The sequence below is a fragment of the Chryseobacterium glaciei genome (genome assembly GCF_001648155.1).
Lineage (GTDB): Bacteria > Bacteroidota > Bacteroidia > Flavobacteriales > Weeksellaceae > Chryseobacterium > Chryseobacterium glaciei.
The window spans coordinates 3,100,344-3,561,716 of sequence record NZ_CP015199.1; the positions used below are offsets into that span (position 1 = coordinate 3,100,344).

Sequence of the window (461,373 nt, forward strand, 5' to 3'; positions counted from 1 at the left end):
TTTACAGCGTCCGTATCTTTCCATTCGTCGTACAATTCTAAGTTCATAGAAGATAAACAACAGATGAAAGATTCTTCTCTTGTTGAAGGAAGCATGATTTCAGAACAAAGGTTACTTGCATTTACAGGCATTCCTAAGTCTTTGTAAACCTGAGGTTTATTTCTGTTAACGTTATCTGTAAAGAAAATATAAGGTAGCCCTTTTTGCTGACGGCTTTCCAATACTCTTGCCCAGATTTTACGTTTATCCATATCTCCGTCAATCATATCCTGCATCCAGTAATCAGGGACACAAATTCCTGTAAATAGATTCTGGATCGGACTTCCGATGTCTTTAATTGATAAAAATTCTTCAATATCTCCGTGGTCAATATCCAAATAAGCAGCAAAAGCACCTCTTCTTACACCGCCTTGAGAAACTACATCCATTGCAGTATCAAACAATTTCATGAAAGAAACAGCTCCTGAAGATTTTCCGTTATCGGTTACCGCAGTACCTCTGTTACGAAGTTCCCCGAAATAACCTGAAGTTCCCCCTCCAATTTTTGTCTGCATGATCACTTCACCCATTTTGTGGGTAATTCCTTCAATACTGTCCGGAATGTGAACGTTGAAACAAGAGATTGGAAGACCTCTCTGCGTTCCCATGTTTGCCCAAACCGGAGAAGAGAAACTGATCCATCCTTTCACGATCATTTCCTTGAAAGCTGCCTGTAGCTCAGGCTTGTATAATTTTTTTGCAGCTGCGGTGGTGATTCTGTCGATAGCTCCGTCTACAGTCTCCCCCTTCAACAGATATCCTCTGTTAAGCATTTGCTCAGACTCTTCATTGAGCCACCATATATTTGAATTTTGCTCTTCCATAGATGTTTGTATGTTTTCAAACCTCTGAGTTTGTTTTATTACTCAGAAATTTTGTGTTGTTTATATTGATTGTAAAATTTCTACTTTATGAGAACCGTTCAGTCCGCTTTCATCTCTTAACCTTTGAAACTCTTTAAAAGATGGTACATTCAAAACCTCATGCTGAACCGCTTCATTGATATAATTTGAATAATGAACAAAGGTAACGCCGTCTTCTTTTACATAAACTTTATATTCAAATGTTTCCTGATCTAAATTTTTAAAATCATTCAAAAACTTTTGAATATTGATCTTGTTTTCTGAAACGAAGTCTGGGTTTACTGTGTAAGATACGATTACGTTGATCATTATTTTTTTTGTTTGATATTTAAATCTGCTTGTTCATTGCGAGGAACGAAGCAATCTCTTAATAATCTTAACCTCTTAATAACTTCTTAGTGGTTTAAAATTTTAATTATTAATATTTAAGATGCTTCGACAGGCTCAGCATGACATCGCTAATACTAACTGCTTTGACGCTCGCTTCGCTCGCGCTCTTTATCCAAAATTCAGAATCTAAAATCTAGAAAAGATCATTCGCCGTAATACTCTTATCATGTTTCGTATAATCCACAGGTCTTTTTGCAAAGAAATCATCCATAGAGTTTGCGAAAACCTCTTCTTCAAACCATTTCATTGGACGATATTGCTCCGGAGTAATATTGTAACGAGTATCCATATTAATTTTCTTTAAACTGTCGTCAACACGGTATTTCATGAAGTTTAATAGGTCTTCTTTTGAGAAGAAGCTTAATTCTCCTAATTCAAAAATCCAATCAATGATTTCGCCTTCTAGTTCTACAGATTGATCAACTAAAGTATAAATATCTTCAATATCAGAATCAGTCAATAAATCAGGTTGCTCTTCGCGGATTTTATTGATTAAATAAATTCCTGCATTAGCGTGAATTTGCTCATCAATAGAAGTCCAAGCGATAATATTAGAAACATTTTTCATGTATCCTTTAAATCTTGTGAAAGAAAGAATGATCGCAAATTGTGAGAAAAGCGATACGTTTTCAATCAGGATACTGAATAATAAAAGAGAAGAAACATATTCTTTCGGTGTTGTAGAATTCGCGTGCTTAAGAACGTTTGATAAGAAATCAATTCTCTTTTTTACGGCAGGAATTTCTATAACGTTAGAGAATTCTTCGCTATATCCTAAAACTTCTACCAAACGGGAATAGGCTTCAGAATGACGGAACTCACATTCTGCAAAAGTAGCTCCAAGACCGTTTAATTCAGGCTTTGGCATGTGGTTGTATAGGTTTCCCCAGAATGTCTTTACAGACACCTCGATCTGTGCAATGGCTAAAAGCGCATTTTTTACAGCATGTTTTTCGTGCGGTTCCAATTGTGAATGAAAATCCTGAACATCTGCGGTAAAATCCACTTCCGAATGTACCCAGAACGATTTGTTGATTGCCTCTACAAATTGAAGAACCTCAGGGTATTCAAATGGTTTATAGCTTACTCTTTTATCAAAAATTCCCATATTAAAATGTCTTTAAAATTAAAATAATTAGATCACTGTGGATAAGATTCAAGAAATAATTAACGTTCTGATTATTTGAAACTTATAATTAAAAGTTATTCACCCAAACGACGCGCTTATTTCTTGTTACGTGCGAAGCACAAAGGTCGAAAAAAAGAACTGATTTTAAAAGGGGCAAATACTAATTGATTGACTTTTAACCTTAAAAGTTTTCCACATTTACATGAAACTTGCTCTGATATTGGCTTATACACTATTATTCAGCAAAAATAAATAAAATTGCCAAGTTACAGTTAAACACGTTATCGTAAATACCTATAAACAAAATAGAAAATAGTTAAACACTAAATTATTTGAATAAATTTTTATTCTTGTAACAAATTGAAATTTACTTCTACTTATTAGGATATAAAACATACATCACTTAATGTTAGTAATTCAGGATCTACATAAATCATACGATACAGGAAAAAGCAAGTTGCACGTTCTCAAGGGTATTAATCTTAATATTTCCGAAGGCGAGTTTGTTTCTATTATGGGAAGTTCCGGTTCCGGAAAATCTACACTCCTTAATATTATTGGTATTCTGGATGAAAAAGATTCAGGGACTTATGAATTGGATGGAGTTCCCATTGAGCATTTATCTGAAATAAAAGCTGCGGAGTACAGAAGTAAATTTCTTGGTTTTATTTTCCAGTCTTTTAACTTGATAGGATATAAAACAGCTTTGGATAATGTTGCCCTTCCTTTATATTATCAAAACGTTCCCAGAAAAGAGCGTGACAGAAAAGCGATGGAATATTTAGAGAAAGTAGGTCTTGCACAGTGGGCAAACCACCTTCCTAACGAACTTTCCGGAGGACAGAAGCAAAGAGTTGCGATTGCAAGAGCTTTGATTACCAATCCTAAAATTGTTTTGGCGGATGAACCAACGGGAGCATTGGATTCTAAAACAACACATGATATTATGAAACTTCTTCAGGATATTAATAATGAAGGAAAAACAATCATCGTTGTAACCCACGAACCTGATGTTGCAGCACAGACGAAGAGAAACGTCATTTTAAAAGACGGTATCATTGAAAGTGATGAGTTTATAAAGCAGATTGTTTTGTAGCTGGGAGCTAGAAGAAGGAGGCAGGAAGCCTAAAAATTAAGTAAAAAATATGCGGTAAGTTGGAGAGCTTCAAGCTTCAATCTTCCCGCTTCAAACCAAAAATATATGTTCGACTTAGATCGTTGGCAGGAAATATTCAGTTCTATTCGCAGTAATATATTGCGAACGGTACTTTCGGGATTTACGGTGGCTTTGGGATTATTTATCTTCATTGTTCTTTTCGGAATTGGTACAGGATTGCAAAATGCTTTTACAGAAGGTTTCGCAAGAGATGCTCAAAACTTGATTACTATTTTTACAGGGAAAACGACTATTGCTTATAAAGGTCTTCAGTCGGATAGAACGGTGACAATGAATAATGATGACTATGATTTTTTGGTTAATTCTGATAAAGAAAAAGTAGGAGAGGCGAGTCCAAGATATCAATCAAGTTTATTGGTGAAATATGGTAAAGAGAGTGGAACTTATCAGGTCAACGGAACGGATGCCGAAGAAAAATATATCGAAAACCGTAAAATGCTTGAAGGCCGTTATCTTAATTCTGCAGATTTAGCCAGAAAACAAAATGTAGCGGTAATTGGTAGAATGGTTCAAAGGGATTTAATTAAAAATGGAAGTCCTGTAGGAAAAGACCTGGATATCAATGGAACCATGTTTAAAGTAATCGGCGTATTCTCTGATGACGGAGGAGACTGGGATGAAAGGCATATTTCTGTTCCTATTACTACTTTACAACAAATGAAAAAAGGCTCAGATACTGTGAGTACGGTATTTATTGCCTATAATGATAAATTATCTCCTCAGGAAGCTATAAAATATGGTGATGAATTACAAGATAGACTGAAAGCAAGAAAAAATGTTTCCCCAGATGACGAAAATGGAGTTCGTGTAAGGAATAATGCCAAGAATATGAGTGATACATTCACTTTCATGGCCGTAATCACTGCAATTGTAACATTTATCGGATTGGGAACTTTGTTGGCGGGAATTATTGGAATCAGTAACATCATGGTCTACATCGTAAAAGAAAGAACCAAAGAAATCGGAGTGCGAAAAGCGATTGGTGCAAAACCAAGAAGCATTGTTGCTTTGATTGTTCAGGAAAGTGTGGTGATCACCGTAATTTCAGGGTTTGTAGGAGTAGGAGTAGGCGTATTGGCTTTGAATTTAATCGGAGACAGCCTTGAGGAATACTTCATAAAAAGTCCGAGCGTAGGCTGGGGAACGATCTTCATGGCATTTATTGCTCTTGTCTTTTCAGGATTAATTGCAGGATTTGTTCCGGCATACAGAGCTTCGAGAATCAGACCGATTGAAGCATTAAGAACAGAATAGGTAATTGTAAATAGTCAATGGTGAATTTTATCTTCACAATTGACAAACGAAGTGAATTCACTTTTACAAAGTAAAAAATTGACACTAGAAAATGAACATCTTATTTAAAAAGGATACTTGGCAGGAAATTTATTATTCATTGAAGAATAATAAGCTTCGAACATTCCTTACCATGATTGGTGTGGGATGGGGGATGTTTCTATACGTGAGTCTGCTGGGAGCAGCAAAAGGAATGGAGAACGGCTTTGATAAAGTATTCTCAGGATTTGCAACGAATTCTATTTTCCTTTGGGCGCAAAACACGAATATTCCTTATGAAGGTTTCCCGAAAGGAAGACAAGTACATCTTAATCTTCCGGATATCCAGATGCTTAAAAATAAAATTTCGGAAATTGATTATATCTCTCCACAAAATGCAAGAGGTAGTTTTACAGGAACACCGGGAGAATCAATGTCGAGAAATGGAAAAAATGCAACCTATTCTCTTACCGGAGATTATCCGATAGGAAATAAAATCTCTGAGAAAAAACTGATTTTTGGAAGATACCTTAATGATGCAGATATTTCAGGAAATAAAAATGTAGTAGTAATTGGAGAAGAGGTTTACAAGAACTTTTTCGATTCTAAAAAGAATGAAAATCCTATTGGAAAATCAATCAATGTTAAAGGTATTTTCTTCAATGTAATTGGAGTTTTCAGAGTGAAAAAAGGGGGTGGATTTGAGAATGACCAAACTGTTTTTATCCCTCTTTCTACTTATACGAAAATGTACAATGCAGGAGACAATATCGATATGTTTGCGATTGTTAGTAAACCTAATGCAAACGTAAATGAGGTGGAAGAACAAGTAAAACTGGCTTTAAAGGCTAAAAATAAAGTTTCACCTGAAGATACAAATGCTTTTGGAAGTTTTAACCTTGGAAAAGAATTTAAAAAACTGACAGGTTTCTTAACCGGAATGCAGTTATTAACCATAATTGTAGGTGCTTTAACTATTCTTGCGGGGGTAATTGCGATTTCAAATATCCTATTAATTACGGTAAAAGAAAGAACAAAAGAAATCGGGATCAGAAGAGCTTTAGGGGCAAAACCTTCGGAAGTAAGAAATCAGATCTTGCTGGAGAGTGTTGTTATTACGCTGTCTTCAGGAATACTCGGTTTTATATTCGGGATTTTTGTCTTAATTATTTTGAATATGGCGACCCAGGGTCAGGATGAATTTCCATTCTATAATCCAACGGTAAACTATGCAAACGTATTTGGAGCGATGGCAGTAATGGTAATTTTAGGATTAATTATTGGGATGATTCCGGCGCAGAGAGCGGTGAAAATTAGACCTATTGAAGCATTAAGATCAGAGTAAGGTTTTTTGAGTTATTAATTATAAGTTTTTACACAGCGTAATCTTTTAATTTTTAAATCATTTAATCTTTTAATAAATAAAAACTATTCAACATTAAAAAATAAACTAGATATATGAAAAAGAAATTCACTTGGAAAAAAGCCATTTATATATTCTTGGGGCTTTTATTTGCAGTGGCATTATTCTCAGGGATTGGCTACCTTGTAAAGTCGAATTCTAAAGAAAGTGAAGCTTTCCTTACCCGTAAACCAACCATTCAGAATATGGATGATAAAGTGATGGCAACAGGAAAAATTGTTCCAAAAGAAGAAATTGAGATCAAGCCGAATATTGCAGGAATCATCGACAAAATTTTAGTAGATGAAGGTGATAAAGTAACTGCTGGACAGTTAATTGCAACGGTAAGAATTATTCCAAGTGTGAGTGATGTGAATAATGCACAGCAGGAGGTTCAAAATTCTCAGCTTCAGATCAGTAATTCTAAAATGAATGTTGAGAATATGCAAAAGCAGTTTGCGATGCAGGAGAGGTTGTTTAAACAAGGAGTTATTTCTAAGCAGGAATATCTTAATTCTCAACAACAATTATATACACAACAGCAGAATCTTAAAAATGCTAACCAACAATTGGTAACGGCTGAGAAAAGATTACTGATTGTAAAGACAGGTGCAACTCCGGAATTACAAGGTTTCGCAACAACTCAGATTCGTTCTAAAGCTGCAGGTACGGTTCTTGAAGTTCCTGTGAAAGTAGGAAGTCAGGTAATTGAAGCGAACTCATTCAATGCCGGAACTACTATTTGTTCTATTGCAGACCTTAGCGCTTTGATTTTCCAAGGGGAAATTGATGAAGCTCAGGCTGGAAAATTAAAGCAAGGAATGGATATGAAAATCGTTATCGGAGCTTTACAGAACAAAACGTTCCCTGGGACGCTGACGATGATCGCTCCAAAAGGAAAAGATACCAACGGAACGATAAAATTCCCTGTTGAAGGTGATGTTCAGAATCCTAATAATGACTACATCAGAGCAGGATTCTCTGCCAATGGAGAAATTGTTCTAAGTTCTCAGAAAAATGCTTTGTTATTGGATGAATCATTGGTTCAATATGAAAAGAAAAATGGTAAAGACGTTCCTTTTGTTGAAGTAAAACAAGCTAACGGAACATTCAAAAAAGTATATGTAAAACTTGGAGCTAGTGACGGAATCAATGTCCAGGTTCTTTCAGGAATTGATAAAAATTCTGACGTGAAAGTTTGGAACCCGTCTGATAAAGACAAAGAAGAGCTTAAAGAAAAGAAAGGCAAGAAATAATAAACTAACTAGATACATTTTATCTGAAGTCCCGAAATTTTTCGGGATTTTTTTTGTTTATATGAAAGCAGTCATTCCGAGGAACGGAGGAATCGCTATATTTCATCGAATAAAAAGAGGGTTAAATTAATTTCAATTGAGAATGTTTTAATGAAACTGATTTTATAATTTTGAACTATTCATAAAAATATTAAGATATGTGTCGATACGCAGGAAAAACATATAAATGTCATTACGTTTGTTTTAAATGTAGAAAATCATTTAAACAAGCTGATTCAGATGATATTTTATTACGGATAAAAAAGGATAAGGTATATCATGAGCTTAATGGGAAATCTATACGAAAAGTAGGTCAGGTTTTTACAAAATCAGAAAGGAATAAATTAGTTGAATTAGTGCATGAAATAGAAAATAGAGATATAAAATGTCCCGAATGTGGAAACTTAATGGCTGATCTGGGTAGAGATTTTAAAGCTCCAAAGAAAACAGCAATTAAAGAATGGAAAATTGTAGAAGGACTTTTTAAATTAGGAAAACGTTTTCATACTTGTGGTTGTGACGGGATAGGTTACATCCCTCAAAATCCAAAAGATTACGAAGTATACTTACAAAAAGCTTTGAAAGAATATCAGGACTCTATTATTTATTATCAAGGTAAAACAGAAGCAGAATATCCTGATAAGATGGAGAGAATTAACTATTGGAACGAAAGAATTTTGAATGTCAAAAGTGAAATGAAATTTCAAAAATTTGACTTGAATTAAACATGTAAAGAACTAGCATTCACACTTAATTAATCACCTAAAACTTCATTAAAGATGAATGATTTTAAGTTGCTTAAAAACAGTTAATTACGAACAATTCGCGCAATATCCTGAAATAAATCCATTAAAGTTAACGGATTGATAACCAACGGGTAATTTCACTTCAATTTCATTGGGAATACATTCAATTTTTCCACAGCTTAAACATCTGAAATGGTAATGATTATGCTTGTGTGCCTTTTCTGAACAGTTGACGCAGAAAGCAAAATAATATTTCCCATCGTCACTTAAAATTTTATGCGCAATTCCATCATCACAGAAGCTGTTTAGTGCTCTGTAAATTGTAGCTCTGTCTACTTTATCTCCCAATTCTTTTAATAAAATATCCTGACTAACCGCTGATTTTGAGTTCTTTAATGAATCAAGAATCAGTTGTTTTGTTTTTGTATTTCTCTTAAGCATATACAAATATATAAAATATTATTGCGAATAAGTCGCATTAATGAAAATTTGTTTTACATTTGCAGAAGTAAGAAGCAACAAGCAATATGAAAAACTTTGACGTAATTATCATTGGAGGAAGCTATTCCGGACTTTCAGCGGGAATGGCTTTAGGCAGATCTTTGAGAAATGTTTTGATCATCGACAGCGGAAAACCTTGTAACAGACAGACTCCACATACCCATAATTTTCTGACTCAAGATGGAAGAACTCCAAAAGAAATAAGCACGATTGCAAGAGAACAGGTAGAAAAATATGATACGATAAAATTTCATGATGGAGTAGTGCTGAAAACTTCCAAAATTGATGATAATTTTGAAGTTGAAACAGACCAAGCAGAAAAATTTACGGCCAAAAAACTAATTATTGCGACTGGTATAAAAGATATACAACCAAATATTCCCGGATTTGCTGAATGCTGGGGAATTTCCGTTCTGCATTGCCCGTATTGTCATGGATATGAAGTTAAAAATGAAACTACCGGAATTTTCGCCAACGGAGATATAGCTTTTGAATTTTCAAAAATGATCTTGAACTGGACAAAAGACTTAACATTATTCACGAACGGAAAATCAAGTTTAAATGAAGAACAAACTCAAAAACTACAAGAGAAAAGCATCAATATTAATGAAACCGAAATTGAAGAAATAATCCATAAAAACGGACAAATTCAAAAATTAATTTTCAAGAACGGACAAGAATTTTTATTAAAAGCTTTATATGCAAAAATCCCATTTCAACAAAATATCAACATATCGGAGGATCTCGGTTGTGAAATGACCGAACAGGGATTTATTAAAGTTGATCCTTTTCAAAAAACAAATATTTACGGACTTTATGCCTGTGGAGATAATGTTACAATGATGCGCTCCGTTTCAAATGCCATTGCTCAAGGAAATTTTGCTGGAGCGATGGTGAATAAAGAATTGGTGGATGAACAGTTTTAATTATATTCTATTTTTTGAATCCTTGTTGTAAATTCAGCAAGGATTTTTTTGTTAAAAGTTGAAAAAATATTTGTCGGTTTTATTTATTATCGTAATATTGCGATATAAAATTATTTATAAAAATGGGTGCTACTAAAACAGACTTTTTTACTGAACAACAAAACCAAATCGCTACCATTGCAAAAGCTTTGGGACATCCTGCCAGAATAGCAATCATAGAATATTTATTGAAAGTTAATGAATGTATCTGTGGAGATATCGTTAATGAATTACCACTTGCCCAACCTACAGTTTCTCAGCATTTGAAAGAACTTAAAAACGCAGGATTAATTAAAGGTAATATTGAAGGAAACACAATTTGCTATTGTATTGATGATAAAGCTTTCGAAATTTTGAATACCTATTTCTCGAATATTATTTCCACGGTGAAAAAGCAAAACTGCTGTTAAAAAATTTTTGACCAAGATTATCGTAATATTGCAATTTAACAATTTAAAATATATAAAAAATGACCTTAGAACAAATTAAAAATATTCTACCATCATTAGAAAACGTAGAATTTCAATTAGAAAATGGACAGTTTGTCCCTGAACATTTCCATGTCACAGAAATCGGAATGGTTACCAAAGACTTTATAGATTGTGGCGGTACCATGAGAAAAGAAGAAAGAGTAAATTTCCAACTTTGGGATGCTGATGATTTTGAACATCGTCTGAAACCGGGAAAGCTTTTGCGTATCATTACACTTTCAGAAGAAAAACTAGGCATCGGAAATTTTGAAATCGAAGTAGAATATCAAGACACAACCATTGGAAAGTATAATCTTGATTTTAATGGAAAGAATTTTATCCTTAAAAATAAAGTAACCGCTTGCTTAGCACAGGAAGCTTGCGGAATTCCTCAGGAAAAACAAAAAATAAATTTGAGTGAATTGAAAAGTGATAAAGATTCTTGTTGTACCCCAGATTCAGGATGTTGTTAATCTTTTAGAATAATGGATATGAATGCTAAGCTATCAAAATATATAGAAGTAATTTTTACTAAGGAAATCAATGAAGAAAGAAAAATCATCTTACAGCCATTGATTGATTTTATACAGGAAAAAGTAAAAGATCAGAAGTCAATTAACATCAATTTTATTTGTACTCACAATTCACGCCGAAGTCATTTGGCGCAGATTTGGGCACAAACAGCATCGGCACATTTTAATATTCCTAATGTAAACTGCTATTCCGGAGGAACAGAAACAACGGCTTTGTTTCCTAAAATCATAGAAACTCTGGCAAATGCAGGCTTTGAAAGTCGGAAATTAAGTGAAAATGAAAATCCGGTATACGTCATAAAATATTCTGAAAACGCTTCACCTATTATTGGATTTTCTAAGAAATATGATGATGTTTTTAATCCGGTTAGTGATTTTGCTGCGATTATGACGTGTTCACAAGCAGATGGCGGTTGTCCTTTTATTCCGGGAGCAGCAAAACGTATTCCTATTACATTTGAAGATCCAAAAATAGGCGATAATACGTCAAGACAAACTGAAATATACGAAGAAAGAAGTCTGCAAATAGCGGCTGAAATGTTGTATGTTTTTTCTAAAATAAATAAGTAAAAATGAAAACTGAATTAAAATTTCTTGATAGATATTTAACCCTTTGGATTTTTCTGGCAATGATTATTGGGGTAGGATTGGGATATTTTTTTCCTACGATTTCTAATGTTACCAACTCGCTTTCCGTTGGTACAACCAATATACCTTTAGCCATTGGGTTGATCTTAATGATGTATCCTCCGTTAGCAAAAGTAGATTATTCATTATTGCCACAAGTTTTTAAGGATAAAAAAGTCATCTCAATTTCCTTATTGTTAAACTGGATTGTTGGTCCTGTTTTAATGTTTGCCCTTGCGGTTATTTTTCTTAGAAATGAACCTGATTTTATGATAGGATTAATTCTAATTGGCTTAGCAAGGTGCATTGCAATGGTAATTGTTTGGAATGATTTGGCAAAAGGGAACAGAGAATACGCTGCTTTGTTGATTGCTTTAAATAGTATTTTTCAAATCATATCTTACAGTTTTTTGGTTTGGCTATTCATTAATGTTCTTCCACAAAAATTAGGATTGGGAAATTTTAATGTTTCTGTTTCGATTCGGGATGTAACGGAAAGCGTGTTGATTTACTTAGGGATTCCTTTCTTAGCAGGTTTTTTAACGCGCTATTTTCTTACGAAATCAAAAGGAAAGGATTGGTATAACCGAAAATTCATTCCTGCAATTTCGCCCATTACCTTATATGCGTTATTGTTTACCATTGTTTTGATGTTTAGTTTAAAAGGCGATAAAATCATAGAACTACCAATGGATGTTGTAAAAGTTGCTATTCCCCTGATGATTTATTTTGTATTGATGTTTTTCATTAGCTTTTTCATCAACAAATTCATGAAAGTTCCTTACGATAAAAATGTTTCAATTGCTTTTACAGCAACAGGAAATAATTTTGAATTGGCTATTGCGGTTAGTATTGCCGTATTTGGGATTCATTCGGCTCAAGCTTTTGTAGGAGTGATTGGTCCTTTGGTAGAAGTTCCAGTCTTAATTTTATTGGTAAAAGCCAGTCTATATCTTAAAAAAAGGTATAAACTAGTAACTAATGATTAGTAAATCAATAGATAATATTAAAATTTCAGCTCAAAAATCATAAATAAGGATGATAAAATCTAGCTTAAAAATCCGTATATTTGGGGTGAAAAATTTCAAAATCTAAAAGTAAATGGACATTATTTTCGACCTTATTGAAAAAGAAAGACAAAGACAATCCCATGGATTAGAGTTGATTGCATCAGAAAACTTTGTTTCTGAAAATGTAATGAAAGCAGTGGGAAGCGTATTGACTAATAAATATGCAGAAGGATACCCTGGTAAAAGATATTACGGAGGGTGTGAAGTAGTAGATGAGGTTGAAACATTAGCGATCGATAGAGCGAAAGAGCTTTTCGGAGTTGATTATGTAAATGTTCAGCCGCATTCTGGTTCTCAGGCTAATGCAGCAATTTACTTGGCCGTTTTGAAACCTGGAGACAAAATCATGGGAATGGATCTTTCAATGGGAGGTCACCTTACTCACGGTTCTGCAGTGAATTTCTCAGGAATTCAATATAACGTAGTTTCTTACGGAGTTCAGCAGGAAACTGGTTTGATCGATTATGATCAGATGAGAGAAGTTGCTTTAAGAGAAAGACCAAAAATGTTGATCGCTGGTTTCTCTGCGTATTCAAGAGATTTAGATTATGCTAAATTCAGAGAGGTTGCAGATGAGATCGGAGCTACACTTTGGGCTGACATCGCTCACCCTGCAGGTTTGGTTGCTAAAGGATTATTAAATTCTCCATTCGCACATTGCCACGTGGTAACAACTACTACTCACAAGACATTAAGAGGTCCAAGAGGGGGAATGATCATGATGGGTAAAGATTTTGAAAATACTTACGGTCACAAAACTCCAAAAGGAGAAACTAAGATGATGAGCCAAGTATTGGATGGAGCTGTTTTCCCGGGAATTCAAGGTGGTCCATTAGAGCACGTTATTGCAGGTAAAGCAATCGCTTTCGGTGAAGCGTTGGATGTTCAGTTTGAAACGTATGCTAAGCAAGTTAAATCTAATGCTCAGGCGTTAGCAAAAGCAATGGTAAGCAGAGGTTTTGATATCGTAAGTGGTGGAACAGACAATCACTTAATGTTAGTTGATCTTAGAAATAAAGACGTAAACGGTAAAGAAACTGAAAAGGCTCTTGTAAAAGCTGATATTACTTGTAATAAAAATATGGTTCCTTTTGATGATAAGTCACCATTCACAACTTCTGGGATCAGATTGGGAACGGCTGCGATCACAACAAGAGGATTGAAAGAAAACGATATGGAAACGATTTCAGAATTGATCTCTGAGGTGGTTGATAATATTAAAAATGAAGAGGTTCTTACTTCTGTAAGAAAAAAAGTAAACGAATTAATGGAAGGTAAAGCGTTATTTAACTACTAACATTTATCGAATTTAAAATATAAAGAATGAGCCTGTGCTCATTCTTTTTTTATAGCTATGGAAAAGAAATCTTTCACTTTTGATGAAATTAAGCTGAAACTGGTGAACTATTGTGTTTATCAGGATCGTTGTCATGCAGAAGTAGAGCAGAAAATGCGGGAATTTATGTTGATTGAGGAAGCTAAAGATGAGATCATACTTTATCTTTTAAAGGAAAATTATTTAAATGAAGAAAGATTTACTCGAAGTTACATCCGCGGAAAGTTTTACATAAAGCATTGGGGAAGAAATAAAATCAAAATTAATCTGAAACAGAAGCAGATTTCGGAAAAACTAATAAATACATGTTTTGATGAAATTTATGAACCAGATTATGAAAAAACATTAAAAAAAATCTTTGAAGATTACTATTCTAAGCAAACAGGTTTGAAGGAATATCAGAGAAAATCAAAGACTATTAAATATTTGATGGGCAAAGGTTTTGAATATGAAAAAATAAATGATATTTTTGAGTAAACATAAACAAGATTGAAAGAAGAAAAAATCTGGCTTTCACCTCCGCATATGGGAGGAAGCGAGTTGAAATATATACAGGAAGCATTTGATACCAACTGGGTTTCACAATATGGTTACAACATTGATGAGTTTGAAAAAAGTCTTGAAAATTATCTTGGAAACAACTCATTTGTTACCGCCCTGTCTTCCGGGACTGCAGCTATTCATTTAGCGCTAAGTCTATTAAATGTAGAAGAAGGCGATTTTGTGATCTGTCAATCCTTTACTTTTGTAGCTTCTGCCAATCCTATTTTGTATTTAAAAGCTATTCCTGTTTTTGTTGACAGCGAAAGCTCAACTTGGAATATATGTCCCAACGCATTGGAAGATGCTGTTAAATATTGCATGAATCAGGGCAAAAAACCAAAAGCAATTATTACAGTTTCTTTATACGGAATGCCTTTTATGGTTGATGAAATTCTTGAAATTTCCAGAAAATATGAAATTCCTATTATTGAAGACAGCGCCGAAGCTTTAGGAAGTAAATATAAAGGACAGCCTTGCGGAACCTTCGGAGATTTATCAATAATAAGTTTTAACGGAAATAAAATTATCACAACTTCAGGAGGTGGAATTTTGATCTCGAGAAATCAAACAGATAAAAATAAAGCACTTTTTTTGGCTACGCAGGCAAAAGACAATGAAGATTATTACAGCCATTCCGAAGTTGGATATAACTATAGAATGAGTAATATTTCTGCTGGAATAGGCAAGGGGACAAATGGAAGTGCTAGAAAATAGAATAGAAGAAAGGCGCGAAAACCATGATTTTTATCAAGAAATTCTTAAAGATATTGATGGAATAAATCTGTTTTCAGCTCCGAATGAAGATTTTTATTCTAACTATTGGTTAAACACAATTGTGATAGATAAAAATATTTTATCAAAAGAAAATATTAGAGAAATTTTTTCACAAAATAATATAGAAACCAGATATTTATGGAATCCGATGCATTTACAATCGCTTTATAGAAAATATAAATTCTTTGGAAATAATTTTTCTGGTATAATTTTTGCGAGTGGTTTGTGCTTGCTGTCAGGAACTAACCTTACTGATAATTGCAAAAACAGGATTACTGAAGCTTTAAAAAAAATTAAACACTAAATTTATTTTTTAAATAGTAAGTATAGATGAAATTTTATTTTAATTTTGCAAGATTGATATAATTATTAATAATGAATATCAGGTTTTATACCTTATTAAATATGAACACAAATAACGACAATGTACAATTCTCTTAGAAATAAAATATTTGGAGGGGATAATGTTGTCAATCTCTCAGACGTAAGATACCTTCCCAGATGGATAATACTTGTAATAGACATTATTATTCTGGTCGTATCCTTATTTCTTTCAACTTACATCATTGAAAAAATCAGTATAAAAGAATTTATTTATCATGATAATGAAAGCATTGTTTTTGTTTCCATCATTTTGGTAAATGTAATATTCATGTATTTTTTTAAAACCTATGCGGGGATTATAAGACATTCAACATTTATTGATTTATTTAAATTATTGATCTCGTGCTTCTGTACCATGTTCATTGTAGCTACGATCAATATGATTTATTTCTGGACAACCGGAGAAAAATTTATCCTAACTCCTTATTTGATACTTTATTTTATCATTTCCTTCATGGGGTTATTTCTTTTTAGATTATATGTAAAAGAATTTTTTCATATCGTTAGAGAATACCGAAGAAGTGCTCTGAAAAAAAGAATTTTGGTTTTAGGTATTGATGAGCAGTCTATTGCTATTGCAAGGGCTATTTTAGATAACCCTAGTCTACCATATCAGGTTGTAGGATTTCTTACCCAAAGAACGGATTCTAAGAGAGCTTCATTATTAGGAAAGCCTATTTATGAAAAGAAAAGAATTGAAGAAAATTCAAAAGAAGATCTTATTATAGATGGAGTAATTATCGTTAAAGAAATGATGTCTAAAGATGAAATGAATTCATGGGTGAATTTATTTTTAGAAAAAGACTTAAATATTTTCAAAGCACCATCTGTTCAAAAATTGCGAGATAATGATCTAGGAGTTTCCATCAGAAATCTTCAAATTGAGGATCTATTGAACAGAAAACCTATAAAAATTGAAAACGAAGAGGTTAAGAGCAGACATTACAATAAAAACGTTTTAGTAACGGGCGGTGCCGGATCTATCGGTAGTGAAATTGTAAGACAGGTAGCTCAATTTAATCCTTCATTGATTGTTGTATTAGACCAAGCTGAAACGCCATTATATGATATAGAATTGGAAATGAAGGATAAATTTCCTCATATCAGATTCAAATTTGTTCTGGCAGATGTTTCAAACAAACATAGAATTGAACCATTGTTTCAGATGTACAACTTTTCAATGGTTTATCATGCTGCGGCCTATAAACATGTTCCTTTGGTTGAGGAAAATCCTCACGAAGCTATATTAGTTAATATTTTAGGATCAAAAAATGTATCTACTCTATCAAGTAAATATAAAGTGAACAGATTTGTAATGGTTTCTACAGATAAGGCCGTTAATCCTACAAATGTGATGGGAGCTTCTAAAAGAGCATCGGAGTTATTTGTGCAGTCATTACAGAATGTAGAAGGGAATGTAACTAAATTCATTACCACAAGGTTTGGAAATGTTTTGGGATCTAATGGATCTGTTATCCCACATTTCAAAAGGCAGATTGAAGCTGGAGGACCAGTCACTATTACTCATCCAGATATTGTAAGATATTTCATGACCATTCCTGAAGCTTGTGAATTGGTTTTACAGGCTGGAACAATGGGGAAAGGAGGCGAGATTTTTGTATTTGATATGGGAGATCCTGTAAAAATATTAGATCTGGCCAAAAGAATGATAAAACTGTCTGGTTTTGAACCGGAAATTGATATCAAAATAATTTATACAGGTTTAAGACCTGGAGAAAAACTATATGAAGAGCTATTGAGTGATAATGCGAAAACTCTTCCTACTCATAATGACAAAATTATGATTTCTAAAGATCCAACGATGAATTTCTCGGATATAGAAGCTTTGGTAAATACGATAACGAGAGCTTCAATAAGAAGGGATAAAGTAGATGTAGTAAAGATTTTAAAGATAATTGTTCCAGAATTTAGGAGTAATAATTCTGTCTATGAGGTATTAGACAAATAGAAAAAATATAAATGTATATTTGTACAATTTTAAAATATGAAGGGTAAAATATTGGCATTATTTGTTGTGTTCTTATTAATTGGATGTAAGACTAATCCTAATAAACATAACGATTTGAACTATATGCAAAATATAGAACAAACAGCCACAGAAGCGTCTGCAAAGAATTCAAATTCGACAATACAGGTAGGGGATCAATTGATTATCTTAATTACGGCGAAGGATATGGATGTCGTAAAACCATTCAACCAAAATTATTCTTCGTCAGAAATGATTCAAACAAATGCTATGGCAGGTGGAAATACCCCTAATCAAGGTTTAACTACGCTTTCCGGACCAACTTATGTTGTAGATACACAAGGGGATATTGATTTTCCTATTCTGGGCAAAATCAATACAACAGATAAATCTCTTGTTGAGTTTAAGGACGAGATCCGTAATAGGATGACAAAGTATATCATTAACCCAACGGTAAGTGTTAGACTTTCTAATTTCAAAATTACTGTATTAGGTGAAGTAAATAGACAAGGGGACTATACTATAGCAAACGGACAGGCAACTATTTGGAATGCTTTGGGGCTTGCTGGTGATTTAACAATGTACGGAAAAAGAAATGATGTACTTGTAATAAGAACCGAAAACGGAGTTATTACACATGGAAAAGTTAATTTACAAGATGCCAATCTTATCAATTCACCCTATTATAATCTAAAACAAGGTGATGCTATCATCGTTTCTGCCAGCAATACCAGAGACCTAGCAGCTAAACAGAATCCGAATACCGGGCTTTATCTAACAGCAGCATCTATAGCCATTACAGCAGTCGCAGTAGTAGTAAGTTTATTCAAGAAATAAAAAATTAATGGACAACCAATCTTCACAAGTTTCAGAAGTGCAAAATAACTCAAACAATATTGATATTAATGAAATTATAAAACCATACCTAAGAAAATGGCCTTGGTTTATTTTTGGTGGAATATTGGCTTTGGTCATAGGTTATATGGCATTAAGATTCATGACTACTGTGTACAGTGTGCAAACAACAGTTCTTATCAAGGATGCAAAAAATTCGGCTTCGCCTGTTGGTAATGATTTGGGAGTTTTGCCCGATTTAACTGGCTTCGGAGGTTTAAAAACAAACAGTATTTCAAATGAAATAGAGATTTTTAAATCAAAGAAATTAATGAGAGAAGTTATCATTAATCAAAACCTTCAAACTAATATTATCGCTAAAGGGAGAATATCAACAGTCGAATTATACAAAGAATCTTCTCCAATAGAAGTTAGGGTAATTAACGAGAAGCCCAATAGCAGTTCCAATAATATTTTAAAATTGGAAATTGATGGAGATAAGCTTAAATTAAGTGCGGACAAATCTGGTAAAGAAATAGTTACGACTTATGGTAAAACAATAGGGCTACCATTTGCTAATATCATTATTACTAAAAATCCTAAATTTAATACACTAAATGCAAAGGGTATAAATACTAAAAACCTGGAATTGCATATATCCTCGTTGGACTCTAAGGTTAATAGTTTACAAGGTATTTTTAACGTAGCTCAAATAAATAAAGATGCTACGGTACTTAAACTAAGTATGAATTATCCGCAAATCTCTAAAGCTCAAGATGTACTTAATACTTTAGTTGTTGCTTATAATAATGATGCTATTCTAGATAAAAATTCAGAATCAAAGAAAACGTTGGATTTTATTGAAGACAGAATTAAAAAACTTTCAATAGAGTTGGGGCAGGTTGAAGATCAAAAAGAGAATTTTAAATCGAAGAATAATCTTACAGACCTTGAAACCGAAGCGAAAATAAACTTGGAAAGTTCCGCTTCTGCAAGAGCTAAACAATTGGAAATTGATGCGCAGTTAGAATTAACTAATGCTTTAATTGGTTTTGTTTCTAGACAAGGGCAATATCAAACTCTACCATCAAATGTTGGTTTAAATAGTCCAGATGCTATTTCAGGAATTTCGGCTTATAATCAACTGATATTACAAAGAAATAGATTATTAGAATCTGCAACTAGCGAAAACCCTATTGTTATCGATGTAACAAAGCAAATTAATACAATGCGCTCATCGATTGAGCAAAGTCTACAAAGAAATAGAACGGGACTTGAATTGGCTAGAAATGAATATTTAGGTGAGCAAAATAAGGTTTCTAATAAAATATCTAAACTTCCATCAATCGAAAAGCTTTTTAGAGGTATTGAAAGACAGCAGCAAATAAAAGAGAATTTATATCTTTTATTACTTCAAAAAAGAGAAGAGACTGCTATTTCATTATCAATTACAGCACCTAAAGCCAGAGTGATTGATACAGCCTATGCTTCTACAGTTCCTGTAGCACCTAAAAGGAATGTAGTTTTACTTGCAGCTTTATTTTTAGGTTTGTTAATACCTTTCATAATAATTTATTTAAAAGGTTTGTTGAATGATAAAATTATTACCAAGCATGATTTAGAAAAATTAGTTAAAGCACCAGTTATTGCAGAATTACCAAGTCTTGAAAAAGGAGATTCTGAAATTGTTCAAATGAATGATATCACGCCGATGGCTGAAGCATTTAGAATTCTTATTACAAATATGAATTTTATGCTTCCTAAAGATAAAAAAGGTGAAGGAAAAGTTGTTTTTGTAACTTCTACAGTAAAAGGAGAGGGTAAGACATTTGCATCAGTGAATTTAGCTTTAACATTAGCTAATCCTAAAAAGAAAGCAATTATTATCGGTTCTGATATCAGAAACCCACAATTGCAAAGATATAACCCTGCAAGAAAAGGATTGATAGGGCTTACGGAATATCTTTATTCAGATCAAACCAAATTAGAAGAAATTATTCATGTTTCATCATTTAATCCTCACTTGGATGTAATCTATTCAGGTATGATTCCTCCAAACCCGACAGAGCTATTGTCAAATGGAAGATATGAAATACTTCTAGCTGAATTAAAGTCAAAATATGATTACATTATTTTAGATACAGCACCATTGCTTCTTGTGACAGATACTTTCTTAATTGCAGAATTAGCAGATGTTACCATCTATGTTTCAAGATCTAAATACACAGAAAAGGCTTTGATGGAATTCGCAAATAATAATATTAGTCAAAATAAAATCAAAAACGTTGGGTTTGTCTTAAATGATGTCAGCAGAGAAAATTTAGGATACAGCAACAAATATGGTTACGGATACAATAACCATAAAGAACAAACATGGTTTGAAAAAATCAAAAATAAACTTAGCTAATGATGAAAACATATAAAATAGCTGTTATAGGGCAAGGTTATGTAGGCTTACCTTTGTCTTTAGAATTTGCTGGACATTATCCAGTTTTAGGATTTGATATTAATGCACAAAGAGTTGATCAACTTAATGAAGGTTTAGATATAACACTTGAAGCAGATATAGAGAAACTTAATAACGGCTTAAAAAAATACAAAGAATCTAATAACGGTATTGGATATAAAGCGACAAGCCAGTTATCAGATATCGCTCAGTCAAATATATTTATCGTTACTGTTCCCACACCTATCGATAAATATAATGCTCCGGATCTTAATCCATTAATTTCTGCTTCAAAAATGCTAGGAGAAATTATTAAAAAAGGGGACATTGTTATCTATGAATCTACAGTTTTTCCTGGCTGTACAGAAGAAGAATGTGTTCCTGTTTTGGAGAAGCATTCGGGATTAAAGTTCAACGAAGACTTTTTCGTAGGATACTCACCAGAAAGAATTAATCCGGGAGATAAAGTAAATACTTTAACGAGTGTTAAAAAAGTTACTTCAGGATCTACAGAAGATATTGCAGAAGAAGTGGATAATCTTTATAAAAAAATTATCACTGCAGGAACTCATAAAGCACCAAGTATCAAAGTAGCAGAAGCCTCTAAAGCAATAGAGAATGCTCAGCGTGATGTTAATATTTCTTTTGTAAATGAATTGGCACTAATTTTTGATAGAGTTGGTATTGATACCAATGATGTTTTGGAAGCAGCAGGAACAAAATATAATTTCCTTAAATATAAACCAGGTTTAGTAGGTGGCCACTGTATATCTGTTGATCCTTATTATTTGGCTCATAAAGCGGAGCAGCTTGGTTATCATCCGGATGTTATCTTATCTGGACGTAGAGTAAATGATTCTATTGCAAAGTTTGTTGCTTCTAAAGTAGTGAAACTACTTATTGCTAAAGGTGGAGTTATTAAAGATTCTCAGGCTTTGATTTTAGGAGTAACTTTTAAAGAAAACTGCCCGGATGTAAGAAATACTAAAGTCGTAGATATTTACAAAGAACTTAAAGATTATGGAGTTAATGTAGATATTTATGATCCATGGGCAAGTAAAGAAGAAGTGAAGCACGAATACGGAATTGATATTCTTGATGCTCTTATCGTAGGTAAAAAATATGAATCTATTATCATTGCAGTTTCTCACAGCGAATTTCTTGAAATGGATTTAAACCTATTGAAGAAAGAAAATGCAGTAGTTTTTGATACTAAAGCTTGTTTAGACAGAAACTTAGTAGACGCAAGATTATAATAAGATACAATGAATTATGACATCGTAATCATCGGCGCGGGCTTGGTAGGATTGGCAACTGCTTATCAAACAAAGCTTAAAAACCCGGATTCTAAGATTTTAATTTTAGAAAAAGAAAAAGATGTATCCTTACATCAATCCGGCCACAATAGCGGGGTGATTCATAGTGGAATATATTATAAACCGGGAAGCTTAAAGGCTAAGAACTGCATCGAAGGCTATAATTCTGTAATAAACTTTGCTAAAGAATACGGAATTAAATACGATCTGTGCGGTAAAATAATTGTTGCAACTTCTCAGGAAGAGCTGTCGCTTTTAGATAATATTTATAAAAGGGGAATTGATAACGGTCTTGATAATCTACAATACCTTTCAAGAGAAGAATTCCGTGAAATAGAACCTCATTGCGAGGGAGTAAAAGCCATCAAAGTTCCTCAAACAGGTATTATAGATTATCCGGGAGTTGCAAAAAAGATAAAAGAATTATTTGAAGAGCTTGGAGGAGAGGTTAAATTTAATAATGAAGTAAAAGACATTATTAATAAAGGTTCAGAAATTATTATTAAAACTAATAATTCTGAATTTAAAACAAAAAAAATGGTCTCTTGTGCCGGTCTGTATTCAGATAAAATTACAAAAATGACCAATGAGAAGAATGATGTTATCATTATTCCGTTCAGAGGAGAATATTATAAAATAAAAGACGAAAAAAAACACCTTGTAAAGCATCTTATTTATCCTGTTCCGGATCCTAATTTTCCATTTTTGGGAGTTCATTTTACGAGAATGGTTGATGGGAATATTGAAGCAGGACCTAATGCTGTTTTAGCTTTTAAAAAAGAGGGTTACCAGTTTTTTGACTTTAATTTTAGCGAGACTATGCAGACGCTTACTTGGCCAGGTTTTAGAAAAATTGTTGCTAAGTACGGAAAAACAGGAATGGGAGAAGTACATCGTTCTCTTTCTAAATCCGTATTTACCAAAGCTTTGCAAAAACTAATGCCGGAAATACAGGAAAATGATCTTGTACCTGGAGGTTCAGGAGTTAGGGCACAGGCTTGTGACAGAAATGGCGCCTTAATTGATGACTTTGATATTGTTAAAAACGGAAACATTATTCATGTCAGAAACGCACCTTCGCCTGCCGCAACTTCATGTCTTTCTATAGGAAATAAAATTAGTGAGCTTATAGGAAATTAATTTTTTCTCTAAAGCTTTCGCAATACCAAAACATAAATTATTATATGAAAATTCAAATGGTTGACCTAAAAGGTCAATATGAAAAAATTAAAAACGAAGTAGATGCTGGCATTCAGAATTGTATAGATAATACAGCATTTATTAATGGTCCTGCGGTAAAAGAATTTCAGCAGGATTTTGAAAATTACTTAAATGTAAAGCATGTTATTCCTTGTGCTAATGGTACAGACGCATTGCAGATCGCAATGATGGCATTAGAATTAAAACCTGGGGATGAAATAATCTGCCCTGCTTTTACATACGTTGCAACTGCCGAAGTTATGGGACTTTTAGGATTAAAACCTATAATGGTAGATGTAGATGAAAATACTTTTGAGATTGAACTTAACGGTTTAGAAAAATATATAACTCCAAATACGAAAGCCATCGTTCCTGTTCATTTATACGGACAAAGTGCTGATATGGAGAAAATTCTTGAATTTGCAAAAAAGCATAACTTATTTGTAATCGAGGATAATGCACAGGCAATCGGTTCTGATTATACGTTCTCTGACGGAACTATTAGAAAATCCGGAACCATAGGTCATATTGGATGTACTTCTTTCTTCCCTTCAAAAAACTTAGGTTGTTATGGAGATGGGGGAGCTTTAATGACCAATGATGATGATTTAGCATTAAAAATAAGAATGATCGCAAACCACGGTCAACAAAAAAAATATTATCACAAAGTTTTGGGTTGTAACTCAAGATTGGATACAATTCAGGCTGCAGTTCTTAAAGTGAAGTTGCAACATCTTGATGAATATTCGGCGGCAAGAAATAAAATGGCAGATTATTATGATGAAAATTTAGCCAAAATTTCTGATATTCAGATTCCTGAAAGAGCAAAAAACTCTACTCATGTCTTCCATCAATATACTTTAAAGGTAAAAAATGGAAAAAGAGATGAGCTACAAAAATATCTTGGTGAAAAAAATATCCCAAGTATGATTTATTATCCGCTTCCGTTATATAAGCAGGAGGCTTTTCAGCAATATGTGGAGGAAGGTTTCAGTCTTCCTGTTACAGAAAAACTTTGTTCAGAAGTTATTTCACTTCCGATTCATACAGAATTTGATCAGGAGGTATTGGATTTTATTATTTCTGAAATTAAGAATTTTTTTAATTAATAATCAATAAAAATATGTCAGATTTTTTTGCACACGAAACAGCTATTATAGATGAAGGCTGCGAAATAGGAGCCGGAACTAAAATTTGGCACTTTTCACATATTATGCCTAATTGTATTTTGGGAGAAAAATGTAATATCGGGCAGAATGTAGTAGTTTCACCTAAAGTTATTTTAGGAAAGAATGTAAAGGTTCAGAACAATGTTTCTATATATGAAGGTGTTACTTGTGATGATGATGTTTTTTTAGGGCCTTCAATGGTTTTTACTAATGTTATTAATCCTAGAAGTGCTGTAAACAGAAAAAATGAATATTTAAAAACACATGTTGGAGTAGGCGCGTCAATTGGAGCTAATGCAACAATTGTTTGTGGTCACAACATTGGTAAATACGCCTTTATTGGGGCTGGTGCAGTTGTAACAAAAGAGGTTCTGGATTATGCTTTGGTAGTCGGAAATCCGGCAAAACAAATGGGCTGGATGAGCGAATTTGGTCAGCGTCTTCATTTTAATGATGAAGGTATTGCAGTATGTGAAGAAAGTGGAGAAGAATATAAAATTGAAAATAATAAAGTTTCAAAAAATTAAAAAATACAAATGTCTGATAAAATAAAATTTGCAGTTATCGGTTGTGGCCATATTGGGAAAAGACATGCAGAAATGGTGTCTAGGAATTCCGAATGTGAATTGGTAGCTTTAGTTGATGTAAAAGATAAATCTGTTTTAGGAATCGAAAGTTATGATGTTCCTTTTTTCGCCTCATTAGATGATTTTTTGAAATCTGGGATTGAAGTGGATGTTATCAATATCGCTTCGCCAAACGGATTTCACTTCGAGCAGGCATATAAAGCTATCGACGCAGGAAAACATGTTGTTGTAGAAAAACCAATGGCTTTGAATAAGCAGGATGCTGAGAAACTTATTTTTCAGGCACTTCACAAACATAAGCAGGTTTTTGCAGTAATGCAAAATCGTTATTCTCCACCTTCTGCATGGATAAAAGAAATGGTAGAAAGTGGAAGATTAGGAGATATATACATGGTTCAGCTTAATTGCTATTGGAACCGTGACGACAGATATTATAAGCCGGAATCATGGCATGGAAAAAAAGATCTTGATGGTGGAACATTGTTTACACAGTTTTCTCACTTTATAGATATTATGTACTGGTTATTTGGAGATCTTACCAATATTCAGGCAAAATTTGCAGACTTTAATCACAAAAACCTTACAGATTTTGAAGATTCGGGTTTTGTGAGTTTTGATTTTGTAAACGGAGGAATGGGTTCTTTAAATTACTCAACTTCTGTTTGGAATCAAAACCTAGAAAGTTCGATGACTATTATTGCCGAAAATGGAGCAGTGAAAATCGGAGGACAGTATATGGATAAAGTAGAAGCATGTAATGTAAAAGATTATGTGATGCCTGAATTGGCACCTACAAATCCGGGTAATGATTATGGTGCATACAAAGGTTCTGCTGCAAATCATCACTACATTATTGAAAACGTAGTAGATGTATTGAAAGGTAGAAATACCATCACTACAAATGCATTAGAAGGTTTGAAAGTAGTAGATATTATTGAAAAAATCTATGCTCTGAAAAAAAATGAAAGTTATGAATTTTAAAAAAGTTTTAGTTCTTGCACCACATACTGATGATGGAGAATTAGGAGCGGGAGGTTTTATTTCAAAATTAGTAGAAGAAGGTGCTGAAGTATTTTATATGGCATTTTCTACTGCTGAAGAGTCTGTTCCTGAGGGATTTCCAAAAGATGTTTTAAAGACAGAGGTAAAAGCTGCTACGAAAGTATTAGGTATAAAAGAAGAAAATGTTATTATTTTTAACTATCAAGTAAGAAAGCTTAACTACGCAAGACAGGAAATATTAGAAGAATTAATTAGGTTTAAAAGACAGGAATCGGATATTGACCTTGTTTTGATACCTAGTATTAATGATATTCATCAGGATCATTCTACAATTGCAAACGAAGGAATAAGAGCTTTTAAAACTAAGTCTATATTTAGTTATGAGCTTATTTGGAACAATTTATCATTTAATACTCAAAGTTATGTATCTCTTGATCAAAGGCACATTGATAAAAAAATAAATGCCTTAAAGGAGTATAAATCTCAAGGTTTTAGAGATTATTTAAGTGCTGATTTTATTAGATCCTTAGCTGTTGCCAGAGGGGTGCAGTTTGGTGTTCAGTATGCAGAAACATTTGAAGTTGTTAGGTTTTCAATAAAATAATAATTATGGCAATATTATCTGAAATAATAGAAAAGCTTAAACCTGATGCTATAATTGGAAATACTAATAAAAAGGTTATCAATGCCATTCAGTTAGATACCAATAATCAGAGGGAAGATGTTCTAATGTGGGTTTCTTCAAAATTTAATGATAAACTTAAAGAAATTACAAAAGGAATTATTATTTGTAATGAATTTCCTGAAGCTTTTATTAATCCAGATTGTACTTATTTAGTATTTGACAACCCAAGACTTGCTTTTCAGAAAACACTTACTGAATTTTTTATGCCTGTCAAAAAAACAGGGATTTCAAAAACAGCTGTTGTGGGCGAAAATGTTCAGATAGGTAAAGATGTATATTTGGGCGAATTCGTTATAATAGAAGATAATTGTATTATAGGAAATAATACTGTTGTTGATCATCATACAGCGATTAAGGAAGGTACCGTAATTGGTGAAAATGTTACCATTGGAGCCAATAATACAATTGGAGGAGTAGGTTTTGGATATGAGAAAGATGAAACAGGACAATATGTTTTTATTCCTCACATAGGAAATGTTATCATTGGAAACAATGTAGATATAGGAAATAATACATGTATAGACAGAGCTGTATTAGGAAATACGATTTTAATGGATAACGTAAAAATCGATAATCTTGTACATATTGCTCATGGCGTAAAGGTTGGACGAAATAGTCTGGTTATAGCCAATGCAATGGTCGCAGGCAGTGTAGAGATTGGCGAAAATACCTGGGTGGCTCCGTCATCTTCAATTCTTAACCAAAAGAAAATCGGAGACAATGTTACTATTGGTTTATCTGCAGTTGTAGTAAAAAATGTAGAAAACGGACAAACTGTAATAGGAAGTCCTGCCGAAGAAATTTCAATCGCATTGGGTAAGAAAAAAATAATGAATGATAAATTATTTAAATAGTTTTGAGTATTAAAAATTTCATAGACAGGGTAAAATCAAATTCATTTTTACAAAATGTTGCAATACTATCAAGCGGAACTATTATAAGCCAGCTTATTGTTATTGCAACTTCACCATTTCTTACTCGTGTATATTCTGTAGAATCTTTTGGGCTCTTATCTATTTTTAGCAGTTTTGCTGTGTTTTTTGCAGTTCTGTCAACAGGACGGTATGAATTAGCATTAGGCTTGCCTAAGGATAGCTTAAAAGCATCATCAATTTTCAAACTCATACTTGTTATTGGTTTTTGTGTTTCAATATTTTATTTGATATTAATTTTTCTTCTAAAGGATATTGTTCATCTCAAGGATAAAACAGGATTTCTTAGTAATAATCAAGCTTATTTAGCGCCTATTTATATCTTCTTTGGTGCTTTATATTCAGCATTAGGATATTGGAATCAACGAGATAAGAAATATAAAAAAATAACTATTGCTAATGCCATACAGGTTATAGGAACAAGTATTTTTAGTTTAATATTTGGAGTATTACATTATGAGAGTGGTATGATCTGGGCACTTATTATTGGAATTATAACGTCAAGTGCATTTTTGCTTTTAACAGACAAAAAATTACTAGATAATTTGTCTACTACTCCTAATAAAGAACTTTTAGGTACAGCAAAGGAGTATAGTTCATTTCCAAGATATATGATACTCTCGGATTTATCACTTACAGCATGCCAGCAATTTATTCCAATTCTATTTTCAGCATTGTATAATACTACAATTGTAGGTTTTTTTTCAATGGCAAACAGGATGATTAGGCTCCCTAATATTGTTATTACTTCTTCGGTCGGAAATGTATTCAGAAATGATGCAATTGATGAAATAAGAGAGAAAGGTAATTGTGAAAAACTTTATCATTCTACTTTTAAGAAATTATTATTAATATCCTTTCCTACATATTTGCTAATCTTTATTATTTCTCCAAAATTATTTTCAATTGTATTTGGAGAAAAATGGGAAATTGCAGGAGAGTTTGCTAGAATTTTGTCTGTAGCACTATTTTTTGAATTTATTTCAGCACCTCTAAATACATTGTTTTATATTTTTGAGAAGCAGAAGATTTTAATGAAATTACAAATGCTAAACGCAATTTTGGTTTTCGTGTCAATATTCTTAGGTTACTATATTAATAACAGTTATCTTTTATCATTAATTTTTTACATGATTATTTCTGTTTTATCAAGTTTAGTTTTTTTGTATTTTACAAACAATTTATCAAAAAATGGAGGCAGAAAGATCTAATAAATTACAAGTATTTTTTCTTACACTCATGCTTTACGGCTATGAGCTTATATCTTTTTTTCCAGATTTATTAAAAATAGAATCTAGACCATTAAGTATTGTTTTAAGGCTGGTTGTTGTTGTTACAGGTATTTTAGTGATATTTAAAAATCAAATGAGATTAACAAAAGTTCATGTTTTGTTATTCTTCTTTTGGGCTTTATATTTATTAAGGTTATTTTATGACGCAGCAATTACCTCAAAAAATATCATGTCGCCCATTGATGACTACTGGTCATTCTCATTGTTGATAATGATATCTATATTTGCATGTGCAACAAATTTTTCTAAAAAAACCTTGTTGGATGTAAAAAATTATGTTTTAATAATCTTATTTATTGTAAATATTTGGGGATTGTATAATAATGTTACTGCTCCTCAAATTGTTCCGGATGATATCTTAGTAAGAGCAGACGGTAATAGTGCTCTTAATACGGTTTCTTTTGGAAAAACTTCATCTGTTTTATTTTTTCTATGTTTTATTTCTTTATTAAAAAATAAGAAAAATCTTATTACGGGTATCTATATATTAGGAATGATATTAAGTTTATATAATGTATTTATGGCTGGTTCTAGGGGGCCTTTGGTTCAGCTATTAGCAGCATTATTACTTTATTTGGCTGTCAATCTAAAGCAGGTAAAATTAAAGTATGTATTTCTATTTTTTATAGCAGGTATAATTCTTTTAAATCTTTTCCCAAGTTATTTTGATGTATCGAAATTGATTTTTCAAAGGATAAGCGAAACCGGCTTTTCATCCAATGAAAATGATCAGTATAGAGGATCTCTTTTAAAATCTGCTTGGGAGCAATTTTTAGATAATCCATTCTTTGGAGACTCAATTGAAACTAATTTCGGAAATACATATCCCCACAATATAATTTTAGAATCTTTTATGGCTATGGGAATTATTGGTGGAATATTATCCATAATAATTTTTATGCTAAATGCTATTTATTCTATGAAGTTAATGCAGGTATTTGCATATAGTTTATTTGGTGCAATTCTTATAATGGATACTGTAGGATCAATGTCGGCGGGCTCTATTGTAAATTATTTATTAATTTGGCCTATGCTTTCCTTATCAATTAATTTAGCTCAAAATGAAAAATAAAAGTAAGAAGATTGTTATGTTGCAAGATTTTTTTGGTTTAGATTATACTTACCAGGAAAATTTGCTGACTAAAAACTATACAAAGTATGGACATAATGTAGTAGTTATATCATCTACTTTTGAAAATGTTTTTGATTATGCACATAATAAGTATGATTCTTCTAAAAAACAAAAAACAGAGGAATATTTTGGAGCAAAAATAATTCGTCTTCCTTATAGTTTTAATTTTTTAAACAAATTAAGAAAGCATGCAGGAGTATATGAAATTCTTTTAAAAGAGAAACCTGATTTAATTTATGTTCACGATATACATTTTAATCTAAAGGAAGCTGTAAAATATAAAAAGCAATTTCCGAATTGCAAAATTATCTTAGATTACCATGCAGATTATACTAACTCTGCTCATAACTGGGTTTCATTAAATATACTACATAAAGTAATTAGAAAAAGCTTCTTTAATAAGTATAAGAAATATATTAGTAAAATATTTCCTGTCGTTCCGGGTGGGGCAGACTTTCTTCATGAAGTATATGGTGTGAGCCATAAAGAAATGGAGCTTTTGCCCTTAGGATGTGATTATAGCAAATCCATGGAAATAATGCAAAATATTGATAATATTAAGCAAAGACAAAACCTAGGGATAAAAGAAAATGATATCATTATTATCACTGGAGGTAAGATCAATAAACTTAAAAATACCCATGTAATTGTTGATGCAATTAAAAAAAATAATAGAGAGGATGTACATCTTATTGTTTTTGGAAAAGAAGATCAAGGGTCAGAAGAATATTTTGATAATATTAAAAAAAGTGCAGAAAATTACAAGAATATTCATTTCATAGGTTGGGTTGATAATACAAAAATATACGAGTTGCTTGCTATTTCAGATTTAGCAGTCTATCCAAGTAGCCAATCTGTTTTATGGCAGCAATCTATAGGAATGCATTTGCCTTTAATTGTTGGTGATTTTGGCGGACAAGATATGTCATATTTAAATCAAAACAATAATATCATAAAAGTTGATAAAGAAAATTTAAATGCCGACTATTTTGCAACTTTATTAAATCAATTAATTGAAAATCCCTCCGAGATTGAACAAATGAAAAAAGGAGCAGAAAAAACAGCAAAAGAATATTTAGACTATAGAATAATTGCAGAAAAAACGCTGGAAAATTAATCTGAAGCTAATAGCAAATAGATTATTATGAGTATTAAAATCTTTCAAATATCTAGTGAAGTAAATAGTGGTTCTGTAGGGAGAATTGCTGAACATATTGGTGAAAAAGCAATTGAGAATGGCTGGGACAGTTATATTGCATATGCGAGAGATAATAATCCGAGTAAATCTAAAGTTATCCGCATTGGAGGTAAGGCTGACTTAATTATGCATGGTCTTTTAACAAGATTTACTGATCGTCATGGATTTGGATCTTCATCAGCTACAAAAAATCTGATAAAGATTATTAAAGAAATAAATCCGGATATAATTCAACTTCAGCATCTACATGGCTATTACATAAATATTGAAATATTATTTAAATTTTTAGTAGAATTCAACAAACCTGTAGTTTGGACTTTTCATGACTGTTGGTCTTTTACAGGACATTGTTCTTATTACGAGCTTGCTGAGTGTGATAAGTGGAAGAGTACCTGTAATCAATGTCCACAAACACAAGAATATCCAAAATCATATATAGATCAATCATTAAAGAATTTTGAAGATAAAAAACGAATTTTTAATTCCGTTGAAAACTTAACGATTGTTCCTGTTTCGAATTGGATTGAAGATCAGGTAAAGGAATCTTTTTTAAAAGAAGTTGAAATAAAAACTATTCATAATGGAATAGATATTGATAATTTTGCCCCACAAAATACAGTAAATATAAAAGAAAAGTTTAACTTATCAGATAAATTTGTAATATTGGGTGTGGCAAGCCCTTGGGGTGAAAGAAAGGGATTGAAGTATTTTGTTGAGCTGTCAAAAATGCTTTCAGAAGAATATCAAATAATGTTAATTGGCTTAAGTGAAGACCAAATTAAGAGTTTGCCAGCAGAGATAAAAGGGATAGAAAGAACTGAGAGCGTTAAAGAGCTGGCAGAGTTTTATTCAGCCGCAGATGTTTTCTTGAATCCTACTTTAGAAGAAGCTTTAGGCTTAACCAATATTGAAGCACAGGCTTGTGGAACTCCTGTTATTACTTTTAAATCAGGAGGCTCACCAGAAACTATAAATGATGAGACAGGAATTACAGTAGAAAAAGGAGATGTAGAAGGTTTGCATAATGCTATCAGAATAATTCGTGAAAATGGTAAAGCATTTTATGCAGACAAATGTAGAAAAAGGGCTGAGGAGTTTTTTAATAAAGATGATCGTTTTCAAGAATATCTGAATTTATATTATGACATATTAAAATTGAATTGACATGATTACAAAACTATTTACGGTACTTATTACAGTATTTCTTTTAGCATGTATAGGAAATGATAAAAAACAAAGCTTCATATCCTCAGAAGTAAAAAATATTCAGGCCAAACCTCAAATATTAATTTGTTCTGATAATAAATCAAAAACATTTGTAGATTTTATAAATCGTGAAAAAATACAATTTGTACAGTTTGTAAACGATGGGCAGTTTATTGATAGTAAAGTACCGTTTACTTTTAGCGAAGATTTACTTTTAAAAGAACTTCAAAGAGCTTATCCGGATCCCAAATCATCAGGTATTGCATATATTGATATAGAATATCCTTATACAGACTATCTTTTAAAAGAAAATATTACAAGTTCTAATTATAAAAAAAGTGTTAAGCTATTTTTGGACGTATTGAGTTTTGTAAAAAAAGAAAGACCAAATGTTAAATGGGGATATTATGGTATTCCGTTTACAACCTATTGGGGAAGAGATAAAAAATTTTATGACCAATATAAAAAAGTAGATGAGATAATTAAAAAAAGTGATATTCTTTTTCCTTCAATCTATATATTTTATAATAATGTGAGCTTTAATTTAGAAAATAAAGGTTATCTTAAAGAAAATACAGAAGAAATGCTGAGAATAGCAAGCTTATATAATAAAAAAGTTTATCCATTTGTAATGTCACGTTACCATCCTTCCAATAAGTCAATTGGTAATGAGCAAATAGATAATTCTGATTATAAAACATATATATCAACAATTGCTAAAGCAGAATATAAAAATAAACATATTGATGGACTGGTTCTATGGAATGCAGATGGTTATGCATACAGAGTTAATGAGCCTGTACTAAAAAAGGAACTTGAAAAAAATAAAATTGGTAATTTTGATGCTTTTTATGATCAATATATTATTGGTTTATTAAGCCTCATGAAAAAAGAAGTGGAATAACATACTTATGGAAATAAATAAAAATCTTCAAATCTGCACTAAGACAATAATGGATACCACAGATCCTAATATTGTGTTCAATGAAAAAGGAGAAAGTGATTATTATACAAATTATATAGAGCAAATTTTACCAAATTGGCATACCGACGAAAGAGGGCAAAAGGAGCTGGAACAAGTAGCAGAAAAGATCAGAAAAGATGGTAAAAACAGAGATTTTGACTGTATCATAGGATTAAGCGGAGGGCTGGATAGCTCGTATGCAGCTCATGTAGCAAAAGAAGTAATGGGTCTGCGTCCTTTAATCTTCCATGTTGATGCAGGTTGGAATACAGATAGAGCAGTAGGAAATATTGAAAAACTAGTTAATGGACTTAATTTAGACCTTTATACTGAAGTTATTAATTGGGAAGAAATGAAAGATCTACAGGTTGCATTTCTAAAAGCACAGGTTGCAGATCAAGATATGCCACAGGATATTGCATTTTTTTCAGGTCTCTATAAATTTGCCAAAAAAAATAAAATAAAATATGTACTAACAGGTGGAAATTACTCTACAGAATGCTGTAGAGAACCTGAGGAGTGGGGAGCATATCCGGGGATAGATAAAACATTAATTTTAGATATTCATAAAAAATTTGGAAAAAAAGAGCTTAAAACTTTTCCAATAGTGGATATTATGAGCTATAAACTCTATTACAAATATGTTTTAGGTATGGAAGTTTATAAACCATTAAACTGTTTACCATATAATAAAAAAGATGTTGAAAAGATGCTATTTGATAAATACGGATGGGAAAGCTTTCAACATAAGCATCATGAATCAAGATTTACAAGATTCTATGAAGATTATTGGATGCCAAGAAAATTTGGATATCAAAAAAGAAAAGCACATTTTTCCAGCTTGATTTTAACAGGACAGATGACAAGAGAAGAGGCATTAGACCGAGTTTCAAGACCTGAGCTTTCTGAAGAGTTTCTACTAAAAGAATTTGAATATGTAGCAAATAAATTAGATCTTACTACAGATGAACTTCAAAAATTATTTGAAGGAGAAAACAAAACATATCACGATTATAAAAATAAAAGATCCCTTATTGGTCTTGGAGCACAGACAATGAGGAAACTTGGACTTGAAAAAAGATTATTCAGATGATAACAATTATTGATTATGGAGTAGGAAATATCAATGCTTTTGTTAATGTTTATAAAAGAGTAGATATTCCCGTAAAAATTGCTAAGACAAAGGAAGATTTAGAGGGTGCACAAAAAATAATTCTTCCGGGTGTTGGTCATTTTGACCATGCGATGACTCAATTGAATAATTCGGGGATGAGAGATAAACTTGATCAATTAGTACTTGATGAAAATGTACCGGTCATCGGAATCTGTGTAGGAATGCAAATGATGGCAAACAGCAGTGATGAAGGAAAGGTTGAAGGGTTGAAGTGGATTGACGCTACTGTAAAAAAGATTGATGAAACAAAGATTAATCAGGTAACTAGGCTTCCACATATGGGATGGAACGATGTAAAGCCTGTAAAAGATATAGAATTATTTAAAGGATTAGAAAATAATTCTATTTTCTATTTTCTTCATACCTACTACTTTCATTGTAATAATAATGAAGATATTATGGCCATAACAGATTATGGTGGAGAGTTTGCATCTGCGGCACATCATAAAAATAGATATGGGATACAATTCCATCCTGAAAAAAGTCACCATTATGGTGAAATTTTGTTACATAATTTTGCAAAACTTTAAAAGAAAATGTTAAGGCCTAGAATTATACCAAGTCTTCTAATCCAGGATAGTGGACTTGTAAAGACTGTAAACTTTAAGAATCCAAAATACGTTGGAGATCCTATAAATGCCGTAAGAATATTTAATGAAAAAGAAGTAGATGAACTTGCAATTTTTGATATTGATGCCACGGCAAAAGGATTGGAGCCAAATTATAGCTTAATTGAAAGAATTGCCAATCAATCAAGAATGCCCCTTTGCTATGGAGGAGGTGTGAAAACCGTTGAACAAGCTCAAAGAATTTTTGGTCTTGGGATCGAAAAAATTGCACTTTCATCAGCAGTTCTTCAAAATCCACAATTAATTACACAAATTGCAGAAAGAGTAGGATCACAAAGTGTAATAGTGGTATTAGATGTAAAGAAAAAGCTTTTCGGAGGCTATGAGGTTTATACCCATAACGGAAAAAAGGCAACAGGAATTAATCCTGTTAAATTTGTTGAAGATGCACAAAAGTTGGGTGCTGGAGAAATTATTATAAACTCTATAGACCAGGATGGAGTGATGAAGGGGTATGATATGGCGTTAATAGAGAAAATTAGAGAGAAAATTTCCTTACCACTTACTGTTTTGGGAGGAGCCGGTTCTCTAGATCACGTTAAACAAGTAATAGATAAACACGGAATAATAGGAGTTGCTGCAGGAAGTTTATTCGTGTTTAAAGGGGTGTACAAAGCTGTTTTAATAAGTTACCCTACTTTTGAAGAAAAAGAAATATTAATACAAAAATAACTGAATGTGCGGCATTGCTGGAATAATATATAAAAATCAAACTTCGGTAGAAAAGGAAACTCTAAAGAAAATGACAGATAAAATGTCACATAGAGGGCCAGACTCCGAAGGTTTTTTCGTTAATTTAAATTTAGGTTTAGGACATAGAAGGCTCTCAATTATCGATACTAGTGAGTCAGCAAATCAGCCATTTTTTTTTGAAGATAAGCATGTATTGGTTTTTAATGGAGCCATTTATAATTATATAGAATTAAAAAAAGAACTGGAAGAAAAAGGATATACTTTTACGACTAGTTCTGATACAGAAGTTTTAATTGCAGCATATGATTATTGGGGGAAGAGTGTGTGCAAAAGTTTAATGGCATGTGGTCTTTCGTTATTTTTGACTCCAAAAAGAATAAATTATTCTGCTCAAGAGATCGATTTGGAATCAAGCCATTTTACTATTACACAGATAAAGATAAATTTATTTTTGCTTCCGAGATAAAACCTATTCTTGAAATAGAAAAAATTGAAAAAGTAAATGTTCAAATTTTATTGCAATACCTTATTGTTAATATGACAGGGCATTACAATGAAACATTTTTTGAAGGTATACTTAAGCTGCCAGCATCACATAACCTTATTTATGATTTAAATAACCATCAGTTTGAAATATATAAATATTATGAAATTGAGTTTAGAAAAGAAGTAAATGAACTGAGCCTTGATGAGTCTATTAAGCTTTTTGAACAAAGATTTGAAGAATCAGTAAGATTAAGATTACGGTCGGATGTGAAAATCGGAAGCGCATTAAGTGGCGGTCTGGATAGTCCTTATGTTACATCAATTGCCAATAAAATTATTGGCAAAGAAAATAATAATGGATTTACTGCCATTACAGTTGGTTCCTTAGATAAAAAGGATGACGAAAGCCAATTAGCTACAATTATTGCTGAAACTCTTAATATCAAGCATGATATTGTAACTCCTAAGTCTGATGAATTCAGAGATGATCTTGAAGACGTAATTTTTATGCATGAAGAACCTTTTGCCGACTTATCTGTTTTCATGCAAAATTTTTTGATGAAAGAAGCTAATAAACTGGGAATTAAGGTTTTTTTAGACGGTCAGGGAGCCGACGAAATTTTATTGGGTTATAGTAGATATACTGCTGCATTTTTAAAAAATCATGATTTAATATCAAATATTAAATTTTTGAGAAAGGTTAAAAGCCATTATGATCTTTCTATTTTGGAGGCAGCAAAAACATATTTTTATTTTTCTAACTATTATGTTAGAAAATTCAGATTAAAAAGAAGAGGTGCTCTTTTAAAGAAAGGTTATTTAAATATAATCAATTTTACAAAACTTAAAAAGTTAACAAGGTCGTATAAAAGAATTTTTGAGCTTCAAAAAAATGAAATTTTTTTCTTTTTATTACCGGATATTTTAAGAATCGAAGACAAAAACTCAATGCTTTTTTCTATTGAGTCTAGGCTTCCCTTTTTAGATTATAGTTTTGTGGAAACTGTATTATCAATAAATAATAATTACAAGATAAGAGATGGCTGGTCTAAATATATATTAAGAAGAAATCTTGAAAAATATGTACCGGATCAGATAACTTATAACAATAGAAAAATTGGATTGGCACCACCTGTTGAACATTGGTGGCCAAGATCTGAAAGTATATATGAAACTATTAATAGTTCTAAAATCATACAGGAAATTTCGAAAAAGAAATTTAATTTTATAGCAGATAGAGATTTAGAATGGAGGCTTTATAATATAGCGATCTGGGAAAAATTTTATAATATGAAATTAGAAAACTAAAAAACGCATATGCAGATTAAAGATAAAACACTACTTATAACAGGAGGAACAGGTTCATTTGGAACAGCTGTTTTAAGAAAGTTTATAAATACAGAACATTTTAAAGAGATTCGTATTTTTTCTCGTGACGAGAAGAAGCAGGATGATATGAGAAATCAGTTTAAAAGTGATAAACTGAAATTTTATATTGGAGATGTAAGAGATTATAATAGTGTAGAACCAGCAATGAGAGGAGTAGATTATGTCTTTCATGCTGCTGCTTTAAAACAAGTTCCATCTTGTGAATTTTTCCCTATGCAGGCTGTGAAAACTAATGTTGAAGGCACACAAAATGTCATCGATGCAGCTGGAAGAAATAAGGTGAAAAAAGTAATATGCTTAAGTACAGATAAAGCTGCATATCCTATCAATGCAATGGGAATTTCCAAGGCAATGATGGAAAAAGTAGCTGTTGCCGCTTCAAGAAATCTGGAGGAAACAGTAGTTTGTCTTACCAGATATGGTAACGTAATGGCTTCCAGAGGTTCTGTGATCCCATTATTTATTAAACAGATTAAAGCTGGTGGCGAAATTACGATCACAGATCCTAATATGACTCGTTTTTTAATGTCATTAGAAGAAGCTGTAGATTTAGTATTATTTGCATTTGAACACGGAAATCCTGGTGATCTATTTGTTAATAAAGCTCCTGCAGGTACAATTGGAGACTTAGCTCAGGCATTGAAAGAAATGTTTAAAGCCGATAATCCGATAAAAGTTATTGGGACAAGACATGGTGAAAAACTATATGAGACGTTATGTACTCGTGAAGAGATGTTAAAGGCAGAAGATATGGGAGATTTTTATAGAATTCCTGCTGATAACAGAGATTTAAACTATGCTCAATATTTTTCTGAAGGTATACAAGATATTTCAAAAATTGAAGATTATCACTCTCATAATACACAGCAACAAGATGTGGAAGGGATGAAAGACTTATTATTAAAACTTCCATTAATAAGAAAGGAAATTTTAGGTGAAGATGTAATGCAATATCCCGACTAAAAATATTTTTATGGAAATGCCCAAAATTATTGAAGGAGGAAAATATTCTGATGAAAGGGGAAGTCTTCTTTTTAATAATGATTTCAATCTATCAGAAATTAGAAGAATGTACTGTATTGAAAATGCAGATGTAGATTTTGTTAGAGGTTGGACAGGGCACCAAATAGAGCAACGCTGGTTTTCGGCATTGCAAGGAAGTTTTACAATTAAACTTATAAAAATAGACAATTGGGAAAACCCATCAAACAATTCTGAAATCTTGGATTTTGAACTTTCTTCTGAAAATTTAGATGTCTTACATGTTCCTAAAGGATTCGTAAGTGCAATTCAGTCTAAAGAAAAGGGGGCAAGACTATTAGTTATGGCAGATTATTTTTTGGGAGAGATAAACGATGATTTTCGCTTTCCTATAGATTATTTTGAAAATTTAAAATAATGAAGAAAATTGGAATTACCGGACAAAACGGATTTGTCGGGTCACATTTATACAATACTTTAGGTTTAAGACCTGAAGATTTTGAAAGAGTAGATTTTGAGAGATCTTTTTTTGATGATTCAGCAAAATTGGATGAATTTGTAAAGAAATGTGATGTAATTGTACATCTTGCAGCAATGAACCGTCATCCAGATCCTGAAGTTATTTTCAATAATAATATTAAGCTGGTTAAAAAACTGGTTGCTTCTCTGGAGAAAAAAAATTCTAAAGCTCACGTTCTTTTTTCATCTTCTTCACAGGAAGAAAAAGATAATCTATACGGAAAATCTAAAAAAGAAGGGCGCGAAATTTTTGCAGACTGGGCAAAAAAATCTGGCGGAAAGTTCACAGGAATGATTATTCCAAATGTTTTCGGACCGTTCGGAAAGCCTAATTATAATTCATTCGTTGCTACATTTTGCCATAAACTTACACATGGAGAAACTCCGGTGATCGATAATGATGGTGAAGTGAAACTTATTTATGTAGGAGAGCTGGTTCAGGAAATTATTAATCAAATAGAAACTGCTGAAACAAAAGATATTTATGAAGTTTCTTATACTTCGGTGAATAAAGTTTCTGAAGTTCTCAATAAATTAGAAAACTATAAAAAATTGTATTTCGATAATGGTGAAATTCCAGAATTGAATACAAAATTTGATCTTAATCTTTTCAATACTTTTCGTTGTTATTTTGAGATTAAAGACCACTATCCTGTAAAATTTACACAACACACAGATCCTAGAGGAGCTTTTGTTGAAGTCATAAGATTGGGAATTGGAGGACAATGCTCTTTCTCGACAACGGTTCCCGGAATTACGAGAGGAAACCATTTTCATACAAGAAAAATAGAAAGATTTGCTGTAATTAAAGGAAAAGCTTTGATACAATTAAGAAAAATAGATTCAGACGAAGTATTAGACTTTTATTTGGATGGCAATGAGCCTGCGTATGTAGATATGCCAATTTGGTATACTCACAACATTAAAAATATCGGAGAGGAAGAATTGTACACAATTTTCTGGATTAATGAGCCTTTTAATCCCGAAGACTCGGATACTTATTTTGTAGAAGTATAATTTTGATGGAAAGAATAAATCGTTTAAAATCCTCAATTGTTAATAAAAAGGAAACTTATTTCCTTTTTATTACTTTGTTTGGTTATATTCTTGCCTACATAGATCCTTTTGAATTAGAAGTATTGCCTCATTTTACTAACCTTTTATTAAGAGGAGGGATATTCATTTCTTCAATATATTTTATAGCTAAAAATTTTGAAATTGTAAAAGAAAGGAAATACGTCATTATATATTTTCTTTTATTCTATATATTTTATATAATCAAGGTAATTTATAGTTTTCAAAATTTTTACTTTATTCCAAAAACTTTTCAAGGGTTTAAAGAATCCTTTTACTACTTTGGTTTAATTGTAATTCCTTTACCTGTACTGGCACTTTTGAGCTTAAATTATCAAAAGGTTGATTTTAAAAAATTCTATAGAATAGTTTTCTATTTTTTCTTAATTATTTTAGGAATTAATTTGCTCTTTATAGGAAAGCCGAATGGTAACAGAAGTGGTATATTCAGGTCATATTATATTTTAACTGGGCATTATGGATTAAGTTTAGTGTTTATCAGCTTGTTTAGTTATTTATTTCTGAATAAAAATAAGAAAATATATTTATTAGGAATTGTATTGGGATGTGTACCTATGTTTGTATCTGCAGCAAGAAGTCCTGTTTTAACCTTTTTTCTAATTCTTTTGGTGTTTTTTATATTAATAAATAAAAGAAAGTATTGGTTTTATTTGTCTATTGGAGTAATTTTATCAATATTTTCACTTTTTGTGATTTATATAAATGGACTAGGAGATGATATTGTTTTTTTCAAAAGAATAAATGCTGCAATTTTTCAACAAAATGGTTCCGGAAGATCATATTATTTAAATAAAGGTATTGATATATTCATTAATAATCCTTGGTTCGGAGGGAGAGTACTTTTTGAAGATGGGACGTATCCTCACAATTTATTTGTGGATGTTCTTATGTCAACAGGGGTGTTAGGTATGATTCTATTTATTATTTATTTTAAATTTGTAATACAGAATTTTATAAAGATTTTAAAAAATATTTACAAGTATAAAGAAAGGGGGATTTTAGCTTTTTTTTTCTTTCAATATTTTATTTTAATTCAGACATCAGGAAATATATACTCATCATTTGAGTTTTGGTATTTTGGTGCTGCAATAATTGGTTTAGGATATATAAATTTAACAAATGAAGAAATTAAAAGTAGTAACAGTTGTGGGAACACGACCGGAAATTATTAGATTATCAAGGGTATTATCAGCTTTAGATGCCTCTGAAGCTGTTGAACATATTATCGTCCATACGGGACAAAACTATGATTACGAACTTAATCAGATCTTTTTTGAGGATTTAGGTTTACGTAAACCTGATTACTTTTTGGAAGCTGCAGGAAAAACGGCAACAGAAACGGTAGGAAATATTTTAATTAAAATAGATCCGCTTCTTGAAGAGCTGAAACCTGATGCTTTTTTGGTTTTAGGTGATACAAATTCTTGTCTTTGTGCAATTCCAGCTAAGAAAAGGCAAATTCCTATTTTCCATATGGAAGCAGGAAACAGATGTTTTGATCAAAGAGTTCCTGAAGAAACAAACCGTAAAATTGTAGATCATACCTCAGATGTTAATTTAACATATTCTGATATTGCCCGTGAATATCTATTGCGAGAAGGGCTTCCTGCAGACAGAATTATTAAAACAGGATCTCCTATGTTTGAGGTTTTAAATCATTATTTATCTCAAATTGAGAGTTCTGATGTTTTAAGCAGATTGAACTTGGAAGAAGGAAAATATTTTGTAGTTTCTTCACATAGAGAAGAAAATATTAATTCTGAAAAGAATTTTAATGGTTTAATGGAAAGCCTTAATGCTATTGCTGAAAAATTTGGATATCCTATTATTGTTTCTACTCACCCTAGAACAAGAAATATGATTGATAAGAAACAGATAGAAATGAGACCGGAAATTCAGTTTTTAAAACCACTTGGTTTCCATGATTATAACGCTCTTCAGATGAGAAGTTATGCTGTTTTATCTGATTCGGGAACAATTTCTGAAGAATCATCTGTTTTAAATTTCAGAGCGCTTAATATCAGAGATGCTCATGAAAGACCGGAAGCAATGGAAGAAGCATCTGTAATGATGGTAGGAATGTCACCGGAAAGAATTTTACAGGGATTGGTACAACTTCAACAACAAAAAGTAGGTAAAGAAAGAAATTACAGATCTGTAGCAGATTATTCGATGCCTAATGTTTCTGAAAAAGTAGTAAGAATCATTTTAAGTTATACAGATTATATTAATAGAGTAGTTTGGAGTAAGATATAAATATGAATGTATTATTCCTTACCTTAGTTAAAATTGAAACACTGCAACAACGCAGTATCTATCATGATTTGATGCGTGAGTTTTCTAACCACGGACATAATCTTTATATCGTTTCTCCTACAGAAAGACGCGAAAAACAAAAAAGTACAATAAAAACAGAAGGCAGTGCAAAGTTTTTAAATGTAAGAACACTTAATATTCAGAAAACGAATTTTATAGAAAAAGGATTATCCACAATATCCATAGAAAAACTGTTTCTAAGAGCTATTAAAAAGAAATTTTCTGATGTGAAATTTGATTTAATACTTTATTCTACGCCTCCTATTACTTTTACCAACCTTATCAAATATTTTAGGGAGAGAGATAATGCTAAAACGTATTTACTACTGAAGGATATTTTTCCTCAAAATGCTGTAGATATGAAGTTTATTTCTAAAAAAGGAATGATATATCGCTATTTTAGAAATAAAGAAAAAGATTTATATAATATTTCCGACAAGATAGGATGTATGTCTAAAGCAAATGCTGATTATGTTTTAAATCATAATCCGTACATTCCAAATAATAAAGTTGAAATTAATCCCAATTCAATTGAAATACAGCCATTCAATGACGTTTCAAATGAAGATGAAGAAAAAATTAAAGCTAAATATAAAATTCCTGACAATAGAAAAATATTCATTTACGGAGGAAGTCTTGGAAAACCTCAGGGAATTGAGTTTCTTTTACAAACTTTGGAAGCAAAGAAAAACGATGAAAGGTTGTTTTTTATCATAGTAGGTTCAGGAACTGAATATAATAAAATAGAAAACTGGGTTAATATTAATAATCCTCAAAATACTATTCTGCTATCAGCTTTGCCGAAGAGTGATTATGATTTACTGATAAGAGTTTGTAATGTAGGACTTATATTCTTACATAAAGATTTTACGATTCCGAATTATCCATCCAGATTACTTTCATATCTTGAATTTAAGATGCCTATAATTGCAGCTACAGATAATAATACTGATATAGGTACGGATATTATGAATAATGGTTGCGGAATTTCCGTTTATTCTGATGATATAAATCAAATGACAGAAGCTATTAATTCATTGATAGAAATGGCTCCTGAAAAGTTTGAAGAGATGAGACAGAAAAGTTGGGATTTCCTGGTAAATGATTTTAAAGTGGAAGATTCTTACCAAAAGATTATTAATATAAAATAGGATAAATAAAAATGTATCAAACTATTTTTAAACCGATTTTGGATGTTATTTTCGCTGCAGTAGGATTAATTATCTTAAGCCCGATTTTTTTAGTCGTTACAATCTGCCTGTTTTTTGCGAACGATGGTAAACCTTTTTTCTTTCAGAAAAGACCCGGAAAAAACGGAAAAATCTTTGAAATAATAAAATTCAAGACAATGAACGATAAAAAAGGGATTGATGGTAATCTTTTATCAGATGCTGAAAGACTTACATCTGTTGGTTCATTCGTTAGAAAAACATCTTTGGATGAAATTCCACAGCTTATTAATGTTCTAAAAGGAGATATGTCATTTATAGGACCAAGACCTCTTTTGGTTCAGTATTTGCCAATATATAATGCTTTTCAAGGAAGAAGACATGAAGTGAAACCTGGAATAACCGGTTGGGCGCAGGTAAATGGAAGAAATGCCATTTCATGGAAAAAAAAGTTTGAATTTGATGTTTGGTATGTGGATAACCTCTCTTTTTTATTAGATGTGAAAATCTTTTTCCTTACAATAAAAAAAGTTTTTATAAGAGAAGGTATAGCACAGGAGGGGCAAGCAACAATGGAAATGTTTACAAAAGAAGGAAATGAATAATATACTTATAACATCTGCAGGACAAAGAGTTTCTTTAGTTCGTGCTTTTCAGAAAGAAATTAGAAAAGTAGATAAAACTGGAAAAGTTTTTACAGTAGATTTAAATCCAATACTGGCGCCTGCTTGTCATGTTTCAGATGGATCTAAAGAAATTTGCAGAGTTACAGATGCAGATTATATTTCCAAACTATTAGAAATTTGTAAAAATTGGGAAATAAAGATTATTATTCCAACAATTGATACCGAACTTATTGTTTTAGCTGAAAACAGAGAACTTCTTTTACAAAATGGGATCATTCCGATTATCTCTTCGGAAGATTTTATTACAAAATGCAGAGATAAGCGAATTATCAATGAGTTTTTTCAAGAAAACAACATAGATATTCCTCAGGAAGTTGATAAAGAAAATGTTACTTTTCCTATGTTCATTAAACCTTATGACGGTTCATTAAGCAAAGATACATTCCTGATAAGAGAGGCTTCAGAATTAACGGAATATCATTTTCAGAACCCTAAACTTATGTTTATGGAGTATATTGATCATGATGTTTATGATGAATACACGGTAGATACTTACTATGATAAAAATGGTGAGTTAAAATGTATAGTTCCTCGTAAACGTATATTTATAAGAGCCGGTGAAGTTAATAAAGGAGTAACTTCCAAAAACGAAATAATAAATTATGTTAAAGATAATTTATCTAAAATTGAAGGAGCTGTAGGATGTCTTACAATGCAGTTTTTCTTTCATCCAATAGAAAAAAGAATTATTGCAATTGAGATAAATTCACGATTCGGAGGAGGATATCCGCTAAGCTATCTGGCTGGAGCAAACTATCCCGAGTGGATCATAAAAGAATATATATTTAATGAAGAAATTCCTTATTTTGAAGATTGGGAAGATAATTTATTAATGTTAAGATATGACGATGAAGTTTTAGTTCATAATTATGAAGAATAAATATATTATTTTTGATCTTGATGATACTTTAATGTATGAAATAGACTATCTGGAATCTGCTTACCTAAGAATAGCGAGTATGTTGGATGAAAATAATTCGGGGCAGTTATTTGAAAAAATGATTACTTCTTATAAAGACAAACAAGATACTTTTAGTCTTTTAGAAACTGAATATACGGTTAGTAAGCATGAACTTTTAGATATCTACAGAAATCATTATCCGCTTCTTAAAGTAAATGAAGATGTTAATTTTGTTTTAGATTATATCAAAAACAAGAATTATAAGCTGGGATTGATAACCGATGGAAGATCAGTAACACAGCGAAATAAGCTTAAAGCTTTAAATATAGAATCTCTGTTTGACGAAATTATTATTTCTGAAGAGTTTGGAAGCACCAAACCAAATGAAAATAATTATAAAGTATTCATGACGGATACTAATATGGACTATTTTTATATAGGAGATAATCCAAAGAAAGATTTTATCACACCAAATAAGTTGGGATGGCAAACTATAGCATTAAAAGATAGAGGAAGAAACATCCATCAGCAAAATTTTGATGAATCTTTAGAGCATAAACCTCATTTTATAATAGATAATCTAAGAGAATTGATCAATTATATAAGTTAATAATCAACAATATATCACTAAGTAAAAATCACTATAATGTCTGAGAAAATCTGGTTATCCTCTCCTCACATGGGAGGCAATGAATTAAAATATATAAATGAAGCTTTCAAAGAAAATTGGGTAGCTCCATTAGGACCTAACGTAGATGGGTTCGAAAAAGATTTAGAACTTTTTTTAAATAAAGATGTAAATGTTGCTGTTTTATCTGCGGGTACGGCGGCTATTCATTTGGCTTTAATAGAATGTGGAGTTGAGCATGGTGATGAGGTTATATGCCAGTCAATGACATTCTCTGCTTCTGCAAATCCGATTTCGTATTGTGGTGCAACCCCTGTATTTATTGATAGCGAATCAGATACATGGAATATGTGTCCAAAAGCTTTAAAAGAAGCTATTGAAGATAGAATTAAGAATGGTAAAAAGCCAAAAGCAATAATTGTAGTTCATTTGTATGGAATGCCTGCTAAAATGGACGAGATAGTTTCTATTGCTAATGAATATCAAATTGATCTTATTGAAGATGCCGCAGAAGCTTTGGGTTCAAAATATAAAGACCAGTCTTGTGGTACTTTTGGTCGTTTTGGAATTCTAAGTTTTAACGGAAATAAGATTATCACGACTTCTGGAGGTGGCGCATTAGTTTGTCACACAAAGGATGATAAAGATAAAACTGTGTTTTTGTCTACTCAGGCCAGAGACAATGCTCCTCATTATCAACACTCACATATTGGTTTCAATTACAGAATGAGCAATATTGTAGCAGGTATTGGAAGAGGACAAATGGAGGTATTACAAGATCGAGTAGATGCAAGAAGAGCAATGCATGATTTTTATGTGAATATCTTTGAAAAAATTGATGGAGTAGAAGTTTTTTCTGAACCGAATTCTGATTTTTATTCAAATCATTGGCTTTCTTCTATCATAATTGATCCGGCTATTGTTGGTAAAACAAGAGAGGATTTAAGATTAGCATTTTTAGAAGATAATATAGAATCAAGACCATTATGGAAACCTATGCATATGCAGCCAATTTTTGCTGATGCGCCTTATTATGGAACCAATGTTTCCGAAAAATTATTTGAGGATGGACTTTGCTTACCTTCAGGATCTAACCTTTCTGATGAAGAAAGGGAAAGAATTGCTAATGTTATCAGTAAGTTTTTTTAAGCTTTAGTTTTATTATCAATGAATCATTATAAAAATTGGAAGGTCATTTTTGATTTTATTTTTTCAATCATTTTGATTATTTTGATGATGCCTTTGTTCATTGTTTTATTTATTATAATTAGTATTGATACAAAGTCAAATGGGATTTTCTGTCAAAAAAGAGTAGGCCAGTATGGTAAACTTTTTACAATTTATAAATTTAAAACAATTAATGAAAAAACTAAAAAAAGCTCGTATTTAGGTCTATTATTGAGGAAAACTAAGCTTGACGAACTTCCTCAATTATTCAATATTATTAAAGGAGAAATGAGTTTTGTAGGCCCTCGTCCGGATATTGAAGGATATTATGATAAGCTTCAAGGAAATGACTGGGAAGTGTTACAACTAAAACCTGGAGTGACTTCTGAAGCAAGTATAAAATATAGTAATGAAGAATTTTTATTAAAATCTCAGAAAAATCCTATGTTATATAATGATGAAGTTATATTTCCAGATAAAGTAAGAATGAATTTAAATTATTTGGAAAAAATGTCTTTTTCCGAAGATTTAAGGATCATTTTGAAAACAATTTTCAAAATAATAAAATAAATTTGCAGATCGCTTTTAAAGCTATATTTAAATCTATGAAAATAAAAGAAACACCACTTAAAGATTGTTATATAATAGAGCCTACTATTTTTGAAGATGATAGAGGCTATTTCTTTGAGAAATTTAATGAAAAGAAGTTTGAAGAACTAACCTCAATGAACGGGCATTTCGTTCAGGATAATATTTCTAAATCTTCTTATGGAGTTTTAAGAGGGTTACACCTACAGAAAGGAGAACATGCTCAGGCTAAACTCGTTTCATGTTTGGAAGGTAAAGTTTGGGATATAGCTGTTGATTTGAGAGAAGATTCTCCAACATTTGGCAAATGGTTCGGTATAGAACTTACCGAAGAAAATAAGCTTCAATTATATATACCAAGAGGATTCGGACATGGTTTTTCAGTAATAAGTGAAACGGCTGTGTTTGCTTATAAATGTGATAATTTTTATAATAAAGAATCCGAAGGAAGTGTAAAATTTGATGATCCAGAGCTTAATATTGATTGGAAAGTTGATCCAAATGGTATGATTCTTTCAGAGAAAGATCAAAATTCACTAGGCTTTAAAGATAAAAACTTTTAAATAGCATATTGAGAATCACTTTATTAAAGTGGTTCTCTTTTTTTAATTCATACTCTTCAATATTTCGTATCTTTGCAAACTCAAAATCAAAAAGATGCGTACAAAATCCATAGGTAAGAAGAAAATTAACATCGTCACACTCGGCTGTTCAAAGAATGTATATGACTCTGAAGTGTTGATGAGCCAGCTGAAAGCCAATGGAAAAGATGTGGTGCATGAAGACAAAGGTGATATCGTTGTTATCAATACCTGCGGATTTATAGATAATGCAAAGGAAGAATCTATCAATACAATTCTTGAATATGTAGAGGCTAAAAACAGAGGTGAAGTTGAAAAAGTTTTTGTTACAGGTTGTCTTTCTGAAAGATATAAGCCGGATTTGATTAAAGAAATCCCTGATGTAGACCAATACTTCGGAACAAGAGATCTTCCTATTTTATTGAAACATTTAGGCGCAGATTATAAGCATGAGTTGGTTGGAGAGCGATTAACAACTACTCCAAGACATTATGCTTATTTAAAAATATCTGAAGGTTGCGACAGACCATGTTCTTTTTGTGCGATCCCTTTAATGCGTGGTGGTCATACTTCTACGCCGATTGAGAAATTAGTTTCTGAAGCTCAGAAATTAGCAAAAAAAGGAACTAAAGAATTAATTCTAATAGCTCAGGATCTTACCTATTACGGTTTAGATATCTATAAAAAACGTGCCCTTGGAGATTTATTAAAAGAACTTGTAAAAGTAGAAGGAGTAGAGTGGATTCGTCTTCATTATGCTTTCCCAAGCGGTTTTCCTGAAGATGTTTTAGATATCATCAGAGAAGAACCAAAAGTTTGTAATTATATAGATATTCCGCTTCAGCACATCAATTCAGATTTATTGAAATCGATGAAGAGAGGTACTACTCATGAAAAGACGGATGCACTTCTTGCTAAATTCAGAGAGAAAGTTCCTGATATGGCAATTAGAACAACTTTAATCGTTGGGTATCCCGGAGAAACTGAAGAAAGATTTCAGGAAATGAAGGAGTGGGTAAGAGAACAAAAGTTTGACAGATTGGGTTGTTTTACATATTCTCATGAGGAAAATACTACGGCTTATGTTTTGGAGGATGATATTCCTCAGGAAGTAAAAGAAGCTAGGGTAGAAGAAATCATGGAATTACAATCTCAAATTTCTTGGGAAAAGAATCAGGAGAAGATTGGAAAAGTTTTCAAATGTGTATTCGATAGAAAAGAAGGAAACTATTTTATAGGAAGAACAGAATATGATTCTCCTGATGTAGACAATACAGTGTTGGTTTCTGCGGACAATACTTATATTTCTATTGGCGAATTTGCTGAGGTTAAGATCACTTCTGCCGAAGAATTCGACTTGTATGGAGAGTTGGTTTAAAATATCTCATTTATTAGTGAATTTTCAATATATAATTCATTGATAGTATTATATCTCTAAATATATTTTAAACATTAATAAAATTTAACACATTTTATTGTATTTTAATATTGCAAGTAACTGTTTGATCTTTAGTGTTTTATATTTTCATCAAGATGGATTTGTAAAACTTTTTATATCAGACTATTGCAGTTAAATAATAAAGTACTAACTTTGCGGTATGAATAGATTTTTATAATGCTATTTACTGAACGTTAGATATTTAAAACTAAATCGAAAATGAAACAGTTTTTGAGGATTTAATCCTTATAATTTGTTTTGATTTCCTTTTGTTAAGGCACAAGTTGGGATGAGTTGTCCCATTTTGAATAAATATCATTGATGAAAAATGTAATTTAAAATCTTTAAAAACTTATGAAAAAAATTTTATTAACAGCGACTGTACTTGTTAGCATGACAGCGCTTACTAAAGCTCAACAGGGGCGTGTAGGTATAAACACAACTACACCTGCCGCTACTTTAGACGTTACAGCAAACACAGCTGACGCTACAAGACCTGATGCGTTATTAGTCCCTCGTATGACAGAAAATGAGCTAGCTGCTAAGAATGCCGTTTATTTAGCTGCTCAAAATGGAGCTCTTGCTTTTGTTACAGCAGTAGATGGTACTACTACAGCTAAAACTGTAAATGTAACTGCTACAGGATTCTATTATTATGATGCACCAAACGCAGTTTGGGTTACTGTAGGAAGTGGCGCTGCTGCTACTCCTAATTTCCAAATTCAGAAAGCAAGACTTCATACTGCAGCTGCTACTCCTATTACATGGGTGGCAGATGATTATTCAGTTATTACTACAGCTTTGGGAGGTACAAGTGTTTTATTATTACCAAATGCTACAACTTTGCCGTTGAATTCGGTAAGATGTGTTTCCAACAATGGTACTGGTGTTGCTGGTTGGGATCCAACTGCTGTTGTGGGTGTAACAAGAGGTATTAATAATATTCCACCTAACATTCAATCGAGTTCTGGTTTTTGCTTTGTTACTGTTAATCAAGCGGGATCAAATGTTTGGACAATTCTTTCGGGTAGATAACCAATTTTATTAACAATATAATACAAAAAAAATGAAAAAAATAGTTTTTGCACTATTGTTAGTATCGTTTGGTACAATTAGTGCGCAAGTAATGTCAAATGGAGCAATTGCTAATACATTTGCTAATCAGAATGTATTCTTAGATGCTTCTACAAATAATAATGGTACAGTAAATGATGGTAAGGGACTTTTATTCCCAACTACTAATCTTACTCAATTTACTTTTAGACTGGATGCTGCGGATGGTCTTAATTTTCCGTCTTATTTTGATGGAATGATTGTCTTTAATACAGCAACAGGAAGTACAAATGATCCTGCATTAACTACTCAAACAACTGGTTTAGCTAGAGGATTTTATTATTTCTCCAACCCAAATTGGGCTACTACTAATAGTGTATCTTCTGGAACATGGATTCCGTTAGGTGGTAATCCAAGATTCAATGTAACAACTGCTGAAACAACTACTAATACTTTGGTAAATAGTAATCAAGTTTACGCTAAAAAAGGAAGATTTGTAGCAAGTGGAACTTCTACTGCACCTACATCTTATCCTGATGGAGCTATTACAGTTCCTGCTAGTGGAACTGCTGGTATTTACAGAGTAACAGTTTTCAAGGCTGGTACGGGAAGCGTTTTCGCAAACGGAGTTTACTCTTATGACATTAGTAATGGTAACCTTATTACAGGTTCTCCAAGTATGTCTGTAGTTTATCCTGCCGGAACATATGACTATGTTGTAGAATATACTAAATAAGGTATACCTGCATTCTAAATATAAAACCAATGAGTTATCTCATTGGTTTTTTTGTTTTTATAATGATACTATAATGCTTTATAGTATTTAAATAACAGTTTTAATTGGGAAATTTAAAAGTAAATGATAATCATTTTTTTCTGACAATAAAGAAATTCTCAAAGAAGGTACATAATGGCAAAAAGTAACGATATTATTTAATTGGTTTCTAAGCTGAATTTTTTAAATTTGAGCCAAAAATATTAAAATATTGATTTTCAGAGGTTTTTAAAATCTAATTTTAGAAATTATGCTTAGATTAGTTAATTACGTTAACATTTAAGTATCTTTTTTAACACATTTTAACAACCAGCTCTAAAAAGCCTATTAATAGGGACTTACAGAGGTCGTTGGCATAGAATTATGTTTTTGTTAACAATTTTTAACATTTCGACTGTGGACTTTACCATATTCATGATACTTTTGCTGAGTCAAAACCAATAAAATTTCAAGATGATGAAAAGATTCATTCTCGTAATCATAATGATGATTTCAACCTTTGGTATTTATTCTTTCAAGAATAATGCCACAGATGCGAAGAAAACAAGTTATGCATCGTACTACCACGATAAATTTAACGGTAGAAAAACGGCCAGCGGAGAAATCTTTGATAATTCAAAGCTTACTGCAGCCAACAGAACGCTTCCTTTTGGTACAACTATTAAAGTAACCAATCTGAACAATGGAAAAGAGGTAATAGTGAAGATTAATGATAGAGGACCTTTCCATTCATCAAGAGCCTTAGATATGTCTAAAGCCGCGTTCGAGGAAATTGGAAATGCCGATCATGGCACGATTCCGGTGGAATATGAAATTGTCGATTAACATTTATGATTAAATGCAAAGCCAGCTGAATAAGCTGGCTTTTATTTTTTTAGATGTTAACTTCTATTAAAGCAGGGCAGTGATCCGAATGCACAGCTTCCTTCAAAATAACAGCTCTGGAAAGCTTATCTTTTAATGGATAGGATGCAAAGTTGTAATCCAATCTCCAACCTTTGTTATTAGCTCTGGAATTCTGTCTGTAGCTCCACCAAGTATAATTGTCGGGCTCATTATTAAAAAACCTGAAACTGTCTATCAATTCGCATTCTTCAATAAAACTGGTCATCCATTCTCTTTCTATCGGTAAGAAACCGGAAGTATTTTTTAAACCAACCGGATTGTGGATATCGATCGCTTCATGACAGATATTAAAATCCCCCGAAATAATAAGATTGGGAATAGTCTTTTTTAATTCTTTAATATAAGCTAGAAAGTCATGGCAAAACTGCATTTTAAATTCAAGTCTTTCAATATTCGAAGCAGAAGGTACATATACAGAAATTGCCGAGAAGTCATCAAAGTCTGCACGGATAATTCTTCCTTCATTATCATAGCTTTCAATACCGCAGCCATATTCTACATGATTAGGTTTTATTTTTGAAGCTATTCCGACACCACTGTAGCCTTTTCTCACCGCCGAATGCCAATAACTGTGATAACCTAATTTTTCAAGGCTTTCGATGTCAATCTGATCGTTTCCTGCTTTACTCTCCTGAATGCAGATAATATCTGGGTCAGCCGTTTTCAGCCAACCTAGAAAATCTTTGGTAAAAGCAGCTCTGATTCCGTTTACGTTGTAAGTAATTAATCTCATTAGTCTTTTATAAAAAATTTAAAATTATTATTATACCTTGATGGAATAAACTCAATAATATTATAATCTGCAATTTGATGAATGTAAAAAGGATCTTCTTCTATAATTTGCTCAACTTCACTTTTAGAATTCGCATTTGCTAAAATTATACCACCGGTTCTCGGTTCCTTTCGTCCAGATGTAATGAATTGTCCTGTATTATAGTATTTCTGTAAAAATAAATTATGATCAATAATCAAACTTTCTACTTTATCGATACTTGCTTTATAAGTCAATGAAATAATAAACATACTTATTTTTTTACGAAGATATGAACATTAAAAAAGAAGCGGAAAAAATCAATTGATTTTTTCCGCCACCCTTATTACCCAAAGTTAAATAAACTATGAAAAAAACTACTTGGGTTCTAAAATACTTATTGGAATAATACATTCTTCCAATGATATTCCACCGTGTTGGTAGGTTTCTTTATAATAATTCACAAAGTGATTATAATTTTTAGGATAAGCCAGGAAAATATTGTTCTTAGCGAAAATATATTTAGAGCTTAAATTTCCTTTTGGTAAAAATAATTTTTCAGGGTTTGTAATTGCCCATACATCTCTATCGTCATAGGTTAAACTTTTACCTGTTTTATAACGGATGTTAGTAGATGTTTCTCTGTCACCCACAACTTTGCTAGGTTTTTTAACGTAAACCGTTCCGTGGTCGGTTGTGATGACTAATTTATAACCGCTTTCAGCAGCTAATTTGATGATCTTTATTAAAGATGAATTTTCAAACCAGTTCGATGTTAAAGAACGGAAAGTTTTATCATCACGAATCAATTGGTCAACAATGTGATTGTCTGTTTTTGCGTGTGAAAGAATATCAATAAAGTTATAAACGATCACCAAAAGATCATTGTTTTTGTGCTGATTGAAATCATCGTAGATCTTTCTTTCAAAATCAGCGTTTAGAACTTTCAAATATTTCATTGATTTAGAGCCTAAACCAATTCTTTTCATTTGATCTTCTAAGAAATCACGCTCAAATTCATTCTTGTTTCCGTCTTCATTATCATTAAACCACTTTTCAGGGAAACGTTTTTCTATTTCAGAAGGCATTAAACCTGCAAAGAAAGAATTTCTCGCATATTGTGTAGCTGTCGGAAGAATACTGTAATAATAATCTTCTGAAACTTTATTATAGTATTTAGTGAATAAAGGCTCAATTACTTTCCACTGATCGTAACGAAGATTATCAACCATCAGCAAAAGAACTTTTTCTTTTTCTACTTCCGGTTTTATCTTTTCTTTGAAAAGGGTGTGACTCATTAATGGTTTTTCATTTCCATTCAACCAATCTTCGTAATTGTTTTCAATAAATTTAGCAAACTGAATGTTGGCTTCTTCTTTTTGAGACTGTAAAAGATCTGCAAATTCATTATCTGCAACTTTATCAAATTTGATCTCCCAACTAACGATTTTTTTGTAATATTCTGCCCAATCCTGATACGTTCTCAAATAAGAAAGTTCCATAGAAAGGTTTCTGAATTCCTGCTGATATTGTAAAATTGTCTTTTGCTCGACAAGATTGTCTTCCTGAAGATTTTTCTTTAAAGACAATAAGATCTGATTAGGATTTACAGGCTTTAAAATATAATCTGCGATCTGAGAACCAATGGCTTCTTCCATAATGTGTTCTTCCTCGCTTTTTGTAACCATCACTATTTTCAGAGAGCTATCTCTTTGTTTGATCATAGGAATAGCCTCAAGCCCGGAAATCCCAGGCATATTTTCATCTATTAAAGTAAGTGCAAATTTTTCCGAATCTATTAATTCTAATGCCTCATTTACATTATTTACAGGGGTTACGTGGTAACCTTTTTTCTCTAAAAATACAATATGAGGTCTAAGTAAATCTATCTCATCATCTATCCATAATATCTTTTCCGACATAATAATTTAATTTTTCAGGGTTAGTATATCAAAATTGCGACCAAAAGCTCCTAAAATCTACGAAAATAGAGACTTTAAAAGTTAAATCTTAGTTAAAAATTTTGATGCGTTTTCATTGTAATAATTGATTATGAAGATAACGCATTTGTGTTATAAATAGTATGTTTTTTAATGAAAAATCAATTATTGGTTCTTTGATTAATGTATTGAAGAGTTTTATACTTTTATAAGAAATTTTACGAGTTAATTTTTAAACTTGAAATCATAAAAGAGAAATTATTTCATCAATAATATCAAAACCTTTATTGCTTTCGTAATATTCCTGTAATTCGGAGAGGAAAATCTCTTTAGGAAATTTTTCGGGATCGCTTTTGTATTTGGCTAAAAGTTCAAATCCAAACGCGGTCCGCGGTCCCCAATGACTGATAATATCGCTCTTGACATCAAGGATAATGACAATGGGGACGGACTCGCTTCCACTTGTTAAGAATAATTTCATCAAATCAGGGTTTTCATCCCTGTATAGTATTTTTACGGCATTTTTTTCTTCGAAGAATTTTTTTATTACCGGAATGGCCTGGCTACAGTCTCCACACCAATCTTCGGCTATAATTAAAATTTTTCCATTGAAGTTTTTCTCATTAAGAATATTCTCATGATTGCTATCCGGAAAGTAATTTTGCATGAGCTGTTCGGCTCTTTCGAGGGAAAGCTTACATTTTTGGATTTTATCTTCATCAAGACCCTGTTTTTCGGGAGCTTCTATTTTCTTTTCGATATTATTAAGATAGGATTCGAAAGAAATACCTTTTTTCCAATATGTTTCAATCATGATTGAGATTTTTAAAGATTATTTTAATTCTCTTTTATAATACGTCAAACCAAAAGGATTGGTTCCTACAGTTGCTGTGGCCGATGGAGAAATAGCACCCGACGAACTCACATTATAGATAGAAACTTTGTTTGCAGTACCTGCGGAATGGGTTACAAACATTTTATCACCTTTATCATTAAGTACAATATTATGAGGTGTTGCAGCAGAAGATGACACTGGACTTCCGATTTGATCTCCGGTTGTCGCATTTATTGAATATAATTGATTACCAGTAATATTACTCACAAAAAATATGTTTTGAGAAGGCAGCGTGAAAATTCCGTGAGCGCCTGTGAATACTTTTTCAGACAAAGTATTTAATGTATTTCCATCCAAAACATATGTTTTCTCTAATTGGCAGGGTACATATAATTTATTGTTGGCATAAAATAAATGAGGTTCTTTTCCAACTGTTTTCTCACCTGTTTTAGCATAAGTGGAGGTAGAATATTTATAAATTTTATCCGTGGTAGAACTGCTTGTAAAAACAGAAACATAAGCGCTTGTTCCATCTTGAGATAAAAATATATCGTGAGGCGTCATATCTACACTGATGGTATTGGTTACGGAATTTGTAGCGAGATTTACCACAGAAATTGTTTTGTCTATATCATTAACTACCCAAAGTTCTTTGCCTTGAGCGTCTGCCCACATATGAAAAACACCGTTTCCTACATTAATAGATGTTTCTATCTGCTGATTTTGAGGATTGATAACATGAATTTTCTTATTTGCTCTGTTTCCAACATACAATTTATCAGTTTTCGGAACGTAAACAACATACATCGGATCCGAATTTGCGATAGTGAGCGTCTTTGTAACGTTATTGGTAACAGCATCAATAAAAGTAACAGAACTGCTGACGCGGTTTGCAACGACAACTTTTTCCTCCGTCTTGGCATTTTGATCGACAGTTATTTCGTTGTCGCTATTGCAAGAGTAAATTGAAATTAAGGCTAATAAAGCAATAGCTCCTATTTTCGTCTGTTTTCCTGAAACGCAATTTTTCATAATTTTATTTGTTTAGGCTAATTTGTTAATAACTTAGACGTAAACAAATTGAATTGCTGACAAAAAAATATGAAAAATATTTATTTTAATTAATAACTAATTGAAAAATAGATGTTTATTTTGAAGTGGAAATTTTTATTAATTGAATTATTTTCCTGTATTTATATATTCCAAAGCCCTTTCTAAGACTTCATCTTTTCCTTCTTTGATGCCTTTTACGGTAGGTTTTATCAAAATGTCAGGGATAATTCCTATTCTTTGAGTTTCTCGACCGTCGGGATAATAGGCTCCCAATCCGGTAAAACTCGTTTCCAAATCTGCAATATTGAATCTTATAATATCTCCATTGGCTCCGGAAGTGTTGCTACCAATAATTTTAGCTTTTGGATGTTGTTTAAACATCATCGTCGTAGTTTCAGCTTGACTTTGGGTATTTTCATCAACCAAAACAACCACATTTCCTTTGTAATAATCATTGTTTCTATGTCCAATGCTATTTTTTCGGCTGTAAAATTTGCTTAAATAATTCGTTTCAGGAAAATTGAATTGATAATAAATAGTATTTTCAGGAAGTAATAATTTACTTAAAGGTAAGATTGTCTGTTTTGGATAATTTCTGAGATCAAAAATAATAGATTCCGTTTCCTTCAGGTTTTTATACATTTCCTCCAGATCTTTTCTTTCAATAATTCCCATGTTTACATAGCCGATTTTTCTTTCTTCATCAATGAATTTCCATTTTTCTGGTGTCGCAATTTTTCCATTGATAATATCTCTGAGCAGATAAGTTTTTACTTTGATAGCTAAATTTTGTCCATCTCGTTCAAGTTTAATCGCAATTGAATCATTATTGGTAAAAAGAAATAGGTTTTTCGCTTTCTTGATTTTTCCCCAAGAATTGGAAGCCGGAATGTATTTTCCAAAGCTATTAACCATTTGCGGAATAGTTTTACCATTAACATCATAAATTACGTCACCGATTTTCAAAAGATTTTCTTCATTAAATTTATTGGAATTGATTTTAGTAACAACCAATTTTCCTTCCGCATAACTATATTCAACTGGAATTTTTCTTCTTCCATATTGATGCAAGCTAATAAAAGGCGAAAACAAAAAAGCATGAGAATCATCTGTTTTGGTAACCAATTCTGCTAAAGTTAAATGATAAGATTCATCATTATTAATAATGAGAAATTTCGGAATCATCTCTGTTAAAACATCATTCCAGTTTTGATCTGTTTTGTATTTGTAAGGAAAAAAATATTCTACATAATTCCAATATCGGAATAATTCTAAAAGACTGATTTCTTTAGACATAAATTTTGAACCATAAGAATTTTCATTTCTGAAAAATACTTTTCTTCCACCAATTCCGAAATAATAATGGTCTCCAATATTTCTATTATTCTGAATATAGCTCAATTTCTGAATTATATTTTCTGAAAAAATAATCTGATTGTTAATCCAATTAAGATCAAAGTTTTTCAAAAAATAGAGTTTGTTATCCTCTTTTTTACATTGTTCACAAATTTCAACTCTTCCCAGACTGTCAATCCAGTTAGAATAAAATTCGTTCAATTGGTTTTTATCGTTGATTTTTTCAATTTCATTTAATTTCAGGAAAAGCTGATTATCCCAATCCAGATTTCCTTTGGCAACACTCGGATGATAATATTTTAAAAATCCCCAAACTTTGCAAAGAGACTCTAACTTTTGAGTTTCAGATAAATTTTGTGCCGAAAAATTGATACTTAAAAAGATGATGACAAAAAGTGAGAATTTTCTCATGAAAGGTTATTGGAATTTGTATCAAAGATAATTTTTAAACCTAAAGTATACAAAAATTTTATGTGATTAATTGAACGTACAGTTTGTCATTCCGGAGGAATCTCAACAAAATAATTCACAAAACAATTTTTATAAACTATGTCTAGATTCCTACGGAATGACAAATCAAGTGGAATAACATTCGTGTTATTAGTGAAAAAGTTTGTGCCATTTGTGTTTACACCATAATTTTTTAATAGAAAATTAATCAACCCTAAAATTTAAAATCCCTAAATTTGTGTACAAATACTGACATTTCAATGCAGAATAAGCTTAAAATCATCAATGATCCTGTTCATGGATTTATCAAAATTCCTCACGAAATTTTATTCGACATCATCGAACATCCATACTTTCAAAGGCTGAGAAGAATTTCCCAGACTGGACTTTTAACTTTAATTTTTCCGGGTGCTACACATACGAGATTTCATCATGCTTTGGGTGCGATGCACTTGATGTTTACGGCTTTGGAAACTTTAAAGCAGAAAGGAGTTAAAATTTCGGATGAAGAGGAAAAAGGAGCAATGTTGGCGATTTTAATGCATGATATTGGTCATGGACCATTTTCTCACGCGTTGGAAAGCATGTTAATGGATGATTGGCATCACGAAAATCTTTCATTATTATTAATGAATCGATTAAATGTTGAATTTGATGGTCGACTTAATGTTGCTATAGAAATGTTCCAAGGGAAATATCATAGAAAATTTTTCAATCAGCTTATTTCTTCTCAATTAGATGTTGACAGACTGGATTATTTGAAGAGAGACAGCTTTTTTACAGGAGTTTCAGAAGGAAATATCAATACACAAAGGATTATTTCAATGATGAACGTTTGCGAAGAGGGCGAATTGGTGATTGATGCGAAAGGAATTTATTCAATTGAAAATTTTCTTACAGCAAGAATGTTTATGTATTGGCAGGTATATTACCATAAAACTTCAGCTTTGGCGGAGTTTCTTTTGGTTAAAATCTTAGAAAGAGCAAAATATTTGGTTTCTCAAGGAATTGATCTGCCTGCGACAGAAAATTTGAAATATTTTTTATACCGCGGAAAAAGCTCAGCAACCGATGAAGACGTTGAAAGGTTCACTCAAATGGATGATAATGACGTTATTCAGGCCATGAAATCTTGGCAAAATTCTGATGATATTATTCTTTCTTATTGGTGTAAATGCGTGATACAGAGAAACCTGCCTAAAACAATTATCTCTTCTCATCCGTTTGATCCGAAATTTATTGAAGAAAAAATAAAAAACACGAACGAATTTTTCGGAATTGATAACGGGGAAGACCTAGTACACGAGATCAAGAGAAAATTGTTGCCTTATGACACAGAAAAGCAACCAATTTATTTATTACAGAAAAGTGGGGTCAAATTAAGGCTAGACGAGTCGGAAGACCAGCTTTTATCGGGGTTGATCGTAAATAAAACCACAAGATATATCCTCACTTTTCCACGAGATATGTCTAACTGATTTCTTAAATAATATTAAAATTCACTATCCTAAAACTAAAAAATGTTTGCGAATTATAGAATTTCTTATCTTTGCAGAATATGGAATTTACAGCTTCGCAAATTGCAAGTTTTATCGACGGAAAAATAATAGGTGATGAACACGCACGTATTACTGGAGTTTCACCCATTGAGAATGGGGAATCAGGACATCTTTCTTTTGTAGCACAAGAGAGATTTTCCCACTATTTGGACACTTCACGATGCTCCGTTCTTATTGTTTCTGAAGATATTATAACTAAAGATAATTATAATCCTACCATCATTGCCGTAAAAGATGCTTATCTTGCCTTCCAGGTTTTAATGAATCTGTATCAGGAAATGCAGGGAAGAAAAGAAGGGGTCGAAGACGGCTCTTCTATTCATGAAACAGCTGTTATTGGCGAAAAAGCCTATATCGGTGCGTTTACCTACATCTCAGATAAAGCAAAAATTGGTGAAGGTTCACAAATTTATCCTCATGTTTACATTGGTAAAGGTGTAAAAATTGGTAAAAACTGTAAAATAGACAGTGGTGCCAGAATTTACGATTACTGTATTGTTGGAGATAATTGTGTGATTCATTCAAATACTGTGATTGGCGGAGATGGGTTTGGTTTTCAGCCTACTCCTGACGGATTCAAAAAAATCCCTCAGTTGGGTAATGTGATTATCGAAGATGATGTTGAAATTGGTTCTAACTGTAGTATCGATAGAGCTACCATCGGATCTACCATTATTGGAAAGGGGACTAAAATAGATAACCTTATCCAGATTGCCCACAATGTAAAAATTGGTCAGAACAATGTAATTGCAGCACAAGCGGGAATTGCAGGATCTACTACTATTGGCAACTGGAACCAGATCGGAGGTCAGGTGGGGATCGTAGGGCATATTAAAATAGGAGATCAGGTGAAGATTCAGGCTCAAAGTGGTGTGAATTCTAGCGTAAATGATAAAGAAACTGTTTACGGATCACCTGCGATAAGTTATAATGATTACCTTAGAAGCTATGTACATTTCAGGAATTTACCTGAAATCGTAAAACGAATAAATAATCTTGAGAATACCTCAAAAGATCATACTAATGAGTGATATGCAAAAAACACTTCAGGAAGAGGTAACACTTTCCGGAATTGGCCTTCATACTGGTAAAGAAGTAAAATTGACCATAAAACCTGCTAAAGAAAATACAGGTTTCGTTTTTGTGAGAACAGATTTAGAGGGTCATCCTCAGGTCGAAGCTGATGTAAACTATGTTGTAGCGACAGAAAGAGGAACGACATTAGAGAAATTAGGAGTTAAAATTAACACTTGTGAACATCTTTTGGCAGCTTTAGTTGGTTGTGATATTGATAACGCAATGCTGGAAATGGATGCTTCTGAACCTCCAATTTTAGATGGTTCTTCAAAGTTTTTTGTAGAAGCTATTGAAAGTGTAGGAATCGTAGAACAAGGTATTGCCAGAGAATATTTGGTGGTAAAAGAAGTTCTTAGCTATAGCGATCCGGCAACGGGTTCAGAAATTACAATTATTCCTTCAGATAATTACGAAATTACTACAATGGTGGATTTTGGGACTAAAGTTTTAGGTACTCAAAATGCTACTCTTAAAAATATTTCAGATTTTAAAGAAGAGATTTCATCTGCTAGAACGTTCAGCTTTTTACATGAATTAGAAATGCTTTTAGATCACGGTTTGATCAAAGGTGGAGATATTTCTAACGCGATCGTTTATGTAGACAAAGATCTTACTCCTGAAACTACAGAAAAATTAAAGAAAGCTTTTGGTAAAGACAAAGTGTCTATCAGACCAAACGGCATTCTTGATAATCTTACTTTAAATTATCCTAACGAAGCTGCAAGACACAAATTACTTGATGTAATCGGTGATTTGGCTTTGGCTGGAGTGAAAATAAAAGGAAAAGTTATTGCTAATAAACCAGGACATTTTGTAAATACTCAATTTGCTAAAAAATTGAACCGTCAGTGGAAATTACAAAAGAAAAAAAATGTTCCTGATTTTGATTTAACGAAAGAACCTGTGTTCGATATCAACGGAATTATGAAGTTGATGCCTCACAGACCTCCATTTTTATTGATTGATAAAATCTTAGAATTGTCAGATTCTCACGTGGTAGGTTTGAAGAATGTTACAATGAACGAACCTTTCTTCGTTGGACATTTTCCTAAAGAGCCTGTAATGCCAGGAGTTTTACAAGTGGAAGCGTTGGCACAAACAGGAGGTATCTTAGTATTGGCAAGCGTTCCGGATCCTGAAAATTACTCTACTTATTTCATTAAAATTGATAAAGTAAAATTCAAGAGAAAAGTAGTTCCCGGTGATACTATGATTTTCAAAATTGAATTGATAGAGCCTATCAGAAGAGGTATTGTTCATATGCAGGGATACGGATATGTGGGAGATACTGTAGCAGTAGAAGCAGAATTAATGGCTCAAGTTGCAAAAAATAAAGTTGATTAAATGATTCATCAATTAGCAGCCGTTGATAAACGTGCAAAAATCAGCAAAAATGTTATTGTAGAACCATTTACTACAATAGCAGGGGATGTAGAGATCGGAGAAGGAACTTGGATTGGCCCTAATGTTACCATCATGGATGGTGCCAGAATAGGTAAAAACTGTAGAATATTTCCGGGAACGGTAATTTCTGCGATCCCTCAGGATTTAAAATTTGATGGTGAAGATACCCAGACAATTATTGGTGATAACACAACTTTAAGAGAATGTGTAACCGTGAATAGAGGGACAAAAGCTTTAGGATATACAAAAGTAGGAGATAATTGCCTTATTATGGCAACTTCGCATGTCGCCCACGATTGTATAATTGGTAATAATGTAATTATTGCTAACGGTTGTGGAATTGCAGGACACGTTGAAATTGGTGACTTTACAGTAATGGGTGGTCTTTCTGCGGTACAGCAGTTTGGTAAGATTGGTAAACATGTGATGATTTCAGGTGGTTCTTTGATTAGAAAAGATATTCCACCCTATATAAAAGTAGGTAGAGAACCTATTTCTTATGCAGGAATCAACTCTGTTGGTTTACGAAGAAGAGGTTTTAACAACGAGAAAATTTTTGAAATTCAAAAGATTTACAGATATTTCTTTCAGATGAAAATGAATGTTACGCAAGCGCTAAATCATATTGAAAAAGATATGCTTCCAACGGCAGAAAGAGATGAAATTTTAGAATTTATAAAAAATTCCCCAAGAGGTATTGTAAAAGGATACGGAACTGGAAAAGATAGTAATTAGTAATAAATTAAGATAATAATAAATAGTAATGGCAACAAGTAACGATATAAAAAAAGGCCTTTGTATAGAATTCAGCAACGATATTTTTAAAGTAATTGAATTTATGCACGTAAAGCCAGGAAAAGGACCAGCTTTCGTTAGAACAAAACTAAAATCAGTAACCAACGGAAAAGTTCTTGATAATACTTTCTCTGCAGGTCACAAAATTGATGAGGTAAAAGTAATTACAAGAAAATTCCAATATCTTTATGATGATGAGAATGGATTCCACTTCATGAATAATGATGATTTCTCTCAGCTTTATCTTGATAAAGAAATGATTGAAAACTCTAATTTGATGAAAGCAGGTGAAGAAGTTACCATCATTTTAAAGGAAGCTGATGAGACGCCTTTGTCTGCAGAACTTCCTCAATCTGTTTACTTAGAAGTTATCGAAGCTGATCCGGGAGTAAAAGGAAACACTGCTACCAACGCTCTTAAAAACGCTATCGTTGAAACAGGAGCAAGAGTAATGGTTCCTCTGTTCATTGAAGCAGGAGACAAAATCAAAGTGAGTACAGAAGATGGTTCTTACTTAGAAAGAGTAAAAGAATAATTATTCAAAATAATAGGAAGCTGGAAGTATAACAACTTTCAGCTTTCATTTTTTATGGCAGCTATTTCCGCCTTCCGCTCCCAATCTTTTTTGGCCATTGCTTTTTCCATGCTAAAAAAGGATTTCCGCTCAAGTCGGGCTGCAATCTAAACTTGAAAACAAACCGTGTCAAGGTTTAAAACATTGACACGGGTGATAAAATTTAAACATCATTTAAAAATATGACGTTTCATCAACCACAAAAACTGAAAACTATTGCTGATCTTATCGGATCAAAATTCATCGGTTCTGAAGACTTTGAAGTATTAGGAACGAATGAAATTCACATGGTGAGACCGGGGGATATAGTTTTCGTAAATCATCCAAAATATTACGATAAAGCTTTAAATTCAGCAGCAACAATTATTTTAATTGATAAAGAAGTTGAATGTCCGGAAGGTAAAGCGCTTTTAGTTTCCGAAGATCCTTTCGGAGATTTTAATAAGATCAATACTCATTTTACGAGAATATATAACTTCACAGAAGAACTTCACGATGTTGAAATCGGAGAAGGAACAAAAATTCACCGTACAGCTGTTATCGGAAATAATGTTACTATTGGAAAAAATACACTTATTTTTCCTAATGTTGTCATTGGTGACAGAACTGTGATTGGTGACAATGTAATTATTCAATCAAATACAGTTTTAGGTGGTGATGCTTTTTATTACAGAAAATTAAACGGGAATTTCGACCGTCTGATTTCTGTAGGAAATGTTGTCATCGAAAATAATGTAGAAATCGGAAACGGCTGTACGATCGACCGTGGTGTTACAGATTCTACTGTTATTGGAGAAGGTTCTGTTTTAGATAATCAAATTCAGATCGGTCATGATACCGTGATTGGTAAAAAATGTTTAATTGCTTCACAAGTAGGAATCGCAGGATGCTGTGTGATAGGAAATGAAGTAACATTATGGGGACAGGTTGGCATGGCTTCCGGGAACAAAATTGCTGATGGATCTGTAATTCTCGGCAAAACCGGAGTCAACAGAGATCTTGAAAAAGGTACTTATATCGGAATGTTTGCAGAAGATTTTAAAACTTATTTGAAAAAAGAGGTAAAACTGAGAAATCTCAAATAAACAATTCTTAAGGTTTTATCTAAAATCAAAGAAAAATAAGTAAATTTGTGAGCATTAATAGAATAATAAAAATAAATTAAAACAACAATAAAATGTCAATTTTAGTAAACAAAGATTCTAAAGTAATTGTACAAGGATTTACAGGTAACGAAGGTACTTTCCACGCAGGTCAGATGATCGAATATGGAACAAACGTAGTAGGTGGTGTTACTCCAGGAAAAGGAGGTAGCGAGCACTTAGGAAAGCCTGTATTTAATACTGTTGCTGATGCTGTTGAAAAAGCTGGAGCAAACGTAAGTATCATTTTTGTACCACCTGCATTTGCTGCAGATGCTATCATGGAAGCTGCTGAAGCTGGAATTAAAGTGATCGTATGTATTACTGAAGGTATTCCTGTAGCAGACATGGTAAAAGTAAAATCTTACATTGCAGACAGAGATTGTAGATTGATCGGACCAAACTGCCCGGGAATCATTACTTCTGAAGAAGCTAAAATTGGTATTATGCCAGGTTTCGTTTTCAAAAAAGGAAAAGTAGGTATCGTTTCTAAGTCAGGAACTCTTACGTATGAAGCTGCTGACCAAGTTGTAAAAGCTGGTTATGGTGTTTCTACGGCTATCGGTATTGGTGGTGACCCAATTATTGGAACTACTACAAGAGAAGCGTTAGAGTTATTCATCAACGACCCAGAAACTGAAGCTGTTGTTATGATCGGTGAGATCGGTGGTGGTCTTGAAGCTGAAGCTGCAAGATGGTACAAAGCTAGTGGATCTACTAAGCCGGTTGTAGGATTTATCGCTGGACAAACTGCTCCTAAAGGAAGAACTATGGGACACGCTGGTGCAATCGTAGGTGGTGATGAAGATACTGCTCAGGCAAAAATGGAGATTATGAGAGAAAATGGAATCAACGTTGTAGATTCTCCAGCTGATATCGGTGCAACTGTAGCGAAAATTTTAGCTTAATTATAAAACCCAACATATGAAAAAACTTTTATTAGCCTCAGCTTTGGTACTTTCTACGTTATCTTTCGCCCAGATCGATTTCAGTAGCACAAGATTCGGTATCACTGCAGGAGGTAATTACGCCAGAGTAAAAAATGCTCACAACCCTTCAGGTCCTAGATTTACGATTCAGGCCGGAGCTTTAGCTTTAATTCCAATGGGAAAAGAAAACCAGTTTTTCTTACAACCTGAAATAGTATATTTCGGAGCTGGAGAAACCGGAAAAGATAAGGATGCTAAAAACAGACCGGGCTATGACGCTGTTTATGCAAATGATTATATAAGTGTTCCTATTTATTTCAAAGGATATTTTTCAGAAGCTGAATCAGAATTCTTTGCAATGGCAGGGCCTAGATTTAATTTTTTAATTAGTCAGAAAGTTAAGAACGCTCCAAGCACAAGACCTTATTATGATCCGGACGTTACTGATCCTAGTCTTCCTGGAGTAAACGGTAAAGCAGCTAGTTTTAACTTTGGTGTAGGAATTGGTGTCGGTTATAGCTACAAAAGACAGTTAGAATTTGCTTTGAACTATGACTTTGGTATTTCTAATACCTATCCAGGTCTTAAGAATGAGCCATTCGGAAGTACAAAAGGTAAATCTGAACAAGTTCTTAGTGCTAAAATAAGCTACATCTTTGAATAAAAAGATTTCATAAGAAACATAAAAAATCCCGGGAATTTTTATTCTCGGGATTTTTGTTTTATAATTTTTAATGTTCAGGATCTATAAATTATATTTAATTTGACTTAAATTTAATTCAAAAAACTGAAATTTGTTAATTAATCTGATCGACCTAGGAAGCTGTAGCGTTAAGAAAATAAGTTCTGAGAGCGTTAAGAAAATTCTAGTGTTTGAAGCGCGAACCCGATTTTGAATCGAAGAACAAATAGTAAATTTCGCGCAAGTTTAGAATTTTTAGTGAACAGAAATTATTTTTAGCGGAAGATTCCAGTCTTGAATTTTTGGTCCGTTTGCTTCAAGGCAAAAGGACATATTAAATAAAAATCTCTTTATACTTTTATCCTCTGACCCATTTCCAAAGCTCTTTCAAAGTAGCCTTATTTCCATACATCAAAATTCCTACTCTGTAGATTTTTCCTGCAAGGAATATCATGAAAACCGTTGTTCCCAACAATAATACAATCGACAAGGCTAACTGCCAAATAGGAACTCCAAAAGGAATTCGTGCAATCATTGCGACAGGTGATGTGAAAGGAATTATGGATAACCAAAAACCTAATGGACCATCAGGATTATTCATCAATGAAAAACTTCCGTACATACCCAACGTTAATGGTAAAATTGCAAATAAGGTGAATTGCTGAGTTTCAGTTTCATTGTCAACGGCAGAACCAATCGCAGCATAAATCGAGCTGTAAAAGATATATCCCAAAAGGAAATAAATGATAAATACTCCAATAATCAAAGGGAAATTAAGCTCTAATAAACTGTGAGAAACCTGAGTTGCAATCTGAGCAATATCCAATTTACTCATCATTTCTTCATTTCCACCGGGAACATTTTTTTGTATTGAATTAAAACCTGTATTTAAAACCAACGCACCAATAACCGACATCGTAATCCAGATAATAAACTGAGTCAAAGCAACCATCGTTACACCCAAAATTTTACCCATCATCAGCTCAAAAGGTTTCACGGAAGAGATAATAATTTCTACAACGCGGTTGTTTTTCTCCTCCAAAACACTTCTCATTACTCTCACACCATAAATAAGAATAAACATGAAAGTAACGTACATTAAAACCAGACTCAATCCCGTTTTCACCCCGAAACTAAGGTCAGAATCTTCTTTATTATTTTCTGAAACGTTAATTGTTTTTAAAGTAAAACCTTTATCAAGATTATCAAGTTGAGTTTCAGCAATTCCTAATTGTTTGATCTTTTCTTTTTTGATGACATTCGTGATATCAGAAATGATTCTTTGTTTTGTATCAAAACCAATCTTAGAATTAATAACCAACCTTGAATTTTTTTCCAGATCATCATAATTTTGACCGCTCAATTCAGGTAAGATTAAAATCCCGTCCAAAGATTCATTCCCCTTTAAGTTATTGATCTTCGACTTTTCATCAGCCGCAGAAACAAAAACATAATTAAGTTTATCGTTTGATTTTAACTGATTTTTAAATAATCCGCTTTTATCAACAACTTCAATAATGCTGTGCGATTCATTAGCCTTAAACATTAATCCGATAACTGCTCCAAAAGCAATAATCATAACGGGAGCCAATAAAGTTAATATAATGAAGGATTTTTTCTTAACCTGCGTAAGAAATTCCCTTTTTGTAATTAAAAAAATATTATTCATAATTAAGAGTTGTTGCTTACGGCATTAATAAATACCTCATTCATACTTGGAATTTTTTCATCAAATGATCTCACTTTTCCTACATTTACAAGATCTAAAATAATGTTGTTCTGATCATTTTCATTTTTTAAATCGAAAGAAACCAGATTGTTTTCATTGGTATAATTAAAAATTTCGTATTTATTTTTGAAAGTATCAAATTGAGTATCATTTACCTCAGAAAGAGTAATTTCAAAAATATTTTTCTTGAATTTTTCTCTTACGTCGAAAACTCTTCCGTCAATAATTTTTTTAGAATTATTGATCAATGCTACATAATCACACATTTCCTCCACACTTTCCATTCTGTGAGTAGAAAGAATAATGGTTGTTCCGTTATTTTTAAGCTCAATGATTTGGTCTTTGATCAAATTGGCGTTTACAGGATCAAAACCAGAGAAAGGCTCATCCAGAATCAAAAGATGCGGTCTGTGAAGTACAGTTACCACAAACTGAATTTTCTGAGCCATTCCTTTTGAAAGTTCAGAAAGCTTTTTTTTCCACCATTGATCAATATTCAGTTTTTCAAACCATTTTTTTGCTTCATTTAAAGCATCATTTTTGGTCATACCTTTTAATTCTCCAAAATAAAGGATCTGATCGCCAACGGTCATATTTTTATACAAACCTCTTTCTTCAGGCATGTAACCGATATCTCTGATGTGATTTTGATTAAGCTTTTCTCCGTTAATAAAGACATCTCCGGAATCAGCCTGAGTAATTTGATTGATAATACGGATGAAGGAAGTTTTTCCGGCTCCGTTTGGGCCTAAAAGACCATAAATACTCCCTGTTGGGACATGTATACTGAAGTCATCCAATGCGATCTTCTTACCTGCATTGTAGGTCTTCGTAATATGTTCAGCTTTTAGCATTAATTTGTTTTTCTATAGTTAGTATAAAAATATCCCGAAAGTTACGGAATAATTAAAACAGAATTAATGTAAAAGAAAAAATCCTGATGATTATCAGGATTTAAATTTTATTGTTTTACGATTTGAGTAACCTTTTGGGTATTATCGCTTAAAATGTAACGAATCAAATATTTTCCGGGTTTCAATTTTTCAATATTGATCTCTCCCGAATTCATATTTACTGTGTAATTAGCAACTTGTGTACCCAAAATTGAATAAAAAGTCACGCTCTTGACTCTTAAAGAAGAGTCCTTTGCCTTAATGATAAGGAAATCCTTTGCAGGATTCGGATAGGCAACAAGCACACCATCATCTGCTTTTTGCGAGATGGAACCAGGTTCTCTCAGTTGAGCTTTAAAATTGTTGGAAAATCCAACAAAAGTGCCTATAAATAGAAATAAAAGTAAAAGTTTTTTCATCAAATTATAATTTCTCTAGGTATTTCATAACAAAAGTAAATAATTCTATAATCACTTGCAATATTTTTTTATAGAACTTATACTAAATTTGCAGAAACTTATTCAAAAAGTATTCCAAAATGATACATTCAAGAAATAGAAGACTTAGAGTTAATGAATCTATGAGAAGCTTGGTAAGAGAAAGTATCCTTACAACTGATGATTTTGTAATGCCGATCTTCGTAATGGAGGGCGAAAACAAGGAAGAGGCGATCCCGTCGATGCCGGGTATTTTCAGGCGAAGTATAGATTTAACAGTAAAGGAATGTAAGGAATTATTTTCTTTAGGAGTAAAAGCTGTCAATCTGTACATGAAAGTGTCTGATCATTTAAAAGACAACACCGGAAAAGAAGCATGGAACAAAGACGGTTTGATGCAAAGCACGATTAAAGCGATCAAAGATGCTGTTCCTGCAATGATCGTGATGCCTGATGTAGCTTTAGACCCATATTCAATTTACGGTCACGACGGAATTATAGAAAACGGAAAGATTGTAAATGATGCTACCAACAATGCATTGGCAAGAATGTCTGTGTCACATGCTGAAGCTGGAGCTGACATTGTGGCACCAAGTGACATGATGGACGGAAGAGTATTGACCATTCGTGAAGCTTTAGAAGATAGCGGATTTACAGACGTCGGAATTTTAAGTTATTCTGCAAAATATGCGAGTTCTTTTTACGGACCGTTCAGAAGTGCTTTAGATAGTGCTCCGACAGATGATGTAGAAATTCCAAAGGATAAAAAAACATATCAGATGGATTTTCATAATTCAAGAGAGGCTTTAAATGAAGTTTTTAAAGATATTGAAGAAGGAGCAGATATTATTATGATCAAACCGGGACTTCCATATCTTGATATTGTTGCTAAAGTTCGTGAAGCAATCGATCTTCCAATCGCAGTTTACAACGTAAGTGGTGAATATGCAATGGTAAAAGCAGCGGCTCAAAATGGTTGGTTAGATAATGACAAAACAATTATTGAAAGCTTAACTTGCTTCAAAAGGGCAGGAGCAGATATGATTTTTACTTATTTTGCTAAAGAAGCAGCGATTCTTTTAAATAAATAATCAAAAGCAATGATATAAGAAAAACACCTCAATTTGAGGTGTTTTTTTATGAAATATCAAAATCTTTTTCCTTTGTAAACTTAGCTGTAAAATGGGCTTGATTTCCTGAATTTTTAAAACAAAATATTTTTTTAGAATCAAATATCTAACAGAGTTGTCATCCTAAGTCCGTCGAAGCATCTATTAAAAAAATCATAAAACTTTTGAACACAATCTTTAATCTAAAATTTGAATTCAAAAAAACTTTATCTTTGCCACTATGATTTTACGAGGAGAAAACTTAATCAAAGAATACGGTCCCAAAAAAGTTGTAAAAGGCGTTTCTGTACAGGTTCAGCAGGGAGAGATTGTTGGGTTGCTTGGTCCAAACGGAGCAGGAAAGACCACGTCATTTTATATGATTGTAGGTTTGGTTAAGCCCACTTCAGGAAAGATTTTCTTGGATAAGCAGGAAATTACAACCGATGCCATGTACCGCAGAGCCCAAAAAGGAATCGGATATCTGGCTCAGGAAGCGTCGGTTTTCAGAAAACTTTCTGTGGAAGAAAATATCATGGGAGTTTTACAGTTAACAAACCTTTCAAAACGCGAACAGCAAATGAAATGCGACGAATTGGTTGAAGAATTCTCGTTACAGCACGTTCGTAAAAACAGAGGAGATCTTCTTTCGGGAGGAGAAAGACGTAGAACGGAAATCGCGCGTTGTTTGGCAACAAGTCCAAATTTTATCTTGTTGGATGAGCCTTTCGCAGGGGTTGACCCGATTGCTGTTGAAGATATTCAGAAGATCGTAAGAAGCTTGGTTGATAAAAACATCGGAATTTTGATTACTGACCACAACGTTCAGCAAACTTTGGCGATTACCAATAAAACATACATTATGTTCGAAGGAAAGATCCTGAAAGAAGGACTTCCCGAAGAATTAGCTAATGATCCACAGGTAAGAGAAGCTTATCTTGGTGAAAACTTCGTTTATCAGAGTATTTTAGATAAACCGAAGAAGAAAACTTACGCTTATAACATTTGGGCAGGAAATTTCGATTCAAAACCTCAGTTTCAAGGTTTTGTTGATGAAAATTTTGCTCAGTTTGATGATTTGAGATTAATGTATGGTTTTGAAGATATCAGCTTTGCATCGTTGGGGAATTCTGAAATTGAGCATATTTTCAAAGACGTTGTAGATAAGAATGCAAATAATTCTTTTGTTTTCCAGAGAAAAGAAATTAATTCTCAATATTCTTTAGAACAGGCAGAATCAGAATCAAAGGAAGCAAGCAAATCAGAATTGCATTATCTTACAACCTACATTTATGCAGGATAATTAATGGCTGATCATTCAAATATTGACGGAGATTTTAGTATAGGAATGAAAGTTTTTCTTGATAATGAATATGGAGTTATAATTGATTTAAAAATACATGAACTCTCAACAGTGATTCGTTGGGATACTCCAAAAGAAAAGGATATTGAAGATTGGTGTTCAATGTGGCAAACTTTTTTTGATATGGGAGGAAAAATTATAAATCAAAATCATCAATTTAAATACATCAATGATGATGGAAGTTTAAAAGATAAAATTTAAAATCAAGCAATCATTTGCTGAAAAATATAATAAAACGTACCTTTTCTCTTTGAAACGGTACGTTTTTTAGTTAAAATAATTCCTATGGCAAAACCTTTTAACAGAACAGTTACTTTATTTGGAATTTATCAACAATTGGTTCCCTTTATTAAGCCTTATCGCTTAATGATTTATGGGACTTTACTTCTCACTTTTTTAGGAGCTCTCGCAGCGCAGGTGAACCCACTTGTTTTGAAATATACGGTAGATGAGGTTACAAAACTTACGCTTTTGCCTCATCCAATGTCTGAGGGAATTCATGTTTTGGTTGTCATTTCCATTATTTTACTCGGGAAAGAATTACTAAATATTTTCATCAATTTCGGGCAAAAATTTTATGGTGAAAAGATTAGAATTAATGTAAGTTCGGTTCTGGCACAATCAGCAATTGATAAGATTCTGACATACCGAGTTGCCTATTTTAACGATGAAAATCACGAGTCAGGAAAATTGCAGATCAGAATAGACAGAGGAATTGAAAGTCTGACAAAATTAGTTCAAAACTTTTTTATCGACATGTTACCGTTGTTTTCTAATGCATTTATTGCATTGATTATCATGTATATGCAAAATGTATATGTTGGATTGGTTTCTACCATCATTGTGCCTATTTATTTTTATATCAGTTCATTACAGGCAAAAAAATTGGGCGGAGTTCGTCGACAATTACGAAATCAGCGCGAACAGAAAACTTCAGGTTTGTTGAATTTGATTAATTCGATTATGGTGATCAAAAGTTTTGTCCGTGAAAAATTTGAAGGTAAAAAGCAATACGATTTGCAGATGCAGTTGATGGAAAGCCAGATGTTCACCCGAAAAACTAACTTTATTTATGATGGTTTAAAGACTTTTATCGAGCAGTTTGGAGTAGTTTTAATTATCCTTTTAACGGTTTATCTGGTGTTGGATCAGCAGATGACAATTGGTGCCATCATGCTTCATATCATGCTTTTTAATAATGTTTCGGCTCCGATTCGTCAGTTGCACAGAATTTATGATGATATGAATGATGCAATGATTTATGCGGAAGGATATTTTGATATTTTAAATGCTGACGACGAAAAAGAACAAAACGGAACTTTTGTAGAAAAGAAAATTATCGGAAATTTTGAATTAAAAAATGTCAACTTCTCCTATCCGAACGGAACACAGGCTTTGCATGATGTTTCCATGAAAATAGAAAATGGTAAAACAACGGCTTTGGTTGGTTTGAGTGGAGCTGGAAAATCAACGATTATCAATCTTTTATGTAAATTTTATCTTCCGGATTCCGGAGAAATTTTATTGGATAATGTTAGTTTAAATGAATTTGATAATACTTTTCTGAGAGACGATCTAGGTTTGGTTCTTCAAAAAAACCACATTTTTCAGGGAAGCATTGAAGACAATATCCGTTATGGAGACATGAATGCAAGTTTTGAAGAAATTCAGGAAGCTGCAAAAAAGGCGTACTTGCACGAACAGATTTTAGACTTACCACAGCAATATCAGCACGATGCAACCCAGCTTTCGGGAGGTCAGCAACAGAGAATTGCCATCGCAAGATTATTTTTGAAAAATCCACCGATTATTTTCCTTGATGAACCAACAGCAAGTTTAGATGCCATCGCAACCGAACAGATCAAAAACTCCTTGGATGCTATAAAAGAGGGACGAACGGTGATTATTATTTCACATTCTTTGTCTCAAATTTTAGATTCAGATAAAATTTATGTGATGAAAAAAGGTAGAGTTGTCGAAAGCGGAACTCACAATGAATTGGTGCAAACCAACGGAACTTACCGCGAGATTTTTGATGCCTCCGCAAGAAGTTTAAATCTTGATAAACTGATGAATACTTTTAAAGATAATTAATCAACTTTATTTAAAAAAGGTTAGTATTAGCATTGTCATCCTGAGCGTAGTCGAAGGATCTGTTAAAATTATTAATATTAGATTTGTCGAACTAAAATGAACGACCACTATCTCAAAAAACTCGACAGAGTAACAGCGATTCTCACTCAACTTCAATCAAAACCGATTGTAAGAGCTCAAGATTTGGCTTCAAAATTTGATGTCAGCGTCAGAACGATTTACCGTGATGTAAAAACGCTCGAAAATGCCGGAATTCCGATTATTGGTGAAGCGGGAAGTGGTTATTCTTTGATGGACGGCTACAAACTTCCGCCTGTAATGTTCACAAAAGAAGAGGTTTTGAGTTTTATTACGGCTGAAAAACTGATGCAGAAATTTTTACATCAAAGTTTAGGAAATCATTATCAAACGGCCATGGAAAAGGTGCGTTCTGTATTAAAATATTCGGATAGAAATTTAATTCAGAATATTGAAAAACAGATTGATGTTTATAATTATCATCCAAAAACAGTAGATAATATTCAAAATATCATCCCAATTATTTTGGAAAGTATCGCAGAAAAGAAACAGATAACGTTAGAATATGCAACTGTAGATTCCAAAGTTTCAATGCGAACCATTGAAGTTGTGGGTGTCTTTTTTGAGTTCAATTATTGGTATATCATGGCTTTTTGTACGTTGCGAAATGATTTCAGACAATTTAGAGTTGACCGAATTTTACAGATCATTAAAACTCAAAATCCTTTTCTGCAGGAATACGGTCAGATTAACGATTACAGACAAAATCCGAACGGAAATAAAACCAAAGTCAGACTTTTGGTTGATAAAAAAATTATCGGACATCTCAGTAATTCAAAAAAATATTATGGATTAATTGATGAGGTTGAAAGAGAAAATGGAGTAGAACTAATCTTCGAAACCGACTGGATCAAAGATGGATTTCCGCGTTGGTTGATTACCTTTGCAGATTATGCAGAAGTTCTGGAGCCTGAATCTTTAAAAGTAAGTCTGAAAGAATTGGTTATTAAAATTTCAAAAAAAGTATAAGAAAATATTTTACCAAATCGGTTGAAAAAACGAAAAGCTTTCAGAAATCCTGAAAGCTTTTTTGTTTGGAAATGATTGATCTTTTTATATTGTGCTGAATCAGCGATTTTAGTTTCAATAAAGGCATTAATGATCCTAAAATCTCTCCCAAAAAAAAGGGGGCTCAATTCCTAAGGCTCTTAAATAAGTATATCCCTGACCTCTGTGATGAACTTCATTATCAACGAAATATAAAATATTCTGATAAACGGGAAATTCATATTGTCCGAATAAATTAAAAGTTTCCTGGAAACGTTCTTCCGAAATTTCATTAAAATATTGGTTGATCGCTTGAGTTTCTTCGTCCCATTTTTTCAGGATTTCTTCTTTTGTTTTTGGGTTGAATGCTTCTTCATTAAAAGCTTCTTCATGTTTATTAACGATTCCTTTTAAAGCAGGTCCTCCGATGCTGATCAGCTCAACGGCCAATTTTGCAAACGGTCTCATTCCGCCAATAGAGAACTCGAATAATTCTTTTTCAGGGAACATTTCAATGACTCTTCTTGTTAGGTTTCTGTGGCCTTGCCAGTGCTCTAATAATTGCTCTGATGAGATAAATTGTTTTGTGATTGTTGCTGTAGTAGTCATAATTTTTAATTTTGTTTATTATTGTTGATACAAAGATATGACCAAGTAATGACAACAGTTTGTCAGTAGGAAATTCACATTTAAAAAATATTTTCTTTGTTGTAAAATATCATTCAATATTTCTCGTTCAATGTATATCCGATACATCACAAGATCAGACAATGTAACATATGTAGAGGTAGATAAATAATTTGAAGATGGCCGATTTTTTTAATCGGTCATTTTTTTTGTTTTGAGCTAAAATGGAGAATTTTATTCAAAGTGAATATTGAATTTTAAAGACAACTATATAAACTTCGACAAAAACCCTAGCCCAGATTGCAGAGAAAATCCTTTTTTGAAAAAAAAGATTGTAACGGAAAGCTGGAAATTGCTTCAAAAAACTTTTGAAATTTGTGTATTTCAGGATATTTTACTTTTTACATTCTATAAAATGAAGTATTTTAGTACTATGAAAATTTACACGAAAACAGGAGATAAAGGACAGACGGCTCTGTATGGCGGGACGAGAGTTTCCAAGGCCAGCGCAAGAGTCGACAGTTACGGAAATATAGACGAACTCAACTCATTTATAGGGATTTCTAAAAGTCATATCGAGGATGAAGAAGTGCTGAAACAATTGAAAAAAATTCAGTTTGATTTGTTTACGGTAGGTTCAGAAGCTGCCACTCCGGTTGATAAATTGATGTTGGCGAACGGGAAATCGCGTCTTCCATTAATTATTTCTGAAACTGAAGTTGAAGAATTGGAAAATTGGATGGATGCTTTTGAAGGAAAATTAGAACCTCTTCAATATTTTATTCTTCCTGGAGGAGGAAAATCTGCTACATTTTTACATGCAGCAAGAACAATTTGCAGAAGAGCAGAACGTTCTTTGGTTTTTTTAAATGAATCTGAAGAAGTGCGTCCAGAATTGATTAAATATCTAAACAGACTGTCGGATTATCTTTTTGTTTTGGCAAGATATATCTCTAAAATCAACAACGAAACGGAAGAATACTGGAACCCGAATGAAAGATAAAGTATTACTTTTCATCAACGGAGATCCTCCAAAATCTTTTCCAAAAATAGAAAATTATGGCTTGATTGCCTGTACAGACGGCGCTTTTCATTATTTAAAAAATCTGAATTTCCCTTTAGATAAACTGGATTTTATTTCCGGCGATTTTGATTCACATTCGGGTTCTGACGAAAATGTGTATGATGAAAAATTCATTTACACTCCAGATCAAGATAAAACGGATTTTCATAAAGCGTTAGAAATTATTGTAGAAAAAGGTTTTAAAAATGTTGATGTTTTAGGTGGAAGTGGAGGTGAACAGGATCATTTTTTAGGAAATCTTACCGTTGCTTTTGGTTTTAAGGATCAGTTAAATATTAAGTTTTATGATGAATTTTCGGAATATTATTTTGTTCCGAAAAAATCTGCTGTGAAAGGTGTGAAAGATAAAATGGTTTCATTATATCCATTTCCAACAGTTGAAAATATTACAACAAAAGGCTTGAATTGGCCTTTAACAAATGGAAATCTAAGCATAACTTCAAGAATAGGAACCCGAAATTTTGCTGTTGAAGACGAAGTTTCTGTTGAATATGAAAAAGGTGATTTGTTGATTTTTATTGGTAGGAATTATTTGTAAGGTTAAACACAAATTACATTATTTTTTTTACGAATAGACACAAAAAATTTCATCAATAGGAACGGGCTTTAGCCCGTTTACACAATAAAGAAAATACAATTGGCTTTAGCCAAAATCTAAATAATTTATATACAAACATCTGTGCAAATCTGTGTAATCCGTGGGAAATAAAAATGCAAAAATTAATTAAAATACCACTTCTCCTCATCTCATTATTCTGTATTTTCTCCTGTAAAGTACAGCAATTTTCCACGCCCGAATACGGTAAAAAAGAAACAAAACATCCAATTAAGATTAAAAAAGTAAACAATTTCCGAACTGTAGGAAATATTAAAAATTCTGATGGAAAAACCTTAAAAGAAGGAAAATTTTATCGAAGTGGAGATCTTCATAAGTTAAAAAGCAGTTCATTTAAGGAATTGGAAAAATTAGGAATAACGGAAATTATTGACCTTAGAAATTCAAAGGAGATTTCTCAAAAACCGGATCATCTTCCTGAAAATATGAGTTATAAAAATTATTCTGCTTTTGAAGATCAGGGAGATCAGTTGTCACAAGCTAAAAAATTAGTTTTAAAAGGAAAAGTAAACGGCTCTGACGCCAACAAAAGAATGTTGGATTTTTACAAAGATTATGTAACAGAAAATCCAGAAATAATAAAGAAAATTATTACAGAAATCCTAGAATCTGACCAGCCAATTCTCTATCATTGCACTGCTGGGAAAGACCGAACAGGAATTACAACAGCATTAATTCTCACCATTTTAAAGTTTGATAAAGAAACCATTTACAACGATTATCTTTTATCGAATAATTTCAGGAAAAAATTAATTTTAAAAAGACTGAATTTAGCAAATAATTTACATTTCATCTATCCCAAAATGGATTTAAAAGTCTTAGAAAAACTAAGTTGGATTGAAAGTAATTATCTTAATGCCGCTTTTGATGAAATTGATAAGAAATATGGCTCAATGGATTTTTATATTCAAAATGTATTGCAGATTTCTGAAGATAAAAGAAAAGAATATATCAAGAAGTTTACATATTAATAATTTGGTTTAAAATTTCACCGAAAATTGCTTGAAATTTATAATAATTTTAACACCCAAAAATCAAACTTTTTTAGCAATTTTGCATTCTTAATTCACTTGTCAAAAAATGAAAATAAAATACTCGGAACTTATTGATCAGACATTGTATTTTCCTACGGAAGAATTTAATGTTTCTGAGAACAATTTGTTGTTTCACGATATTCCTTTGATGGAAGTTGTTGAAAAGTTTGGAACGCCTTTAAAGGTAAGTTACCTCCCGAAGATTTCTCAAAATATTCAGAAAGCGAAAAGCTGGTTCAAGGAGGCCTTTGAGAAAACCGAATATAAGAAAAACTACAGATATTGTTACTGTACAAAATCCAGCCATTTTAAGTTTGTTATTGAAGAAGCACTAAAGAATGATATTTCTATAGAAACTTCTTCTGCATACGACATGGATATCGTAAAATCACTTTACAAGGAAGGAAAAGTAACAAAAGATATCGAAGTAATTTGTAATGGTTTCAAAACGGATGATTATCTGGCGAAAATTTCAGATATGATCAATAACGGTTTTGAAAATATCACGCCAATCTTGGATAATTACCGTGAGTTGGATAAACTTACAGAAAGTATAGACACAACTTTCGATATTGGAATCAGAATCGCTTCTGAGGAAGAACCTAAGTTCGAATTTTATACTTCACGATTAGGAATTGGATATAAAGATATTATTCCTTATTACAGTCAAAAAATTGCTGAACACCCGAATGCAAGATTGAAAATGCTTCACTTCTTCATTAATACGGGGATCAAAGACACAGCATATTATTGGAACGAATTATATAAATGTCTTCGTGTATACGCACGTTTGAAGAAAATTGCTCCGGAAGTAAATTCATTGAATATTGGAGGAGGTTTCCCTATCAAAACTTCGTTGCAGTTTGATTACGATTATCAATATATGGTTGAAGAAATCGTTTCTCAGATTAAAAAATTCTGTGAAGAGGAAGGAGTAGAAGAGCCAAATATCTATACTGAATTCGGAAGTTTTACCGTTGGAGAAAGTGGAGCGAATATTTATAAAATTATTTCTCAAAAACGTCAGAACGACAGAGAGAAATGGAATATGATCGATTCTTCTTTCATGACAACGCTTCCTGATACTTGGGCGATTTCAAGACACTTTATCATGCTTCCGTTGAACCGTTGGGATGATACATATGAAAGAGTTTTCTTAGGTGGATTGACCTGTGATTCAGATGATTATTATAATTCTGAACAGCATACCAATGCGATTTACCTACCCGTTTTCAGTGATACGAAGCCTTTATACATTGGTTTCTTCCATACTGGAGCATATCAGGAAACGATTGGTGGTTATGGTGGTGTTCACCACTGTTTGATGCCTCAACCAAGACATATTTTGATTCAAAAAGATGAAAATGGTGAGTTTCAATATGAAATTTTCCGTGAAAAACAGGAACCGGAAGATATTTTGAAATTATTAGGATACTAATAAAGTCATTGCGAGGAGCGAAGTGACGAAGCAATCTCATCAATAGGAATGGGTTTTAACCCGTTTAATAAATGAAAAATAATCAGTAGGCTTTAGCCAAAACTTATTAAGATAAATAAAAATAGCCATCAAATCGATGGCTATTTTCTTTAAAAATATTTTGATATTTTATCTAGTTCCAGTTCAATATAATCTGCAACCACAATATTTGCCAAGGTATAATCCTGATTTTTAGAATGTGGACTTCTATACGCTGCACAGAAAATATTCGCTCTGTGAGAAGCTAAAATTCCATTCGTAGAATCTTCAATCACCATACAGTTTTCAACAGGTTGTTTTGCTAATTCTGCCGCCAAAAGAAAAACTTCAGGATGAGGTTTTGATTCTTTTAAATCGGCACCGCTTATTTTTCCACTAAAATATTTATCTAATTCGAATTTTTCAAATACCATATTAATGGTGTTCATCGTTGCAGACGAAGCCAGAATTAAGGTAATTTCGTTTTCATAATAATGTTCGATCAATTGTTTGACTCCCGGAATCAAATCAAATTCTTCATCGTTATAAAAATAATCTTTGAAATAATCTCTCTTAGTTTTTGCGATTTCTTCGTAAGTCTGAGTTAAATTAAATTGATTGATTAATATTTCACAAACTCTTTTCGTTGAAGCTCCGGTAAAAGAAGTGTAAAGATCTTCTGAAACATCAATTCCAAGGTCGTTAAATGTTTTGAAGTAAGCTTTTCTGTGCAATGGTTCTGTATCTACAATTACCCCATCCATATCGAAAAGAACAGCTTTTAAAGGCATATTTTTGATTTTTTTTATAAAGGTAATGATTTTGGTTGGAAGCTTGAAGTTGGGTGGTAGAAGTTAAAATTGTAACGAAGAATTTATATTAGATGATCAAGAAACTTCCATCTTGAATCCTCCATCTTCCAACTTCTTTGTATCTTTGCAGGAATCATTTAATTTTTCAATAAAACATGAAAACATACGCAGGAATTCCTGAAGAAAATGCTTCATTGGAGGCTTCAAAAGTAGTATTGGTAACGGTTCCTTATGACGGAACCTCAACTTGGGGAAAAGGAGCAGACAAAGGTCCTGAATTGTTCCTTGATGCTTCTGAGAACATGGAACTTTATGACATCGAAACAGGAACTGAACCTTATTTGGAAGGTGTTTATTTAGCTGGAGAAATTACAGAAAAATCTTCACCTGAAGCAATGACAGAAGCTGTTTATCAAAAAACTAAAGAGCTTTTACAGAATGACGATAAATTATTTACCCTTTTCGGAGGTGAGCATTCTGTTTCTATCGGTTCAATCCGTGCGGTGGGTGAAAAATATGAAAACCTGACTGTACTTCAGTTAGATGCTCACACAGATCTACGTCCTGAATTCCATGGTTCTACTTCTAATCATGCCTGTGCGGTTTTTGAAGCTAACCAAAAGCATAACTTAGTACAAGTGGGAATCCGTTCTATGGATGTTGAGGAAGTTGAATATTTGCCAGAAGGAAGAGTGTTTTTCGCTCATGAAATTGCTAACAATGAAAATTGGGTGAATGATGTATTAGAAAAAGTTTCAGGAAACGTTTATATCACTATTGATTTAGATGCTTTTGATCCTTCAATTGCTCCATCAACAGGAACTCCTGAACCAGGTGGTTTACAGTGGTATCCAACACTAGAATTATTAAGAGGTGTTTTTGAAAAATGTAACGTTGTAGCATTTGATATTGTAGAATTAATGGATTCTCCTTATGCAAAACCAAGTGCATTCTTGGCAGCTAAGTTATATTACAAAATGCTTGCGTATTACCACATCAACCAAGACTAAAATTCCGCAAGATTCGGATTTTTTCTGCAAAGGATTTTTTGGAAATTTGTGAGGTAAAATAAAATGATATGTCCACACAAAATCAAATAGATTACGAAAGAATTGCCAAAGCGATAGCGTATATCCAGAGCAATTTTAAACTTCAACCGAATTTGGATGAAGTGGCGGAGAAAATTCACTTGAGTCCGGCTCATTTCCAGAAAATATTTACGGATTGGGCAGGAACAAGTCCGAAGAAATTTTTACAGTTCATTAGTCTTGAACATGCTAAAAATTTATTGAAGGAAGAAAAAGCGAGCTTATTTGATACCGCTTACGAGACAGGATTTTCAAGCACAAGCAGATTACACGATTTGTTTGTGAAAATTGAAGGAATGTCTCCGGCAGAATATAAAAACGGTGGAAAAAGCCTTACCATCAATTATAATTTTTCCGAAAGTCCTTTTGGAGAAATAATTACAGCTTCCACAGAAAAAGGAATCTGTTATATGGCTTTTGAAAACAATAAAGAAACAGCATTAGGGAATTTGATACATAAATTTCCTAATGCTTCTTTTTTTGAAAAACAGGACGCATTTCAGAAAAATGCCTTGTCCATTTTTAATCAAGACTGGACGAAACTCAATACCATCAAGCTCCATTTAAAAGGCACAGATTTTCAACTTAAAGTCTGGGAAAGCCTTCTCACAATCCCGATGGGAAAATTATCAACGTACGGAAATTTAGCCGAAAAAATTGGAAATCCGAATGCTTCACGAGCGGTCGGAACTGCGATTGGAAGTAATCCCGTGGCTTTTCTGATTCCCTGTCACCGTGTGATTCAATCTTCGGGAAATATTGGAGGATATATGTGGGGAAGCGAAAGAAAACAGTTAATTATTGGCTGGGAAAGTTCTCATGTTTATGCTGAGGATTCTATTTTACTTTAATTTTTTTTCCGCAGATCTCACAGATTTTTGTATCTTATTTTTAAGTTTTGGCTAAAGCCAATTGATATTTTGTGTATTTGAAAACGGACTAAAGTCCGTTCCTATTGATGTAAAACTTTGTGTTTATTTGTGAAAAATATTCGTGTAATTTGTGTTTAAAATATAGTTTTAAAAGTTATTAAGATGATGAGTCTATTCGAAGATATATCAGATTATCCATTAAATATTCTCCCCAACGACGGAACGGTTCATTATTACGGAACGGTTTTCTCCAAGGAAAAATCAGATTTTTATTATGATTATCTGTTCAATCAAATTCCATGGGAAAATGATGAAGCAATAATTTTTGGAAAATTGATTTTAACCAAAAGAAAAGTAGGCTGGTTTGGAGAAAAGCCATTCGAATATACCTATTCAAAACGAACAAAATTGGCAAAACCCTGGACTCCCGAATTATTGGAGTTAAAGAAAAAATGTGAAGAAGTTTCAGGAGAAACTTACAACTCTTGTTTGTTGAATTTATACCATGATGGAAGCGAAGGAATGGCCTATCATAGCGATGGTGAAAAGGATTTGAAAAAACACGGAGCGATCGCTTCTTTAACTTTCGGAGCAGAAAGAAAATTTTTATTTAAACATAAAACATCCAAAGAGAAAGTAGAAGTATTTCTTGAAAACGGAAGTTTATTGGTCATGAAAGGCGAAACACAGGATAATTGGCTTCACAGACTTCCACCAACTACAAAAGTGAAAACTCCAAGAGTGAATCTTACGTTTAGAACGATTGAAGAATAAATTTTTGACGCAAAGATTTATTTATTATTCTATAAACTTTAGTGAGCAAAGAAGTAATCAACAAAGTTGATTGAAGAAGCTGATATTAACATGAAGCTTAATCAGTGACTTGTCACAATTCTTTACTTCTTTAAATAATAAGTTTTAAATTTTAAAAACTTTGCGTTTAAAGAAAAAAAGGCTATTCAAATCCTGAACAGCCTTTTAAATTTTATTTCAAAACTTCAACTTCAATCGCACTATCATCAAAAACCTTGATAAACGCTTTTGTATAATCTTCCTTCGTTGCAAAATTTGAATTATCCATGAATTTCTGTGGATTAATTGCAAAAAGAGGAAACCAAGTTGAACTTATTTGTATCTGGATTCTATGTCCCTTTTTGAATGTATGAACCACATCTTGTAATCTAAAATTCACCGCTGTTTTTTGATTCGGAACCAAAGCTTCTGCTTTTTCTCTGGAATTTCTAAATTTTGCTGGCATAATCTCACTTCTTACCATTTGATGGTAGTTTCCGTAAATAACACCGTCTTTCTTTTCTACAGGTTTGAAGTCTTCAGGATAAACATCAATTAATTTCACAGCGAAATCTGCATCATTAGAAGTGGAAGCGATATTTAATTTTGCCATAATTTCTCCTGCGAAAGTCATATCATCCGTTAAAACATCGGTTGTGAAAGTCAAAACATCAGGTCTTCCTTCTGCGAATCTTTGATCTTCCGACATGTAATTTCTAGGTGTAAATCCATTAAAATCTTTCAGATTATCAGAGCTTAAAACCGGATTGTTTGGATCACTGTAATATTCTGATGAACCTTGTCCAGCAGACTTATTCAATGTTCCTTTGGATAAATAGAAATTAACTTTTTGTCCTTCTTTCGGAGGATAATTCGCAAATTCTCTCCATTTTTTTGCTCCTGTGTCATACATCAAAGCTTCCGGAAGTCCGGCATCCTGTTTTGTATTTCCTTTTAGATAATGATTGAAAAATTTAGTTTCAACATTTTTCTGATAATAAGTGGCGATGCTGTCACCAAAGTAAATTTGATTGTGGAAGTGTTTTCCTTCTTCACGTCCCCATCCGCCATGTGAGAAAGGCCCCATTACGATAGTGTTTTTGGCTTTCGGACTTGTTTTTTCGATCGTTTTGTAAATATTTAAAGGTCCTGAAAGATCCTCAGCATCAAACCAACCTCCAACGGTCATTACCGCGTGATTTACGTTTTTGAGATGAGGTAAAAGACTTCTTTTTTGCCAAAATTCATCATAGTTGGGATGGTTCATTATTTCGGTCATGAAGAAATTATTTTTATAATATTTCTCGTAACCGTCTTTCAAAGTTCCCATGTCTCTGTAAAATTTCAAACCATCTTCCGATGTTAGTTTAATCATTGAATCTGAATACCAAGCTTTGTTTTCAGCTTTAGTTTTCTGAACTCCAAATACAGGGAATGTTTTAAAATAACCTAACATAAATCTTCCGTTGTGAAGAAAATCATCATTCCAGAAATCTGAAATCGGAGCTTGCGGAGAAGATGCAACTAATGCCGGATGTTCAGCTAAAATCCCAACAGCAGTATAAAATCCGGGATAAGATGTTCCGTATTGACCTACTTTTCCGTTGTTGTCTTTGATGTTTTTTATTAACCAATCGATCGTGTCGTAGGTGTCTGTACTTTCATCGACATCTTTTTTGGTTTTATGATCCACTTGCGGAGTCATATTGGTGAAAGTTCCTTCACTCATATATCTTCCACGAACGTCCTGATACACAAAAATGTATTTGTCATTCATTAAATATTGATTCGGGCCAATTTTGGTTTTATATTCATTTTCACCGTAAGGAGCAATGCTGTAGCAGGTTCTCTGCATTAAAAAAGGATATTTTTTCTTATTTGAAATATCTTTCGGAATGTAAACTGCTGTAAAAAGTTTCGTGCCGTCACGCATCGGAATGTAAACTTCTTTCTTTGTGAAATTATCTTTCACAAATGGATCAGTCGGCTGTACGTTTTGTGAATTTCCAAAAATAAAAAAGAAAATAAATAGAATTGAAATAGGGATCTTCATGAATTTAATTTGCTACTAATTTAAAAATAAAAAAACTTTAACCGAACTTAAAAAAGAAATGGCTGGAAAAACTTCCAACCATTTACTATTAATTATCTATTTACTTGTCATTTTCTTTCCGGCAAACTTGTTGAGTTTCATACTTAATGAAAACATGATGTAACGTTTTAAGATCAAATCTTCACGATCTTCAAAATAAGCACTTGAAATAGTTCTTTTCACGCTTTGATTTTGATTTAAAACATCATAAACCTTGATTTTGGCAGTAAGTTGTTTGTCGAAGAAAGCATATCCCAAACTTGTATTCCAGAAATAGAAATCTCTTTTGAATCCGGGAGCTATATTTGAGTTGGTGTTGTATTCAAAATCATTTCCAATAACAAGATTGCTTTTAAAAATATAATTGGTGAGTTCAAGTTTTAGGGTTTGATGGGTTGTCTGTACCTTATCAATACTGTAATTGGTGTAATTTGAAGTATTGTAACCTATTCTGTATGATGGTTTTATGGTAAGTTTATCCTTGATTTCGTAGGTAAGATTTAGAGCGGGATTGATGTTATAGTTATTACTTGTGAAGTTTTGACTGTCAATAAACCCGCTGTTGTAGCTATAATTCATACTAAATCTTGGGTTGATGGTCAGTTTATTTTCTTTCCATTTAAAGGTTTTGGTGAAACCTCCTCCAAGGTTGAAATTTTTATTTCCACTCACATTGGAGTAGGTCACAAACTGCTTTCCTGACTTATCGTAATAAGAATAATTAATGATGTCATTATTACTGTAAGTGAAGCCGAAATTTATATAATAACTGATATTTTTTATCAGATTAGAATTATTGAAATAAAGATAGGTTCTGTTTGCCCACGTATTTTTCAGTTCAGGATTTCCTTGAAAGACTACCAACGGATTAGAAAAATCCTGATAAGGAGTCAGTTGTTCTGCAGTTGGAATTGTGTAATCCGCAGAATTGTAAATGCTTAATCTTTTATTGGGTGAAAATTCATAATTAACACCAACATTATAATTGGGAAGTACAAAGTTTTTCTGAAGGTCATATTGTTCTCCATTAAAAACAGAATTTACTTTCATATCTGATATGTCAAGATTAAATGAGCCCCACATATTGATCTTAGTTTTATTAAGAGCAAATGACAACTCAGGAGTAATCTGATTCACCTTTTGGTTCATGTTATTGGATAAAAGGGTATTGTAATCTGAATATTGCCCTGTATTTTCATTAAAATCATTAACATTTCTGATGTCGCGGTTTAGCTTTGAGCTATAACTCATATTAAGAGTTACCGTTGCCGAATCAGAAATGGGTTCTGTATATCCTGCGCTGAAACGATAATTGCTGCTCTGATTTTTGTTTTTAGCAAACTGATTTCTGATATCGTTGGCTCCTGTACTTTGGTAAAAAAGGGTTTGTGACCTGTTCAGATTATCATTTTTTGATTCAGAAATATTGGTGTCGATGTTTGCATAAACAACTCTTTCCTTCTTTTTAAATTTTTTGGAAAAATAAATGTTAGGACTAAAAGTACTGCTCTCAGATTTTGTGCTTGTATAAGAATCACTTTCATTAAGCAGAGTATTATCTCTAAACGTATTTGATTTCAAATTATTAAAGCTAAAACCTTCCGATCTTGAAAATGTTGGTGAAATATAAATGTTTGTCAGGGAATCCAGATCTATTTTTGCAGAAGTATCAAAATTATATTGTTTAGATTCATTTTCACCGTTGCTTTCGGAGTTGGTTTTTAAAGCATAGTCGGGAAGTAAAGTCGTTCTCGAAACTTTAGATCGCGTCTCCAGATTACTGTTGGAATGCATCAAACTTACGCTTTCAAGCTCTGCACCTTTTCCGAATTTATCGCTGTAATTTAATCCTATTGTCGTTGATTTTTGAATTCCTTTATTATTACCGCCGCCATCCGTATAATAGGTCGTGCTTCCTACGGTTCTAACGCTTCCGCCCTGCATCAACCAAGAATTTCGGCCATGACCCATGCTGTCAAAAACCTCATCATTGGAAAATCCTTGCGAGTTGATATTGTTTGATGATGCCAGAATACTGATTTTGGTATCATTTTTAAAATAACTTAAAAGTCCGCTTCCTTCATATCGTTTATCGGTTCCATATCCAAGCGTAAGTCTGGAAATCAATCCTTTATTTTTCTTTTCGTCAATATTAAAATTAATGGTTGCGTTATTTGATTTTGCAGTTTTTCCGGTCAGTTCTTCTTCTTTTGTTTTTGTTGTGGTAAACTGAATATTTTTAATGATATCCACAGGAAGGTTTTGCAGGGCAATTTTTCCGTCTTTATCAAAGAAAGATTTTCCATTGATCATGATTTGATCTACTTCTTTACCGTTGACGGTTATTTTACTTTCATTATCAATTTCAACACCCGGAATTTGTTTTAAAAGTTCTTCGATTTTACTGTCTGGACGAACTTTTATCGCTGAAGCATTAAACTCAATAGTATCTTTTTTGATTTTTACGGGGGAAACGGTAATTTTTACCTCTTCAATATTTTTGATTGAATTTTTATCGAGTTCAATATCTCCCAAAGACAGAGATTTGTCTAGCTTTTCAAGGTTTTTAGTGTACGAAATTAATTTATCAGCATCAATTTTTAATATTGAAGGTTCACTGAGTTCATCAGTTTTCAAGGAAAACTTGCCTTCTTTATTCGTTGCCGTGTAATTGACAATAGAGGAATCTTTTTGTTTGAGAAGATAGACGGTGGCATTTTCTACAGGTTTCTTTTCAAAATTTGAAACTTTTCCGTCGATACTAAATTTTTGTGCATTTACAAATGCAATATTAATGGTTAAGATAAATAATACCGCGATAATTTTTTTCATTCATGTTGTTTAAGGCACAAAAATAAAAAAAAACATCCCCGCAAAGGGATGTTTATAAGTTAAATTGAGTTAAACTTAATTTTTAAGCTTTCAAATATCTTGAATAAGCGTAACCTTCCTGTCCATCATCATTTTTCACTTTCCACCAATCATCAGAAGTCTGCTCGATCAACGTTACGTTAGAACCTTTTGCAGCTTTACCAACAACAGCAGCTTCTGTAGAAGGCTCTTGTCTGATGTTTAGGTTAGAATCTTCCGTTGCAACAGTAAGAGATGCACCAGCAGCAAGACCTGAAACCTGTACATCGATGTTGATATCTGATGCAGAATAAGTAGAATCAATTGCTCCTAAAGCATTCCAAACAGCATCTTTTGCAGCTGTGTTTGAAGCGCTTCCTGAAACATAAAGAATTCCATCTTGTTCCTGAACCTGAAGACTTGAAATTCCTGCTGACTGAGCTGCAGAAACTACACTTGAATATTTATCTTGTAATGTGCTCATTTCTAATTATTTTACTGTATAGTTATAATTTACTTTTCCAACTTTCAAAGCATCTACAGATTCTTTGATTTTTCTAGCCTGTAGAGAAGATACATTTCCTGTAAGCGTTAATTCACCGTTTACAACTTCAACTTTTACAGATGGGAAATCTTTAACAGCGTCCTGAACTTTCTTCTGAGCAGCAGGATCTACCGCTGAAGTAGTTTCAACTGCAGGAGTAGCCGGCATTGGAGCTGCAATAGTAGACATATCCATTACTTCTTTTACACCTTTTACAGCTTTTAATTGAGCGATCATTGCATCTTTAGAAGCCTGATCTGCGAAAGTTCCGCTTAAGTGAGCAACACCCTCTTTTACTTCAACAGAAGCGTTCGGATTAGATGTTACGATTGTTGTAGCTTGAGTCTGAAGGTCCGCATCAGAAACTTTCTTTTTACAAGAAATAGCTCCGAAAGATACTGCCATAGCCAATGCAACCATTGCGATAGTTTTTTTCATAGTTGTATATTTATTAATGTTGTTAATACAATCAAATGTAATAATAAAATTTATACCAAACAGATAAAAATTAAATAAATATTTCTGACTTTTTTTACAATATTTTATAAATCAGGCGATTAATTTTAATGTATTATTAATTTAACATAAAATTATTACAGCCTTAATAAAAATCCTACGCCAACTTAAAAACTATTATATTTGCGAAACTTGAACTATTATATGAAAGGACAAAATAAACTTTTTATAGCAATTATCGTTGCGCTTATTATTGGTGTGGGTATTGGTGGATTTGTGCATCTGCAGTATCCGGAAAGCGCAGAACCTTTTTCTAAAAACATAAAACTTCTCGGTACAGTTTTCATCAGATTGGTACAAATGATCATTGCTCCTTTGGTTTTTACGACTTTGGTTGTAGGAATTGCTAAAATGAGTGACATTAAGATGATCGGAAGAGTAGGAACTAAAGCGATGTTGTGGTTTATTTCAGCTTCCCTGATTTCTCTTTTTATTGGTTTGATATTGGTAAACTGGCTTGAACCGGGACACGTAACCAAACTTCCTATTCAGGATGCAGCATCTGCCGAAGAATTATTGAAAAGCAGCAAAGGTTTTTCTATGGAGGACTTCGTAAAACACGTAATTCCTAAAAGTATATTTGAAGCTTTTGCAACGAATGAAGTACTGCAAATTGTAGTATTCTCAATCATGTTCGGGGTTGCTTTGGCTAATATGGGTGAAGAATATTCTCAACCTGTCATTAAATTATTCGACATTGTAGCTCATGCTATTCTTAAAATGGTAGGCTACATCATGTGGTTTGCCCCGTTTGGCGTTTTGGGAGCGATAGCGGCTGTCGTCGCAACCAATGGTTTCGAAATTTTTAAAGTGTATGCTATATATTTAAGAGATTTTTTCTTTGCATTAGCTGTTCTTTGGCTGGTTTTATTATTGGTTGGATATATGATCTTAGGAAACCGTCTTTTCGAATTATTAAAAAGAATAAAAGCTCCTTTATTGATCGCCTTTTCAACAACAAGTTCAGAAGCTGTTTTCCCGAAATTGGTTGAAGAATTAGAAAGATTCGGGTGTAATAATAGAGTAGTATCATTCATTTTACCTTTAGGATATTCTTTCAATCTGGACGGAAGTATGATGTACATGACGTTTGCATCAATTTTCATCGCCCAGATCTACGGAATTGAAATGACAATCGGACAACAAATTACCATGCTTTTGGTATTAATGCTTACTTCAAAAGGTATTGCAGGAGTTCCGAGAGCGTCTTTGGTAATTATTGTAGCGACTTGTTCAATGTTCGGAATTCCACCGGAAGGTATTGCTTTAATTTTGCCGATCGACCATTTCTGTGATATGGGAAGAAGTATGACCAACGTTTTAGGAAATGCTTTGGCAACTTCTGCGGTTTCCAAATGGGAAGGGCAGTTGGAGAATCACGGTGGTGATATGTAATTAATAGTGAAATGTCAATTTAACTTCGTTAGTGAAATGTGAATTATTAATAGGAAAATTCACAAGCAAAGCGAATTCACACTTGACAATTCATATTTTATAAATTTATTTAGCTTATGCTAATTAATGGTCAATACTGAATTTTTATTTTTTCATTATTGACCATTTATTTTTTATTTAAAGCTATTCCCGCTTTCCATTGCAATCTTTTTTTTCAAAAAAGGATTTTCATTGCAATCGGGGCTAGAGCAGTTATCCTTCTTTCAAAATTTGTAATGCATGTAGATTACTTTGCTGAATGAAACGCCTTTGCGAACGAAAAATATTCTCAATAATTTTAAAGAAAACCTTTGCGAACTTTGCGTTTGAAAAAAGATTCGCCACTTCGATATGCTTCTATCAAAAATTGAAGATTAAGCGTAGCCAATGACAAAAGTATGTTAATGAAAACTTATAATAATGAATTTACAAAATCATAAAAATTTAATCACAGAAAAAGGTTTTACAGTAATCGAAAATATTTTTTCTGATGAAGAAATTAATAAGATCATTCACGTTCTCGAAAATATAGATACCTCAAAAGAAACCTTCAGAAAATCGCAAGATCTTTTTGCAATAAGACAGTTTTTAAAAGAAATTCCTGAGGTTAAAGATTTAATTTTTAATGAAAATATTAAAACGATCATCAAAGAAATCTTCGGTGAAAAATATTTTGCTGTAAAAAGTATTTATTTTGATAAGCCTGAAAAATCAAATTGGTATGTTGCCTATCATCAGGATTTAACAATTTCTGTTGATAAAAAAGTGGATTTGGAAAATTTCGGACCTTGGACAACCAAACAGAATCAGTTTGCGGTTCAGCCGCCTTTGGATATTCTTGAAAATATTTATACGATCAGAATTCATTTAGATGATACTGACGAAAATAATGGAGCTTTAAAAGTTGTTCCAAAATCTCATGCAAAAGGAATTTACAGACCGGAAACCATAAACTGGAATGTAGAAACCGAAGAAATCTGCAATGTAGAAAAAGGCGGAATTATGATCATGAAACCTTTAACGCTTCACGGTTCAAATCGTACAACAAACGGTAAGAAAAGAAGAGTTATTCACATCGAATTTTCTGATAGAAAACTTCCGGAAGAATTGAATTGGTCTGAGAAAATGAATTAACGTCAATTTTTGTCATTCAGAGAGAAACGAAGTGTAGTGAAGAATCTCTAACCTAAAACATAAAAAAACAAAACCTCTTTCGACTTGAAAGAGGTTTATTATTTAGAATAAAATTTAATAATTATTTCACAGAAATCTCATCAACAAAGATATAAGCCTGTCCGCTAGCTCCCTGATGCCATTCAGGAAGAATTCCGAAATAATAAGCTTTTACTTTTACATAGCGAGCTTCAGTGGGAAGGATATCTGTCCCAAAATCTTTAGTCTGAATGGTTTCATCTTTTGGATCAACCGTATTATCAACTGTTTTTAGAAGAATGAAATCTTTCCCATTCATAGAAGCGTAATATTCTACTTTTTTAGGCATCAAGATCCATGCTCGGCTGTCCTGAAGGTAAGTTGAAGACAATTTTGTGATCTGTTGAGGTGATTTCATATCAATAATCGCTTCAAAAGTTTGACCTTGATAGCCCAGCCATTCGCCTTTTCTCCAGTTTGTATCGCCGTTGATTCCGTCAATTAATGATAATTTTCCGCTAGCTGTATATTGTGGATTTGGTTTAGAATTTACTGTGATGTCCCAATTATTCGGTCTTCTGTTGAAATTAGACGTTATGATTGAACTTTTTTCGCCATTTCTTTCAGCATAAGCCGAAACCTGAGTGGTTTTACTGATGGTAAACGGTTCTTTGTAAGCTTTGAAAGTCTTTCTCACATTCGCATCACCTTCATCCATGGTCATGAAATACAATTTATCATTTGGATTTAAAGCTGTGATTTCAACTTTTGTAGAAAAATCAAAAATTCTGTCTGCTTTAATTACTGGCGTAGCTGTCAGCTCATCATATTTATAATCTTTGAATGATTTTGCATTCTCAAAACCTAATTTTTTAAGTTCGGCTCTGCCTGTATTTTTTGTGATTATTCTTGTTGTTCCGTCTTCCAGATGAATTTTAACCTCATCAAAATAAGGAGTGGTAGTCTGCCATTCCGGCAATCCTGGAGTTACGGAATAAATTCCCATTGTACTCAAAATATACCATGCACTCATTTGTCCACAATCTTCGTTTCCAATTAAACCATCCGGCGTATTTTTATAAAAATTATCAAGGATATATTTGATTTTTGCATCTGTTTTTTCCGGCTTATCAACATAATTGTATAAATAAGCAATGTGATGACTCGGCTCATTTCCTTGGGCGTATTGTCCCATCAAACCTGTGATATCCACCTGTTCTCTACCTGTCGTTGTATTTGGAGCAGCAAAAATAGCATCAATAAATTGTTCAAATTTTTCTTTTCCGCCATGTGCAGCAATCAATCCCGGAATATCCTGCTGAACAGAATATGAATAATGCCAAGAATTTCCTTCTGTATAATTGTTATTCACTTCTCTTGGTTCAAAAGGTTCGTTCCAATTTCCGTTTTTTCTAGGCTGCATAAATCCGTTCTTTGGATTGTACAAATTTTTCCAGTTTTGAGAACGCTTCATGAAATATTGGTAATCTTCTTTTTTACCTAAAATTTTTGCCATTTGGGCGATACACCAATCATCGTAAGCATATTCTACTGTTTTAGAAACACTTTCATGTTCGTCATCAATAGCGATATAATTATTTTGTTTGTAAGCATTTAAACCAAAAATATCCAGCATTGCAGAATTTTTAGAAGCCTGAAATGCCTTTTCAAAATCAAAACCTGTGATTCCTTTTGCCATTGCGTCTGCAATCACAGAAACCGAGTGGTAGCCGATCATACATTCGGTTTCATTGGAAGCTAGTTCCCAAACAGGTAATTTTCCGCCTTGCTCGTATTGTTTAATGAAAGTATTAATGAAATCTGACGTTCTTTTTCTGTCAATTAAAGACATCAAAGGATGCGCTCCTCTGAAAGTATCCCAAAGCGAGAAAACTGAGTAATAATTGAAGTCTTTGGCGGTGTAGAATTTGTTGTCACGGCCTCTGTATTTCCCATCAACATCCATATTGATATTTGGTTGCGTGAAAACGTGGTACATTGCTGTGTAGAAAACCGCCAGCTTATCTTTATCGGAAGATTTAACTTCAATTTTTGATAATTCTTTGTCCCAATCGGCAACAGCTTGTTTTTTGATTGACTCAAAATCATTTGATTTGCCTTCAGCTAACATATTTTTTCCGGCACCTTCATAACCTGTTGGCGAAATGGCAACTTTTACATTTATTTTTTCACCTTTTTTAACTTGGGTTGAAAATGCTAAAGCTAATTTTGTTCCCGTGAAAAGATTATTTTCATCTTTACCATTAACCAGCTTTTTTGAAATTTTCATTGGTTTTGAAAACTCAATTCTGGCATAAATATACTGATTGGTTGCCCAGGCTTCACTTCTACGAAAAACTTCGATTGTTTTATCATCAATTATTTTAACTTCACCTTCAAGCAATTTATCTCTGTGGTTGAGGTCTAAAATAATGTTTGCATTTCCTGCGCTGTTGAAAGTATATTCGTGATAACCGACTCTTTTTGTCGTTGTCAGTCGAACATCGATATTGTTTTTATCTAATTTAACGGAATAAAATCCTGCCGAAGCTTTTTCGTTTTTATGCGAAAATTTTGAAGAATATTCTTTGTTGTCCAAGCTTGGATTTCCCATTGTCGGCATCAACATAATGTCTCCGTAATCAGAAACACCGGTTCCATTAAGATGCGTGTGAGAAAAACCATAAATTACAGAGTCTGAATAATGATATCCACTGCAACCGTCCCAGCTTCCATCAACTCTTGTATCGGGTGAAAGCTGTACCATTCCGAATGGAACAATAGCACCCGGAAATGTGTGTCCGTGACCTCCTGTTCCAATAAAAGGATTTACATATTGCGAATAATTTTGAGAAAACAAATTATGGGCAATAATTCCTAAAAGAATAATTAATGTTTTTTTCATCATGTAAAAATTAAAATCGCCCTAAATTACCACAAAATTTGGTTTCACAAAAGAATTTATCTATGATTACGTTTACTTATTCTAAATAGCTAAAAATTCCGTAAATTTGTAAACAATTTATATGTATATGTTGACGAAAGAAAAGGTTCAGGATTTCCTTAAAGAGATAGAAGTAGATGATTTAGTGACTAATTTTCAGGTTATGGGTAATGATGTCTATATCGACATGACGGCTCATTCGCCTGCAATGCATGAAAAAAAGAAATTGGAAGCTGCCATGAAGCAGGCTTTTGCAAGTGAGTTTGGAGAAGAAATTAATTTAAAATTAAAGATCGTTTCTCCGGAACCTACCGAAATTCAGCAAAGTCAGATTAAAGGAAAACAAATTCCTGGAATTCAAAATATTATCGCCATTGCTTCCGGAAAAGGAGGTGTTGGTAAGTCTACAGTGGCTGCAAACCTTGCGGTTACTTTAGCAAAAATGGGTTTTAAAGTAGGGATTTTAGATGCCGATATTTATGGACCGTCTGTTCCTACAATGTTTGATACAGAAGGTCAAAAGCCGATTTCTATAGACGTTAACGGAAAAAGCTTAATGAAACCTATCGAAAATTATGGCGTGAAAATGCTTTCAATAGGATATTTCTCAGGAGCAAATCAGGCGGTAGTTTGGAGAGGTCCGATGGCTTCAAAAGCTTTAAACCAAATGATCAGAGATGCAGCTTGGGGAGAATTAGACTTTTTATTGATCGATCTTCCTCCGGGAACGGGTGATATTCACTTATCGATTATTCAGGAAGTTCCTGTGACAGGTGCGGTGATCGTAAGTACACCTCAGCACGTGGCTTTGGCAGACGTTAGAAAAGGAATTGCGATGTTTAATATGGAAAGTATTAATATTCCGGTTCTTGGATTAGTCGAAAATATGGCGTATTTTACACCGGAAGAATTACCTGACAATAAATATTATATCTTTGGAAACCAGGGAGCACAATATTTGGCTGATGATCTTGGAATTCCTGTATTGGGAGAAATTCCTTTAATTCAGAGCATCAGAGAAGCAGGTGATGTCGGAAGACCGGCAGCTTTGCAGGAAAATTCTAAAATTGCAGAAATCTACATAGAAACTGCACGTAAAATGGTAGAAAGTCTTGTTGAAAGAAACAAACACCTTCCTCCAACTGAAGCGGTGAAAATCTCCACAATGGCTGGATGTTCTCCGAAAGCAAAATAATAATTATTTTCAATACATTTGAAAAACCGAATTGAACTGAAGAAAAAAATATGGAAACAAAGATAGCACACGAAGATACTGTAACAAGAGTAATGGAGGCTTTAGAAAGTATTCGTCCGTTTTTGAATAAAGATGGAGGAGACATTGAGCTTATTGATGTGAAAGATAACTCGGTTTATGTAAAACTTTTAGGAAATTGTTCCGGTTGTTCTCTAAACTTTTCAACCCTTAAATTGGGTGTTGAAACTACTATTAAACAACACGCTCCGGAAATTGAAAAAGTAATTAACGTAGAGTAAAAAAATAAAATTGAAATATTTTTAAAGACAGGTTTTTGCCTGTCTTTTTTTGTGGTGTTGATTTGAAAATCTCACTTTTTTTAATTATATTTGAGAAAACACACAAATTATGTTTGAATTTCTTCAACATCTGGATTCTCTTCACCAAGGATTTTGGTATATCGCCTTAGGTGCCAGTTTATTCTTTTTATTTCAAACTGTTCTTACTTTTATAGGCGGTCATCATGGAGGTGACTTCAGTACTGATTTTGATGGAAATCTTCATCATGATACCCCTTTTCAGTTATTTTCATTGAGAAATCTGGTCAATTTTCTGTTAGGTTTTGGTTGGGGCGGTGTGGCGTTTTATAATTCTATAGAAAGCAAAACTTTTTTGATCATTATTTCAATATTGATAGGAATCGGTTTTGTGGTTTTATTTTTCTTTTTAATTCTTCAAATATTAAAACTTACGGAAGACAATACTTTTAAGGTCGAAAATCTGATCGGAAAAGTAGGAGAGGTTTATCTTACCATCCCAGCCAAAATGGGCGGAAAAGGGAAGATCCAGATTTCTTTGAACGGAACAAATCACGAGCTTCAGGCGATGACCGAAGCTGAGGAAAATATTCCGTCCAGTGATTCTGTGAGAGTGATTTATATTTATGATGAAACACTTGTTGTTGCAAAAATTTAATTTATTATAACATACTTATTCTTTATTTATGGCAATACCCGGAACACTTATTCTGATAGTAGTAATCGTATTTGTACTATTCGTCACGTTTTTAGCCCTTATTTCAAGGTACAAAAGATGTCCTTCAGATAAAATTTTAGTTATTTATGGTAAAACAGGAGGCAGCTCTGCAAAATGTATTCACGGAGGTGGTGCTTTTGTTTGGCCTGTTATTCAGGATTACGCTTATTTGGATCTTAAACCAATTTCAATTGAAGCTAACCTTACCAATGCATTATCCAGACAGAACATCCGTGTGGATGTACCTTGTCGATTCACCATCGCAATCTCTACAGAACCGGATTCTATGGGAAATGCGGCGGAAAGATTATTAGGATTGGCTCAGGAGCAGATTCAGGAACTTTCTAAAGATATTCTTTTCGGACAGCTTCGTTTAGTTATCGCAACGATGACGATTGAAGAGATTAACTCAGACAGAGATAAATTTTTAGATAATATTTCTAAAAATGTTGATACCGAATTAAAGAAAATTGGTTTAAAGCTAATCAACGTAAACGTTACGGATATTAGAGATGAGTCCGGATATATCGAAGCTTTAGGAAAAGAAGCTGCTGCAAAAGCGATCAATGAAGCAATCATCAGTGTTGCTGAACAAACAAAAATCGGGGAAACCGGAAAAGCGATTGCAGACAGGGAAAAAGATACTCAGATCGCCGAAACGCAAAGAGACAGAGACGTTAAAATTGCGATTACGCAAAAAGACAGAGAAGTAAGTATTGCTTCTGCAATGAAAGATGAATCCATCGGTAAAGCAGAAGCGGCAAAAGAAGCCAGAATTGCGACTTCATTAGCCAATTCAATTGCTGTAAAAGGGGAAAACGAAGCAAAAATTACCATTGCCAACTCCGACGCAGAAAGAAGAGAAAAAGAAGCAGAGGCATTAAGAATTGCAACGGCTGCCGAGAAAGTTCAAGCTGCAAGATCATTAGAGGAATCTTATCTTGCCGAACAAAAAGCAGAAACAGCCAGAGCAGAAAGAGAGCGTTCTACGCAACAGGCGAATATTGTTGTTCATGCAGAAATTGCAAAACAAAAAGCGATCATCGATGCCCAAGCAGAAGCTGAAAAAATAAGAGTACAGGCAAAAGGAGAAGCAGACGCTATCTTCGCTAAAATGGAAGCCGAAGCAAAAGGTCTTTACGAAATTCTGACAAAACAGGCTGAAGGTTACGACAAAATAATACAGGCTGCGGGAGGTGATACGAACAGTGCATTCCAGTTATTGTTAATTGAAAAACTTCCAGAATTGGTTAAAACTCAGGTTGAAGCGGTTAAGAATATTAAGATCGATAAAATTACTGTTTGGGACAGCGGAAACGGACAAGACGGTGGAACTTCTACCTCTAATTTCGTTTCAGGAATGATGAAATCTGTTCCTCCTTTGAATGACTTGTTTAATATGGCCGGGTTGAATTTACCGGAATATCTTAAAGGAAAACCGGAAGAAGTTCAGAAAGAAATTATAACAGTTGTTGAGAAGAAAGAGAAGAAGAATTTTGATGATATGACTTCTGGAAATGATGCTCCGAAAGGGGATATTCCACAGGCTTAATTACATTTCTTTAATTATAAAATAAAAATACTTCAAGGGTTTTGCTTTTGAGGTATTTTTATTTTATAATTAATATTCTAATTTTCAAACATAAGAAATTAAATAGTGATTATACTCAGGTTAATTCATTTATAATTTTTACGCTATCACCAACTTTTATTCTTTTAAGTAAATCTTTTTCAATATCGACTTCGTCATGTAAAAACTTTAGTGTACTAAAAGGATTAGTATCTCTTTTTAATTCGGAAATTAATGTAGTCATATATTCTTGGATATGTTGCACTTTGAAAAACCCCTTAGGAATTTCAAGTTTACCTAATTGTTTTTTAGTTAAAGGATCGATAATTATTTCACCCTCTTGATAAACTAAGAATCTCATGTAATTTTCAATATAATCACTTGAGCCTTTGTTTATAATAATTTGATAGTCGTCAATTTTATTTGCTACGACAATATTTAATATCTTATTCATTATATCTTATGTAATTTTTAATTATTATCAAATCTAAAATACTTTTATCATTATTGATAATTTTCTCATAAATGATTGAATAATTACGTAAAAAATTTTGTTCAAATTGAGTAATTTTAATTTGAACAAAATTTTCCTGAATATTTTCAACAAATCCTTGTGCTAGTAAAACTTGGAAATTATTAATTATATAATAAATTGAAACTGTTTGTGAAAATTCTAAACTATTATTGTTTTCAACTAAGAGTAAAAGATTTTCTTCTAAAAACTGTATAACTTTATGGTTTTTAATAATTTTAACTTTATAATTTTTATACATTTCGAATACTAATATTAAAGTAATCAATAATAAAAATGAAAAAAAGATAGTTAGAGCAGCAAACCATTTTATACTTATTTGTGAATTCCAATCAATAAAAATTGAAAAAATTCCTAAAATCCCTCCAATTATACCTATCAATACAGAGATTCCATTAAGTGATAATATTTGTTTTAGCTTTTCCTTTATCATTCGTGAATTATCTTATTTAAATTTTGAAACTAAAGGTAATAATTTATTACTGATTAAAGAAAATTGTTATAATATTATTAACAAAAAAGCTCCGGAAAATAATTCCGAAGCCTTTTGCAATCAACTAAATAATATATTCTATTTTACAATGACTCTTTTCACTTGACCTTCTGAGGTTTTTACTAAGTAAACTCCTGTAGAAAGTTTTGATGTATCTATTGTTAAAGCATTTTTCTCTTTTCCGATTAACTTGCCGGACATATCGTACAATTCGTAACCTTGCGCTCTGTTGAAATAAAGCGTATTTCCTTTTGCCACAGGATTCGGGAATATATTGAACGTGGAATTTTCAGTTTTTATTTCTCCTGTTCCTAACGTTGCAGAATTAGCTACTTCATACATAGATAAAGTTCCGCTGATCTCATTGGCAATAATCACATAACCTTTTCCTGTCGTTGTGTTTTGAGGAGCGATGTACGTGATTCCTTCTGGTCCATTGTCGCCTCCGTAAGCCGAAGTAGAACGGGAATGTTTGTAATCTGTAAACGTTGGATTATTAGGATCTGTAATGTTGTAAACCATCACGCCACCTGTTCTTTCCAGAGTAATGAAAGCGTAAGTTTGACCGTTGATTGTTCCCAATGCTACACCTTCCGGTTCAGGACCTTTTGCACGGCTTCTGTTTTTTGCACCGTTTGCTTCATTATCAGCATTAAAAATTAATGGATAATTGGCCGCAATATATCTTTCAAATTTATCGCCACTGTCATAAACGATCTGTTTTGTATCTGCATTGAAAATAGAGAACGAACGTGCTCCCAACGCAGAAATTTCTTCAAATTCTGCATCTCCGTCCGTATTTCCTGTCGCATTTGAAACTCTGAATCTTCCTAAATTATGAGAAGCTTTTAAAATATCAGCATTCGGGAAAATAGCTGGATCTAAAGTATAAGCAGCCGCTCCAACTGTCGTTCTTTCACTGAAACCTGAAAGGTCTTTTTCGTCTCCTTCATTAGCAGTTACGATATAATTGGTACTTCCGATTTTAAAGTTTTGAACAGCATCCGGAGTGTAATATGTTTTCACTGGCCAGTTCGCAATTAAAATCTCACCATTGTTATCAGAAGCATCAAAACCGTTTCCAGGTAAGCTCATGTCTTTTTTGCCTAATCCCCAAATACTTGTAATGGTTTTTGTGGCTAAATTAATTTCTGCAACAGCATTGTTTTCCTGAAGCGTAACCCAAGCTTTTTGACTATCTGCACTTACTGTAACATATTCAGGTTCTAAATCCTGAGAAAGCGTGTTGTTTGTTCTTACTTTTCTTAATCCTGTTGCGGTTAAAGCTGCAAGTTGAGAATCAAATGCATTGAAATTAAGTGTTGAAACATTAGTTTGAGTAAGATTTCCAACACCTCCAGAAATATCAATAATACTGATGGTTCCTTCCGGATCTACCGTGTAAGCATCGTTCGGCTCGCCTTCGTTAGCTGTAATAACTTTGGTTCCGTCCGGAGTGAAAGTAATCATGTCCGGTAAAGCACCAACTGTCACCTGCTTCATGAAGTTTCCATTAATATCAAAGAAAACTACCGAACCATTTAATTGAGGATTTGCGTTTGGAGAAGAAACGGCAATAATTCCGTTTTTCACAGCGATACTTGTAATTCCTCCGAATGAAGCCATATTCACGGTTTTAGTAACAACCGGAGTGGTAGGATTACTGAAATCAATAATGTCAAAAACATCAGTCAGAGAACTGATTGTGAATAATTTTTGAGATGTAGCATCATGAACGACAATTTCCGTAGAACTCGTGTTGTTTCCTGAAGGATCAAAACTTCCGATATAATTTAATTGAATCTGCTGAGAAGGAACCGGAGCCTGCTTATCATTATCAATAATATAAACTGTAGCATTATTATCACCAGAAATCGTTGCTCCAACAGGATTTTCAAGACTTACGACGAAATATTCCGCGCTTTGTTCTTCCAATGTATCATCAATAATCGGAATATTTACGGTATAACTTGTTGTTGAAGGAGTAATATTAATCGTTTGATTTGTTAAAGTAAAATCACTACTGTTTGCCGTACTGAAAGGCGCTGGTTTTACCACCAAATTCACCGTTGAAGTGGATGGATTATTAACATTAATCTTAAATGCCAAACTTCCCGCATTTTCATTTACTTTAATGAAATTTTTATCTAAAGAAATAGAAGTTCCGGCTGTTGTGAAAGTAGTTGCTGTAACTGTAGTAACCGCATTATCGCTGGTATCTTCTACCATATTTGGTTTTAAAGCCAAATAATAAGCTTGATTAGGAACTAAACCTGCAGTCGGGATTACTGTGATTTTGTTATTGCTGAATGTTGTTGTAAAGGGAACTTGTGTACCTGTAGAACTTCCAAGACGGAAATCTACAAGAGTTTGTGCATTAGAATCGTTGATCGCGGAATTGTCTGTTAATCTTACATTTTCATTAAAAGAAATCGTAGGATTTACAGTTGTTGAAGCATTATTTGTGCTGTTTGTGGGAAGATAAGCTACTGTGGGTGGAGTAGTGTCTGCACCGCCTGTTGCAGCTGCATCTACCGTAAAGTTATCAAAACGGTTGTTTCCAACAGTTCCTCCTGTACCTGCTGAGAATTCTACTTTTAATTTAAAATTCGGATTATTTGCAACGCCTGAAATTGCAGAAAAATCGAAAGTAATTAATTGTGGATTGGCATCCTGAGGAGAAACGGTCTGATAAGGTAGGAAAGTCGTTCCGTTTGTTGAATAAGACCAAGTCTGAGTTCCTGCTCCCGATCCTGATCTTCTGGTTGTGAATTTCACCACCACATTGTTATATCCTGTAGTCGGAAGGTTGAATTGTAGGTTTCCGTTAATTGGGAAATTATATCTTAAATGAGTTCCTGGAGCATCACCATTTCTGGCATTCAGGTTTTCTGTACTGAAGTTTTGTCCGGTTCCGCCTGCGAAATCTACTTCTGTTGTTCCACTTGTTACTGCGGTAAGAGAACCGTTTACCAACGTGGAAGTCGGAGCGGTAATCGCAGATGCTGAAGCATTGTTATTGAAATTCCAATAGTGAATAAGTGTCTGCCCGAAAAGTCCGCCCTGAAGAAAGAATGCGGCAATTACAGACCCTTTTAAAAGGTAATTGTTAACCATTTTTACGTAAATTAGATTTATGCAAAAATGAACTTTCTAGTTTGTAAAGGTTTTAATAGAATCTTAATAAATGATTAATAATTCTTAATAAGAATTAAATATAAATTAAAAAAGATTAAGATGTAATTAATAATGGTAGAAACTAACCTTGAAGTTTATTTCTCAATTTTTTCGGTATGATCTATCTTTTTTATAGATGATACTTTTTCTAAAGAATGCTTTTGCGTATACAAAAACCCTGAAATCGCTGTGATGATCAGTAGTATGAAAATCACTAAAATGATCCTTTTTATCATCGCTCTCATTTTGCTAAGTTTTTAATATCCTGAATTTCTAAAATTGATGTAGAATATCCTTTTTGCACAGCATTGATCATCGCTTTTCCAACCTCATGTAATGTCAAAGATTTTGAAGGCAGAAGAATAGGGAAGAGCCATATGACAGGTTTGAAAAACCATTTTACATTTACTTGTCCGTCAACAGGTTTCATAAATCCGGGACGGAAATTATAAGCATCTTTAAAGCCCAATTTCTTCAAATCGTTTTCTGTTTTTCCTTTTACTCTCGCCCACATCAGTTTTCCGCTTTCTGTTTTGTCGGTATGAGCGCCTGAAACATAGTTGAAAACCATTTCCGGATTGAGATTTAAAAGAACTTTGGCAAAATGTAAAGTCGTGTCGTAAGTGATTTTGGTATAATCTTGTTCGTTCATTCCAACACTGCTGATTCCGGCGCAGAAAAAACAGGCATCGTAACCTTTTAGATTTTCATCGTTTAAATCAATTCCAAAGAAATCGGGAACTAAATATTCTTTTAGTTTCGCGTGTGTTTTTCCAGATGGTTTTCTGCTTACACTTAGAACCTCAGAAATGTTAGGATTTTCAAGGCATTCCAGTAAAACGCCTTCGCCTACCATTCCTGTTGCACCTGTCAGAATTATTTTGATCGAGCTCATTTTTTTAATGTTATAAAGTAATGACGTTTCCGGATTTGTTTTTACTTTAAGTAAATTACAAAAAATAGGTTATTGTTGAAATTATTTTTTATTGTGGTGATGGCTTCGAAAATTTTAGCTATTAATAGAGAAAATTATTTGATGAAACACTAATTTGAAAACTTATCAAATGGTTGTCAAAGCTCTGTAAAACTGGATGCTAAGATTCTCCGAAGTCTCCCGTTTTTTTGACTAATATTTCTAATGATGACCAAATCCCTAGCCCCGATCGCAGCATTTGTTTGAGCTCATTTTTTTGGTTTCGGCGCGGCGGCAAAGCCGCGCCGAAACCAAAAAAATAGCGAGTGCGGAGAGCGGGAAATAGCTTCTGAAAATATAAATAATGAGTAATTGGTGATCAATAATGATAACTCTCGCATATTCAAAATAAAAAAACCAGCCAAAAAATGACCGGTTTTACTATTATATTGTAAGCTTATAATTACTTTTTATCGTGCAACTGACTGTAAATATTATGAATAAGTCCATCCGCAACAGAGATTCTTGGAACAAAAATTCTACTGATATCAGACCATGTCATGACGTTATTGAAAATCTTTAAAGCGTGAGCCACAACATCAGCTCTGTCTTCTCTGAGGTTATGCTTTGTCATTCTTTCTTCCACAGAAAGTTCATTAAATTCTTTGTATACCTTTTTAAGATGAGAAAGAGTCATTGCTTTTCCATCTTTGGTTTTGCTCATGGAGAAAACTTTGTTGATATTTCCTCCTGAACCGATGGCAACAATAGGTTTTTTGCTTGAAATATTGTTATTGATCTCTTCTTTCATCTCTTTCCAGTTCTCGAAAGTAACCAGATTATTCAGCAAACGTATTGTTCCGATGTTGAAAGATTTTTCATAGACCATTTTGCCGTTTTCGTAAAAGGTAAGTTCGGTAGAACCACCGCCAACATCGATATAAAGATAGGCGAATTCTTTGTCTAAGCCTTCTGCTACGTGATTTTCATAGATAAGAGTCGCTTCTTCGTCTCCTGAAATAATCTCGATTTCAATTCCGGAAGCTTTTTTTACCTGTTTAATGATTTCCTGACCGTTGATGGCGTCACGCATCGCGCTCGTAGCACAAGCTCTGTAATGCTCAACCTTGTAGATTTTCATTAAGTCACTGAAAATTTTCATGGAATCGATCACCATTTTTTCTCTTTCTTCACCGATCTTTCCCAATGTAAAAACATCCATACCCAATCTCAGAGGGATTCTCAGAAGATTAAGCTTGATGAATTCAGGCTTATTGTTGTTAATTTTTACTTCATTAATTAAAAGTCGGGCTGCGTTACTACCAATGTCTATAGCTGCGATCTTCATTTTTTGCTTGTTTTAGCTTTTAAATATTTATAAGTTTCTATCTGAGAACGGCATTCTTCTTTTCCATTGCTGATATATTCGTTGCTCAATTTTTTGTCTAAAATACGAGCTTTTACGTTATCTCTCAACTGAATGTCCAGAATTTCTTTTAATTCTTTCTTCAGATCTTTATCGGTGATCTTGGCTGCGGCTTCAATTCTGTAGTCAAGGTTTCTGGTCATCCAGTCTGCTGAGGAAATATACATATCTTCCGCGCCTTTATTGTAGAAATACATTACTCTGGCGTGTTCCAGATATTCATCCACAATACTGATAGCTTTTATCTTTTCTTTGAAATCTTTCTGATTTACAGCACAATAAATACCTCTTACAATGATTTTTATGATAACGCCGGCAATAGAAGCCTCGTATAGTTTTGTAATTAAAGCACGGTCGCTTACCGAATTGGCTTTAATGATCATTTCTGCTCTTCTTCCTGCTTTTGCTTCCTCGATTTCTTTATCAATATGATGAACGATCTTTTCACGCATAAACTGTGGACAAACCAATAAATTTTTGCAAGTCTTCAAAATAGGCAAGTAATCTTCTCTGGATTTCTTTAATACATTGAAAATTTTATTAATATCTGCCATCACATGACGATCCGAAGTCATTAATAAATGATCACCATAAATTTTAGCTGTTTTTTCGTTAAAATTTCCTGTGCTTACAAAGCCGTATTGAAGGGTTTTATTTTGTGCTCTTTTCTTAATGATACAAAGCTTGGCGTGAACTTTTTTGTCCGGAATTCCCACTAAAACAGTAATTCCTTCCGGTTCCAGCATTTCTTTCCATTTTAAGTTGGATTCTTCATCAAATCTTGCCTGAAGTTCAAGCATTACGGTAACATCTTTACCATTTCTTGCGGCATAAATCAAAGCATTAATGATTTTTGAACTGCTCGCCAGACGGTATGCTGTGATTTGAATTGATTTTACATCAGGATCCATTGCCGCCTCACGAAGAAGGTCAATTACAGGAGTATATTTATGGTAAGGGAAGGTAAGAAGGACATCTTTTGCGAGAATAACATCTGTCACTCTTTCGCCATGTTCAAAAGCTTGATGTTCAAAAGAAGTTCTTTCTGCAGGTCTTGCATAGGATTCAAAAACATCAGGAAAATCCATGAAATGTTTAAAATTATGAATTTTTCCTCCCGGAATAATGCTGTCTTTCTTGGTTAAATTCAGTTTACGGATAAGCAATTCCAATAACGCTTTATCCATATCTTTATCGAAAACAAACCTTGTTGGCTTTCCTTTTCTTCTGTTTTTAATTCCTTTTTCTATTTTTTCTGCGAAATTGGTTCTGATGTCGTTATCAAGATCCATTTCGGCATCTTTTGTTACTTTGAAAGCGTTTGCAGCAAATTCGTCATATCCGAAATAAGAGAAAATATGCGGTAGATTGAACGTAATAACATCTTCCAATAGCATCACATTTTTCTCTTCCGGATCTTCTGTCGGAAGCAATACAAATCTTCCCACAAAACGCGACGGAATTTCAATGATCGCATAATTGCTGGAATATTGCCAGTCTTTTTTTCTCATCGCAACACCCAAATAAAGACTTTTGTCCCTCATATAAGGCATTGGTGTGTTTTCGTGAAGAAGAATTGGGATAACATTCGCTTCCACAACTTCATCAAAATACGTTCTTACAAACTCTTTTTGTCTGGCCGTTAAGTTTTTAGAATTTTTAATGAAAACCTTTTGATCCGCCATTTCGGTCTGAATTTTTTTCCAGGTCTTATCAAAATTCTGCTGATGTTTAATGACAATTTCATTAATATTTTGAAGGATCTTGGAAGGTGGCTGATAAAAAGATTCAGCGATTACTTTTTCCTTGAAATCCATGGCGCGTTTTAATCCGGCAACCCGCACTCTGAAAAATTCATCTAAATTATTAGAAAAAATCCCAAGAAAACGGATTCTCAGATGTAATGGTACATTTTCGTCCATCGCTTCCTGCAAAACTCTTTCGTTGAAGGCAAGCCATGTGATATCTCTCGGATTAAAGTGTAATGACATTCTCTAGTTTATAATTTGTCAAAAATAATAATTCGTACGCTTTTCAACTATTTTTCTAGGTTAAACTTTGATTAATTTTTAATGTTTTAAATAAAGAACAAAAGAAAAGATAATTTTCTGTAAGGATTTTGAAACGATTCCGACTATAGTTATAAAGATAAGTTATAATTATAAAAAATTATTTATGAAAAAGTGTTTATTATTAATTATCGGTTTTTTAATGACCAATACATATGCACAGAGAGGATGTGCAACGGATCAGAAAATGAAAGAATTTTTTCAAAAAAATCCTCAGGCTTTAGAAAGAAAAGCAGATCTGCGAAACTTTCTTATTAACAAAAATAATACGGCGAAATCTCCACAAACTGTAGTTACAATTCCTGTGGTTGTGCATGTATTATATAAGAATGCAACGCAAAATATTTCTGATGCTCAAATTGCATCACAAATTGCAGTTCTGAATAACGATTTCAGAAAGATGAACTCAGACTTTAATACTGTGGTTCCGAATGCATTCAAACCAATGGCTGCAGATCTGGAATTAGCTTTCTGTATGGCAACAAAAGATCCCAACGGAAACCCAACAACCGGTATTGAAAGAAAATCTGTACCCTCGAATTTTGATTTCGAAGGAGATTATTATATTGCTTCAGGAGCTTTAGCATGGGATCCTACAAAATATTTGAATATTTGGATAGGACAAATGCCGCCCGGAATTTTAGGGCAAGCGTATCTTCCTGATGCTGCAGGATTAGAGCTTGATGGTCTGGCAATTGGTTATCAGTATTTTGGGACAATCGGTACGGTATCTGCTCCTTTTAATAAAGGAAGAACGGCAACTCACGAAATCGGACATTATTTTGGGTTGGAACATATTTGGGGACTTGACGGAAGTGCTTGTGGAACCTCTGATAATGATGACTTTTGTGCTGATACTCCTGCTACTGACAGTCCGTATTATGACTCACCTACATTTCCGGATAACCAACTTACATGTACACCTTCTGCAAACGGAGCCATGTTTATGAATTTTATGGATTATGTAGATGATGCCGCAATGGCAATGTTTAGTAATAATCAAAAAACAATCACAAGTAACACAATGGCAGGCCCACGTGCCAGTTTACTTAATACCAATGGATGTTCTTCTACTGTTTTAGGTACAAATGAAAGTGAAAAAGCAAATTCTATTACTGTTTTTCCTAATCCGACCACAGAATATGTTTCTATAGCTTCACCGTTGGTTAAAATTAATGAAGCAGAGATATTTAATTCTGAAGGCAGATTGGTAAGAAAAGCTTTTATTAAAAATGAGACTGACAAAATTAATGTCAAAGATTTGGCAACCGGAACCTATTATGTAAGAACTTATAATGACAAACAGTTCGTTAAATCTATGAAATTTATTAAGAAATAAGTGAAAAAATTTCCTACTATTTACTTTTAAACCTCGATCATATCGGGGTTTTATTTTTTAATATGTCAATTTGTCACAAAAAACTATATGGTACAGATATTGAGAAATAGAGATTGTAATTAATAATTAAAATTAGAAAAAATATAAATATTATGAGTAAAATAATTGGAATTGACTTAGGAACAACCAACTCTTGCGTTGCAGTAATGGAAGGTAAAGATGCTGTTGTTATTCCTAATGCAGAAGGTAAAAGAACGACACCTTCTATTGTAGCATTTACAGAAGATGGTGAAAGAAAAGTAGGAGATCCTGCAAAAAGACAGGCTGTAACGAATCCAAAAAAGACAGTATATTCTATCAAAAGATTTATTGGAACTCATTTTAAAGATGATGCAAGTGAAATTTCAAGAGTACCTTACGACGTAGTAAAAGGTCCGAATGACACTGTAAAAGTTAAAATTGACGATAGAGAATATACTCCACAGGAAATTTCTGCAATGACGCTTCAGAAAATGAAGAAAACTGCTGAAGATTATCTTGGACAAGAAGTAACAAGAGCGGTAATTACTGTTCCGGCTTACTTCAACGATGCACAAAGACAGGCTACTAAAGAAGCAGGAGAAATCGCTGGTCTTACAGTAGAAAGAATTATCAACGAACCAACTGCAGCTGCATTGGCTTACGGTATGGATAAGGCTCACAAAGATCAGAAGATCGCTGTTTATGACCTTGGAGGTGGTACTTTCGACGTTTCTATCCTAGATTTAGGAGACGGGGTTTTCGAAGTATTGTCTACAAACGGTGATACACACTTAGGAGGTGATGACTTTGATGATGTAATTATCAACTGGATGGCTGACGAGTTCAAAGCTGAAGAAGGAGTTGAATTAAAATCTGATGCAATCGCACTACAGAGATTAAAAGAAGCTGCTGAAAAAGCAAAAATTGAATTATCTTCTTCTCCACAAACTGAAATCAACTTACCATATATCACTGCTACAGCTACAGGTCCTAAACACTTAGTGAAGACTTTAACTAAAGCTAAATTCGAGCAATTAGCGGCAGACTTAGTAAGAAGATCTATGGAGCCTTGTAAAAAAGCGCTTTCTGATGCAGGTCTTTCTATCTCAGATATCGATGAGGTAATCTTGGTTGGAGGTTCTACAAGAATCCCTATCATTCAGGAAGAAGTTGAAAAATTCTTCGGTAAAAAACCATCTAAAGGAGTAAACCCTGACGAAGTAGTAGCAATTGGTGCTGCAATTCAAGGAGGAGTTCTTACAGGAGACGTAACAGATGTATTACTTCTTGACGTTACTCCACTTTCTTTAGGTATCGAAACTATGGGTTCTGTATTCACTAAATTAATTGAATCAAACACTACGATCCCAACTAAAAAATCTGAAGTATTCTCTACAGCTTCTGACAATCAGCCAGCTGTAAGCATCAGAGTAGGACAAGGTGAAAGACCAATGTTCAACGATAACAAAGAGATCGGTAGATTTGATCTTACTGACATTCCACCAGCACAAAGAGGAGTTCCTCAGATCGAAGTAACTTTTGATATTGATGCAAACGGAATCTTGAGCGTTTCTGCTAAAGATAAAGGTACAGGTAAAGAGCAGTCTATTAAAATCCAAGCATCTTCAGGTCTTTCTGACGAAGAAATCGAAAGAATGAAAAAAGAAGCTCAGGAAAACTCTGCATCTGATGCTAAGAGAAAAGAAGAAGTTGAAATCTTCAACAAAGCTGACGGATTGATCTTCCAAACTGAAAAGCAATTGAAAGAGTTTGGTGATAAATTATCAGCTGACAAAAAAGCAGCAATCGAAGCAGCTCACGCAGAATTGAAAACAGCTTTCGAAGCTAAAAATGGTGATGATGTTAAAGCTAAAACAGAAGTTTTAGATGCAGCTTGGATGGCAGCTTCAGAAGAAATGTATGCAGCAGGACAGCAGGCAGACGGAGCAGGAGCTCAAAACCCTGGAGGTAATGCAAATGCAGGAGGTGCTGAAGATGTACAGGATGCAGACTTCGAAGAAGTGAAATAATTATTGATTAAACAATAATAACAAATAATAAAAATCCGCTTTAAACGAACGTTTAAAGCGGATTTTTTATGTTTATACTTTTCTGTTAACTTCTTTTATTGTTGTTTTTTTACCATATAATTGTATCATATTTGTACCGCACCATAATTGGAGAACATGAGCAACTTGTTATGTATTAATTGGTTGTAAGCATTTTGGAGATTCAATATTAATCTAAAAAAGTAAGTATTGTGGGATTTAGTAAATTGAAAATACCGAGAGTTTATAAGCATTGCCAGTTTGATGAATTTAAAAAAGTGCGATAAGAAAATATTTGTAAAAATGTATTTCAATCTTCTTCAATATATAAAGTATTAATTGAACTAATTAGTAAAATAATTTGAGCTAAAAAGAATATTGTATTTTGTAGAAGATCCATAAATTTATGTAATCTCAATTTGAACGTATGTTTTATTTTTTAGAATTTACTATATAATGATTTAATGCTTTAATGCTTATTGTTTAACTTAGCATTACCCATAAATTAATCAAATTGAGTAATATAAAAAGTAAGTAAATGAAAAAAATGATTAAAGTTCCAACTTCTTTGATTGGTGGTGATGCTCCACAAAATTCTCTAATGTTAGATGGTTGTTCTGTAATCGAGCAGTGCATACACAGTACAGAAGTTAAAGGAACAATGTATCTAGAACAGCATTTGCTCCTTATTGTACTTGAAGGATCTGTTGTTTTGACCTATGGAAAACAGGAATATAAGCTTGGCAAGAACGATATGATTTTGCTTAAAAAGGCAACTGCGGTAAAATATCATAAATTCGGCAATGCTGAAAATGATAATATCTATGACAGCTTAATGTTCAGCATCAAAGATGATATTCTAAAATCATTTTTGTCAACTTCAGAAATTAAGGTGTTAAAACCTGAAGGAGAAATCAAAACAGGGGCTTACCCAATGAATAAGTGTTTGGTTGCATTTGCCCATTCCATGAAGCCTTACTTTTTTGATCATTCTGTGGTTCATCCCGGACAGCTTCGCCTAAAGATTATGGAATTATTATACGATGTTGCGGAATGCAATCGAAGCATGTTTTTACAAATCCTCCAGTTACACGAGCCGGTACGAACAGATATCCGTAACGTGGTAGAACAGCATTATGCTTCACCGGTTTCTGTTTCCGAACTGGCGTATCTTTCCGGCAGAAGTTTGTCAAGTTTTAAGAGAGATTTTCAGAATATATACAATGTTGCACCTGCAACCTGGATCAGAGAAAAGAGATTGGAAAAGGCTAAAGATATGTTGGAAACAACAATGCTGTCTGTTTCAGATATTTGTTACTCCTTAGGATTTGAGAATGTCTCTCACTTTTCAAGAATATATAAAGAATTTCACGGACAGGCACCAAGTACCTCTCGTTAGTAGATAATTTAAAATATAAAGTTATGAAAGTATTAGTCATTGGAGGAAATGGTAGAGTTGGATCTCTTTTAGTTGATAAATTAGCTGCTCAATATCAAGTTGTAGCCGGCTCAAGAAGCCCAAAGCCAGAAAAGAACTTGGATAATATTGAGCATAGCCACATTGATTTGCTAAGTGATATTGATACGATTGCAAAAAGTATGAAGGATGTTGATGTTGTTTATTTTGTTTCTGGTTCACGTGGGAAAAATCTTCTGCAGATAGATTTACACGGAGCGATAAAATCGATGCAAGCCGCAGAGAAAGTTGGTGTTAAACGTTACATTATGCTGAGTTCTATTTTCGCATTGCAACCTGAACGTTGGAAAGAATCTTTCCTGAGCGACTTGACAGATTATAATATTGCCAAGCACTATGCTGACCTTTATCTTACCACTCAAACCCAACTTGATTACACGATTTTGCAGCCGGGAGCGCTCAAAGAAGAACAAGGAACGGGGAAAATAGAGACTAATGTTGTCAATCCGGGATCTAATTCTATTGCTAATGTGGTAGATACCCTCGTTGCAATATTAGAAAATCATTCAACAATCGGTAAGGTTATTTTGATGCACGATGGCGATACGCCGATTATCGAAGCTTTACATCAAATCAAATAAAATTCAGGTATTTCATTAATTTAATCATATTCTTCCAGTCAGTTTTAAATTTGCTATTAAAAAAAGTTTTATAGCTAAATCTGATTTAGGCAGAAACTTTCACATTGTATTTCTCAATTTTCCAATTCCAAAAAAGGACTAATTAGTCAAAATATTTGAACTAATTAGAAAAAGTATCATTCTTTCGTCATTGTACCTTTGTTATAGAAAAAGAGCTTAATAATTCTGTCAAATAGAACAGTAATTTATGCTCGTAAAAATAACAATCCTCAAAAAAACAAGACGATTTATGAAAAACATTCCAGAACAAAAAAATATTCTTCCAAGCTCCGCAGATAGTAATGCTGTTGGTTTAAGGCAAGTTATTGGAAAAACTTCGAAGAAGATATTTTCCACAATATCAGCGTTGACCATTATCTCAGTCTTAACAATTGGTGGATTATTAATTTCCTGTCAAGATAAAAATAATCAAAATAATAAAACAGAAGTTATGCAAAACAATCAAGAACAAAAAGAAGGTATCCTGAAACCAATAGAATTATATATTGAAGCAGGAAGAAAAGGAGACGGCAATATTGCAAAACCAGCATTTGCATCAACCGCAACAATGTCGTGGTCTGAAGATGGAGCATTGAAAAGTGTTCCAATACAAGCGCTTTTTGACGGATTTTCCGCGGCAGAGCCAATGACAGCAAATTACAAACTTACTACTTTGGATGTAGAAGGTGATGCTGCAATTGTGAGAATCGAATCTCAATTTGGATCAGACAAATATGCCGATATGTTTACACTGGTAAAAGACGGCAGTGATTGGAAAATCATCAGTAAAATTTATCAAACCATAAAATAATGTCAGTAAATAAAAATATCAACACCGTTCAGGATTACGAAGATGTCCTGGTAGCAATGGAAGGCTACGTTCACGGATTAAAAACAGGAAATGTAGCAGAATTAAAAAAGACCTTCCATCAGGATGCGATTATGTATGGTCATTTAGGTAATGATCTGTCGCAAGGAAGTATAGATAATCTGTACACCTATGTGGAGAAATTTGGCGCAGCACCCAACATCAAAACCAATCTTACGGTTTTACACAAAACACCTACTACAGCAGTTGTTCGCATCGAAATGGAACACGATGCTGCAGATGAAGATTTCACCGATTACCATTCATTAATTAAAATTAATGATGAGTGGAAAGTGATTGCAAAGCTTTTTCATCTCTATACTAAATAATTAAAAATCATTCCGTTAAATTTTTTACTGGGAGCATCATATTGCTTCCAGTGGGACTTTGCGTTTAAAAAATTAGATATGTCAAAATTATTCAGTCCGTTGACGGTTAAATCAGTTACGTTTAGAAACAGAATCATCACTTCTCCAATGTGTATGTATATGGCCGAAGATGGGTTTGCAAGTGATTGGCATTTGGTTCATTATGGTTCCAGAGCAATGGGAGGAGCTGGTACGGTAATGCTGGAAGCAACAGCTGTACGAGCTGACGGGCGAATTGGGATTGGCGATTTGGGAATCTGGAAAGATGAACATGTTGAAATGCTTACCAAAGTAACGTCATTTATAAAAAGTACCGGCAGTGTCCCCGCTATTCAATTGGCTCATGCTGGCAGAAAAGGAAGTACTTGGGCTTCAGGACGTGAAAGTCGCCCATTAATGCCCCATGAAAAAGATGGCTGGGAAGTCATTGCCCCTTCTGCTGTACCTTTTTCATCAGAAATGCAAACGCCCCGCACAATGACTTTACAAGATATTGAAGAGATTCAACAGGCTTTTGTAGATGCAACTATGAGAGCTTTAAAGGCAGGTTTTGAACTGATTGAAATCCACAGTGCTCACGGGTATCTGATTAATGAATTTTTATCTCCTATTCCAAATAAAAGAACTGATCATTACGGAGGAAGTATAGAAAACAGAGCAAGATTTCTATTCGAAATTATTGACAAAGTAAAAACTGTGTGGCCTTCGGAACTTCCGATTGCTGTTCGTATTTCTGCTACAGATTGGATGGAAGAAGGATGGAATATTGATGATTCAGTTTGGTTAAGCAAAAAATTATCAGAGAAAGGAATTGATATTATTGATGTCTCTTCTGGCGGTACAGTTCCGAATGCTAAAATTACAGTAGGTTCCGGTTATCAATTACCTTTTGCAAGTACTATTAAACGGGAGTTGAAAGATCAATTACTAGTAGGAACAGTAGGTATGATCACTAATGCACATCAAGCCGAAACAATCTTGACCAATGGAGATGCCGATCTTATTTTTATAGGTCGTGAACTTCTACGAAACCCTTATTTTCCTTTAGAAGCTGCAAAACAACTTCGTTCGGAAATCCCGGTTCCTAAACCTTATGAGCTTGCCTTCTAACTTCAAAAACAAATTTTATGAGTATTTACTTAACCGTTGTTGTAAAGGCAAAGCCTGAGCATCGGCAAGAAATCAAAACCCTTTTATACAGTCTTCCGGAATTATCTATGAAAGAAGATGCCTGCATCGAATATGATGTTCACCAAAGTATTGATGATGAAAATACTTTTATCCTTAATGAAAAATGGGAAAATTTAGATGGCTTAAATCTCCATAATGAGCAATCGTATTCAAAGGAGTTTTTTGCATCATTTGATAAATTACAGGAACATCCAATTATTTATCGATCAAAGTAAAAAGTCAACATCTATAATTATTTATAAAAGATAGAAATATGAAAAAATTAAATGAATCTGTAACCATTATTACCGGAGCATCTTCAGGAATTGGTGCAGCAACAGCATTAAAATTAGCTAAAGCAGGAACCAGCATTGTTTTGGTATCCAGAGCTGATGATAAAATTGAAAAAGTAAAACAGCAAATCAAAGATGAGGGAGGTAAAGCCGAGATATTTATTGCTGACGTAACAGACATTGACCAAATGAATGCAATGGTAGCCTTTACTATTGAGAAGTTCGGAAGGGTAGATAATTTGATTAACAATGCAGGGTTAATGTTGTTTTCACAATGGAAAGATATAGCAATTGACGAGTGGAATGCAATGATCGACATTAATATTAAAGGCTATTTAAATGCTATCGCAGCAGTTCTTCCCAAATTATTGGAGCAGAAATCAGGTCATATTCTGAATATGGGATCCGTTGCAGGAATCAATATTGGTGCGAGTGCAGGTATCTACCACGGAACCAAATTTTTTGTACGAGCAATCACTGAAAGTTTAAGAAAAGAAGTCTCTGTTCATAAAGGAATTAAAATTAGCCTAATTAGCCCCGGAGTAATCAATACAGGATGGGCAGATAAAGTGACCAACAAAGAAGGAGCAGAAATCGCGGCAGAGTTGAACAAGCAGGCTATTGAACCGTATGACATCGCAAATGCGGTTTTGTTTGCTTTTGAACAGCCGGATAATGTCAATGTAAACGATATAGTGATCAGCCCAACTCTGCAAGACTGGTAATATTTTAATAAAAAAAGAATTTTAAGTAATGAATAAATACAATAAGCTATTTTCTCCCTTATCATTTGATAAAGGAATTAGTTTAAAAAACAGAATTGTGATGTCGCCAATGACCACTTGGGCATCTAATGAGGATTTTACCATATCTGATGAAGAAGTCGAATATTACCGTAAAAGGGTAAATGGGGTAGGATTGGTGATTACAGGATGTACTCACGTAATGGCCAATGGAATTGGTTTTACCCATGAATTTGCAGGATATGATGACACCTTTCTTCCAAGTCTGAAAAAGCTGGCGGATGCTGCCAAAAGTGGCGGAGCACCCGCAATTTTACAAATGTTTCATGCAGGTAATAAAGCGATTCCGGGTCTTATTCCAAATGGCGAAGTGGTTAGCGCTAGCGCTATTTCCAGCGGACCGATACTGCTTTCTGATAAAGAAAATCTTCCGAAAGAATTAACTGAAAATGAAATTTTAGAAATCATCAAAGCATTTGGAGAAACTACCAGAAGAGCAATCGAAGCAGGTTTTGACGGGGTTGAAATTCACGGGGCACACGGATTTTTGCTTCAAAATTTTATCTCGCCTTTTTTTAATCAAAGAAATGACCAATGGGGAGGTTCTGTGGAAAATCGTTTAAGACTTAGCCTGGAAATTTTAAGAGAGGTGAAAAATGTAATTTCAAAATATGCTGATCGTCCTTTTTTAATAGGGTACAGAATTTCACCTGAAGAAATGCCTCAACAAACCTATGGACTTCCGGATACTTTTGTTTTAATGGATCAGTTGATTAAAGAAGACATCGATTACTTACATTTTTCTCTGCTCGACGCTGTCAATCAGAAACCAATTGATTCAGAATTTTCAGATGAACCAATATCAGTTGTTTTAAACAATTATGTTAACAACAGGGTTCCTGTTCTTGTTGCTGGAAGTGTTACAACACCTGTGATGGCCGAACAGGTTATAGATTATGATGTTTCTATGGTGGCTATAGGAAGAACTTTAATTATCAATCCAAATTGGGTAGAATTAGTTGAAAGTGGGGAAGAAGAAAAAATAGATTCAAATCTTAAACTTGATACAGTAGAAGATAAGAAGATCCCCAAGAAATTACTGGCAATATTTGAAACACTGAAAGGATGGGTACCTATCAAGTCTTGATCTTATATCCTAATGATTTATATTTTGTTCAGAATTCTTTTGCTTTAAAAAAATAATAATAAAAATGTAGTGTTTATGATTATTAATTGATATTGTTTTCGAAGAAGTAAAATAAGCAGTTACAGACTGATTGAATATAAAACCCCCGATCGAAAGCGAGGGGATTTTTTGTATCCGGAATTAAAGGAAAAATAACTAAATTCGTATAGTTATAATCAAAAAATAAAGTTCAGATGAAGTGTAATAAAATAATTTTAATTGTTGGTTTATTGTTATTTCAGTTAAATTTTGCTCAGGAAAAAGCAGAGGTTGTTTTAAACAAAGCTCTTACAGAAGCAAAAGCTCAAAACAAAAATGTTCTTTTGGTTTTTCACGCATCGTGGTGTAAGTGGTGCAAAATGATGGAAAAAAACATGAATCTTCCTGAAACAAAACCATTATTCGATAAAAATTTTGTAACCGCTTATCTTGATGTTCAGGAAAGAGGTGAAAAGAAAAGCCTTGAAAATCCTGGCGGACAGGAAATAATGAACAAATATAAAGGTGAAAATGCCGGACTTCCTTTTTGGCTTGTACTAGATCCGAAAGGAAAAGTATTGGCAGATTCTTTTGATGAAAAAGGAGATAATTTAGGCTCACCGGCAACACCTGAAGAAGTTAATTCTTTTATAGCTAAGCTGGAAAAATCATCTAAGTTAAATAAAGAAGAGCTTCAGACTATTCAAAGTGTATTTGTGAAAAAAGTGCAATAATAAAAAGCTCAAGAAAAATTGAAATGCCTCTAAAAGTGTAAATTTTAGAGGCATTTTTTTGTTTTTTACAGCGAAAAAACTCCCCAAACAAAATGTTCAGGGAGTTAATATAATTTTTATTTACCAAAGAATATTTCGTCTTTCTTTTGTTGTTCTACATATATTTCCTGAAATTTTACAGGCATATAATTGTAAAGATCATTCCAATATTGAATTTTTGTGTGCTTTTTAAAGCTTTCAAAAGATCTTACAAAAAGGTTTTCTATCATATCTTTTACATAAGAATTTCCTTTTTTGTAAATGAATTCCATCAGTTTAATATGATGTCCTATGATATTAATCTTAGATTCTAATAAAAGATCTTTCAGATAATTGATAGTCGCCTGCATAACCCCGGCGAAATTATTTTGTTTTGATAGTTGAGTGATTTCACTTCTGATTGTTGGATAGAAAAATTTTAAATACTCTACAGCCATTTTCTGATTAATAGTTTGCATTTGCACATTCATCATAATTAATATTTTTCGAATACTTCTATTGCCGCGAAAACCGTACCAAACTTATAAGCAGGCAGCAAAAACAAATACACCTATTATGATAGCAATATGAGTTGCCAATATTTCCATATTGTGTCTGGAATTAGACTGTTTCCATTGTTTCCAGTCGAATTCTTTTCTGATTTTTGTCTTCATAATTTTAACTTTTTTGTAATAAAATGGGTGAAATATGTAATAAAAAATTTCACATTCCATGTTTATAAATTTGTTTTGAATAAATTTTCTGCAAGTCCAGAGAAATATGAGTAAAAATGGCCTTTCTATATTCTTCGTTGCAAAATGTGGTAAAATTGTCCAGAGAATAAATAAAAGTACTTTCTACAGCGTTTTTCAGCTTTACATCGCCGTTTTTGTAAATCTCATCCATCTTTTGTAAGCTTTTAAATAAAAGATTTCTGTCGTTTTGGCGGATCATGTTTTTAATACAATCCGTAAAAGTCTGGATAACACTGTAAGAATTTTGACTTTTATTGTTTTCCAATTCATTTTGAATGTCGGGAACCACATCTGTAATTTCCTGAGCAGCTTGTAAATAATTCATATTTTTATTGATTTTGATCTAAAATTTTAATGAAAACACCAGAAATAAAGACGACCAATAAAGCGATCAATATAACATGATAAGGCTTTAACCATTTTGGCGTTTTCGGGCCTTTGCTTTTTAATCTTCTTAATGTGTCCAATCTGTTTAATGTCTTTAAGTCCATTGTGTATGTTTTGAAGACTAAATGCCAAATTACATTCCTTTTAATATTAATTTGATTTAAATGGTTTAAAATCAATTTGTTATTTAATTTTAATTAAAATTTTAAAGCAAAAAAGCCTGTCAAAATGATAAGGTTTTTATCAGAATGAAAAGAAAGGATTAGATGTTTAGGGGAGAAGTTTATTTTTAATTATATCAATAATTATATTTGTTTCCTCTAAAATATTTAAATCTATTTCTAAGTGTTTTAATATGACTATTTTAATTAGTTCGGTTATAAGTTGTTTTAGAATAGTTTTATGTACTTGTTTCATCAATTAATATTTTGACAAAACTGTATTTTCAACAAAGCTTACTAAAGGACATAAATTAAAAGTTTAATTTATTGATTATTAGATTGTTAAATATTTTGTTAATTTGTTCTGTTTTTGTAATTATTTGATTGTGAGTAATTTATTTATTTTTAAGACCATTTTTTTGGCGCAATTTTGTCCATTCTTTTTTTTGAGACGATAGAATGAATATCTTTGCAATCCATAAAAATCAAAAGATGTTTTCAAAAATAGTAGTACACAGAGTAGGAAATAAAATCAACGGAGAGTCTTTAATACTTTCTCAGGAAGAATTGCAGTTGGAAGAAGGAATGGCAGAATCGCTTGAAGATTATTTTTTAGGGTCTTTTAAGTCTGAGGAAACGTTTAATTTTTACAGTGATACCTATTTGGTAAATAATCATGTTTTCAGTTCTGTATCTGAAATTTTTGATGATAAAGCCAAGTTTCTTTGGGAAGCCGAAAATATTGCGAAGCATCTTTTTGAAGTTGCCGAAAACCCAAGAGTTATGGGTGGTGAACTATTCATCGTTTATTTTGAAGACGATAGAGAAGGTGATGAAAAAGTAGATAAGATCGGAATTTTTAAAACTGAAAAAAGAGAACCATTCTTAAAAATAGCTCCTCAAGGCGAAAGTTTTGAAATTGAAAAAGACTTGGGAATTGGTTTGTCAAAAATTGATAAAGCGGCTTTGATCTACAATAATCATAAAGAAACAGGGTATGTACTTTCTGTGGTTGACAACAACAAGAACGGAGATATGTATTACTGGTTTGAGGATTTCTTAAAGGTAAAACAACGTGACGACGAATATTTTCATACACAGGAAGCCTTAATGGTGTACAAAGATTACATCACCAAACAACTTCCTCAGGAATTTGAAGTTTCCAAAGCAGATCAGGCAGATTTCTTAAATAAATCAATCAATTTCTTTAAAGAAAAAGAAGAGTTTAAACTAGATGAATTTGCAAGTGAGGTCTTAGTAGATGAGCATGTGATCGAAAGTTTTAATAATTTTAAAACAGATTACGAACAGGATATGCAGATCAATATTGCGGAAGAATTCCCGATCAGTGAAGCAGCTGTTAAGAAGACACAAAGACATTTCAAGAGTATCATTAAATTAGATAAAAACTTCCACATCTACATCCACGGAGATCGCCAGAAATTGGCTACAGGAGAAGATGAAAAAGGGAAGTACTACATGTTATATTTCGATAAAGAAGTTTAAACTATAAAATCGTCTGGTTAATTAATAAAATGATAACTTTATAACCAATCATAAAATATTCGTTATGAAGTTCATGATCATTTTCTGGGCGCTTTATATGTTGTTTTTTTGCATACCGTTTCCGATTTTTATTTATACGCTAAATTCGGAAACACTCTTAGAACCAAGAAATTCGTTGACTGCCGGCTATATTTATCTTGGTTTTTCTGTTTTGGTGTGGTTGTATGTAATTATCTTTTTTATCAATAATCTTTTCGTAAAAACTTTTAAAGCTAAAAGTACGATCAATAATATTCTCAAAAACGGAACACCAAGAGAAGCGAAAATTATTAATTATCAATTGATAAAATATAATGCTAAATCGAATGTCAATGCTATTCAGATCAAACTTTCTTTTCAGAATCTAAGGAATATTATGATTGAGCATGAGCTTTTTTTTCATGATATTAAACCTCAGGAAAAAAGATTTGATGTAGGTAAAACAGTCAAAGTTTTACTGAATCCTAATACATCAGAAGAACCTTATTTTATTTTAAGTGGTCAACAGACCAAATTTAATCCTGTCGGAATGGTCTTGAGAATTTTGTTTGTAGTTTTTATGATCGCCTATGTTATTGGACTGTATTACTATTTCTACACCACAGAATCCTTTGATTTTGGATGGCGGTTTCTGACTTTCATGCATCCGATTATTTTCAGTGGAGTGATGTTTTTATTGACCATTTTGGTCTATCAAATGATCGTCGGAAAGTTTTTAAAAAAAACAAAAGAAGAGAAAATTCTTTTTGCCGGAAGAAATGCCGAGGCAGAAATTATCAGTGTAAGTCAAACAGGTTTAACAGTGAATAATCAACCTCAGATCATATTTCAGGTGAGTTTTAAAGATTTTAAGGGTAAAGAATATATTACAGTGTTCAAAAAAATTGTCAACCTTCTGGATTTGGCTTCTGTTCCCAGACAAGGCAAAATCGAGATCATGTATGATGAAAATAATCCTTCAAAAATTACAATTCCGAGAATGAATTAAATTAAAACATTACTTCTTCCTAAAAAACAACGCCCGACTATATTCATAATTCATTCTTGCAATATTTAACACAGAAATTCCCTGCGGACATTCTACTTCACAGGCTTCGGTGTTGGAACAGTGACCGAAATGTTCAACATCCATTTGTTTCACCATATTTAAAACACGGTTGCTTCTTTCTTCCTTTCCTTGTGGAAGTAAAACCATATGCGTGATTTTTGCAGAAGTAAATAGGGCAGCACTGGCATTTTTACAGGTCGCCACACATGCTCCACAGCCAATACATGCCGCGGAATCAAAGGCTTCTTCTGCAATTTGATGAGTAATCGGAATGGCCGTTGCATCGGGAGCCTGACCAGTATTAATGGAAACAAAACCGCCGGAAGAAATAATTCTGTCAAAAGCAGAACGGTCTACTTTTAAATCCTTTTTTACGGGAAATGCATCTGCTCGGAAAGGTTCAATCAAAACAGTTTCTCCATCTCTGAAAGAACGTAAATGAAGCTGGCACGTTGTTGTGTTTTTTAAAGGTCCATGAGCTAACCCGTTAATCATCATTCCGCATTGTCCGCAGATTCCTTCGCGACAATCGTGGTCGAATTCTACAGGTTCATCACCCTGAACAATTAGTTTCTCATTTAAGGTATCCAGCATTTCAAGGAAAGACATGTGAGGATTTAATGCGGTTAAATCATAATTCACCAGTTTTCCTTCACTCTGATTATCTTTCTGTCTCCATATCTTAAGGTGTAAATCCATAATTTCTGTGTTTTATTTATAGCTTCTTACAGTTGGTTGTATTTCTTCGAATATCAAAGGTTCTTTAATTAATTCAGGTTCATTATTTTCACCTTTCCAAGCCCACGCTGAGATGAATTGAAATTCTGAGTCATTCCTCAATGCTTCTCCATCCGGAGTTTGATATTCTTCACGAAAATGCGCTCCACAAGATTCATTTCTCGTTAAAGCATCATAACACATCAGTTCACCGATTTCAAAATAATCAGCTACACGACCTGCTTTTTCGAGTTCAGTATTCATTGTGTCACCTTGTCCGGAAACTTTCACGTTTGTATAAAACTCCTGTTTCAGTTTTTTGATTTCTTCGATAGCATATTTCAGACCTTCTTCATTTCGGGCTAAACCACAATAATCATAAAGAAGTTTCCCTAATGTTTTATGGAAATGGTCAACAGTTTTTGTTCCATTAATATTGATAAAACCTTTAATCTGTTGCTTAACTTCATTTTCAGCTTTTTCAAATTCAATATTATCCGTTGAAATTTTTCCGGTGTGAATTTCATTTGATAAAAAATTCGCAATCGTGTAAGGAGCAATAAAATATCCATCTACAGAAGCTTGAAGCAAAGAATTCGCGCCCAGTCGATTCGCACCGTGATCGGCAAAATTCGCTTCACCCAATGCAAATAATCCAGGAATGGTGGTCATTAATTCATAATCTACCCAAAGTCCACCCATCGAAAAGTGGGCAGAAGGAGAGATCATCATCGGTTCTTCGTAAGCATTGTAGCCCGTTATTTTAAGATACATTTCGAATAAATTGCCATATTTCTCCTGAATTTTTTCTTTTCCCTGTTCGTTAATTGCTTTGGAAAAATCAAGGTAGACCGCATTTTTTAACGGACCGATTCCAAAACCTGCATCAATTCTTTCTTTTGCTGCTCTTGATGAAATATCTCTTGGCGCTAAATTTCCAAATGCAGGATATTTTCTTTCCAAATAATAATCTCTTTCGCTTTCGGGAATATCGTTGGGTTTTCTGGTCTCATTTTCTTTTAGAGGAACCCAAATTCTGCCGTCATTTCGTAAAGACTCTGACATCAAAGTTAATTTTGACTGATAATCTCCAGACTGTGGCAGGGAAGTAGGGTGTACCTGAATCCAGCTTGGAGACGCCATCAAGGCTCCTTTTTTATGAGCTCTCCAAATCGCAGAACCGTTGCAACCCATCGCCAAAGTCGATAAATAATAGATTTTACCATAACCTCCCGTTGCCAAAACAACTGCGTGAGCGGAGTGTCTTTCAATATCTCCTGTGTCTAAATTTCTAACGATAATTCCTCTTGCTTTTCCATCAATCATTACCAAATCCAGCATTTCGTGTCTTGAAAATAACTGAACGCTGCCTTTTCCAACCTGTCGCATTAAAGCTTGATAAGATCCCAATAACAATTGTTGTCCGGTTTGTCCTCTAGCATAAAAAGTTCTGCTTACCTGAACGCCACCGAAAGAACGGTTGTTCAAATAACCACCATATTCTCTTCCGAATGGAACACCTTGTGCAACGGCTTGGTCGATGAGATTCAGCGAGCATTCTGCCATTCTGTAGACATTGGCTTCACGTGCTCTGAAGTCGCCACCCTTTAAGGTGTCAACGAACATTCTATAGACACTATCGCCATCATTTTTATAATTTTTGGCAGCATTTACACCACCTTGAGCAGCCACGGAATGCGCTCTCCTTGGACTGTCCTGAAAGCAAAATGATTTGACATTGTAGCCCATTTCACCCAAAGAGGCAGCGAGAGAACTTCCTGCTAATCCTGTTCCCACAACAATAATATCTAACTTTTTACGGTTGGCAGGATTCACAAGCTTGGCTTTCTTTTTATAGTTGTCCCATTTTTGTTCTAAAGGTCCTTCCGGTATTTTTGAATCTAAAATCATAGTTTCTCAATTTAATTCGCAGTGAAGAATACATAAATTGGCATTAAAGCAAATCCAACACTGATGATGATTGAATAAGCAATTCCAATGGTTTTGAACCATTTTATAAACTTCGGATGAAATAATCCTAATGTTCTTACAGCGCTGTAAATACCATGGATGAGGTGATAGCATAACGCAACCATTGATAAAACATAAATGATGACATACCACCATTCTTTAAAAACAGTTACTACAAGAATATAGAGGTCTTTATTTCCATTTTCATCCAAAGGTGGATTTCCGAATTTATAGATATACCAAAAATTTTGAAAATGAATCACCAGAAAAATTAATAATAATGTTCCGAGAATTCCCATATTTCGGGAAGCCCATTTACTGGCTCTTCCTCTTTTGTCAGATTGGTAAATTCCGCCTGATTTTTTGTTTTTTAACGTAATTATTAATCCGTCAATAGCATGAAGAATAATACTTGCATATAAAACGTAGGAGACGATTTTAATGACAATGTTTCCCGACAGAAAATGTGAATAGACATTAAACTGAAGATGGGCTTGCTCTTGCGGTAAAAAAAGCTGAAGATTCCCCAAAAAATGGATCAACAGAAAGAAGCTCAGGAATAATCCTGTAAGACACATCAGCATTTTTCTTGATAAGGTAGACAGCATGTTTTTTGTTTTTATGTTAGATAAAGGTTGGGAGATGGAAGATGGAAGTTTATGAAAAATGATGTTAATATGCACTAATAAAACCTCCAGCTTCCCTCTTCCAACTTCCCGCTTTTTAATAATATCCTAGAACTTTCATCCAAAGTCCGCCGACTCCCATGTAGATAATCAACAGGACAATTCCGATTTCCAAACCGCGAAGCCACCAAGCTTTTAAATCGACATATCCACTTCCAAAGAAAACTGGAGCAGGGCCATGACCGTAATGCGTCAACACACCATAAATTGATCCTAAAAATCCAAGCATCATAGCCAACAACATCGGAGGAATTCCCACTGCAACGCCAACTCCTAATAAGGCGGCGTACATTGCAGCAACGTGAGCTGTTGCACTCGCAAAAATATAATGGCTAAAGAAGTACACGAGAATAATTACAGGAAAAGCAACTGTCCATGTCATGTGCCCGATTTTAACTTTAATTAAATCACTAAACCATCCAATGAATCCCAATTCGTTGAGTGAACTCGCCATCATCACCAGAACGGCAAACCAAACTATGGTATCCCAAGCTCCTTTTTCAGATTTTACATCTTCCCAGGTCAATACTGATGTTAATAAAAGTAAGGTTAATCCAATGAAAGCGGTTGTGGTTGCATCAATTGATAATGCTCCACCAAAAATCCAAAGACCTAATAAAATGAAGAATGCTAATAACATCAACCATTCATTTTTAGAAATTGGTCCCATTTCTTTTAATTTTTGAGCGGCCATTTTGGGAGCATCGCTGGTTTTCTTTAATTCAGGTGGATATAATTTGTATAAAACTAATGGAACTACAAAAAACGCCACCAATCCCGGAACAAAACCTGCAGCAGCCCAAGACATCCATGTAATATTGATTCCTAAATTGGCCGCAAATTTCTGACACATCGGGTTACTTGCCGTGCCTGTTAAGAACATAGAAGATGAGATCAAATTCATGTAATAACTGTTTAATGTTAAAAATGAACCGAGCTTTCTATGAGTTTCAGGTTTTTCAGGAACGGAATCAAAACTTATCGCCATAGATTTCATGATCGGATAAATAATTCCGCCACCTCTTGCCGTATTACTCGGAATAGCGGGAGCTAAACAAACGTCTGCCAACCCTAATCCGTAAGCCAGTCCTAAAGAACTTTTACCGAAAATTCTGATGAATAAAAAGGCAATTCTGTTTCCTAAACCTGTTTTAATAAAGCCTCTTGCGATAAAGAATGAAATCCCGATCAGCCAGATTACTTTGTCTCCAAAGCCTGAAAGTGCTTTTGTGATTGATTTTCCTGCATCTCCAGGAGCTACAACTTGTGTTAAAGCTGTAAATCCGATAGCCATCATACACATGGTTCCCATCGGAGCTGCTTTTAAGATAATTCCTAAAATGGTGGCTGCGAAAATGGCAAATAAATGCCACGCATTTTCCGCAACGCCTTCCGGAGCAGGAATAAACCATATGATAAGGGCAACAGCAAAGGTGATTGCTATGGCTTTGATATTAATTTCTTTCATAATAGTTAGTTTTAATGATTAAAATCTACTTTGTACCTGAACAATGAATAGATTATTGTTGTATTGTGAGGTGTTTGCAATGCTGTGTTTGTAACGGTCGAATTGCACTCCGAGCTGAATTCTGGCGCCATAATTTTTCAAAAATTCTAATCCAAACATTGGAGTTATTGTTTGTCTTGGATTTGAATTTAATCTGAAATTGGTGTCCAAATACTCATAACGACAAGACAATTCGAAAGCACTTAAATTTCTATGATTGATTTCGTATCGTAAATTCGGAAGAAAGTAAGCTCCACGAATCAGGTATTCATCAGGATTATCTGGTCTGAGTTCTGGTGCAACGGCAAAATACAACGGATGATTGGTTCCCTGTTTTGCTTCCAGTTGCATATCTAAACTCCATTTTGAATCAAAATTGACTAATGAATTTAAATCAACTCCAACAGCATAAATTTTCTTTCCGAAAACCTCACCGATACCTCCATTTAAGCCTAGATTTAAATTATATTTTTTAGCTAAACCAAAAACTAATCGGCTTGAATATTGTTTCCCGTCATCGTTATCATTGACTTGATTTTTCCCGTTTCCATTCACAACAGAAATAGCGTATTGGAAAGGGATTTTACCTAATTCAAGTTGGCCTGTTGCGGAAATTCCGATTTGGAAGCTTGTCCAGCCTAATTTCCCGAATTCGGTGTATTGATTTGACCAGTCTAGCGATTTAATGATGTCGATAGGATAGGTTTCTTCAATACCGAACCAAGGTCTGAATTGTCCGACCGTAAAGGCTAATTTCGGATTGAAAGTGTATTTTAAGTAAGCATTTTCGAGAACTCTGCTTTTGGGATCGTTTTTGAAATCGGCTAAATTGGCCAAAGCAACAACTTCAGTTCGTTTGCTGATCTGCGCCCGAACCTGAACTCTCATGTATTTAATCATGAAATTATTATTGGTTCCCGAGCCGTCACTGTGATGAAGTCCGTTTACATCCACATCATTTTTCATTCCGACCAGATATCTTGCCTGAAACAGACCTTTTATCTGAAGAACAGGATATTTTACGTTGTCTTCGGTTTCTTGTTTAGCGTGCAGAGAGTCTGGAACCTGAGCTTTTGCTGAAAAATAAAACAGCATAAGACAAAGCAAGAGACTCATTTTTTTTGTTGAAAAAAAGGTCATAGAATTTGTGTTTAGTGAGTAGCATTATTTTTTTAAGCTAAGAATCTGAAGTTTACTGATCAGAACTCTTTTTAAGAGGAAATAAAGGGGAAGTTTTTCATATAATATTTTTTAGATTTAAGTGAAAATTAATCTTGAATTCTAATTATGTATTCAATGATTTTTAAATGTATTCTTGATTTGGTGATATAAATTTAATAATTTTTGTTTAATTAACATAAAATTTTCAAACTGTAATGTAAAATTCATGTGAATAATCAGTTATGATGAATTTAGAATAATTATTAGCTCTATTTTTAGTATATTATTAGTAAAAAGGCCTTTTAAAAATGAATAATGGAAATGTTTTTGTGCTGATTTCAAGGTGTTTTACGGAAGCTATCCTCCGCATTAACGATGCTTTAACGTTTTAAACATTTGGTACCACATCGTAATATTGCTTTAAAAAATTCGTTATATTTGATAGATTAAAGAATTATATGAATTTTGTAGATTGTCATGAAGAGCCCATACATATTCCTGGGTATATACAAAGTTTTGGGTATCTGATTGGCATTGATGTAGAATCTCATTCCATTACTTTTTTTAGCCAGAATATTTCCAACATTTTCAGTATTGAGAATGTTGAATTTCTTTTTGGCAAAAAAATAAATGACTTTCCTGAAATATTTAAAAGCATTATAGATTCTGACATTTATCATTCATTACATAAATTTACAAGAAGAGAAAACGAAACTTATTTTGATAAAATTTTCGTTGGTGAAAAGGAATATCATTTTTCGGTTTTCAGAAGTAAAAATCATATTTTTCTTGAATTTGAGCAAGTTTTAAAAAATCCGAACAAACGTATTTCGAATAAATACGATAATTTTTACATCATCGATAATGCACAGGAAATTTGGGAGCAATTATTAAGTACACTTTCAAAAATCGTGAATTATGACCGAATGATGGTGTATAAATTCATGTTAGACGGCTCAGGAAAGGTAATTGCAGAAAAAAGAAATAAAAATTTAGAAAGCTATTTGGGACTTCATTATCCCGAATCTGATATTCCGAGACAGGCGAGGGAATTATACATGAAGAAGAGGAAGAGAATTTTCAGTAATGTATATTCCGAAACTGTTCCAATTTTTAGCAAAACGAAACAAAATATTGATCTTACATTTACCGGATCTCGAGGTATGTCGCCTATTCATGGGCAGTATATCAAGAATTCCGGGGCGTCTTCAAGTTTCAGCGTGTCTATTATTATTGATGATAAACTTTGGGGTTTGGTGACATGTCAAAATTCTGAGGCGAAACATATTGACCTTGAAGACAGGGTTCAGGCAGGAATTTTCACGGCTTTGGCGTCCAATGCCTATTCATCATTTAAATCTAAAAAAGAGCTTGAGTTTCGTATAAGTTTAGAAGGAAAATCGTCTTATTTGAAATCGGATTTTCTGAGACATAACACGTTATTTGATTCTTTAATTGAAAATAAAAAAGAGATAAGAGAATTGCCTGAAGCTGATGGTTTGATCATTGTTTCTGATGAAGATATTGTAACGGATGGCGTAACGCCTGAACGTTCTGTCATTGGAAAAATCGTTAATTGGGCGCATGAAAATACGCAGGAAAGTCTGTACGTAAACCGTAGTTTCCTTAAAGAATATGGTGAGGAATTAGGCTTGAATGAAAATGCAGCAGGAATCATCATTTATTTTATCGAAAGAAGTAAAAACGAAATGCTGATCTGGTTCCGAAAAGAATTTGATGAACATATTAACTGGGCTGGAAATCCTGAAAAACAAATAGGTGTTTTTTCGCAAAACGGTGAAGAAAAACACATTATTTCTCCAAGAACTTCTTTTCAGACTTTTACAGAAAATATCAAAGGAAATTCCAGAAGGTGGAGTTCTAGAAATCTCAGTGCGATACAATCTGTACGTGATGTAATTCTGGAAACCTCTCATAAACAATACAATGCAATCAAAGAATTGAATAATCAATTGAGAAAAGTAAATGAAGAACTGGATAGTTTTTCTTACACGATTTCTCATGATTTGGGAACGCCTTTGACTGTGATGAAGCTTAATGCACAAATGCTTCTTTCTAATTTTGAAAAAACAGATAAGAATAAAAATAAACTGACTTCCATCATCGAAGAAATTGACGGAATGGCAGAAATGATGCACGATGTTCTACAACTGAGCCGTGCAAAACACAGCGAAATCGAGCTTGAAATAGTTCAGCCGGCAAATACCATTAAAAAGATCTCAGATAATGCTAAAATCACTTTCGAAAGTCCACAAAGTGAGATTGTCATTAAAGATTGTCCTGAGGTGTTGGCAGATAAAACGATGATGCATCAGGTGTTTTTAAATATCATTAATAATGCGGTGAAATATTCTTCACAACATGAGCGGCCTAGGGTTGAGATTGAAGGATTTGAAGAAGGTGAAAATATTATTTACAGAATTTCAGATAACGGAATCGGGATTCCTGAAGAGGATAAACACAAGATGTTTAAAATTTTCAATAGAATGGATAACGCGAAAAAATTTAAAGGAAATGGAGTAGGACTTTCCATTGTTCACAGGATTATGAACAGAATTGGAGGAAATGTTGATTATGAAAGCAATAAAGATGGTACAAGTTTCATTTTAACGTTCAAAAAACCTTAAATTTGGGAAACTTTTAAAACCTAAGTATGGTATCTGAATATCTTAAACAAAACACTGCAGAATATCACGATGCAGCAGAGAAACTTTTTAATTCTGAAAAAATTTTTAACAAGACTTTCACTTTAGAAGATTATAAAAAAATCATCAATACCAATTATTTGATGTTACTTCATTCTGAAGACAAAATATTCAGCAATCTTTCTGATAAATTTTCTGAGAAACTTCAATTGAATCAAAGAAAAAAACTTCCTCTTATCGAGAAAGATCTTCAAAGTTTATCATTGGAAAATCAAAATGCTTCTCATGATCTTGAATTCAGCAACGATTATGAGGCTTTAGGAGCAATGTACGTGATCGAAGGTTCTACTTTGGGTGGAAATGTGATTGCAAAACAGCTTTCTAAAACGGAAGGTTTTGATAACGTAACGTTTAATTTCTTCGGATGTTATCAGGAAAATACGGGACCAATGTGGAAAAATTTCAAAGAAGTTTTAGATACAGAAGTTACTGAGGAAAACTATAACGAAGTTTTATCAGGCGCTAAAAAACTATATACGTTTTTACTGAACGTAAACTAAGATCTTCCAAAAAAATAAATATTTACCTTAGTAGATAATATAAATTCCTGAAAGATTGCTCAATTTTTCAGGAATTGTTAAATTTGGGAGTCAAAAAATTGAAACTAAACAACAAATAAATTTAAATAAGTATACATTATGAAAGTAACTGTAGTAGGTGCAGGCGCTGTAGGAGCGAGTTGTGCAGAATACATCGCAATGAAAGACTTCTGTTCAGAAGTAGTTTTAGTAGACATTAAAGAAGGATTTGCGGAAGGTAAAGCAATGGATTTGATGCAGACAGCATCTCTTAACGGATTCGATACCAAAATTACCGGAACAACAGGAGATTACAGCAAAACTGCAGGTTCTCATGTAGCGGTTATCACTTCAGGGATTCCTAGAAAACCTGGAATGACAAGAGAAGAATTGATCGGTATCAATGCAGGAATCGTAAAAGACGTAACTGCAAACTTGGTAAAACATTCTCCAGAAGTAATCATTATCGTGGTTTCTAACCCAATGGATACTATGGCGTATTTGGTACACAAAACTTCAGGTCTTCCTAAGCACAAGATTATCGGAATGGGTGGTGCCTTGGATTCTGCAAGATTCCAATACAGATTGGCTGAAGCTTTAGAAGCTCCAATTTCTGACGTAAACGGAATGGTAATCGCTGCTCACAGTGATACTGGTATGCTTCCTCTATTGAGCAAGGCTACAAGAAACGGTGTTCCAGTAACTGAATTCCTTAGCGACGAGCAACAAAAATATGTAATCGAAGAAACTAAAGTTGGAGGTGCAACTCTTACTAAATTATTAGGAACTTCTGCTTGGTATGCGCCAGGTGCAGCTGTTTCTGTAATGGTTCAGGCAATTGCATGTGACCAAAAGAAAATGATCCCTTGTTCATTAATGCTTGAAGGTGAATACGGACAAAATGATATCTGCCTAGGTGTTCCTGCAATTATCGGGAAAAACGGTATAGAAAATATCGTTAACATCACATTGACTGCTGACGAGCAATTGAAATTCGCTGAAGCTGCTAATGCAGTAAGAGAAGTGAATGGTGATTTGAAGTTTTAATTTATTAGACTTTATATATTGAAACCGCGCCCGAAGGGCGCGGTTTTTTAGTTTATAGTTTAAATTTATTAGAAATCTTTTGTCTCCCTTTTTTTACACTAATTCATCAATTTTATTTTCAAATAGTAATATGACTCTTATGTGATTAACGATACTTTTTTTATGCATTAATTCTTTTTTCTATAGAAAAATTCAATTAAAAGTAATATTCAATAAGAAATTAATTCCTATCAATCTGATCTTCTCTATATTTTTTAGCATCTTCTAAAATTTGAGTATATGTTTTTCCTTCCAAAGGTTTGTGCTGAATTTTTCCTAGAATAAGATAAGCTGCCATTAGTTTGGCTTCATCATCATTTAATTTTTGCTCTTTTCCGATTGCTTTTAAATCTTGTTCCATTGTCGCATCGCTGTATTTTCTATCCATAGGATTTGAACAAGAAATGATAGTAAGTACTGACAAACACAGACTAATTTTTTTCATGGTTTTAATTTTTAATGATAAGATTTCAAAAATATATAAAATACTTTAGCGTGTAAGGTCGAAGATATTTTGTCTTATTGACAGATTCTGTTGAGGTCTGCGATTTTAAACTTGTAAGAAAAAAGCCAGCGCAAAAAAATTACGCCAGCTCGTCTATGAAATTTATATATTGAAACTTGCCGAATTAAACGACAGGAGTTTTCTGTATCATTTTATTAATTATTAAAAGTAGCAAAAGCCCCTTTTGTAGCTGCAAAGAAATTGTTGTATAATAAATTTGTATCTCCTACACGAACTTCATAAATATTTTCCTGAAGTGCTTTTACAAGATCGTTGGCGACATCAGAAGCCGGAATTCCGTTTTCTTTACCTCCAATTTCTGCGGAGAAATCTGTGGCAACCAAAGGCGGCATCAATTCAAAAACTTTCACATTGGTATCTTTTGCCAATTCGTATCTCAACAATCTTGTGTGAGAGTGAAGCGCTGCTTTCGAATCTGAATATGTTGGAAGATGAGATCCTGGAACGAAACCTACGATGGAAGAAACATTCACGATTGCCGCCTCGTTTTGTTCTTTTAACAGAGGAAGAAATTTTTCTGACAGTCTGATTGGCGCGAAATAATTGGTTGTAAATTCTGCCAATGCTTTGTCATGTGCATTTCCATCGTTTGCGATATTGTAAACGTAAGCGTTTCCAGCATTGTTGATTAAAATATTCAACCCTCCGAAAGTTGTTTTTACTTCTTCGAATAATCTGTTGACATCACTTTCATTCGTAATATCTGCCTGAATAGTGAATACATTTTCTAAATCTTTCGCTGCGGTGTCTAATTTTTCTTTGTTTCTTCCGACGATGATAATTTTATTTACCGGACTTAATGCTTTTGCAATTTCTAAACCGATCCCTGAACCTCCGCCAGTGATCAAAATTGTGTTGTCTGTAATGTTCATAATAATTTGTTTTTGTTTAATTATATTAAATTTAAATATTGTACTAATTGGTACAAAATATGAGAAAAAATTTTTAATCGAGTAATTTTAAGTTAAGTTCAATGATTGAAGTAAGAATTTGAGCTGAATTTTCCATACGTTTTGTAACGTGAATTCCGTTCCAGAGATTGGTAAGATGCCAAGCTAAAATTTCAGGGTCTTCTGAGCTTTTTATTTGTCCGTTTTTCTGTGCTTTATTAATAACTTCAGCAAAAAGTTGTTGTAGATTTTTTAAAATTTCTGCTGATATTTTTTTTATTGCATCATCTTTTTCAGAGAGTTGAACCAATGCATTTCCTAAATAACATCCTCGTTCTTTATCGCAGTCTGTACCGTTGGCTAATCCTAAAAATAGTTGTTTAATGAATTCTATTTCGTTGTCAGAATTTGCAATTCCCTCAGATAATTTTTGATGAAAGCTATCTGAAAACTGTTTGATAGAGCGAAGATATAATTCCTGTTTTCCTCCTTTAAAAGCCAAATAGAAGCTTCCTTTTCCGATTCCCATGGCATTCAATAATTCTTCTGCAGAGGCTATGTCGTAGCCTTTGTTTTTGAAAACTTCAGTCGCTTTTTCAATTGCCTGATTTTCGTCGAATATTTTTGGTCTGCCTGCCATTTCTTTATTTTGATGAGACAAAGGTATGTAATTGTACCAATTAGTACAAAATAAAATTTCGAATATCTTTTATAGTTTTTGTCGATAAAGTTTAGATAAGAAGTTCGTAGCTCATAAACAAAGCTGTTTCCGTAGAATCGTCATACAGTTTCGTATTGATTCCTGTAATCGTAAAACCTGCTTTCTGATAAAATTTGATAGCGGAATAATTTGTATTCTGGGTTTCCAGTTCTACGATTCGGCATTGTAGTTCTCTTGCTTCTCTATTAATATTTTTAATTAATAATTTACCAATATTTTGTCCTCGGAATTTCTCACTAATCAGCATATTTTCGATGAAAAGACTGTTGTTCCACTCTCTGAAATCACAGATAATCCAGCCGATCAATTCTTCATTTTCAAAGGCTCCGAAAGAATGTCCTTGCTCAATAATTGTATTAAGCTCGTTAATATCATCAGAAGTTGTTTCCCAGATTTTCCTGTAATGTTGATTTTTTTCTCTTAAATTAAATTCAAAAGTATTCCCGATTTCGATGCTTGAAACGGCGAAGATTTTATGAGTTTCATAACCATTCAATCCCCAATTGAGTGTTGGGTTGGAGTTGAGTTTTTGTAGTTTTTTGATCTTTATCATTAAGGGAGATGAGATTTTAGTTGATCATCAAGTTATTTTTAATATTTATAAATAAAATTCAAGCTTCAAAATTAATTATAATTTCACATTCCAAAACTTTCAAAACACGTAAATTTGCTCTCAATAAAAATTTACTAGATGCTTAGGAAAATTTCAATTGCGGCGGCGACTTTTCTGTCCGTAATTACAATCAATGCTCAGAAGAATAAAAATTCTCAATTAGAAAGACCTAAATTAGTTGTTGGTCTGGTGGTAGATCAAATGCGTTGGGATTATTTGTACCGTTTTTATAATAAATATGGAAATGATGGTTTCAAAAGGTTATTAGGGACGGGATATTCTCTAAATAATGTTCATATTCCTTACGTTCCTACGGTTACGGCTTTGGGGCATACTTCTATTTATACAGGCTCTGTTCCAGCGATTCACGGGATTGCAGGAAATGACTGGAATGATAAAGAAACCGGTAAAAATGTATATTGTACAGCAGATGAAAATGTTCAACCAGTAGGAACAACCAATGCAAAAGTGGGAAGCCATTCTCCGAAAAATCTTTGGTCTACAACGGTAACAGACGAATTAAGATTAGCAACCAATTTTCAGGGAAAGGTGATTGGGGTTTCTTTAAAAGACCGTGCATCAATTCTTCCTGCCGGACACACTCCGAATGGTGTTTTTTGGTTTGATGATTCTACAGGAAACTTTATCACCAGCACTTGGTATATGAATGATCTGCCGCAATGGGTAAAATCTTTCAACTCTCAAGGATTACCGGATAAATTGGTTGCAAATGGTTGGAATACTTTACTTCCGATCAATCAATATACAGAAAGTTCACCGGATAATTCTTCTTGGGAAGGGCTTTTAGGAAGTTCAAAAACACCTACTTTTCCTTACAGTAATTTAGCAAAAGATTATCAGGAGAAAAAAGATAACATCCGTTATACGCCTTTCGGAAATACTTTGACGTTGAAATTGGCTGAAGCTTCTGTGGAAGGTGAAAAATTAGGAGCCGATAATATTACGGATATGCTAGCGATCAATTTGGCTTCAACGGATTATGCCGGACATAAATTTGGACCTAATTCTATTGAGGTTGAAGATGTTTATTTAAGATTAGATCAAGATTTAGCAGAATTTTTTAATTATCTGGATTCAAAAGTTGGAAAAGGGGAGTATACGGTTTTCCTTTCTGCTGACCACGGTGCATCTCATTCTATAGGATTTTTAAAAGAACATAAGATCACGGCAGGTTTCTTTGGAGAAGGAATGGAAAAAGATATCAATGATAAACTGAAAGCTAAATTCGGAGTTGATAAATTGATCAATGCTGTTGATAATTACCAGGTTTATTTCGATAGAAAATTATTGAATGATAATAAACTTGAGTTAGATAATGTAATAGATTTTACCGTTAAAGAATTAGAAAAAGACCCTACAGTTTTATATGCAGTTTCTGTGACGAAAGTAGCTCAATCTACTATTCCGGAGCCTATCAAGCAAAGAATTATTAATGGAATTAACAGACAGAGAAGTGGAGATATTCAATTGATTTCTCACGATTCTATGCTTCCTCCATATGCGAAAACAGGAACCACACACAGTGTTTGGAATTCTTATGACTCTCACATTCCATTAATTTTTATGGGTTGGGGAATTCAGCATGGAGAAAGCAATAAACCGTATTTTATGACTGATATTGCGCCTACAGTTTCTTCATTATTAAAAATTCAGTTCCCAAGCGGAAATGTTGGAAATCCGATTACAGAAGTTATTGGAAGATAATTTTTGATTAAACATAAAAGAAAAACTCGCAGTAAATGCGAGTTTTTTTGTTAATAATTTTTACTAATTTATTTCTTTATGATCTTTATAGATTTATTGCTTCCAGTCTTTACCCCTTTAATATTGACAATATAAATTCCTGCAGGTTTATCTGATAGGAATACTTTTAATGTTTGGTCAGAGGTTGTGGTCTTGTATATTGTTTGTCCGACACTATTAGAAATTTCTACCTGATAATTATCTTTAACAGAACCTAGATTAACGGTTAATTCATCTTCAACAGGATTAGGATATACCGTTTGATCATTCATGCTATTTGTTATGTTTTTAATATCACTCATATCATCCTTTCCTGAACGTGCTGCACAATTTTTAGAATTCCAAGTAACTGTATTTGATGTAGTAGTACAACCATTCGATCCCGTTACTAGCAGCCTTGCCTGATTACCATTGATATAATTGGCAGAAACATTAGAAATTGTCATTGTAGGTGTCTTGGTACCCGAGAATGTGGCGTAGCTGGGTACATTTCCTTCAGGATAATTCCCCCAGGTACCGTTTGCATTTTGATATTGCCATTGGTAAGAAGCTCCTGAAGCCTGCGCGGTTAATTGTAAAGAACTTCCTACACAGGTGGTGGTAAGAGCTGCGGGTTGTGCAGTTATGCCTTCTGCTTGCCAGATTGCGGTATTGGAGGCAGTGGTACAGTCATTTTCACCATACACGAGCAGTCTTGCTTTGTTTGGATTGTTTATATAGTAATTTGAAATATTTGATATGGTCATTGTAGTTGTTTTAGTGCCTGAGAAAATGGCATAATTGGGTACATTACCTTCGGGATAATTACTCCAGCTACCGTCTGCATTTTGGAACTGCCACTGATAAGATGCTCCTGAAGCCTGTGCAGATAATTGTAATGAGCTTCCTACACAGGTTTTTGTTAAGGTTGCGGGTTGCGAGGTGATTCCACGAACTTTCCAAACCCATCCTTGAGTGTATGCCATGGTGCCATCTGCTTTTTTAACTGCTACTCTTGCTTTATTTGGAGCATTAATGTAGGTACTTGAGATATTGGATATGGTCATTGTAGATGTTTGTGAACCTGTAAATGTTGCATATCCAGATACGTTTCCTTCCGGATAATTGCTCCATGTTCCATCAGAATTTTCAAATTGCCATTGGTATGAAGCTCCTGAGATATTGCTATTTAATTGTAAAGAGCTGCCAACACATGTATAAACTGTACTAAAATCAATATTTATATTTGGAACACCATTTACATAAGAATATTTATAATATTCAAAAGTGCTTTCTCCATTTTGAAGTACAAGTTGTACGACTAAATAATAATTTTGATTTGTAAATTCTAATTCGCTAACCGGCATATTTACTGTAAAAGCGCCTCCGCTTGGAGTAACAGACCATGCAATGGAATTGTTTCCAGGGAATGGGTATTGGGTGGGATTTTGATATATGTTCACATCAGTTACCTGTCTGTTTGACTGAAATGTACCATAAAGAGTAAGTATACCATTGTTGAAGGCTGTCTGAAGACCAGTTAACCCCGCTGTATTTCCGTTATAGTAAGTAACACCCGGAGCATCTGCAAATACCTGACAGCTATTTAATACTGCGCATCCGGCACGATTAATGAATGTTGGTGATTTTCCTAATGTTGAATTGCCAAAAGACATCAAAGTGATACCTTTATTAGGATCATTATATTCAGTCTTTGTTTGTGCAGAATGTGGTAGATTAAGCCCGTGTCCCAGCTCGTGCATCATTCCTCCGAACCATTTGGTAAATGAATAATTATCAGTACCTAAATATTGAATATTAAACTGAGGATAATCTATAGCATAGCAATTTCTGCCTATTCCGAAAAAAGGTGCATCAGCAGTAGACTGATCTGTAACTGCAGTTATAACTAAGGTATGATCACTGGTTTTTAGAGTAGGATTGTTTGCGAAATAAGTTGCAATTTCCGTATCCATTGTAGTTCTGTTATTATAGGTATAACTTGTATGAGGACTAGCGCCGTGGATTACATTGATTTCTACATTATTTGGATTGATAGTCTCTGTAAAAAGGCCAAATGTTTTGGAGCCATATCCATTTTGTATCATATTTTGTTTGTAGAAGTTTTGTCCCCAAAGTAAAATAGCACTTAACCTCGTTTTGTAGGCGGGATCTAGCGGGATGTCATTTGGAACAAAATAAATGACATTAAGGTTATATGGCCTGGAGGATGAATAATTTACACCATTATAAGTATTAGTGTAAGATTGGGCATTCATATTTTGACTGAGTAGGGATATAAATAAAAATATCCATTTAATAAATTTTGCGTTTTTCATTTTTGTGTATGTTTAATAAAATATTTGTGTAGCAAATACGGTGCAAATTTCTATTTTATTCTAATAAAGAACAATTATTTTATAGTTGTTTTCAAATATTAATGAATATTGAACATTAATAGCGCGCTTATGTTGATTATATTCTAGTAATATTCAGTTTTGGATTAAATTATAAATTAAATTTTAATAATCAATGTTATGAGTTTATAATATGCTTAATTATAAGTGATTGTAATGGAAGATTTAATATTTAAACGATCGATTAGTGAAAAAGAAAACTCGCAATTACTGCGAGTTTTTAAAATAAATTATTACTATACTTTTTATATTAATAATATTTAGATTGTCTTATGATTTAATGAGCTTTTGAATTTCTCTCTGGTAATTTTGGTTTTGTCTTCTTATTTTCAGACTTAAATATGAAAAAAATGCTATTAGAATTAAGCTTATGGCAATAACTGCGATTGTAAGATATTTGTAATAATTTTTAATCTCACTGCTTTTCTTTACGGTTTCCTTATTGTGATTGTTGATAGAATGATTGATGGAAGTAAGTTCATTCTGCTCTCGTTTAAAGCGCATCTCAAAACACTTTTTATTGTAAGTCTGATAGAGATCCGGTCTTCCTATGGCGAGATAATTTTCAGACATTTCTTTATAAATTCCTTCGTTTAAGACAAGATCACCAGTGTTTTTACAGAGATTTTCAGCTTTAACTAAGAGATTTAAAGCGGTTTCGTTTTCATGTTTTTGTTTATGCATTTCGGCAAGACCTTTTAATGCAAATGCTTCTAAACTTTTAGCATTGCTTTTTTGAGCATAATTAATGGATTCCGAGAAGGCAGATTCTGCTTTTTCTGTCTGGTTGAGGTTGATGTAGCAATATCCGATGTTGTAATACACAACACTCATATTGGCAAACGTATTTTTTTTAGCCTTTACATTCTCGAAGTTTTTAATTGAAATCAGGAATTTTTCAAGCGCAATTTCAGAATTCGACTGGCTTTTATAAATCATACCGCGAATCGCATAACTTCTGGCTGTTTCAACCAGTTTTTCGGGAACGTTTTCGGGTAGTTTTTCAAGAAGAATATCAGCTTCATTGAGGGTTTCCAGACTTTTACTGAACAATTCCATCTGCTGATATTGTATTGCCACAGAAACCAAAACGTTGACCTGCATTTTGGGATCATTTGTTTTTTGAGCCAATTCTTTAGCTTTTAAGATGTATTGAAGCGATTCGTCAAAGTTTCTTTTGGCAATATTTGCGGTTGAAAGCAGTAAATAAATGGTAATAGATTTATTAATATCTTTTTCCTTTTTCAGGAGATTTTTAGCAATATTTATCGCTTTTTCGGGATTATCATAAATTTCCAGACGAGCTTTTTTCATCAGAGAATCATCAGAAATTTTTTGCCCATAAACAGCAATCTGACAGATCAAAAAAATGAATGCAAGTATTTTTAAAACTAATTTCATGATGCTCTGTTTTTGCTGATTTCCTGAATATAAACATTGGGAGACATTCCTGTCACAGATTTAAAAACGGTCGTAAACGCACTGTGAGAAGAGAATCCTGAAAATTCTGCGAGATAGCTTACCTTGTAATTAAGATAAGTGGAATCTGTCTTTAATAAATGAGCAATGTGGTTGATTCTCAATTCATTAATATATCCGTTGAAGTTTTTTCCTTTGGTAGTATTAATGACCTCAGAAAGATATTTGGTATTAACACCCATTTGAGCAGAAAGCATGGAAAGTGACATGTTTTTGTTTAAATATCGATCTGTGTGTTCCCAATCTTCCAGTTTTTGTAAAATTTCATCTTCTTTTTCTTTGGAAATTTTATTGGAGTCTTTTTCAATAATTTTATCAGCAATAATAATCGGTTCTTCTGTTTTTGGGACAATTATACGAATCGTCTGTTCCCATTTTTTCTGTTTTTCAAAGAAATCGATTTGCTTTTTCAGGTCTTTATTTCTTCGAGTTGCCATTAGAAAATAGGAAATTAAACCAATGATAATTAATGATATAACTGTTGTTAATGTCCAGAATTTCTTTGATTCATTTTGTTCTTGGAATTCAAGATTCTGGCTTTGATGATTTTCAACCAATTTTACAATATATCGGATTCCTTCTTTCGTGTTGGAATCTAATTTTGTTTTCAGATCAATATAAAGTTTGTTGTAATAATGATATTTTTCGTCATTATGAAGAGCAAGATAGCTTTTAGCTAAAGATTCATAAATTTTAATTTTTAATCCGTTGTAAGGAATATTTTCAATCTTCAACAATCCTTTTTCTAAGTTCTGAATTGATGAATTATAGTCTTCTTTAAGGAAGAAATAACGTGACAAATTTTCATATGCAAGTGCGTATAGAAAAGTATTATTTTCTTGATTATTAATGGTGTAAATGGTTTTTTCAAGTAGTTTTCTTGAGTCTTCCAGTTTATTTTGCCTCATTAAAAATGACGAACGAAAGATTTTGTTTTCAGTTCCAATAATCTTGTTTTCTTCATTTTTATCATTGATAAACTGATCACTTTTATCAAGGTTTTCTAATGCTGAAACATAGTTTCTATTAATCCCGAAATTAAGAGCCTGAAGTTGATACAATTTAGCAATCGTAATTTTTATCTTTGGATTTTCGCTTTTATTGAATAATTTATTGTCAGACAGAAGGTTAGAGATGATTTCCTGAGACTGATTATAAAGATCTAAGTTTTGATACTGATCAGCAAGATTATAATCTCCAAACATTTGCATAAAGTAAGAAAAGCTTTCTTTTTCTCCGTTTTCTTTTTGGCTTAAAATGTTCACAGACTGCACGTAATCTCCTTTCATAGCGTATGCTTGGGAGATTATATTTTGCAATACAATCTTATGTTCAATGCTCTGATCGCTGATGAGAAGACTTTGTGAATAGCTGATGCAGTCATCCGGGTTTTGATATAATTTCTGAAAAGCCTTATCCGCTAAAATATTAAAATCCGGGCCTGATTGTCCGTTTACAAAAACTGAAAAGAATAGAAGAGTCAACAGCTGAGCGTTACTTTTCAGCATTTTTTTGATCAATGATTTGTTTTTTATAGGTTTTTTTTCAATCTTTTTACGATCTGTCCTCAAAATAGAAATTTTATATATGTTTGTTTTTTAGAGATTTAAATATTTAGTTCTTTTAAATTTCACGAATTATGTAAGTCATTTTCTTTTCAATGAGTAAATATAATATTAATATTGTTTCCACCAATTCAAAATATTAATACCAAAGAAATATGAAAAATATTTATAAAATTTCAAGGAAAGCATTGTTAGCTTGTAGTTTGTTTGGATTTTCAGTGGCTGATGCACAGCTCACGGTAATGGCAACAGGTAATTATACTGTTGGCGGTATTTCTGATAACGGAATCGTAAGTATGCACACGAGCGGTGGAGATATTTTTAAATGGGACGCCGTAAATGGAATGGTTCAGATCGGAACATTAACCAATGGCTATCCCGCAGCAGGAAGAACGCTTATTTCCAGTGACAGAACAAAGATAGGTTCTTCAGCTACAAATGTGGCGACAAGTTTTAATGAGATTTCAACCTATAATGTAACAACTTCTACCTGGACGAATCAGGGCGGGCTTGTTCCTACAGGATGGGACGGAAGCGTAAGTTCAACTTGGGGAATGACACCCAACGGTAATACAATTGTAGGTTTGGGCTGGATTTCTGCGGCAAGCGCGCACGCCGTAAAATGGAATGCTCAGAATGGAGTAGTAGATCTCGGAAGTATGATTCCCGGAAGCAGCTCCAGAGCAAATGCTGTAAATACTGACGGAACTGTAATCGTTGGCTGGCAAGACGAATTTGACGGAACCAGAAGCGGTGCAAAATGGGTAAACGGAGTAGAAAGTTTTATTAAAGATAGTAATGGCGATAATGTAGGGGAAGCCGGAGATGTTTCGGCAGACGGAAATACAATTATCGGAACAGGTTATCCAGAACCTTATGTTTGGAACAGTGTGTCCGGACTTATATACATAACACATCCTAATTCCTCCGCTTTCTTCAGAGGTGGTGCGACCGGAATATCAGCTAACGGACAAACAGTGATTGGCTTTTTCAGGCCTTTCCCCGGACCGCCCATGACTGGAGAAGGCTTTATATGGACTCAGGCAGGAGGACGTGTTAATTTAAATGATTATGCCACGACGGTAGGTGTCAATACACAAGGTGTGACGATGTCTCTTCCGTTAGCAATATCTCAAGATGGTAAAAAGATTGCAGGAATAGGAATGAATTCCTCAAGTCAGACGGTTGCTTTTTATCTTCAGCTTCCGAATGACGTTCTTGCAACTAATGAAACAGTAAAAAATAAAACCAATGCATCAATTTATCCTAATCCGGTAAAAGATATTCTTTACATAAAAGGAGCCGGTAAAATTGAAAAAGCAGAAGTATACAATATGGTCGGTCAAAAAGTAATATCATTAAATTCCGTGCAAGATCAGGTTGACGTAGCATCTTTATCTAAAGGGAATTATATATTACAAATTCATGTGAAAGGGGAAGTTTCGCAGAGTTATAAATTCATCAAAGAGTAAAGTAAAATTAGACACTTAAAAAAAGACTGACCAAAAAACTCGCAGATTATTCTGCGAGTTTTGTTTTTTAACTAAAAATTTATTTCATTACAAATAAAAGGAGATCTTGGTGACCTCCTTTATGTTGAAATAGCTGTAATTAAGATCTATTATTAGAGTGGGGTTGCTACGATTTGTATCATATCATTGGTATTCCTTCCAAAGGTTGCTCTAAAAGCTTTACCAGCCTCTGCCAGCCCTAATAGTCGTAGTGTATAGTTTCCTGCAGGTAATGATAAAATAGAATTTGCGGATATATCTGAACCACTAAGTACTAGGGTAGAACTAACTGAATTTAAATGTATAAGAGAACCACTTCCAAAAGGCGTAGATAATGGAATTCCGGCAGGAGCTGCACTAAAATCGAATGAGAGCGTCATTCCTCTTGCTGAGCCATCAGTAAGTCCGAGATTGCTTCCAGAAATTGTGGCATTAGCCTGGACTGACGCACTAATATTTACCATAGAGGGTCTTGTGAGTGTAAATGCATAAGTACCTAAAGTTTGAGTAATTGCTGTACCTTCAGCGACATCCCGAAATGTAGTTGGGATCTGATCGCCTAAAGTTCCTCCTACAAGGAATTGTGGAGAGTTATTGGCTACCTTAAGTTCACCCGTAGAATTATCTCTTACCATTGCTGAGAAGTTGGAGCCCGTTGCAGTATTTGCAGCCCTTAGTTTCATATTTCCGTTAACGTCTAATGTTGCAGTTGGATTTGCTGTATTAATACCAACCTGTGCGATTGCAAGCGAAGTGCTACTCAATACGAGTAGTACGGTAGATTTAATTTTTTTCATTGTGCTTTTTTGATTTTTAATTAAAAAATTTCAGATAACGAAATTCAAAATTATCTGCTGTAAAAGCAAAACAAAATTCAAAAAAAAACAATTTATTGCGTTATTCATCAGATGGAGAGAGTTTTCTTTAAAATAAATCTAAATTAAATGAATTTTAACAAATGTTATAAAGATAAAATTCAAACAAGTGTTTAGGTTTAAAAAAGAGTCAGGAAAAAAGAGTTTTCGAAGTTTTAAAGCAAAAAACTCGCAGATTATTCTGCGAGTTTTGTTTTTATAACGAAATTTTTATTTTATCAGAAGTAAAAGGAAATCTTGATGACTTGCTTTCATATAATATTAGGTATGATTACATTAAAAATGTCAAAGTTCGGGTGATTTCAGTAAGTATTATGGAGTAATGATCTCTGTTTTCTTTGGAGATACAGAGGTATTTACTTTATTTACAGATACATCCACATCACCCAGGACTCCAGTCGCGACAACAACTTTTGCTTTATTTTCTGATGGATTTTTTGTAGATATAGTATTGTAGGATACTTCTAATTCTCCAACTGAAGGTTTTGCATTAGTGATGATCTTTGTCGTGGAAGTAGGCGTTTGGACAGATGGACTTGTAGAATAATCATTCACAGATACATCCAGACCTGATGGTTCGGTATTTCTGTGGTTGACTGTCTGTGCGGTTCCCCATGAAACAACACTTACTAAAAGTATGGTTGCTAAAATATTTTTTTTCATTGTTTGCTTATTGTATTGGTGTTGCTTTTATTTGAAAATTATCACTATTACCATTACCTAAAGTTATTCGGAAAGCTTGTGTGCTAGCTCCGGCTCCGATTAAACTCACTGTATAATTACCTGCGGGTAATGATAAATTAGAAATAGAGGTTGTATAGTAAGAGCCAAAAACACTACCATTAGTACCGGAAACATTTGTAAATGATTGTGAAGATGTGCCAAAGATAGTATTGGTTGGTATACCTGCAGGAGCTGAGGTAAAGTTAAAATATATTTGACCCATTTTTACGGAACCATCTGTTAAAGTAGTATTGCTTGTAGTAGCAAAACTTAAAGAAACATTAGCATTAAACTCTACAATAGATGGTCTGTCTAATGTAAAACTTCTTGTAGCTAAGGTCGCACTGGCATATTGATTTCCAGTAGTAGTTCCACCAATAATATCTAATGATACTCCTGTGATCTGATCACCTATAGATCCTCCCACAAGCATAGATGTAGGGGCAGATACTTTAAGCTCTCCTGTAGAATTATCTCTTACGACCGTAGAAAATCCGGTACTTCCGGTTGCAGTATTTGCAGTTCCTAATATCATATTTCCTTGAAGATCTAATTTGGCACCAGGAGCAGCAGTTCCAATACCTATCCTGTCATTAGTTCCGTTTACAGAAAAAGTAGTTCCGTCTACAGAGAACGCATTGGCAATATTAGCATTGTTAAAAGCCAGTGAAAAACCTCCTTGGTCTACCGTTCTTGTACTGTTGAGTGCTCCGTTAGAGTTGTAGATATTGAGATTGGTTCCTGTAGGTGAAGTTAATTTGACCCAAAGAGTACCATCGAAGTAATAATAACCTGTAGCATCTACATTTGCAGTGGTTCCTCCTGTCCCTCCTGTGGCTATGTTGTTGATGTAGATTAAAGTAGAAGTGGGAACTCCTGTCATACTTTGGGCTCTCTGTTTGTCTACTCTTGGAACAAGAAGACCATCTACATTAGAAGTTGTACCCGTTGCATTTTTGGCAGTAATATCCATTGTTGCTGTAGGATTTGAAGTATTAATACCAATTTGTGCCGTAATTATTGAAGTTGTTCCTAAAAGAATACTTAGGAATAAAACTTTTTTTTTCATCATTGTTTTTATTTTATTTAATTTTCCGTGTTTTGTATTGCAAAGAGATTCAAAATAATATAAATTTCCAAAAATAGAGTATACCATTGATATACCACTTTTATGTAATTGATTGTTTTACAGTGTTTTATTTTTATTTATCATTGTGAGATTCATTAATTATTAATAAATAGTTTCTATACCTACCTATTTATGTTTGAATGTTTATTTACTATCAACTTGAAGAAAGTATTTTATCTTTCATTAATATCATTATATTTTTCTAGTTTCTGGGCGCAGAATTTATAAATTATTTTATATTTAGCAAATAAATTATCTAAAGTTTATTAATGTTTAAGTAATATTTAATTTGTGTTAATTTTATTCTGTTTTTGTTGAATAGTTGATTTGTTTTATTTTTCTGCCCCTATTTATTTGTTTACTCGTAATGCAGTCTTATGACCGTTACCAAGATTTGAACTTGTGAGAGGCTATCATCCTAGTAAATAAAAAAAACACTGTCTTATGTTATGACAGTGTTGTATTTATTAAGTGAAGTTTGTTGTAATTATTCTTCTTCTTGAGTTTCCTCGTCTTCATATTGCTCCAGATAATAACTGAAAGTAAAACCTTCCAATTCTTCCTCAATCTCTTCTAAAGTCGTTAGCATATCTTCGAAACTTTCAAGTTGATCTACAGTCATGTTCACAAATTCGATGTGAAGAGGCATTTCCAATTCTCCTGTAATCACATCGGAAAGGGCATCCAAATTATCCCCAAAATGGTCAGGAAGAGTAATTTTTTCTTTTAATTGTGCGTAAAAATCTTCATCATCACCAATGTCGGTGAAATCTATATATATTGTCTTCATATTGAACTAAATTTCCAGTTTTTATTTATTAAAAAAGTCTTGCATTTATTGCAAAAATCAGTTTCTTCATTGGTTGGATTTTTACCTTCTGCATCTCTCATAAAACACATTTTTTCGGGGCAATGTTTTAATCCTTGTGTATGCCCAAGCTCATGAATCGCTATTTTGAAAAACTGCTCGTCCTGATTTTCTTTGCTTAATCTGAATTTTGATGCAACACAGGCTTTTCCGGGTCTGTAGCCTAATCCCATTATCCCGAAATCTTTAACCTTTCCTTTTGTTACACTAATATCTTTTGAGGTTAAACCTATTGTAACAAAGCCTTCTTTTGTTCTTTGATCTAAAAATTTAATAATAGAATCTGCCCTGTAGCGGTTTCTTTTTTTGTAATAAGCATTTGCGGGAAGGGCTATGGCATCCAAAACTTTTACATTTGGATAAACCTTTTTGATTTCCTCTGTTACAACTTTTACATTTTCAGGTTTGAAATCTTTGAAAGGCTGAATTAATATCATCATCGGCTGATTTTCCTTTACTATTTTCTGTTGCTTTTCAGAACATGAAATAATAAAGGTTAAACATAATGCTAGTAAGTAAAAACTACTGCTTTTCAAAACTTTTATAATGGTTTTTAGTAAGATAAACATCTCCGTTTTTGGTGAAAATAATTCGGTCTGCATTTCTGTTTCCGCAGTTGTAATTTACATCAGCTTCAAAATATTTTTCATCTTTTGGCAGACTTCCTTCTCTGTTATTAAATTTATCTCCACCAATTGCTTTTCCGGGTAAAACATCACAAAGGTTTCCTTTTGACGGATCCCAGCCTTGTTTTCTGGCTTCGTTTTTTGTGATATAATAATCCGGAAGTCGATGATTTTGTTTCACATAACTAATAACCGTTTTATCTTTTGTTGATTGATCAATCGGCTGTTGATTCGAAGAATTATTACCCGAATTTTGACTGTCCGCACTACTGTAATTAACAGTCTCTGTTTTTACAGTGTTTGAATTATCTTTTTTATCAGCAATAAAATTATTGTAAATGTACATCGCAGACATCCCAAAAAGAAGTCCGAGACAGATAAAAAATAAAGACCTTGTTTTACTATTCATGATTTAATGTCAATTGTCAATTTTACTTCGTAAGTGAACGGTCAATTATTAAAATTAACAATTGACGATTCACCATTCACATTTTATCCTTCTCTCCATTCCTCAGGAATATCGCAAACCGGAATAGGATCCATTTTATGTTTGGCTGCTTTGTGCATTCTGTCGAAAATCAAAAATACTTCTTTGTCGCGACCTTCATAATCGTCGGCTGTTTTTGTTCCGTATTCTTTTTGAATTTTTTCTAATTCTGGATAACTTGCTCCGATTTGTTGCTCATCAGTTCTGTCAACATCCCAAAGTCCGTCGGTAGGAATGGCTTCCTGAATATTTTTAACCAGATTTAAAGATTTAGCTAATTTATAAACTTCAGTTTTATAAAGATCGGCGATAGGAGAGACGTCAACACCACCATCACCATATTTTGTATAAAAACCGATTCCGAAATCTTCTACTTTATTTCCTGTTCCGCACACCAAAAGTCCATTCAATTGACCGTAATAGTACAACGTAAGCATTCTCAAACGAGATCTTGTGTTAGCAAAAGCCAGTTTTTCGTTAGGATAAAGATCATCGTGAACATCGAAACTTTTATATAATTCTTCAAAAGCAGGGGTTAAATTCACAGACATGGTTTCTACATTCGGGAATCTTGATTTCAAATCATTCATGTGTTCCCAAGCGCGGTTTACCTGATCTTCTTTTTGACGGATCGGCATTTCAAATAATAAAGTTTTTAATCCCGTCATCGCTGCCAAAGTAGATACAACGCCGGAATCCACTCCTCCGGAAACTCCTAAAACATACCCATTTACCTTTGCTTTTGTAGCATAATCTTTTAACCAGTTTACAATATGATCTGTTACTTTTTGTGTCTGCATTGTTTATATTTTTTTTAAGTCTATTCTGAATTTCTTAGAATATTTTACTGTTTATATTTTTAAATCCGTTTTTGTGCATGTCATTCTCTTCTGAAACTTCGAGTGAAAATGAAATTCCAAAATTAGTAGTTTTTTTGATTCTAAACTTGAGATTTTTCCCTCAAAATCATGATTTTGAACTGTATTTTTCACGTTGTAATTCATACCAAAAACATGTTCCGTCAGGTTCGATAAATTCGCCTGTTCTTTCAAAGCCTAGTTTCTGTAAAATATGATTAGAACCATCGTTTTCAGAGTGAGCCATGGCGTAAATTATATCAATGTTTAAATCATTAAAACCATAATCCAAAGCAGCTTTTGCTGATTCCGTAGCATAACCTTTTCCCCAATATTCAGGTAGAAAACGATAGCCTAGTTCATAAATGTTGTTATAATCATTAATCTCTTTGGTTAAAAATTTTAATCCGCTCCAGCCAATTAATAAATTACTTTCTTTTTCAATCACAGCAAATCTACCAATACCATTGTCTTTGTATTGTTTTTGAATCATTCTGATAACGTCTTTCGATTGATTTACATCTTTTAGAACCGGAACACCAATATATTTCATTACTTTCGGATCGGAATCCAAAAGAAATAAACGTTCATAATCGTTTTCTTCAAGTTTTCTCAATATCAATCTTTCGGTTTCGAGTTGCATAGTTTTTTATGAATTAAAATTTGATTTATTGTTCTTTTTGTTCATCTACGAAAATAGTAACATCCATTTTTAAACCTTTTTTTATATCCGTTTCTTTCATCTTATTTCCTCCTAAATTCAAGGTTTGCATGTCTTTATTTAAAGAAATATCCAATTTTTGAAGTTGATTATGTTCAAGGTTTAATTTTCTTAAATTTTTCAGCGTACTTAGATCAATCGTCTTTAATTTATTTAAAGATAAAGTTAACTGATTAATCCTTGGTGCAACTCTGAACATGATATTTTCAATAGAATTATTGTCAAGATATAAAGATGTTAAATTCTGCACATTATCAGCTTCAAATTTAGAGATTTTACAGCCTGTGCATGAGAATAATTCTAATTTACTGAGATTTTTTATCGCTGCATTTGCAATCGAATTATCATCCAAAACGACCATCGTTGCATTTTTGAAGTAAACCAGATCATCAGTTGAAGTGATGCCTTTATTCACTAGAAATAAGTTGGTGATCGCTTCAGCTTCAAATTTACTAATGCCATTGTCTTTATTAATGTCAAAATTTTCTATAACCGCTTTTTCGAGGTTTTTATCCTTAAAAGTAAGGTTTTGACCAAAGAAAACAGCACATGTGAGACTTAAAATCGTTGTTATAAATATTTTATTTTTCATCATTTGGTTGTGTTTAAATCCGTATTTTTGTAAACTTAAATTTCATGTAAAAATAATGAAGATTTTTAGAACTATTGCACTTTCTTCACTCTTAGTTTTGAGTTTGAATTCTTGTAAGAAAGATGCTCAAAACCAATGGAATGTGGAAGTCAAAAACCCTGCCGAAAAAGTTGAAATTACTTATATTTCGAAACAATTTTATGATCCGAATGTAAGTTTAGATCAGTTTAAAACTCAATTTCCTTGGTTTCAGGGGACGGTCTCTGATGCAGATTTCGGAAAAAGAAGAACCGACGCTGGAGAAGTAAAATTGTATAAAGAAGCAATCGGTAAAATCGACCAAAATAAGCTTCAGAAAGAGCTTCAGGAATTGTTTTCTCATATTAAATATTATTTTCCTCAATTCAAAAGCCCGAAAGTATTTTTGTTTTCATCGGCTTTGCAGATGATTCAGGATCCTATTTTTTATGATGACAAAGGAAACCTTTTGTTCATAGATGTTACAGGTTTTATGGGAGACGGAAACCCTAATTATAAAGGGTTGGAACTGTATTTCCAGAAATCAATGAATCCTCAGAATATTGTACCAAAAGTTTCGCAGATTTTTGCTGAAAATGTGGTTAAAGAATCACCCGATCACCAAAAATTTATTGATCAGATCATTCTTAACGGAAAAATAATGATGGTTCAGGATGCATTTTTACCGAATTTTCCTGACTATCTGAAAATGAATTATACCAAAAAACAATATGACTGGACGGTGGCAAATGAAGCCAACATCTGGAATTATTTTGTTGAAAATAATTTAATTTTTGGGGATGATCACCGATTGGTAGAGCGTTTTATTGCTCCGGGGCCATTCTCTAAATTTTATACAGAAATAGACAATGAATCTTCTCCACAAGTCGGAATTTTCGCAGGATGGCAGGTTTGTAGAGCCTATTTTAAAGAAAAACCTGATACAAAACTTGTAGATTTCCTGAAAATGGATGCTACAACAATTTTTAATCAGTCAGGATATAAGCCGAAAGTTAAATAAGGCTGGAAGTTAGAAGTTAGAAGTTAGAAGTTAGAAGTTGCGCGAAAAGGCAACAGCAAAAAATAGAATTATTAGAAATATATAGAAAGTTATGAGAAAGACTCAAATTACGATAGACGTTGAATTAGATGAAAATCACATTCCGGAACTGATCACTTGGAATGCAGAAGATGGAGGTATTGAAAAAGAAGAAACTAAAGCAACGATGATTTCCGTTTGGGATGATAAAAAGATGGAAGCCTTAAGAATTGATCTTTGGACAAAAGAAATGCCTGTTGATCAAATGAAAATGTTTATGCATCAAATTTTACTTTCTCTTGGAAGTACCTACCAAAGAGCAACAGGAGAGGAAGATGTAGCACAATGGATCGAGCAGATCGCAGAAGAATTTGCGGTAAAATCTGCTATAAAAATGTAAAAAGCGATAAGCTGTAGGCAGTAAGCGGTAAGCTTTTTGCAGGCAGGTTAAGCTAAAAAAATATTTATTAATCATAATAAGCTAAAAGTAGTAAGTTATAAAGCTTATTGCCTAAAGCTTGAAGCCTAAAGCAAAAAATATGAATTTTAATACAAAAGTTATTCACGGAGGACAACATCATGAATCTGCAACAGGTTCTGTGAATGTTCCTGTATTTTTAACATCTACATTCGCACAAAAAAGTCCTGGAGTACATTCAGGTTATGAATATTCAAGAGCGGCAAATCCTACAAGACAGGCGTTGGAAGACTCTTTGGCAAGCATTGAAAACGGAGCAAGAGGATTGGCTTTCGGTTCTGGTTTGGCGGCAATCGACTGTGTTTTAAAATTATTAAATCCAGGCGATGAGGTTGTTGCAGTAGATGATTTGTATGGCGGAACATACAGAATGTTCACAAGACTTTTTGAAAAATATCAATTGAAATTTACGTTCGTGAATTTTGATGATGCCTCAAAAATCGCTGATGTTATTACAGATAAAACAAAACTGATCTGGATTGAAACACCAACAAATCCATTGATGAAATTGGTTGATATCAAGGCTGTTGTAGAAATTGCAAAAGGGAAAAATATCCTAGTTGCTGTTGATAATACTTTCGCGACACCTTATTTACAGAGACCGATTGATTTGGGAGCAGATATCGTAATGCACTCTGCAACGAAATATTTAGGAGGTCACTCTGACGTTATTGCCGGAGCTTTGGTTGCAAAAGATGCTGAATTAGGAGACCAACTTCACTTCATCCAATTTGCAAGCGGTGGAATTTTAGGACCACACGATTCTTATTTGGTGTTGAGAGGAATTAAAACATTGGCATTAAGAGTTCAGAGACATTCAGAAAACGGAATGGCAGTGGCAAAATATCTTGAATCTCATCCGGCAGTAAATAAAGTAATTTATCCGGGATTAGAATCTCATCCACAATATGAATTGGCAAAAGCTCAAATGAAAGACTTTGGAGGAATGGTTTCTTTCACTTTCAAGTCAGGTAAAAAAGAAGATGCTGTTAAGTTTTTAGAAAAAGTTAGAGTTTTCACGTTAGCAGAATCTCTTGGTGGAGTAGAATCTTTGGCTAATCACCCTGCTTTGATGACTCACGCTTCTATCCCTGCTGAAAAGCGCGCTGAACTTGGGATTACTGATGACTTGGTTCGTTTAAGTGTTGGAATTGAAGATGCAGAAGATCTTATTGCAGATTTAGAAAAGGCTTTTTCTTAAGAAAGTTTTTACCACAAAAGACACAAAAGAAATTATTAAGTTTAAGCATATTTAAATTAAAAGTTCACAAAACAGAAAATCAAAGATTTTCAAAAACTTAAGTGTACTTTTATGAAGAGTAATAATGAACTTTAAAATACTTAAGTGTAAAAGCTTTTGTATCTTTTGTGGTTAATTAAAAAATAAAAATAATGAGAAAGATTCAGATTTTAGTGCTGTTAATTTTAAGCCAAATTGCATATTCTCAGGTAAAAACCACCGATGAATTATACAAAACGGCAAAAAAATTAGACAGTTTGATATTCGATATCGGATTTAACAAATGTGATCTTTCTCATTATCCTTCTATTGTGAGTGATGATTTAGAATTTTACCACGATAAAGGCGGAATTACTTCTGGTGAAAAAGCTTTCACTGCTTCTATCAAAAATAATATTTGTGGTAATCCGAATAAAGTGAAACGTGAATTGGTTCCTAACAGTATGAAAGTCTATCCTTTATATAAGGATAATGTTTTATATGCTTTTATTGAAGAAGGTGAACATGATTTTGCTGAATTGAATAATGGAAAATGGAAGAAAGGAAGCCGTGCAAAATTCACTATTTTATGGATTTTGGATGGTAAAGACTGGAAAATGAAAAGAGTTTTAAGCTACGACCATCATTTATAATCAAGATGAAAAATACAAGAAAAGTCACCATTCAGGATTTGACTCAATTGGCTGAATTATTCGATCAATACAGAGTTTTTTATCATAAAGAATCTGATATTCCCGCTGCAGAAAATTTTCTAAAAGAAAGAATCGAGAATAAAGATTCCGAAATTTTTGTTGCCGAAGAAAATGGAAATTTAGTTGGTTTTGTTCAATTATTTCCAATATTTTCCTCCACAAGAATGAAGCGTTATTGGTTGTTGAATGATTTATATGTCAACGAAAACCACCGCGGAAAAGGCTATTCAAAAGAATTAATTGAAGAAGCCAAACAATTGGCAAAATCCACCGACGCTTGCGGAGTTTTGCTTGAAACAGGAAAATCCAACGACATCGGAAATCAATTATATCCGGCCTGTGGTTTCGAATTGTGTGATTCTGTGAACTTCTACGAATGGACGAACAATTCATAAATGATCATTGATAAATTATAAATGATTAAAGTAAGATTGCCATCAATTATCAATTATCGCTTATCATTTATCAATTATATTTTATTACTTATTACCCATATTAACATGACTGATTTTCAAAAATACGTTCAAAGATATTTAGACAATATTCCATCCGAAGATTGGTTGGGAGAATTGAAAATTTCCGGAGAAAAAACGATAGCTATTTATTCAAAACTTTCAGAAGAACAATCACTTTTTGCTTACGATGAAGGAAAATGGACTTTGAAAGAATTGCTCCTCCATTTATCAGACACAGAAAGAATTTTTCAATATCGAATTTTAGCATTTGCAAGAGGAGATAAAAATGAACTTTCGGGTTTTGATGAGGAATTGTATGCTAATAATTCTCTTGCTAACGAAAGAACTTTAGATTCTTTGTTGGAAGAATATAAACTCATCAGAAAATCTTCTCAGATTTTATTGGAAACATTGAATCCATCTGTTTTAAATAATATTGGAACTGCCAACGGAAACCAAATCTCTGTAGAAACCATCGGGAAGTTGATTGTTGGGCATAATATTCATCATTTGAATATTATTGAGGAAAGGTATTTGCTGAAGTTATGATGCGCCATTTAAAAAATAAATTAGCTTTAATAAGTTTATTAATTTTTATACTTTCTCTTTTCTTTAATGCTTTTAAAGTTAAAGATATGGGACAAATTAAAGATTATTCTTCATTAGAGGTTTTTCTTATTGGTCCAATCAGTTTTTTGGGAGGAGCTGGAAAAGAATTTTTTACTTGGACTGCAAATATTTGGTTTTTAATTTCTCTTTTCTGTGTTTTTAGAAGATATTATTTTATTTCAATTATTTCAGGATTAATTGCCTTTTTAATTTCCGGAACATTTATTTTTTATAAAGAAATTTTGGTTTCAGAAAGTGGAAGAATGGCGGATATTTATAGTTTAGAAATTGGGTATTATTTATGGTTAACTTCTATAGTGTTTATAATTTTTTCTTCGATTTATTTGAAAATAATAGATAGAATTAGTAATGCGAAAACTTAACAATTTAAATATTACAAGAAGCATTGAATCAAGAAAATTGATTACTGAAGAAAGTTGGTGGGACAAGTTTGATACGTTTACAAACTATTTTATGTTTTTGGCATTAATAGTATCATCAATATTAGCTTTGGGGTCTGTAAAATCTTCTGCTAATAGTGATTTGGAATATTTTCTATATGGTTCTGGGTTATTTTTTGGATTGTATGGATTTTACTGCAAATTCACAGAAAAACATTTGAAGGAAATAAAATTTACAATTCATAAAGAAGATGCAAAGCAAAGAATTCTTGAATATGGAAAAAAATATAATTATAGAATTTCCAAAATTTCAAATAATTTAATATTCTTAAATGAACCAACTAGTGGTTATACTTTGGGTAATTACGAAAAAACAATAATGATTTTCTTTAAAAATGAATCTATTCTTTATACCTTAATTAAGGAGGGTGCACGGTTAAATGTTCCAGTTCTATTTTCTCAACATATTGTTCGAATAGATTTAAAGAAAATATTGACGCAAGCCAAAATTAAAAACAAAACTAAAAAGAGCTATTTCAGTTTATTCTTTTTTAAAGATTAATTAAAAACAATGGAAAACATCATCAACATATTAAAATCCGGCGGAACCATCCTTTACCCAACAGACACAATCTGGGGAATCGGTTGTGACGCGACAAACATAGACGCCATCAACAAAATTTTTGACATCAAGAAGCGTGAAAAAAACAAATCTATGATTATTTTGGTGGAAACTGAAAAGAGATTACAGGATTTGGTAGACGTTCCGGAAATGGCTTGGGAAATCATGGACTTAAGTGAAAAACCGGTAACGTTGGTTTATGAAAATCCAAAAGGTTTACCGGAAGAATTATTAGCAGAAGACGGAAGCATCGGAATTCGTTTAGTGAAAAATGATTTCTGTAAAAAATTAATTACAAAATTAAATCGTCCTTTAGTTTCAACTTCAGCGAATTTCAGTGGAGATAAAAGTCCGTTGAAATTTTCGGATATATCAAAAGAAATTATTGATTTGGTAGATTACGCAGTGGAAGAAGACCGAGAGAAAGTCTCAAAATATTCAGGTTCATCTGTAATAAAAATATGGAGCGATAACAGAATAAAAGTTCTTCGCGAGTAAAAGAAAAGATTTTAATTATCTTTGCAAAATCATTCAACCATTAAGGCATTAAGAATATGAAGTCAGCGGCTTGATAAACTTAATTTCTTAGTGGTTTTACATTAGATAATGGTCGATAATTCTAGTATAATATGAATTCTGATTGTGAATCTAATATCTAAACTTTAAATTTTAAGCATCTAAAAAAATGTTCATTAATCTTAATCAAAATAAAAACTTAAAGCTTTTCAAAATAATCTCTGAAGTCGCGGACAAAAATAATCAGTCGGTATATATTGTCGGCGGATATGTTCGGGATCTTTTGATGAAAAGAAAAGCTTCAACAGATATTGATTTTGTTACCGAACAAAGCGGAATTGAGCTTGCCGAAAGTGTGGGCAAAGAAATAGATCCTAAAATGAAGGTTTCTGTTTTTAAAACTTACGGAACGGCGATGATCAGATACAAAGATCTAGAGCTTGAATTTGTAGGTGCAAGAAAAGAAAGCTACACCGAAAACAGCCGTAAACCGGAAGTAGAAGGCGGTACTTTGGAAGATGATCAAAAAAGAAGAGATTTTACCATTAATGCAATGGCGATCTCTTTAAACACAGATGATTTCGGAGAACTGATCGATCCTTTCAATGGTGTTGAAGATCTTGAAAAAGGGATTTTAAGAACACCTCTAGAGCCTGCTCAAACCTATTCTGACGACCCGTTAAGAATGATGAGAGCGGTACGTTTTGCTTCTACATTAAACTTTAAAATCGAAGAAAACTCTTTAGAAGCAATAAAGCAGGAAGCAGAGCGAATTAAAATTGTTTCCATGGAAAGAATAATGGTTGAATTTAATAAAATCATGCTTTCAGAAAAACCATCAATCGGTTTGACATTGATGGAAGAAACAGGATTAATGAAACTAATTATTCCTGAATTAATCGAACTAAAAGGAATAGAAGAAGTAGAAGGTCAAACTCACAAAGATAACTTTTACCATACATTGGAAGTTTTAGATAACATTTCTTTGAATACGGAAAATCTTTGGCTACGTTGGTCTGCATTGCTTCACGACATAGGAAAAGCACCAACAAAAAAATTCGTTGAAGGAACAGGCTGGACTTTCCACGGACATGAGTTTTTAGGTTCAAAAATGGTAAAAGCAATGTTTCAAAAATTGAAATTACCGTTAGGGCCAGACATGAAGTATGTTCAGAAAATGGTCAAACTTTCATCTCGTCCTATCGCTTTGATTACAGATGATGCTTCAGATTCGGCATTGAGAAGATTGTTGTTCGATGCTGGCGAAGATATGGAAGATCTTTTTACGCTTTGTAAGGCTGATATAACAACAAAAAATTCTAAAAAGCAGGAGCGATTCAAAAAGAATTTTGAATACGTTGCGGTTAAGATAAAAGAGGTTGAGGAAAAAGATCACGTTAGAAATTTCCAGCCACCCATTTCAGGAGAAGAGATTATGGAAATGTTTAATCTTAAACCTGGACGTGAGATCGGAATTTTAAAGGAAAAAGTAAAAGAAGCAATTTTGGAAGGCGAAATTCTTAATGATAAAGAAGAAGCTACAAAATTTGTGATCGCAGAAGCCGAGAAATTAGGTTTGAAAATGTAATTAAAAAACGTATAAAGTTTTAAAGAATATAAAAGCAATTGGAAATTATCCGGTTGCTTTTTTTGGCTAAAATGATAAAAAAATCCGGCCGTCTTTTCGAAGAGACGCCCGGATAAAAAACACAAATGATGAAAAAAAATAAAAATTTATATAGTATACGCCGAAGCGCAAATTTTAGTTTTTATAGAAACCGTTTGTTCCGATTCCTGTTGTGAAAGTTTTTAATAAAGAACCATTGGTTGCATTATAAACATTCACTTTACTGTCTGCGGTGAAACTTGCATCAGAGGCGAAAATTTTACCGTCAATTACATTAAATCCGTATAAATTTCCTGTTGTAGTCACAATAGGAGTTGTAGGAACACTTGTAGAACCTACAGTCATAGAATATATTTTGTTGCTGGAATTAGTGAAATAAAATTTATTACCATCAACTCTTAATTTCTGAGCTTGAGGAATTGCTGTCAACGTTGTAGTTGTATAGGTTCCTGTAGTTGAATTAATCTTATAGATATAAGAATTTGTATTGTCAGAGGCTAAAACGTAAGCATCTCCGTTATAAGAAATAAGGTCCCTGATGATTCCGTTGCTTGGCAAAGTTACGGTGTTGTCAACAACGTTTGTAGAAGGCTTTACAATCGTAATTGTGTATCCTGTTGGCAATTCGCTGTACGGAGGAGTAGATTCGTAGGTAACACCGTCAGTTTGTACTACGATATTTCCGCCAGCTTCAACTACTTTTTCTGCAGATCTTGCGAAACTGATGCTTTTTACAAAAGAATTGTCTTTGTTGTAAACGTTCAGTTTCATTACATCAAAAAAGTTATTGTTGGTTACGTAATATTGACTTCCTGAAAACGCAATATATCGCGGATTTTGAAGATTAGTCGTTACTGTAGCTTGTTTTTTGAAAGTATATCTGTTAACGATATCAATTTTGTTAGGTACGTTTGAAACCAGATAAGCTTTATCAGAATCAAAACCGATAGTCTGTAAAACGTTTCCTAAAACTTCATTATTTTTTCCTGAATAAATTTTGTTAGCTACTGCAGAAAGATCATTAGTTACAAAAGAAACCTCCGCTGTCGGAGTTGTAAATCCACCTTCGTTGGTGATAAGAATTCCATTTTCAAAGGTAGTTTCCAGAACTTCGTCGGTGCTGTCATTAGTACAAGAAACATTGAAAAGCAATGTTGCAGCAAATGCAAGAGTTAAAATTTTTCTGATATTCATTATATTTAATTATTTATTTAAAAATTGATATTCAAATTCACACTGTAGTTTCTCAGAGGCATCGGATAAAATGCTGTCGTTGCATATACTTGGTTAAAAATATTATTCACTTTAAAACCTACCGTATAATTTTTAAGAATCGTTGCAGAAACACCTGCATTCATTACGAAATAAGGTTCCAAAGCATCTTCTCTTTTTTCGTTGGTATCGGCATAAGTCAGCCCATTGAACATTCCCTGAACATACAATCTCATAAAGTCATATTGATAGTCAATATTTCCAAATAACTTATGAAAAGGAACGTACATCAACTGTTTATCAGTATCAAGATTGGTAGATTTAGTGTATGAATATCCTAAATTCGTTCTCAAATTATGCTTACCGAATTTTCTTTCATAATCGATTCTGGATTCAATTCCATAAGACTCAACTCTATTTGTATTGAAAGCTGAGTAATACCCTAGCGGGCTAGGCAGCCATTGGATCATATCTTTGATCTTCATATAATACGGAGTAACCGAAAGTTGTACGCCAGCAATATTAAACTGATTTCTCAATTCAAACTGATAAGATGTCTCTGGTTTTAAATCTTTATTTCCGCCCGGACTCCAGTAAAGGTCATTAAATGTTGGAAATCTGAAATTCCTTGAAGCACTGATTCCTACATCATACCAATTTGTAGCATTCCATTTTCCGGAAAATGAAAATTGAAGTGGCGAACTGATATCTTCAACAAAATCTTTTTTCACTCCTGCTTCAAAACGAAGATCTTTCGTCGTAAAATAACGTAATAATCCTGCTACAGAACCTACATTTCTACTTATATGATCGATTCCGGATGCATAACCTTCGCCTTTATTAACCTGAAATTCTGTAATTAAGTTGAAATTTAACTTTGGAACAATAAAATAATTAAAATCATTTTTCAGAATATAATTTTTCCCTGTTCCGCCACTCGTTTTTGGCCCGTTGATATTTCCGAAATATTGGAAATTTTCTTCTGTATAAGCCGCTTTAAATGAATTACTGAACTTAGTTTTATTCCAATCCCAAGAAATTAAACTTCTTACGTTTTGAGTTTCATATTTCGTCGGAGTCTGACTTTCAAAGAAAATAGGATAATGCTGATTTCCATTAAAAAACTCAGAGATCCAAGAGATTTGGTGATGAGGTGCTATTTTATAAGCTGCCGAAAAATTGAAATTGGTATTATTGTATTTTCCGTTTCTGTTGATATAATTATTTGAATTTTCCACTTCATAATCATTTTCACTAATAGAATAATGACCGGAAGCCTTAAAACTGAATTTCTCATTGCTGTAAGAAGCTTTGAGCAAATTATTAAAAGTACTGAAAGATGCCGCCTCAGAAAATAACGAAGCATGCGCTCCTCTGTTAAAATCCAGATTATTATTTAAATGGATGCTTCCGCCGATCGCGCCGCTGCCATAACTTACACTTCCTCCGCCTGATTTTACAATAAGCTGATCAAATCCGCCAAAAGGAATATTATTAACATCACCCTGACCCAAAAAGTTAGAGTTAATATTAATTCCGTTCCATACAAAGGCAGTCTGAGAGGCTGTTGTACCTCTGAAAGATGGCGAAGAAACCGCTCCACGACCATTTTCTTTGATATAAACAGCAGATTGAAAACGTAAAAGTTCAGAAAGATTGGTTGAATTTTTTTCAGCATCCTGAGGAGTGATGGTGGTAACGTTATGAAAAAGCTTAACCTTACTCATTTGGTTATCAAAAACATAAACGGTGTCTATGGTTTTCTCCTGTGCGAAAAGAAAACAACCATAAGACGAAAAAAGCAGTACTAAAGATCTTTTTATATCCATCACTATTTTACTTTTCCTCCGAAAGCAATCTATTTTTTTATTATGATTTTGGCAGGTCTCCTGACTTTCGCTTTTCTACACCTTCCCGTTTGCACAGTGGTTTTTCGTAGAAATTTCGGTTGCGATTTACAGTTGCGGGGACAGTTTGGGGGTCTCACCCAATTCCCTTTTCATTCCAATACACTGGAAACCAAAATTTTTGCAAAGATAATTTATTAAATTGAAATGCAAAATCGTAAAAGGTTTAATTAATTACCCATTAACAATTTTATTTATTTTTTAGAGCTATTTCCAGCTATCCACTATATCTTTTTCGCCCACGCTTTTTTTCAAAGCCATTTCAGAAAAAGGATGTCGTTCCTATCTGGGCTAGGGTTGCAATCACCAAGATAAAGTAGCAAGCAAAAAACGGGTGGCTTCGAGAACCTCAGCCACCCGTTTTCAGAAATTTATTACCTATTTTGCTAGATCGGACTTTCTCTTCCATTTGGTGGCTGAGGCTCTCGAAGCCACCAAATGGAAACTTTCAACCTTCGCTGAGTGAAACGCCTTTGCGAACGAAAAATATTCTCAATAATTTTAAAGAAAACCTTTGCGATCTTTGCGTTAAAAAAAAGCACTCACAAACTACAAAAACGTAGCATCAAAATAAAACGGCAACAAATCCTTAATAGAATTCACTTTCACGACAACATCATTCATGCTCGAAAAATAAAGATCAATATTTTCATTCTGCTTGGTTTCATATTCAATTAAGCTTTGTCGGCAAGCTCCACAAGGTGGAATCGGCGGATTTTTCTCATGAAATTCTCTCGGTCCGCCAACAATAAAGATCTTTTTAATCTTTTCATTCGGAAAATTCGCTGCTACCCAGAATAAAGTCGTTCTCTCGGCACAAAGCCCTGATGGAAAAGCCGCATTCTCCTGATTATTTCCGGAGAAGATCTCTCCATTCTCCAATAAAACCGAACAACCTACCAAAAAGTTGGAATAAGGCGCGTAAGCATTTTCCCTTGCTTGTTTTGCTCTGGCGAACAAAGTATTTTCTATATCGCTAAGTTCACTGCTATTTTTAAAATATTCGTAACCTATCTGTATGTCTTTTTTCATATATTGTGGACCTAAAAAAGGGGGATAAAATTACCTCTTTTTCACCAAGTGGGCAATATTATTTTGTCCTTCAAAATTTTAAATTAAAATTCAAAACATCAAACATGTTATACACTCCTATAAAATTCAGAAATGTTGAAGTAAAAAACAGATGGGTAATGTCCCCGATGTGTATGTATTCTTGTGAAAACGGGATGGCTAATGATTTCCATTACGTCCATTACGGAAGCAGATCGCAGGGCGGAACAGGATTAATTATAGTAGAAGCAACCGGCGTAGAACGCCGCGGAAGGATCACCAACCATTGTATGGGAATCTGGAATGACGAACAGGCTGAAAAACTTCAGAAAATTGTTGAGTTTGTTCACAAGAATTCAGACAGTAAAATAGGGATACAAATTGCTCATGCAGGAAGAAAAGGCTCAACTTGGAACAATTTGCAAATTCCCGTTGAAGAAGGTTGGGAAACCGTTGCACCAAGCCCGATTCCTTATCACCCAACAGAAAGAATTCCACATGTTTTAACAATAGAGGAAATCAAAGAACAAGTTCAAAACTTTAAAGAGGCAGCAAGAAGAGCGGTAAAAGCAGGTTTTGATGTGATCGAAATTCACGGCGCACACGGTTATTTGGTTCACCAGTTTTTATCTCCGCTTTCTAACATCAGAACAGATGAATATGGCGGAAGTTTTGAGAACAGAATCAGATTTTTATTAGAAATTGTAGATGCTGTAAATGAAGAATTAAATGAAAATGTTGCTCTTTTTGTAAGAATTTCCGGAACAGAATACGCTGAAAATGGCTGGGATATTGAAAGCAGTGTAGAATTGGCGAAAATATTAAAAAATCATTCAGTTGATTTGGTAGACGTTTCAAGCGGTGGAAATATTCATGGAGTAAAAATTCCTCTTTTTGATGGATATCAGGTTCCTCTTTCTTCTCAGGTAAGAAATGAAGCGGAAGTGAAAACCGGTGCAGTTGGTTTAATTAAAAAAGTAGAACATGCGGAAGAAATTCTTCAAAAAGGCGATGCTGATTTAATTTTTATTGCCAGAGAGATCTTAAGAAATCCATACATCGCAGTTCAGGGTTCGTTTGAAATGAAGGAAGAATGCTTTTTTCCACATCAGTATTTAAGAGCGAAAATTTCTTCTTAATTTTATACAATTAATATTTAAAAAAGATGAAAATAGAGGATTTCATGTTACCGTGCCCAAGCAAAAAGTTCTTAGGAATAGAATGTTTTGGCTGTGGTGCCCAAAGAGCTATTGTCATGGTTTTTGAAGGGAGATTCTCTGATGCTTTTCATATGTTTCCGGCTGTTTACACGCTTTTGATATTTTTATTTACCGTAGGAATAAGTTTTATTGATAAAAAAAGGAACTATGGAAATGTTTTAATTATAATGGCGATTATTAATTCAATTATAATGGTAATTGCTTATTTTTACAAACATTTTTATCTTAATTTGCACTAAAACATTAAAATTATAACTATGAATCAACAAAAATTACCAAATGCCACAGCGGTACTTGTATTAGGAATTGTATCTATCATCGGATGTTGTTGCTACGGAGTAGTAGGTATTATCACAGGGATTATCGGATTGTATCTTTACAAAAAAGATAACGAACTCTACAAGAAAAATCCAGATCTTTATTCGGATTACAGCAATTTGAATACAGGTAGAATATTATGTATCATTGGGCTTATATTAAGTGTTTTATACATTGCCTATTTGGTCGTGGTGATCTCTACATTAGGTTGGGATGCTCTGAAAGATCCTCAACTGATGCAGGAAAGAATCAAAGAATTAACGGGACAATAATTAAATCCTCAGATAAAACAAGAAAGACTGCAAATTGCAGTCTTTTTTTTGTGAAATATTTTAAGCTGGTTTTCTTTTAATAATCCAAAATTTGACATAATTGAAAACCTTTGCTGAGTGAAACGCCTTTGTGATCAAAAAATATCCTCAATCATTTAAAGAAAACTTGGCGCACTTTTGCGTTAAAAAAAAGATATTGGATTTTTATATTAATTGATCTGTAAATTTTTAATCTAAATTCACACAAAAGCGAAAAAGAATCGTAGAATTACTACAAAATATGAATCTACACGGTAAAAGCTTTCTGAATCGAAACCTGAAATATATCTTTGTTATACCAAAAATAAAAAATCATAAAATCTTTATTGATTAAAATTTACAGATATGGCAGCAAATTCAAGAGGAATCTTAAAATTCAACGGAAGCGAAGGTCAAAAACTATTAAGACTTAATTATAGTGTCGCAAGATCTACAGACGTTTCAGGACGTGTAGCATCAGACCCATCTAACGCAATTATCAAATTAACGATCGAAGCTACAGAAAAATCAGAAATTCTGGAAAGCTTACTGAACGGAAAATACAAGCCGACAAACGGAGAAGTTACTTTCAACAAATCTCATGAAGAAGGTACTTTAATCACTTTAAACTGGGAAAACGGTTACGTTATACAGCATGAAGTAGATTTCGACGCTGTAGACGAAAACAGTATGCTGATCAGCTTCGTGATAAGCGCAGAGAAAATCAATTACGGAAATTCTGCTTACGAAGGACTTTGGCCATCTAGCTAAGTCTCAAGAAGTAAGAAACACTTATAGAAGACTGTCCCTCAAGACGGTCTTTTTTTACCTGTAGTAGAAGTTTATTTTATAAAGCAAAAACGCAATTTGTCCTTTATAAATTTTCTTTGTTTGAATAATTTTTATAAATTTAAAAACATCACAATCACAAAATTATGTCTACCACACCTGAACAGGCGCGAGGCAATTCGTTTCGTCCTTCCCAAAATGCAGATGGAGTCTCTGAAAATCATCACACGGGAATCAACCGTTTGGTCAAATTATCTTTAGTAATTGAGGGTAAAGTGATAAAGTATTACAAGCATTTTAATTTAAAACAAAGTGCTCAGCGTCACCATGAGTTTACGCTTACTTTGGCTCACGATACTTTGGGAGACCGCCAGACACACACTTTAGAAGAAGCCAATAAATTCTTAGGAAAACGTTTAACAGCCGTTATTTCTTATAAAGATATTGATAAAAGCCCCGAAAGAACTTTTGTGGGAGTAATTACCGGAGTAGGATTCAGTCAGGAAAAGATGAGTCTTGGTAATATCGTTTTATCAGGTTACAGCCCTACAATTTTATTGGATGGAGCTCCGCATATTCAAAGTTTTGGAGGTGATAAACCTGTAAATATGGGCATCATCGCTGAAGAGGTTATCAAACAGGGAATTGATAAAGGTCGTTTTGATATCAGAATTGATACGAATGACTATTCTCAGATTATCTACAGCAGTCAGTACGACGAAACGCATTACAATTATCTGGCAAGAATGGCGGAAGCTTATGGCGAACAATTTTACTATGACGGCGAGGTTTTACATTTCGGAAAACTTCCTCCTCAAAATAAACCTATCAAAATTGTCTACGGAAGCAGCGCCAATGATATTAAAGTTGAATTGAAAGCGGTACACACCAAACCTCAATTCTACGGTTACAACAGCAATAAACATGAAAAACTGACTTCCGGAGCAACACCGATTCAGCATGTCAGCGATTTGGCAAAAACAGCTTACGAACACAACGATAAAATTTTTAAAACACCTTCTTTACGCATAGCTCCTGTGAAAGCATCAACACATCTTGATGTTGAATATTCTCAGAAAAGTACTTCAGGAAGTGAGGCGGTGAATGTTTTTAATTTATCAGGATCTACCACCGTTCCGTTTTTACATCCGGGTTGCGTGGTTGATGTTCAGATGAGAAAAGTTGATACTAATGAAAGCTCTTATTTCACTAAAATCATGGTCACGGAAACTGAACATGAAATTGATACTTTAGGACATTACAAAGGAAGTTTTAAAGGAATCGCTTCAGACACAGGATTTTTACCTAAACCAGAATTTACAGCTCCAAAAGCTGAACCGCAGATAGCAACCGTAATTTCAAATGCTGATCCGGAAGGACAGGGCAGAATTCAGGTGAGATTTGACTGGCAGACGAGTGAAACCACTCATTTTATAAGAATGATGAGCCCAGATGCTGGTGGAACAGACGAAATCACTCAAAACAGAGGATATGTCGCTATTCCGGAAGTTGGAGATCAGGTGATGGTGAATTTCGTTCACAATCATCCCGACAGACCTTTCGTAATGGGCGGAATGTTCCATGGAGCGGTTGGATTAGGCGGCGGAGTCAACAATCATTTAAAATCAATTCAAACCAGAAGCGGAATCAGAATTTTGATGAATGATGAAGAAGGAAGCGTAAATATCATCGATCCAAGCGGAAATTACTTCTTTATGGACGGTAAAGGCAATATTTCTGTCAATGCACCTAAAAACTTCACCTTAAAAGCTGGAGAAAATATCAGCATCACTGCCGGAAAAGAAATTTCAATTGATGCCGGAGAAAGTATTACAAGTTCGGCTAATGAGAATATTGTTTCCACTGCTGGAACAGATATTATGATGACGGCAACAGGCGATATCAAGGAATCTTCGGACACAAGAACCGAGATGGTGGAAAAGGAATTCAGAAGACAATCTGAAACTTCGAATGAAATTGCAGGAGAAATATCAATGTTCAGCGAAAAAGAAAATATGACCATGCAGAGTGGAAAAATTGTAGAATTCAACAGTGCCGAAAAATCTAAACTTTTCTAATCATGGCAATAAGAAAAACCGCAAAAAATATATTGATCAAGGTAAATGATTCCTACCATCTGAGTGTTGGTAAAAAGGTTGAAAAAATTGCAGAAAAGATCAATACAGAAGCTAAAAAAGGAAACCTTGTTTTGGCAAGCAACAAAAAGATAATGTCTCATGGGAACAAATAAATTTAAGTTCCTGATTCTTTTTGTTGTATGCAGTTTCTCGTTAATAAGTTGTCAAAATAAAAGAATGGAAGAAAAATATAATTGGTTAGGAACCGTTTCAGCCCCGCAGGAATATCCGATGGAAGTGTACAAAGGAGCCATTATTGCTGATGATTTCAGTTATGGTTTTGATGCCATTTGGGGAACTCAGAATACAGGTTGGGGAAATGAAGGAGGGACGATGAGTGTAGAAACAAGATTGATGGAAATTCCCAACAAATTAGAATTTACATGGTATTCTTTAGTTGAAAGAAAATTTTACACTGGGAAGTGGGATTTAGATAAAGAAAAAATAAATGATTTATTTAAAAAGGGTTTTATAGATCAGGATAATAATAAAAAAACTACCTACACCAATTTTATAGTTGGTTTGGCGCCAAAAGGAAGAGTTGTTTTGTGGATCAATGGCCCCGGAAATCAGACGGAAGTTGGTGCTTTTCAGGCTCATGATACGATTATTACAAAGGAAAAAGCATATGAAAATGCAAAATATATGTTGAAAGAAGGTTTTGCAGACAGAATGCTGGACGATCCTTCTTATGAAACATTTAAACCTGAAATAAGAGCAAAAATAAAAGAACAGGGCTATCCAAATCCTGATGTTTATGAAATTTACAGAGAAAGATATAATTGGAAACCTTCGGTAATAGTGCCTGAAGGCGGAGAATGGATCGATTTCGGATTTAATAATTACAACGGAGAACAGGAAAATCTTTTCGCAGAAAGCTTACATAATGATACCTATCAAAAAAGAGCTGTTCCAAAGTTCTGTGGTTTTTATTGGAGAGATAAAAGCAAAAACAGATATGCAGTCTGGATAGATTCTTTCGACGAAAAAGAAATTTTTGATCTTTTTCAAAAACTGGGAAAAGAGGAAAAGATAGATTTGGTGATTAAAGTTAATCCTGATAATACCAAAGCATCTCTGTCACTAAAGACCGAAAAACAGGAGCTTCCAATTACCAAGGCCAAGATCAGATTATCTCGTAAAATAGAATAATTTATCCTTATTCATCAATTTTAAAATAAGAAAGATGCACAATAATAAATTTGGAGATTATACACCAGAAGAAACCAAAGAGGAGGTCTTAGACATTACTCTCGGGATGTTTTTTGACGGAACCCTGAATAACAAAACCAATACCATCGAAAGAAGGGAAAAAACTGATGCATACAAGAAAAAAGGAGGAAATCCTACCGATAACAACAGTTACAATAACGATTGGAGCAACGTAGCACGTTTGTGGGACAATTACGATAAAAATTTTGGAATTTACATTGAAGGAATTGGTACAGATGATAAGGAAAAAGATTCAATGTTGGGGTATGCCTTCGGAACGGGACCTACAGGAATCCGCGGGAAAGTAAAAAAAGGCTGTGAAGAGATCGTGAAAAAAGTAAAAAATATCAAAAGCGCAAAAAAAGCAGATAAAATTGCGGTACTTACTTTTGATGTTTTCGGTTTCAGCCGTGGTGCTGCGGCGGCCAGAAATTTTGTTCATGAAATAGGAAAATCAAAATACAAAGCAACCTCAAGAACCTATTCAAACGAAGGAATGACGGTTACCGTTCTTTCCGACAGCGACGGTGACGGAGTAGAAGGTCAGGATCTTCCAAAATGGGGACATTTAGGACTCAAACTTCAGGAAGCCGGAATTGTAGTTGATGTGCTTAAAATCAGATTTTTAGGCATTTATGATACCGTTTCTTCTTATTCAAAAAGCTTTTCTGCTACACCGAATTTCCACAATGATGTTGAAGAATTAAGCTTAAATGATATCGGAAGAGCACAAACCGTAATCCATTTTGTGGCAGAAAACGAACACAGAGAAAATTTTGACCTTACCCACGTGCATGTAGGCACAGAAAGAACATTTCCCGGCGTACACTGTGACGTTGGTGGAGCCTACGAAGACGGAACCGAGACTTGGGAAGAAATTGAAACATCGTGGACAACCAGCACGAAATTAAAAGCATTAAGAAGCCAGCTTATCGCAGATGCCTGGTACAAAGAAGATCAGCTTAAAATTAACCCCGGATTTTATTTGACATTATCTGGATCGCGCGATTTGGTAAAAAGATACAGCTATGTTCCATTGCATTTTATGGCGGAATATGGCGTTCAGAAAACGGTTCCTTTAACGATTAAAAAATTGACTAACGAAAAATATTCTATTTCAGAAGATGCTTTGTTGGTAAGGGTAAAAGACCGTCTCAGATCTTATGCAATGGAAAACGGAAAACAATATACCTTCAAAAGATACAAAGAAGTTGAAAATGCTTACGGCGGGGCATCAATACCGGAACAGAAATATGCAGATTATCAGCGAGAAATGAAGGAGCAGGATGATTTAAGAATTCTTAGAAATAAATATCTGCACTGGTCAGCAAGAAGAGAAGGCATTGGAATGGATCCGACATCGGACAGAGTGAGAGTATTGCATTAATTTTTATTAAATGAAAAAACATCTGATTGTAAGAGTCGCATTATTATTAATAGGCTTTTTGTCGATATATATTTACGATAATTGGGATTCTTGGTTTAATCCTCAGCAGTTTAATATAGGAGGAAACAGCGGGATGTCAATTCCAATGGATCTTGTTTTGAATGTCTGCTGGATGGCGATATGGTGTCTTTTGCTTTTTATAGAATTAATTGTGAGCTTTTTTACATCAAGAAATAAAGAAAATAGAGTTACAAATATAATATTGATCATGGTGGGCATTATTTTACTAGCCATATATATTTTCAGTATTAAATAAAATCTGAGGATAAAATATTTATTTGCTAATCATTTATATGCAGAAATTTAACAAACATATCGTCCAAAAGAATGAAACTTTAAAAAGTATTGCTTTTCTGTACAATTTATCCGAGGATGCTTTAAAGTTATTTCATAATAACAATTGCGATGTAAAGGATATGATTCTGATTGATATTACAAGACAAATCGAGCTTTTTATTCCGAGGACAGCGATGGCGGATAAAAGCAGATTAGTCAATTTCGGTCGGGGAAACAGTTTGGTTTTTAAACCTGAAAATTCATTCTCGAAATATGGAGTTGTCATTAATATTGAAAACGGAAACAATAAAAATGAATTAAAATATGAAACCTCAGTACGTTGGTTGAAAACTGAAAACAAACTGCATTTTTTTGAAATAGAAAGAACTTCAAATTTATATCTGAATGAAGAAGAAGTAAACGAAATAGCCGATCTGCTGGCTTACAAAACGTCTAAAGTTTTGTATCCGTTACAAGTAAGCGTGGATGAAAAGGGGAAATTTAATGATATTGAAAATTTTTCGGTGTTTCAGGAAAGATGGGCAGGTGTAAAAGAAGAAGTTTATAAAGAATATGACGGCGAAACAGTAGATGAATATTGTCTTAAAATAGAGAAAATATTAAGTGAGCCAGATGCTTTAAGTTTAGTTTTAAAAAATGATTATTTCATTCGAACCTTGTTTTTCGGAATTTATCAGAGTTTTGGGCAAAGTTTTAAAATAGACGGAGTACAAAGTTTCCCGATTGTGAATAATTCGGTCGAACCAAATTATCAGATTGAGTTAGAAGTTGATCCGTTAAAAGATGAATATGATTTAATTAATATAGAAGGGAATGGGAAATTAAATGATGAAAGAAGTATCTATGATTTTATTAATAAAGCTCCTTTTTCATTAATTATAGAAGATAATCCGAAAATGAATAATGAAGGAAGCTGTAGAATAGTCCATTATCTGAACGGAGAAAATTTACTTCCAGAATCCATTTATTTGGAATGCAGTATTATGCTGCAGGAGGAAAAAAAGATTGCTGTAAGCATTGCAGTACTCGATGAAAATTAGAATTATCAAATCACAAAATATAAAATAAAATGGCAGAAAAACATATTGTAGTACAAGGTGCTATGTGCAAATGCCAGTTCGGACAGGCTCCGGATAAGCTTAAAGTGCTTACCCATAAGAAAGAATATGCCAATGATAAGGATGCCTCCAAGAAACTTATTGTCACCACAAAAGAAATAGGGGCGGCTACATTTGAAAAAAATACTTTCGGAAACTGTACAAAAATGGGAGTTCCACCACCACCATGCAAAATAATGGTTACCGAGTGGCAGAATTTTTATGATAAAGTACAGCTTAGTAACGGAGGATATGTTATTCTGGAAGACAGCAAAGCAATTTGTGCAATTGCCGGAACTCCATGCATTGAAATTATAGATAACGGACAAAGGGCTGAGGCCTGTCAGCAAAATTTCAAAAATGCGGATAAAGATGTGCAGCAGCAGATCAATCCGTTGGTAGATTCTGAAAGTATGCAGAAGAAAGAAATGATATACGACACTTCAGGAGATGCAACTAAACAAACTCTAAGCTAACTCACATGGGAAAAGGAGTAAATAAGATCGATATAGCCGTAAACGAGGTCAATGCAAAGGTAATTAGCCGATCGGGAAACCGAATTTGTGTTGAAGCGGGCAAACTCGTATGGTTTAAAGTTTCCGAGTGGATGTCAGGAACTACAGAGGTTGATAAAAAGAAAGGCACGATCTGGATAAGACAGGACTATACCAGAGAGATGATCATCAATAAAAAAGAGATCGGATCTAGTCAGGTGTATGGTTATGCTTTCAAAAAGAAGGAATGTGGAGCTTCAGCATATTACTATATTGAAGCGACTCTTTTCGGGAACAGAGATACTAAAAATGTTACAGGACTTTATGTAAAAGGATTTACTCCTGCTTTATTGGTCAGCAGCAAATGGTGCCTGCAAAATGACGGAGCAGATCAGCGTGACCGTAAATTTTCATTTGGCGAGAATGTTTTTCTTGGATTGGAAACAGAAGGCCTGAATCAGCAGACTCTTACCATAGAAGTATATCGCCTCAACAGTGAAGTTACGTTTGGTAAAGTTGCAGGCCGAGTATTTGATAGCAATTATGATCCCACAAAAGATGACGAGCAGACCAAAGTATTTCAGAAACAGGCGAAAGTTATTGATGGAGAAGTTAATACAGAATTTACCATCCAGCCATCTTGGAAGAAAGGAACTGAAGACAACCTTTTTTATGTTAAAGTAAAAGATGGAAACAGCTATGTACAGGATAACAAGAAACAGATCATTCACGGAAGATATTTAAAAGTTAAAAACAATATTGTTCCTATAAAGAAAAATGTGGTAACCCTTACCAATAATGCTCCTGTAAAAGTAGGCGCGGCTGATAAAGATGTTAAAGTAAACCACCTTTGTACCTACAAACAGATCAATATAGAAGATAATGGTGAAACTTTTCAGGTATTTAAAGAAGGGCAAACCACTTTCCAAAAAACGTCTCCTGTTGTACAATATACGACGGCAAAAGTTCATTTTAATTTTGATAAATCTGATATTCGTCCCGAAGCTCGCGAGACTTTAAAATATCTGCTAGACTTTTTGCTCTATAATCAACATTTAGATATGACCCTTTCCGGGCACGCGGATGACAGAGGAGCATTAGATTATAATCAGGCTCTTTCTGAACGAAGAGCTCAGGCGGTAAAAGATTTTTTCTCGAAGGGAGGATTAGATAAAAACAGGATCAAGACCCGAGGATATGGAGAAGTAAGTCCTGTAGCTTCCGGAAAAACAGAAGAAGCTTATAAGAAAAATAGAAGAGTAGAGATAGAATTCAGTTATATAGAATACAATCAGAATGCACTTTTTTATGAAATGCTTGCGCCGGATTCCAGCAAAATGAAAGATATTACGGTAAATGTTTTAAACCGTTCGGATAAAGGCTGTTTCAGGAAAGAGAAACATAATAAAAATATAATCTATGTAAATGAAACAGACAGTAAGGATCTTGTTCCAAAAAATGGAAATAGCATAAAACAGATTGTTTTTTCCCAACAGTCAGCTTTTCCTAAAAATTATGCATTTCTATTGGGGAAATTTTTGAATCCTTTTTCAAAGATTTATTATCAGTTTGCCTTCCATATCAATAGTTGCGCCTATTATGCCGACAAAGAGAAAGCAACTCTGGAAGTAAGAGTTTATCCTGATGTTGTATGGATAGGGCATTTTCAGTATAATTACAAAGAAAGCGGAACGTATTTCTTTCATGAGAAAAACTTTGATTTAGAAACCGGTATCAGTGATGTAATTGATGAAATTACAAATAGTACTTTATTTAAAATAAGTAAGATTTTACCCTCTCAATGGATACAGGAATATGTCGTTTTGCCCTATATCAAAAAGCAGGCGATGGATTATTCTTATGGCATTCACACGATTCATAACCGAACAGTGGAGAAAGCAGGCGAATCTCTTTCTTTAGTAGGTACGCAGACCAATCTCATTAAGCAGACTCTTTATACAAAATATGTTGCGGCTGCCGTAATTTATGGTTTTGTAGTGGTCGGAATTATCATAGACCTACTGATGATCTACCTTACAAGAGGAAAAAATCTTCAGGGTAGAATGCTGAAATTGGCCAGAGCAGTAAAAGGAGCCAAAAGAGTTTTAAAAGCAATGGAAGATGCCGGAGCAGAGCTTATTCCGCCTTCTATAGCTATCAATGCCGGGATGTATTACCAGAAACAAAAAAATGGTAAATTGGCTTTAGTATATGAAGCTAATATTAGTGCAAAACCGGTTGTAGCAGTTAATTTTAAAAGAGAATTCGACCTTTTGGATTTGTTGAAGAAAGGAATAGAAAGCATTCAGGGGGCGAAGCATCCAAAAGATAAAGATACCAAAGCCAAACTTGATGAAGCTAAAAAGAATAACACCAAAATCACAGAATATTTTGAAAGTATCAAAAAAAATATTCAAATTAAGGGAGCTTTTGATGCTGTTGGTGAATTAATATTTGAACAAAATATTCAGTTTAATTTTTTAACAAATAGTCATACTTTTACAGACAAAATTGGAAATCTGGCGCAGACGGCGAAAAATGAGGTAACAATTAAAGATCAGGTTAAATTTAATGCAACTGTTAACGGACAGTTTAAAAAAGAATTCGACTTTTTCAGACTCCAGACAAAAGTAGAAGGAAAAGTAGAAATAAACTTAAAGGGCGGGGCTGGTCTTAAATTGCAGTATGGCGTAGATATGGCAGGAAAACACGATAAAAGTGAAAATGTAAAAGCAAAAGGTTTATATATTATTCCATCCATATTTTGTTCAGGGGTAGAAGGAACGTATTTAGGAAGCTTAAAAGTATCAAATGCTCTTACAGAAATTCTTGATATAGCCGATTTTTCTACCAATGAAGGGAATCCTATGCCGTTTGTTTTAATAGAACCTTTTGAGGTTCCGCTATTTGAAATACAATTATTTAAAGAAAAATAAAATGAAAAAGATACTCATACTTTCAATCACAATAGGTAGTTTTTACAGTTGTTCTCAGAAAAAGGAAAAAACATTTGCAGAGGATGCAACTGTTCAGAATACGGACACTATCATCAATGGATTAGTCGTTAATAATTACAAAGAAAAAGGGCTGTATAAAACATTTAAAAATGCAGACAATAAATATGGAATATCAGACGCCAAAGGAAATGTGATTGTAGAAGCCGCTTATGACGGGCTTGAAAGACGAAGCGATTTTTATTACATGTCCCACAATGCAAATAAACCGGATGCCCTTGTCTGGCTGGATGTTCAAAACAAAAAACTCATCGTTCTTCCGGATTATATTGATCATCATTTAAATATAAAGGATAACGTTGATGCGGTTGTTGATAAAAATCAAAAAATGGGGATAATTGAGTCTGGAAAAAAAGTGTTGATCCCTTTTCAATATGAAAGCATTGAAAAAATAGGCAATAAATATTTTGCAAAACAAAGTGGTAAAAGTGCGATAGACGTTTTTGATCAGAGTTTGAAAAAAGATATTCTTCCTTTCAACTTGAAAGATGCTGTTGTATTATCAGATAAAGAAAATTTAGTTACCGTTACCAATGATAAAGATAAAATGGGGATCATCAATTCAGATCTGAAATTATTAGTACCTTTTGAATATTCAAGCATTGTACCTTATACTCATGACAGTCATTACTTTATAGTGTCTAAAAGAGAAGCTAATGGCAAACCTTTGTTTGGTATTATGGATAATCAGTTTAAAATTGTAGTTCCTGTAACTTATACTTCTATTGATGAAAGTGATAACGAAGAGAAAAAATTGGAAGTAACCAAAGATAATGTAAGCAAAACAGTAGATTTTAAGGATTTTATTACTAAAAAATAAAATGTATACTATGAAATCTTTAATCATACTATCATTATTATTAATCAGCATCCAAAGTTGTTCGCAAAAAACAGAAAACATGGTCAATCAAAACTCAACGATAACTGCAGACAATATAGCAGATGAAATTTCGAAACAGGTGAAGCATTATCCTTCGGAGAAAATATATACACTTGGTTATTCTAATGATAAGTGTTATTTTGAGATGTTTGTAGACGGAATTAAACTTACAAAAGCATTTAACAAAGCATTGGGAAATACTGCTGTGGAAATTAATCATGTTCTTTTCAACAGCGGAAAACATACGATTTCTTATAAAATGTATCCTCTTGGGAAGTCTAAAGAGTATGAAGAGGTTTTCAACACGCTTGTAGAAGATACGGATCTTGATTTTGATTTAAAATCTTATGATCTTAAACACGAAAAAGCACCGGATACAGATTATACGACGTATTCTCTTCCTAAAAAGAAAGAGGAAATTGTAAAAGGATATACTAAAGAAAAATTTGTTGGAGCCGGGAAAACTTTTTATGAAGGTAGTTTTGAGATTAATATCGATGTTCCTTATAATTCCGAAGCTCCATTTGAAAATGCAATGGATCTTCGTAAAATGAATAAAAATGAACTGGAAGCCAAATTATTAAAGAAATATAAAGAAGTCTGGAGTATCTATCAAAATAAAGAATACGATAATATCGCGAAATTGGAATATAATTCATTAAAAGATTTATACGTTTCTACTTACGAAAGCCCGGAAGTGATTGCTAAGAATATTAATATCCTTTTTACAGAAATGTATAAAAGTCCTACCTTCAAAATGCAGCCAATAGAAAAATATAAATTAGAATTTTTCGCAGATGGCAAATTGGCAGCCTTAATGTTGGATACAGACGATAACCGCTTACGTGGAAATACAGCACTTTGGGCAAAAGTAAACTATGATGGAGGAACAAGAGGTATATTTTTAAACAGATATTTCTACATTCCTCAGGGTAAAACTGAGTTTATGGCTTACTAAAACAATAAATTAATATGATAAAAAGTTTTGTTTTAATAGGGATTTTATGTCTAACAATACTGTCTTGTTCGGAGAAGAAAAAATTGGCTAATGATGAATTCAGAACAGTAATATCCAAATATAAACTTGAAGGCGATACGCTGAAACACGTCACCTCATTTCTCCAAAAAATGGATAACCAAAATACAGAAGTAGGCGTTTTTATGAATAAAGATCTCTATTTAATCAGTGATTCTTGTTATGCCGCCAATAAAAAATTCTGCGATTCTATGAGTATTTATCAAAACGAAAGATATGGTGATATTTTCGACAGTATTGTAAATCCTAATGTTAAAAAGTATGAACAGCGTTTTAAAATAGATCAGCAGGAGTATTTTGTAGCAAGAGAGTTTTTCCTTTCCCATCCTGAAATTGTCCGTTATCTGAATAAAAAATACAATATGCAGATGTGGGATGGTGTATCATAAATTAGCTTAAAAAAAATAATATCCATTAAAATGAAAAAAACATTATTTATTTTCAGTTGTCTAATCGCGCTACATTGCAGTTCACAAAAAAACGAAGATCCTAAACTTATTGGTAAGTGGGAAGGAATGCTTAAAGATTTGGAAACGACAAACATAATGGGAAAAATTGTTTTAGAATTTACAAAAGACGGGAAATTTATTCAGTACGTTGGTGAAGGAAAAATGCAAAATTCATTAGAATCAACTTATATCATTAAAGATCATAAAATAATCGCCATCGACAATGCAACCAAGGAAAAAGACGAAACGGATTATTTAATTAAAAATGATACTTTAACAATCACATATCAAGGTATTGAAAATAAATACGTGAAACTTAAGTAATATAGAAGAAGAAAACTAAAGTTAAAAAGACTTCCCTTATCAAAGAGAAGTCTTTTTTTTGTCATTGCGAGGAGTGTAAGCGACGAAGCAATCTCAATCACAATTTTTTACCATTTACTTTGTCATTCTGTAGGAATCTAGATCTAATTATTAAATATGATTCTTATTGCAACACAAATTTCAATGTAGAATTATCCAATTTTAAAATATAAATTCCCTGTTCTAAGTTTTTAATTTTAAGAGAATTTCTACTGTTTTTAAAAGGTTGATAAATCGTCTGCATTACTTTCCCCTGCAAATTATAGATCTCAGCTTTTTTGATGTTTTGAGTTTCCCCTTTTACAAAAATCTCCTGATTAGAAACTGGATTCGGATAGATTTGCAAATCATTAATTTCAGATTTTTCCAAAGAAGAAACGCTCTGTTTTGCTGTTCCTGAATAACAATTCCAATTTAAATTATCAATTGCAACTCTATCACTTGATGAATTATTTTCTAAACTCACAACCACATTTCCTGAAACATTAATATTACTGATTGTCGTTGTTGCAACCGTCGCACTGTAAGGAATAGTTCCCACCGTTACGCCATTCACCAACACATTAAAAGTTCCGTTGCTTCCTGTAAATTTCAATTGAGTCGTTACCGTCAAAGAGCCAATTCCATTAGCTGAAGAACTAGATTTTAACGAACCTTCTCTTACTGTGATCGCTTTCGTAGAAATTGTTTGATCTGTTCTTGCATCTGTTGCTGTCCAGGTAATTCCTCCATTCGTCCACGTTCTTGTAGAATAAGAAGCACTGTTTGCAGGAATAGTTTCAAAAGTTTCATTCACACAATTGGTTGATGGAGTAGAAGTTCCAGCATTAGTTGTCCCAGAAACGGTTGAACTGTTTGTTGAAGAATTTCCTGCCGCATCTTTTGCCACAACATAGAAATTGTAAGTTGTAGAAGGATTTAAACCTGAAATTGTTGTTGAGGTTGACGTTACCGTAGTTTTCAGACTCCCGTTCATATAAATAGTGTAAGAAGCAACGCCAACATTATCTGTTGAAGCATTCCATGAAAGTGAAATACTGTTTGATGTTTTTGATGGAAGAGTTAATCCTGTAACAGTTGTAGGAGACTGCGTATCTGTCGAAGGCTGCTGAGAACCCCAGATTTGATTTGCATAACCCGGATTATCAATAAACGGATTTCTGTTTCCCTGATAAGTATAAGAAGCATTATTTCTTGTGATTTCAGCCTGAGAAACAGGATCTTGATTATGCCAAGCCAGTAAAACATTCAGTTCCCAAGTCTGCAATCCCGGAAAAGTGGTGCTTCCCAATATATTTCCTGTAGAAAAAGTAGAAAGTTTGCTTTGGTAACGCGTTACAAAATAGAAAATCATACGTGCAACATCACCTTTAAACTCATCAATCGGCTCAAAAACCGTCCCCGCATATCCTGAAGAAGCAGAACTTCCAAGCTTTGAACCATTCTTAGACGTAAAAGTTGCTGTTCCCACTTTCCCGAAAGGATAATTGCTTCTCATTCCGTTCACTTTTCCGTCTGTAGCTCGGATGAAGTTGATATCAGAAACCATTGGCGAAGCTTCATTAAATAAGCTTTGCGGAACAATATGCTCACGATTATAACAGTTTCCTTCAACTGAATACGTTCCACACTGATTGGTTCCTGGCGTAAATTTATAAGGATCGGTTCCGGTTGGTTTTTCAGAATAAATATCTAAAATTGAACCGTCATTTTCATAATTTTTGTCGATATCTGTGGTTTTGTAACCTGTCCATAGTCCGCCATAGCCTTTGTCCTGATGTCCGTTGGTGATGATCGAGCTCAAGGCTGTTTTCAAAGATGCTCCGGTCAATCCGTTTGCCGAATTGTAATATCCTGCAGGGGCCTGAGCATTGGCAAACCCTGCCCATACAAGAAATAAGATGATTTTTTTCATATTAATAATTTACAGTAAGATTACTATATTTTTTTGGATGAAAAATTACATTACTGTTAAATTTAATAGGTATTGCATCTTAATTATTCACAAAGCTTTGAAAATTATATTGATCCTTTTGTGATTTAGGGAAATAAAAAAAAGCCAACACAAAAAACTTGTATTGACTTTCATATATTTGATTGATTTAAATCTTAATTATTTTCTCTGAGGAGGATAATTTTTCATGATCTCTGCCACGATTTCTGGAATCTGTCTTTGTTTCGCTTTAGGAGAATCAACGGAAATTCCGCTTCCGATACCTTGCCAAACCAGTTTTTGAGATTTTGCATCTACAAGATCAACGATGATGGCTCCTTCATTATAGTTGCTTGTCCAAGTTCTGCTCATTCCAAGACCCCATCCGAAAGATCCGCCCCAACCGTACATTCCGTAAGGAGATCCGCTGTTGATATCTGTAACTTTCTTGTGGTTTGCTTTTACATTGACGATCAAATCAGGATTTTCGCCCGATTGAAGTCCTTTGGTTTGTAGTTGTCTAGACAATTCGTTCAACACTCTGTCTTTATCAATATCATTAAGCTTCAAATCATCAATTCTTATTTTATAAGTCTTATAAGAAGTGAAATTGGCAGTTTCGGCGTAGTCTGAACGCACTTGAAAAGGACTACAAGACGTTAAACTCAAAGTAGCCGCAGCTAACAAAATAAAAATATATTTTTTCATTTTATTTATTTTTTTTATCGTTTTTAATGAATGTATCGGTCTTTTTATCGTATCCGTAAGGACAATGTCTACAGCCACTTTTACAGCAATGTCCTCTTTTCAGATGAAATTTTTCCGTAAAAACCTTATACCCTTGCTCGTTGTAGTAAAAGTCTTCACCTTCTTTGATGTCAAAAAGTGCCATAAGTTAAATCTCTAAGTCAAAAAACTTTATATTTGTTATCATGATAATTGTGTGCCAAAAGCCATTAAAAAAACTTAAAATTAATGGCATCGCTCTTTTTCCCTTTATCTTCGTTAGAAAAATCGAAGATAAGGAAAATAAAATACTTATCAATCACGAAAAAATCCACCTCAGGCAGCAGTTGGAAATGCTTATTATTTTCTTCTACATTTTCTACGTGATCGAATATTATTACTGGTTTTTTAAACTAAAAGACAGCTATCAAGCCTACAAAAGAATCTCCTTCGAAAGAGAAGCCTACGATAATGAATTCAATTTAAATTATCTCAAAAAAAGAAAATTCTGGAGCTTTAGAAAGTATTTGTAAATGGGTTTATTTTTGAATTTCATTTCTAATATTTCAACGGTGGTAAACTGACATAGGAAAATGGAGCGTTAAGAAAATTAATTCTGTGAACGTTAATAAAATTCTACTGTTTGAAGCGCGAGACAAATATAGAACTAAAGAATAAACTTTAAATTCGCGCAAGTTTTAGAATTTTTAGAGAACAGAATTAATTTTTAGCGGAAGTTTCCAAGTCTTGAACTTTTGGTTCTTTTGTTTCAAGACAAAACGAACAAAAAATAGTAATTTTGTTAAAACAATATCATTAATAGAGAATGTTATTACAACTCCCAACAGAAAAAATCCCCATTCAGGAAATTCCCATCAATAAAAACATAAAACTTTTCATTAAAAGAGAAGACCTTGTTCATCCTCAGATTTCAGGAAATAAATATTGGAAACTTTTCCACAATATCAATAATTATGTAAATCAAAATCCTGAAAAACCTTATATCATAACCTTTGGCGGAGCATTTTCAAACCATATTTCTGCGGTTTCTGCTGTCGGAAATTTAACGGGAATTCCAACTTTGGGAATTATTAGGGGAGAAGAATTAAAAGATAAATGGCGTGACAATCCAACTTTAGTTTTCGCAAAAAGAAACGGAATGAATTTAAAATTCATCACCCGAGAAGAATACCGAAATAAAGAAAAATTATCAGAATTTTTACAACATGAATTTCCTGAAGCACTGATCGTTCCAGAAGGCGGAACCAATGAAGATGCTGTACAGGGTGTAAAAATGATGCTGAATAACGAAACAAAAGATTTTGATTATCTTTGCACCGCAGTTGGAACCGGAGGTACGATTGCCGGGATTTCCAAATTTTGTAAAGAGAATCAGAAAGTTATAGGTTTTAAGGTAGTTGACGATTCTTCTTTGGAAAATAAAATTTCAGAATTAACCTTAAAAAGAAATTTCAATCTAATAGATTCAAGTTTTGGAGGTTATGGTAAAATAAAAGATGAAAACATCCGTTTTATCAATGATTTCAAGGAGAAATACGGAATTCCGTTAGAACCGATATATACAGGAAAAATGATGCAGAAGGTTTTTGAACTGATTGATGAAGAATATTTTCCTGAAAACAGCAAGATCTTGTGCTTCCACACGGGTGGATTACAGGGTGTTGAAGGAGCAAATTTGCTCTTAGAAAAACAGAATAGAAATTTAATTATATAAAGTAAAATTGAAAAACATGAAAAGACTTTTCTTACTAATAAGCCTTTTAGTTTTATCAAAATTCTCGGCTCAGACTTGGGCTACTGAAGACCAATACATCCAAAAATTCGCTCAATATGCAGTGGAAGAGATGGAAAAGTATAAAATTCCTGCTTCTATCACGCTTGCTCAGGGACTTCTTGAGACTGGTGGTGGACAAAGCAGATTGGCTCAAGAAGGTAAAAATCACTTCGGAATAAAATGTAAAGAAGACTGGACGGGGAAAACTATGAAACATACCGATGACGCTCCCAACGAGTGTTTCCGTGTGTATGAAGACCCAAGACAATCTTACGAAGATCACTCGATATTTTTATCAACAAGAAAATATTATACAGGGCTTTTCAATTTAGATATGAAAGATTATAAAGCGTGGGCATATGGTCTGAAAAAGGCTGGTTATGCAACAAACCCACGATATGCATCTATCTTAATAGGTAAAATTGAAAGATATAAACTTTATGAATTTGATAATACAAGTTCTAAAGAAGTTTTGTATGCGGTTCTTAAAATGTATCCTGATTTAAAGGATGACAGAAGTTTCATGGCAAGATTAGAACCTTCAAAATTTGTAAAGAAAGATAAAGATCCTGTTACAGTAAATGTTCCTTACAAGCAAACTTCTTTCGCTCAACAACAGAAAAGAGTGGAAAGAATCAAGACAAAAGCTGAAATCCTTAATTCAATTTTAATTAAAAGTCATCCAAATGACGGCTTGAAATATATCATTATTCCTGAGGACACGAATGTTCAGTTTATCGCAAATAAATTCAAAGTAAGCGAAAGCAAACTGACGAAATGGAATGAACTGGAAAGCGATGTTTTAAAGAAAGACGAAATTGTTTTCCTTGAATCTAAAAACTCAGATGGAAATACGGCAACTTACAAAGCTCTTTCAGGAGAAGATATGCATGATATTGCTCAAAAATTCGGAATCAAATTACATAAATTATATGCAAAAAACAGAATGGATGAAGGTCAGCAACCATCTGCAGGGCAGTTAATTTATCTGATTGACAAAAAACCTAGAAACTAATTTTTTGTTGATAGTTTATAGTTGTTGGTTGTCGGTTAAACCAGCAACTACAAACTATCAGCCAACAACTACATATGAAATATCAAAGAAGTTCAGCTTTATTCGATGAAGCTTACAAATACATTCCGGGAGGAGTAAATTCTCCTGTTCGTGCATTCAAATCTGTGGGTGGCGTTCCTGTTTTTATGAAGTCTGCAAAAGGGGCTTACCTTACAGATGCTGATGACAATACTTATATCGATTACATCAATTCTTGGGGACCGGCTATTTTAGGCCACACTCATCCAGAAGTGTTGGAAGAATTAAAAATTCAGGCAGAGAAAGGTTTTTCTTTCGGTGCTCCGACAGAATTGGAAACTGAAATTGCAAAATTCATCGTAGATAATGTTCCAAATATTGACCAGATCAGAATGGTTTCTTCAGGAACAGAAGCTTGTATGAGCGCGGTAAGATTGGCAAGAGGGTTTACAGGAAGAGATAAAATTGTGAAATTTGAGGGCTGTTATCACGGTCATTCAGATTCATTTTTGATTAAAGCGGGAAGTGGTGCTGCTACTTTTGGAAACCCGAATTCTCCAGGAGTGACAGAAGGAACGGCAAAAGATACTTTGTTGGCAAAATATAATGATTTTGAGCAGGTTCAGGATTTATTCAGACATAATCAAGGTCAAATTGCAGCCGTAATTATCGAACCTGTTGCCGGAAATATGGGTTGCGTTCTTCCTGAAAATGATTTCCTTCAAAATTTGAGAAAGATCTGCGACGAAAACGGGGCTTTATTGATTTTTGATGAAGTAATGACAGGTTTCAGATTGGCTTTCGGAGGAGCTCAGGAATTATATAATGTGAAAGCAGATTTGGTTACTTATGGAAAGGTAATCGGAGGTGGACTTCCGGTTGGTGCTTTTGCAGGAAGAAACGAAATTATGGATCATTTAGCTCCAAAAGGCGGAGTTTATCAGGCTGGAACGTTAAGCGGAAATCCTTTGGCAATGAGAGCGGGTCTAAAAACGCTTCAACTAATTAAAAATGATGAAAATTTCTTCAGTAATCTTAATAAAACAACTGAAACTTTAGATTTTGAGATTGGAAAAATTTTAAATGAAAAAGGAATCGCTCATAAAATCAACAGAAAAGGTTCAATGATGTCTGTTTTCTTTCATATTAATAGAGTTTCTAATTTTGATGAAGCGCAGGAAGCAAACCATTCATTATTCAATAATTTTTTCCATCAAATGTTGACAAACGGAATATATCTTCCTCCAAGTGGATATGAAACCTATTTCATCAGTGATGCAATTAAGGATAAAGAAATTGATATGACGCTTGAAGCAGTCAGAAAATTTGATTTTTCTTAAAGCTAAAAAGATAAATTATACAAAGGATGAGGTTTAAAACTTCGTCCTTTTTTATTTTGATTAAAACACAAATACCACGAATATTTTGCACAAATAAAACACAATCATCTGTGTAAATCTGAGAAATCTGTGGGAGAAAAAAACATTCCGTAGGAATCTAGACTATGTTATCAATAAAGATATTGAGATCCTTTCAGGATGACAAAGATGCTGTTTTATGTGATTAAAAATAATTTGTGTTAAGAATTTTCAATAAATCATACAAGCAATACAATAAACCATACACTTCCATCATTTCAGTTCTTTTTAAATTTGTAATAAATAGATTGGAAATGAACACTTCAAACATATCTCGTAAAGATTTTCTTAAAAGCTCAGCGCTGGCAATGGCCGGACTAACTTTAGCTCCCAACATTATGATGGCAAATTCAATTTTTGATAGTCCAACGATTTCTGCAAAAGGAAAATTAAGCTTAAAAAATGTTCGTCTTGAAACAGGTTTTGAATACGAAGAAGGTGAAGTGATCTCCACGAAAACCGATTTATTTTATATCGAAATTGAAAACGGGAAAATCTCAAAAATAGCTCCCAATCAACCGAATGCAAAAGCTGTTGACGCCAAAGGATTTTTAATGCTTCCTGCTTTTAAAGATATGCATATCCATTTGGATAAAACTTTTTACGGAGACAAATGGCAGGCAGTCCGAAAAAGAACAGGCGGAGTAAAAGGAATGATCGCTCTAGAGCAAAAAATGCTTCCGGAAATGTTGAAAAACTCAACTTTTAAAGCTGAGAAAATGATTAAATTGTTGCAGTCAAAAGGAACATCTTTCGCCAGAAGCCATGTGAATATTGAACCGACTTCAAAATTAGAATCATTAAAAAATCTACAGAAAGCTTTAGACAATAAAAAGAAAACTTTCGGAGCAGAATTGGTGGCTTTTCCGCAGCATGGTGTTTTTTATACAGATTCAGTTCCGTATTTGAAAGAAGCGGCGAAAATGGATATCGATTTTATTGGTGGAGTAGACCCTTTTACAATTGACGGAGCGATAGAAAAAACAATTGATTTTACAGTCCAATTGGCTTTAGACAACAAAAAAGGAATCGATATTCATTTGCATGAAAGTGGCGAATCTGGGTTGAAAACTGTTGAATATTTAATTGATAAAGTCAATGAGAATCCTGATTTAAAAGGAAAAACATATCTAAGTCATTGTTTTGTTCTGGGGAAATTAGAAAAGCCAAAACAGGAAGAAATTGCAGAAAAACTTGCCAACGCAAAAATTGGAATTGTATCTACGATTCCTTTTGGAAGCTTAATTATGCCGATTCCTACTTTGTACAAATATAATGTTGAGGTCTTAACAGGAAACGACAGCATCGTCGATCATTGGAATACTTTCGGAACAGGAAGCGTATTGCAAAAAGCGAATTTAATGGCGCAATTGTACGGTCAGTCAACAGAGTTTTTATTATCCAGAAGCTTAAAATTGACAACAGCAAATGTTCTTCCGTTGGATGATAAAGGAGTTCAACAATGGCCAAAAGTTGGAGACAATGCAGATTTGAGTTTCCTTAATGCAAGTTGTTCAGCAGAAGCTGTTTCAAGAATTTCAAATGTTGAATCTTTGATCCATCAGGGAAATATTGTATTTTGATTTTTTAAATGTTCTTCAGGATCGGGAGGCCTTGTCAAGGTTTTAAACCTTGACAAGGCTTATTGAAAACATATTATTGTAGATTATTAAAATTAGAGTAATAGTTAAAATCTTACCTTGTGTGTAGATCGGAGATTAATTTTATTATATTTTTGAGAAAAATTACACACAATGAGCCATCAACCGGATTATTTTCCCATTTTAGGAATTCATGAATTTGCAGAAAAACAATCGCAGGGTTGTAACTTGTTATTCAATGAATTGTATGGTGAAAGAAGGATTGATGAGCCTCATAAACACGATTTTTTTATCATTAATCTTTTCAAAAAAGGAACAGGTTCGCACACGATCGATTTTGTAGAATATCAGGTTGAGGATCATCAGATTCATCTGGTTTTTCCGGATCAGGTTCATCAGTGGGTGATTGAAAAAGAGACGATTGGATATCAATTAATGATCAGTCGAGAATGGTATGAAAGTTTTCTTCCGGCGTTGAGATTTTCGGCTTCCTATTATTTTCAGCATCCTGCTTTTACGGTTTCAGAGGAAATTTACCACTTAATTTTGCATGAATTTAAAACCATTCAAAAGGAATTAAATGAAGAAAATACCTTTTGGGAAGTCATTCAAAAAAGAAGTGAATTGATTGGTTTATTGGTGAGTAAATCAGTGGAAGGAGCTTTCAAAGATTTTGAAGTGTATAATTCTAATCCAATTATTTCTAAATTTTTAAATCTAATTGATATTCATTTTAAAATTGAACGCTCGGTTTCTTTTTATGCCGAAAAACTGAATATTTCTGCCAATTATTTAAATATTGTCTGTAAGAAAAACCTTAATACATCAGCATCTTCTCTTATTCAGGACAGAATTTTATTGGAAGCTAAACGTTTATTAAAAGTCTCGGAAATGTCTGTAAAAGATATTGTTTACGATCTCGGATTCTATGATCATGCAAGTTTTTCAAAATTTTTTAAGGCACAAACTGGAATGACGCCTTCTCAATTCAAAGAATAATTGATACAAAACAAGACATAATTGATACTCCTGTTTAAGATTTTGCGGATGTAATTTTGTAGGACTAAACTTGGGATCATGCAATTACAAAATCAACCTCTTGCTAAAGGACATTATACGTTGAAAAATGTTCGTTTGGAAACGGATTTCGAATATGATAATGAAGAAATTATCAAAACAAAAACAGATTTATTCTGTATCGAAATTGAAGGCGGAAAAATAAAATCAATTAAACCAAACAATGCAAATTCTGATGCTGTTGACGCCAAAGGAAAGCTGATGCTTCCTGCCTTCAGAGATATGCATGTTCATTTGGATAAAACATGGTACGGACTGCCGTGGCAAACACTTTCACCCAAAAAGAAAACGGTAAAAGATATGATTTCTTACGAACAGGAAATTATTCCGGAACTGTTGAAAACCTCGGTAGAAAGGGCAGAACAATTAATTGATCTGTTGCAAAGTTACGGAACCAATTATGTGAGAACGCATTTCAATATTGATCCGACTTCGGGTTTACAATCGTTAGAAAATCTGGAGAAAGCTTTAGAGAATAAAAAGAATTCTTTCGGTGCAGAATTGGTGGCTTTTCCGCAACATGGTTTGTATTATACGGATTCTGTTCCTTTGATGAAAGAGGTGGCAAAATTACCGCATGTAGGTTTTATTGGAGGACTTGATCCTTTGAGTATCGACAGAAGTATTGAAAAAGTACTTGATTTTACAGTGCAATTAGCCTTAGACAATAATAAAGGAATTGATATTCATTTACATGAAGTTGGTGAATCGGGGATGAAAACGATTAATTATTTAATTGATAAATCGATTGAAAATCCCAAGCTTCAAGGAAAAACTTTCGTAAGTCACGCTTTTGCTTTAGCTCATTTAAATCAAAAAGAAACAGAACAAATCGCAGAAAGATTGGCTTCTGCAAAGGTTGGAATAGCTTCATCTGTTCCATTCACCGGAAAAGTAATGCCTATTCCGACGTTGAAAAAATATGGAGTGGAAGTTTTGATCGGAAATGATAACGTTCAGGATTACTGGAGTACTTTCGGATCGGGAAATATGCTTCAAAAAGCAAATTTAATTGCCGAATTATACGGATATGCAACGGAATTTCAACTATCAAGAACATTGCAGTTTGCGACGCAAAATATTCTCCCGTTAGATGATAAAGGAAATCAACAATGGCCAAAAGCTGGTGATAAAGCAAATATTATCTTGGTTGATGCAAGCTGTTCTGCAGAAGCTGTTTCAAGAATGTCTAGCGTTGAAGCTTTAATGAATAATGGTAATTTATTTTGGAAGAAATAAGATTACTTTAAGATCTAATATATTTTTTAATCCTTGTTTTTATAATGAAACACCCTCGAAAAGCAATTTCCGAGGGCGTTTTTTATTTGTTATTTTATATTTAAATCTAAAGAGAAGACCAGCCTCCTGTAGCCCAAGTCGGCGTTAAAATTCCGTTTCCGGCTCCTGTTGCGTCTGATTTTTCAACAAAAGTAGTATCTACGATCGGTACTGTTGCTCCGGTAGTAGATTTTAGAGAAACTTTAGTTGTAGTGGTATTAAACAAAGCTCCGGTGATTTTTTTGTGACCGTTAAAATTGGCTACAGAAGCGTCACTTTCAATATTTACACCTGTTGTCCAGTTTGAAAGGACTAAATTATTAAGAACTGCGTAAGTTCCAAGTTTTAATTTTATGGCATCCGCTTCTCCGGAAGTACCTCCGATGAAAGTAACATTTTTGATGGTCGGATTAGATCTTGGCGTTGCATCCGGATTGGTCGCGTTATTACTTCCTTTGATTCCTGTATTTCCGGTTCCGTTGGCTCTTCTTTTTGTGTAGATTCCGGTTGCGGTTCCATTCCAGCCGTCTGTCCATTCAAAAGCATCGTCTTCATTACCCAAAGAAACGATGTTAGAAAGATTTACTGTCCCTCCATAAATTTGAATACCGTCGTCCGAACCATTAAGCAAAGCGATATTGTTTACTACCGTTGCATTACCAACACCGAATAAAGACAGTCCGTTGAATTCTGTAGTACCAGTGAAAACAGCTCCGGCATATTCAATTCTTACATAGGATAAAGATCCGGAATTATCGGTTGCTAATGTTCCTCCATACGTTGCATTTCCTAATTCGGATGTTGCAGTTGTTCCTGTATTGATTGGCGCTTTACCGCAAATAACGATTCCGCCCCAGCTTCCCGGAGTAGCAGCACTTGAGGTGAATAAAACCGGAGATCCTGCGGTTCCGTTTGCAAAGAGCTGACCGCCCTGTTCAACGGTAACATAACAAGAAGCTCCACTTATGGCAACAATTCTTGTTCCGGCAGGAATTACAAGTTTTCCGCCATCTTTAATAATGACAGATCCTGTTAATTTATATACTTTGGTTGGGTCTAACGTTACCGTTTGCCCGCTTGGAACTTCACCTTTGAAATTATTGGTGTCTACAGCAATTCCTACAGGAGTTATTGTTGGAGTTTCATCATCATCTTTACTGCAAGAATATATCGTAAATGTAGTACTGATGAATAAAGCTGCGGCAATTAATTTTAAGTGATTCCTTTTCATATATTTTTAGATTTTGTACTGATCTTTTATTTAATTATAATCTTCGTTAGCCTTAATTCTTTCGAAAGTGATAGTTTTTAAAACTTTAAAGATTTAATGCTCAAATATAAGAATAAGCAATTAAAAACTCGAAATTATAACTTTTCAATTTATTTTCCGAATGTAAATTTAAAGTTGTTGATAATTTATTATAATTTAAATTTTTAATAGAATTTCAATAATAAAAAAATACCCTTGGGAAAAATATTTTCCCAAGGGTATTTGAATTTGATATGAAGAAACTAATTACTATTTTTTAGTTCATAGAATCAGCTACGTCGAAACTAGATAAACCAGTCCAGCCTTTTGCCCATTCTGGCAAAGCAGTTCCGTTTCCAGCACCTAATGCAGAAGCATTTTCTGTAAAGATTCCAGTAATATCCACAGCTGTACCAGCAGTGTTTTTAGCTTTAGACTTAGTTGTAACGTTTACAAATCTTACATTTTTAACATAAGAACCGCTTTGGAACCAAGCTAAAGTTCTGTCTGTTTCAAGATCTAAACCTGTAGAGTAGTTTGCTAAAACGATATTGTCAAATTTACCATTAGAACCAGCTCTGATTTTCATCCCTTGAGATTCTGCACCAGAAGTATTTCCTAAGAAAGTTGCGTTAGTAATTGTTGGGTTAGAAACACCGTTCCCGAAAGTTGTGTTAGGGTTTGTATCCTGAGTATCAGCTTCAATACCTCTGTTTCCAGGCTCAGTATTCGTCTGATATTGTTTTTTTCTAGCAACATATAAGAAACTAGCAGTTCCTTTGTAACCTTCTGTCCAGTCGAAACCGTCATCTCCAACTCCTGTTACCACGATGTGATCTACATTTGGGCTACCTCCGAAACATTCAACACCATCATCAGCACCGTCTGTTACATATACATAAGAGATTGTAGTTCCGCTACCAACTCCGAATAAAGAAAGTCCGTTGAATTCTTTTTCAGGGTTATATTTGAAACCACTGTCTTTGATTACTACATATTTAATAACACCAGAGTTATCGTTGTTATCCGAACCTCCGTATGTCATATCACCTAATTCTGAAGTAGACGTTCCCGCAGCACTTCTGTTTGTTGGAGCATTACCTAAAAGTACAATACCTCCCCAGTGACCTTGCTTGTGTGAAGTTCCTTCAAATAAAACAGGGCTAGAAGCTGTACCGTTGATATAAAGTTTACCACCTCTGTCTACGATAAGATAATTTGCACCTTCAGCTACAGTGATTCTTGTACCTGCAGGGATGATAAGGCTTGCACCGTTCTCTACTAAAACTTTACCAGTGATCGTATATACTTTTGTAGGGTCTAAAGTTACGCTCGTTCCTGCAGCAATTTTTCCTTGAAAGTTATTTGGGTCTACAGCAGATGCTGTGTCCTCCGTATCGTCATCAGAAGTACTACAAGAGATTGCGGTTGATGAAAATGCCGCAGCTAATGATAAGAAAAGAGCAGCTTTAAAAAATGTCTTTTTCATAACTATTATTAGATTTATATTATATTAAAATTTATATGATAAGCTTAATCCAACCTGACGACCCATTGTATAGTCTCTGTTGATAAGTGTTTGAGTTTTGTTTTCCTGTTCTATTTTACTGTGAGGATTTAATAGGTTTTTAGCAGAAATACCAATTCCTATTTTGTCTAATGTAAAGTTTAGGTTAAGATCCAAAAGATCTCTGGCAGTTTCGTAAAAGTTTCCAATTTCTGTAGTTCCCACAGAGTAAAGGTTTTTCCCGATGTGAGAATAAACTACTACAAAGTCTAAGCTGTTTAAGTTGTTACTCCATTTGTAGTTGTAACCTAAGTTTACGTTAGCAATGAAATCTGCAGCTCCCTGAAGGTCAGCTTTAGGATTAGTAAATACAACTCTTTTACCATGATTTTCTTTTGCAATTTGATCTTCAGATTTAAACTTCTGCTCAGAATGCATATACGTTCCGTTAATGAAAGTATAGATTTTAGAATTACTCCAAGAATAAATATCTTTTCTTACTTCTACCTCTGCTCCTACGATATATCCGTAGTCTGAAAGATTAAAATAAGTCATATCACTTGGTGCAGAACTTGCGTAAGTAGTTCTTGCAATCGGATTCTTAATATATTTTCCGAAAGCTGCTACTGAAATAAGCTCACCTGATTTAGGAAATAATTCCCATTTCAAATCTGCATTATAGTTATCAGATGGAGAAAGATCCTGGTTACCGTAAACGTTCGTAGTTACATCATAATATGCAATCGGAGAAAGTTCTTTAGCTTGAGGAAGTGTGTATGTTTTAGAGACAGATAATCTTAAGTTTTGTTTGTCACTAAGGCTGTATTTAGCATTTAAAGCTGGTAAGAATTTGTTGTATTGCTTATTCTTTTTACCGTTTTGTAAAACAGAGTCAAACCATTTCAGCTGCATATCGATGTAATCGAAACGTCCACCAACCTGTACGATAAATTTATCACTAAGATTGATATCTACATTTGCTAATCCAGACTGAATATTCTGCTTAACATTAAAATAGAAAGGCTGGAATAACTTTGAACTCGGCTGGAACGTTTGGTAAGAGAATAAACTATTATTTCCAGCATTAATAAAGCCATCAATATTATTAGGATCTACCTGAGGCGAAAGACTGAAGTTCATACCAATCGTTGTATTGTCGAATTTTCTGTCCTTGTACTGCCCGTCGTATCCTACAGTAATTTTAAATTTATCTAAAGTTTTAGAAAGATAAGCGTGACCTAAAACCGTGTTGTCTTTTAGCTCATCAAAATATCTGTGGTTATTGATTGCACTTCCTGTGATAAGCTGCATTGTAGAAGCATCAATCGTATTCTGCAAACGATCCGGTCTTTTGCTGTTTAGCATATTATAACCTACAGCCCAATCTGCATTCCAAGTGTCACCAAGCTTATGAGTACCGAATAATTGGTTGATCCAAGTGCTCGTAATCTTGTTATCTCCTCTGTTGATGATCACATTTTTGTCTACATCATAAGAATATCCTGTAAATATTTTAGCAGTCTGATCAGAAGAGTGGATGAAATTTGAAGTGAAATTAATTTTATTATTAGCATTGAATCTATATCCTAAATTAACCAATGCTGTTGTATTAGTCTTATATTTAGAACGTTCAACATCAAATTTTTTGTTCGGAGTATTATCTGCAAAGTAGAATCCTTCCTGTCCTTTACTGTATTCGTAAGAGTTTTCAAATCCTGCATACGCAAAGATTGAGAACTTTCCGAAGCTTGCTCCTCCTTCAATATTTACATCAGTATTGAATGGGTTATCAGCATTTTTAAAGTTCCATTTTGATGTGAATGGATAAGCCTGATAAGGATTTCCTTTGTTGAATTTAGTTTCTTTGAATCCGAAGAATCCCGGAGCTCCATCCTGTACCTTGAAATTATTGTTATCAAAAGTTTGAAGGTTGATGCTGCTTCCTAAACCGATTTTAAAATAAGGCTTTCCTGTGAATTCTTTTGAAACAATACTTATACTTGCTCCACCAAAATCACCAAGCATTTTCGGATTATAGATTTTATCTAATGAAATATACTCAATCATTGAAGTTTTGAAAATCGAAAGATCGATGTTTCTGTTTTCAGGATCATCCGACGGGATCAGTAATCCGTTCAATGTAGTACTATTATACCTATCACCAAGACCTCTTACAAAGATCTGCCCGCTTCCTTCCTGTTTTATTGTTCCGGTAGCTTTCGTTACCGCCGTTGCAGCATCTCCTACACCTTGCTTGGCAAGCTGTACAGAACCTACACGTTCTATAACTTCAACAGACTTCTTTTGGAAATTAATAAGGTTCGCTTCCGTTCCTTTTTTAGTAGATCCTTTGATTACAACTCCTTCAATCTTTTTTTCGTTCTTGATGGAATCTTTTTTCGTGTCTTGTGCGTATATTACTGCTCCTGACGTTGTCAAAAACAAAACTGCGATACTCAGCTTTCTAAAATTCATTTCTTTTACTATATTCTTTCGGTGCAAAGGAATAAAACATTAGTGGTGAAAATGGTTTAGCGAAATTTAAATTTTCCTTAACTAAACATTAACAAAACGCCGTTATTGTTAACTTTATGTGAACGATAGTTTATTTATTAATCTATGCTTTAAAAATTGTTAACTTTGACTCAGTAAAAATTAAAAATGAACCAAAAGAAAATACTCTTAATAGACGATGAACTGGATATTTTAGAGATCCTGTCTTATAACTTAGAAAAGGAAGGTTACGATATCTCCACTGCTACCAACGGTAATGAAGGGATTGAGAAAGCTAAACAAATTGTTCCGGATCTTATCTTATTAGATGTAATGATGCCGGAAAAAGACGGTATCGAAACTTGTCAGGAACTTCGTAAAATAAAAGAACTTCACAAAACACTGATTGTTTTCCTTTCTGCAAGAAGCGAAGAATTTTCTCAGTTAGCAGGTTTTCAGGCAGGAGCCAATGATTATATTGTGAAATTAATCAAACCGAAAATTCTTATTTCTAAAGTTAATGCTTTATTACAGTTAACTTCTCAAGTTTCAGATAATGCTAAATTAATTGAAATTGGAGATCTTATTATTGATAAAGACAACTTCAGAGTATCAAAAGCCGGACAGCAGTTTTTACTTCCGAAAAAAGAATTTGATCTTCTTTATCTTTTAGCTTCAAATACAGAAAAAGTATTTAAAAGAGAAGAGATTCTGGAGAAAGTTTGGGGGAACGATGTTATCGTTGGAGAAAGAACGATCGACGTTCATATCAGAAGATTAAGAGAAAAACTGGGAATTAATACCATCCAGACTCTAAAAGGGATTGGGTATAAGCTGATCGTTTTATAGCTTAAAAAACCTAACTTTACATAAACCAATAAAAACTTTGTAAAATTGAAATTTTACAGACTTACCCTCGTCGCATCATGTCTATTGACATTGGTGATGTTCTTTCTAGTAATCGTTTTTGATTCGCTAAAGGATATCTATTACAAAACCCCATTCTTTAAAATAGGACTTTTCATATGTCTCATCGTTATTTTTATCATTAATTATTTAGTTTTAGAACTATTGTTTAATTATTATGGTAAAAAACAGGTTCGTGGGCTTTCTTTGCTTTTACCGCAGGAGATCGTTCATGATAACGATGAAAATATTACCATTAAAGAATTGGGAGAAAGGTTTTCAGATCTTAATCAGCAAAAAGTTACCGAACTTGATATGATGAAAGAAATGGAAAGCTACCGTAAAGAATACATCGGAAATGTTTCTCATGAGCTTAAAACGCCACTTTTTTCCATTCAGGGATACGTGGAGACGTTGAGGGATGGCGGAGTCGATAATCTTACGATTCGTGATAAATATTTAGAAAGAATTGATATTTCGGTTGAAAGATTAATTGCCATCGTTACAGATTTAGATATGATTAACAGGCTTGAAGCCGGAGAAATTAACCTTACTGTTTCCAGATTTGATGTCAATTTATTGATAAAAGAAATTTTTGATCTTCTAGACCTCGAAGCTGAAAAACACAACACAACATTACAGATTCAGACCTTAAATCCTCAGATTTTTGTGGATGCCGATAAACAGAAGATCTCTCAGGTTTTCATCAATTTAGTTTCTAATGCGATTCATTATGCGAACAGACAGGAAGCAAAAGTTGTTGTAAAGACAAGCGTTCTGAAAAATAAGGTTCTGATAGAGGTCATCGATAACGGAATGGGAATAAAATCAGAAGTTTTATCAAGAATTTTTGAAAGATTCTACCGTGTAGAAACCAGCAGAAGTAGAAGAGAAGGTGGTTCAGGATTAGGATTGGCCATCGTAAAGCATATCCTTGAGGCTCATAACGAAAACATTACGGTAGAGAGTGTCTATCTCGAAGGCACGAAGTTCAGTTTTATGCTTGAGAAAAGTAAATAATTTCTTCAAAATGTAAGAAAAAAAAATATTTTAAAAAATTCATAAATATTTTTTTGTCACATGTCATTTATTATATATTTGCAACAGAGATTAATCATAATAACAAAGGCAAAAAAGTAATTTATAAAACTGATATGGTTTACAAAATCCGCGTAATATTAGATGCAAAAGAAGATATTTTCCGTGATATCGAAGTTAAAGGAAAACAGACGCTATGGAACTTACACTTAGGAATTAAAAGTGCGTTCAGCCTTCAGGGCGAGGAGCTTTCAACTTTTAATTTATTGGAAGATGACGGTACGATCGTAAAAACTGTTCCGTTAGAAGATATGAGTGATGATGGAGATGGGGAGATTATGTCGGATGTATACATTGATGAGGCGTTTGAAAGTGCTGGTAAAAAGGCGCAGTTCCAATACGGATTTCTGGATCTTTGGGAATTCTTCTGTGAGCTTGTTGAGGTGATCGACGAGACCAAAGGAGTAAATTATCCGATCACAGTCTACAGATTTGGAAACGTTCCGTTGAAAGCACCTAGCAAAAACGGAAGTGCAGGAGGGAAAAAGAAATCGGCAATGCCTTTAATGGAGGACGATTTTGCTTTCGAGGACGACTTTGCAGGAGGAAGCAGTTTTGCAGATGAAGATGATGACAACTTCGATGACGAGGAAGAAGAAAACTATGACGACGATGTTTTCGATGATGAAGATGACAACGACGACGAAAGATAATACTTAAAATATACAGCCCTGAATGAAAATTCAGGGCTTTTTTGTCTTAAAAACTAAGTATTTTAATTACTTATTACCAATTACTTATTATTTATTTTTCAGGAGCTATTTCCCGCTTTCCGCTATATCTTTTGTTCCGCGTTGCTGCACAAAAGGATGTCGCTGCAATCGGGGCTAGGACTTTGTCATAATTAACAAATCTTCGTCATAAAAACAGGTGACTTCGAGAACCTCGGTCATCTGTTTTTCAGAATTTTATCAACCAATTATTTGATTGTAACTTTGCCCGCACTTGGTGGCTGAGGTTCTCGAAGCCATCAATTCCAACATTCAATCTTAATTGAGTGAAACGCCTTTGCGATCTTAAAAGCACAACCAAAATCAAAAAAAACATTGCGATCCTTGCGTTTAAAAAAAGTAAATCCAATTCATTTATTAGATTTTTGTAGAATTTTTATCAAAAAAATTTACTTGCAAAGCAAAATTCACCATTAACAATTCACTCACTTACATTGCGATTCATTATTTTTGTTAAAACTTGATTAATGAAAAAATTATTTTTACTCGCTGTAATTGGTCTGGGAATTGTTTCCTGTACCACTCAAAATATAAATAAAAACACTATGGATTTGCCGAAAGAATGGAAACACTCTACTAATATTTACGAAGTCAACGTCAGACAATATACCAAGGAAGGAACTTTTAAAGCATTCGAAAAAGAAATGCCACGCTTAAAATCAATGGGAGTAAAGACGCTTTGGTTCATGCCGATCACTCCGATTGCTCAGGAAAAGAAAAAAGGAAGTTTGGGAAGTCCGTACGCAGCATCAGATTACACTTCCATCAATCCTGAATTTGGAACGCTTAATGATTTCAAACACATGGTGAACGAAGCTCACAGATTGGGATTCGAAGTTATCATAGATTGGGTTGCAAACCATACCGGTTGGGATCATGTCTGGACAAAAACACACCCAGAATTTTATTTAAAAGATCCGGACGGGAAATTTCACATCGCATCCGGGATGGATGATATTATCGAATTAGATTATAAAAATCCGGAAATGCGCAAAGCAATGATCGATGCTATGAAATTTTGGGTAAAAGAAACCAATATCGATGGTTTTAGATGTGACTTGGCTTCTTGGGTAGAAGTAGATTTCTGGCAGCAGGCTCGTCCTGAAGTTGAAACTGTAAAGCCACTTTTCTGGTTAGGCGAATTTGATGAACTAGAAACTCCCGAATACGGAAAAGTTTTCGATGTAAGTTATTCTTGGTCTTGGATGCACAAATCTGCCGATTATTACAATAAAAACTTGCCTTTGCAGGATTTGAAAGATCTGTTGGTAAAATATTCAAATATTGGAGATTCTTCCATGAGAGCTTGGTTTACAACAAATCACGACGAAAATTCATGGAACGGAACAGAATACGAAAAATATGGAGTAATTACAAAACCAATGGCTGTATTTTCTGCAACATGGAATGGCGTTCCATTATTATATTCCGGTCAGGAACTTCCCAATATAAAAAGATTGGAGTTCTTTGAAAAAGATGTTATAAAATGGACAAATACGTACCAGGTCTCAGATTTTTATAAAACTTTATTAAGTTTAAAATCATCAAATCCTGCATTAAGAGGAGGGGATCCAAATATTGGAACTCATCTTTTAAACACGACGGCCAACGATAAAATTTTAGCCTACATTAGAAAAAATGGAAAAGATGAGGTCTTGGTAGTTTTAAATATGTCAAAAGAACCTGTAAATTTCATTATTGAGGATGAAAATCTTTCAGGAAGCTTCAAAAATGTTTTTGACGGAACAAAAAGAGACTTCAACAATGGGAAAGATTTCAATTTCAAAGTCTCAGATTATGTTGTATTTGAAAAATGAATTTTTAAACCATTTAAATTTGGTTGAAAATTTAAAATATTCTTATATTTAAAATAAATAATTTGATTATTATCAATACGAGCGGGCTTTAGCCCGCTTTTTAATTCAAACGAAAAAGCTTTAGCCAAACCTTACAATGAATAAAGAAGAAATTTTAAACATCATAAAAACAAAGATCTCAGAAAAAATTCAAAACTTTGAAACCCTGATTGCTGAAACCCGTGCTTCAAGTAACGACACGAAAAGTTCAATGGGAGATAAATACGAAACAGGAAGAGAAATGTTGCAGCAGGAGATCAATAATCTTCAAAGACAATTGAATGAAACTTTAAATCAACAAAGTATTATCCAGAAAATCACAGATGAACCATCAATGAAAGTTCAAAACGGAGCGTTGGTAAAAACAGATAAAGGATTGTTTTACATTTCGGTATCGCTGGGAGAAATTGTTTTTGATGATCAAAAAATTATGACTGTTTCTGCAGAATCACCTTTAGTGAAAGCTATGTTTGGCAAGAAAACGGGAGAAACATTTTCTATAAATACCATCCATCAAGCGATTGAGAATGTTTGGTGAAACTCAAAAAAAACAAATATCATCTTAATGTGAAATAAAAAATAAATGAAATATATACATCATTAAGTATACTATTATACTACTATTTAATAGAGAATTAAGATTAATTTGGAATTGAAAAACTGCTGTTTATACTTTTTTTCATCTGAAAATCAGTTGATTATATTGTAATGGTATATAGATAGTATAGTGCTTTTTTGGAATATTATTTAGTTTTCCATCTATTTGTTGCTTATTAAAATATTAAGTAATGAAAAAAAACATTTTATCTTTTATTATTGTTCTATACTCACAATTAATTTTCTCACAGGTTGGTATAGGTACACCTAATCCTAGAGGTGCTTTGGATATCAATAAACCAACCACTAATAATATGGGATTGATTTTACCTACCAATGCCAATGCCAACAACCTTATCAATCCTTTAGGAGGAAGCGTAGTTCCTGGGACAATTATGTATGACAGCACACTAGATTGTGTAAGGCTTTACAAAGGGACTAATGTTTGGAGTAATTGTCTTAGTGAGACTAATGGTTCTTCTTCTACTGGAACAATCACCAGATTAAACTGTGCTGGTGCTACAAATAATGGTACACTTACAAGCGGTAGCCCGGCAAGCGGTGTATCATCTGTAATACCTTATACAGGAGGTGATGGAGGTTCTTATGCAGCACAAAACGTAACTTCTACAGGAATAACAGGATTAACGGCTACGCTGAACGCGGGAAATTTTGCTAACGGAAACGGATCCCTTACTTATACCATTACGGGAACTCCATCAAGTCCAGGAACTGCAAGTTTCGCAATTAACATCGGTGGTCAGGCTTGTATATTGGAGAGAACGGTAGGTAGTAGTACGATACCGCCTAATCCCGATCTTACAAATACATGTAACGGTCTTGAATTACCTTCCGGTGTTAGTTCTACTAGCGGAACTGTGAATGGGCTGTCGGTTACTGCAACCTATAATAATAGTTTAAATCCAGGATATAATTCACTTGCCAGCTGTGGAATTACTCAAAGCTCAAAATCATTTGCATTTTATGGAAGCTCTTCTTTGAAATTTAATTTTAATCGAAAAGTAAGCAATCTCAAAATAGTTGAAAAGGGTGCAGTTGCAAATCATCGTATAACTTTTACACTAAAAAGAGATGGTATAGTAGTATCACCTACTATAACAGTATCAAATGTAGGAACTTGTAATTCCAGCTTTAGTATTGGGACAAATTCTGTAACTTGTCTTTCCCCTTCTATTGGTTCGCCCACGGATAGTAGTATAATTTTTAATATAGGTGGAGTTTGGTTTGATGAGATCGTAATCAGTAGAACTTCATCAGATAATAAATTAACTTTCCTAAATTTCTGTTTAGGCGCTGCTCAATAAGAATTAAAGAGTTTAAATATTTTATAAAACACTAATAACCAAGGGTAATAACCCGTAAAGTGTTTTGAAAAGTAAACCTCGGGTTAATTTGAATCGGGGTTTATATTTTATATAAAAACGAGGTTATATCATATCATTTAGTAACTAATTAATTTTCTGCTCACTGTATCTTATAATAACAATATTGAAAAGGAAATAAGAGAAAAGAGCATTGCAATATGTGAACGGGGTTGTGAACTCATCCGATGTGGTTCCGAATATATCCAGATAAGTTACTTAATAGGAAAATTGCTGCTACTTAATGCCTTTTCAGGGTTATTTGAAGCTTCTTAGAGGTTGTCGAACCTATATTTACAAGTAAATTACATATCCAGACCATTAAAATAATGTGTTGGGATATTTCTGAACCACTCTAAAACAGTAAAGTGACAGTCCGGATATTAAAATGGGGAGAAGAATGAATAAAAGACCTATCCGGATAATAAATCATCCCTAAAATTAAGGTTTAAGGGATGGTTTTGATATTATTTTTTCGTTGCTATAATTATCATCTTCGTTTTATCATACAGATAATTTAATTGCTCAATTTCTTTTTTGTCTTTGATAATTTTAAAGGTAGTGATTTTATCCTTTTTAAGCAGTTGCTTAAATTTTTTAAATGGATATTCTTTATTATTAACCAATACTATTGTCTGTTGATTTTCTTTCTCAATAGCATATGAGATATTTAACAGACGTCGATCATCCTCATAACTTGAATTAGTAGCAATAATTGGCTGAGATAATTTTTTGTTACAGCTATATGATGTTGATAAAATTAGAATAATAATAACTAAGAATTTCATATTTGTTTTTTTATTTAAATTAATAAATACTGAGCTCAATAGGGTTGAATGTTTTTTCTGATTTCATTGTATTCCGTCTTATCATTTCAATATCATCTTTATCTTCGAGCATTTGCTCATGTAATCTCATCATGCTTGCAGATCTGTTTTTAAAAGCTTCCCATACTTTTTCCTTTGTTGTTTTTTTAACATCGGTGAATGTGTAAGCAGATTTGCAGGTATATTTTCTTTTTCTGAAAGTGTAAAGCTTATAGTGATAATCATCTTTAGTATCATACAATTCAGTGATGAGACCTGGTAAGCCATTAAATTTATATGGTCCGTATTGAAAAGGAATATCAGTTGTGAACCAAGCTGTCCATGTTCTGCCATATTTGGTAGTTTCCGCTTTTTGGCATTTGAATCCTAAGACTGTTTTAAATTCATTTTTGACTTTCCAATTAATGTTGTTAGGTTCTTCGTAAGAGTAATTATTAATTACGCTAATTACAGTTGTTACATACAATTTAGAAGAAGTGGTACCAATAGTTTCCCGAAAATCAGTTGCATATTTCATAGCTTCCTCAAGTGGGATTCTCTTTTTTTCTACTTCAAGGGAATCAGAAATATATTTGTTCATATTCTTGAAAAATGAAGAAGATTCATTAATAAGTAGTGCAAAGGTTGTTGTTTTCTTGAAATCACTGTCAGTGGAAAGTTTGTATTTCAATTCGTAATCTGCTTCATAAACTACATCAAATTTTTTCTGAGAAAATACAGATGTGATTATTAATAAGTGAATGAGTAGTATAATCTTTTTCATTGTAAACATTTGTTCATGATAAAGAAACCGCCACGATTGGCGGTTTCTTACATTGCCTTTTTAATTTTTTTTTAGTGGCTGTAAACTACAGTGATAATAGCAGAACCGGCATGTTGAGGGCATGTTACACCATTTAAAGCAGTTAAATAATCAGTTAATCCATCTTGACTCATATTCTGAGCATAGCTATTACTAACTTGTAATACTTTTCCGCAAGAAGTTCTAAAAGGGAATGCGCTTACTATTCCTGCTAATAAAAACGCGCCTAGTAATAATGTTTTTTTCATAATTTTTATTTTTTATGTATTGCAAATATATATAAGTTAGGGATTGGTACATCATTCAGATGTGAATAATTTTTTATCAATTTTGAATATTTTTAAAATAGTCTTTAGAAAATATATGACCGCAATAGATTTTTTTAGGAGTAAGTAAAAAACTATATTTGTAATAAAAAAAAATGAAACTTTCAGATAAATTATTAACAACCCGCACAGCAAAGAAGCTTTCCAAACAAGAGGTTGCAGATATGCTGGGAATGGATGTTACAACATACGGAAGAGTTGAGGCAGGAAAGAGAAATTTAGAAATAGATAAATTGAAACTTTTGCCGGAAGCTTTAGATATCAAAGTAGAAGAGATATTAGATTTATTAGAAATTGATAAAGGAAATATTTTTAATATCAATAACGGAGAACATGCAACTGGAAGTGGTATTGGAAATGTAGAGAATTTCTATACAGAAAGTAAAGAAACTTTAGCTGAGATAAAAAACTTATATACAGAACTTCTCAAGCAAAAAGATATGATGATAAACCACTTGAAGCAGGAAAATGAAGCATTGAAAAGTGCACTAAAAAAATAACGTTATGCAAAATTACTTAGACCTTTTACAACATATTTTAGACAACGGAACCGATAAAACCGATAGAACGGGTACCGGAACCAGAAGTGTTTTCGGATATCAACTGAGATATGATCTTTCGAAAGGCTTTCCTTTGGTGACAACTAAAAAAGTGCATTTGAAGTCTATTATTTACGAACTTCTTTGGTTCTTAAAAGGCGATACCAATGTTAAATATTTAAATGATAATGGAGTAAGCATTTGGGATGAATGGGCAAATGAAAACGGCGACTTGGGGCCTGTTTATGGTGCTCAGTGGAGAAGCTGGAACGGTGCAGACGGAAAAATTGTAGATCAGATTACAGACGTTATCGATCAGATTAAAAAAAATCCAGACTCTAGAAGATTGATAGTCTCTGCATGGAATGTTGCAGAAATTCCAAATATGGCTCTGGCACCTTGTCACGCTTTATTTCAATTTTATGTGGCGGATGGAAAATTATCACTGCAACTCTATCAGAGAAGCGCAGATGTTTTCTTGGGAGTTCCTTTTAATATTGCGAGTTATGCATTGTTATTAATGATGGTTGCGCAGGTTTGTGATCTTGAAATTGGGGATTATGTTCATAGTTTCGGAGATGTTCACATTTACAATAATCATTTTGAGCAGGTAAACAGACAGCTTTCAAGAGAAACAAGACCTCTTCCGACAATGAAATTAAACCCGGAAATTAAAGATATTTTTGATTTTAATTTTGAAGATTTTACATTAGAAAATTATGATCCGCATCCGGGAATTAAAGCGCCTGTTGCGATTTAATTTTGCTAAAATAATTTTGTAATTATTTCATTAACTTTGATTTAAATTCAAAATGTATGGAAATTAAAATAAGTTTAGACGAATATGCAGATGTTGCTTTCATCAAAAAACTTTTATCCCAGATAAAAGGTATTAATACGATTGAAATTTCTGAGGATGAAAAGACTTATTCCTGGAATGAGCTTGAAGACTCAGAGCATTTTGGAAAGGTGATGGAGCAAAGTGAGAATGATTATAAAAGCGGAAAAATTCAGGAGCTGACAGATGATTTATTAAATGAAATATTTAATAAAAAATGAAAATAACAATTTCAGAGACTGCGAGAATTTCGCTGGATGAAATTATAGATTTTCTACAAGCGAAATGGACTGCAAAAGAAATTGCTGTTAGGAAATTTAGACAAACAATGATTGATGGCATTATAAAACATCAGTCTTTAGAAAAGTCTCCAAATATAAAATTTACGCTTATTGGTAAGAAACAAGTTAAGCTATTTTATGAAATCAAAACAGACGAAATCGTTATTAAACTATTTTGGCACTGCAAAAAAGATCCATTACAATTAAAAGATCTTCTTAATAAAGAATAGAAATTAAAGTGAAGCCTATAAACTTCACTTTTTTTGTAACTTTCAAAGCAAATTTTACACTTATCAAATATGAAATATCTAAAAATCAATATTGAGGAAAACGCAGATGCTGAAAAGCTGAAAGAACTTTTATTTCAGGTAAAAGGAGTGGATTCAATAGAAATCATTGATGATGAAAACCCGGAAAGCGAACTGAAAAAAGCTTTTAATAAAACGAAAGAACAGTTTAAAAAAGGAGATTACGAAACAGTAGTTAATGATATATTCGATATTTTAACAAAAAATAATTCTAAAAAATAATTAATAAATAAAGATGAAAAAGGCCATTTTATCGATTGCTATACTTGGAATTTTCTTTTCCGCAAATGTATCGGCACAAACCGAAACTTCGGGCAGAGAAAAGGTGTACAGAGCGACTCATACCAAAGTAACGGAACTGAAACACACCAAGCTAAAAGTAAATTTCGATTATCAGAAGGAACAAATGAACGGGGAAGAATGGCTAACGGCTTCACCTTATTTTTATCCTACCAACGAATTGACGCTTGATGCAAAAGGAATGTTGATTCACGAGGTAGCTTTAGATATCAACGGTAAAAAATCTTCTTTAAAATATGACTATAAAAATGATGTTTTAAAGATTAGCTTAGATAAGACCTATCAGAAAAATCAGGATTATACAGTTTACATTAAATATACGTCTCGCCCGAATGAGGTGAAACAGGAGGGAAGCGCGGCAATTAATGATGCAAAAGGTTTGTATTTCATTAATCCACAAGGAAAAGATCCTGATATGCCAACTCAGATCTGGACGCAGGGAGAAACAGAATCTTCTTCTGCTTGGTTCCCCACAATTGATAAACCAAATCAAAAGTCTACTCAGGAAATTTACATGACGGTTCCGGATAAATATGTGACGCTTTCAAACGGAATTATGAAAGATTCTCAAAAAGAATCTAACGGACTGAGAACCGATCATTGGATGATGGATAAGAGACATTCAACTTACCTTTTCTTCATGGGAGTGGGTGAATATGCGATCGTTAAAGACAAATGGAAAAATATTCCTGTAGATTATTATATTGAAAAGGAATATGAGCCGTACGCAAAACAGATCTACGGAAATACTCCAGAAATGATCGAATTTTTCTCGAAAAAAATGGGCTACGATTATCCTTGGGCAAAATATGCACAAATTTCAGGAAGAGATTATGTAAGTGGAGCGATGGAAAACACGACCGCGACTCTTCACGGAAGTGATATTCTGCAAAAACCAGGACAATTAATTGATGAAAATTCTTGGGAAGACACAATCGCCCACGAATTATTTCACCATTGGTTTGGAGATTTGGTGACTGCAGAAAGTTGGAGTAATCTTACGGTAAATGAATCTTTTGCCAACTATTCCGAATACCTTTGGAATGAATATAAGTATGGAAAAGATCAAGCCGATTACCATCAATTGGAAGATGTTAACAGATATATCCACAATCCTTCTGATTTCAAGAAAAACTTGGTGAGATTTAATTATGAATCTCGTGAAGATGTTTTCGATTTGGTGACTTATCAAAAAGGGGGCGGAATTCTTCATATGTTAAGAAATTATCTTGGTGACGATGCTTTCTTTGCGGGAATGAATGATTATTTAAAAACCAATGAATATCAAAACGCAGAAGCACATCAGCTAAGATTATCATTCGAAAAAGTTTCAGGAAAAGACCTGAATTGGTTCTTCAATCAGTGGTATTTCGGAAGCGGAAACCCGAAATTAAACTATTCATCTACTTTTGAACCTGTTAAAAAACAAGTTACAGTAACAATCAATCAAACTCAGGATCAGCCTTTTGAATTTCCTTTGGCAATTGATGTGTATGATAACGGTAAGCCGAAAAGATATAATGTTTGGGTAAATGCTGAGGCAAAAAATACATTCAATTTTGATGTTTCAAAAACTCCGGATTTAATTAATATCAATGCGGATGGCGTTTTAGTGGCAGATATTACGGATACAAAAACTCCTGAGCAATATTTAATGCAGTTCACAAATTCAAAAGAATTCAAAAACAGATATGCTGCTTTGAACGGGATTAAAGATCAGGTTGGAAAAAATCCTGTAGCAACAAAATTATTGGCTGCGGGGATAAAAGATCCTTATTTTAGAGTGAGAAATAAAGCGTTAGAATTGATGGATTTAAACAATCCTGAACAAATGAAAACGTTAGGGGCTGATGTTGAAAAAATAGCATCAAACGATCCGAAAACCTTAACTCAGGCTGCTGCTATTGCTGCTTTAGCGAAAACTAAGGATAAAAAATACTTTCCGATTTTTGAAAAAGGAGTGAATGCTGTTTCTAATGCTGTGAGAGGAAATTCGTTGGGAGCTATTTCGGCAATTGACCCATCAAGAATGGCTTCTTTGGCTGATAAAATTGATTTAAGCGGTGCTTCAGAAGATCTTTTGACGCAAATGTTACCGATTGTTGTTAAGAATAAAGTGACTTCTCAGATGGCTAATATTGCTCCGATTGCTGCATTTTATCCTTTTGTTAAATTTCAAAATCCGGAGTTGGGAAAATCTGCCGAAGAAGGATTCAATTGGATCATGTCTTCTGACAATCTAAAAGCAACTGAAAGCATTACTAAAATGATTGGACACGCAAAAAGCCAAATGGGAGATAATCCACAGGCAAAAATGATGATTTCTCAGATGTTGAAAGATGGTTTGAGCAAAAAAATGGAATTGTTAAAACAAAATCCTCAAAAGGCTTCAAGTATCAATCCTCAAATTGATGCTCTAAATAAAGCGATCGAAGATTTTAAATAATAAAAGCAAAATATAAATTGTAAAGCATCTCATTTTGGGATGCTTTTTTATTTTAAATTGTAATTAATGATAAAAAATAGGTGAATAACAACCGTTTTTTTGAATTATCTTTTATAATTTAGTATTAAAATTACAGAATTATGACTTTTGGAATCGAGGCAGCTAGCTATTATGTACCGTCTTTATATTTGGAAATTAAAGATTTAGCAGAAAAAAGAGGAATTGAACCCACAAAATTGGAAAAGGGATTAGGGCTACATAAAATGGGATTTCCGGATGTTCATGAAGATGCAGCTACTTTCGCAGCAGAAGCTTTATTAAAATTAGTAAAGGATTATACGATTAATCCAAAAGATATTGCCAGAATTTATTTGGGTACAGAAAGCGCTTTGGATGCTGCAAAACCAACCGCTTCTTATGCAATGCAAATGGTTGAAAAGGTGTTGGAAAGTGAATTTGGAGAAAGATGTTTTAGAAACTGTGACGTTGTGGATATGACTTTCGCTTGTGTCGGAGCAGTAGATGCTTTGCATAATTCTTTAGACTTTGTAAGAGTTAATCCTGATAAAAAAGCAATCGTCATTGCCAGTGATTATGCTAAATACGAATTAGCTTCTTCAGGCGAATATACGCAGGGCGGTGGCGCAGTTTCTTTATTGATTTCCTCAAAACCCGATCTTTTAGAAATTGAAAATAATTGGGGAGTAGCCACAGAAAGTGTGTTGGATTTTTTTAAACCAAGACGTCAATATAAAAAAGAAGATTTAACAAATGCTTTAGAAACTTTTCCAGATAAAATTGAAATTTTCACGGATGAACCGGTTTTTGATGGACAATATTCTAACCAATGTTATCAGGACAGAATAAGAGAAGCTTATAATCATTATAAAGAAATTACAGGCAAAAATAAGCCTTATGAAAATTGGAAATATCTGATTTTCCATCTTCCTTATGCCTTCCACGGTAAAAGAGTTTTCACTGAAATTTACAGTTTGGAAAATGGACTTGCATATGAAACACCAGAGGAACAAAAAGCAGTGGCAAAATCTGAAAATTATATTCAGTTTATTAATGATACAATAGAAAAATCGCAACGTGCATCCTCCGAGATCGGAAATATGTACACCGCTTCAATTTTTATGGCGTTACTTTCAGCATTGCAGACTTCTTTTAATGAAAATGAAGAACTAAAAGGTTTAGAAATAGGATTTTTAGGTTACGGAAGCGGATCAAAATCTAAAGTTTTCGTAGGAAAAGTATCTGAAAACTGGAAAACGGTTGTTTCAAAATGGGATTTATTTGAAAATCTTAAAAATAGAACATCTATTGATTTTGAAACCTATGAAAAGTTACATAGAAAGCAATTAGAAGAATCTGTTAATGAAAATTACAAAGGATTTGGACTAAATTCTGTGGAATTAGAAAACCCTGTTTTAAAAGGAGCGAGGTATTATCACCATCAGAAATAAGAATTAATTATCATAAAATTCAACTGCCACTTCTTCATGAGGTGGTTTTTTATGTTTTGATTTTAACAATTTTAGTCAAAAATTATGAAATTTTTAAAAATAGTGTGTTTTATTTTCGAAATATTAGATACCATCATTTTTTATTAACAAATCCCAACTTATGATTTAATTAATTTTTTACTTGAAAAGATATTTTTTAATAAATATCATATAACCAGAAGTGATATTTATGATTGTAGTGAAAAAAAAGTGAAAATAAAAAAAATTAGTTAAATATATTTTTCAATGAAGATATTTTTAAGCTATTATGAATAATAGAACAGTTAATTACTGAGATTTGATCGTTGTTTAAGAATTTTAATAAATTTTAAGTTATTGTAATTCAGTTTTTTCACATTGTATTTGTTAGTATTTATTAACAAATTTGCTTTCTTAAAAATACTAAATAAAAAAACATGAATGTGAAATTATGCATTATGACAACAGCTGTTTTGTTTTTTACAGGACAGGTTGTAAGTGCTCAAAAAAAAACGAATGATTCAATAAAGGAAGCAAGTATTGATGAAGTTGTAGTTACAGGGTATCAGAAGAAAAGCAAAGATGAGGTTACTTCCGCGATCACTGTTGTCTCTGGAAAAGCTTTGTCTAATTTCTCTTCTTCAACAATGGGATCTAATGCTTTACAGGGAAAAGCTGCTGGTGTAGATATTTCGGCACTGAATGGTAAACCTGGTTCAGGATCAGCGATTAATATTCGAGGATTAGGGAATGTTACTACAAAAGTTGGTGCTTCAAATCCATTGTTTGTTATTGATGGTTTTGTTGTTGGAAATGATCAGAGAGCACAGGATGTTTTCAACTCTATTAATCCTAGTGATTATGAAAATATTTCTATACTGAAAGATGCAGCTGCAGCAGCTATTTATGGTTCGCAGGGAGCAAATGGAGTTATTGTTTTAACGACAAAAAGCGGAAAATCAGGAAGGCCTGTTATCACTTTAAGCTCTCGAATTGGATTCTCTGAGAAAATTAAAGATATTAATTTCAGAATGATGAATTCTGCTGAGAAAATTGATTACGAGAAAAAAATGTATGCTCTCGGTATTAGCGGATACAGCGCATGGACAGATTCCAATGTATCTGCAGCTCTGGCTTTAGATCATGATTGGCAAAAAGATATTTTAAGAAGATCAGCAATTGAGTCTTACCAAGTGGGGATTAGAGGAGGAAACGAAAAATCTAAATATACATTTTCATTAGGATATGATTCTGATAACGGCATTGTGCAAAATATTCATGCTTACAAAAGATATACAGGGAGAATGAAGTATGAAGCGACTCCAACAGATAGAATGAGCTTTGGAGTTTCTACTGGTGTTAATTATAGTATGTCTCAGGATATAAGGGACAGAAATAATGAGCAGAATCCTTTTAGAGCAATGTATTCTTATAATCCATATGAACCTGTTTTTAACGCTGATGGAAGTTATAATTCTACGAAAAGAGGTTTCCCTATTTTAGAAGCTCTTAAAAATAATCCTGAACGAAATAATTCTTTAATTTTTGATGGGAATATTTTCGCCCAATATAAAATTTTAACAGGATTGAATTTTAAAACTCAATTAGGAGGATATTTTAATAACATAAGGTGGAATAGAAAGGTTCTAAGAGGATCATTTTTAGATAGATCTTTAGGAATAAATGGAAGTGTTGTAGAGCAAAATCAAAATCGTTTCAGATATACAAATTCTAATACATTAAATTATACAAAAACATTTGGTAGCCATAGTATTGATTTATTAGGTTTGGTAGAATATACAGAATTCCGGAATGATTATATTAGTGCAACAGGTAGAAACTTGTCGTCGCCAACATTAAATGAGCTGGATAATGCATCAACCCCTTTTGAAGTTAAGGGTTATGATGAACTTTACAGGACGTTTTCTTACGGAGCTTTTTTAACTTATGATTTTGCTAAAAAGTATATTTTAACGGCATCTGTAAGACAAGATAAAGATTCTAGATTTGGAAAAAATAATGTACTGTCTGAACCATTCTGGTCAGTAAGTGGTGCTTGGAATGTTACTAATGAAGAATTTTTGAAGGATAATACCATTTTATCACTATTAAAACTAAGGGCATCCATTGGTACCAGAGGATACAATAATATTGACCTTAATTTAAATAACACATTAATGTCCGGAAGTAGTTATGGTTCTTTTCCTACTATTGCTCCTAATATAATTTATGGAAATCCAGATCTAAAGTGGGAAGTCACAAAATCACAAAACTATGGAGCTGAATTTGGATTTCTAAATAATAGAGTAAGAGGAACTGTAGATTATTTTATTGATCAAAAAAAGGATTTCATATTTACTGTTCCTAATTTTGGCTCAGAAGGAGGAGCATATGCCACTAATATTAATGCAGGTGATTTAAAAAATAAAGGACTTGAATTGAGCTTATCAGCAGATATCATAAAATCTGCAGGCTTTAATTGGAGCATCAGAGCCAATACAAGTTTGATGAGTTATAAACTTGTTAAACTAAGGAATGGCGAAACAGAAAGAACTGTCGGAGCAATAAATCAGCTGAAAGAAGGTGAAGAACCGTTTTCATTCTATCTAGTAAGGAGCGCAGGTATTAATCCTGACAATGGGAATGAAATATATTATACTAAAAATGGAGGAACTACAGAGGTATATAGTTCTAATGATGCTGTTTTATTACAAGGTAAATCACCACTTCCAAAATTATTTGGAGGTTTTGGTACTACTTTATCTTATAAAGGATTTGATTTACAAGCTGATTTTACTTATAAATCAGGTAATTATACTTACAATTATATGGCACTCGGTATGTTGAGCTATCCTAATGGAGCTACAAATAATATGAGATCTGATGCTATTAATTATTGGACAACACCAGGGCAGACAAATGTATTACCAAGACCTAACAATACTTCCAATGCTCCTGGGGGAAGTACAGGACTACAGACTACCGACAGATTCCTCCAAGATGCATCTTACATCAGATTAAGAAATGTAAGTATAGGATATACATTGGACAAAAGAATATTGGGTGAATCATTCCCTGTAAACAAAATTAGAGTTTCATTATCGGGGCAGAACTTAGCTACTTGGACAAAATTTGAAGGAGATCCGGAAATATCAATCGGTTCAGGAGAAAGCCAAACAGGAGGTGGGCAAACATTTATAAATGGTGCATTTGCATTATATAGCTATCCTGCGGTAAAAACATATTTATTTGGAATTGAAGTAGAATTTTAAAACACATATTAAAACTTATGAAAAAAATAATCAATATATCATTATTATCACTTGCATCTTTTCTTTCATTACAATGCAGCGATGAAAGGTTTGATATTCTTCCTAATAGTCAGGATGCACCAGAAATCATCTTTACAACAGAAGCTAACTATAGATTAGTTTTAGATGGAGCTTATGATGCTTTTAAAAGCCCGACATATTATAATGGTGATACAGGAAGCTCTATTATTTTGGGAGATGTATTGGCCGACAATCTTATTTTAAATACCCAAGGAAGGCAGACGAATAAAGCGGCTTATGAATGGTCTTATAGTCCAATTACTCCAGCGGTTACCTCATTGTATTCATCTGCATATTTTGTAATTTCCAGAGCAAATATTGTTTTAGATAATCTAAATAAAGTTCCATATACAGACTATATGAAGAATATTGAAGCTGAAGCAAAGGCAGTTAGAGCAATTGCACATTTTGATTTGGTAAGAGCATATGCGAAAATACCTACACAAAGTAGTGATGCATCTTCATCTTTGGGAATAGCATACGTAACTACTTTTGATCCAGGTATTAAGCCGTCAAGAGATGCTACAGTAATGATTACATATGATAAGATCATTGCAGATTTACAGGATGCATTGGCGAAAATTAATACAGTTAATGGGACAATCGGAAGGCTAAACAAAACTTCGGTTTTAGGTTTTTTATCCAGAGTCTATTTATATAAAGGAGATTATGATAAAGCAATACAATATGGGGAACAGTGTATTCTAGCAAGTACATCAGTAGGAGCAAGTGGTAATTTTGTAGATGTTTGGAAAGACGCATCTGATGATGGAGAATTATTTACAATATTAAATGCAAATGTTAGTAATGATAACATAAATGTTGGAGTTGCTTATAATCAAAACTCTGTAAATCCGGCAGGTATTCGTTCAGAATATAACGTAAATTATGATTTATTTACAAAGTACGGTTCTACTGATATTAGAAAGGAAGCATATGTTCTTACATTTAATTATATAACGACACTTTACAATCATGTAATTAAGTATAGAACAAGAGCTGGTTCTCCTGCGCCTCCTGCTCAGGTAGTAGATATTAAATTATTAAGATCTGCCGAGGTTTATCTTAATGTTGCAGAAGCTTATATGAAATCTGCAGCTCCAAATCAAACTAAAGCTCTTCAAGTACTTAATACCTTAAGAGCTCAGAGATATGCATCTTATGTACCAGGAACAGAAACCGGAACAGCTTTATTAAATGCAATCTATTACGAAAGAAGATTAGAATTGGCATTTGAGAACGACCGATTCTGGACAATAAAAAGATTAGGACAATCAGTTGTTAGATCAGATTATGGTTCATCTGTTAGCGGAGGTGGCGGAGATGCTCCTACTGGTGCATTGAAAACTTTGCCAGCAAATAACTTCAGATTTGTATTGCCGATTCCGCAGGATGCGATTAATCTAAATCCAAACTTAGTTCAGAACCCTGGGTATTAAAACTAAATAAATTAATCATTCAATATTCACTTGAAGATCAAGGTTTAATAAGAATAATAAGTAATTAATCTTAAGTTAAGAGTAATTTTACGAGGCTATATTTTTATAGTCTCGTTTTTTTTGATTTGTTTAAGCTGTATTTTCAATTTTTCCAGAAACCGCTCTTCTGCACCCATGTTTTGAAAAGTCCGGGCCAAGCAGACACTTCACTCCCTTTTTTACCTAAGCCCCAGCCATGTCCTCCCGTTTGGAAAATATGCATTTCAACAGGAATATTTGCATTTTTTAAAGCTTTATCCATCAGATAACTATTATCTACAGGAGAAATAGGGTCATCCAAAGCTTGTGCTAAAAATGTGGGGGGAGTATTTTTATTAACCTGCCTTTCCACAGAAAAAGCAATCTCTTGTTTGGTTGTTGGCTGAGTTCCCAAAATGCTTTTTTGGGCGTGCGTTTTATTATTAGGAGAAAGCATTGAGATCACGGGGTAAATAAGTCCTTCAAAATCCGGTTTCGCAGATATGGAATCTATTTTATCAACAGGTTTATAAAACTTTTTATCAAAAAGAGTAGAGGTTATACCTGCCAAATGTCCTCCTGCGGAAAATCCGAGTACTCCGATTTTATTTTGATCAATACCGTACTGCTTTGACAGATTGCGAATCATGCGAATAGCACGTTGAGCATCCTCAAAAGGAACATCAGTACTTTTCCAATTTTCCTGAGGTAAACGGTAAATGAGTTCAAATGCCGTCACTCCTTCAGATTGTAACCAATTAGCAGTTGGAGTACTTTCTTTTCCTAGTTCAATATGAGCATATCCGCCGCCACTGATAACTAAAATTGCAGTTCCATTAGGATGTTGAGATTGATGAACGATCAGTCTTGGGGTGGAAACATTCCTCACAGATCCTTTATCGCTAATGAGCTCCGAACTTCGATTACCTCCCGCATTCGGCATATGAGATGGCCATAAATCAATTTGTTCTAAATTACTCTGAATACTGAATTTTTGCCCCTTAATTTGTGCACTTATTGATGTGCAGGTAGAAAATAATAAAGCAGTAATGATAATAAATACTCTCATCATAATAAACGAATAACTTATGCTATCCTGGACGAGGTATTGCAAAAAATATGCAAATTTTATTCATTAAATGTAGTATTGTTCTGAAAACTTTTCGGAGTAATTCCTACCAATTGTTTGAATACTCGGGTGAAATAATTGGTGTCTGAAAATCCTGTTTGATAGGCAGTTTCTTTAATGCTGTTCTGACTCGCCAATAATTCTTTTGCTCTATTAATTCTTTCCTGTAAAATAAATTCATTCGGAGAAGTTCCCAATTCATCTTTAAACATTTTAAAGAAATTCGATTTGCTTACGTAGGCCAACTTAGCAATGCTGTCGATTGATAATTTCTGATGAAGATTATTTTTAATATAATCCACAGCAAAACCAATTCTTGACTTATTTTTAGCAATATTTTTTTCTACCATACTTCTTGCTTGGGTTTGCATCAGTCTAATCAATAATTCTTTCAAAGCAAAATCAGCCATAATATCCTTTTCAGAATTGTCATCCATGGCGATTCTCATGATATTGTTAGTCGCAGAAGCAAGAGATTTATTATTAAACAGAAAATACTCATCAAGTTGAATATTCCATTGTGAAGTTTCATCAACTTTTGGTAAATGATAATTTAAATGATTTAAAGAATTTTCGATAAACTCAGGGTTAAGGCTTAAAGAAATGCATTGTGATGGAATTTCATCGGCTTCGGGGAAATCTATAACCATTGTTTCTCCAGGTGCTACTAAAATACTTTCTCCAGGAAAATAATCGAAATAATTGGTTTTATTGTCCAGTTTCATATATTTTTTTCCTCGAAGCATGGCGGTAAAAGCAATATTTTCAAAATGAAGTTTTACATCAAAAGCGGTTTTATGGGTTTCGTAGATACTGAATTCACAATTATTTAGATTGAATTTTGTCTGATTTTCAATTAAGTTTAAAAGCTGATTTTCCTTTTTTAATTCAGGAGTATTTAATAAAAATTTATTATCATTCATTTCTAAACATTTTTTATTGCCTCTTCTATCAAATATAGAAATTTAAACGCTATGCAGTTGTTAATAAAACTATAAAATTAGCCATCTGCACTATTTTGATGTTTTTTTGTAGGATTATGCTATGCGTTTGTGCTAGGTAAGTGTAATTTGGTTGAACAGAAAAATTAAAATTATACTAATATGAGCACTATTACAGAACAACAACCAGGGACAACTTTACAGTGGCCTGAATTCAAAAGCAAATACGATAATTACATCGACGGAAAATTTACAGCTCCTGTCAATGGTCAATATTTTGACGTAGTTTCTCCGGTTAACGGGAAAAATTTCACGCAGGCAGCACATTCATCTAGAGAAGATTTGGAATTGGCTGTCAACGCAGCGGAAAAAGCATTTCAGACTTGGAAAGATACTTCTTCAACGCAAAGAAGTATTATTTTAAACAAAATTGCCGACAGGATCGAGGAAAATCTTGAATATTTAGCAACGGTTGAAACCATTGACAACGGAAAAGCAGTTAGAGAAACTTTGGCAGCAGATTTACCTTTGGCAATCGATCATTTCAGATATTTTGCTTCGGTGATCAGAGCAGATGAAGGTTCTCACAACGAATTAGATAAAGATACGGTTTCATTGATCGTTCATGAGCCACTTGGAGTAATCGCTCAAATCATTCCATGGAATTTTCCTTTATTAATGGCAATCTGGAAACTTGCCCCGGCTTTAGCAGCAGGAAACTGTGTAGTTCTAAAACCGGCAGAAAGCACCCCAATTTCTATCATGGTTTTAATGGAAATCATCGGAGATTTACTTCCAAATGGAGTAGTAAACATCGTTAACGGTTTCGGGGCAGAATTGGGAAGAGCGTTGGTTACGAATCCAAAAGTGAATAAAGCAGCATTCACAGGTTCTACGGCAACAGGCCGTTTGGTGATGCAGTATGCAACAGAAAATATTATTCCTGTGACATTAGAATTGGGAGGGAAATCTCCAAACGTTTTCTTTAGTTCGGTGATGGATGCGGACGATGCGTTTTTAGATAAAGCAATCGAAGGTGCGGTTCTTTTTGCTTTAAATCAGGGCGAAATCTGTACTTGTCCTTCGAGATTATTGGTTCAGGAAGACATTGCAGATGCATTCATCGCAAAAGTGATCGAAAGAGTAAAAGCCATCAAAGTCGGAAATCCTCTTGATAAAACGGTGATGATGGGGGCTCAGGCATCTCAGATTCAAAAAGATAAAATCCTTTCTTACATCAAATTAGGAAAAGAAGAAGGTGCTGAGGTTCTTGTCGGAGGTGAAGTGAATCATGTTGGCGAAGGTCTTGAAAACGGATATTACATCCAGCCAACGATCTTCAAAGGAAACAACAGAATGAGAATTTTCCAAGAAGAAATTTTCGGACCTGTTTTGGCGTTCACAACTTTCAAAGATGAAGAAGAAGGAATCAAAATCGCTAACGATACGATTTATGGTCTTGGAGCAGGAGTTTGGACGAGAGATGCACATCAGTTATACAACGTTCCGCGCCAGATCCAAGCGGGTAGAGTTTGGGTTAATCAATATCACTCTTACCCTGCTGGAGCGCCTTTCGGGGGATATAAGCAGTCAGGAATCGGTCGCGAAAACCACAAAATGATGTTAGATCACTACCGTCAGACCAAAAATATGTTGATTTCTTACAACAAAAACAAACTAGGTTTCTTTTAATTTTAAATATTAGGGCGTGCCCGTTTGCCTCAGCTTAGGCCGAGGCAAAACGGTCGGGCTATTCAGGGCTCCACTTCGTTTCGGTGCTCCGCTTCGCTCCGCACCGGCTCATTCTTCGCCGCCCTTCCTATCCCTCACGCGAAGTGCGACGTATCAATTGTGTGGGGAAAGAAATTAACAGCAGTGTTTTAATTATATATTGCTGATAGATAATGTGTTATGATGAGTTTTTTATCAAACTAGGAACTAACTCAAAAAATAGCGTAAAAATGTTACAACGCCTTTATCATCTCGTAGAGATCTAAACAAAACTTGGAAAACAGTATTAATAGAAGAGTCTAGGCTCTTACGGAAGGACAAAGACATTTTTAAACGAAACTATTATAATTTATACATACAAAAATCAAAAAAATGCAAACCAACATATCCAGAGTCTCAGTCACAGAAAAAGCATTAGAAGTAATCTGGGAGTTAGAAAGAAAATATGGCGAACTCATGTTCTACCAAGCCGGAGGATGTTGCGAAGGAACTCAGCCCCAGTGTTTCGAAAAAGGAGGATTCTTCCCTAGAATGAATGATGCAATGATCGGAACCATCAATAGTCACGAATTCTGGATCGACCGCGATTTATTTGAATACTGGAAATATTCTCATTTTACATTGGATGTTGTAGACGGTTTCGGGCCAGGCGGATTTTCTTTAGAAACACCTTTAGGAAAAACGTTTAAAATAGAATACAAACTTTTCACTCCAGAGGAATTCGAAAACCTAGAACCTGTAAAACGCAGTGAATGAAATCTGTGAAAATCTGTGGTTAAAATCTCTTGCAGATTCAAAGATATTGGTGTTAAAATTAGTGAAAAAACATTCGTGTAATTTGTGTTTAAACAAACAAAATATCAAGTCTTGACAACCGATTAACAAACATCGAAGCCACTACTTGTCCAACTGCATTTAAAACCGTCGCCAAAGGATCAACCAATGTCCCAATAATCATCACAGCAGGAATGGCTTCCTGAGGCAATTTATAAACAGAGATCATCAGCATTTCTCCAATATATCCTCCGTTCGGAATTCCGCCTGCAACGATACTTACAAAAACAGTAATTCCTAATGCTAAAAGTAGATTCATCGGATCAAAAAAATCTCTTCCTATAATTAAGAAAGCAACATAAATTTTAATAATTGAAGACATCGAGGAACCGTTTTTATGCAAAGTCGTCCCGATCGGAATCACAAGATTCGCAATAGAACTTGGAATACCAATTTTAGAGGCAGCCTGTAAATTGGCAGGCATTGTTGCAAAACTACTGCATGTACTTAAAGCTGTTAGGGTCGGATAAATTGCATTTTTCCAGAAACTTTTCACTCCATTTTGTCCATTCGCCATAAAAGCATACAGTGAAAAAAATACTAAGAAATAAACGATTCCTGCAATATAATAAAGACCTAAAGGTTTAGCGTAAAATCCGAAAAGCTGAGGTCCTAAAGTTGCGACCTGGTAGGCAAAATAAGCTCCTAAACCAATCGGTGCTACTTTCATAATCAATAAAAGTAACTCCTTCATCACTTCATATCCGGAAGCAAGAAAAACTCTGAATGGTTGTCCTTGTTCTCCAGCTTTTCTGGCTGCAAACCCTGTCATGAAGGCAAAGATCAAAAGAGCCAACATATTTTGTCTTGAAAAAAGCTGAGTAAATTCTCCCACGGTAAAGAAGCCGACAATTCTATTTCCCCAACTGTCTCTATTAGTGGCTTCTTCCACAATTTCCTTACTTCCCGAAACTCCGGAAACAGGGAATAGGTAAACAACACAAATGGTAAAAACTGCTGCTGTTAAAATGAAAAATAGAAAAGTAAAAACCATCGTCAGCATGATTTTTCCAAACTTCGATTGCTGTTCTAAGGAAGCGATCGAATTAGAAACTGCAAAAAACACCAACGGAACTACACTTACAAAAAGAAGATTCAGGAAAATATCTCCCAAAGGTTTTATATACTCAACAAAATTGGGAGCAACGATTCCAATAATGCTTCCAACAGTGATCCCGAGGAGTAAAAGTATAATTCCTGAGTAGTTTTTAAATACTTCTTTCATGCAGGTTTTTTATCAAAGATAGTTTTATTTTTAACATTCCGTTATATTATTTTCAGGCATAATTTTGGTAAATTTGAGTAAATAATCGTTTTTATGGCTTATATAGATTACTATAAAATTTTAGGCGTAGATAAAAGCGCAACGCAGGATGATATTAAGAAAGCGTACCGAAAACAGGCAAGAAAACTCCATCCTGATCTCAATCCCAACGACAAAGAAGCTGAGAAAAAATTCAAAGAGCTGAACGAAGCCAATGAGGTTCTCAGCAATCCTGAAAATCGTACGAAGTATGATAAATACGGAGAAAATTGGAAACATGGTGAAGAATACGGAAAAGCTCAGCAACAGCAAAGTCAAGGTGGAAATTACAGTGGCGGATTTTCCGGTGCTGATTTTGGCGAAGGCGAAGACTTTTCAGACTTTTTCCAAAGTATGTTTGGCGGAGAAGGAGGTGGTTTTGGAAGAAGTTCCAGAGGAAGTGCATCAGGGAAATTTAAAGGTCAGGATGTTCATGCAGAACTGAATTTAAATTTAAGAGACGCCGCAACAACGCACCCGCAAACTTTTGATATTAATGGTAAAAAAGTAAGAATTACGATTCCTGCAGGTGTTTATGACGGACAGCAAATTAAGTTAAAAGGTCACGGAAATCCTGGAGCAAATGGTGGCCCGAGTGGGGATTTATATATCACTTTCAATATTTCTGCTGATGCTGATTTTGAAAGGATTGGTGATGATTTGAAAACAAAGATTCCGATTGACTTGTACACAGCAGTTTTAGGTGGCGACGTAAAAGTAAATACGTTGGATGGAAGTGTCAACCTTAAAGTAAAATCCGAAACGCAAAGCGGAACTACGGTGAGATTGAAAGGAAAAGGTTTTCCTGTGTACAAAAAAGAGGGACAATTTGGTGATTTGTTTGTGACTTATGAAGTAAAATTACCGACAGATCTTACAGAAAAGCAAAAAGAACTTTTTGAACAACTTAAAAATTCCTAGGCTATGAGTGAAAGAATATCGCGAGAAGAGCTCGTAAAAATATACAATATTGAGATCACTTTTTTTGACGAATTGGTAGATTCTGGATTGTTGACTATTCAGACTGAGAATGAAATACGTTACCTGATGTATGAAGATCTGCCGGTTTTCGAAAGATTTACCAATTGGCATTATGATCTGGAAATTAATCTGCCGGGTTTAGAGGTCATTCATGATATGTTAAATAAAATGGAAGATTTAAAACGGAAAAATCGTGAATTAATGATCAAACTTTCCGGAATAAGCAGTAAATATGAAGACGGATAATTTGTCAATATTTAAGGAGTTCCGAAGGAACAATTTAATTCAGGATAGGATGAAAATCTTATCTTTGTAAATATTAGATCAAATTAATTATGAATGAAGAAAAGGTTATTGTATTAAAACCTAAAAGACAGGATTTTGAAGAAATTTATTTCAATGGTAATCAAGGAAGTTTATTTTTTTCACAGACCACTAAAGGGAAAACAGTTACAACCATTGTCGTAGGATTGATTTTGATGATTTTATTTTGTTTTAAAGATGATTTAAGCAAAGAAAAATTTGGGATTTTATATTTTGTAAGCTTTTTATTTCTGCTTTGTGCGGTTTATCTTTCTTTAAGCATCAACAAAGTTTCAAAATGGAAAAAACAGGTTAACAGATATTTAAAATCATTGGAAGACTCTAAAATATATGAATTGAGGTTTAATGATGAAATTTTTAACGTCAATCTTAATCATCAGGAAGAATTAAGTAAATGGGAAGATTTTAAGTATTTTGAATCGAATAACGAATTTATTTCTCTGGAAGGCAAATTCAATTATATGTTTCCACGAAAATCAATGAGCGAAAAAGAGTACAGCTTATTGAAGCAAGTATTTAAGAAAAATATCAAACAATAAAAAAATCAGAGTAAACTTTTACTCTGATTTTTATTTTTATAATGAAAATTGATTAATCCAACCAACCCATTTCTTTCATCCATTCGTCGTTGTAGATTTTCCCTACATATCTTGAACCGTGATCGTGAAGAAGAACAACAATAACATCATCTTTTGTAAACTGATCTTTCATCTGAATCAAAGAAGCAATTGCGCTTCCCGCAGAATATCCACAGAAAATTCCTTCTTCTTTAGCTAATTTTCTAGCATAGATTGCTCCGTCTTTATCAGTTACTTTTTCGAAATGATCAATTACAGACATATCGTAGTTTTCAGGAATGATATCTTCACCAATTCCTTCTGTGATGTATGTGTAAGCGTGATCGTAATGCAATTCACCCGTCTCATGGAATTCCTTCAAAATAGAACCATAAGTATCAACACCAATCACTTTAATGTTAGGATTTCTCTCTTTAAAGAAAGTTCCACAACCTGTAACGGTACCTCCTGTTCCGGCTCCTGCTACAAAGTGAGTTAATTGTCCGTCAGTCTGTTCCCAGATTTCAGGTGCAGTAGACTCGTAATGAGCAGTTCTGTTGGATAAATTATCGTATTGATTAACGTACCATCCGTTTTCTGTTTCAGTTGCTAATCTCTTGGAAACCGAGTAGTAAGAACGCGGATCTGTAGGCTTAACGTCTGTTGGACAAACGATTACTTCAGCACCTACAGCACGAAGAATATCACATTTTTCTTTTGATTGTTTAGCGTTTGTTACAAAAATACATTTGTAACCTTTGATGATTGCTGCAAGAGCCAATCCCATCCCTGTATTTCCAGAAGTCCCTTCAATAATGGTCCCTCCGGGTTTTAATCTCCCGTCTTTCTCTGCATCTTCAATCATTTTCAGAGCCATTCTATCTTTCACAGAATTCCCGGGATTGAAGGTCTCAACCTTTGCCAAAACTAATGCAGGAAAATCTTCACCCAAAACCTTATTAAGCTTTACAAGTGGCGTATTTCCGATAGTTTCAAGGATGTTTTTTGCGTATTTCATAAATGTTTTTTATATGCGGTGCAAAGATACAGCTTTCAGATAATTAACGATTACGATTTGAATATTATTAAGTGAATTCTCAATAGTGAATTGTAAATTTAAAACTAAACCAGAAAAATTTATAATTCAGTATTTACAATTATTTATTTTAGAAGCTATTTCCTGCTTTTCGCACTCGCTATTTTTTGTGTTTCGGCGGCATTGCCGCCGAAACACAAAAAATGAGCTCAAACAAATGCTCCAATCAGGGCTAGGATATTTGTCGTTTATTCTACAGCCACAGCCTTGTCAAGGTTCTAAACCTTGACAAGGCTTAACAATCAGATCCACACCATAAATCAAAACGACAAACTTTATGTAAAAAATAAATTAATAATTTGTCATCAGTAAATTTTACATGAAGTTTGTAAAATTCACAATTAACTAGCGAAGCTAAATTGACAATTCACCCTTTAATTATACTTAATAGCTTTAACAGGAGAAATTTTACTAATCAAATAACTTGGAATAATCAATGCCAATCCGGAAATGATTAAAATTCCAACTGAAATTGAAATAATCGCGATAGGATTTAAGTCTACAGGAACGGTACTCACGTAATAATTCTCTGGATTCAATTTAATAATTCCAAAAAATTTCTGTAATAATATCAATCCAAGACCAATAATATTTCCATATAAAAGTCCGGGAATCATGATGATCAAAGTATAATTAATGAAAGTTGCTCTGATCTGAGAATTGCTTGCTCCTAATGTTTTAAGTAAACCGATGGAATTCGTTCTTTCAATAATCAGAATCAAAAGAACCATGATAATATTAATGACAACTACAACCAGCATAATGACGATGATCAATGCAATATTAGTGTCAAAAATACTGATCCAATCTGTGATTTGCGGGAATTTTTCAGTTGCTTTTTCTGCGTAGTTTTTGTAGCCGATTAACTTTTCTATTTCGGGGAAATCACTGTCGATATCATTTACATTTTTCAGGAAAATATCGATTCCGCCAATTTCATTAGGCTTCATATCCTGAATCTTTCTCACATGATTGATTCCACCAATAACGAACTGTTCATCAATCATTTTGATATCGGTTTTATAAATACCGACTACTTCAAATTTTCTGTAAATAGGCTTCTGATCTGCTTTCGAAAATATCGTAACAATGCTGTCTTTAACCTTTAGATGAAGATCATTTGCTATTTTTTGAGAAATAGTAACGCCATTATTGTAGCCTATTTCTGTAATTTTTGGAGTCGTTCCTGCAACAAGGAATTTTTTGAATCTTAAACTGTCAAAATCCTTTCCAACACCTTTAAAAATAATTCCTGCAAAGTTATGCTCATTACGCATAATTCCTGTAGTCATTGCATATTTCTGAACGGTTTCTACGTCAGGAATTTCTTTTATTTTTGGAATATCCAACCCCTGATTATCGAGAACGGAAGTGTTGTAGGAAGAGTTTGAACGAGTAGATTTTACCGTAATATGTCCGCTGAAATCCGCCAGTCTTTCTTTAATCGCTTTTTTTGACCCGAAACCTGTGGAAACCGTGATCAGTGAAACGATAATTCCTAAAGCCACAGAAAGTCTGCCTATGAAGATGATAACCCTTGAAAGGTTATTTTTGTTATCTTTGGAAAACGCTATTTTTCTAGAGAAATATAAAGGAAATTTCAAGCTTATGAATTTAGATTTCAAAATTAAAAATTTACTTCTGATTTGCCTAATTTTTTTAGGAGTATTCAATCAGTATTATTCTCAAACGGGTAATGTCGGTACTTTTAAAACCGGAGCAGACCGTCCTGAAACATATTTGCCATTATTAAAAGGAAAGACAATAGGGATCGTGACCAACCAGACAGGTTTGATGAGCGACAAAACTCATTTGGTAGATTTTTTAGTTAAAAATAATATTAAAATAAAATCAATTTTTGCTCCTGAACATGGTTTCAGAGGTGATGCTGATGCAGGTGAAAAGGTGAAAAATGGAGTAGATGTAAAAACAGGAATTCCTATCGTTTCTTTGTACGGAAATAATAAAAAGCCAAAGCCTGAGCAATTGAAAGGACTTGATATTGTGATTTTTGATATTCAGGATGTTGGGGCAAGATTTTACACGTATATTTCTACGTTAACCTATTTAATGGAAGCCGGAGCGGAAAATAATGTTGAGATCATGGTTTTAGACCGACCTAATCCGCATGATGGTTACACAGATGGACCTGTTTTAAAGAAAAAATGGACAAGTTTTGTAGGAATGCATGAAGTTCCTGTCGTTTACGGATTAACAATCGGTGAATACGGAAAAATGGTGAATGGCGAAAAGTGGCTGAAAAATGGAGTTCAGGCAAAATATACTTTGATCCAGATGCAAAATTATCATAAGAAAATGCGTTATCCAATTTTAGATAAACCATCCCCAAATTTACCAAACGATAAATCCATCAATTTATATCCAAGTTTATGTTTTTTTGAGGGAACGCAGGTTTCGGCGGGAAGAGGAACAGATTTGCCCTTCCAGATTTACGGTTCTCCATGGACAAAAGATCTGCCTTATCAATTTACTCCAAAACCCAACTTTGGTGCAAAAGATCCTTTCTTAAATGGCAAATTATGTTACGGAGAAAATCTTTCAAATTATCCTACAGATTTACGAGAATTAAACCTTGAATGGGTTATTAAAGCCTATAAAAACTACAAAAATCCACAGCAGGATTTCTTCTTGAAAAATTTATGGTTTGATACTTTAGCCGGAACAGATGAATTGAGAAAACAAATCATCGCAGGAAAATCGATCAAAGAAATTAAAGCTTCCTGGAAAACGGATTTAGATAAATTTGAGAAAATAAGAACGAAATACGTTGTTTACGAAAATTAAAAGAAAAGTGAATTGTCAACAGTCAATTTGGCTAAGCCAGTCAATTTTAAAATTCACACAAGCGCAAGCGAATTCACTATTGACAATTCATATTCTGACTAATCAAAATCCGGTGGGGGAGTTTTATCGTCTTTACCTTTATTCAGGATGAAAAGCCCGATCGTTAAACCAATAACTCCTGCACCCGCGATCATTAAAGCACTTTGTAATTTATCAGCCTGATCATTTCCGATGAAATTCATTAAAAAAAGAATGACAAAGGTGATCGCTGATATGATGATATGGTTTCTTCCGAAAAGTTTCATTGTATTATTTTAATTTATAAGAGATCATGATTCCGCCTCTGTACGGGAGAATTTCACCACTTTTGTTATATTTTTCTGCAACATCATAACGTTTGCCTGTTGTACGGTCATAACCTTTGTAAAAACCTTGCGAAGTACCAACGGTTGCATATATATCCATATTCCACCTGTCTGATAGTTGGAATTGATAACCTCCTGTAATTCCCAATGCAATAGAATACCCCTTTTGATAAAGATTTGAATATACTAATAAATCTCCATTATGTTCATTAATAAACTCACCATCACTCCAGTAGCTCCATTTTTGTAACGTGAAGGCAGATGCAGCAATATTGGCTCCGATATACCAATGTTTAAAAGCTTCATTAAAATAATATCTTCCTTCTAAAGATACAGAGTAGTTCTGCAGTTCATGGCCTGCAAAAGATTTCCATGGAGAAATGAAAACATCAGCTTGTACGGTATATTTTTTACTGATTTGATGTTCTAAACCTGCATTTAAAATTCCTATAGGTAAAAATGGAGCATTTACTTTTACATAAACACTCTTTTCACTATTGTCTTGTTCTTGAGCATTGATTGTTCCTAATAAAAATAAGGTTAGGAATCCTGTAAGCAATTTAATTTTCAACATTTGTTATTTTATTTGTTTTAATAACCCTTCTGCCAGAGTAGAATCCTTTTGAGATTGGGATGCTATATTTTTTGACATTTCAGCGTAAGTTTTTGCCATCTCATTATTTCCTGTTAAGAAATAAAGTCTTGCCAAAATATAAGTGTTTTCCGAAGTTTCCCCTCTCATTACAGATTTTTCTGCCCATTCAAGAGCTTTCTTTAATGATGATGGTGTTTTTATATGTTCAGAAAAAATCCATGCTGTTTTTAGTAATTCGTTTGGTTCGAAAGAATCAGAATTTTTATAATATTCTAACGCTGCTTTTTCGTATTCAGGAAAATTGGCATTTTGCTCGTAATAGGCTAATTTTGTCTGATTAAGCTTAGTCTGAGCATCAAGTTTTCCAACCAACGGTTCGGCTATTTTCATGAAATATTCGTCGTTGATTTTTTTATTTTTATCATCAATAGATTGCTCAACAACTTTTGCTAATTTTAACTGATTATCAAATTCTTTGTAAGTTTCCTCGGGTAAAAATTTAATGATTTCTGCTTTTTTCGAAGTGAAAATTTTATAATTTGAGTCTTCGGTAGACTTTAAAAAGAAGAATAAAAATCCGATATCATCTTTTGAAAGTTCATCGGTTTTCTTTTTATTTTCAAAATATCTTTCAGAGGCTTTTTTGGCAAAATCAAAATCGCTTGTTGAATTTAATTTCATGATATTAACCAAGAATTCAGAATCTTTTTCCCCTTTTGCAAAACGGTCTTTTAGAGAACCTTTTTTGTTATTTGGTGAATTTACTTCTTTGGCCATCGATAAGAAAAGACTTTCTTCCATGTAACCGAAGTTTTGAGAAACCAATTCTCCGTCACCGTTTAAAAACAGATAAGTTGGGTACGAACGAACTCCGTATTTCGCAGCGATTTCTCTTCCTTCACCTTTCTCCATATCAAATCTTGCATTCACAAAACTGGAGTTGAAATAATCTCCGACAGATTTTTGAGTAAATATATTTTTCTCCATCATTTTACATGGGCCACACCAAGAAGCATAAGCGTCTATAAAAACAATTTTGTTTTCTTTTTTTGCTTTAGCAACGAGATCTTTAAACGGTAACTCCTGAAACTTTATTGCTTCCTGAGCAAATGTAATGATGGTAGAGAATAAAAATAATCCAGAGATGATCTTCTTCATGTTTGATTTAAAATTAAAAAAGCGAATATACTTATTTTCAACGTAAATGGAAGATGAATAGTATTGAAAGTATGATTTGTTTTTATATATTAAAATGATAACTGAGCTATAAAATGTTATAAGATTTTAATAAAAATATAATAAATGAACGGTTATTCTTCCTTTATTTATAATAATTGATTTTTTATTCTTTATTGATTAAAATTCAGGCATAATTAAAAAAAACGCCTTTGGGAGAGGCGGTTTAAGGATTGTAAAAAACGTTAAAGAAGCTATTTTTTGATAACCTTTTTAATTATTGTTGGTGTATTTGCCTGATCTATTTTCAGAAGATAAACTCCTTTTATTAAACCGGAAATATCTATACTTGATTTGTTTTCTGATGTTAAAACCAATTGTCCTGCTGTGCTGTAGATCGTTACTTTAAACTTCGTAGCATTTTTGCCTAATTTAATATTGATTACGTCCTGAGCCGGATTCGGATAAATACTGATATCATCTTTTAAAATACCCGGATTTGAAGTTCCTAAGTTTGTGAAAGAGATAACATCTTTTAAAATACCTAAAGAATTGGTCGTCAAATAAATTTCAGCAGTTGTAGCGTCTACAAAGCGGGCTGTACCATCAATAACTGTTGTGTTGAAATAGTTTGAGGCCGTTTTTTCCTGCCAGTTTGTTCCTCCGTTGCTAGTGTAGATAACTTTTGGAAGAGTAGTTAAATACGTGTTGGTAATTCCTATGATCTGTCCGTTTTGTTTTGTTGAATGTTCAACTTTATTTACCATTCCGTCATAGATCTTAGACCATGTATTTCCTGCATCAATTGAAGTGTAGATACCATTTGAAGCGGCCATTGTGTACTGACTTGTATTTATTGGATTCTGAACTAAGCTTAAAGCAATATTCGGAAGCGTTAAACCTTGCAAACCTGCAGTAATTTCCGTCCATGAAGTTCCACTGTTTGTAGTTTTAAACAATCTGTTACCAACGGTTACCAATACTTCATTGGAGTTGTTTTGATTTACTTTAATTCCATAAATATAATCTTCATCATAAGGTAAAGTGATGATGTCGTTTACCGGATTTCCTGTATTTGTAAAATCAGATTTAATCAAAGTTGCATTGACACCATTGAAAGTGGCAATCCAAGCAATATTTTGATTAGCCGGATCTGTTTCTGCAGCGGTAAAGCCAGTGTCATAAGTATTGTAAAGCGGTGTTACAGTAGTTCCATAATCATCACTTACATTGATGTTATTTCCCATAAAAGATGATTCATAGGTATAGACTCTTCCTGCATGCTTTTTGTCGATATACATCAGTCCAATTTGTCCATCCATCGGGCTTTCGTTAAGAGGCATTACGCTGATTGGCATTTCCTGATTGTTGGTAAGATTTTTTACAGTGTAGCCATATTGTACTCCATAAATTAACTTATCAACACCATTATCATTAATTACATTTATTTTTCCCATTCCATTAAAAAACGGATTTGCTATAGAAGTAAGCGTTACTCCTCTGTCTGATGAGAATTTTGGAAAACGGTTGTTGGAAATGATAACATTGTTTAAATTATTCGGATCAAATGTGGCATCAATTCCATAATAATAAGAACTTCCGTCTGTTAAACCAGCGTGTGGAGTGGTAGTCCACGTTGTCCCGTCATTTGTTGTTACTGCAACTCTGTCGTCAGCTAAAACAACTACGTGGCTTGGTTTATAAGGGTTTATTTCAATTTTCGGTACATTTTTTAGTCCAATAGGATTTGTAGACCATGTAATACCAGTTTGTTCTGTCCAAGCATTTCCTGCATCTGTAGATTTGTAAACTGCTTCATGCTGATTTGGATACGTCCAAAGAACACCAGTTCCTGCATACATAATATTCGGATTAGAAGGATTAATTGCGATTGATTGTAGGATAAGTCCGTTAAGTTTTTCTGTCCAAGTTGCTCCTGCATCTGTTGATTTTAATAAACCTCCATCTACATTTCCGGGACCTCCGTTACGTACGATATAAAGTTTTTGAGGGTCTGTAGGATCCATAATAGCATCGTTTACAAGGACATTTTCATAATTTGCAGCATCAAAAACCTTCGTCCAGGTAGTTCCGCCGTTGGTCGTTTTAAAAAATTTATCATTGTCGCCTTTTGCAAACATGGTTGCGGTATTCATATTACCATTATCAAGAATCGAATAATTGCTAATGCTTTCAACAGCTTCGTTGGGAGGCATATTGTATTCTTTTAAAATGCTTAAAGTTGATAAATTCAATACAATAACTCTGTTTAGCGTACTTCCTAAACCGAAGTATTGGATAAAACTCAATGCTGTACCATTATTGGTAAGTCTCATTTGTGAAATGCTTGGCGCATATTCCGGGTAGGGAAGGGTGTATAAGACATTCCAGGTTGTTCCATTGTTGTTGGAGACCATAATGTGCTTATCAATATAAGTTGTTGCGTAAATTTTGTTGGGAACAGTTTTGTCGTAAACAAAATTTCGTAACTGTCCATATTCCGGATTTCCTGCGAAGCTTACCTGCGCATAGGTAAATTGCAGAATCAGAATAAAAAATAAAGTAAATACTGTTTTCTTCATAATAACTGTTCTATTGATTAATAGACACAAATTTATTTTTTGAAAAAAACTTTAAGCTAAATCACGAGGGAATTAGTAAGACCGGAACGAGAAAAAACGTGACTTTTTTATCTAAATATTTGATAAATAACTAAATAAGTCATTTGAGTTGGCGAGGTTCAATTTCTTAGAAACCCTTTCTTTTCTTTTTCGGCAGGCTTCAATAGTGATATTAAAAATGGATGAAATTTCTTTGGTTGAAAGATTCATGTAAATGTAACTGATGTATCGGATATCATTCAAAGTAAGATCTGGATGCTTTTCTTTTAAATTGTCGATAAATTTGCTGTTGATTTTTTCGAAGTGGGTTAAAAAATCATCATCATTACTGTCTTCTTTGGTCAGAATTAATTTTAACTGATCCAATTGTTGAGAAAGCTGATCGTTTTTAATGATTTCCGGATTCTTTTTCAGTTTAAGAATATATTCCTCAATTTTATCATTTCTTTGAGCGATATGAATGGCATTTGCAGCTAGTTTTCGGTTTCTGCTTTCCAGTTCATTTTTGAGTTTTTCTTTTTCCAGAAGAGCTTCAGTTTCCTTTTCTTTGATCTGTTGTTCGAGTAAAAGATTATCGTTTTCTTTATTTTTTAATTCTAATGTAATAATCTGCTCATTTCGTTCAGCAATAGTTCTTTTTTGTCGGTTTTTTAAATAAAGTGTTCTGAACAGCCAGCTCAATAAAGCTAAAATTGAAATACAGAATGCAGCAACGTAAAATTTTAACCTTTTTTCGCTTTTAAGTTCTTTTTGTGAGTCCTGAAGTTTTAGTTTGATCTCACTATTTTGGTACATCGCCTGATTTTTAATTGCATTAAGCGAATCTTTAACAATAATCACAGAATCTTTGTATTGTAAAGCCTTATCATAATTTCCCAAACTGAAATACAGGTTCGAAAACTGATTGTAAATATCTTTTGTATTCGTATAATTCAGGTTTTCTTTTTGAGCCTGATTGACGTAGGAAATGGCTTTATCACTTTGTTTTTTACCCAAATAAACTTTCGAAAGTATTAATAATGCCGAAATTCTGTGATCAATATATTCCTTGCTCTTTAATTTTTGTAAAAGAGGTTCCAGAATATTGAGGGCTTTGTCAAATTCATTTCTTTCAACAAAATTTTTAGCTTCTGCGAGATCAAGATCGATGTCTGTTCTTACATTATTTTTTATTTTTAAAGCTTCTCTGGAGATTTTAATATATTCCAACGCTTTATCGAGTTGATGAGTTATGTTATAAAGATCAGCCAAACTACTCGAATAGATCGCAATGCCAATTTGATCTTTATTGGCAACCGCAAGATCGTAGGCTCTTTTTTGATGTTTTTCGGATTCTTTATATTTTCCCTGTTGAAGATAAACGAGGGCGATGTTGTTTAAAACCGTCATTTCACGGTCGCTCTTCAAATATTTTACAGCAATGGAGTACGCTTCTAAATAATAATCTAAAGCGGTGCTGTAATCGGACATTTGATAATAATTAAGTCCAATACAGTTTGTGGTAATAAACTGCTGTTGGTACAAACTATTTTGTTCGGCAACTTTTTTGGCTTCGGCAAAAATTTCTAAAGAGGCAGAGTGATCTTTTTTATATAAAGCATCAATTCCTTTTTTTATTAAAGCATCACAATGTTCTGCAGCGTCATCTTTTTGGGCAAGAAGATGACCTGATGATAAAATAAACAAGAATAACAAAATAAGGTGCTTCATCGTAAATGTGTGCCTAAAAGTATTTTAATTAATGTATAAATCCCAATTTGCGATTAAAATTACACAAAAACTAGAAAACAGAGCCTAATCTTAATCTAGTTTTGAATCTTTAAATTTAAAATGAAGAATTTGGACATAAAAAAACCACCTTGATTAAGGTGGTTTTGTGGTTTCTCCAGGAATATTTCAACGACTCTAAGTACTTCTTTATTAATTGTTTAATTTTTTTACTGTGGCAATACTGTGGCAATAATTATTTTTTTCCTTGATTTTTTAGTATTTCAAGCATTTCACGGAGTAGCTCATTTTCTCTTTTAAGAGCGTCATTTTCGTTATGAAGAATGTCATTACTGTGCATTACTTGAGTAATGTTCGAATTATTATTTCCGATTTTCTGATATCCAACATTATTATCATTCCCATTTACATTATTTATTGTTTCGGATAAATACCTTTCTCCAAGACCTAAAATCAGCCAATTAGGATCGATATTAAGCTTCGTGCATAATTTGAATATAAACTGAAAGCCTGGAAAGGAAGAGCCATTTATATAATTTGAGATAGAAGTATCACTTGTTTCAATACTTTTCCCAAATTTTGTTAGGTTTCCTTCAAATAATTCTTCTGATAAAATTTTAATCCTATCCTTTAATTCGCTCATTTTCAGAGTTTTGTTTTAATTGTTAAAATATTTAGAATAATAATTTGGATAATTCAAACAATTATTCTAATTTTGTCCGTATAATAATTCCGTAAAAAACTTCCGTAAAAATATGAAATATCTATTATCCTCAAAAATTTTAAACAGAATTCTTTCAGATAATGAATTCTCCCTGGCTTTAAGCCTGCATTTAAAGAAGAAACAGGATACGGTGATAAGACTTGCAAAAAGAGAAAGTGATATACTTAGATTACCGGAACAAATCAACTTTTATAAGGAAAACGGATATCAACAAGAAGAAATATTTGATATCGTCGGAGAAAAATCGGAATAATAATTCCGTTTGTTAATTCTAACTGAAGGCATGAAGGGTGAAAACCAGCTCCAGGAGTGCAGTGCCTTTTTTTTTAAACAATTTAAAAAAAATAAATAAAATGGAAAAACAAGACCAAAATCAGACAACTGAGAATTTGTTAACAAATGAAATGTTCATTTCTGAACTGAGAGCTTTAATAAACAAGGCTCCTAAAAGTGTAACGTTTTCAATAAATGTTACAGAAAATGATAAAATATGTAAGGGAGTAGAAAAAGGTATTTCTGCTATCCAGGGTTCGCCCTCAAATATGATTTTATTATATCAGGAAGCTTTTGAGGCATCACCAGAAATAAAAGAAGTGATTTTTGACGCTGTAAGCTTTTACAAATTTAGAAAAGTCTTTGATTCACGTCGTCAGGAAACATCAATTTTCGACACAATTTTTGGGAGTTCACCATTCAGACGATAAAATATAAAGCACTTATAGAAAGGGATTTTCAAGTAATCGTTAGGTTAAATTTTGTTAAATCTTGGTCCCAATCAGACAGGCGTTCAAAAAGTGCTTTGATGGGGAGATAGCTTAGTCAGGATAGAGCAAGGGTGGCCACATTAACATGATCCTAAGGCGAGGGTTCGAATCCCTCTCTCTCCACAATGCGAGGTTAAGCTACAGGAAATTGCGCTCGCATTAATGATTCTCATATTTTAATTTGATTTTTTCATGTTTAATTTGAGTTTTCATGGTTATTAGTTTTTGCCCGGTTTCGGCCGGGCTTTTTAAAATGCTTGGATGATGTAATGGTAGCATGATGGTCTCCAAAACCATTCGTAAAGGTTCGAATCCTTTTCCTCGTGCGATTCTCATGTTTAATGAGTTTTCATGGTTATTAGTTTCTGCCCGGCTAGCAAAATGCTGGTCGGGTTTTATTATTTAGAAAATTAAACTTTATGGATCTAAAAGTAAAAGAGTTTGTAAACTCTTATAAAAACAAACCCCTTCCTAATTTAACAATTGGTGAGTTTATAAAGCATCATAATCATGAAATTAACAGGACCTGTCCAAAGTGCGGATCTATCGAAGATTTACGAAAAACCTCATGCTGTACTTCTTGTGGAACTCAGTTATTAAATCAAAACATTAAATAAATATAAAATGAACATTTTAGAAATTACAAAAGAAGCGGCTTTAAAAGCACATAAAGAAGCTTCACCGAAAGGTAAAATTTTACTAGAAAATCTTTTTGGAGGAAAAGTATTCTTACAAAAAATTACTGACCGTATTAAAAGTATCGATGACGCAGTGGGGGAACTTGGAGAAGATGATCCGGATGTAATTCATTATTTAAAGCTTGAAGCTTCAGGTATTAACGGTCATATACTTTACTCTCAGATGCTTGTAGTTATCACTAAAGCTTTGAATGAAGAATACACACCTGATTGGAATAATGGCGAGTGGGATAAATGGTATAACTGGTTTAATATGAGTTCGTCCTCGTCTGGTCGGTTCTCGTTCGGCGGCTCCGCTGCTCGGGGCTCGCTTTCGTATTGCGGCTCTCGCCTTTGCTTCAAATCAAAAGAGTTGGCACAGTATGCAGCAAAACAATTCATTGATATCTACGAAAAAGCATTCACAATTTAATTTATAAAAAATGGAAATATTAAAAATTCAAGTACCTGAAGGATTTCAAATTGACAGCTTTGATAAAAGCACAGGCGAAATAAAGTTCGCTCCAAAACCAAAGGATATTAAAGAAAGAATAAAGCATTTTGATGATGTTTTATTATATCATGGTATCAACTCGGATGTGTTCAAAAAAGAATGTTCGTTTCTGACAGATGATGAGATTGCTTACAGACAGTTAAGATTGATTGTATCGGCTTTAAATGAAGACTTTCCGCCAGATTGGCAAAATAATAATCAGTGGAAATATTTTCCTTGGTTTGATATGGACGATTCGTCCTCGTCTGGTCGGTTCTCGTTCTACGGCTCCGATTATCAGAGCTCGGATTCGTTTTGCGGCTCTCGCCTTTGCTTTAAATCTCGCGAATTGTGTGATTATGCAGCCACAACATTCATAGAAATTTATAGAAAATTTTTCACAATTTAAAATATACACAAAATGTCAAATATCACAGAAAAAGTAAAAAATTACGAAGATGCCTGTAAGGTTCTTAACAGAGAAACAACACTTCCGGATTTCAGTATGATCCCTGAAAAGGATAGAAAACCATTAATAGCACATTTTAAACTCACGGTTATTTGCGAGGCGCTTAATGAAGGTCATATCCATGATTGGAATAATGGAAAGTGGGATAAGTGGTATCCTTGGTTTTATATGTTTGGTTCGTCCTCGTCTGGTCGGTTCTCGTTCGGCGGCTCCGCTGATCTGGGCTCGCGTTCGTTTTGCGGCTCTCGCCTTTGCTTTAAATCTGAAAAACTGGCAGATTATGCAGGAAAACAGTTTGAGCAGTTGTATAGAGAATATTTCGTGATCGATTAAAAAAAAAGGTTGTATGGTGTTTGGGTTTAGTTCGTCCTCGTCTGGTCGGTTCTCGTTCGGCGACTCCGCTGATCAGGACTCGCATTCGTATTGCAGCTCTCACCTATGTAGCAAAAAATAAAAGTACCATAAACCTTACCTCTCGGTAAAAAATAAAAAACTTTCCAAAGGGCGTTGGTAGGATTTTCCGAAAACGACTTTTTTTAAAGCAAAGGCTATGAAAAGATTGAATAATTTATTCTCACAGATCATTAGTATAGAAAACTTAATAAAAGCTGACGAAAAGGCACAGAAAGGCAAGATAAGGCAATACGGTGTGCGTATTCATAACAAAAATAAAAAAGAAAATATACTGAAGCTTCACGATTTATTGATAAGTAAAAATTATAAAACTTCACAGTATGATATTTTTAAGGTTTTTGAGCCAAAAGAGCGTGATGTTTACCGTCTTCCATATTATCCGGACAGAATATGCCATCATGCAATAATGAATGTTTTAGAGCCTGTTTTTGTGGCTGTATTTACAGCAGATTCTTACAGTTGTATAAAAGGTCGTGGAATTCATAAAGCTTCATCAAATCTAAGGAAATCATTAAGAAATCAACATGAAACTACTTTCTGCTTAAAACTGGATATAAAAAAGTTTTATCCGAATATTGATCATAATATTTTGAAGATTTTATTACGTAGAAAATTTAAAGATTTTGATCTTCTATGGTTGCTTGATGAAATCATCGACAGCGCACCCGGACTTCCAATAGGAAATTATCTTAGTCAGTATTTGGCAAACTTCTACCTAACTTATTTTGATCATTGGATAAAGGAGAATTTAAAGATTAAGTATTATTTCAGATATGCTGATGATATAGTAATTCTACATCATGACAAAGGCTATTTGCATCAACTTTTAAAGGATATTGAAAGGTATTTTAAATTCAATTTAAAACTAGAAGTTAAAAATAACTGGCAGGTTTTTCCGGTTGCAAAACGAGGAATTGACTTTGTAGGATATAAGCATTACCATTCGCATGTATTATTAAGAAAATCAATAAAAAAAAGATTTGCAAAGATGATGAAGAAAAATCCGAACAAATCGTCACTAGCATCTTATATGGGCTGGGCTAAACATTGTAATTCCCGGAACTTACTAAAAAAACTAACAACAGATGTTCAACTTCAAAGATTTAAACATTAAACCGAAAGAAAACACATTTATAGGAAAAAAAATTGAAATAGACGATATTTTAAATATAGAAGTCATCATTCACGGATTTGAAATAAAAGATTCAACAAAAAAAGCAGGAACAAAGTATCTCACTTTACAAGTTGAAAAAGAGGAAAATAAAAGAGTGGTATTTACGGGATCAAAAAATTTGATGGATCTAATTTCCCAAGTTCCTGAAGATAAATTTCCCTTCAAAACAACAATTAAGAAAAACGATAAACGATTATTATTTACCTAGAATGACAGCGGAACAGATAAAGATTAAAGTAAAAGAAGCTTACGAAAATGTTGATTCAGGTGATTTCCTGCAACTTAAAATTAAGCAACAAGTAGAATTACACCGTATAAACTTCAAGAGATTTAAAGAGGTTTATCCGGATAAAGATTTTGAATATTGGAAATATTACAATGAAGCTATGAATATCAATTCGACCAATAATCAGGAAATAATGGCGATGGGAATTTACTTCCTTGCCTTGGATGAATTTAAACCCGATGATTGAATATCATGAGCAAATTTTTCAAACTCAATTCTTATACCAGGGTTTTAAATGATGGGAAAACATCATTTGAAGAGAAAAAAAAGCTTTTGGAGCAGAAGTCCATCAGCAAAAGTTCTGGTTATAAAGCAGAAAAAAAAATAATTGTATCAAACAGAAATAGCAATTATAAAAAGTTCTGCAGGGAGGTTTTTAAAAAACGGGACTTTATCTCACAAAAGGAATTTCACTCTCTTATAATCCTAAAATTTAACGGCAATGTAACCTGGTATAGAAAGAGAATGATCGAGCTCGGTCTGATCTCCGAAAAGAATAAACTAATAAAATCCAATTATGAAAAAGAAGGGCAATCTGAAAAAGAAATATAATGCAGCATACAGACTCAGAAAAAAGCTTGGTGAGAAGGTATTACCGAAAAGATCCAGTGTAATTAAAGTTGACACTGAAACTGATCTTTCAAAAATATCTGAAGTTAATATCCTTCTTTCTGAATTTGGATTTGTAATAGAACCGCACTTAATACTGGTCTAATAACCATGGCATATATAAAACAAGAATTTATAGATAAAGTACTGCAGGATGCAGATATTATAGAAGTTTTTCACACGTACGAAGATCCGGTTAAAAAGCGTGGTGTTAATTATTTTTGTAAATCTCCATTCACAGACGAAAAATCAGCAAGCTGCTGTGTTAACCCTACAACACAATTATTCAAAGATTTTAGTTCCGGAAAAGCCGGAAATATATGGACCTACATCATGCATAAAAACAATTGTTCTTATGTAGAAGCAATTGAAGACCTAGCTAAAAAACAAGGGAAAACCATTGAGTATGAAAATCCGGAGGTTGCAGAAAAAATTAAACTTAAAAAAGAAAAAGAACAAAATCTCCGTAAATACTTAGATGCTTTACTTGTTAAATTTCAAAATAAACTTTTTAAGTTAGAAAGATCACACCCGGCATGGCTCGAAATAAAAAGACGTGGATACTCCGATGAAGATGTAAAAGACTGGGGTCTTGGTTATGCTCCGGGAAACTACTTCATGTATGATCTATTTTCTGAAGCCGGGAATGTTGAAGCCGGTAAAAAATTAGGATTAATCAACGATGCGAATGCAGATAAGCTTTTTAACAAGCTTGTTTATCCAATTCGTGATGAGCGCGGCCAACTTACAGGATTCGCCTCCAGAAGGCTTGATAATAACGATGATTATGCCAAGTGGATGAATCCATCTGAAAATGAGCTTTATGACAAAAAACAAACGCTTTACGGCCTTAATATCGCTAAAAATGCTATCGTAAAACAAAATAGAGTCTGGATTGTTGAAGGATATAACGATGTCATCGCCTGGCATCTTTGTGGCCAGGAAAATACTGTTGCAGTAAGTGGAACTGCCTTTACCATCGAACAGATGAAAAAGCTGAAGAAGCTCACTTCAAAGATCACTTTATGTTTAGACGGTGACGCTGCAGGACAAAAAAAAGTTTCTCAATATGTAGCGAAACTTTTAGAGCTCGGTTTTGCGGTTGAAGTTTGTTTTTTACCAAATGATCTGGATCCGGATGACTATAGCAGAATTATTCCTCCGGAAGATGTTTGCCGGAGATTAATATCTGAAGACATAAATCTTTCGAAGTCCCTGCAACCCTACATTACCAATGGGTTTGAAGTTTTCCTGAAGGAAAAAAATAAGGGTGATGAATTGGATCGAACAAATGGGATCCGGGAGATTATAAAAACTATCTCCAGAATTCCTGATATCGCATTGAGAAATCTTTATTCTGAGCGCCTTCAAAAAGAAGCCAAAGTAAAGCCTGCTCTTATCAAAGAACTCCTCCGTGAGCAAGAGGCTGAGCAGGTGAAAATTTTAAACGCAGCATCTGAGAAATTTGTACGGCCATACGGAGTTACCATGTCTTTTGAGGACATTGAACCGCTTGTAGATAAATACGAATTGTTCATTGACAATAATCAGATCTACATGCAGGATTCTTATTCGTGGCCAATAACATTTGAGAGCGTTTCAAACTTTAGTATTGAGATCCTGCAGCACATGAATGACGATAAGTTTCCTAAAAAACTTCTTCGTGTCTGTAATACTGATAATGAAGAGAGAATCTTTGATGTGCCAGCAAATACGCTGAACTCTCTCCAGAGATTTGAAGATGCTTTATCGGACCAGGGAAATTATGTTTTCTCTGGAGATACAAAACATTTAAGAAAACTTAAAACTTATCTATTCGATAAAATGGGAGTCGGCCGAAAGGTTGATATATTGGGTTGGAACCCCGAAGGTTTCTTTTGTTGGAATAATTCAGTTACGATTCCCGGAAAGCCGAGTATCCCAATCAACAAAGACGGAATCTTCCATTTTGACGGCCATACATACTATGTTCCGTCGGCCAATGAAATCTATAAAACGAATCCATACCGCTTTCAGCAACAGAAGAAATTAGTCCTGAAGACTGTGAGCTTTAGTATAGAAGATTACCTGTCACAAATGTATAAAGTGCACAGAGAATTTGCGATACCTGGGATTTTATTTGCGTTCGCTACAGCACATCAGGATATCATATTTGATGTTGCAAAAGGTTTTCCGGAGTTTTTCCTGTATGGTCCGGCTTCTACCGGAAAAGATCAATTATTCAGCTGTATAAAGAGAATGTTCGGATTTACTGAAACCGATCTAATTTCTCTGGAAAACGGGCAATCTACCGGTAAGGCAAAACTGAGATCCTTTGCAGAATTTTCAAACATGGTTGTGCATTTATCAGAGTACACCAATTCAAACCGGGATAATGTTGGAATGCTAAAGGAACTATGGGGTAAAAACGGTTATAAAATTGGTACCATGGACTCTAAAGTATCTACCGATATGATTCCGATTCTTTGTTCGGCTATGATCACCGGGAATGAATATCCTATGGATGTGCCGTTAATGAGCCGTTTGGTTTTTGGAGAGATGAAAAAATATATATTCAATGATCAGGAAGTTGAAGAATATAAAAAATTGGCTAAAATGCTGACAGAAACTGTTACGAGCTTCATGGATAAGGTGATATGGCAACGTACTGCGTTCGTAGACAATTTCTCTGACAAATTTAATTTATACAAGAAAACATTATCAAAGCGTCCGGCATTTGTTGGGGCTATTGACCGTATCATCACAAATTTTGCGGTTTTGGGTGCAACCTATGAGATTTTAAGAGATGCCAATGTATTTATATTCCCATTCTCATTAGATGATATGCTGAAGGCCTTTGACGACCTCGCAGCTAATTTACGGAGCAAGATTTCATCAGCGTCAATATTTATCAAGTTCTGGCAGCTGTTTATGGTGGCGCTTCGTGGCAATTCAGTAACACAGCTGAAGGAAGGTAGAGATTATAAAATTGATGGAGATATCCTATATATCCAGTTTACTTCAGTGTTTTCCAGAATTCAAACTGAGTGGTTCCCAAGATTTAATGAAGGCTGCCCTGGTATCAGAACATTCCAGGATGAAATCAAAAACGAAAGCTATTTCATTGAAGCAACTAAGAAACGTATGGAAATTGAAGAGAAGGAAGAACCTGGGACACCGTATGATCAGAAGTTAAAGAAGAAAGAGAAAAGCAATTCAGCATCGGTATATGCACTTGATCTGACTAAAATGCCAGCAGATACAAAGGACGATATCGAAAATGCAATCTATTGGCAGCGACAAGGTCGGAATCCGAACGGAAATCTGTTCGATCCCCTGCAACCCCTTTTACAAAACAATGGGTTAAAAACAAGTGATCACGAAGATGTCATAAATCGAGTTTAATTTTTTTTAAAATGTTGAAAATTCATAAACGGCATATTTCCAAATTCAACAGATTCAACATTTTTTAAAATTATATAAATCAAATAGTTAACTATTATTATATGTTGAATTATGTTGAAATAAGTGTTGAATACTGTTGAATTATGTTGAAAACAGGTTTTTGAATTTCAACACGATTCAACTAAATATAAGTCTAACTATTTGATAATCAAAAATGTTGAACTGTTGAATGTTGAAAACGGCTTTTTGCCCAAATTTTTTAAAAAAATAAAAAAATATGATGTCATATCCCGAACATAAAATACTGCCTGCCGATCAGAATTCCTGGCTTGGAAAGGCTTTAGAACAAAAATTATTGGAATTTACGCCTTATACATTATGTTCATTTTACAAAGGCTTTACTGTTCTGCAGATGTATGGTGAAGAAAGTAAAGAATATTTCTTTGGAAATTATTTTAACGGAAAGTATTGTGGATGTATTTATGTCGGCAAAGTTTTTTCTCAGCTTGAGGCTGCGAAAGCTTGCGACAAGCTAATGCCTAAAGACCTCTCAGAACTGAAAAAATATATTATTGAGAATTGCGAAAAAGTCAGTTATTCTCATTTTCCAATGACGCAATATGCCTGGATCTATGATCGGGTTATTTCAAAAGTATAATAAATTATCATTAATATAAAATAATTAAAAATGAAAACAGAATTATCAAAACAAATCAAAAATTTAAATGTTGAAGAATTAGTAAAACAGATGTTTCCTTTTAGTGAAAATTATGTAGTAATTCATAAATTTTATACTAAAAGAGGTATAGCAGGATGGCCAACATGGTTTATTGTGATTTATACGGGTGAGTTATTAAATGATTATTTACTATTTACAATTTGTGAACATTCTTCATTTACAAATATGAAGTATCTTAAACCTAATTTCAAATTAGATTCTTTTATTCATCAAGTTTCAAAGGCTTCAGGTGAAAATGAATTATTTACCTTTTTTAATAAAAACAACTTTGTTGAGCAAGAATATTTTCTTCAAGTTAATGAAATGAAACGTCTATATGATTACCTTGATCAGCATGGAATCATTTTATTTGAGCCAACTGAATAGGCTTATTTATTAAAATTAATGTAGTTTTTACACAAATTATCCCCGTGACAAAAGTCACGGGGATTTTTATGTTTTTTTTAATGGTTATTTTATGTTTTATTTGCTGAAATTAGAAAAAATATTGATGGATAAAGTTCTCCTTCTGCTTCCGGTTCCTAAGTATTTGAAGCGGGTTTTAGAAAAAAAGTATGGTGAATATTTTCAGGCTACAGAAACAACCTTATTAGGTTTTACGGTTCTCCAGATCCTAAAAAGAAAATCAGAGATTAAATACGATTACATAAGACAAAATCAGAACGATTATTTTCGGGTGTATATCGGAGTTCGGAAGGCGGTGATAAAAGGTTTTATTTTTAATCAGAAGCGAAGCCATCAGCTGGCCAAAACTCTTGAACGTCAAACCAAGGAAGAACTTTTTACAACAACTATCCTTAATAAAGAAAATTACGGAATTGAGTATCAGGTTACGCTTCTAAATTTTTTAGATTTTTATGATATCCCGGATGAAGAGCTTACGTATGAAACCTTGCGAAAAGATTTTAACCGACAAAAATTAAAATTGATACAAAAACTTAAAATTAATTACACAAAAAAGGGTAAAAAAAATGGAATACTTTAAAAACGAATCTGAGTCATTTTTTCGGGAGATCAGAAGCATTGAAATCTATGCAGCTTCAGTTATCAAATACATCAATGTTTTCAATGGCATTTTTCCGGATCCGAAAACAGCTCTGTACAAATATGATATTGTTCCGGAGAGTTACTCCAGGGGAATTTCTACCAAAACGCAAAACGGGAACTATTTTACCGATATAGATGTCAGTTTTCCTTTACTGGACATGTCGAAAGCTACCGTTGATAAATGTTACAAGAATTTCAATAAGAAAAAATTTGTCATTGTTCTAAACTCCAACACTGAAAAAATGTTGTTAGGAAATGAGCGAGAGAAAATCAAGATTGAAATCATTGATAATAAAAAGGATGATAATTCCGGCAATGATGAATATACAATAGCAATTTCTGGAGATACTATAATTAAACCTCAAATACATTCACTATGAAATTTTTTTTAAAAACAAAAGGTACGTTTGCAACAGGTGTTGCAACATTTTTTATGATCGAAATAATCTTATTAGCTATGCACGGATACTGCGATGTAGTTAATAGTGTCATTAAATACCCAGCCATATTTAATTACGAAAACTCGAATAAATTGGTTTTTACCTTGTCCAGATTGACGAGTTGGCTTTACGTAATTTTTGGAGGATTTACATTTATTTCGATTGTTACATTTTTAAGTTTGGGAAAATATTCGATTTCAAAAGAAAATTAATGTCCTTTCCTACACTTTAACGTAAACACACTTTTGTCCGTGAAATCAAAACGATGCACGGACTTAATTTTTTTAATACGCCACTGGCAATAGATCAATCTTTTCTATTGTCGTTTCTAACTGAATTTGTTTTAGGTGTTAAAACAAATACTCTTCTATCTGCAACGCAGGTAGAATCTAATTTCATTAAGTCCCTGGATACTCAGATGAGTATGAGCTCCGGTTCTGGAGCAAACAAATACCCGGTGGTATTTGATATCGTCGGACCAATCGTAAAATATTCCACTTACAGCATTTTAGGAACGCAGACCATGCAAAGCATTCTCCGTTCCATTGATCGCAATCCGAATGTTTCCGGAGTGATGTTCAATATCGACTCCGGAGGCGGTCAAGTTTCCGGTACTGCAGAATTCGCAGACTTTATCAAAAACATGCAAAAACCGACAATGTCCTTCACTTCAGAAATGCAGTGCAGTGCTGCCGAATGGATAGGTTCTGCCTGTGATGTGAGAGTTGCGAGCCCTTTTGCCAGTCACATCGGAAGTATCGGAACCTTCATGAACTTTCAGGATTTCTCTGCAATGTTCGAAAAATGGGGTGCAAAAATCTACGAGATCTATGCTCCTCAATCCACTGAGAAGAATGCTGATTTCAAAGAATTAATAAAGGGTAACGAAAAGCCTTATCAGCAACGCCTTGCTACAATAACAGAAGAATTTATCTCGACCATACAAGCCAATTACGGCGAAAAATTAACTGATGACGGTCATGTTTTCAAAGGAAAGACATACAACGCACAGGAGGCTCTAAAAATTGGCTTGGTGGACGAAATTTTAACAAAAGAACAAGCATTAGCAAAATTTTAATTTATGAAAAAACATACCATTTTATTGAGTGTTTTGGGTTTGAGCGTGTTGGAAACACACTCTGGCGTAATGTCTTCCAAATCACATGTTCGACTTTCTGAAGAGGAACTCGATAAAGTTGAAAAAGCCCTTGAAGCAAATGATGTTACTGCGCTTAATACAACTATTAAGGAGCAGGAAACAAAAATTTCCAATCACGAAAAGTTCGATGGGGAATTAAAAGAATCTCTTACAGCTGCTTTCGCTGCAAATAAACTTGAAATGGGAGATATGAGTCCTAAAGATGCTGTCGCTCATTTATCAGCCAAATGCAAGGAGTATGGTAAGGCTACAAACACACATTCAACTCCTCCTACCAACGGCCAGAACAATAATGGTGATCAGGCTCCGAAGTATGCCTTTGAAGAGGCTGTGAATGACACAAGTAAATATCCAGTTTTAAAATAATCATCCATGTTAAATACACAAGAAATAAGACAGGCAATTGTCGGATGGATTAACAATAATCCTAAAGCATTTCAGGCGGCTTTGTTGTCTGATAAAATTTTCTTGAGCAAATACGCTCAAAGAATTACTAAGGTTAATGGAACCTATGCCAATGTAGTAGCTCTAATGGGTCACGTTGTACAGGCATATTATTCAAAAACTTTTACTCCATTTACTGATGTTACTTACAAAGTAAAGAAAATGGAAACCTTCAGACAGAAAGTAGATTTTGTATTGGATCCGGCAGAAATCTTAGGAACGATCTACGCAGATTCGTTCGATGAAGGTAAAAAGCCACAAGATAAGTCTATTACCAAAGAAATGATGGTTATGGTATTAGCTAAAATTTTGGATGATTGCGACTATCTTTCTGTTAATGGGATTTTCGATCCTACAAAAGTGGGTGCAGCAGTTCCTGTTTTTGGAGCTTCTATGGATGGTTTGAATCAGGTTCTTACTGATATCGTGACGACTTCTCAACCTTATTTCATTCCAGGAGATGCTGTTACAAGTAATAATATCTTAGCTCAGGTTACTGCATTTGAGAAAGATATTCCGACGATGGCTAAACCAAAGGTTAAACAAATTTTTACATCTCAGGAAGATGCTGAAGAATATCAGGAAGCTTACGATGATGCTTTTGGTTTGAGACCAAGTTTCGACCAGAGTGGAGCAACTAAAACAAGGTTTGGAAAAAGAGAACTTGTAGGTGTTCCTGGTCTTGCAAAAGGGACCATTTATACTACAATCGATAAGAACTTCCTTGAATTAGTAGACGTTCAGGAGAATCCTGCAGTGATCACTGATGTTCAGGTGCAGGATAGAATTGTGAAGTTACTTTCTGAATTCTCATTAGGGTACAATTTCGCCATTGATCAGTATTTATTCATTCATACTGCAGATGCAACCAAAAACCTTGGACTTAACGATTCTGCGATGAATAAATTATTCTATCCAAACGAAAGAAAAATCTCTTAATCAATAATAAGAATGGCAACAAAAAATACACAAGCTACTCCTCTTACCGAGGAGGAGCTTTTACAAAAAGCAGCCGATTTACAGGCTCAGTCTGAAAAATTGGAAGCAGATATCAAAGCCTTTGAAACTGAGAAAAAAGAGTTTGCAGAATACAGAGAAACTATTGATGCAGCGGTGAAAACCAACGTAGCACTAGATGAAGATCTGAAAAACAGAGAAGCTTCTTTGGCAGAAAAGCAAACAGCTTTCGATACATACGTTGATGAAACTAATGAATCGCTTGAAAAAAGAGAAGCTGCTTTAGAAGAAAAAACCGGAAAAAAATCCGGAGAATCCGAACCAGGATTAGAGTTTGAATTTGAAGAAGAGCCGTACAAGTTTACTGACTCAGCTCCGAAATTAATCACAGTTAATGGTAAAGCATATAGTCAGAAGCAAATTGTTGAAAACTATGATCTTGCTCTACAATTGATTGGCGGGAAAAGTTCTTTAATCATTAAAATTTCATAAAATGCCAGAATTAGACGATTGCTCATTTGACAATGTACCTACAGAAAACCTTAACTATTGTCCTAATAAAGACATGGTAGGTGGTACAGCGATTGATTTTTACTATGCTCCGGCTGCTCATTTTTTAACTTTCGTAAAACCAATTGTAACTTCTGCAACTGGTTATGAAGCCAGAATTACCGTTGCAGCAAATAGTATCACTTTTAAACCTGAGAAAGGTTGGAAGAAAATTACGATGTTAGTGGATGAAAGTGAACTGAAAAATACTTTAGTAGGTAACAAAGGAAACAAAAAGCCTAAAGTAGAATTTGATGCTTATATTCCAAACTTCATCGCAAGAAATATCGGTTTTATTGATGCTCACATGAATACTCCAATGGTTTGGTGTGTTCCTGATAGTACCGGGAAAAAATGGATTGTTGGTAATCCTGATGCTCCTGCGATCTTTGACAAGGGAGACGGTACAACCGGTAAGAAATACGAAGATAATTCCGGAGTTGGTGTGACGGTTTCAGCGAACACAAAACTTTACACTTACCTTGGTGAAGTTGTAGAGTTGGCCGACGAACCTGCAACACCTTAAAAACTTTATCATGGATAAATATTTTCTATTGGTAGTAAAGCGTGGTTCTGTCGTGAATAGACCTAATGGACAAAGACAGACATTAACTGAAGTTCCAAAAAATGCATTAGAGCTATGGGAGGAGGGTACTTTAACGCTCTGCCTTCGTAAAGATGGATTAGAACTGTTAAATGATTTTTCTAAAGAACGCCTGGAGAAAGTTCTGCAGTTAAGAAAAAATCTAAATTACAGGGCCGAAATCCAACTTTTAGAAAGTTCTATCAAAAACTTTGGAAAAGCCAAAAAAGCCGATAAAGCAGAATAGATTCATTTTTTATTTATATTTTATTTGTTAGGAACCTCCAGTGATGGAGGTTTTTTTTATTTATGGAAAAACATCAGCAAAACATAGAACTGTATCTGAGTTCCGGAGGAGATCCGAAACTCGCAGCCAGGTATAAAAGTCCGACCTTGGATAATAGATCCAAATTGAGCTACTTACTTTCTCAGATGAATATCTCTTACGAAAAAAAAGAAAATATTCATGGACAAACTTTGGACATCGATAGACAAAAAGTAGACAAACCTCAGAAAAAAGTAGATCTACCGGTTCCGGATCCGGTTGAACCTGATAAGCCTAAATTTTTAGGACTAATCACTCAATATCCGGTTGAGCTTCATTCTACATATCATGATGCTTTTGCGATCTGGCTCAAGCTCTGCAGTCTGAAAATAAAACTCAATGGCGTGGATCCGGAAGATGAAGCTTCAGCTTACAGTTTTCAAACGAAGATGCTCAGGCATATTCAGAAGTTTGATAAATGTAAAAGAGTCCTGGATCATTATCTTGAGAATAAAAGGATACTTCCAACTAAAAGCAAAAATGACTATTCCAATATGTCGGTTCTGGAGCTTGACCGGGAGAAAAGAAACCTTGCCGGTCTTATCTGCAGGAGAAAACAAACCATTGCTAAAATGGAAAGTATGCTTCCTGAAATAACGGCTCCGGACTACAATAGAAAGTTAGCTGCCATTAATAATAAAATTGAGCAGCTGGAGGTTTTAATTCTAGATCAAGAAAAAATACTGGAATTACTTGTTTGATGGTAGAATTTTATTTTATTTGAAAAAAATATTATGAAACAAATCTTTAAATGTTTTCTAGCATTATCATTTTTACTTTTAACGTTTTCATGTAAAAAGAATCAGCCCAGTCATCAGACTTCCTGGAATTCTTCAGGAAACAATATGGTCAAAGTTCAGTCGTATGACAATAATGGAAACCTTATTGAGTATTTTATGACCTATTCTCTATTTAATAGTCTTTATAACAATGGCGGTTATCGGTCTATAAATAATTATTATTATCACAATAGGCCGGCTTTTGACAGATCATATCGGACGTATAAGAGTCAGTATTCATTTTCGGAAAACCCGAAACGATACAAAAGCACTTATAAAAAGGCTGCATTAAGAGCAGTTTCCAAAAGTCCTTCACAAGAAAGAACAAAAAGTAAAAGCGGTTTTTTTTCAAGCTTCAGGAAAAGTTCACCGAGCTATAAAAGTTCATTCAGAAGTAGCAGCACTTCCAGATCATCGAGTAGCTTCAGAAGTTCATCATCAACTAGGAGAAGATAATTTAATCTGATGAAGAATAAAAAACGGATCCGAAATCGAATAAAATCAATACAGAAAGGGAGAAAGCAGGTTATAGTTATTTTTTCTTCTGCAGGATTTAAAATGTTTACAACTAAATTTCTAATGGATAAAGCGTTTAAAGCAAGTAACCGTATAAACATGCTTTAACCAAATTATACTTTAAATTTTGAATTTAATTTTGAAAATAATAAATAAAATGACAGTATTAGATAGTATTAAAGAAAAATTGGCAGCTTTAGAAGCGCAAAAACAGGAAACTTTGAAAGACTTACAAAAGGATTTTCCTTTGATTTTCAAACCATTATTTGAGAAATCTGAAAAAATTCAAAGTGTTGGATGGAGGCAATATACCCCATATTTCAACGACGGAGACGAATGCACCTTCAGTGCAAATACGGATGATCTTATAATCAATGGTGAAGATTCTGGCGATATGGAGGCTGAAAATGATTTCTTCAATAAAGAAATTTGGGATGGAGGTACAAAATTGAATCCGAATTATATTGAGAGTGAAGGAAATATTATTGAAGAATTTCAGAAAGCATTGTCTGAAATTCCGGAAGAATTCTATAAAGAACTGTTTGGTGATCATATTAAAGTAATAATAGAAAGATCCGGTGAAATAAAAACAGAAGAATATAACCACGATTAATATGGCTGCACCTCATATTCATGCGATTTCTTCTGTTAAAAAATATGGTGGAAAAATGGAGGATTATATTCCTATCCATGCTAAAATGGACTGTAGTAAAGCATATTTCCCAGATAACAGGCATAGGGTATTGACACACAATATGTTTTGGGTAAAGGAAGTAATGATTCCTATTTTTGGAGAAGTCATAACAAACTCAGATGGGAAATTAGTAAGTGTTAAAGATATTTGTGAGCAGCATATACTCGAAGATTTTAGACATAAATTTATTCCTACTCCTCAAGATTATATTGAAAATATGGAATTTTTAGAATGGATGCAAAACGGTCGGACGATACCAAATTCAGCAAAACTGTTGTATAAAAGTAATTCTTCGATAACATATAAAAATTCAATAGAAAATTAAATAATACGTGAGTAATAAAAAAAGTATCAGGAAACTGATCCAGGCGAAATATAAGCCGTCAAGAAAAGTGACTTTCTTTGATCACCATAAATTTGGTTATGAGTTTGGAAAAGCTGGAGGGAATGCTGCTAAACAATTAAGGCTTATCTCAAAAGCATTTAGTTCAATTATGTATGCTTATAGTGATCTTTATAGACGACATTCAGTTAATTCTTTAAGAAAGTTTACAGGGAGAGGCCATAGTAATTCTATCAACCTTGGAAGAGAACTCAGTAGTGCAGTAAAGAATTTCCCTAGATCAACAGGTCTCATTGTAGGCGAAACCTTTGTACAAATAAAATCCAGAAAATTACCATCAACAAAAGAAGGAATGGAGATGTTTGGTCTATATGAAGGTGTTGATTATGTAGTAGGTAAATGTGGTAAAGAACTAGGATTTGAAATGCCTTTTCAGCTTCCAAATTCATGGCAAAACGTAATTCATTTCAGGAATGGTACAATTGCAGTAATGGTGACATTAGATAATCTGAATTCTAGGCGTGGATTGAGATCAGATTTTATTTTATAACACTCGGCTGACGCAAGATTAAATTTCAATTATTTACAGCTCAAGGCCTGACAGATGTCAGGCTTTTTTATGTCCTTTTATAGCGGTATCCATGACAATATTTTCGCTACATGGATATTGTAAAATTCACTAAAGACAGCATTTTTCAAAAGATAAAGGCTTGGTATATTGATGAGAGTTCGGTTACTCTCAGTGAAAAAGACCTTAAACGTAAAGATAGGATTTCACATGCCTGGAGTCTAAGAAAGAATAATAAATATTCTCCAAGTCAGGTTATCCAAATAGTAGTAAGAGATCACAACGTATCTGAATCTACTGCTTACAGAGATTATTCGATGGCCATGAATATTTTCGGTGATCTTGACCAGGTGAATGTTGCAGCTGAGCGACTGATCCTCGCTGAGAGCTACTGGAATCTGTACCAGATGTCTCTTAAAAAAGGTAATGAAGAAACCGCCCGAAAATGCCTTGATTCCTATAAATCCCTATTCAACTTTGCTGATACTGAGCAAAAAATTGATCCTAAGAAACTCGAAGCTTCAGTTTATAAATTGAACCTTCCAAGAGGTGCAAAAAATATGTTGGAGGCTATGTTCCAAACCGGTGTTGCTGATTTCAACAATATTACAGCACAGGATGTCAGCTGGAAAGAGGTGGATAATAATGAAGAAGATACAGAAGACGATGGCGACTAATTTTTCACAATATAATATGCCTATCCGGGAGGTAACGCTGAACTGGATGCAGGCTTCTGTAGAGCTGGCAATTAATACCTACAAGATTAAGAATATTACCGTGAAGGCTGCGAGGGGTTCCGGTAAATCTACGATCCTGGGGGGTGCAATCCGTACTGCAGTAAAAGAGATGCCACGATCCACTGGTGTAATTGTAGGCGAAACATTCGTACAGATCAAATCCAGAACGCTGCCATCGACCAAAGAAGGAATGGAGATGTTCGGTCTGTATGAAGGCCTTGATTATGTAGTCGGCAAGTGTGGAAAGGAATTAGGATTTGAGATGCCGTTCCAAGCTCCAGATTCCTGGCAAAACGTGATCCACTTCAGAAATGGTACAATTGCAGTTATGGTGTCGCTTGACAATCCAAACTCCGGGCGTGGTTTGAATGCCTATTGGGTGATCGGTGATGAAGCTGCACTATTGACTTATGAGAGGCTTTATAATAACGTAATTACTACCAACAGGGCTAAGAAGGCGATATTTAAGAATAAGCCAATGCTCCATTCCCAGATATTTGTTACATCGGTACCGATGACCAAGAAGGGTGACTGGATCCATCACCGGGAGAAGCTGGCCCTCGAAGAAGTTAGAAATAGAGTTCCTTTACATCTCAGAAAGCATCTATTTATTAAGGCTAATGCATTCATAAATGCCCATAACCTGAAGGATGGATGGATAGAAGATATGGAGAAAGAAGCTCTATCCAAGACTTTATTCAACGCTGAGATCATGAACATAGATCCTATTGGAGTACAGGACGGTTTCTATGCTCAGCTAAAGCCAAAGAAGCATTACTACAAGGATAAGGATAATGAATACCTTATTGACGTCGGTATAGCCGGCGAGTTTAAGCCAAGCTGTAAGTATGACCAGGATCTCGTCCGTAATGTTCCCCTGCAGATGAATCTTGACTTTGGTGGTAAAATTAACTGTTTAACAATCTCTCAGTATCTGAAGACTCAGCATAGGGTCAATTTTATCAAGGAATTCTTCAGGAAGAATCCTGATATCCTGGATGAATTGATCGATGACTTCATTGAGTATTATGAGCCACATAAAGCGAGCTGTAATGAGGTCCACCTGTACTATGACCGGTATGGTAGCAAGAAAGAAGCTAACAGTAAGACCACCCTGGCTGAAGATGTAATCAACAGATTAAGAAGGGCCGGTTGGAAGGTTATTGATAAGACCCCTAAAACGAATAACCCGCCTCATGCAGCTAAATATACGCTTCTTAACTATATACTATCGGAATCCGATGTTCGTCTTCCTATCGTAAGGATTAATGAAGACAACTGTCCTAACCTTATCATATCGATGGAGAATGCACCACTGAAAGGTAATGATGCATTCGAGAAAGACAAGTCCTCAGAGCGAAGCACCATCATACTCCAGGAGCATGCCACTCACTTCAGTGATACACTTGACTACAACCTATATTGGCAGTTCTGGCACTTGGCTGACAACTACTACAAGTCCTCATTCCCCGTATCGAACCTACTCATCCCTTAAGAACCTGCCTAGAGCAGGTTTTTTTTACGGGAATACGTAAAATGCCCCAAAAACGCCATTTTATGCGGTTTTGAGGGGGTAGCCCCCTCATATATCGTGAAATTCGAAAACTGCAATCGTAGGGAGGTATAAGGCGGCTGTGTGCCTCAAAGCCACATTTTGAGAATAAATATTGTTTTCCGGGAACTAAAATTTTGAGAATCAAAATTTTATAAAAAAAAACGTGAGAAAAGGGGGTGTTTTTTGACAAAAATAAATGTGTCCTTTACTCTGAATGGTGTCAGCTTCATATTCGCACCATGCAAAAGACAATGTTTTTGAGAGAAGTTCTCACGGAAATGAAAAAGCTGGATGAGAATAAAAATCCGGTTCCTTTTTCTATTACCGTAAGAACCTACAATCAACAAAACAAAGTAGGTGGCCGGTTGGTTACCTGGGACAATGCTACACTCATGCAACCTCCTAAAACACCGGGAAAAATCAGGTTATCTCAGAAAATAGATTTTAAAAATCCAAATCATTTTAAAAATCATACCAGGAACCTGAAGACAAACCTGGGGAAAAAGAAAATCAACATTCTGTTTATAACCATGTTTAACGGATATGAGGTCATTCTGTAAGCTTAATTATTAACTAAATACATTTTTATTATGAGTAACGTACTATCAATCGGAGAAAGAAGAATGAGAATAGACTTTAAAGAGCCTGAACCGGGAAATGTTTATGCTTTGAAAGCAAAGACTGCAGAAGCAATCAATCTTCTGGAAGATTATAAACTCGATCCGCGCAATGAAGTCGATGGAGAAACTGCAAGGCTGATCGCTACATCTCAAACGAATATTGAAGGTGCAGCTTTATGGGCCGTTAAAGCCGTCACAAAATAAAATGAAATGGAAAATCGACCGGACTGAAACCTATTGGTATCAGTCCGGCAGAGACTCCAGGACTTATGTAAAAATTACTTATTGGTATCAAACCGATAGCTGTTTGACAAAGCAAATAAAGATCAGCTACACGGCTTCTGATGAAGAAAACTTACCGGACTGGACTTTATATGCTCAAAAACGAAATACAAGTTTAGAAAATCACTAATGAAAATTTCAGAAGATATTTATGCCATTGGTGGCAAAAACAATGGAGCTGTACTCGCATTCAATGCAGTAAAAGACCCCATGCATTCTACTTTTAAAACTAAGAATACTGATACTTTAATCTCCGGAAAATGGCTTCCTTGGGGCGATGATAACTTGTATCCTATAACATTTGAAGCAAAATTAAAGAAAACAGGAGTTGCTATTGGAGGTCTTGAAGTTTTAACAGCTGCTCATTTTGGAACCGGCTTCCAACTTTATCAAGGTGTAGAAACGGAAGAAGCGATTACTTTTAAAGAACGTCTAGCTTCTTCATTCCCGGAAATAAATGATTTTTTTACCCGGACCAAATTTAATATTACGATATCTGAAATTATCCTGGATTATGAAACCTGGAGGATCGCATTCCCGGAATATTTACTTTCTCCAAACGGAGATAAGGTTATATCAATAAGAAGGCTTAAAGCTGCTGATTGTCGTTTCGAAGTTCCGGACAATACCGGGATCATTAATAATATCGGGGTCAATACGGACTGGGTTAATTATGAAGAGGCAAATACGGTTCCTATCCGTTGCTTTGCTGCGAATATTCCTATTGATGAAATTAAAGAATATTGCAGGCAAAAAGGAATTAGGAAATTTACAATTCCGGTTATAGATACTCTATTGGTTGAGAAAACCTATCCTTCCGTTGGATGGCATTCTTCTTTTAAAAACGGGTGGGTTGACGTTGTCTTATCTCTTCCTGAGTTTAAAAAACAAATGTTCAATCAGCAGCTGAATGTAAAATATGTAATTCATATAGCCGACGATTATTTTGCTCACATCTATGGGACTGCCTGGGATAGTTTCAGTGATCAGGAAAAGCAGAAAAAAAGAACTGATCTTGTTGATCTTATCGATAATGAGCTGCGTGGTAATAAAGGGGCCGGTAAATCTATCATTTCGCCTTACTTCAGGGATAGAGATTCCGGAGAGATAATCAAGGGAGTTCAGATAGATACGATTACACAGCCACAATCAAGTGGCGAATTCTTATTGGATGGCTCCGCTGCCAATTATGAGATATTGACTCCGATGGGGATTGATCCTTGTCTAATCAATGGCGGAGCTTTCGGAGGTAAGTCGCTCAGCGGTTCCGGATCCGATAAGCGTGAAGCTTGGACAATTCTTTGTGCCAAATTTCCAATAAAGCAGATTCGCACACTGCAGATATTTGAGAACATAAAGTATTGGAATACCTGGGATCCGACCTTATTCGGAAAGTTTCCAAATACCAATCTCACGACTTTGGATAAAAATCCTAACGGACAGACTAAAATCGTTAATTAAAGTTACACAAAAAAGGGTAAAAAAAATGGAGTATTATATTACTAAAGAACAACTTGAAGAATATCTGATTTTACCGAAAACTTTCGATTGGGAGTTAGTAGATCAGGAACTTGGTTTTGGAAAAATATTTGAAATTATTCCTGTAGAAATTTATCTGCAGATAAAAACTTCAATTGATATTAAGCAAAAAGAAATTTTCAGACTACTTACGAAAGCAGCTGTTCATTATTCTTTTGTGCTTTCAATCCCGAAAATTAAAGTTCACATCAATAATATTGGAATCAGCAACTTTGATGATCCAAAATTAAAACCGGCTCCGTGGTGGGATGTTCGTGATCTGGGACTTTCGCTACTGAAATTTGCAGATAAGCTTTTTTCTGAATCCCTGGATAAAATTTCTGAAGTGCCAGCTTTAAAATCACAAGTTCCATTTTTTCAGAAAGTATCAGAATATATTTCTACTCCTTCAGAATTTGAAAATATTTATTCAATCAATTATTCTCCGGAGGTTTTCTTAATGCTTCAGAGATTTTTAAAACAGGCTCTGATGCTCAAGGTTTACGAGAACATAAAGCCTGAGTGTGTGGATCAGATAAAAGCCAATCCTGAGTTGTACGAGTTTTTTAAGGATGCAATTGTTTTTTATTCTCTTTATTATGCAAGCCTGCTGCCTTCTTTTGTTTTCCTGCAGAATGCTGTAGTGATTCAATATGAAGAGCTGCCTTGGCAAAAGTCTCAGGTTTTATCTCCTGACGCAAAAATGATGTCCGGAAAGAATTTTTTAAAACTTGCAAATGAAAGTTTAAAAGTGATCAGCGATTACATGAAGTCACATTCTTCAGAGTTTCCATGCTACACAGGTCCGGAACCTGATCGCCTTATGCAAGCTCGCGATTCAGGAATTTATCTTACTTAACTGTCCTTTCAAACCGATACTCTTATCGGTTTTTTTGTTGCTGTAATGAACAGCTTTGATAACATAGAGACTTGCTACTACACTGAATATAATTCAGGGGTACAATGTAGATTATATTATGCTCCTGAATCCTTTTTCTTTAGAACTCCACTTCCTTATCCGGGAGAAAGTTTTGAATCTGAAGTGATCATTCAGGACGAAATTATAATGAGACAAAACAAGAAGCTTCACTATATCGATATTTTAATTGATGAGAATGAATTAAAACTTCTTTTATCCGGGGCGTTAGCCAGAAAAAAAAGCAAGATTAATTTATCCATTTTCATTTTAGGATTCTTGCCTTCGGTGCTTGGATTTATTGAAAGGGGAATGAACCTTCCATTTGTGTTTTTTATTCAGGATACAAACGGAAGGAACTGGCAGATCGGCCATATAAGGAACCGTGCTTTTATTGAAAATGCAGATACCGGAACCGGGAAAAAGTACGAAGATAATTCCGGATCAGGAATTACGATTACCTGCAATTCACCTCTATTTCTTTACAATTTTTCATTAGATCATTTCTCCAGACCTGGAGATTTTAATACAGATTTTAACAACGATTTTTTTAAAAGCTATGACTAAACAAGAAATTTTAGACGCTATCCAAGATCAAATTACAACAAACGGTTTGCAGGAAATTACAGGGCAAATTTTGAATATGATCCTGACTTCTATTGCCACAATTATTCCGGATGATGCAATGCTTACTTCTTCTTTTGGAGGCATTGTAACACCTGCAAGCGTTATTGTGGTTACACCCGGGCAGCAAAAATGGGTTTTTGCTAATCCTGGAACCTATCCCAATTATGGAGGATTTACTTTTGTTGCAAATAAAATTAATATTCTTTCTTATGATGGTGCAGAATGGCAAAGACTTGAAATCGATATAGATAATCTAGGTCTTGCTTTAACTTTTGATCCTAGTAATAATACTGAACCAATTTCTGCTAAACTTGTAGCAGATAGATATGACAAAATTATTACTGCTCTGGATTCATTTTTTGTAAAAGATAAAAAAAGATACTATGCTACAGACACGTCTTTAGGGTGGAGTATTAATGCTTTAAAAAATGATAATACAAAAGTCTCTACTGGATTATTGTTTTTAACGGCTTTAAATATACCTACGATAGGAAGAGAAAAAATGTATATTAAGCTAGTTAGATTTTCTACACTAGAACAATATTTAGATGAGTATTCATCTATGTTGGGAGTAAAAGCAAATGGAGATGTTGAAGTTTTGTTGATTGGTAAATTAAATAGTTTGCCAAAGGAATTTGAAGAATTTACTATTGATATTTCATCATATACTTCTATTTCTATTTGTTACGATTTAGTAAACGAAAACACGCCTGATTTATACAGACCAACAATTGAACTTTATAGCACTAATAATGAAAAAGATTCAGTTAAAGCTTACATAGACAATAAAGCATTAGAAGATCAACCTGATAGCGTTTATTCTAATAAAATAAAAGATGTTGTAATTAACATCGATAACCTTACTGGCGTGAATGATGATGCGAAGATTGATAAGGCTATTGCTATGGTAGAAAATGTCGGAGGCGGACAAATATATTTTCCTTCTCGACAAATCAATATTTCAAAAGCTATTTTAATCCCCTCTAACACTAGGTTCATCTTGGATAATTGTCAGATCCAGATGATAAATAATATTCATGATAATATTTTTCGCTCAAAAGGACTTAAAATAAACCCAGCTCAACCGAACGGGTTGCAGACAGAAGCAGATTGGGCTGAAAACTTTGAAATATTAGGCATTGGCATGCCTACTATGCGGCAGTCAATTGTGCCTTTACATGTAGGAGACGCGTATGGCTGGAGAGGTTGTTCTATATTATTAGTTAAAAGTAGAAATTATAAAATATCAAATATTAAGATAATTGAATCTCACATGTGGAGTATTTCCAACGAGTACTGCGAGAACGGTTATTTTGAAAATTTAGAATTCCAAAATACGTTGTATGCTAACGCTGATGGTTTGAATTTCCGTAATGGCTGTAAGAATATGTACGCTAAAAAGCTTCGTGGTGTAACGAATGATAATGCTGTAGCAACAACCGTTTTGGATTCAACTATTCCTGTAAATCCAAATGCTGGATATTCGTATCAGGCGTTAGGATGGAGTTACGGAGATTATCACGGAGCTGAAAATATAATTGTTGAGGATGTTCAGGTTAAAGCACTTTACGGGGTTGGTTTAATTATTAGCACATCCAATATAGTTAAGAATATTACCTATAAAGATTTTGTTAGTTCAGTTGTTTCTGCAAATGATTGGGATAATGTTGCCGTTTGCGGCAATAGTTACAGGTCTTTTGTTTATGGCACCTCGTATGTGGATGGAAATGTTCACAATATCAATATTATAAATTCAACAACATCTATACATCAGTATTCTTTAGGAATATATGGTGGGAAAATTGAGAAAATTTATACTTCAATTATAACAAACTCTAATCTATCTGGATTAGGCGCAATCAAAAATGATACAACAACTGTTATTAATTAAATTTTGATTTTAACTTCAAGAAAAAACTTTCAAAATATTTATAGGAAAAATGGGAAATAACAAACGTCAACAAGAAGGTAATTGGATAAATGATCCATAGATTCTTAAAATAAATTGATGCTCTGATTGCTATAGTCAAAGCAACGAAATGATACATATAGATTCCATAAGATATTGAACCGAGATAATTTGTGACTTTATTTTCTAGAACTGATTTAAGATCATCATTACAAGCAAGATTAACAATGATAATGGCAAACAGCAATGCGTAAATATCATAATGAAAGAAACCGAAATTCACTCCGAAAAGCAGCAGTAATATTGTTGAGATAACTGTAATGAAAAATACTTTTCTTTCAAAAATAATATTGATAATTAAATTTTTATTATAAACTAATATAGCAAATATGCCTCCCAATGCCATACAATTAATATTAAAGTAGAAAATAAAGCCTTTTATTATCTGTTGAGCCTTGTCATTAATAACAGGAATATTGGTGTAGTTAAAAAAAAATTTGACAATCCAATAACCTATAATAAATGTAATCATAATTCTGATTGACTTTTTAGGGAAAAGAATAAAAAGAAATGGCCAGAATAGGTAAAATTGCTCTTCGGTTGCGATAGACCATGTTTGCGAAGTATAAGGAATATCTCCATAAATAGGAATTCCAACATTAGCGAAAATTGATAGATAATAAAAGATATTTGGAAATCGATGCTGAAGAACATCCGGGAAAATATTTTTATCTGGAATGTCAAAGAAGGGGATATATGGGTAAACAAAAAAGCCTAAAAAAACTATTAAATAATACAAAGGCCAAATTCTTAAAACCCTTCTTAAGTAAAAATTTTTAATAGATATAGCACCTTTACTTTCTTTTTCATGTAATAACAGAGATGTAATTAAAAACCCGCTTAAAACAAAAAATAAAACGACACCTAATTTGCCTATAACTTGAAAAAATGGAATATTCCAATAATTATTTAAACCGAAAAGAGATTTATAAAGCTCAATATGATGGACTATTACTAATAATGCAGCAATAAATCTTAGGGAATTAAGATTAGGGTAAATTTTTTTCATTCACAAAAATAAACAAAAAATCAAAAAAATCAATGAAAGGTTTTTTCTACACAATAATAGGATGGCTTGGAATCGAAGTTTTAAGCAGCAATAATGCGATACTAATTAGGATACCGGAAGGTTCACACGGATGGTATTTACTATTATTTATCAATTTCTTTTTTCTTTTTTATGGAATGTATTCAATCTATAAAATAATTAAAAGGGCAATTAGATGTTATCAGTTTAAAAATTTTAGAAAAATAAAACAAAGACAAGAATATGCCAACGGAAAAGGAAATCAAAATAGTGATCACTGATGGACTTCTTAACTGGCCATACTCTTCAAATGATTGGATTATAATTGTACTTGCTATCTCAGCTTATTTCTTCAGGATGTATCTAATTTATAAGAATACAGATAGCAAAAACCCGAAACTTATCGATTGGATCGGAATTTTTGTTCTGACTGTATTAAGTACAATAACACTTTATGAGATGGCCTTGCATTATGAATGGCCGTTGAAAGTCTTTTTTCTTCCTTTCGCTTTATCAATTATCCTGGCTAAGGATGTTTCAGATTGGCTATTTATGACCAAGGACGGAAAAGATTTTATCATTCACACTTTTAAAGAATTTATATCTGGAGTATTAAGAAACTTCGGATATGTAAAACAAAATAATAATTCTGACAATGAAGAAAACAATACTCCTGACGCTTAGCCTTTTTCTGCTTTCCTGTGGAACCAGACAAAAGGATTTACAAAAAAACGAAACAAAAACAGAGTCCGAGAATTCGGTAAATAGTAGTTCGGAAGCTGCTGTGAAAATTAACCGGAAAGATTCGCAATTACAAGTCTCTGATTTATCAAAAACCAAAATTTCTGTAATCCCTAAAGTAAATAAATGCTCGGATCCTCAAAATCCAACACAGCCTCCACAGCCTAGAAATATGAATGTAAAAGATTCAAAAGGAAATGAAGTCAATATTCCGGTTGATGAAAACTCGGAAATACATATTGAAAACACTTCTGAACTTGAGACAAAGTTAAAAAGTACAGAATTGGAGCTTGGGATCAGTGAGAAAGAAAACATAAATCTTCAGACTAAAAATACTGAACTACAAAAACAGATTGATTCTTCAGTAAAAAGTAATAAACCAATGTGGTGGCTTTACATTTTAATCTTTGTTTTAGGAGTCCTCTTTATCCCAATCATTAAATTTTTTATAAGAAAATGAAAACTACAGCACAATTTAAAACCAAATTTGGAACGCCAACCGAAACCGGGAAAGGATATTTGGTAATAATAGATCTACCATATCCAATGCGAATTGCCTGGGATGTAGAAACAAGCGTAAAAAAAATGTCTTGTCACAAAGATATTGCTAAGCCTTTAAAAGCGGTTTTCAATGAACTTTTAAAGGTTTATGGATATTCTAAGATTAGAGAATTAGGAATTGATTTGTTTGGAGGCTGTTTCAATTATAGACAAATGAGAGGCGGATCCAGTTACTCAGTACATGCATGGGGTCTTGCTATTGATCTTGATCCGGCCAGAAACCAACTCAAAGAAACCGCGAGAACCGCAAGATTTGCAAGGTCGGAATATAAAGCAATGATTGATATTTTTTACAAACACGGCTTTGTGAGTCTTGGCAGAGAAAAAAACTACGATTGGATGCATTTCCAATGGAACGAATTTTAAATATTTTATCTTTTTACTGAAACCCGTAACAAAAAGCGTTGCACATATGCAACGCTTTTTGTATCTTTACAAAGTCAAAATAATCAAAGTTTAACAATTAAAATTTTAAAAAATGAAAACAGAAACAGATTTAAACAAAATGAAGAAAGATGCATTATATGCATACTTAGAACTATGTAATATTGGAGATCTAGTTCCAGACAAAGCACTTTATGATAAACTAATAAACTTTAATGATGTAGAAGGATTAGAACTGAATATCTCCATAATGGAATCGGGAATCATAAAAATTAAAAAAACGAAAACAAAAATAGAAATGGAAATTAAGCGAAAGAATGAGGAGTCTTTATTCAGACAAATACTAAATTTCTTTAAGTAAAAAAGCCCTCCTAGGAGGGCTCTTTTGTCAAAATAATCTTAGTTTTGCAACTAAAATCAGCTGTAAATTTATGGAAAATAATATAGAATTAGAAAAAATAATTCTTTATATAGAGAATGTTAGGAAATCAAAAAAGATATCTTTTTATAAAATTGCTAAAGAAACTGGTTTGAATAGGTCTACAGTTCAAAGAATTTTAGAATTTACAACTAAACCGGAATTAGGTAATTTTTTACTGATAGCGAAAGCTGTCGGAGTTGAAATAAGTTATTCAGAAATTAAGTAACTTATTTTCATAGAAAAAATTTAAAAGCATAACAATAATAATGATAAAGCAAATCCAGAATAATATTCCTATAATTTTTATTTCTGTATCATTACTTTTAAATAGTATGCAATCATTAATGAAATCTCTCATTTTTTTCTATAAAAATAAGTATCAAATACTATTCTATATTACGGATTACCGTAATTCCAAATAAAATCACATTCCATCTTCTAGTTTTCTGATCTCCTGTTGAGCAAATATTTCCATTTCCTCAATTACTTTGTCTCGCTCATGCTTAGACTTAAAAAATCCATGTTCAGTAACACGAGAGATCATTGTAGGATTCGCTTGATCTACTTTAAAAAGCATTTCAATTCCGTTAGCTAAATAAAAAACGAAAAATTGCTGAGATGCAGGCTCATAAAATAATTTAATTGTCCTTTTCATAAACGTTAGGCTTTCTGAGATTGCAGCAAAAATAATGCAATGGAAGGAAATATCATAGTTGCAAGATCTTGGAACCAATTAAATGATTGGCAGCTGCAGGAAATAGCACACCTTTATCTCAATACCCCGGTTGATGATTTCGCAGAAGCTTACGCGCAAATGATCCTTATCGTCTATCAAAAATCTCCCGATTTAAAAGCCAGGCTCCAGCTCAAGAGAATTACAGACGATGTTCCAATTACCGAACTGGCTAAACATACCGAATACCTCAAAGATAGAAATGATCTGTATCGCTTTCCGGAGATTCCTGGAGTAATAAAACCTGCAGATAAAATAGAAAATATTTCTGCACGTCAATTTTCTACAATTGATACCTATTTTTTTAAATGGAATAATGAGAGAAATTTATTAAATCTCAAAAGGCTTGTGGCTACTATTTACAGGCTTAATGATCAGTATGACGACCTTGATTTAAAAAGTGTGTCGATGATCACCGATAAGATTACGGAGAAGCAAATGGAGGCCGTCGCTTTGGCTTATATGTTTATTCGAAAACACATTGAAGAACAATTCCCTATTGTATTTCCTAAAACTCCGGAAACGGAGGAGGAGAAATTACAACCGGTCTTTAAGAAAAAAGACAGGGATTTTGTTCCTTTTGATAAAGCTCTGTTGGCTATGGCAATGGATGAGCTCCAGCCGTTGGGGAAAAAACAGGATGTAAATAACGTACGTATTTATGAATTCCTGAGCGTGATGTCCGAAAGTATAGTGTATCATAAAGCAAAGCAGAAATCAAATGAAGGAAAATAGTTACATAGAGGTCAAAAATTACTTTGAAAATTTATCAGTGCAAGCAAATTTTATAAATGATTTTGTTGGTTTTTTTCAAAGAGAGTGGGCGAATAGAACCGCCTCCGTTAAAGGATTAAAAACTCCAGCTTTAGCACTTTTTAAATATGATCTTGGTTTTGATGGCCCGGATCAGAATACTGTTGCCGTTCGAAAACTCGGCTTTGCGATTATGTTTAATAATATCAAGCCAGATGATCTGGAGGGTCAGTATATTGCGATCCATGATGCTGAACAATTAGCCTTAAAAGTGCTAGGCCGGATCCGGTATGATAGTAATACTCCAGATCATCCATTGTTCAATTCTTTTTTAAAAGATTCTGTAGAAATTAATCCAGTGGAACTTTCCGGAGGAGAGGTTGGAGTAGATGTTTTATTTAATTTTAAAAATAAGCAATTATTGAAAGTTGATCCTGAAGACTGGGAGGATATAGAAAATATTTGTCAATAAAAATACGGGCACCCATAATTGTAAATTTATTTTAGTGCATACCTTTACGGAAGAAATTTACCGTTATTTATTTTGCGGTTTTGATTTTTTACATATCTTTGTAGAGCTAAACCCAATTGACCTGAAGAAGTCTTAAAAAATCTTCACAAAATTTTCACGAAAATATAAAGACCTCGGTCTTGATGAGTATTGGTTAATCTTCTTCGGATGATTGGGTTTAGCGACTTCCAAGAAAATCAAGACTTTTTTCTTGTTCTATTTGAAATTTAATTTTAAATAAATATAAAATGCTAAACCCAGTAAAAAACACTAAAAACAGAAGCTTCAGTAAGTTTTTAGGACAAAGAAGAAAATCTTTTTTACCAAAAAAAGAACAACCACAAAATTTCGATTTTGTAAAACAAAATCAAGGATCTATTTCAGCGTCCACAATTTCGCACGGAATTATTAAATGCCTATTCTCATCCAAAGCAACTGGAAAAACAGCTTTTGCATTCGGTCCTACATTGGGAGATGCTTACCAGAATATGATTGGAAAATTCAACCTTAAATATTCATAGTCATGGAAAGCCCGTTAGATTTTAATTTCAAATTAGGTTCCTGGCTAAATTCTCAGCAACAATTTTTTGCAAATCAGAATATTCAGGAAGAATTGTTCAACATTAATGAGACGGTCAGTAAAATAGATGAATTCTCAGAGAAAGAAAAAGATATGATAAAAACGATGTCTTCAAGCTTTCTGAAGCTTTCTTTTATCATTAATAATAATCCTTCCAAAGCTGAAAAATTAATACAATATTTGCAATAAAAACATGGACGATTATAAAGAAATATTGAAAGATTTACTTCTGCAGTATTATGACATGACTCCCGGAGGTGATCTTGTTCAGATGCAGACTTCACAGATTTTAGCGTGGGCAAAAGGAATTATACCGAATAAACCCATCGATGAACATGATACCTTCGATGTACTGAAGGAATTGGGTTTTAAACAATCTCAAAAGATAATAACAGAAAAAATCTGTACTTTTGAAGGAAATAAAGCTAAGGGTATTAAACCCGAATTTGAAGATGTAGAAGTAGGCCGGATCCTGGTGTGGAATCTCTACGAAAAAATATAGAATTGACAAGCGGAATGTTTGTTTGGGTGTCCTTTTTTAAAGGGCATCCTTTTTTTTTATTTGAATAAAAAAGATGTACAATAATGAATTGGAAGTCGCTAAAAAAGCAGAACAAATGTTGGAAGCTGCTTTACGAAGAAAAACTTCTTCCTTTAAAGATCATGTCAATCGAAAAGAAAATGACACTTCCCTAAAGGATGCTACAGCCAAAGCTGCAGTGAAAAGATATATCTCCAAAAAAGATGGACAAAAGAAGAAATATTACATGCGAAGCTTATCGATCCGGATGGCCAGACATGGTTTTATTCAGAATTACGGAGTAGATACCACCAGATCCGGAGGTGATCGGTCAAGGCAGGAACCTAAAAACACCAATTACGGTTTTAAATCCCATACGATGAAGATGAAAGCTCAGCCGTTCATTAATGAGGCTGTAAAAGATTCCAAGGTTGTAGAGTTTGTGATGGAAAACGTCACTCGGATCAGAGCAGAGAATCTCTTGTTTGAAGTTAAAAGATTGATAGAGAACCCAAGCACTTAAATATTAAGTGCTTTTTTTATGTCCTTTCGGGTAATTCACTCAACAAACATCTTGCAGGAAATTTCAATGCAAGATGGCAGGAACAAAAATCACATCTACCGGTGTTTTATATATCAACGGCCAACAGGTCGAGAATACCTTTTCCAATATTCAAAGAGCTACCAAGAAGCTAGAAAGTGAGTTTAAAAAACTTACAATCGGTACTGAAGAATGGAGAAAAAAAGCTGAAGAAGTAAAAACAGCCAGAGCCAGGCTTGAAGAAGTAAGAAAAGAAGTCAACGCCATTACCGATGCTGTAGATACTTCAGGAAATGCTTTAACGAGATTTACTGATAAGCTATTCAATTTTGGAGACACCTTCAAGGCGGTTTTCTCTGGGAATATAGCAGCCTCTTTCTTTGAAGATATCGTTGGAAATGTAGAAGCTGCTGTAGATAAACTTTTAGAAGTTGCAGATGCTATGACGGATGTTGAGAAAACAACCGGAATGACAACTGATCAGGTTAAGGAACTTTGGGATGCCTTTGACGAAATGAATACCAGAACCTCTAAGCTTGACAGATTAAAAATTGCTGAAGTTGCGGGCCGTCTTGGTGTTCCTCTGGGACAAATGAAAGATTTCATTGTAGAAATTGACAAGGCTTATGTTGCATTAGGTGATAGTTTTGAGGGCGGATTAGAGGGCGTTGTTGAGCAGTTGGGTACAATCAAGGGATTGTTTACTACAACCAAAGAAATGAGCTATGCTGATGCTATCAATCGGATTGGATCTGCGATGAATACTTTAGCAGCCCAGGGAACCGCCTCCGAGGGAAATATTTCTGAATTTGCAACTCGTGTCGGGACATTACCGGATGCACTTAAACCTTCGATCGACAAAGTTCTTGGTTTGGGAGCTGCTTTTGAAGAATCCGGAATTGATGCACAGATCGGTGCTTCAGGACTCTCAAATTTCCTTACCACTGCCGGAGAAAATATAGGAGCCTTTGCAATATCAATGCGAATGAGCACAAAAGATGCTCAGGAACTATTAAACACTAAACCTGAAGAATTCTTCATACGTTTTGCTCAGGGAATGAAAGGATTGAGTGCCACGGAAACCGCCAAAGTTCTTGAAAGCTTAAAATTAGGATCTCTTGAAGTACAGAAAGCAGTCGGTGCAGCAGCAAATAATACAGATGCTTTCAGAAAATCTATGAAGCTTGCCGGGGAGGAGATGGAAAAAGGATCGTCTCTTGCTGATGAGTTCAACAAGAAAAATAATAACGCTCCGGCAATTATTGAGAAAATCAAGAACGCCTGGAATGAAATGTTTACTTCTACCAATGTGATTAATTTCTTTGAACCCGTAATTCAGGGTCTTGGATGGATAACCGGAGTAACAAGGGAAGCCGGTGACGGCATCAAAGAATTCAAAGAGAGACTTGAACTACTTGCTAAGTTAATTACTGTAATTACTATTGGAATATACAGTTATACTCTTGCAATGAGAGTTTTACTTGCAATGAAAAAGCAGGGAGCAATGTTTACGGCCATAGAAATAGCATTTGAGAAAGGTTTAAATGCAATGTATGCGATTCAAAGAGGAGCCGTCCTCTTATTGGCAGCAGCAAAAGCATTGCTAACCGGAAATATTACGAGAGCGACAGTGGCCATGCGGGCGTTTTCTATCGCAACTAAAACGAATCCTATTGCAATACTCATCAGTTTAGTTGCAGCTGCTACAGCGGCCTATTTCTTATTCAGGAAAGAGACTGAAGCGAGTATTGTTGCTTTAAATAAATATACTGCAGCTGCAAAAGTTAACGGGGATATCCAAAAACAGATCCAAAAAGAAGAGGCTTCTGCGATGGGGGATCTTAGAAAGAAAACCGAATTATATCTTGCTATTATCAAGGATAAAAACAGCTCTCTTGAGGCGCGTAAACTAGCCTATGAAAAATTGATTTCAGTATATCCTCAATTTAAAGGAACCCTGGATGATGAGTATCGTGCAACTGCCAAACTTACTACTGTTTATGATCAGTTAATTTCCAAATTGAAAGAAGCCTCAGAAGTAAGAGCTTATCAAAAATTATTGGATAAAGCTGCCGAAAATCGTGTTAATGCAGAAACAGCACGTATTGATGCTGAATTCAAAGCAAAACAGGAGGAAATTGAGAATAAAGCCCGTGATGCAAGAAATAAAAAAATAGCTGAGCAGGCAGAAAAAGAAAGACAGCAAATTCAGGGTATTGGTGATAAATTCGACAGACAAGGAATTGCTATTAGACAGGCCCTGGATTATCAGGAGTTAAAAGATGATGAAAAACAAGGTTTAAAGAAGGCTCAGATTGTGGAAAAAAACGCAAAGCTTTATCAGTCAAATCTTACAAAACGTGTAGCTGCCAACACGGAATTATCAAAAAAGTTACTAAAAGCTGATGATGGACCATCTCCAGATCCGGGTAAAAATATAGTAGCTCCTGGTAAAAAGAAAAAAGAAAAGGACCCTGCTAAAGACGATTCTGCTGCGATTAAGGAAGCTGACAAAGCCAATGCTGATTTATTAAAAGCACAGCAAACATTCAGCGAAGAGAAATTAAAAATTATTGAAGATTCTTTGATTAAGGAAGCTGCAACTGAAGCTAACAGAAGAAATGTTGAGCAGCAGAACCTAAAAATCGAAAATGACAGGATCCTTCATGAAATCGCAGATTTAGAAAAAAAGAAAGCTGAAACTAAATCCAAAGTTGCAAAAGAAGAATATGAAAAAGCAGCTGGAGTAAAGCGAAATGTTATTAATATCAATAATCAAATTGATATTCAGCAGGAGCAAACCCACCTCTTTACAATGGCCCGTCTTCAGGAAAACATCGACTCAATTGTTTTCCAGCGATTCGTCGAGATGGAGCAAAGGAGGCTTGATGAATCCAGGAGAAAAGATGAAGAAGAAATTATTCAGATTACTTCTCTTACCGATGCTAAAATACTCCTGAAGAATAATGAATATTTAAAGCTGACTGAAACCGAGCTCCAGAATATTCAGACGTTGGAAGATGCCAAAGCTGCACTTCGTGAAGCTGCTGACCGAAAGATGAATAAAGCAATGCTTATTTCCCTGGAGAACCAGAGCAATATGCTAAAAGAAAGTCTGAAAGGTCTTACCGGTGAAGCAGCTGAAAAGTTAAAAGCCGATCTCGATGCTCTTACCGTAAAAATTACTCAGCTCAAGTCGGCCATTAAAACCGGTGAAGGAACCGACGATAAAAAAGTTAAAGAAGAAAAAGACGCTACCAAGGAAAAGATCGATGTACTTGGATTTTCTGCAAAAGACTGGGAGGGTGCTTTTAAAAATCTTGATACAACTGCCGGAAAGCTGAAAGCTGCTCAAATGGCGGTTCAGGCATTAGGAAATGCATTTCAGGCCTATTCAAATTTACAGCAGTCTCTTAACGACCGGGAGATGCGAAAATTTGATAAAAACCAGTCTAAAAAGAAAAAAGATCTCCTGAAGCAACTTAATGAAGGCTACATCAATCAGGAAGAATATCACAAACAACTTGAATTATTAGATGTTCAGAAAGCGAATAAAGAAGCTGAGATTGCTTATAAGCAAGCTAAAGCGCAGAAAACAGTTCAAATTGCATCAGCAGTTTCAGGGACTGCTCTGGGGGTGATCGGAGCTTTAACAATGAGCCCGTGGACTCCGGCAAACTACGCATTAGCTGCAGCGGTTGGAATTTTGGGCGCGATACAAATTGCTACAATCGCAGCTCAGCCACTTCCGGAAAGACCAAGCTTTTATGTAGGTGGTCACACAGGATCAGGATTCGGTTCTCCAGATGCTTCAGGATTTAAAGCAGCCGGTATTGTTCACCAAAATGAGTGGGTTGCTCCGAAATGGATGTTGGAAGATCCAAAAACAGCAAACGTGATCGATTACTTGGAGAGTGTCAGAACCGGTAAGACCACACCAATGGCTGAAGGCGGTTTTTCTTCAGATAATACAACTGCCGGTGTTCCTAATCCTCAGAATTCAAGCAATGATAATCTAATGCAGTATATGGCTGTAATGTCAGATGTAAAAGATTTACTGCAGTATTTGAAAGATAATGGTGTTGATGCTTGGATGATTGCTGATGAACAAACTGGAAAAATGACAAAATTAGCTATGAAGAAATTTGAAAAGATTGAAAACAATGCAGCAGGTAAATAATTTTCAGGAGCTTCAGGTATTCGAGGCTCCTGAACTTAACAGGATATGTGATTCCCTTGTCAATAAAATAAAGGAATTGACTGGAAATAATATTTTTTTAGTAGGATCAGTTTCTAAAGTTCTCAACGGTGATCTACCGGAGAGTTATAAAATTAAAGATGTCGATTTCGCTGTTTTTAATAATGATTTCAGAAAGCTTCAGAACTGCCGGCACTCTCTTTTAGAAGAGGCAAAGTCCGTCGAACTGGCTCCCAGAAGAATTATTATTTATCTGCCATATATAGCGGTTGAGATCTGGAACGCTAACGATATCAATCCGGATATTCAATTATTTAAAAATAAAATACCTTATATAAAATGCCAATCAGAACTAAAAATGTAAATATACCTTACATTACCTGTCCTCCGGGAGTAGGAGGCGGATCATTATGTGCTTCTCATGATAATTATGTAGATGTACCGATCAGAGACTGGTCAGCTAACCCGGCTCAAGTTGTAGCTCCTACCTGGACGGTAGGAACTACCAATCCACTTCCAATATCGGTACAAATTAAATTTCCGGAGTTGGAGTTTATTTATACTGATCCTAATTTCAGATACAAAATAAAGAAAACTGTTACCGGAGTAGATTTTTTAAACATAACATCTCCAAAGCTTGTCGGAAATACTTTTAATCAGTTCAATCTTACCCAGGAAATCATCACATTGAATTTTCAGAATATGGAAAATCTCTCTGCAGGAGTTCATACCATCAATTTTGAGATTGAAGCTTATGGAGTAGCTGCAGGCGGAGCTGAAACCTTTAGGGAGTCTTCTGCCATTCAGAACGTCATCATTCCGGTATCGATCACCGTGTTATCCGGGAACGGATTTAATACCGATAAAAATACTTATCAGCTGCTTTTTAATAAAGCCGACAATTCGCTTTCCGGAGATTCTAAAATTATTGTTTATTCTTCAGAAGCTGTGACCTTTAATACTTCTGATTCATTTATCGAATTAATTCAAACTGCCGGCAGCTCTGAACGTATTCTTACTTTTCAGAATAATGCTCAAATTCAGGGTAAAACAGTGGGAACCTATTCAGGAACCGTTACAATTACCAAGGGAACGCAGAGCAAAACAGTAACCGTTAATCTGCAAGTGATCAACGATGCTACTCAGTTTTATCTGAGTCCGACAAATTTTACAATTTCCCTGCAGAAGAACTTACTGGAGTCAAAAATAATGCTAGTAAGTCTTTCAAACCCGAATAACTTGGCTGTTGTAGTAGATTTTTTCCCGTCATTCATTGAATCAGTTACAATCGTAGGTTCTCAGGTAACCATCGTTACAAAAAATTCAAATGATCTGGTCCTGGGTAATTATTCCGGAGAAGTTATTTTAAAAGCAGGAAGTGTTACAAAAAAAGTGATTATTAATCTTACTGTTTTACAGGCGGTCATTAATGACTTTAAGGGCTCTGCTTACTATTTTGCTAATGATGAAAATAAAGTAATTGTAAACAAAACAAATTCTGTTGCATCATATGTGAAAATGACTCTTGAAATGTATTTTAAAGGCTATGGCAGGGAATATCAGGAAAATCAGGAATATACCTTTCCGTTTTTCCTTGGATCAGCTGAAATTGATCCGGGAAAAGAAGTGCAGGATTTCTTTATTAAAGCAAAAGATATTGTGACTTCTCTGAATCCTGTTTACGAGTATGATCTGGCAGTGGTAACAATGACATTTCAGGAAATGAGCAGTACGGACGCTGTACTTTCTACATTCTCTCTAGACAATGTACTGTTTGCGCCGGGTAAAAAACCGAAATGTTATCCATTTTTCACAGATTATCCAATCAGAAGTACTTACTCCGGAAGTATTATTAAACTGAGCTTAGACAAGCTCTCAGAGAAGCCGGACCTGAATCTTTTATATACTCAATACAATCTGCCAAAGACTGTATTTGATGCAAAGTTTGAAGTACATCAGTTTACTTTTTTAAGAAATGAATTTAAGCAGGCATTGGAAACAAAAATAGTAGCAAACTCAACTTTTCAGTTTATTCCTTTAACTGAGGAGGAGGAGATCGTCCACATAGAATGGGAAAATCAGAATCTTGTTTTCGATTGGTTTACTGCAGCTTCAAAAACAAAAAAGACTGCAGATATTGAAAATATCACCGGAGAAACTAATGAAAATAAAGAAGAAAAATTTGACAGTACCGTATCAAAACCTCTGACGGTGAATTCCGGCTGGATCCTGGAAGAAGAGATTGATCTGATCACCGATCTGTTAATGTCCCGGTTATGTTTTATTTATATTAAAGGTGAACGATTTAAAGCTTTCCCTATAGGTAAGAAAAACGAACTGGCCGATTCAGATAACAATAAGTTTTCTATGGATCTGGAATTCAAAATTATAATTGCAAAATAATAATTACCGCTCTTTTGAGCGGTTTTTTTGTCCTTTATTCTATTTCCCAGGTCTCTCATATTCGCTAAAAAAAATATGAGAGATTGGTTTGTTACTGATAATTTTAAAATTGATCTTACAGGCTTAAGGATAAATTTTACTGAAGAAAACCCACGATTTAAAGATACACTCTGGACAAAATACACTCTGCCGGTAGATATCAATTATGACAGGGATTTTATAAGTAAAGTCGGTCAATACTCATCATTTAATAATGCGAATCTTCCAAAAGTTCACAATGGATATCACATTTTTGAAGGCAAGACAATGAAGGGAACTTTGACGTTTTCAGAATTCAGAAATAAAACGGCTAAAATTCAGATTGACTCTGGATTCGAAGAACTTCCGAATTTTGAGAAAACATTGTCCGAACTTCCTTTGGACGTTTTCAACGTTCCTGATATCTATGATCACGCTAATGAGATCGTTGAGAAAAAATATCCAGAAACCAACTACAACTTTCCGAAATTATACACAGATGAATTTGATCTCGATAGTGAGGGTTGGAAGTACTTTGATTCTTTTATCAATAATAGAGTAAGACAAGGTAATTCAACTTTAAAATATTTTCCAAGAAATGAGATACAGGAAAACGGTGAGGGATGGGACTGTATCAACAGAAATATCATACAACCGGCTCCGTATCTTCTTCACGTTTTAAAACAGGGTTTTTTGGATGCCGGCTTTATTTTAACCGGGGATATCCTAGAAGATGAAACTTTAAAACAAAGATGCATCTATTCCGGAGAACACTATTTTACGACTGCAGATCAGCAATACTACAAATCGAATGTTTTCCAAAATGAATATTATGGAAACTATGATCTTGGAAACTTAAGATTTGCACACTGGAAGAAAAATTTTAAAATTGGAGCTCCAGGTAAATACAGAATTATAGGTTCTTGTTATCGAGAAGGCGATTTGGGAAATAGCTCATTAGTTATTAGTAAAAACGGTGTGCCATTGTTCAGTTATGGAGGCGGTAATACACCTTTTTTAAACTTTGATAAAATCATTGAAATAGATATTACTGAAGCTGAGACAAATCCAGAAATAACCATTGAATTCAATGGGATTGTAAAAGATAACCGTTTTAATTCTGAAGGCGTGAATATCGGAGTCGCTGAGATTCAAATAAACCCGATAAGACAAAATACGGCTGCCGGTGATGCCATACCTTTCGTTTTCAACTTTAACCGAGTTGATCTTAAAAGATCTGTTCCAGATATGACTTTTGGCGAGCTGATCAATATGATCAAAAACTGGAGAAATTACGATCTTACTTTTGTCAATGGAATCGCGATCATGAACCGAATTATCATTGATAAAACGAAAGAACCGGATGACTTTAGAGAATTTGAGATTGAGGATCCGATCAGGAGCCGGAATGATAAAAAGTATTTTAATATTACCTTTCCGAAAATTGATGGAGTAGATCTCGATGATGTATTTTTTGATGAGACTGGATACAAATTTAATATGACTCCGGTTCCAAAGGATACGACACAGATTGATATCAATGGTTTTTGTCTTCCTTTGACAACGTTTCGGGCCACATCAACGGCAAGAGCTTTCCAGGAAACAAGCACCTTAATGCTTGTTTATTATGACGGTCTTGACAGCAATGGAGACAATCATGCGAAAAACCCTGCCGGCCTTCATGGAACTGAGTTTGCTGAGTCGGTTAAAGATTGGTTCATGAACCGACTCACTAATTTTACTTTCAGATGGACATTCTTTGCTTTGAAATCCAAGATCCGGAAGTTTAATATCAGGTCTGAAATTTTTGCTTTCAATAAAAAGCACTGGATCAAATCCTGGGTGAAAAATTCTGTATCAGATAAATATTATTCTGTGGAAATTGAGACAGAGACTTTTTAATCGTCCAGTAAAAACATACTTTCCATACTCTCAGCTTTGACGATGTGAACATATTCCATTGTTGTAGAAATGTCGCTGTGATCCATTATTATTTGCAGGTCTTCAACTTTGCCACCTTTTCTTAAAAAATTGGTGGCAAAGCTATGACGGGCCACATGAAAGTGCATTTTCTTCTTAATACCGCAGATATTTGATATCTCCTTCAGCTCCCTGTTAATATACTGATCAGTCATCCAGACAACAAATAAATGCTCGTTTGTCATTGCGATCTCTTTTGCAGTTCGGTTGAGTCTAATTGAATGCGATTTTTGCGTTTTTGTGCTGACATAGCCGATTGATTCCTGCAAAATGTCTTCTCTTTTAATCTTCCGGATATCAGAAATTCTAATTGAAGTGTAGCAGGAAAATAAAAAATAGCCTAAAGCTAACTTGTGATTATCCTTGATAAATTCAGTGTTATAGAAAGATTTTAGCTTTGAGACTTCTTCCAAGTCTAAATTTATTCTGTTTCCGGAGGTGCTGCCTGGTTTAATCTCATCAATATCTACATTTAAAAAGATTCCATATTTTTTGGCAAGTCTTAAAAATTTGGAAATAAATTTTAATGACGATGCAATGGTTGTATTTTGATTCAGTTTTGTATTGGATAGCCATCCCCTGTAACTATTGATAAACTCTAATGTTATTTCAGAAAAAGGAATAAAACTTTTGAATTCTTCCATCTTTTTGATTTCGCTGCCATGCTTTTTCTTTGAGTTCTTTGATAGAATAAGATTTTTGGTATGGTGCTTCATAAATGCAATGAAATCGTAGTCCGGAGTTTTGCTTTTAAACTCATCCACAAGCTTATCTAATGAAAGGTGAACTTTAGAAAGCCTGTAATGTATCCGGATATCTGATATTTTTGTAAAAGCCTGATCAAGCAACATGTTTATTGTCTCGCAATTTTCTGTTTTATTTTTTGCCCGTTGCTTATTTCCGTCCCAGTCTTCAGGTTTTACATGTATATCGAGCGGAATTCGCTTTCTGGTTCCGGAGGATGTAAGGATTAAATAAATTTGTGATCTACCGTCTCTGTTGACGTAATTTTTAAGGTTGAAATTGATGTTCATAGGTACAAATATTCTTTTAGAAGATACTTGCGGATCAATTCCAGGATAAAGTTGATGTAACATGTCTCAATTATTTTTAAAAATTGAAGACTTTTCTTTATTTCTGCCACCTTAAAAAATAATTGTGGCAATTATAGTGGCTTGAAATAAAAAAAAGACTTATTAAAACTCGATGGAATCGGTTATAATAAGTCGTTTGTTAATCCTAATACCTTTTTAAAGGTAGTTTTGTGGTTTCTCCAGGAATCGAACCAGGGACACATGGATTTTCAATCCATTGCTCTACCAACTGAGCTAAGAAACCGTATGTTTTGGTTTGTTACTTCGTTATTCAAAGTGGTTGCAAAAATAATATTTTTTCTTATACCGTGCAAATCTTTTTTTGCTTTGGAATAAAAAACCGCCTTTTGCAAGGCGGTCTGTGGTTTCTCCAGGAATCGAACCAGGGACACATGGATTTTCAATCCATTGCTCTACCAACTGAGCTAAGAAACCGTATATTTTTGTTTGACTTACTTCGTTGTTTTAAAGTGATGCAAAAGTAGTAAGTTTTAATATATGAAGCAAGTATTAACAGTACTTTTTTCTAATAAAAATAAAAACTTACTGATTCTCAGGAGAATTATTTTCCTGTTCCTTTCTAATTTGCTCACTCATTTCCTCTAATACAGGTTTTATCGTGCTTTCCGGAAGGTCACTTATTCTAATATACATCAATCCGTCAATGGCATCATTGAAGTTTGGATCTACATTAAAGGCAATAACTTTTGCGTTTTGCTTAATATATTTTTTAATTAAAACAGGTAATCTCAATTCAGGCTCAAGGTCATCGATGATTTTATCTAATTTATTTAAATCAGATTCCATTTCTTCGAAGAATAAATTTTTATCCCTTTCACGAAGTTTTACTTTATATTCGTTTCTTGGTGTAATGTATTGAGCTACTGCAGAATCATAATAATTCGAACGCATAAATTCGATCATTAATGATTTTGAAAATTCAGAGAATTTATTGGAAATACTCACACCTCCCATCAAGAATTTATGATCAGGATTTCTTAAACAAACATGCACAATTCCCCTCCATAAAAGGAAAAGTGGAAGCGGTTTCTGCTGGTATTCCTGGCAGATATATGCTCTCCCCATTTCAATCACCTTTTTAAAGAAAGGATGAATGTCTTGTTCAAATTCAAATAAAGAACTGGTATAGAAACCTTTAATTCCGGATTTTTTCATCACTTCCTTGCCTAAAGCCATTCTGTAGGCTCCAACCAGCTTTTCCTCGGCATTATCCCATAGAAAAAGATGATGATAGTGTTTATCATATTCATCAAGGTCAAAAGGCAGGTTACTTCCTTCTCCCACGGCACGGAATGTAAGTTCTCTCTGACGTCCGATTTCCCTCATTACAGAAGGGATTTCCTCATAAGCCGTGAAATATATCTCGTAATTACCATTGCTGAAAAGCATTTTATCAGTGCCTTTCAGTTTGCTGATGTCATTAATGATGTCTTCTTTTGGAGTTTCATCAATAATATTCTGAACGATATTTTCTTCTCTAAGCAAAGGAAATTTTACATATAAATTTTGAAGATTAATAGCCTGAGCCAGTGATTTTCTCTTTTCATAGTAAGATTTCATCATATAAACCTTACGTTTTAGAAATTCGCCTAATTCTTCAATGTTTTCCATTTCGTCCATTGCCTTTAGACCAATAGGCTTTCCGATTCTGATACGGATTGGTTTCTCCCTGTCATTCATCATTTCAGCAGGAAGCATCAATGTCTGAAAATTAGGGTGAAGTTTTGACACCTGATAAAAAAGACGGCTGTTCTTTGCATGGAAATACATAGGAACCACCGGCACTTTTGCCATTTTAATAAGCTTAAGAGCCGGTTTTTCCCATTCTCTATCTAAAATTTCTCCGTAAGGATTGTTTTTGTTTGAAACTTCTCCTGCCGGGAAAATACCTACACAACCTCCTTCCTGCAAATGCTTCAATGTTTCGCGCATTCCGGAAGAGCTGCTGTAAGCTCCTTTTCTGTTTTCAAAAGGGTTTACAGAAATCACGTACGGTTCCATAGGTTTTATTTTTTCCAAAAGGAAATTACCCATTACTTTGAAATCCGGACGTACTTCTGATAAGATCTTGCACATTAAAATCCCGTCTATCGCGCCAAGCGGATGATTAGAAACGAGAATAAACGGTCCTGTTTTCGGAATCTTGGCGAGATCTTCTTCAAATGCAACATAGCTCAAGTTTCTCTCTCTCACAAATGAGTCGAAAAAGTCTTTACCTTCCTTATCTTTTAGTTTATCGTATAGTCTATTAACTTCATTTATTTTAGCAATGCTCATCACAGCAGATGCTACCGGATTCTTTAGAAATCCTATTTTGCTTAAGCCGGAAGCTTGAATTAAATCGTTTTTCGAAATTAAACTCATGTGTGTTTAGTCGCAATTAGTTTTATTGTGTTACCATTTGAAGCGTATTCTTTGAAATCTGTTCCAATAATACACTTTTTTCTTGGTAAAATTTATCAATGTTCTCCATTTTCGCATTTCTCACGGTAAATAAAGATACATTTTTTACAACTTCAGTTTTAAATATTTTCTGAAGTTCTTCATTAAGCTCGTCTATTTTGTCAAATTTATCTTCCAGACATAAAGCTAGTGAAATTGCAGAATTCTGCATCAAAGAAACTTTAATTTTATATTTTGCTAAAAAGCTAAAAACCATACTCATATGATCTTCTGCTACAAAAGAGAAGTCTCTGGTAGAGATTTTTAATAAAGTTTGATGTTCCTTTAAAATATAAGATTCCTGAAATTCGTTTTTGTCTGAAGCGCCTACTTTTGTTCCTCCTTTTGTCGGATCTACGAAAGATTTTACATAAAAAGGAATGTCTTTTTGCTGTAAAGGCTGTAATGTTTTCGGGTGAATGATACTTGCTCCGTAATACGCCATCTCGATTGCCTCTTCATATGATATATTAGAAAGAAGCGTAACATCTTTGAATTTTCTTGGATCTCCCGTCATCACTCCCGGAACGTCTTTCCAGATCGTCATTGCAGATGCATTTAAACAATAAGCAAAGATCGCTGCAGAATAATCTGAACCTTCTCTTCCTAAAGTTACCGTGAAATTATTATCATCAGATCCAATAAAACCTTGCGTTACATAACAGATTTCAGGATTTAAAGTCGACATAAATTCTTCCGTTCTTTTCCAGTCTACATTTCCGTCTCTGTAGGAATTGTCGGTTTTTATATAATCTCTGGCGTCTAACCATTGATTGGTAAACTGTATTTCATTTAAATATTCGCTTACGATTTTTGTAGAGATCATTTCTCCACAACTTACAACCTGATCGTACACGAAATTGTAATTCGGGGATTTACTTCTTCGTAAAAAAGAATCAATATCATCAAAAAATAAATCGATTTCTGCAAAAACTGCATGATTTTCAGGAAATAAGCCTTCCGCGATTTCCATGTGTTTTCGTTTTATCTTTTCAATTTCAGTTTGATAGTTGTCCTTCTTGAAATAAAGTTCTACAACTTTTTCCAATTCATTAGTCGTCTTGCCCATCGCTGAAATTACCAGCAGACATTTGGCAAATCCTTGGCTTTCTAATACCATGGACACATTTTTTACACTTTCAGCATCTTTCACTGATGCTCCACCAAACTTGAAAATTTTCATTAAATTGTTAAAAATAAAATTGTTAGATAAAATTTAATTGAGTTTTTTACGGAGGTCAAAATTATAAATTTACAACGAGATATGAAAGAGCCGAGCGAGTAGACCTACTTAAGATTTTATTAAAATTAAAAATTAACACTATTTATTGAATTTTTCATTCCTTAGTAGGTTAAATTGGTGATTCATTTTCATGTTGAGATTTATGATAAGTACCATTGTTTATGCTGTATAGTTTTGATATACAGCGCTTAATGTATTTTGAAAGAAAATTCTCTATAATGTTGTAAATTTTACGAAATTTGAGCAAAACGTAAAAAGAAAAATATGTCAGATCAACCATTACAGACTTTAGGAGAATTTCTTATTGATAAGCAGGACGATTTCCAGTATTCTACAGGAGAATTTTCACGTCTTTTAAGCGCAATAAGATTAGCTTCAAAAGTAGTAAACAGGGAAGTAAATAAGGCGGGAATTGCAGATATCATCGGAAAAGCAGGAAATGAAAATATTCAGGGAGAAGAGCAGCAGAAACTTGATGTGATCGCCAATGACATTTTTATTACGGCATTGTCTCAAAGAGAAGTAGTTTGTGGTATCGCTTCCGAAGAAAATGACGATTTTATTGACATTAAATGTGGAGAAAACGGGCATTTAAGTAAATATGTTGTATTGATCGATCCTTTGGACGGTTCTTCAAATATTGATGTAAATGTTTCTGTAGGAACTATTTTTTCAATTTACAGAAGGGTAACAGAGCCTGGAACGCCGGTTCAGCTTGAAGATTTTTTACAAAAAGGAATTAATCAGATTGCAGCAGGATACGTTATTTACGGTTCTTCAACGATGATCGTGTACACAACAGGAAATGGCGTGAACGGATTTACATTAGATCCGTCATTAGGTACTTATTATCTTTCTCACCCGAATATGAAATTTCCGGAAACAGGTAAAATTTATTCTATCAACGAAGGAAATTATATAAAATTCCCTCAAGGAGTTAAAAACTATCTTAAATATTGTCAGATGGAAGAAGGTGACAGACCGTATACTTCAAGATATATTGGTTCGTTAGTTGCTGATTTTCATAGAAATATGTTGAAAGGTGGAATTTATATTTATCCATCGTATTCTCAGTCTCCAACGGGTAAATTGAGATTGTTATATGAATGCAATCCAATGGCTTTCCTGGCTGAACAAGCTGGTGGAAAAGCAACAGACGGTTTCAGAAGAATTTTAGAAATTGAGCCGACAGAACTTCATCAAAGAATTCCGTTTTTCTGCGGAAGCGTCAATATGGTTGAAAAAGCAGAAGAATTTATGCGAATTGACAGTGTAAAATAAATGAAAGCAGAATATTTTAAATATTTATTAGAATTCAAGCGCCCGAGTGGAACATCTCGCGGCGTTTTGTATGAAAAGGAAACTTTTATTCTTGAAATTTCAGAAAATGAAAAAAAAGGAGTGGGAGAATGTGCCATTTTCAGAGGATTAAGTTTTGATGACAGACCGGATTATGAAGAGAAACTGCAATGGCTTTGTGAAAATATTCAAAAAGATTCTGAATTTTTAAAGGAAGAATTAAAAGAATTTCCATCCATTTGGTTTGGGTATGAACAATCTGTTTTGAACCTAAAACATGGCGAAAATCTTTATTTTCCAAGTGAATTTACAGAAGGTAAGTCTCCAATAATTATCAACGGCTTGATCTGGATGGGTGACATTCATTATATGGAAGAGCAGATTCAGGAGAAACTTGAAAAAGGCTTTCATTGTATTAAATTAAAAATTGGTGTTGATTGGAAATCCGAACATGAAGTTCTTCAAAAACTAAGAGAAAAGTTCTCGAAAGAGAAATTGGAACTGCGAGTTGATGCAAACGGTGGCTTCAACAAAGAAGAAGCAAAAGTTGTTTTACAGCAATTGGCAGATTTAGATATTCACTCAATTGAGCAACCCATAAAAGCCGGTAATTGGATTGATATGGCAGAATTATGCGCCGAAACACCAACTCCGATCGCATTAGACGAAGAATTAATTGGAATTATTGATTTTAACGAAAAAAAGAAACTTTTACAAACAATAAATCCTCAGTATATCATATTAAAACCAGCTTTGGTTGGAGGTTTTTCCAGTTCTGATGAATGGATTTCTCTTGCGGAAGAACTCAATATTGGTTGGTGGATTACATCAGCTCTTGAAAGTAATATTGGATTGAATGCGATTGCTCAGTATACTTTTACCAAAAAAAATCCAATGCCTCAAGGTTTGGGCACAGGATCTTTGTTTGTCAATAATTTTGAATCCGATTTGGAACTCAGAAATGAGCTGTTATGGTTCAAAATATAACTGAGAAAAGTTTACTAGCATAATGGAGCAGGTGAATCTGGACAGGTAGTATTGCCGCAGTAGTCGGGAGCCCAAGATCTACAGCACATAGCAGCTGGATTCCAATTGTTACATCCAAGAGGTGGTCTTCCTCCTTTAATTGTTTTTAATTTTTCTCTTTGGATTTTTTGTAGATTTTTCATAATGAATACTTTAATTTGATTTGTAAAGTAAATATGAAGGTCTTTTTTTTAATATGCAATATTTTTAACTTTAATTAACACTCTATTGTGTGAAATAAAATATATTGATTCTATTAAATAGTAAAAAAAGATAACTACCAATGCTCTATAAAACATTGGAGTCAAATTAATAACTAAGAATATTTTTTTGAAATAGTAATTTTATAATCGGATAATTTATAGTTTTTGAGTTAATAATCAGTTCGTTAAATCACATCTTTTACAAAAATTGCTTTCTTAATATATTGTAATAAATAAGAAAACTTGCTTTTAACTTTTTTCATGATAAAAAATTTAGTATTTCTCTGTTTAATGATTTTGCAATCTTTATGCCAACATGAGCACTTGTTTTAGGGTTTAACATAAGGCTTTACGATATGATTAATTTTAATGTATTATTGTGAAATAATTGTGAAAATATTTTCGTTATTCTTTAATCTGGTGGTGATTAGATTCCTATCCACACCATATAAATTTTGAAAAATATCATTTTGTACTTGTGAACTGGAGAGATATCCCCAATGATTTCCGATGTCATATTTCAAACCACTCAATACATCATCCTCTACAAAAGTACAGTCGATAATAGAAACAATATCTTTGAATTTTTGAATGTCACTCGGCCCATTTTTGCCTAGTCGTGGTGTTAAAATATTTTTAGTAAACTGCGAAATTCCAAGAATAGTGTCTTTTCTGTTTAAATAAATAGAAATTCGATTCGCCAGCAAAGGAAGTTTATTAAATGAATCTTCAGAGTCCTCAAAAACTTTATAAGTAACATCAGAATTCAATAATAAAACCTGATCGATAACTCTCAAAATATTTTCTTTTTTCAAACTGTACAACATACTTTGAAGCACCCGATTTCCCATAGAATGAGCCATCAAATGAATTCTCTGATTGCAGGGAACGAGATCACGATTCGAAAAAATATCCTTTAAAAATTGAGTATAAAAGTAAAATAATCTCATCAACGAAGCTCCAGAATTAATGCTCGAAGCCTTATCATCAAAATAAGTCATAGGAACAATGCTGCTCGAAGCCGGCCAGCTCACAAATAAAATATGCTGAATAGGCGATGCCGGATTATCAATGAACAATTTTTTAAGATCAACAATTGCTTTCAACTCATCATCAAAATCATAAGCATAGCCATGAATAAATATCAAAACATCACTTCTATCCTTTGTAGAAGACATATCTTTATATAATTCATAGAACATTCTTTGGCTTCCGCCGAGATTATTGGCTGTTAAAGTGGATTTTTTGATGCCCTTTTCATTTAATAAAACGTCCAGAACATCCTGATAACCTTGTTTTTCAGGTTCGGAAAATAGTTTATAGTTTACAATATTTAGGTTGGTGTAGTCTTTTTTCTTTTTTGCTGTAGAAGTAGGTTCCTTATAGTTATCAAAATCACATTTTGCTATCCTGAAATTAGGAATAGAGTATTCATCATTAGAAAATGAATCTACTTTTTCACCTTTATGGCGAACAATTTTTCGATTGCTTAGGATATAAACAGCCATGTTGTTGTTATTTGAGAAACGGGTTCTTAGTTAATTCTAAGTTAAATAAAAATATTGAATTATTAACAATTATAGTTTTAAATTATAATTTCCGTAAACCCTTAAAATTTCCTAAATTTGCAAATTGTTGTATAATGCGACATATAAAGCGAATTTTAATGGAAGAAGAAAAAAAATCTCTCAATTTTATTGAGCAAATTATAGAAGATGATTTGGCAAACGGTCTTAAAAATGATCAGATCCGTTTCCGTTTTCCGCCTGAGCCAAACGGTTATCTGCATGTAGGTCACACAAAAGCGATCTGCATCAACTTCGGTTTGGGTGAAAAATACAATGCTCCCGTAAACCTTCGTTTCGACGATACGAACCCTGAAAAAGAAGAGCAGGAATTTGTAGATTCTATCATGAAAGACGTTGAATGGTTAGGTTTTAAGTGGGATAAAGTTTTGTATGCATCAGACTACTTCCAGCAGCTTTATGATTGGGCAGTTCAGTTGATTAAAGATAAAAAAGCTTATGTTGATGAGCAGCCATCTCAAACCATTACAGAACAAAGAAAAAATCCTGCAGAGCCGGGAGTTGAATCTCCGTTCAGAAATCGTCCTGTAGAAGAATCTTTAGATTTGTTCGAAAGGATGAAAAATGGTGAATTCGAAAGCGGTTCAATGTCTCTTCGTGCAAAAATCGACATGGTTTCGCCAAATATGAATATGCGTGACCCTGTTATGTATAGAATTTTGAATAAACCTCACCACAGAACCGGAACAGATTGGAAAATTTATCCAATGTATGACTGGGCTCATGGTGAATCTGATTATATCGAACAAATTTCGCACTCGCTTTGTTCTTTAGAGTTTGAAAACCACAGACCGCTTTACAACTGGTATTTAGATCAGGTATATGAAGAAGGAAGGGTTAAAAATAAGCAAAGAGAATTTGCAAGGATGAATGTTTCTTACATGATCACTTCCAAAAGGAAATTGCAAAGGCTTGTTGCTGAAAATGCAGTAACCGGATGGGATGATCCAAGAATGCCTACGATTTCCGGAATGAGAAGAAAAGGTTTTACGCCTACTTCCATCAGGAATTTTATTGATAAAGTAGGAGTTGCAAAAAGGGAAAACTTAATTGAAATTCAATTATTGGATTTCTGTGTTCGTGAAGACCTTAATAAAGTAGCTAAACGTGTGATGGCAGTGGTTGATCCAGTCAAATTGGTGATTGAGAACTATCCTGAAGGAAACGAAGAGTGGTTAGAAACTGAAAACAATCCTGAGCAGGAAAATGCAGGAACTAGACAAGTTCCTTTTTCAAGAGAATTATATATTGAGCGTGAAGACTTTAAAGAAGAAGCGAACAATAAATTCTTTAGGTTGAAATTAGGCGGAGAAGTCCGTTTAAAATCTGCTTACATCATCAAAGCTGAAAGAGTGGAGAAGGATGAAAACGGAGAAATCACAACAATTTATGCTTCTTATGACGAAAAATCTAAGTCAGGAAGCGGAACAGAGGAAAGTTTAAGAAAAGTAAAAGGTACGCTGCATTGGGTGTCTGCGAAACACGCACTTCCTGTAGATGTAAGAATTTACAATCATTTATTCACTGTGGAACAGCCTGATGCTGAGAAAGATGTGGATTTTTTGAATTTCATTAATCCTGAATCTGTTTCTACAATTAAAGGTTTTGCTGAACCTAGTTTAAAAGATGTTGCTGTTGGAGAACCTCTTCAATTCCAGAGAATTGGATATTTTACGAAAGATCAGGATTCTACGGATACTACGTTGGTATTCAACCGTACTGTAACACTAAAAGACTCTTATAAGCCGGAGTAAAAATTTATTTATATCAATATAAATGAAACAGGGCTTAATTTTTTAAGTCCTGTTTTTTTGTTTTAAACACTAAAAAAACGAATATTCTCACAAATTGCACAATCCAGATTTTTGTTATTCGTGAAAAAAACTAGAGCCATTAGTGTTTAAACTCAAAGAGCCCCGAAGGGACGACTTAACAAAGAATAGGATAAAATCCTATTTAATTAAAAAGAAAAATCGTGAAATTAATAAACATATATACAAATTCATTCAAAGGACTTTCCGAGGAAAGTTGGATGCTCGCGTTGGTAATGCTCATCAACCGTGCGGGCTCTATGGTACTTCCGTTTTTGGGAGTTTACATGACGAGCCATTTACATTTTAGCATAGAAAATACAGGAATTGTTTTAAGCTTTTTCGGAATCGGATCTGTAATTGGATCTTGGTTGGGAGGATTTATAACGGATAGAATAGGGGAGTATAAAGTTCAGTATATGAGCTTGTTATTAAGTGTACCGTTGTTTTGTTTAATTCCAATTTTTAAAACAGAAGTTGGAGTGGCAGCAATCATTTTACTGCAAAGTATTGTAAGTGATACATTTCGTCCTGCCAACTCGGTGGCGATTACAAAATATGCAAAACCCGAAAATATAACGAGAGCATTTTCATTGAACCGTATGGCGGTCAATTTGGGATTCTCCGTTGGCCCTGCTTTGGGAGGGATTTTATCTGCTATTTCTTACAATTTTTTATTTTACAGTAATGCTTTAGCGGCTTTACTGGCTGGGATATTGTACATTTCTTTCTTTTATAAACGAAATAAATTAGCAAAAGTAAAAATCACAAAAGTGAAAGAAGCAATTGAGGTTAAAAAAGAAAACTCGCCTTATCGAGATGGTAAGTTCTTGATCTACTGTTTCTTTTGCTTGCTATTTTCGATGTGCTTTTTTCAGTTATTTAGCACGTTGACAATATTTTACAAAGATGTTGCAAAGCTGAGCCAGGAAAATATCGGTTACATTTTAGGATATAGCGGTTTTCTTATCGTTTTACTCGAAATGGGATTTGTACAGATTGCTGAAAAGTATTTTAATCTGGCTTTTACCATGCTTTTCGGGACTTTCATTTGTGGAATTGCCTATGCAATGATGGCTTTTGATTATAGCATAATCACGTTGATCATCTCGATGACAGTACTTTGTATCGGAGAAATTTGGACGTTGCCTTTCATGTCAACAATCACAGCAAAACGTTCCGGAAAAAATAATAAAGGAGCTTATATGGGCCTGAACGGGATTTCTTTTTCTGCAGCATTCATCATTACTCCGTATTTGGGAACTTTGCTGGCCGAGAAGTTTGGATTTAATGCTTTGTGGATCGGAACCGGAGTTTTAGCAACATTTATTGCAATCGCATTTTACTTTATTGTTCCTTGGATGTTGAAAGATAATAGAGAACTTGATGAAGTAATATAAATATTTACAAGATTAGGTTTAATTAATAGTATATTCTCCGAGACAGTTATCTGTTTTGGAGAATGTTTTTTATAATCATTTCTGCATGAATTCTTGAATTCTCTATAAACCAAAGATGCGTGTCTTTTCCGCCACAGACAACGCCTGCCAAATAAAGATTTTTGATATTTGTTTCCATTGTTTCCGCATGATAGATCGGGTTTAAACAATCTCCCTGCAAATCAATTCCTGAATTTTTTAAAAATTCAAAGTCAGGAAGATAGCCTGTCATCGCCAACACAAAATCATTTTCAATTTCATGAATTTGTCCGTTTTCGTCTTTAAAAATAACGGAGCTTTTCTTTATTTCAATAATTTCAGAATTAAAATGAGCAGTAATATTTCCTTCAGCTATTCTGTTTTCAATATCAGGTTTCACCCAATATTTTACATTTTTAGATATTTCAGAATGACGAATAATCATCGTGACTTCAGCTCCTTTTCTATACGTTTCCAACGCTGCATCTACAGATGAATTGCTAGAGCCCACAACTACAATTTTTTGCTTTGCATAAGGATAAGGTTCAGTATAATAATGTTTTACTTTTTTCAGATTTTCCCCAGGAATATCCATCAGATTTGGAATATCATAGAATCCTGTTGAGATAATTACATTTTTAGCTAAATATTCTCTTTTAGAAGTTTTAACTTTAAAAATATCATCATTTTTAGAAACATTTAGAACTTTTTCATACAGATTAATATTGATATTTTTCTGTCTTGCAATTCCTTGATAATATTCCAAAGCATCTTGTCTTCCTGGTTTTGGAGAGGTTGTAATAAATAGAATTTCGTCGATTTCTAGCTTTTCAGCAGTTGAAAAAAATCGCATATATAAAGGATAATTGTATAAAGAATTTACAATGGTTCCTTTTTCTATAATTAAATAATTCAGGTTGTTTTTTTTAGCTTCAAGAGCGCAATTAAGTCCAATCGGACCGGCTCCAACAATAAGAATATCTAGAATTTCCATATAACAAATGTACGAAAAAGTGCTAAGCAGAAAGCTTTAAGCCCTAAGCTAAAAACTATATTCACAATAATTAAAGTCTATCCAAACTCTAAAATCCTCAAACCGTCAAACTCAGATCTGGCATCACTTTTGGTCATTTTCATTAATTACTATTAAAAAATGAAAAAAATATTACTATCCATATTCGTTGTAAGTCTTGTGGCTTGTAAAAAAGAATCGAGCAAACCTGCTGACCACAAGGTTGATTCTACAACTCAAACGACTGTCCAAACTTCAAATCCTAGTCAGACTATCATAACCAGAGAAGAAATCATAAAAGAAGCTAATGACGAGGTCTTGAAAACCCTTAAAAATAAAGATTATAAAAGATTTGCAGAATTTATTCATCCTGAAAAAGGAGTTAGATTTTCAATGTATGCTTTCGTAGATCCAAAAGAGGATAAGCAATTTTCCAAAACTGATTTTGAAAAATATCAACCAACGAAAACTCTTTTCACTTGGGGGTCTTATGACGGTTCGGGAGATCCTTATAGAGCAACAATTAATGACTATTTAGGAAAATGGGTGTTCTCAAAAGACTTTACTGCGTCTCAATTTTCTTTGGATAAATTTCAGGGTGGTGGAAATTCTTTAAACAATTTAGAAAAAACGTATCCTAAACTTAATTTCACGGAAAATTATATCAAAGGCACCGAAAAAAATGGCGAAATGGATTGGAAAACACTTCGTTTTGTATTTGAAGAATTTAAAGGAAAGTATTATTTAGTTGGAGTGATTAACGACCAATGGACTATTTAATTTTTTTTGATATAAACGCAAAGTTTTTAATTAGACCCTATTTATTTTAAGGAAGCTAAGAAAGGCGATAAAGTCGCTGATGAAGTAAGCTTAATCAAATCAATGAAATTGATTAGTTTCTTTGCCTTCTTAAAAAAGGAGTATTATGAATAAATCTTTGCGTCAAAAAATTATAAAATCTCAACCAATTTTTTTGTAAGATTCTTTCTTGAAAACTGTTCAATATTTTGAGTGGTTTCAAGAAGGTTTCCATTTTTCCACAATCCAAATTTCTCTAAAATAAAGTTTTTTATTGATTCGGAATCTCGATAGCTAAAATGTTTTCCTGCATTGGTTTCATTTAAGATTTTTGAAACATCCGCCTGATCAGGACCAAAAGAAATAATCTGTTTTCCTGTAGCTAAATATTCAAATATTTTCCCCGGAATAATTCCTTTCGAAGATTCATTAGGGAAATTTGTAATTAAAAGTATATCAGAATTTTGCATTTCTATGATCGCTTTGTCATGAGAAATATATCCTAAATTTAAAATATGATTTTTTAAACCAGAATTTTCAATTGTATTTAAAATTTTATCATCAATTCTTCCCACAAATTTCAATGAAAAGTTTTCAGCAAAATCGGAATGAGTTTTCACTAAATCATCAAGAGCTTTCCAAAGATTTTCAGGATTTCTGAGCTGTTCTAAAACTCCAATATAGCTTAATGTGAATTTTTGTTTGAAGGTTTGAGAGTTTGAGGATTTGTGAGTTTGAGAAGCATCTGTTTCATCAAAACCATTCGTAATACAAACTGCATTCGCTCCGTTTTTACGAAAATTTTCAGCGTCGGTATAACTTGTAGCTAAAGTAATATCAGCGTTTTTGAAAACATTACTTTCTAATTGTCGATGCTTTTTGTCGGAACTTTTGGTTAGTTTTAAATGATTATAATAAGAAATTTCCGTCCAAGGATCACGGAAATCAGCGATCCATTTCAGATTAGGAAGTTTCTTTTTTAAATTTAAACCAATCAAATGCAAAGAATGTGGAGGTCCCGAAGTAACCACAACATCAATTTTATTTTCTTTTAAATATTGTTGTAAAAATTTTACGGAAGGTTTTACCCAAAAAACTCTGGCATCAGGAATGAAAAAATTTCCTCGTACCCAAATCGAAAGTTTAGATTTCCAGCTTTGGTTTTTACCGACATCAAACTGTCCGGCTTTAAACTTCTTATTACTTTTATTAAGCTTTTCAGCGAGTTGATAAGGTTCCCAAATCTTTGTTTTAACGATGTCAATATTCTCAGGAATATCTTTCAGCAAACTTTCGTCCAACAAAGGATAACTCGGATTTTCAGGGGTGAAAATAATAGGTTTCCATCCAAATTCGGGTAAATATTTTGCAAATTTCAACCATCTTTGAACACCGGGACCTCCTGCAGGAGGCCAGTAATAGGTAATGATTAATATTTTTTTTTGTTCCATTTATATTGGAGTATTTTGTCATTCCGTAGGAATCTAGATAACGTTTTTAAAATCGCTTAGATTCCTACGGAATGACAAAATTGAGGTTAAACTTTTTCTATTAGAACTTCCTTCTTCTTATTTTTATTCATCCAATAAATTCCAAATCCACTTAATAGGATGAATAACCCAAAGCTAAGTAAAGAGATCCATTTTCCAGTCTCAATAACTTCAGGTTCGAAGATCATTCTGATGTTATGTTTTCCTGCAGGAACATGTACTGCACGAAGTAAATAATCAGCTTTGATGTAAGGAACTTCCTTGTCGTCTACAAACATTTTCCAGCCGTGAGGATAGTAAATTTCAGAGAATACTGCTAACTGAGGAGTTTTAGATTCTGATTTGAATTCTAACTCATTAGGCTGATATTTCGTTAAATTAATAAACGCTGTCGGATCTGCCTGAACAGGCTTATTATTAAAATATTCTTTATCTGAAGAAGCAATAACGGCTGTTTTCTTACTGTCAATTACTCCAATTGATTTAATTTCTTGGTTTGGACTGTTCACAAATTTCAAGTCGCTCACAAACCATGCATTTCCGTTAGCTTTTGGGTTTGGCATTGCCTGAGGATGTTCCGGATCGCCTGCAACCCAATATTTGGCGTTCAGTAAATTAAGAACATTTGGAAGTTTCACAGAATCCATTACCTGAAAATATTCATTGATAACATCATCGTATCTTCTCAATTTTACGGCATGATAACCTCCGATTGAAGATTTAAAATAAGACGTATTGGTCTCGCTGAATGTTCCTAAAAGATTGTTGAAAATCCTGTAATGTGTTTTATCTTTTTCAGCAATCGTTTCCAATGTTTTGTTGATCTGAACATTGGCTAAAATTGATCCTAAATTAGGATTAGCCTGTACTTTTTCAGCCAAAAGATCTGAACTTTCTGTCTGGAAAGGGTTTTCAGCAAAAACTTTATCTACATAGTTTTCATCATTCAAATAACGTTTGTTTACTGTCCAAAGATCGAATAAACTCACGACTCCAAGGATGATCAAAGCAATATTCTGATTTAATTTTTTCTTTAAAACCATAAATAAAGCTCCTGCTGCGATAGCAACATAAATAAATGCTTTAATAGCATCAATTCTGAACAATTTGAATCTTTCATCCACCATAAAATCCAATAGGAAAGGCGGGAAATATAATTTTTCGTTTTCTGTATAAAATCCTAATAAAGATTTTCCGAAAATTAATAGAATTAATAAAAATCCTAACGTTCCACCGCCTACATAAAGAAGAATTTTCTTTTTGTATTCTTCCGTTAATTTTTCGTCTGTAAAGAATCTGTACAGTCCAATAATAGCGATTAAAGGAAATAAAAGTTCTACGATAACTAAAATCGAAGATGGTGCTCTGAATTTATTGTAAATAGGAACGAAGTCTATAAAGAAGTCTGATAAAGGCATAAAGTTGCTTCCCCAAGCCAATAAAACGGTAAGGATTGAAGCTCCTAAAATCCAGTAACGGTATTTTTTCCAAGCAAAAAAGAATCCTAATAAAGCTAAGAAACAAACAATTGCTCCTTGATAAGCCGGTCCTGAAGTTCCCGGTTGGTCGCCCCAATACGTTACGCTTCCGAAGCCTTTAGAAACACGATCCATTTCAGCTTGTGAGGTCACATTTTCCTGAACAAGTTCCTGAACTTTATTCATGATGTCTTTAGCTTCAGGTTCCTGGCTTCCACCACCCATCAATCTTGGGATGAAAAGGTTTAGAGTTTCCAGTCTTCCGTAGCTCCACATCAGCATACTTTCTTTATCCATTCCGGATTTTCCTGAAGTATGAGTGTCGTTATCTAAGATTTGTTTTCCACGAACGGTTTCTTTTACATACTCCGCATTGGCCATAATTCTTTGAGAATTCATTCCAACTCCGATGACACAGGCAGCAGCAATAATTCCCGAAGAAATTAAGAAATGCTTCATCGGTGTTTTCTTTTGAATGGCTCGGATTAATTCAGATAAGAATAAAAATCCTAGCGCAATGAAAAGATAATACGTCATCTGTGGATGGTTTGCCGCTATCTGAAGTCCCATAAATAGGGTAGTGACGATGAATCCCCAAATGTAACTTTTCCTGATATAGACGAGCAAAATCCCTGCTAAAAGTGGCGCGAAATATTCAATAGTATTCACTTTACCATTGTGTCCCGCGGCGATAATAATATAAAAATAGGTCGAAAGTCCGAAGAAAGTAGCTCCTAATAAAGCATACTTCCAGTTTCTGACCGCAACCATTCCTAAAAGGAAAAATCCCGCAAAAAGTAAGAAAAGATAATTAACAGGTCTTGGGAAAAAATTCAGATTACTATCAATTTTTTTGATGATATCTCCTTTGAACTGGCTTCCCATCTGATAAGTTGGCATTCCACCAAACATGGAATCACTCCAATATGTTTCATCTCCAGTGTTTGCTCTGTAGTCCAGAAGTTCTTTTGCACCTCCTCTGTACTGAACAATGTCATGCTGGAAAAGCTGTTTTCCTGTAAACACAGGTGTGGAATATAAAAATGCTAAAACTATAAATACAACTAATGAAGCTGCAATATAAATTAAGTTTTTATTTTTCGCCATTTCGGTTATTATCTTTTATTTTCTTGGGTAAATTTTACCTTTTGTCTTTATTTTCTTTTACCTCTTCATAGTCCACGGTTTCTGCATCCCAGTGGAGCTTCGGGTTTGTATCCTTGTTCGAACTATTGGTATTCTGCTGATTACTATTTTGTTTGATATTTTTAAACAAATAACTGTAGAATGTTTTAAAAAATAATCTTTTCAAAATATTCCAGACAAAGAAAATAATAATCGCGGTGAGTACTAACTCAAGAATAAACTTCATAATATTTTTATTTAAGATTCTAAGTTTAAAGCTAAAAGTTTGTTGAGGTTTATTTTAATTATAAAAAAAACACTCAATTTCTCCAACGCTCTATCCTAAAACTTACTTCATTTTATTTTGCAGAAGGATTTACCATTACAGAAGATTTTGAAACACTTTTCATAGACTGAGACTGTTTTCCATCTGAAATTGTTTCAATCTGAGTAGTTTCTACATTAATTTTCTGGTTGGTGATCCATCCTGTACTTTGATCAAATTTAATGATTCCGTCCTGTACAAGCTCGCTGCTTAAACTATGCGTGATCTTATCCTGAGCTTTTTTCTCAGTTTTCTTAGGAATTCCGCCTGTTACAGAAATTTCTGCGATACCGTTTCCTACACTTTTCAATACATAGTTTGAAGTCACTTTAACGGCTCCGCTTGCATCTGCATTTTCAGAATTAGTCCATTTTTCACCAATTTTAGCTCCTTTTTTAGGAATAATTGTAAGGTTTTTGTTGAACTGATCTTTCAATACCTTTTCATTAAAGCTTTGTTTAAGACTTGCAACAACGCTTTCTTTTTGGTTTTTATCTTTAATAAGAGTACCTACAGCATTAGAAACTTTAGTGTAAACCGCATCGAAACCTGTAATCGAAAGTACATTTCCTTTCGTATCCATTTTCATGTTCAGTTTATTGCTTGTAAGAGCTTTGTTGATATTCCAGATCATTTTCAGATCATCCTCTTTTGGAATTGGAAGTTTTGTATCTACTACAATTGTCTTTCCGTCAGCTGTTTGTGAATTTCTTTTTCCGATAAGATTAAGAGTCAAATCATAAACATTTCCTTTGATATCATTAACGGTAAAAGTCATTTCGTCAGTAGATTCACTTGTTCCGTTAAGAGATTTTCCTTGAGGATCTGTCATCGTTTTTACATCTCTCTGATACGTTGTAAGAGGATATGTTTTTCCTTTTTCAAGTTTAAAAGTTTGAGTGTAAATACCTGCAGAGTCCTTAATTGCAGGGTTTTCTGAAACTTTAGCTACAGAATCAGCAGGAACTTCAACGGTAATTGTTTTTCCTGTTTTCGGATCTACTTTTGTTACAGTCGTTGTTTCTTTTTTACAAGAAACTAAAGCTATAGATGATATAAGCGCAAGCGCTGCAATGTTCTTCATTTGAATTGATTTTGAATGTGTTATCGATTAATTTACTTTCATTAATTTCTGTCTTGTTGCTTCATATAAAATCGCTCCACAAGCAACAGAAACGTTTAGAGATTGTGTTTTTCCTTCAATTGGTAATTTTATTTTTTCGTCCGAATGATGCAGAACTTCTTTAGAAATTCCGGTTTCTTCATTACCCATTACGATTGCGCAAGGTTCTGTGAAGCTTACATCATAGATCAGTTTTTGAGCTTTTTCGGTGGCTGCAAATACGGAAATTCCGCTTTGTTGAAGATAATCTACAACGTGCGCTAAATTTGGTTCTTTACAGATTTTGATATTATAAAGTGCTCCTGCAGATGTTTTTATAGCATCAGAGTTGATGGGTGCGCCTCCCTTTTCAGGAATAATAATAGCGTCAATTCCTACACATTCTGCAGTTCTACAGATTGCTCCGAAATTTCTAACGTCAGTTAATCTGTCCAATATCAATAAAAATGGAGTTTTTCCTTCTTCAAATAATTGAGGGACAATATCTTCCACTCTGTGAAACGGAACATCCGAAATAAAAGCTACAACACCCTGGTGATTTTTTCTTGTAAAACGATTCAGTTTTTCAACCGGCACGTAGTTTGGACGTAATTTATTTTTAGCTAAAATTGTTTTCAGTTCGGCATAAATATCGCCTTGCAATGCATTTTGTACAAAGATCTTGTCAATAGTTTTCCCTGCTTCAATAGCTTCAATTACGGGACGAAGCCCGAAAATAAAATCGTCTTTTTTATCGTTATTATTATCCATTAATGTTCTTGTATAAATTGTTCTCCGGAATAATATCCGTAAATAATGTTTTCTTCTAAAAGTGAAGCCTTACCTTGAAATGTCACTTTGCCTTTTAAATCTGTCCAAATTAATGTGAACATATTATTATTAATAGTAGGTTGGATTTCAAGATTGGTTATGATAGCTTCTTGTCCGTTTTCAATCCAAGATGTAATAAATGTTCCGACAAATCCAGAACCTTGGTCAATTCTGTTTGTACTTTCTGAGGAAATAATATTTCCATAATTGTTAAAGTACTCACCAAGTAAATTACCAGCACTTGTGAGTCTAAAATGAAAACTACCACGGACAGACATATTTTTAATATTTTTCTCCTAAAATTGCTCTTTTCTGTGCCATTGCATAACCATAATGCAGGCTTTCATGCATGTTGTTGAAGATAATGGCATCCTGAATACTTTTCAGATCCATCCCAAAACTCGTGGTGTAGGGTGTGTAATCTGAGAAGAAATCGCTGTCATAATCTTTCATTAAGATCTTTGAAGTTTCGGTTAATAAAAACTCCAGATCTTCCACTTCAGATTTTTGTACATTTAAGTTCGGAAGGGTTCCTTTCTTATATGTTTCGATCCAATATTTATCAATCCTGAAAGGGTTTCCGCTTAGGTAATAGTGCAAAAGCTGCTCTGTAGCAACGGTGTGTGCAATATTCCAGTAAATGTTATTGTTAAAGCCATCCGGAATCAGCAAAAGATCTTCATGAGATGTATTTTGCAGGATATCCAAAAGGTTTCTTCTCACCTGTCTGTGGGCTTGAAAATGATAATTCATTTTACAAATTTTTTAATCACCAAAAATAGTTTAATAAAGTGGAAGTGACAATTTTTAAATGTGAGATTAAGGTTAAAATTATTTAAAATAATGCCTTTAAAATAAATAAATGTTAAAAAAGGTATTCGTTTTTCGTTTATTTAAAGGAAAGTCTTTGTTAAAATAATTGATTTTGAGAAGTGTAATTTCTTTTTTTGACTATTTTATTATAACTTCTAAGCTTGGGGTGTTTTCAGATGTGAAGATGGAGTTGGAGCTGATTTGCAATGTGAAATTTAAAATCTATTCAAATTTTATAAAAATAAAAACCTCCTTCGAAAATGTTCGAAAGGAGGTTTCTTTATTATTTTTAATAGAATATTCGTATTCTTTTTATTTTTTGATAATCTTATGTTTGAAAGATGTTCCGTCTTTTAAAACGACATTCAAGATGTAAATTCCTGTGTTGTATGAAGAAATATCGATCTTATTTTCTTTATAATTTTCAAATAATTTTCTTCCGTCTATGCTGAATAAACTTAAAGACATTACATCTATTGGAGACTTTATATTGACAAAATCAGAAGTCGGATTTGGATAAATGCTTACATCTGTTGTTTTGACATCATTTACATTTAAATTGACGTTGCTTTTGCCCTGCATATAAACAGATAAATAGACATCTCCCTGTTGCTGATTAAAAACAGCGGTTGGAATTGTATGTTTTAGGGTATGATTTCCTGCGGTCAAGTTAGGTATTACAAATCCTCTGATAGGAACAGAATTTCCAGGGCACCAGTTGTTCCATGAAGTCCAATCAGCAACAGTTTTTGGAGTTGTTCCGTAAATTCCGTTACCTTGCGTATTGTATACTCTGAATGGTTCGCACGAAATTCCTCCAGGAGTATACGTAAGGACTTGTACATCATCTATATATGTGTAGTTTTGTCTTCTTACATATTCTTCCCCACCACTGTTTGCACCATGAGGAGTTGATATTACAACAAAGCGTGCATCAGTAACGGGATTGGGTAAATTAAAATTTACAATTCTAACAGTTTGACCAGCAACATCTGTACTATTATAGTTATTGATTCTGCTGTAACTCAAAAGAGGAGTAAGGCTATTGTAATCTGTAGGTGTTGCCCCTGCATCTGTTGAAAAGAAAGTAAGAGATCCCGAAAAAACATCAATTCTGCCAGAACATCCTGCAACCTGAGTTTGTGCAGCATAAGGAACACCAAAAACGTCTAATTCCATATACATATCGTAAGTGCTGCGAAGCGCAGAATCGTGAAAGACACTGTATAAATTACTTAAATTATAGGTGTAAGGCACTTCCGTGGGAGTACGGTTTTTGTTCATGAAAGGGGTGATGTATCTGCCAACTTCAATTCTTTTTACATTGACATCGTCTATAGTATAAGTAGCTTGATTTTTAGGAACTAAAGCCAAGAAAACCTCTCCCAAACGGTCATAATTGTCACAAAGAGCACCGATAGAAACTCTCATGGCAATTTTTGCTTTGAAAGAATTCAGTTCTGCGTCTGTAAGTTTTCTTGCATATCTTGTGTTTCCAAGTCTGATCAGACCTGTAGGAACCGGATCGGATACCGTTGCTGCATAACCATCATAATAAACTGCTTGTGAAATCACATTTACCATTGTTGTGGTTTGTGATTGAAGAAGTCCCGCGAAAAAGAGACTCAAAAAAAATAGCTTTTTATACATGTAATTGGTATTTGTTACAAATGTATTAAAATATGTGTTTAAATTTGATGTTTATTGGTTGATTTTTCAAAGCAGATAATGATTTGTTGATAATTGTATAAAAAAATAAAGTAATGGAATTGATTTGTGTTTAAAATATCATTTGTATTAGTGTATATGATTAAATAAGCATATTTATTGTAAAAATTAAAACTTTAGTACTAAATTAGCACCATATTCCATATTGAATTTATTAATTATGAAAAGAATTTTACTTTTATCTTTATTATTGATATCGTTGGCGTTTAATGCTCAAATAAATATAAACGTCGGAAGTACAAATGTGGGAACTGCTCCGGTAAGTAGCTTTTTTTCCTATTCTTATGTTCAGCAGATCTATCCTAAACAGGAGGTAAATGCGAATGCAGCAGGGAATATTACAGGGCTTACGTTTTATATAGATCCGTCCTCAACCATTTCTGATTCTTCAAATTGGACTGTTTATCTAGGACATACAACAAAAACAGCTTTTACTTCTGGTACGGATTGGGTTCCGTCTTCGCAACTAACTCAAGTGTTTGCAGGAACTGTGACTAAAAATAATAATAAAGTTGAACTTACTTTTACAACGCCATTCGCTTATAATAATACAGATAATCTAGTAATCGCAGCAAAAGAAAATGCTCCGAGTATCGATATTAATAATTTTGATGAGGCGTTTAAAGTTTATTCACATCTTCCATATTCAACTCTTTATTACAAAGGTGATAATGCGGTTGTTGATCCGGCGTCTCCACCTGGCGGAATCAGAGCAGATTACAAGTCATCAGTAACGATTTTAGGATTAGCGCCTAGATCTACGCCTGCATGTCCTTTCGTTGCTTATCCAACAAATAATGCCCAACTTGTTTCATTATCCCCCAATATTAAATGGTTCCCAGTTTCAGGAGCAGATTCTTATAAAATTTCAGTAGGAACAAGCTCAGGAGGTACTAATGTTATTAACCAACAGTTAGTAACAGGAACAAATTTTACCCCATCAACTCCCCTTAATTCTAATACCAATTATTATTTAAAGGTTACTGCAGTTTCAGCCGGAGTTGAATCTTCAGGATGTACAGAAGTTGTTTTTAAAACTATTCCTCCGGTGCCGGTAAATGATGCCTGTTCAGGAGCTTTATTAGCGTCAACTTTCCCTTATTCATATACACAAAGTGATGCCGTTTCTGCAACTAATAATGCAGGAAATATAGCAGTTTGCCCTGACGCAATGAATGATGGAACTTGGTTTAAATTAATAGGAGATGGCAGTCAGTACACTATTAAAGTGACCATGCCTACCGGAAGTACTTTTGACCCTCAAGTAGATGTGTACAGCGGTACTTGCAGTGCTCTGGGATGTGTCGGTACGATGGATAATGGTGGTGCTGCCGCTGCGGAAACTATCACCATTCCAACAACGGCAGGAACAGAATATTATATAAATGTGGGATCTTACGAAGAAACAATTGATGTTCCGGAAGATGTATTTACGATTACAATTACTAAGCTTTAATTCTGAATAACTTACGTTTTTATCAATTAAATAAAAAAATAACACCATGAAATTGTTATAACTAATAATTTCATGGTGTTATTTTTTTGTTAATTTCATATTGCTTTTCCATAGAAAATAAAGCTTTCCTGTTGATAGTAACCATTTATTGACAAGAATTAAGATTGATATTATCAGTAAATTGATCTTTTGAATGAATTATATAAATTAAAACTCAGTCGCTTAGCTGAATATCTCATAAATCCTCAGAATATTTAACAAACTTTAACTCAAAAATGGCATTTATTGTGTTGATTAATGCAAGTATTTATTAGAAATTTACAACTTATTTTAATTTAAACTATGTCAGATACATATCAAGCAGAAGACATTCGTCAGTTGACGGAAAAGATAAAAGAACAAAACTATTTATTTTCACTTCTGAGACAGGAAATCAACAAGGTTATCATTGGCCAGGAATATATGATAGACCGCCTTTTGGTAGGTTTGTTAGGAGGTGGACACGTTCTTTTGGAAGGGGTTCCCGGATTGGCAAAAACATTAGCTATAAAAACGTTGGCGGATGCTGTTCATGGTGAATTTTCAAGGATTCAGTTTACACCCGATCTATTGCCTGCAGATGTTGTAGGAACGATGATCTATAATATTAAAGAGAACGATTTTTCTATAAAAAGAGGGCCTGTTTTCGCGAATTTTGTGCTTGCGGATGAGATCAACCGTGCGCCTGCAAAGGTACAATCAGCTCTTTTAGAGGTGATGCAGGAAAAGCAGGTGACAATTGGTGATGAAACAATGAAGCTTCCAAAGCCGTTTTTGGTATTGGCAACACAAAACCCGATCGATCAGGAAGGAACTTATCTTTTGCCTGAAGCACAAAGTGACCGTTTTATGCTGAAATGTACGATCGATTATCCAAAATTTGAGGATGAAAGAACAGTAATGAGAATGGTTTCTACTTCTCATCAGCCTATCGTAAAACCTGTTGTTTCTCTGCAAAATATTGTAGATGCTAAAGAATTAATCAATCAGATTTATTTAGACGAAAAGATCGAAAAATATATTCTGGATATGGTTTTTGCAACCCGTTATCCTGAGAATTACGGTCTTTCTGAACTTAAAAATTATATCAGTTTCGGAGCTTCTCCAAGAGCATCTATTAACTTGGCAATTGCATCAAGAGCTTATGCATTCTTGAAAGGAAGAGCTTTTGTGATTCCTGAAGATGTAAAAGAATTGGCGAAAGATGTGTTGAGACACAGAATTGGATTAACATTCGAAGCTGAGGCAGAAGAGATTTCTACAGAAGAAATTGTTAACAGAATTTTAGCTAAAATTCAAGCTCCTTAATTTTTAATGGAAGAAATTATCATCAGAAAAGCAGTTCAGGAAGATTGTGCTCCGATGTTGGAGTTGATCAAAGAATTGGCTGAATATGAAAAAGCTTTGAATGAAGTTACTTTAACGTTAGAGCAATTTACGCAAGATGGTTTTGGTAAATCCCCAGTTTGGGGAGCCTTTGTTGCTGAATTTGAAGAACAGATTGTCGGAATTTCATTGTATTATGATCGATATTCAACTTGGAAAGGGAGAAGATTATATTTAGAAGATTTAGTGGTGACAGAAAAACTAAGAGGAAAGCAAATTGGAAAGAAATTATTTGAAGCAACCTTAGAACACGGAAAGTCAAATCAATACAGCGGAATGGTTTTTCAAGTATTAAATTGGAACGAACCAGCAATTAATTTCTATAAAAAATACAGTCCGAAGTTTGATGATGAATGGTTTAATGTTTCAATTGAGTTTGAATAAGTGAGAAGATCGAAGTTTTTTAACGCGCTAGACTCAAACTCTAGTGCCGTAAAACACAAAATATGCAGATAAAAGATATTGTAAAAAAAGTCAAACAAATAGAAATCCGTACTCGCAGGAAGACGGAAGCTACTTTGATGGGACAATATCACAGTGCTTTTAAAGGGCAGGGGATGACTTTCTCAGAAGTTCGTCCGTATCAGTTTGGTGATGAAATTCGTAGAATTGACTGGAATAAAACCGCTCGCTTCCGTGAACCTTTCGTTAAAGTGATGGAAGAGGAAAGGGAATTGACGATGATGATTTTGGTGGATATTTCTGCTTCAATGGATTACGGAACGAAAACTCAGCTGAAAAGAGAATATGTTGCAGAAATTGCAGCAAGTTTAGGCTTTTCAGCGGCGGGAAATAATGATAAAGTTGGTCTGATTCTATTTGCGGATAAAGTGTATAAAGTAATTCCACCACAAAAGGGGAGAAAACATATTTTGTCAATCATCAGTAATATTTTAACTGCAGATTATGTTCCGGCAGTTTCCAAAATTGATAAAGCAATGGAATATATGATGGGAATTTTCAAGAGAAAATCTTTGGTTTTCCTATTTTCAGATTTTGAAGATGAATATGATTCTAAAATGCTTCGCGTCGCTTCAAAAAAACACCACCTGCTTGGAATGAGAATTTATGATGAAAAAGATAATGAAATTCCTGATGTAGGATATGCGTTGTTATACGATGCTGAAACAGGAAAACAGGTTTGGGCAAATACTTCAAGTGCAAGATGGAGATATACTTTTGCAGAGGCTCAGAAACAAAAAGTAAGAGCGTTGGAAGACGATTTTGCTAACAGTTCGGCCAGTTTTATGAATGTAAATACAGGTGCGGATTATTCAAAATTATTGTACAGTTATTTTCAAAAGAAATAATTACATCAATAGGAACGGGTATGTCATCCTGAGCGGAGTCGAAGGAAGCCCGTTCAATTAAATTTAAAAAAAATCAATTGGCTTTAGCCAAAATTTATCAATAAAAGTTGAAAAGAATACTATTTATACTATGTTTTTTAATCTGTGCAAACGCTTTTTCACAGATACTTTCTTCCAATCTTGAGAAGAAAACGCTTGCTTTGGGTGAAGTCAATCATTTGATTATAAAAATTGACAATCTTAGCGGAAAACCGGTTACTGCTGCCGCTAAAAACGAGCTGTTACCTTTTCATTTTGAAGAAGTAAAAGACAGCATCGGTCAGAATCAAAATTTATACGAAAGAAAGATTGAGTTTGCCGTTTATGAAGAAGGAAAGTTCACTATTCCTGAATTGGAATTTAAAGTTGGAAACCAAGTTTTAAAAACAATTCCTTACGAGATTGATGTCATGAATACTGCCCAAAAAGCAGATCAGATCAATGATATTATGAATAATAAGGAAGTTAAACTTGAAGCGAAAGATTATTGGGAGCTTTATAAGTTTTATATTTTAGCGGCTTTGGGGATTATTGCTCTTATCATTGCTATTGTGATGTATATGAAATGGGGCAGAAAATCGAAAAGTTCTCCTGCGGTGGCAACCAATCAGACCTTGAAAGAATTAGATTCTCTTAAAAAGAAAAAATATATTGAAGAAGGAAATTATCGTTCATTTTATGTTGAATTGATCGAAATTTCAAGAAAATTTATTACTAAACAATACCATTTGCCTGCAGATGTTTTGTTGACGGATGATTTAATAGATTTAATGAAAAAGAACAATACAATTTCTCAGGAAAACGAAAAAGTGGTGGAAGATGTATTTTTAAGAGGAGACTTGGTGAAATTTGCCAAAACTTTCCCTGATAAAGACGCGATGGAAAAGGATTTTGCAGATGTGAGAGAATTTGTGAAGAGATCATCAAAGGATTTAGAATTCGAAAACTTGAGAAAGGATGTTTAATTTTGAATTTTATAGTCCGTGGTTTTTACTGCTTTTTGTGCTGTTTATTCCTCTTTTTATTAGAGATCTAAGCAAGCAGAAAAAGAAAGGTATAAAAGTTCCTACCGTAAAAAATATGGAAGGGAGCAATGGAATTGTAGCCGTACTTTTTTTACTTAAAATCTCCAAATATCTTATTCTTTCCGCGTTGATCATCGCGATGGCCAGACCGAGAACGTTTACTGTTTCTCAGGACAGAGACGATACAAAAGGAATTGATATTATGCTGGCTGTCGATGTATCATTGAGTATGTTGGCTAAAGATTTAACGCCCGATCGTTTGACTGCATTGAAAGAAATTGCTATAAAATTTGTTAATCAACGTCCAAATGACCGGTTAGGTTTGGTGACTTATTCCGGTGAAGCTTTTACGAAAGTTCCTGTAACGTCCGATCATCAGGTTGTTATTGATGAATTAAAAAATCTTAATCCGCTCGAGCTTCAACCAGGAACTGCGATTGGTGAAGGGCTTTCTGTCGCTGTAAATCACCTCAGAAATAGCAAAGCAAAAAGTAAGATCATTATTTTAATGACAGATGGTGTCAACACGATTGAAAATGCAATGCCTGCTCAAGTTGCTGCTGAATTGGCTAAAAACAATGATATAAAAGTTTATTCCATCGGAATTGGAACGAATGGATATGCGTTAATGCCTACTCAACAGGATATTTTCGGAGATCTGGTTTTTACAGAAACGGAAGTGAGAATTGATGAAGAACTTTTAAGAGAAGTAGCGCAGACGACGAACGGGAGATATTTCAGAGCTACCTCAAACAGTAGTCTGGAAGAAGTTTATAATGAAATTAATCAATTGGAAAAATCTGATATAAAAGTATCTAAGCTTTACAATTATCAGGAATATTTTAAGATTTTCCTCTGGATTGCTTTAGGAATGTTAATTATCGATGCTTTGCTGAGATGGGTATTTTATAAATTTTTAAGCTGATGGAGTGGTATTTAGGTAATTATTGGTATTTATTGTTGCTGTTGCTTTTGCCGCTGTTAGCTATTTTATTGATTCGTTTTCTGAAATGGAATAATAAAAGAAGAAATATTTTTGCGGACAGTCAGTTTCACGAAGAATTGTTTGAAAAAAGATCAGGTTTTGTGAAAATATTTCCTGCTCTTTATCTTTTGGGAACCTTGTTTTTAATATTTTCAATTATTGATTTATTAAATGGCTCAGAAGAGGTAAAAAGCAATCAAAGGATGAATAATGTGATCTTTATGCTTGATGTTTCCAACTCTATGAATGCGGAGGATATTAATCCGAGTCGTTTGACGGAAGCAAAAAATCTGATGATCAACACGATGCAGAAGATGAAAAGTGATAAAGTCGGGATTGTGATATTTGCAGGAGAATCTGTTTCTATCATGCCTTTAACAACAGATTATAGTTCGGCTGAAACGTATGTCAATGCTATTGAAACCAATTCTATGCAGATTCAGGGAACTGATTTCTTAAAAGGAATGCAGGTTGCGGTTGAAAAATTTAAAAATGTAAGCAAAGGCTCAAGAAAAATAGTTTTATTGAGTGATGGTGAAGACAATGAAGGAAACGACAATGCTGCCATAAAATTGGCGAATAAAGAAGGAATAATGATTACTTCCGTAGGGATTGGTTCAGACGAAGGTGCACCCGTTCCGGAATATGTTTTTGGACAATTAATGGGTTACAAAACCGACCAAGCTGGAGAAACGGTAATTTCTAAAAGACAAACCGAAGCTCTCAAAAAGATGGCAGAATCTACAGGCGGAACTTATATTGATGGAAATAATATTAATGAAGCGCCAAGCAGAATTTCGGATGCTTTGGGTAAGAAGATGTCTTCTTCAGAAACATTGGTTAAATCTCAGAATGCTAATCATTATTATCAATATTTTTTAGCTGTTTCAATACTTTTCTTCTTTTTAATTTATATTTTTAATCCTAAAAGAGATTTTAATGTTTAATACTCATAATTGTCTTTGAAAAGTTTCGATACCACTTTAACCCAACTTTAACAATTAAGACACTGTTTATTAACATATAAAGGGATAATTTTGCATATAATGAATACTAAAATCATTTTTTTATCGTTTATAATTGCTTTTCCGTTTTCAGGCTTCGTTTTCGGGCAGGAAAGCTACAAGACTTTGGTCTATGAAGGCAATCAGAAATTTAATGGTAAAAACTATGATGGAGCGTCTTCTAAGTATATGGAAGCGATAAAATCTAACGAAAAAGATTTTACGGCACACTATAATTTAGGGAACGCTTTGTATAAAAATAAAAAATATGATGAAGCAAAAGCTGAGTTTGAAAAAGCACAAAAACTTTCTCAAACAATTCCTGACAAGGCAGCGGCTCTTCATAATTTGGGAAATACTTATATGCAGATGAAGCAGCCGGACAAAGCTGCAGATTATTATAAGCAATCCCTAAAACAGGATCCTTACAACGAAGCAACAAGAAAAAACTACGGAATTGCCAAGTTGAAGGAAAAAGAAAACCAACAGAAAAAAGACCAGCAAAATAAGTCAGGCAAAGGCGGCGGGGGTAAAGACCAACAGAAAAATGATGATCAGAAAGGCGATACCAAAGATCAAAAACAGGATCAGGGTAAAGGCCAGCAAAATCAGGGGGAAAGTCAGCAAGGAAATGATCCGAACCAGAAGCAGAATAATGAAGGTAAAATGCCAAAAGATCTTGAAAACGCAATATTAGATAAAGTAAGCGATAAAGAGAAAGAAACCGCCAAAAGGATTTTAAATAAAAATTCTTATTCGATGCCTCAAAGCAACGAGAAAGATTGGTGATGCAACAGAAAATTATTTACATATTATTTATCCTTTCTTCCGTAATTTCTTACGGACAGGTAAGTATTAATGTAAATCCTGATAAAAATGATTATTCAGGAAAAGATGTTGTAAATCTTACCATCACTTTAGAAATGAATGGTAGCGAGTATAATCAGCAAACGCCAATTCGTCTTCCGGATCTGTCAAAATTTAATATTATCGGTTCCGGATCTGTAAATAATACGTACATCGATCCTGCTACAAACACGGTAATTACGCAACGAGTTTCCCAACTTGCGCTTGAACCTAAGCAAAAAGGTAAGATCAAGATCGGTTCCGTTTTGGTTACGGTTAACAATAAAATTTATAAAACAGAACCTTTCGATATTTTGGTAAAAGATGTTGAAAAGAAAACTGTTGCCAGTGCTTCAAATGATGTTTATCTGAACATGGAAATCGAAGACAAGGACGTTTATCAGGATCAGCCAACTGTTGCAGTTCTAAAAGTATATTCTAAAAATATGGATAACTTCAGGAAAGTGAAGAATATCCGTCTTCCTGAACAGGATAATATCAATGTACATCCAGTAAACTTTACTAAATCTGAAATTGATCCTTCATCGAGTTACGGTAATATGGCTTCACAGGTTTTGGCGGTATTCATGGTGTTCCCAAATGAGGCAGGATATGTTGAGGTGCCTTCCGTTTCGGCTTCTGTTAGTACTTATTCCAATAAAAATAAAATAGTTTCCAATAAGGTTAAACTCAATGTGAAAAAACTTCCTGAGGGTTCTCCGGAATGCTTCAAAAATGCGGTCGGAAACTTTAATGTAAGTGTTTATAATGCTTCAAAAGAAAAGGTTGAGGTTAAAAAGCCGATCAATGTTGTCATAAAAGTTTCAGGGGAGGGGAATTTGTCTGATATGGAACTTCCTAAGATCGTAGAATCTCCGGATTATGAGATTTTTGCTCCTAAAATTACTTCAAATGTAGCTCCGGGAACCACCGGAATTAAAGGTGAGATCTTAGCGAGTTATATTGTGATTCCGAAAAAGGCGGGTGATATTCTTATTAAAACAGAGCAGTTTGCTTTCTTTAATCCGGCGAGTAAAGAATATACAGATCTTGGTCAGGAAACGTTGGCCGTGAACGCGTTTTCACATGATCAGATCATGGAAGCTAAAACCACGGTTGAGAAGGTAAATGAATACACCAACAACTTTTTGGAGACCGTAAATACTCCGGTTTTAAAGACAACTTCATTTAAAGTTAAAGAAAAAGGTAAATTCAACTGGGGTATACTTTTAACGAATATTGCCATTTTACTAGGATTATTTATTACTTATCTTTTATTTAAGACTTGGCAAAAAAAACGTACATTAGTTAAAGAAACTGTACCTTCAAAATCTTTAGGTTCTGTAGCAGAAACCGAAAATGAAATAAGACAAAGCTTAAAAACTGATATTAACGATTATTTCAGTTATTTAGAAAACCTTAAAGATCATGAAGATTATCAGAAGTTCTTTCAAACCGTAGATGAGATGGATTCTGAGGTTAGAAATCAGTATTTCCAAAGCTCAGCAGAAGATTTCAGAAAGTTTCTGGAAGGGTACAAGGGTTCTGCAGTTGCCGAAGAATACAGAACTCTTTCGCAAAAGATACAGATAGAGAAATATGCTCCTGTAAAATCTTCCGAAGGAATGGATGAACTTTTGAAGGCAATTGTTAATTTGTATTCTCAGATTAGCAAATAATCAATTTTTTTTCATATTTTTGCGAAATTTTTAATTACAAAAAGATGGAAGTTTTTAATGATTTTTCTATAAAAGAAATTATTACCTGTTTTATGGTTCTTTTCGCTGTGATCGATATTATCGGTTCTGTTCCCATTGTTGTAAGCTTACAGCAAAAATTCGGACAAATTGAGGCAGGAAGGGCTTCTATTACTGCCGGAGTTATCATGATCATATTTTTATTCGTAGGAAATAAGATTCTAAAATTGATCGGAGTAGATGTAAATTCCTTTGCTATTGCCGGAGCTTTTGTGATTTTTATCATAGCACTGGAAATGATTTTGGGTATTGAGATCAATAAAACGACGGAAGCAAAAGCTGCATCCATTGTCCCTATTGCGTTTCCGCTGGTTGCAGGTGCCGGAACTTTAACAACTACGTTATCTCTGAGAGCTGAATTTCATGATATTAATATTATTTTGGGAATCGTTCTCAACACAATTTTCGTATATTTGGTGCTGAAATCAGCAAAATGGCTGGAAAGGAAAATGGGAGAGGCTACTTTGTCTATCTTACAGAAAGTTTTCGGGATCATCCTTTTGGCAATTTCAATTAAATTATTTACAGCAAACTTTGCACAATTGGTGCAGAACTATATTAATTTTTAAGAATCATGCAGAAGTTTTATAAAGTATTTTTAGTACTATTCATCGTGTTTATCGCCATAAATCTTTATGCTTTAGACTGGCAGTCGGATGTTTTATCTGAGGATAATCTGAAGTTTGTATTTTCAATTGCTTCGGCCGTTATCGGGCTTGTTTTACTTTTTGTGTTAAATACATGGAGCAAAATCGGATTGAAAAAATAACCTTTAACATTATTAAAATATATAAACTCTTTCATTTAATGGAAGAGTTTTTTGTTTGCTTGATGTTTAGTCTGAATAATGTTAGAACACCTATTGGTGGCTGAGGCTCTCGAAAGCACCGACCAATCTAAGAAACCACCAAATTCTTCAAAACTGCTTCTGACTTTAATTCCGTTTCAATCCACTCTTTTTCAGGATTGCTTTGTGCGGTAATTCCGCCGCCAACAAAGAGATGGACAGCATTTTGATATAATTTTGCGCAACGAAGATTAACGAAAAACTGAACGGTATCTTCTGTTTCAATTTTGATATAACCCGCATAAAATTCGCGAGGAAATTTTTCAATTTTTTGAATATTTTCTTTACAAAAATCTTTCGGAATCCCGCAGACAGCCGGAGTAGGGTGTAATTCCTGAATAAGACGATCCAAATCCTCAGGTTTTATTTTGGCTTTAAAATCAGTTCTTAAATGCTTGATATTCCCCGAAATATGATCGTGCGTTTTTGATATTTCAATTTCTTCGGAATAATGGGTAAGAATATTTTGAATATAACTTGAAACTGGCTTTTGTTCCTCAATTTCTTTCTCAGACCATTCCTCTGAGACAGGTAGAGTGCCCGCCAGGCTCATTGTTTCAAACTCGTGAGTCGTTTTATTGAATTTTCCTAAGACCTCCGAAAAAGCGCCAATCCAAGCGTTTTCACCATTATTGAAAATGTATCTGAAAGCGTTCGGATATGTTTTACATAAATTGTTGAAGCTTTCTTTTAAATCAATTTGATTAAAATCCTTGAAAATTTTCCTTCTTGAAAGGACTAATTTTGGAAGATCATTTTCATTAATAACTTGAATGACTTCTTTTAATTTTTGTAAATATTCATCTTTAGTTTCAGCGATGAAATTACTTTTATCTTCTGGTAAAGAGTTATTTGTAATGTTTTCTTGGTTGAATTTTTCCTGATCAATCTCAATAATATTTCCATCAAAATTAATTTGCCTTAAACCATCAAAAGAATGAAAATTAATTGAATTTTTACCTGCTTTTTCATCTGTTGAATACAGTTTTTCGTCAAAAGGAAATTTGAAATAAATCATGGATTGAATACTTTTCGAAAGCCATTATCTGGAAATAATATATGAAATTCCCAAATTGATCTTTCTTTCTGCAAAGGTATTATTAGTCTTAAAAATCTCAAAATCAAATGACGAGTTTTTTAAGGAAAGATTCTTCATTTGGTATTGTTGATAATCTAATGACAGTAAAAATCGTTTCAAAATTCGATATTGAACTCCAAAAGTGAATCCGTAATTGTTTTGAGCCGTCTTGAAATCATCCAATTTATCTAAAACATTATTTTCAGGAACTAAAAACTGCATCTTATAAGTATTTCTGTTGATTAAAAATCCAACGAACGGGCGAATATTTTTCCATTCGTAGAATAATTTTAACTGAAGTGCGTATTCAAAATGTTTATTATTAAATCTTTGGAACAGCAAAGGTTGATGATCTTCTGTGAAATAATATCCATTGAGATAAGTGTCTTCTTTATTCGCGTCCAGATCAAATGAAGAATTCCAATAATAAACGTTGGCAGAAAGCATTAATGATAACCTTGGAGTGATGATGCTTTTTGAGATCCAAACGCCCAGATTTTCTCCAAACTGTTGTTTTTTAGTTGAAAGTTCTTTGCCCCAACTGCTGTTTTTTAGTCCAATTCCTGCTTCAATTCCGTATTCTAATAAAGGGTATGATTTTATTTCTACATTATTTTGGGTCGTTTTCAAATTATTTTTAATTTTGATTTCAGTAATAGAATATTTAGGTATTAAAACTTCCTTAGATACTATCTTTATGGGCTTTTCCAAATATACCGTATCATAAACGATCACTTTTTCATAAACATACACCGTATCTATCTTTTTCCTCTTTTGGGCAAGAGAAAAATTAGCGACGATAAGCAATGAAATGACAATTAGTTTTTTCAAGAACATGGTGAATTAATGATTTTTATCTTTCTACAAATATCGTATCCCTTTGGATAATTTTTTTGACAACAATTACTTTTTTTGGAGCTTCAACCGCTGAGTCTTTCAAAATAATTTTCTTTGATTTTTGATTTTTTTCTGTATTTTTTTCTTTTAAAATCAGTTTTGCTTCGGAAGTTGTTGTCTGCGTATTGGTTTGGTTTAAATTGTCATCATTGGAATTATCCACTTCTAAAATATCAGGCTTTTTTTGAGATGCGTTTTCATTATTATTGCTTTTATCTTTTAAGATTTCATCAGAATTAATGCTAACGTTTTCTTTTGTAAGTAGATTATTTTTAGGTTTTAATATAAAAATTGAAGCTATGATAATCAATAAAATTGTAGAACTGATGACAACTTTCTTTTTCCAGGCCTGATTTGAAGTTGAAGAAAAAGTAGCAGAATTAATCATTCCTTTTTCTGCAACCTTAAACTCTTTTGAAGGAGTAATATTAAAATCTGAAAATTTACTTCTGAAAGTTTGCGCCCATAACAATCCTCCAAAGCCCAAAAACACTAATAATTGAGCCAATTTCTTTTTGTTTTTCGGAGTGTTCTCGTCTACGATATTATTCAGCAAATAAGTTTTAATAGATTTTTTCGCTCTTAATAAATGAGATTTTGAAGTGTTAACAGAGATCCCGAGCGCACTTGAAATCTCTGCATGAGAATAATTTTCAATACAAAATAAATTGAAAACCGATTTGTGATGGGAAGGCAGATGGTCTATCGACAACAACAACTCTTCCCTCGTGAAATCATATATAAAAATGTGTTTTTTTTCTTCTGAAACAGGATCGCTCATCTCTGAAAGGGTATCTGGAATTTCTGAAATTTCGGTGGTAGTGAAGATTTCTTTACTGCTTTTTCGGATGTATTGTAAAGCATTATTCACCACAATTTTTTTTAACCAAGCAAAGAGGAGTTTTTCATCTCTAAGCTGGTGTTTATTCTGTATCGCTGCGATGAAACTGTCCTGAACAATATCTTCCGCAGTGTAAATATCCTGTATATATCTGCGGCAAATCCCCAAAAGTTTTGGGGAGTAATTGCTGTATATTTTTTGCCAATTTGTTGAGCTATGCATATTTTTAGATTGCTTAGTTCTGGACAACATCAATGGAATGGAGGCCGTTGCCAAAAGAGTAGGGAGGCATGAAACTCTGTATTTCTACATTGTTGATGAAGACTTTCTGTTCTCCGTTATCATTATATCTAATCATGTAGATATTTTGATCGAGAACTTTCATTTCCTGTATAAAACTATACTGAGGATCTGTTATTAAAATCTCTGAACTATTTTTATAATATTTATTCTTTGACTGTAGATAAACATCATTATTATCTAGAATAATTTTGTCTATAGCTCCTGTAGATGGACTTAATATCGGTGTCTGGATATTGGTTAATAAATTTCTATAAAAAAGAGTAGTGCCAGTACCATATAAATAGAGGTTGGAACTATTGGAGGCAATTCCGTTACGATAAGTGTAATTTGTATTTAAAGGATAAAAAGTAGTATTTATAAAATAGCCAAAGTTACTGACTCCATTTATTTTTTTATGAGCAGAAACATATACTTTCGAATCATGAACTGTAATAGAGCCAGAATCATTTTGGGTAAATTCATCTGTAAAAAGAATTGTCTTTACTCCATTTTTCCAATAGCAGAATTCAAATCTTTCCGAAGGAGTTGCAGGGTTCAGATTTGTTGCTTGTCCTAATAAATAAATATCTCCATTTTTAACATAAAAATCAAAAATCTGTGGAACGTTAGTCACTGGGACATTTAAATATTGATCAAGATCGAATCTTATACCATCTTTCCAGAATGTTTGATAATTCATAGGTACAGTAGGAATTCTCCCTGCAATATATACATGGTTGTTTTCTGCAATTATTTTTCGAGGAATATAAATACTAGGTGGGAGATTGGTTTTTTGTCCGTTTTTCCAATAACAAGATTGATTGTTTTCTCTACCAGCAATATACACATCGTACGAAGCTACAGTTTTTTCTAATTCTTCGGTATTATTTTCTCTGCAGGAAAAAATAAATACAAGTAAAAATAAAAATGATAATAATGTTTTCATAGTCTTTTTCTTATAAGATGTAAAAAAAGAAAAAGGTTGCAGTATTTAGTTAAAAATATTTTCTTTAAGATACTATTTTAATTTGAAACGATACAAATTTGTTAAAAGATGCAGAAAAATAAAGAAGTTGCAGCAAGTATATATAAAAAAAGACTCAAATTTTTTTGAGTCTTGTATTTTAATTTTAAATAGATCTTATTTTAAAAGAATATTGTTGGTCATTGTTGTATGATTAATCAATACACCTTTTTCATCTCGAATTTCAATTTCTGAAACGTGCATTGTTTTTCCTTTTCGGATAAATCTTGCAACTGCAGTTACGAGACCGTCTTTTTTACTTTTTAAGTGATTGGAATTAATATTAGTTCCAACACCATAATATTTACTGCCATCAATGAAGATATTAGAGAGGCTAGATCCCATTGTTTCAGCCAAAACACAGCTTGCACCACCGTGTAAAATTCCAAAAGGTTGGTGAACTTTAGGCTGAACAGGCATTGTTGCGGTTAAAGTTTCATTTTCCAGATCGATGTCGATGAATTGTATTTCCAACGTTTTAGCTAAAGTAACATCGTTTCCCCAACTGTTTAAAAACTGTAATATCTCTTCTTTAGTTTTTGACATACTTTATAAATGATAAATAATATGAATGTAATTTAGCTTCTAGCTTCCTGATCATTTCCCATAATGTTTGGATTCCAGTTTTCAGGGATCTTTGGTCCTATGTCATTTTTGATATAATAATCCTGGATTTCTTTCATTATTTCTGAAAAGGGAGCGCTTGCCAATCTTTCATAAGGAATGGTATAACCTAGGTATACAATGTTTCTTTTAAAATCTCCGGCAGCAAGAACAATCGGAACTTTTGCAGCCAGAGCCATATGATAAAACCCTTTTCTCCATTTTGGAACCCAGCTTCTTGTACCTTCCGGAGTAATCACAAGGCTGAAATCTTCTTTTGCAAACTGATCTGCAACAAATTTCACCAAATCATTTTTCTGGCTTCTGTCGATACCAATTCCTCCCAAACCTCTTACTACGCTTCCGTACCAAGCTTTTGTGTGGGCATCTTTAATGATTATTTTTAAAGGTTTCCCCAAAGACCAATAGGCAAGATTTCCTAATAAATATTCCATGTTGTGGGTGTGTGGTGCTACAACAAGAATGCATCTGTCCAGACTGTTTACATCGCCTTGTAGAACGACCTTCCAACCTAACATTTTCAACATCAATTTGCCAATCAGTTTTTTCATATACTTTGATTTAAAAACAAAAAAGTACAACCAAATGGTTATACTTTACAAATATATTGAAATATTATCGCTCTTAAAACAAACCGGTGATTAAATCTACGATTTTCATTACTATTTCTAGTGCTAATTGTACCATTTGTAAGTGTTTTGATTTGGGTTATTAATTGTTTACGAAGATAAGATAATTTCTTGATATGCAGAACTTAAATTTAGTTTTTTTGTTGTTTTTGAGAGAAGAAGAGTGTGAATTTCAAACTGTTGCTTTCCATTCACACCTTCAGCCACTCTCTTCAGTTTATTATTTGGTTTTGATAGAAATTTCGTTTTTTTCGTCGTTTACTTTGATATCAACGTCACCTTTCATCTTTTTGATGTTTGTTTTCATTGAATCAATTACTTTGTCAGCCTGGTTTGCAGGAACTTTTTTTCCGTTAACGATGATGCTGTCTTTATCATCAGAACTATATTCAATGGTAGAACCGTTTACAGAGATTTTATTTTTCTCGATTCTGATATTTCCATTGTTGTAGTCATTATCCTGATCGTCGTCATTCATTCCGTCTGCGTTTAGATCTCCGTTAAAATCAATTCCGTCTTTCTTTACAGGGATTACGATTGTATTTTGAGGAACTACCAATTCATAATTGATGCTGTAATCTCTGAATCTGTGTTCGTAAGGGAACTTGATGTAATTTGGAAGGATAACTTTATTGTTAACAATTTCTACAGGAACGCTTACGTTAAGTGGAAGATTGTATCCTTTAGCTTCTTTTTTAATGATTAAATAAGGAGTTTTAATATCAGCTTTTCTTGTTACATCTACATGAATCCAGTCTTTTTCATAAACAGATACCTTGTCAGAATAAAGATCATCATCGTAACCTGTGAAGTTCTGAGGGATCGTTATTTGCTTGAAATCTACATAAATACTGTCTGAAGTTGTATTGATAGAAACCTCTTCTGTATCTTCTTTATGACCTTTTAAGAACATTTCTTTTTTAGCCATGCTGATTCCGAAGTAAGTAGAAATTGCGATCAATCCAAGGAATAATGCTCCTAAAACCCATCCTGTATTTCTTAATTTCGTTTTTGGAGAAATTAATTTGATACTTAACAATGCGAATATCATTGCAGGAATTAAACTTCCCAGAACGATCATTGCCATGATCACATATTTCATTCCGTCGTTATCGAAATAGTAATTCATTTGGCTGATTGGAGGAAAATCACTGTTTCCCATAAATCCGAAACCTACAAATGAACCGATAAGGCAACCAAAAGCCATTAAGGCGAAGATTCCTCCTAAAATATATCTTATTACATTCCAGATCCCGCTTCCGGCATTGTTGATGTAAGGTTTGCTTTCGATATAGATTTCTCCGACTCTTTGAGTAGATTCATTAGCGAATTGTACTAATTTATTAGACTCATTTTTAAGATTGTCGAAGTTCATAGGCTTTCCCTTCATTTTCAGGAAATCTGCTGCAGTTTCTGCAGTTGGTAAAACAATCCAAAGAATGATGTAAAGTAATACCACTAATGAAGAAGAAATTGCTGCTGTAAAGATTCCAAGGATAAAAATTCCTAACCAGATTGCTCTCATTGCAGTAATGTCCATTCCAACGTAATGAGCTAAACCTGCGCAAACACCTGCTATTTTTTGTCTTTCAGGATCACGGAACAATTGTTTTTTATCTGTGTATTCAGTTCCTGAAGCGCTTGCTTTCTTAGTATTTTTCTCAGAATAATAAGCTTCTTCCTGTTCTTCGATCTTTTCCGGAGTTCCGATCTGAGCGATTACTCTTTCAACATCGGTATCATTTACCACTTCACGTTTTCCTAAAGAATCTCTGAAAATTTCAACCATTCTTATTTCTATGTCATGCATTACCTCATCTGCTTCCGAAGCGTCTAAAGAGCTTCTCAGTGCATTAAGATAATCGCTAAGCTTTATATATGCGTGTTCTTCTATTGTAAAAGAGAAACCTGCGAGTCCTATTGAGAGTGTCTTGTTCATAGCTTTGTTTTTAAATTTTTTGAGTGATTTGGTTTACAGAATCTGTTAATTCTTTCCAGGTATTTTGAAGTTCGTCCAAAAACAATTTGCCTTTTTCTGTTATTTGGTAATATTTTCTGGGTGGCCCTCCTGTAGATTCTTCCCATCTGTAAGAGAGAAACTCTCCGTTTTTCAGTCTTGTTAAAAGAGGGTAGAGGGTTCCTTCTACTACATCCAGCTTTCCTTTTTTCAGTTCATCTATCAGGTCGGAAACATACATTTCACGAAGGTTGATGAGACTTAAAATACAGAATTCCAGAATTCCTTTTCGCATTTGCGCTTTGGTATTTTCGGTATTCATCTTTGATAAGTTTTGTTAATTAGTTATATCCAATCAGAATAAAATTCCTAGCTAGTTGAACCTATTCCGATTTTACATTACAAAGATATGTAATTAAAATGGTAATATGCAATACAAAGTAGTGAAAAAATATAAATAAATAATGTAACTAATTGAAAATCAATATAATTATTTTTAATGTCGAATTTTTAGAATTGAATGTTTTGGAAAAACTAAGCCAAATTATTGATAATTTTACCTTTTAAGCTGATAGGTCTTAAGGTAACAAGAGCTTTTTTCTCTAATTTTTTCTGATATGATATAAATGTGAACCTTCTGTAGAATTTACGGACGATAAGAGCCATTTCCATCATAGCAAAATGCTCACCGATGCAAAGTCGAGGGCCGGCTCCGAAAGGATAGTAGGCGAAATTTTTAGAATTTTCATCCTCAAAACGTTCAGGAATAAACGAGTCCGGATGTTCCCAATATTTTGGATTTCTGTGAAGTCCGCTTATGTAAAGGATGATTAAAGTGCCTTTTGGCCACGAATATTCTTTAAAACTATCATCTTCTAAAGCTTCACGATCAATCGCCCAAGCCGGAGAATGCAAACGCATGGCTTCTTTAATGATATTTACAGTAAATGATTTCTTCATTAAATTTTCTGAAGTAAAAACCATTTCTCCTTCATTTTCTATTTCTTTTTTTAATTTTTCCTCAGCTTTTGGGCTTTGGCTGATCTCAAAAAAGATAAAACTTAAAGCATTGGCCGTAGTTTCATGTCCGGCAATGAAAAGGATGAGCATTTCATCAACAAGCTGTTCGTCCGACATGGGAAGTTGTGTATCTTCATATCTCGTCTGAATCAACATATCCAAAAGATCGTTCTTTTCCTCGCCCGAATTTCTTCTTTTGTCTAAAACACTTTGAATGATTGCTTTTGATCTCTTACTTTTTTCAATGTTTTTATCAATAACCCCGAAAATATTTAAGATATTAGTGTAAAAAGGTAAACGAACTTCTTTGGTAGAAACTTCCTGAACTTCTGTGATTATTTTGCTTAATTCATTCACTGTATTTTCGTCAACATCGGAACTGAAAAGGGTTTTCGCAACAATGTTAAAAGCCAGCGAATGAAAGAAATCGTACAAATCTACTTCAGATTCGATTTTGAATGATTCAAGAGATTTATCAATTTCTTCTTCCATAATCGAAACAAGATTGGCAATTTTCGCCTTACCAAAACCTGGTTGAATCAGTCTTCTTTGTTTCAACCAATCCTTTCCGTTGTTGGTCAACAGACCTTTCCCCAGATATTTTCCTAAAGTGACAGATTGTATTTCAGATTTTTGATAATTTTTGTGATTTTGTTTTAAAATATATTCAACAAACTCTTTATCCTGAGAAAAGATGAAGTTTTTATCGGTAAAACTAGCTTTGATATAATAATTATCACCTACAGATTGGTGGTTTCCGCTGATAACTTCCAACGGATGATTAAGCCCTTTAAATAAAGAATATAGCTTTCTTTTTCCTTTAATTTCTGCCGGATAATTAAACTCTGGATGCATGTTGAATATTTCTATTAAAAATACAATTAATCTCTTACATAAATGAGCTTTACAATCAAAACCCTTATTTTTGCAATATTATTTGGTTTGAATTTTAATTAAATATATCGTGGTGTCACATTTGGACAAAATTATTTTGAATTAAAAGATATATCCAATCAATCAATACTATAAAGAGTAAAAATGAAGATACAGAAAGAAATCGATTTTATTTTAGCCGTTGATGCTTTAAAAAATGTACAGAGAAGAAATTACAATGCCGATGATTCAAGAAGAGAAAATACCGCTGAACATTCATGGCAGATTATTATTTTAGCTCAAATTCTTTTTCCATATGCGAAAAACAGAGCAGATATTGATTTATTAAGAGTAATCAGAATGCTTTCGATTCACGATTTAGTAGAAATTGAAGCTGGAGATACTTTCTTATTTGATGAAGCAGCAATGGTCGGGAAATTTGAAAGAGAAAGACAATCCGCTCAAAATATTTTCGGAATTTTAGATGAACCTTTACGTACTGAGTTCTTCAATCTTTGGCTTGAATTTGAGGAAGAACAAACTCCTGATGCTATTTTTGCCTGTGCGATCGACCGGATTATGCCATTCATCTTGAATTCTTATACCTCAGGAAAAAGCTGGACAGAAGCCGGAGTAACCGAAAATCAAGTCAGAAATATGTTGGAAAATGCAATCAGCAGAGCTTCAGATGAAATGGGAGAAGCTTTTCAGTATTTAATGATTAAAAATTTAGAAACTGAGAAAGTTGTAAGATAATTTTATACTAAATATTAGGATAAATAATCAACTTTAACATCATTTTTGTCATTCCCGCAGGGAATCTAAATCCAATTTGTAGAAATACTAAAGTTTTATGATTGAAATTTTTTAGAATAAAAGAAGTTTCGGAGGCCAAAGGCCGCCGAAACCATAAAAAGGATTTATAATATTTGAATTGGCTTCTTAAATTCATCAATCGCCACAAAAGTAAAATCACCAACAATTGCTCTTTCTCTTTCGTAAGAATACATTTGTTCGGTGTAGATTTCTACATTTACCTTCATACTTGTTGTTCCGACGTGAGAAACTTTACCGATTAACTCCACAATAGTTCCTGCGGGAATTGGTCTTTTAAAATCTATCTTGTCGCTGCTTACCGTTACCACTCTTTTTCTGGCAAATCGGGTAGCGGTGATAAATGCCACTTCATCCATCAATTGCATCGCTGTACCACCAAAAAGGGTGTCGTAATGATTGGTTGTGTTAGGAAAAACCGCTTTAAAGATGCTGGTTTCAGATGCTTGAATTCTTTCTTCTGTAGTCATATTTCATTATTAATTAAAGCGAAAAGAACGAATATTGAAACAAACAGAAAATGACAGGAACACAGAAATTCCTGAAAAACCATTGATCAATAAACTTCAGATCGCGAAAGTTTTTGTCTTAAAGAAATAGGTAGGTCTCCTGACTCGTAACATCTTTATTTCCTTCCCATGCCTTGCACAGTGGATTCTTGATAAAGACTTTTCGTTACTTACAGTTGCGCGACAGTTCGTGATTTTCACACGATTCCCTTTTAATCTGCGGTTAAGCAGAACCAGTTTCTAAAAAGCCAGATGCCATCAGCTAGAAGCCAAAAGCAAAATAACTTTTCGGTGCAAAAATAAGGATTATATGAAAGATAAACGAATTATTCCGGATTATTATAGATGATCTGGCTGATAACTTTTCCTTCTTTGATCGTCCAAAGCGTAGTATAACGGTTTTCTCCTGAGCCATTAATCATATAAAGAAAGATGTGATCATTATCGATAGAAGTCACCCCAACGTTATTGAAATCCATTGTTGGCTGGAATAAATTTTTGACAGCTTCTCTCACAAAAACAGAACCTCTTCCGGGTTGCTGTACTCTGATAGATTTTATTTCGGTCATGCCTTCAGGCAGTTCGTTGCCGATTCCCCATGGTTTTACTTTATCGATGGTAAGAATTTTTCCGTTAGCATCTTTTACCTTTTTACGGTAACTCGCGTTGGATGGATAAACGTCAATAATAACTTTACTCCTCTGGTTAGCCGGAATTTTTGGATCGGTGTTGTCTGTGAAAATAAGAGATTTTCCGTTTTTAGATTTGGTAGGAGTGTAAGGCGGTAACCGATCGATGTAAGCGATACGGTCTTTATTCACCATACCTTCTTTATTTAGAGAATCATACCTTACGAAAGGTTTTTCGGTGTCGTCTTTGTCTGGATATTTTATCCAAATCCATTCTGTTTCTCCGGGAGCGGGTTTTACATATACAAAAACATCTCCTCGGCGCATACGGATTTTATCCACAATTTTTCGGTAATTATCCTTAGCAACACGTACCATGGCATAGCCTTCTTCAGCTTTTACAACTCCAAAAGGAACTTTATTTTGCCCTTTCATTAAGCTTAAAGAAAAAACACTGAAAATTGATAAATAAAAAACTTTTTTTGCGGAAATCATCATGAAAAATTTTTGACTCTTCAAATATATAAATTAAATGCTTTTTCTGAACATAATTATATATTGTATTAATGATAAAAAGAAAGAGAATGCATATAAACATTCTCTTTTTATGGTAATTAATCGTTTCTAAGTTTCGCTTTTACGCCATTATTCTTAATAATCGTTCTCAGCATTACAATTTCTTGTTTTGTAAAATCCTTTTTAGGAATCATATTCATTGTTTGCAAACTATGATAAATAAGAAACCAATCTTTTAATTCTTTTACTCTGGAAACAGTGTTCCAATGAAAATCGTTTTCAAATGTTTCTCCTTCGGTTTTAATTTTATCTTCAACGAAAGTGTAAGAAATATTTTCCTGTATTTTTTTGTCTGAATAATAAGCTTTTTTAATGCTAAAATAACCTCTAATAGTCATGAAAACCCATAAAACAAGCAACCAGATGGAAGCATTTTTAAAAATATCCTGCTCATCGCCATCCAGAAAACCTTTAAATATAAAAAGTAAAACAGCTATAATTGGAAAACCAAAAAATCTTATTAAAGAACTTTTTAAATAAAAAACCCAAAAATCTTTGAAAGTAATTTGTGTCTTTACAGTCATATATTAATCATTAAATCCTCTCTAATTCCTCAGCACTAATCGTCGTTTTGAAAGTCCCATAATTCACAATCACTTTGTTTCTGGAGATTTTTTCAATCGTCCCGACGCTTGTACTTCCTGTGATACGAACACGTTGCCCGATTTTCATCCAAACAGCGCGGTCAGTTTGACGTTTTTCCTCTATTTTTTCGTTGGTTTCCGTTATTTTTTCAATGACATCTTCTTTTTTCAGCTGTTGCGTGATTTTTCTTTTTACAACTTGAAGTCTTTTCGTTTCATCTTTATCAGCACCGATTTTCCTGAATTTTTCCTGTTCTAAAATTTTCACAAAATCTTTCACAACATCTTTTCGGGATCTTCCTTTTATGTAGCCGTCGATAAAGGTTTCAATCTTATTTCCAAACTGAAGTTTACGATGTTCATCTTCATACAGCTTTTGGAAATTGAATAGTTTTTGTTGAAGCTGTTCATTCAATTTTTGGAGATTATCGCGCTTGTCTTCAACGGATTCTTTTCTTTCGGCAAGATCAGTTTTCAGTTTTTCAACTTCGAATTTTTCCTGCTGAAGTTTTACAATCGTTTTATCAAGATTTACAATATCATGTTCCACTTTTTTCTTCGCAGAATGAATGATAAATCTAGGAATTTTATTCTTTTCAGCAACCTCAAACGTAAATGAACTACCAGCTTGTCCGACCTCCAGTTTATACATTGGTTCCAAGGTTTCTTCATCAAAAAGCATTGCTGCATTTTCCGCATGAGAAAGCTCTTCAACAACCAATTTAATGTTCGTATAATGTGTTGTAATGATCGCAAAACTCTTTTTGTCATAGAAAAATTCTAAGAAACTTTCTGCCAAAGCCCCACCTAATTCAGGATCTGAACCTGTTCCGAATTCATCAATCAGTAAAAGCGTATTGGCATCAGCTTCACGGATAATTCCTCCCATTTTTTTCAATCTTGATGAATAGGTAGAAAGGTGGTTTTCAATAGATTGATTATCACCAATATCGGTCATGATTTTATCAAAGAAAAACATTTCGGACCTGGGATGAACAGGAACTAAAATTCCGCTCTGAATCATCAATTGAAGCAATCCTACCGTTTTCAGCGTGATCGATTTTCCTCCCGCATTTGGTCCCGAAATACAGATGATTCTGTTTTGATCCGTTAACGATAATGTCTGAGAAAAAATTGTTTTATTCTCTGCTTTATTTCTTAACCAAAGCAAAGGATGGAAAGCTTCTCTTAGCTTTAACGTTTTATGACGATTGATTTTTGGTAAAACTCCGTTAATTAATTCTGCAAACTTAGACTTGGCTCTTGTAAGATCAAGGTCAAAAATATAAGCCTGATATCTCCAAAGCTGAGGTTGGAATACTGCTAATTCCGCTGTAAGTTGTCTTAAAATTTTATCAATTTCCTTTTTCTCTTCTTCCTGATTTTCGCGAAGTTTGAAGTAATGTTTGACAACACTGTCAGGCTGAATATACGTAATGGAACCTGTTTTTGAAAGTCCCAAAACTCTTCCTGGAACCCTTTTCTTGTAAGCAGATTTTACCGCTAAAACCCTTATGTCTTCAATATTACTCTCTCGAATATCATCCAGAAAATCACTTTGAGCGTAATTGAACAATACACGGTTGAAATTTTCCTGAATTGCTTTTTTCGCATGTTGAATTTCCGCTCTCAATGTTTTTAAAATCGGAGAAGCTTCACTTTTTACTTCATCAAAACGGTTGAAAACTTTATCAACCTTATCAATGATTTCTTTCTTAAATTCCAATACAGAAGCGTCTTCCATCAAAGTTGAAAACGTTTCAGGCATGGTTGGAAAAAACTTTTGAAGTCTTCCTATTTGTTCGGTAATCGTTTTTATTTTGATGAAAGCCTTGTTTTCGAGACGGTAATTCTCGATCAGCATAAGTTGTAATTCGCTTTCAATATCTTCGTATTCATCAAACGGAATCGCATTTGAACTTTCAAAACTCGATAAATATTCGGAAGTTTTTTTCAGTGAAAGTCCTGCCTCGTCAATTTCCATGGGACGAAGTTGAAGAATTTTGTCTCTCGTTTTCGGAGAATACGCAAATGGAGAAATTTCCACGAGCAATTGCGGAAACTCTAATTCGTTTAAATCTTCTTTATTTATATACACAGTGCAAATTTAGTGAGAAAATGTGAATCTTAATTTGAAAATGAACTAATTTAAAAAATACGCTTCTTCTTATTTAACCACAAAAGTTGCAAAAGATTAACACATTAGTTATCTTAAATTTATCATTAAACTATAAATAAGAACACATAAGTTTTAAAAATCTTTGATTTTTTTACTTTTACGAACTTTTAATTAACTTATTTTCAATAAAATCTTTTGTGACTTTTGTGGTTAAAATTTATTAGTTTAATTATTAAATTTGGGATATGAAACTAGAAACTGAAAGACTGCAATTAAAAGAAATCAACGAAAGCTATGTTGAGGATATTCTGAAAATTCGAAGTAACGAAATAATCAATCAATTCGTTCAGAGAAATTCTCCGAAAAATAATTATGATGCGCTGCAATTTATTTTAACCATTAAAGAAAGAACCCGAAATAATGAAACGTTTTATTGGGGAATTTCTTTAAAAGATCAACCGAATCTTATTGGAACGATTTGCCTTTGGAAATTTTCCGATGACAGAAAACAGGCAGAAGTTGGATATGAATTGTTACCCGACTATCACAGAAAAGGAATCATGTCAGAAGCGTTGACTGCTGTTGTAAATTTTGGATTTAATACTTTAAATTTGCAGGAAATTGTCGCAATGACCAATAAGTTCAATGAAAACTCGAAAGGTATTCTTTTAAAACATCAATTTATTTTAGAAGAGGAAAGAAAAGATGAAGGTTTTCCTGATAATTTGGTTTTTAGTTTAAAGAAAAACGTATAATTTTGTTATTCCATAAAGAGAATTTACTACTACAAAAATGGCAAAAATAATAATCAATCGTTCATCAGAATATTCAAACAAATTAAGATCAATAGGAATTTATTTGGATGATAAAAAAATAGGAGATATTGCAGACGGTGAATCTAAAGAATTTGAAGTTGAGAAAGGAGGACATACATTAAGAGCTAAGATTGATTGGTGTCGTTCAAATCCTATTAATTTAAAAATAAACTCTGAAGAAATTGTAAGATTTAATTTAAGCGGAAGAAATCCATTTTTGGCATTATTTTATATCACATTTGGAAAAGATCAATATTTAGAATTGTTGCCAATAAATTAAACATTTTTTCAAATTATTAAATCAAAACCTATGACCTGGACAGAAATTTTAGCCCCAATAAAAAGCACTCCATATTTTACAACTCTTTGGGAGAAAGTAAAACAGGAATACGCAACAACAAAAGTTTTCCCACCAAAAAATCAGATTTTCCGAGCGTTGGAAATTACGCCTTTTGATGATATTGAAGTCGTAATTATCGGACAAGATCCTTATCATAATGATTTTCAGGCAAATGGATTATGTTTTTCTGTTTCTGAACAGGTTACTGCACCGCCATCGCTGAAAAATATTTTCATTGAACTGAAAGACGATTTAGGAATTGTGAGAACTTCAAAAGAATTAGACGACTGGGGAAAACAAGGCGTCTTAATGCTGAATGCAACTCTAACCGTCCGTGCCCACACTCCGAATTCTCACAAGGATTTAGGATGGGAAACGTTCACGAATTATATCATTAAAGAAATTTCAGATAAAAAAGAAAATGTAGTTTTCGTATTGTGGGGCGCTTTTGCACAAAAAAAAGCCGAATTCATTGATCCGGCTAAGCATTTTATCATTAAATCAGCGCACCCGTCACCGTTTTCTGTGTACAGAGGATTTTTCGGAAGCAAGCCTTTTTCAAAAATTAATGAATATTTGGTTTCGAAAGGGAAGAAGCCTATTTCGTGGTAGAATTTTCGCCACCTTTTTTGATAACAATTCCGATTCTATATTTTCCGGCCAGTCCTTTGACCCCGTCTTTTGATGTTGGGTAAGGATTTACTTCTTTCAATGAAATGGTATTTCCATTGAAGTCTGTGGATTGATGATAATTTCGTCCTGCATTTTCTGTGGTGGCGATATTTACGGTCATTGGTCTTGTTGCAATTCCCATCACTTCAATCTGTGCCACCGCAACTCCTGCCCACATACAATTGACGCCCTCAGGACAACGGCTGTCTTCGGAAATACCTTTGAATGTGACATTCATTTCATATTCTTTAAGGAATTTATTTTCTCCCTCATTGAAATAAATGATGTTTTCATCCTTATTCATTGATTTTACGTCTTTTATTTCGCCTGTCACCGTATTTTTTGTTGAGGTTTTCGGCTCCTTTTGGGCATTGCAGTTGGCTAATGTCAATAATCCTAAGCCAAATATGATGGTTTTATGTAGCATGATTTTTTGTTTTAAATGATATTAAGCATATTCAATACTACTACCAAAAACATTGCCACACCTACAACCAAACTAAATCCTGTTCCATAAATAAATCCTATAAAAGCTCCTTTTGTAGACTTTAAAGCCTTATTCATATCCTTGCTGTCATGAAGTAATTCTCCGATGAAAACTCCGGCAAACATTCCGATCAGGAAACCTAGTGGAATTGGTAAAAACATTCCGACAATAGTTCCTATTATTGAGCCGATGCTTCCCCAGCGCGTACCTCCATATTTTTGATTGGTTTTGGCTGGAATTACATAACTTAAAACTACAGAAACTGCCGTCAGAATTCCAAAAGCCCAAATGTAGATCATGGATAGATCAGCATCTGTTCCATATTTGTAGATCAGTAAACCACAAAGACTTAATAATAATCCAGGTAAAACAGGAAGAAAAGTTCCTAACATTCCGAGGAATAATAAAACAAGACAGAGAATATTAATTAATGTTGTATCCATTTTTAAAAATTATAGATGCAAGATAAAAAAAAGTGGCCTTAAAAAAGCCACCTTTCAATATAAGTCAAAAATTTACTATAAGTTTAAAATTACATATTGTAGAATTACGCCTGCGTTTCCAATGTTTCCTGAAGCATGATTATGGAAAGTAGTGTAATAAATATATCCACTTGTTGAAGATCCTGAGCAAGGCCCCACCGTTGCTCCTAATGCAACAAGATAAGGAACTAACGCCTGAGGAACTGAAAGACTGATCTGGATATTTCCCGGTAGTGTAATACAAACCGTTACAAATGTTGAATTTGGAGCGTTTCCTATCGGAGTAGTTGGTACACCTGTAGCAGTAAAATGATTGGTTCTGATCATTAAAGCATCATTTGATGAAGTTTCTTTAACTAAAACTTCCCAATATGCTGGATCATAGTTAGTTATTTTTTGCCATGCACCTAAATCATAGTTGATGCTAAGTGTATTGAATCCCAACGCTGTTGTAAGTCCGGCATTATTCACCGTAGCACCTACCATCCCTACGTTTCCGATGTTTTTAGAACATAATTTTGTATCGGGAACAAATCCTCCTGCAAGCGAACAGTTATTGGTGTTGGTAGTTCCGCCCACCAAGTAGGCAACGTCCCAATCTGAAGCATAGATACTTCCTCCATTAGCAACAAAAGTGGCTAAATTAGTATCAATTACAGTGTAAAGTCCAGGATTTGAAGAGTAGTTATTTCTGGATCCACAGTTAAGAAATATGATGTCATACTGTGCAACAGTAGTCAGGTTGGCAAGATCGTTATTAGTGATTTCGGTGGCGGTATAGCCTAGAGTCTGAATAATATCTTCAATTTTGTCATACGTTCCTTTTACGTAAGCAATTTTTGCAACCTGATTCAGTTTGGTTTGACTGGCATCAAGATTTAAAGTTTCATTATCTTTTACAGTTGCAGAAATCTCCGTACGGAAATTACTACCGTTACCTGTCTGGATATGAATAGTTTGGTTTCCAGCCGGAGCTACCAACGTGAAGTTACCGTCTGCGTCCGAAGTTGTGTAATAGATTTTATACTTGTCATCAAAAGTAAAAACTGAAGCCCCGCCAATAGGTTTTGTTCCGTTTTGTGACATCACTTTTCCGGTAAGTTTTCCTGTTTTTACAACCGTAGGATCAACGTTTTCGGAAACTATCGGAGAATCGTCTCCTCCTGCACAACTGGTGAAAAGTGTGAATACACACAACAAAATAAATAAGTAGTGTTTTCTCATATCTGATTGATTTTGATTTGTTTAGTTTTAACCAAATTTAATAAATAATTAAATATAAAATCATAAAATGTGGTAAATTTTTAATATTATTTATTTTTAATGATGGTTTTTAGTGGATTTTCTATTTATTAATCAAAGTTTAAGAGGATTTAATAATTTTTAAAATAACAATTGATAATTTTTATTAAATATTAAAAAAGAAATCGTTTTGGGATGAAAATTGATAGAAAGGTTTTGATTAAAATCACCCTTAAATTTCCTAAATTTGCTGTAAATGAAAGACGAAATACAAGATACCAAGAATTTTATTCAGGAGCTGAGTGAAGTGCTTTATAACTATATAACAGGAATAGCGCCATCCGGGATGGAATTTATTCTTCATATTGTTATAAAGATCGGTTTGCTTATCGGAATATTTTTAATCATTGATTTCATTTTAAAGTTTATTATTAATAGCGGTTCACGGTTTTTTCATAATCAGGAAAAATATCCTATTCTGAATTCTATTAAAGCATCTAAAGTCACTAACTCTCTCGCTCATTTTATTGCTTTGACGATTGTGGGAGGAATACAGAATTTTATCTTTACCGGTCATTTGCCAAGCACCACATTTTTTATTGTAAGAATGGTAAATCTTGGTTTGGTTTTGATCGTTGCGGGAATGCTTTACCGATCATTAACTGCTTTCCGAAATTACTTCGTTATCAAGCAGGACTTCTACAACATCATGGCTTTGAATGCCATTTCCGAAACCGTTAAAATTCTGGGAATTTTCATTTTTTCAATTGTTGGAATCTGTGTTATATTTGGAATAAAAGGGAGCACAATTGTAGGAAGTTTAGGAGCAATTACGGCAGTTTTGGTATTGGTTTTTCGTGATACGATTTTGGGATTTGTCACTGGGATTCACGTGGCGACATCAAAAACCTTGAAAGTAGGAGACTGGGTCAGTATTCCCAAGTACAGTATCGAGGGAAATATCGCTGATATAAGCCTTTTGACGACAAAAATCAATAATTTTGATAAAACGGTTTCTACAATTCCAACCTATGATTTGTTGACGACTGAGATTAAGAATCTTCAGGTAATGTCTGAATCAAACACAAGGAGAATTAAAAAATCAATCTATTTTAATATCAATTCTTTTAAGTTTTTAAATGACGAAGAGATTGAGCGTTTAAAAGATATTAACTTAATTTCCGATTATCTGGAATCGAAGATTATTGAATTAAAAAAAGAAAAAGAAAGTCTGGAACATAAAGATAAAATCATTAATGGAAGACAGCTTACCAATATCGGGGTTTTCAGATATTATGCGCAAAGATATATCGAAAACGATCCGGACATTGATCAGGAGGGAGCGATGATGGTTCGTCAGTTGGATATCACTCCGCAAGGTTTGCCATTGGAAATTTACTGTTTTGCAAATGATTCAAAATGGGAGCATTTCGAGCAAATCCAAGCTGATATTTTTGACCATTTACTGGTTGCTTCCAAAGAATTTGATTTGCAGGTAATGCAGGTGAGCATTAAAGTATAAAAAGTTGGAAGATGGATGCTTGGAGCTAGAAGTTTTTCTTCATTCCGCATAAATCTTCCGTTGTAAATATTTAAAAGTAGGCATAGATAGAAATATGCAGAGTTGTGATAGACTTCTAGCTCACAGCATCCATCTTCATGCTTAAAAACAAATTAAAAAATGACAAAATTAAGTGTAAACATTAATAAAATTGCAACGATAAGAAATGCAAGAGGAGGCGAAACGCCAAGTGTAACGGAAGCTGCAATTAAAATTCAGGAGTTTGGCGGACAGGGAATCACCATCCATCCAAGACCCGATGAAAGACATATCACAAGAAAAGATGTTTATGATCTGAAGCCTTTGGTGACAACAGAATTTAATATTGAAGGAAATCCGCACAGAGAATTTATCGATATGGTTTTGGAAGTAAAACCTGAGCAGGTAACGTTGGTTCCTGACGCAGATGATGCCATTACTTCAAATGCAGGATGGGACACAAAAAAACACTTAGATTTTCTTACCGAAATTATTGCTGAGTTCAAAAATGCAGGAATTCGTACTTCTGTTTTTCTTGATCCAACACCAGAATTAGTAGAATATGCTGCAAAAACCGGAGCGGATAGAATAGAATTATACACAGAAGCTTATGCTAAAAATTATTTACTAAATAAAGAACAGGCTATAAAACCTTATTATGACACCGCAGTTGTGGCAAATGAATTTGGTTTAGGGATCAATGCCGGACATGATTTAAGCTTAGAGAATTTAAAATATTTCGCAGATAACATCCCTAATTTATTGGAAGTTTCCATCGGTCACGCCTTGGTTTCTGAAGCTTTATACATGGGAATGGAAAATACAATTCAGGCATATTTGAAGAGACTGGCAAAATGGTAGACTGATGGCTGGAGGCCGGAAGTCAGAAGCGGGAAGTTGATGCAGTCCTATTAACTTCCATCTCCCATCTTCAAACTCCCATCTTTAAAAATTAAACTTATGGAAATTCTACATTCAAAAATATTTGGCGAAAATCTTTCGTCTACACCACTTTTGGTTTTTCACGGATTGTTCGGAATGCTTGACAATTGGGGAAGCTTTGGAAAAGATCTTGGCGAGCAGTTGCCTGTTCATTTAATTGATCTTAGAAATCATGGAAGAAGCTTTCATTCCGAGAGCATGTCGCACGATGATTTAGCTGACGATATCATCAATTATATGAACCATTATGGAATCGAAAAAGCCCATATTTTAGGTCATTCTCTGGGTGGAAAAGCGGTAATGCAGTTCGCAATAAAATATCCCGAAAAGGTTGAAAAACTTATTGTAGTTGATATTTCTCCGAAAGCATATCCTCCACATCATCAGGGAATTATTAAAGCTTTGGAGACAGTCGATTTTAATACAGTAAATTCCAGAAATGAGGTTGAAGCAGTTTTAACTCAATATATTCCGGAAAAATCGACTATCCAATTTTTGGCTAAAAATTTATATTGGGATGATGATAAAAAGCTGAATTGGAGGTTTAATTTGAAAACTTTAGCCGAAAAATATACAGAATTTGTTTCAAATGCTATCAAATTTGGTGTTTTTGAAGGAGAAACATTATTTATTTCAGGTGAAAAATCAAACTATATTCTTCCGCAGGATGAGTTTGGGATCAAGCAGCAATTTCCAAAAGCTAAAATTGTTAATGTGAAAAATGCAGGACATTGGGTTCAGGCAGAAAATCCTGTTGATTTTGCGAATGTTGTTAGAGAATTTTTAGGTTTAAATTAATTTAATTCTACAATTATTGAATTTGTGTTAAAATTATATTAAATAATATATTTATTTCTCTTGGTGTTGAATTTTTTGTAATTTAGTTTTACCAAATAACTAATAATATAAATATATGAAACAGAAAAATTCAAAGAAACCGTTTTTTGCTTCGTTTTTAGAGAAACAAGTTAAGAATCCGGAAAAAGTAAACGGAGGTCAGGAAATAACAACAGCTCTTGAAGATTCTGTTACAATTCCTACAAAAGACAATGTTACATCTGCACTTTCGGATAGTGTTACAAAGCCTGGATTAGATCATGTAACCATGAAATATCCTTCTGATGGTGATGATTCTGTTGAATAATTAAAACTAAAACCAAATTCAAAAACCATGAAAAACAAAAAATTAAAAAAACCGTTTTTTGCCTCTTTTCTAGAGAAGCAAATTAATAATTCTGAAAAGATAAAGGGAGGAGCTGTGACTTCTGTGCTTGTGGATAATGTGACATCAGCACTTCAGGACACTGTTACAAAGCCTGGATATGATAACGTAACAATGAAATATCCATCTGACGGCGACGAAACAGGTGAAGCTTCATAAGTTTCAGTTAATATCTTAACCTCAAATTGAAAGAATTATGAAAAATAAAAATTTAAAAAAGCCATTTTTTGCTTCATTTTTAGAGAAGCAAATTCAGGATCCTCAAACGGTAAAAGGAGGAGCAATAACGACTGCACTTCAGGATTCTCCGACAACATCAGTTCTAAGAGATACTGTTACCAACAGACAAAATGACCAGGTAACAATGAAGTATCCATCTGATAGTGACGAATCTGGAGAATTAGAATAAAATTCACTCAATTTAAATACAATCAAACTCAAACTAACCATTATGAAAAACGAAAATTCAAAAAAGAAGCCATTTTTTGCCTCTTTTCTAGAAAAGCAACTTAAAGATCCTGAAACGGTAAAAGGTGGTACAGACATCACGATTCCGGAAAGAGATACAGTTACAAAACCAGTATTAGACACAGTTACAAAGCCTCAATATGACATGGCTCAGACTCAGAAATATCCTTCTGATGGAGACGATGATGCTCCAAGTGTATAAAAAATGAGTTGTTTTTATAATTAAAACATATTAACAAAATCATATTTAAAAGGGAACTTAAACTTTAAGTTTCCTTTTTTAATAAAACGCGGCAAATGATTCTTTGTATTACCCATTCCAACGATTTTTATAATATCGATCTCTTTTTTGACTATCTGAGATCAAAAAATATCCCTTATTTCAGGCTTAATTCTGATCATCTTAATGATTTTCAGAAAATCAGCATCAATCAAGATTCATTTAAACTGACTGATGAGTTTGGAAATGTACTCAACTCTAAAGATATCCAAGCGGTATGGCATAGAAAATCATGGAGAATCACCATTCCTGAAGATCTTGATGAAGATTATGAGAAAATTTTTCTAAAAGAATACGGAAGTCTTCGTTACAATCTTTTTACTGTTTTGGAAGATCTTCCGTGGATCAATCCTTATGAATCTGAAAATAAGATTGATGGGAACAAAATGTATCAGCTTAAAATTGCTCAAAAGTTTGATTTAACCATTCCAAAAACGCTTTTTTCCAATGACGAAGAAAAAATTCTAAGCTTCTTCCACGAAAACTGCAATGGCAAGGCTATAGCAAAACTTCACGGTGTCATTACAAAATCGATGAATGGGGAAAATTTTCTTTCAACAACCATTATTGATGAAAATAATTTAGAACATATCGCTGACATTGCCTATTGTCCAATGATTTTTCAACCTTATATCGAAAAAGAATATGAACTGAGAATTGTTTATGTTGACGGTGAATTTTTCACAGGTAAGATAAACAACAGTGAGAATGCCGATTGGAGGGTTGTTCAGGGAAATTTTCTCTGGTCAGAATATGATCTTCCGGAAGAAATTAAAACTAATTTAACTTCTATGATGAAGGAAATGAAATTGTATCTCGGAGCGATCGATATGATAAAAGGAAAAGATGGAAAATATTATTTTCTTGAAGTAAATCCGCAAGGAGAGTGGGGAATGTTACAAAAAGAACTCAATTTTCCCATTGCAGAAAGAATAGCCGATAACCTTATAAAAAGAATAAATAACCAATGAATAAAATTTTAATAATTACGCATACTGGAGATAATTTTTCTATCGAAAAAGTAACAGAATATATTGAAAAAAATAACTGTGAAGTGATTCGTTTCGATGTCGATTTATATCCTTTACAAAATAAATTATCCACTATTTTCCAGGATGGAGAATGGGTAAGTTACCTTGAAACTGCTGATGCGAAAATCCGTGTGGATGATGTTGCAGCAGTTTGGTACAGAAGAGCCTACAATATCGGAAACGGTTTGAAAGAAGAAATGGATTCCAAGTTTTACGGAGCCGCAATGGGTGAAATTCGCAATACGCTTTTCGGTTTTCTGGAATCTTTTGACTGTTATTCTTTAGGCAAACCAAGTGTTTACAGGAGGCTAGACAGCAAGGAAGAACAGCTTAAAATAGCAGATAAAATTGGATTGAAGATTCCTGCAACTTGCTTAACAAATAATCCTGAGGAAGCAAAACAATTTATTATAAAACATAAGAACGTAGTTGCAAAAATGCAGACCGGATTTGCAATTTATGAAGACGGAGTTGAAAGTGTTGTGTTCACCAACGTTGTTAAAGAAGATAAATTTGAAGAATTAGAATCACTTTTATACTGTCCAATGCAGTTTCAGAAAATGATTCAAAAGAAAAGAGAACTTCGTGTAACAGTTGTTGGTCAGGACGTTTATGCTTTTGAAATCGATTCTCAACAATTTGAAGATGCTAAAGTTGACTGGAGAAAAGATGGCGTTAATTTAATTGATAAATGGCTTCCAACCGAACTTCCAAAAGATATTGAAGAAAAAGTTTTGGAACTTTTAGATGTTTACAATGTTGATTATGGCGCATTAGACATCATTGTTTCTCCTGAAGATGACTATTATTTCATCGAGATCAATGCAGCGGGAGAGTTTTTCTGGCTTGATAATCTAACGGAAGGAAATCTTATTTCTAAAAGTATCGCAGATGTTTTGTGCGACAAAGCTCCGAGAAGAAATAATATGGTTTTAGCTTAGATTTTTAAACACAAAAATCACAAATTAATTCCACGAATTACACAAGAATTTATATCAATAGGAACGGGCTTTAGCCCGTTTTCTTATTTTAATCCCATAGCCAAAATATAAAACTTAACGCTTGCTGAAAATCTAAGATTTTCTTGCGCCTTAGAAACAGCATGAAGAATAAAAAAACTTTGTGCCTTTGCGATTCTCCAACAAAATATTTTCCATTAAACTTTTCATTAAAATTTAGACAAATTCATTAATTAAATATTAAACTAGACCGTAATTGTCCTTTAAAAATCGCAAATTTGCAGATACAATTTTTAGGTAATTTTTCAACAAAACGAAGAATTGCTAAATAAGAAATATTGTCATAATTTAGTCAACAATCAAGTAGAAATATAATTGATGGTTTTTGTAACGGGTGCCACCGGGATTTTAGGCAGAGTAATCGTTTTAGAGCTTCTTAAAAAGGGCAAAAACGTTCGTGCTGCAAAAAGACCTACAAGCAATATAAAGGAAATAAAACATTCGTATACATTTTATACGGAAAGCGCTGACGATTTTTTTAATAAAATTGAATGGATCGATGTAGATTTTGATGATATCAATTCTCTGCAGGATGCTTTGAAAGGAGTAGATGAGGTTTATCACTGCGCTGCAAAAGTAAGTTTTAATCCAAAAGATGAAAAAGAGATGTACCATGTTAATATTAAAGGTACAGAAAACCTCTTGTTTGCCTGTGAAGGTTCCGATGTTAAGAAATTTTTACATGTAAGTTCTATTGCGGTTTTAGATGGTTTTAATGAAAAGGGAGAATTGGATGAAGATTCTGATTTTAATCCTAAAATAGAACATTCTGCGTATGCAATTTCCAAACATTTATCTGAAATGGAAGTCTGGAGAGCGTCTGCAGAAGGTTTAAATACAATTATTATCAACCCCGGAATCATCATTGGAAGTGGAAATTGGAGCCAAAGCAGTGGCGAACTTTTTTCTACTTTTGAAAAGAATAGTTTTAATTTTTCAGGAGGAACATCTTATGTAGATGTATTTGATGTAGCAAAAATTGCAATTGAATTAATGGAAAAAAATATTTTTGGAGAACGATTTATTCTTATTTCTGAAAATAAAAAATATGCAGATTTAGGGAATTATGTAAGAAAGAAATTAGGGTTGAAAGATGCTAAAATCCTTTCCAATACCCAACTGAATTTGGGAAGATGGCTAAATATTTTTTTCGGATGGTTAATTCCACAATTAAAAATGGCAACCCGATCTAATATTGAAGCGGTAACTTCACTGAATACCATTTCCAATCAAAAAATTAAAGAAAAGCTGAATTATCAGTTCATTCCCGTACAGGAAAGTGTTGATTTTCACCTTAATAATTATAGTAACGATAAAAAGCTGAATAAATAAATGAATCTTGCAGAGGCAATTATCAATAAAAATGTAGCAAAACATCCCATAAAATCAGCCATTGGTTTTAAGAAAAAAGAGGGCTGGAAGGAATTGAGCTGGAAGAAATTTGGTGAAATGATTTTCAAAACAGCCAATGCTCTGAAAAATGCAGGAATTGAGGAAAATGATAAAGTCGCAATCTATTCAGACAATTCTTCTGAGTGGATGATTTTTGACTTGGCTGCCATTTCTATCGGGGCAGTTACGGTTCCTATTTATTCGACAAATAATGCTGAACAGGCAGAATATATCATCAATGATTCTCAGTCTAAAATTATTTTAGTAGGAGATCAGGCGCAATATGATGCTTGTCTGGAAGTTTTACATAAGGAAGAAAGTACTCTTCAAACCATCATTGTTTCTAAAAAAGCAGTGTGGATTAAAAAAGAATTCAACAGTTTTTATCTGGAAGATTTTATTGCAAAAGCTTCCTCAAAGCTAGAGTTCTGTAAAAAAGAATATGAAGATGTAGCAACATTAATCTACACTTCAGGAACTACCGGAACACCAAAAGGCGTAATGTTGACGCACGGAAATTTCATCAAAGCTTTCGATGCTCATTTTGAATTTTTTAAGTTTAAAAATTTCGAAGAAGAGCTTTCATTGGCATTTTTACCATTAAGTCACGTTTTCGAAAGATGCTGGAGCTTACTTTGTTTGTACGGAGGAGCGAGAGTATATTTCCTTGAAGATCCCAAGAATATTGCAAAAGCATTGGAAGAGGTAAAACCTACGATGATGTGTGCCGTTCCTAGATTTTTCCAGAAAGTCTATGCCGGAGTATTAGAAAAAGCCAATGAAGGCTCATCATTAAAAAAGAAAATCTTCAATTGGGCTCTAGAAACAGGAAAGCAAACAGGAGAATTAAGACAGCATGAAAATCCGGTTCCTTTTGGTTTAAAGCTAAAAGAATCGGTTGCAGAGATGCTTGTTTTCAATAAAATCAAAGAAAAAATGGGTGGCCGACTGTGGTTCCTGCCTTGTGGCGGAGCTTCTTTGTCTCCCGAAGTAACTAGATTCTTCGAATCGGTTGGAATCCACGTTACGGTTGGCTATGGTTTAACAGAAACTACAGCAACGTTAACTCTTTTCCCTTTAACGAATTTCGAACACGCAACAAGCGGAAAACCTTTGCCAGGAGTTGAAATTAGAATCGGAGAAAATGATGAAATTCAGGCGAAAGGAAACGGTATCATGAAAGGGTACTACAACAAGCCGGAAGAAACACAAAAAGTTTTCACGGAAGATGGTTGGTTTAAAACCGGTGATGCCGGAAAGATTGATGATGCTGGAAATTTGATTATTACAGACAGAATCAAGGATCTAATGAAAACTTCCAACGGAAAATACATCGCTCCACAGCAGATCGAAAACCTTTTGACTAACAATAATTATATAAGTCAGATTGTTTTGATCGCAGAAGGAAGACAGTTTGTTTCGGCTCTGATTGTTCCTAATTTTGAGTTTTTAGGAGATTATATTAAGAAGAATAATATTCCATTTACCAATTGGGAAGAATTGGTTAAAAAAGAGGAAATTATTCATTTATATAAAGATAAAATCAATGAACTACAACATGATTTGTCTGATTATGAAAAGGTAAAGAAATTCACTTTGATGCCTGCAGAGTTCGATATCAATACAGGTGAGATCACACCAACGTTGAAGGTAAAGAGAAATGTAGTTCTTAAAAAATATGCAGATATTATTGAGAAAATGTATTAAATAAAACGCTGAAAGGTCACAGCATATAGTAAAATTTGTGAAAAACATTTGTGCTATTTGTGGTTAAAGAAGAATCAAGTTTTATCATTTTAAATTAAATTATGACAACACAAGAATTTTTAGGAAAAGAAGACTTTACAATAAGCTCACAAACAGTTTCAGAAAGCTGTCCGTCGAATATTGCCTTAATTAAATATTGGGGAAAATATGACAATCAGATTCCTGCAAATCCGAGTATCAGTTATACTTTAAATCATTGTAAAACGAATACAACAGTAGAGTTTTTAGCTGGAGAACCATTTTCTGTACAAACATTTTTAGCAGGAAATGAAGAGGTTAAATTTGCTGAAAAAATCGAAAAATATTTTAAAAATATCGACCAATATTTGCCTTGGATTTTAGAAGGAAAATACATCATCAGAACAGAAAATACGTTCCCTCACAGTTCAGGAATAGCAAGTTCAGCTTCAGGATTTGGAGCGATTGCAAAATGCCTGATGAAGTTGGATGAAGTTTTTTCTGAGAAAACATCTGATGAAGAATCATTAAAAAAAGCGTCATTTCTGGCTAGATTAGGAAGCGGAAGTGCTTGCAGAAGTCTTTACAACGGATTGGTTGTTTGGGGACAATCTCAAGTAAAAGGAAGTTCAGATTTATATGCCGTACAATATCCGGATGATGAAATTCATGAGATTTTCAAGGATTTTAATGATTGGGTTTTGCTGATTCATGAAGGTCAGAAAACGGTTTCTTCGACGGTTGGACACGGTTTGATGAATACAAATCCATATGCAGAAAGAAGATTTCAGGAAGCGAGAGAAAATTTTATTCCAATGATTGAAATCCTTAAAAGTGGTGATTTACAAAGTTTTATCAAATTAGTTGAACACGAAGCTCTTACACTTCACGCAATGATGATGATGAGTGATCCTGCTTTTATTTTAATGAAGGTTGGAACATTGGGAGTGATCAATAAAATCTGGGATTTCAGAAGAGAAACTAATTTACCTTTATTTTTTACATTGGATGCCGGTGCAAACGTTCATCTTTTATTTCCGAATGACGGTTCTGAAGAAAAAATTAAATCATTTATTGAAGCTGAATTATTACAACATACTCAAAACAATGGAGTAGTGAAGGATGTTATGAAGTTTTAATTAAGATAAAAACATACTTAAACATCAATAGGAACGGGCTTTAGCCCGTTTTTGTTGTATAGGAATACAATTGACTTTAGTCAAAACATATTAAAATCAATCCTCAGTCACAACCGCATCACGCTCCCCATCCTCTTCTTTTCCTTCCTGGATCATTTCTTCAGCTTGAATTTTTTCTTCTGTAGTCGCTTTTTCTATTCTTTCTTCCTGCTGATCATTGTGATGATCTATAAAAAATTCACAATAAACGGGAAGATGATCAGAACCGAAATTTTCCAAAGTAGTAAGCTTTTCAATAAAAATATCTTCACTATGGAACATCAGATCAATCGGAAATCTCAACATACGGTATTTTGCATGAAACGTTGACACAAAAGCACGACCGATTCTAGGATCAATCAAATGACTCGTTTTTCTAAATAATATCGACGATTTTGACCACGCAACATTATTAAAATCTCCCACAACAATTACGGGCTTATCAATTTTTTTTACACGTTTTGCTGTACTCAATAAATCACCGTCTCTTTCTTTTGAAGTTTCTTCTTCGGTAGGACTTGGTGGTGGTGGATGAACCCCGAAAAAGACAAATGAAAATCCATCTTCAGTCATTAAATGCACTTCAATACTCGGAATATCATTAGCAACAAAATAATGTGTTTTAGCCTCTTTAATTTCTATTTTAGAATAAAAATGCATTCCGTAGGTATTTTCCAGCGTTACTTTATGATGATAGGGATAGTCTTTTTCCAAAGGCTGCATCGCTTTTTCCCAATCTTCGTTGCTTTCCATTGTCAGAAAAATTTCAGGATTGTATTTTTCTATTAATTTAATAAATCTGCTGTATTCTGTATTGAATTGATACACATTTGCTGAAATAAAATGTATTTTTTGAGATGATTTCTGCTGTCTTGAATGTTTTTTCACAGGATAAACAGGAGTATATTTTACCAATATAACGCCATGATGAACAAACATTAATCCTAAAAAACCTTGAAAATACCAGAAATATTCTGAATGAGAATCAGCCAAAAAGCCTAAAATAAAAGTAATAATAATGAAATAAGTGATCTGGATCTTACCAAATTCAGGAACTCTAAATACCCAATGTGAATTTTGAATTTTAGGTAAAAGCGTTAAAATTAATAACAGTACAACTAAGATAAGGTAAACATTCCACATATTTCTTGAATAAAGGGTTAAAAGTATGATTTTAGTTTTTAAATTGATGTACAGTTTATATTTTATTTTCCTATTTTTATTCTGTATGATTTAACCGAAAAATAATATGAATAAAATACTAGCTCTTACTTTATTATTAAGTACTTTTTGTTTTGGACAGCAATCTAAAAATCAGGATGTTGAAAAACCTATCCGAAATTTATTTCTTGCCATGAAAAATGCAGATCCAGAATTGTTAAAAACAGTTTTTTCTGATGCTGCTATTCTTCAAACTATTACAAAAGACGGAACAGTAAAAACAGATAATATTCCCGATTTTATTTCTTCAATTTCTAAAGTTTCAAAAGATGATCTTGATGAAAGAATAACCATTGAAGCGATTCATATTGACGGAAATTTAGCAAGTGTTTTTACGCCATACCAATTCTATTATAAAGGAAAATTCTTACATTGTGGAGCCAACAGTTTTCAATTGGTAAAGCAAAATAATATCTGGAAAATTCAATATTTAATTGATACCAGAAGAAAGGAAAACTGCGAAAATTTAAAATAAATTTTAAAATGAAAATACATCATATCGCAATCATCTGTTCAGATTACGAAGTTTCCAAAAAATTCTACACAGAAGTGATGGGATTAAATATCATTCGTGAAGTATATCGTGAAGAAAGACAATCTTATAAACTTGATTTAGCCATCGGAGAACATTACGTAATCGAATTGTTTTCATTTCCCAACCCGCCAGAAAGACCGTCTCGTCCAGAATCATGTGGTTTAAGACATTTAGCTTTTTCGGTAGAAAATGTCAATGAAAAACGGGAAGAATTAATTAATAAAGGATTAAACTGCGAAGAAATAAGAATCGATGAATTCACAGGAAAAGAGTTTTTCTTTACCCAAGATCCGGACAAATTGCCTTTAGAGTTTTATGAAATGTAGTTAAATTAATGAGCGTAACCTGTAAAGAAACTGATCGCCATAATGGCTAAAACAATCGAAGAAATGACTACATAAACGTAGTCTTTTTCTTTTAAATAACCTATCAAAGCAAAAACGATTCTCATTAAAGGTGTAATAATAAGGATAAGAATTCCCAATTGAATAATGGCCATTCCTTCTCCTGCACCAAGAGAATGCCAGAAGTGGCTCCAAACTTTTTCGGAAGAAGATCCTATATCTAGGCTGGTATATTTTTTAGGCATTTCAAAACCTTCAAAGAAAAGTTTAATAAAACCAATTAACGATGTGGCTACAGATAAAAGAACACCTAGCCTCAAAAGATTTCCAACGGAACGGTTTAGATCTACATCAGTGAAATTCTTTCTCATTATCTGAAACTTTTATTGATACCGTTATACATCATGTAAATCGACAAGATTGTGATCACAATGGCGAAGAATGTTTTTAGTTTTTTAGTCTTAGAAACCATTAACGTTTTTGAACCGATAAAACTTCCAACGACAACACCTACCAAAACGGGAGCTGCAATCACGGGGATAATTTCACCTCTCTGGAAATAAATCATGGCACTCGCCACAGCGGTTACTCCGATCATGAAATTACTGGTTGTGGTAGAAACTTTAAATGGCAGTCTCATCATGTTATCCATTGCCAAAACTTTCAATGCACCAGAACCGATTCCTAATAATCCGGACATTGCTCCTGCAAACATCATCATCAAAAACCCGGGAACTGTATTTCTTGCAGAATAGCTTTTTAATACGCCTTTGTCAGGAAATGTTCCGTATAATTTTAGTCTTTCTTCCAAGCTGCCTTTTATCAGAGGCTCCTGATGATCAGGTTTTCCTTTAAGATTTAAAACAACCGTCAAAAGAAGAATACTTGCAAAAATAATTCCCAATGTATTCGGATTCAGCATTCCAGAAACTAAAGCTCCAATGATGGCTCCGGCTGTGGTTCCGATCTCCAAAAACATTCCGATCCTCATATTGGTAAAGCCTTCTTTAACGAAAGCTACCGCCGCACCGGAAGAAGTTCCGATCACAGATATTAATGAAGCACCGATTGCGTAATGCATAGGAACGCCGAAACCCAGCGTTAATAAAGGGATGATGATAACTCCTCCTCCTAAACCAGTAAGCGAGCCTAAAAGCCCTGCTGAGATGGCTCCAAGAAAGAGAATAATGATTTCTGACATGGTACAAATATAAAACTATTGACGTTGTCTGACAAACTTTTAAAAAAGATTATTTTAACGTAATTTTGCAGAAACGTACAAAGAAATGAATTTATTTTATGTCATTCTGGGAGCAACTCCTAAAGGTAGAAATATTGAGCAGCATGATGTTTTTTTCGGAATTGCAGAAAGCCTGAAAGATTTAGTTCCTGATATGAAGGATTTTTGGAAGGAAGCAGACGGTAAAATTCACCTTGACTGTCATCAGAAAGTGCAGTTTGCAGACGGTTATGAAGTGAAAATTGTTGAAAAAACCGACGCCACTTCGGAAGATCAATTATACTTCCTGAATTTAGGTGGATATAAAAGAGGACACTTTGAGGAGTTTCACGAACAGCATTTGATGGTCGGAAAATCAATGGGAGAGATCATTAAAAGAGCGAAAAATACAGAGTTTTATAAAATAATGGGTTTCGAAGGCGCTGTAAGTCATGTTGATGACAAGCATGGAGTAGATATTGATGATATTTTTAATGTAAATGATATTCTGCCCGAAAAGACGAAAGAAAAATACTCGATTATTTTAATTAAATCCGATGCCGAAAATCAGGAAAATGAAATAGGATTGGGATATCTGAAAATCGATAAAGTTTAAAAATAAAATTAGCTTTAAATTAAATCTAATAGAAAAAATAAAAAGGAAGAATGAAAATAGGAATTTTAGGAGGAGGACAGCTTGGAAGAATGTTGATTCAGGAAGCATTGAAATATGATGATCAGTTTTATACGCTGGATCCCGCTTCTGATGCACCTTGTCACAACATCTCATACTTTACGCAGGGAAATTTCAATGATTATGAAACGGTTTTGAATTTTGGTAAAGATAAAGAAGTTGTAACGATTGAGATCGAGCATGTAAATGCTGAAGCTTTGGCTGAACTTGAAAAGCAAGGCGTAAAAATAGTTCCGAATTCTAATATTATTAAAACTATTCAACAAAAAATCCTTCAAAAGGAATTTTATAAAACGCATAACATTCCAAGTCCTGAATTTCAGGTAGTTTGGAACAGGGATGAAGAAATTACAATGCCATTACCTTTTGTTCAAAAAATGAATACGGGTGGATATGACGGAAAAGGAGTTCAGGTAATTAAAAATGAAATTGATCTTCAAAATCTTTGGCAAGAAGCTTCTGTGATTGAAAGTTTAGTTGATATTGATAAAGAACTTTCCGTAATTGTTGCAAGAAATGAAAACGGAGAAACAAAGACTTTTCCCGTAACGGAAATGGTTGCAGATCCCAAACTGAATTTATTAGATTTCAACATCTGTCCGGTTTTTTTAAATGAGGATATTCAGAAACAAATTGATTCTATTACAGAGAAATTTTTAGAGGTTGTAAATTCTCCCGGACTTTTTGCGATCGAATTATTCTTAGATCAGGAAGGAAAAATTTGGGTAAACGAAACGGCTCCGAGATTGCATAATTCAGGACACCAAAGTCAGGAAGGAAATGCCAATTCACAGTTCGAACAAATGTATCGAGTGGTAAAAAACCTACCTTTAGCGGATACAGATTCTCTAACTTTCAGTGGAATGTTAAACTTAGTTGGCGCAGAAGGATTCGAAGGAAAAGTTATTTATGAAGGAATGGATGATGTGCTGAAAATGCCAAAAACCTATGTTCATCTTTACGGAAAAACTGAAACCAAGCCCGGAAGAAAAATGGGGCACATTAATGTACTGGCAGACTCGAAGGAAGAGCTGATGGAGAAATTGGTGAAGGTGAAAGAAATGGTGAGAGTGATTGCGGAATAATTAAAAATATAGAATAAAGAAAAAGCTGTAATTATAACTACAGCTTTTCTTTATTCTTTTAGTAATGAGACCTCTTCCCAATTATTGTTTTTATACTGATAAGTTTTGTGAGTGACATTATTATAATTTAAATTATATATAAAGTCCACAACTACAATTTTATTAAGTTTGTTATGAAATTCTAAATATAAAGTATTGAAATTTTCAGTTTCCTTATTAGTGTTAATTGTTAGGTTTTTGCTTTTAAACGGGAAATAATAAAATTCTTCTTGTGAATTTTTTTGAGTCTTTAATATTAATCCCTTTTTCCGTTTTTTTGAAAGTTTTAATAATTTTTTTTTATCATTAAGGTCATAACTGCTGAAACTTCCTGAATAGCTTTCAAGTTTATTGTTTTTTACAAACAAAAAAGAATTTGCTTCCTTTAGAAAAGGAATTAAATTTTTATGATACTTTTTTCTAATAAACCTTATTGTTTTTTTATTCCAGAATATAGTCTGATTGAAAGCAGGATTCACGTTTCGAGAGACTTCATCATGAGGAGAAATTAGAATTATCGGTCGACGTAAGCTACTAAAATAAAAAACTAAATTTTCATTTTTTAATTGGTTAAAATCAATATCTGAAATGATCTTTTGATTAAGTTTAGTATAATTTAAATCTTTAAAATCTACAAGAATTTGATGAGTCAAATTTTTGCTTGATTCCTCGTCCAGACTATCTCTTATTTTTCTCTTATTTGTTTGGCTATATAAGCTAGAGCAGATAATAATGAAAAGTAAATAAACTATATTTTTCATTATTAAATTATTCATGAATTTTCGGATAATCAATCGTCCATTTTTTTTCTTGGGAATTCCACATCAGATATGGTCCATCAAATTCATCCATATATATTAACTCATAAGTACCTTGATTATCTGTTGCATAATTGGGTTTTGTACTCTGATTTTCTTTTTTGAAACCTAATTTTTCAAGTGTTTTTAAATCTTGATTTTCAGGGAGTTTTTTATTGATTGTTTTATAGACTTCAATATTTTCTATTAATTGATTTCCAAATTGTACATCAGATTTTCGGGTAATTTCAATAGGTAAATTCCAGTAAACAGTGAATGCAATTACAAATACAAGAAGTATTGAAACTATAATTATTATGGTTTTTTTCATTATTAAATTTAAAATAAATTACTTAAAAATCTTCTGAATAACATTCCCAATCTCCACAAAATCTCCATGATTTCCTACAGATCGTATTTCGGGATTATTTTTATCAAATTCCGAAAACGGGAAAATAAGAAGATAATTGTTATTATTTAAATATTTATTCAATAATTCCGGGATAATTCTCATTTGCGGAATGTAAGACTGCATTCCTCTTTTCGCCATTAAAACGATTAATGCTTCATCTTCTTTTAATTGGGCAGCGGTTTTTTCACCGTCTCGCCAATTGTTCATGATGATAAATTCTGCTTCGATATTGGCTTTTTTGATGATCTTTTGTAAGATTTCTAAAATGTTCTCTGGAGTATAAAAGACTACCGTAGCACCGGAATTTCTCGCAATATTCCAAACTCTGAGAAGTGCATGGAAAAATCCGGCTTCTTTATGAGCATTTTGAGGAATCATCACCGCATATTTTTTGATGGTTGAAAGAGGTTGGGCCGCATGATACACCAAAACATTCACATCATCATTTTGTAGATAACCGTTGTAAAGATTGTAGACAAAAGAAGGGGAGAAGCCTTTTTCATCTTCCAATCCGATGATCAAATCTGTGATATTTTGTTCTTTGATGACATTGTGTACACCGTTGATTACGTCGTTATCATACCTCTTCAAAGCCTGCAATTTCACATCTGCCGCCGCCGCCGCATCGGTTGCCTGATGCAATAATTTCTCTGCATTTTTTACGGAAGACTCATTTTTATCTTCATTAATAACATTCAATGCAAACAAATCTTCGGTATTGGAATGCGCTTTTATTAAAATCCCGAGATTGACCATTCTTTCCACTGTTTTTTCGTGATTAATGGCCAACAGAATATTTTCTTCTTCATGATTCGTTCCCGAAACGGTATCTTCATTATCGCTTTCAGCAATTTTTTGGGCACTCGCCATGGAAATAAATGATGAAATTGTACATGAAACCAAGATCAATAAAATACTTCCGTTTAAGACATGTTCATTCAATAACCTTATAGGCTCTCCGGTTTCGGTTTCAGAAATAATAATATTGTATCCAACCATCACAGAAGCTAATGTTGCAGCAGCAGAAGCCGAACTCAACCCAAAAATAAGTTTTCCTTCATCTTTTGAAAGGCGAAATGTTTTTTGAGTAGCCACAGCCGCAATATATTTCCCTCCGATGGAGGCGATAAGCATGATTCCGGCAACTTCAAGGGTTTCTAAACTTTCAAAGAAAACTTTAAAATCGATCAACATTCCTACACTTATTAAAAAGAAAGGAATGAAAATAGCATTTCCGACAAACTCAACTCTATTCATCAACGAAGAAGTGTGTGGAATAAGTCTGTTTAAAGCTAAGCCTGCAAAAAATGCCCCGATAATAGCTTCAACACCTGCCAATTCTGCTAACATGGCTGCCAGATAAATCATGACCAAGACAAAAATATATTGTGAGATCTTATCATCCACTTTTTTGAAGAACCAACGCCCAATCATAGGAAATATCAACAAAACAATAAGAGCGAAAACGATAAACGAAACCGATAGTTTTACCCAAAATGCAGTCCCGACATCTCCTTGCGACATTCCGACCACGACAGCAAGAACTAAAAGAGCAAGAACATCTGTGATCATTGTTCCGCCAACGGTAATATTCACGGCCAGATTTTTTGCAATTCCCAACTTGCTAACCAAAGGATAAGCAATCAAAGTATGTGATGAAAATAAACTGGCAAAAAGTACGGAAGTCAGAATGTTAAAGTGTAAAAAATAATATCCGCCCAGAAAGCCCAACACAAAAGGAACGACAAACGTATAGATTCCGAAAGTGAGACTTTTCCATTTGTTTTTCTTAAAATCTCCCATGTCAATTTCAAGTCCGGCAAGAAACATAATGTACAGCAAACCGGTAGTTCCGGTCACGACAATACTACTGTCTCTTGATAGAACATTAAAGCCATTTGGTCCGATCACAGCACCTGCGATGATTAATCCCAATAAGTGCGGAACTTTAATTTTATTCAACAAAAGCGGTGCTGCAAGAATAATGATAAGAACCAACAGGAACTTTAATACCGGATCTTCTATGGGAAGACTCAGATTATGTATGCTTAGTAAGATCATAGGTGTTTATTTTGTGGAACGTACTAATTCGACAGAGAATTTGGCCAGACAGCTATTGTCTACCGTTACGGTTCTGGTACCTCTGATTTTATTGTCAGAAATATCATTAAGCAAAATATTCATTTCTACTTTCTTTTTGGCGGTAGAATCTGTTTTGAAATTAAGCTTGATTTCGTTATGATCGAATTTGCCCGCGTACAATCTTACGAGATTATTATTGTTGATAATTTTGGTAACCAATTGAGTAGAATCATTATCAAATTCCCAGGTATCTATACGCTGATCTCCAACGACATAATCACTGCAGTTGGATTCTGTGCAAATTACTTTTCCTGTCCAGTCTCCGGAAATTTCTGTAGGCCACATCACGATTTTAACAGAATCTTTCTTTGAAAAAATACTGTCTCTCATTTTTAATAATGCCTGATATTCGGATTCTTTTTGGGCAAAGAGTTTTTCTTTTTGAAGTAGTTGCTGTTCTCTGGAAATGAGACTGCTCTCTTTTTCTTTATCATTACAGCTTACAAAAAAGAATGGAATTGCCAGAAGTATAAATAGTGTGTTTTTTAGCATACTGAGTATATTGGTCTAAACAATATAAGCAAAAAAACGCAAATGATGAAATTGAATTCCCGAAAATAGGAGGTTGTAGTTAATAAAAATTATACAACTTTCTGTTTTCTAAACATCTCAGGTTTATAATTAATAATAAAAACTCCCATGATAATTAAAACGGCAGCCATGATAAATTTAATGGTAATATTTTCATCCATAATGAGCCATCCTAGAAATATAGCAATAATGGTATTGAAATAAGCTAATATTGAAACCTGAACGGGCGAGATCTTGGTTAAAGCATAATGAAAGGCAAAAAATGCAGCTACAGAACCAAAAACAGACAAATATATCATTGCAGAAATACTTTTTAAAGTCCAGTTTTCGAAATTATAATGATTGGAAAAGATAAAAGCAAAAATGATCTGAACAATTCCCGCAAATAGAAATTGATAGAATAAATTCAAGGAGATATTTCCACTTTGAATATTTAATTTTTTAGTAAAAATCGTTCCCGAAGCCCATCCTGCAATAGCACAAAATAGAAAAATAATTCCCATTCTATAATCTGGATTGGCGAGATCTTTTATTCCGTCCCAGAAAATGAATAATATTCCGCTGAAACACATTAAAACACCTAGAAAAGCTCTAAAACTAAATTTCTGTAAACCAATTGCCACACTTCCCAGAAAAACGAGAATAGGAGAGGACGCACTTATAAGAGAAGCCAGACTGCTTGATACAGTTTCTTCTGCAACGGTGGTCATTCCATTGGCAACGACCAACATTAATGAAGAGAAAATGATTTGATAACCTAAGTTTTTACAACCGATCCATTTAAATTCTTTTCTTGAAAGAAGAACTATCAACATAATCATTGATGCCAAAAACTGTCGGATTCCAGCTACAAACCAAGCCGGAATAGTTTCTACTGCGACACGGATCGCCAGAAAGGTTGTACCCCAAACAAGAGCTACGGTAATGACAGCAAAAATAAGTTTGTAATCTTTCAAAATAGAATAAAAGTGGTAAGCAAATATATCTTTTTTGAAATGAACACAATGGGTACAGTTTGGTGAATTTAGATGGGAACAGAGGAACTTTTGAATTGTATAACGGTGAAATGATGAATAGTGAATTCATTTCATTGTCAATTTTCGACTTGGAAGTGTAATGATTAACAATTCACTTGCGAAGCAAAATTCATCATTTCACCATTAACAATTCACTATCTCATAATTTTAAAATTCTTTATCTTTGAAATCTAATAAAATTGAAGATGGTAGGAATTATTATGGGAAGTCAGAGCGACTTGCCGATCATGGAACAGGCTGCGAATTTTTTAAAAACGTTGAACATTCCGTATGAGCTTACAGTGGTTTCGGCTCACAGAACGCCGGAAAGAATGTTTGATTACGCCAAAACAGCTCAGGAAAGAGGGTTGAAAGTAATTGTTGCCGGAGCAGGAGGTGCTGCACACCTTCCGGGAATGGTAGCAAGTTGTACAATTTTGCCTGTAATTGGAGTTCCTATTTTGTCGAGTAATTCTATTGACGGTTGGGATTCTGTATTATCAATCCTTCAAATGCCGGGCGGAATTCCTGTTGCAACAGTAGCATTGAACGGTGCTTTAAATGCCGGAATTTTAGCCGCAAAAATTATTGGAACGGGTAATGCTGAGGTTGCTGAAAAACTTCAAAAATACCAGGAAGCTTTAAAAGATAAAGTATTGGGAACTGTGGATGATATCAAAGCTCATCATCCTAATCAATATGATAAATAAGGTGAATGGTGAATGGTCAATTTGCTTTGCTTATCAATTTTAAAGTTGGTAATTGACCATTTACAATTCACTAAAAAGCCTCACATTTTGTGAGGCTTTTCTATTTTTAGGAATGTTACTTTTCTTCTGCTTTATTTTTCCAATAGGATACTTGCTCTTTCAACTCTTCGATACGTTCTTCGTATAATTCCGTTATCTTTTCAGATAGAGAATTGATTGTATTGATTGTTCCTACAAACTGAAAAGCCATTCCGCCTTTTTGATCTGTATTCTCTTGTTCAAGATTATTTGTTTCATCGGTAAGAAAATTTTCAGGCTTTACTTCAAAAATTTCACTTAATTTTTCTATATGTGCAGCCCACGAATGGCTTTCTCCTGTCTCTATTCTGGCATATGCAGATTGAGAAATATGTAATTTTTCAGCCATGTCTTCCTGAGAAAATCCTTTAGACTTTCGTAATCTTTTTATTTTCTCTGCAACGTTGTTGGTCATGTCTTTTTTATTTTACACAAATATAAAAATAATTTCATCAAAACAACTTACCCGCCTATCGGGTAGAATTATGCAAAAACAGGTTTTGTATATTGTAGACTATTTCACATATTTGTAGAGTTATAAAAAAATATTATATTTAACAACGTAAAAACAAATGAGAAAAAAATCTATTCTCAGACTATTTTTATTAATAGTCTTTAGCATCTCGCTTTATTCCTGTGTACACGATGAGATTGCATCATCCACAGATCCTTCTTCTAAAGAATACAAATCCAAGAGTTTGTGGAAAGAAGATGAGAAATACATCAAAAATGTAATGCAGGTCTATAATGAAAACGAAACCAAAATAAAAAAAGGAAATGGAATTCCACTTTGGGATTATGCTACAACCATGGATCGGTTTGATGAAAGTTTTTTGATGGTTCCCGTGGTTGATAACGGAAAAGTAGTTTCTGTATTGCAGGTTCCCAGACATGGAGCTAAAGTATATTTTATCTACACAGAGTCTCAGAATGATATAGCTTTTTTTCAAAACTATATTTCTCCAAACCCTAAAAGAGCTCTCAATGCAGATATTAGCAATGGAACTAACAAATTAGTCTGTGTAACAAAGACTGTTTCTACATGGCTTCCTGATAATGAAGATAATCCTAATGGAACAGGCACTTGGGTGTCTACAAGGGTTACTACCTGCACAAAACAGCAGTTAGAAAACTGTACGGGTATTGTATTGCCAGATGGTGAATGTATGGGTGGAGGCGGTGATCCAGGCTATCCTTACCCTGATTATGGAGGCGGCGGTGATCCCCAAGATCCGGAACCTCCGGAAGATCCTTGTGCGAAAACGAAAAGCATAATAAATAATCCTAAAATGCAAGCTGGTCTTCAAGAACTAAAAACTCAATCTACCCAAGGTGGTGAAAAAGGGATAAAATTTAAAGCTGATGGAACACCTTCTGCAACAATAACAGGAGGTGCACATAGTGTTGATTTGGGAGATAAAACAGGATATGCAGGAGGCTATCACAACCACACACCGTCAGGGATACCAATGTTATCACCTCCAGATGTAGATCAATTATTAGGTTTTGCAAGAGCACAGCCTACTTCTAACCCTGCAAATGTAAATAATGCTTATTTAGGAATGGTAGCTCCAAATGGCATGCATTATGTTATTTGGTTTAACGGAAACTATCAAGATTCCTTGACGAATTTCTCGCAAGATCAGTTAGATAATTATGTAAATGATTATATAACTTATAAAGACCTTTTTCTATTAGATAATGCCTATTCAAGTGACCATTTAAATCTAAATAGTGACGGCTTAGAAAAATTATTTTTTGATACATTAAAAAATATGGGACTAGATGGAAAAGTAAATCTGCAAAGAATTGAAAACGATGGTACAGTAAAAATAGTAAGTCTTAATAGTAGTAATCAACCAACTTCATCAACATGCTCACAATAAATTAAAAAATACAATATGAAAACAATAAATATTAAAACAATAATTCTTTTTAGCTTTTTTATAAGTTTTTTTTCTTGTAAAGCACAAGAACATCCATTAAATACAGATTTTAGAAATTTACCTGATTATTCTTATTTAAGAGACTTAAACAATGAATTAAATCCATATATTGGAACATATACTTCAACATATAATGGAAATAATATTACGATTTATATAAATAAACAAGAAAAGAAACTAAAAAGTTTTGGAAGTCAAAAATTCTATAAAGATGTTTTATCTATAAAGTTCATTGTTAAAAATTCATCTGGAAATGTGCTCCAAGATACTCAAAATATGAACTTTGATATTAATCAAATTCGACACACTATTTTCAGTACAATGATTAATCCTTATCATAATTTAGTAATGTTTTCTTATGGAGGTACAAATTGTGGTGTTGGCTGGGGAAGTATATATCTGAAAAAACTAAACTTAAATCAACTTTCTTGGGAATATCGACCAAATGATATGATTCTTGATAGTAGTAAATGTCCAAATGGAACAAATATAAATATTTATCTTCCTGAGACAAAAGATTTAATTTTTACTAAGCAATAAAATAAGCCTCTTCGGAGGCTTTTCCAAATGATGATATATGAAAAAACTATTTTTATTTATACTATTAGGAGGAACATTTTTCTGTAATGCACAAGAAGTCCTTCCTTTAACTAGCATGAACAATGAGCTTCCCCTAAATGCTTATATAAAAGATATAGATAATCAATTACCTGCCTTTGAGGGAAAATGGGAGGGGATTTCAAATAATAAAACATTTACTATTGTTTTCAAAAAAGTGAAATATTATGATACACTTGCACAAAAAAATCCATATTACAAAGATATGCTCTGGGGCAAATTTCAGGTAAAAGACTTAAATGGTAAAACTCTTTTTGATAATCTTTCCCTTGAAGATAATTATTCAAAAATACAAGGTATGCGTATTCATCCTAGTGGAAAGTATGAGTTAATATATATTGATCCGGATTTATGCAATAAAGTAGGTCTTATTATGATTGGATTTACAGATTCTTCAAAAAAAGAATTAAAGTTTAAATATAAAGACTATCCACAAAGCTTGGATTCTAGTTGTTTTTATTATGGTAAACCTATTGATCAACAACCAGATCCATTACCGAAAGAGATTATATTGACCAAACAATAAGTATCTTATAAAACAAGCCTCATTACAATTAGTGAGGCTTGTTTTGTTTTTTAATAAATTTTAAAGAGTGAAATTTATTAAATAAAAAACTCTCCAAATGTTGGAGAGTTTTTCTATTATTCCTGAAGCATATTGTCTCGTGTGTTTTTCTGAACCGCGATAGATCCGAAAAGCGCCAGTAAAAATGCAAAGCCATAAAAACCTTTCTCACTAGGAAGGATGGTGGCATTCCATAATCCGATGGCTAATAAAATGATGGAAGATAAAGTTGCAAACCAACAGATCCCGTAATAAATATCCGTCACTTTGATATTTTCTAATCTGTCACGAACTGCTTTCTGCAAAGAAACAACCGCAAATAAACCGTAGAGTAGGACGGTGAAATAATATCCTTTTTCATTCAATAGCATTTCTGCTCTTACAAGGCCTACGATAAATCCTATCATTCCTGCTCCCAATGCAACCCAAGATGCTGCTATAAATGCATTTGATACATTTTGTTTTTTCATACTTACTGTTTTTGTTAAACGCCAAATATATCGATTTTTTATATAACGTAACATCGGGAAAATACGGTAATAAATAAGTCTTTTTTTGCCTTGAAACTTTGAAAAGGATAACAAAAATTCCTTGGTGGCTGAGGTTCTCGAAGTCACCACTCCTAACATCCTAGCCCGGATAGCAGCGGTTACCCCACAGCAAGAGTGGGAGGGTTTGAGGGTTTAGGTGTTGGAGAGTGTGGGAGCGAGGAGTATGAGCGGATAGCCGGATTAAGCTCCTGAAAAAGTGAATTGTGAATGGTTAATTTGCTTTGCTTGTCAATTTTTTAGTTAAAATAATACATTCTTACAACAAAAAAACTCCCCAAAAAATTGGAGAGTTTCTATATTTTGAGATCCTTCGGCAAGCACAGGATGACATTTTTTAGTATCTGTAGTACTCAGGTTTGAATGGTCCTTTTACGTCAACACCGATGTATTCAGCTTGTTCAGTAGAAAGAACTTCTAATTCAACGCTTAATTTCTTAAGGTGAAGAGCAGCTACTTTTTCATCTAAATGCTTAGGAAGCATGTAAACTTCGTTTCCGTAAGCAGCAGAGTTTGTCCATAATTCGATCTGAGCCAAAGTTTGGTTAGAGAATGAGTTAGACATTACAAAACTTGGGTGTCCTGTTGCACAACCTAAGTTTACCAATCTTCCTTCTGCAAGTATGATAACTTCTTTACCTTCAATTGTATAGATGTCTACTTGTGGTTTAACTTCAGATTTTGTAGAACCGTAGTTTTCGTTCAACCAAGCCATATCGATTTCGTTATCGAAGTGACCGATGTTACAAACAACAGCTTTATCTTTCATTTTAAGGAAGTGTTCTCCTCTTACGATGTTGAAGTTACCAGTAGTTGTGATGATGATATCTGCGTTATCAACAACAGTATCTAATCTTTTAACTTCGAAACCGTCCATTGCAGCTTGAAGCGCACAGATAGGATCAATTTCAGTTACAGTAACGATAGAACCAGCTCCTCTGAAAGATGCTGCAGTACCTTTACCTACGTCTCCGTATCCGCAAACTACCACTCTTTTTCCAGCTAACATAAGGTCTGTCGCTCTTCTTACAGCATCTACTGCAGATTCTTTACATCCGTATTTGTTGTCGAATTTAGATTTAGTAACTGAATCGTTTACGTTGATTGCAGGCATTACCAAAGTTCCGTTTTTCATTCTTTCGTACAATCTGTGAACTCCAGTTGTAGTTTCTTCAGAAAGTCCTTTGATATCTTTTGTGAATTCAGGGTATTTATCAAAAACCATGTTTGTTAAATCTCCACCATCATCCAAGATCATGTTCAATGGTTTTCTGTCTTCACCGAAGAATAAAGTTTGCTCGATACACCAGTCAAAATCTTCCTCGTTTAGACCTTTCCAAGCGTAAACAGGAATTCCTGCAGCAGCAATAGCAGCAGCAGCGTGATCTTGAGTAGAGAAAATATTACAAGAAGACCAAGTAACGTCAGCACCTAAAGCTACTAAAGTCTCGATAAGCACAGCTGTTTGAATTGTCATGTGAAGACATCCAGCGATTCTTGCTCCTTTAAGCGGTTGAGACGGTCCGTACTCTTCACGGATAGACATCAAACCTGGCATTTCTGCTTCTGCAAGGGTAATTTCTTTTCTTCCCCATTCTGCTAGGGAAATGTCCTTAACTTTGTAAGGAACGTATTGTGTTGTTGTACTCATATGTTAATGAATAAGTTTTAATTCGAATTATAATAAGAAGCAAAATTACAATTAATAATTTAGATACAAAAACAGCCGGTTCGGTTTAATGATATGAAATTTTATTTAAATTAAGTTTATTTAGTCTAAATAACCTATTTTTGCAAGGATAAATTTTTATACTATGAATCATACAAATACACAGGACGAAGCTCAGAGACAAGCAAAACCTCTTACTCCAAAAGTAAAAGAACTAATCGCTAATACGAAAAGTATAATTTTAGCTACTGTTGATGCAGAAGGAACACCTAATTCGAGCTATGCACCTTTTGTACAGGAAGACAATGTATTCTATATTTTGGTTTCTTTCATGGCAAAGCATACTAAGAATCTTGCAGACGGAAGAAAAACTTCTGTAATGTTCATCGAAGACGACTCTGCTACAAAACAGATTTATGCTCGTGAGCGTTTAACAATCGAAGCAACTACTTCTCAAATTGAAAGAGATTCTGATACTTGGAATTCTGTTGTTGGTAAATTAAAAGAAACTCACGGAAAAGTAGTTGATGTTATCGCTGAAATGAAAGATTTTATCCTTATCGGTTTACATCCGGTTAAAGGTTCTTATGTAAATGGATTCGGAAGTGCTTATTTTGTAGATGAAAATTTAGAAATTATGGAGCATAGAAATGAAGTGAATCATCAGTCTAAATAAGTTTGAGGGAAGCTGGAGGATGGAAGTGGGAAGTTTTACTACTAACTGCTTTATTTTTTAGCTTTAAAATAATGTTGAATTCACTTGAATCTTAGGATTCGAGTGAATTTTTTTTGTTTTAATTTTTAATTTCAATCTAAATTTTCACGATCAGTTTGTCATGCTGGAAGCATCTCAACGTTGTACATTTAAGTATTCCTTAAATATTTTCACATGACAAACCACACGTTTAACGGTTAGTAGTAAAACTTCCATCTTCAAACTCCTAGCTTCCAGCCCAATTTTTTTCACTAATTTTACTCAATAAATTTATCAATGCCTCTGTATCGCGATTTTTCTGATGACAATGCCACGATTCTCGTATGGAAATACGATGAAACCGAAGATTTGGATATTCATAAACTTCTGGAGCCCGAAAATGCAGAAAAAGTAAAAGATTATCATCCGAAAAAATTGCTGGAAGTATTGATGGTTCGTAAACTTTTGAAAGGTTTAAAACCAAATTCCAAGATATTATATAAGGAAAGAGAACCTTTTCTTTCGCCTAAAGATGCAGAAATTTCTATCACGCATTCTTTTCCTTTTGCAGCAATTGCTATTTCTAAGAATAAGATTGGAATTGATATTGAAAAATTTAATCCTAAAATTTTAAGGGTAATCGATAAATTCACGTATGAAAATGAAAGAGGTTTCATTCCTTTTGATAATGAAGCAACCTTTTATACGATCATTTGGAGCGTGAAAGAAAGTATGTATAAAATTCATCACTCCAAATATTGGTCTTTGAAGAAGAACTATGAAGTAAAAGGTTTTGAATTAAAACATCTTCACGATATAAGCTGCAGAGTTTATGACGATCAGTTTTCTGATGAATTTAAAGCACGCGTAAAATTCTTCGACGATTACTGTTTTACGATTGTTGAGGAATAGCCTTAACGGTTTCTGTAGTTTCGGATTCGCTTTTATATTTTTCGATTACCTTTCTCTGTTCTTTAGCAACATCAAAGATCAATTCCAGCACATCATGAATGTTTTTCAACTCCGTTAAATGAGAAATTTTATCGGGATCTCTTCTGTCTACGATATCGTTTTCTTCAATTTCGGTTCTTCTTTTCAACATCAAATCATCAATAGAAGAATCTTCGGGTTCGATGCGGCTTTCCATTTTCAGGGTTTCGTTGATCTCATCACCATTCAATAACGCGGAAACTTTCTGCATTTCGGCTTCTATTTTTCTGCTCCAGCTTTCTGCATCAATTTCGGGATATTCTTCATTGTTTTTTGAATATTGAGAAAGGGAAGCAGTGTATGCAGTGATAAGGTGTGAAGTTGCCACAAATTGATGAACAACCTCCAATTTTTTCTGCTGATTTTTAGGTTCAGAAATCATCCTTTGAAAGTTATCGGAAAGATTCGCTAATGAAATAATGGCATTTTTTCGCTTTACTTTATAATCTTCAATATCAAAGTCTCCCTCCAAAAATTTAGAAATAACACTTTGAAAATAGATAAGATTGCTTTCCGCAGATTTTTTCATTAAATCTAAATTCTGAGTATGCTCCCAAACCGGTAAAACGATGTAAGAAACCACAAAAGCAATAATTCCTGCCACGATTGTATCTACAATTCTATCTTTAAAAATAACGTCAACTTTCCCCGGACTTAAAAAATTAAAACTCAGGAAAACATAAATCGTCATAAATGAAACCGCCCAGAAATAACGACCTTTCAGAAAACTGAAACACATGATCATACTTAAAAGCAGGATGCTAAATAAAACTGCATTAATGTGTACGAAATGCAAAATAGCATACGCAACAGAAGCCCCTGCAATGGTTCCGTATAAACGAAGTAAGTTCCGCTGTTTTGTGATGGAGTAGGCTGGCTTTAAAATGGCAACTATTGTAATTAAAATCCAATAGGCATGACCAATTGCAAAGAACTGGAACATGGAAAAAAGATATCCTAATAATAAAGCAATAGTAATTCTCAATGCATGCCTGAAATGTGATGAAGATAAAGAAATGTTGTTTCTTAAAACTTTAAAATTAAGCTTCTCTTCGTTAGGCATGAATTTTTTCAAGTCCAATCCGGTTGAAAGACTTTTTGCCAGCTTTACATCTTGTGAAAATACTTTATAGATCTCGTTGATCTCTTTTGTAATTTCATTGATACGCATTAATATTTGGCGTAAAATCATGAAATTTTCAAGAGTATCGGGAGACAGCTGTTTATTTCTAAGCTCGAAATAATGAGCATTTAGATTTTTATGTGCTAAATCCAGATTGGTCATCGGTTTTGCACGGGTTCCGATTTGAAGGGAAATCCCAATATTGGTAATCTCATCCGCCAATAAATTGAGATAATCGTGGATATGGACTAAGATTGTACTGTCTTCAAAACTTTGTTGAAGCTTTTGATAATCACTTTCGGAAGTCATTAATTTTTCGTGCAAATCCATTGAATTAAGGAACATCAACATCAGCAGTCGGCTTGTTGTTGTAGATTCGTTAACGATGGTTCTTGTCTTGAAAACCGTTTCACGAGTTTCTTCTTGCAAGTTTTTAATTCCGATCTGTTTAGCAATAACCTGTGTTGTCAGTTTATCGAAGTCCGGATTTTTTTGATAATAATTGGCTTTGATCTTTAAAAATTCAGCTAACTGAAGATAATTTTCACCAATCATCTGACTGGCTAATTTATAAGGCTGAATTGTTGTTACGACTAGAAATATCAATAAAAACCAAGCACAGCCGGAAGCGAAAATCAATAAACTTTTAAAAATATTGACTCCGCTAAGATGACCATCAATAAAGATCGCCATGACAACCAATGATAATGATCCAACGGCGGCTAATCTTTGTCCGTACACGCCGATCAAAGAGAAAAACATCCCGAAAACAATAAGTTCGAGAAAGACCAGAATTTTAACATGCATCACCAAACTTGCAATAAGCGCAACGAGAACAAAGCAGAAAATAGCAAATGTTAATGCATTTCTTCTTCTTATAAATGGTCCCGGCTGATCACAAAGTGCTACAAAGCTGGTTCCGAGAGGGAAGAGGAAGTATTCTTTCAGAATTCCGAAGTGGGCGAGAACTAAACATGGCAGAACGGTAGCCAATGTAATCCTGATAGCAGAATATACATATTGACTTGTTACGAATTTTTTGAGTTCCGCGGAATAGTTCATTGTGCAAAAATACTTATACAAAACAAAAAAAGCCTTATAAAAATAAGACTTTTGTTAAGATATCTTATTAATTAATATTGAAATTTAAAAATGGATGGCGGTGAATTGTCAATTTTGCTGCGCAAGTGAATGGTGAATATTTCCACTTACTTTGCAGAGCCTTGTCAAGGTTTAAAATCTTGACAAGGCTCTGGCTGTAGAAAATCGTAATGGAAAGATTCGTGTTTGGATTCCTACGGATGAGAAAGTGGGTTTTTATTTCGAAATTGAAAGGAATGACTGAAGTCCTAGCCCTGATCGCAGCATTTGTTTGAGCTCATTTTTTTGGTTTCAGCGCGGCGGCAAAGCCGCCGCGCTGAAACCAAAAAAATAGCGAGTGCGGAGAGCGGGAAAAAGCTTCAAATAAAAAATAATATAGCGTTTCGATGTAATCAAAAAGCTCCTTAAAAATATAAAGTTTTGTGATGAAAAACAAAAAAGCTCCATCAAATGGAGCTTTTATAAACTTGTATGTTATATTGTATTAATTATCAACATTAGAAGTTTCCTCTCCGATGTTCCAAGTTAACCCGAAACGAAGCGTGTTATCTAAAGCTGTATTAATTTTAGACATATTGATAAGGTAAGAAATATCAAGTCCGAAAGAGTTGTATTTTAAACCAATACCGGCAGTTGCAAATTGTCTTGCCCCTTGTTCTTCACTTTCATGGAAATAACCACCTCTTACAGCAAATGCATTATTGTAAGAATATTCCAGCGCTCCACTATACATGATACTGTTAGGGTTTTTGAAAGATTTGCTGATACCGTCTATTGGACCAACGTTTGGTACTGCGTACATTGGTTGTCTTGTATTAGGATCCATTCCGATAAACTCAGAACCAGGAACTAAAAGTTTAGATCCTTCAACGCTAAGACCAATTCTGTTTACATCATCCAAGAACATATCGTAACCGATACCTAATCTAGCCATTGTTGGAAGATAAGATCTAGATTCTTCGTTTCCTGTATAATCTAATTTCGGACCTAAGTTCTGGATTGCTAAACCTGCATTCAATTTACCATCATATCCTCCGATACTTGAGAATCTTGGAGATGTATAGTAAGCTGAAATGTCTACTGCAAATGAGTTTGCAGGTTTAAGAGTTGTATCTGTGTTGAAACCTCCGGCCAAGTCTGAACGAATATATCTACCCGTTACAGCCATTGAATAAGAATCTGAAAGTTTTAGACCGTACGCTACATCAATTGAGAATTCGTTTGGCTTAGACGTACCCATAGAAGTAACTTCTGAACCTACTAATTGAGTTAAATCTACTTCACCCATATTGAAGTAATAAATACTCGCAGAGATGGTAGATCTTTCTTCCTGCCCTAGAAACTTATGGAATGCACCATATAGTAAAAATACATCATTGGTAAGTTTTCCCATGTAAGGCGTGTAGTTGATACCTACGGAAGAACTTGATCTGCTAAAAGGATATTTCGCTGCATTCCAAAATTGAGAAAACGCATCAGGAGAGGTAACTACACCTTGATCTCCCATACCTCCGGCTCTAGCATCTGGTGCGATTCTTAAAAATGGAGCCCCGGTTAACACAGGTCTTACAAGACTTAGATCTTGAGCATACCCTAAAAAACCAGCACCTAACCCAATTCCTAAAAGCAGTTTAGTAGTTAAATTCATATGTTGTCTTTTATATATTATCAGTTTTTTGTTAATATTATTATCTATTATTTTTTAATTTATTTCAAAAGTACCATTTTTTCTACAGCTGTGGCACTTCCTTTGCATTTTTCTTGGTTTTGACTTTTTGCAAATATCTTAAAAATATACGTACCTTTTGCTACTGTTGACCCAAAATCGTCTCTTCCGTCCCATTCTATTGCCTGACGTGGCGTTCTAAAGCCCTGTAGGAACGGTTCTGCAACAACAGGTGTAGATAAAGTTCTTACTAATTTTCCTGTAATTGTATAAATCTGAACATTTACATCCAAAATATCATCACAATTATGCTCAAACTGAATGTAGGTTTTGTTTGTAAATGGGTTTGGCCAGTTCAATGGTCTGTTAATCACCAAGTGTTGGTCTGCTTCATCCTTAACTTCAAAGTCTAACGTAGAGGTTGTCGAATTATTGTTTATATCCCAAACTTTAAATGTTAATTGGTGTTGACCAATCGCTAAATTCCTGAAAGGGTAGGTTACATTCCCTTTTTGGTAATCTGCTAAACTTGGGCTCAAACATCCGTTTCCTTCTCCTGAAGCATAAAAATCATTCAGAACAACTGTATTGATAATTTGACCGTCCAAATATACTGTAATATCGTGACCGATACCAGATCCTGTAGAGTTTATTCCTGTATCATCTGTAACGCATGCTAACAACATTGGGCTTTGGTTGGTGATACCTCCGTTAGCGAAGTTGGTGTTGTTCATGTATAATTTTACTTTTGGCGGTTCGCTGTCATTAATTCCATTAGGGTTGATATCACCGACCTGTACCGCCTGATTGTTGAATACATCTGTCGCTTTGTTATCCGCATAAGCTAAGATCCTTCCTTCTCCGATGGCGTAATTAATATCTTTCGGAACGTAGAATTCTACAGTAAACACTCCATTTACAGCTGTTCCTGATGCTTTTACGATGGCACTTCCTTCTTCTGTATAATTAAGAACGGTAAGATTTCCATCGTTATTTAATGTTTTTTTGTTTAATCTTTTATCGAAAATGTTAATAACAACTCTTCCGTTGAAGCCTGTGTTAATTGTTCCGTTTAGATTATTAATGTGTCCTTTAACTTTTACAAAATCAAGACCTCTGATCAATCCCGGAACCGGAGTTTCGATATTATCAATTATTAATAAACGTTGAGGTCTGCTTAATTTCATTGCAGGATCACCAAGTAGATTTACTTTTAAGTGATTGGAGTCTGCTCCGCTTAATTTCTTGGCATTTAAATGAGCATTTCCTAAAGAAATAAAATCATCACCTACCATTTTGAAAATTTGTTTCGTATAAGTATCAGTAAATGCAATACCATAACCAATACCTACCGCACGGCTGGAAGTGATCATTGTAGAAACCCCTCCTTGTTTTAATTTAATAAACTGCTCACCTGCAGAGAATATCTCAGGATCATCCCATAATGTAAATTCACATGTTATTGTTGATACAAATGGAAATCTACTATAAATATTAGAGAAATTATTTGAGTTCTGAATTTCATCTGTCGTTAATACTCTTTCCTGAGCCCATCCATTGATACCTCCATGTCCGAAATAGAAAAGATATAAACTGTTCCCGATATCATTAGAAATAGCCTGATTTACCTGTGGATATCTTTGTCCTCCTGCTGTACTTTGAGCCTGAAATGCGTCAAGATATAGTTTTCTTACGTTGTATTCTTTAAGAGTAGGACCTGTCTGTTCGAAAACACTTACCAAAGCATTATTCATTGTAGTATGGAATGGTATTGGAGTAGCACTACTATTTTCATCGTGATCATCATCTACAACGAAATCAAGTTTCATACGCCATTCTCCAAAAGGAGTTGACTGGCTAGGAAGGCTGTTGTAATAAGCCAAAACCTTATCCATCATATTAGATGCCTCTGTCGTGTTTGCGGCAGGAATTCTTCCAATCGGTAGATCGGGAAGATTACTTGTGATGAATTGAGCCGTCTGAGGCTGTGTCATTACAATATAGTCATCCGTTACAAAAGAGTTTACAAAATCTCCGGATGCTTCACTTTCATAACTTGAAACAACATTTGAGTTATTTGGGATTCTGTTTTTATAATCATAAGATGTATCTCCTAGTATAAATACATATTTTAATTTTCCAGCTGGGGTATTTAATTTGGTTACAAAATCTCTGATTGCTGTAAGATCTCTGCTTCCGCTTCCGAATTCGTTGTAGATTTTATTAATGTCCACTATCTGAACAGCGAAGTTGCTTTTTGTCTGGTGATAATTGGCTAATCTTTGAGCTTGACCCATCATTTCCGGAGTCGTAAGAATCAGATAATCTATATTTTGCAACGCTGAAAGATCCTGATTGGCAATTCTTTCAACAAACTGAGGGGTAAAAGCTGCATCTGCTCTAAAAGCTACAAATTCATTATTAAAATCTTGGTTTCCCGTAATATATCCAAAGTTGAAATTAGCATTTCCTGTTGCTTTATTTACTCTTCTGTTAGCATTAGTGATATCTGTAACATCCCATACCTGCTCCATTGCAGAGGTGTTTGCAATACTGAAACCATAACCTGTATTGGTGCCACTGGCAAGAGAAAAATCTCTGAAGCTCATTTGTGAACCATTAAAACTTAGGTTTTCTTTGTACTGTACTTCCACATAATCCATATAGAAAGTCCCGTTAGGATTAAATGTAATATTTGGAGTATACTTAAAAGTAATCTGATTTCCCGTTAAACCTGTTATTGTTCCTTCATATTTTATAGGACTAAAATCATAAATATAATTGGATGAATTGGTAGGTACGTTAAACGGAATCGGATTTTGATTATTAATACTGATTGTAAGAACATCTTGTTGAGCTTTATAACCAACTGCTCTGGTTCCGTATCTAATAATATCTGAGCCTTGGATAGGTGAGTTCGTATTAAGCGTAATCGTTTTTTCTGTAGTAAACGGAGCGTCTTCTACCCATATTCTTCCAACTTTTAGTAAGTTTTTTTGATCATTATCGATCACTTGATAGTTATCGTATCTCGTAATTAAAGCTGTTGCAGGTAAATTGGCATCTACAGCCTGCACTCTTTTTCCTACTCCCTTATCGAAAGTTATATAATAATATGAAAAATCATCATAAATGTTTTTAAGATGATTTGCTCTGTCATTTCTTGTTTCTACTCTCTTGAAACCGTTACCATTTCCGGTGTCATAAAGATTGTAACCAGTAGGTCCTTGCGCGTAAAATAAAGCATAATCATTGTCATTCCACACATTGTCATCTTCACCTACAACCTGTATAGCGTTTTCTTGCAAAGCACTGTATTTTACATCCTGATTGTGTTCAGGAAGCATAATTCCACCGTTACCGTAAACTCTTAAATTTTTAGGATTTACTGAAGAAGGGTTAATTCCATTATCTTGTAAAAACTGTCTTGTAATTTTAAAAATTCCTGACTTGTCAACTTTTATTTTATAAAAACCACCAGTTGAAAGAGGGTTGTTTGTTGTTCCGACTTTAGCTGCATTTCCAAAATTATTAGATAAAGATGTTTCAGAAACATCAAATGATGAAAGTCTTTGAACACGTCCTTTTACATTTTTAAATAAAGAAACGTTTAGGGTTGCGTATCTTTCACCTTCCAGATTATAGTAAGTAATATCTGTAACTTCGTAGTTTGGCAATAAGTCTTTATTTAATTCAAATAACTCTCTGTTGGAAATACCTTCCCAAACCAGATTAGAAATTTTCAGCTGCTTTTCTCCAATTTTTTGTTTGGTAGTGATAAAAACATTATTTTGGCCATACGAAAAACCCTCATTTTTAAAGTTGGGGAGATTCAGTTTTGTTTCACCGAAATCTTGAATTTTGGCTCCATCCCAATCGATGGCCGTTTTTTGAGCCCAAATCGCTGATACAAAGCTTAATAGGAATAAAAGCGTGATTTTTTGTTTCATGTTTGATTTTGAAATTTCTAAATTACAAAATAAATGAAAATTTTAGAATTAAATTGCGATACAATAAAATTAATTTGTGAACATTTTTCAAAAAAATCAAATCTTTACTTGATTTATTGAATAATTTATTTTTTCTTTGTACTTTGAAAATATTTATAATCGACTATGAAAAAACTAAAGTTGTTTTCATTAATAGCATTGAGTTCTACACTTGCATTAACCAGTTGTGGTGGGTCAGGTACCAGTAAAGGCGGTGGTACTAAAAAATTTGTCAGCAAGACAGGTTGGAAGCCAAACGAAAAACAGGGTTGGTTTTTTGCAGGAAAGCAACAGAAGCAAAAAGGTTGGCCAGGAATGGTATATGTAGAAGGTGGAACTTTTACAATGGGATTAGTGAAAGATGATGTTATGCACGATTGGAATAACTCACCTCGCAGAATGCAGGTAAGTTCATTCTTTATCGGAGAAACAGAAATTACTAACTATGAATACCGCGAATACCTTACATGGTTGAAGTATGTATTCCCTCCAAGTGATCCAAGCTTTAAGGAAATCTATAACGGTGCTTTACCGGATACCTTATTGTGGGATAACAAACTATCCAGAAACGATTTCAACGAAACGTATTTCCGTTCTCCTGAATTCGATTACTATCCGGTAGTGGGTGTATCTTGGACGCAGGCTAACAGATACTGCGAGTGGTTGTCAGATAGAGCCAACGAAAAAGCTTTAATGCAAGCAGGAGTAATTGCTAAAGATTTATACATCAATGAATCTAATAACCAAGGAGGAACTGCATTTAACATGGATAAATTCAAGTCGAATGATCCGGAAATTCAGGGATATATTAACGAAAAAAGAATGCAGCAAAAAATTGGTATAAAAAGTACCAACCAAAGATTGCTTGCTGCAAACAGAGCTCCAAACGCTGCTATGGTTACAAAATTCAGACTTCCAACAGAAGTTGAATGGGAATACGCAGCTCTTGGGATGGCTAAAAATAGAGAATACAATCAATATAAAGGTAAAAAACCTGAAATTGAATTGCTAAGAGGTACTAAAGGAAGAGATAGAGGTATGTATCTTGAAAACTTCAAAATGGGTACTGGTGATTATTCAGGTATCGCAGGATGGAAAAATGACGGTGCCGCAAGAACTGCAGATGTTAGACAATATCCATCAAACGACCTAGGTATCTATGGTATGTACGGTAACGTTTCAGAGTGGACTGCCGATGTTTACAGACCAATTATCGATGAAAATTTCAGTGATTTCAACTACTACAGAGGAAACATGCCTCAAGCTGTTGTGAAAAACGGTGACGGTACTTATAAAATGGTTGACGAGAGCAATATTAAGTATGATACTTTAGCTGACGGTAGATTAGTTTACAAAAACTTACCAGGCCAGTTTGAAAGAGAAACTATTGCTGATTACAGAGACTATAGAGATGGTGATAGACAATCATCTTTAGATTATAGAACTGCAAGTGATTCTGCTGCTGGTTTCGACATGTACAATTCTCCTAAAACAAGGTTTATTGTAAATGCTAACGGCAAAGTTGTATTACAAAAAGATACTAAGGACAGAACTTCTGCTATGAACAACGATGTTAGAGTAGTAAAAGGAGGTTCTTGGCAAGATACAGCTTATTGGTTAGACCCAGGTCAAAGAAGATATAAAGGCCAAGGTAAAGCTTACGCATGGATAGGATTCCGTGTTGCACAGGATGCTAGAGCTAATGAAAAGGCTAGAACTAGAAGATAATATTTATCAAAAATAATTTCAAAAACCTTCCAAACTATTGGAAGGTTTTTTTATTTTTGAACTATGAATATAGAACAGTTTTACTCTTTATTTTTACAATCTAACAGAGTGACCATAGACAGCAGAAAAATAGGAAAAGATGATATTTTCTTTGCCTTTTCTGGCGATAATTTTAATGCTGCTACCTTTGCTGAAAAAGCGATAAATGAAGGGGCTTTGGCTGTGATAGTAGAGCAGAAAGACTTTGAAAATGTAGACAAAAATATTTTCTATGTTCCTTCTACATTGGAGTTTTTACAAGAACTGGCGATTCATCACAGAAATCAATTGCAGATTCCTATTATCGGACTTACAGGAAGCAACGGGAAAACGACGACCAAGGAAATTATTCATGCTGTTCTGTTTGAAAAATATAGTGTACAGTATACTTATGGAAACCTTAATAATCATATTGGTGTTCCATTGACGATACTTTCTATCAAACCTGAACATGAAATGGCTGTTATAGAAATGGGGGCCAATCACCAAAAGGAAATTGAATTACTTTGTACAATTTCTCAACCTAATTTTGGATATATTACCAATTTTGGAAAGGCACATCTAGAAGGTTTTGGTGGATTCGAAGGAGTCATAAAAGGTAAATCTGAACTATATGATTATTTGAAAAATCATCATCAGACTATTTTAGTCAACGAAAATGATCCAATTCAATCAGAAAAAACAGAGACTTATCAGCCAAAAATTACTTTTGGAAAAGAAAGCTCAGACTATAACTTTGAATCTTTCTCTGAAGAACATTTTGTAGGATTATTATATCAAGATAATAAAGCATTATCAAAACTTACAGGAGACTACAATTTTACAAATCTTTGCGCTGCTGCAAGTTTAGGGCTTCATTTTGGAATTGATTTTGAAAAAATTAAACAAGCCATTCAAAATTACACGCCAACGAATATGCGTTCTCAAATCGTTAAAAAAGAAGATAAAACATTAGTTCTTGATACGTATAATGCGAATCCAAGCTCTATGATGGCTTCTTTGTATAATTTCATTACTTTTGAAGGTTCAAAAACAATCATTATAGGTGATATGCTGGAACTAGGAGAGGAGAGCGAAAAGGAACATCAAAACATCCTGAAACTAGCTCAGGATCTCGGTTTTAATGAAATAATAACTGTCGGTGGACATTTTAAAAATATAAATTCTTCAGCATCAGCTTTTCTTAATACAGCGGAATTAATAGAATATTTAAAACTGAATACCATTCAATCAGAAAATATTCTATTAAAAGCTTCAAGAGGAATTTCTCTGGAAAAAGCGATAGACTTTATTTAGTCTTCGTGTTCCAGAATTCTTTTACAATCAGTTCAATATTTTTAAAAGTGCTTGGGAAAACCTCATTTTCTATTTGAGTGGTGTTTTTCCAGGCAACTTCGGTAATACCTTCTTCGATCTGAGGTTTTGAGGTGTCTTCTCCAAAGAAGTTCATGTCAAACCAATGCGTGCATTTCAGGACTTTATCACCGTTTCTTTCAATGTAAATATGGTAAGTTGTGTTGATGAAATCTACCAGTTCTACATTACTCAGGCCTGTCTCTTCCTCAATTTCTCTTACAGCAGACTCTTCTCTGGATTCGCCTTTTTCCATTTTACCTTTCGGAAGATCCCATTTTCCGAGTCTTTTGATGAAAAGCATATCGCCTTTTTCGTTATTTACCAATCCACCCGCAGCTTCAATTATTCTAAAAAGTTTTTGAAACTCAGCCCAGATCTCATCAATATTTTCACCGAATACATTTATTTCTTTTACAGATGTATTCTCCAAAAGATCCAAAGCGATCTCCAAAGTTGTGAAACTTTCGTAGCTGATCTTTTTTTCGAGCTCTTCGGATTGCTTAGACAGCAATAATTTTTTTTCGTTCACAAAAACTTTATACATTTGTAATTAATTAAGAATTTAAATACAAAAATAAAAAATGAATTTAGAAGGACGAAAGATTATTGTCAATAAATCATCTAAAGAATTATCCGAAATACTAAAAACCCCTGAAAATTATAAAGATTTTATGCCAGACGGTCTTCAAAAGTTTGAAACCAGAGAAGATGGCTTTAAATTCGGGTTACAGGGAATGCCGGAAATCGCTTTAAAAATAGATGAAGTTACAGAGGAGAAAGCAGTTTTAAAGTCTGCAAGTTCTAGTTTAGATTTTGCTTTAACGGCAACTTTAAACCCGATCAGCGAAAATCAGACTGAAGTACAGATGCTTTTTGAAGGAAAATTCAATCCATTTATCAAAATGATGGTAGAAAAACCTCTACAAAACTTCATCAATACCTTAACGGATAAGATAGAAGCTTATAAATAATATAGAAAACCTTCAGTAATGGAGGTTTTTTTATGTTTAATATTTAAATATTAGGATTTTTTTTTCGAGGTAAATGGAAAAGGCGCGAGCGAAGCGAGCGTCAAAGAAGATAGTATTAGCGAATTGAAGAATAATTTAACAAATTAAACCAGAGGAATGATCGCGTGAACTTCCTGTTGCAGAAGCAAGCACATTGATCTCATTATTGAGCCTTAAAATACCCATAAAAGCAAAAATCAGCGCTTCTTTATAATCTATGATCTCTTTTTTCGGAATGATGATCTCAGTTGTGGTTTTTTCTCTTATTTTTTCAATTAAATAAATATTATAAGTTCCACCGCCAGTAAAAAGAATATTTTTCAAGTTATTTTCATTAATAACTTTAGAAATTTGTTGAGCTACATGTTCTGTGAACGTTGCTAAAACATCAATCGTTTCAATATTCTGAAACAAAGAGAAAATATTTTCGTTGCACCACTCAATTCCTAATGATTTTGGATGGAATTGTTGGTAGAAATCTAATGAATTAAGTTTTAATAATAATTCGTTATTAATTTCCCCTGTTTTCGCCAAATCCCCATTTTCATCAAAGCTTTTATTGAATTTTTGAACTAATTTATTCAACACAATATTAACGGGAGCGATGTCAAAAGCTATTCTTTTATCATTAATTTTTAACGAAATATTAGAAAAACCGCCTAAATTAAGGCAAGCATTATATTGAGAGAATAGCAATTCATCACCAATCGGAACTAAAGGCGCCCCATTTCCACCCATCAAAACGTCTTGAGATCTGAAATCATAAATTACAGGTAAGTCAGTTTCTATTTTAATGGCTCTTCCGTCTCCAATTTGTAGAGTGAATTTTTTTTGAGGTTGATGAAAAACCGTATGACCATGAGATGCAATCAGATCAATATTTTTTAATTCAAATTTTTGAATGAAATTTTGGGTGAGTTTTCCTAAATAAAAACCGTATTCTGAATGTAATTCTAATAATTCTTCAGCCGAAAGTTGAATCGAATTGCGGAGTTTATCTTCCCAGATTTTAGGATAAGGAATTGTTTCTGCCTTTATGATCTGAAAACTCCAGGTTTCCTTTTTTTCAAATGTTGCATAGCAGATATCCAAGCCATCCAGGCTGGTTCCAGACATTAATCCTATTGCATGCAAGATCATAACAGATATTTATTTTTTAGATTCGGCTAACTTTTTAGTACTAAAGTTTCCAGAATTTTTATAGAAAGTATATTCAGAAAAATCATCTTTTGCCGTCATTCCATTGGCTCCGATAAGGGTAGATCCGTCTTCCATTGTTACAAAAACGGTATCACGCGTAAATATTCTTTGTTTTTTTTGATCCCAAAAAATACTTTGCATGGCAAATCTCTGTCCTTCATTTGTTGTAATTCTTACATCGCCTTTTGCTTCGTAGAACTTTTTATATTCAAAAATTCGGGCATATTTTGCAGTAATTCTTCCGGGAATTTTAGGTTTTTTCTTGTCGAAAAATTCAATGTTAATTCCTTTTCTAGCAACAGTATACGGGCTGTCTATCAATTCATATTTTTCAATGATAGGAGCGAGGGCTTTCATGCTTATAAAACCGGAATCTCTTTGAATAATCTTAGCATTGTGAATGATCGTTGAAGGAAAATTTTTGCTTTGAAGACCTTTGGATTTGGTAAGATCTTCTTCACAGGATGTCAAAACAAAAAATATAGCACAACTAAAAAGGTATGCTATATTTTTATATGATATGTTTTTTATAAACTTCATTGTTTTATTCAAGTAAACGCTTTCTGAACCACTTATCAGCAAAATTGAAACCAACTTTTAAGTTAACGTAATTCTGATTAATCAGGTTATTGTCAAGTGTTCCTCTTTTTCCGACTTCTAAACCAAGTTCAAGACCACTCATTCTTGTTATGCTGCTTGTTTTGAATGGAAGAAGTACTCCGGCAGAAATACCAAATTTATTGATGTTTGTTCCTGCAATTTTAAGACTCCCTTTTTCATAGAAAGCACCATATCTGTAGACAACTCTTGAAAAATAATTTCTAAAGTTGTTGTAGTTTGGCAAATACCAACCTCCGGCAGAAATTCTATAAGAATCTTGTAGATCTAAACTTTTTCCGAAATAAGTAATTGATTCTCCTTTTTTATAGTCTACCTGACCGGAAAGGAACCATTTGTTCTCTTCACCATATCCTACACCGACAGAAGCCTGTATTGGTAAAAGGTTTTTAGAACTTGTACTTTTTTCTTCAATAATGCTTTCTCCAGTTTTTACATCTCCGGCAGCGTAATAGTAAGTACTGTTTTTATAGTCAGTCATCATATTACTTGTGTTTCCAAAAGTAGTAGTAGCACCAATTGTCAGCTTACGGTCGTTACGGGTATCCAGTTTTTGGTAACTTGCTCCTAATGTGAAGTTGAAGTTTTTAATACTGTTTTTAGTTTCATAACCGTTGATCAATTCAGCATTAGAATATGCAATTTCGTTCGTATCATAAAGATTACCGAAGTAATAATTAGCTCTAGCTCCCACTGAGAACTGATCTGCCACTTTATAAGATAAGGCGATCTGTGCAGCGTTCAATGTACCTGATCCTCTAAATCTGTTGGCTATTACAACTCCATCACTATCTCTAGTTGTAGAATTTAGGATGTCATAGCTTTTAGAGCTGTACGGCTGATAAGAAAGTCCCATCTTTAACTTTGGTGACAAAGGAAAGGCCAATGAAATATTAGACAAATACGTAGAATGTTTTGTAGACTTCGTATTATTATAATCAGTTTTGAAATAATTATTTTCGTTGGTAGCTTCCAATCTTATACTTGTAAGCTCGAAATTTGCATTATTTGCAGGGTTTGCGAAGTTGAAACTACTCGTAAAGTCACTTATATAAGCGGTGGAGATCCCTCCCATAGAAGCAGTTTCAATCGTATTATCATATTTTACATCTCCAATTCCGTAAGTTGCATAAGGTGAGTTACTCAGACTCTGCGCATTAAGGAAGTATCCAACTGATATGAATGATAGTACAAAGATTTTTTTCATTCTTTATTTTTAAAATAATGCGCAAATATCTTAAATATTAATGAATTGTAAAAGTTTCATGAGGTTAAAGTTTGTTAAGGGCTTCTCTTTAAGCAAAAAATCTAATTTTCAGTAAATTAAAATATCGATTTTATTAAATCAAAAAGGCTGCTCATCGTATGAGAGCAACCTTTTATATAGTTTTAATTAAGATGGAAATTATTTCACCTGAAGCACAGATCTTGTGTGACTAAAGTTTTCAAAGCTGAATTTCCCATGATATTTTCCCATTCCGGAAGTTCCGACACCACCAAAAGGCAAATAATGTGATCCAACATGCACAATTGTACTGTTAATTTCTGCGTCGCCACTCGTTGTTCGGTTCAGAATATCATTTGCAAATTCCTGATTTTCGGTGAAAATATATAAGGCTAATGGTTTCGGACGATTATTTATTTCATCTAAAGCTTTCTCAATATCATTATAGGTCATGATTGGAAGAATCGGACCAAAAATTTCCTGTTGCATCACTTTATCATCCCAAGTTACATTATCCATTAAAGTAGCTTCAAAATGACGGGTTTCAAGATCATAACTTCCGCCATAAATTACTTTTTCAGGAGCTGCATCAAGGTAACCCGCAAGATTTTTGATTTGATTCTGATTGACAATTTTTCCGATTTTACCTAATGATCCATCTGGATAAGTTGTTTTTAAATAAGCTTTAAATTTTTCAACAAAAGCATCTTTCACAGATTCATGAATATAAATATAATCTGGGGCCACACAAGTTTGTCCACAATTGATCCATTTTCCGTAAGAAATTCTTGCAACGGCTTTGTCAAGATCTGCATCTTTATGGATGATTGTCGGAGATTTCCCTCCCAATTCAAGAGTTAAAGGAATTAATTGTTCAGCTGCAGCTTTCATGACGATTTTTCCAACATTTGGACTTCCTGTAAAGAAAATATAGTCAAACGGCAGGCTTAATAATAAAGTATTTTCTTCAATCGCTCCCTGAACGACGGCTACATAAGCTTCGTCGAATGATTCTTTTACAATATCTTCAAGAACTTTTGCTACGTGAGGTGTATTTTCAGAAGGTTTTAAGATAGCTGTATTTCCTGCGATCAAAGCTCCGATTAGCGGACTGAAAGTCAACTGAACAGGGTAGTTGAAAGGGCCGATAATATAATTAACACCATAAGGTTCGTGAATTATTTTACTCGTCACTTCAGCTCCCGAAGAATGCGGTTTTGATTCTGCTGGAATTGGTTTTGCCCATTCGTCAACATTTTCTAAAAGGTAATCAAGTTCGCTGACAACGATTTGGATTTCTACATATTCAGCTTCTTTTCGACTTTTTCCTAAATCTATATCTAAAGCTTCACAAAGAGCATCAGTATGACTCAAAAATACTTGTCTGAATTTTTTTAGTTGAGTTTTTCTGAATTCAATATCTTTAGTTTGATTGGTTTTAAAGAAGGCCTTTTGCTTTTCAAATATTCCTCTTATTTTCTGTTCCAGTTCTGTATTCATTTTTATTTTTTTTATGATTGCAAATTTAAAACTGTGCAATGTTTTGATTGAAAATTATTAAGCAAATTTATTGTTAAAAATTAAATTGTGTACAATTTAATTTAAATTTTATTCTAATTGAATTATTGATGTAACCTATAATATAATGTAGATTTTCAATGAAAAATTAATGCCAACAACTTTTCTGAATATTAAATCGAGTTTAATTTTTAAAAATTGAGCGAAGATTTTTTATCTTTGGGACATGAATTGGGAGAACATCGCCGGACAGGAAAATCTGAAAAAACTTCTTAAAGACAGTATCGCTGAAAACAGAGTGAGCCACGCCCAGCTTTTCATAGGAAAAGAAGGTTATGGAACACTTCCAATGGTTTTGGCGTATGCAAAAGAAATTTTAAAAGGTGAAAACGAGCACGCAGCATCAAAAGTGGAACATTTAAATCACCTTGATCTGCATTTCAGTTTCCCGGTTTTTACGGATAACAGAAACTCTTTAAGCAAAAATAAGTTTGAAGAATTCAGAGAGATGATCATGGCTTCACCATATGCAAGCTATGATGATTGGGCGGCTTTTCTGGAGTCTGAAAATAAGCAACTCTTTATTTCTGCAGATGAAGTTGATGATCAAAATCAAAAATTCTCTCTTAAAAGTTTTGAAGGCGGAACTAAAATTCTGATTGTTTGGAGAGCAGATAAAATGAATATTGCCGCTTCCAACAAGTTCCTGAAATTTTTAGAAGAACCACCGGCAAAAACAATTATTCTTCTTACAGCCGAAGATATTAATGATATTCTTCCGACAATTCTTTCCAGAACGCAGGTTGTGGAGATCCCAAGAATTAATGATAATGATATAGAAAACTATCTTAAAAAGAATTTTTCTGTATCTGATGAAAAGGTGAGAGAAATTGTTCACCAGGCTCAGGGAGATTTGAATGATGCCATCAAGCTTTTAAACTCAGAAAATAAAAGCGATGAGTTTGAAAAGTTGTTCGTTCAATGGGTTCGTGATGCATTTATGGTGAAAAAGAAACCTGAATTTCTTAAAAGTATCATTCTTTGGGCAAGAGAAATTGCAGGCTGGAACAGAGAAAAACAAAAGAACTTTTTAAATTATTGTTCAGAGATTTTCAGATTGGCCTTGCTTCAAAATTATCAGTCGGAAAGCCTTGTTTACAAAAAAATTGACGCCAACGGTTTTAACTGGGCAGGATTTTCAAAATTCATCAGCGGAGCCAATATCGAAAGTATTCTGGAAGAAATTTCAACAGCCGATTTACATTTAACCCGAAACGGAAATCCTAAAATAATCTGGACAGATTTAGGAATAAAATTATCAAGATATATTCATAAAAGCACATAAATAGAAACTCCGGCATTATTGTCGGAGTTTCTATTTTTCATTAAAGAGAGTTATTTTGTCATTCATCTTTAGCACAATTTTCTTTCTCAGGTTAACATTTTGGGGATAGTCTCTATTTAAAATGGATAATTCAATAGATAGAATTAATAATGTTTTATTCATATCAGTTTAAATTTAATTAACGGAAATCTAATACTATTCAGTGAGTTACATTAAGGAATATTAAATTTTAATTAAATAATCAATCAATCGTTTGATTTATTGAAAATCTTGTGTAAATTTGCACCTTGAAAAATGAGAGTATAATGATTTCAAAAGAAGAAAATATATTGTTCGCTGCCGAGAAGCTCTTTGCTGAGAAGGGTTTTGAGGGAACTTCCACCCGGGAGATCGCAAAAGCCGCGAATGTGAATATTTCTATGATATCTTACTATTTCGGTTCTAAAGAAAAACTGTATGAAAAATTAGTTGAATACAGAATGAGTGAAGGGCAATTCTTTTCCAAAGATATTTTAGAAAGAACCGACATCAATGAATGGGAAAAAATAGAAAAAATAATAGATCAGTTTGCAGGAAGAATAAGACATCAAAAATGTTTTTACCGAATCATGCAGAGAGAGCAGTTACATGCAGAGAATCCTCAGATCGTTGAGTTTCTTAAACAAACGAAAATGGGTTTTATTGCCATGTATTCAAAGATTTTAGAAAGTGGATTAAAAAAAGGTGTTTTTACAAAAAACCCTCCAATCTATTTGCTTCATGCAACGGTGAGTGGAACTTTATTTTATGCCTCAAATGGCAAGGAAATGTATAAAGAATTCTTAAACGATACGGAAGAAGAAAGCGTTTTTGATGAAAAATATTACATGGAGCTCAATAAACATATTAAATATATACTAAAAGACCTTTTAGGTTATGAAGAGAATAAATAATTCAGTTCTTGCACTTTCTCTATTTATAGGAATTGCAAACATAAATGCTCAGGAGAAAAAACAACTCACCCTCGATGAAGCTGTGCAGTTGGGAATCCAAAATAGCAAGAGCCTAAAGATTGATGCAGCTAAAATTGAAGAAGCTACCGCAGATCTTTTGGAAGCAAAGAACAAACAACTTCCTGAATTGAAAGTTTCCGGAAGCTATATGTATCTTCCCATTAAACCAACAATTGATCTGAAACTTTCGACCGGATCAGGTGCTGGCGCAGAAAGCCCGACAGTACATCAGGTTGCCTATGGATCTGTGAATCTTAGTGTTCCGATTTACAACGGTGGAAGAATTAAATATGGTATTCAGTCTGCAAAATATTTGGTGGAAGCATCAAAATTAAGCACAGAAAATGATAAAATAGCGATTGCTTATAACGTTGCTCAGGCTTACAATAATTTATTTAAAGCGAACCAATCCATTAAAGTTTTAGAAGAAAATCTTACTGCTTCTCAAAAAAGAGATGATACTTTTCTTAAACTTGAAAATAATGGAGTTATCGCTAGAAACGATCGTTTAAAGGCAAATCTTCAGACTTCAAATATCGAATTGCAATTATTGGAAGCAAAAAACAACTATAATATTGCCAACATCAATATGGATTTGTTGTTAGGATTAGCTGATAATACAGAAATTGAAGTTGATCAAAATTATATCGACGAAGGTTCTGATGTAAAAGCAGTTGACTTTTATGTAAACGAAGCCAGAGAAAACCGTAAAGATTTACAGGCTTTAGCTCAACAAAGAAAAGCGGCTGAGTTGGGATCTAAATCTGCAAAAGCTGAAAATCTTCCATCAATTGCATTTACAGGAGGTTATGTAGCTGCGGATATTCCAAAATTCCTTACCCTTTACAATGCGGTAAACGTTGGAGTTGGGATCTCTTATAATTTATCAAATCTTTGGAAAGAAAATTCTTCATTAAGACAGTCTCAGGCAAGAGAAAAGCAGCTAGCTGCCAACGATGAATTATTAAATGACAATATTAAGCTTGACGTAAACAGAGAATATCAAAACACAGATTACTCTAAAAAGAGAATCGCAGTGTATGAAAAAGCTGCAGAACAGGCTAATGAAAATTACAGAATTACAAAAAATAAATATGACAACGGTTTGGCTACCATGACCGAATTGTTGGATGCAGATGCAGCACAGATTTCTTCAAATGTTGGAGTTATTAATGCAAAAGCAGATGCAGCATTGGCTTACAGAAAACTATTACAAACTACAGGAACTTTAACAATTAAATAAGATTAAGACCAAAAATGGAAAATAATAATACACCAGTAACTGAACCTAAAAAGAAAAAGAGTTTAGTTTTCCCAATCATTTTAGCGGTTGTCGTAGTAGTGGGAGGGATCTACGGATACAGAACATATTCTTACGGACAGCTTCACGAAGAAACTGACGATGCTCAGATTGCTTCAAACATGAGCCCTGTAATTTCTAAAGTTTCAGGATATGTAACGCAGATAAAAGTAAAAGATAATCAGTTAGTTAAAAAAGGAGATACTTTGGTTATCCTTGATAACAGAGATCAAAAAATGGCTTTGGTACAGGCTGAAGCAGCTTTAACGACTGCAAAAAGCAATATTTCAAACGCTCAGGCAAGTACTACTGCAACATCTAAAAATATAGGAAGCTCACAAGCAGCTGTAACAACAGCAAATGCTCAAATCGAAGCTGCAAAAGTAAATGTTTGGAAAACAAATCAGGATTTAAAAAGATATTCTGTTTTGGTAAAAGACCACTCAATTACAGAACAACAATACGAGCAGGCTTTAGCTGCAAAACAATCTGCTGACAGACAATTACAGGTTTTAGTTGATCAGAGAAATCAAATTGCTCAACAAACGGGCATTGCTTCTTCTCAAACGGCTGCAAGTTCTCAACAGATCAGTGTTGCAGGTTCAGTGGCTAAACAAAGAGAAGTTGATGTAGAAAATGCAAGATTGAATCTTTCTTACACAATTATCCTTGCTTCAGAAGACGGATATGTAGGAAAAGTTCCAATTCAGGCAGGACAGTATTTACAGGCAGGATCTCAGTTATTTAGTTTAGTTAAAAATGACCAAAAATGGGTTGTGGCTAACTTTAAAGAAACTCAGGTTGATAAAATGGTAGAAGGTCAGAAAGTAAAAATCGAAATCGATGCTTTCCCAGACACCGAATTTGATGGAGTAGTAAGTTCATTCTCTCCGGCTACAGGTTCTACATTCTCTATTCTTCCTCCGGATAACGCGAGTGGTAACTTCGTGAAAGTTGTACAAAGACTTCCTGTGAAAATCGACTTTGTAAAACTAGATCCAAACGTTGCTAAAAGACTAAGAACAGGAATGAACGTGAAAGCCGAAGTTTCTTTGAAATAATATTTAAATAAGTGGATTGTCAATTTTGCTGAAGCAAGTCAATTGTGAAAGAAAAATGAAGCAGTAAATTGATGATGAAGTTTGATGCCGATCTTGTGGAAGGATTCAGTGATGAAGAGGGAAATGAGGTGATGAAGATGATTTTGCAGATGGAGTTCAATGGAGAAGTATAATGAAGTTGAAAACTGACAAACGAAGTTGATATCGGTTTTGTAGATGGAAATCAATGATGAACTTGGAAAATGAAGTAGTAAAATTGACAATGAAGTTGATTAATAATTGACAATTCACTTTTAAAAAATAATTAAAAATAATAAGAAATTAAGGGATTTAGAAATTGATGTTTGATTTGAATTATTTAAATATTTAATAACTAAATAATTTGCAGCCGAATTTAATAAAGAACAAAGTTAGTTCGTAAAAATGCTTGTTCTTATTTCTAAAATTTCTAGATCTCATAATCTCATAATTTTTTAATACCTATAAAAAAACTATGGAAGATTCATTAGTAGAATATGGAGCCCGAAGAGTGATCATTACGATCACAGCTATTCTTTGTGCTTTGCTTGAAATTGTGGATTCCACGATTGTGAACGTTGCCCTGAACGAGATGAAAGGTAACCTGGGATCTACACTTTCTGAAGTTGGTTGGGTAATTACGGCGTATGCCATTGGTAACGTAATTGTGGTGCCGATGACGAGTTGGCTTTCTCAACAGTTCGGACGAAGAAATTACTTTGCAGCTTCTATTATCATATTTACTGTGTTCTCATTTTTATGCGGTAATGCAGATAATATTTGGGAGTTGGTATTCTTTAGATTATGTCAGGGAATTGGAGGTGGAGCCTTATTGGTAACCTCACAAACCATTATCACAGAATCTTATCCGATTGAAAAAAGAAGTATGGCTCAGGCTATTTATGGTTTGGGAGTAATTATTGGTCCAACATTAGGTCCGCCATTAGGAGGTTATATTGTTGATAATTTCAGTTGGCCATATATTTTCTATATTAATATTCCAATCGGGATTGCAGCAACTTTAATGACATTACAGTTTATAAAAAGTCCGAAATATGCTGAAAAACGTAAAGCTTCAGATGTAGATTGGTTAGGAATTGCTTTATTGGCCATTACCGTAGGTTCATTACAGTATATCTTAGAAAGAGGGCATGAAGAAGACTGGTTTGCAAGCGGATGGATTGTCCTATTTACCGTATCAGCAGTCTTAGGATTTATATTATTCCTCTGGCGAGAACTTACGTTCAAATATCCGATTGTAGAGCTGAGAGTTTTAAAAAACAGTAATTTAAGGATCGGAACGGTCATGTCCTTTGTATTAGGATTTGGTTTATATGGTTCAACATTTATTGTTCCTTTATATACTCAGAGTATCTTGGGATGGACGGCCTTAGAATCTGGAGCATTAATGATTCCGGCGGCGTTAACAACCGCTTTCATGATGCCAATTATTGGTAAGTTGCTTTCGAAAGGAGTAAAACAACAGATTTTAGTATCGTTAGGATTATTTACGTTCTTCGTTTATAGTTTCTGGGGATATAAAATTCTAACTCCGGATACCGGTAAAGACGCCTTCTTCTGGATGTTGATGGTAAGAGGAGCAGGATTAGGATTATTGTTTATTCCGATCACTTCTTTATCATTAAGTACTTTGAAAGGTCAGGAAATTGGACAAGGAGCAGCATTTACAGGGATGATGAGACAGCTGGGAGGATCTTTCGGGATCGCGGCCATTACCACATTTATTGCGAATGCTAGCCAGAAATACAGAGTTAATTTGGTTTCCCATTTAGATTCCAATGACTTTGATGTCCAGCAAAGATTAGCTGGATTAAAAGCAAGCTTCATGGCAAAAGGGATGACTCCCGATGCAGCAATGAATGCAGCATACAAAATGCTTGATCTTACGGTCACGAAACAGGCAACGGTGTTGTCTTATATGGACGTTTTCCTTTATTTAGGAATTGCTTTCCTGGTTTGTATTCCGTTTATCTTATTGGTTAAAGAGCGAAAAAGCAAAGAAAAAATAGATTTAAGTGGTGTACACTAAATTTTATTGAAATAAATACAAATCCTCCGAAACTTTTCGGAGGATTTTTTGTGGAAATTATTTCATTACAAGAATATTTTTCAGCATAAATAAAGACATCTAGTATTAGGGATGTCATCCTGAGCGTAGTCGAAGGATCTAAACTTAATATTCTTAACAACTTAACAAAACCTTAATGGTTCAAAAACATCATTTAATTCTTGTCGTCCATTCAATCCCACTAATATCAATTAATTTCAACGTATGAATCTCATCTTTTTGAGTCATAAGATCATCGATACTAATGGTTAAATCAGCTTTCGCCCCAAGCGGAATAATCAAGCTATATTTACCATTTTTCACTTTCGCTACATAATGATTGTTAATATTTTCTTTTGAAAAATTTGAAAGTTCGGTCTGATCTAATGCTTTTAAAATATCTCCTTTTTCATTTAAAATATGAATTCCAATGAGGAAAGAGCCATAAACATCTACGCCTTCCGTTCTGTAAACCTCAAACTTTAAATCTGAATTATTTAGCGAAATATTTGAAATTTCGACTTTGGGTTTTACCGATTTATTATGCAAAGTTCCCCAAACTCCACCATGAAAATATTGATTGGTATAAAGCGTAAGTCCAAAAATAAGGAGTGATCCGATCAATACAAAAAGCTTAGGATTCAAAATAGGAAATGTCCCTGAACCTAACCATTTGAACCCTATTTTCTGAGTGAAATTAAAATTCTTCTTCAAAAAATATTGATCCAGTGAATAAGAACCACTTCCTGTTAGAAATAAGGTGAATCCACCCGCAATTCCTAAAACACCGATCTGCCATTCATCCAAACAAGTTGTTCCTATCCAGCCTGAACCTAATAAGATTCCCAAAGCCAGCCCGAAAATTCCGATACTCATTAATCTGGTGAATAGACCTAAAATAATGAATAATCCCACAACCGCTTCAACAATAGTAAAAGTCACCATTGAAGTATGCAGAGCTTCCGGATGAGTCACCAAATATTCGATAATTGGTTTGATGCCTAAAGCGTTGGGTAAAAAATGATTGAATTTTTCTCCGATATATCCTGCTTCTTCAGGATCGAGTTTGTTTTCAAGAACGAGTCTGCGCCAAAAAGCTGAGAAGTAAGTCCACCCGATAACCATACGGATCGACAACGTATATAAACCAGCCATATCAGTAGGCTGATTGGTACTATTTTTCATTGAATTGATATTTTACTAAATAATTGATTGTTAAAAAATGATCTTAGAACTGAATCTAAACCAAATTCAACCTCAATTGTTTATATAAAATATACTTTGGCGGACTATTTCCGCTAGTCATTCCGGAATAGTTGTTTTGAGAAATTGTATCCTCAGAAAAATTTAAAACTGAGTTTAATTTAAAAGGAAAAGCTTCATTAAACTTGAAATCTGCCTTTGAAACTGATGTTTTTGAAGAAGAATTATGATGGGCAATATCGCAATTTCCCATCGGGCTAATAGTCGTTTTTACTTTGTTTAAAGTACTGATATGCTGAATATCAAAAACACCTAAAACATTTCTTTTTACAGAACATGGAGATAATGAAAAAGCCAAAAGTAGAATGACTACAATTGTTTTATAAAAATTAATATATGTTCTGGTGATTGGCATCTTTACAAAACTACGGTTTTTGAATGTAAGGAGTTAATTGTTTAATATAGAATTTCTTTTTAAGATTTATTTTGAGAAGATGTTTCGTCAAAACAGCTACAACCAAACTCAATTTGGCTACTTTTAAATCCTGACTTCTGAGCAACTTTGCAGTATAAAATTTACTATAATGCAAAAAACAATTTTTATTACAGGAACCTCATCAGGCTTAGGAAAAACAACGGCAAAATTATTTCAGAGCAAAGGCTGGAATGTTATCGCAACCATGAGAAACCCTGAAGCCGAAACAGAACTTACCCAACTTGAAAACGTAACGGTTTTAAAACTTGATGTTGCCAATCCGCAAGAACTTAAAGAAACGATCGATTATGTTCTTGAAAATTATAAAGTAGATGTAGCCTTAAATAATGCTGGATACGGTTTGGTTGGACCTTTGGAAGCTTTTACGGATGATCAGATCAAATTGCAGATTGAAACCAATTTGATGGGAGTGATCCGTATTACAAAAGCTTTTACACCATATTTCAGGGAGAGAAAAGAGGGTGTTTTGATCAATATTACTTCAAGTTTTGGATTAATTGGTTTTCCGACATGCTCCATTTACAGCGCAACAAAATTTGCGGTTGACGGATTTTCAGAATGTATGGGTTACGAATTAGCCCAATTTGGAATTAAAGTAAAAGTAGTAGCTCCCGGAGGAATACAAACCGATTTTGCCGGACGTTCTCTGGATGGAGCCCAGCATGCCACTTATCAAAAATTAATGAGTAAAGTTCAGGAAGGATACAGCCCGGAGCAGGTTGCAAATTATTCAACACCGGAAGATATTGCCAATGTTGTTTATGAAGCAGCTACAGACGGAAAAGATCAGTTAAGATACGTTGCCGGAAAAGACGCCAATACTTTATATAACGAAAGAGCAGAGATCGGAGCCGAGGCTCAGGTACAGAAAATAAAATCGGATTTTAAGTTTTAAAGGTCAGAAGTTTGAAGACGGAAGCTTGAAGTTAATTCGTGACTTTTATACTTCTAGCTTTGCACTTCCAACATCCATCCAAAATTTCCCCTCTCCTGACAAACAGTTGTCACAATCTCAACTTATATTTGTATTATGAAAACCAGCCAATCACCAGTTCATTTTCGATCTTTGTCGGTTTTGCATGAAGCAATGGGCATTTCGGCGCCGTTGCATCCTTTGATCAGTATTATTGATTACGGAGAAACACGTTTTGATCCTAAAATTTTTGAAAATGGAACAAAATCGGATTTCTATAAAATTTCATTTAAAACAAAATTCAACGGGAAAATTCGGTACGGACAGGGATATTATGATTTCGAAAATGGCGGAATGTCTTTCGTATCACCCGGTCAGATCCTCAGAATGGATCATGAAGAAGCTGATTATAGCGGAATGTCTTTGCATATTCATCCCGATTTCATCAGACCTTATTCTGCGGCAGAAGCTTTATATCTTTCTGAAAAAGAAAAGAAAACGATTTCTGATGTTTTTGAAAATATTCAGAATGAATTGAATGAGCGGATAGATCAATTCAGCCAGGATGTTATCATTTCTCAGATAGAATTGTTGCTGACGTACAGCAATCGTTTTTACAACAGGCAATTTATCACCAGAAAATCCGTAAATAATGATTTGTTGTCTAAAATGGAAGATCTTCTGAATGATTTTTTCGATAAAGAAAAAGGAATAAAAGGTCTTCCGACAGTTGAATTTGTAGCGTCACAACTCAACCTTACGCCAAGATATTTGAGTGATATGCTTCGACATCATACAGGGCAGAACGCACAACAGCATATTCATGATAAACTGATCGAAAAGGCTAAGGAATATCTTTCGGAATCTCAATTTTCGGTTTCTGAAACAGCTTATCAACTCGGTTTTGAACATCCACAGTCTTTCAGTAAATTATTTAAAAAGAAAACAGAAGTTACCCCCAACGAATACAAACAATCTCTTCAAAAATTTAATAATGAATCCAAATAATTTAGATAAAATCATAGAACGCTCTTTAGAAATAAGAGAAAAATATCATCAGCTGGAAATTCAGCAAAATGGTAAAGAATGGACTTTAGAACAGGACGCTTTAGCTTATCTCACGGATGCGGGTTTGGTGGGAAGAGATGTAATGTCACATGAAAAAATATGGGGGAAATCAAACGCTGCAGAAGAACTTGAACATAAATTAGGCGAAAATATCTGGTGGCTGATTATCTTAGCAGACCGAACCGGAATTGATATGAAAGAAGCCTTAGAAAAGTTTTTAACCAAAACAGAAAATTTATTAAAATGAGTTATTGTTCAGCCATAGCAGGAATGCAACCAGAAAGTCGAAAAGAACTTCACAAAAATTATCACGATAACCATTACGGATTTCCGATTCATGATGATAATGAATTATTTGGAAGATTAGTTATGGAGATCAATCAGGCAGGATTGAGTTGGGAAACGATTTTAAAGAAAGAAGAAACTTTCAGAAAAGCTTATGATAATTTTGATATTCAAAAAGTGGCGGCTTACACAGAAGAAGACCGCGAAAGACTTCTGAGTGATCCCGGAATTATCAGAAATAAATTAAAAGTAAACGCTGCCATCGAAAACGCCAAAACCATCATCGAATTACAAAAAGAATTCGGTTCTTTCGAAAAATGGCTGGAGCATCATCATCCAAAAACATTACAGGAATGGATGAAAATATTCAAAAAAACATTCAAATTCACAGGTGGTGAAATTGTCAACGAATTTCTGATGAGCATTGGATTTTTAAAAGGATGTCATGATGAAGGTTGCCCTGTTTTTCAGGATGTTCTTAAACATGATCCGATGTGGAATAAAAAATAATATTTTTTTGAATTTTTATGTCTAAAATATAAGTTCAGGCCGTCGGAATTTCCGAAAGTTTAAACTTATTTCGATTCTCTTTGTCGGACTTTCCTGCGAAACGAAACTACTTTGATTTAACCCATAGGAGAGTTCGACAAACTAAACTTATATTTTTGAAGGAAAAATGAATGATATTACTTGAAACTTCTCACAGAAACATCAGGCGCCTGCCCTTGTGGAACAATAAAAATAGCATTATAACTAATTAGAAAAACGAATCTATTTTTCTGTCAAGATTTCTTTATGTTCTTTTCCCCATTTTTCGAGTTCTTCTATGATGGGTTTTAATTTATAACCAATCTCGGTCAATTCATATTCAACGCGGGGAGGAACTTCTGCGAAAACGGTTCTTCTAATGATTTTATCTTCTTCCAATTTTCGAAGTTGAAGGGTAAGCATACGTTCCGTAATATTTTGAAGACGTTTTCTCAATTCACCAAATCTTAGTTTTCCGTTGATGAGATAACAGCAGATCGCCAAAGACCATTGTCCGCCAATGACATTTGAAGCATAAATTTCAAGACACTCATCTGAAAGGGCTTTTTTGTTGGCAAAATTGGTTGATGTTTCCTTTATCTTAGTCATTACTTACATTTTTTATAGTACCGTACAATGAGATACTACTGTTTATAATGTAAGTTACATATATTATTTTTGTAGTAGAAATTTAAATATAATGAAAACATTAGTTATTGTCATTCATCCACAAATAGAAAAATCTGTAATCAATAAAAGATGGATCGATGAATTAAATAAATATCCCGAAAAATACATAGTTCACCAATTATACAAAGAATATCCAGATGAAAAGATTGATATTCTAAAAGAGCAGGAATTAATAGAATCTTATGATAAAATAGTTTTTCAGTTTCCGTTTTATTGGTTTAGCAGTCCGCCACTTTTAAAGAAATGGTTTGATGAGGTTGTGTTATACGGCTGGGCGTACGGAAGCAAAAGCGGTTACAAAGTAGGGGGGAAGAAGATTTCTTTGGCGATCACCGCCGGAATTGATGAAGAAGGCTACAGCGCATCCGGAAAATATAAATACACGATGAAAGAATTAACGACTCCTTTTGAACTGACTTTCGATTACATAAAAGCAGACTACAAAGAACCATTTGTTTTTTACGGAATTGAACAGGATTCTTCTGCAGAAGCCATTGAAAGGAGTGTGCCGTTGTATTTGGAGTTTATTGATGGGTTGTAGATACTGATTTTGTATCCTATGTTTGCATAGGAAAGTATTTTACTATTTATAAACCCACCCAAATAGGAAAAAGAGACAAATTAATTGTTGTTATTAGTCTTTAGGATGAATTTTTGAAGAATTTAAAGAACAGGTTGAAAGTTTTTTTAACGCAAAGATTTATTTGAAATTTTGGATATTTAAGGGAGCAAAGAAGTGAATCAATATAATTGATTCTTAAGAAGGTTGCTTCATCAGCGACTTTGTCGCATTTCTTTGCTCTCTAAAAATAATATAGTTGCATAATAAAACTTTGCGTTTAAAAATGAATTTTAGTGTTTATACTGTCTATCATTTCAACGTAGAAGAAATCTCTATAAATGTAGCCAAATCAATTGCTTCTTCTTGAAAATACTCTTTAAACTGATTTGAGAGTTTTTTATCTTTAAATTTCACAATAGTATATCCGCTGTCGTATGCTACAATTTCAAGAAAGGCTTTTTCAATTAAAAACTCATTAGGTTTCCATGCTTTTTCATCTTCAGCAGATAAATTTGAAATAAGATTAAAATCTATTTGAGTGTTTTTAGGAACAGCAGAAATAATTCCCCAAATTATTTGAGTGCTAGATTGATAAAGCGTTTCAAATTCTTCCTTATTTAAAACAAAATAATCTTTGTCAAAATTGATAGGTATCTCATCATCTGTCATAAAATCTAAATCTGTTAAAACCCAATCATAATCAATAAAATCTTTCCAAATTGGTTTTAAAACTTCAAGTAGGTTGGTATGAAATTTTACAATTTTTGTGCTTCTGATGATCCAGTTCATTTAATTTCTATTTAAAACAATATCAATTCTCCTTTCTGCTTCCTCTTTTGAAATTCCACTATAAAAATCATTAACAAAAAGATGCTCAAAACTTTCATGAGGATAAACAAAAGGCCTTCCTACTTTATTGTTGACAAATACATCGGTAGGAATAGTTTCTTGAAAATCATAGTCTGGAAGGTAATTTGAAAGCCATCCGAAATATCCTCCTTCAAAATCGTCATTGTCATAATTCTCAACGTATTCATTAAAGCTTTTCTCACTTAATGAAACCCAAATTCCATATTCAAGATCTTGGCAATTGTTATTGACTTCCTGTACGAGAACTGCTCGCACAAAGTAGCACGTTTCATCAGAATATTTTATGATACATAAATCTGAAGTTAGTTCAGAATTCTCCAATTCTTCTTCGGTCAATTGGAAATACGGATATGGTGCAGAATAGGCTATTGCAGGCCAATCTTCTTTTTCTTCGCCGCAGCATTGGCAGATGTATTTCGTCATTAGATTTTTTTATTTATAATGGAGATAAAACTTATTCTCAAAGATTTCTTTAGGATCATATTTCTTTTTGAGTTGAAAAAATGAATCAGTTTGAGGATAAACTTTTCTCATTTTCATTCGATCTATATGAAGCCGATACGGAAGATAAAAAGTTCCTTCATTTTTTATGGCTTCATCAACTAATTTGTTGGTAAGAATTTTCATTTTATGTTCCTGCTGATCTGTTTTCTTTTGATTAAACAAAAAAACAAAGCCAAAGACATCTTCCTTTGCATAGTTCATATGGCTATCTTCATCTTTATTTACAGCTCGAATGGTGATGTTGAGTAAGTCAATCTGAGAAAATTTTAAAATAGGTTTTATATCTTCTATAAATTGGTTAAAATTTCGTGCTGGAATAAAATATTCCTGTAAAAGATCTGTAGAATTTGGATCTTTATTTTCAATTAGAGAAACATGGTCGTTCAATAATTCATTTCTCGAATAAACAGCATTTTTTGTAACTCTGTTCATTCCTGTTTCCAAATCCCAACGAAGTCTTTTTCCATATTCGCTGTTCACAGTACTTCTAAAAACTAAACGTTTTGTTTCTTCGTTTTTTGCATCCTGTGCAGGAAGTGATAAAGGTTTTTCATCTGTTTTTTCAAAATAATTAATCGTTGCATCTTCTAGAAAACGTTTATTAGATATTTTTAATCTTCCAAAAACTAAGTTCACATTCGGGTTATCTGAAATAAATTTTTTGTAATAATCAACATAATTGTCTGAACTTAAACGAATGTATTTATATTGTAAAGCAAGATTATCAACTACTTTTAACTTGACATCGAGAATGATTCCGAAAAGTCCATATCCACCAATAACTAATTTAAAAAGCTCCGGATTTTCATTTCTACTGCAATTAATCACTTCTCCATTCTCTTTCATTAAAGTAAATGAGACTACACTTGAAGAAATTGGAGGCGAATCTTTTTGCCAGCCATGACCATTAACACTCATAGAACCGCCTACTGAAAATGAACTAAAAGCCTGCATCACAGCAATTGATTTTCCATGCTTGTCCAGAAATTTTATAGCATCTTCCCAAAGCGCACCTGATCCTATAGTAAGAATATTATTTTTTGCATCAAGCTCCATTTGTTTATAAGGAAGCATATTGAGGAGAATTCCGTTCGGATAAATAGAATGCCCTCCCATACTGTGTTGCGCACCTGCAATTGAAATTTTTAAATTCTTCTCCTTTGCATATTTTAATATTTGGCGAAGCTGTTTTTCTATTTCAGGTTTAGTTTCCGGAACTTTTATTAAAGTATCTATTTTGGTTAAATTTAACTGGCTTGCATCATTAGTGTACCCGTTGGGAATAGTAATTTTATTTTCAGATTCTGCCCATTTAGTTTTGAAAACATGAATAATAGGAATTGAAATGAAAATTAGAATTACTACAATTCCGAGAATTAAAAAATGTTTTTTCTTCATATATTTTACAAAATAATTAGGAGCTAAAAATACTCAAATTTCCTTACCCCACCGTCTTCGTATCTTCCTCCTTCAAGATTTTTTTCTCCTTCATAGAAAGCATCATTCTTTCGCATTTGTATTTTTCCCAGTCGAATTGATTGAGAAAATCCAGTGCTGCCACAAAGCCTCTGTTGAAAAGATCTTCTTTTTCCTCTCTTTTCATGAAGAAATTCAGCCAGCTGCTTTCACCGCAATTCACGGTTTGAATGCTGAAAGAATGGTAAAAAGTATGCTTCGTAAGGAAAGATTTATCATTAAAACCTTTTAAAGTACTGAGGATATTTCCGGCAAATGAGAAAGGTGATTTTAGGATTTGTTCGCTCGTTTTTCCTTTTTCGGATAGAATATCGGAGTCGCTGGTGAGCTGTACCCCAAACAAAGGCATCCTCGGATAAAAAACATCACTCGAATGAAAAAGATCGATCGGGAAATTAGAAATACTTCCGCCATCAATAAAAACGCCGACAGGGTAGATGTCTTCCTGTTTGGTATTCATCCAGAATTTCCAGGCATATTTCACAGAATCATCATCTTTATCGATTCTCTTTTGGAAAGGTTCAAAAAAGAAAGGAACCGACATCGAAGCACGCACAAACTCGGCCGGACTGATGCGTTTCATTTCTTCCTCAGACCAGTATAAATTGGCCATCGTAGGAAGTTCAACTTTAATTTTAGCATTAATGTCGGTTGTGATGACGATGTATTCTGATTTTAGTAAATAGAAAGGATTGTTTTTATAATAATCATTGTTTACGGCGCTTTCGTAGAATATTCTGTAGCGGGTCTGGTCGATATGCTCTAAATTATTAACCTTAATTTCTTCAATACTGTTAAGAGCGATGGCATAATATTCCTGCTCATTTCCGTAGCGGTAGTTGAGGTTAAGCTGACGTTCCTTTTGGATGAATTTATCATTAAGTTCGGCAACGGTTTTTATCCCAAACCCGTTCATCACATCGGTCATTTGATCTAAAAAAGCTTTTCCGGGATTGAGTCCGCTATTTTGTTTCCTGAAATCATTATAAAACTTTTTAATACAAAAAAATGCAATGATAATCGGAATGAGCGGAACAAGGAAAAGCAATTTCGCGTTCAAAGTAGTTTCCGAAGAAAGCGCAAACGGAATAACGACCAGAATAATCATGAGCACAGCCGCAATAATGGCATTTATTTTCAGGAAATTCTTGTTATTCAGCATCGCATGAATGGTGGTTTTTACATACGTTTTCCCATCCATAAAATCGGCGAAGTTCCAATTGAAAAGGATTTCTCTTATCACCTCACTTTTGGCTTCTTCTTTAGTTCTGCAGGCTGCAATCAACATCGTATTAATGGCTCCGGCACTCGTTCCCGCAATTTTCAGAAAACGAACTCCAAAGATCTCCAAACCATAGAGATAACCTACCAGTGCACTTCCCCAGACACCGCCACCTTCCTGCACAAATTCTACATATTGATTTCCGTGAGCATCCAGAAGGTCAGAAAATTCTTTGGACGAAATATTTTCATGCAAAGCTGTGAGCTTGTCTTTTGATTCCTGAGAAAGTACATTTTCATCAAGAATTTTGTTAAGAATTTCGGTTTTCATAGTTGGTTTGGTGGTTTTTAGTTTTTTTGCTTGATGCTTAATTTTTTTTTGCTTAATGTTGGTAAACGCAAAGGCGCAAAGTTTTTTACTTTGTGCGTGTTTTTAAGGCGCAAGAAAATCAAAGATTTTCGTTTTATATGAATTATTTAAAACCCTTTTTTGTCATTCCAGAGGAATCTAAATTATTAAGTTTAATTACCATGTATAGATTCCTCCCGAATGACAAAGTGTACGTTCAATTATAACACAATCAATTTTATCGAAGATAAAATCCTTGCGCCTTAAAAACAACATATTCAATTAGCTTTGCGCCTTTGTGTATACCAACATCAATCAACAGTATAATAATCAGTTCTACACATTAAAATTAATTAAAATCAATCTTAAAAACATACGTATTTTCACCCTAACCATTAAGTGATTCTACCACTGTTTTCTTCTTGCATATATAAAGGTACAGATCACAATTAGCGCCATTAAACCTAAAGTATAAAAATACCCGTGCTTTGTATGTAGCTCAGGCATATTATCGAAATTCATTCCATAAACCCCTGCAATAAAGGTAATTGGTAAAAAATAAACCGAATAAATCGCCAAAACTTTCATCACCTGATTCGCTTTTTGATCCGAAAGTGCTAAAAACATTCCGATTAAGTTGGTGATTTGTATATTGAGATGATCAAAATCTGCCACAACATCTTTATGTTTATCCTTTAAATCGACGACTTCAGAATCCTGTAATCCCAAAAGTTTAAATTTATCGATCGCATCTGTGGAAATCGTCAATACTCTTGAATTTAATCCTGATTTTCTTTTCAGTTTGTATAATCTTCGAATCTGATTGGTATGGTTTGTATTTTTAAGAAAAATCTCATTTTCAATATTATCCATCGTTTCCATTAAACTTACAGACTCATCATCGAAACTTTTCATCATTAATAAAGCGATCATTAAGGCGATATTCTGCGTAGTTGTTTCAGTTGTTGAGCAAGAAAGCTGCTTTTTTGTTTCATTAATACTTTTGGTCTTCATCCTGTGGACAGTAATAATGGTATTACCCAAAAGAAAAACACCTATTTTGGTGCTGATATCGCTGATGGTGTTGAGATTTTTTCTCTCTAATTCGGTGCTTTCACGGAAGAGGAAAAACTTTACGCTTCCGTCCTCTTCATATTTTGGTAAATGATTAGGGTCTAAGGTATCTTCCAGAAGGAGATTGTTGATCTCATATCTTTCATGAAGAAATTTCATGTCTTCCGCTGTGGGAGCTTCTACATCTACCCATTCGCATTGGGAGTCTCTGTATATCGTATCAATTGGCATAAAGTAAAAATACTAATATTTTGAAAAACTATGTGTTAAATAAGTTTTATCTTTGGCAAAATTAAAAAACTATATGATTAAAAGTACAATAAAAGGAATCGGATTTTATGTGCCGGATAATGTTGTAACAAATGATGATTTAGCTAAATTAATGACCACAAATGATGAATGGATCACGGAAAGAACCGGTATCAAAGAAAGAAGACACCGTAAAAACAGAAATGATTCTCAGGAAACTACCGCTTATTTAGGTTTTAAAGCTTCAGAAAAAGCACTGGAAAAAGCGGGTTTAACGGCTAAAGATATAGACTATATTGTTTTCGCAACGCTTTCTCCGGATTATTACTTTCCTGGTTGTGGTGTTTTGCTTCAGGATATGTTGGGTTGTGATACGATCGGAGCCTTGGATGTGAGAAATCAGTGTTCAGGGTTTGTGTATGCAATGAGTGTTGCCAATGCTTTCATAAAATCCGGAACATATAAAAATATTTTGGTGGTTGGTGCTGAAGTTCATTCTTTCGGATTAGATTTTTCTGATGAAGGAAGGGGAGTTTCCGTAATTTTCGGAGATGGCGCAGGGGCGGTTGTCCTTTCTGCAAGTGAAGATGCCAATGCAGGTGATATTTTAGCAATGAATATGCATTCTGAAGGAAAATACGCAGATGAATTGTGTACTCAATTCCCGGGTTCTAAATACGGATGGAGCGACAGAATGAGAAAAGAACCTGAAAACGTGACTGATAAAGAAGTGTATCCTATCATGAACGGAAATTTCGTTTTCAAACATGCGGTAACAAGATTTCCTGAAACGATGCAGGAAGCTTTAGACAAAGCAGGAAAAACGATTGAAGATCTTGATATGTTTATTCCACATCAGGCGAATTTGAGAATTGCTCAATTTGTACAGCAAAAATTCGGACTGCCGGATGAAAAAATTCATAATAATATTCAGAAATACGGAAATACTACTGCAGCATCTATTCCAATTGCTTTAAATGAAGCGATTGAATTAGGTAAAATCAAAAGAGGGGATTTGGTTCTTCTTTCAGCTTTCGGAAGTGGATTCACTTGGGGAAGTATTTTATTTGAATATTAAATCAAATCAATATAATAAAACAAAAACCGTGGATAATAGATCTACGGTTTTTTTGTTTTCCAAATTTCAGAGTATTATTTGTTATATAATGCTGAAAGGTATATGTATTTCATTATTCTTACGAAATAAAAATACTATTAATATAATTGGTGCTTTTTTGTTGTTAATAATTATAGTTTTAGATAGATGGCTATTATTTATTAATTTATATATTAATTTTTAATTAAATAAATTTAATTAACAGATTGTCAGTTGTTTAAACGAAAGTGGTATATAAATGGTATACCCATTTTTTTGAGTTTGGTCTAATTTTTTATCTATTTGCTATAATTATTAAACACAAAGCGATGACAGAATTTAAAAACAAAATGGCTACCCTTGATATTTCCGTGCATGTTACTTTAATGCACAAAAGTAAAATTTCATATCTAAGTATCAATTTAATAAATCTTAGAAATCATCAATAAGCTGTACAAGCTTACCTATTTATTAAAATTTATCACACAAATGAAAAAAAGTATTTTATTAATCCTTTTGGGAGGCTTTATGTATGCCCAAAACGGAAGTGTAGGAATAGGAATAACCTCACCTGATCCTTCTGCTATTTTAGATGTAAAAGCTACTAATAAAGGGGTTCTTCTCCCTGTAGTTTCCCTTACCTCAACGGCTGATGTTACCACTGTTGCCAATCCTAAAACTGGTTTTATTGTTTATAATAAAGCTATTGTAGGATCAGGGACCAATGCTGTTGATAAAGGTGTATATGCTTTTAATGGAACAGTATGGGAGAAAATGTGGAGTAAAACCAATATACAGGCAGAAGTTGATAAAATTCCATTTATTACTCCTGTATTTGCGGCAAGTAATATTGGTACTTCAGCAAGTATAGCTGCAAATACTATTACAAATCTTACATTCAATACTTTGTATCAGAATTCACCGGCAGGAGCTCAGGGGGCAGCAGGAGTATTTACAGGGTATACTATCCAGAAAGCCGGAGGTTATGTAATTTCCTATGCGGTCGATATCAGAAATACATCCGGTGATATTGATAGCGGAGCATTAGTATTTGTACAAAAAAACGGCAATAATGTTTGTACATATGGTACTGATAAAAGATATCAGTTTGGAGGGGTGTCTAGTACTTGTACTTTAAGACTTGCATTGGGAGATGTTATCACATTCAGAGCTCAATCATCAAATACGGCTTATCAAATTGCCAACACTAATGTTTCTATTTCAAGAATCTCTAATAATTAATAATCTTATGAAATTTAAAATAATAATTACTTTATTACTTACTATAATGGCCATTATGGGGAGTGCCCAGGTAATCATAGGCTCTGCTAACTCTTCACCGGCAGCGATTTTAAAATTGGATGCAAATAATAAAGCTTTAAGAATCCCAAACTTATCTGTTACCAACAGAACAAATGCTGTCACTCCTATTTTGTCACCGGCTAACGGTGTAATGATTTATAATACCAATACAGATATTAATAATGATATTGCGAAAGGGATAACTTATTGGGGAAGTGATAGCAAATATCATTCTCAGGCATCTTATTCTGCGACAGAAGCTGTTATTTCATCTTCACAGATTCCGTTACTTATTTTCAGTGCGGCGATCGGGCAAAAACCTAATGTTCCTGTTGGATTTACAGCAGGAGGTGGCTATACAGTACTTAATTTATCTACGCCAGAAATATTATTTGATAAGTATTTGGGATGGAATATGACAAATAATCAATTTAAAATCCCTTCTACCGGAATTTATATGCTAGAATTTGTTACAGATATGTCTAACACAGGAAATAATGGAGGTACACCTGTTTTAAGGATAACCAAAGGCGGGACAACTCTGATTTCAATATCAGGAAGGTTTAACAATGTGAGTAACAGAATGTATACTACATTAATAACAACTCAAAATTTATCCGTGAACGATCTTCTGGATTTTAGATATGTATATACTGATAATAATTATAGCATACAAACGGGAACACTTAATATTTACAAATACCAATAATTATGAAGATAAAATTTCTATATATATCATTACTATTGCTTAGCTTTTTCATGAAGGCTCAGGTGGGAATAGGCACAAGCGCACCTGATGCGAATACTATTTTAGATTTGAATAGTACCAATAAAGGATTGCTAATTCCGAGAGTACAGCTTACAGATATTAATGATATGACTACGATCCCTGTGACTTCTTCTGCCACTTCACCTGAGCAGGGTACAATTGTTTATAATTTAGCTGATGCAGGAGTTTCTCCTTCCAATGTATTTAAAGATATTTTTTATATATGGACTGGAATGAACTGGGAAAACATAGGAGAAGTTTCAGATGTAAGAGCCGAGGTTGATAATAAAAACACTACCCATTTATTATTCTCAGGTAGTCCTCTAGCTTCATCTGTATCTTATATAGCATCCGCATATTCAACATGGACAACAATGAATTTTGCTACTGAAAGATTTGATAATGGAAATATTCACGGCGGTGGTACATTTACAATACCTGCGACAGGGTTATATTCATTTTTTGGAGATGTGTCATTAAGTTTGTCAAATAATAATGGTACTTCTAAATCTTTTGGTGCACGTATCCTGAATGTAACCACTAATACTGTTTTGTCTACTTCTTATTTTGGTACATCAATTGGTGGAACTAGTGGTGATATGCCACTATACTGGATGGGAATACTTCCTGCAAATACAGTAATACAAATACAGTTTAGAATGAGAGATACACTTTCGAGTACAATATCTATAAATACAAATTCTAGTATTACCGTAAGAAAACACTTTTAATCAAATAATGTAGTGAAGAAATGGATTTATCCACAAGAAAAAATCCTGATCTTGGTACCGATATCAATGATGGTATTAAATTTCATTTAAATAATAAATTAAAGTGGACAGAAATGTCTACTTTTTTGTTTTGCGATTATTAAGTGATTATTAAATTAATTTTTAATATTAAGAGCCTGTATAAAAAGATAAAAGAGTAAGGGTAAGAAGTTGAATAAAAATTGCCATTTTAGAGTTGCAAAACAAAAAATATCAATGTATTCAACGGACTTAGCCCAAACCCAGTGGCAATTTATAAAAAAAGCATTAGATTTTGATGACAGAAAACGAAAATATGATTTGATTATCATTTGGAATGCTATCAGCTATTTGATAAAAATAGGCTGCCAATGGAGACTCTTACCTCATGATTTTCCAAAATGGCAATTGGTTTATTACTATTATTCAAAATGGTCAAATCTGGAAATTTTCGATTTATTATTATCAAAATTAAGGGAAAAAGTACGACGAAACAGAGGTCAGAAAGCAGAGACATGTTTGGGAATTATGGACAGTCAAAGCGTTCGCTGGGGAAACAATCGTTCACTCAATGGCTTTTGACGGAGGTAAAAAAGTAAAAGGAGTCAAAAGGCATATTGTTACTGATGAAAATGCTGCGATATTTACTCATTCCGCTTGAGGTAATCCTGGCGGACGGAGGCTACAGAGGAGATATTATTGAAGAAATAAAAACTAAGTTTGGTTATATTATTCAAATCGTTATGCGAAACGATAAAAAAGAAAAAAAATTTGAACCCATACATAAAAGATGGATTGTTGAACGTACTCTTTCCTGGTTTGATAATGATAGAAGATTATGCAGAAATTATGAACTCCTAATGGAATCCTCTGAAAACATGGTCAAATTATCTGCTATAAAATTATTACTCAATAAAATTTAAACAGGCTCTTAATTAATAATAATTTTTTTGTATTAAATAAGATTTACTTATTCTATATCCAATAGAATTTTATTATATCAATGTTTATTTTTAGTTTAAAATATAAATTAATTATTAATTATTTTATCATATTTGTTTAAATTTTCGATTTAAATATTGATAATGCTATATATTTGAACTTTATATGGTAAAAATTTGTAGATTTACAATAATAATATAAAAATAAAATAAATATGAAAAGAATAGTTTTACCTTTTATTGTTGCTTTTTCTATTTTATCTATAAAAAGCAATGCTCAGGTAGGTGTTAATACCTCAGCGCCTGCCTCTACACTAGATGTTACTGCAAAAAATGCTACCGGATCTACAAACAATGTAGACGGTCTTTTAGTTCCTCGTGTAGACAGATTGAGAGCTCAAAGTATGGCTTCAGTTCCTATTTCTACCATGATTTATATAAATAATGCTGTTACGGGAACGCAATTAGATACTACGATTAATGTAGATGCAGAAGGATATTATTATTTTAATGGAACGGCATGGGTAAAATTGCATAATCCTGAAAATTCTACTTTTCCTTCTGTAAATATTTACAATACAGACGGTAGCCTTACAGGAAACAGGCTGGTAACACAAGGTACAAATACATTGGCCTTTAGTTCAAATGCTGTTAACGGGTTTTCTGTAGATGGAAGTACGTTTTCGGTAGATGCTCTTAATAATAGAGTAGGAATAGGCACTGCAGCCCCGCACGCACCATTACAGTTTGGAAATACAGTAGGTAACCGTAAAATAGTGTTATATGAAACGGGTAATAATGATCATGAATTCTACGGTTTTGGAGTGAATTCAGGAATTATGCGCTATCAGGCAGACCGAACAACTACCGATCATGTATTCTATGCAGGAGTTACGGGTGGAGCTAGTTCTAATGAATTAATGCGTATCAAAGGAACAGGAAATGTAGGTGTTGGGACAGCTACCCCTACTAATCTTTTGCATGTAAATGGTACTAATCCTTTGAGATTGGAAGGGTTGCAGCCCTCTTCCGGTAAAACGGGGACATTAGTGGTAAATAGTACAGGAGTAGCTCAGCTACAGACTTCTTCAAGTATAAGTGCATCAAGAGTAATAGGCAACGTAACATTAGTATCAAATAATACAGTTTATAATATTGATAATACAACATTGCCAACAGAAACTTTTGATAATCTTAATGAATTTAATGGGTCTACATTTACCGCATCTTCAGCCGGGTTATATAAAGTAGATTATGTAGTGAGCTATCCTCAGCGACCAACGACAGAAGATTCAGGAGATGGATATACAGGATTAACTTTCATACTGCTGAATAATTCATCATATTCTTTAACAGCTACAAAAATAAATTCTCCTGAAGTTGGAGGGGCTCCTGTAAACATGACTGTGGTTAATCCTACTATTGTAAAAATGAGTGCAGGTGATGTCTTGAGGTTTCAAGCGGTAGCCTATGGTACAACAGGAAATGTTACTGCTAATTATTCAGTGGCAATTGTACGTATAGATTAATTATTGATAAAACGATAATTTGAATATTTGTTAAATATATTTTTAAACATAATAATAACAAGTTGTTATACAATCTTCAAAACAAAAAGACGAGCCATAATTGACTCGTCTTTTTTCGTGCTATTAAAAAAAGTTGTGTTACAGACTTTTCAATAATTTCTCGGTATCAGAAAAATCTTCTCCTGCAGTTTTCGCAAGTTCGATCGCTTTTTCTGCCCATATTTTAGCATTATTTTTATCTCCTACTTTGTTGTAAAGATTAGCTAGAGTATCTGTATTTGCATAGCTTTGATTCTTTTTTACAGATTCCTGTGCCCATGCTACAGCTTTTTCTAAAGAAGATTTGTTGTTTACATTTTCAAAGAAATTCCAGGCAACTGAGTTTAATTCGTCTGAACTTGCAGTAGAAGTATCTTTGTAAAGATCTAAGCTTATTTTTTCATAGTTTGAAAAATCCTTAGCCAATAAAGCTCTGGTAGATTTTGATTTTTTTAAGGCCTTTTCAGCTTCTTCTTTGCTTAAAAATTTCTGAGCTTCTGTGAAGAAATAGGTATCGTTATAAGATTTTGTATCAATATTATAAGCGTTTTTAAGAATGGTACCAATCTTTATACTCTTGTCAAATTTATTATACTCACTCTCAGGAAACACTTTTATGATATCAGCTTTCCTTTCCTGAAATAATTTATAAAAAGAACCGTCCGAACTTCTCGTTCCTGAAAGCAACATTTCCATATCCTCCTGATCTAAATTGGGATTCTGCTTAAACTTTCGATCCAAAACTTTTGCTGCAAACTCGGAATCTGTATAAATTGTAAGTTTTGCAAGATTTTTTAGAAATTCCGGATCTTTTTCTCCGTTTTCAAATTTTTGCTTTAAAGCGCCTAGTCTTTTGCTTGGGTCTTCTGCATCTTTTGCGAACTGTATAAAATCTTTTTCTTCTACATATCCTAAAGTTCTGTGTACTTCTTCTCCGTTTCCATCAATAAATAAGTAGGTTGGAAATGCTCTTACACCATATTTTTTTGCAATATCGATGCCTTCACCTTTCTCCATATCAATTTTTGCATTGATGAAGTGGGAATTATAATAATCTCCAACAGATTGAAGTGGGAAAATATTCTTCGCCATTAGTTTACAAGGGCCGCACCAAGTTGTATAGGCGTCAACAAATATAATTTTTTTTTCTTTCTTAGCTTTTGCTAAAATAGTAGCGAAGTTGGAATCTTCAAATTTAATTCCCTGCGCAAATGCAAGAACCCCGATAAATAGGGAAGAGAGTATTGCTAATTTTTTCATGTATACTTTTTATGATTACAAATGTAATAATTATGTAAACACATGAGTCGATATAGATAAAAAATAGTTACACTACTTTTCTTTAGAAATAATAATTCTTTTGGAAAGAAGGATTTACTATTCATATCTTATTATTAAAATTAATTTAAATATGAATTATAATTAAATTAATTAATCATTAAGAATGTTTTAATAAAAAGTAAAATATCGCTACTTTTGTAAAAAACTAAAAATACACACCATGATAATGATGAATTATTATAAAATCCAAATAATAATTTATTAATTTATGCTCAAAATTCTAAAAAGTCTTGTGTTTTTCTTAATCACAACGGCTCCAATATATGCTCAAAATAATATTGACTGTATCAATGACGAAACGTTAGCAAAAACGTCTCAAAAAAATAGGTCGGGGGCTTTGAAAACCGCAGACTCAATTTACCAGTCTTCCAAAGATCCTTTACATAAAGCCCAAAGCCTGATGCTTTCTGCGAATTTATATCAAAAGAATGGAGATTTTAAAAAAGCGATCTGCTATGCAGAAAATGCTGATGTTTTAATTGCTAAAGTAAACGATCCAGATCTTGCTTCCCGAATCACTGAATTTCTTGCCCTTCAATATAGGTTGGTTGGGCTTCATGAAAGATCAAAAAAATATATCGTAAAAGGCTTTGAAATAGCAAAAAAAATACAAGATCCGAAGAGATATAACGAAACGCAGGGTGTTCTTAACCAAGAATTGGCTCATTATGAAATGGAACTTGGAAATTATCCAAATGCTGTAAAATATCTTGAAATCTCATTAAGTTTTTTTGAAAAAGTCGGAATAATAGGAGAAGAGGTTGTTACCGCAGCTTCCTACCGTTTGCTGGGAGATGTTTATTTTAAACAAAATAAATATGACCTTGCTGAAAGCTATTATAAGAAAGCAGAAGTTTTGCTTAAAGAACCATCATGTCTTTTAGGATGGATCTATAATGGACTGGGCGGAATCCGTTTAAAACAAAAACAATGGAAAGAAGCTGAAATTTATCTCTCCAAAGCTGAAAAAATTGCAGAAAACAATCATCAGTTAGATCTCAGAAAAGGTGTTTATGCTAATATTAATGATTATTATGAGGGAATAGAGGACACCGAAAAAGCTTCATTATACGCTGTAAAATATGTTAAGATCTATGAGCAGATTAATGCTAAAAACAATGCATTTGCCAATGAAAAACTAAATACGGAAGTATCAAGTAAGAGAAATGTTCAGATAAGTATAGCGAAAAATATTGCGATTGTCATTTTGTGTATTGCGTTGGGCGGATTGTTTGTATTTTTTAGATCTAAACAGAAAAAACAGCGTTCAAAACTTAGAAGTATCATTAGAAGTCAGCAAAAATTCACGGAAAAAGATAAAGAAGAATCCCCAGATGTTGATTTCTCTAATATTTCCGTAGAAGAGCTTGATGATAAAGAAAATGAAACCGGTAAAAAACGCAGTGAATCTTTGATGACGGCAGAAACAGAAACTAAGCTTCTGGAACTCCTTAATGATTTTGAAAAAGGAAATTTATACAACAACAAAAACATGTCTCTTCCTTTCCTTTCGGGAGAGCTCAATACGAATACGAAATATCTTTCTTATGTGATCAACCAGCATAAAAGCGCTGACTTTAAATCATATATCAATAGGTTGAGGATCAATTACATTGTTGATAAGCTTATTAATGATGAAAAATACAGGCAATATAAGATCAGTATATTGGCAGAAGAATGTGGTTTTTCTTCTCACAGTAAATTTGCTTCTATCTTTAGGGCGGTTACCGACTTTTCTCCTTCTGCTTATATTAAATTGCTTGACACTGAAAATCAATTAGATAAAAGTATTCATTTTCAGGAAAATAATTAAACATGTTAATTGAATATTAACGGATCCTTTCCATTTTCCTGAAAACAGACAGCCATTTGTTTTACGTAAGGTGGTCACTTTCATATATTTGCCTCAGTTTTATGGGACGAATATTTATTAATTTTTCTAGAAATTTTTTAAGGGCGTCTTGTAACACCACACCTAAACACTAAAACCAAAAACTACTAACTGATGTAGAATATTGAGGAGTATTTTTCACCAATCAATAACCATTAAACTAGTAACAAATTAAACGGATGAAGACAACTTTAACAGTCGTTATGGCATCTGTATTATCAAATCTTGCCATTGCGCAGATAGGAATTAATACAGCTGAACCAATAGCGAGCTTGGATGTAACCGCAAAAAAGCGCGACGGATCCACAGCGGAGGGTATATTGCCCCCGAGACTAACGGGAGATCAAATGAGAGCAGGAGATGCTAAATACTCAGACATGCATGCCGGAACTATTGTTTATGCAACCGCTCCGGTAAATTCAGCAACTTCAAAAACAACGAATGTAACCTCTTCTGGACTTTATTTTTTCGATGGAAAAATCTGGCAGAAAATGATGCAGGGAGACGAAAAAACGCTGAATGCTAAAAGTTCCGGTGATATTAAAAATTCAGTAAAATCAGTTGACCATAATGGATGGTATTTACTGAATGGAAGAAATATTTCCACACTTCCGGCAGAAGCACAGTCAGCAGCAGCAAGTTTAGGTTTTACCGAAAGCTTACCGGATGCTACGGATAGAGTGCTGAAAAGCAGAAGTGGTACTGAAATGCTGGGAAGTGAAGGCGGTGATAACTTAATTATCCTTACACGATCAAATCTACCTAACATTAATTTTGTAGGTGTTGTAAGCGGTATCGCTGAAAGTGGTGGAGCACACAGCCACGCTGCGGGACAAGGTGGTTTTCTTTTAGGAGGAACAACGGTAGGAAATAACGGCTCCGGAAATTATCAAGGTAACAGTACGCCTACCTCTTGGGGTGGAGTTGGTATCATGGGGAATACAGCATCTGGAGGAGCGCATACACACTCGTTGGCAGGGATTGCAACAATTCCTACAGGAGGAACCGGAAATTCTGTGGATAACAGGTCTGCTTATTTGGTCGTAAATACGTTTATTTATTTAGGCGGAGAATAGAATAAGAAAATTCTTATACAATACAATCGGGATGATTGCCCGGTTTTTTCAGTCAAGTTTTTTTAAGTGCAAAACCGCAGAATTACTGCGGTTTTGTTTTATTTATTTATTTATTTTTTAAAGTATCTGTTTTTGCTTTCATTGTGTCAGCAGGAGCATGTTCAGAATTGGCAACGGCAGAATCTCCCATATCGTTTCTCATGGCGCTTTTATCATGCTCATCTTTAAATTCTTCTCTGTTTGCTTTTTTATCTGCACAGCTTCCTAAAAAAAATAAACCTAAAACGGCTCCGATCCATAGTTTTTTCATAATAATTTCTTTAATTGTTTAGTAGTAATCAAATATAATGATTAAAAAGATAAAAGATAAAAGATAAAAGATAAAAGATAAAAGATGTTAAATATATCTCCAATCAAACAGGGAGCCCCAAAGGGGCGACTTAACCAAGAATAGGATAAAATCCTATTAAAGAAATCAGGATATTCAAAAACGCGTAAAAAAATCCACAGAGCTTTCATCTGTGGATTTTCCGTGTTAAAGTTAGACTTAAAGTTTTACTTTATTTGCTTGCAGGAGCAGTAACAGTGTCCATCTTAATCTTGATACTATCAGGATTTGTCGTGGTAACTGTCGAGTCTGTGGTAGATGTTGAAGATTGCATTTTATTGGTATCTACCGCAGCTGAATCGGAGCTACTTGACGACATTGATGATTCTTTAGTTCCACAGCTCACTGCAATTAATCCTAAACCTAAACTTAATAACAAAAACTTTTTCATAATATTTATCCTTTGGTGTATGAGTAAGTATTCAATAACTATTCCGAAATGGGGTCATGAATTATTAAAATATCAATAAAATAGTTTAAATTTTGTTAAAAATTGATTGTAATGTAGAAAAATAATTAGTTTTCAAAATAATATTTGATTTTTAAAGCCATTTATCAATTATAATTAAAAAAAAGCCCCGAAACCAAAGTTCCGAGGCTGTATTTAATTAACGGACAAAATTACTCATTGCCCATTATTTATTACTCATATTATCCTAGGTATGGGTATTTGTAATCTTTAGGAGAAACAAAAGTTTCTTTGATAGATCTTACAGACGTCCATCTTAGTAAGTTCATTTTAGAACCTGCTTTATCGTTAGTTCCTGAAGCTCTACCACCTCCGAAAGGCTGCTGACCAACAACGGCACCAGTCGGCTTGTCATTGATGTAGAAGTTTCCAGATGCATTTTCTAATGCTTTGAAAGCTTCGTTTACCGCATAACGATCTTGTGCAAACACAGAACCTGTTAATGAATAAGGAGAAGAAGAATCAACAACTTTCAATGTTTCAGTCCAATCCGCATCTTCGTAAACGAAAACAGATAAGATAGGTCCGAAGATTTCTTCAACCATACTTTCATACTGAGGATTTGTAGTTTCAATCACTGTTGGATTTACAAACCATCCTTTAGAATCATCTACTTTTCCACCGATTACAACGTTTGCCTCGCTTGATGCATTCGCTCTGTCGATATATCCTTTACATTTTTCGAAAGAATTTTTATCGATAACTGCATTTACAAAGTTTGAAGGATCTTCTGGAGAACCAATTTTAATTGAAGCGATCTGAGTTTCCATTACTTTTTTCACATCAGTCCAAAGAGATTTAGGAATATAAGCTCTTGAAGCAGCAGAACATTTCTGCCCTTGATATTCGAAAGAACCTCTCACTAAACCAGTCGCAACAGCTTCTACATTAGCAGAAGGGTGAGCGATAACGAAATCTTTTCCACCAGTTTCTCCAACAATTCTTGGATATGTTCTGTAGTTATGAATATTATCACCAATCATTTTCCACATTCCCTGGAAAACTTTTGTAGAACCTGTAAAGTGAAGTCCTGCGAAATCTCTGTGTGCCAATACTTTCTCAGCAGTTTCTTTTCCGTCCGTGAAAATCATGTTGATAACTCCTTTTGGAAGACCAGCTTCAATAAGAACGTCCATGATTACTTTTGCAGAATAGATTTGCTTATCAGAAGGCTTCCAAACTACTACGTTTCCAAGCATTGCCATACAAGTTGGCAAGTTTCCTGAAATAGCCGTAAAGTTGAACGGAGTTACTGCAAAAACAAATCCTTCTAATGGTCTGTATTCTACACGATTCCAGATTCCTGCATCAGAAACTGGTTGCTCAGAATACATTTCTGTCATAAATTCTACGTTGAATCTCAAGAAATCGATGAACTCACAAGCTGCATCAATTTCAGCCTGATGAACATTCTTAGATTGTCCGATCATTGTAGCCGCGTTGATTACATCTCTGTAAGGTCCTGCCAATAGATCAGCAGCTTTTAAGAAGATTGCAGCACGGTGTTCCCAACCTAGCTCATTCCATTCTTTTTTAGCAGCTAATGCAGAATTGATGGCATCATCTACATGTTGCATTGTACCTCTGTGGTAAAAACCAAAATCATGAGCATGATTCTGAGGCGACTGAAGTTGAACTGTATCACCAGTTTTCACTTCTTTACCGTCAATAACCATTGGGATTTCTATCTTCTCTGCCCACATTTTTTTGTATTGAGCGATAAGGCTTTTAACTTCTGGAGTTCCCGGTGCGTAAGAATTTACCGGTTCATTTACTGCAAATGGTACTTGCGAAATTGCTTTTGACATATTACGTTGTATTATTTTTTAATTTGCTAATGATACAAATTTACAACATTTAATTTGGACTGAAAATCGATAGAAACTATTTCAATTTTATTGTTTATAATAATGATATATTTGATTTATCCTTACAATATTATAAAATGAAAAAAATAATAATCATTCTTTTATGCTTTTCACAAACTGCTTTTGCACAGCGCAAGAAAAAAAATGTTGAGGAAATTCCTGTGAAGCAACAAATAGAAGAATATAAGATTCCTGAAGATCAATTGTTGAATGGTACTTTGAAAGGCTCAAAATGGTATTTTGATCTAAAAAAATATTCAGAAACAGAAATTATTTTGGATAAAGATAAAACTAAACCTGATGTTTTATATTTTCTTAATGCTAAGAATTTTCAGATTAATATTAATCAGAAGAATTGTAAAAGTTTAATAAAAGGAACCTACCAAATCATGAAAATGAATGATGGAAGTACGACTGTACAAAAGGGACACCAACCTTTTAAAATCACATCACCTTATCAGAAATGTGTTGTTAAATTATCCGGATTTTTATCGGGCGCGCTGGATATTTCTTTTAACGAAACCGGAGATGTTATGGAAATAAAAGAAGGTGAATATTCCCCACCAGTTACGGTTCCTGGGCATTAAGGTCTTGCAATAACCTACATTTTCTCGTTCTCAAGAATTTTCAACACAAGCTTTTCTTCCTGAGTAAGATCCGCTTTACCATCATTTTCTTCAATTTGTTCTAATTCATCAAGATATTTTTTGATGGAATTATTTTCGTAAAGATTAATAACTAAAGGATGAACGTAATATTTTCTGCAAACCGTGCTCGTATTTCCAAGATGAGAAGCGACCATTTCTAACGCTTCTTTTACTTTCTTTTTATACTCAGAATTGCTTTCTGCATAACCGATTTCTTTAAAAGCAATTAAAGCATTGACCGTTCCCGACCACGTTCTGAAATCTTTTGCAGTAAAATCTTCACCGCTGATTTCTTTAATGTAATTATTCACCATCCCAGAATCAATCGAATGGCGATTATCATCTTCATCCAGAAACTGAAAAAGCTCTTTCCCTGGAATATCTTTACATTTCTGAACCAATCTCGAAAGTCTTCTGCTTTTAAGATCAATTTTATGCATAATTCCTTTTTTGCCTTTAAACGAAAAAGTCATCTTTTGTCCTTTAATTTTAACGTGTTTGTCTTTTAAAGTTGTTAATCCAAAAGAGCCGTACAGTTTTTCGTAAGCATTATTTCCAATACGGATATTGGTTCGTTGCATTAAACTAACAACCAAAGCTAAAATTTTTCTTTTTTCGAAATTTCTTAAAGCTAAATCCTGTTCAATATGCAAACGAATTTCAGGTAAAGCATACCCGAACTGCAACATTCTGTAAAATTTTGTATGATTTCTCAACGCGCTCCAAAGAGGGTGGTAGCGGTATTGTTTTCTTTTTTTAGCATCGAAACCTGTCGCCTGAAGATGTCCGTTATCCAAAGCGCAGATCCAGACATTTTCCCATGCCGGAGGAATGACCAATCCATTGATTCGTTTAATTTCTTCCTTATCCTTAATTCGTTCACCGTCTTTAAAATAAGAGTATTTTTTACCTTTTTTTTTACGAATAATACCCGCAGATTCTGCGTCGGACGTGTAAATTAGATTTACCGCCCTTGCAGAAGCCTCCGGATCTTTCATAATTTTAACAATCTTAGAAGGTTTGAGGTGAGAAATGATGTCTAAGTCTGAATTGTCCATATAAAATTTGGTTACGAGTTCTTACCCCTAGAAAATAGCCATAAAATAATAGCTATTACGCCTACCACTACTATTATTCCCCACCACATTCCAGCTTTAAAGATTGTTTCTACTGCTTCACAGCTTGTTAATAATAACAAACTGAATATTGTCATACTATATAATGATAATTTTTTCATGATAATTTATTTTTTGATGTTTATTATTCTAAATTCTGTGCTGATCTGGTCGCCAGTTTCTAATGGATTTTTTAATTTCGTCTCCTGAAATTTTTTCATGTAAAGCCTTATATAAAAGGTCTTTAAATTCATCATCATAAGCAAATCTAAGTGCTGCAATCTGACTAAAACTTAATTTTTCCTCTACTTCATCTGATCTCTGACTGAAGATCTCAAAATATCTTTGCTTAAATTCAAGCCTTACCAAACGGTTTTGCAATCCAATGGCATAATGTTGCCGAAGCATGAAAGCCAGGTAAAAAATTAGAAAAATAACAATCGAAAATAGTTCCCAAGCCAACTTGTTCTCCTCATCATTAAAAATTTTATAGACTCCAAAGACTTCCAACAGAATTAATAATGGAAGATAAATGAAATGATGAGGTGGATAAAATTTCCTGTGATTTTTGTAATTCTGACTCTCCATAATGTAAAATGTAGCAAGAATCTTTCCAAAAGTTTAATTTTTTAATAATAATTGATAATTGTGATATCTAAATATTGTTTGCTAGTATTAAATGATTGAAAATTTTTGATGATAGTATAAGCTGTTTATGAGTAAGATAATAAGTAAAATTTGTCCTAGCGAAGCGAATGTGAAGCAATCTCCAATTATTTTATTTTTTGGAAGCTAAATCCAGCTATCCACTCATACTCCTCACGCCAATGCCTTTTCCAACGCTTGTTGCGGGGTAACCGTTTCTATCTGGGCTAGGATTACAGTCGCCTTTTCAATCTATGTAGTTCAACGCCCATTTTGTCATCCTGAAAGGATCTAAATATAGTATTAGAGATCTGTTTAGTTTACGTTAGGAAATAATAAGATGACAAAATAATTACTGAGTAAAACGCCCTTACGAAATTAAAAACAGCCAACATTTTCAAAGAAATTTTTACGAACATTAGGTTTAAATAAAAACAGAAAATCCATTTCCAAAACTCAAAAATTTTGTAACTTTCGGTGTTTTAAAAATAAAAAAATGACTTCAAAGGAAAAAGTAGCTGCGCTTCGTGAAGAAATGCAGAAAAATAATGTTGATGCATTTATAGTATATTCTGCGGATCCGCATATGAGTGAATATCTGCCTGAAGAATGGCAGGAAAGGTCTTGGTTATCGGGATTTTTAGGTTCTGCAGGTTTTGTGGTTGTTACTCAAAATAAAGCCGGACTTTGGACGGACGGAAGATATTTCACACAAGCTGCCCTGGAATTGGACGGTTCAGGAATCGATCTTTTCAAAGACGGAATGGAAGGAACTCCCAACTATATCGACTGGATCATTTCAGAAATTCCAACTAACGGAAAAGTAGCAGTAAATGCTGTAGCAACTTCTCATGCGAACTGGGAATTACTTTCTCAAAAATTAAATTCAAAAAACATAACGATTGTTGATCTTCCTCTTTTAAAAACCATTTGGACAGACAGAGGAACGCCTTCAAAAAATCCAATATTCGTGCATCCTGTAAAATGGGCTGGAAAGTCGGTTACAGATAAAGTTTCTGCAATTCGCCAGAAAATGGAAGATCAGGAAATAACGGTTCATATCATTTCAAGCTTGGATGATGTAGCTTGGACTTTAAATTTAAGAGGTAGCGATGTTGAAAGCAATCCAGTATTTTTAGGTTACATTATTATCACTAAAAATGATGCAATCTTATTCACCGATCTTGAAAAATTAGAGGTTGAAGCAAGAAAACAAATGGATGAATCTTTCGTGAAAATGATGCCTTACGAAGAATTCTACAATCATTTGAGCACGGTTAAAAACGAAACGGTTTTAGTTTCTCCAAACAGTAATCAATCGATTTATGATGCTTTAAAATCTTACAATCAATTCATCAAAGCTGCTGTTCCCGGAAACTTAATGAAAGCTCAGAAAAACGAAACTGAGTTGGAAGGTTTCAGAAAAGTAATGGTAAGAGACGGTGTTGCGATGGTGAAATTCCTTTATTGGCTAAGACACAACGCCGGAAAAGAAGCAATGACCGAATATTCTATCGGCGAAAAACTAAGAGGTTTTCGCTCAGAAGGAGAAAATTTTGTAGGAGAAAGTTTCGGAAGCATTGTTGGATATAAAGATAATGGTGCGATCATGCATTATTCCGCAAAAAGTGAAGGTAGTAAAGACGTTACGAACGACTCGAGTATCTTGGTAGATTCAGGAGGTCAGTATCTTGAAGGAACGACTGATATTACAAGAACGTTTTCTTTAGGAACCGTTTCCGACGATTTTAAAAGAAATTCGACTTTAGTTTTACAAGGATTGATCCGTTTATCGATGGTGAAATTTCCAAAAGGAACAAAAGGAGTTCATCTTGACGCAATCGCAAGACTTCCGTTGTGGATGGAAGGTAAAGATTTCAACCACGGAACTGGTCACGGTGTAGGAAGTTTTATGAACGTTCATGAAGGCCCTCAAAACATCAGAAAAGATTTGAATCCTCAGGATCTTTTGGTAGGAATGGTTTGTTCAAACGAGCCAGGTTATTATTTAGAAGGAGATTACGGAATCCGTCATGAGAATCTGATCGCTGTAAAAGAAGCTGAAACAACAATTCACGGAACTTTCTATGAATTTGAAACATTGACTTTCTGTCCGTTCTTTAAAGATACGGTCGTGAAAGAAATTCTTTCAGAAAATGAAATAGCTTGGTTAAATCAATATCACCAAACATGTGAAGAAAAAATTTCTCCATATTTGGAAGGTGAGGTTAAAGAATGGTTCTTAGAATTGGTGAGTCCACTTTAATTAATTTAAAAAAGAAAAAAAATCTAGTAAAATAGATATTAGATAAATTTTAAAAGCCTTGTGACTCTTGTTGCAAGGCTTTTTCATATAAACAACCGTATTTTCACGGATAAATTTCTAGGGATTCCCCTGAGTGGTTAAAATATGAGGTGATCTATCTTTGTATCAACAAAAAGACATCATTTTCATATCTTCATATATACTTAGTAAATTCAAAAGCGGTAATCACTTCAGTTAATGAAGTGATTTTTGTTTTTTAGTGGATAAAGCTTTGAGTTTTGCTTATTTTTGATGAAAAGTTATACATAGTCTAAAATGATACAGGATTTCTTTCACGGTTTTAATATATTTTCAGAGCATGAAATTGACGATTTCGCCCAACTTTTTGAAGTCAGAAAAGTGTATAAAAATGAGATTTTTATACAGGAAGGCGAAAAATGTAAAGAAATTGCATTGATCAGATCTGGAATTTTCCGTTCTTATTATATTTCTGAGGAAGGGAAGGATAGCACATATTGTTTCAGATTTCCTAACGATTTGTTGGCTTCCTATTCATCATTTATTTCCGGTGCTCCAAGTGTGGAAACGATGCAGGCTATTTCTGATGCTGATTTGTTAATTTTAAAGAAAGATAAAATTGATGAATTGGTTCAGAATCATCCGAATTGGATGAAGTTTTTAAAAATAATTGCCGAACAGGAATATCTTGAATTGGAAAAACGTTTTTTTCAGTTGCAAAGAGACAATGCAAAACAGCGGTATGTTACTTTGTTAGAGAATCAACCCAATTATATTCAGGACATTCCGTTGCAATATTTGGCTTCTTATTTGGGAATTACGCAGCGACATTTAAGCCGAATCCGAAAAGAGATTTCTTTTTAGACATTTGTCCTATACATTGAAGTTCCGGCTTTATAGTTTTGTGAAAAAAAATATATGAAGTCAAACATTTTAATTATCGGCGGAAATGGAATGGTAGGAAAAACCATTGCCAGAATTTTTTCATCCAGAAATCCAAACAGCAATATTTTCATTGGAGGCAGAAAACAAGGAAAAACGGAAAATGATTTAATCATTGATGTTACCAAACCTCAGACTTTTCAAGCGATTCTTGATAAAAAAATAGATGTGATCATACTTTCTGTGAATGATAAAGAAGATCATGTTCTCCGTTTCGCGATTGAAAATAAAATCGATTATCTGGATATTACCAAACCAACTCCTGATCTTACGAAGGCTTATGATTTTGCTAAAAAACAGACGATCAACAGTCGGATTGTTTTCAGTTCAGGCTGGATGGGCGGAATTGTAAGCGGACTAATGCATTCATTTTCGGATCAAATAAAAAATATTCAATCTGTTGAGCTTTTCGTTTATTATTCTGTTAAAGACCTAGCAGGAGAAAGTTCGGCTCATTTTATGGCGGAAAATGTGGCTAAACCTTTTGTTAATTATCAAAATAATAAACCAGTCTTTATTAAACATTTTTTGGATGCTGAACCATTCGAATTTTCTTTTGGGATTGGAAAAAGACAAGCCTATAATTTTGATGTTCCTGATTTGTATATTTTAAATCAAATTGAGAAAATTCCGAACGTAAGTGTGAAAATGACTTATAATTCAAAATTTATTACTTGGTTATTGGGTGCATTTCAGAAAATAAAACTGTTTAATATCTTATCTTTAAAGGAAAGGAAAATGATTTTCGGATCAAGTGGAAATGGCGATCAGTCAGTTTTTGAAATTGTAGTAAAAACTAAAAATGGAAATAAAAAAATAAGTCTGCAAAGTACAAAAGGACAAGCCGAATTAACCGCATTATCTGCTGTTTTGCATGTGGAAGAATTGTTGAAGAATAATCATGAGACTCAAATTTATTTCAGTCATCAACTTTATCAAGGTTCTTCATTATTTGAATCACTGAATGCTTATAAAACCATCAATATGCAAGTAACGGAATGAAAAAAATACTAATTATTAACGGTCATCCCAACAAAGATTCTTTCAATTTTGGAATTGTAAAAGCGTATAAAGATGGAGTGTTGCAGTCGGGAGCTGAAGTTCAGGAAATTGTAATTGCAGATTTAGATTTCAATCCGAATCTGCAATTTGGATATCAAAAAAGAATGGAGTTAGAGCCGGATTTAATTAACGCTTGGGAAAAGATTCAATGGGCGGATCATTTGGTTTGGATTCATCCTGTTTGGTGGGGTGGTTTACCTGCCATCACAAAAGGTTTTATTGATCGACTTTTTCTGCCAGGTTTTGCATTCAGATACAGAGAGAACTCAGTTTGGTGGGATAAATTGTTGAAAGGAAAAACAGCACATATCATCACAACATTAGATCAGCCAAGTTTTTATTACCGGTTTTTCTTTGGAAGACCGAGTGTGAATCAGCTTAAAAAATCTACATTAGAATTTTGCGGAATACAACCTGTGAAAGTTACTTATGTAGGAGTTATTAAAACTTCAGATGAAAAACAGCGTCAAAAATGGCTCGAGAAAATTAAATTGTTGGGAGTAAAACGGAAATGATTAATATGATTGAGAAAAGTTCTGAAAAACTGGTGGCTGAGGTTCTCGAAGCCAGCAGTTTTTTATGACGAATATTTTTAATTACGGCAAATACCCTAGCCCCGATTGAAACGGCATCCTTTTTTGCAATGGCAAAAGAATTGGCAAAAAAGATATAGTGGAAAGCGGGAAATTGCTTCAAAAAAACAAAATTGCAATTCGACGTAGTCAAATAGCTCCTAAAAATAAGTACAATAGATAAACCATATAGTTCTATGCCATTAAAAATCGTAAATTTGGACCATGAATAACGATACCATTTGTGCACTGGCTACGGCCAATGGAGTAGGTGCTTTAGGCATTATCAGAGTTTCGGGGAACGATGCTTTATCTGTCGTTCAAAAATCTTTTCCTAAGAAAAATTTGGCGAAACAAAAGTCTCACACAATTCATTACGGCTATTTTATGGATGGCGATGAAGCGATTGATGAGGTGATGTTGTCTATTTTTCTGGCGCCGAAAAGTTTTACAACTGAAAACTCTGTGGAAATTGCTTTTCATGGCTCCCCACACATTGGAAAACGTATTCTTGAAACCTTGACCAAAAATGGTGCAAGAATGGCAAAAGCGGGGGAGTTTACACTTCGTGCTTTCATTAATGGTAGAATAGATCTTTCTCAGGCTGAAGCGATTGCAGATGTGATTGCTTCGGAAAATGAAGCTTCCAGAAAAGTAGCTATTAACCAATTGAAAGGGGGAATTACGAATGAAATATCGTTTTTAAGAACCGATTTATTGAATTTTGTTTCTTTAGTTGAACTAGAACTTGATTTTGCAGAAGAAGACGTAGAATTTGCCGACCGATCTGCTTTGAATCAGCTGCTTGATAAAATTGAATTAAAACTCAATTCTTTGATCGACAGTTTCCAATACGGAAATGCTATCAAAAATGGAACAGCCGTTGCCATCATCGGGAAACCCAATGCCGGAAAATCGACTTTACTAAATGCTTTATTAAAAGAGGAAAGAGCAATTGTCAGCAGCATCGCCGGAACAACACGAGATACGATTGAAGAAATTCTACACATTAAAGGTCATGCTTTCCGCTTGATTGATACAGCAGGATTGCGTGAAACAGAGAATGAAATTGAAGCTATTGGCGTCAAAAAAGCCAAAGAAAAAGTTGAAAATGCCAATATTTTAGTCTACTTAGCTGATGCGGCAACTGAAAATTTTTCTGACGATATTGAAATGATCAAATCTTTACAACGAGATGATTTAAAATTAATTATCTGCGCTACAAAAATTGATGAAGTTTCTCCCACAACCTACGAAAAAGTGGAAACTATTTTCAGAAACGAAATTTCTCAGGAATTTGATTTTATTAAAATTTCTGCCGTTGAAAATCAGAATATTCAGGATCTTAAAAATGAATTGTCTTCTTATGTGGAACAGTTAAAATCTGCAGAAAACAATGTGGTGATTACCAATCAGCGTCATTTTGAAGCGTTAGGAAAGTCTTTGGATGCTGTGAATAAAGTGAAGGAGGCGATTATTTTTCAAATTTCAACAGAGCTATTGGCTTATGAGTTGAGAAATGCGTTGGAGCATCTTGGTGAGATTTCTGGTGAAGTGACGAATGATGAAGTGTTGGGGAATATTTTTTCTAAGTTTTGTATCGGAAAGTAGAGAATGTTTTAGATTGTAAATAGATTGCACCTATAGCAATACAAAAACCCCTTTAAATGTTATATTTGAAGGGGTTTTTATTTGTTTTCTGTTCTGTTTCAAAATTTAATATTGCAGAATATATACATCCTATTTGTTTCTATTTAGTTTCTATGAATTTGCTTTGGAATAAAATTTGTTATTTTATCGTTAAAAAATGTTACATTTTGAAACAGTGAGAAACATGGGGAAACAATGTGAAACATTTTTGGGAGAATTTAGAGGTTATGGAAGTCAATAAAATTTGTCAATTCTGCGGAAATAGATTTGTAGCTAAAAAGACTACAACAAAATGTTGTTCTGATGACTGTGCTAAGAAATTCTACAAAAAGAGGAAGCGTGATGAAAAAATTCAAGCAAGTGATAAAGATTTAGAAGTACAGATTAAGGGTTATGATATTGAAGAAATCCAAAAGAAAGACTATTTGTCAATCAAAGAAGTTATGCTTTTACTAAATATTAGTAGAACGTCAATTTATCGAATGCTAAAAGATGGTAGATTAAGCAAATTACAAGGCTTTAAATCGATTAGAATTAGGAAAGTTGACTTAGATGTGCTATTTAGACAAAAAGTCGAAAATAACGAAGAAAAACAGTATAATTTACCATATTTCTGCGATGATAATTATTACACTATTAATGAAGTCTTAGATGTATTTAATGTAAGTTCGGGTTCGTTTTATTATTTGTGTAAAAAACATAATGTTCCGAAAATTCCCAAAGGTAAAAATGTGTATGTTCCTAAAAACTTAGTAAATATAATCTTTAACAATGAGTAAAAAAGTTACGGTACTGAAAAAGCTTGTAAAAGGAAATAAAAGTAATCTTTCACTAAATTTTTATCCTCCTGTTTTTAATCGAAAAACTGGAAAAAAAACTCGATATGAAAAAACGAGTTACTTTATTTATAATGAATTTCAAAGTGATACGGTGTATTATACAGATGCGAATGGGAAGAAACAGTCAAAAATTGAAATTTTAACGGATAAAAATGGTAATCCTAAGAAATTAACATTGACTCCTGCTCAAAAACATCATAATAAGGAGATTAATGAAATGATTGAGCTGTATAGAGCTAAAAGGTTTAAAGAAGTCATCAATCCAGATATTTATTCCGAAACAGAGTTGAGGGCTTTGGAGTTGGCAGAAAATAGAAGTAAAATCTTTACAGAATATTTTAAGGAAAAAGCCCAGAATGCAACCAGTTCCGAAGGAGTGTGGAGTGGTTGTTACGGACACTTTGTTAAGTGTTATGGAAATGTTTTGTTTCAAGATATTAACAAAGCTCTAATTGAAGATTTTAAATCCAAATTACTTAATGCTTATCAGTTAAGAAGTACAACACATAAAATTAGTAGAAATTCAGCAGCAAGTTATTTTATCAGGTTTATACAAGCTTTAGAAATGGCTTATGAAGAAAATTATATTTCTCAAAGTTTTAAAGCGCATATAGAGTGGATTGAGGAAGAAGAAGTGATGAAAAATTTCTTAACTTTAGAAGAGTGCAAAAAACTGTTTACTACTGATTTTTCTGATGAAGTCTTAAAGAAATATTGCATTTTTGCTCTTTTAACGGGCTTGAGATATAGTGATATTAATAATTTACAATGGTGTGATGTGGTTGAAAGAGAAGGGATCAATTATATATATTTTAGGATGAAAAAAACCTCAGCATTTCAATATCATCCCATTTCGGAGGAAGCTGTAAAGCTTATGGGAGACAGAAGGTTCAGGACAGATTTTGTTTTTGATAGAATTGCATATCATTCACTTAATGATAATCTAAGGAAATGGTTATCAAAGGCTGAAATTGAAAAGAGAGTTACTTTTCACAATTTCAGAACTTCTTATGCTGTTGCACAACTAGAAGCAGGAGCGGATATTTATCTTATTTCAAAAATGCTTGGGCATAAAAATGTTTCAACGACTGAGATTTATGCAAAAATAGTTGATAAACGAAAGGCTGGTACAATTGATAATATAGTTTTAGGAATATGATAGATTTTTTACCAATTCGAGATGATGATTTTGAATTTTCATCATTATTTCAAAATTACGAAGAAGGTCATACAGATGCCACTGAATTTGGTATGTACCCATTTTTCAGGCTTAGATATTTCTTTTTGGATAGAAAAAGTTTACCTATAGTGACATTGAAGATTGATGAAGAAAAAATCGAGAATTTTGATATGTTTAGAAATATATTTATCAGAGGAGATTATTTTTATCTTATTGCTTATCATTATTTTATAAATATTAAGGAGTATGAGTTTGAATACAAAGTTGAAGGAAGAATGAAAATTGCAGATAAAAATGGAGAATTAAAAACAATTTCCTTTTTTGAGCCATTATATAATGCTTTAATAGACGAGAAAATTAAATCCCAAAAATTACTCCGACATGAATATATTGTATCTAAAAATAAATATTTATACATAAATAAGCTCACTGAAATACTTTTCAATGATTACTATGATTTAGATGATGCAATTAGGAAAGAGAAAAATGTTTTTGCAAAATATGGAATGGCTGTTAAGGAGGTTTATTTGGAGGTGTTTAGAGACTTTTATTCAAATTTTGTAGATTATCTTACAACAGAAAATTTTGAAGCTTTAAAAAAACTTGTATATCCTTCAAAAAAAGAAGTTCAGTCCTTTAGATTTGCACTGAGAGAAACATATAGGAATTTAAAAGATATGGAGGCAAGAGAAAAAATTGTTGAATCCATTAAACAAAATTTGATAGATAAAGGATTTATTTCTGAGATAACAACTTTTGAACAGGTTTATGACCTCTTCGACAACAAAAGAAGAGAATTACCAAAAATCATTTGGCTGAAAGACATTACATCTTTGGCTACATTTTATAAGATAATGGAAGATGATAAAATTATTCAGGATGCAGAAGGTGAACATTGGAAAATTTTGGCTGATTATTTTATTCTTAAAAATGATTCCGAAATTTCAAGAGAAGAACTTAAAAGCAAAAAGAAGTCAACCAATTTTAAAATTTTAGCTGACCTTGAAAGTGGATTTGACTTGCTGAAAAAAATTATCGCATAATCTTCACTCTACCTTTGAAAATTTTTTCATTTTTTTTCATTTTTTCCGATAAAATTTGAGATGATTAATCAAATAGTATTTTATAAATATTATAATGTTATTAAAATCAAATACTTAAAACTCTTACTGTAAGGTGAGAGTTTTTTCGTTTTTGGCATACTCGCTAAGTTATTGATGTAACCGATTCATGACAAAAGAAATCATGACGGCGAAAACCAGCCATAACGAAAATTTCGGTTCTATAATCGAAAAATTGGTGCAGACAGAAGTAACTAAATACTTAACTGCTTATGCAATAGAATTAGAAAAATTGAGTGAAATAGCTCTTTCAAAAGCTGTTTTAACAGTAAAAGATGTTGCAGAACTTCTCGATATGAACGAGCGAGTAATAGTTCAAAAGATTAATTCAGGTTTAATTCCTGCTTACAAATGCAAGATTACCAATAAGTTTCTTGTTTTGAAGCGTGAATTAATCAAAGAGATTGCGTCAGGAACACAGTACAAATCAATTTCAATGATAAGTGCTGAAGTAAATCGTGGATTTGATAGTAGAAAATATGTTTAATCTTAATTCTTACAGACATGATAGATTATATCAAAGCATATTTTCCCGATAAAAATAGAATTCTTGAAATTATGAAAGAAAACTACAATCTCGAAAAAATCAGCTATTCTCGATTTGATAAGACTAAAAATGAAGTTGTTTTGTATGAAACATACAAAAAGGAATTTGAAAATTTGGAATTAAAAATTACCAATCAAGGTGCATATATTCACAATTCCTTACATCATTTTTATAATAAGTTTGTGCATGACATTGATGGAAATTTTAATGATTTTAGTCGCTCGGCGATTGTAAATTCCATTGATTTTTTGGAAGAACAAATTAAATTTTCTCCTGAAAATCTACACCTTTCACAAAGTTTAGAATTTGGTTTGAATTTAAGATTACCTTTTGATTTAGACCACTTTATTCTTAATGAATGTGTGCTTTACAATTTTTGCCCTGCATCAAAATTACCTCCACCCAATGAAGAACAAGTGTATAAAGAATTTGAAAAAGGTAATTACAGATTAAAAATTTATCACAAAGGTAGACAACAATGTAATGGAGAAAACATTTTGAGAGTTGAAGTTAAGTTTTTAGATAAAAGAGAATTTAATAGAAATGGAATCTTTGTACTAAGTGATTTGGAAGATAGGGATAATCTTATTTTCTTGTATGATAAACTATACAATCTTGTGAAATTTAAGCTAATGTGTGTAGATGATATTGAAAACAGGCAATTCACAAGCTACAAGAAAAATAAGCTATACAAATATTGTGCGCATAAGTTTTGGTCAGAATTGGATGATGATAAATTTAAAATTGAATCAAAAAAAGTCCATTCATATTTTGATAAAAATAATTTATTGGAACACAAAAATACACTGTTAGACCTTATGGATAGGAAGTTTGAAGAGTTATTAGATAGTTAGTTTACGGACATTGTATAAGCAACCGTAACTGTTATTATTGATTTAAAAAACAGGCTCAAAAAAGCCTGTTTTCTTACTCAAACGTTTCAAATGAGTCCGTATTTTTGTCATACTTTGCAAGAAGCTTTAGCTCTCTTATTTGATTATCTGTTGTATCAAAAAAATGCGCTTTATTGGTTTCATCAATAACAACGCTACCGCTATAATGCCCGTCATCAAATGAGATTGTTTGAGCCTTAATTTCTCCATTTGAAAAGCTTTTGTATTCTTTCGCTTGTACTTCGGCACTTATAAATTCAAAGCAAATTTTAGCATTGCAAACTAATTGATTAACAATAATTTTTTCATTTTCAAATTCAAAAAAGATTCCCTCAAAATTAACAGCAAATTGAATTTTGTGTGTGGTTGAGCTATCTTTTAGCCAATTGTTAAATGCTTGCCAACTTATGTATTTCCAATTTGGTTTAACAGCTTCTTCCAATAAATCATACAGAACTAGCTTTTCTTTTGAAATCGAGATTAACTGTAATTCTTGAATATTATTTATTTTAATTTGTGACAATTTTGGATGTTCATCACAATAAATTTCTTCAATTTCAAAACCATGAAATACAGGTTTTATACGAGAAATGGGAAATAATATGCTATTGGCATTACTTTGAATTTGGTCAAAAGTATATAATTTGATTCCAAAAGTTTCCGCAGCAGCAATTGCATCTTTTTGAAATCCAATTTGAGATACGAAAATTTTATTATTTATTAAAGGAATTCTTTGGCATTTAGAATTAAATGCTTCAATTTTTTCAACAGAAACTTTGCTCTTAAATTCTTTACATTCAATAGCAATCTTAATATCAAAGCCGTTAACTTTTGACTCTATTAAAATATCAATCTCTCGTTTATTCCCGCTTTGATTTGGGATTTTATAGTTATTATATATTTTTGTTTCAGGGTTTGTTTTGTAAACTTCTTCGACAATTCTCACCAGCTTTTCTAAATTTTTTCCGTCTTTTCCCATAATTATGAATCTTCTGAAGTTCTAGTTCTATTGATTAAATTTAATATTATTTTTTCAGTGATTTCAATTTTTTTAGGATTTTCGTCAGATACTTTTTCGCAAAGTTCTACCGCTAACATCGTATCCTGAACAGTAGCTAATTGTCTAAAATATAAGTTTAATTGTGATAAACTTTTGTTATATATGTAAATGTTACATGCACCAATAAATTCTACTAAAATTCCACTTGCACCTGAGATTATCCCCATTGTTACATTAGGTTTTTCCATAAAGAAAAGTAGCCAAATTCCAGTAACCAATGTGATTAATCCTATTATTATTGATGCAATACTCCATTGATAGCTTGTCTTTGCTTGGTCTAAATTAATTGTGTAATATTCATCCATACGATTAAGTGTCAAACGTGCCATATTAGTAACGCTATCATCTCCAATTTTTTCAATTAATTTTTCCCTTTCTTGCTTTATATCATTTAAATTATTAGCCAAAATTTCCGTATTAGTTTTAAAATCGCCCAATGAAATCAGAGCTAATGAGGTTAAAATGAAAAAAGTAACTGCTAAAGCACCTAATAAGACTTGTATAGGTTCTATAAAATTATCACCATAAAAATTAAGGATTATACAACATGTTGTACAAATTAAAGGAGAAACGAAAAATGAATAGTTTCGAATTGTCTGGTGTTTTTTAAAATACTCTATAATTCCTTTAAGAGTTTCAGTTATAATGGGGTCAATTAATGAAAACATAAAATATTATTATTTTATTGTAGTGAAAAAACAGGCTTAAAATAAGCCTGTCTGTGTATTAGTTTAAGAATTAATTATCGGTTTAAATTTTTTTGGAGTTGAATTTCCGCTAAAGATTCCTTTTTTAAAATCCTTATAATGTTTCAACCTGCATTGGATTGAACATTTAAACCTGCCGAAGCCAAAGGGCTCGTAATAATCAATAAATCCACCGCATCTTTGCAGTCTGAAAATATAGAAATATTTTTCCTTTGTAACCTGAGCTTCATAGATTGCTCCGCTGTAATTAATTTGTAATTTCATTTTAATTAATTTAAAAATTATTTACAATTATACAACATGAATTAAGCGTTTGAGGTTTTGCTTATTTTTGTATTTAAGTTACTGATTTTCATTATTTTGTGAATGTTCCGCTTCGTTGGCTTTTATTTTTTTTAACTCTATTATTGCATTATTTATGTCAGTTACAGCACCATTGCCAAATGTTTCTTCATACCACTGTTTATCATAAAGTTTGTCTCTTTTTGGCTGTATCAAATCTAATAAATTGTGTTGTTTAAATAAACTCACCGTATTCTCGCTAAGAGTGGAAAGCATTTCTATAGCATCTTCTTTTTCTTTTTTTTTGGATGAAGGACTCCTTCTAATTCTAGCATAATAACTTGTTTCTTCAGCAATTTTGGTAAGTTGCTTAATTAATTTTTCTGTTTCCATATACTCTGTTTTTTATTTATTGTTTTATCTCATGTTTTTCACCATGTCCTTTGTCTGCTACTTCAATTTTACCACCCGTACCACACATACAAAAAGAATCTTCAGTAAGAATTTTGTAATTGTTGATTGTATCTTTTTCTGTGGTCTTTTGCCAAACCGTTGGAGCAGGAATACAAGGTAAATATCCTCCCGAAGTAGGTTTTAATTTACATTGTCCGAAAGGTTTTATATTGGTGTTTGCTTGCTTATCCTGCTCCGTAGCAATATACTTTCCCTCGGCTGTAGAGAAATTCTGACTTGTAACACTAAGATTGCTCGGTGTTGTTCCCTGATTGCAGGATAATTGGGCGGTATCTGTGATCTTTTGTGGCATTAAGAAAATATAAATTATTTAGTAAAGTTCTCTATAATAGGTTCAGGAACATTTTCCCCTTCTTCTGATACCCAGTATTTTTTTCTATAGAGTATTTTGCCCGTATTCCCGTCTAAAACAATCATATAATATTGATTGAATGTTTCTCCTTTCCATATAATACTCCACATAGGTTTTTCTACTGTTAAAGCAGCATCTTTAACCGAAGATTCAGGAAATAATAATGGTGATGCCCTATTTACCTCCGTGCTGCCAAATTTATTTTTATAGCCTAATAATATTGGAATTTTATTCTCAATCATAAATTTTTCAATGTCTTCCCATCTAAAGTTATAAGCTTTGTCATTATCTATACTATGTGTAGGCTTTCCATTTTCATCAAAGTAATACCAAATTCCTTTATAAACATTTCCTTGCAAAATATATAGTCCCTTTTCTTTGATATTACCATTGGGATAAAACGTTTTTCTAATTTCAAAAGGAGAATTATCAAAATAAGTTAACTCGTATGGATTTATAATTTTTCCATTCTCAAGAAGTCCATAATATTTAATTACATGCCTATTATCTATTTTTTCTTCAAGTTTATAAGATGTCCCATTATAGACTTTATCATTTTCAGAAGAAATTAAATCTGTTTTAATATATTTTTCTTTGGTTTTTTGAAACTCAAATTTTTCGAAATTGGAGTTTATGGTTGGTATATAATACATTGTTGCTGTTTTTAAGATGGTAATCCCATTTTTTTCTAATCCTTTTTTAGGCTCTTGTCCTTTACAGTTTAATACTAAAAATAATATGGATATAAGTATTGTTTTCATAAAAAATATTTTTAAGGTTCGGGTTGGGAAGTGTCTCTTATGATTTCCCATTGCCACTCCATTAAAGATTTTCTTGTTATTCCTACACGGTGGGAATAATCCAGAATATTATCCGTAACAGCATATCTGAAAGTATATTTACCATTAGGAGCATTGGTTCTTGACATCCCACTTGGTATAATATTTTTACTCTCAAATGTATGGTCTAATCCCATAGCATGTAATACTTCGTGTGCTGTAGTAGCATTAGTGTCGTATCCGTTGAATAAGATTGTTGTCTTTTCACCTGGCTGAGAGTATCCGCTCAAAGCTTCAAAAATACCATCAATTTTAATATTTCCACCTGTGGAACCCAAATAATAAACTTTGATATAATTTGTGTATTCAGGTTTTGCTCTATGAAGTTTTTCATTCAAGTATTTCCAAAGATCTTTCCAGCTTCTTGGTTTATGAGTATTTTCTCTCCTGTTGGCATAATCATATAAATAATATCCTTTGATTACTTTTGATGGTGGAGTACCTAACGCACTGCCTGCAGATAGTGGCAGTGTGTGGAGATAGTTATTAAAGCTTGTTTCAGCGGTTAAATCTAATTCAAACGTCTTTATTCTTGGGTCAATTAAAGCCTGTCTTAACGCATGCTTCAATACATCTTCCTGCCCCGTTATATTTCCTCCTGAAGGTGCTAAAGATGTTTTTACATTTACAAGAACAATTTTTTTAGTTTTCCTGTTGGCTTTGTTGTTGGCTTTTATCAATAACTTTCCTGCCAATGTTTCTGTGGTTATATTGGTAGTAGCATCTTTTGTAATGGCAAAGGCTTTTATGCTCGCAATAACAGGGATTTCTTTGATGCAGTTAATTTCTATATCCATCGTATGAGGCGTACCCGCTGTGCCACCTGTTACGGTAACGCTTTTACTTGGTATGCTGAAATAGCTTGAATTGGGCTTTGCTGCCTCAGCTTTAGTAGTTGCCCCACCACCTGTAATGGTAAAATATCTGTCATCAAATTCTAATCTCAACTCGTCAGGTTCTATTTTTACTTCTATAAGTAATTTCAGAGTAGCAGCAATGCAGGTTCCTGCTTCGGGGTCTGACGTACCATCTACCAATAACCTTCCTTCAGGCACTCTATATAGGCTCAACCATGGAGTGGCATACCTCTCTCTTATATCCGTTTTCTTAAATTCGGTTACGGAGATAGCAGTAGGATTGTACTCAGTTGTGATAAGTCCTTTAAATTTGTTATAAGGCGAGGTTTCTGCTGTAAATGCAGCGTTGTAGTCATTTTGCGCATGAGTACCCATATTTCCTAAATAGGTAATATCATGCACACCTCCTCCTGTATTATCTCCGATTCGCATAAAATCAAATCCGAATTTACCATAATTTGGAGTCCTCGGTCTAAACTCTACAATACACTCTCCAATATCTGTTGTTGAAGATGGTGGTCGTTCTTCTGCAACGTTTGTGTTACTTGTTCCTTCCTCTCCTTTCACCTCCACAGTGCCTTTTGAATTAACAACTGCGCTTTCATTTGAATGTATATGTAATTTTTTGAATCCTGCAACATTAGTTTCTTTAGCTTCAATTTTTATCTCATTTTCTGAATTAATCAATGCTTTTCCCGCTTGTGTATGGAAAAATTCTGATACAGTCTGTAACATGATAGGTGTATTTACCAATGTTTTCTGAAGATAATTCATTAGTGCCGTATTTCCAACGGTCGATGTCATATTATTTATAACATTAATATCAAAATTATTGTTGGCATTAATCTCAACATCCGTAGCATTCATCGTTATTTTATTTGGAGCGGTAACATTAATGTTTCCTCCGCCATCCATAAAATATATGTTTCCGCTAGGGTCTTGAATTGTCACACTACCGTTGGCATCATTCATTAAAACTTTGATTCCGCTACGGGTCTGTATAGATTTAAGATGATTATCAGCGCCTCCGCCTAAACCGACTTTTCCATGAAACATTCCACCCATTGCAAAAGGAAAATCTGGGTTATTGTACTCAAAGCCTACCATTACCTGATCTCCAATTTCAGGTACAGCCACAAATCCTCTGTTTTGGCTTATGGCATCCGTTCCCCCTGCATCTGGACTCATCATTCTTATAAAGTGAGTAGTATCATTTAATTGCCAGTCAAACTGCACCTGTATTCTTCCCTGATTCAAGGGGTCAATATTGGAAATTACTGTTGCTATCTGTGGTTCTGCTTTAGGCAGGATAAAATCAGATTTAGGCATAAAGCCTGTTCCCTCGGCTATGGCTTCAAAATTTCCTGTATAATATCCCCTTGCATCTACTTCATGGGTGACTTCGGTAATCATCAAAGTTGTAAAGTGAGAGGTCTCATTGCTGTCTTGTTTTCTCATAGCTAAATCTGTGACACAGCCAATATAAAGAAAAGGCACAGAGGTATTTCCTGATACTGTAAAAACCTCTACGGCAGCGCTTCCTCTTGCACTTTTCTGGGCATCATCCACATCCAGAAAAATATTGGGATTTAAAGGAGTGGGAGTAAGAGAACGGGTTTTAAAAATACTATCGTTCAGTTCATAAGACTTTGCTGACAAATCTCCTAAATGCTTGATACTATCATTCGTGCCAAGCATTTTAGCATGACTGCTACTGTTATATCCAAAGTATTCAGGTTTTGTATGTACTGCTTTTAATTCTACCTGCACATCATTAACATTGCTTCCATAGATAAGTTGGATAGGCTTTTCATTAGGTGGTAGCTTTCCGAAATGAAGTATTTCACCATCATAATAGAACTGCTCACCGTAAGCTTCTGCAATTCTTGTCAGATAATTGTAGTGAGTTTCACAGTACTGTGCACTGTAATTAATATAGCTTTTATTCTGGGTGTCTATTCTGAAATCGAACTTGCTTGTTCCTAATGTCTCTTTAATGATGTTGTCAGCAATAATAGATGTGTTTACAGCCTGAGTGCCTCCAAAACTCTGGGTATGGGGTGCAGAATCCATCAATATGGTTGGACTGTGTCCTTTTAGTACAATATTTCCCAGACTCATTTTATCCTGACTGAATGCCACTTTTGTAACCACACCGACAAATGTACGTTCGGGACTTTCATTTTCAGCATCTTTATATTTAAAAGTAACGGTCAGTCTTTTGCCAAAGAACTGCTGTGCCTGTTCTAAATTATGGTTTTGTATTTCATCCAGAGAATCATGCGCCAGAGTAAGTTCAAAACTGTGGTGTGTTTTGGCACTTTGTTGCAGACGAAAATGTTTAAAGTGTTTGATTAGATTTCCATTAACCACAATATCAAGCTTCACCACGCGGTTAATCCCTGATATATGGTTCTCCAAAATCTTCTCAGAATTTGAGATATTTCTTTTCATTGTATATTTTGTGTGTTTTTTGGTATTATATCACTAAATATAGATAAAATACTGTGCCAAATATAGAGATTTTTAATAAATCTTTTAAATTGTAGTAAAACTACGACTGCTTGTAAATCAAATAGTTTGATTAATGCTTTACTTTTCGTCTTTTACTAAAATGCTGTTTCAACTTGTCGGTGATAAATTTCAATATCAGCAGTGAATAGTATACACCACCTACATATAGTATAACAATTGAGACTAATAAAAGATAGTCCCAATTGTTTGGCTCTCTGAGTGGTCGGAGAGAAGTTCCACAGAAATTTGAATCTAAAATGAGCGTTATCATTTTGCAGTATCAAAAGGGTTTTGGTCTGCCTTCATGAACACGCTTCCCATACGTTTATATTTGAGAGATTTACCTTTCACGCACAAATCATAAAGCCCGTTTCCTTTTTGTTCTGAAATGCGTAAGAAAATAACATCGCTTTCGATGCAGTCATTATCTATTGCAACATGTTTTCTAAGGTCAGAAATAGTTGCATCTACTTTTTTCAAAAAAGATTGGATTTTCTTATCTGGTGCAGGTTCTTGATAGTTTGAGGGAAGATCGCACTTCTTGTCTTTCTGTGTTTCCTGTGCGAAATAAAGTGTTGGCAACGCTAGTGCAAGAGTAAATAGTAATTTTTTCATTGTAATTATTTTTGATTGTTAATAGTTGTTGAATTGTTACTCTTAGAAAATAATCTTTTATAGATGTAAATAAGTAAGACAATAATGAGTGGGAGAATTACATATATGATATATTCCTGATGGTCGTAATAGCCCCAAAGTCCGATAAATCCGTCATAAACATAACTTCCTTTGTAAGTTTTATAGCTGAAGCTATGGAAAGGGTAAAAATGAGATGCAGGCGAATAATTGGTATCACATAAAGGACAGGAAATGTAATCGGGAGTGATTAGGTAATATTCTTCATATATTACAATTCCTTCACCCCTAAGGGTGTTTGTGTACAATGGATGCCAATTTGTAAGATAGCTTACATATCCAATTGTATTGAATATGATCCAAAAGAATAAGAACTTTTGTTGTTTGATGCTTAATATCATTGTTTCTATTTTGTTTGATTTTGGGCAACAAAAAAGTGAGTAACAAGTATTCTCGCAATGTTAAACAGGCTCTGCAAAGCCTAAGCACAATTACGGAAACCGCTACTCACCATAGGCAAGTGCGATAACCATTTTTGTAATTGTGCTTTTGAGAATGTTGCAGATTCGTTTAACAATACAAAAAAAGTTTTCACTTTTTTATCGTCGATGTCTTCTAAAAAGCTATAAAGCTTTTTAGATAAATTTTTCTATATCAATAATTAAACCATTTTAGTTGTTTATAGTTTGCAAAAATGATGAAAAAAATCAATATTCTGAAACTGATTTTGTGTTTATATTAATTTTTTCTGTTGAAGTGAAGTCATGAAAAAATCGAAATCATCACTCCATTGTTTTATTTCGTCTTCTAAACTATCTCTATTAGCAACATATTTTAAAGCTAATAAGTAAGTAAACCCCTTGAAAAAACTTTCAAGCTTAGTAGAGTGTCTCCCAAAATCATAACAAAATTTAACAGCTTCTTCTCCTGCTGACTTATTATTTAAATATGTAGCCCAAAAATTGTGTGCGAGTAAATTTCTTTTCTTTAGATAAGAATTTAATTCGTCTTCAATGATTAATTTTGGATTAAGTTTTAATATCCTAAAAATCTCTCCAAGTGTTTTCTTTCCTTTGGATTTTGAAGCTGATTCAAGAAATTCTGATGTGGTTAAGCCATAAAAGTCATTGTCAAATTCTACAAGATATTCAAGAAGTTTACTTGAAATAAATTCAACTCTCTGTGCTGAAACTAATGCCATTCCCATTCTTGAATAAACAAAATCTACATCTGTCATAATACTAATTATTTTTTCTTCTTTTTAAAATATATTCCTGTAATGACTCTGTTTCCCATTCCTCATTTTTTGAAGAAAATCTAGCATAAGATGTATGCTCATATTTTTCATTCGGTTTTTGTTCCTTCAAAAACTCCAACATTTTATCAAGCGATTTATCAATAAGTTCATCACTTAACTCTCCGCTCAGCTCAAAATTATAAGTTGTATTATCATCTAAAATAGCATTGATTCCAAATTTAATGGGCTTCTTTATTACATCATCTTTTGTAATTTGACTGTATTCCTTATTTTTAAGTTTGTCTCTTGTATAGATAAAAATTGCTTTTAACGATTCCCATACTACATTTTTTCCAATATGTTGAATCGTCTCTCGCAAAAAGATGGAAGATAAGGATAGGGTATAAAATGCTTCAAGCGAAAAGTCTGTAAGAGAATTTGTAATTTGTCCGTTATAGCTGATATGTTTAAAGTCAACGTCTAAATTATCAAACTGCTCTTCAATGAACTTTAAATCATTTTCATCTAACCCTCCTAAATACCTAAGTAGCAATTTGTTGTTTAATGTGTTTTCTGACATTCTATTTTTTTTCAATATTTTCAAATATACTTAATATATCTCCAATTAAGAGGTATCTAAGCAAAAGTACCCCGCCATAGGGCAAGTTTTCGATAGTACCCCCACCTCTTTAAAGTCGGTCAAAAGTTTTCGGAGGTCTAAAAACCTCAACACTTTTTTTGAACATTTTTAGACTACAATCCAAAGTTAGAACGGGTTTGAGAGAATTTTTTACAGGTTTAAAATATTTCTTCTGTTTCATTCAAAAGTACCCTAAAATTCACACACTTGGCACGGTTTTCGAGTAATAAAAACCAACAAAAAACCCCATCAATACTACTAATATTGAATGGGGAAGTGTAAAAAATTCTAACGCTAATTAAAACTTATCTACAATGACAAAGTTACAAAATTGTTTGGAGGACTTCCAAATCTATGTTGGTACTTACTTTAAGTACAATTCAGGGAGCATTTATGGCTCATGGCTGAAATTATCAGATTATTCAAACTATGACGAGCTTTTACAGGCTATGCAGAAACTACACCAAGATGAAGAGGAGCCTGAATTTATGCTTCAGGACTACGAATGCAGTCAGTTCTTTATCAAGCAAAAGCTAATCAGCGAAAGTCATCTTTCAGTTGACATTTACGAAATAGCCGAACAAATCAACAATTCAGATTATGATTTCGAGGTTATAGAAGCCTATGCAGAGTGCATGAGTTATTATCATGAGGACGTAAGCGACCTATTAGAGAGCCTTTCAGATTCTTATTATGGCGAGTACAGTTCAGACGAATATTTTGCACAGACTACTTTAGAACAGGACGGCTCAATACCTGAAAGCCTTCCGTCTTACATTTACATTGATTGGGAAGCAACAGCCAGACATTTGATGTATGATTATATGAGTTCTAACGGGTATTATTTCAGAAACTAATTACAACAAGAATCTTTGCACCTTGCTTAAATGCAGGGTGCTTTATAATATTTTAAAATTATGAAAGCACGATATATTAGAGTTTCCACAGGTGCACAAAACATTGCAAGACAAGAGGAACGACAAGCAGTAGGTGAAAGAGTATTTACTGATATTGTTAGTGGTTCTACTCCCTTTAAGGATAGGGAACATGGGAAGGAACTTATAAAAGCTATTGAGGACGGAGGAATTAATTACGTTTCTGTGAGTTCTATTGACAGGTTAGGACGTAATCTGTACGACATATTAACAACTCTGGAATTTTTCAAAGAAAAGAGCGTTATTCTCAAAGTGGATAATCTCGGAATAGAAAGTCTAATCAAAGGCAAAGAAAATCAAGCCTTCAAACTTATCATTTCTGTTATGGCTAACATTGCAGAAATGGAGCGAGAAACGATTTTAGAACGACAGCGAGAGGGAATTGCACTTGCAAAGGCTCGTGGAACTTACAAAGGACGTGAGAAAGGTTCTATGGAAAGTATAGAAGATTTCCTTTTCAAGTATAAAGAGGTGATTAAGAGCCTAAAGAAAGGAAATTCAATCCGAGACACTGCAAAAATTTGCTCGGTCAGCATTGGAACTGTTCAGAAAGTTAAAAATGCTATAAGTAGTTCAGTATAATTATTATTTTTGAAAAAAAATATTTAATAGATGAAATTACATGAACATTACAGCAGTTTTTTAGGAGAGGATAATATTTATAAAAATATTAGCACAATTAAAAGAAACACCACTTTTGATTTAGTGGTTTTGATTCTGATTGTAGTAACAATGGGCATAGGTGTATATTTTTTTACTGAAGATACTGTAAAAAATAAAACACCTTTGTCAGAAACATATTATAGATGGCATTTTATATTAATGGTTAGTTCCTTTGTTTTTTGTTATGGATTTATTTTTTATGAAAGAGTAAGACTTTTTAAAAATATTAAACAAAAAGTAGGAAAATTTAAACAGAATATGCTTGAAGTAATTTTATTCGGAATAGATTGGGATTCAAAAATTTTAAAATATTATTGGTTTGAAAAGCTTCACGCATCTAATAGAGAATTGGAAACTTGGAAACTTGAGTTTTTCAAAATCCAAAATGATAAAGACTTAGCCACTAGTACAGCTCCAAAATTTCCCATTAATCTATCTGAGGTTATTTCAATTGTTGTTATACTTGTTTCTGTTTTAAATTTTATATCATTTGCTGTTGGGGCAGAAGAAGGAAGGCAACAAAAATTAATTGTTCTCCAAACATTCCTGCTTGTTAGTCCAATTTTTTTTCCTATTATAATGTTTATTAGAAATAGTTTCAATGAGAAGAAGAACAACTACAAAAATATGCAAAACTATTCTTTGGCATTAGGGTATGTTTTAGATAAGAGAAGGATAGAGAATGGTTCTCAACAAGAAAACCTATCCGAAGAATAGAAATTGCTCCTTAAATGAGAAAACCCAAGGGTTCACCGCTCAAAGAAGATATAATTTTCACTATCAATAAATCAGAAAGTGCATGAAATGGGATGATTTACCCCTTTAGATATATCGACCTCCTTATTATTTCTATATACCTAATATGGTACTTTTACCATGATGAAATTCTAGGAAATATTTTATGGAAATTTTGTTACAAAATTTCTAAAATAAATTTATTTGATTCTATAATGTTACTATTGTTTATAAAACATTGATAATCAATAGTAACTATTTTTGTATCGGGAAGTAACCAATGCAAAATAAAATAATATAAAATCCATAATATTTATTAGAGAGCTCTATTGATAGGGCTTTTTCTTTTATGAGAATATATGGTGGTATAATATTCAACAGTAATCTATTAAGAGTAAGAAAGGCCAGTAAAATAATCACTCAACAAATCAAAAGTAACCTATACTCACCATCATTTTCAATCGGAGCTCTATGAACACAAGGTAAAACCTGTTGTTCAGGATGATCTACTGCCAACCGCCAAAGATGCCCTAACCCTAAATTGATAGGCTCTGCATTGGGTTTAGGTTGATAATGCAAATCAAAATAATATTCCTTTAAGAAGGTTTCAAATTCTGCTTCTGAACCGTCGTGTAATTCTTTAAGCTTTTCTCGGATTTCAGGAATTATTATTTTTTGTTCAACCTGATGATTGGGTAGAATATCGCTTGCAGTACCATGATAGGTACATAAAAAAGTATCCGTTCCAATGGGAGAGCGATCTATGTGATAAGAATATACATCTGTTGAAATGAAGTCGAACTCATCATCTCTTTCGTAATTTTTAAGTAAATTGAGAGAAGGTGAGGCTCCAAAATCAGTTAATAATTGTAAATCATTTAAGATAATTTCTCTTGCAATATTTCCTTTTTCTGAAAGTTGTAATGCTAAAAGATCTTCAATAGAAACTTCCGTAATGTTCTCTTTTAATTGAAGTTTAGATACAATTTCTTTGAAATCCCCATTTAAATTTCTTTCCCAGCAAATTGCATTCATTTCTCCCTGAAAATCGGTATTTACAAGTTCAGAAAAAGTAGAAACTAATCCAATTTGGCTGCTGTCAGAAAACTGCTCGTTCATATTTTAATTTAATTGCTGAAATGTTGCAAAATTTTCACATTGGAATTAGGAAATCTTTCCAAGGCTTTTTTTTAATATAATCTAGTGCAAACTAATTTTTTTCCCTTGTTCAGGGAAAATATAATGTATTTTTAACGGATTATTTTTCAATAATTCCTCTTTTATAATCTCTGGATTGTCACCTGTTGGTTTTCTGTGGGTAACTACGATATTAAGGTTTTCAAGATTTTTTTGTCCGGTTTTTTCTTTCAACTTTTCTAATTCTTCCACTAATAAATTAGGTGTTAAATGTCCAAAAAGAGACTTTTCAGACTGATTGTTTGGGAAAGAAACTTCAATTAATATCGTGTTTAATTGTCTTTTTTTAATCAATGGAGCGATGTCGTCCCAAATAGTATTTAATTTATCAGATTTTTCAACTCTGTCGGCTCCTGTATCTCCAAAATACAGCAAATAATGCTCGTCTTTTCTTACCAAAACAGCACTGCTTTTATAGGGATTTACATGACTTAGTTCGTAAGATTTCAAGAAAAAAGAAGTATTTGAGGCTGGAATTTCCACTCCTTCCTGCAGTTCATTATAATGATACTTTCCGAGTATCGGTTTTTGCCCCTGATCAGCAAAATTAATCCAAGTATCATTTATAAAATAATGATTTTGAAGAATTTGAATTACTGGAGCAATAGCATAAATATCCTTTTTAGAATCAGCTGGAGAATTGATAATCAACCCGGATAAATGATCCAGATGACCATGAGAAATAAAATATCCTTTAATCTGATCTTTTAAAACAGTTTCTGTTGTTCCAGTCAGACTTTTCAATTCAATGGCTTTTCGGATTCCTGCATTTACTGTTCCTGCATCAAGACAAAGAAACGACTTGTCATTGGGCGCTCCGACCAGATAAGCCGATAAATTATCTTCCTTTTCTCCACCATAAATACCTAATGGAATAAGGTCAAAATTTTGTGCCTGAGAAGCAATGGATAACAAAATAGCAAATAAAGAAAATCTTATTTTTTTCATTATAATTAAAACTTAAAAAAATGAACTTTCATGGTAATTCAGGGCAAATTTACACTATTTATTTGAAGCTTTTTGGCTATGTCGAATTGTAATTAATTTTTTTAAGGAGCAATTTCCCGCTTTCTGCTGTATCTTTTTGGTTACGGCCTCCGCTTTGCTCCGGCCGCAACCAAAAAGGATGTCGCGCCAATCGGGGCTAGGGTTATAGTCTTTTATTTCAACATTGAAAGTCTCTACAAAAGTTTGTCGTGCTAGAAGCATCTAGGTACAAATCTTTCTATTCTTTTTTCTAATACTACACTTAGGAGCTTCCAGTATGACAAACTCTTGTAACTAAATTTTATCACAGATAAAATCCTCGCGCCTTAAAAAGAATATTAAACATAAAAACTTTGCGCCTTTGCGATTTCCAACAAAACGAGACCAGAAACAAGAAAATTTTTCCACATGAAAGAGCAGGATGCTGTAAGTTCCTAAAATGTATATTTTTATTTTTGTTAATTAGTTTAATTAAAATAATTCAGGATTTACTGAAAATAATTATGAAATTTCAAAATATATCAAAATTCCTATTATCTCTTTTTACACTTTTTTTCTTTTCATCAGCGGTGAAGAGTCAGGATAAATTTCCTGATGGAACAGCCATTCCGCAATGGTTTAGAGATAACAAACCGACGGACATCAACAAATTAGGAAAAAAATATATTCTTACGGATTTTGGAGTTAAAAATGACAGCACGATTCTTCAGACAAAACAAGTTCAGGCGATCATTGATAATGCTGCTAAAAATGGAGGCGGAGTTATTATTGTTCCAAAAGGCACATTTTTGATAAGCTCTATTTTTTTTAAACAAGGAACACATTTGCATTTAGAAAAAGGAGCAGTTTTAAAGGGAAGCGATGACATCAACGATTATCCGGTCGTAACAACAAGAATGGAAGGACAAACCGTAAAATATTTTCCGGCATTGGTAAATGCAGACGGATTGGATGGTTTTACGATTTCAGGGAAAGGAACGCTTAACGGAAATGGTTTACGCTTCTGGAAATCATTTTGGAAAAGACGCGAATGGAATCCTAAATGCACCAATATGGATGAAATGCGACCTCGTATCATTTACATTTCAAATTCTAAAAACGTTCAGATTGAAGATATTACCGTAAAAAATTCACCTTTCTGGAGTACACATTATTATAAAAGTCAATTCATAAAGTTATTAAATTTAACAATTTTAGCTCCAAAAGAGCCTGTAAAAGCACCAAGTACAGATGCAATTGATATTGATGCTTGTTCTAATTTCTTAGTTAAAAATTGTTATTTATCAGTAAACGACGACGCCATTGCATTAAAAGGTGGAAAAGGTCCAAAAGCGGATAAAGATCCAAATAATGGTGAAAACAGAAACATTATCATTGAAAACAACACTTTCGGATTCTGCCATTCTGCATTGACTTGCGGTAGCGAATCGATTCACAATTACAATATTATTTTCAGAAATTCGACAGTGAATGATGCTTCGAGATTACTGCATTTGAAAATGCGTCCGGACACGCCGCAACATTACGAATACATCACGCTTGACAATATCAAAGGAAACGTAAAAACTTTCTTATTTGTAAAAGGCTGGAGCCAGTTTTTTGATTTAAAAGGAGAAGAAGCGCCGAAAAGGAGGTTAGCAAATAATATTGTCTTAAAAAATATAGACATCAGTTGTGAAATGGCTTTCGATATTGAAAAATCAGACCTGTACGAGTTGAAAGATTTTACTTTAGAAAATCTGAAAATCAAAGCATTAAAACCTGAAGAGCAGAACTTAAATGTTATTGAAAATGTAAAGAAAACGAATGTAAACGTTACCAAAGTAACTTCTTTAGGTCAATCATACGATAAAAAAGACGATTCCGACGAAGGCAAAAAATAATGAATTATTCTTCCAAAATATTCTTTCTGCTATGTTTGTGCTTCCAATTGCTGCATGCTCAAAGTAAGGAAATTAAATTCCTGAGCGGGACAGATTCTGAGCATACAAAAGAGTGGGATTTTTGGATAAATGGAGGTCGGAAATCCGGAAATTGGGATAAAATTCAGGTTCCTTCTCAATGGGAACAGCAGGGATTTGGGTCGTATAACTATGGAAGGGACTATGTGACCTATGGGAAAAATTTTAAATTTAATGATGAAGTAGGTTTATATAAACATAAGTTTTTGGTTCCAAATTCATGGAAAGGAAAATCGGTCAACATTGTTTTTGAAGGTTCAATGACGGATACCGAAGTGAAAATTAATGGAAAGCTTGCCGGAGCAATTCATCAAGGCGCTTTTTATGAATTTAAATATGATATTTCCGATAAATTAAATTTCGGAAAAGAAAATATTCTTGAAGTCAAAGTTTCCAAAATGTCCGCCGACAAATCTGTAAATAATGCGGAACGTTTGGCAGATTATTGGATTTTGGGAGGAATTTTCAGACCTGTTTATCTTGAAATAACTCCAAAAGAAAATATATCATCGACATCAATTGATGCAAAAGCAGACGGAACTTTTCGTTCGAATATTCATTTAAAAGGAATTGAAGCAGTCAATAATTTAAAAGTAGAATTATTTGATGCTAAAAATATTCTGATTGGAGAATCTCAAATTAAAATTGAAAAAGGAGATACTTTAAAACAAATCCAGTTTTCCGTTAAAAATCCCAAACTTTGGACGGCAGAAACTCCGAATTTATACAAAGCAAAATTCAGTTTAAAGAAAAATAAAAAAAACATCTACGATACCGAAGAAAAATTCGGTTTCCGAACCATTGAAATCCGAAAAGGCGACGGAATTTACATCAACGGAACCAAAATCAAGATGAAAGGCATCAATCGTCACGTTTGGTGGCCGGAAACAGGTCGAGCCGTCAGCAAAAACATCGATTTAATGGACGTTCAGCTCATCAAAGAAATGAATATGAATGCCGTTCGCTGTTCGCATTATCCGCCCAATAAATCATTTCTAAAGGCTTGTGATTCGTTAGGATTGTATGTTTTGGATGAATTGGCGGGCTGGCAAAAAAAATACAGCACAGAAGTTGGGAAAAAACTTGTGAGAGAAATGGTTACAAAAGATGCCAATCATCCCTCGATCATTTTTTGGAGCAACGGAAACGAAGGCGGACATAATTTTGATTTGGATACAGAATTTGCAAAATATGATGTGTCAAATCGCCCGGTCATTCACGCACATCATAAACCGGGAAATGCTTTTAACGGGATTGATTGCAACCATTACGAAGACTATTACAGTACAAAAACGATTCTCGAAGGAGAAAATATTTATATGCCGACCGAATTTTTGCACGCTCAGGATGATGGCGGTGGCGGAACTTCTCTGGCCGATTATTGGGAGCTTCACTGGAACTCAAAAAAAGGCGCCGGAGGTTTTATTTGGGCGTTTGCAGATGAAGGCTTAGTGAGAACCGATTTCAATAATCAGATTGATGTAAATGCGATCAATGCTCCGGATGGAGTTGTGGGTCCGCATCGTGAAAAAGAAGGAAGTTTTTATGCGATCCGCGAAATTTACAGTCCGGTAAAAATTGATATTAAAACGATTTCAAACGATTTTAACGGAAATATTCCTGTGGAAAATCGATATCATTTTACGAATTTAAATGAATGTCAGTTTGAATGGAAATTGATCAAATTTAAAACTCCATATTCCTCAGAATCAGGATTTGATGTTCTGCAAAAAGGAAAAGCAGAATCTCCGAATATTAAACCAACAGAAAAAGGAAATATCAATTTAAATCTTCCTCAAAACTGGAAAGAAAGTCAGGCTTTATTATTAACCGCCACCGACCCTTTCGGAAAAGAGATTTACACATGGACTTGGAAAATTTCTTCTAATAATGAAATTTCAAAACAGTTTCAGAAAACTTTAACGAAAGAATTTCCGGTTTCTGTTGCGGAAAATGATTCATTATTTATTTTAAAATCAGAAGAAAAAGAATTTTCAATCGGTAAAAAAAACGGATTATTAAAGTCAGTTATTTTAGATAAAAAAGGCAAGAAAATGACCTTCCGAAACGGACCGGTTTTCGTGAATGGAAAAACAGAATTATCATCCATAAAATCTTTTGCGGAAGGGAAAAATCAAATCATTGAAGTATCTTATAAAAACGGAAATAAAATAATTTGGAAGCTGAATCCTGACGGAATTTTAGAGTTAAATTACGAATATGCACTTTCAGGAGATTATCCGTTTGCAGGCGTAAGTTTTGATTATCCCGAAAATTATGTCATCAGCGCAAAATGGTTGGGCAAAGGCCCTTATCACGTCTGGAAAAACCGCACTCAGGGACAGACGTATAATGTTTGGCACAATTTGAAAAACTCAACAAGAACAGGTTCTTCACCTTGGATTTATCCTGAATTTAAAGGATATTATGACAATGTTTCCTGGTTGCAGCTAGATACCGCAGAAGGAAAAATTACGATCGGAACAAAAGAAGAAAAGATGTTTGTAAGGCTCTTTGATTTTTATGGAATTTACGGAGCAGAAGGTTTTCCGAAATTACCAAGCGGAAATATTTCATTTTTGGATACGATACCGCCTTTGGGAACTGTTTTGGCTTTTAACATTAATGATAAAACTGAATCTTTAGGACCAGAAAGTGAATTGAACCATCTCAACGGAACTTTTAAAAGAACGCTTTATTTTTATTTCGGTTTGCCGGATTTGGATGATGAAAAAAAACAGTTTACAATGCCGAAAGAAAACATTTTAACGGATTAAATTATGAAAAAGATAGGATTTTTAATGGTTTTTTTAAGCTCGTTTTTGTTCGCGCAACAGACGATTTTCAAATTTGATTTTGGTGGTGAAAGAGCAGAAAGCGGATTTATTCCAATCACTTCAACCTCAAAATTTGACAAGAAAATTGGCTATGGATTTATGGATATTTCCAACTTAAAATCCGTTGACAATGGAGGGAATGCATTGACGGGAGACTATATCACCAGCGACAAACCTTTCTATTTTTCAGTGGCAATTCCTGAAGGAAATTATGACATAAAATTAACGTTAGGCGATAGCAAAGGCACTTCCGAAACAACAGTTCGTGTAGAAAACCGTCGTCTGATGCTGGATGATTTGAAAACAAAAGAAAAGGAAATCATTGAAAAATCAATTACCGTTCATGTTAAAGACAGCATCATTCGTAATCAAAACGGAACTCAGATTGGGATTGTAAAATTAAAACCGAGAGAAACAAAATATCTGCATTGGGATAATCTGTTGACCATTGAATTTAATAATAAAGCTCCAAAAGTTTGTGCATTAATCATTCAACCCAACAAAACAGCAAAAACGATTTATATTACGGGAGATTCTACGGTTGTAGATGCGCAGTACGAGCCTTGGGCTTCTTGGGGACAGATGTTGCCGTATTTTTTTGTTCCGAAAGAAGTCGTAATTGCCAATTATGCCGAAAGCGGGGAAACATTGAAAGCCTTTGAAGACCGCCACCGAATTGATAAAATCTGGAACAGGATAAAACCCGGAGATTATCTGTTCATCCAGTTTGGACATAACGACCAAAAGTATGGGAACAGCACGAAATCCGGCTATAGAAAAAGATTAAAAGAATGGATTAATAAAGCAAAACAATTGGGAGCAATTCCGGTTTTGGTGACTTCAATGAACCGTCATGATTTTGATGAAAATAATAAAATTGTCAATACTTTGGATGATTTTCCTTCCGCAATGCGTGAAATTTCAAAAGAAGAAAATGTATTTTTAATCGATTTAAATGCCATGAGTAAAACGCTGTTTGAAGCGATGGGACCGGAGAATTCTAAAAAAGCATTTGTCTATTATCCTGCAAATTCTTATCCAAATCAGCCGAATGCTTTGGCGGATGATACTCATTTTAATACGTATGGCGCTTATGAATTGGCAAAATGTGTGGTAAAAAGTATTGTAGACCAAAAATTGCCTTTGAGTAAATTTGTTTCCAACAATTACAAAGGTTTTGATCCAAATAAACCTGATGCAGTTGAAAAATTTCATTGGCCTGAAAGCATCTTTATGGAATCTTTAAAACCTGATGGAAATTGAAAATTGGTGTTTAAACATAAAGTTTAAAGAACCACGAAGTGGTTCAATATGAATAGCATCGGGTGAAACCCGGTGAAAAATATGAATAACATCATACGAAACGGGTTAAAAAATGAACAACATCTGATAAATCCCGATTTGAAAATATCAATCAAAAATGAAAATTAAAAATATAATCAGTTTAAGTTTAATCTGTTTTGCTTTCGGAAATCTTTCTGCACAAAATCCGTGGCCAAAAACTACCGAAACCGCAAAACCATGGACACGTTGGTGGTGGATGGGAAATGCTGTGGATGAAAAAGGATTGGATAAACAGCTGACAACACTTAATAAAGCAGGTTTTGGAGGTGTTGAAATCGTTCCGATTTACGGAGCAAAAGGTTTTGAAAATCAATATATTAATTATCTCTCTTCAGAATGGATGAAAATGCTACAGTTCACCACGAACAAAGCAAAAAGCCTGAATATGGGCGTTGATATGGCGGTCGGAACAGGTTGGCCAATCGGAGGACCGCAGGTAAGTGAAGAGGATGCTGCCACGAAAATGATTGTTCAGACTTATACAATTTCATCAGGCGAAAAATTTTCAGAAAAAATTGTTTTAAATGGTGAAAAGCTTAAAAATTTAAAAACGATAAAACTCGATATTGTTACCGCTTACAATGAAAAAAATGAAGCGGTTGTCTTAAACGATAAAATCACAAACGACGGTTCTCTCAATTGGAAACCATATTCCGGAAAATGGACGATCTATGCCGTTTTTACAGGTAAAACTTTACAAAAAGTAAAACGTGCAGCTCCGGGTGGTGAAGGATATACATTGGATCATTTTTCGCCTGTTGCAACGGTAAATTATCTTAAAACTTTCGATAAAGCTTTTGGAAACTCCAATTACGGCGTGCGTTCTTTTTTTAATGACAGTTACGAAGTTTACAATGCCGACTGGACGCCTGATTTTAAAAATGAATTTAAAAAAAGGAGAGGATATGATCTAAGTCCGTACATCAAATATTTGATTAATAATGATGAAAACGAGGTAACGACAAGAGTTAAATCTGATTACAGACAGACGTTGAGCGAATTGATTTTAAACAATTTTGCCGATAATTTCACGAACTGGGCACATTCCAAAAACTCAAAAAATACGAATCAGGCGCACGGTTCACCCGGAAATTTGCTGGATTTGTACGCCGCAGTCGATATTCCTGAATCTGAAACTTTCGGAAGCTCTATTTTTGAAATTCCGGGGTTGAAAAGGGACACCGCAGATATTCAAAAATCGGATATGCCTGATTTCAATATGTTGAAATTTGCTTCATCAGTAGCCAATGTGACGGGCAAAAAACTAACTTCAAACGAGACTTTTACTTGGCTGACTGAGCATTTCAAAACTTCTTGGTCACAGGCAAAACCAGAAGTTGAACAGGTTTTCTTATCAGGAATCAATCACGTTTTTTATCACGGTACAACGTATACACCTGCCGATGTTCCTTTTCCGGGATGGCTGTTTTATGCTTCGGTTAATTTTGTTCCGGAAAACAGTTTGTGGCCACATTTAACAGGATTAAATTCTTACATTGAGCGTACTCAAAGTGTTTTACAAAGTGGAAAATCCGATAATGAATTGTTGATGTATTGGCCAATTTACGACCAGTGGGCAACTCCAAAAGGAAAAGATATTGCCTTTAAAGTTCATAATGTTGAAAAGTGGTTGCAACCAACTCCGATGTATGAGAATTTGAATAAACTAAGCAAAATGGGGTATTCTTTGGATATGATTTCGGATAAAATGATTAACGAATCAAAATCAGAAAATCAGAAAATTCAGACTGCAAAAGAAGGATCTTCTTATCAGGTTTTAATCATTCCGGAATTGACGTATTTACCGGAAACTACTTTGAATGATATTCTGAAATTAGCCCAAAATGGCGCTTCGGTTATTTTTCAAAACGAACCAAAAGATATTCCCGGAAACTTTGAAGTGGAGAAAAGAAGAAATCAATTAAAATCTTTGTGGAATCAAATTCCGTTTCAGAATCAAGCTGAAAATGTGAAAATTGCAAGCTTTGGAAAAGGAAAGATTGTTTTAAGTTCAGATGTTGAAAAAGGATTAGAATATTTGAAAATTCAAAGAGAAAAATTAACGGACACAGGATTGAAATTTGTGAGAAGACAGTTTGACGGCGGAAAATATTATTACATTGTCAATCATACTTCAAAGGAAATTAATCAATTTGTTCCTATTAATTATACAGGAAAGCAAACGACGATAATGAATCCTGAAAACGGAGATTTTGGTGTTGCCGAAATGCAAAATAATTCTGTTCGAATTCAGTTGAAATCCGGAGAATCTTTAATTCTGAAAAATTCTGAAACTGTTGATTCATCCATCTCAAAATGGAAATATGCGGAGAAGACAGACGCTCCGATAGTTTTAGATCAGACTTGGCAATTGAGTTTCAAAGAAGGCGGTCCCGAACTTCCAAAATCCAGAAATTTAAAAAAGCTGGAACCTTGGACGAATTTTTCTGACGATCCTGCAACACAAAGTTTTTCAGGAACGGGAATTTACACCATAAATTTAAATGTAAAGAAAAAAAATGCAGACGAGTATCTTTTAAAATTTGATAAATTGTACGAAAGCGCAAAAGTGATTGTCAACGGTCAGGATGCGGGAATTGTCTGGAGCATTCCTTTTGAAATCAACATTGGAAAATACCTGAAAAAAGGTAAAAATACCATTCAAATAGAAGTTTGTAATTTAATGGCGAATAGAATTCGTTATATGGATCAGAAAAAAATCACGTGGCGAAATTACAATGAAATCAATTTTGTAAACATCGATTACAAACCATTTGATGCATCCAACTGGAAAGTTCAGCCTTCCGGATTGGATGGGCAGATTCAAATAATTCCACTAACTTACTCGAAATAAATTTTAAACATAATGAAGCAGACTATTTTAAAAAAAATTGCATTAGGAACCTGTTTTTTGGTGGCTGGTTTTTACTATTCTCAAAACAAACCAAAAGTCGTGTTGGATAACTTTTTTAATAACGAAAAACAACAAGATAAGGAAACCGGAGAATTAAAATCCATGCATTATACATGGGAAGATAAAACAAACGGTGGATTTTCTTTGTTAGGAGAAATTTTCACAAAGCAAGGTGCGGAAATCAGTACTCTGAAAACGGCTCCTTCAAAAAAAGATCTGAAAACGGCTAATGTTTACATTATTGTCGATGCAGATATTGACAAAGAAGCTTATGGAGGAAAAGCAAATTTAATTGATCCGGCAAGCATCAAAAATTTGGTGAAATGGGTTAAAGATGGTGGTGTTTTAGTTTTGCTGAGCAATGATCACGGCAATTCTGAGTTTGAACATTTTAACAAATTGGCCGGAGAATTCGGAATTCATTTCAATGATGACAGTTACAACCGCGTTCAAAAAAGAGAATTTGAGCAAGGAAAAGTAATGGTTCCTGCAGGAAACGAAGTGTTCTCTGAACAAAAATTATACATGAAAGAAGTGAGTTCGATCGATGTAAAATCGCCTGCCAAAGCTATTTTGACAGCAGAGAATAAAAATATTGGAGCTGTTGCAAAATTAGGAAAAGGGACGGTTTTCGCATTGGGTGATCCATGGTGTTATAATGAATATATCGATGGCAAAAAATTACCAGCCGATTTTACCAATTATCAAGGAACTGAAGAATGGGTAAAATGGTTACTGGAACAAGTTTCTAAAAAATAATTAAATCTGTGCAATCGATTGAATTATCTGATAAATATTTTGGGCAGCTTAATCCGCCTTCCACTCCCAATCTTTTTGTTACACTGCGTTTCACAAAAAGGATTTCCGTTCAAGTCGGGCTGCGAGAGATTCAATGCAACAATCCTTGTCAAGGTTTTAAACCTTGACAAGGATAAATCAACATAAAATGGCTTTTTTATCCTGAGCTTGTCGAAGGAAGCCAAAACATAAAAATTTTACTAAAAATAATGTAGAATTATGAAAATCAAGTATATCTTTATTACATCTGCTATTTTTCTTTCGCAAACAATTTTTGCGCAAAGACAAATGGAATATCTGGAAAGAGGAATCGTAGCCATACCTGCAGAATCAGGCGTTTTTGTAAGCTGGCGTCTATTGGGAACAGAAGCTCAAAATACTCATTTTGATCTCTATCGAACTGAAAATAATTCAACCAAAAAATTGAATGAAAAGCCATTGCTCAATGAGACTAATTTTTTAGACAAAACGGCAGATAAAGCAAAGAATTATACCTATTTCGTGAAATCCAACACTCAGGATAAAACGGTAGATGATGATTCTGCGAAATATGTAGCTTCTCAAAAGCCATATTTTTCAATTCCATTAAAAACTCCGGCCGGATATACCCCAAATGATATTTCAGTTGCAGATCTGGACGGAGATGGTGAATATGAAATCATCCTCCATCAAACCGGAGAATCCCGTGATAACAGTCAGAAAGGTATCACGGATGAGCCAATTATTCAGGCTTATAAAATGAATGGAACTTTCTTATGGGAAATCAATTTAGGAAAAAATATAAGAGAGGGCGCTCATTATACACAATTTCTGGTGTACGATCTAGACCAAGATGGTAAAGCAGAAATCGTAATGAAAACCGCAGATGGATCAAAAGACAGCAAAGGAAAAGTTATCGGAGATGCCACAAAAAATTACGTCAATGAAAACGGATTTATCCTTTCAGGTCCCGAATATCTGACAGTTTTTAATGGCGAAACGGGAGAGGAAATTAATACAGTCAATTATCAGGTTCCAAGATTTGCAGGGAGTTTAAATCCAACAGATGAACAAATGACCGAAACCTGGGGCGATGCAAAAGGAAATCGGATAGACAGGTTTTTGGGAGCAGTAGCTTATTTAGACGGTAAGCATCCGAGTTTTGTGATGTCAAGAGGATATTACACAAGAACTGCAATTGCAGCTTGGGATTATAAAGATAAAAAGCTTAGTCTGAGATGGTTATTTGATACTGAAAGCTCAGAAGAAAATAAAAAATTTCGTGGACAAGGAAACCACAATCTAAGCATTGCAGATGTTGATAACGACGGAAAAGATGAAATTGTCTATGGTGCAATGACCGTCGACGACAACGGAAAAGTCTTAAACAGCACAGGCTATGGTCATGGCGATGCTTTGCACGTTGGTGACTTAGATCCTTCAAATCCAGGATTGGAAATTTTTGACATTCAGGAAATATTTGACGATGCAGGCGCACATTTCAGAGATGGAAAAACAGGAAAGGTTTTATGGAAATTACCTTCTTTAATTTACAGTAAGCAAGGCAAATTCCAAGGTCCGGGAAGAGGTTTGTCTTTAAATATTGACCCTCGTTATGCCGGTTCAGAATGTTGGGCTGCCGGAGCCGGAGTTAAAGGTCTTTACGATGCTAAAGGAAATAAAATCAGTGAAAAAAATCCGTCAGTTAATATGGGAATTTATTGGGATGGAGATTTTTTAAGTGAAATTTTAGACGGAACTTCCATATCAAAATGGGACTGGAAAAATGAGAAATCAAACTTGATATTTGATGCTAAAGATTTTCAGTGTGAATCAAACAACGGAACCAAGAAAAATCCTTCTTTAGTTGCAGATTTATTTGGAGACTGGAGGGAAGAGGTAATTTATAGAACCTCAGATAATCAGGAACTTCGGATTTTCAGTTCGACAATTCCTACGAAGCACCGTTTGTACACTTTGATGCACAATCCACAGTATCGATTGAGCATCGTTTGGCAAAATGTAGGTTACAATCAGCCTCCGCACACGGATTATTATTTGGATGAATCGGTTAAAAAAATTCCAAAACCGAATATTATTACTGTAAAGCATTAAGTTCCCTTATATTAAATTAATAGGAATGGGCTTTTTAATCCTGAGCTTGTCGAAGGAAGCCCGTTTCAGAAATTTAAAATAACCATTTGGCTTTAGCCAAAGTCTAAAATAAGATTTAAATTAAACTAAATAAAAAGATAATAATTATGAAAAAGATACTCATGAGAACTGCTGTTTTTGCACTGATTTTTGGTGCTTTATCCTCATGTTCAGTTCAAAAGCAAGCAGCCAATAATGTTGATCTTCCCAATAAAAAAGAAGTTCTGGAAACTGCAGAAAGAGCCAACCAATATTTCATGAACAAATGGCCGGATACCGGAAAAGAAATTGTAGGAAAAAAAGTTTGGCCAAGCAACCTGTGGACCCGTGCAGTTTATTATGAAGGATTAATCGCATTATATAAGGTAGATCCTAAAAAAGAATATTATGACTACGCAATGTCATGGTCAGAAAAGCATAATTGGAACATGATGCGCGACACTTATACTCGTAACGCTGATAATCAGGCTTGTGGGCAAACGTATTTGGATCTTTATGAAATCGATGGTAAAAAAAATCCAGAGAGAATTAAATTGGTAAAAGCTTCCATAGACAGCATGATGGCTACCAATAAAGTAGATGACTGGTGGTGGATCGATGCGCTTCAAATGGGAATGCCAATTTTCACGAAATTGGGTAGAATGACAGGCGAGAAAAAATATTTCGATAAAAATTACGAAATGTATGCCTTCACGAAATACAAACACGGAGGAAATGGTCTTTACAATCCTAAAGACAAACTTTGGTGGAGAGACAAAAGTTTTGTTCCGCCTTATAAAGAACCAAACGGTGAAGATTGTTATTGGAGTCGTGGAAACGGTTGGGTAGTTGCTGCTTTGGCTCGTACATTGGAAGATACCCCGAAATCCGATCCTCATTATCAGGAATATTTACAGGATTACAAAGATTTGTTATCAGCATTGCTTCCGATTCAGAGAGAAGATGGTTTTTGGAACGCAAGTTTGCATGATCCAACCAATTTCGGAGGAAAAGAAATGACAGGAACCGCTCTTTTCGTATATGGAATGGCTTATGGAATCAATAACGGTTTGATTGATAAAAAAACGTATTTGCCTGTTGCTATCAAAGCCTGGAATGCCATTGCAAAAGATTCTGTTCAGCCTAATGGATTTTTAGGATGGGTACAGGGAACTGGAAAGGAACCAAAAGATGGTCAACCACTTTCTGTAAGCAAAGAACCTGATTTTGAAGATTATGGATTAGGCTGTTTGTTGCTTGCTGCAAGTGAGGTTTATAAACTGAAATAATGTTTTTATTTCCCACAGATTACACAAATTTGCACAGATGATTGCGTATAATTTGACAATTAAATAAGGTATAACATAAACATCTGTGCAAATCTGTGTAATCTGTGGGAAAATCAATATACTCCGACTGTAAATAAGGTCTCAATAAGGCTTTAACCAAAATATCTAATCAGTTTTTGGTTAAAGTCTTATTTTTTAACGCAAAGATCTATTTTTCCTAAGTACAAATTTTAGTGGGCAAAGTGAAAGAATCTGTAAACAGATTTGATAAAGCACTCGCTTCAAAGCGAATTTATTCGTCTTCTTTGCTTCCTAAAATCAAAATGATTTAGTTGAAAATCTTTGCGTTAAAAAATTAAATACAATCTAAAAACTTCAATATTTAATTAATATTAATAGAATTCAGAAAAAATCTTAATTTTATTATCGAAAAGAGAACAATACTATGAATTGCATGACACTACAAGATGCGCAATCGATTTCATATATTTAATTTTCAAATTCTAACCATAAGATAAATTATGAATGCATTATTAGGAATTTTTTTCCATTTCTTAGGAGGCTTTTCTTCGGGAAGTTTTTACTTGCCATACAAAAAAGTAAAAGGATGGAACTGGGAAACATATTGGTTGATAGGAGGATTCGTCTCCTGGATCATTGTTCCGCCATTGGCAGCATTTCTTACCATTCCTAATTTTTGGGAAATCATACAGAACGAGAGTTCTTCAATCTTAGGACTGACGTTTTTATTCGGTGCCTTGTGGGGAATTGGTGGTTTTACTTATGGTTTAGGTGTTCGATATTTGGGAGTTGCACTTGGAAGCAGCATTATTTTAGGACTTTGCATGGTATTCGGTTCGCTGGTTCCATCAATATATTATGAATTTTCTCCGCAAACGGGAAAAGACAGTATTGGTTTGTTGGTTTCCAATAGGTGGGGACAGATGGTTTTACTGGGACTTTTTGTCTGCGTTATCGGAATTGTCATCAGCGGAAAAGCTGGGATGATGAAAGAAAAAGAGCTAAAAACAGATTCATTAGATCCGCATGGGACGCAAGTAAAAACAGAATATAAATTCGGATTGGGATTAATAGTTGCAATCATATCAGGAGTTTTAAGTGCTTGTTTTAACTTTGGGTTGGAAGCTGGAAAACCAATGGCAACTGTAGCCAATGAATTATGGCAAAATGCAAATCCGGGACAGGGAGAATTCCTTTTTCAAAATAATGTAACTTATGTCGTTGTTCTTTGGGGCGGAATGGCGGTCAATCTGATCGGCTGTTTATATTTGGCCATTAAAAATAAATCGTATACAGATTACGTAAAAAAAGATGTACCTGTTTTACGAAACTTGATTTTTTGTGCATTAGCCGGAACAATGTGGTTTTTACAGTTTTTCTTCTATGGTATGGGAGAAAGCAAGATGGGAAATGGCGCGAGTTCTTGGATTTTACACATGGCATTTATCATTTTAATCGCCAATTTATGGGGTGTTATCATTAAAGAATGGAAAGGTGTTTCCAAGAAAACGACTTCTACTATCGCTGTAGGAATGACAGTGATGTTTATTTCTATTTTGATTGTAGGATATGGGAATTCCTTACGTTAGAATCATTTTTCGGGAACCTTTACAACCTTTTTAAATTATCATCATACAGGTAATATATAGTTTAGTTTTTTATAAGGCACTGATATTTTTCAGTTGCCTTTTTTTATGCTAATAGATTACTATAATTTTTTTTGAAACAGAATTAATTATTAAGTGATTATGTTGTTGTTTTAAAGTGAGTTGCAGGTTTAAAAATTTATTTAAAGTTATTTCACCAAATTGTTATTATTTTTAAATTTTACATTAAATATTTATACCTAATTAAGATAAATTATGAATTTTAAGATGCAGGATATGGCAGGATGCCGAAATTTTTGTAACAATGTACATTGGCTAAATAATAATTTAATGTTACTAAAACTTAATATATGTCTTTAAAAATTACAAATAAGAATTTAAAGCCATTAATTGCACCTTTATTTCTGCTTGCGTCTGGTTTTGTCTTTGGGCAAACAACAATTAAGGATACTGCAAAAGTAGGAACGAAAGAGATCGAAGAGGTTGTTGTTATCGGCTATGGAAAAGTGAAAAAATCTGACTTAACGGGAGCTGTAGCTTCAGTTTCTGCAAAAGATTTGGCTGCCACACCGGCAATGAATGCTTTACAGGCATTACAGGGAAGAGCTGCAGGTCTGAATATCGTTACAGCAGGCGGTGCTCCGGGAGCAGGTGCAAATGTTACGATTCGTGGAGGTGCTTCAATTACTCAGGGGACCGAACCGCTTTACATTGTAGATGGTTTCCAGTTAGATGGTGCACTAAACGTGATTAATCCTAATGATATTGAAAGTATTGATGTATTAAAAGGAGCTTCAGCAACAGCAATCTATGGTGCCCGTGGTTCTAATGGTATTATTGTTATTAAAACAAAAACCGGAAAAAAGGGCAGAACTACCGTAAATTATAATTCTTTCATGGCATTTGATATGCTTTCAAAGAAATTAGATATGGTTTCTAATGCAGAGCAGTATGTGAAATATCAATATGAGCTGGCGCAACTAGGAGGAAAGGCAACTCAATGGAGCAATGTTTTTGATAATAGTTTAGGAACAGATGCACCAGGATTTTATACAGGAGCATTTAACAGAATCAGTGATCGCTACGGATCAGCCGCTGCATTAGATTGGCAGGATAAAATGTTGGGTGGAACAGGAACTACTCAAAATCAGAATATCAACGTCTCTGTAGGGAATGAGAAAACACAGGCATTCATCAGTTATAACTATAATAAGCAGGATGGTTTGCTGCAAAATTATAGCGAAACCAGAAATTCATTGCGTGCCAATATTAATTCTGAACTGTATAAAGGTATTAGATTAGATTTCAGCTCTATGTTTAATTCCAATTCTACAAACGGAGGAGGAGCGTACTCAGGAATGAAAAAAATTCTTCTTCAACCTATTACGGGAGGAACTAAATTTACTCAGGATCAGTTGTTTAATACACAGACTTTCGGTGATTTTTCAGGATTAGATTCTGGATATGATACAGAAAATCCATTTATAGAAACTCAGGCATCTACATCAAACAAACGAGCAAGATCATTTTTAGCCAATATAGGTGTTGAATTTGATTTTTTGAAAAATTTTACATTCAGAACGGCGGGCTCCTATAATTGGAATAACAGTAAATCAACTTCGTTTTCGGATGAAAATTCTAAAGCCTATCTTACAGATCCTGTTAATACCGGAATCAATGGAAGCATCGCCAATGCAGAATCATATCGTTATCAGATTACCAATACCTTAACATACAACAGAACATTCGCAGAAAAACATAGAGTGAGTGCTTTGATTGGGCAAGAGGCTATCTATCAGGAAAATGAAGGGAACAGTATGAAGCTAATTAAATTCCCTTACTATAATTTTGGTTTGTATGACATTGGCAATGCAACAGTATCCGATAAAGATGTAAGCAGTGTGCCTAATAGTATGAGTTCATATTTTGGACGTGTAAACTATAGTTATGATGATCGTTATTTATTGACTGCTACCTTCCGTAGAGATGGATCTTCAAAATTTGGACCGAATAAAAAATGGGGAAATTTTCCATCAGTAGCTGCTGCATGGCGTACTTCTCAGGAGAGTTTCTGGAAAAACGGAAAAATTAATAAAATTATCAATGATTTGAAATTCAGATTTGAATACGGAATTACAGGTAATAATGATATTGGAAATAGTTTATACACAACCAATCTGGTAATGACAGATTATCCAATCAATAATACACCAGGTAACCCTGCTTATACAACAAGTAATACTGTTGGTAACCGAGGATTGCAGTGGGAAGAGATGAAAGCAACCAATATTGGGATAGATCTAGGATTTTTCAATAACAGAATAAAATTAACTTCAGAATTTTATAAAAATGATGTAAATAAAATGTTGCTGCCAATTGTACTGCCGGTTTCTTCAGGATATAGCACAAAATTTGACAATATTGCGAGTATGAGAAACCAAGGTATGGAGTTTACCCTTAATTCTATTAATGTAAAATCCGGAGCCTTCAGATGGTCGACAGATGCTAATATAGGTTTTAATAAATCAAAAGTTATTGCTTTGGATGGGAGACCTTCAAGACCATTTAATGTAGGAAGTAACAGAGCCGGAGTGGTAACATATTATGCAACAGTAGGTGAACAGTTGGGAGATATGTACGGTTATGTTTATCAGGGGATTTATACTACCGACGATTTTACACAAGCTTCAAACGGAACACTTACTTTAAAACCTGGTGTTGTAAAACCTTCTACCGGAACTCCTAAACCCGGAGATATGAAATTTGCGGCAGATAATGAAGCAGGAGATCAGTTTACAAGGAAATTAGTGAAAATAGGAAATGGTACACCCGACTTTATAGGAGGTATCAGTAATAATTTTTCTTACAAAGGCTTTGATTTAGCAGTATTTATGAAATTCAGTGTAGGAGGTGATATTTACAACGCTACCAAACAAAGTTTGAGTCCTTATGCATTATTTCAAAATACACCTTCAGAATTTGGTAATAATTATTACCATCTTATTGATCCTAACACTGGTCAGGCAACAACCAATTTGGTAAGATTAAAAGAACTTAATCCTAATGAAGATTCAAGTCTTTGGAGTTTAAGTAATACAAATACGGCTAATATAACCTATCCATCATCATATTATGTGGAAGACGGGTCGTATCTGAGAATTGCTCAGGTAACTCTTGGTTATAGTTTTAATAAAGAATTTTTGCAGCATATTTCAGTAACTAATGCACGTATCTATGTTACAGTTAATAATTTAGCTACAATAACAGGATACTCTGGTTTTGATCCTGAAGTTTCAGCCGCAGGCGGAGTTTCAGTAACACCAGGATATGATACTTCATCCTTTCCACGTTCAAGAAGTTATGTTCTTGGTATTAATTTAACTTTTTAATATTTAAATATTTAGATCATGAAAAATATATCTAAAACATATAGATCAATAAAAAAAATACTCATACTTCCATCTTTTGTAATTGCCGGGCTATTTATAAATTCATGTAGTGCAGACTTTTTGGATCAACCAGCAAATAATATAACTGATATAAATACGGTCTTTGAAAGTTTAGATACTGCAGATTTGTTTGTTCAGGGCTGTTACAGAAATTTGGTTCCTACAGAAATGTATTATCAACTTGGGGCAGGAGATACAGTAACTCACTCTTCTGAAGATGGATCTACCAATAATTCCAAATACAATATTTGTAATTATCAGTATGATGCTTATACACCTAATACCGTTACAGGAATCTATGCTGCAATGTATTCAAGCATAGAGAAAACAAATATCGCTATCACCAGATTAAGTTTAATGGATGCAAGCGCAAAGCGTAATTCCTTATTGGCAGAAGTTAAAGCTATTCGTGCATTTTGCTACTACAATTTGATCAGAGTGTATGGAGATGTTCCTGCGGTTTGGATACCTTTGGAAGATGCAGATCCTAACGATCCTAATACTTTATATCCAAAACGTACTTCCCGAGATATAATCTACGATCGTGTTATCGCTGAGATGCAGGAATCAGTAAATGATTTACCGGCTACAGGAACCACAACTGAACGTTTAACAAAAGCAGCAGGTAATGGTTTGTTAGCAAGAATTGCTCTGTATGCAGCAGGTTATTCTCTAAGATGGGACCTTAATAGCACAGCTCCTGGTACAATGTCTCGTAGAAGTGATAATTCAAGAGTTCAACAGTTGTATCAAATTGCAGATAATGCCGCTGCAGCTGTAGTTAATGGAGGAACTGCCAGTTTAGTACAGGCTCAGGGTGGTAAAAGTGGTTTCGAAGCATTGTGGTTCAATTTCGATCAAAGAAAATTTGCAGTGACAAACCCGGAAATACTATGGCACATTGCTGAATACGGACCAAATACCAATTCAGGTTTTGGAGTCTATGCGATGGAGGGTTCTCGTGGCGGAACTTATGGTTCTAGAAAAGCACTGCAATTTATACTTCCAAGTTATTATCTTTCTTTTAATCAAGGCGATACGCGTAGAGATGTTTCTTGTACTTCTTACAGTATTTATTTCTTAAATGCCGGAGCTGCTACGGACACTTGGGTAAACGCAGGAACTACATTTTCATGTATTATGTCAGGTAAATTCAGAATGGGATGGTGTGTGGCACCACAGGCAGCAGATGCTCGTAATTTGAATATTCCTATTTTAAGATATGCGGATGTTTTATTAATGTATGCAGAAACTCAAAATTATTTGAATGGAGGCCCTACAGCTCAGGCTACAGCAGCATTACAACAGGTAAGAAATCGTGCAGGGATAGGCTCATTAGCAATACCAGGCGGTCAGCAGGCATTCGAAAGTGCCATTGTTCAGGAACGTAAATGGGAATTTGCAGGGGAATTTAATCTTCGTACTGATTTAATTAGAATGAACCGTTTGGCAAGTGAAATTGATGCTACAAAACAGGCAATGAAAAACTTATCGAACAAAACCGGTCAATATGCAAGTACACCTGCTTTGCGTCTTTATAAATTTGAAAAAAATGCACAGGTTTATGGAGATCCATTTTTAGCACTTAAATATATTGAGATTACGAATTCTGCAGAAATTGCAATCGTTCAAAACGTTCCTACGGCTGCTGCAAATTTTGCAGCTTATCAGACGGCTTTGGCGAGTATAGTTACTGCACATGGACAAACTGTAGTAGCTGGCGACAAATGGTATCCTACTAAGATGTTTGAAGCTTACACAAGTACTTTCAATGGTAATGCAAGAAAAGCAGTAGGATTTACGGGAGGCTTTAATGCACTTCAGATCGGAGCTATTATTTATACCAAACCAACAGGTTCTGCCGAAAACGGTGGAACATATCCAAACTGGATCGAAGGTGGAGGAGACGGTCTTTTCTACGGATTCGTACCTAATAAAACAGAATTACTTCCGTTTGCAGCGCAGTCTGCAGGTCATCCTTTAGTTGATAATCCAAATCTTACTCAACTTCCGGGGTATTAATTAATAACCAATTGAAACTTAGTTTAACTATTGAGAAAATTTTGGATGAATAAAAAATCAGCTTAAATTTTCTTAATAGTTAAATTTTTAAACAAAAACTTTATCACAAAATATTAATTATAAATAAACTCAATTAGATTGCTGTATAAATGAATTGATTTAATGAAAATTCAAACGTTAAATTATCTTTAAATAAAGCGTTTAGCAGTATAGTACGGGATACTGAAAAAAATATAACAATCTAATTTTGGGTTACAATTTAGAAATATAAGACAAACAATGGAAAAAGTAAAAACATTCAAATACGTAGACTATTTATGGGATGAAAATACGGCGGCAGCTTTAGGAGATGATCAGGTTGCTTTATTTTTATACCGCTCAAACATATTAGGGGCAGATTTAAGAATTACCAATTATGGAGGAGGGAATACCAGTTGCAAAACGCTTGAAAAAGATCCGCTAACCAACGAAGAAGTTGAGGTAATGTGGGTAAAAGGTTCAGGTGGCGACATTGGAACTTTGACCAGAAAAGGAATTGCCGGATTATATACAGAAAGATTAAGAAACTTAAAAAATGTTTACCAAGGTTTAGAAGATGAAGACAGAATGGTAGGCTTATTCAATCACTGTATTTTTGATCTTGATAGTAAAGCTCCTTCTATTGATACACCTCTTCACGGTTTACTTCCATTCAAACATATCGATCACCTTCATCCTGATGCTCTTATTGCAGTAGCTGCAGCAAAAGACAGCGAAGCGATTACCAAAGAAATCTGGGGAGATACAATGGGCTGGGTTCCATGGCAGCGTCCTGGTTTTGATTTAGGATTACAGTTAGAAAAATGCTTAAACGATAATCCCGGAATTCGCGGAATCGTTTTAGGAAGCCACGGATTATTCACTTGGGGAGATACTTCTTATGAATCTTACATCAATAGTTTAGAAGTAATAGAAATGGCTTCTGAATATATTGCTAAAAAAATAGAGGAAAACGGACAGGTTTTTGGAGGTCAAAAAGTGGAATCTTTACCTTCTGAAGAACGTAAAAATAAAGCAGCTCAATTGATGCCTTTGTTGAGAGGTTTAGCATCATCTGAAAACAGAATGGTTGGTCATTTCACGGACAGCGATGTAGTTTTAGAATACATCAACAGTAACGATCTTGAGCGTTTAGCACCTCTTGGAACATCTTGTCCGGATCACTTTTTAAGAACGAAAATTCAGCCTTTAGTGTTGACTTTAGATAAAAATGAAGATTTAAGCGATTCTAAAGCTATTTTAGATAAATTAAATCCACTTTTCGAACAATACAGACAAGAATATAAAGAATATTACGAAACTTGTAAGCATCCAAACAGTCCGGCAATGCGTGACCCGAATCCGGTGATCATCATTTATCCTGGAGTTGGAATGTTCAGTTTCTCAAAAGATAAGCAAACGACTCGTGTTGCAAACGAATTTTATGTAAACGCAATCAACGTAATGCGTGGCGCAGAAGCAATTTCTGAATATACTTCATTACCAAGACAAGAAGCTTTCGACATCGAATATTGGTTGTTGGAAGAGGCTAAATTGCAAAGAATGCCTAAAGAAAAACCACTTTCAAGAAAAATTGCTGTCGTAACAGGAGCAGGAGGTGGAATCGGACAGGCAATTGCTGACAAAATGGTTCAGGAAGGAGCGGTTGTTGTTTTTACAGATTTAAATCAGGAAGCCATAGAGTCTGTTACTGCAAAATACAGCAAAGATCAAGCGGTTGCCGTTACTTGTGACGTGACAAGCGAAGAAGCGATTGCGAATGCCTTTAAAGAAGCGGTTCTGGCGTTTGGTGGAGTAGATATTATTGTTCATTCTGCAGGTTTGGCTATTTCTAAATCTTTAGAAGATACCACAATAAAAGATTGGGATTTATTAGAAAATGTCTTAGTAAAAGGACAGTTTTTGATGGCAAAAAATGGCGTTGAAATCATTAAAAAGCAAGGTCTTGGAGGTGATATCGTAAATATTGCAAGTAAAAACGGTTTAGTTGCCGGACCAAATAATGTGGCGTACGGAACTGCAAAGGCAGCTCAACAGCATATGACAAGATTATTAGCCGCAGAATTGGCATCTGATAAAATCCGTGTTAATGTTGTAAATCCTGATGGAGTTATCGTTGGAAGCAAAATCTGGGAAGGTTCTTGGGCAGAAGGCCGTGCAAAAGCAAACGGAATTTCTGTAGAAGAATTACCAGCATTTTATGCAAAAAGAAATTTATTAAATGAAATTATCCTTCCGGAAGACATCGCCAATGGAGTTTTCGCGTGTATCGCAATTTTAGATAAAAGTACTGGAAACATCATTAATGTTGATGGTGGAATGGCAAACGCCTTCCCAAGATAATTATTTATTAATATATTTTATTTGGGCAGCTTAATCCGCCCTCCGTTCCCGCTTTTTTGCTCGTCGTACCTCCTCACAAAAAGAGCTCCACTCAGGTCGGGCTGCGAGAGATTCGAAAGTAATTCAGGGGTCGAAATAAATATTTAATGCTAATTTTAATCAATCATCAACCTTGTCAAGGTTCAAAACCTTGACAAGATTAATTAAAAAATCAAATCATGATTATAAGAAAAGATATCATTGAACAATATAATAAAGGAGAAATTGAAAACTTTAATACAGATTTCGATTTTCTACAAAATAAATTAACAAAATCAGGCTCAAATGTTACTGAAATCGTCAACAAAATTGCTGATTTTCAAGTGGCGATTCCGAGTTGGGCTTTAGGTGCAGGTGGAACACGTTTCGGTAGATTTTCTTACGGTGGCGAACCCTCTTCTTTAGAACAGAAATTAGACGATGTAGGATTGATTCATGCATTAACGCATTCTGCGGGAGCTATTTCATTGCATATTCCTTGGGATATTCCAAGTGATGTGGCAGCAATTAAAGAAAAAGCAGTGTCTCATGGACTTATTTTTGATGCGATGAATTCCAATACGTTTCAAGATCAGCCGGGAGCAAAAGCATCTTACAAATTCGGTTCTTTGAACGCCGTAAATGAAGATTCAAGAGCTTATGCGGTTGAACATAATAAAGAAGTAATCAGAATCGGAAAAGAATTAGGTTCAAAAAGCTTAACCGTTTGGTTGGCGGATGGAGCAAGTTTTCCGGGACAGTTAAATTTCCAGACAGCTTTATCAAACACTGAAAAAAGCTTAAAAGAAATCTACGCAGGAATGCCTGAAGATTGGAAGCTTTTCATCGAATATAAACCTTACGAACCGAATTTCTATTCAACAACAATCCAGGATTGGGGAACTTCATTTATGTTGGCAAATGCTTGTGGAGAAAGAGCTTACACGTTAGTAGATTTAGGGCATCACTTACCGAATACCAATATTGAGCAAATCGTTGCAACCTTAATGTACAAAGGAAAATTAGGTGGTTTCCATTTTAATGACAGTAAATATGGAGATGATGATTTAACGGTTGGTTCTATTAAACCTTATGCTTTATTCTTGATTTTCAATGAATTGGTATACGGAATGGAAAACAATCCTAACAACCCTTATCCAGCTTGGATGATTGATGCAAGTCACAACATCAAAGACCCGTTGGAAGACTTATTACAGTCTTTGGAAGCTATTTTAATTGCATATGCTCAAGCACTTTTAGTTGATCAGAAAGCATTAAAAACAGCACAGTTAAATAATGATGTTGTTGGCGCGCAGGATATTTTGCAGAATGCGTACAGAACAGATGTTCGTCCATTATTAAGAGCTGCAAGATTACATACAGGTGCGGCGCTTGACCCGATTTCGGCTTACAGAAATTTAAAAGTAAGAGAAAATTTAATTACCGAAAGAGGTCTAAATGTTAAGGCAACCGGATTATAATCCTATTTAAAATTGATAGTTTTAACTTTTGAGTGCAATCGAAAGTTTTTATTATATGTATCCTTATTTTTTTATCATTAAGGTTGAAAGTGTTTAGATGAGTAGGGTTTTAGGCATTGCTGCTTAAGAAATTAGTGGATTTTTTTCTTAATGCATCTTACTATCTGAACACTCCTTAATGGTCAAAGAAATAATATTTAAATGAATATTCAATAAATAATTATCATTTGCTGAGTGAAACGCCCTTGCGAACTTAAAACGGCTAGTAGTCAAAAATCTTTGCGACTTTGCGTTAAAATAAATTCAAGTAAAGTAAATTTAAGAACATAAATCAGTGTTATTAGTGAAAACATTAGCATTATTTGTGTTTAAAATATAAAAATTCATCACAAGAATGTCCAAAAAAAAGGTAACCATAGTATTTGATATTGGAAAAACCAATAAAAAGTTCTTTTTATTTGATAAAAATTATAAAGAGGTTGTTCGTGAATATACGGAATTACCCCTCACAACAGATGAAGATGGTTATCCCACGGAAGATCTTGTTGCATTACAAAACTGGATTAAAGATAATTTTAATGCCATTCTTGAAGATGAAAAGTATGAAGTAAAAGCGATCAATTTTTCTACTTACGGAGCGAGTTTTGTGCATTTGGATCACAAAGGAAATATCCTTACGCCTTTGTACAATTATACCAAACCGATGGATCAGGAAATTCTTGATTTATTTTATGAAAAACATGGAAATAAACTGAAAATTGCCCGCGAAACAGCATCTCCTCAATCAGGAATGTTGAATTCAGGTCTGCAATTATTTTGGTTAAAATATAAACACCCCGAAACGTTTAAAAAGATCCGTTACAGCCTTCATTTACCTCAATATTTATCGTATCTGTTTACAGGTATTTGTGTTTCGGAGTTTACTTCAATCGGCTGTCATACCAATTTGTGGGATTACGACAAAGCGGATTACCATGATTGGGTTTACGAAGAAGAGATTGATACATTGCTTGGGCCAATTGTGCCAACTTCGGCAAGTATCAACACCTCTTATAAAAACAAAAAAATAAAAATCGGAGTCGGAATTCACGACAGTTCTTCAGCATTATTGCCTTATATTTTAAGCAAAAAAGAACCATTTTTATTGCTTTCAACGGGAACTTGGAGTATTTCTTTAAATCCATTTAATGATGAAAGTCTTACCGATGAAGATATAGAAAATAACTGTCTGAATTATATGCGAATCGATGGAAAACGCGTAAAAGCGTCCCGTTTTTTCATGGGAAATGAATATAAAATTCAGGTTGAAAAATTGTGTGATTATTATGGAAAAGAATATGGTTTCCACAGAGAAGTGCAGTTTGATCAGGATTTGTATCTGCGCTTAATGAAAAATAAAAATATCTATTTTCGTTTTGAAGGAATTATTCTGAAACGAAAAATGATTACTGCAACAGATTTAAATTCTTTTACTACATTTGAAGAAGCATATCATCAATTGATGATTGAATTGATGGATTTACAGATTCACACCATTACAAACGCAATCGGAAATTCGGATATTGAAAACATCTACATTGACGGTGGATTTACAGACAACGACGTTTTTATGAAACTGATGTCTCACCATTTCCAGCATTACAATGTGATGTCTACACATTCTCCGTTGGGTTCGGCATTGGGAGCTTCTATGGTTATTTCCAACAAAAAAATAGACGAAACTTTTTTACAGCAGCATTATCAGATGAAAGTGCTTCAACCGTTAATTCTTAATTTATAAAATATTTTAGTTGTTGGGTAATAGTTGTCAGCTGGTAGCAAACTCTCAAAAACCAACAACTATCAACCAATAACTAACAAATAATTATGGCATTTCCATTTGATACCCGTTATGCTTCACTTGAGCTTTTGATTGAAAGAGCAAAAAAAAGAATGCCCCGTTTCGCTTTCGAGTATTTGGATGGTGGTTGTAATGAAAATATCAACAGAGACAGAAATACAAGCGAACTGAGAGAAGTTCTCCTTCGTCCGCAATACCTGAACAACAATTATGCGGAAGCCAATATGGAAACTGAATTATTTGGCGTAAAATATTCCGCACCATTCGGAATTTCTCCTGTTGGTTTACAAGGGTTAATGTGGCCAAACGCGCCTGAAATTTTAGCAAAAGCAGCCTTCAAACATAATATTCCTTTTATATTAAGTACGGTTACAACCAGCAGTATCGAAAGAATTGCTGAATTAACGGAAGGAAAAGCTTGGTATCAATTATACCATCCGAGAGAAGAATGGTTGCGTGACGATATTCTCGACCGTTGTGAAGCTTCTGGTTATGATGTTTTGTGCGTTTTATCTGATGTTCCAACTTTCGGTTACAGAGCAAAAGAAATCCGAAATGGTTTGGCAATGCCACCTCAGATTAATTTCCGAAACGTTTCTCAAGCTTTAGCAAGACCGGAATGGTGTTTGGAAATTCTGAAACATGGAGTTCCTAGTTTTAAAACCATGGAAAAATACATGGATAAAAATATGGGCGTGAAACAATTAGGTCAATTCATGAATTCCACTTTTTCTGGCAGATTAAACTCTGATAGAATAAAAGCAATTCGCGACAAATGGAAAGGTAAATTGGTCATTAAAGGTGTTGCTTCCGATGAAGATGCAGCAGAAGCTGTACGTTTAGGATTTGACGGAATGATCATTTCCAATCACGGCGGAAGACAGTTGGACGCAGGAGAATCTACAATTGCCGTAGTTAAAGAAATTAGCGAAAAATATAAAGATCAAATCAAAATAATGATGGACAGCGGTGTAAGAACTGGCCCTGATGTTGCCCGCGCTTTAAGCTGTGGCGCCGAATTTACCTTTATGGGACGTACTTTTATGTATGCAGTCGGTGCTTTAGGTGAAAAAGGTGGTGATCACATTATTGAAATGCTTAAAATGCAGTTCAGACAGGTTTTGGAGCAGGTTTGTTGTGAAAAACCGGAAGATTTACAAAATTTCAGAGTGAAATAGAACAGAATTATTTTCAGATTTAAATATACTAAATTAAAAAATTCGCAGGGTTTCTTTGCGAATTTTTTGTATTCAATAGGAACGGGCTTTAGCCCGTTTTCAACAAAAGATATTCTACATTGGCTTTAGCCAAAACTTAGGCTTTAAATTATTTTTAAACGCAAAGATTTAATAAAAAAATGTATTATTTAAAGGAGCAAAATAAGGCGACAAAGTCGCTGAAGAAGTTCGCTTAATAAGAATCAATTTATTGATTCCTCTCTTTGCTCACTTAAAATATTTAAAATCATAAATAAAACTTTGCGTCAAAAAAGCTAAACAGTTTCAAAATAAAAAATTCGCAAAGAAACCCTGCGAATTTTCATTTATTATAATTAGATAAATTATTTTTTCTTTTCAGATTTTACGGCTTGTCTGGCCAATAATTTCCAATCATTTTTTACCTTAGTCCAAACCAATAATATATCCAACGTTACATCGCTCGGTCCTTTGCCAAGGTCATTGGTTTTTGCATAAAAATGATGACGAACAATCGCTGTATTCCCAACGATATTGATATTTTGATTTGTAATATCAATGGTTTCAAAAACTGATTTTTTACTGGATAATTTGTCAACAAACTCTGCTGAATCATCTATATGACCTCCAGAATGTCCGTAAGTTAGTTCGGGTAAAATCAAAGATTCTAACGATGATTTATCACCGCTTATCATGGCTAATCTTAGCTTTTCTGCGATATCAGTCACAGCATCTTTATCATTCTTTTTCTGTCCTGAAACAGCAAGTACCATGAAAAAACTCATGGCAAAAATTAATTTTTTAATCATAATTAAATTAGATATTTTTTGAAATGTATTTTAAAAGTTGATGTAATCGATTGCGCATTTATATAAAAAATATAAACTTTAAGTTTTAAAGAGAATCTCTTTGAATAAATTTAAAAACATTATTCACCTGTTCTTTTTTATTTTTCAAAATCATATACGCTGCAGATTCTCCCATGGCTTTAAAATCTGTCGTAATAACGGTAATTCCAAGTAATTCTTTAAGAGGAGTTTCGTTATAGGAAATAATTCCGATGTCTTCGCCCAATTTCAGGTTTTTCTGTCTGATTTGTTTAACTAAATTCACCAAATCGCGTTCCCGGATGGTGATGAAAATATCTTTCTCTTGTAATTCCATATCAGGATAAATTTCGTCGAGAATTTCATAATCAAGTTTAAAATCTTTACAAAAATTCTCAAAACCGCGTACAATACGGAAAGGATAGGGGTGAATGGATTTATCTGGATAAACCAAAATGATCTTTTCGTATTTTTTAATTTTGTCTAAACCTTCCTTCAGGGCATTGTAAATATCATGTTCAAAATCCTGAAAAATAGTACCATAATCCCCTGAAATATTTGGTTTTGTATTATCTAACAACAGTAATTTATTTTTCGGAATTTTTTCAATCATATCAAGCACTTCCTGTGTCGAACTGGTATGTTTTGACTGTTCATCCCGAAAATGAGGCATGATCACATAATAATCGAATCCACCGAGGTTCTTTTTTAATGAATTAATGAAAAGTGTTTCGTCACAATGGTAAATATACATCTCCACATTGCCTTTGGTACCGATTGCATTGACGAAATAATTATAAATCATCATCTTATAAGTACTAGGCTTGTTGATCAAAAAGAAGATATTAATGATATCATTTTTATTAATACGCGAAATATAATATCCTTTACCTTTTACCGATTCAATGATTTGTCTTTTTCGGAGTTCTTTGTAGGCTTTTTCAACAGTATCTCTTGAAAGAAAACAGGATTCGCTGAGCTCGTTGATAGAAGGGATTTTTTCTCCTATCTGAATTTCTCCTCCATCAATTCCATTCAGAATAGAATCTACAATTTGTTTGTATTTGGGAACTCTGGAGTGTTCATTTATCTGTACTTCAAATGTTTCTGCCATGGCTTTTCAGGTAGGAGAGATTAAAACGGTTTTAAAGAATCTAATTTATAAAAAATTAATCAATGATTGCAGATAAGTTGTAAAATTTATGTTGATATACTTGTATTTTTTTTGATTATTCAAAATAAACCTAAATCCATGGATTTTTTACGATAAGAAAACTTCATTCTGGGTAAAAATTGATCATAAAAAAAGCCTGCCCCTTTCAGGACAGACTCCAACTAAGTATGAATGTAAAATTTTAAGGCATTTTTTTGAAACCTTCCGCTTTTATTTTCCAAGTTCCATCCTTCGGAAAGCCGGGAAATTCACCTTTAGAATTGTCCCAACCTTCGAGCATCATGGCAACAGTTGTTAAAACTCCGCCATTTCCCGGAAGATAAATACGCAAACGCCCATCTTGATAATTGTGACCGTTTTTCAGGTAAGTATTGGTTTGAATATTCATGAAAAGCGCATCCAAAGCCTTGTTTGGAAGTCCCAATCTTGCAGCATTCATTGCAGTCATCGGGAAATCCCAACCCCAGGTATGTTCCCAATTCCATCTTTCCCAAACGATATCGAGTGTGTTTTTCATGATTTTTTTATCCAATTTCGGAGATTCGGGAACCATTCCCAATGCTCCAAGAACTGCCGGGTGATCGGTCATCCATTTTGGATAAGTGAAAGAATCTTTCGCAGATTCGGTCGACAGATAAACGCCATCCTGAACAGGAAGCGGAGCCAATTTAGAAATGACATCATCCCATTTTTTATCTCTCGGCTGTCCTAATCTTTCTTTCCATTCTTGAGCAACTTTCAGTGCCCAATCCCAGTATGCCACTTCATAAGTCGGATTGTAAGTATCTTTAGCCGGGAAAACTTCCTGTGCCGGAATCACACCTTTACCCAAATTATAACGCTTTTTTTCTTTGTCGTAAGTGGCAAAATCTGCCATAAAATCTGCTGTTGCAAAAATCAGATCTTTATATTTTTCCAACACTTTTTTGTCCTTTTTATCGCGGTACAAAAGTTCGGTCATATAGATTAAATGCGGTTGCTCCCAAATCAAAAAGGCAGCTACAGAAGATGGACTTTCATTTCCGTCATTATCCGACATTTTGATCCATCTTACACCTTTGTAGCCTTGTCTTTGGGCTAAAGCTTTTGCTTTTTCAAATGATCTGAAATAATAATCCAATTGTTTTTCCAAAATCTCAGGTCTTCCCCATAAAGCGTAGTGTACGCCATGCCACCAATGCATTTCTGTGTGTGGTTTTCCGTACCAGCTGTTAAATGTTAAACCTGTTTCTTGTGGAGGATTGCTTCCTCCGCATTGCACTTTGGTTAAGTATTCAGATAAAACAACCCTGCGTTCCAGTTCATTGGCTCTCGGGTCTGTACTTCCTTCAAAATCGACAGCTGCGCCACTTTCCCAGAA

General features: G+C 33.7%; 442 protein-coding genes, 3 tRNA genes, 3 pseudogenes and 2 riboswitches (2 of these 450 running past the window's edge). Of the genes and pseudogenes, 290 read left to right on the top strand and 158 right to left on the bottom strand.

Annotated elements, in window-relative coordinates:
- The 3 genes from A0O34_RS13840 to A0O34_RS13850 all read right to left on the bottom strand — a co-directional run.
- Positions 1 to 875, bottom strand: partial view of a ribonucleoside-diphosphate reductase subunit alpha gene (locus A0O34_RS13840; RefSeq protein WP_257737081.1) — the 5' portion only. 796 nt of this gene lie to the left of the window's left edge; only the first 875 of its 1,671 coding nucleotides appear in the window; the start codon lies at positions 873 to 875; its stop codon lies beyond the left edge, outside the window.
- Between the two features lie 48 nt (positions 876 to 923).
- On the bottom strand, positions 924 to 1,211 hold the full coding sequence (locus A0O34_RS13845) for a hypothetical protein (protein ID WP_066755491.1): 288 nt from the start codon (positions 1,209 to 1,211) through the stop codon (positions 924 to 926).
- A 214-nt stretch (positions 1,212 to 1,425) separates the two neighbouring features.
- Entirely contained in the window at positions 1,426 to 2,400 is a 975-nt protein-coding gene (locus A0O34_RS13850) for a ribonucleotide-diphosphate reductase subunit beta (RefSeq protein ID WP_054510330.1), read from the bottom strand.
- A 427-nt stretch (positions 2,401 to 2,827) separates the two neighbouring features.
- Here A0O34_RS13850 and A0O34_RS13855 point away from each other — a divergent pair, with 427 nt between their 5' ends.
- The 5 genes from A0O34_RS13855 to A0O34_RS13875 all read left to right on the top strand — a co-directional run bounded on the left by A0O34_RS13855 (position 2,828) and on the right by A0O34_RS13875 (position 8,292).
- On the top strand, positions 2,828 to 3,517 hold the full coding sequence (locus A0O34_RS13855) for an ABC transporter ATP-binding protein (RefSeq protein WP_066755494.1): 690 nt from the start codon (positions 2,828 to 2,830) through the stop codon (positions 3,515 to 3,517).
- 105 nt (positions 3,518 to 3,622) lie between these two features.
- A complete protein-coding gene (locus tag A0O34_RS13860; RefSeq protein WP_066755496.1) occupies positions 3,623 to 4,852 on the top strand; it encodes an ABC transporter permease in 1,230 nt (409 codons plus the stop codon).
- Positions 4,853 to 4,943: 91 nt separating this feature from the next.
- Positions 4,944 to 6,215 carry an ABC transporter permease gene (locus tag A0O34_RS13865; protein WP_066755500.1) on the top strand — a complete coding sequence of 424 codons (1,272 nt, stop codon included), beginning with the start codon at positions 4,944 to 4,946 and terminating at the stop codon, positions 6,213 to 6,215.
- A gap of 113 nt (positions 6,216 to 6,328) precedes the next feature.
- A complete protein-coding gene (locus tag A0O34_RS13870; RefSeq protein ID WP_066755503.1) occupies positions 6,329 to 7,528 on the top strand; it encodes an efflux RND transporter periplasmic adaptor subunit in 1,200 nt (399 codons plus the stop codon).
- A gap of 197 nt (positions 7,529 to 7,725) precedes the next feature.
- Complete coding sequence (locus A0O34_RS13875) at positions 7,726 to 8,292, top strand: hypothetical protein (RefSeq protein ID WP_066755507.1); 567 nt, start codon at positions 7,726 to 7,728, stop codon at positions 8,290 to 8,292.
- 87 nt (positions 8,293 to 8,379) lie between these two features.
- Here the strand turns inward: A0O34_RS13875 and A0O34_RS13880 are convergent, their stop codons facing one another.
- Positions 8,380 to 8,754, bottom strand: coding sequence for a Fur family transcriptional regulator (locus A0O34_RS13880; protein WP_066755509.1), 375 nt, complete (start codon positions 8,752 to 8,754; stop codon positions 8,380 to 8,382).
- Positions 8,755 to 8,840: 86 nt separating this feature from the next.
- On the opposite strand from A0O34_RS13880, the gene A0O34_RS13885 reads away from it, so the two are divergent.
- The 43 genes and pseudogenes from A0O34_RS13885 to A0O34_RS14105 all read left to right on the top strand — a co-directional run bounded on the left by A0O34_RS13885 (position 8,841) and on the right by A0O34_RS14105 (position 52,559).
- Positions 8,841 to 9,740 carry an NAD(P)/FAD-dependent oxidoreductase gene (locus tag A0O34_RS13885; protein WP_066755510.1) on the top strand — a complete coding sequence of 300 codons (900 nt, stop codon included), beginning with the start codon at positions 8,841 to 8,843 and terminating at the stop codon, positions 9,738 to 9,740.
- A 122-nt stretch (positions 9,741 to 9,862) separates the two neighbouring features.
- Positions 9,863 to 10,189, top strand: coding sequence for an ArsR/SmtB family transcription factor (locus A0O34_RS13890; RefSeq protein WP_066755514.1), 327 nt, complete (start codon positions 9,863 to 9,865; stop codon positions 10,187 to 10,189).
- A gap of 59 nt (positions 10,190 to 10,248) precedes the next feature.
- Positions 10,249 to 10,722 (top strand): DUF6428 family protein, encoded by a 474-nt coding sequence (locus A0O34_RS13895; RefSeq protein WP_066755516.1) that lies wholly within the window; start codon positions 10,249 to 10,251, stop codon positions 10,720 to 10,722.
- A gap of 18 nt (positions 10,723 to 10,740) precedes the next feature.
- Entirely contained in the window at positions 10,741 to 11,352 is a 612-nt protein-coding gene (locus A0O34_RS13900; RefSeq protein WP_066759725.1) for an arsenate-mycothiol transferase ArsC, read from the top strand.
- Positions 11,353 to 11,354: 2 nt separating this feature from the next.
- Entirely contained in the window at positions 11,355 to 12,398 is a 1,044-nt protein-coding gene (arsB, locus tag A0O34_RS13905) for an ACR3 family arsenite efflux transporter (protein ID WP_066755518.1), read from the top strand.
- Between the two features lie 112 nt (positions 12,399 to 12,510).
- The gene (gene glyA, locus A0O34_RS13910; RefSeq protein ID WP_066755520.1) at positions 12,511 to 13,776 is read left to right on the top strand and encodes a serine hydroxymethyltransferase; all 1,266 of its coding nucleotides are present in this window, start codon (positions 12,511 to 12,513) and stop codon (positions 13,774 to 13,776) included.
- Between the two features lie 57 nt (positions 13,777 to 13,833).
- The gene (locus A0O34_RS13915; RefSeq protein ID WP_082891161.1) at positions 13,834 to 14,292 is read left to right on the top strand and encodes a regulatory protein RecX; all 459 of its coding nucleotides are present in this window, start codon (positions 13,834 to 13,836) and stop codon (positions 14,290 to 14,292) included.
- Between the two features lie 48 nt (positions 14,293 to 14,340).
- Positions 14,341 to 15,436: pseudogene (locus A0O34_RS13920) on the top strand (DegT/DnrJ/EryC1/StrS family aminotransferase).
- A 120-nt stretch (positions 15,437 to 15,556) separates the two neighbouring features.
- On the top strand, positions 15,557 to 17,485 hold the full coding sequence (locus tag A0O34_RS13925) for a polysaccharide biosynthesis protein (protein ID WP_066755522.1): 1,929 nt from the start codon (positions 15,557 to 15,559) through the stop codon (positions 17,483 to 17,485).
- Between the two features lie 123 nt (positions 17,486 to 17,608).
- Positions 17,609 to 18,340, top strand: coding sequence for a polysaccharide biosynthesis/export family protein (locus A0O34_RS13930; RefSeq protein WP_228394293.1), 732 nt, complete (start codon positions 17,609 to 17,611; stop codon positions 18,338 to 18,340).
- 7 nt (positions 18,341 to 18,347) lie between these two features.
- Positions 18,348 to 20,744, top strand: coding sequence for a GumC family protein (locus A0O34_RS13935; RefSeq protein WP_066755526.1), 2,397 nt, complete (start codon positions 18,348 to 18,350; stop codon positions 20,742 to 20,744).
- Positions 20,744 to 22,039, top strand: a complete 1,296-nt coding sequence (locus tag A0O34_RS13940; RefSeq protein WP_066755528.1) for a nucleotide sugar dehydrogenase — start codon at positions 20,744 to 20,746, stop codon at positions 22,037 to 22,039. Before A0O34_RS13935 ends, A0O34_RS13940 begins: the two co-directional genes overlap by 1 nt.
- Before the next feature lie 9 nt (positions 22,040 to 22,048).
- Positions 22,049 to 23,239, top strand: coding sequence for an L-2-hydroxyglutarate oxidase (gene lhgO, locus A0O34_RS13945; protein ID WP_066755530.1), 1,191 nt, complete (start codon positions 22,049 to 22,051; stop codon positions 23,237 to 23,239).
- A 44-nt stretch (positions 23,240 to 23,283) separates the two neighbouring features.
- Positions 23,284 to 24,408, top strand: a complete 1,125-nt coding sequence (locus A0O34_RS13950; protein ID WP_066755532.1) for a DegT/DnrJ/EryC1/StrS family aminotransferase — start codon at positions 23,284 to 23,286, stop codon at positions 24,406 to 24,408.
- 14 nt (positions 24,409 to 24,422) lie between these two features.
- Entirely contained in the window at positions 24,423 to 24,995 is a 573-nt protein-coding gene (locus tag A0O34_RS13955; RefSeq protein ID WP_066755534.1) for an acyltransferase, read from the top strand.
- Between the two features lie 9 nt (positions 24,996 to 25,004).
- A complete protein-coding gene (locus tag A0O34_RS13960) occupies positions 25,005 to 26,036 on the top strand; it encodes a Gfo/Idh/MocA family protein (protein ID WP_066755536.1) in 1,032 nt (343 codons plus the stop codon).
- A complete protein-coding gene (locus tag A0O34_RS13965) occupies positions 26,026 to 26,661 on the top strand; it encodes a PIG-L deacetylase family protein (protein WP_228394294.1) in 636 nt (211 codons plus the stop codon). The genes A0O34_RS13960 and A0O34_RS13965 overlap by 11 nt, the downstream gene beginning before the upstream one ends.
- Before the next feature lie 5 nt (positions 26,662 to 26,666).
- On the top strand, positions 26,667 to 27,596 hold the full coding sequence (locus tag A0O34_RS13970; RefSeq protein ID WP_066755539.1) for a UDP-3-O-(3-hydroxymyristoyl)glucosamine N-acyltransferase: 930 nt from the start codon (positions 26,667 to 26,669) through the stop codon (positions 27,594 to 27,596).
- A gap of 2 nt (positions 27,597 to 27,598) precedes the next feature.
- A complete protein-coding gene (locus A0O34_RS13980) occupies positions 27,599 to 28,885 on the top strand; it encodes a lipopolysaccharide biosynthesis protein (protein ID WP_157886022.1) in 1,287 nt (428 codons plus the stop codon).
- On the top strand, positions 28,866 to 30,038 hold the full coding sequence (locus tag A0O34_RS13985) for an O-antigen ligase family protein (RefSeq protein WP_066755552.1): 1,173 nt from the start codon (positions 28,866 to 28,868) through the stop codon (positions 30,036 to 30,038). The genes A0O34_RS13980 and A0O34_RS13985 overlap by 20 nt, the downstream gene beginning before the upstream one ends.
- Positions 30,028 to 31,215 (top strand): glycosyltransferase family 4 protein, encoded by a 1,188-nt coding sequence (locus A0O34_RS13990; protein WP_066755555.1) that lies wholly within the window; start codon positions 30,028 to 30,030, stop codon positions 31,213 to 31,215. The genes A0O34_RS13985 and A0O34_RS13990 overlap by 11 nt, the downstream gene beginning before the upstream one ends.
- A 27-nt stretch (positions 31,216 to 31,242) precedes the next feature.
- On the top strand, positions 31,243 to 32,460 hold the full coding sequence (locus A0O34_RS13995) for a glycosyltransferase (protein WP_228394295.1): 1,218 nt from the start codon (positions 31,243 to 31,245) through the stop codon (positions 32,458 to 32,460).
- A gap of 1 nt (position 32,461) precedes the next feature.
- The gene (locus tag A0O34_RS14000) at positions 32,462 to 33,406 is read left to right on the top strand and encodes a hypothetical protein (RefSeq protein ID WP_066755558.1); all 945 of its coding nucleotides are present in this window, start codon (positions 32,462 to 32,464) and stop codon (positions 33,404 to 33,406) included.
- A gap of 7 nt (positions 33,407 to 33,413) precedes the next feature.
- Positions 33,414 to 34,559 (top strand): N-acetyl sugar amidotransferase, encoded by a 1,146-nt coding sequence (locus tag A0O34_RS14005; RefSeq protein WP_066755560.1) that lies wholly within the window; start codon positions 33,414 to 33,416, stop codon positions 34,557 to 34,559.
- Positions 34,556 to 35,170, top strand: coding sequence for an imidazole glycerol phosphate synthase subunit HisH (hisH, locus tag A0O34_RS14010; protein WP_066755563.1), 615 nt, complete (start codon positions 34,556 to 34,558; stop codon positions 35,168 to 35,170). The genes A0O34_RS14005 and hisH overlap by 4 nt, the downstream gene beginning before the upstream one ends.
- Positions 35,171 to 35,176: 6 nt before the next feature.
- Complete coding sequence (locus A0O34_RS14015; RefSeq protein ID WP_066755566.1) at positions 35,177 to 35,941, top strand: AglZ/HisF2 family acetamidino modification protein; 765 nt, start codon at positions 35,177 to 35,179, stop codon at positions 35,939 to 35,941.
- Positions 35,942 to 36,023: 82 nt separating this feature from the next.
- Positions 36,024 to 37,756, top strand: a pseudogene (gene asnB / locus A0O34_RS14025) (asparagine synthase (glutamine-hydrolyzing)).
- A 9-nt stretch (positions 37,757 to 37,765) separates the two neighbouring features.
- On the top strand, positions 37,766 to 38,800 hold the full coding sequence (locus A0O34_RS14030) for a polysaccharide biosynthesis protein (protein ID WP_066755575.1): 1,035 nt from the start codon (positions 37,766 to 37,768) through the stop codon (positions 38,798 to 38,800).
- Positions 38,801 to 38,810: 10 nt separating this feature from the next.
- The gene (locus A0O34_RS14035; protein ID WP_066755577.1) at positions 38,811 to 39,236 is read left to right on the top strand and encodes a WxcM-like domain-containing protein; all 426 of its coding nucleotides are present in this window, start codon (positions 38,811 to 38,813) and stop codon (positions 39,234 to 39,236) included.
- A complete protein-coding gene (locus A0O34_RS14040) occupies positions 39,236 to 40,354 on the top strand; it encodes a polysaccharide biosynthesis C-terminal domain-containing protein (protein ID WP_066755580.1) in 1,119 nt (372 codons plus the stop codon). The genes A0O34_RS14035 and A0O34_RS14040 overlap by 1 nt, the downstream gene beginning before the upstream one ends.
- Positions 40,355 to 40,359: 5 nt before the next feature.
- Positions 40,360 to 41,604 (top strand): O-antigen ligase family protein, encoded by a 1,245-nt coding sequence (locus A0O34_RS14045; protein ID WP_066755583.1) that lies wholly within the window; start codon positions 40,360 to 40,362, stop codon positions 41,602 to 41,604.
- A complete protein-coding gene (gene wecB, locus A0O34_RS14050) occupies positions 41,552 to 42,688 on the top strand; it encodes a non-hydrolyzing UDP-N-acetylglucosamine 2-epimerase (RefSeq protein WP_066755586.1) in 1,137 nt (378 codons plus the stop codon). The genes A0O34_RS14045 and wecB overlap by 53 nt, the downstream gene beginning before the upstream one ends.
- Before the next feature lie 2 nt (positions 42,689 to 42,690).
- Positions 42,691 to 43,899, top strand: a complete 1,209-nt coding sequence (locus A0O34_RS14055; protein WP_066755589.1) for a glycosyltransferase family 4 protein — start codon at positions 42,691 to 42,693, stop codon at positions 43,897 to 43,899.
- 11 nt (positions 43,900 to 43,910) lie between these two features.
- Complete coding sequence (locus A0O34_RS14060) at positions 43,911 to 44,522, top strand: sugar transferase (RefSeq protein WP_066755593.1); 612 nt, start codon at positions 43,911 to 43,913, stop codon at positions 44,520 to 44,522.
- Positions 44,515 to 45,483, top strand: a complete 969-nt coding sequence (locus A0O34_RS14065) for an ATP-grasp domain-containing protein (protein WP_066755596.1) — start codon at positions 44,515 to 44,517, stop codon at positions 45,481 to 45,483. Before A0O34_RS14060 ends, A0O34_RS14065 begins: the two co-directional genes overlap by 8 nt.
- Positions 45,473 to 46,114: an HAD family hydrolase gene (locus A0O34_RS14070; RefSeq protein ID WP_066755599.1), complete on the top strand. Its 642-nt coding sequence runs from the start codon at positions 45,473 to 45,475 to the stop codon at positions 46,112 to 46,114. The genes A0O34_RS14065 and A0O34_RS14070 overlap by 11 nt, the downstream gene beginning before the upstream one ends.
- Positions 46,115 to 46,150: 36 nt before the next feature.
- Positions 46,151 to 47,281 (top strand): aminotransferase class I/II-fold pyridoxal phosphate-dependent enzyme, encoded by a 1,131-nt coding sequence (locus tag A0O34_RS14075; RefSeq protein ID WP_066755601.1) that lies wholly within the window; start codon positions 46,151 to 46,153, stop codon positions 47,279 to 47,281.
- An 18-nt stretch (positions 47,282 to 47,299) separates the two neighbouring features.
- A complete protein-coding gene (locus A0O34_RS14080) occupies positions 47,300 to 47,869 on the top strand; it encodes a sugar transferase (protein ID WP_066755603.1) in 570 nt (189 codons plus the stop codon).
- A gap of 35 nt (positions 47,870 to 47,904) precedes the next feature.
- Positions 47,905 to 48,450, top strand: a complete 546-nt coding sequence (gene rfbC, locus A0O34_RS14085) for a dTDP-4-dehydrorhamnose 3,5-epimerase (RefSeq protein WP_066755606.1) — start codon at positions 47,905 to 47,907, stop codon at positions 48,448 to 48,450.
- A 94-nt stretch (positions 48,451 to 48,544) separates the two neighbouring features.
- Positions 48,545 to 49,846: a 30S ribosomal protein S12 methylthiotransferase RimO gene (gene rimO, locus A0O34_RS14090; RefSeq protein ID WP_066755609.1), complete on the top strand. Its 1,302-nt coding sequence runs from the start codon at positions 48,545 to 48,547 to the stop codon at positions 49,844 to 49,846.
- A 414-nt stretch (positions 49,847 to 50,260) separates the two neighbouring features.
- The gene (locus A0O34_RS14095; protein ID WP_066755613.1) at positions 50,261 to 50,941 is read left to right on the top strand and encodes a hypothetical protein; all 681 of its coding nucleotides are present in this window, start codon (positions 50,261 to 50,263) and stop codon (positions 50,939 to 50,941) included.
- 31 nt (positions 50,942 to 50,972) lie between these two features.
- Entirely contained in the window at positions 50,973 to 51,695 is a 723-nt protein-coding gene (locus A0O34_RS14100) for a hypothetical protein (RefSeq protein WP_066755615.1), read from the top strand.
- A 492-nt stretch (positions 51,696 to 52,187) separates the two neighbouring features.
- Positions 52,188 to 52,559 carry a septal ring lytic transglycosylase RlpA family protein gene (locus tag A0O34_RS14105; RefSeq protein ID WP_066755618.1) on the top strand — a complete coding sequence of 124 codons (372 nt, stop codon included), beginning with the start codon at positions 52,188 to 52,190 and terminating at the stop codon, positions 52,557 to 52,559.
- 49 nt (positions 52,560 to 52,608) lie between these two features.
- Here A0O34_RS14105 and A0O34_RS14110 read toward each other — a convergent pair whose 3' ends face one another.
- The 6 genes from A0O34_RS14110 to A0O34_RS14135 form a co-directional block, all read right to left on the bottom strand.
- Positions 52,609 to 53,373: an exodeoxyribonuclease III gene (locus A0O34_RS14110; RefSeq protein WP_066755626.1), complete on the bottom strand. Its 765-nt coding sequence runs from the start codon at positions 53,371 to 53,373 to the stop codon at positions 52,609 to 52,611.
- Positions 53,373 to 53,663: a YciI family protein gene (locus tag A0O34_RS14115; RefSeq protein ID WP_066755628.1), complete on the bottom strand. Its 291-nt coding sequence runs from the start codon at positions 53,661 to 53,663 to the stop codon at positions 53,373 to 53,375. The genes A0O34_RS14110 and A0O34_RS14115 overlap by 1 nt, the downstream gene beginning before the upstream one ends.
- Positions 53,664 to 53,768: 105 nt before the next feature.
- Positions 53,769 to 55,313: a T9SS response regulator signal transducer PorX gene (gene porX, locus A0O34_RS14120; RefSeq protein WP_066755632.1), complete on the bottom strand. Its 1,545-nt coding sequence runs from the start codon at positions 55,311 to 55,313 to the stop codon at positions 53,769 to 53,771.
- A gap of 262 nt (positions 55,314 to 55,575) precedes the next feature.
- Positions 55,576 to 56,145, bottom strand: a complete 570-nt coding sequence (locus tag A0O34_RS14125) for a thioredoxin family protein (protein ID WP_082891164.1) — start codon at positions 56,143 to 56,145, stop codon at positions 55,576 to 55,578.
- 18 nt (positions 56,146 to 56,163) lie between these two features.
- A complete protein-coding gene (locus tag A0O34_RS14130; RefSeq protein WP_066755642.1) occupies positions 56,164 to 57,198 on the bottom strand; it encodes a YncE family protein in 1,035 nt (344 codons plus the stop codon).
- Between the two features lie 147 nt (positions 57,199 to 57,345).
- On the bottom strand, positions 57,346 to 58,986 hold the full coding sequence (locus A0O34_RS14135) for a S41 family peptidase (RefSeq protein WP_066755645.1): 1,641 nt from the start codon (positions 58,984 to 58,986) through the stop codon (positions 57,346 to 57,348).
- A 299-nt stretch (positions 58,987 to 59,285) separates the two neighbouring features.
- Here A0O34_RS14135 and A0O34_RS14140 point away from each other — a divergent pair, with 299 nt between their 5' ends.
- The 8 genes from A0O34_RS14140 (at position 59,286) to A0O34_RS14175 (ending at position 67,169) form a co-directional block, all read left to right on the top strand.
- Entirely contained in the window at positions 59,286 to 60,503 is a 1,218-nt protein-coding gene (locus A0O34_RS14140; protein WP_066755648.1) for an HD domain-containing protein, read from the top strand.
- A gap of 80 nt (positions 60,504 to 60,583) precedes the next feature.
- The gene (lpxD, locus tag A0O34_RS14145; RefSeq protein ID WP_066755650.1) at positions 60,584 to 61,615 is read left to right on the top strand and encodes a UDP-3-O-(3-hydroxymyristoyl)glucosamine N-acyltransferase; all 1,032 of its coding nucleotides are present in this window, start codon (positions 60,584 to 60,586) and stop codon (positions 61,613 to 61,615) included.
- Positions 61,608 to 63,005: a bifunctional UDP-3-O-[3-hydroxymyristoyl] N-acetylglucosamine deacetylase/3-hydroxyacyl-ACP dehydratase gene (locus tag A0O34_RS14150; protein WP_066755652.1), complete on the top strand. Its 1,398-nt coding sequence runs from the start codon at positions 61,608 to 61,610 to the stop codon at positions 63,003 to 63,005. Before lpxD ends, A0O34_RS14150 begins: the two co-directional genes overlap by 8 nt.
- Positions 63,006 to 63,800, top strand: a complete 795-nt coding sequence (gene lpxA / locus A0O34_RS14155) for an acyl-ACP--UDP-N-acetylglucosamine O-acyltransferase (protein ID WP_066755654.1) — start codon at positions 63,006 to 63,008, stop codon at positions 63,798 to 63,800.
- 28 nt (positions 63,801 to 63,828) lie between these two features.
- Positions 63,829 to 64,395 (top strand): elongation factor P, encoded by a 567-nt coding sequence (gene efp / locus A0O34_RS14160; RefSeq protein ID WP_066755657.1) that lies wholly within the window; start codon positions 63,829 to 63,831, stop codon positions 64,393 to 64,395.
- A gap of 221 nt (positions 64,396 to 64,616) precedes the next feature.
- The gene (locus A0O34_RS14165; protein ID WP_066755660.1) at positions 64,617 to 65,519 is read left to right on the top strand and encodes a UDP-3-O-(3-hydroxymyristoyl)glucosamine N-acyltransferase; all 903 of its coding nucleotides are present in this window, start codon (positions 64,617 to 64,619) and stop codon (positions 65,517 to 65,519) included.
- Between the two features lie 92 nt (positions 65,520 to 65,611).
- The gene (sucD, locus tag A0O34_RS14170; RefSeq protein WP_066755663.1) at positions 65,612 to 66,484 is read left to right on the top strand and encodes a succinate--CoA ligase subunit alpha; all 873 of its coding nucleotides are present in this window, start codon (positions 65,612 to 65,614) and stop codon (positions 66,482 to 66,484) included.
- Between the two features lie 16 nt (positions 66,485 to 66,500).
- Positions 66,501 to 67,169: a porin family protein gene (locus A0O34_RS14175; RefSeq protein WP_066755666.1), complete on the top strand. Its 669-nt coding sequence runs from the start codon at positions 66,501 to 66,503 to the stop codon at positions 67,167 to 67,169.
- Positions 67,170 to 67,545: 376 nt separating this feature from the next.
- On the opposite strand, the gene A0O34_RS14180 is transcribed toward A0O34_RS14175, so the two are convergent.
- The 3 genes from A0O34_RS14180 to A0O34_RS14190 all read right to left on the bottom strand — a co-directional run bounded on the left by A0O34_RS14180 (position 67,546) and on the right by A0O34_RS14190 (position 70,228).
- On the bottom strand, positions 67,546 to 68,856 hold the full coding sequence (locus A0O34_RS14180; RefSeq protein ID WP_066755673.1) for an ABC transporter permease: 1,311 nt from the start codon (positions 68,854 to 68,856) through the stop codon (positions 67,546 to 67,548).
- Positions 68,857 to 68,858: 2 nt separating this feature from the next.
- Positions 68,859 to 69,770 (bottom strand): ABC transporter ATP-binding protein, encoded by a 912-nt coding sequence (locus tag A0O34_RS14185; protein WP_066755676.1) that lies wholly within the window; start codon positions 69,768 to 69,770, stop codon positions 68,859 to 68,861.
- 107 nt (positions 69,771 to 69,877) lie between these two features.
- Positions 69,878 to 70,228 carry a T9SS type A sorting domain-containing protein gene (locus A0O34_RS14190; RefSeq protein ID WP_066755678.1) on the bottom strand — a complete coding sequence of 117 codons (351 nt, stop codon included), beginning with the start codon at positions 70,226 to 70,228 and terminating at the stop codon, positions 69,878 to 69,880.
- A 119-nt stretch (positions 70,229 to 70,347) separates the two neighbouring features.
- Here A0O34_RS14190 and hemB point away from each other — a divergent pair, with 119 nt between their 5' ends.
- The 5 genes and pseudogenes from hemB (at position 70,348) to A0O34_RS14215 (ending at position 75,859) form a co-directional block, all read left to right on the top strand.
- Entirely contained in the window at positions 70,348 to 71,337 is a 990-nt protein-coding gene (gene hemB / locus A0O34_RS14195; protein ID WP_066755679.1) for a porphobilinogen synthase, read from the top strand.
- Between the two features lie 259 nt (positions 71,338 to 71,596).
- Positions 71,597 to 72,322, top strand: a pseudogene (lptB, locus tag A0O34_RS14200) (LPS export ABC transporter ATP-binding protein); the annotation flags it as partial.
- Between the two features lie 339 nt (positions 72,323 to 72,661).
- Positions 72,662 to 72,919 (top strand): hypothetical protein, encoded by a 258-nt coding sequence (locus A0O34_RS14205; RefSeq protein ID WP_228394296.1) that lies wholly within the window; start codon positions 72,662 to 72,664, stop codon positions 72,917 to 72,919.
- 165 nt (positions 72,920 to 73,084) lie between these two features.
- Positions 73,085 to 74,812, top strand: coding sequence for an ABC transporter ATP-binding protein (locus A0O34_RS14210; protein WP_066759732.1), 1,728 nt, complete (start codon positions 73,085 to 73,087; stop codon positions 74,810 to 74,812).
- Between the two features lie 96 nt (positions 74,813 to 74,908).
- A complete protein-coding gene (locus A0O34_RS14215; protein ID WP_066755680.1) occupies positions 74,909 to 75,859 on the top strand; it encodes a helix-turn-helix transcriptional regulator in 951 nt (316 codons plus the stop codon).
- A 135-nt stretch (positions 75,860 to 75,994) separates the two neighbouring features.
- Here A0O34_RS14215 and A0O34_RS14220 read toward each other — a convergent pair whose 3' ends face one another.
- On the bottom strand, positions 75,995 to 76,486 hold the full coding sequence (locus tag A0O34_RS14220; RefSeq protein WP_066755683.1) for a DinB family protein: 492 nt from the start codon (positions 76,484 to 76,486) through the stop codon (positions 75,995 to 75,997).
- Positions 76,487 to 76,937: 451 nt separating this feature from the next.
- Here A0O34_RS14220 and A0O34_RS14225 point away from each other — a divergent pair, with 451 nt between their 5' ends.
- From A0O34_RS14225 to A0O34_RS14240, 4 genes are all read left to right on the top strand, one after another.
- The gene (locus A0O34_RS14225; protein ID WP_066759734.1) at positions 76,938 to 77,507 is read left to right on the top strand and encodes a cob(I)yrinic acid a,c-diamide adenosyltransferase; all 570 of its coding nucleotides are present in this window, start codon (positions 76,938 to 76,940) and stop codon (positions 77,505 to 77,507) included.
- A complete protein-coding gene (locus A0O34_RS14230; RefSeq protein WP_066755686.1) occupies positions 77,497 to 78,126 on the top strand; it encodes a thiamine diphosphokinase in 630 nt (209 codons plus the stop codon). The genes A0O34_RS14225 and A0O34_RS14230 overlap by 11 nt, the downstream gene beginning before the upstream one ends.
- 173 nt (positions 78,127 to 78,299) lie before the next feature.
- Positions 78,300 to 79,175: a tyrosine-protein phosphatase gene (locus A0O34_RS14235; RefSeq protein WP_066755689.1), complete on the top strand. Its 876-nt coding sequence runs from the start codon at positions 78,300 to 78,302 to the stop codon at positions 79,173 to 79,175.
- Between the two features lie 109 nt (positions 79,176 to 79,284).
- Positions 79,285 to 80,676, top strand: a complete 1,392-nt coding sequence (locus tag A0O34_RS14240) for a type III PLP-dependent enzyme domain-containing protein (protein WP_066755691.1) — start codon at positions 79,285 to 79,287, stop codon at positions 80,674 to 80,676.
- A 149-nt stretch (positions 80,677 to 80,825) separates the two neighbouring features.
- Here A0O34_RS14240 and A0O34_RS14245 read toward each other — a convergent pair whose 3' ends face one another.
- Entirely contained in the window at positions 80,826 to 81,485 is a 660-nt protein-coding gene (locus A0O34_RS14245) for an HAD family hydrolase (protein WP_066755694.1), read from the bottom strand.
- A gap of 176 nt (positions 81,486 to 81,661) precedes the next feature.
- Here A0O34_RS14245 and speB point away from each other — a divergent pair, with 176 nt between their 5' ends.
- The 3 genes from speB to A0O34_RS14260 all read left to right on the top strand — a co-directional run bounded on the left by speB (position 81,662) and on the right by A0O34_RS14260 (position 84,240).
- Entirely contained in the window at positions 81,662 to 82,516 is an 855-nt protein-coding gene (gene speB / locus A0O34_RS14250) for an agmatinase (protein WP_066755700.1), read from the top strand.
- Positions 82,517 to 82,584: 68 nt separating this feature from the next.
- Positions 82,585 to 83,445, top strand: coding sequence for a bifunctional helix-turn-helix domain-containing protein/methylated-DNA--[protein]-cysteine S-methyltransferase (locus A0O34_RS14255; RefSeq protein WP_066755702.1), 861 nt, complete (start codon positions 82,585 to 82,587; stop codon positions 83,443 to 83,445).
- A 186-nt stretch (positions 83,446 to 83,631) separates the two neighbouring features.
- On the top strand, positions 83,632 to 84,240 hold the full coding sequence (locus tag A0O34_RS14260) for an alpha-ketoglutarate-dependent dioxygenase AlkB family protein (RefSeq protein ID WP_066759736.1): 609 nt from the start codon (positions 83,632 to 83,634) through the stop codon (positions 84,238 to 84,240).
- Between the two features lie 211 nt (positions 84,241 to 84,451).
- Here A0O34_RS14260 and A0O34_RS14265 read toward each other — a convergent pair whose 3' ends face one another.
- The 4 genes from A0O34_RS14265 to A0O34_RS14280 form a co-directional block, all read right to left on the bottom strand.
- The gene (locus A0O34_RS14265; RefSeq protein WP_066755704.1) at positions 84,452 to 86,311 is read right to left on the bottom strand and encodes a CocE/NonD family hydrolase; all 1,860 of its coding nucleotides are present in this window, start codon (positions 86,309 to 86,311) and stop codon (positions 84,452 to 84,454) included.
- 96 nt (positions 86,312 to 86,407) lie between these two features.
- Positions 86,408 to 89,182, bottom strand: coding sequence for an outer membrane beta-barrel protein (locus A0O34_RS14270; RefSeq protein ID WP_066755713.1), 2,775 nt, complete (start codon positions 89,180 to 89,182; stop codon positions 86,408 to 86,410).
- A gap of 82 nt (positions 89,183 to 89,264) precedes the next feature.
- Complete coding sequence (locus A0O34_RS14275) at positions 89,265 to 89,684, bottom strand: SH3 domain-containing protein (RefSeq protein ID WP_066755716.1); 420 nt, start codon at positions 89,682 to 89,684, stop codon at positions 89,265 to 89,267.
- Between the two features lie 6 nt (positions 89,685 to 89,690).
- On the bottom strand, positions 89,691 to 90,182 hold the full coding sequence (locus A0O34_RS14280) for a BON domain-containing protein (RefSeq protein WP_066755719.1): 492 nt from the start codon (positions 90,180 to 90,182) through the stop codon (positions 89,691 to 89,693).
- Between the two features lie 222 nt (positions 90,183 to 90,404).
- Here A0O34_RS14280 and A0O34_RS14285 point away from each other — a divergent pair, with 222 nt between their 5' ends.
- Entirely contained in the window at positions 90,405 to 91,655 is a 1,251-nt protein-coding gene (locus A0O34_RS14285; RefSeq protein ID WP_066755722.1) for a dicarboxylate/amino acid:cation symporter, read from the top strand.
- Positions 91,656 to 92,114: 459 nt separating this feature from the next.
- The gene (locus A0O34_RS14290; RefSeq protein ID WP_066755725.1) at positions 92,115 to 92,828 is read left to right on the top strand and encodes a phytanoyl-CoA dioxygenase family protein; all 714 of its coding nucleotides are present in this window, start codon (positions 92,115 to 92,117) and stop codon (positions 92,826 to 92,828) included.
- Between the two features lie 121 nt (positions 92,829 to 92,949).
- On the opposite strand, the gene A0O34_RS14295 is transcribed toward A0O34_RS14290, so the two are convergent.
- On the bottom strand, positions 92,950 to 95,751 hold the full coding sequence (locus A0O34_RS14295) for a GH92 family glycosyl hydrolase (protein WP_066759738.1): 2,802 nt from the start codon (positions 95,749 to 95,751) through the stop codon (positions 92,950 to 92,952).
- Positions 95,752 to 95,878: 127 nt separating this feature from the next.
- Between A0O34_RS14295 and A0O34_RS14300 the strand changes: the two genes are divergently transcribed.
- The 4 genes from A0O34_RS14300 to A0O34_RS14315 all read left to right on the top strand — a co-directional run bounded on the left by A0O34_RS14300 (position 95,879) and on the right by A0O34_RS14315 (position 99,572).
- The gene (locus tag A0O34_RS14300; protein ID WP_066755728.1) at positions 95,879 to 96,985 is read left to right on the top strand and encodes an Mrp/NBP35 family ATP-binding protein; all 1,107 of its coding nucleotides are present in this window, start codon (positions 95,879 to 95,881) and stop codon (positions 96,983 to 96,985) included.
- 50 nt (positions 96,986 to 97,035) lie between these two features.
- Positions 97,036 to 97,284 carry a NifU family protein gene (locus tag A0O34_RS14305; RefSeq protein WP_066755730.1) on the top strand — a complete coding sequence of 83 codons (249 nt, stop codon included), beginning with the start codon at positions 97,036 to 97,038 and terminating at the stop codon, positions 97,282 to 97,284.
- Between the two features lie 109 nt (positions 97,285 to 97,393).
- The gene (locus A0O34_RS14310) at positions 97,394 to 97,960 is read left to right on the top strand and encodes an NfeD family protein (protein WP_066755734.1); all 567 of its coding nucleotides are present in this window, start codon (positions 97,394 to 97,396) and stop codon (positions 97,958 to 97,960) included.
- 28 nt (positions 97,961 to 97,988) lie between these two features.
- On the top strand, positions 97,989 to 99,572 hold the full coding sequence (locus A0O34_RS14315) for a flotillin family protein (RefSeq protein ID WP_066755737.1): 1,584 nt from the start codon (positions 97,989 to 97,991) through the stop codon (positions 99,570 to 99,572).
- 115 nt (positions 99,573 to 99,687) lie between these two features.
- On the opposite strand, the gene A0O34_RS14320 is transcribed toward A0O34_RS14315, so the two are convergent.
- The 6 genes from A0O34_RS14320 to ppk1 form a co-directional block, all read right to left on the bottom strand.
- Positions 99,688 to 100,044: a hypothetical protein gene (locus A0O34_RS14320; RefSeq protein WP_066755740.1), complete on the bottom strand. Its 357-nt coding sequence runs from the start codon at positions 100,042 to 100,044 to the stop codon at positions 99,688 to 99,690.
- A complete protein-coding gene (locus A0O34_RS14325; RefSeq protein WP_066755741.1) occupies positions 100,037 to 100,555 on the bottom strand; it encodes a hypothetical protein in 519 nt (172 codons plus the stop codon). Before A0O34_RS14325 ends, A0O34_RS14320 begins: the two co-directional genes overlap by 8 nt.
- A 138-nt stretch (positions 100,556 to 100,693) precedes the next feature.
- Positions 100,694 to 103,732: a choice-of-anchor I family protein gene (locus A0O34_RS14330; protein ID WP_066755743.1), complete on the bottom strand. Its 3,039-nt coding sequence runs from the start codon at positions 103,730 to 103,732 to the stop codon at positions 100,694 to 100,696.
- Between the two features lie 301 nt (positions 103,733 to 104,033).
- Positions 104,034 to 104,687, bottom strand: a complete 654-nt coding sequence (locus A0O34_RS14335; protein ID WP_066755746.1) for an NAD-dependent epimerase/dehydratase family protein — start codon at positions 104,685 to 104,687, stop codon at positions 104,034 to 104,036.
- A 481-nt stretch (positions 104,688 to 105,168) separates the two neighbouring features.
- Positions 105,169 to 106,053 carry a Ppx/GppA phosphatase family protein gene (locus tag A0O34_RS14340; RefSeq protein WP_066755749.1) on the bottom strand — a complete coding sequence of 295 codons (885 nt, stop codon included), beginning with the start codon at positions 106,051 to 106,053 and terminating at the stop codon, positions 105,169 to 105,171.
- Entirely contained in the window at positions 106,050 to 108,122 is a 2,073-nt protein-coding gene (ppk1, locus tag A0O34_RS14345) for a polyphosphate kinase 1 (protein ID WP_066755752.1), read from the bottom strand. Before ppk1 ends, A0O34_RS14340 begins: the two co-directional genes overlap by 4 nt.
- A gap of 184 nt (positions 108,123 to 108,306) precedes the next feature.
- Between ppk1 and A0O34_RS14350 the strand changes: the two genes are divergently transcribed.
- From A0O34_RS14350 to A0O34_RS14400, 11 genes are all read left to right on the top strand, one after another.
- Positions 108,307 to 109,539: a M43 family zinc metalloprotease gene (locus A0O34_RS14350; RefSeq protein ID WP_082891166.1), complete on the top strand. Its 1,233-nt coding sequence runs from the start codon at positions 108,307 to 108,309 to the stop codon at positions 109,537 to 109,539.
- A gap of 152 nt (positions 109,540 to 109,691) precedes the next feature.
- On the top strand, positions 109,692 to 111,590 hold the full coding sequence (dnaK, locus tag A0O34_RS14355) for a molecular chaperone DnaK (protein ID WP_066755758.1): 1,899 nt from the start codon (positions 109,692 to 109,694) through the stop codon (positions 111,588 to 111,590).
- Between the two features lie 556 nt (positions 111,591 to 112,146).
- Complete coding sequence (locus A0O34_RS14360; RefSeq protein WP_066755762.1) at positions 112,147 to 113,007, top strand: AraC family transcriptional regulator; 861 nt, start codon at positions 112,147 to 112,149, stop codon at positions 113,005 to 113,007.
- Positions 113,008 to 113,030: 23 nt separating this feature from the next.
- Positions 113,031 to 113,666 carry an SDR family oxidoreductase gene (locus A0O34_RS14365; RefSeq protein WP_066755765.1) on the top strand — a complete coding sequence of 212 codons (636 nt, stop codon included), beginning with the start codon at positions 113,031 to 113,033 and terminating at the stop codon, positions 113,664 to 113,666.
- A 289-nt stretch (positions 113,667 to 113,955) separates the two neighbouring features.
- The gene (locus A0O34_RS14370) at positions 113,956 to 114,516 is read left to right on the top strand and encodes a nuclear transport factor 2 family protein (RefSeq protein WP_157886023.1); all 561 of its coding nucleotides are present in this window, start codon (positions 113,956 to 113,958) and stop codon (positions 114,514 to 114,516) included.
- Positions 114,516 to 114,902, top strand: coding sequence for a nuclear transport factor 2 family protein (locus tag A0O34_RS14375; protein WP_066755770.1), 387 nt, complete (start codon positions 114,516 to 114,518; stop codon positions 114,900 to 114,902). Before A0O34_RS14370 ends, A0O34_RS14375 begins: the two co-directional genes overlap by 1 nt.
- 78 nt (positions 114,903 to 114,980) lie before the next feature.
- Positions 114,981 to 116,051 carry an NADPH dehydrogenase NamA gene (namA, locus tag A0O34_RS14380; protein ID WP_066755772.1) on the top strand — a complete coding sequence of 357 codons (1,071 nt, stop codon included), beginning with the start codon at positions 114,981 to 114,983 and terminating at the stop codon, positions 116,049 to 116,051.
- A gap of 17 nt (positions 116,052 to 116,068) precedes the next feature.
- Positions 116,069 to 116,347 (top strand): putative quinol monooxygenase, encoded by a 279-nt coding sequence (locus A0O34_RS14385; RefSeq protein ID WP_066755773.1) that lies wholly within the window; start codon positions 116,069 to 116,071, stop codon positions 116,345 to 116,347.
- 38 nt (positions 116,348 to 116,385) lie between these two features.
- Complete coding sequence (locus A0O34_RS14390; RefSeq protein ID WP_066755775.1) at positions 116,386 to 117,129, top strand: SDR family oxidoreductase; 744 nt, start codon at positions 116,386 to 116,388, stop codon at positions 117,127 to 117,129.
- A gap of 28 nt (positions 117,130 to 117,157) precedes the next feature.
- The gene (locus tag A0O34_RS14395) at positions 117,158 to 118,294 is read left to right on the top strand and encodes an NADH-dependent flavin oxidoreductase (RefSeq protein WP_066755778.1); all 1,137 of its coding nucleotides are present in this window, start codon (positions 117,158 to 117,160) and stop codon (positions 118,292 to 118,294) included.
- A gap of 233 nt (positions 118,295 to 118,527) precedes the next feature.
- The gene (locus A0O34_RS14400; RefSeq protein WP_066755781.1) at positions 118,528 to 119,046 is read left to right on the top strand and encodes a thioredoxin family protein; all 519 of its coding nucleotides are present in this window, start codon (positions 118,528 to 118,530) and stop codon (positions 119,044 to 119,046) included.
- 116 nt (positions 119,047 to 119,162) lie between these two features.
- On the opposite strand, the gene A0O34_RS14405 is transcribed toward A0O34_RS14400, so the two are convergent.
- Genes A0O34_RS14405 through A0O34_RS22520 form a run of 4 tightly spaced genes read right to left on the bottom strand, consistent with a single transcriptional unit; the run spans position 119,163 to position 120,310 of the window.
- Positions 119,163 to 119,558: a DUF7674 family protein gene (locus tag A0O34_RS14405; protein ID WP_066755784.1), complete on the bottom strand. Its 396-nt coding sequence runs from the start codon at positions 119,556 to 119,558 to the stop codon at positions 119,163 to 119,165.
- 48 nt (positions 119,559 to 119,606) lie between these two features.
- Positions 119,607 to 119,738, bottom strand: coding sequence for a hypothetical protein (locus A0O34_RS22735; protein WP_257737070.1), 132 nt, complete (start codon positions 119,736 to 119,738; stop codon positions 119,607 to 119,609).
- A 49-nt stretch (positions 119,739 to 119,787) separates the two neighbouring features.
- Positions 119,788 to 120,144 carry a DUF7674 family protein gene (locus A0O34_RS14415; RefSeq protein ID WP_066755791.1) on the bottom strand — a complete coding sequence of 119 codons (357 nt, stop codon included), beginning with the start codon at positions 120,142 to 120,144 and terminating at the stop codon, positions 119,788 to 119,790.
- 4 nt (positions 120,145 to 120,148) lie between these two features.
- A complete protein-coding gene (locus A0O34_RS22520; RefSeq protein ID WP_228394297.1) occupies positions 120,149 to 120,310 on the bottom strand; it encodes a hypothetical protein in 162 nt (53 codons plus the stop codon).
- Positions 120,311 to 120,859: 549 nt separating this feature from the next.
- Here A0O34_RS22520 and A0O34_RS14425 point away from each other — a divergent pair.
- A complete protein-coding gene (locus A0O34_RS14425; protein WP_066759740.1) occupies positions 120,860 to 121,873 on the top strand; it encodes a nucleoid-associated protein in 1,014 nt (337 codons plus the stop codon).
- Between the two features lie 64 nt (positions 121,874 to 121,937).
- Complete coding sequence (locus A0O34_RS14430; RefSeq protein WP_066755796.1) at positions 121,938 to 122,900, top strand: hypothetical protein; 963 nt, start codon at positions 121,938 to 121,940, stop codon at positions 122,898 to 122,900.
- Between the two features lie 9 nt (positions 122,901 to 122,909).
- Here A0O34_RS14430 and A0O34_RS14435 read toward each other — a convergent pair whose 3' ends face one another.
- The 5 genes from A0O34_RS14435 to A0O34_RS14455 all read right to left on the bottom strand — a co-directional run bounded on the left by A0O34_RS14435 (position 122,910) and on the right by A0O34_RS14455 (position 128,957).
- Positions 122,910 to 123,659 carry a succinate dehydrogenase/fumarate reductase iron-sulfur subunit gene (locus tag A0O34_RS14435; RefSeq protein ID WP_066755798.1) on the bottom strand — a complete coding sequence of 250 codons (750 nt, stop codon included), beginning with the start codon at positions 123,657 to 123,659 and terminating at the stop codon, positions 122,910 to 122,912.
- A 12-nt stretch (positions 123,660 to 123,671) separates the two neighbouring features.
- Complete coding sequence (locus A0O34_RS14440; RefSeq protein ID WP_066755800.1) at positions 123,672 to 125,588, bottom strand: fumarate reductase/succinate dehydrogenase flavoprotein subunit; 1,917 nt, start codon at positions 125,586 to 125,588, stop codon at positions 123,672 to 123,674.
- 11 nt (positions 125,589 to 125,599) lie between these two features.
- Complete coding sequence (locus tag A0O34_RS14445; protein ID WP_066755803.1) at positions 125,600 to 126,256, bottom strand: succinate dehydrogenase cytochrome b subunit; 657 nt, start codon at positions 126,254 to 126,256, stop codon at positions 125,600 to 125,602.
- A gap of 115 nt (positions 126,257 to 126,371) precedes the next feature.
- On the bottom strand, positions 126,372 to 127,802 hold the full coding sequence (locus tag A0O34_RS14450) for an anion permease (protein ID WP_066755806.1): 1,431 nt from the start codon (positions 127,800 to 127,802) through the stop codon (positions 126,372 to 126,374).
- 18 nt (positions 127,803 to 127,820) lie between these two features.
- Positions 127,821 to 128,957, bottom strand: coding sequence for a porin (locus A0O34_RS14455; RefSeq protein WP_066755811.1), 1,137 nt, complete (start codon positions 128,955 to 128,957; stop codon positions 127,821 to 127,823).
- A gap of 503 nt (positions 128,958 to 129,460) precedes the next feature.
- On the opposite strand from A0O34_RS14455, the gene A0O34_RS14460 reads away from it, so the two are divergent.
- The 3 genes from A0O34_RS14460 to A0O34_RS14470 all read left to right on the top strand — a co-directional run bounded on the left by A0O34_RS14460 (position 129,461) and on the right by A0O34_RS14470 (position 133,293).
- Positions 129,461 to 131,650, top strand: coding sequence for an ATP-binding protein (locus A0O34_RS14460; RefSeq protein WP_066755814.1), 2,190 nt, complete (start codon positions 129,461 to 129,463; stop codon positions 131,648 to 131,650).
- Positions 131,651 to 131,676: 26 nt separating this feature from the next.
- A complete protein-coding gene (locus A0O34_RS14465) occupies positions 131,677 to 132,228 on the top strand; it encodes a biliverdin-producing heme oxygenase (RefSeq protein ID WP_066755824.1) in 552 nt (183 codons plus the stop codon).
- A 138-nt stretch (positions 132,229 to 132,366) separates the two neighbouring features.
- Entirely contained in the window at positions 132,367 to 133,293 is a 927-nt protein-coding gene (locus A0O34_RS14470; RefSeq protein WP_066755825.1) for a malate dehydrogenase, read from the top strand.
- 220 nt (positions 133,294 to 133,513) lie between these two features.
- On the opposite strand, the gene A0O34_RS14475 is transcribed toward A0O34_RS14470, so the two are convergent.
- From A0O34_RS14475 to A0O34_RS14490, 4 genes are all read right to left on the bottom strand, one after another.
- A complete protein-coding gene (locus tag A0O34_RS14475) occupies positions 133,514 to 133,777 on the bottom strand; it encodes a hypothetical protein (RefSeq protein WP_157886024.1) in 264 nt (87 codons plus the stop codon).
- A 215-nt stretch (positions 133,778 to 133,992) separates the two neighbouring features.
- The gene (locus A0O34_RS14480) at positions 133,993 to 134,730 is read right to left on the bottom strand and encodes an SDR family oxidoreductase (protein ID WP_066755831.1); all 738 of its coding nucleotides are present in this window, start codon (positions 134,728 to 134,730) and stop codon (positions 133,993 to 133,995) included.
- 73 nt (positions 134,731 to 134,803) lie between these two features.
- Complete coding sequence (locus A0O34_RS14485) at positions 134,804 to 135,388, bottom strand: TetR/AcrR family transcriptional regulator (RefSeq protein ID WP_066755834.1); 585 nt, start codon at positions 135,386 to 135,388, stop codon at positions 134,804 to 134,806.
- 91 nt (positions 135,389 to 135,479) lie between these two features.
- Complete coding sequence (locus A0O34_RS14490) at positions 135,480 to 136,022, bottom strand: GNAT family N-acetyltransferase (RefSeq protein WP_066755837.1); 543 nt, start codon at positions 136,020 to 136,022, stop codon at positions 135,480 to 135,482.
- Positions 136,023 to 136,160: 138 nt separating this feature from the next.
- Here A0O34_RS14490 and pafA point away from each other — a divergent pair, with 138 nt between their 5' ends.
- A complete protein-coding gene (pafA, locus tag A0O34_RS14495) occupies positions 136,161 to 137,807 on the top strand; it encodes an alkaline phosphatase PafA (protein WP_066755840.1) in 1,647 nt (548 codons plus the stop codon).
- 68 nt (positions 137,808 to 137,875) lie between these two features.
- Here the strand turns inward: pafA and A0O34_RS14500 are convergent, their stop codons facing one another.
- From A0O34_RS14500 to A0O34_RS14510, 3 genes are all read right to left on the bottom strand, one after another.
- Complete coding sequence (locus A0O34_RS14500) at positions 137,876 to 140,164, bottom strand: T9SS type A sorting domain-containing protein (RefSeq protein WP_082891169.1); 2,289 nt, start codon at positions 140,162 to 140,164, stop codon at positions 137,876 to 137,878.
- Between the two features lie 348 nt (positions 140,165 to 140,512).
- The gene (locus tag A0O34_RS14505; RefSeq protein WP_066755846.1) at positions 140,513 to 141,643 is read right to left on the bottom strand and encodes a tetratricopeptide repeat protein; all 1,131 of its coding nucleotides are present in this window, start codon (positions 141,641 to 141,643) and stop codon (positions 140,513 to 140,515) included.
- The gene (locus A0O34_RS14510) at positions 141,640 to 143,229 is read right to left on the bottom strand and encodes a helix-turn-helix transcriptional regulator (RefSeq protein ID WP_228394298.1); all 1,590 of its coding nucleotides are present in this window, start codon (positions 143,227 to 143,229) and stop codon (positions 141,640 to 141,642) included. The genes A0O34_RS14505 and A0O34_RS14510 overlap by 4 nt, the downstream gene beginning before the upstream one ends.
- Before the next feature lie 212 nt (positions 143,230 to 143,441).
- Between A0O34_RS14510 and A0O34_RS14515 the strand changes: the two genes are divergently transcribed.
- Complete coding sequence (locus A0O34_RS14515) at positions 143,442 to 144,758, top strand: T9SS type A sorting domain-containing protein (RefSeq protein ID WP_066755851.1); 1,317 nt, start codon at positions 143,442 to 143,444, stop codon at positions 144,756 to 144,758.
- A 152-nt stretch (positions 144,759 to 144,910) separates the two neighbouring features.
- Here A0O34_RS14515 and A0O34_RS14520 read toward each other — a convergent pair whose 3' ends face one another.
- From A0O34_RS14520 to A0O34_RS14560, 9 genes are all read right to left on the bottom strand, one after another.
- On the bottom strand, positions 144,911 to 145,561 hold the full coding sequence (locus A0O34_RS14520) for a hypothetical protein (RefSeq protein ID WP_157886025.1): 651 nt from the start codon (positions 145,559 to 145,561) through the stop codon (positions 144,911 to 144,913).
- A gap of 423 nt (positions 145,562 to 145,984) precedes the next feature.
- On the bottom strand, positions 145,985 to 146,335 hold the full coding sequence (locus tag A0O34_RS14525) for a hypothetical protein (protein WP_066755854.1): 351 nt from the start codon (positions 146,333 to 146,335) through the stop codon (positions 145,985 to 145,987).
- 7 nt (positions 146,336 to 146,342) lie between these two features.
- Positions 146,343 to 147,467, bottom strand: a complete 1,125-nt coding sequence (locus tag A0O34_RS14530; RefSeq protein WP_157886026.1) for a hypothetical protein — start codon at positions 147,465 to 147,467, stop codon at positions 146,343 to 146,345.
- Between the two features lie 544 nt (positions 147,468 to 148,011).
- Complete coding sequence (locus A0O34_RS14535; RefSeq protein WP_066755859.1) at positions 148,012 to 148,314, bottom strand: barstar family protein; 303 nt, start codon at positions 148,312 to 148,314, stop codon at positions 148,012 to 148,014.
- Positions 148,311 to 148,832 (bottom strand): matrixin family metalloprotease, encoded by a 522-nt coding sequence (locus A0O34_RS14540; protein WP_157886027.1) that lies wholly within the window; start codon positions 148,830 to 148,832, stop codon positions 148,311 to 148,313. The genes A0O34_RS14535 and A0O34_RS14540 overlap by 4 nt, the downstream gene beginning before the upstream one ends.
- Before the next feature lie 82 nt (positions 148,833 to 148,914).
- Positions 148,915 to 149,427 (bottom strand): ribonuclease domain-containing protein, encoded by a 513-nt coding sequence (locus A0O34_RS14545; RefSeq protein ID WP_066755867.1) that lies wholly within the window; start codon positions 149,425 to 149,427, stop codon positions 148,915 to 148,917.
- An 83-nt stretch (positions 149,428 to 149,510) separates the two neighbouring features.
- The gene (gene nadE, locus A0O34_RS14550; protein ID WP_066755870.1) at positions 149,511 to 150,305 is read right to left on the bottom strand and encodes an NAD(+) synthase; all 795 of its coding nucleotides are present in this window, start codon (positions 150,303 to 150,305) and stop codon (positions 149,511 to 149,513) included.
- 166 nt (positions 150,306 to 150,471) lie between these two features.
- Positions 150,472 to 151,005, bottom strand: coding sequence for a GNAT family N-acetyltransferase (locus A0O34_RS14555; protein WP_185097264.1), 534 nt, complete (start codon positions 151,003 to 151,005; stop codon positions 150,472 to 150,474).
- Positions 151,006 to 151,030: 25 nt separating this feature from the next.
- On the bottom strand, positions 151,031 to 151,678 hold the full coding sequence (locus A0O34_RS14560) for a leucine-rich repeat domain-containing protein (RefSeq protein WP_066755873.1): 648 nt from the start codon (positions 151,676 to 151,678) through the stop codon (positions 151,031 to 151,033).
- A gap of 52 nt (positions 151,679 to 151,730) precedes the next feature.
- Between A0O34_RS14560 and gldB the strand changes: the two genes are divergently transcribed.
- The 10 genes from gldB to A0O34_RS14610 all read left to right on the top strand — a co-directional run bounded on the left by gldB (position 151,731) and on the right by A0O34_RS14610 (position 159,333).
- Positions 151,731 to 152,714 (top strand): gliding motility lipoprotein GldB, encoded by a 984-nt coding sequence (gene gldB / locus A0O34_RS14565; protein ID WP_082891170.1) that lies wholly within the window; start codon positions 151,731 to 151,733, stop codon positions 152,712 to 152,714.
- Positions 152,715 to 152,805: 91 nt separating this feature from the next.
- The gene (gene gldC, locus A0O34_RS14570; RefSeq protein WP_066755876.1) at positions 152,806 to 153,132 is read left to right on the top strand and encodes a gliding motility protein GldC; all 327 of its coding nucleotides are present in this window, start codon (positions 152,806 to 152,808) and stop codon (positions 153,130 to 153,132) included.
- A gap of 139 nt (positions 153,133 to 153,271) precedes the next feature.
- A complete protein-coding gene (locus A0O34_RS14575; RefSeq protein WP_066755879.1) occupies positions 153,272 to 154,411 on the top strand; it encodes a cystathionine gamma-synthase in 1,140 nt (379 codons plus the stop codon).
- 191 nt (positions 154,412 to 154,602) lie between these two features.
- Positions 154,603 to 155,082, top strand: a complete 480-nt coding sequence (locus A0O34_RS14580; RefSeq protein ID WP_066755882.1) for a nuclear transport factor 2 family protein — start codon at positions 154,603 to 154,605, stop codon at positions 155,080 to 155,082.
- Between the two features lie 5 nt (positions 155,083 to 155,087).
- Positions 155,088 to 155,537, top strand: coding sequence for a GNAT family N-acetyltransferase (locus A0O34_RS14585; protein ID WP_066755885.1), 450 nt, complete (start codon positions 155,088 to 155,090; stop codon positions 155,535 to 155,537).
- 21 nt (positions 155,538 to 155,558) lie between these two features.
- A complete protein-coding gene (locus tag A0O34_RS14590; RefSeq protein ID WP_228394299.1) occupies positions 155,559 to 156,146 on the top strand; it encodes a DinB family protein in 588 nt (195 codons plus the stop codon).
- Positions 156,143 to 156,589 carry a hypothetical protein gene (locus tag A0O34_RS14595; protein WP_066755890.1) on the top strand — a complete coding sequence of 149 codons (447 nt, stop codon included), beginning with the start codon at positions 156,143 to 156,145 and terminating at the stop codon, positions 156,587 to 156,589. Before A0O34_RS14590 ends, A0O34_RS14595 begins: the two co-directional genes overlap by 4 nt.
- A 37-nt stretch (positions 156,590 to 156,626) precedes the next feature.
- Positions 156,627 to 157,169 (top strand): hypothetical protein, encoded by a 543-nt coding sequence (locus tag A0O34_RS14600; RefSeq protein ID WP_157886028.1) that lies wholly within the window; start codon positions 156,627 to 156,629, stop codon positions 157,167 to 157,169.
- Between the two features lie 9 nt (positions 157,170 to 157,178).
- Complete coding sequence (locus A0O34_RS14605; protein WP_066755900.1) at positions 157,179 to 157,727, top strand: L-threonylcarbamoyladenylate synthase; 549 nt, start codon at positions 157,179 to 157,181, stop codon at positions 157,725 to 157,727.
- Between the two features lie 187 nt (positions 157,728 to 157,914).
- Positions 157,915 to 159,333, top strand: coding sequence for a CCA tRNA nucleotidyltransferase (locus A0O34_RS14610; protein ID WP_066755902.1), 1,419 nt, complete (start codon positions 157,915 to 157,917; stop codon positions 159,331 to 159,333).
- A 174-nt stretch (positions 159,334 to 159,507) separates the two neighbouring features.
- Here the strand turns inward: A0O34_RS14610 and A0O34_RS14615 are convergent, their stop codons facing one another.
- From A0O34_RS14615 to A0O34_RS14625, 3 genes are all read right to left on the bottom strand, one after another.
- The gene (locus A0O34_RS14615) at positions 159,508 to 160,566 is read right to left on the bottom strand and encodes a DUF5074 domain-containing protein (RefSeq protein ID WP_066755906.1); all 1,059 of its coding nucleotides are present in this window, start codon (positions 160,564 to 160,566) and stop codon (positions 159,508 to 159,510) included.
- Positions 160,567 to 160,583: 17 nt separating this feature from the next.
- Positions 160,584 to 162,413 (bottom strand): TonB-dependent receptor plug domain-containing protein, encoded by a 1,830-nt coding sequence (locus A0O34_RS14620; RefSeq protein ID WP_066755909.1) that lies wholly within the window; start codon positions 162,411 to 162,413, stop codon positions 160,584 to 160,586.
- 33 nt (positions 162,414 to 162,446) lie between these two features.
- Positions 162,447 to 162,623: riboswitch (cobalamin riboswitch) on the bottom strand.
- Between the two features lie 417 nt (positions 162,624 to 163,040).
- Positions 163,041 to 163,523, bottom strand: a complete 483-nt coding sequence (locus A0O34_RS14625) for a cytidine deaminase (RefSeq protein WP_066755912.1) — start codon at positions 163,521 to 163,523, stop codon at positions 163,041 to 163,043.
- A gap of 104 nt (positions 163,524 to 163,627) precedes the next feature.
- On the opposite strand from A0O34_RS14625, the gene A0O34_RS14630 reads away from it, so the two are divergent.
- The 16 genes from A0O34_RS14630 to A0O34_RS14700 all read left to right on the top strand — a co-directional run bounded on the left by A0O34_RS14630 (position 163,628) and on the right by A0O34_RS14700 (position 178,546).
- A complete protein-coding gene (locus tag A0O34_RS14630) occupies positions 163,628 to 164,680 on the top strand; it encodes an NADH:flavin oxidoreductase/NADH oxidase (protein WP_066755914.1) in 1,053 nt (350 codons plus the stop codon).
- Positions 164,681 to 164,706: 26 nt separating this feature from the next.
- Positions 164,707 to 165,000, top strand: coding sequence for a DUF2752 domain-containing protein (locus A0O34_RS14635; RefSeq protein WP_066755916.1), 294 nt, complete (start codon positions 164,707 to 164,709; stop codon positions 164,998 to 165,000).
- Between the two features lie 18 nt (positions 165,001 to 165,018).
- Entirely contained in the window at positions 165,019 to 165,351 is a 333-nt protein-coding gene (locus A0O34_RS14640; RefSeq protein ID WP_066755918.1) for a CCC motif membrane protein, read from the top strand.
- A gap of 384 nt (positions 165,352 to 165,735) precedes the next feature.
- The gene (tssD, locus tag A0O34_RS14645) at positions 165,736 to 166,140 is read left to right on the top strand and encodes a type VI secretion system tube protein TssD (RefSeq protein ID WP_066755921.1); all 405 of its coding nucleotides are present in this window, start codon (positions 165,736 to 165,738) and stop codon (positions 166,138 to 166,140) included.
- A 164-nt stretch (positions 166,141 to 166,304) separates the two neighbouring features.
- Positions 166,305 to 168,236 (top strand): type VI secretion system Vgr family protein, encoded by a 1,932-nt coding sequence (locus A0O34_RS14650; RefSeq protein WP_066755924.1) that lies wholly within the window; start codon positions 166,305 to 166,307, stop codon positions 168,234 to 168,236.
- A gap of 2 nt (positions 168,237 to 168,238) precedes the next feature.
- Positions 168,239 to 168,409 carry a hypothetical protein gene (locus A0O34_RS22370; protein WP_157886029.1) on the top strand — a complete coding sequence of 57 codons (171 nt, stop codon included), beginning with the start codon at positions 168,239 to 168,241 and terminating at the stop codon, positions 168,407 to 168,409.
- A gap of 64 nt (positions 168,410 to 168,473) precedes the next feature.
- A complete protein-coding gene (locus A0O34_RS14655) occupies positions 168,474 to 169,448 on the top strand; it encodes a DUF2931 family protein (protein WP_228394300.1) in 975 nt (324 codons plus the stop codon).
- A 34-nt stretch (positions 169,449 to 169,482) separates the two neighbouring features.
- Positions 169,483 to 170,895 (top strand): T6SS phospholipase effector Tle1-like catalytic domain-containing protein, encoded by a 1,413-nt coding sequence (locus A0O34_RS14660; protein WP_066755930.1) that lies wholly within the window; start codon positions 169,483 to 169,485, stop codon positions 170,893 to 170,895.
- Positions 170,896 to 170,905: 10 nt separating this feature from the next.
- On the top strand, positions 170,906 to 171,211 hold the full coding sequence (locus tag A0O34_RS14665; RefSeq protein ID WP_066755933.1) for a hypothetical protein: 306 nt from the start codon (positions 170,906 to 170,908) through the stop codon (positions 171,209 to 171,211).
- Between the two features lie 37 nt (positions 171,212 to 171,248).
- Positions 171,249 to 172,292 (top strand): hypothetical protein, encoded by a 1,044-nt coding sequence (locus A0O34_RS14670; RefSeq protein ID WP_066755936.1) that lies wholly within the window; start codon positions 171,249 to 171,251, stop codon positions 172,290 to 172,292.
- Positions 172,293 to 172,321: 29 nt separating this feature from the next.
- On the top strand, positions 172,322 to 172,825 hold the full coding sequence (locus A0O34_RS14675) for a DUF4280 domain-containing protein (RefSeq protein ID WP_066755939.1): 504 nt from the start codon (positions 172,322 to 172,324) through the stop codon (positions 172,823 to 172,825).
- Between the two features lie 5 nt (positions 172,826 to 172,830).
- Positions 172,831 to 175,779, top strand: coding sequence for an OmpA family protein (locus tag A0O34_RS14680; protein ID WP_066755942.1), 2,949 nt, complete (start codon positions 172,831 to 172,833; stop codon positions 175,777 to 175,779).
- Position 175,780: 1 nt separating this feature from the next.
- The gene (locus A0O34_RS14685) at positions 175,781 to 176,677 is read left to right on the top strand and encodes a WG repeat-containing protein (RefSeq protein WP_157886030.1); all 897 of its coding nucleotides are present in this window, start codon (positions 175,781 to 175,783) and stop codon (positions 176,675 to 176,677) included.
- A gap of 10 nt (positions 176,678 to 176,687) precedes the next feature.
- Positions 176,688 to 177,695: a hypothetical protein gene (locus tag A0O34_RS14690; protein ID WP_082891259.1), complete on the top strand. Its 1,008-nt coding sequence runs from the start codon at positions 176,688 to 176,690 to the stop codon at positions 177,693 to 177,695.
- Between the two features lie 14 nt (positions 177,696 to 177,709).
- Positions 177,710 to 178,162, top strand: coding sequence for a hypothetical protein (locus tag A0O34_RS14695; RefSeq protein ID WP_066755951.1), 453 nt, complete (start codon positions 177,710 to 177,712; stop codon positions 178,160 to 178,162).
- 30 nt (positions 178,163 to 178,192) lie between these two features.
- Entirely contained in the window at positions 178,193 to 178,546 is a 354-nt protein-coding gene (locus tag A0O34_RS14700) for a hypothetical protein (protein WP_066755953.1), read from the top strand.
- A 163-nt stretch (positions 178,547 to 178,709) separates the two neighbouring features.
- Here A0O34_RS14700 and A0O34_RS14705 read toward each other — a convergent pair whose 3' ends face one another.
- The 3 genes from A0O34_RS14705 to A0O34_RS14715 all read right to left on the bottom strand — a co-directional run bounded on the left by A0O34_RS14705 (position 178,710) and on the right by A0O34_RS14715 (position 181,410).
- On the bottom strand, positions 178,710 to 180,500 hold the full coding sequence (locus tag A0O34_RS14705; protein WP_066755962.1) for an endonuclease: 1,791 nt from the start codon (positions 180,498 to 180,500) through the stop codon (positions 178,710 to 178,712).
- A 198-nt stretch (positions 180,501 to 180,698) separates the two neighbouring features.
- Complete coding sequence (locus A0O34_RS14710; protein WP_066755964.1) at positions 180,699 to 181,226, bottom strand: DUF4136 domain-containing protein; 528 nt, start codon at positions 181,224 to 181,226, stop codon at positions 180,699 to 180,701.
- Position 181,227: 1 nt separating this feature from the next.
- On the bottom strand, positions 181,228 to 181,410 hold the full coding sequence (locus A0O34_RS14715) for a DUF5522 domain-containing protein (protein ID WP_029294953.1): 183 nt from the start codon (positions 181,408 to 181,410) through the stop codon (positions 181,228 to 181,230).
- 40 nt (positions 181,411 to 181,450) lie between these two features.
- Between A0O34_RS14715 and A0O34_RS22610 the strand changes: the two genes are divergently transcribed.
- From A0O34_RS22610 to A0O34_RS14750, 7 genes are all read left to right on the top strand, one after another.
- Entirely contained in the window at positions 181,451 to 181,777 is a 327-nt protein-coding gene (locus A0O34_RS22610) for a hypothetical protein (protein ID WP_066755965.1), read from the top strand.
- Between the two features lie 293 nt (positions 181,778 to 182,070).
- Positions 182,071 to 182,979 carry a 1-aminocyclopropane-1-carboxylate deaminase/D-cysteine desulfhydrase gene (locus A0O34_RS14725; protein ID WP_066755967.1) on the top strand — a complete coding sequence of 303 codons (909 nt, stop codon included), beginning with the start codon at positions 182,071 to 182,073 and terminating at the stop codon, positions 182,977 to 182,979.
- Positions 182,980 to 182,995: 16 nt separating this feature from the next.
- Entirely contained in the window at positions 182,996 to 184,054 is a 1,059-nt protein-coding gene (locus A0O34_RS14730) for a glucosaminidase domain-containing protein (protein WP_066755970.1), read from the top strand.
- A 74-nt stretch (positions 184,055 to 184,128) separates the two neighbouring features.
- The gene (hemL, locus tag A0O34_RS14735; RefSeq protein WP_066755973.1) at positions 184,129 to 185,412 is read left to right on the top strand and encodes a glutamate-1-semialdehyde 2,1-aminomutase; all 1,284 of its coding nucleotides are present in this window, start codon (positions 184,129 to 184,131) and stop codon (positions 185,410 to 185,412) included.
- A gap of 332 nt (positions 185,413 to 185,744) precedes the next feature.
- The gene (locus A0O34_RS14740; protein ID WP_066755976.1) at positions 185,745 to 187,073 is read left to right on the top strand and encodes an amidohydrolase; all 1,329 of its coding nucleotides are present in this window, start codon (positions 185,745 to 185,747) and stop codon (positions 187,071 to 187,073) included.
- A 171-nt stretch (positions 187,074 to 187,244) separates the two neighbouring features.
- On the top strand, positions 187,245 to 188,090 hold the full coding sequence (locus A0O34_RS14745; protein ID WP_066755979.1) for an AraC family transcriptional regulator: 846 nt from the start codon (positions 187,245 to 187,247) through the stop codon (positions 188,088 to 188,090).
- Between the two features lie 78 nt (positions 188,091 to 188,168).
- A complete protein-coding gene (locus A0O34_RS14750; RefSeq protein WP_066755983.1) occupies positions 188,169 to 189,407 on the top strand; it encodes an amidohydrolase in 1,239 nt (412 codons plus the stop codon).
- Positions 189,408 to 189,513: 106 nt separating this feature from the next.
- Here A0O34_RS14750 and A0O34_RS14755 read toward each other — a convergent pair whose 3' ends face one another.
- The 3 genes from A0O34_RS14755 to A0O34_RS14765 all read right to left on the bottom strand — a co-directional run bounded on the left by A0O34_RS14755 (position 189,514) and on the right by A0O34_RS14765 (position 194,677).
- Positions 189,514 to 190,677 (bottom strand): hypothetical protein, encoded by a 1,164-nt coding sequence (locus tag A0O34_RS14755; protein WP_066755986.1) that lies wholly within the window; start codon positions 190,675 to 190,677, stop codon positions 189,514 to 189,516.
- A gap of 295 nt (positions 190,678 to 190,972) precedes the next feature.
- Positions 190,973 to 192,184 (bottom strand): hypothetical protein, encoded by a 1,212-nt coding sequence (locus A0O34_RS14760; RefSeq protein ID WP_066755989.1) that lies wholly within the window; start codon positions 192,182 to 192,184, stop codon positions 190,973 to 190,975.
- A gap of 24 nt (positions 192,185 to 192,208) precedes the next feature.
- A complete protein-coding gene (locus tag A0O34_RS14765) occupies positions 192,209 to 194,677 on the bottom strand; it encodes a TonB-dependent receptor domain-containing protein (RefSeq protein WP_066755992.1) in 2,469 nt (822 codons plus the stop codon).
- Positions 194,678 to 194,863: 186 nt separating this feature from the next.
- Here A0O34_RS14765 and A0O34_RS14770 point away from each other — a divergent pair, with 186 nt between their 5' ends.
- The 6 genes from A0O34_RS14770 (at position 194,864) to A0O34_RS14795 (ending at position 201,208) form a co-directional block, all read left to right on the top strand.
- Entirely contained in the window at positions 194,864 to 195,544 is a 681-nt protein-coding gene (locus tag A0O34_RS14770; RefSeq protein WP_066755995.1) for a response regulator transcription factor, read from the top strand.
- Positions 195,545 to 195,589: 45 nt separating this feature from the next.
- A complete protein-coding gene (locus A0O34_RS14775) occupies positions 195,590 to 196,621 on the top strand; it encodes a sensor histidine kinase (protein WP_066755998.1) in 1,032 nt (343 codons plus the stop codon).
- A 134-nt stretch (positions 196,622 to 196,755) separates the two neighbouring features.
- A complete protein-coding gene (locus tag A0O34_RS14780; protein ID WP_066759753.1) occupies positions 196,756 to 197,352 on the top strand; it encodes an IS1096 element passenger TnpR family protein in 597 nt (198 codons plus the stop codon).
- 545 nt (positions 197,353 to 197,897) lie between these two features.
- Positions 197,898 to 199,247 (top strand): alpha-amylase family glycosyl hydrolase, encoded by a 1,350-nt coding sequence (locus A0O34_RS14785; RefSeq protein ID WP_066756001.1) that lies wholly within the window; start codon positions 197,898 to 197,900, stop codon positions 199,245 to 199,247.
- Positions 199,248 to 199,383: 136 nt separating this feature from the next.
- A complete protein-coding gene (locus tag A0O34_RS14790; RefSeq protein ID WP_066756004.1) occupies positions 199,384 to 199,824 on the top strand; it encodes a GreA/GreB family elongation factor in 441 nt (146 codons plus the stop codon).
- Positions 199,825 to 200,074: 250 nt separating this feature from the next.
- Positions 200,075 to 201,208, top strand: coding sequence for a hypothetical protein (locus A0O34_RS14795; RefSeq protein ID WP_066756008.1), 1,134 nt, complete (start codon positions 200,075 to 200,077; stop codon positions 201,206 to 201,208).
- 524 nt (positions 201,209 to 201,732) lie between these two features.
- On the opposite strand, the gene A0O34_RS14800 is transcribed toward A0O34_RS14795, so the two are convergent.
- The 3 genes from A0O34_RS14800 to A0O34_RS14810 all read right to left on the bottom strand — a co-directional run bounded on the left by A0O34_RS14800 (position 201,733) and on the right by A0O34_RS14810 (position 203,142).
- Complete coding sequence (locus A0O34_RS14800) at positions 201,733 to 202,053, bottom strand: hypothetical protein (protein WP_066756011.1); 321 nt, start codon at positions 202,051 to 202,053, stop codon at positions 201,733 to 201,735.
- A 19-nt stretch (positions 202,054 to 202,072) separates the two neighbouring features.
- Complete coding sequence (locus A0O34_RS14805) at positions 202,073 to 202,855, bottom strand: GLPGLI family protein (RefSeq protein WP_066756013.1); 783 nt, start codon at positions 202,853 to 202,855, stop codon at positions 202,073 to 202,075.
- A 71-nt stretch (positions 202,856 to 202,926) separates the two neighbouring features.
- Positions 202,927 to 203,142: a hypothetical protein gene (locus tag A0O34_RS14810; RefSeq protein WP_066756015.1), complete on the bottom strand. Its 216-nt coding sequence runs from the start codon at positions 203,140 to 203,142 to the stop codon at positions 202,927 to 202,929.
- A gap of 173 nt (positions 203,143 to 203,315) precedes the next feature.
- Here A0O34_RS14810 and A0O34_RS14815 point away from each other — a divergent pair, with 173 nt between their 5' ends.
- The 9 genes from A0O34_RS14815 (at position 203,316) to A0O34_RS14855 (ending at position 214,190) form a co-directional block, all read left to right on the top strand.
- Positions 203,316 to 203,720 (top strand): helix-turn-helix domain-containing protein, encoded by a 405-nt coding sequence (locus tag A0O34_RS14815; protein ID WP_066756017.1) that lies wholly within the window; start codon positions 203,316 to 203,318, stop codon positions 203,718 to 203,720.
- Between the two features lie 4 nt (positions 203,721 to 203,724).
- On the top strand, positions 203,725 to 204,519 hold the full coding sequence (locus A0O34_RS14820) for a thymidylate synthase (protein WP_066756019.1): 795 nt from the start codon (positions 203,725 to 203,727) through the stop codon (positions 204,517 to 204,519).
- Between the two features lie 56 nt (positions 204,520 to 204,575).
- Positions 204,576 to 204,818 (top strand): hypothetical protein, encoded by a 243-nt coding sequence (locus A0O34_RS14825; RefSeq protein ID WP_066756022.1) that lies wholly within the window; start codon positions 204,576 to 204,578, stop codon positions 204,816 to 204,818.
- The gene (locus A0O34_RS14830; RefSeq protein WP_066756024.1) at positions 204,815 to 205,108 is read left to right on the top strand and encodes a hypothetical protein; all 294 of its coding nucleotides are present in this window, start codon (positions 204,815 to 204,817) and stop codon (positions 205,106 to 205,108) included. The genes A0O34_RS14825 and A0O34_RS14830 overlap by 4 nt, the downstream gene beginning before the upstream one ends.
- A gap of 69 nt (positions 205,109 to 205,177) precedes the next feature.
- Entirely contained in the window at positions 205,178 to 205,408 is a 231-nt protein-coding gene (locus A0O34_RS14835; protein WP_066756026.1) for a hypothetical protein, read from the top strand.
- Between the two features lie 13 nt (positions 205,409 to 205,421).
- Positions 205,422 to 207,932, top strand: a complete 2,511-nt coding sequence (locus A0O34_RS14840; RefSeq protein ID WP_066756029.1) for a M1 family metallopeptidase — start codon at positions 205,422 to 205,424, stop codon at positions 207,930 to 207,932.
- A 140-nt stretch (positions 207,933 to 208,072) separates the two neighbouring features.
- A complete protein-coding gene (locus A0O34_RS14845) occupies positions 208,073 to 209,401 on the top strand; it encodes a hydroxymethylglutaryl-CoA synthase family protein (protein ID WP_066756032.1) in 1,329 nt (442 codons plus the stop codon).
- Between the two features lie 476 nt (positions 209,402 to 209,877).
- Positions 209,878 to 212,691 (top strand): SusC/RagA family TonB-linked outer membrane protein, encoded by a 2,814-nt coding sequence (locus A0O34_RS14850; protein WP_157886031.1) that lies wholly within the window; start codon positions 209,878 to 209,880, stop codon positions 212,689 to 212,691.
- A gap of 17 nt (positions 212,692 to 212,708) precedes the next feature.
- Positions 212,709 to 214,190: a RagB/SusD family nutrient uptake outer membrane protein gene (locus A0O34_RS14855; RefSeq protein WP_066756037.1), complete on the top strand. Its 1,482-nt coding sequence runs from the start codon at positions 212,709 to 212,711 to the stop codon at positions 214,188 to 214,190.
- A 142-nt stretch (positions 214,191 to 214,332) separates the two neighbouring features.
- On the opposite strand, the gene A0O34_RS14860 is transcribed toward A0O34_RS14855, so the two are convergent.
- Positions 214,333 to 215,280 carry an alpha/beta hydrolase gene (locus tag A0O34_RS14860; protein ID WP_157886032.1) on the bottom strand — a complete coding sequence of 316 codons (948 nt, stop codon included), beginning with the start codon at positions 215,278 to 215,280 and terminating at the stop codon, positions 214,333 to 214,335.
- 56 nt (positions 215,281 to 215,336) lie between these two features.
- Positions 215,337 to 216,260: an AraC family transcriptional regulator gene (locus tag A0O34_RS14865; protein ID WP_066756040.1), complete on the bottom strand. Its 924-nt coding sequence runs from the start codon at positions 216,258 to 216,260 to the stop codon at positions 215,337 to 215,339.
- Positions 216,261 to 216,440: 180 nt separating this feature from the next.
- Here A0O34_RS14865 and A0O34_RS14870 point away from each other — a divergent pair, with 180 nt between their 5' ends.
- Together A0O34_RS14870 and A0O34_RS14875 are read left to right on the top strand one after the other, a co-directional pair.
- Complete coding sequence (locus A0O34_RS14870; RefSeq protein WP_066756043.1) at positions 216,441 to 217,970, top strand: aldehyde dehydrogenase family protein; 1,530 nt, start codon at positions 216,441 to 216,443, stop codon at positions 217,968 to 217,970.
- 411 nt (positions 217,971 to 218,381) lie between these two features.
- A complete protein-coding gene (locus tag A0O34_RS14875) occupies positions 218,382 to 218,765 on the top strand; it encodes a DUF779 domain-containing protein (protein WP_066756046.1) in 384 nt (127 codons plus the stop codon).
- A gap of 88 nt (positions 218,766 to 218,853) precedes the next feature.
- Here the strand turns inward: A0O34_RS14875 and A0O34_RS14880 are convergent, their stop codons facing one another.
- The gene (locus A0O34_RS14880; protein ID WP_066756049.1) at positions 218,854 to 220,068 is read right to left on the bottom strand and encodes a dicarboxylate/amino acid:cation symporter; all 1,215 of its coding nucleotides are present in this window, start codon (positions 220,066 to 220,068) and stop codon (positions 218,854 to 218,856) included.
- 93 nt (positions 220,069 to 220,161) lie between these two features.
- Here A0O34_RS14880 and A0O34_RS14885 point away from each other — a divergent pair, with 93 nt between their 5' ends.
- The 3 genes from A0O34_RS14885 to A0O34_RS14895 all read left to right on the top strand — a co-directional run bounded on the left by A0O34_RS14885 (position 220,162) and on the right by A0O34_RS14895 (position 221,990).
- Positions 220,162 to 221,067, top strand: coding sequence for a DnaJ C-terminal domain-containing protein (locus tag A0O34_RS14885; protein WP_066756052.1), 906 nt, complete (start codon positions 220,162 to 220,164; stop codon positions 221,065 to 221,067).
- A 3-nt stretch (positions 221,068 to 221,070) separates the two neighbouring features.
- Complete coding sequence (locus A0O34_RS14890) at positions 221,071 to 221,373, top strand: chaperone modulator CbpM (protein ID WP_066756060.1); 303 nt, start codon at positions 221,071 to 221,073, stop codon at positions 221,371 to 221,373.
- A gap of 89 nt (positions 221,374 to 221,462) precedes the next feature.
- Positions 221,463 to 221,990, top strand: coding sequence for a hypothetical protein (locus A0O34_RS14895; protein WP_066756063.1), 528 nt, complete (start codon positions 221,463 to 221,465; stop codon positions 221,988 to 221,990).
- 52 nt (positions 221,991 to 222,042) lie between these two features.
- Here the strand turns inward: A0O34_RS14895 and A0O34_RS14900 are convergent, their stop codons facing one another.
- Positions 222,043 to 223,026 (bottom strand): PLP-dependent cysteine synthase family protein, encoded by a 984-nt coding sequence (locus tag A0O34_RS14900; protein WP_066756066.1) that lies wholly within the window; start codon positions 223,024 to 223,026, stop codon positions 222,043 to 222,045.
- 452 nt (positions 223,027 to 223,478) lie between these two features.
- Positions 223,479 to 224,708 (bottom strand): ABC transporter permease, encoded by a 1,230-nt coding sequence (locus A0O34_RS14905; RefSeq protein WP_066756069.1) that lies wholly within the window; start codon positions 224,706 to 224,708, stop codon positions 223,479 to 223,481.
- Between the two features lie 4 nt (positions 224,709 to 224,712).
- Between A0O34_RS14905 and A0O34_RS14910 the strand changes: the two genes are divergently transcribed.
- Positions 224,713 to 225,909: an exo-beta-N-acetylmuramidase NamZ family protein gene (locus tag A0O34_RS14910; protein ID WP_066759757.1), complete on the top strand. Its 1,197-nt coding sequence runs from the start codon at positions 224,713 to 224,715 to the stop codon at positions 225,907 to 225,909.
- Between the two features lie 98 nt (positions 225,910 to 226,007).
- Here the strand turns inward: A0O34_RS14910 and A0O34_RS14915 are convergent, their stop codons facing one another.
- The 6 genes from A0O34_RS14915 to A0O34_RS14940 form a co-directional block, all read right to left on the bottom strand.
- Complete coding sequence (locus A0O34_RS14915) at positions 226,008 to 226,214, bottom strand: hypothetical protein (protein ID WP_066756071.1); 207 nt, start codon at positions 226,212 to 226,214, stop codon at positions 226,008 to 226,010.
- A 4-nt stretch (positions 226,215 to 226,218) separates the two neighbouring features.
- The gene (locus A0O34_RS14920; RefSeq protein WP_066756073.1) at positions 226,219 to 226,848 is read right to left on the bottom strand and encodes a DUF3575 domain-containing protein; all 630 of its coding nucleotides are present in this window, start codon (positions 226,846 to 226,848) and stop codon (positions 226,219 to 226,221) included.
- 3 nt (positions 226,849 to 226,851) lie between these two features.
- Positions 226,852 to 228,027, bottom strand: coding sequence for a thioredoxin fold domain-containing protein (locus A0O34_RS14925; protein ID WP_066756075.1), 1,176 nt, complete (start codon positions 228,025 to 228,027; stop codon positions 226,852 to 226,854).
- A gap of 272 nt (positions 228,028 to 228,299) precedes the next feature.
- Positions 228,300 to 230,627: a T9SS type A sorting domain-containing protein gene (locus A0O34_RS14930; protein WP_066756078.1), complete on the bottom strand. Its 2,328-nt coding sequence runs from the start codon at positions 230,625 to 230,627 to the stop codon at positions 228,300 to 228,302.
- A 111-nt stretch (positions 230,628 to 230,738) separates the two neighbouring features.
- Positions 230,739 to 232,376 carry a tetratricopeptide repeat protein gene (locus tag A0O34_RS14935; protein WP_066756081.1) on the bottom strand — a complete coding sequence of 546 codons (1,638 nt, stop codon included), beginning with the start codon at positions 232,374 to 232,376 and terminating at the stop codon, positions 230,739 to 230,741.
- Positions 232,377 to 232,629: 253 nt separating this feature from the next.
- The gene (locus A0O34_RS14940) at positions 232,630 to 233,037 is read right to left on the bottom strand and encodes a helix-turn-helix domain-containing protein (protein ID WP_066756084.1); all 408 of its coding nucleotides are present in this window, start codon (positions 233,035 to 233,037) and stop codon (positions 232,630 to 232,632) included.
- 112 nt (positions 233,038 to 233,149) lie between these two features.
- Here A0O34_RS14940 and A0O34_RS14945 point away from each other — a divergent pair, with 112 nt between their 5' ends.
- The 37 genes from A0O34_RS14945 to A0O34_RS15125 all read left to right on the top strand — a co-directional run bounded on the left by A0O34_RS14945 (position 233,150) and on the right by A0O34_RS15125 (position 258,677).
- Positions 233,150 to 233,371, top strand: a complete 222-nt coding sequence (locus A0O34_RS14945; RefSeq protein WP_066756087.1) for a hypothetical protein — start codon at positions 233,150 to 233,152, stop codon at positions 233,369 to 233,371.
- A 100-nt stretch (positions 233,372 to 233,471) separates the two neighbouring features.
- A complete protein-coding gene (locus A0O34_RS14950) occupies positions 233,472 to 233,822 on the top strand; it encodes a hypothetical protein (protein ID WP_157886033.1) in 351 nt (116 codons plus the stop codon).
- 100 nt (positions 233,823 to 233,922) lie between these two features.
- Positions 233,923 to 234,005: transfer RNA gene (locus A0O34_RS14955), tRNA-OTHER, on the top strand.
- A gap of 501 nt (positions 234,006 to 234,506) precedes the next feature.
- Positions 234,507 to 234,992, top strand: coding sequence for a hypothetical protein (locus tag A0O34_RS14965; protein WP_066756093.1), 486 nt, complete (start codon positions 234,507 to 234,509; stop codon positions 234,990 to 234,992).
- A 10-nt stretch (positions 234,993 to 235,002) separates the two neighbouring features.
- Positions 235,003 to 235,461: a hypothetical protein gene (locus A0O34_RS14970; protein ID WP_066756095.1), complete on the top strand. Its 459-nt coding sequence runs from the start codon at positions 235,003 to 235,005 to the stop codon at positions 235,459 to 235,461.
- A 12-nt stretch (positions 235,462 to 235,473) separates the two neighbouring features.
- Positions 235,474 to 235,854, top strand: coding sequence for a hypothetical protein (locus A0O34_RS14975; RefSeq protein WP_066756097.1), 381 nt, complete (start codon positions 235,474 to 235,476; stop codon positions 235,852 to 235,854).
- Positions 235,855 to 236,071: 217 nt separating this feature from the next.
- A complete protein-coding gene (locus tag A0O34_RS14980; RefSeq protein ID WP_066756100.1) occupies positions 236,072 to 237,049 on the top strand; it encodes an RNA-directed DNA polymerase in 978 nt (325 codons plus the stop codon).
- Positions 237,021 to 237,317 carry a hypothetical protein gene (locus A0O34_RS14985; protein ID WP_066756103.1) on the top strand — a complete coding sequence of 99 codons (297 nt, stop codon included), beginning with the start codon at positions 237,021 to 237,023 and terminating at the stop codon, positions 237,315 to 237,317. Before A0O34_RS14980 ends, A0O34_RS14985 begins: the two co-directional genes overlap by 29 nt.
- Before the next feature lies 1 nt (position 237,318).
- The gene (locus tag A0O34_RS14990) at positions 237,319 to 237,582 is read left to right on the top strand and encodes a hypothetical protein (protein WP_066756107.1); all 264 of its coding nucleotides are present in this window, start codon (positions 237,319 to 237,321) and stop codon (positions 237,580 to 237,582) included.
- Between the two features lie 5 nt (positions 237,583 to 237,587).
- The gene (locus A0O34_RS14995; RefSeq protein ID WP_066756115.1) at positions 237,588 to 237,947 is read left to right on the top strand and encodes a hypothetical protein; all 360 of its coding nucleotides are present in this window, start codon (positions 237,588 to 237,590) and stop codon (positions 237,945 to 237,947) included.
- A complete protein-coding gene (locus A0O34_RS15000) occupies positions 237,913 to 238,110 on the top strand; it encodes a hypothetical protein (protein ID WP_066756118.1) in 198 nt (65 codons plus the stop codon). The genes A0O34_RS14995 and A0O34_RS15000 overlap by 35 nt, the downstream gene beginning before the upstream one ends.
- A gap of 5 nt (positions 238,111 to 238,115) precedes the next feature.
- Complete coding sequence (locus A0O34_RS15005) at positions 238,116 to 241,388, top strand: DNA primase (RefSeq protein ID WP_066756121.1); 3,273 nt, start codon at positions 238,116 to 238,118, stop codon at positions 241,386 to 241,388.
- Between the two features lie 277 nt (positions 241,389 to 241,665).
- Positions 241,666 to 242,046 (top strand): hypothetical protein, encoded by a 381-nt coding sequence (locus A0O34_RS15010; protein ID WP_157886034.1) that lies wholly within the window; start codon positions 241,666 to 241,668, stop codon positions 242,044 to 242,046.
- A gap of 30 nt (positions 242,047 to 242,076) precedes the next feature.
- Positions 242,077 to 242,493 carry a hypothetical protein gene (locus A0O34_RS15015; RefSeq protein ID WP_066756127.1) on the top strand — a complete coding sequence of 139 codons (417 nt, stop codon included), beginning with the start codon at positions 242,077 to 242,079 and terminating at the stop codon, positions 242,491 to 242,493.
- A gap of 124 nt (positions 242,494 to 242,617) precedes the next feature.
- Positions 242,618 to 243,112: a hypothetical protein gene (locus A0O34_RS15020; RefSeq protein ID WP_157886035.1), complete on the top strand. Its 495-nt coding sequence runs from the start codon at positions 242,618 to 242,620 to the stop codon at positions 243,110 to 243,112.
- A complete protein-coding gene (locus A0O34_RS15025; protein WP_066756132.1) occupies positions 243,099 to 243,554 on the top strand; it encodes a hypothetical protein in 456 nt (151 codons plus the stop codon). The genes A0O34_RS15020 and A0O34_RS15025 overlap by 14 nt, the downstream gene beginning before the upstream one ends.
- Entirely contained in the window at positions 243,551 to 243,826 is a 276-nt protein-coding gene (locus A0O34_RS15030) for a hypothetical protein (protein WP_066756135.1), read from the top strand. The genes A0O34_RS15025 and A0O34_RS15030 overlap by 4 nt, the downstream gene beginning before the upstream one ends.
- A gap of 53 nt (positions 243,827 to 243,879) precedes the next feature.
- Positions 243,880 to 244,692 carry a S49 family peptidase gene (locus A0O34_RS15035; protein WP_066756138.1) on the top strand — a complete coding sequence of 271 codons (813 nt, stop codon included), beginning with the start codon at positions 243,880 to 243,882 and terminating at the stop codon, positions 244,690 to 244,692.
- 3 nt (positions 244,693 to 244,695) lie between these two features.
- Positions 244,696 to 245,139, top strand: a complete 444-nt coding sequence (locus A0O34_RS15040) for a hypothetical protein (RefSeq protein ID WP_066756141.1) — start codon at positions 244,696 to 244,698, stop codon at positions 245,137 to 245,139.
- Positions 245,140 to 245,145: 6 nt separating this feature from the next.
- On the top strand, positions 245,146 to 246,156 hold the full coding sequence (locus tag A0O34_RS15045) for a hypothetical protein (RefSeq protein ID WP_066756149.1): 1,011 nt from the start codon (positions 245,146 to 245,148) through the stop codon (positions 246,154 to 246,156).
- Positions 246,157 to 246,168: 12 nt separating this feature from the next.
- Positions 246,169 to 246,666, top strand: coding sequence for a hypothetical protein (locus A0O34_RS15050; RefSeq protein ID WP_066756151.1), 498 nt, complete (start codon positions 246,169 to 246,171; stop codon positions 246,664 to 246,666).
- Position 246,667: 1 nt separating this feature from the next.
- Entirely contained in the window at positions 246,668 to 247,249 is a 582-nt protein-coding gene (locus A0O34_RS15055; protein WP_066756154.1) for a hypothetical protein, read from the top strand.
- A gap of 10 nt (positions 247,250 to 247,259) precedes the next feature.
- Complete coding sequence (locus tag A0O34_RS15060) at positions 247,260 to 247,553, top strand: hypothetical protein (protein ID WP_066756157.1); 294 nt, start codon at positions 247,260 to 247,262, stop codon at positions 247,551 to 247,553.
- A 62-nt stretch (positions 247,554 to 247,615) separates the two neighbouring features.
- Positions 247,616 to 248,332, top strand: coding sequence for a hypothetical protein (locus tag A0O34_RS15065; RefSeq protein ID WP_066756160.1), 717 nt, complete (start codon positions 247,616 to 247,618; stop codon positions 248,330 to 248,332).
- 33 nt (positions 248,333 to 248,365) lie between these two features.
- Positions 248,366 to 248,866 (top strand): hypothetical protein, encoded by a 501-nt coding sequence (locus A0O34_RS22375; RefSeq protein ID WP_157886036.1) that lies wholly within the window; start codon positions 248,366 to 248,368, stop codon positions 248,864 to 248,866.
- A gap of 217 nt (positions 248,867 to 249,083) precedes the next feature.
- Positions 249,084 to 249,539, top strand: coding sequence for a hypothetical protein (locus A0O34_RS15070; RefSeq protein ID WP_066756162.1), 456 nt, complete (start codon positions 249,084 to 249,086; stop codon positions 249,537 to 249,539).
- Between the two features lies 1 nt (position 249,540).
- Positions 249,541 to 249,945: a DUF6915 family protein gene (locus A0O34_RS15075; RefSeq protein WP_066756164.1), complete on the top strand. Its 405-nt coding sequence runs from the start codon at positions 249,541 to 249,543 to the stop codon at positions 249,943 to 249,945.
- Positions 249,946 to 249,952: 7 nt separating this feature from the next.
- Positions 249,953 to 250,513, top strand: coding sequence for a hypothetical protein (locus tag A0O34_RS22615; protein WP_066756166.1), 561 nt, complete (start codon positions 249,953 to 249,955; stop codon positions 250,511 to 250,513).
- Between the two features lie 110 nt (positions 250,514 to 250,623).
- Complete coding sequence (locus A0O34_RS15085; RefSeq protein ID WP_066756168.1) at positions 250,624 to 251,208, top strand: hypothetical protein; 585 nt, start codon at positions 250,624 to 250,626, stop codon at positions 251,206 to 251,208.
- Positions 251,177 to 252,763, top strand: a complete 1,587-nt coding sequence (locus tag A0O34_RS15090) for a hypothetical protein (RefSeq protein ID WP_082891173.1) — start codon at positions 251,177 to 251,179, stop codon at positions 252,761 to 252,763. Before A0O34_RS15085 ends, A0O34_RS15090 begins: the two co-directional genes overlap by 32 nt.
- A gap of 299 nt (positions 252,764 to 253,062) precedes the next feature.
- Entirely contained in the window at positions 253,063 to 253,383 is a 321-nt protein-coding gene (locus tag A0O34_RS15095; protein WP_066756185.1) for a hypothetical protein, read from the top strand.
- Between the two features lie 30 nt (positions 253,384 to 253,413).
- A complete protein-coding gene (locus A0O34_RS15100; RefSeq protein ID WP_066756186.1) occupies positions 253,414 to 253,647 on the top strand; it encodes an Acb2/Tad1 domain-containing protein in 234 nt (77 codons plus the stop codon).
- A gap of 1 nt (position 253,648) precedes the next feature.
- Positions 253,649 to 253,855 (top strand): hypothetical protein, encoded by a 207-nt coding sequence (locus A0O34_RS15105; protein WP_066756190.1) that lies wholly within the window; start codon positions 253,649 to 253,651, stop codon positions 253,853 to 253,855.
- Complete coding sequence (locus tag A0O34_RS15110) at positions 253,855 to 255,186, top strand: hypothetical protein (protein ID WP_066756191.1); 1,332 nt, start codon at positions 253,855 to 253,857, stop codon at positions 255,184 to 255,186. Before A0O34_RS15105 ends, A0O34_RS15110 begins: the two co-directional genes overlap by 1 nt.
- 25 nt (positions 255,187 to 255,211) lie before the next feature.
- Positions 255,212 to 256,102 carry a DUF6712 family protein gene (locus A0O34_RS15115; RefSeq protein ID WP_066756194.1) on the top strand — a complete coding sequence of 297 codons (891 nt, stop codon included), beginning with the start codon at positions 255,212 to 255,214 and terminating at the stop codon, positions 256,100 to 256,102.
- A 45-nt stretch (positions 256,103 to 256,147) separates the two neighbouring features.
- Positions 256,148 to 256,726 carry a hypothetical protein gene (locus tag A0O34_RS15120; RefSeq protein WP_066756197.1) on the top strand — a complete coding sequence of 193 codons (579 nt, stop codon included), beginning with the start codon at positions 256,148 to 256,150 and terminating at the stop codon, positions 256,724 to 256,726.
- A complete protein-coding gene (locus tag A0O34_RS15125; RefSeq protein ID WP_066756199.1) occupies positions 256,719 to 258,677 on the top strand; it encodes a hypothetical protein in 1,959 nt (652 codons plus the stop codon). Before A0O34_RS15120 ends, A0O34_RS15125 begins: the two co-directional genes overlap by 8 nt.
- Here A0O34_RS15125 and A0O34_RS15130 read toward each other — a convergent pair.
- Positions 258,670 to 259,764: an acyltransferase family protein gene (locus A0O34_RS15130; RefSeq protein WP_066756206.1), complete on the bottom strand. Its 1,095-nt coding sequence runs from the start codon at positions 259,762 to 259,764 to the stop codon at positions 258,670 to 258,672. The genes A0O34_RS15125 and A0O34_RS15130 overlap by 8 nt on opposite strands.
- 261 nt (positions 259,765 to 260,025) lie before the next feature.
- Here A0O34_RS15130 and A0O34_RS15140 point away from each other — a divergent pair, with 261 nt between their 5' ends.
- The 5 genes from A0O34_RS15140 (at position 260,026) to A0O34_RS15160 (ending at position 262,115) form a co-directional block, all read left to right on the top strand.
- Positions 260,026 to 260,466 carry a hypothetical protein gene (locus A0O34_RS15140; RefSeq protein WP_066756210.1) on the top strand — a complete coding sequence of 147 codons (441 nt, stop codon included), beginning with the start codon at positions 260,026 to 260,028 and terminating at the stop codon, positions 260,464 to 260,466.
- Positions 260,438 to 260,983: a hypothetical protein gene (locus A0O34_RS15145; RefSeq protein ID WP_066756213.1), complete on the top strand. Its 546-nt coding sequence runs from the start codon at positions 260,438 to 260,440 to the stop codon at positions 260,981 to 260,983. Before A0O34_RS15140 ends, A0O34_RS15145 begins: the two co-directional genes overlap by 29 nt.
- Positions 260,980 to 261,450 carry a M15 family metallopeptidase gene (locus tag A0O34_RS15150; protein ID WP_066756216.1) on the top strand — a complete coding sequence of 157 codons (471 nt, stop codon included), beginning with the start codon at positions 260,980 to 260,982 and terminating at the stop codon, positions 261,448 to 261,450. The genes A0O34_RS15145 and A0O34_RS15150 overlap by 4 nt, the downstream gene beginning before the upstream one ends.
- 112 nt (positions 261,451 to 261,562) lie before the next feature.
- Complete coding sequence (locus A0O34_RS15155; RefSeq protein ID WP_066756219.1) at positions 261,563 to 261,829, top strand: hypothetical protein; 267 nt, start codon at positions 261,563 to 261,565, stop codon at positions 261,827 to 261,829.
- Between the two features lie 70 nt (positions 261,830 to 261,899).
- Positions 261,900 to 262,115 carry a helix-turn-helix domain-containing protein gene (locus A0O34_RS15160; RefSeq protein WP_066756220.1) on the top strand — a complete coding sequence of 72 codons (216 nt, stop codon included), beginning with the start codon at positions 261,900 to 261,902 and terminating at the stop codon, positions 262,113 to 262,115.
- Positions 262,116 to 262,313: 198 nt separating this feature from the next.
- On the opposite strand, the gene A0O34_RS15165 is transcribed toward A0O34_RS15160, so the two are convergent.
- Entirely contained in the window at positions 262,314 to 262,544 is a 231-nt protein-coding gene (locus tag A0O34_RS15165) for a hypothetical protein (RefSeq protein ID WP_066756221.1), read from the bottom strand.
- 39 nt (positions 262,545 to 262,583) lie between these two features.
- Here A0O34_RS15165 and A0O34_RS15170 point away from each other — a divergent pair, with 39 nt between their 5' ends.
- The 10 genes from A0O34_RS15170 (at position 262,584) to A0O34_RS15215 (ending at position 274,048) form a co-directional block, all read left to right on the top strand.
- A complete protein-coding gene (locus A0O34_RS15170) occupies positions 262,584 to 263,357 on the top strand; it encodes a hypothetical protein (RefSeq protein ID WP_066756224.1) in 774 nt (257 codons plus the stop codon).
- Positions 263,344 to 263,847 carry a hypothetical protein gene (locus A0O34_RS15175; RefSeq protein WP_066756228.1) on the top strand — a complete coding sequence of 168 codons (504 nt, stop codon included), beginning with the start codon at positions 263,344 to 263,346 and terminating at the stop codon, positions 263,845 to 263,847. The genes A0O34_RS15170 and A0O34_RS15175 overlap by 14 nt, the downstream gene beginning before the upstream one ends.
- Before the next feature lie 287 nt (positions 263,848 to 264,134).
- A complete protein-coding gene (locus A0O34_RS15180) occupies positions 264,135 to 264,407 on the top strand; it encodes a hypothetical protein (RefSeq protein ID WP_066756231.1) in 273 nt (90 codons plus the stop codon).
- 2 nt (positions 264,408 to 264,409) lie between these two features.
- The gene (locus A0O34_RS15185) at positions 264,410 to 264,655 is read left to right on the top strand and encodes a hypothetical protein (RefSeq protein WP_066756233.1); all 246 of its coding nucleotides are present in this window, start codon (positions 264,410 to 264,412) and stop codon (positions 264,653 to 264,655) included.
- Positions 264,656 to 264,659: 4 nt separating this feature from the next.
- Positions 264,660 to 264,968, top strand: a complete 309-nt coding sequence (locus tag A0O34_RS15190) for a hypothetical protein (RefSeq protein WP_066756235.1) — start codon at positions 264,660 to 264,662, stop codon at positions 264,966 to 264,968.
- A gap of 73 nt (positions 264,969 to 265,041) precedes the next feature.
- Positions 265,042 to 265,509 carry a hypothetical protein gene (locus A0O34_RS15195; protein ID WP_066756238.1) on the top strand — a complete coding sequence of 156 codons (468 nt, stop codon included), beginning with the start codon at positions 265,042 to 265,044 and terminating at the stop codon, positions 265,507 to 265,509.
- A 73-nt stretch (positions 265,510 to 265,582) separates the two neighbouring features.
- On the top strand, positions 265,583 to 269,707 hold the full coding sequence (locus A0O34_RS15200) for a phage tail tape measure protein (protein WP_066756241.1): 4,125 nt from the start codon (positions 265,583 to 265,585) through the stop codon (positions 269,705 to 269,707).
- The gene (locus A0O34_RS15205) at positions 269,691 to 270,089 is read left to right on the top strand and encodes a hypothetical protein (protein ID WP_066756244.1); all 399 of its coding nucleotides are present in this window, start codon (positions 269,691 to 269,693) and stop codon (positions 270,087 to 270,089) included. Before A0O34_RS15200 ends, A0O34_RS15205 begins: the two co-directional genes overlap by 17 nt.
- The gene (locus A0O34_RS15210; protein ID WP_066756248.1) at positions 270,065 to 272,128 is read left to right on the top strand and encodes a hypothetical protein; all 2,064 of its coding nucleotides are present in this window, start codon (positions 270,065 to 270,067) and stop codon (positions 272,126 to 272,128) included. Before A0O34_RS15205 ends, A0O34_RS15210 begins: the two co-directional genes overlap by 25 nt.
- 75 nt (positions 272,129 to 272,203) lie before the next feature.
- The gene (locus A0O34_RS15215) at positions 272,204 to 274,048 is read left to right on the top strand and encodes a hypothetical protein (RefSeq protein WP_066756251.1); all 1,845 of its coding nucleotides are present in this window, start codon (positions 272,204 to 272,206) and stop codon (positions 274,046 to 274,048) included.
- On the opposite strand, the gene A0O34_RS15220 is transcribed toward A0O34_RS15215, so the two are convergent.
- From A0O34_RS15220 to A0O34_RS15240, 5 genes are all read right to left on the bottom strand, one after another.
- Positions 274,045 to 275,223, bottom strand: coding sequence for a site-specific integrase (locus tag A0O34_RS15220; protein ID WP_082891174.1), 1,179 nt, complete (start codon positions 275,221 to 275,223; stop codon positions 274,045 to 274,047). The genes A0O34_RS15215 and A0O34_RS15220 overlap by 4 nt on opposite strands.
- A 168-nt stretch (positions 275,224 to 275,391) precedes the next feature.
- A tRNA-Phe gene (locus A0O34_RS15225) sits at positions 275,392 to 275,464 on the bottom strand.
- 118 nt (positions 275,465 to 275,582) lie between these two features.
- A tRNA-Phe gene (locus A0O34_RS15230) sits at positions 275,583 to 275,655 on the bottom strand.
- 108 nt (positions 275,656 to 275,763) lie between these two features.
- Positions 275,764 to 277,605, bottom strand: a complete 1,842-nt coding sequence (locus A0O34_RS15235) for a lysophospholipid acyltransferase family protein (RefSeq protein ID WP_066756254.1) — start codon at positions 277,603 to 277,605, stop codon at positions 275,764 to 275,766.
- Between the two features lie 22 nt (positions 277,606 to 277,627).
- Positions 277,628 to 278,866 (bottom strand): aspartate kinase, encoded by a 1,239-nt coding sequence (locus A0O34_RS15240; RefSeq protein WP_066756258.1) that lies wholly within the window; start codon positions 278,864 to 278,866, stop codon positions 277,628 to 277,630.
- Positions 278,867 to 279,190: 324 nt separating this feature from the next.
- On the opposite strand from A0O34_RS15240, the gene fbp reads away from it, so the two are divergent.
- Both fbp and A0O34_RS15250 read left to right on the top strand, forming a co-directional pair.
- Positions 279,191 to 280,207, top strand: a complete 1,017-nt coding sequence (fbp, locus tag A0O34_RS15245) for a class 1 fructose-bisphosphatase (protein ID WP_066756262.1) — start codon at positions 279,191 to 279,193, stop codon at positions 280,205 to 280,207.
- Positions 280,208 to 281,212 carry an o-succinylbenzoate synthase gene (locus tag A0O34_RS15250; RefSeq protein ID WP_066756265.1) on the top strand — a complete coding sequence of 335 codons (1,005 nt, stop codon included), beginning with the start codon at positions 280,208 to 280,210 and terminating at the stop codon, positions 281,210 to 281,212. It begins immediately after the preceding gene.
- A 14-nt stretch (positions 281,213 to 281,226) separates the two neighbouring features.
- Here A0O34_RS15250 and A0O34_RS22810 read toward each other — a convergent pair whose 3' ends face one another.
- Positions 281,227 to 281,394, bottom strand: a complete 168-nt coding sequence (locus A0O34_RS22810; protein ID WP_418219358.1) for a bacteriocin-like protein — start codon at positions 281,392 to 281,394, stop codon at positions 281,227 to 281,229.
- A 434-nt stretch (positions 281,395 to 281,828) separates the two neighbouring features.
- Positions 281,829 to 282,962, bottom strand: a complete 1,134-nt coding sequence (locus A0O34_RS15255) for an alpha/beta hydrolase (protein WP_066756268.1) — start codon at positions 282,960 to 282,962, stop codon at positions 281,829 to 281,831.
- 158 nt (positions 282,963 to 283,120) lie between these two features.
- Between A0O34_RS15255 and A0O34_RS15260 the strand changes: the two genes are divergently transcribed.
- Together A0O34_RS15260 and A0O34_RS15265 are read left to right on the top strand one after the other, a co-directional pair.
- Complete coding sequence (locus tag A0O34_RS15260; protein WP_066756271.1) at positions 283,121 to 284,794, top strand: glutamine--tRNA ligase/YqeY domain fusion protein; 1,674 nt, start codon at positions 283,121 to 283,123, stop codon at positions 284,792 to 284,794.
- Positions 284,795 to 285,012: 218 nt separating this feature from the next.
- Positions 285,013 to 286,251, top strand: a complete 1,239-nt coding sequence (locus A0O34_RS15265) for an MFS transporter (protein WP_472266221.1) — start codon at positions 285,013 to 285,015, stop codon at positions 286,249 to 286,251.
- A gap of 46 nt (positions 286,252 to 286,297) precedes the next feature.
- On the opposite strand, the gene A0O34_RS15270 is transcribed toward A0O34_RS15265, so the two are convergent.
- Complete coding sequence (locus A0O34_RS15270) at positions 286,298 to 287,263, bottom strand: YpdA family putative bacillithiol disulfide reductase (protein WP_066756275.1); 966 nt, start codon at positions 287,261 to 287,263, stop codon at positions 286,298 to 286,300.
- 159 nt (positions 287,264 to 287,422) lie between these two features.
- Between A0O34_RS15270 and A0O34_RS15275 the strand changes: the two genes are divergently transcribed.
- Positions 287,423 to 288,061, top strand: coding sequence for a hypothetical protein (locus A0O34_RS15275; RefSeq protein ID WP_066756278.1), 639 nt, complete (start codon positions 287,423 to 287,425; stop codon positions 288,059 to 288,061).
- A gap of 170 nt (positions 288,062 to 288,231) precedes the next feature.
- Here A0O34_RS15275 and A0O34_RS15280 read toward each other — a convergent pair whose 3' ends face one another.
- From A0O34_RS15280 to A0O34_RS15315, 8 genes are all read right to left on the bottom strand, one after another.
- On the bottom strand, positions 288,232 to 289,530 hold the full coding sequence (locus A0O34_RS15280) for a glycosyltransferase family 4 protein (protein WP_066756280.1): 1,299 nt from the start codon (positions 289,528 to 289,530) through the stop codon (positions 288,232 to 288,234).
- Positions 289,531 to 289,616: 86 nt separating this feature from the next.
- Entirely contained in the window at positions 289,617 to 292,154 is a 2,538-nt protein-coding gene (locus A0O34_RS15285; protein WP_066756282.1) for a YfhO family protein, read from the bottom strand.
- A 34-nt stretch (positions 292,155 to 292,188) separates the two neighbouring features.
- Positions 292,189 to 292,419, bottom strand: coding sequence for a hypothetical protein (locus tag A0O34_RS15290; RefSeq protein WP_066756285.1), 231 nt, complete (start codon positions 292,417 to 292,419; stop codon positions 292,189 to 292,191).
- Positions 292,420 to 292,531: 112 nt separating this feature from the next.
- Positions 292,532 to 293,581, bottom strand: a complete 1,050-nt coding sequence (locus A0O34_RS15295) for a DUF6263 family protein (protein ID WP_066756286.1) — start codon at positions 293,579 to 293,581, stop codon at positions 292,532 to 292,534.
- Between the two features lie 27 nt (positions 293,582 to 293,608).
- A complete protein-coding gene (gene rlmB / locus A0O34_RS15300; RefSeq protein WP_066756289.1) occupies positions 293,609 to 294,370 on the bottom strand; it encodes a 23S rRNA (guanosine(2251)-2'-O)-methyltransferase RlmB in 762 nt (253 codons plus the stop codon).
- Positions 294,370 to 294,708 carry a hypothetical protein gene (locus A0O34_RS15305; RefSeq protein WP_066756292.1) on the bottom strand — a complete coding sequence of 113 codons (339 nt, stop codon included), beginning with the start codon at positions 294,706 to 294,708 and terminating at the stop codon, positions 294,370 to 294,372. The genes rlmB and A0O34_RS15305 overlap by 1 nt, the downstream gene beginning before the upstream one ends.
- Positions 294,709 to 294,712: 4 nt before the next feature.
- Positions 294,713 to 295,183, bottom strand: coding sequence for a DinB family protein (locus tag A0O34_RS15310; RefSeq protein WP_066756295.1), 471 nt, complete (start codon positions 295,181 to 295,183; stop codon positions 294,713 to 294,715).
- 372 nt (positions 295,184 to 295,555) lie between these two features.
- The gene (locus A0O34_RS15315) at positions 295,556 to 296,872 is read right to left on the bottom strand and encodes a peptide-N-glycosidase F-related protein (protein WP_162271028.1); all 1,317 of its coding nucleotides are present in this window, start codon (positions 296,870 to 296,872) and stop codon (positions 295,556 to 295,558) included.
- A gap of 259 nt (positions 296,873 to 297,131) precedes the next feature.
- Between A0O34_RS15315 and A0O34_RS15320 the strand changes: the two genes are divergently transcribed.
- From A0O34_RS15320 to A0O34_RS15370, 11 genes are all read left to right on the top strand, one after another.
- Entirely contained in the window at positions 297,132 to 298,427 is a 1,296-nt protein-coding gene (locus A0O34_RS15320) for a hypothetical protein (protein WP_066756299.1), read from the top strand.
- Between the two features lie 342 nt (positions 298,428 to 298,769).
- Positions 298,770 to 299,774, top strand: a complete 1,005-nt coding sequence (locus tag A0O34_RS15325; protein ID WP_066756308.1) for an AAA family ATPase — start codon at positions 298,770 to 298,772, stop codon at positions 299,772 to 299,774.
- A gap of 6 nt (positions 299,775 to 299,780) precedes the next feature.
- Complete coding sequence (locus A0O34_RS15330; protein ID WP_066756311.1) at positions 299,781 to 300,236, top strand: GNAT family N-acetyltransferase; 456 nt, start codon at positions 299,781 to 299,783, stop codon at positions 300,234 to 300,236.
- 62 nt (positions 300,237 to 300,298) lie between these two features.
- Entirely contained in the window at positions 300,299 to 301,162 is an 864-nt protein-coding gene (locus A0O34_RS15335) for a DUF58 domain-containing protein (protein ID WP_054513194.1), read from the top strand.
- 107 nt (positions 301,163 to 301,269) lie between these two features.
- Positions 301,270 to 302,166 carry a BatD family protein gene (locus A0O34_RS15340; protein WP_066756314.1) on the top strand — a complete coding sequence of 299 codons (897 nt, stop codon included), beginning with the start codon at positions 301,270 to 301,272 and terminating at the stop codon, positions 302,164 to 302,166.
- Positions 302,159 to 303,151: a vWA domain-containing protein gene (locus A0O34_RS15345; protein ID WP_066756317.1), complete on the top strand. Its 993-nt coding sequence runs from the start codon at positions 302,159 to 302,161 to the stop codon at positions 303,149 to 303,151. Before A0O34_RS15340 ends, A0O34_RS15345 begins: the two co-directional genes overlap by 8 nt.
- Positions 303,151 to 304,158, top strand: a complete 1,008-nt coding sequence (locus A0O34_RS15350) for a vWA domain-containing protein (protein WP_066756320.1) — start codon at positions 303,151 to 303,153, stop codon at positions 304,156 to 304,158. The genes A0O34_RS15345 and A0O34_RS15350 overlap by 1 nt, the downstream gene beginning before the upstream one ends.
- A gap of 99 nt (positions 304,159 to 304,257) precedes the next feature.
- Positions 304,258 to 305,004: a tetratricopeptide repeat protein gene (locus A0O34_RS15355; RefSeq protein ID WP_066756323.1), complete on the top strand. Its 747-nt coding sequence runs from the start codon at positions 304,258 to 304,260 to the stop codon at positions 305,002 to 305,004.
- Positions 305,004 to 306,740 (top strand): BatD family protein, encoded by a 1,737-nt coding sequence (locus A0O34_RS15360; protein WP_066756324.1) that lies wholly within the window; start codon positions 305,004 to 305,006, stop codon positions 306,738 to 306,740. The genes A0O34_RS15355 and A0O34_RS15360 overlap by 1 nt, the downstream gene beginning before the upstream one ends.
- Before the next feature lie 44 nt (positions 306,741 to 306,784).
- Positions 306,785 to 307,387: a MarC family protein gene (locus tag A0O34_RS15365; protein ID WP_066756327.1), complete on the top strand. Its 603-nt coding sequence runs from the start codon at positions 306,785 to 306,787 to the stop codon at positions 307,385 to 307,387.
- Between the two features lie 5 nt (positions 307,388 to 307,392).
- Positions 307,393 to 307,587: a hypothetical protein gene (locus A0O34_RS15370; protein ID WP_066756330.1), complete on the top strand. Its 195-nt coding sequence runs from the start codon at positions 307,393 to 307,395 to the stop codon at positions 307,585 to 307,587.
- Positions 307,588 to 307,714: 127 nt separating this feature from the next.
- Here the strand turns inward: A0O34_RS15370 and A0O34_RS15375 are convergent, their stop codons facing one another.
- The 9 genes from A0O34_RS15375 to A0O34_RS15415 form a co-directional block, all read right to left on the bottom strand.
- Positions 307,715 to 308,683, bottom strand: coding sequence for a chorismate-binding protein (locus tag A0O34_RS15375; RefSeq protein ID WP_066756333.1), 969 nt, complete (start codon positions 308,681 to 308,683; stop codon positions 307,715 to 307,717).
- A gap of 24 nt (positions 308,684 to 308,707) precedes the next feature.
- Positions 308,708 to 309,574 carry a hypothetical protein gene (locus A0O34_RS15380; RefSeq protein ID WP_157886037.1) on the bottom strand — a complete coding sequence of 289 codons (867 nt, stop codon included), beginning with the start codon at positions 309,572 to 309,574 and terminating at the stop codon, positions 308,708 to 308,710.
- Between the two features lie 22 nt (positions 309,575 to 309,596).
- Positions 309,597 to 310,703 (bottom strand): RNA polymerase sigma factor, encoded by a 1,107-nt coding sequence (locus A0O34_RS15385; RefSeq protein WP_157886038.1) that lies wholly within the window; start codon positions 310,701 to 310,703, stop codon positions 309,597 to 309,599.
- A 13-nt stretch (positions 310,704 to 310,716) separates the two neighbouring features.
- Positions 310,717 to 311,709 carry a hypothetical protein gene (locus A0O34_RS15390; protein WP_066756342.1) on the bottom strand — a complete coding sequence of 331 codons (993 nt, stop codon included), beginning with the start codon at positions 311,707 to 311,709 and terminating at the stop codon, positions 310,717 to 310,719.
- A 195-nt stretch (positions 311,710 to 311,904) separates the two neighbouring features.
- Positions 311,905 to 312,333: a PaaI family thioesterase gene (locus A0O34_RS15395; protein ID WP_066756345.1), complete on the bottom strand. Its 429-nt coding sequence runs from the start codon at positions 312,331 to 312,333 to the stop codon at positions 311,905 to 311,907.
- A 32-nt stretch (positions 312,334 to 312,365) separates the two neighbouring features.
- The gene (locus A0O34_RS15400; protein WP_066756348.1) at positions 312,366 to 312,962 is read right to left on the bottom strand and encodes a 1-acyl-sn-glycerol-3-phosphate acyltransferase; all 597 of its coding nucleotides are present in this window, start codon (positions 312,960 to 312,962) and stop codon (positions 312,366 to 312,368) included.
- 298 nt (positions 312,963 to 313,260) lie between these two features.
- Positions 313,261 to 314,979 carry a PspC domain-containing protein gene (locus tag A0O34_RS15405; RefSeq protein ID WP_066756351.1) on the bottom strand — a complete coding sequence of 573 codons (1,719 nt, stop codon included), beginning with the start codon at positions 314,977 to 314,979 and terminating at the stop codon, positions 313,261 to 313,263.
- Positions 314,980 to 314,989: 10 nt separating this feature from the next.
- Positions 314,990 to 315,319: a PadR family transcriptional regulator gene (locus A0O34_RS15410; RefSeq protein WP_066756355.1), complete on the bottom strand. Its 330-nt coding sequence runs from the start codon at positions 315,317 to 315,319 to the stop codon at positions 314,990 to 314,992.
- Positions 315,320 to 315,531: 212 nt separating this feature from the next.
- Entirely contained in the window at positions 315,532 to 316,872 is a 1,341-nt protein-coding gene (locus A0O34_RS15415) for a cytochrome P450 (RefSeq protein ID WP_066756358.1), read from the bottom strand.
- 183 nt (positions 316,873 to 317,055) lie between these two features.
- On the opposite strand from A0O34_RS15415, the gene A0O34_RS15420 reads away from it, so the two are divergent.
- A complete protein-coding gene (locus tag A0O34_RS15420; RefSeq protein ID WP_066756360.1) occupies positions 317,056 to 317,646 on the top strand; it encodes an HD domain-containing protein in 591 nt (196 codons plus the stop codon).
- A gap of 164 nt (positions 317,647 to 317,810) precedes the next feature.
- On the opposite strand, the gene A0O34_RS15430 is transcribed toward A0O34_RS15420, so the two are convergent.
- From A0O34_RS15430 to A0O34_RS15445, 4 genes are all read right to left on the bottom strand, one after another.
- Positions 317,811 to 318,194: an acyl-CoA thioesterase gene (locus A0O34_RS15430; RefSeq protein WP_066756365.1), complete on the bottom strand. Its 384-nt coding sequence runs from the start codon at positions 318,192 to 318,194 to the stop codon at positions 317,811 to 317,813.
- Positions 318,195 to 318,306: 112 nt separating this feature from the next.
- Positions 318,307 to 318,486: riboswitch (cobalamin riboswitch) on the bottom strand.
- A 73-nt stretch (positions 318,487 to 318,559) separates the two neighbouring features.
- Complete coding sequence (locus A0O34_RS15435; protein WP_066756372.1) at positions 318,560 to 319,360, bottom strand: hypothetical protein; 801 nt, start codon at positions 319,358 to 319,360, stop codon at positions 318,560 to 318,562.
- 116 nt (positions 319,361 to 319,476) lie between these two features.
- A complete protein-coding gene (locus A0O34_RS15440) occupies positions 319,477 to 319,962 on the bottom strand; it encodes a YcxB family protein (protein WP_066756374.1) in 486 nt (161 codons plus the stop codon).
- Positions 319,963 to 319,972: 10 nt separating this feature from the next.
- Positions 319,973 to 322,120, bottom strand: coding sequence for an endonuclease MutS2 (locus A0O34_RS15445; RefSeq protein ID WP_066756376.1), 2,148 nt, complete (start codon positions 322,118 to 322,120; stop codon positions 319,973 to 319,975).
- A gap of 266 nt (positions 322,121 to 322,386) precedes the next feature.
- Between A0O34_RS15445 and A0O34_RS15450 the strand changes: the two genes are divergently transcribed.
- From A0O34_RS15450 to A0O34_RS15460, 3 genes are read left to right on the top strand one after another with little or no spacing between them, the layout of a single operon-like run.
- Entirely contained in the window at positions 322,387 to 322,896 is a 510-nt protein-coding gene (locus tag A0O34_RS15450) for a GNAT family N-acetyltransferase (RefSeq protein ID WP_066756379.1), read from the top strand.
- A gap of 37 nt (positions 322,897 to 322,933) precedes the next feature.
- A complete protein-coding gene (locus A0O34_RS15455) occupies positions 322,934 to 323,236 on the top strand; it encodes a hypothetical protein (protein WP_066756381.1) in 303 nt (100 codons plus the stop codon).
- Between the two features lie 30 nt (positions 323,237 to 323,266).
- Positions 323,267 to 323,908, top strand: coding sequence for a uracil-DNA glycosylase (locus A0O34_RS15460; RefSeq protein WP_066756382.1), 642 nt, complete (start codon positions 323,267 to 323,269; stop codon positions 323,906 to 323,908).
- Here the strand turns inward: A0O34_RS15460 and A0O34_RS15465 are convergent.
- From A0O34_RS15465 to A0O34_RS15475, 3 genes are all read right to left on the bottom strand, one after another.
- Positions 323,895 to 324,395 (bottom strand): hypothetical protein, encoded by a 501-nt coding sequence (locus A0O34_RS15465; RefSeq protein WP_066756385.1) that lies wholly within the window; start codon positions 324,393 to 324,395, stop codon positions 323,895 to 323,897. The two genes, A0O34_RS15460 and A0O34_RS15465, sit on opposite strands and share 14 nt — an antisense overlap.
- Positions 324,396 to 324,406: 11 nt before the next feature.
- Positions 324,407 to 324,898: a DUF456 domain-containing protein gene (locus A0O34_RS15470; protein WP_066756387.1), complete on the bottom strand. Its 492-nt coding sequence runs from the start codon at positions 324,896 to 324,898 to the stop codon at positions 324,407 to 324,409.
- Between the two features lie 75 nt (positions 324,899 to 324,973).
- A complete protein-coding gene (locus A0O34_RS15475) occupies positions 324,974 to 326,161 on the bottom strand; it encodes a carboxypeptidase-like regulatory domain-containing protein (protein ID WP_066756392.1) in 1,188 nt (395 codons plus the stop codon).
- 274 nt (positions 326,162 to 326,435) lie between these two features.
- On the opposite strand from A0O34_RS15475, the gene A0O34_RS15480 reads away from it, so the two are divergent.
- The 12 genes from A0O34_RS15480 (at position 326,436) to A0O34_RS15535 (ending at position 336,937) form a co-directional block, all read left to right on the top strand.
- Complete coding sequence (locus A0O34_RS15480; RefSeq protein WP_066756394.1) at positions 326,436 to 327,701, top strand: mechanosensitive ion channel family protein; 1,266 nt, start codon at positions 326,436 to 326,438, stop codon at positions 327,699 to 327,701.
- A 159-nt stretch (positions 327,702 to 327,860) separates the two neighbouring features.
- Entirely contained in the window at positions 327,861 to 328,580 is a 720-nt protein-coding gene (locus A0O34_RS15485; protein WP_066756396.1) for a pyridoxine 5'-phosphate synthase, read from the top strand.
- Between the two features lie 99 nt (positions 328,581 to 328,679).
- Positions 328,680 to 329,459: an alpha/beta fold hydrolase gene (locus A0O34_RS15490; protein ID WP_066756404.1), complete on the top strand. Its 780-nt coding sequence runs from the start codon at positions 328,680 to 328,682 to the stop codon at positions 329,457 to 329,459.
- A 115-nt stretch (positions 329,460 to 329,574) separates the two neighbouring features.
- Positions 329,575 to 329,805, top strand: coding sequence for a microviridin/marinostatin family tricyclic proteinase inhibitor (locus A0O34_RS15495; RefSeq protein ID WP_066756407.1), 231 nt, complete (start codon positions 329,575 to 329,577; stop codon positions 329,803 to 329,805).
- 27 nt (positions 329,806 to 329,832) lie between these two features.
- Complete coding sequence (locus A0O34_RS15500; protein ID WP_066756410.1) at positions 329,833 to 330,042, top strand: microviridin/marinostatin family tricyclic proteinase inhibitor; 210 nt, start codon at positions 329,833 to 329,835, stop codon at positions 330,040 to 330,042.
- A 37-nt stretch (positions 330,043 to 330,079) separates the two neighbouring features.
- Positions 330,080 to 330,292: a microviridin/marinostatin family tricyclic proteinase inhibitor gene (locus A0O34_RS15505; RefSeq protein ID WP_066756412.1), complete on the top strand. Its 213-nt coding sequence runs from the start codon at positions 330,080 to 330,082 to the stop codon at positions 330,290 to 330,292.
- Between the two features lie 42 nt (positions 330,293 to 330,334).
- Positions 330,335 to 330,553 carry a microviridin/marinostatin family tricyclic proteinase inhibitor gene (locus tag A0O34_RS15510; RefSeq protein WP_066756415.1) on the top strand — a complete coding sequence of 73 codons (219 nt, stop codon included), beginning with the start codon at positions 330,335 to 330,337 and terminating at the stop codon, positions 330,551 to 330,553.
- A gap of 95 nt (positions 330,554 to 330,648) precedes the next feature.
- The gene (locus A0O34_RS15515; protein ID WP_066756418.1) at positions 330,649 to 331,602 is read left to right on the top strand and encodes an MvdC/MvdD family ATP grasp protein; all 954 of its coding nucleotides are present in this window, start codon (positions 330,649 to 330,651) and stop codon (positions 331,600 to 331,602) included.
- Positions 331,599 to 332,603: an MvdD family ATP-grasp ribosomal peptide maturase gene (locus A0O34_RS15520; RefSeq protein WP_066756421.1), complete on the top strand. Its 1,005-nt coding sequence runs from the start codon at positions 331,599 to 331,601 to the stop codon at positions 332,601 to 332,603. Before A0O34_RS15515 ends, A0O34_RS15520 begins: the two co-directional genes overlap by 4 nt.
- A 396-nt stretch (positions 332,604 to 332,999) precedes the next feature.
- Positions 333,000 to 334,013 (top strand): NAD-dependent epimerase/dehydratase family protein, encoded by a 1,014-nt coding sequence (locus A0O34_RS15525; RefSeq protein ID WP_066756427.1) that lies wholly within the window; start codon positions 333,000 to 333,002, stop codon positions 334,011 to 334,013.
- Entirely contained in the window at positions 334,014 to 335,780 is a 1,767-nt protein-coding gene (locus A0O34_RS15530) for an AMP-dependent synthetase/ligase (RefSeq protein ID WP_066756430.1), read from the top strand.
- A gap of 101 nt (positions 335,781 to 335,881) precedes the next feature.
- Positions 335,882 to 336,937, top strand: a complete 1,056-nt coding sequence (locus tag A0O34_RS15535) for a diphosphomevalonate decarboxylase (protein WP_066756433.1) — start codon at positions 335,882 to 335,884, stop codon at positions 336,935 to 336,937.
- 96 nt (positions 336,938 to 337,033) lie between these two features.
- On the opposite strand, the gene A0O34_RS15540 is transcribed toward A0O34_RS15535, so the two are convergent.
- Entirely contained in the window at positions 337,034 to 338,119 is a 1,086-nt protein-coding gene (locus A0O34_RS15540) for an endonuclease/exonuclease/phosphatase family protein (protein WP_066756436.1), read from the bottom strand.
- A 106-nt stretch (positions 338,120 to 338,225) separates the two neighbouring features.
- On the opposite strand from A0O34_RS15540, the gene A0O34_RS15545 reads away from it, so the two are divergent.
- Both A0O34_RS15545 and gloA2 read left to right on the top strand, forming a co-directional pair.
- Positions 338,226 to 338,672, top strand: coding sequence for a nuclear transport factor 2 family protein (locus tag A0O34_RS15545; protein WP_066756438.1), 447 nt, complete (start codon positions 338,226 to 338,228; stop codon positions 338,670 to 338,672).
- Positions 338,673 to 338,680: 8 nt separating this feature from the next.
- Complete coding sequence (gene gloA2, locus A0O34_RS15550; RefSeq protein ID WP_066756446.1) at positions 338,681 to 339,058, top strand: SMU1112c/YaeR family gloxylase I-like metalloprotein; 378 nt, start codon at positions 338,681 to 338,683, stop codon at positions 339,056 to 339,058.
- 5 nt (positions 339,059 to 339,063) lie between these two features.
- Here the strand turns inward: gloA2 and A0O34_RS15555 are convergent, their stop codons facing one another.
- Entirely contained in the window at positions 339,064 to 339,447 is a 384-nt protein-coding gene (locus A0O34_RS15555) for a DUF1634 domain-containing protein (protein ID WP_066756449.1), read from the bottom strand.
- Positions 339,447 to 340,277: a sulfite exporter TauE/SafE family protein gene (locus A0O34_RS15560; RefSeq protein WP_066756452.1), complete on the bottom strand. Its 831-nt coding sequence runs from the start codon at positions 340,275 to 340,277 to the stop codon at positions 339,447 to 339,449. The genes A0O34_RS15555 and A0O34_RS15560 overlap by 1 nt, the downstream gene beginning before the upstream one ends.
- 85 nt (positions 340,278 to 340,362) lie before the next feature.
- Here A0O34_RS15560 and A0O34_RS15565 point away from each other — a divergent pair, with 85 nt between their 5' ends.
- Positions 340,363 to 340,911: a DUF1543 domain-containing protein gene (locus A0O34_RS15565; RefSeq protein WP_066756455.1), complete on the top strand. Its 549-nt coding sequence runs from the start codon at positions 340,363 to 340,365 to the stop codon at positions 340,909 to 340,911.
- A 50-nt stretch (positions 340,912 to 340,961) separates the two neighbouring features.
- Positions 340,962 to 342,074 carry a 5-(carboxyamino)imidazole ribonucleotide synthase gene (locus A0O34_RS15570; protein ID WP_066756458.1) on the top strand — a complete coding sequence of 371 codons (1,113 nt, stop codon included), beginning with the start codon at positions 340,962 to 340,964 and terminating at the stop codon, positions 342,072 to 342,074.
- Positions 342,075 to 342,124: 50 nt separating this feature from the next.
- Here the strand turns inward: A0O34_RS15570 and A0O34_RS15575 are convergent, their stop codons facing one another.
- The 5 genes from A0O34_RS15575 to A0O34_RS15595 form a co-directional block, all read right to left on the bottom strand.
- Positions 342,125 to 342,874, bottom strand: a complete 750-nt coding sequence (locus A0O34_RS15575; RefSeq protein ID WP_157886039.1) for a hypothetical protein — start codon at positions 342,872 to 342,874, stop codon at positions 342,125 to 342,127.
- A 7-nt stretch (positions 342,875 to 342,881) separates the two neighbouring features.
- Complete coding sequence (locus A0O34_RS15580; RefSeq protein WP_066756463.1) at positions 342,882 to 343,241, bottom strand: hypothetical protein; 360 nt, start codon at positions 343,239 to 343,241, stop codon at positions 342,882 to 342,884.
- Positions 343,242 to 343,259: 18 nt separating this feature from the next.
- Positions 343,260 to 345,383: a cation:proton antiporter gene (locus A0O34_RS15585; protein WP_066756466.1), complete on the bottom strand. Its 2,124-nt coding sequence runs from the start codon at positions 345,381 to 345,383 to the stop codon at positions 343,260 to 343,262.
- A 6-nt stretch (positions 345,384 to 345,389) separates the two neighbouring features.
- Positions 345,390 to 345,956 (bottom strand): hypothetical protein, encoded by a 567-nt coding sequence (locus A0O34_RS15590; RefSeq protein ID WP_066756469.1) that lies wholly within the window; start codon positions 345,954 to 345,956, stop codon positions 345,390 to 345,392.
- 89 nt (positions 345,957 to 346,045) lie between these two features.
- Complete coding sequence (locus A0O34_RS15595) at positions 346,046 to 346,951, bottom strand: DMT family transporter (RefSeq protein WP_066756472.1); 906 nt, start codon at positions 346,949 to 346,951, stop codon at positions 346,046 to 346,048.
- A gap of 266 nt (positions 346,952 to 347,217) precedes the next feature.
- On the opposite strand from A0O34_RS15595, the gene purE reads away from it, so the two are divergent.
- The gene (purE, locus tag A0O34_RS15600) at positions 347,218 to 347,721 is read left to right on the top strand and encodes a 5-(carboxyamino)imidazole ribonucleotide mutase (RefSeq protein ID WP_066756475.1); all 504 of its coding nucleotides are present in this window, start codon (positions 347,218 to 347,220) and stop codon (positions 347,719 to 347,721) included.
- Between the two features lie 115 nt (positions 347,722 to 347,836).
- On the opposite strand, the gene A0O34_RS15605 is transcribed toward purE, so the two are convergent.
- Positions 347,837 to 348,214 (bottom strand): helix-turn-helix domain-containing protein, encoded by a 378-nt coding sequence (locus A0O34_RS15605; protein WP_066756478.1) that lies wholly within the window; start codon positions 348,212 to 348,214, stop codon positions 347,837 to 347,839.
- Positions 348,215 to 348,371: 157 nt separating this feature from the next.
- On the opposite strand from A0O34_RS15605, the gene A0O34_RS15610 reads away from it, so the two are divergent.
- The 3 genes from A0O34_RS15610 to A0O34_RS15620 are packed head-to-tail and all read left to right on the top strand — an operon-like array spanning position 348,372 to position 350,889.
- Positions 348,372 to 349,685, top strand: a complete 1,314-nt coding sequence (locus A0O34_RS15610) for a hypothetical protein (protein WP_066756481.1) — start codon at positions 348,372 to 348,374, stop codon at positions 349,683 to 349,685.
- A 15-nt stretch (positions 349,686 to 349,700) separates the two neighbouring features.
- Positions 349,701 to 350,285 carry a DUF6705 family protein gene (locus A0O34_RS15615; protein WP_066756483.1) on the top strand — a complete coding sequence of 195 codons (585 nt, stop codon included), beginning with the start codon at positions 349,701 to 349,703 and terminating at the stop codon, positions 350,283 to 350,285.
- 37 nt (positions 350,286 to 350,322) lie between these two features.
- Positions 350,323 to 350,889, top strand: coding sequence for a DUF6705 family protein (locus A0O34_RS15620; RefSeq protein WP_066756486.1), 567 nt, complete (start codon positions 350,323 to 350,325; stop codon positions 350,887 to 350,889).
- Positions 350,890 to 351,005: 116 nt separating this feature from the next.
- On the opposite strand, the gene yiaA is transcribed toward A0O34_RS15620, so the two are convergent.
- Both yiaA and ahcY read right to left on the bottom strand, forming a co-directional pair.
- Entirely contained in the window at positions 351,006 to 351,398 is a 393-nt protein-coding gene (yiaA, locus tag A0O34_RS15625) for an inner membrane protein YiaA (protein WP_066759762.1), read from the bottom strand.
- 415 nt (positions 351,399 to 351,813) lie between these two features.
- Positions 351,814 to 353,127: an adenosylhomocysteinase gene (ahcY, locus tag A0O34_RS15630; protein WP_066756489.1), complete on the bottom strand. Its 1,314-nt coding sequence runs from the start codon at positions 353,125 to 353,127 to the stop codon at positions 351,814 to 351,816.
- A gap of 163 nt (positions 353,128 to 353,290) precedes the next feature.
- Here ahcY and A0O34_RS15635 point away from each other — a divergent pair, with 163 nt between their 5' ends.
- Positions 353,291 to 353,821, top strand: a complete 531-nt coding sequence (locus A0O34_RS15635; RefSeq protein WP_066756492.1) for a HugZ family pyridoxamine 5'-phosphate oxidase — start codon at positions 353,291 to 353,293, stop codon at positions 353,819 to 353,821.
- 315 nt (positions 353,822 to 354,136) lie between these two features.
- Positions 354,137 to 354,751, top strand: coding sequence for a 4'-phosphopantetheinyl transferase family protein (locus A0O34_RS15640; protein WP_066756495.1), 615 nt, complete (start codon positions 354,137 to 354,139; stop codon positions 354,749 to 354,751).
- Here the strand turns inward: A0O34_RS15640 and A0O34_RS15645 are convergent.
- The 3 genes from A0O34_RS15645 to porU all read right to left on the bottom strand — a co-directional run bounded on the left by A0O34_RS15645 (position 354,732) and on the right by porU (position 362,669).
- Positions 354,732 to 357,014, bottom strand: coding sequence for an FUSC family protein (locus A0O34_RS15645; protein ID WP_066756497.1), 2,283 nt, complete (start codon positions 357,012 to 357,014; stop codon positions 354,732 to 354,734). The genes A0O34_RS15640 and A0O34_RS15645 overlap by 20 nt on opposite strands.
- 523 nt (positions 357,015 to 357,537) lie before the next feature.
- The gene (gene porV / locus A0O34_RS15650) at positions 357,538 to 358,701 is read right to left on the bottom strand and encodes a type IX secretion system outer membrane channel protein PorV (protein ID WP_066756499.1); all 1,164 of its coding nucleotides are present in this window, start codon (positions 358,699 to 358,701) and stop codon (positions 357,538 to 357,540) included.
- A 59-nt stretch (positions 358,702 to 358,760) separates the two neighbouring features.
- Positions 358,761 to 362,669: a type IX secretion system sortase PorU gene (porU, locus tag A0O34_RS15655; protein WP_066756501.1), complete on the bottom strand. Its 3,909-nt coding sequence runs from the start codon at positions 362,667 to 362,669 to the stop codon at positions 358,761 to 358,763.
- A 165-nt stretch (positions 362,670 to 362,834) separates the two neighbouring features.
- On the opposite strand from porU, the gene gldJ reads away from it, so the two are divergent.
- Both gldJ and A0O34_RS15665 read left to right on the top strand, forming a co-directional pair.
- Positions 362,835 to 364,436 carry a gliding motility lipoprotein GldJ gene (gene gldJ, locus A0O34_RS15660; RefSeq protein WP_066756503.1) on the top strand — a complete coding sequence of 534 codons (1,602 nt, stop codon included), beginning with the start codon at positions 362,835 to 362,837 and terminating at the stop codon, positions 364,434 to 364,436.
- Positions 364,437 to 364,499: 63 nt separating this feature from the next.
- Positions 364,500 to 365,771 (top strand): UDP-N-acetylmuramoyl-tripeptide--D-alanyl-D-alanine ligase, encoded by a 1,272-nt coding sequence (locus tag A0O34_RS15665; protein ID WP_066756512.1) that lies wholly within the window; start codon positions 364,500 to 364,502, stop codon positions 365,769 to 365,771.
- Here the strand turns inward: A0O34_RS15665 and A0O34_RS15670 are convergent.
- Entirely contained in the window at positions 365,764 to 366,375 is a 612-nt protein-coding gene (locus A0O34_RS15670; protein ID WP_066756521.1) for an NUDIX hydrolase, read from the bottom strand. The genes A0O34_RS15665 and A0O34_RS15670 overlap by 8 nt on opposite strands.
- A gap of 37 nt (positions 366,376 to 366,412) precedes the next feature.
- Between A0O34_RS15670 and A0O34_RS15675 the strand changes: the two genes are divergently transcribed.
- Positions 366,413 to 366,802, top strand: coding sequence for an orotate phosphoribosyltransferase (locus A0O34_RS15675; RefSeq protein ID WP_066756524.1), 390 nt, complete (start codon positions 366,413 to 366,415; stop codon positions 366,800 to 366,802).
- A 135-nt stretch (positions 366,803 to 366,937) separates the two neighbouring features.
- Here A0O34_RS15675 and A0O34_RS15680 read toward each other — a convergent pair whose 3' ends face one another.
- From A0O34_RS15680 to mdlD, 4 genes are all read right to left on the bottom strand, one after another.
- Complete coding sequence (locus tag A0O34_RS15680) at positions 366,938 to 367,981, bottom strand: anhydro-N-acetylmuramic acid kinase (RefSeq protein WP_066756527.1); 1,044 nt, start codon at positions 367,979 to 367,981, stop codon at positions 366,938 to 366,940.
- A gap of 9 nt (positions 367,982 to 367,990) precedes the next feature.
- Entirely contained in the window at positions 367,991 to 368,581 is a 591-nt protein-coding gene (gene lptC, locus A0O34_RS15685) for an LPS export ABC transporter periplasmic protein LptC (RefSeq protein ID WP_066759764.1), read from the bottom strand.
- A 4-nt stretch (positions 368,582 to 368,585) separates the two neighbouring features.
- Positions 368,586 to 369,866 carry a hypothetical protein gene (locus A0O34_RS15690; protein ID WP_066756529.1) on the bottom strand — a complete coding sequence of 427 codons (1,281 nt, stop codon included), beginning with the start codon at positions 369,864 to 369,866 and terminating at the stop codon, positions 368,586 to 368,588.
- A 198-nt stretch (positions 369,867 to 370,064) separates the two neighbouring features.
- Complete coding sequence (mdlD, locus tag A0O34_RS15695; RefSeq protein WP_066756532.1) at positions 370,065 to 371,384, bottom strand: NAD(P)-dependent benzaldehyde dehydrogenase MdlD; 1,320 nt, start codon at positions 371,382 to 371,384, stop codon at positions 370,065 to 370,067.
- Positions 371,385 to 371,628: 244 nt separating this feature from the next.
- Here mdlD and A0O34_RS15700 point away from each other — a divergent pair, with 244 nt between their 5' ends.
- The 5 genes from A0O34_RS15700 (at position 371,629) to A0O34_RS15720 (ending at position 378,168) form a co-directional block, all read left to right on the top strand.
- Positions 371,629 to 372,747 (top strand): DNA polymerase III subunit, encoded by a 1,119-nt coding sequence (locus A0O34_RS15700; RefSeq protein ID WP_066756537.1) that lies wholly within the window; start codon positions 371,629 to 371,631, stop codon positions 372,745 to 372,747.
- Between the two features lie 305 nt (positions 372,748 to 373,052).
- Positions 373,053 to 373,679 (top strand): TetR/AcrR family transcriptional regulator, encoded by a 627-nt coding sequence (locus tag A0O34_RS15705; RefSeq protein WP_066756540.1) that lies wholly within the window; start codon positions 373,053 to 373,055, stop codon positions 373,677 to 373,679.
- Positions 373,663 to 374,982: a TolC family protein gene (locus A0O34_RS15710; RefSeq protein WP_066756543.1), complete on the top strand. Its 1,320-nt coding sequence runs from the start codon at positions 373,663 to 373,665 to the stop codon at positions 374,980 to 374,982. Before A0O34_RS15705 ends, A0O34_RS15710 begins: the two co-directional genes overlap by 17 nt.
- A gap of 14 nt (positions 374,983 to 374,996) precedes the next feature.
- Positions 374,997 to 376,100, top strand: a complete 1,104-nt coding sequence (locus A0O34_RS15715; protein WP_066756545.1) for an HlyD family secretion protein — start codon at positions 374,997 to 374,999, stop codon at positions 376,098 to 376,100.
- A gap of 493 nt (positions 376,101 to 376,593) precedes the next feature.
- Positions 376,594 to 378,168: a DHA2 family efflux MFS transporter permease subunit gene (locus tag A0O34_RS15720; protein ID WP_066756548.1), complete on the top strand. Its 1,575-nt coding sequence runs from the start codon at positions 376,594 to 376,596 to the stop codon at positions 378,166 to 378,168.
- A gap of 189 nt (positions 378,169 to 378,357) precedes the next feature.
- On the opposite strand, the gene A0O34_RS15725 is transcribed toward A0O34_RS15720, so the two are convergent.
- Both A0O34_RS15725 and A0O34_RS15730 read right to left on the bottom strand, forming a co-directional pair.
- Positions 378,358 to 379,371: a TQO small subunit DoxD gene (locus A0O34_RS15725; protein WP_066756551.1), complete on the bottom strand. Its 1,014-nt coding sequence runs from the start codon at positions 379,369 to 379,371 to the stop codon at positions 378,358 to 378,360.
- A gap of 55 nt (positions 379,372 to 379,426) precedes the next feature.
- Entirely contained in the window at positions 379,427 to 379,804 is a 378-nt protein-coding gene (locus A0O34_RS15730; RefSeq protein WP_066756554.1) for a hypothetical protein, read from the bottom strand.
- A 169-nt stretch (positions 379,805 to 379,973) separates the two neighbouring features.
- Here A0O34_RS15730 and A0O34_RS15735 point away from each other — a divergent pair, with 169 nt between their 5' ends.
- The 4 genes from A0O34_RS15735 (at position 379,974) to A0O34_RS15750 (ending at position 382,661) form a co-directional block, all read left to right on the top strand.
- On the top strand, positions 379,974 to 380,780 hold the full coding sequence (locus A0O34_RS15735) for an SDR family oxidoreductase (protein WP_066756557.1): 807 nt from the start codon (positions 379,974 to 379,976) through the stop codon (positions 380,778 to 380,780).
- Positions 380,781 to 380,915: 135 nt separating this feature from the next.
- Positions 380,916 to 381,806: a helix-turn-helix domain-containing protein gene (locus A0O34_RS15740; RefSeq protein ID WP_066756559.1), complete on the top strand. Its 891-nt coding sequence runs from the start codon at positions 380,916 to 380,918 to the stop codon at positions 381,804 to 381,806.
- Positions 381,793 to 382,113 carry a MazG-like protein gene (locus A0O34_RS15745; RefSeq protein WP_066756561.1) on the top strand — a complete coding sequence of 107 codons (321 nt, stop codon included), beginning with the start codon at positions 381,793 to 381,795 and terminating at the stop codon, positions 382,111 to 382,113. Before A0O34_RS15740 ends, A0O34_RS15745 begins: the two co-directional genes overlap by 14 nt.
- Positions 382,110 to 382,661: a DNA-3-methyladenine glycosylase I gene (locus A0O34_RS15750; protein WP_066756563.1), complete on the top strand. Its 552-nt coding sequence runs from the start codon at positions 382,110 to 382,112 to the stop codon at positions 382,659 to 382,661. Before A0O34_RS15745 ends, A0O34_RS15750 begins: the two co-directional genes overlap by 4 nt.
- 261 nt (positions 382,662 to 382,922) lie before the next feature.
- Here A0O34_RS15750 and A0O34_RS15755 read toward each other — a convergent pair whose 3' ends face one another.
- Entirely contained in the window at positions 382,923 to 383,288 is a 366-nt protein-coding gene (locus tag A0O34_RS15755; RefSeq protein WP_066756569.1) for a winged helix-turn-helix transcriptional regulator, read from the bottom strand.
- Between the two features lie 91 nt (positions 383,289 to 383,379).
- Between A0O34_RS15755 and A0O34_RS15760 the strand changes: the two genes are divergently transcribed.
- Positions 383,380 to 383,910, top strand: a complete 531-nt coding sequence (locus A0O34_RS15760) for an NAD(P)H-dependent oxidoreductase (RefSeq protein WP_066756572.1) — start codon at positions 383,380 to 383,382, stop codon at positions 383,908 to 383,910.
- A gap of 330 nt (positions 383,911 to 384,240) precedes the next feature.
- On the opposite strand, the gene A0O34_RS15765 is transcribed toward A0O34_RS15760, so the two are convergent.
- The 5 genes from A0O34_RS15765 to A0O34_RS15785 all read right to left on the bottom strand — a co-directional run bounded on the left by A0O34_RS15765 (position 384,241) and on the right by A0O34_RS15785 (position 389,656).
- Positions 384,241 to 384,720: a hypothetical protein gene (locus tag A0O34_RS15765; RefSeq protein WP_066756575.1), complete on the bottom strand. Its 480-nt coding sequence runs from the start codon at positions 384,718 to 384,720 to the stop codon at positions 384,241 to 384,243.
- A complete protein-coding gene (locus tag A0O34_RS15770; RefSeq protein WP_066756578.1) occupies positions 384,721 to 385,224 on the bottom strand; it encodes a DUF2199 domain-containing protein in 504 nt (167 codons plus the stop codon).
- Positions 385,225 to 385,233: 9 nt separating this feature from the next.
- On the bottom strand, positions 385,234 to 386,703 hold the full coding sequence (locus tag A0O34_RS15775; RefSeq protein WP_066756581.1) for an FAD-binding oxidoreductase: 1,470 nt from the start codon (positions 386,701 to 386,703) through the stop codon (positions 385,234 to 385,236).
- Positions 386,704 to 386,746: 43 nt separating this feature from the next.
- Positions 386,747 to 388,333, bottom strand: coding sequence for a patatin-like phospholipase family protein (locus tag A0O34_RS15780; RefSeq protein WP_066756584.1), 1,587 nt, complete (start codon positions 388,331 to 388,333; stop codon positions 386,747 to 386,749).
- 423 nt (positions 388,334 to 388,756) lie between these two features.
- Positions 388,757 to 389,656, bottom strand: a complete 900-nt coding sequence (locus A0O34_RS15785) for a magnesium transporter CorA family protein (RefSeq protein WP_066756587.1) — start codon at positions 389,654 to 389,656, stop codon at positions 388,757 to 388,759.
- 73 nt (positions 389,657 to 389,729) lie between these two features.
- Here A0O34_RS15785 and A0O34_RS15790 point away from each other — a divergent pair, with 73 nt between their 5' ends.
- The 7 genes from A0O34_RS15790 (at position 389,730) to A0O34_RS15820 (ending at position 396,060) form a co-directional block, all read left to right on the top strand.
- Positions 389,730 to 390,752: a 3-oxoacyl-ACP synthase III family protein gene (locus tag A0O34_RS15790; protein WP_066759768.1), complete on the top strand. Its 1,023-nt coding sequence runs from the start codon at positions 389,730 to 389,732 to the stop codon at positions 390,750 to 390,752.
- A gap of 507 nt (positions 390,753 to 391,259) precedes the next feature.
- Positions 391,260 to 392,012 carry a hypothetical protein gene (locus A0O34_RS15795; RefSeq protein ID WP_066756590.1) on the top strand — a complete coding sequence of 251 codons (753 nt, stop codon included), beginning with the start codon at positions 391,260 to 391,262 and terminating at the stop codon, positions 392,010 to 392,012.
- 7 nt (positions 392,013 to 392,019) lie between these two features.
- Entirely contained in the window at positions 392,020 to 392,781 is a 762-nt protein-coding gene (locus A0O34_RS15800) for a hypothetical protein (protein ID WP_157886040.1), read from the top strand.
- A gap of 2 nt (positions 392,782 to 392,783) precedes the next feature.
- On the top strand, positions 392,784 to 393,572 hold the full coding sequence (locus A0O34_RS15805; protein ID WP_157886041.1) for a hypothetical protein: 789 nt from the start codon (positions 392,784 to 392,786) through the stop codon (positions 393,570 to 393,572).
- 255 nt (positions 393,573 to 393,827) lie between these two features.
- Entirely contained in the window at positions 393,828 to 394,172 is a 345-nt protein-coding gene (locus A0O34_RS22620) for a transposase (protein WP_066756601.1), read from the top strand.
- A 50-nt stretch (positions 394,173 to 394,222) separates the two neighbouring features.
- Entirely contained in the window at positions 394,223 to 394,513 is a 291-nt protein-coding gene (locus tag A0O34_RS22625) for a transposase (protein WP_228394302.1), read from the top strand.
- Positions 394,514 to 394,746: 233 nt separating this feature from the next.
- Positions 394,747 to 396,060, top strand: a complete 1,314-nt coding sequence (locus A0O34_RS15820; RefSeq protein ID WP_066756604.1) for a hypothetical protein — start codon at positions 394,747 to 394,749, stop codon at positions 396,058 to 396,060.
- A gap of 138 nt (positions 396,061 to 396,198) precedes the next feature.
- Here A0O34_RS15820 and A0O34_RS15825 read toward each other — a convergent pair whose 3' ends face one another.
- The gene (locus A0O34_RS15825) at positions 396,199 to 397,359 is read right to left on the bottom strand and encodes a thioredoxin family protein (RefSeq protein ID WP_066756607.1); all 1,161 of its coding nucleotides are present in this window, start codon (positions 397,357 to 397,359) and stop codon (positions 396,199 to 396,201) included.
- A gap of 289 nt (positions 397,360 to 397,648) precedes the next feature.
- On the opposite strand from A0O34_RS15825, the gene A0O34_RS15830 reads away from it, so the two are divergent.
- Positions 397,649 to 399,253, top strand: a complete 1,605-nt coding sequence (locus tag A0O34_RS15830; protein ID WP_066756610.1) for a tetratricopeptide repeat protein — start codon at positions 397,649 to 397,651, stop codon at positions 399,251 to 399,253.
- Between the two features lie 257 nt (positions 399,254 to 399,510).
- Entirely contained in the window at positions 399,511 to 400,407 is an 897-nt protein-coding gene (locus A0O34_RS15835; protein WP_157886042.1) for a hypothetical protein, read from the top strand.
- Between the two features lie 106 nt (positions 400,408 to 400,513).
- Here the strand turns inward: A0O34_RS15835 and A0O34_RS15840 are convergent, their stop codons facing one another.
- The 3 genes from A0O34_RS15840 to pruA all read right to left on the bottom strand — a co-directional run bounded on the left by A0O34_RS15840 (position 400,514) and on the right by pruA (position 403,072).
- The gene (locus tag A0O34_RS15840; protein WP_066756615.1) at positions 400,514 to 400,717 is read right to left on the bottom strand and encodes a hypothetical protein; all 204 of its coding nucleotides are present in this window, start codon (positions 400,715 to 400,717) and stop codon (positions 400,514 to 400,516) included.
- 250 nt (positions 400,718 to 400,967) lie between these two features.
- Complete coding sequence (locus A0O34_RS22120; RefSeq protein ID WP_082891176.1) at positions 400,968 to 401,186, bottom strand: cytochrome C551; 219 nt, start codon at positions 401,184 to 401,186, stop codon at positions 400,968 to 400,970.
- Positions 401,187 to 401,446: 260 nt separating this feature from the next.
- Positions 401,447 to 403,072, bottom strand: coding sequence for an L-glutamate gamma-semialdehyde dehydrogenase (pruA, locus tag A0O34_RS15850; protein WP_066756620.1), 1,626 nt, complete (start codon positions 403,070 to 403,072; stop codon positions 401,447 to 401,449).
- Positions 403,073 to 403,209: 137 nt separating this feature from the next.
- Here pruA and A0O34_RS15855 point away from each other — a divergent pair, with 137 nt between their 5' ends.
- The gene (locus tag A0O34_RS15855; RefSeq protein ID WP_066756623.1) at positions 403,210 to 403,719 is read left to right on the top strand and encodes a hypothetical protein; all 510 of its coding nucleotides are present in this window, start codon (positions 403,210 to 403,212) and stop codon (positions 403,717 to 403,719) included.
- Positions 403,720 to 403,733: 14 nt separating this feature from the next.
- On the opposite strand, the gene A0O34_RS15860 is transcribed toward A0O34_RS15855, so the two are convergent.
- The 3 genes from A0O34_RS15860 to A0O34_RS15865 are packed head-to-tail and all read right to left on the bottom strand — an operon-like array spanning position 403,734 to position 405,482.
- Positions 403,734 to 404,837, bottom strand: coding sequence for a DNA topoisomerase IB (locus tag A0O34_RS15860; protein WP_066756626.1), 1,104 nt, complete (start codon positions 404,835 to 404,837; stop codon positions 403,734 to 403,736).
- Positions 404,838 to 404,848: 11 nt separating this feature from the next.
- Entirely contained in the window at positions 404,849 to 405,016 is a 168-nt protein-coding gene (locus A0O34_RS22125; RefSeq protein WP_082891177.1) for a phosphatidate cytidylyltransferase, read from the bottom strand.
- Between the two features lie 28 nt (positions 405,017 to 405,044).
- On the bottom strand, positions 405,045 to 405,482 hold the full coding sequence (locus A0O34_RS15865; protein WP_066756629.1) for a DUF6526 family protein: 438 nt from the start codon (positions 405,480 to 405,482) through the stop codon (positions 405,045 to 405,047).
- A gap of 553 nt (positions 405,483 to 406,035) precedes the next feature.
- Between A0O34_RS15865 and A0O34_RS15870 the strand changes: the two genes are divergently transcribed.
- From A0O34_RS15870 to A0O34_RS15920, 10 genes are all read left to right on the top strand, one after another.
- Positions 406,036 to 407,805, top strand: a complete 1,770-nt coding sequence (locus A0O34_RS15870; protein WP_066756632.1) for an aminopeptidase P family protein — start codon at positions 406,036 to 406,038, stop codon at positions 407,803 to 407,805.
- Between the two features lie 315 nt (positions 407,806 to 408,120).
- Positions 408,121 to 408,687 (top strand): Crp/Fnr family transcriptional regulator, encoded by a 567-nt coding sequence (locus tag A0O34_RS15875; RefSeq protein ID WP_066756634.1) that lies wholly within the window; start codon positions 408,121 to 408,123, stop codon positions 408,685 to 408,687.
- 54 nt (positions 408,688 to 408,741) lie between these two features.
- A complete protein-coding gene (locus A0O34_RS15880; protein WP_066756636.1) occupies positions 408,742 to 409,767 on the top strand; it encodes a saccharopine dehydrogenase family protein in 1,026 nt (341 codons plus the stop codon).
- On the top strand, positions 409,764 to 410,342 hold the full coding sequence (locus A0O34_RS15885) for an NAD(P)H-dependent oxidoreductase (protein WP_066756638.1): 579 nt from the start codon (positions 409,764 to 409,766) through the stop codon (positions 410,340 to 410,342). The genes A0O34_RS15880 and A0O34_RS15885 overlap by 4 nt, the downstream gene beginning before the upstream one ends.
- Positions 410,343 to 410,624: 282 nt before the next feature.
- Positions 410,625 to 412,010, top strand: a complete 1,386-nt coding sequence (gene mnmE / locus A0O34_RS15895; protein WP_066756644.1) for a tRNA uridine-5-carboxymethylaminomethyl(34) synthesis GTPase MnmE — start codon at positions 410,625 to 410,627, stop codon at positions 412,008 to 412,010.
- Between the two features lie 266 nt (positions 412,011 to 412,276).
- A complete protein-coding gene (locus A0O34_RS15900) occupies positions 412,277 to 412,828 on the top strand; it encodes a helix-turn-helix domain-containing protein (protein WP_157886043.1) in 552 nt (183 codons plus the stop codon).
- A complete protein-coding gene (locus A0O34_RS15905) occupies positions 412,821 to 414,047 on the top strand; it encodes a tyrosine-type recombinase/integrase (RefSeq protein WP_066756650.1) in 1,227 nt (408 codons plus the stop codon). Before A0O34_RS15900 ends, A0O34_RS15905 begins: the two co-directional genes overlap by 8 nt.
- Positions 414,044 to 415,111: a hypothetical protein gene (locus A0O34_RS15910; protein WP_066756653.1), complete on the top strand. Its 1,068-nt coding sequence runs from the start codon at positions 414,044 to 414,046 to the stop codon at positions 415,109 to 415,111. The genes A0O34_RS15905 and A0O34_RS15910 overlap by 4 nt, the downstream gene beginning before the upstream one ends.
- A 187-nt stretch (positions 415,112 to 415,298) precedes the next feature.
- Positions 415,299 to 415,676 carry a helix-turn-helix domain-containing protein gene (locus A0O34_RS15915; protein ID WP_066756656.1) on the top strand — a complete coding sequence of 126 codons (378 nt, stop codon included), beginning with the start codon at positions 415,299 to 415,301 and terminating at the stop codon, positions 415,674 to 415,676.
- Between the two features lie 17 nt (positions 415,677 to 415,693).
- Entirely contained in the window at positions 415,694 to 416,590 is an 897-nt protein-coding gene (locus tag A0O34_RS15920) for a hypothetical protein (protein WP_066756659.1), read from the top strand.
- 73 nt (positions 416,591 to 416,663) lie between these two features.
- Here A0O34_RS15920 and A0O34_RS15925 read toward each other — a convergent pair whose 3' ends face one another.
- From A0O34_RS15925 to A0O34_RS15975, 11 genes are all read right to left on the bottom strand, one after another.
- Positions 416,664 to 417,608 carry a restriction endonuclease gene (locus A0O34_RS15925; RefSeq protein WP_066756662.1) on the bottom strand — a complete coding sequence of 315 codons (945 nt, stop codon included), beginning with the start codon at positions 417,606 to 417,608 and terminating at the stop codon, positions 416,664 to 416,666.
- A gap of 2 nt (positions 417,609 to 417,610) precedes the next feature.
- Positions 417,611 to 418,357, bottom strand: a complete 747-nt coding sequence (locus A0O34_RS15930) for a TRADD-N-associated membrane domain-containing protein (RefSeq protein ID WP_066756668.1) — start codon at positions 418,355 to 418,357, stop codon at positions 417,611 to 417,613.
- A 63-nt stretch (positions 418,358 to 418,420) separates the two neighbouring features.
- A complete protein-coding gene (locus tag A0O34_RS15935) occupies positions 418,421 to 418,660 on the bottom strand; it encodes a hypothetical protein (RefSeq protein WP_066756671.1) in 240 nt (79 codons plus the stop codon).
- Between the two features lie 78 nt (positions 418,661 to 418,738).
- On the bottom strand, positions 418,739 to 419,071 hold the full coding sequence (locus A0O34_RS15940) for a hypothetical protein (RefSeq protein WP_066756674.1): 333 nt from the start codon (positions 419,069 to 419,071) through the stop codon (positions 418,739 to 418,741).
- A 16-nt stretch (positions 419,072 to 419,087) separates the two neighbouring features.
- The gene (locus tag A0O34_RS15945) at positions 419,088 to 419,444 is read right to left on the bottom strand and encodes a DUF4280 domain-containing protein (protein ID WP_066756678.1); all 357 of its coding nucleotides are present in this window, start codon (positions 419,442 to 419,444) and stop codon (positions 419,088 to 419,090) included.
- 14 nt (positions 419,445 to 419,458) lie between these two features.
- Entirely contained in the window at positions 419,459 to 420,265 is an 807-nt protein-coding gene (locus A0O34_RS15950; RefSeq protein WP_066756681.1) for a toxin-antitoxin system YwqK family antitoxin, read from the bottom strand.
- Between the two features lie 11 nt (positions 420,266 to 420,276).
- Positions 420,277 to 423,654: a type VI secretion system Vgr family protein gene (locus tag A0O34_RS22385; RefSeq protein ID WP_066756684.1), complete on the bottom strand. Its 3,378-nt coding sequence runs from the start codon at positions 423,652 to 423,654 to the stop codon at positions 420,277 to 420,279.
- Positions 423,655 to 423,981: 327 nt separating this feature from the next.
- Positions 423,982 to 424,329, bottom strand: coding sequence for a hypothetical protein (locus A0O34_RS15960; RefSeq protein ID WP_066756688.1), 348 nt, complete (start codon positions 424,327 to 424,329; stop codon positions 423,982 to 423,984).
- 5 nt (positions 424,330 to 424,334) lie between these two features.
- Positions 424,335 to 424,748, bottom strand: a complete 414-nt coding sequence (locus A0O34_RS15965) for a hypothetical protein (RefSeq protein ID WP_066756691.1) — start codon at positions 424,746 to 424,748, stop codon at positions 424,335 to 424,337.
- A gap of 332 nt (positions 424,749 to 425,080) precedes the next feature.
- Positions 425,081 to 425,584 carry a hypothetical protein gene (locus A0O34_RS15970; protein WP_066756696.1) on the bottom strand — a complete coding sequence of 168 codons (504 nt, stop codon included), beginning with the start codon at positions 425,582 to 425,584 and terminating at the stop codon, positions 425,081 to 425,083.
- A 4-nt stretch (positions 425,585 to 425,588) separates the two neighbouring features.
- A complete protein-coding gene (locus A0O34_RS15975) occupies positions 425,589 to 426,164 on the bottom strand; it encodes a hypothetical protein (RefSeq protein WP_066756699.1) in 576 nt (191 codons plus the stop codon).
- 374 nt (positions 426,165 to 426,538) lie between these two features.
- Between A0O34_RS15975 and A0O34_RS15980 the strand changes: the two genes are divergently transcribed.
- Genes A0O34_RS15980 through A0O34_RS15990 form a run of 3 tightly spaced genes read left to right on the top strand, consistent with a single transcriptional unit; the run spans position 426,539 to position 428,539 of the window.
- Positions 426,539 to 427,081 carry an antirestriction protein ArdA gene (locus tag A0O34_RS15980; protein ID WP_066756702.1) on the top strand — a complete coding sequence of 181 codons (543 nt, stop codon included), beginning with the start codon at positions 426,539 to 426,541 and terminating at the stop codon, positions 427,079 to 427,081.
- Positions 427,082 to 427,141: 60 nt separating this feature from the next.
- Positions 427,142 to 427,741: a recombinase family protein gene (locus A0O34_RS15985; RefSeq protein ID WP_066756705.1), complete on the top strand. Its 600-nt coding sequence runs from the start codon at positions 427,142 to 427,144 to the stop codon at positions 427,739 to 427,741.
- A 30-nt stretch (positions 427,742 to 427,771) separates the two neighbouring features.
- Positions 427,772 to 428,539 (top strand): hypothetical protein, encoded by a 768-nt coding sequence (locus A0O34_RS15990; RefSeq protein ID WP_066756708.1) that lies wholly within the window; start codon positions 427,772 to 427,774, stop codon positions 428,537 to 428,539.
- 438 nt (positions 428,540 to 428,977) lie between these two features.
- Here A0O34_RS15990 and A0O34_RS15995 read toward each other — a convergent pair whose 3' ends face one another.
- Positions 428,978 to 429,676, bottom strand: a complete 699-nt coding sequence (locus tag A0O34_RS15995; RefSeq protein WP_066756715.1) for a DUF1826 domain-containing protein — start codon at positions 429,674 to 429,676, stop codon at positions 428,978 to 428,980.
- A gap of 81 nt (positions 429,677 to 429,757) precedes the next feature.
- Entirely contained in the window at positions 429,758 to 430,702 is a 945-nt protein-coding gene (locus A0O34_RS16000; RefSeq protein ID WP_066756719.1) for an MBL fold metallo-hydrolase, read from the bottom strand.
- 542 nt (positions 430,703 to 431,244) lie between these two features.
- On the opposite strand from A0O34_RS16000, the gene A0O34_RS16010 reads away from it, so the two are divergent.
- From A0O34_RS16010 to A0O34_RS16075, 14 genes are all read left to right on the top strand, one after another.
- Positions 431,245 to 432,624: a rhamnogalacturonidase gene (locus A0O34_RS16010; RefSeq protein ID WP_082891178.1), complete on the top strand. Its 1,380-nt coding sequence runs from the start codon at positions 431,245 to 431,247 to the stop codon at positions 432,622 to 432,624.
- Complete coding sequence (locus tag A0O34_RS16015) at positions 432,624 to 435,479, top strand: glycoside hydrolase family 2 protein (protein WP_066756724.1); 2,856 nt, start codon at positions 432,624 to 432,626, stop codon at positions 435,477 to 435,479. Before A0O34_RS16010 ends, A0O34_RS16015 begins: the two co-directional genes overlap by 1 nt.
- A gap of 3 nt (positions 435,480 to 435,482) precedes the next feature.
- Positions 435,483 to 436,802 carry a rhamnogalacturonan acetylesterase gene (locus A0O34_RS16020; RefSeq protein WP_066756726.1) on the top strand — a complete coding sequence of 440 codons (1,320 nt, stop codon included), beginning with the start codon at positions 435,483 to 435,485 and terminating at the stop codon, positions 436,800 to 436,802.
- A 157-nt stretch (positions 436,803 to 436,959) separates the two neighbouring features.
- Positions 436,960 to 439,737: a glycosyl hydrolase gene (locus tag A0O34_RS16025; RefSeq protein WP_066756728.1), complete on the top strand. Its 2,778-nt coding sequence runs from the start codon at positions 436,960 to 436,962 to the stop codon at positions 439,735 to 439,737.
- A 12-nt stretch (positions 439,738 to 439,749) separates the two neighbouring features.
- Positions 439,750 to 440,556 (top strand): hypothetical protein, encoded by an 807-nt coding sequence (locus A0O34_RS16030; protein ID WP_066756730.1) that lies wholly within the window; start codon positions 439,750 to 439,752, stop codon positions 440,554 to 440,556.
- Between the two features lie 258 nt (positions 440,557 to 440,814).
- Complete coding sequence (locus tag A0O34_RS16035) at positions 440,815 to 442,689, top strand: rhamnogalacturonan lyase (RefSeq protein WP_066756732.1); 1,875 nt, start codon at positions 440,815 to 440,817, stop codon at positions 442,687 to 442,689.
- 146 nt (positions 442,690 to 442,835) lie between these two features.
- Positions 442,836 to 443,996: a glycoside hydrolase family 88/105 protein gene (locus A0O34_RS16040; RefSeq protein ID WP_066756735.1), complete on the top strand. Its 1,161-nt coding sequence runs from the start codon at positions 442,836 to 442,838 to the stop codon at positions 443,994 to 443,996.
- A 521-nt stretch (positions 443,997 to 444,517) separates the two neighbouring features.
- Positions 444,518 to 445,606 (top strand): L-rhamnose/proton symporter RhaT, encoded by a 1,089-nt coding sequence (rhaT, locus tag A0O34_RS16045; RefSeq protein WP_066756738.1) that lies wholly within the window; start codon positions 444,518 to 444,520, stop codon positions 445,604 to 445,606.
- 368 nt (positions 445,607 to 445,974) lie between these two features.
- A complete protein-coding gene (locus A0O34_RS16050; RefSeq protein WP_066756741.1) occupies positions 445,975 to 449,013 on the top strand; it encodes a SusC/RagA family TonB-linked outer membrane protein in 3,039 nt (1,012 codons plus the stop codon).
- 18 nt (positions 449,014 to 449,031) lie between these two features.
- Positions 449,032 to 451,095: a RagB/SusD family nutrient uptake outer membrane protein gene (locus A0O34_RS16055; RefSeq protein WP_066756743.1), complete on the top strand. Its 2,064-nt coding sequence runs from the start codon at positions 449,032 to 449,034 to the stop codon at positions 451,093 to 451,095.
- A gap of 279 nt (positions 451,096 to 451,374) precedes the next feature.
- Positions 451,375 to 453,477 (top strand): bifunctional aldolase/short-chain dehydrogenase, encoded by a 2,103-nt coding sequence (locus tag A0O34_RS16060; RefSeq protein ID WP_066756754.1) that lies wholly within the window; start codon positions 451,375 to 451,377, stop codon positions 453,475 to 453,477.
- 218 nt (positions 453,478 to 453,695) lie between these two features.
- The gene (locus A0O34_RS16065) at positions 453,696 to 454,976 is read left to right on the top strand and encodes a sugar isomerase (RefSeq protein WP_066756757.1); all 1,281 of its coding nucleotides are present in this window, start codon (positions 453,696 to 453,698) and stop codon (positions 454,974 to 454,976) included.
- 394 nt (positions 454,977 to 455,370) lie between these two features.
- Complete coding sequence (locus A0O34_RS16070; RefSeq protein ID WP_066756760.1) at positions 455,371 to 456,756, top strand: FGGY-family carbohydrate kinase; 1,386 nt, start codon at positions 455,371 to 455,373, stop codon at positions 456,754 to 456,756.
- Positions 456,757 to 456,842: 86 nt separating this feature from the next.
- Positions 456,843 to 457,994: an alpha-hydroxy acid oxidase gene (locus A0O34_RS16075; RefSeq protein ID WP_066756764.1), complete on the top strand. Its 1,152-nt coding sequence runs from the start codon at positions 456,843 to 456,845 to the stop codon at positions 457,992 to 457,994.
- Between the two features lie 383 nt (positions 457,995 to 458,377).
- Here the strand turns inward: A0O34_RS16075 and A0O34_RS16080 are convergent, their stop codons facing one another.
- The 3 genes from A0O34_RS16080 to A0O34_RS16090 all read right to left on the bottom strand — a co-directional run.
- Positions 458,378 to 458,821 carry a nuclear transport factor 2 family protein gene (locus A0O34_RS16080; RefSeq protein ID WP_066756767.1) on the bottom strand — a complete coding sequence of 148 codons (444 nt, stop codon included), beginning with the start codon at positions 458,819 to 458,821 and terminating at the stop codon, positions 458,378 to 458,380.
- 85 nt (positions 458,822 to 458,906) lie between these two features.
- Positions 458,907 to 459,953, bottom strand: a complete 1,047-nt coding sequence (locus A0O34_RS16085; RefSeq protein WP_066756770.1) for a GntR family transcriptional regulator — start codon at positions 459,951 to 459,953, stop codon at positions 458,907 to 458,909.
- Positions 459,954 to 460,194: 241 nt separating this feature from the next.
- Positions 460,195 to 461,373, bottom strand: the 3' portion of a protein-coding gene (locus A0O34_RS16090; RefSeq protein WP_066756773.1) for a hypothetical protein. Its footprint extends 957 nt past the window's final position; only the last 1,179 of its 2,136 coding nucleotides appear in the window; its start codon lies off the right edge, out of view — the gene reads right to left on this strand; it ends in the stop codon at positions 460,195 to 460,197.

What these genes read in the sequence shown, in the direction of transcription:
- A0O34_RS13845 (WP_066755491.1), bottom strand. Translation starts at nt 1,211, where the DNA reads ATGATCAACGTAATCGTATCTTACACAGTAAACCCAGACTTCGTTTCA.
- A0O34_RS13850 (WP_054510330.1), bottom strand. Translation starts at nt 2,400, where the DNA reads ATGGGAATTTTTGATAAAAGAGTAAGCTATAAACCATTTGAATACCCT.
- A0O34_RS13855 (WP_066755494.1), top strand. Translation starts at nt 2,828, where the DNA reads ATGTTAGTAATTCAGGATCTACATAAATCATACGATACAGGAAAAAGC.
- A0O34_RS13860 (WP_066755496.1), top strand. Translation starts at nt 3,623, where the DNA reads ATGTTCGACTTAGATCGTTGGCAGGAAATATTCAGTTCTATTCGCAGT.
- A0O34_RS13865 (WP_066755500.1), top strand. Translation starts at nt 4,944, where the DNA reads ATGAACATCTTATTTAAAAAGGATACTTGGCAGGAAATTTATTATTCA.
- A0O34_RS13870 (WP_066755503.1), top strand. Translation starts at nt 6,329, where the DNA reads ATGAAAAAGAAATTCACTTGGAAAAAAGCCATTTATATATTCTTGGGG.
- A0O34_RS13875 (WP_066755507.1), top strand. Translation starts at nt 7,726, where the DNA reads ATGTGTCGATACGCAGGAAAAACATATAAATGTCATTACGTTTGTTTT.
- A0O34_RS13880 (WP_066755509.1), bottom strand. Translation starts at nt 8,754, where the DNA reads ATGCTTAAGAGAAATACAAAAACAAAACAACTGATTCTTGATTCATTA.
- A0O34_RS13885 (WP_066755510.1), top strand. Translation starts at nt 8,841, where the DNA reads ATGAAAAACTTTGACGTAATTATCATTGGAGGAAGCTATTCCGGACTT.
- A0O34_RS13890 (WP_066755514.1), top strand. Translation starts at nt 9,863, where the DNA reads ATGGGTGCTACTAAAACAGACTTTTTTACTGAACAACAAAACCAAATC.
- A0O34_RS13895 (WP_066755516.1), top strand. Translation starts at nt 10,249, where the DNA reads ATGACCTTAGAACAAATTAAAAATATTCTACCATCATTAGAAAACGTA.
- A0O34_RS13900 (WP_066759725.1), top strand. Translation starts at nt 10,741, where the DNA reads ATGAATGCTAAGCTATCAAAATATATAGAAGTAATTTTTACTAAGGAA.
- arsB (WP_066755518.1), top strand. Translation starts at nt 11,355, where the DNA reads ATGAAAACTGAATTAAAATTTCTTGATAGATATTTAACCCTTTGGATT.
- glyA (WP_066755520.1), top strand. Translation starts at nt 12,511, where the DNA reads ATGGACATTATTTTCGACCTTATTGAAAAAGAAAGACAAAGACAATCC.
- A0O34_RS13915 (WP_082891161.1), top strand. Translation starts at nt 13,834, where the DNA reads ATGGAAAAGAAATCTTTCACTTTTGATGAAATTAAGCTGAAACTGGTG.
- A0O34_RS13925 (WP_066755522.1), top strand. Translation starts at nt 15,557, where the DNA reads ATGTACAATTCTCTTAGAAATAAAATATTTGGAGGGGATAATGTTGTC.
- A0O34_RS13930 (WP_228394293.1), top strand. Translation starts at nt 17,609, where the DNA reads ATGCAAAATATAGAACAAACAGCCACAGAAGCGTCTGCAAAGAATTCA.
- A0O34_RS13935 (WP_066755526.1), top strand. Translation starts at nt 18,348, where the DNA reads ATGGACAACCAATCTTCACAAGTTTCAGAAGTGCAAAATAACTCAAAC.
- A0O34_RS13940 (WP_066755528.1), top strand. Translation starts at nt 20,744, where the DNA reads ATGATGAAAACATATAAAATAGCTGTTATAGGGCAAGGTTATGTAGGC.
- lhgO (WP_066755530.1), top strand. Translation starts at nt 22,049, where the DNA reads ATGAATTATGACATCGTAATCATCGGCGCGGGCTTGGTAGGATTGGCA.
- A0O34_RS13950 (WP_066755532.1), top strand. Translation starts at nt 23,284, where the DNA reads ATGAAAATTCAAATGGTTGACCTAAAAGGTCAATATGAAAAAATTAAA.
- A0O34_RS13955 (WP_066755534.1), top strand. Translation starts at nt 24,423, where the DNA reads ATGTCAGATTTTTTTGCACACGAAACAGCTATTATAGATGAAGGCTGC.
- A0O34_RS13960 (WP_066755536.1), top strand. Translation starts at nt 25,005, where the DNA reads ATGTCTGATAAAATAAAATTTGCAGTTATCGGTTGTGGCCATATTGGG.
- A0O34_RS13965 (WP_228394294.1), top strand. Translation starts at nt 26,026, where the DNA reads ATGAATTTTAAAAAAGTTTTAGTTCTTGCACCACATACTGATGATGGA.
- A0O34_RS13970 (WP_066755539.1), top strand. Translation starts at nt 26,667, where the DNA reads ATGGCAATATTATCTGAAATAATAGAAAAGCTTAAACCTGATGCTATA.
- A0O34_RS13985 (WP_066755552.1), top strand. Translation starts at nt 28,866, where the DNA reads ATGGAGGCAGAAAGATCTAATAAATTACAAGTATTTTTTCTTACACTC.
- A0O34_RS13990 (WP_066755555.1), top strand. Translation starts at nt 30,028, where the DNA reads ATGAAAAATAAAAGTAAGAAGATTGTTATGTTGCAAGATTTTTTTGGT.
- A0O34_RS13995 (WP_228394295.1), top strand. Translation starts at nt 31,243, where the DNA reads ATGAGTATTAAAATCTTTCAAATATCTAGTGAAGTAAATAGTGGTTCT.
- A0O34_RS14000 (WP_066755558.1), top strand. Translation starts at nt 32,462, where the DNA reads ATGATTACAAAACTATTTACGGTACTTATTACAGTATTTCTTTTAGCA.
- A0O34_RS14005 (WP_066755560.1), top strand. Translation starts at nt 33,414, where the DNA reads ATGGAAATAAATAAAAATCTTCAAATCTGCACTAAGACAATAATGGAT.
- hisH (WP_066755563.1), top strand. Translation starts at nt 34,556, where the DNA reads ATGATAACAATTATTGATTATGGAGTAGGAAATATCAATGCTTTTGTT.
- A0O34_RS14015 (WP_066755566.1), top strand. Translation starts at nt 35,177, where the DNA reads ATGTTAAGGCCTAGAATTATACCAAGTCTTCTAATCCAGGATAGTGGA.
- A0O34_RS14030 (WP_066755575.1), top strand. Translation starts at nt 37,766, where the DNA reads ATGCAGATTAAAGATAAAACACTACTTATAACAGGAGGAACAGGTTCA.
- A0O34_RS14035 (WP_066755577.1), top strand. Translation starts at nt 38,811, where the DNA reads ATGGAAATGCCCAAAATTATTGAAGGAGGAAAATATTCTGATGAAAGG.
- A0O34_RS14040 (WP_066755580.1), top strand. Translation starts at nt 39,236, where the DNA reads ATGAAGAAAATTGGAATTACCGGACAAAACGGATTTGTCGGGTCACAT.
- A0O34_RS14045 (WP_066755583.1), top strand. Translation starts at nt 40,360, where the DNA reads ATGGAAAGAATAAATCGTTTAAAATCCTCAATTGTTAATAAAAAGGAA.
- wecB (WP_066755586.1), top strand. Translation starts at nt 41,552, where the DNA reads ATGAAGAAATTAAAAGTAGTAACAGTTGTGGGAACACGACCGGAAATT.
- A0O34_RS14055 (WP_066755589.1), top strand. Translation starts at nt 42,691, where the DNA reads ATGAATGTATTATTCCTTACCTTAGTTAAAATTGAAACACTGCAACAA.
- A0O34_RS14060 (WP_066755593.1), top strand. Translation starts at nt 43,911, where the DNA reads ATGTATCAAACTATTTTTAAACCGATTTTGGATGTTATTTTCGCTGCA.
- A0O34_RS14065 (WP_066755596.1), top strand. Translation starts at nt 44,515, where the DNA reads ATGAATAATATACTTATAACATCTGCAGGACAAAGAGTTTCTTTAGTT.
- A0O34_RS14070 (WP_066755599.1), top strand. Translation starts at nt 45,473, where the DNA reads ATGAAGAATAAATATATTATTTTTGATCTTGATGATACTTTAATGTAT.
- A0O34_RS14075 (WP_066755601.1), top strand. Translation starts at nt 46,151, where the DNA reads ATGTCTGAGAAAATCTGGTTATCCTCTCCTCACATGGGAGGCAATGAA.
- A0O34_RS14080 (WP_066755603.1), top strand. Translation starts at nt 47,300, where the DNA reads ATGAATCATTATAAAAATTGGAAGGTCATTTTTGATTTTATTTTTTCA.
- rfbC (WP_066755606.1), top strand. Translation starts at nt 47,905, where the DNA reads ATGAAAATAAAAGAAACACCACTTAAAGATTGTTATATAATAGAGCCT.
- rimO (WP_066755609.1), top strand. Translation starts at nt 48,545, where the DNA reads ATGCGTACAAAATCCATAGGTAAGAAGAAAATTAACATCGTCACACTC.
- A0O34_RS14095 (WP_066755613.1), top strand. Translation starts at nt 50,261, where the DNA reads ATGAAAAAAATTTTATTAACAGCGACTGTACTTGTTAGCATGACAGCG.
- A0O34_RS14100 (WP_066755615.1), top strand. Translation starts at nt 50,973, where the DNA reads ATGAAAAAAATAGTTTTTGCACTATTGTTAGTATCGTTTGGTACAATT.
- A0O34_RS14105 (WP_066755618.1), top strand. Translation starts at nt 52,188, where the DNA reads ATGATGAAAAGATTCATTCTCGTAATCATAATGATGATTTCAACCTTT.
- A0O34_RS14110 (WP_066755626.1), bottom strand. Translation starts at nt 53,373, where the DNA reads ATGAGATTAATTACTTACAACGTAAACGGAATCAGAGCTGCTTTTACC.
- A0O34_RS14115 (WP_066755628.1), bottom strand. Translation starts at nt 53,663, where the DNA reads ATGTTTATTATTTCATTGACTTATAAAGCAAGTATCGATAAAGTAGAA.
- porX (WP_066755632.1), bottom strand. Translation starts at nt 55,313, where the DNA reads ATGTCGGAAAAGATATTATGGATAGATGATGAGATAGATTTACTTAGA.
- A0O34_RS14125 (WP_082891164.1), bottom strand. Translation starts at nt 56,145, where the DNA reads ATGATTGAAACATATTGGAAAAAAGGTATTTCTTTCGAATCCTATCTT.
- A0O34_RS14130 (WP_066755642.1), bottom strand. Translation starts at nt 57,198, where the DNA reads ATGAAAAATTGCGTTTCAGGAAAACAGACGAAAATAGGAGCTATTGCT.
- A0O34_RS14135 (WP_066755645.1), bottom strand. Translation starts at nt 58,986, where the DNA reads ATGAGAAAATTCTCACTTTTTGTCATCATCTTTTTAAGTATCAATTTT.
- A0O34_RS14140 (WP_066755648.1), top strand. Translation starts at nt 59,286, where the DNA reads ATGCAGAATAAGCTTAAAATCATCAATGATCCTGTTCATGGATTTATC.
- lpxD (WP_066755650.1), top strand. Translation starts at nt 60,584, where the DNA reads ATGGAATTTACAGCTTCGCAAATTGCAAGTTTTATCGACGGAAAAATA.
- A0O34_RS14150 (WP_066755652.1), top strand. Translation starts at nt 61,608, where the DNA reads ATGAGTGATATGCAAAAAACACTTCAGGAAGAGGTAACACTTTCCGGA.
- lpxA (WP_066755654.1), top strand. Translation starts at nt 63,006, where the DNA reads ATGATTCATCAATTAGCAGCCGTTGATAAACGTGCAAAAATCAGCAAA.
- efp (WP_066755657.1), top strand. Translation starts at nt 63,829, where the DNA reads ATGGCAACAAGTAACGATATAAAAAAAGGCCTTTGTATAGAATTCAGC.
- A0O34_RS14165 (WP_066755660.1), top strand. Translation starts at nt 64,617, where the DNA reads ATGACGTTTCATCAACCACAAAAACTGAAAACTATTGCTGATCTTATC.
- sucD (WP_066755663.1), top strand. Translation starts at nt 65,612, where the DNA reads ATGTCAATTTTAGTAAACAAAGATTCTAAAGTAATTGTACAAGGATTT.
- A0O34_RS14175 (WP_066755666.1), top strand. Translation starts at nt 66,501, where the DNA reads ATGAAAAAACTTTTATTAGCCTCAGCTTTGGTACTTTCTACGTTATCT.
- A0O34_RS14180 (WP_066755673.1), bottom strand. Translation starts at nt 68,856, where the DNA reads ATGAATAATATTTTTTTAATTACAAAAAGGGAATTTCTTACGCAGGTT.
- A0O34_RS14185 (WP_066755676.1), bottom strand. Translation starts at nt 69,770, where the DNA reads ATGCTAAAAGCTGAACATATTACGAAGACCTACAATGCAGGTAAGAAG.
- A0O34_RS14190 (WP_066755678.1), bottom strand. Translation starts at nt 70,228, where the DNA reads ATGAAAAAACTTTTACTTTTATTTCTATTTATAGGCACTTTTGTTGGA.
- hemB (WP_066755679.1), top strand. Translation starts at nt 70,348, where the DNA reads ATGATACATTCAAGAAATAGAAGACTTAGAGTTAATGAATCTATGAGA.
- A0O34_RS14205 (WP_228394296.1), top strand. Translation starts at nt 72,662, where the DNA reads ATGGCTGATCATTCAAATATTGACGGAGATTTTAGTATAGGAATGAAA.
- A0O34_RS14210 (WP_066759732.1), top strand. Translation starts at nt 73,085, where the DNA reads ATGATTTATGGGACTTTACTTCTCACTTTTTTAGGAGCTCTCGCAGCG.
- A0O34_RS14215 (WP_066755680.1), top strand. Translation starts at nt 74,909, where the DNA reads ATGAACGACCACTATCTCAAAAAACTCGACAGAGTAACAGCGATTCTC.
- A0O34_RS14220 (WP_066755683.1), bottom strand. Translation starts at nt 76,486, where the DNA reads ATGACTACTACAGCAACAATCACAAAACAATTTATCTCATCAGAGCAA.
- A0O34_RS14225 (WP_066759734.1), top strand. Translation starts at nt 76,938, where the DNA reads ATGAAAATTTACACGAAAACAGGAGATAAAGGACAGACGGCTCTGTAT.
- A0O34_RS14230 (WP_066755686.1), top strand. Translation starts at nt 77,497, where the DNA reads ATGAAAGATAAAGTATTACTTTTCATCAACGGAGATCCTCCAAAATCT.
- A0O34_RS14235 (WP_066755689.1), top strand. Translation starts at nt 78,300, where the DNA reads ATGCAAAAATTAATTAAAATACCACTTCTCCTCATCTCATTATTCTGT.
- A0O34_RS14240 (WP_066755691.1), top strand. Translation starts at nt 79,285, where the DNA reads ATGAAAATAAAATACTCGGAACTTATTGATCAGACATTGTATTTTCCT.
- A0O34_RS14245 (WP_066755694.1), bottom strand. Translation starts at nt 81,485, where the DNA reads ATGCCTTTAAAAGCTGTTCTTTTCGATATGGATGGGGTAATTGTAGAT.
- speB (WP_066755700.1), top strand. Translation starts at nt 81,662, where the DNA reads ATGAAAACATACGCAGGAATTCCTGAAGAAAATGCTTCATTGGAGGCT.
- A0O34_RS14255 (WP_066755702.1), top strand. Translation starts at nt 82,585, where the DNA reads ATGTCCACACAAAATCAAATAGATTACGAAAGAATTGCCAAAGCGATA.
- A0O34_RS14260 (WP_066759736.1), top strand. Translation starts at nt 83,632, where the DNA reads ATGAGTCTATTCGAAGATATATCAGATTATCCATTAAATATTCTCCCC.
- A0O34_RS14265 (WP_066755704.1), bottom strand. Translation starts at nt 86,311, where the DNA reads ATGAAGATCCCTATTTCAATTCTATTTATTTTCTTTTTTATTTTTGGA.
- A0O34_RS14270 (WP_066755713.1), bottom strand. Translation starts at nt 89,182, where the DNA reads ATGAAAAAAATTATCGCGGTATTATTTATCTTAACCATTAATATTGCA.
- A0O34_RS14275 (WP_066755716.1), bottom strand. Translation starts at nt 89,684, where the DNA reads ATGAGCACATTACAAGATAAATATTCAAGTGTAGTTTCTGCAGCTCAG.
- A0O34_RS14280 (WP_066755719.1), bottom strand. Translation starts at nt 90,182, where the DNA reads ATGAAAAAAACTATCGCAATGGTTGCATTGGCTATGGCAGTATCTTTC.
- A0O34_RS14285 (WP_066755722.1), top strand. Translation starts at nt 90,405, where the DNA reads ATGAAAGGACAAAATAAACTTTTTATAGCAATTATCGTTGCGCTTATT.
- A0O34_RS14290 (WP_066755725.1), top strand. Translation starts at nt 92,115, where the DNA reads ATGAATTTACAAAATCATAAAAATTTAATCACAGAAAAAGGTTTTACA.
- A0O34_RS14295 (WP_066759738.1), bottom strand. Translation starts at nt 95,751, where the DNA reads ATGAAAAAAACATTAATTATTCTTTTAGGAATTATTGCCCATAATTTG.
- A0O34_RS14300 (WP_066755728.1), top strand. Translation starts at nt 95,879, where the DNA reads ATGTTGACGAAAGAAAAGGTTCAGGATTTCCTTAAAGAGATAGAAGTA.
- A0O34_RS14305 (WP_066755730.1), top strand. Translation starts at nt 97,036, where the DNA reads ATGGAAACAAAGATAGCACACGAAGATACTGTAACAAGAGTAATGGAG.
- A0O34_RS14310 (WP_066755734.1), top strand. Translation starts at nt 97,394, where the DNA reads ATGTTTGAATTTCTTCAACATCTGGATTCTCTTCACCAAGGATTTTGG.
- A0O34_RS14315 (WP_066755737.1), top strand. Translation starts at nt 97,989, where the DNA reads ATGGCAATACCCGGAACACTTATTCTGATAGTAGTAATCGTATTTGTA.
- A0O34_RS14320 (WP_066755740.1), bottom strand. Translation starts at nt 100,044, where the DNA reads ATGAATAAGATATTAAATATTGTCGTAGCAAATAAAATTGACGACTAT.
- A0O34_RS14325 (WP_066755741.1), bottom strand. Translation starts at nt 100,555, where the DNA reads ATGATAAAGGAAAAGCTAAAACAAATATTATCACTTAATGGAATCTCT.
- A0O34_RS14330 (WP_066755743.1), bottom strand. Translation starts at nt 103,732, where the DNA reads ATGGTTAACAATTACCTTTTAAAAGGGTCTGTAATTGCCGCATTCTTT.
- A0O34_RS14335 (WP_066755746.1), bottom strand. Translation starts at nt 104,687, where the DNA reads ATGAGCTCGATCAAAATAATTCTGACAGGTGCAACAGGAATGGTAGGC.
- A0O34_RS14340 (WP_066755749.1), bottom strand. Translation starts at nt 106,053, where the DNA reads ATGAAGATCGCAGCTATAGACATTGGTAGTAACGCAGCCCGACTTTTA.
- ppk1 (WP_066755752.1), bottom strand. Translation starts at nt 108,122, where the DNA reads ATGTCATTACACTTTAATCCGAGAGATATCACATGGCTTGCCTTCAAC.
- A0O34_RS14350 (WP_082891166.1), top strand. Translation starts at nt 108,307, where the DNA reads ATGAAAAAGTGTTTATTATTAATTATCGGTTTTTTAATGACCAATACA.
- dnaK (WP_066755758.1), top strand. Translation starts at nt 109,692, where the DNA reads ATGAGTAAAATAATTGGAATTGACTTAGGAACAACCAACTCTTGCGTT.
- A0O34_RS14360 (WP_066755762.1), top strand. Translation starts at nt 112,147, where the DNA reads ATGAAAAAAATGATTAAAGTTCCAACTTCTTTGATTGGTGGTGATGCT.
- A0O34_RS14365 (WP_066755765.1), top strand. Translation starts at nt 113,031, where the DNA reads ATGAAAGTATTAGTCATTGGAGGAAATGGTAGAGTTGGATCTCTTTTA.
- A0O34_RS14370 (WP_157886023.1), top strand. Translation starts at nt 113,956, where the DNA reads ATGAAAAACATTCCAGAACAAAAAAATATTCTTCCAAGCTCCGCAGAT.
- A0O34_RS14375 (WP_066755770.1), top strand. Translation starts at nt 114,516, where the DNA reads ATGTCAGTAAATAAAAATATCAACACCGTTCAGGATTACGAAGATGTC.
- namA (WP_066755772.1), top strand. Translation starts at nt 114,981, where the DNA reads ATGTCAAAATTATTCAGTCCGTTGACGGTTAAATCAGTTACGTTTAGA.
- A0O34_RS14385 (WP_066755773.1), top strand. Translation starts at nt 116,069, where the DNA reads ATGAGTATTTACTTAACCGTTGTTGTAAAGGCAAAGCCTGAGCATCGG.
- A0O34_RS14390 (WP_066755775.1), top strand. Translation starts at nt 116,386, where the DNA reads ATGAAAAAATTAAATGAATCTGTAACCATTATTACCGGAGCATCTTCA.
- A0O34_RS14395 (WP_066755778.1), top strand. Translation starts at nt 117,158, where the DNA reads ATGAATAAATACAATAAGCTATTTTCTCCCTTATCATTTGATAAAGGA.
- A0O34_RS14400 (WP_066755781.1), top strand. Translation starts at nt 118,528, where the DNA reads ATGAAGTGTAATAAAATAATTTTAATTGTTGGTTTATTGTTATTTCAG.
- A0O34_RS14405 (WP_066755784.1), bottom strand. Translation starts at nt 119,558, where the DNA reads ATGATGAATGTGCAAATGCAAACTATTAATCAGAAAATGGCTGTAGAG.
- A0O34_RS22735 (WP_257737070.1), bottom strand. Translation starts at nt 119,738, where the DNA reads ATGAAGACAAAAATCAGAAAAGAATTCGACTGGAAACAATGGAAACAG.
- A0O34_RS14415 (WP_066755791.1), bottom strand. Translation starts at nt 120,144, where the DNA reads ATGAATTATTTACAAGCTGCTCAGGAAATTACAGATGTGGTTCCCGAC.
- A0O34_RS22520 (WP_228394297.1), bottom strand. Translation starts at nt 120,310, where the DNA reads ATGGACTTAAAGACATTAAACAGATTGGACACATTAAGAAGATTAAAA.
- A0O34_RS14425 (WP_066759740.1), top strand. Translation starts at nt 120,860, where the DNA reads ATGTTTTCAAAAATAGTAGTACACAGAGTAGGAAATAAAATCAACGGA.
- A0O34_RS14430 (WP_066755796.1), top strand. Translation starts at nt 121,938, where the DNA reads ATGAAGTTCATGATCATTTTCTGGGCGCTTTATATGTTGTTTTTTTGC.
- A0O34_RS14435 (WP_066755798.1), bottom strand. Translation starts at nt 123,659, where the DNA reads ATGGATTTACACCTTAAGATATGGAGACAGAAAGATAATCAGAGTGAA.
- A0O34_RS14440 (WP_066755800.1), bottom strand. Translation starts at nt 125,588, where the DNA reads ATGATTTTAGATTCAAAAATACCGGAAGGACCTTTAGAACAAAAATGG.
- A0O34_RS14445 (WP_066755803.1), bottom strand. Translation starts at nt 126,256, where the DNA reads ATGCTGTCTACCTTATCAAGAAAAATGCTGATGTGTCTTACAGGATTA.
- A0O34_RS14450 (WP_066755806.1), bottom strand. Translation starts at nt 127,802, where the DNA reads ATGAAAGAAATTAATATCAAAGCCATAGCAATCACCTTTGCTGTTGCC.
- A0O34_RS14455 (WP_066755811.1), bottom strand. Translation starts at nt 128,957, where the DNA reads ATGAGTCTCTTGCTTTGTCTTATGCTGTTTTATTTTTCAGCAAAAGCT.
- A0O34_RS14460 (WP_066755814.1), top strand. Translation starts at nt 129,461, where the DNA reads ATGAATTTTGTAGATTGTCATGAAGAGCCCATACATATTCCTGGGTAT.
- A0O34_RS14465 (WP_066755824.1), top strand. Translation starts at nt 131,677, where the DNA reads ATGGTATCTGAATATCTTAAACAAAACACTGCAGAATATCACGATGCA.
- A0O34_RS14470 (WP_066755825.1), top strand. Translation starts at nt 132,367, where the DNA reads ATGAAAGTAACTGTAGTAGGTGCAGGCGCTGTAGGAGCGAGTTGTGCA.
- A0O34_RS14475 (WP_157886024.1), bottom strand. Translation starts at nt 133,777, where the DNA reads ATGAAAAAAATTAGTCTGTGTTTGTCAGTACTTACTATCATTTCTTGT.
- A0O34_RS14480 (WP_066755831.1), bottom strand. Translation starts at nt 134,730, where the DNA reads ATGAACATTACAGACAACACAATTTTGATCACTGGCGGAGGTTCAGGG.
- A0O34_RS14485 (WP_066755834.1), bottom strand. Translation starts at nt 135,388, where the DNA reads ATGGCAGGCAGACCAAAAATATTCGACGAAAATCAGGCAATTGAAAAA.
- A0O34_RS14490 (WP_066755837.1), bottom strand. Translation starts at nt 136,022, where the DNA reads ATGATAAAGATCAAAAAACTACAAAAACTCAACTCCAACCCAACACTC.
- pafA (WP_066755840.1), top strand. Translation starts at nt 136,161, where the DNA reads ATGCTTAGGAAAATTTCAATTGCGGCGGCGACTTTTCTGTCCGTAATT.
- A0O34_RS14500 (WP_082891169.1), bottom strand. Translation starts at nt 140,164, where the DNA reads ATGAAAAACGCAAAATTTATTAAATGGATATTTTTATTTATATCCCTA.
- A0O34_RS14505 (WP_066755846.1), bottom strand. Translation starts at nt 141,643, where the DNA reads ATGAAATTAGTTTTAAAAATACTTGCATTCATTTTTTTGATCTGTCAG.
- A0O34_RS14510 (WP_228394298.1), bottom strand. Translation starts at nt 143,229, where the DNA reads ATGCTGAAAAGTAACGCTCAGCTGTTGACTCTTCTATTCTTTTCAGTT.
- A0O34_RS14515 (WP_066755851.1), top strand. Translation starts at nt 143,442, where the DNA reads ATGAAAAATATTTATAAAATTTCAAGGAAAGCATTGTTAGCTTGTAGT.
- A0O34_RS14525 (WP_066755854.1), bottom strand. Translation starts at nt 146,335, where the DNA reads ATGAAAAAAAATATTTTAGCAACCATACTTTTAGTAAGTGTTGTTTCA.
- A0O34_RS14530 (WP_157886026.1), bottom strand. Translation starts at nt 147,467, where the DNA reads ATGATGAAAAAAAAAGTTTTATTCCTAAGTATTCTTTTAGGAACAACT.
- A0O34_RS14535 (WP_066755859.1), bottom strand. Translation starts at nt 148,314, where the DNA reads ATGAAGACAATATATATAGATTTCACCGACATTGGTGATGATGAAGAT.
- A0O34_RS14540 (WP_157886027.1), bottom strand. Translation starts at nt 148,832, where the DNA reads ATGATGATATTAATTCAGCCTTTCAAAGATTTCAAACCTGAAAATGTA.
- A0O34_RS14545 (WP_066755867.1), bottom strand. Translation starts at nt 149,427, where the DNA reads ATGAATAGTAAAACAAGGTCTTTATTTTTTATCTGTCTCGGACTTCTT.
- nadE (WP_066755870.1), bottom strand. Translation starts at nt 150,305, where the DNA reads ATGCAGACACAAAAAGTAACAGATCATATTGTAAACTGGTTAAAAGAT.
- A0O34_RS14555 (WP_185097264.1), bottom strand. Translation starts at nt 151,005, where the DNA reads ATGCAACTCGAAACCGAAAGATTGATATTGAGAAAACTTGAAGAAAAC.
- A0O34_RS14560 (WP_066755873.1), bottom strand. Translation starts at nt 151,678, where the DNA reads ATGATGAAAAATAAAATATTTATAACAACGATTTTAAGTCTCACATGT.
- gldB (WP_082891170.1), top strand. Translation starts at nt 151,731, where the DNA reads ATGAAGATTTTTAGAACTATTGCACTTTCTTCACTCTTAGTTTTGAGT.
- gldC (WP_066755876.1), top strand. Translation starts at nt 152,806, where the DNA reads ATGAGAAAGACTCAAATTACGATAGACGTTGAATTAGATGAAAATCAC.
- A0O34_RS14575 (WP_066755879.1), top strand. Translation starts at nt 153,272, where the DNA reads ATGAATTTTAATACAAAAGTTATTCACGGAGGACAACATCATGAATCT.
- A0O34_RS14580 (WP_066755882.1), top strand. Translation starts at nt 154,603, where the DNA reads ATGAGAAAGATTCAGATTTTAGTGCTGTTAATTTTAAGCCAAATTGCA.
- A0O34_RS14585 (WP_066755885.1), top strand. Translation starts at nt 155,088, where the DNA reads ATGAAAAATACAAGAAAAGTCACCATTCAGGATTTGACTCAATTGGCT.
- A0O34_RS14590 (WP_228394299.1), top strand. Translation starts at nt 155,559, where the DNA reads ATGATTAAAGTAAGATTGCCATCAATTATCAATTATCGCTTATCATTT.
- A0O34_RS14595 (WP_066755890.1), top strand. Translation starts at nt 156,143, where the DNA reads ATGATGCGCCATTTAAAAAATAAATTAGCTTTAATAAGTTTATTAATT.
- A0O34_RS14605 (WP_066755900.1), top strand. Translation starts at nt 157,179, where the DNA reads ATGGAAAACATCATCAACATATTAAAATCCGGCGGAACCATCCTTTAC.
- A0O34_RS14610 (WP_066755902.1), top strand. Translation starts at nt 157,915, where the DNA reads ATGTTCATTAATCTTAATCAAAATAAAAACTTAAAGCTTTTCAAAATA.
- A0O34_RS14615 (WP_066755906.1), bottom strand. Translation starts at nt 160,566, where the DNA reads ATGAATATCAGAAAAATTTTAACTCTTGCATTTGCTGCAACATTGCTT.
- A0O34_RS14620 (WP_066755909.1), bottom strand. Translation starts at nt 162,413, where the DNA reads ATGGATATAAAAAGATCTTTAGTACTGCTTTTTTCGTCTTATGGTTGT.
- A0O34_RS14625 (WP_066755912.1), bottom strand. Translation starts at nt 163,523, where the DNA reads ATGAAAAAAGACATACAGATAGGTTACGAATATTTTAAAAATAGCAGT.
- A0O34_RS14630 (WP_066755914.1), top strand. Translation starts at nt 163,628, where the DNA reads ATGTTATACACTCCTATAAAATTCAGAAATGTTGAAGTAAAAAACAGA.
- A0O34_RS14635 (WP_066755916.1), top strand. Translation starts at nt 164,707, where the DNA reads ATGAAAATAGAGGATTTCATGTTACCGTGCCCAAGCAAAAAGTTCTTA.
- A0O34_RS14640 (WP_066755918.1), top strand. Translation starts at nt 165,019, where the DNA reads ATGAATCAACAAAAATTACCAAATGCCACAGCGGTACTTGTATTAGGA.
- tssD (WP_066755921.1), top strand. Translation starts at nt 165,736, where the DNA reads ATGGCAGCAAATTCAAGAGGAATCTTAAAATTCAACGGAAGCGAAGGT.
- A0O34_RS14650 (WP_066755924.1), top strand. Translation starts at nt 166,305, where the DNA reads ATGTCTACCACACCTGAACAGGCGCGAGGCAATTCGTTTCGTCCTTCC.
- A0O34_RS22370 (WP_157886029.1), top strand. Translation starts at nt 168,239, where the DNA reads ATGGCAATAAGAAAAACCGCAAAAAATATATTGATCAAGGTAAATGAT.
- A0O34_RS14655 (WP_228394300.1), top strand. Translation starts at nt 168,474, where the DNA reads ATGGAAGAAAAATATAATTGGTTAGGAACCGTTTCAGCCCCGCAGGAA.
- A0O34_RS14660 (WP_066755930.1), top strand. Translation starts at nt 169,483, where the DNA reads ATGCACAATAATAAATTTGGAGATTATACACCAGAAGAAACCAAAGAG.
- A0O34_RS14665 (WP_066755933.1), top strand. Translation starts at nt 170,906, where the DNA reads ATGAAAAAACATCTGATTGTAAGAGTCGCATTATTATTAATAGGCTTT.
- A0O34_RS14670 (WP_066755936.1), top strand. Translation starts at nt 171,249, where the DNA reads ATGCAGAAATTTAACAAACATATCGTCCAAAAGAATGAAACTTTAAAA.
- A0O34_RS14675 (WP_066755939.1), top strand. Translation starts at nt 172,322, where the DNA reads ATGGCAGAAAAACATATTGTAGTACAAGGTGCTATGTGCAAATGCCAG.
- A0O34_RS14680 (WP_066755942.1), top strand. Translation starts at nt 172,831, where the DNA reads ATGGGAAAAGGAGTAAATAAGATCGATATAGCCGTAAACGAGGTCAAT.
- A0O34_RS14685 (WP_157886030.1), top strand. Translation starts at nt 175,781, where the DNA reads ATGAAAAAGATACTCATACTTTCAATCACAATAGGTAGTTTTTACAGT.
- A0O34_RS14690 (WP_082891259.1), top strand. Translation starts at nt 176,688, where the DNA reads ATGAAATCTTTAATCATACTATCATTATTATTAATCAGCATCCAAAGT.
- A0O34_RS14695 (WP_066755951.1), top strand. Translation starts at nt 177,710, where the DNA reads ATGATAAAAAGTTTTGTTTTAATAGGGATTTTATGTCTAACAATACTG.
- A0O34_RS14700 (WP_066755953.1), top strand. Translation starts at nt 178,193, where the DNA reads ATGAAAAAAACATTATTTATTTTCAGTTGTCTAATCGCGCTACATTGC.
- A0O34_RS14705 (WP_066755962.1), bottom strand. Translation starts at nt 180,500, where the DNA reads ATGAAAAAAATCATCTTATTTCTTGTATGGGCAGGGTTTGCCAATGCT.
- A0O34_RS14710 (WP_066755964.1), bottom strand. Translation starts at nt 181,226, where the DNA reads ATGAAAAAATATATTTTTATTTTGTTAGCTGCGGCTACTTTGAGTTTA.
- A0O34_RS14715 (WP_029294953.1), bottom strand. Translation starts at nt 181,410, where the DNA reads ATGGCACTTTTTGACATCAAAGAAGGTGAAGACTTTTACTACAACGAG.
- A0O34_RS22610 (WP_066755965.1), top strand. Translation starts at nt 181,451, where the DNA reads ATGATAATTGTGTGCCAAAAGCCATTAAAAAAACTTAAAATTAATGGC.
- A0O34_RS14725 (WP_066755967.1), top strand. Translation starts at nt 182,071, where the DNA reads ATGTTATTACAACTCCCAACAGAAAAAATCCCCATTCAGGAAATTCCC.
- A0O34_RS14730 (WP_066755970.1), top strand. Translation starts at nt 182,996, where the DNA reads ATGAAAAGACTTTTCTTACTAATAAGCCTTTTAGTTTTATCAAAATTC.
- hemL (WP_066755973.1), top strand. Translation starts at nt 184,129, where the DNA reads ATGAAATATCAAAGAAGTTCAGCTTTATTCGATGAAGCTTACAAATAC.
- A0O34_RS14740 (WP_066755976.1), top strand. Translation starts at nt 185,745, where the DNA reads ATGAACACTTCAAACATATCTCGTAAAGATTTTCTTAAAAGCTCAGCG.
- A0O34_RS14745 (WP_066755979.1), top strand. Translation starts at nt 187,245, where the DNA reads ATGAGCCATCAACCGGATTATTTTCCCATTTTAGGAATTCATGAATTT.
- A0O34_RS14750 (WP_066755983.1), top strand. Translation starts at nt 188,169, where the DNA reads ATGCAATTACAAAATCAACCTCTTGCTAAAGGACATTATACGTTGAAA.
- A0O34_RS14755 (WP_066755986.1), bottom strand. Translation starts at nt 190,677, where the DNA reads ATGAAAAGGAATCACTTAAAATTAATTGCCGCAGCTTTATTCATCAGT.
- A0O34_RS14760 (WP_066755989.1), bottom strand. Translation starts at nt 192,184, where the DNA reads ATGAAAAAGACATTTTTTAAAGCTGCTCTTTTCTTATCATTAGCTGCG.
- A0O34_RS14765 (WP_066755992.1), bottom strand. Translation starts at nt 194,677, where the DNA reads ATGAATTTTAGAAAGCTGAGTATCGCAGTTTTGTTTTTGACAACGTCA.
- A0O34_RS14770 (WP_066755995.1), top strand. Translation starts at nt 194,864, where the DNA reads ATGAACCAAAAGAAAATACTCTTAATAGACGATGAACTGGATATTTTA.
- A0O34_RS14780 (WP_066759753.1), top strand. Translation starts at nt 196,756, where the DNA reads ATGGTTTACAAAATCCGCGTAATATTAGATGCAAAAGAAGATATTTTC.
- A0O34_RS14785 (WP_066756001.1), top strand. Translation starts at nt 197,898, where the DNA reads ATGAAAAAATTATTTTTACTCGCTGTAATTGGTCTGGGAATTGTTTCC.
- A0O34_RS14790 (WP_066756004.1), top strand. Translation starts at nt 199,384, where the DNA reads ATGAATAAAGAAGAAATTTTAAACATCATAAAAACAAAGATCTCAGAA.
- A0O34_RS14795 (WP_066756008.1), top strand. Translation starts at nt 200,075, where the DNA reads ATGAAAAAAAACATTTTATCTTTTATTATTGTTCTATACTCACAATTA.
- A0O34_RS14800 (WP_066756011.1), bottom strand. Translation starts at nt 202,053, where the DNA reads ATGAAATTCTTAGTTATTATTATTCTAATTTTATCAACATCATATAGC.
- A0O34_RS14805 (WP_066756013.1), bottom strand. Translation starts at nt 202,855, where the DNA reads ATGAAAAAGATTATACTACTCATTCACTTATTAATAATCACATCTGTA.
- A0O34_RS14810 (WP_066756015.1), bottom strand. Translation starts at nt 203,142, where the DNA reads ATGAAAAAAACATTATTACTAGGCGCGTTTTTATTAGCAGGAATAGTA.
- A0O34_RS14815 (WP_066756017.1), top strand. Translation starts at nt 203,316, where the DNA reads ATGAAACTTTCAGATAAATTATTAACAACCCGCACAGCAAAGAAGCTT.
- A0O34_RS14820 (WP_066756019.1), top strand. Translation starts at nt 203,725, where the DNA reads ATGCAAAATTACTTAGACCTTTTACAACATATTTTAGACAACGGAACC.
- A0O34_RS14825 (WP_066756022.1), top strand. Translation starts at nt 204,576, where the DNA reads ATGGAAATTAAAATAAGTTTAGACGAATATGCAGATGTTGCTTTCATC.
- A0O34_RS14830 (WP_066756024.1), top strand. Translation starts at nt 204,815, where the DNA reads ATGAAAATAACAATTTCAGAGACTGCGAGAATTTCGCTGGATGAAATT.
- A0O34_RS14835 (WP_066756026.1), top strand. Translation starts at nt 205,178, where the DNA reads ATGAAATATCTAAAAATCAATATTGAGGAAAACGCAGATGCTGAAAAG.
- A0O34_RS14840 (WP_066756029.1), top strand. Translation starts at nt 205,422, where the DNA reads ATGAAAAAGGCCATTTTATCGATTGCTATACTTGGAATTTTCTTTTCC.
- A0O34_RS14845 (WP_066756032.1), top strand. Translation starts at nt 208,073, where the DNA reads ATGACTTTTGGAATCGAGGCAGCTAGCTATTATGTACCGTCTTTATAT.
- A0O34_RS14850 (WP_157886031.1), top strand. Translation starts at nt 209,878, where the DNA reads ATGACAACAGCTGTTTTGTTTTTTACAGGACAGGTTGTAAGTGCTCAA.
- A0O34_RS14855 (WP_066756037.1), top strand. Translation starts at nt 212,709, where the DNA reads ATGAAAAAAATAATCAATATATCATTATTATCACTTGCATCTTTTCTT.
- A0O34_RS14860 (WP_157886032.1), bottom strand. Translation starts at nt 215,280, where the DNA reads ATGATGAGAGTATTTATTATCATTACTGCTTTATTATTTTCTACCTGC.
- A0O34_RS14865 (WP_066756040.1), bottom strand. Translation starts at nt 216,260, where the DNA reads ATGAATGATAATAAATTTTTATTAAATACTCCTGAATTAAAAAAGGAA.
- A0O34_RS14870 (WP_066756043.1), top strand. Translation starts at nt 216,441, where the DNA reads ATGAGCACTATTACAGAACAACAACCAGGGACAACTTTACAGTGGCCT.
- A0O34_RS14875 (WP_066756046.1), top strand. Translation starts at nt 218,382, where the DNA reads ATGCAAACCAACATATCCAGAGTCTCAGTCACAGAAAAAGCATTAGAA.
- A0O34_RS14880 (WP_066756049.1), bottom strand. Translation starts at nt 220,068, where the DNA reads ATGAAAGAAGTATTTAAAAACTACTCAGGAATTATACTTTTACTCCTC.
- A0O34_RS14885 (WP_066756052.1), top strand. Translation starts at nt 220,162, where the DNA reads ATGGCTTATATAGATTACTATAAAATTTTAGGCGTAGATAAAAGCGCA.
- A0O34_RS14890 (WP_066756060.1), top strand. Translation starts at nt 221,071, where the DNA reads ATGAGTGAAAGAATATCGCGAGAAGAGCTCGTAAAAATATACAATATT.
- A0O34_RS14895 (WP_066756063.1), top strand. Translation starts at nt 221,463, where the DNA reads ATGAATGAAGAAAAGGTTATTGTATTAAAACCTAAAAGACAGGATTTT.
- A0O34_RS14900 (WP_066756066.1), bottom strand. Translation starts at nt 223,026, where the DNA reads ATGAAATACGCAAAAAACATCCTTGAAACTATCGGAAATACGCCACTT.
- A0O34_RS14910 (WP_066759757.1), top strand. Translation starts at nt 224,713, where the DNA reads ATGAATTTAGATTTCAAAATTAAAAATTTACTTCTGATTTGCCTAATT.
- A0O34_RS14915 (WP_066756071.1), bottom strand. Translation starts at nt 226,214, where the DNA reads ATGAAACTTTTCGGAAGAAACCATATCATCATATCAGCGATCACCTTT.
- A0O34_RS14920 (WP_066756073.1), bottom strand. Translation starts at nt 226,848, where the DNA reads ATGTTGAAAATTAAATTGCTTACAGGATTCCTAACCTTATTTTTATTA.
- A0O34_RS14925 (WP_066756075.1), bottom strand. Translation starts at nt 228,027, where the DNA reads ATGAAGAAGATCATCTCTGGATTATTTTTATTCTCTACCATCATTACA.
- A0O34_RS14930 (WP_066756078.1), bottom strand. Translation starts at nt 230,627, where the DNA reads ATGAAGAAAACAGTATTTACTTTATTTTTTATTCTGATTCTGCAATTT.
- A0O34_RS14935 (WP_066756081.1), bottom strand. Translation starts at nt 232,376, where the DNA reads ATGAAGCACCTTATTTTGTTATTCTTGTTTATTTTATCATCAGGTCAT.
- A0O34_RS14940 (WP_066756084.1), bottom strand. Translation starts at nt 233,037, where the DNA reads ATGAGCGAATTAAAGGATAGGATTAAAATTTTATCAGAAGAATTATTT.
- A0O34_RS14945 (WP_066756087.1), top strand. Translation starts at nt 233,150, where the DNA reads ATGAAATATCTATTATCCTCAAAAATTTTAAACAGAATTCTTTCAGAT.
- A0O34_RS14950 (WP_157886033.1), top strand. Translation starts at nt 233,472, where the DNA reads ATGGAAAAACAAGACCAAAATCAGACAACTGAGAATTTGTTAACAAAT.
- A0O34_RS14965 (WP_066756093.1), top strand. Translation starts at nt 234,507, where the DNA reads ATGAACATTTTAGAAATTACAAAAGAAGCGGCTTTAAAAGCACATAAA.
- A0O34_RS14970 (WP_066756095.1), top strand. Translation starts at nt 235,003, where the DNA reads ATGGAAATATTAAAAATTCAAGTACCTGAAGGATTTCAAATTGACAGC.
- A0O34_RS14975 (WP_066756097.1), top strand. Translation starts at nt 235,474, where the DNA reads ATGTCAAATATCACAGAAAAAGTAAAAAATTACGAAGATGCCTGTAAG.
- A0O34_RS14980 (WP_066756100.1), top strand. Translation starts at nt 236,072, where the DNA reads ATGAAAAGATTGAATAATTTATTCTCACAGATCATTAGTATAGAAAAC.
- A0O34_RS14985 (WP_066756103.1), top strand. Translation starts at nt 237,021, where the DNA reads ATGTTCAACTTCAAAGATTTAAACATTAAACCGAAAGAAAACACATTT.
- A0O34_RS14990 (WP_066756107.1), top strand. Translation starts at nt 237,319, where the DNA reads ATGACAGCGGAACAGATAAAGATTAAAGTAAAAGAAGCTTACGAAAAT.
- A0O34_RS14995 (WP_066756115.1), top strand. Translation starts at nt 237,588, where the DNA reads ATGAGCAAATTTTTCAAACTCAATTCTTATACCAGGGTTTTAAATGAT.
- A0O34_RS15000 (WP_066756118.1), top strand. Translation starts at nt 237,913, where the DNA reads ATGAAAAAGAAGGGCAATCTGAAAAAGAAATATAATGCAGCATACAGA.
- A0O34_RS15005 (WP_066756121.1), top strand. Translation starts at nt 238,116, where the DNA reads ATGGCATATATAAAACAAGAATTTATAGATAAAGTACTGCAGGATGCA.
- A0O34_RS15010 (WP_157886034.1), top strand. Translation starts at nt 241,666, where the DNA reads ATGATGTCATATCCCGAACATAAAATACTGCCTGCCGATCAGAATTCC.
- A0O34_RS15015 (WP_066756127.1), top strand. Translation starts at nt 242,077, where the DNA reads ATGAAAACAGAATTATCAAAACAAATCAAAAATTTAAATGTTGAAGAA.
- A0O34_RS15020 (WP_157886035.1), top strand. Translation starts at nt 242,618, where the DNA reads ATGGATAAAGTTCTCCTTCTGCTTCCGGTTCCTAAGTATTTGAAGCGG.
- A0O34_RS15025 (WP_066756132.1), top strand. Translation starts at nt 243,099, where the DNA reads ATGGAATACTTTAAAAACGAATCTGAGTCATTTTTTCGGGAGATCAGA.
- A0O34_RS15030 (WP_066756135.1), top strand. Translation starts at nt 243,551, where the DNA reads ATGAAATTTTTTTTAAAAACAAAAGGTACGTTTGCAACAGGTGTTGCA.
- A0O34_RS15035 (WP_066756138.1), top strand. Translation starts at nt 243,880, where the DNA reads ATGCACGGACTTAATTTTTTTAATACGCCACTGGCAATAGATCAATCT.
- A0O34_RS15040 (WP_066756141.1), top strand. Translation starts at nt 244,696, where the DNA reads ATGAAAAAACATACCATTTTATTGAGTGTTTTGGGTTTGAGCGTGTTG.
- A0O34_RS15045 (WP_066756149.1), top strand. Translation starts at nt 245,146, where the DNA reads ATGTTAAATACACAAGAAATAAGACAGGCAATTGTCGGATGGATTAAC.
- A0O34_RS15050 (WP_066756151.1), top strand. Translation starts at nt 246,169, where the DNA reads ATGGCAACAAAAAATACACAAGCTACTCCTCTTACCGAGGAGGAGCTT.
- A0O34_RS15055 (WP_066756154.1), top strand. Translation starts at nt 246,668, where the DNA reads ATGCCAGAATTAGACGATTGCTCATTTGACAATGTACCTACAGAAAAC.
- A0O34_RS15060 (WP_066756157.1), top strand. Translation starts at nt 247,260, where the DNA reads ATGGATAAATATTTTCTATTGGTAGTAAAGCGTGGTTCTGTCGTGAAT.
- A0O34_RS15065 (WP_066756160.1), top strand. Translation starts at nt 247,616, where the DNA reads ATGGAAAAACATCAGCAAAACATAGAACTGTATCTGAGTTCCGGAGGA.
- A0O34_RS22375 (WP_157886036.1), top strand. Translation starts at nt 248,366, where the DNA reads ATGAAACAAATCTTTAAATGTTTTCTAGCATTATCATTTTTACTTTTA.
- A0O34_RS15070 (WP_066756162.1), top strand. Translation starts at nt 249,084, where the DNA reads ATGACAGTATTAGATAGTATTAAAGAAAAATTGGCAGCTTTAGAAGCG.
- A0O34_RS15075 (WP_066756164.1), top strand. Translation starts at nt 249,541, where the DNA reads ATGGCTGCACCTCATATTCATGCGATTTCTTCTGTTAAAAAATATGGT.
- A0O34_RS15085 (WP_066756168.1), top strand. Translation starts at nt 250,624, where the DNA reads ATGGATATTGTAAAATTCACTAAAGACAGCATTTTTCAAAAGATAAAG.
- A0O34_RS15090 (WP_082891173.1), top strand. Translation starts at nt 251,177, where the DNA reads ATGAAGAAGATACAGAAGACGATGGCGACTAATTTTTCACAATATAAT.
- A0O34_RS15095 (WP_066756185.1), top strand. Translation starts at nt 253,063, where the DNA reads ATGCAAAAGACAATGTTTTTGAGAGAAGTTCTCACGGAAATGAAAAAG.
- A0O34_RS15100 (WP_066756186.1), top strand. Translation starts at nt 253,414, where the DNA reads ATGAGTAACGTACTATCAATCGGAGAAAGAAGAATGAGAATAGACTTT.
- A0O34_RS15105 (WP_066756190.1), top strand. Translation starts at nt 253,649, where the DNA reads ATGAAATGGAAAATCGACCGGACTGAAACCTATTGGTATCAGTCCGGC.
- A0O34_RS15110 (WP_066756191.1), top strand. Translation starts at nt 253,855, where the DNA reads ATGAAAATTTCAGAAGATATTTATGCCATTGGTGGCAAAAACAATGGA.
- A0O34_RS15115 (WP_066756194.1), top strand. Translation starts at nt 255,212, where the DNA reads ATGGAGTATTATATTACTAAAGAACAACTTGAAGAATATCTGATTTTA.
- A0O34_RS15120 (WP_066756197.1), top strand. Translation starts at nt 256,148, where the DNA reads ATGAACAGCTTTGATAACATAGAGACTTGCTACTACACTGAATATAAT.
- A0O34_RS15125 (WP_066756199.1), top strand. Translation starts at nt 256,719, where the DNA reads ATGACTAAACAAGAAATTTTAGACGCTATCCAAGATCAAATTACAACA.
- A0O34_RS15130 (WP_066756206.1), bottom strand. Translation starts at nt 259,764, where the DNA reads ATGAAAAAAATTTACCCTAATCTTAATTCCCTAAGATTTATTGCTGCA.
- A0O34_RS15140 (WP_066756210.1), top strand. Translation starts at nt 260,026, where the DNA reads ATGCCAACGGAAAAGGAAATCAAAATAGTGATCACTGATGGACTTCTT.
- A0O34_RS15145 (WP_066756213.1), top strand. Translation starts at nt 260,438, where the DNA reads ATGAAGAAAACAATACTCCTGACGCTTAGCCTTTTTCTGCTTTCCTGT.
- A0O34_RS15150 (WP_066756216.1), top strand. Translation starts at nt 260,980, where the DNA reads ATGAAAACTACAGCACAATTTAAAACCAAATTTGGAACGCCAACCGAA.
- A0O34_RS15155 (WP_066756219.1), top strand. Translation starts at nt 261,563, where the DNA reads ATGAAAACAGAAACAGATTTAAACAAAATGAAGAAAGATGCATTATAT.
- A0O34_RS15160 (WP_066756220.1), top strand. Translation starts at nt 261,900, where the DNA reads ATGGAAAATAATATAGAATTAGAAAAAATAATTCTTTATATAGAGAAT.
- A0O34_RS15165 (WP_066756221.1), bottom strand. Translation starts at nt 262,544, where the DNA reads ATGAAAAGGACAATTAAATTATTTTATGAGCCTGCATCTCAGCAATTT.
- A0O34_RS15170 (WP_066756224.1), top strand. Translation starts at nt 262,584, where the DNA reads ATGGAAGGAAATATCATAGTTGCAAGATCTTGGAACCAATTAAATGAT.
- A0O34_RS15175 (WP_066756228.1), top strand. Translation starts at nt 263,344, where the DNA reads ATGAAGGAAAATAGTTACATAGAGGTCAAAAATTACTTTGAAAATTTA.
- A0O34_RS15180 (WP_066756231.1), top strand. Translation starts at nt 264,135, where the DNA reads ATGCTAAACCCAGTAAAAAACACTAAAAACAGAAGCTTCAGTAAGTTT.
- A0O34_RS15185 (WP_066756233.1), top strand. Translation starts at nt 264,410, where the DNA reads ATGGAAAGCCCGTTAGATTTTAATTTCAAATTAGGTTCCTGGCTAAAT.
- A0O34_RS15190 (WP_066756235.1), top strand. Translation starts at nt 264,660, where the DNA reads ATGGACGATTATAAAGAAATATTGAAAGATTTACTTCTGCAGTATTAT.
- A0O34_RS15195 (WP_066756238.1), top strand. Translation starts at nt 265,042, where the DNA reads ATGTACAATAATGAATTGGAAGTCGCTAAAAAAGCAGAACAAATGTTG.
- A0O34_RS15200 (WP_066756241.1), top strand. Translation starts at nt 265,583, where the DNA reads ATGGCAGGAACAAAAATCACATCTACCGGTGTTTTATATATCAACGGC.
- A0O34_RS15205 (WP_066756244.1), top strand. Translation starts at nt 269,691, where the DNA reads ATGCAGCAGGTAAATAATTTTCAGGAGCTTCAGGTATTCGAGGCTCCT.
- A0O34_RS15210 (WP_066756248.1), top strand. Translation starts at nt 270,065, where the DNA reads ATGCCAATCAGAACTAAAAATGTAAATATACCTTACATTACCTGTCCT.
- A0O34_RS15215 (WP_066756251.1), top strand. Translation starts at nt 272,204, where the DNA reads ATGAGAGATTGGTTTGTTACTGATAATTTTAAAATTGATCTTACAGGC.
- A0O34_RS15220 (WP_082891174.1), bottom strand. Translation starts at nt 275,223, where the DNA reads ATGTTACATCAACTTTATCCTGGAATTGATCCGCAAGTATCTTCTAAA.
- A0O34_RS15235 (WP_066756254.1), bottom strand. Translation starts at nt 277,605, where the DNA reads ATGAGTTTAATTTCGAAAAACGATTTAATTCAAGCTTCCGGCTTAAGC.
- A0O34_RS15240 (WP_066756258.1), bottom strand. Translation starts at nt 278,866, where the DNA reads ATGAAAATTTTCAAGTTTGGTGGAGCATCAGTGAAAGATGCTGAAAGT.
- fbp (WP_066756262.1), top strand. Translation starts at nt 279,191, where the DNA reads ATGTCAGATCAACCATTACAGACTTTAGGAGAATTTCTTATTGATAAG.
- A0O34_RS15250 (WP_066756265.1), top strand. Translation starts at nt 280,208, where the DNA reads ATGAAAGCAGAATATTTTAAATATTTATTAGAATTCAAGCGCCCGAGT.
- A0O34_RS22810 (WP_418219358.1), bottom strand. Translation starts at nt 281,394, where the DNA reads ATGAAAAATCTACAAAAAATCCAAAGAGAAAAATTAAAAACAATTAAA.
- A0O34_RS15255 (WP_066756268.1), bottom strand. Translation starts at nt 282,962, where the DNA reads ATGGCTGTTTATATCCTAAGCAATCGAAAAATTGTTCGCCATAAAGGT.
- A0O34_RS15260 (WP_066756271.1), top strand. Translation starts at nt 283,121, where the DNA reads ATGGAAGAAGAAAAAAAATCTCTCAATTTTATTGAGCAAATTATAGAA.
- A0O34_RS15270 (WP_066756275.1), bottom strand. Translation starts at nt 287,263, where the DNA reads ATGGAAATTCTAGATATTCTTATTGTTGGAGCCGGTCCGATTGGACTT.
- A0O34_RS15275 (WP_066756278.1), top strand. Translation starts at nt 287,423, where the DNA reads ATGAAAAAAATATTACTATCCATATTCGTTGTAAGTCTTGTGGCTTGT.
- A0O34_RS15280 (WP_066756280.1), bottom strand. Translation starts at nt 289,530, where the DNA reads ATGGAACAAAAAAAAATATTAATCATTACCTATTACTGGCCTCCTGCA.
- A0O34_RS15285 (WP_066756282.1), bottom strand. Translation starts at nt 292,154, where the DNA reads ATGGCGAAAAATAAAAACTTAATTTATATTGCAGCTTCATTAGTTGTA.
- A0O34_RS15290 (WP_066756285.1), bottom strand. Translation starts at nt 292,419, where the DNA reads ATGAAGTTTATTCTTGAGTTAGTACTCACCGCGATTATTATTTTCTTT.
- A0O34_RS15295 (WP_066756286.1), bottom strand. Translation starts at nt 293,581, where the DNA reads ATGAAGAACATTGCAGCGCTTGCGCTTATATCATCTATAGCTTTAGTT.
- rlmB (WP_066756289.1), bottom strand. Translation starts at nt 294,370, where the DNA reads ATGGATAATAATAACGATAAAAAAGACGATTTTATTTTCGGGCTTCGT.
- A0O34_RS15305 (WP_066756292.1), bottom strand. Translation starts at nt 294,708, where the DNA reads ATGTCTGTCCGTGGTAGTTTTCATTTTAGACTCACAAGTGCTGGTAAT.
- A0O34_RS15310 (WP_066756295.1), bottom strand. Translation starts at nt 295,183, where the DNA reads ATGAATTATCATTTTCAAGCCCACAGACAGGTGAGAAGAAACCTTTTG.
- A0O34_RS15320 (WP_066756299.1), top strand. Translation starts at nt 297,132, where the DNA reads ATGAAAAGAATTTTACTTTTATCTTTATTATTGATATCGTTGGCGTTT.
- A0O34_RS15325 (WP_066756308.1), top strand. Translation starts at nt 298,770, where the DNA reads ATGTCAGATACATATCAAGCAGAAGACATTCGTCAGTTGACGGAAAAG.
- A0O34_RS15330 (WP_066756311.1), top strand. Translation starts at nt 299,781, where the DNA reads ATGGAAGAAATTATCATCAGAAAAGCAGTTCAGGAAGATTGTGCTCCG.
- A0O34_RS15335 (WP_054513194.1), top strand. Translation starts at nt 300,299, where the DNA reads ATGCAGATAAAAGATATTGTAAAAAAAGTCAAACAAATAGAAATCCGT.
- A0O34_RS15345 (WP_066756317.1), top strand. Translation starts at nt 302,159, where the DNA reads ATGTTTAATTTTGAATTTTATAGTCCGTGGTTTTTACTGCTTTTTGTG.
- A0O34_RS15350 (WP_066756320.1), top strand. Translation starts at nt 303,151, where the DNA reads ATGGAGTGGTATTTAGGTAATTATTGGTATTTATTGTTGCTGTTGCTT.
- A0O34_RS15355 (WP_066756323.1), top strand. Translation starts at nt 304,258, where the DNA reads ATGAATACTAAAATCATTTTTTTATCGTTTATAATTGCTTTTCCGTTT.
- A0O34_RS15360 (WP_066756324.1), top strand. Translation starts at nt 305,004, where the DNA reads ATGCAACAGAAAATTATTTACATATTATTTATCCTTTCTTCCGTAATT.
- A0O34_RS15365 (WP_066756327.1), top strand. Translation starts at nt 306,785, where the DNA reads ATGGAAGTTTTTAATGATTTTTCTATAAAAGAAATTATTACCTGTTTT.
- A0O34_RS15370 (WP_066756330.1), top strand. Translation starts at nt 307,393, where the DNA reads ATGCAGAAGTTTTATAAAGTATTTTTAGTACTATTCATCGTGTTTATC.
- A0O34_RS15375 (WP_066756333.1), bottom strand. Translation starts at nt 308,683, where the DNA reads ATGATTTATTTCAAATTTCCTTTTGACGAAAAACTGTATTCAACAGAT.
- A0O34_RS15385 (WP_157886038.1), bottom strand. Translation starts at nt 310,703, where the DNA reads ATGCATAGCTCAACAAATTGGCAAAAAATATACAGCAATTACTCCCCA.
- A0O34_RS15390 (WP_066756342.1), bottom strand. Translation starts at nt 311,709, where the DNA reads ATGAAAACATTATTATCATTTTTATTTTTACTTGTATTTATTTTTTCC.
- A0O34_RS15395 (WP_066756345.1), bottom strand. Translation starts at nt 312,333, where the DNA reads ATGTCAAAAACTAAAGAAGAGATATTACAGTTTTTAAACAGTTGGGGA.
- A0O34_RS15400 (WP_066756348.1), bottom strand. Translation starts at nt 312,962, where the DNA reads ATGAAAAAACTGATTGGCAAATTGATGTTGAAAATGTTAGGTTGGAAG.
- A0O34_RS15405 (WP_066756351.1), bottom strand. Translation starts at nt 314,979, where the DNA reads ATGAACAAGACACTCTCAATAGGACTCGCAGGTTTCTCTTTTACAATA.
- A0O34_RS15410 (WP_066756355.1), bottom strand. Translation starts at nt 315,319, where the DNA reads ATGAATACCGAAAATACCAAAGCGCAAATGCGAAAAGGAATTCTGGAA.
- A0O34_RS15415 (WP_066756358.1), bottom strand. Translation starts at nt 316,872, where the DNA reads ATGCATCCAGAGTTTAATTATCCGGCAGAAATTAAAGGAAAAAGAAAG.
- A0O34_RS15420 (WP_066756360.1), top strand. Translation starts at nt 317,056, where the DNA reads ATGAAGATACAGAAAGAAATCGATTTTATTTTAGCCGTTGATGCTTTA.
- A0O34_RS15430 (WP_066756365.1), bottom strand. Translation starts at nt 318,194, where the DNA reads ATGACTACAGAAGAAAGAATTCAAGCATCTGAAACCAGCATCTTTAAA.
- A0O34_RS15435 (WP_066756372.1), bottom strand. Translation starts at nt 319,360, where the DNA reads ATGATGATTTCCGCAAAAAAAGTTTTTTATTTATCAATTTTCAGTGTT.
- A0O34_RS15440 (WP_066756374.1), bottom strand. Translation starts at nt 319,962, where the DNA reads ATGACTGTAAAGACACAAATTACTTTCAAAGATTTTTGGGTTTTTTAT.
- A0O34_RS15450 (WP_066756379.1), top strand. Translation starts at nt 322,387, where the DNA reads ATGAAACTAGAAACTGAAAGACTGCAATTAAAAGAAATCAACGAAAGC.
- A0O34_RS15455 (WP_066756381.1), top strand. Translation starts at nt 322,934, where the DNA reads ATGGCAAAAATAATAATCAATCGTTCATCAGAATATTCAAACAAATTA.
- A0O34_RS15460 (WP_066756382.1), top strand. Translation starts at nt 323,267, where the DNA reads ATGACCTGGACAGAAATTTTAGCCCCAATAAAAAGCACTCCATATTTT.
- A0O34_RS15465 (WP_066756385.1), bottom strand. Translation starts at nt 324,395, where the DNA reads ATGCTACATAAAACCATCATATTTGGCTTAGGATTATTGACATTAGCC.
- A0O34_RS15470 (WP_066756387.1), bottom strand. Translation starts at nt 324,898, where the DNA reads ATGGATACAACATTAATTAATATTCTCTGTCTTGTTTTATTATTCCTC.
- A0O34_RS15475 (WP_066756392.1), bottom strand. Translation starts at nt 326,161, where the DNA reads ATGAGAAAACACTACTTATTTATTTTGTTGTGTGTATTCACACTTTTC.
- A0O34_RS15480 (WP_066756394.1), top strand. Translation starts at nt 326,436, where the DNA reads ATGAAAGACGAAATACAAGATACCAAGAATTTTATTCAGGAGCTGAGT.
- A0O34_RS15485 (WP_066756396.1), top strand. Translation starts at nt 327,861, where the DNA reads ATGACAAAATTAAGTGTAAACATTAATAAAATTGCAACGATAAGAAAT.
- A0O34_RS15490 (WP_066756404.1), top strand. Translation starts at nt 328,680, where the DNA reads ATGGAAATTCTACATTCAAAAATATTTGGCGAAAATCTTTCGTCTACA.
- A0O34_RS15495 (WP_066756407.1), top strand. Translation starts at nt 329,575, where the DNA reads ATGAAACAGAAAAATTCAAAGAAACCGTTTTTTGCTTCGTTTTTAGAG.
- A0O34_RS15500 (WP_066756410.1), top strand. Translation starts at nt 329,833, where the DNA reads ATGAAAAACAAAAAATTAAAAAAACCGTTTTTTGCCTCTTTTCTAGAG.
- A0O34_RS15505 (WP_066756412.1), top strand. Translation starts at nt 330,080, where the DNA reads ATGAAAAATAAAAATTTAAAAAAGCCATTTTTTGCTTCATTTTTAGAG.
- A0O34_RS15510 (WP_066756415.1), top strand. Translation starts at nt 330,335, where the DNA reads ATGAAAAACGAAAATTCAAAAAAGAAGCCATTTTTTGCCTCTTTTCTA.
- A0O34_RS15515 (WP_066756418.1), top strand. Translation starts at nt 330,649, where the DNA reads ATGATTCTTTGTATTACCCATTCCAACGATTTTTATAATATCGATCTC.
- A0O34_RS15520 (WP_066756421.1), top strand. Translation starts at nt 331,599, where the DNA reads ATGAATAAAATTTTAATAATTACGCATACTGGAGATAATTTTTCTATC.
- A0O34_RS15525 (WP_066756427.1), top strand. Translation starts at nt 333,000, where the DNA reads ATGGTTTTTGTAACGGGTGCCACCGGGATTTTAGGCAGAGTAATCGTT.
- A0O34_RS15530 (WP_066756430.1), top strand. Translation starts at nt 334,014, where the DNA reads ATGAATCTTGCAGAGGCAATTATCAATAAAAATGTAGCAAAACATCCC.
- A0O34_RS15535 (WP_066756433.1), top strand. Translation starts at nt 335,882, where the DNA reads ATGACAACACAAGAATTTTTAGGAAAAGAAGACTTTACAATAAGCTCA.
- A0O34_RS15540 (WP_066756436.1), bottom strand. Translation starts at nt 338,119, where the DNA reads ATGTGGAATGTTTACCTTATCTTAGTTGTACTGTTATTAATTTTAACG.
- A0O34_RS15545 (WP_066756438.1), top strand. Translation starts at nt 338,226, where the DNA reads ATGAATAAAATACTAGCTCTTACTTTATTATTAAGTACTTTTTGTTTT.
- gloA2 (WP_066756446.1), top strand. Translation starts at nt 338,681, where the DNA reads ATGAAAATACATCATATCGCAATCATCTGTTCAGATTACGAAGTTTCC.
- A0O34_RS15555 (WP_066756449.1), bottom strand. Translation starts at nt 339,447, where the DNA reads ATGAGAAAGAATTTCACTGATGTAGATCTAAACCGTTCCGTTGGAAAT.
- A0O34_RS15560 (WP_066756452.1), bottom strand. Translation starts at nt 340,277, where the DNA reads ATGTCAGAAATCATTATTCTCTTTCTTGGAGCCATCTCAGCAGGGCTT.
- A0O34_RS15565 (WP_066756455.1), top strand. Translation starts at nt 340,363, where the DNA reads ATGAATTTATTTTATGTCATTCTGGGAGCAACTCCTAAAGGTAGAAAT.
- A0O34_RS15570 (WP_066756458.1), top strand. Translation starts at nt 340,962, where the DNA reads ATGAAAATAGGAATTTTAGGAGGAGGACAGCTTGGAAGAATGTTGATT.
- A0O34_RS15575 (WP_157886039.1), bottom strand. Translation starts at nt 342,874, where the DNA reads ATGAAAAATATAGTTTATTTACTTTTCATTATTATCTGCTCTAGCTTA.
- A0O34_RS15580 (WP_066756463.1), bottom strand. Translation starts at nt 343,241, where the DNA reads ATGAAAAAAACCATAATAATTATAGTTTCAATACTTCTTGTATTTGTA.
- A0O34_RS15585 (WP_066756466.1), bottom strand. Translation starts at nt 345,383, where the DNA reads ATGATCTTACTAAGCATACATAATCTGAGTCTTCCCATAGAAGATCCG.
- A0O34_RS15590 (WP_066756469.1), bottom strand. Translation starts at nt 345,956, where the DNA reads ATGCTAAAAAACACACTATTTATACTTCTGGCAATTCCATTCTTTTTT.
- purE (WP_066756475.1), top strand. Translation starts at nt 347,218, where the DNA reads ATGGTAGGAATTATTATGGGAAGTCAGAGCGACTTGCCGATCATGGAA.
- A0O34_RS15605 (WP_066756478.1), bottom strand. Translation starts at nt 348,214, where the DNA reads ATGACCAACAACGTTGCAGAGAAAATAAAAAGATTACGAAAGTCTAAA.
- A0O34_RS15610 (WP_066756481.1), top strand. Translation starts at nt 348,372, where the DNA reads ATGAGAAAAAAATCTATTCTCAGACTATTTTTATTAATAGTCTTTAGC.
- A0O34_RS15615 (WP_066756483.1), top strand. Translation starts at nt 349,701, where the DNA reads ATGAAAACAATAAATATTAAAACAATAATTCTTTTTAGCTTTTTTATA.
- A0O34_RS15620 (WP_066756486.1), top strand. Translation starts at nt 350,323, where the DNA reads ATGAAAAAACTATTTTTATTTATACTATTAGGAGGAACATTTTTCTGT.
- yiaA (WP_066759762.1), bottom strand. Translation starts at nt 351,398, where the DNA reads ATGAAAAAACAAAATGTATCAAATGCATTTATAGCAGCATCTTGGGTT.
- ahcY (WP_066756489.1), bottom strand. Translation starts at nt 353,127, where the DNA reads ATGAGTACAACAACACAATACGTTCCTTACAAAGTTAAGGACATTTCC.
- A0O34_RS15635 (WP_066756492.1), top strand. Translation starts at nt 353,291, where the DNA reads ATGAATCATACAAATACACAGGACGAAGCTCAGAGACAAGCAAAACCT.
- A0O34_RS15640 (WP_066756495.1), top strand. Translation starts at nt 354,137, where the DNA reads ATGCCTCTGTATCGCGATTTTTCTGATGACAATGCCACGATTCTCGTA.
- A0O34_RS15645 (WP_066756497.1), bottom strand. Translation starts at nt 357,014, where the DNA reads ATGAACTATTCCGCGGAACTCAAAAAATTCGTAACAAGTCAATATGTA.
- porV (WP_066756499.1), bottom strand. Translation starts at nt 358,701, where the DNA reads ATGAATTTAACTACTAAACTGCTTTTAGGAATTGGGTTAGGTGCTGGT.
- porU (WP_066756501.1), bottom strand. Translation starts at nt 362,669, where the DNA reads ATGAAACAAAAAATCACGCTTTTATTCCTATTAAGCTTTGTATCAGCG.
- gldJ (WP_066756503.1), top strand. Translation starts at nt 362,835, where the DNA reads ATGAAAAAACTAAAGTTGTTTTCATTAATAGCATTGAGTTCTACACTT.
- A0O34_RS15665 (WP_066756512.1), top strand. Translation starts at nt 364,500, where the DNA reads ATGAATATAGAACAGTTTTACTCTTTATTTTTACAATCTAACAGAGTG.
- A0O34_RS15670 (WP_066756521.1), bottom strand. Translation starts at nt 366,375, where the DNA reads ATGTATAAAGTTTTTGTGAACGAAAAAAAATTATTGCTGTCTAAGCAA.
- A0O34_RS15675 (WP_066756524.1), top strand. Translation starts at nt 366,413, where the DNA reads ATGAATTTAGAAGGACGAAAGATTATTGTCAATAAATCATCTAAAGAA.
- A0O34_RS15680 (WP_066756527.1), bottom strand. Translation starts at nt 367,981, where the DNA reads ATGATCTTGCATGCAATAGGATTAATGTCTGGAACCAGCCTGGATGGC.
- lptC (WP_066759764.1), bottom strand. Translation starts at nt 368,581, where the DNA reads ATGAAGTTTATAAAAAACATATCATATAAAAATATAGCATACCTTTTT.
- A0O34_RS15690 (WP_066756529.1), bottom strand. Translation starts at nt 369,866, where the DNA reads ATGAAAAAAATCTTTGTACTATCATTCATATCAGTTGGATACTTCCTT.
- mdlD (WP_066756532.1), bottom strand. Translation starts at nt 371,384, where the DNA reads ATGAATACAGAACTGGAACAGAAAATAAGAGGAATATTTGAAAAGCAA.
- A0O34_RS15700 (WP_066756537.1), top strand. Translation starts at nt 371,629, where the DNA reads ATGAATTGGGAGAACATCGCCGGACAGGAAAATCTGAAAAAACTTCTT.
- A0O34_RS15705 (WP_066756540.1), top strand. Translation starts at nt 373,053, where the DNA reads ATGATTTCAAAAGAAGAAAATATATTGTTCGCTGCCGAGAAGCTCTTT.
- A0O34_RS15710 (WP_066756543.1), top strand. Translation starts at nt 373,663, where the DNA reads ATGAAGAGAATAAATAATTCAGTTCTTGCACTTTCTCTATTTATAGGA.
- A0O34_RS15715 (WP_066756545.1), top strand. Translation starts at nt 374,997, where the DNA reads ATGGAAAATAATAATACACCAGTAACTGAACCTAAAAAGAAAAAGAGT.
- A0O34_RS15720 (WP_066756548.1), top strand. Translation starts at nt 376,594, where the DNA reads ATGGAAGATTCATTAGTAGAATATGGAGCCCGAAGAGTGATCATTACG.
- A0O34_RS15725 (WP_066756551.1), bottom strand. Translation starts at nt 379,371, where the DNA reads ATGAAAAATAGTACCAATCAGCCTACTGATATGGCTGGTTTATATACG.
- A0O34_RS15730 (WP_066756554.1), bottom strand. Translation starts at nt 379,804, where the DNA reads ATGCCAATCACCAGAACATATATTAATTTTTATAAAACAATTGTAGTC.
- A0O34_RS15735 (WP_066756557.1), top strand. Translation starts at nt 379,974, where the DNA reads ATGCAAAAAACAATTTTTATTACAGGAACCTCATCAGGCTTAGGAAAA.
- A0O34_RS15740 (WP_066756559.1), top strand. Translation starts at nt 380,916, where the DNA reads ATGAAAACCAGCCAATCACCAGTTCATTTTCGATCTTTGTCGGTTTTG.
- A0O34_RS15745 (WP_066756561.1), top strand. Translation starts at nt 381,793, where the DNA reads ATGAATCCAAATAATTTAGATAAAATCATAGAACGCTCTTTAGAAATA.
- A0O34_RS15750 (WP_066756563.1), top strand. Translation starts at nt 382,110, where the DNA reads ATGAGTTATTGTTCAGCCATAGCAGGAATGCAACCAGAAAGTCGAAAA.
- A0O34_RS15755 (WP_066756569.1), bottom strand. Translation starts at nt 383,288, where the DNA reads ATGACTAAGATAAAGGAAACATCAACCAATTTTGCCAACAAAAAAGCC.
- A0O34_RS15760 (WP_066756572.1), top strand. Translation starts at nt 383,380, where the DNA reads ATGAAAACATTAGTTATTGTCATTCATCCACAAATAGAAAAATCTGTA.
- A0O34_RS15765 (WP_066756575.1), bottom strand. Translation starts at nt 384,720, where the DNA reads ATGAACTGGATCATCAGAAGCACAAAAATTGTAAAATTTCATACCAAC.
- A0O34_RS15770 (WP_066756578.1), bottom strand. Translation starts at nt 385,224, where the DNA reads ATGACGAAATACATCTGCCAATGCTGCGGCGAAGAAAAAGAAGATTGG.
- A0O34_RS15775 (WP_066756581.1), bottom strand. Translation starts at nt 386,703, where the DNA reads ATGAAGAAAAAACATTTTTTAATTCTCGGAATTGTAGTAATTCTAATT.
- A0O34_RS15780 (WP_066756584.1), bottom strand. Translation starts at nt 388,333, where the DNA reads ATGAAAACCGAAATTCTTAACAAAATTCTTGATGAAAATGTACTTTCT.
- A0O34_RS15785 (WP_066756587.1), bottom strand. Translation starts at nt 389,656, where the DNA reads ATGCCAATTGATACGATATACAGAGACTCCCAATGCGAATGGGTAGAT.
- A0O34_RS15790 (WP_066759768.1), top strand. Translation starts at nt 389,730, where the DNA reads ATGATTAAAAGTACAATAAAAGGAATCGGATTTTATGTGCCGGATAAT.
- A0O34_RS15795 (WP_066756590.1), top strand. Translation starts at nt 391,260, where the DNA reads ATGAAAAAAAGTATTTTATTAATCCTTTTGGGAGGCTTTATGTATGCC.
- A0O34_RS15800 (WP_157886040.1), top strand. Translation starts at nt 392,020, where the DNA reads ATGAAATTTAAAATAATAATTACTTTATTACTTACTATAATGGCCATT.
- A0O34_RS15805 (WP_157886041.1), top strand. Translation starts at nt 392,784, where the DNA reads ATGAAGATAAAATTTCTATATATATCATTACTATTGCTTAGCTTTTTC.
- A0O34_RS22620 (WP_066756601.1), top strand. Translation starts at nt 393,828, where the DNA reads ATGTATTCAACGGACTTAGCCCAAACCCAGTGGCAATTTATAAAAAAA.
- A0O34_RS22625 (WP_228394302.1), top strand. Translation starts at nt 394,223, where the DNA reads ATGCTGCGATATTTACTCATTCCGCTTGAGGTAATCCTGGCGGACGGA.
- A0O34_RS15820 (WP_066756604.1), top strand. Translation starts at nt 394,747, where the DNA reads ATGAAAAGAATAGTTTTACCTTTTATTGTTGCTTTTTCTATTTTATCT.
- A0O34_RS15825 (WP_066756607.1), bottom strand. Translation starts at nt 397,359, where the DNA reads ATGAAAAAATTAGCAATACTCTCTTCCCTATTTATCGGGGTTCTTGCA.
- A0O34_RS15830 (WP_066756610.1), top strand. Translation starts at nt 397,649, where the DNA reads ATGCTCAAAATTCTAAAAAGTCTTGTGTTTTTCTTAATCACAACGGCT.
- A0O34_RS15835 (WP_157886042.1), top strand. Translation starts at nt 399,511, where the DNA reads ATGAAGACAACTTTAACAGTCGTTATGGCATCTGTATTATCAAATCTT.
- A0O34_RS15840 (WP_066756615.1), bottom strand. Translation starts at nt 400,717, where the DNA reads ATGAAAAAACTATGGATCGGAGCCGTTTTAGGTTTATTTTTTTTAGGA.
- A0O34_RS22120 (WP_082891176.1), bottom strand. Translation starts at nt 401,186, where the DNA reads ATGAAAAAGTTTTTGTTATTAAGTTTAGGTTTAGGATTAATTGCAGTG.
- pruA (WP_066756620.1), bottom strand. Translation starts at nt 403,072, where the DNA reads ATGTCAAAAGCAATTTCGCAAGTACCATTTGCAGTAAATGAACCGGTA.
- A0O34_RS15855 (WP_066756623.1), top strand. Translation starts at nt 403,210, where the DNA reads ATGAAAAAAATAATAATCATTCTTTTATGCTTTTCACAAACTGCTTTT.
- A0O34_RS15860 (WP_066756626.1), bottom strand. Translation starts at nt 404,837, where the DNA reads ATGGACAATTCAGACTTAGACATCATTTCTCACCTCAAACCTTCTAAG.
- A0O34_RS22125 (WP_082891177.1), bottom strand. Translation starts at nt 405,016, where the DNA reads ATGAAAAAATTATCATTATATAGTATGACAATATTCAGTTTGTTATTA.
- A0O34_RS15865 (WP_066756629.1), bottom strand. Translation starts at nt 405,482, where the DNA reads ATGGAGAGTCAGAATTACAAAAATCACAGGAAATTTTATCCACCTCAT.
- A0O34_RS15870 (WP_066756632.1), top strand. Translation starts at nt 406,036, where the DNA reads ATGACTTCAAAGGAAAAAGTAGCTGCGCTTCGTGAAGAAATGCAGAAA.
- A0O34_RS15875 (WP_066756634.1), top strand. Translation starts at nt 408,121, where the DNA reads ATGATACAGGATTTCTTTCACGGTTTTAATATATTTTCAGAGCATGAA.
- A0O34_RS15880 (WP_066756636.1), top strand. Translation starts at nt 408,742, where the DNA reads ATGAAGTCAAACATTTTAATTATCGGCGGAAATGGAATGGTAGGAAAA.
- A0O34_RS15885 (WP_066756638.1), top strand. Translation starts at nt 409,764, where the DNA reads ATGAAAAAAATACTAATTATTAACGGTCATCCCAACAAAGATTCTTTC.
- mnmE (WP_066756644.1), top strand. Translation starts at nt 410,625, where the DNA reads ATGAATAACGATACCATTTGTGCACTGGCTACGGCCAATGGAGTAGGT.
- A0O34_RS15900 (WP_157886043.1), top strand. Translation starts at nt 412,277, where the DNA reads ATGGAAGTCAATAAAATTTGTCAATTCTGCGGAAATAGATTTGTAGCT.
- A0O34_RS15905 (WP_066756650.1), top strand. Translation starts at nt 412,821, where the DNA reads ATGAGTAAAAAAGTTACGGTACTGAAAAAGCTTGTAAAAGGAAATAAA.
- A0O34_RS15910 (WP_066756653.1), top strand. Translation starts at nt 414,044, where the DNA reads ATGATAGATTTTTTACCAATTCGAGATGATGATTTTGAATTTTCATCA.
- A0O34_RS15915 (WP_066756656.1), top strand. Translation starts at nt 415,299, where the DNA reads ATGACAAAAGAAATCATGACGGCGAAAACCAGCCATAACGAAAATTTC.
- A0O34_RS15920 (WP_066756659.1), top strand. Translation starts at nt 415,694, where the DNA reads ATGATAGATTATATCAAAGCATATTTTCCCGATAAAAATAGAATTCTT.
- A0O34_RS15925 (WP_066756662.1), bottom strand. Translation starts at nt 417,608, where the DNA reads ATGGGAAAAGACGGAAAAAATTTAGAAAAGCTGGTGAGAATTGTCGAA.
- A0O34_RS15930 (WP_066756668.1), bottom strand. Translation starts at nt 418,357, where the DNA reads ATGTTTTCATTAATTGACCCCATTATAACTGAAACTCTTAAAGGAATT.
- A0O34_RS15935 (WP_066756671.1), bottom strand. Translation starts at nt 418,660, where the DNA reads ATGAAATTACAAATTAATTACAGCGGAGCAATCTATGAAGCTCAGGTT.
- A0O34_RS15940 (WP_066756674.1), bottom strand. Translation starts at nt 419,071, where the DNA reads ATGGAAACAGAAAAATTAATTAAGCAACTTACCAAAATTGCTGAAGAA.
- A0O34_RS15945 (WP_066756678.1), bottom strand. Translation starts at nt 419,444, where the DNA reads ATGCCACAAAAGATCACAGATACCGCCCAATTATCCTGCAATCAGGGA.
- A0O34_RS15950 (WP_066756681.1), bottom strand. Translation starts at nt 420,265, where the DNA reads ATGAAAACAATACTTATATCCATATTATTTTTAGTATTAAACTGTAAA.
- A0O34_RS22385 (WP_066756684.1), bottom strand. Translation starts at nt 423,654, where the DNA reads ATGAAAAGAAATATCTCAAATTCTGAGAAGATTTTGGAGAACCATATA.
- A0O34_RS15960 (WP_066756688.1), bottom strand. Translation starts at nt 424,329, where the DNA reads ATGAAAAAATTACTATTTACTCTTGCACTAGCGTTGCCAACACTTTAT.
- A0O34_RS15965 (WP_066756691.1), bottom strand. Translation starts at nt 424,748, where the DNA reads ATGATATTAAGCATCAAACAACAAAAGTTCTTATTCTTTTGGATCATA.
- A0O34_RS15970 (WP_066756696.1), bottom strand. Translation starts at nt 425,584, where the DNA reads ATGACAGATGTAGATTTTGTTTATTCAAGAATGGGAATGGCATTAGTT.
- A0O34_RS15975 (WP_066756699.1), bottom strand. Translation starts at nt 426,164, where the DNA reads ATGTCAGAAAACACATTAAACAACAAATTGCTACTTAGGTATTTAGGA.
- A0O34_RS15980 (WP_066756702.1), top strand. Translation starts at nt 426,539, where the DNA reads ATGACAAAGTTACAAAATTGTTTGGAGGACTTCCAAATCTATGTTGGT.
- A0O34_RS15985 (WP_066756705.1), top strand. Translation starts at nt 427,142, where the DNA reads ATGAAAGCACGATATATTAGAGTTTCCACAGGTGCACAAAACATTGCA.
- A0O34_RS15990 (WP_066756708.1), top strand. Translation starts at nt 427,772, where the DNA reads ATGAAATTACATGAACATTACAGCAGTTTTTTAGGAGAGGATAATATT.
- A0O34_RS15995 (WP_066756715.1), bottom strand. Translation starts at nt 429,676, where the DNA reads ATGAACGAGCAGTTTTCTGACAGCAGCCAAATTGGATTAGTTTCTACT.
- A0O34_RS16000 (WP_066756719.1), bottom strand. Translation starts at nt 430,702, where the DNA reads ATGAAAAAAATAAGATTTTCTTTATTTGCTATTTTGTTATCCATTGCT.
- A0O34_RS16010 (WP_082891178.1), top strand. Translation starts at nt 431,245, where the DNA reads ATGAAATTTCAAAATATATCAAAATTCCTATTATCTCTTTTTACACTT.
- A0O34_RS16015 (WP_066756724.1), top strand. Translation starts at nt 432,624, where the DNA reads ATGAATTATTCTTCCAAAATATTCTTTCTGCTATGTTTGTGCTTCCAA.
- A0O34_RS16020 (WP_066756726.1), top strand. Translation starts at nt 435,483, where the DNA reads ATGAAAAAGATAGGATTTTTAATGGTTTTTTTAAGCTCGTTTTTGTTC.
- A0O34_RS16025 (WP_066756728.1), top strand. Translation starts at nt 436,960, where the DNA reads ATGAAAATTAAAAATATAATCAGTTTAAGTTTAATCTGTTTTGCTTTC.
- A0O34_RS16030 (WP_066756730.1), top strand. Translation starts at nt 439,750, where the DNA reads ATGAAGCAGACTATTTTAAAAAAAATTGCATTAGGAACCTGTTTTTTG.
- A0O34_RS16035 (WP_066756732.1), top strand. Translation starts at nt 440,815, where the DNA reads ATGAAAATCAAGTATATCTTTATTACATCTGCTATTTTTCTTTCGCAA.
- A0O34_RS16040 (WP_066756735.1), top strand. Translation starts at nt 442,836, where the DNA reads ATGAAAAAGATACTCATGAGAACTGCTGTTTTTGCACTGATTTTTGGT.
- rhaT (WP_066756738.1), top strand. Translation starts at nt 444,518, where the DNA reads ATGAATGCATTATTAGGAATTTTTTTCCATTTCTTAGGAGGCTTTTCT.
- A0O34_RS16050 (WP_066756741.1), top strand. Translation starts at nt 445,975, where the DNA reads ATGTCTTTAAAAATTACAAATAAGAATTTAAAGCCATTAATTGCACCT.
- A0O34_RS16055 (WP_066756743.1), top strand. Translation starts at nt 449,032, where the DNA reads ATGAAAAATATATCTAAAACATATAGATCAATAAAAAAAATACTCATA.
- A0O34_RS16060 (WP_066756754.1), top strand. Translation starts at nt 451,375, where the DNA reads ATGGAAAAAGTAAAAACATTCAAATACGTAGACTATTTATGGGATGAA.
- A0O34_RS16065 (WP_066756757.1), top strand. Translation starts at nt 453,696, where the DNA reads ATGATTATAAGAAAAGATATCATTGAACAATATAATAAAGGAGAAATT.
- A0O34_RS16070 (WP_066756760.1), top strand. Translation starts at nt 455,371, where the DNA reads ATGTCCAAAAAAAAGGTAACCATAGTATTTGATATTGGAAAAACCAAT.
- A0O34_RS16075 (WP_066756764.1), top strand. Translation starts at nt 456,843, where the DNA reads ATGGCATTTCCATTTGATACCCGTTATGCTTCACTTGAGCTTTTGATT.
- A0O34_RS16080 (WP_066756767.1), bottom strand. Translation starts at nt 458,821, where the DNA reads ATGATTAAAAAATTAATTTTTGCCATGAGTTTTTTCATGGTACTTGCT.
- A0O34_RS16085 (WP_066756770.1), bottom strand. Translation starts at nt 459,953, where the DNA reads ATGGCAGAAACATTTGAAGTACAGATAAATGAACACTCCAGAGTTCCC.